Source organism: Sinorhizobium alkalisoli (genome assembly GCF_008932245.1).
GTDB classification, from domain to species: Bacteria; Pseudomonadota; Alphaproteobacteria; order Rhizobiales; family Rhizobiaceae; genus Sinorhizobium; species Sinorhizobium alkalisoli.
In genome coordinates this window covers 852,252-1,308,981 of sequence record NZ_CP034910.1, presented here as the reverse complement: position 1 = coordinate 1,308,981, position 456,730 = coordinate 852,252, and the positions used below count along the sequence as shown (strand labels likewise).

The following is a 456,730-nucleotide window of genomic DNA, read 5'->3' as shown; positions in this document are numbered from 1 at the left end:
CGTGACGGACACGGAGTCGATGCCGCATTCGACCAGGAAAGCCGCGAAGTCGGGGTGGTCGCTCGGCGCCTGACCGCACAGACCGATCTTCGCCCCGGCCTGTCTGGCCTCGGTGATGACCTTGGCAATCATCCATTTCACCGCCTCATCCTGCTCATTGAAGGAGGGGGCGAGATCTGCGGAGTCGCGATCGACCCCCAGCGTCAGTTGCGTCAGATCGTTGGAGCCGATCGAAAAGCCGTCGAAAGACCTTGCGAAGGCGCTCGCCAACACGACATTGGAGGGTATCTCGCACATGACATAGACCTCCAGGCCGTCGGCGCCCCGCACGAGCCCGTTTTCAGCCATGACGGCAAGCACCTTTTCCGCCTCGGCCACCGAGCGACAGAACGGGATCATGACGACGACGTTTCGGAAACCCATCGTCTCGCGCAGCCGCTTGATCGCCCGGCACTCGAGCGCGAAGCCGTCGCGGTATTTCGGCGAGTAGTAGCGCGATGCGCCGCGAAAGCCGATCATCGGATTTTCTTCCTGCGGCTCGAACTCCGCCCCACCGCATAGGCCGGCATATTCGTTGGTCTTGAAATCGCTCATACGGACGATAATCGGATGCGGGTAGGCGACAGCGGCGAGCCGTGCGAGCCCTTGTGCGAGTTGGTCGACGAAATAGTCGGTCCTCTCCGGATAGCCCGCTGTCAAAGCGGTAATCCTCTCCCGCGCCTGTCGGTCTTTGAGGCGGTCGAAGTGCACGAGCGCCATCGGGTGGATCTGGATCGCATTGCTGATCACGAACTCCATTCGTGCCAAACCGATCCCGTCGGCCGGGAGCCTCCACCAGCGGGAGGCGGATTGGGGATCGGCAAGGTTCAGCATCACCTTGGTTCGCGTCTCAGGAATGTCCGCGAGACTGATCGTCTCCGCCTTGAACTCGGCACGTCCCTCATAGATGAAGCCCTCGTCACCCTCCGCGCAGGAAACCGTCACGACGACACCGGAGCGCAATGCCTCCATCGCATTTCCCGACCCGACGATTGCCGGGACGCCGAGCTCGCGGCTGACGATTGCCGCATGGGAGGTGCGGCCTCCATGATCGGTGACGATAGCCGAAGCGCGCTTCATGACCGGCACCCAATCGGGATCCGTGGTCGTGGTCACCAGTATGGCGCCATCGACGAACTTGCCGATGTCTTCCGGGCGGTCGATCAGGCACACAGGCCCTGCCGCAATGGCATTGCCGATCGCCAGTCCCTTTGCCAGAAGGCGTCCCTTCTTGCCGAGATGGTAGGTCGGGAGCAGTCCGGCGGCGGCTCTCGCCTGCACCGTTTCTGGCCGCGCCTGCACGATGTATATTCGGTTGTTACCGCCGTCCTTTGCCCATTCGATATCCATTGGGCAGCCATAATGCTCCTCGATCGCCAACGCCCAGCGCGCGAGCGTCAAGATCTCCTCGTCGCTCAAGACAAGGCTCGCCTGTTCGTCTGCCGACGTCGCAACGCCGCGCGTCGGCGCGCCGGTGTCGCCATAGATGAGTTTGCCGGCCTTGGTACCGCGTCTCTTCTGGAGGATAGGCGCAAGTGCCGCATCGGTGAGTAGCGGCTTGAAGACGCGATATTCGTCAGGATCGACGACGCCCTTGACGACATATTCGCCGAGCCCCCAGGCGGCGTTGATCAGCACGACCTTGTCGAAGCCGGTCTCGGTCTCGATCGAGAACATGACGCCGGCGCCACCAAGATCGGAACGAACCATCTGCTGGACGCCCACGGACAAAGCAACTTTCATGTGGTCGAAGCCGTTCGTCTTGCGGTAGCTGATGGCGCGATCGGTAAAGAGCGAAGCGAAGCAGCGCCGGCAGCCGTCCATCAGGGCCTCCTCGCCGACGACGTTCAGAAAGCTCTCCTGCTGCCCGGCAAAGCTTGCCGTCGGGAGATCCTCCGCAGTAGCGCTCGAACGAACAGCAACAGAAGCGTCCCCGAAGTCGAGCTTTCGCGAGAGTTCGCGGTAGGCGGCGATGATCTCCTTTTCGATGTCGATGGGCCAGCGCCCGCCAACGATGGCCTTGCGGATCGCAGCACCCGTTTCGGCAAGCGACGCCTTGCCGCTTTCCCAATCTTGTAGCCAGGCGACGATTGGCTCCCGCAGGCCGTTTGCATCGATGAAGCGCCAATAGGCCTCGGCAGTCGTCGCAAAGCCCGTCGGCACCTCTATGCCGCGCGAAGACAAGGCGGTAATCATCTCTCCGAGGGAGGCGTTCTTGCCGCCGACCTTGGCGACGTCGTGTCGTTGCACATTCTCGAACCAAATGATTGCAGCGCCCATCGGTCTCTCCCGCAGTTGACCGATAACACCTTAGTCCGGCTGGGCAGGTGCGACGTTGATGCCCATCAAAGTGAAGGTATCTCTCAGGGGGCGACACCGGCTGTCAGCCGGGTGGGCCAAAGGCGAGCATCCATGCGGGGTTTGACGCCGATCAATGAGCCAAGCCACGGACGGCGTTTAAATCGCCCTAGCTGGCAGGCGTGGAACGCATGGCGCCGTGGCCAGTCTGGCTTGGCGTTCTCATCGGAACCGCGGCCGAAACCAACACTCCATGGAGGACCAGTCATGGCTGAGAAAGCAACGAAACTCCCCGTCAAGACGGAAGAGAAAGCAGTCAAGCGAGGCGCAGAATCCTGGGTTCCATTTGAAAGCCTTCGCTCCGAAATCGACCGCCTGTTCGACGAGTTCGCCCCGTCGCTCTGGCGCCGCCCCTTCGGGTCCGCGCTGATGCAGCGGATGCCGCGCATATCGGAATGGGCTATGGCCCCGGCTGTCGACGTCGCGGAGACGGAGAAGGCTTACGAGATCACCGCCGAATTGCCCGGCATCGAGGAGAAGGACATCGAGGTAAAGATCTCGAACAGGAGCCTCACGATCAAGGGTGAGAAGCAGGAGACGAAGGAAGAGAAGGGCAAGGAGTACTTCCTTTCCGAGCGCCGTTATGGATCGTTTCAGCGCACCTTCCAAGTGCCAGAGGGCGTCGACGCCGACAAGATTGAGGCAGCCTTCGCAAAGGGGGTGCTGACAATCACCCTGCCGAAAACCGAGGACGCGCAAAAGAAGGAGCGCAAGGTCGCGGTGAAGGCCGCCTAGCGCAAAGGGTTACAGCGACCGTTACGCGTCTGAAAGGACGTGCGGCGCTGTCGTGCAACAGTCACGTTTCCGGCGGCGAGACACAGTCTCGCAGACGCGTCTCGCCGCCGCCTGAAGGAGGAGCGAACTCATGTCTGTCAGGACGATACTCGCTGTCGTCGGCGCCTCGCACGGCGACGAGGACGTTCGGATTGCCGCCGATCTGTGCGCTCAGGCAGACGCGCACCTGAGCATTCTCGTCGCTTCCTGGGCGCCGGAGCCGATGGGGCGTTATCCGACCATGACCCCGGGATGGGTGGAACAACGAGATCGAAGTGTGCAGGCGCTCAAGGAAAGCGTCGAGCGGGCACGCCAACTGCTCGGCCGACGTGAGATCTCCTACGACGTCGACAGCGTCTATTCGGAAGTGGCTGCCGCGGACTACGACATTGGCGAACGCTCGATCTACTGCGATCTCCTCCTGGTTGGCCCGAATGCCTTTGCCGATCCCGATTTGAAGCGACAGGTTATAGGCGGCGGGCTGCTCCAGTCCGGTCGCCCGCTCTTGTTGATTCCGCCTGACACAGAACCGACGCTGCAGCCGAAGACCGTGCTGCTGGCGTGGGATTCGCGGGCGCAGTCCGCGCGCGCCGCGCGGGAAGCGCTGGAGATGATGACAAAAGCCGATTCCGTTCGCGTCACGATGGTCGATCCGACGGCATCGCTCAGGGGGAGCGGCGATGAACCCGGTGCGGATGTCGCCACCTATCTCGCCCGGCACGGTATCAAGGTGACGGTCGATACATTGCCGAGCGGCGGAAAGTCCGTGGCGCAGGTTCTCCAGCAACACGCGGTCGACGTGTCCGCCGATATCATCGTGATGGGCGCCTACGGCCACTCCCGAATGCGTGAATTCATCTTCGGCGGCGTAACCCGATCGATGCTCGACAAAACGAAGCTCCCCGTCTTGATGGCGCGGTGAACGCCGGAGGAACCAAAGAATTCTGTCATATCTCCCATTTCGGAGATAGAGCGCTATCTCCCTGCAAGACGCCCGGAAGCAATTTCGCGCATTACAGCTCCGCACGTCCAATAGACGTGCAAAGGCTGTCACCGTAGCACTTTGAATTGCTGCACGTCTTTGTCCTTGAACGATTTATCGAGACATGCAGTCGTCGCAACGCCTTGTCACACAGGGAGAACCGGTGGAAAACGAGACATCGGCCTTGGCCCTTGAGGCGCGCGATCTCATCAAGATCTATCGCATGGGAGCGGTGGAGGTCCATGCATTGCGGGGCGTCGACGTCAAGCTCCGCGAAAGCGAGCTGGTGGTACTGCTGGGACCGTCAGGAAGCGGCAAATCGACCCTCCTCAACATTCTCGGCGGTCTCGATACGCCGACCAGCGGTACGGTCATGTTCCGCGACCGCGTGCTCTCGCTCGGCAGCGAGCGCGCGATGAATCTCTACCGGCGCAACCATGTCGGTTTCGTCTTCCAGTTCTACAATCTAATTCCGAGCCTGACCGCGCGCGAAAATGTCTCGCTGGTGACCGAGATCGCCAGAGATCCGATGCCTCCTGGCGACGCGCTGGCCATGGTCGGCCTCTCCGACCGGATGGATCATTTTCCCGCACAGCTCTCCGGCGGCGAGCAGCAACGGGTCGCCATCGCCCGCGCCATCGCCAAGCGACCCGACCTGCTGCTTTGCGACGAGCCCACGGGCGCTCTCGACAGCAAGACGGGAATTCTCGTGCTCGATGCGATACTCAGGATCAATCGGGAGCTCGGAACAACCACCGCGCTCATCACCCACAATGCTGTGATTGCGGAGATTGCCAATCGCGTGCTCTACTTCGCGGACGGGCGCATCGTCGAGACGCGGCGAAACACCGTTCAGCGCGCGCCAGCCGAACTCTCCTGGTAGCATCATGAGCAGTCTCGACCGAAAACTCCTCCGTGGCCTTTGGCAGTTAAAGGCTCAGGTCGTGGCGATCGCTCTGGTGATCGCTTCAGGCACGGCGTTGCTCATCATGGCGCTGACCACCATTGAAGCGCTCGAAGAGACCACCACCGCCTATTACGAGCGGACCCGCTTCGCCGACGTCTTCGCCCGGGCGAAACGCGCTCCCGAGTATCTCGGACGCGATATCGCCGAAATGCCAGGCGTGCGGCTGGCCGAAACGCGTATCGTCGATGGCGCCATCCTCGACATGCCCGGCTATTCCGAGCCGGTCGTCGCCCAACTGATTTCGCTCCCCGAACGCGGGCCGCAGCTCCTGAACGCGCTGGTGATCCGCTCCGGACGTCTGGTCGACCCGAACCGGTCGGACGAGGTGGTCGTCAGCGAGCCCTTCGCCGATGCGCATGGATTAAAGCCCGGCGACACTTTCGACGCGATCCTCAGAGGAAACAAACGCAGGCTCCAGGTGGTCGGGACTGCGCTGAGCCCGGAATTCGTCTACGCCATCGCCCCGGGAGGGCTCATGCCGGACGACGAGCGTTTCGGCGTTTTATGGATGGGGAGAGATGCGCTGGCGGCCGCCTTCGACCTCCAATCTGCGTTCAACAGCGTGACCGTGAGCCTTCTGCCGGGCGCGGACCCCAGGGACGTCATCCGGCGTCTCGACAACCTGTTGGCTCCCTTCGGCGGCACCGGAGCTTACGACCGTGCCGACCAGACTTCGAACTGGTTCCTCCAGAGCGAGATCGCTCAACAGAAGAACATGTCGAAGATCATGCCGACCATCTTCCTTGCGGTCGCTGCCTTCCTGACGAACATGGTGATGGCACGTCTGATCGAGACCGAACGCCGGGAAATCGGTCTCCTGAAGGCCTTCGGCTACGGCAATCTGGCGATTGGCTGGCATTTCGCCAAGATGGTCCTCGCCATCGGAGCGCTCGGCATCCTGATCGGCTCCATGCTCGGCGCCTGGCTCGGCCATTGGAATACCGAGCTCTATACGCAGTTCTACCGCTTTCCCTTCCTTCTCTATCGGCCAGGCCCCGACGGTTTCGTGATCGCCGGTGCGATCAGCCTTGCCGCCGCGCTGGCAGGCAGCCTTTTCGCTGTGCGTCGCGCCGTGCGCCTGCCGCCGGCAGAGGCAATGCTGCCACCCTCCCCGCCGATCTATCGGCGCAGCTGGGCCTCGCGAACTGCGCTGGCGGGTGCCTTGGACGAACCGTCGCGGATGATCCTGCGGCGCATCATCCGCTGGCCGGTGCGGGCATTCCTGGCAAGCCTCGGCCTCGCCATGTCCATCTCCGTGTTGATCATGGCGCTGCAATGGGTGGACGCCATCGACTCCCTCGTCGAAACCGTCTTCGAACGCGGGCAGCATCAGGACGCATCCGTAGCCTTTAGCGACCTGCAGCCGATCGACACGGTCAGGGGCTTCGAGGACCTGCCCGGAGTGCTGGCTGCAGAGCCTTACCGGTATGTTTCGACGCGCATCGCTCACGGGCACCTCATCGAACGACAAGGCATTATCGGCGTGCCGCAGGGCGCCATCCTGAGCCCGGTTTTCGACAACGAGCGCGGCCGCATCGAGATCCCGCCCGATGGGCTCATTTTCTCGCGCAAGCTTGCCGAACTCCTCGAGGTCGAAACCGGCGACACCGTCGCCGTTGAAATGCTGCAAGGGCATCAGCGGCGCGTGAACCTGCCGGTGGTGCAGATTTTCGATACCTATATCGGCACGCCCGTGTATATGGACATGGCCGCACTCAACCGGCTGGCCGGTGACGGTCGGGTCGTCAGCGGGCTGCACATCCGTGTCGATGCGCCAGACCGCGCGGCCCTGCTGACGCGGCTGAAGGATATCCCCAATGTCGCGGCGGTTCTCTTCCGGCAGGCCGCCATCGACACCTTCTACAAGACCATGGGCGAAACCATCTTCATCTTCATCGGCTTCTTCGTCGCCTTTTCGCTGACGCTCTCCGTCGGCGTCACCTATAATTCGATCCGCATCGCACTTTCCGAGCGGGCGCGAGAGCTTGCGACGCTCCGCGTTCTTGGCTTCAGCCGCTGGGAGATTTCCTACATTCTTCTTGGCGAGGTCGGCATCCTGACCTGGATATCCATCCCGCTCGGCGGTGTCATCGGCTTCAGTCTGGCATGGTACATGACGAGCGCCTTCGAGACGGAACTTTATCGCGTTCCGCTCGTGCTTCGTGACGCCACCTATGGCAAGGCCGCTCTGATCGCGCTCGCGGCCGCGCTGACCTGCGCCGCTATCGTGCGCCGCCGGCTCGACCGCCTGGACCTGATAGCGGTGCTGAAAACGAGGGAGTAGTCTTTGAGCGTGGCAAGACGCAGGTTGGTGATCTGGGGTAGCTTGCTGGGCGTGCTGGCAGCCGCCATCGCCTACGCATTGAGGCCGCAGCCGATCCCGGTTGACCTCGCGACTGCCGCAACCGGTATGCTGCGCGTGACGATAGACGAGGAAGGAGAAACGCGAGTACGCGACGTCTACACACTGCACGCCCCGCTGCGCGGCCAGTTGCACCGGATCACGGTGGACGCGGGCGATGTCGTCGAAGCCGGGAAGACGCAATTGGCGCAGATTGAGCCGGCCGCGCCCGCTTTCCTCGATGCGCGGACGGAAGCGGAGCATCAGGCGGCCGTCGAAGCGGCCCGAGCAGCCTATAATCTCGCTGAGGCCGAACTCAACAAGGCCAAGGCCGACCTGACCTTTGCGGAGAGCGACCGCGCCCGCGCCCGTCAGTTGATCCAGCGCAACACCATCTCGCAGCGGGCGCTGGATGACGCCGAGCGCGCGTTCAGTGTTGCGCAAGCCAATCTCGAGACGGCCGAAGCGGCAATCAACGTCAGGCGCCACGAACTTCAGCAGGCCCAGTCTCGCCTCCTCTCCCGTCAGGAGATCAGGAGCCGCAGCGAAGCCTGCGAATGCGTCCCGCTGACGGCCCCGGTCGACGGCGTCGTGCTGCGGGTCATGCGCCGCAGCGAAGGCGTCATCGATGCCGGTACGCCCTTGATAGAGATCGGTGATCCCAGGGATCTGGAAATCGTCGTCAACATGCTTTCGGAGGACGCAGTCAAGATCAAGCCCGGACAACACGCCGTCGTCACCGGATGGGGCGGTCCGGATCTACAGGCGACCGTGCGGCGTATCGAGCCCTTTGCCGAGACCGAGATATCGGCGCTCGGCATCGAAGAACAGCGCGTGGATGTGATACTCGACTTTGCCGGCCCGCCGGAAAGCTGGAGTCCGCTCGGTCACGGCTATCGCGTCGACGTCCAGGTTATACTTTTCGAAGGCAACGTGCTCCAGCTGCCGCTGGGAGCCCTGTTTCGGCGAGGAGAAGACTGGGCCGTGTTCGTCGTAGAGGGACAGCGGGCTGAACTGCGGCCTGTCGAAATCGGCCACAGAAACAGCCTTTCGGTGGAAATTCGCGAGGGGCTGCAGCAGGGCGAGAGGGTCATCCTCTATCCAAGCGACCGCATCGAGGCCGGCGTCTCCGTCGTCGCGCGCTGAGAAGCCTGTACCTTGGGCCGCCTTATGCCTCCTCCATCAGCGCCCGCCGCAATCTGCGCAGCACCACGCCGCGCGCCTTGTCGTCGGCGGCCTTCGCCAGTTCGTCCTGAAGATCGAGGACAAGCGATTGGAAGTCGTTGTGCCAATCTGTGTGACCCGCCCGATACGGATCGATGCGGGGAGGAGTGGCGTCAGATATTTCAACCAACCCTTCTGCACCCAGGCGGAACGCCGCATCGAGACGAGGCCGGATCAGCCGCACTTCCGGCAGGAACTTGGATAGACGCTGCCGGAGCGCTTCGAGCGCATCCTCCTCGCCGTGGACCAGAAAGACGCCGCCGCGAATGGGTTGCCGGGCCCGCACCCAGTCGGCGAGTTCCACCCCGTCGGCATGGCCGCTGTAGATGTCGAGCGTTCGGATGCGGGCCCGCACCCGAATGTCGTCTCCCTGGATGCGAACCACGGAGGCTCCGTCTTCGAGAAAACGGCCGAGCGTCCCGGCCGCCTGGTAGCCGACCAACAGCACGGTGCCCTCGTCCCGCCACAGCCAGTTCTTCAGCCTATGGCGTATGCGGCCGGCCTCGCACATGCCGCTTGCGGCGATGACGATGTGAAAGCCCCGCATGAGGTCGAGCGCCTTCGACTGTTCGACCGTTTCGGTAAAACGCACGTTCCGGGCCTCGATGGCCCGGACAAGCGCGTCGCCGTTCTCCAGCTCGCGCGCATGCCTCCGGAAGATTTCGCTTGCCTGAGTCGCGAGCGGTGAATCGATGATGATCGGGCATCTCGTGATCGCGCCTGTGTCCATGAGATGGACGAGATCGGTCAGAAGCTCCTGTGTGCGCTCCACGGCAAAGGACGGGATGATCAGCGCACCATTGGGATGGGTCGCCGCCATGACCTCGGCGCGCAGAATGTTTCGCCTCGTCGCATCCGACGCCTGCTCACGCGCGACGTCACCATAGGTGCTCTCGCAGACGACATAGTGCCAACCGCTTGGCGCCGTGGCGTCGAACTGAAGCAGCTTATGACGCGGACCGATGTCTCCTGAAAAGAGCAGCCGCAACGGCGAAGGCGCCGCGCCGACCTCCATTTCTACGGAAGCCGAGCCAAGCAGATGCCCGGCATTCCAGAAGCGGAACCGGATTCCCGCCGCGGCCTCCTGCCACGCCCCGAGCGGCACTGGACGGAACAGGGTGATGGCGATCGCGGCGTCGTGCGCGGCGTAGATGGGCGTCACCGCATCGCGCCCCCGGCGCAGGCTGCGGCGATTACGCTGGTCGACCTCACTTTCCTGGATATGTGCGGAATCGGGCAGCATGACCGTACACAGGTCCCGCGTCGCGGGCGTTGCGAAGATCGGGCCGTCATAGCCGAGCTTGACGAGCTTCGGGAGCAGGCCGGAATGATCGATATGCGCATGCGTCAGGATGACGGCATCGATTTTTGAGGGATCGAAGGGGAACGAGCGATAGTTCAGCTCCTTTTCCGTCTTCGCCCCCTGGAAGAGCCCGCAGTCGACGAGAATTCTTGCGGGCCCGAATTCCAAGAGCTGGCAGGAGCCCGTGACGGTTCCGGCAGCGCCATGAAAGCGGATGATCGGTTCAGCGGGCATTGATACGAATCCTTTCGCGAGGCGGCCTTTTCGAAAGAATGCACGCCTGCGCGGCAGACGACTTGATACGCATCAAATCTTGTGCGATCGACCTACAGCGACCTTTGAGTGCGAGATATTGGAACTTGCAGAAGCGCAGCGCCGACGCAGGGATTCAGCCCGCGATCGTTGCGATGAGGATCGACTTGATCGTATGCATACGGTTTTCCGCCTGGTCGAAAACGATCGAGGCTTTCGATTGGAAGACGGCGTCCGACACCTCCATGCACTCAATGCCGAATTGCTTGGCAATCCGCGCCCCCACTTCGCTATTGCGGTCGTGGCAGGCGGGTAAACAGTGCATGAACTTCGTGTGGGGATTCTCGGTAGCCTCCATTACGTTCGCCCTGACGCCGAATGGCGCGAGCAGCCTGATACGCTCGGCCCAGCCCGTCTCCTCTTCACCGAGCCACGGCGCGGTGTAGATGAAGTCGGCGCCCAGAACGCCCGCCCCGACGTGCTCCAGCACCGTGAACCGGCCACCATGCGCTCGCGCCTCCGACGTCACCTGCACTATGAAGGATTTGGCGGGCCAGAAGATCGGCGGCGAGACGATGCGCAGGTCCACTCCGAGCTTGGCGGCACCGATCGCCAGCGATCGCGCGACATTGCCGCGACCATCGCCGAGGTAAGCCACCACCACTTGCGAGAGCGGCTTTTCACTGAACTCCTGCATGGTCAGGAAATCGCCGAGCGCATGCGTCGGGTGTGATTCGTCAGTCAGGCCGTTATAGACCGGCACACCCGCATGCGCCGCCAGTTCGTCGACCGCGTCTTGCGAGCGACCGCGATATTCGATCGCGTCGTAGAGTCTTCCGAGCACGCGGGCCGTATCCCTGATCGATTCCCTGCGGCCCAGGTGGCTGCCGGAAGGACCCCAATAGGTGACATGAGCGCCCTGGTCATGGGCAGCCACTTCGAAGCCGGTGCGGGTACGCGTCGACTCCTTTTCGAAGATAAGGGCGATGTTCCTGCGGCTCAGCCGCGGGATCTCTCTGCCGCTTCTCTTCTCCGTCTTGAGATCGGCAGCAAGCCGCAGCAGAAATCGAAGCTCGTCCGGCGTGAACTCCTGAAGCGTCAACACGCTGCGGCCGCGAAGATCGATGGGCATGGCACGCTCCCTTTCGGCGAACCTGCATTGAACGGCAGTTCACACTGACTCACCTTGATGCCCGTCAAACTCGTCGGGCGGTGCCGCAGTTTGACGAACATCAATGACGTCCCGACATCCAGGCCGGACCTTGATGCCCAGCGGAAAAATGCGGAGGAGCGAGAATGGCCAGGGCCTATTCGGTCGGTCCAATTCAGCGCCATCAGGTCGATCGCGCCTATCTCCTCGTAGAGGCCAGCGGCTACGAAGTCGATCTGACCGAATGGCGCGAATTCTGCGGGGCGGCGTTCGCCCGGCAGCACATTTCGCTTTATACAGCGGAGATAGTAACGGTGGAGAATCCCCGCGGCCACATCCCGGGCCTCGGCATTGCCCGCGCGATGCATGACCATTTGTACGGGCAGCTTCTCGACGTGCCCGTCTTTCTCGTCATCAGTGCCGGAGACACGCCGGGGGTTTCCGACGCGCTTCTCGAATATTTGAGGACGGTGGCACGCAATCGGCGGTGCCGTTTCATTCGCATTGCCAGGACGGATCCCGCCAGCTGGCCGGACCCCCGCGGGGAATGTCTGCGGCCGGGTCGTGGCATGCTTATTCCCGTACAGTGAAGCCCTGTTGGAAACCGCCGCGCAAACGCTTACGCGTCTTGCCTGCTGATCCTTGCGCTGAAGACGTAGCCGACGCCCCTGACCGACTTGATGAGCGCCGGGTTGCTGGGATCCAGTTCGATCTTGCGGCGCAGTCTTGCGATCTGCGCATCGATGGTCCGGTCGAAGGCCTCCAGGTTCCGGCCCCGGGTGAGATCCATCAGCCGCTCGCGCTGGAGAACGCGGCCGGCATGCTTCACCAGCACGCAGAGCATATCGAATTCGCCCGTGGTCAGAAGAATTTCTTTGCCCTCGTCGGACAGCAACTGCCTACGCCCCACGTCGAGATGCCATCCCTCGAAACTGTAGATTTCCGATTGCGTTTCGTTGCGGACCGACGCCGCCGGCGGTTGCCGGCGCCTGAGCGCACTTCTCAGTCTTGCCAGCACTTCGCGAAGGTGAAACGGTTTCGCGATGTAGTCGTCGGCGCCGATCTCCAGGCCGACGATCCGGTCGACCACGTCGTTGCGCCCGGTCAGCATGATGATCGGAATGTCCGAGCGTGCCCTTATGTCACGCGCCAAAGCCAGCCCGTCCTCACCCGGCAGGACGAGATCGAGCAGGATGATGTCGATTGCCTGGGTTTCCAGGCTATCGCGCATCTCCCTGCCGTCACCGGCCAGGCTGACGCGGTAGCCTTCGTCCTCGAAGTAGCGCGCGAGCATCTGCCGAATTCTCGGATCGTCGTCGACGACGAGAATATGCTCCGGCGCCTTCTGTGAATTGGCCATGCTCCTCGTACCGCTCCTGTTCACGGAATCGCGCAGTTACAAATTGTTACAATATCGATCCAAGTGTAACACGCCAGTCGTCGCACGGTCACCGGCCACTGCGCAAACTCCTCCCATCAAATCCACAGGAGGATGTCATGAGCCTTCAAGTCGTTGCCGTCCAGAGTGCTCGCGAAGCACCCGTTACGCTTTCACAGCCGAGCCTGTCGTCCCTGTTCGACCGGCAACCGCTGGAAAGGTTCGACGCAGGCAGCGCCGTCTTTTGGGAAGGCGACGATGCCGCGCATCTGTTCCAGATCACCGACGGAATGCTTCGGGCGGTGCGGCTGCTGAGCGACGGCCGCCGTATCATCGTCGGCTTCCTGCGCCCCGGCGATCTGCTCGGCGTGTCGATCAAGGAGCGATATCTCTATACCGTCGAGGCGATCACTCCAGTCGCGCTTCGCCGCCTCTCGCGCCGTCGCTTCGAAGAAGAGATCAGGCGTCAGCCGCAACTGAGGGATCAGCTCTTCTCCAGATTGTGTGACGAAATGACCGCGGCCCAGGACCAGACCGTGCTGCTGTCGCGCAGGAGCGCCGACGAAAAAGTCGCCAATTTCCTGCTCATGATGTCTCGTGACGAGTTCGGGAATTGCACGCGCATCGTCGATATTCCGATGACGCGCCTCGACATGGCCGATTATCTGGGTATGACGATCGAAACCGTTTCGCGCACCATAACAAAATTGACGAACAGCGGTATCATCACAGCCACCGGACGGCGATCGATTATGGTCCTGAAAATGGATGCCCTTCGCTCGCTAGCCGATGGCGACGATGGTGAAAACTGGTTGCTGCCAACCGGTGCGCGATATGCCACCGCATAAAGACGGTCTGACAGTATGGAAAAGCGCGTAAGCCACATCGTGGATGCCCTCGACGGGGCGAATGTCATCGTCCACGGAGCCGACGGCAGGATCACCCACTGGAGCAAGGGCTGTGAAGAACTCTACGGCTGGTCGCGCGGCGAAGCCCGGGGCAAGGCCGTTCACGACCTGCTGGCGACAACTTTCCCGAAATCGATCGAGGAAATTCGCAGCCATCTCAACGCACACGGGGCTTGGGCAGGCGAGCTGGAGCAGAGGCACAAGGACGGCACCACCGTCTTCGTCGCGAGCCGCTGGATCCTTCTCGCCTCGGAAGACGGCGGTCGCGGCGCCATCGTCCAGACCGATAGCGACATCACCAATCTGAGACAGACGCAGGCGGACCTTGCGGCCCGTGAGGCGCATTTGCGATCAATCCTTGATACGGTGCCCGAGGCAATGGTCGTGATCGACGAAAAGGGCAGGATCAACTCCTTTAGCGCCGCGGCCGAGCGGCTATTCGGATACAAGGAACATTCGGTTCTTGGCCGCAATGTCAGCATGCTGATGCCGCAGCCGGACCGGGATGCGCATGACGGCTATATCGCCAATTACCTGCATACGGGTGAAAGGCGGATCATCGGCATCGGCCGCGTCGTCACCGGGCAGCGCAAGGACGGCACCACCTTTCCGATGGAGCTTTCCGTTGGCGAGGCGGTCTCCGGGGGCAAGCGGATTTTCACAGGCTTCATTCGCGATCTCACGAGTCGCCAGCGCATTGAGGAAGAGCTTCGTCAGGCGCAGAAGATGGAGGCCGTCGGGCAACTGACAGGCGGTCTCGCTCATGATTTCAACAATCTTCTGACTGTGATCACCGGCAATCTGGAAATGATCGAGGCCCGGCTTGAGGACGAGAAGCTCCTGTCGCTCTTGAGCGAAGCCCAGGCGGCGGCGGACAGCGGCGCGAAATTGACGGGACAATTGCTTGCCTTCGGCCGGCGCCAGCCGCTCAATCCGAAGCTCGTCGACGTCGGCGAGCTGGTTTCGAACTTCTCCAACCTCCTGACGAGAACATTGGGCGAAACGATCGAGCTCCGCACCATGGTGACTGGCGCCGGCAATCTGGCGCTCGTCGACGTCTCTCAGCTTCAGAACACGCTGCTGAACCTGGCGCTGAACGCTCGCGACGCCATGTCCGCCGGTGGCCGGTTGACCGTCGAAATCTCGACGACGGTTCTCGATCGAGACTATGTGCTCATGTATCCCGAAGTCCGGATGGGCCGCTACGTCCTCATCACCGTGACCGACACCGGTACCGGCATGAGCGAGGAGGTCAAGCGCCACGCTTTCGAACCCTTCTTCACAACCAAGGGCACGGGTGCCGGCACGGGACTGGGGCTGAGCATGGTCTATGGCTTCGTCAAGCAATCCGGCGGCCATATCCAGCTTTACAGCGAGCGCGGCCAGGGTACGAGCGTACGCATCTTCCTTCCCGCGGCGCGGGGCGAGGAGGACATGGTCGAGCCGAAGGGAGGCGGGGAAATTGCTCCCGAGCCAATTGCGAGGGGCCACGAGACGATCCTGGTGGTGGAAGACGATCCGCGGGTTCGGCGCGTCGTCGTCGCTCGACTGGAGGATGCCGGCTACAGGGTCATTGAAGCCGAGGCCGCAGGCCAAGCGCTGGAACTGCTCTCCGAGCACCCGGAAGTCGCGCTCGTGTTCACGGATGTGATCATGCCGGGGGGCATGAATGGCGGTGAACTGGCGCAGCATGTGCGCGCGCTGCGGCCCGACGCAAAGATGCTTTTCACCTCCGGTTATGCCGAGCCGAGCGTAATCGGCAAGGAATTGTCGGATCCCGGAAGCTGGCTGCGAAAACCTTATACGGCGAAGGAACTCGCCCGACGCCTCCGTAATCTGCTCGATTGAGGGCGCTTGCCCGCGAACCCGCCGCCGGGAATGCGCGTGGCGAAAAACCGGAGAGCGCGGCATGACCATTCGAAACCTTCATTATGCCATCGACCCGAAGTCGCTTGCGGTGATCGGCGCCTCCAGCCGTCAAGGTTCGCTCGGTCGCGTCGTCATCGACAATGTGCTGTCGATGGGATTCGGGGGAGAGATCTGGCCGGTGAACCCGAAATACCGCGCGGTCGCCGGGCTTCGCTGCTATGCACGTGTTGCCGACATCCCCGGGGTTCCCGATCTTGCGGTCATCGTCACGCCGCCGCAAACGATACCCGGTCTCATCCGTGACCTCGGCGAGCGGGGTACCCGAGCCGCGGTGGTGATCACGGCCGGTCTTTCTGAGGAGAATGGCTTGCGGCAGGCGATGCTTGATGCCGCAAAACCCCATCTCTTCCGCATCATCGGCCCCAACACGGTGGGCCTCATCGTGCCTGCCGCGAAGCTCAATGCGAGTTTCGTGCATCTCCAGCCGCAGGCGGGCGGCATTGCGCTGCTCTCGCAGTCTGGCGCCATCGCGACCTCACTCATCGATTGGGCGGCCGACAACGAAGTCGGCTTTTCGCAGATCGTGTCGCTCGGTGACATGGCCGACGTCGACGCCGCCGATTGCCTTGATCTATTGGCGGGCGACCCGAAGACCCGGGCGATCGTGATGTATCTCGAAGCCGTGCCGAACCCGCGCAAGTTCCTTTCGGCAGCCCGGGCGGCTGCCCGATTGAAGCCGGTCGTCGCTATAAAATCCGGGCGCCACGCAGAGGCTGCGAAGGCCGCAGCCACGCACACCGGCGCGCTATCCGGCGCCGACCGGGTGGTTGATGCCGCCTTGCGCCGCGCCGGCGTGCTCAGGATCGAGAGCCTTGGTGAACTGTTCAATGCAACGGAAACGATCGGTCGCTTCGCGCCGCTGAAATGCACCCGTGCCTCGATCGTCACCAATGGCGGCGGAGCCGGCGTGCTTGCCGTCGACCGCTTGGTGGATTTCGGCTGCGAACTGGCGGAGCTGTCGGCCGAGACCATCCAGGCCCTGGACCAGGTTCTGCCCGCCAATTGGTCGCGGGCTAATCCGGTGGACATTATCGGCGATGCATCGCCCGAGCGTTACCGGGCAGCGACAGAAATCGTGGCTCAGGACCCGGCGACCGACATCCTCATCGTCATGAACTGCCCGACCGGGCTCGCTTCGCCCCTAGAGGCGGCGCGCGCCGTCGCTTCGCTGTCGCAGTCCGGGACGATCGCCGGCAAGCCCGTCCTGTCCTGCTGGCTCGGCAGCCGCACCGCCAGAGACGGCCGCCAAGCCCTGCAGGAGGCGAAGCTCGCAAGCTATGACACACCGGCCGACGTCGCGCTGGCCGCCTCCTACCTGGCAAACTGGTCGCGGGCACAGGAGTCGCTGCTCCGTGTTCCCCCTAGCCGCGCCGGCGACACAGCCGTCCACGACAGCAAGGCTGTAATGGACATCTTCCGGCGCGTGGCGTCGGAGGGGCGACGGATGCTGAACGAACCGGAGGCAAAGGCTGTCATTGCCGCCTATGGCATCGCGACGCCGACGACACTCGTCGCCGTATCGCCCGAGGAGACGGAAAAGGCCGCCGCCGCACTTCTCGCCAACTCGGCCAAGGTCGTCGTCAAGCTGCTTTCAAAGGCAGTCAGCCACAAGTCCGACGTCGGCGGCGTCGTGCTCGACATCACGGCCGCCGCCGCTGCGCGAGAAGCGGCGGAAACGATCGCGGCGCGGCTCAAGGCGCATGACCCGAATGCCGTCCTGGAGGGTTTCGCTGTGCAGCCGATGATCGAACGCAGGCGCGCTTGGGAACTGATCCTCGGAACGAGCCGCGACCCGGTCTTCGGCCCCATCATATTGTTCGGATCGGGTGGCGTCTCGGTGGAAGTCGTCGCGGATACGGCGGTCGCCCTGCCGCCGCTCGATGATGTGCTCGCCGACGATCTCATCGAACGCACGCGCATCGGCCGCCTGCTCGCCGGCTTCCGCGATCAGCCGCCGGCGCATCGAACTGCGATTTTGAGCGCGCTCTGCGCACTCTCGCAAATGATCGTCGATTTCCCCGCCATCGTCTCGATGGACATCAATCCCTTGCTGGCGGACGAGGAAGGTGCGATCGCGCTTGACGCCCGCATCGAAATCGACCCGAATGCGGCAGCCGTGCCGGGCCCCAATCGCGATCTCGCGATCCGCCCCTATCCCGCCGGCTGGGAACGAGAGATCGTGCTCGGGGCGAGAGCTTACCGCATTCGCCCGATCAGGCCGGCCGACGCGGCCCTCTATCCGACCTTCTTCGCCAGGACTGCGCCGGACGACATTCGCTTGCGCTTCCTGGCGCCGCGCAAAAGCTTTCCACACCAGATGCTGGTGCGGCTGACGCAGATCGACTACGAGCGCGAGATGGCCTTTATAGCGCTTGAGAAGGAAAGCGGAGATCTGGCCGGCATCGCAAGGCTCTATGCCGATCCCGACCACGAGACGGCGGAGTACGGCCTGCTCGTGCGGACCGATCTGCAGGGACAGGGTCTCGGCTGGGCGCTGCTCTCGCATTTGCGCGACTATGCCGCGGCCGATGGGCTCCAATGCATGGAGGGGATCATGCTGAGCGAAAACAGCAGGATGCAGCACATGTGTCGCGAATTCGGCTTTTCGATCCGCCAGCATCCCTCGGACCCTCGCCTGCAGGTCGCGTCGCTGGACCTGAAACCCCGTTCGGCCGACGGTGATACCAGGTCTCGATGACAGGAACCGAGACTTTCTATAACCTCAGACTTGCCCGTCGGTATGCAGGCCGAGAATGTCGCGCACGATTTCTCTCGCGTCCCGATCGGCATCCACCTTTTGCCAGGTAACGTCATTCCTGGCGGCGGCGAGCTGCCGCGTCAGAACCTCAAGATCCGCGTCGGAGGGACTGACCCTGCGTGATGCAACGCGTCGACGAAGCAGCGCGGCATCCGCATCGAGCCAGACGGCGGTGTACGGCACGCCGGCCTCCCGCGCCACGGCTTCGATGCGGGCGCGGTTCGGTACCCTGTCGAACACGGCGTTGGCAACCACCGGGGCGCCCGCGCGCAAGAGGGTCAGGGTCCGATCCGCCATCTCGCCATAAACTCTCTCCGAGACTTCCGGGAGATAGGCGGCCGACGGGAGTCTTTCCTCAGCCGAAACGCCGTGCATGGCTTTGCGGATGCGATCGCTTTCGACGACCCGTGCTCCCGGCGGTGCACCAACCTCGGCAGCCAGCATATCCGCGACAGTCGTCTTGCCGGAGCCGCTGAAGCCGCCGATCACGATCAGCCGCGCCGACACGGTCTCGATCAAGGAACGGGCGAGCGCGAAATAGGACCGGGCCTCCGCCGCCAGTTCGCTCGATCGCGCCTCGCTTTCCTCGAACTGCGTGGCGGTGACATGGGCCCTGACGGCGGCGCGGATCGCCATCAGGTAGGGCAAGAGCACGAATCCGTCTTCGTCATTCGTTTTGTCGAGATACCGGTTCGCAACAAGGTTCGCGAGTTCCGGGAAACCACGATGCCAGAGGTCCATCAGCAGAAAGGCGAGGTCGTAGAGGGTATCGACCGTGGCGATCTGATCGTTGAACTCGATGCAGTCGAAGAGCCGTGGCTCGCCATCGATCAGGCAAATATTGCGCAGGTGCAGATCGCCGTGACAGCGCCTGACCTTGCCGGCGGCTTCGCGCGCATCGAGCAGAGGCGCATGAACCGCAAGCTTCTCTTCGAACGCCCGGTTAAACTCACGAAGTTCCTCGTCTCCGAACACCCGGCTCGTCTGAAAGCCGGCGGCGTTGATGCGCAGCACACCGGCAATGTTGGCAGAGCCCGAGCCCTGGTGGATGACCGGCGCCGCCTGGTGGAAGCGGGCAATCATCCGCGCCGCTCGGGTCATCAGCTCGGCCGTCAGCCGACCTTCCATGGCCATGCGATCGAGCAGCGCGCCCTGGTCGAAACGAACCATCTCGACGACGGCATCGACAAGCTCATCCCCGTTATCGAAGCGCAGCCTGCCGCCCTTGCCGCGCATGACCCGGCGAACGCCGATGTAGAGGCCGGGCGCTGTGGCTGCATTCAGCGCGACCTCCTTTTCGCAGGCTTCGAGCCTCAACCCCGGCGTTGAGAAATCGACATAGGGCAGCTTCACCGCGCGCTTCATCTTGAAGGCGCGATTGCCGACCAGGAAGATGTAGGAAATATGCGTTTCCATGCGCTCGCACGCTTCCAATCCGCGACGCTCTTCGAGAAACGCGATCGCCTCCGACTGGTCCTCGGTCAACATGCTTTTTTCCCTTTCTCCACCTGGAGAGACAGCCTGGAAAGACAATCCTGTGCAATGCCTTGGCGTCAGGATGGGCTTCATCAGGTAGCGCCACCTTGATGCTGATCAACGCGCGGAGCGGGATGTCGATGGAAGCAATGTCTAATCTTCTACGGGTACGTAGAGGCCGAGCTTGATGTCCTTCAGAACGACGTTCGTGTGGATCCGCTTGATCTGCGGGTTTTGCGCCATGATCGTGGCCGTGATCTCGTCGTACTGGCCGACATCCTGCGCGGTGATAATGGCAATCAGGTCGACCGAACCGGTGACGTAATAGACCTGCTGAATGTGGTCCTGCTTTTCCGCCCAGAGACGGAATTTCGCCAGCGCATCATAGTTTTCCCGCTCGATCTCCATGCCGGCGATGAACGTCATCGGAGTGCCGGCAACCTTGCGGTCGACGAGCGCGATCTCGGCCGTTATCACCTTCTCCTCACGCATCCGTTTCAGCCGCCGCTGGACCGCCGAAGCGGAAAGGCCTACCTGGTCTGCGATCGCCTCTGCCTTGAGCTGGCAATCGCGCTGCACGATTTCGAGAATGCTTCGGTCGAATTGATCCAATGTTTCTGGCATGTACTCCCACCTTCCGCATGCTGCCCGCAATTCGGCATCGCGACGCGGCTCGAACTGCATCAACAGGCCGCGCGGCCATAGCGCATGATGCTATGCGTAGACGCAGAAATTCCGCGTTTATCAATATGATTGTGCGGCAATCCCGCACACGCCGACGCTATGTTCAAGAGAAAACGCTCAAGAACCCCGGGGAACGACAGGAATGATTGAGAAGGCAGTCCCCGCCCTGCTCGTGGAGGACGTCCACAAGAGCTATGGCAGTCAAGACGTCTTGCGCGGCATTTCGCTGAAGGCTTACCGGGGCGACGTCATCTCGATCATCGGATCGTCCGGCGCCGGAAAGAGCACTTTTCTAAGGTGCATCAACTTCCTCGAGATTCCGGATCGCGGCCGTTTCGTCATCGGTGGCGAACAGGTGGAAATGCGAGCCCGTGCCGACGGACGGACGCATCCGGCAAACTGGAGGCAGATCGAACGCCTGCGCACCGGTCTCGGCATGGTCTTCCAGAGCTTCAACCTGTGGGCGCACATGACGGTGCTTCAGAACGTCATCGAGGCGCCGGTCCATGTCCTGAAAATAGGGCGCAGGCAGGCGATCGAACGGGCCGAGGCGTTACTCGCCAAAGTCGGCCTCTACGACAAGCGGCACGCCTATCCGGCTTTCCTCTCCGGCGGCCAACAACAACGCGCCGCCATTGCCCGTGCCCTTTGCGTCGACCCCGACGTGATGCTTTTCGATGAACCGACTTCGGCGCTCGATCCGGAACTAGTCGGCGAGGTCCTGAAGGTCATACGGGAACTTGCCGAAGAGGGCCGCACGATGCTGCTCGTCACCCACGAAATGAAGTTTGCGCGCGATGTTTCCAGCCAGGTGATGTTCCTGCATCAGGGCCGCGTGGAGGAAGAAGGTCCGCCGGCGCAGATTTTCGAAGCCCCACTCAGCGCCCGTTGTCGCGAGTTCACTGGTGCCCTGTCTGCATGAGTTTGCCATTTTCCAGCAACACGCCATCACCGAGAACAGAACTGAAAGAGGAACACGCATGAAATTGCTTTCCATCCTGCTCGCCAGCGCAGCGCTCGCCGCATCGACCCTCAACGCCGGTGCGGAAGTACGCTTCGGCGTCATGAACGAGGCCTATCCGCCCTTCTTCACCAAGGACGCTTCCGGCAAGTGGATTGGCTGGGAAATCGAACTGATGGACACGGTCTGCGCGGAGATGAAGGAGCAATGCTCGATCGTCGACATGTCCTGGGACGGCCTCATCCCGGGGCTCGAGACGAAGAAGTTCGACGTGATCTGGTCCTCCATGTCGATTACCGACGAGCGCAGGAAGACCATCGATTTCACCGACAAATACTACAACACGCCAAGCAAGCTGATCGGCGCCAAGGATGCGGCGGCGGGCGCGACGGTTGACGACGTTGCGGACAAGACCATCGGTATCCAGGTTTCGACGATCCAGTCCGAATATTTCAAGACGTATTTCGCCGAGAAGGCGTCGGAGAAGACTTATTCGACGCTCGACGAAGCCTTCCAGGATCTCGCGGCCGGCCGGATCGACTATGTGTTCGGCGATGCGATCCCGCTCGCCGAGTTCCTGAAAACCGACTTCGGCAAGGATTGCTGCACTGACATGGGCGACGTCGCGGACGATCCGGCCATTCTCGGCGTCGGCATCGGCGGCGGCGTGCGCAAGGAAGACACGGCGCTCCGCGACAGGCTCAACGCTGCCATTGCCGCCGTTCGTGCGAGCGGCAAGTACGGTGAACTCTCCAAGAAGTATTTCGACTTCGATCCCTACGGCAAGTGATTGCCGCTCGGGTGGCGGAGGGCGCTGTCCGGCCGCCATCCGGGGGAACGGCCCGCTTCGGTTGCAGCGCCGCGCGTCCTTTGGGACGCGCAACACGCTGCAGTTTTGAAATCACGCATCATGTCTTCCGTGGGCCGGGTCGCTTTTCAGGTCGATGCCAGCCTTCCACCAGGTCAGATCTTCCCCGATGTCGTCAGCGCTTTCTCTCTTGGAACTGCTAGCCCCCTATCCGCCCGGCTGGGGCGGCGTTCTTCTTGCCGGCGCTTTGTCCACCCTCGCCATCTCCCTCGGCGCCTATGGTATCGGCATCCTGATCGGCCTCGCCGGCGCACTCGGAAAGCTGGCCGGCGGACGCCCGTTGGTGATCGCCCTTGATCTCTACACGACGGCCGTCCGGGCGATCCCGGAACTGATCCTGATCGTCGGGCTCTATTACGCCGGCACGGACGGCATCAATCGCGTGCTGCTTGCCGCGGGCCTTCCGCCAATCGAAATCAACGGTTTCGTTGCGGCCGTCGCGGTGCTCGGCATAGTCCAGGGCGCCTATATGACGGAAGTGCTCCGCGGTGCCATTCTCGCCGTTCCCGTCGGCCAGATCGAGGCGGCGAAGGCCTTCGGCATGCGTCCGTCGCTGCGCTTTCGCCGCATCGTGCTGCCGGCGCTGATTCCCAACGCCCTGCCCGGCCTTGCCAATCTGTGGATGTGCGTGACCAAGGACAGTGCCCTGATCGCGGTCGTCGGCTATCAGGAACTGGCGCTGGCGACTCGGCTCGCGGCCGGCAATACCAAGCACTATTTCCTGTTCTTTTTCGCCGCCGCGCTGCTCTATCTGGCGATTACGCTCGTGTCCAACGTGTTATTCGGCGCACTGGAAGGGCACTTCCGACGCGGCCAGCCGAAGAATGCGTGAGGCGCGCCGATGAATTTCTCCTGGGTCTCCACCTATTGGCCGCTGCTGGCCGCCGGCGCGGTACAAACCGTCCTCCTGCTCGTCATATCCGTCGTCTTCGGGTTCATCCTCGCAATCGGCCTGGCGCTCGCGCAGATCAACGGTTCACGCGGTCTGAAATGGCTTGCCCGCGGCTACTGCACGTGCCTGCGCGGAACGCCGTTGCTGATTCAGCTCTGGCTGCTCTACTACGGCGTCGGATCTCTGCTGCCGCTTGTTCCCGGACTGCGGTCCAGCTTTCTGTGGCCGGTGCTGCGCGAAGGCTTCTTCTTCGCTGCCGTGAGTTTTACGCTCAACTATGCGGCCTACGAAGCGGAGGTCCTGCGTGGAGCGCTGCTCGCCGTGCCGAAGGGGGAACTCGAGGCGGCAAGGGCTTTCGGCATGTCACCGGCACAGGTGCTGCGGCGCATATGGCTCCCACGCGCCATCCGCATTGCACTGCCGACCATCACCGGCGAGGTCGTGCTGCAACTGAAGGCGACACCGCTTGCCTTCACCGTCACCGTGATGGACCTCTATGCGGTCGCCTACAAGGTTCGCCAGGATACGCTGCTCGTCTATGAACCGCTTTTGGTCGTCACCGTCTTTTACGTTTTCCTGACGCTCCTCGTGACCCGTGCGTTCAAGATCGTCGAAACCCGGGTACCCGTTCGACGGTAGGTCATTCGGCGTGAGGGGCCGGATTCCCGCGGCCTGACAGCGATGACGGGTTTTCTCACGAAGATCCCGTCGCTTCGTGCGGATTTCCGGCGGCAGGCACCGGGATTTCGCCGCCGAACGCACGACCGTTCGCATAGAGTCGCATCCGATGACACCAATGAAAGAGGCCCGAATGCCCGCCGAGACAGCGTTCTCCGTCGCCCCTGTCGACGCGGCCGCCGTGAAAAGCCCCAGCCTGCGCGCCGAGACGCTGGCGCTCGACGGCGGCCTTGTGATCGATCCGGCGACGCATGCCATCGCGCCCAATATTTCGATGTCGGTCAACAATGTGCTGACCCCCGGTGACGGCGCCTTTTCGGCTGACGGCGTCAGTGACCTGACGGCGCTGCCTTATCTTTACGCGCGTTGGACGAATCCCACCGTGCGCCAGCTCGAGCAGCGCATGGCCGCAATCGAAGGGACCGAGGAGGCGTTGGCTACGGCAACCGGCGTTGCCGCGATCGCCGGAACCTTCCTCACGCTTTTGAAGAAAGGCGACCATCTGATCGTCAGCGACGTCTGCTATGCCGGCGCCAACGAGCTCGCGCGCCGCATCCTGCCGGACTACGGCGTCGAAGTGACGGCGGTGAACATGTCGCGCATCGAGGAGGTCGCCGCCGCCTTCCGGCCCAATACCCGGCTCGTCCACTGCGAGAGCCCCTGCAATCCGATCCTGCGGCTGACGGACATAGTAGCAGTGGCGGGTCTCGCCCATGCCAAGGGAGCCCTTCTCTCGATCGATTCCACCCTCGCGACACCGGTCGCAACCCGGCCGGCATCGCTTGGTGCGGATCTCGTCCTTCACTCCTTGACGAAGTTCATCAACGGACATGGCGATGCTCTTGGCGGCATCATCTGCGGAAGCAAGGCGCTGGTCGAGAAAATCCGCTCTCGTGCCGGCGTCTACCTCGGCGCATCTCTGTCGGCGCAGAACGCCTGGCTGATCCTTCGTGGTATCGACACTCTCTTTGCGCGGATTCGCACCATGTCGCAATCGGCGGAACGGCTGGCGGAGTTCCTCTCGGCCCATCCGATAGTCCGCGCCGTCACCTATCCGGGTCTCGAAAGCCACCCGCAACACGCGCTGGCCAAACACCAGATGCGGGTCTTCGGCGGTATGATCACGTTCCAGACCGCCACTCCGCACGAGGTCGCCGCGCGCCTCGCGAAGAAACTGAAGGTCGCCCATTACGCCTTCTCGCTTGGCCACCAGCGCAGCATCGTCGTGTTTCTCGATACCGACGAGATGATGAAGTCGACCTACCGCCTCGAGGGGGAAGGGCTCAGCGACTATCGCTCCTTTGCCGGCGACGGTGTCTTTCGCGTTTCGGTGGGGCTTGAAGCCGTCGAGGACCTCGTCGAGGACTTCGACCAGGCGCTGCGGGCGTGATCAGTCGATAACCAATGAGCTTAGAACAGAAAGATCGTGCATCACATGAAGAACATACGTGTCCTCGACGGCGGCATGAGCCGGGAACTGATCCGCCTAGGCGCCGAATTGCGGCAACCAGAATGGTCGGCCCTGGCACTGATCGAAACGCCCGAAATCGTGCGGCAGGTGCATGAGGAGTTCATTGAAGCCGGCGCCGACGTCATCACCACCAACAGCTATGCGCTTGTTCCTTTCCATATCGGCGAGGAGCGCTTTCGCGCGGAGGGACCGACGCTGATCGATCTTTCCGGCAGGCTCGCGCGGGCGGCGGCGGACGTCGAAAGCCGACGCAATATCCTCGTCGCGGGCTCGCTTCCGCCGATCTTCGGCTCCTATGAGCCCGAGCGTTTCGATGGATCGCGGGTGCAGGATTATCTCGCGGTGCTGGTCGAGAACCTGGCACCCCACGTCGATGTCTGGCTCGGCGAGACACTGAGCTTGATCGCCGAAGGGGATGCCGTTCGCGTCGCCGTTGAAAAGACCGGCAAGCCTTTCTGGATCTCCTTCACTCTCGACGACGAGGTCACCGCGATCAACGGCGACGAACCACGGCTGCGGTCCGGAGAGCCCGTAGCGCGGGCGGCCACCTGGGCAGCTGGCGCCGGTGCCGGCGCCCTCCTCTTCAATTGCAGCCGTCCGGAGGTGATGGGCAACGCGATCGAGGTCGCCACGTCCGTTCTACGCGAGAATGGCGCCGCGATCGAGGTCGGCGTCTATGCCAATGCCCTGGATGGCGATCAGGATGACGGTGCTGCGAACGAGACGCTGCACGACACTCGCGATGATCTGAACGCCGACGCTTATTCCCGCTTTGCCTGCCAATGGGCCGAGGCGGGTGCGACCCTCATCGGCGGCTGCTGCGGGATTGGAGCGCAGCATATCCACCGATTGGCGACGGCCCTGAAGTGAGCCGCTCCGCCTGTTGGAGCGCTCATGACCGTCCAGCGAGGAGACTCATGACATCCGTGTCGGTCAATTGATCGAAATCCCTGTAGAAGTAGCCGATGGCGCCGAACATTCGCGGCTGAAGCGGGCATATCACTTCGTCCGCTTCCCTCTCCAGTTCCGCAACGGCGTCCGGCGGAGCAACCGGAACAGCGACCACGATCTTTGCCGGCTTCTTCGACTTGAGCCCGATCACCGCTGCCTTGACTGTTGCCCCGGTCGCGATCCCGTCGTCGACGACGATGACGACACGCCCCGTGATCTCCGTTGGCGGGTGATCGGCGAAATAAAGGCGACGCCGTCGCTCGATTTCGGCGAGTTCCCTTTGATAGATGCTCTCGAATTCGGCGTCCGTCACGCCGGCAAGACGGATCGTCTCCTCATTGCGCACGACCGCCGGCCTGTCGCCGTCTATCACCGCTCCCATTGCTAGCTCCGGCTGCCACGGCACGCCGATCTTCCGCACGAGCAGGAGGTCGAGTGGCGCGTTGAGATGAGCCGCCACTTCTGACGCCACCGGGACGCCGCCGCGCGGCAGCGCGAGCACGACAACTTCCTGCCCACGATAGTGATCGAGCGCCTTTGCCAGTTGTTGTCCCGCTTCCCGACGGTCCGAATAACGCACCGCGCTACCCTCCGCTCTCTGTCCTGCCGTTGCGGCCGCAATGGCTTTCAAACCAATCGGCCGCTGCTTCGATAACCGCATCGAGCGCACCTGGTTCCGAGAACAGATGCGTCGCGCCCGGGATGATCTCCAGCCTCTTGGGGCCCGCGATCTTTGCCAAGGCCGCACGATTCAACCGAAGGACATCCTCGTCGTCCCCTCCAACGACGAGCAGCGTCGGCGTACCGACGCCTTCGAGCACTGCCGCTGCCAAGTCCGGTCTTCCGCCACGCGAGACAACCGCAAACACCCGATCGCCAAGTTCCGCCGCCGCCACGAGAGCGGCGGCCGCGCCGGTGCTCGCCCCGAAAAGGCCGATCGCCAGCCCACGGGCGCCGGGTGCCGTCGCAACCCAGCTGCATGCGTCGACAAGACGATCGGCCAGAAGACGAATATCGAAGACATTGGCGCGGTTCTCTGCTTCCCGCCCGCTCAGGAGGTCGAAAAGCAGCGTGGCGAAGCCCCGTCTCCGCAAGGCCTCCGCCACATAGGTGTTTCGTGGGCTGTGGCGGCTCGATCCGCTGCCATGCGCAAACACGATCACGCCGCGCGGCCTCTCCGGCAGGCGGAGAAACCCCGGCAACCGGTGGGGCGGGATCTCAACTTCGATAACGTCGGTTCGATCTGGGGCCATGGATCATCGATCCTTGGTGTCATATTGGCCTCGATCCGCATATCATAACAGGAAAATGGTGCCATTTGGGGTCGGAAACGGTCGCAATGAACACGGCCAATGACGCCGTTCAAAGCGATCTCGTCAAGCGCGCCGCAGATCGCTATTATTCGGCGTCCTGCCGATAGCTTCGGACGCGGGCGGGACATCCGGCCACCCGTGCGGGCTTTTCGCCTGCGCGTGCGCCAGACGAGACATTGCGCAAGTCAGGAAGGCGATGCGACGATGATCGAGTTCAAGATGCCGACGCTTGCGGCCGAAATCGAGGCCGCAACCCTCGTCGAGTGGTTCAAGCAACCCGGCGATCACATCAAGCGGGGCGATGTCATTGCTCTCGCTGAGACGCAGACGGGCGCCATAGAGATCGAAGCCTTCGACGAGGGCGTCATCGGAGAACAGCGTGTGCAGCCGGGGCGGCAGATCGAAGTCGGAACCGTTCTGGCAACGATTTTCAGCTCCGAGGAAGCCGATCGCCCCCTGCGTGCCGCTAAAGCAAGCGGCGCGGTCGCGAGACATCCCTATGAGCGGCGCGGGTCCGCACGGCCGTCCACAGTGTGGCTACGTCCGACACAGCGCTCGTCCGCCGGATTGCAGTACCCCGGCATGCACACGGTACACGGATTTCCCCCTGTTTGGCCCGTCGTCGCGAACGGCGCCAGCACGGCCGTGGTCCCAGGCGACGATGACCAGGAACCGCGAACCTCGAAGCGCCGCCTGTGGCCCGTTCGCGATGACCTTCGCAAGGCAGCCGCTATCGCCATGCTGCGGTCGCAGCGCGAGATACCACATTACTGGGTGTCCCATGCCATCGACGCCACGCCGCTCCTCGACTGGGTGGGGGCGGCGAACGCCGGCCGGAGGGCCAAGAACCGGCTCCTCTACCTGGCGCCGCTGATGAAGGCGACGGCACTCGCGCTGAAGGATGTGCCGGATCTCAACGGTCATTACGGCGAGAGAGGCTTCCGGCCATCATCCGCCGTCCATATGGGACTTGCGACGCCGCTGCGCGGCGGCGGCCTGGTCGCACCGGCCATCCGCGACGCGGACTCGAAGAGCGTCGACGAACTGATGGAGGCGATCGCTGAGCTTGCACCCCGCGCCAGGCTCGGCCGGTTGCGCAGATCGGAGATAACGGACGCGACCGTCATCCTGAACAATATAGGCGACGGCAATGCCGACATCATTTTTCCTTTGATCCATCCGCCGCAGGTCTCAATCATCGCCTGCGGCACGCCCGGCCCCCGCCCCTGGGCAATTGCCGATACCGTCTGTGTTCGGCAGGTAATCCAGGTGACGGTCGCCGGCGATCAAAGGGTCAGCCACGCGCCGCGGGCGGCCGAGTTCCTTGCCTGCTTGTCCCGACTGCTTTCGGAGCCTGAAGCACTCTGAGAAATCCAGAGCTCGCCCGTCCTCGGCTCTTTGACGGGAATCATTGAATTGCGTCGGCGACGCGCGAGGCTCTCGATATGGAGGAGGGTGTAAATGACCAAGCACATTCTTGTCGCCACCGACGGATCGGACAAGGCCCACGACGCAGTAACCATGGCGGCGGATCTCGCCAAGGCCGCCAATGCGCGGCTCACGGTTCTTCACGTCATTCTGCATGGCCTCAGAGCTGAAGAGGCAAATCGCCTTGCCGATGCGGAACATCTGGTCCGCCGCGTATCTGCCTACACCATGCCCCAACTCGGGCGCGTTCCCGCCTCGATGAACGAGTTCTTTCAAGCGTCGCAGGGCGATATTCCACAAGCGGTTTCAGTCCTTGGAGACCAGATCGCGCGGGACGCTGCCGAAAATGCCCGGACTCTCGGCGTCGGCACAGTAGACACCCGCGTCGAGCCGGGCGACTATGCCGAGACCATACTGTCGGTGGCCGACGAAGTCGGCGCCGACCTGATCGTTGTCGGCAGCCGAGGGCTTGGCCGTTTGCGGGGACTGCTCGTTGGAAGCGTATCGCAAAAGGTCGTTCAATACGCCCCTTGCTCGGTCGTTGTTGTTCGCTGAACGGATTAATCGCCCAGGCATCAAAGGACCCGAGCGCAGGCGGCGTGGCTGGAGCCTTCCTGGTTAAATGAAGCAATTCTGTTGGCTTACGCGGAGCGGAGTGTTTGCGCGGCTGACGCGCGGCGTAGCCAGTGCCTACGGCCTAGCCAGCCGGACACGACCGGACAACAAGCCGGCCGCTCTGTCGATTCAAACTGTGCGCCTGAAGCAGGGCTTCTCTGAAGGATGCGATCGCGACGAATGGTGCCAATTTCTATGCTTGATAAACTGGCATGATCGAAACCGGACTCGGTTTTCACAAGCGCCGCTTATTCGCATCAATTGATTGGCCGCGCTGAGCCAACCCTCTACAAAATTTACCGATCGGGAAATTATCTGTGGAAGATATCATCCGACCACGTTAATTTTCCCGTTCGGGAATATTAACTCGACAGAGCAGCCAACATGCTGCTATTTTCCCGAGCGGGAAAATAATGATGGCAAAACGGGTTAAAACTCCATCTGATATCGGCGCGCTGGTCCGAAGTGCTCGCAAGGAGCAAAACTTGCGGCAGGACGAGCTTGCAGGCGTTGCTGGCGTCGGGCTCCGGTTCATTGTCGATCTCGAAGCCGGTAAGCCGACAGCTCAGATAGGAAAAGTGTTGCAGGTTCTGCAAACGCTCGGCTGTTCGGTCGATATTCTGGCTCCTGGTGAGCGCAGACAATGACGGCAAGGGTCCTCAACGTCTGGTGGAATGGTCGAATTGTCGGGCAATTCACCCAGGATCGGCACGGCGATATCGGCTTCGCCTACGCTGAAGCTTGGATCGAAGATGAAAGCACACTTCCGCTTTCAGCCTCCCTACCGAAGCGCCCGGAGCGTTTTTCCCGTCGTGAATGCAGACCATTTTTTGGCGGCCTACTGCCCGAAGAACGCCAGCGCCTGGTTGCAGCGCAAGCACTGGGCGTCTCACCTGCAAATGATTTCGCGCTACTCGATCGCTTGGGCGGCGATGTTGCCGGCGCTCTTCAACTCTTGCCGGACAATCAGGAACCCATAGAGACCGGACCGATTGCGGACCAGCAGCCGACGCCTCTGGACGACGCAGGAATCGTCCGCGTGCTAGACGCACTTCCTACGCGGCCGCTACTGGCCGGCGAGGAAGGCTTGAGACTATCGTTGGCCGGCGCCCAATCGAAAGTGCCAGTTGTTCTGATTGATGGGCGGATCGCGCTTCCGCTTCCCGGCCAGGCGACCACGCACATACTTAAGCCGCCGATCGCGCGCTTCCCAGGGACGACCGAAAACGAAGCCTTCGCTATGAAGCTCGGCGCCACAATCGGCCTAGACGTCGCCCCCGTCGAACCGCGGTCTGCGGAAGGACGCTCGTTTCTTCTGGTCGAAAGATATGACCGTGTCCGCGATGCCAGCGGCGCCGTGCGCCGCATACACCAGGAAGATTTTTGCCAGGCGCTAGGCGTGCCGCCTGAAACGAAATACGCCAGCGAAGGCGGGCCGACATTCAAGGACTGTTTTGAGCTGTTGCGGCGAGTATCAGCGCGCCCCGCTACAGATGTGTTGAAACTGCTGGACGCCGCAATCTTCAACCTGGTTGTCGGAAACGCCGACGCCCACGGCAAGAATTTCTCGATCCTCTACGACGATCATGGACCGAGATTGGCTCCGCTGTACGATCTGCTTTCTACGGTCGCCTATCCAGACCTTTCACCGAAAATGGCCATGAGGATCGGGAAACGTGCCACGCTTGCCGAGATGGACGCGGATGGATGGCAGGCTTATGCGAAGGAAGCTGGAGTTGGCTTACCTTTGGTGCGCCGCCGAATTACACACTTGGTCGACTCCACCGCTGAGGCCGTAGCGAGAGTATTGGAAGACATCTCAGACCTCTTCATCGATTCCGCTAGGATAAATCACGTTGCGGACTTGATCGCAGGCCGCGCCAAACTAGTCAGGTTGTCGATTTAGCCGCTGTTTTCGACGTCGGGATCGGGCACAAGAATAAGCCAAGGCTTTCCGGACACCAAGCCCGGCTTGCAATGGAACTGATGCTGAATTTGGGCGTCAGACGCTCCGACGTGGTCAAGCTCGGCTGGCGGAACCTAGAGCGGCACCCGATCTGATTGATTCTTTTTGGCTATGCAAATCAGTTTTGGTCTGATTCATAGATGTTCGCCGTGTAGAGGCGGCGGACATGTCGAAGGCTTTATCGATGGATTTGCGGGTCCGGGTATTGGCGGCGGTCGCGCAGGGCCCGTCGCACCGAGCTGCAGCGGAACGTTTTGGTGTGAGCGCTGCCAGTGTCAGTCGCTGCCGCAGTCGGGAGCGAGAACAGGGCGACGCCCGGCCCAAGGCGCTTGGCGGCGATCGTCGCTCGGGTCGGATCGATGCACATATGAGTGTTATCGTCGACGCCTTGGGCCCGGAGAGGGACGCTACCTTGGAAGAGGTACGCTGCAGTCTGGCGGATCGGGGTCTCTTCTTCGGCTTCGGGACGATCCAGCGTTTCTTCAAGCGGCACAACATGACGCGCAAAAAAGTGCGCATGCCTCGGAGCAAAACCGACCTGACATCCTGAAGCGGCGGCAAGACTGGTTCGACGGCCAACTCGACCTTGATCCGGAACGTCTCGTTTTTATCGATGAGACCTGGGTTTCCACCAACATGGCGCGCCGCTACGGTCGAAGCCGCAAAGGCGAACGTTTGCGCATCAGCGTCCCTCATGGTCACTGGAAAACGACAACCTTCATAAGGGCTCTGACGGTGCGCGGCTTCATCGCCCCCTTGTCATCGACAGGCTCGTCAACCGCCTTTTGTTCGAGACTTACGTCGAGGAGGTGCTGCTGCCCGAACTGCGTCCCGGTGACGTGGTCGTTTTGGACAATCTCTCCAGCCAAGGGTCAGCGAAATGATCGAAAGCGTTGATGCGAAGCTAAAGTGCCTTCCGCCGTGCAGCCCCGAAGAAATCAAATGGCAGGAATTCGCTCCGCTACTCCGCGATCAACCGACTTCCCGATCCATGATAGCTTCGATCATGGAGTCATGCCGGAGGCTCGGGCTTTGCCAAGCCGCCGAGATCGGGTTCGCCACAACGGCTAAGGATTACATCGCGAACCGCATCGCGCAAGTTGATGACGGCCTCGAAACTCGTTCCGGACGGCGCGACGGCGTCGGCAATCTCGACGCTGATTGCACCGTGCCTCGGAAACCATTGCTCGCCTCGAAGTACGGTTCGCGTTCCCCGTATGATGCCGGGCAGGATCGCCAGTCCAGCGGCCGCCGCCACCTTGAACGCCCCCAGATAGAAGCCGGTGAGCCCGGGCCTGCGGGTGAACGTGCCTTCCGGGAAGACGACGAGGACGCGCCCGTCTCGGGCCAAAGCCGTCAATCTGCTGGCATCTTCCAGACTTTCCGACACGTCGTAGCGCTCGACGAATGGAATTTGGAGACGGCGCAATAGCGGACCGGCGAGGAAATGCCCGGCAAGCTCCCTTTTGGCGACGATCGCCGGCTCGCCAGGCAGGATCGCCGCAAGCACGAATACGTCAAAGTAACTCGAGTGATTGAAGGCAAGCATTGCCCCTTGCCTCGGAACGCATTCGACGCCGCTGGCGGCAAGCGGTACCCCCATTACGGCGAGTGCCGCGCGGCAAATCCAGCGAACAGCATGCCAGCGCCAGGAGAGACGGGGGAGCACGAGGACGGCGACCGCGCCGGCCGACAGTGCGACGCCGAGTACCGCCCACCACCAGACCGCGAAGAGGAATTCCTTTAGCCGCCGCGTCAGCCGTCGCATTTGAGCGCCGATACCGAGCAGCATCAGGCTCGACAGTTGCATCGGAAGGGGCCGGTTCTCCGACCCGATGCGCCCGCTTTCATAGAGCACCTTCGCGGCGCCGCGGCGGATCTTGCCGCTCGACGTCTTGGGTACGGACCGCGGCGGTACCAGAACCACCTCGTCGGCGGGGCTACCGACGATGTCGGTCGTGGCCGCGATCACGCGCTCCTGCATGGATGCGCTCGCATCCGGGTCGGTTTCAGCGGTTTCTGCAATGACAACCACTCGCTCGGTGCCCGTCGCCCTATCGGCCTGACCAAAGACGGCGACCCCTCCCTTGCGGACGCCGGGAACGGCGGCTACGGCCGCCTCGATCTCCTGCGGATAGAGGTGACGCCCGGCACGGATGATGATGTCCTTGACGCGTCCGGTGATGAAGACGTCGCCTCCGGCCATGTAGGCGCGGTCTCCACTGTCGAGCCAATCGTCGTGAAAGAGCGCGCGCGTCTTCTCTTCATCACGGAAATAACCGGCCGTCGCGGAGGGTCCACGAAATTGAAGTTCGCCTTCCCTCCTTTCGCCGAGCTCGCGGCCCGCATCGTCGACGATGCGAATTTCGTGGCGCGGCAGGGGCTGGCCGCAGGCGACAATTTCAACCGGCGCCGGATCTTCCGCATTGGCGATTTCGGCGATGGCATGCGTGCTCAATGCCCGCCGGTTGACCCGATCGATCAGGGGCGGGCGTCCGAGCGGCGGAAAGGCAAGGCCGACCGAACTTTCCGCCAGCCCGTAGACCGGAGCCAAGGCCCGGGCAGACAGGCCGAAGCGCCCGAAGCGTTCGCTGAAGCGGCGCAGAGTAGCGGCGCTCACGGGCTCGGCCCCATTAGCGATCATCCGCACGGAACTGAGATCGAGGCCCTCCAGGAGGGGGTCTGAAAGCTTGTTGAGACAAATCTCGAGTCCGAAATTCGGCGATGCCGACAAAGTCGCCCGATAGTTGTGCATCGCCCACAGCCAGCTTTCCGGCCTGGTGAGAAAGTTCAAGGGCGACATCGCATAGAGCGGAGCGCCGAAATAGAGACAGCCCAGCCATGCGCCGATCAGCCCCATATCATGATAAAGCGGCAACCAGCTGACAAACACGTCCTTCGAGCCAGCCTGGATGGCCTCGCCCATCGCACGAATGTTCGCGAGCAGGTTGGCGTGGCTCAGCACGACGCCCTTCGGGTCGCCGGTGCTTCCGGACGTATATTGGATGAGCGCCGTCGCGCCCGGATCGGCCGGACCGGGCAATTCTTTCTCGGACGCCGCACTCTCGATATCCGCGACGCAATCGACCGCCTTCAGCGGCTCCACGACCGCCTTGAGCAGTCCGGCAAGCCGCCTGCCCTCCGGCATGGTGATGAGCAGGCGAGCGCCGGCATTGCCGAGAATTCCGGCCTGGCGGCGCACATGCTCTTCGAGTTGCGATAGGCGCGTCGGAGGATAGATCGGCACCGGGACAGCGCCGGCGTCGAGAATGCCAAAAAAGGCCACGAAGAAATCGACGCTGGTCGGAAGCATCAAGGCGACCCGATCACCCGGCACGACGCCACGGAGGACGATGGCAGCGGCGACCCGGCGCGCGCGCGCGGCGAGCTCGCCATAGGAGAGGGTGTCGAGCGTGGTGGTCTCGTCTTCCAACAGGGTCAGGTGCAAGCGGTCGCGATGCCGCTTCTCGTGCCACTCGAGCGCTTCGACGAGCGTGCGAGCCTCGCTCGCGGCGGGAACGGTCGGCAGGGCCGACGCCGTACTCTTGCGGATGACGCCGCGCTTTCCCGCCGGCCGCGCCCGTTCCAACGCCCGACCGAGATCGGAGACCGTCTCGGCTTCGGATATGGCGTTGGCGGGCAATCTCACCTGAAAGGCGCGTTCGATCCGCAAGGTCAGTTCCGTGCGGCCGAGACTGTCGATGCCGAGGTCGCGTTCGATCCGGCTTGAGGGCGCGATCTCGATGGAGCTGGCCCTTTGCGAGTGCAGTTCGCGTACGAACTCCGTCACGATCGCAATCAGGTCGCGAGCATGCGAATCCTGCCCGTCGACTGCGGCAGGTGAACTCGGCTGCCCAGTTTCCTCCGACATGGGCAAGTACCATAGCGCATTGCGACCCGATCGTCTTCACAAGGCATCACGGTTCGAACGTCACTACTCTGATCCGCGCCGTCCGCACGACGGATCAAAACCCGTTCCCGAAGGTGGGAGGTGGCGTGAAACCCGAGAAACCCAGTATTGGCTCGTCGCAACGCGGATCGAATTTCCAGGGCGGCTGCCGACGTATGCAGGTCGGGTCGGTCTGGTAGGCATAGCCGGACAGGCTGACATATCGACTGCTCTCCATACATCCTGCCGTGACCGCGCATGCAAGAACTGCTGTGAAAAAGGTCTTCATGACGGGCCCTTTCGAACACGAGCCGCATCTGTCTGAGGACATGCCGATTGTCGCCGATCCGATGCCCGCCTTGTGCGATCGAATCCACGAGAGGAAAGGCGACAAGACCGCCCCTTTGGCAGGCAGCGATATTATACGGATTTCATTGCATCCCGCTCTAACCCATCGGAGTCCGCAAGGCTCATGATTTTGGGCTATATTGCTAAGCCCGCGGCCAGACTAGACCTATCCGGCCATCGTCCTGCCGCTCCACACCGGTGGAAAAGGGCCGGCTTTCGCGCTCCAGCGTCACCATAAGCCACTCGATGTCCTGCGGCGTCGGATAGACGAGCCGGAAGCGACGCGCCTGGAGCGGAACGATCTCGAGCTCCAGCAGATCGCCGGACACGGGATCGATGCGAACGAAATACATCGGTCGTAGATCTCCCCTGAACTCCACATAGCCCGCAATTCCTTCATAGTCGTTGATGAAGTCGCCGCAGCCGTAGAGGATCAGCCGATTGCGATAGACCTCGATCGGCCTGGGATGATGCGAAGAGTGTCCGTAAACGATCGAGACGTCAGCCTCTTCGATGAGCGCATGTGCAAATTTCCGCTCGGCCGCGGATACTTCATAGCCCCAATTAGGTCCCCAGTGGAGCGACAGGACCGCGACGTCGCCCGGCCGTTTCACGCCCACGATCTTGGCCGCGACCTCATGTGCCCGCGCTGGGGCGAGGTCCGGCAGAAAATTCACTCCCGCCCTCCGCGGTGCGGCTGCCCAGCCCCGAGGCGTCCCGCTCGTCGGCGTCGCCAATGCAAAAACAAGGACGCGACCATCGCCACCGGCATCGAGGACCGCTGGCGCTTCGGCCGCGGTCCGGTCGCGCCCGGCACCGGCCGTGCCAATCTGCAAACCGTGCAACACCGACAATGTCTCATAGAGGCCGGCAAGTCCCCAGTCCAACACGTGATTGTTCGCCAGCACACAGCAGTCGATGCCGGCGGCCACGAGACAGGAAGCGTTTTGCGGGCTCATCCGGTAGTTGATGCCCTTGGCAGCGTGGTCGATGCTGTGGGTGACCGCCGTCTCGAGATTGACAATTCGGAAGCACGGTTGCGCGCGCTCGAATTCATCGAGCGCCACGCCCCAGATGTAGGAGGGCTCGACCGGCCAAGATATCTGGCCATGCGCCAACTCCGCAAGACGAACATAGTCGAAGGCAGAGCTGAGATAAGTCTCATGTATGGCCGGGCCGCATGGAGCAGGCAGCACTTGGTCGATCCCGCGCCCGGTCATGACGTCGCCGCACAGAAAGAGGCGGATGCCACACACCTCGGGGCTCGCGGCTGGTCGGCGCTGTCTGGTCGCGCTCATGCTGACGGACCTCCGCCCGCAATTCTACGCAAACGGCTGGCAGAGGGAAAGCGAGCCATCGCTACTGCACGCTTCCTTAAATCGACCTCGATTTAAGAGCGAAGAACCGGAAAGGCGGTTCGCGCCGTTCGCCGACGTTCGACAACTCGATTCACCGCTCCAACGCGCCCTTTCCCGCGAGAATGTGATCGCGGAATTTTGCAATGCGTGAAGTCCGCGTTTCGGACCTTTTCACCATGTTGAGATTGATCACATAGCTTTTCCGCCGCCCCAGCCAGATCGCCTCCTTCGCCAGTTCAGACGCCCCGGCCACGCCAGTCTCGGTCCAGCCCTTGGTGTAGACGGCATATATCGCGTCGAGCACCGCGCCCAGTCGCTCGAGCAATTCTGCCGCCCTCGAGCATCTTTCGAAGACTCTCATCAGCCTGCTCGTCGATACGTTGCCGCATCGTTTTTTCACAATCAATGAGCCAAGGCGAAGGGCTGCCTTCACCAAGGCATGTGAAGCGTGTCAACGGGCGGCAACCACAGAAGGATATAGGCATGCAGCAATTCGAAGTGCTACACCTTCGCGCGTCTGAACGGACGCGCGGCTCCAGCGGGATCATGTGCTCACGGGTAGCCGGCGTCGCCTGCAAACAGGTCGTTCAGCTTGTAGGCCACCTCGGTCCGGTTCGATGCCTTCAGCTTCTTCATGATGTTACGAATGTGAACCTTGACCGTGCTCTCGCGAAGGTTGAGCTCATAGGCGATGATCTTGTTGGCCTTGCCCTTGCGCAAAGCCTGCACGACTTCCGCCTGGCGCAGGGTGAACATGCCAGCGAGCGGCGCCGGCTCCGGCTTTCCCGTCTCGATCAGATGGCGCACGGCAAGAATGCTGCTCGCCGGAACAAATGTCCCCCCGGCGATCGCCAGCCCAATCGCTTCAATGCAGACCTCGACGCCAACCGACGTGGGGATGTAGCCCCGGGCGCCGGATTCGAGCACTTTCAATATCTGGGTGATGTCGTCATTGTCCGACAGGACGACGACCGGAAGGGGACGAAATTCCGAGGCGAGCTTAGAAATGTCCGGGCTTATCTCGGTAACCTTCCGCGCCCCCATATTGAGGAGGACGGCTCCAGTCGGTGGGCAACGATCTTTTTTTTCGCGCCATTCTTCGATCGAGCCGAACGCGATCACGTCCATGCCCAGGCCATGATTGGTCAGTGTCCTCGCGAGGCATTCGCGGTCGAGTGCCCTGCTATCGAGCAGAATGAGGGCTCGTTTGCCGACCTTGTCCTGAACCCCGCCGTCTGCATCCTCTCTCGATACGCCTTGCACTCCCGACGGGTCCCGCGCAAATACCGAAACTTTCTCGAACGTCGATACCGATGAAGCCATCACATTGTCCCTCTGATAAAAATGGTCGCCGCTGCGAAAAAAGAAATCAATAATTCATGTCTAACAGGCACGTCTTGTAGGACGAATACTCATAATAACTCTTTTTCATTAATACCTTTGAGTGAGGCTACAGGTTATTATCCGAGCAATCGACAACAGAACGATGGTAAACTGGCAAAATTACAATCGATAGTCTAATAGGTCTTCACCAAAAAATGAAGTGGCCTCTGCAAATATCGCTGCAGGTCAAAAAATCGTCGGATCATCCATCCTCCCGCCGCGCCTGGTGAGCTATCGAAGGCAGCAACACACAATCCGGCTGCCTCGGCGCGGCCGGTCCGCCACGCACCCGAGCGCGAGCATCGACATGTGGGCACACCGTGTCGCACCGCGTGCGATGCAATCATTGATCGCCTACCTCAAGAGAGTGGGGAAATACCACCAATGACCATACATCCGAGGTACAGAAGAGAATAAAGACGAACTCCGCAATTACATAGAAACGCCATTTATACCTTTCCAACCGTCCCAATTTGGTCGTTCTATGACGCGATTAATCATAGTACCTTTCGAATCTTGGTTTTGAATTGCTTACGGATCCAATCGGTACGCAAGTCGGAGCTCCAGGACAGAGTAAACACATAAGTGAGGTGCTTGAGGGCAGGACGATGAACTCATCAGGCACAGGGGATGGAAACGAATATCCGGCATCTGTTCGCCCTCTGAGATTGCGGGCCGCAGATGCATTTACGAAAAACGGCGCCGGCGGTCGGCCGCCGGACCGGCCGCTTGTCATCATCGACAAGCGCGAACTCAGGCGCGAGTGTCTGGCACAGAACATCTCCGCGGCGAAGCCGGAGCGCGATGTGCTCACGTATAGTTCGGCGGAGGAATGGGAAAGGCATCGGCAAGACGGCCCGCCTCCCTGCGCAGTGCTATTGAACGTCGCGGAACGACAGCTCGAAGACCCCGACGTGGAAAGCGAAGTCCGCAATCTCGTCGCCGAACTTGCGCCTGCTCCTGTAATCCTGCTGACCGACACCGACGAACTCACCCAGGTCGTCAAGGCACTGGAATATGGTGCGAAGGGCTACATCCCTTCCTCTGTCAGCATCGATGTCTGTCTCGAGGCGATCCTGCTCTCCATGGCAGGCGGCATCTTTGTACCGGCCAGCAGCATCTTCGCGATGCGTCACCTGTTCGAACCGGGCGGCATGGCCGCACGACCCTATGCCGGCATACTCACCGATCGTCAGGTCGAGGTAGCGGAGGCGTTGCGCCGCGGCAAGGCGAACAAGATGATCGCCCATGAACTCAATCTGCGCGAAAGCACGGTCAAAGTACATATCCGCAACATCATGAAGAGGATCAATGCGAGCAACAGGACCGAGGTTGCCTACAAGATCAACGACCTATTCCCCGATCGTCTGGCGACGGATTAGCCCAAGGACGCCGAAACCAACATTGCCGACATCGACGACGATGCCGGCGCCCTCATGGCCGAGGATGGCCGGAAACAGCCCCTCCGGATCGGCCCCGGAGAAGGGTGAAATCGTCGGTGTGGCAGATGCCAGTCGCCTTGACCTCGACGAGCACCTCGCCGGCCCGAGGGCCTTCGAGTTGCACCGTCATCACTTCCAGAGGTTTGCTGGCCTGAACGGCCACGGCGGCGCGCACATCCATATCTCCATCCTCCCTTGAACATCATCTCTGTCCAGGACGGGTCCTTTTGCAAGACCTCCAATGGGCGGCGGTCCGCGGATAGAGATGACCTGCCAGGTACCCGAACGTCACTCCGTGATCATCTCGCCCTGCTCGTTGAGAAACGGGACACCATACGAGAGCAAGAGCGGGTTGATGTTCGGAGGGACGCACGCCCATCGTGATCCGATAGGTCGTGCGCTAACCACCATTCTCCCTGGTGAATGGGTCGATCGTCAGATCGGGCTCCGGCTTGAGTGCCCTGCCATTGGCCCCCGGGCGGTGCTCGCGACTTTGCGGCGCGATCACACTGAGATAGGAAACCTCTTGTGAAAATCCAGAATGAGATCATCGAGCGCTCGCGTGTCGCGAAATTCGCGTGAGAGGCGCAGATCGAACACCCCGAGCACCTGGGCCGGACTCGGTGTCAGCACGATGATGCGGTCCGCAAGCAGGAGGGCCTCGCGTAAATTGTGAGTCACCATCAGGACGGTGGTTGGCCGAGCCGCCCATACCGATATCAGAAGACGGCGCAATCTGTCGGCGGTCCGTTCGTCGAGCGAGGCGAACGGTTCGTCCAAAAATAGAACCGAGGGTTCCGTCGCAAAAGCCCGCGCCAGGGCGGCACGGCGCGCAAGGCCAAGCGAAAGCTCCGAGGGATAGAACGACCGCATCGCGGAGAGGCCAAGGATTTCGAACAGCGAGTCGAGGTCTTTGCCCCTGAACCGCGGGGAAAGCGCAAGACGGACATTCTGCTCCACCGTCCGCCATGGGAGCAGCACCGGCTCCTGGAAGACCGCGGCAATGCGCTTAGAACTGCCTTCCGGCAACTGATAACGACCGGAAAACTCCCGATCGAGACCCATGAGAATTCGCAGAGTCGTGGTCTTTCCGCAGCCCGAGGGGCCAAGCAAGCAGGCAAACTCCCCCTGCCGCACCTCGAAGGAAAGCTCACGCAATACGTCGATCATGACGCCCTCGGCAGACCGGAACGTCTTCTCGGCAATGTCGACCTTAAGCGGGGCGACGCCAGCGGGTTGCATGTCGTTCAAAGGGCTGTACCAGAATGAGTTCGATCAACAGCATGATGGCCACGAAAGCCAGGGTATAGGCAAGGATGGCAGCGACATCGAATATCTGGAAGTAGAGATAGATCTGAAAGCCGACGCCGCTGGAACGGCCGAGCAACTCGACGACGAGGACGATCTTCCAGATCAGTGCGATGCCGGAGCGGGAGGCAGCCGCGAAATAGGGCTGCAACTGCGGCATCAGGATATGGCGGAGACGGTCGAGCGGACCGAGCCGAAAGACCGCCGCCATTTCGGCATATCTGAAATCGAGCGCCCTTGCACCTTCGCGCATCGCGACGACCACAGTGGGTATTTTGTTGATGGCAACGGCGCCGATCGCGGCGGCCTCCGTCAGGCCGAACCAGATATAGGCGAGTACGATCACGACAAGTGCCGGTAGATTGAGGAAGAGGACCAGCCACGGACTGAAGAAGGCGTCCGCTCGCCAATGCGTACCAAGCAGGACACCGATCACCGACCCAAGGATCATGGCAACGAGATAGGCCGCCGCGACCCGCCAGAGGGTCATCGCCAGGTGATAACCAAGTTCGCCACTCACCGCCTCCCTGAGGAGCACACGCCAGACCTCAAGCGGCGGCGGAAACGCGCGGCTCGGCCAGAACCCGGCCGCGAGACTCCAGATGAGGCAGAGCGCGGCCAGCGACAGCGCGACCGTGACCATGGGCAGGACGGGGCCGATACCCCGAACGAGTGTGCTTGCACGCCGAACTGCAAGGTCTCGGTTTCCCAGCCCGAATCCCGCTCTCATGTATTCAGTGCAGCCCAGAAAGTCCCGGAAGCCATCTGCCGGGCCTCGCCGACCAGTCTCGCACCGCCCAAGTCCGCGAGAACGTCGTACAGCTTGGCGGCATCGCTCTCCTCTTCGGCAACGGGCCGTTTGGGAATGCCTTCGCGGTAGCGATCACGCAGCAGCTCGAGTTCCCTGCCTTCGGCTCGCATGATTGGGGCCAGGCGCCGCCATTCGGCATCGGATTCACCCAAGAGCTTCTTGGCCGCGGCACTGGCCTTGACAAAACCCATCGCCGCGTCCCGGTATTCATCCGCCCACTTCTCATGGAACACGTATCCGAGCGCCGACACCGGTCCCGACGCCCCGAGCGCCTTGGCCGTATCGTCGGCACCGATCAGGCGACGAAAGCCGTTTGCTTCCAGCCGTGCGCAGAAATGCCAGAAGTTCAAGACCGCATCGAGCTCGCCGGAGAGGGCCTTTTCAAAGAGCAGCGGCGGCGCGCCGAAGACGATCTCGCCCTCCCTGGCAAGGTCGATCTTGTGGTCCCGCTGCGCCAGTCCCAGGATCAGAAGCCAGCTCTTGTCGAGTGCCCCACCGGCCACGCCAACTTTCTTTCCCACAAGATCCGGGACGCCATGAATTGGAGCGTCCTCCCGGACCATCACCGCCCCGACAGCGGTCGAGTATGGCGCAAGCGTAAGATCTTCGCCTTCCGAACGCTGGCGCGACACCCACAACCAGTCGGAAACGATGACGTCGAGGTCGCCTGCCAGCATGGCGACATTGGTGGCGTCTTCCCCGGCGAAATAGGCCACGTCAACATCGACCCCGTTGGCCGCGTCGAACCGATGGTGCTTGATGGTGTCGAGTTCCCAGTTCACCGTACCGAACTTCAGGACACCCACTCGCACCTTGCGAGCGGAGGGATTTGCAATGGCCTGAAAGCTCAGGGGACTTGCCGCAGCCAGCATACCCATGCCGCAAAACGCACGCCGCGATATGTTCATGATGCTGCCTCCCAAGGGAACTCTCGGCAAAGCCGAATTTCTCGGCTCGGCTGCCCGGAAATCCATGGCTTCCAGCTGCGCGCCGTCGTCGGATCGGTTTCGCAATCCCGGTTGGCGCAAATGTCAAGGATGAGGTTCAAGGAAACGCCTCCGGCGCGCATACGGCTTGCGGCGTCCCATCGGACACGGCAACCGGCTCTCGCAAGATTTGAGGAGACATGCGCGTCTGACGAGACACGAGGCGCGGTAGTAGAAAGCCAGTGATCAGGATACGCGGGGGAAAAACGGGCGTCAATTATTCAGCCAAGCCTAGGCGGCAGAAAAGCAGGGAGCACCGCATGAAATCACAGGACGTGCTGTCTTGATGGACTGCCATTGCCACTTCCCTCGACTTTATCAAATCCTTGCCGCAGAATTAGGCATCCCTCTCGGTCATGTCAACAATTCGTAAATCACGAGTTCGCCTTCACGCGGATGATCAAGACGCTTAGTCAAATCTGGCAAACGGCCTGTCGAACTTGCGTGAAAACATGATAGTGTGTTGATCAGATTGCGTATTTAGTATCCAGATACCGCATCTCATATCCACATTGCGAGAGGATATTCTCGATCAGCGATGTTTTTGGTGGTGCTTTAACTCATACAGAACAAGGAATGTTCCGGCGCGATTTTTCGTTGCGGCGAATGAATTCGGCGGGATTACCATCTGACCCGAACGTATGGAGGCAAGGCTCAGCGCGGCCGCAGAGCTGCGGAGCCGGACGTCTCTCCAGCAAGGGCCAGAACACCTCATCCCGCCGGCAATGGAGACAGGATCGAGGTGGACAAAGTGCATTTTCACGCGGCCACGTCCGTTCGTGGCACCGGCGCGGAGGAACTTGAAGCTGCATTGTCCACACGCACATCGCCCATAAAGGTCGAGACGCTGAGCGGCGGATCTCTGTCGTTCGACTGCGAATTCTTCCCGGCAGGCACGGTATCCTTCGCCAGTTGCTCCTATGAGGGGACCTTTCAATGCACTCGGCAGGCGGAGAGCAACAAGCTCTTGATCTTTCTGCCGACCCTCGGGAAGGCCATCTTCGATCCCGGCATGCGCCAGATCCTGTCGGCACCGGGCCAGGGAACGATCATCGACAGCACGCGCAGCGCAAGCGTCCAGATCTTCGGACCACGACGGCACCTCGCGCTGTTCATCGACCATCGCAAGCTTGCCGCTCATTTGACCAGTATGCTGGAACGGTCGGTCAACGGCGATCTCGAATTCCACCCCTACATCGAACTAGGGAATGGGCCCGGGCTGGCCCTCATGCAACTTGTCGAAACGGCGTGCAACGGCCTGCGCGGCGACGCCCCGCTCAGGCAATCCCCGATGGCGCTTGCCTCGATATGCGATGCCGTCACGCACCTCATCCTGGAAGCTGCTCAGCACCGCTATTCGGATCAACTCGCGACGCCTGCGCCCCTGCCCGCTCCGCGGCATGTGAAATGGGCGATAGACTTCATGCACGCCCATATCTCCGAACCGATCACCATGGACGACATTGCCGCCGCAGCCAAGGTGAGCGTACGCACTTTGCAGCAGGGTTTCCGTCAATTCCGCATGACGACACCCAGGGCCTATCTTCTCGAGATTCGGCTGACCGCCGCCCATCAGGACCTGATGAACGGACATGGGGTGCAGAGCATTGCAGATGTTGCCCTGAAATGGGGTTTCACGCATCTTGGCCGCTTCGCCGCGGACTACAAGAAAAGGTTCGGGGTGTTGCCGTCGCAAACTTTGCGCGGCAAGGGCTCCGAAGAAGTCCGGTAGCAGGAAGGCCGATCAGCTCGGCACGCTTCATTACCAACTCCCGAACTGCCCCGCACGCCGTCGTATTGACGAATTCGCTCGGCAGGCGCACAATTTTATTGCGCGCTCTCATATTGCCAGATTTGCATCATCTCAACCCGACGAACATCAATTGCATAATCGGAGCTTCGCACCAATAATCGTTCCAGACCATCACCCCACGATGGTCTCGAGGATCGGAGGAATTACCCCATGAACAGAAACGTGATCATCGGAATTATTGTGGTCGCGGTCGTCGTCATAGCGGTTATTTTCTTGATACCAGGCACAAATGAACCGACGGCCGAAGCGCCCCCGGCACCCGCCGCAACCGAAACAGCGCCGGCGACGCCCGCACCAGCCGAGCCCGCCCCGGCCACTCCTGCACCCGCCGAGCCTGCGCCGGCGCAATAGGCGTTCGGCCTATAGGCGCTCTGCTCGCGTTAACGCGTCACCGTCGGTACGCTCCGCCATCGTTAGGGCGCGCACCGACGGCGATAGTCGCGAGCCTCGACGGGGCCAAGACTTCGGAATGGCACGCCTGCATCTATCGGGCCGCTGCGCCCTCCGCAGTCGAGGGCGGGCCGCTGCGGCCCCTTGCAGCTTTGACAAGCCCTTCACGCAGATGCTCGAAGTCGGACTCCTGGGCGTAGTGCAAGGTTGACAGAAAGGAATCGATCTCGAATTCGGGAGCGAGTGCCGTGACTTTCTCGAGATGCGCCTGAGCGGCAATGTCGTCGCCGAGCCAGCCGTAGCAGGCGGCCAGGAACGCATGCTGGAGGTGGTCCATCGCGGAGAGATGCATGAAGGCTTCGACCGCCTCGCCATACTGGCGCGCAGCGAAATGCGCCTTGCCGAGATGGCTCCAGAACCGCTCGGGGTGGTGCGGATTGAGCCGCATGGCTTTGCGGATCCATTCGATGCCTTCTTCGGGCCGTCCCAGCCACGTCAGCAGCTCGCCCTGCTGAACCACCACGAGGTCGTAATTGGGATTGAGCGAAAGTGCTCGCTCCTGGTGGTAACGGGCCGTGGTCAGTGCGTTGTTGTTCACATTCACCGCGGCGAGGATGCGATGCACGTCGGCGTCGTTGTCGTCCAGCGCCAGCGCCCGGTCCAGCTCGGCGATCACTTCGTTCCAGGTTGCCTCCTTGTTCTCGCACCAGCCATGAACCCAGGCCTGGCCCAGGATGCACGCGCGCCAGGCATGCGCGTGGGCATAGCCCGGATCGAGCTCGATCGCCCTTGCGATCAGCGCCTGCGCCTGCGCGTTGTCCGAAACTGTGCCCCTGTGATGCAAGACCTTGGCGGCAAGAGCGCACTCGTAAGCAGCCATGTTCGCGGGCTTCGTCCGCTCGAGCTGGTCTCGCTGCGCCGCCTCGACACGCCCCGGCAGCGTGGCCGCGATCGCCGCCGTTACTTCGTCCTGTATCGCGAATATGTCGTCCAGCTTCCGGTCGTACTTGTCCGCCCAGATATGCGCGTCGTTGGTCGCATCGATCAGCTGGACCGTGACGCGCACACGATCGCCGCTCTTGCGGACGCTCCCTTCCACCAGGTACTGGGCCCCGAGTTTCTCCGCGACTTCACGCAGGTTCACCGCCTTGTTCTTGTAGACGAAGCTCGAATTGCGCGAGATGACGAACAGCTCGTGTCGGCGGGACAATGCGGTGATGATGTCTTCGGTCAGTCCGTCGGCGAAGAACTCCTGATCGGGATCGCCGCTCATATTGGTGAAGGGCAGCACCACGATCGACGGTTTCGAAACGGTCCGCGTCACCGTCTCCGCATCCTCCGGCTGAGAGAGGCCTACCCCTTCGAGGCCAATGCGAAAGAGCTGAACGGGGCGGCTGATATTCTTGAGCCTCTTCTCGCCCAGATCCTCGATCAGGAGCTCGAGACGATCGGCAATCTGCGTCGCCACCGCGGCGGTAATGCAGATGCCGCCCACATCCGCGAGTTGCTCGACTCGGGCGGCAATGTTCACGCCGTCGCCGAAGATGTCGTCGTCCTCGAAGATGATATCGCCAATATTGATGCCAATTCTGAACTCGATCCGACGATCCTGAGGGACATCGGCATTGCGTCGCTTCATGCGCTGCTGGATCTCCACCGCGCACCTGACCGCGTCGGTCACGCTCTGGAATTCCACCAGCATGCCATCGCCCGTCGTCTTGATGATCCGCCCCTTGTTCTTGGAAATGGCGGGATCGATCAATTCTATGCGATGGGTTCTGAGCCGGGCGATCGTGCCTGCCTCGTCGGCCTCCATCAGCCGACTGTAGCCTGACATATCGGCGGCCATGACTGCGGCTAATCTTTGTTCCATTCTTTTACCGATAACGCGAAAAAGAGCTTCTTTCCGGACCACCAGGCCGGCAGCGCGGTTGGGTAATGCTCGCGATTCTATCGCACCACAGGGCGATCGACCATCGAATTCAGGAAATTCTTCGAGACGCGCAATTTCCGGGCAGCACTTGTGATCGCTGATGATCGGCCTCGGAAATATCCTGGGCTCTGCTGGCATCTTGCTACTGTCATCTGGGTGCGATTGCCGAGGCGCGGGCAGCATGGGCCGAGCCGATGCGAATCGATCTCGTTTTTCTATCGAGCGCCGCCGTCGAATCCTTCCCTTCGGCGATCCGGCGGAGTTCGATCACCGCGTCGATGGTTTGCGCAAGGCCGAACTGATTCCCTGGGCAGATGCGTGCAAGCAGTCCAGTTCGTTCAATCTGATTCGGTAATCAGCCTTCGGACAGATCGCGCCAAGCGCTGGCGTCGATCGTGGAGGATCGTGCGCAAGCCGGCGCAAGGACTATTCGCGGTGTGGAGCCCGGGGTTAGCCCGGGCTCCGTTGTCTTCACTTCTTTCTGAGCGTCAGCGCCGGGTTATGGGCGAAGAAATTGTGCGGCATGATGTGCACGGTCTTCCATTCCGTCGACATCACCGGCCAGTCCTCCATGCGCGGAATATGGTGGAAACCGGCGGAGAACCAGGTGACGATATCCTGACCCATCAGGTTACGGTCCTTCTTCACCCATTCGGCAAGCGTGTCGGAGCCATCGCTCTGCATGGCGAACTTGCCGCCGGCATAACGTTGCTCGGGATCGTAGACCGTGTTCCACACGGAATATTCGATATAGGCGTTGCGCTTCATCGGCGGGTCATTGGCATAGTCAAAGGGGCCATAAGCAACGTTGCCGTGATGGATCATCCAGCCGGGCTCGTGGCCGAGATAACCTTCGCGCGACGGGTTGGAGATGTGGAAGTAGCGCGGCTGCATGGCCGAAATTTTGTAGCGCGCCTCCATCTCCGTTTGCGGCATGTTGTGTTCGACCGTCCACATCGACTTGCGCGGGCTCTTCGGGTCGACCTTGGCCGGGACGATGTCCATGGTCGAGAAATGGTTCACTGGCTGGTCGATGTCGAAGTCGATGCGGAAGTTGAAATAGTGGTCGTGATTGGCGGCGACGAGGTTGGGCGCGATCAGCGTGCCATAGGCGGTGTCGGCCTTGGCGGTCGGATCCTTCATCGAGGTCGAGGCGACACCCTTCACCGCATCGAGCCCGCTTGCGCCGACGTCAATGTTGATCTGGCCGTTCTGCTGCAGGCGGTAGTCGATAAGGTAGTCGTAATTGCCGACTTCCGAGGCGGTACGCACCACGAGCTCCGTCGCCGGCCGCCCTTCGGCCGGAATCGGCTTTTCGGGCGTCTGGGCGAAGACCTCGAAATGACGCCAGGCTGGATTGCCGGTGCCGCGCTCGAAGATGCAGATCGCGTTCGGAATGACGAGCGGGTTGCCCTTGTCGTCGGCGATCGTCGCAGGCAGGAAGGTCGCATTGGCCGGGCAATCGACCCCGGCTGTCAACGGAGAAAGAAAGAGGCCGAAGCCGTATTCTCCGCTGTCCATATAGGTACGCCAGTACCAGCCCTCCGTCGGATCCATATAGGGCACGAAGACCTCTGAAAGATGCGTCTGGTAGATGACGGACCGCCAGGTGCCGCCGTCGTTCACGTCAAGATTGGAAACGACGAGGCCCGGACGCTTGTCGACCCTGAGGTTCAGCCGCCAGATGTCCCATTCGAGATGGCTGCCATCAATCTTGTAATTGGGCCCGCCTTCCTGCTCGAGCTTGACGGGCTTGGTTTCCGGCCGCAGCGGCACGCGCTTGGCGACCTCCTCCTCCGTATAGCCCCAACCATCCTTCGGCAGGTCGATCGCGCCTGTATCGATGACGCGCAGCACTTCCTTCTTGCCGATGTCGTAGACGGCGAACAGGCCCTCGATCGGTTTGGCATAGAAGTTCGAGCTGTCCGGCACGTGGTAGCACGGCACCTTCATCAGCCGGGAATTCTGGTATTCCTCGGTGAAGAAGTTACCGCCCGTCAGCGGCAGGCAAAAGGCCTGCTCCGGCTTCAACCCGCGCTTGGCCAGCCCCGCCACCATATCCGGGTGCCCGAGCGCGCCTTCAATCGCGTTCATGAACTCGGTGAAGAGCACCATCGGCTGGCCGGAAGTCTTTTCGTTGCTCTCGACCGTGCCCTTGGTGATGTTGACGACCGCCTCGCTGAAGCCGTCGGCGCTGGTGAAATGGACCGTCGCCTTGCGGTCGAGGCTGTCGCCTTCCTTCCAAGCGAGGACGTCGGCCTTGGTCGGCTCCTTCAGGTCGATCAGCGGATAAAGCGTGTTGTCGTCGACGATCTTCTCGGCGCGCAGGATCTCGTTGATCTTCTGGTATTCTTCCGGGCTCAGCCCGTCGAGCGGATGGGCCGCGGCCGCGGAAGCGGCAAAGCCGATCGCCACGGCCGTCGAGGCCAGATGTTTCGTCAGTCTCATGATCGTTCCCTCTTTCTTTTGGTGTTTCAGGCGAAGACCACCTGGATATCGGTGTATTCGGCAAGGCCCTCTTCCGCGAACTCGACACCGACGCCGGAAGCCTTCACGCCGCCGAAGGGCGCATTCGGCTGGATGGCGCCGTGTTTGTTAATCCAGACCGAGCCGCAGGCCATGCGGCTCGCGACCTTCTTCGCGGCCTCGCTATCGGACGACCAGACCGAGCCGCCGAGCCCGTTCGGGCTGTCATTGGCAAGCCGGATCGCCTCCTCCACATCGGAATAGCGGATAACCGGCAGGGCCGGGCCGAACTGCTCCTCATCGACGAGCGCGTCCCCATTGCGCAGGCCGGCGATGATAGTCGGCGGGAAGAACAATCCCTCCCCCGGTTCGCCGCCGATGAGCACCTGGCCGCGCGCCTTGGCATCCGCAACGAGACGCGAGACCTTATCGAACTGCATGCGGTTCTGGATCGGCCCGAGGATGCTCGCCTCGTCCATGCCGTTGCCGACCGGAATGTTTTTGGTATAGGCAACTAGCGCGTCGCACACCGCGTCGTGGATAGACTCGTGCACATAGAGCCGCTTCATCGCCGCGCAGGTCTGGCCGTTGTTGATGAATGCCCCCCAGAAGAGACCCTCCGCGATCTTCGCGGGATCGGCATCCGGCAGCACGATCCCGGCATCATTACCGCCCATTTCCAGCGTGAGGCGCTTCATCGTCTCCGCCGCGGACTTCATGACCTTTTGGCCGGTGGCGCAGGAGCCGGTGAAGACGATCTTGCGAATATCCGGATGCCCCGACATGGCGGCGCCGAGGTTGAACGCCTTGTCATCGCCCGTCACCACATTGACGACGCCCGGCGGCAGCACCTCGTTCATGATCTCGACGAGACGCAGCGTCGAAAGCGGCGTGTAGGGCGACGGTTTGACGACGACCGTGTTGCCCGTGCGCAGCGCCGGCAGGATATGCCAGATGGCGATCATCACCGGGAAATTCCACGGCGTGATCGAGCCGATGACCCCGAGGGGCTTGCGATGTAGCTCGACGCGGCCCTGCGCGTTGTCCTGCAGCACTTTGGCCGGAAGCGAGAGCCCGGTTGTATAGCCGGCCCACGCGACGGCGCCCCCAATTTCCCAGCGCGAGCCGAGACCGTTCAGCGGCTTGCCCTGCTCTAGCGTTATGATTTCGGCAAGTTCCGCCGCGTGTTCCTCGATCTTTGCGGTCACCGCGGCGCAGGCTGCCTGCAAGGCCTCGTCGCTCTGAGCTGACCACGAGACAAACGCCGCCTTGCCAACGGCGACGGCCGCGTCCAGTTCGGCCTCGCCCATGTTCGGCGCGCGGCCGACCTTCTCGCCCGTGGCCGGGTTGAGCACGGCAAAATCCGAGCCGACGGGCGCCGGCTTGCCGCCGATGGTTGCCCTGTATTCCATCATTTCCGCCTCCTCCGTGAACGCCCGCCTCCTCCGGCGGGGACAATTGGCGGCAGAGGATAGAGGCAGGCGGAGCGTCAGACTTGGACGGCGCCGTCCCGCCTTTTGGACAAAAGCGTCACTGGCACCGCGCGACCGCTCCCGGCGACAGCTTGCGTGACGGCCGCTTGCGACGATTCCCGCGCCTTATTCTGAAGAGTGGGCGAGGCGAAGGATCTGATTCAGGCATTCTTCCTCGATGCCCCGGAGTTCAGCGTGCTTCGGACGATTGGCCGCGATGAGCAACATAAGTCCCTCGATCTGAACGGCAATGAGCGCTGCGCGGATCGGGCGCATGTCTTTCGGCATGTGGGGGTTGATCGCAGCCAGTTGCTTCTCGATCGACTGTCGATGGTCGCAGTACATGAGATCCATCATCTCGGACGCAAAAGAATTTCTTTGCGCCAGCGCCCAGAGGCTGAAGAAAATCGCATTTGTTCGCGGATCCTTGCAGTCTTCGATCAGGAACCGCATGGTCGCCTCGAACTGATGTAAGGCGTCGCCCTTATGGAGATCCGCCAGGCGGTCGTACTCCTGCAGGTAATTGTGCAGTATGTACCGTGTGGTCGCCCGAAGCAGGTCGTCATGGGTTGCGAAGTAGTGCTGCAGATTGCCTATGGTGATCTTTGCCCCTCGCGCCACGGAGCGAAGCGTCAAGCCCTCGAACCCGTCGGCTACGATAATGTTTAGCGCTTCATCGAGGATCTGCCGGACCCGCTCTCGTCCCTTCGTGCTCGCGACCGCGGCGCCAAAGAAAACCCCTTCCTCCTGCTCGGGTCCGCCGGGCGCCACGAATTCACGGATCCCGCGGATACTGCCATGCCCCGTTCGTCCCACCGCGGCCTTCGTACTGGCGGTTTCATCCATCTGCCGATCCTTTTCAGATGTTGCTGAAAAAACCGTTGACAAAAAAAGGTCGAATGACCTAATTTACACAAAATAGGTCAAACGACCGATAACACGAAAACGCAACGGGAACAACACTGAGGAGAGAAGAACCTCGTCTCCTTCGTGCGTCCGCCTCTGACGAATTGAATCGGAGCAGCAGCAGGCTGCAGCCGGAATACGCTTTTCGCGCCCATAAGGCGCTTGCAGCACGGGAGGAAGCCATGACCAAAGCGCAAGACAACATCATCAGCCGCCGTGGGCTTATCAAGGCGGGAGGCGGTCTCATTGCCGCGGCGCCCCTACTCACTTCGACGCGACCTGCGGAAGCTGAGGACAGCGGTTTCGACGTGATCGTCATTGGAGGCGGCTTCGCCGGTTGTACCGCCGCCCGCGAACTAGGCAACGCCAGCCTGAAGACCTTGCTCCTCGAAGCAAGGCCGATTCTTGGCGGACGAACCCATACGGGCGAGTTCAACAATCATCCGACAGAGTTTGGTGGCACCTGGGTTCATTGGTGCCAGCCCCACGTATGGGCGGAAATGACCCGCTATGGGCTCGGTGTCAAGGAAAGCGCCGGCGCGGTCCCTGACAAAGCCGCGTGGATGGTAGACGGCAAAGTACGTACCGAGCCGGCGAACGTCTATCTCGAAATATTCGTAGCCGCGATGCAGAAGTTCTGTGACGTCGACGGCATGGGCGGAATGACCATCTTCCCGCAAGCGCACGCGCCGTTTGCTACGGAAAGCTGGAAACAATACGACGGCATGACCTGCCTCGACCGCATCGCCCAGATCGATGCGACCGAAGAAGAGAAGGCGATGCTCAATTCCTGGGTCGCCATCTGCTGTCACAATGACCCGGCGCTCGCCGGATTTGTCGACATGCTGAAATGGTACTCTCTCGGCGACTTTAATGTGGGACTTCTGTGGGATCGCTGTGGCCACTACAAGATCAAGGAAGGTACTGCGGGCCTCATCAAAAAGTTAATTGAAGATGGCAAGCCGGAAGTGAGGCTTTCGACCGCAGTTAAGAGGGTCACCCAAAATGCGGATGCAGTCTTCGTAACGGTCGAAAATGGAGAAACCTTCCAGGCGAAGCGCGTCATTTCGACAGTCCCAATGAACACCCTGAAGAACGTCGAGTTCGACCCTCCGTTGATGCCCGCCAAAATCGCGGCGTCGAAGGAAGGGCATACCGGCAAAGGTGTCAAATTCTACTTCACCATTGACAAGAACATTGGGAACTATCTCGCCTCCGCCCCCTACCCCTTCCCGCTAAGCATGTTCTGGACGGAGTACGCGGAAGGAGACCGCACCACGTTGGTCGCTTTCGGTGCGCCAACGGAACTTGATCTTCTCGATCCAACTGTCCTCACGCCGTACGTAAATCAGTTCATTCCCGGCGCGAAAGTGCTCGATATTGCCGGCTTTCCGTGGGCGGAGGACGAATACATCGGCGGAACTTGGTGCTTCTACCGCAAAGGTCAGTTTACCAACGCCCTCGCGGCGCTGCAGACCGCGGAAGGACTCGTTCACTTCGCAAGCGCCGACAGCGCGAACGGCTGGCGGGGCTTCATCGACGGCGCGATCGAACGCGGCAGCCATGTCGCCCACACGGTTATCAACGCCCTCAACAAGGCATAAAGGGAGGAGACCATGTCTTATAGGAAAACGATTGCCATTGCGTTTCTAATTGGCTGCTTCGGCGCGAGCGTGGAAGCCGCCGAAACAACCGCGGAATCGATCATGGGCGAAAGGCTGCAAGCGCTTGAGAGGTACTGGAATGCAGGTGATGCAACGGGCCTCGTTGATAACCTTTATGCTCAGGACATCCTGATCGCCGGCGAGGAGCTCACCGACCCAGCCGACGGCCGTGCGGAAGCCAAGCCGCTGGTGCAAAGTTTGATCACCGCCTTCCCTGAAGCGCATCTCGCTATCGAACGTATCATTCCATCGGAGAACGGACCAATTGGTACTTGGGTGCTGTGGACGCTCCCGTCCAAGGACAAGCCATCAGCGCCAACCACCGTTCGTTCGCTCTTCCTCTGGACAAAGGAGAACGGCGCGTGGGTAATCAAGGCCGATATGTACTCGTTCGGAAAATACTGATGCGACAGGCACACCGCATAAGAACTTCGTGGATGAGTGAAATGTGGAAGTTTCTTTTCTCCTTGGCGATCGTTTCGTCAGCAACGGCACAGCCCGGTGTTGCCGCCGACGGCGATCCCGTAACGGGCAAGAAGGTATTCGGTCGATGCGCGGCTTGCCACCTTCTCGATCAAGAGCGCCACGCAGTCGGTCCGTACCTCCGCGGTATCGTGGGCCGACCAATCGCAAGTGTGAGTACGTTTAAATACTCCAGCGCTCTTACGAAATATGCCGAGGGTGGAAGAGTTTGGGATGAAAACTCCCTGGCAACGTTCCTGCATTCTCCCAAGAAGGCTGTCCCCGGGACGAGGATGGGTTTCGCCGGCTTGAAGAATGATCAGGAAATCAGAGATCTGATTACCTATCTCAGCCGCCCGCAAGGTGGCGTGGAGTGAACCGGTCCCTCACACGTGTGTGCATCAATCACTTCTCCCAACCAAACACACACGGTTTAGCCCCGGGCTCTAAGCCCGGGGCTCTTTCGAGAGTTGGTCGTGGCAAGTCGCTTAGTCCTTCTTGTCATGCACCCCGGGGCCGTCCTGATAAAAAGCGTCACTGGCAGCGCGCGACCGCGCCCGGCGTGGTGCCGTATTTCTTGCGGAACTCGCGGTAGAAATAGGAAAGATCGTTAAAGCCGCAGTCGAAGGCGACTGCGGTGACGCCTTCCGCCACTTGCTCCCCCTTGCGCGCGGAAAGCCGCGAATGGGCAAGGTCCAACCGGCGATTGAGCAGCCTGTGACCGGGCGTCTCGCCCAGCGGACGGAAATGCCGCTGCAACATGCGCTCCGAGACATTGAGGCGGGCAGCGAGTTCGTGCGGGCCGAAGGTCGGATCCGCACGATGCCGGTCGATCATCGCCAGCGCACGGGAAAGCAGGGTTTCGGCGCGCGCGCCGCTGACACGGTTGGAATGCAGGTAAGCGCCCAAGAGACAGAGAAGGGCCTCGCCAAGCTGCGCCTGCGCGCCCTCCTCCAGCAACATTTTTGCGATGACGGCGCGCATGGCGAGCCAGAGCGGGTCGTCGCGCGAAACGGACAGGCCGCCAGCGCAGGCATGGCCGAAGCGGTGCATCATCTCCTCACGCCGAATGTGCAGCGAGACCTGGTTCGAACGCTCACCCCTATAGAAGAAAGTGGAAGGTTTCACTGAATCGACAAGGAACATGTCGCCGGGCGAAAGCTCGGCCACCCGATCGCCCTGCTCGACGCGGCACTGGCCGGCATCCTGCACCAGCAGGAAGAAATATTCACCGGGGTCCTGCCGGATGGAGCGGGGGCTGCGCGCAACCTCGGAGGCATCGAGCGCGACGATCGCCGTATCGAAGGGACCGATCCGCCGCGTGATGACGTCGCCATTGACGACGCCCGTTCGCCGCATCGGCTCCAGATCAAACGAGCCGCAGACCCGCCTGATCTCCGATTCGAGAATTTCGACCGGCACTGGCTTGTGCCTCGGCGTCATCAGCGATTGCATCGCGCCCTCCCCGGCTCCAGCAGAATGCCTCTTTCTCCAATCTATCTCACCACAGTCCGCGGCGCTTGCCTATCGGGTTCTACTCGGCGAGCGCTGAGAAGCGGCCCGCTTGCGCCGCGCGGCGCAGGGCTTCGCAGGGCGGGTCGGCCAGCCCCTCGCTCGACAGTGCCCGCAGCGCGTCGACGACCTTGTCGAGGCCGCGGGCCTCCGCATAATGCATCGGTCCGCCCCGCCAGCGCGGAAACCCATAACCGTGGATCTTCACGAGATCGATGTCGGCAGCGCGCAGCGCCACACGCTCCTCCAGAATGCGCGTCGCCTCGTTGACCATTGGCAGGAGGATCGCATCCGCAATCGCCGCGTCGTCCCAGACCCGCTGCGGTCGGCCGGCGGCCTCTTCGGCGATGATCGCCGCCACGCTTTCAGATGGCTTTGGCGCACGGTCGCCGGGCTGGTAATCATACCAGCCGCCGCCGCTCTTCTGGCCTAAGCGTCCGAGCGCGCAAAGCCGGTCGGCCACAGGCGCAAAGGGCGCCTCACCGCGCTCGCGCGCGGCCTTGCGCTGGAAGGCGGCGATGTCGAGACCGCCGAGGTCCTGCGCCTCGAACGGCCCCATCGGCAGGCCGAAGGCGCGCATGGCGCCATCGACGGTCGAGGGAGTCGCGCCGGAAAGCAGTAGCCGCTCGGCCTGAGCACGCGTTACCTTCAAGATGCGGTTGCCGATGAAACCATCGCAGATGCCGGCCCGGACGGGGACTTTTCCGAGCAGGCGCGCGAGCGCAAAACCGGTCGCGAGTACCTCCGGCGCTGTCCTTTTCGTCGGCACGATCTCCAGCAGCTTCATGATATGGGCCGGGCTAAAGAAATGCAGCCCGAGGAAGCGTTCCGGATGACTCACGCCCTCGCTGATTGCGCCCGGATCGAGATAGGAGGTGTTAGTGGCCACCACCGCATCCGCCCGGCAGACCAAAGAGAGCTTCTCGAAGACGGCGCGCTTGACGGCAAGATCCTCGAAGACGGCTTCGATGACGAGATCCGTGTCGCCGAGCAGGCCGTAGTCATCGCCGCCGATGATGCCGTCCATCCGTTCATCTGCAACGGACTGCGTGATACGGCCGCGCTTCACGGAGCCCTCGTAGATGGCCCGCACATTGGCAAGCCCGCGCTCGACCGCCACCTTATCGCGCTCGATCAGCACGACCGGGAGGCCGGCATCGCGGAGCGCCGCGGCGATACCGGCGCCCATCGTCCCTCCGCCGATGACGGCGGCCGAACGAATGTCACGCGGCGTGATCCCAGCAAGCTCCGGCGGGCGCGGCGCGGCGCGCTCGGCGAAGAAGACATGGCGCAGCGCTGCCGCCTGCGCCGAGCCGCGCAGTTCGAGAAAGGTCTCGCGCTCGAATTCCATGGCGCTGGCGAAATCCGTCTCGCTCGCCTTGCGCAGGGCGGCGAGGGCCTGGAGTGGCGCTACTTCGCGCTTTGCCTTGGCGGCGACTGCCTTTTCCGCGTTTTCCCAGAAACCGGCTTCGACCGCCGGCACGACGCGGTCGGAGATGGGCGGCGGCGAGGATTTTTCAGCGACTTCGGTTGCGAAGGCAATCGCACCAGTGGGAAGGTCGCCCTCAAGCACCGCATCGACGAGGCCGAGCTCCCGCGCCTTCTTGGCGCCGACCGGGCTGCCGCTCGTCACCAGATCGACGGCGGCGGCGGGGCCGATCAGCCGCGGCAGGCGAACGGTGCCGCCGGCGCCGGGGATGATGCCAAGCTTGACCTCCGGCAGGCCGAGGCTGGCGGAGGGAACCGCCACGCGCCAGGCGCAGCCTAGCGCCACTTCCAGTCCGCCTCCGAGAGCGCTGCCATGGATCGCCGCGACCCATGGCTTTTTTGCGGACTCGATGCTGGCCACCACGTCAGGCAGATGCGGCGGTTGCGGCGGCTTGCCGAATTCGCTGACATCAGCGCCGGCGATGAAGGTGCGGCCGGCGCAGATCAGCACGACGGCCTTCACCGCGGCATCCGCATCCAGTTCCGCCACGGCATCGACGAGCGCCTGTCGCAGCGCCTGGGACAGGGCATTGACGGGCGGATTTTCGACGGTGACGACGGCGATGGCGTCTTCGCGGACGATAGTGATGGTCATGGTCTCATATTCCCAGGTAAGCGGCGCGGATGCGCTCATCCGCAATCAATCCGGCGGCGGGGCCGGACATGGTGATGCGCCCCGTCTCCATGACATAGCCCCGGTCGGCGACCGAGAGCGCGCCAAAGGCGTTCTGCTCCACGAGAAGCACAGTGACGCCGAGCGCCTTCATGCTTCTCACCACGTCGAAGATCTGAGCGACGAGGATAGGGGCGAGGCCCATGCTCGGCTCGTCGAGCAACAGGCAGGAGGGGCGCGCCATCAGTGCGCGGGCAATCGCCAGCATCTGCTGTTGGCCGCCCGAAAGGCCGCCGGCCGCAAGGTTGCGCTTCTCCTTTAGAATGGGGAACATGGCAAAGGCGTCCTGCATATCGCGGTCCACCTTGTCATCGGCGAAGAGATACGCGCCGAGACGGAGATTTTCCTCCACCGTCAGGTTCGTGAAAATCTGCCGTCCCTCGGGCGACTGAGCGAGGCCCCGCTGCACGCGGCGATGCGCCGGCACTGTGGTCATCGCCTCGCCGCGGAAGACAATGGAGCCCGCCGAAACCGGCTGGATGCCGGACAGGCACTTGAGCAGCGTCGTCTTGCCTGCGCCGTTCGCGCCGATCACCGTGACTATTTCGCCGGAGGCGACATCGAGGTCGATGCCGTGCAATACCTCGATGCGACCGTAGCGCGAGCGCAGTCCCTCAACCGTCAGCATTTTGGACCTCCGTCGCCTGGGCACCCAGATAGGCCTCAATGACACGCGGATTGCGGGCGATCGCCGCCGGTTCGCCCTCGGCAATCTTCTCGCCGTGATCGAGCACCACGATATGGTTGGAAATGCGCATGACCATTTTCATGTCGTGTTCTACCAACAGGATCGACACGCCCTCAGCCGCTACCTTGGCGATCAGATGATCGATCTCCTCCGTCTCGACGGCGTTGCAGCCGGCGGCAGGTTCGTCGAGCAGCAGGACGCGCGGTTTCAGCGCCAGCGCGCGTGCGATCTCCAGCCGCTTGAGCGCGCCATAGGAGAGCGAGCCGGCCTCCTGCTCGGCGGCGCGGCCGAGGCCGACGCGCGCGAGCAGCACGCGGGCGCTTTCCTCCGACGCCTTGCTGCGGCGACGCGAGGCGGGAAGCGAGAAGAGATCGGCGAAGACCGAGCCGCGCTCATGCAGGTGATGGCCGGCAATGGCGTTTTCCAGAACGCTCATCGACTGAAAGATCTGCAAATTCTGGAACGTGCGCGACAGGCCGCGGCGAGCGAGCAGATGCGGCGGCATGCGGGTGACGTCCTCGCCCTCCAGAACGACCCGGCCGCGCCCCGGGGCGTAGACGCCGGAGATCATGTTGAAAAGCGTCGTCTTGCCGGCTCCGTTCGGGCCGATGACGGAGACGATCTCGCCGGGTTTCAACGAAAAGCCGACATCATTGACGGCGCGAAGGCCGCCGAAGTCGATTCCCAAACCTTCGATCTGAAGCAGGCTCATTCTCCCCTCCCCCGGACGCTGCGCGCGATAGAGGGCAAAAGGCCCTGGCGCATGAAGATCATGACGAGCATCATGACGAGGCCGAGCATGAGCTGTTCATACTCCTGGAAGATCGTCAGCACCTGCGGCAGCGTCGTCAGGATCACCGCACCGAGGATGGCCCCGAGCACCGACCCCGCCCCGCCGAGCACCGTCATCGTGACCATCTCGATCGAATGCATGAAGCCTGCGACATCCGGCGTGATGAACTTGTTCTGCAGCGCCAGCAGCGAGCCGGACACCGAAGCATAGACGGCCGAAAGCACGAAGGCGACGAGCTTGTAATGCGCGACATCGACGCCGACGGTGCGGGCCGCGATCTCCGAACCGTGCAGAGCGCGCAGCGCCCGGCCGGTCGGACTGTGATAGAGATTGAGCGCCAGCCACGCGCCGAGCACCAGCACGACAGCAGAGAAGGCGTACCAGAACTCCGTATTGGAGAGATCGATGCCCACGGCCTTCAGGAGGGCGCGAAGGCCGAGGTCCGGCACCGCCATACCGTCAGGCCCGCCGGTCAGTTGCGCCTCGTTGGACAGCACCATGGAGACGAGGATACCGAATCCTAGGCTGGCGACGGCGAGATAGTAGCCCTTGAGCCGCAGGATTGGTCGGCCGACAAGGAAGGCGATTGTGGCGGAGAGAGCCGCGCCTAACACGGCGGCGAGCGCCGGATGCAGGCCGAGATGAACTGGGGCCAGCGCGCAGGCATAGGCTCCAATGCCGGCGAAACCCGCATGTCCCAGGCTGATCTGGCCGGCATAGCCGATGAGGACGACAAGGCCCGTCACCGCAAGGCCGTTGACGAAGATCAGCGAACCGACACGGAAATAATAGGAGGACGGAAAGAAGAACGGCGCGATGGCGATGACCGCGACGAGGATGAGAAGCGTTGTTGCCTTGCTGGAGAACCGCATGATCACACCCGATCCGTCGACTTGCGGCCAAAAAGGCCCTGCGGCATGGCGAAGAGCACCGCAAGGATGACGACAAAGGCGGCTGCATCCTTATATTGCGAGCTGATGTAACCGGCCGTCATCGCTTCCAGAACGCCGAGCAGCAGGCCTCCGACGAGCGCTCCCTTGGGATTACCCATACCGCCGAGCATGGCGGCGGCGAAACCTTTCAGCGCCAGGGCGAGGCCGACGTCGTAGCCGGTCAGCGTGATCGGCGTCACCAGCACGCCGGCGAGCGCGCCGATGGCGGCGGACATCGCGAAGGAGAGCGTCATCACATAGTTGGTGTTGATGCCGACGAGCTGGGCGGCGATGCGGTTGTTCGCCGTCGCCAGCACCGCGCGGCCGATCAGCGTGCGCGTGAAGAACAGCCGAAGACAGAAGAAGATGGCGAGCGCGCCGGCAATCACCCAGAGGCTCTGCGGCAGGATGGTCGCGCCGCCGATCAGGATCGGCTGGTCGCCGGAAAAGGCCGGGAAGCGGTGGAGCTGCTTGTCGAAAACGAGCTGCGTCGCGCCGCGAATGAAGATGGACGCGCCGATGGTGATGATGATCAGCGAGACGACGGGCGCGCCGCGGGCGGGCTCGATCGCCAGCTTGTTGAGCGCGACTCCGATCGCGGCCGTCGCAATGATGGCGATGAGCGCGGCGAGCGGCAGCGGCAGGCCGGCGGCGTGCGCGAAAAAGGTGATCATGCCGCCGAGCATGACGAATTCGCCCTGGGCGAAGTTCACGACGTCGGAGGCGTTGTAGATGATCGTGAAGCCGAGGGCGACCAGCGCATAGACCGCGCCGACCGTGATCCCGGAGAGAAGAAATTGCAGCAGTTCAGGCATGGATGCCTCCGCTTGGCACGACGTTTCCTCCGGCCTGCACCCTCGTGGCGCGGGCCGGAGGGCTCGATTACTCGACGATCTTCCAGCCGCCCTTTTCGATCTCAAGCATGCGGAAAGCCGAGAGGTCGAGACCGAGATGATCCTCGGCCGTCATGGTGACGATGCCTGTGGTGCCGACAAAACCTTTCGTCGCCTCGATCGCACCGCGGATATCCGACGGCTCGGCGCTGCCCGCGCGGGTGATCGCATCGACGAGGATGCGCAACGCATCATGAGCGTAGCCGCCGAAGGTCGAGACCGGCTTGCCGGTCGCCTTCTCGTAAGCCTCCTTGTAGGCGGTAACGACGGCACGCTGCGGGTCGTTCTCCGGCAGGATTTCTGCGACGAGGAGCGCCGTGCCCGGTAGGCGCACGCCTTCGGCGGCCTCAGCGCCGGCAAGCTCGATAAAGCCATCCGAGGCAACGCCGTGCGACTGGTAGAGCGGGAGCCCGACGGCAAGCTGGGCGTAGTTGCGCGTCACGATCGCCGGCCCCTGACCGAAGCCGGGGTTCAGCACCGCCTGAATCCCTTCCTTGCCCTTGATGTTGGTGAGCTGTGGCGTCATGTCGGCGTCGGTGGGGCCGTAGGTCTCGTCGGCGAGTACCTCGATGCCATATTCGCCGATGATTCCCAGGCACTGTTTGCGCATGGACGCCCCGAAGCCGTCCGAACCGGAGATCACGCCGATCTTGGTGATACCGGCCTTCTTCATGTCCTCGAAGATTTTCGCGCAGGCCATACGGTCCGTGTGCGGCGTCTTGAAGGTATAGGGCTTTACGGGGTCGATGATCTCGATCGCGCCGGCAAGCGAGATGAAGGGCACTTCCGCATCCTCGAAGACCGGGATGATAGCCATTGAGGTGCCGGTCGTCGTGCCGCCGATCACGGCCACCACTTCGTCGTCTTCCACGAGGCGGGTGGCGAAGGTGCGCGCCTTGTTCGGGTCGCCACCGTCGTCATAGACGATCAGTTCGATCTTTTCGCCGTTGACGCCGCCTGCCGCATTGATCTCCTCGACCAGCATCTTCAGCGTCTTGGCTTCCGGATCGCCGAGGAAGGCGGCGGGGCCGGTTTCGGAAAGGGTGGCGCCGATCTTGATATCGGCCAGCGCAGGCGCGGCAAGGCCGAGGACCAGCGCAAGCGCCGTCGTTGTGAACGCAAATTTCATGTCGGTTTCTCCTCCCAACAAAGACAATGGCTAAAGCGAAAACTCTCCTCACGCCGCCGCAGGGCGACGCCACATCACCACGCGGAACCGGTTGGCGACGAAGGCCGCATCCGTCAGGCTGGCATTGCCCGCCGGGTTGGCACCGGTAACGTGGAAATCGCTGAAGGCGGCGCTCTGGTTGACGTAGATGCCGCCGGCCAGATTGACCGAAAGATTGACGCCGGCCGCAGCGAACCGGTCGGCGGCGGTGAGGACTTGCGCCTCATCTGTCGCGTAGAGGGCTGCCGTGATCGAGCCCTTGCGCTCGGCGAGCTCAGCGGCGCGATTCACGCCGTCCTCGATGTCATCAACCGCAACGACAAAGGCGATCGGGCCGAAACGCTCTTCCGCATAGGCATTCGTATCCGCTGCGTCGACGGCAAGGATCAGCGGGGTCGCGGTGCGCGCATCGTCGAGACCTTCCACCGGCGCGGAGTCGCGAACGATGCGACCGAGCGAACGGGCCGTCGCGATACGGGCCAGCGTTGCCGGATTGGCGATGGCGCCGCAGACGCCGGCCGCGCGGACCGGATCGGCAAGCAGGTCATCGACGGCCGCGGCAATTCCGGCCGCGACATCATCGAAAGTCTTGTGGCCCTCATTCGTCTCAATCCCGCCGCGCGGGACAAAGATATCCTGCGGAGCCGTGCACATCTGGCCGGAATAAAGCGACAGCGAGAAGGCGATATTGCTGCACATGCCGGCGAAATTGTCGGTGGCGCCGATGATGATCGAATTGACGCCGGCCTCTTCCGTGTAGACGCCCGCGGCGCCTGCGTTTTCGCGTACCCATGTGCCAAATGCGTTGGAGCCGGTATAATCGACGATGGCGACGGCCGGGTGCTGCACAAGGTCCTTGGTGATTTCCGAACCGGGCGCATCGGCAGCAAGCAAGACGATATCGGCCGCAAAGCCCTCTTCCACCGAAACCTGCCGGATGATCTCGACGGTGATGGCAAGCGGGAGGATCGCTGCCGGGTGCGGCTTGACGATGACGGTGTTGCCGGTGGCAAGGCTCGCGAAAAGGCCGGGATAGCTGTTCCAGGTCGGGAAGGTGTTGCAGCCGATGGCGATCGACACACCACGCGGAACGATGCGCCAGTGCTTCTCCATGATGATCGGCTCGCCCTTGCCCTGCGGCTTCGTCCAGGTCGCCTGAGCGGGCGTTCGGGTCATTTCGGCATAGGCAAAGGCGACGGCTTCGAGGCCGCGGTCCTGCGCATGCGGGCCGCCGGCCTGGAAGGCCATGGCAAAGGCCTGCCCTGTCGTATGCACGACGGCGTTCGCCATTTCGAAGCTGCGGGCGTTGAGGCGGGCGAGAATTTCGAGGCAAACGCCGACGCGTACCTCCGGCGCAGCCGAAGCCCATGACCGGGCGGCAGCGCGCGACGCCGCGATCAGCGTCTCGACGGAGGCCGTAGGATAGGTGATGCCGAGGGCGGGGCCATAAGGAGAGACTTCCGCACCAACCGCGCCTTCCGCCGGATGATCGGCCAGAACAAAAGGTTGGCCGAGCCGAGCCCTGTAGGCGGCAAGGCCGTCTTCCTTGGCGGTCTCGCCGTAGATTTTGCCGCTCGGCACTTCCGGATAGGGGGACCAGAAATCGCGCTTGGCGACCGCTTGCAGGGCCGCATCCAGCGTCGGGCGATGGCGTTCGAAAAGTCCGCTCATTCTCATTCCTCCCAATCAGTGCTTTTATAATTGACTGACCGGTCGGTTTATGCAAGTGTTTTTTTACGGTCGCCGATTGGGAAGGCGACAGGGAGGTACAATGTCCAATTCCGACACCGTTCTGTCGGCGCTTGCCGACGGCGTTTTGAGCCTAACGCTGAACCGACCGGACAAGCTCAACGCATTCAATGAAGAGATGCACCTGGCGCTGCGCGCTGGCTTCGAGCATGCCCATGCTGACGAAAACGTACGTGCAGTGCTCTTGACCGGCGCCGGCCGCGGCTTTTGCGCCGGCCAGGACCTCGGCGACCGCGACCCGAACAAGGGCGTGCCGGACCTCGGCCAAACGATCGATGCCTTCTACAATCCACTGCTCCGTCTGATCCGGAGCCTGGAAAAGCCGGTGATCTGCGCCGTCAACGGCGTTGCCGCGGGGGCCGGTGCCAACATCGCCTTCGCCTGCGACATCACGCTCGCCGCCCGCACCGCCCGCTTCATCCAGGCCTTCGCCAAGATCGGCCTCGTGCCGGACTCCGGCGGCACCTGGAGCCTGCCGCGTCTCATTGGCGAAGCGCGCGCCAAAGCGTTGGCGCTGACCGCCGAGCCGCTCGACGCGGATACCGCCGCCGACTGGGGCCTGATCTGGCGCGCCGTCGACGACGACACGCTGATGGACGAGGCGAACGCGCTCGCCAAGCGGCTCGCTGCCGGCCCAACCAAGGGCCTCGGTATGACGAAGCGCGCCATCCAGGCCGCCGCCACCAACTCGCTGGACCAGCAGCTCGATCTCGAGCGCGACCTGCAACGCGAGGCCGGCCGCAGCGCCGACTATGCCGAAGGCGTTTCCGCCTTTCTCGAAAAGCGCAAAGCGGAGTTCAAGGGTCGATGAGCGCCGCCAGTCTTTCCCCGCAGGCGCTTGCCGAGGCCTGCGCCAAAGTCATGTGGGACGACGACAACGCCAGTCGCGAGCTCCGAATGGAACTCGTCTCCGTCGCGCCTGGCGAGGCGACCATCGCCATGACGATTGCCGAGGGCATGACGAACGGTCACGGCACATGCCACGGCGGCTACGTCTTCACGCTCGCGGATTCGGCCTTCGCCTTCGCCTGCAACACCTATAACCAGCGCACCGTCGCCCAACACTGTTCGGTGACATTTATCGCACCGGCGTTCAGGGGCGACCGGCTGACGGCGACGGCGCGGGAGGTGTCACGCCGCGGACGGGGCGGCATCTACGATATCCGCATCACCAACCAGGAGGGCGAGCATGTCGCGGAATTCCGCGGCCACTCGCGAACAGTCAAGGGTACCCATCTGCCGGAAGAAGGCTGAGGGCGATATTACCCCGCATTCTCGGAGGAGACATCCATGGAAGACCTTTCCCCCCGCCCCGGAGACCTCGAAGCGATCGAGACGGCCTCGCGCGACGAGATTTCCGGGCTCCAGTTCGAGCGCATGAAATGGTCGCTGGCACACGCCTACGAGAATTCGCCCTTCTACCGGAAACGCTTCGACGAGGCGGGCGTGCACCCCTCCGACCTGAAGACGCTCGCCGACCTCGCGAAATTCCCCTTCACCACCAAGAAGGATCTACGCGACACCTATCCCTTCGGCATGTTCGCCGTACCGCGTGAAAAACTCGCGCGCATCCACGCCTCCTCCGGCACCACCGGCAAGCCGACCGTCGTCGGCTACACCCGCAACGACATCGACACCTGGGCGACCGTCGTTGCCCGCTCGATCCGCGCCTCGGGCGGCCGGCCCGGCGACATCGCTCATATCGCCTACGGCTACGGCCTATTCACCGGCGGCCTCGGCGCACATTACGGCGCGGAAAAGCTCGGCTGCACGGTCGTGCCGATCTCTGGCGGCATGACCGAACGCCAGGTCACGCTGATGCAGGATTTCAAGCCGCGCATCATCATGGTGACGCCCTCCTACATGCTCTCCATTCTCGACGAGTTCCGTCGCCAGGGCATCGATCCGCGCGAAAGCTCGCTCGCCGTCGGCATTTTCGGCGCGGAGCCTTGGACGAATGCCATGCGCGAGGAAATCGAGCATGCCTTCGACATGCACGCCGTCGACATCTACGGCCTTTCGGAGGTCATGGGCCCGGGCGTCGCCAACGAATGCGTCGAGACCAAGGATGGCCTGCATATCTGGGAAGACCATTTCTACCCGGAAATCATCGACCCCGAGACCGGCGAAGTGCTGCCGGACGGCGAGCTCGGCGAGCTGGTCTTCACGACGCTCACCAAGGAAGGCCTGCCGATCATCCGCTACCGCACGCGCGACCTGACGCGACTTCTGCCCGGTACCGCCCGCTCCATGCGCCGCATGGAAAAGGTCACCGGCCGCTCCGACGACATGATGATCCTGCGCGGCGTCAACGTCTTCCCGACGCAGATCGAGGAACAGATCCTGAAATGTCGCGGCCTCGCCCCGCATTTCCAGATCGAACTCACGCGCGCTGGCCGTATGGACAACATGACGGTTCATGTCGAATGTACGCTGGAAGCGGCCGACGAGGATTCTCGCGCGGGATCTGCCAGGGAGCTTGCCCACCACATCAAGAGCGTGGTCGGCGTCTCCACGAAGGTTCTTGTCCACCAGCCGGGCGGCGTTGCCCGCTCGGAAGGAAAGGCAAAACGCGTGGTCGACAACCGCCCGAAAGAATGAAACGCCGGGATAGCCCGGCACCGGGTTGACTGTGCTACAGGGAGGCGACCGCCCTCCCGACGCGGTCGAAAATCCGGAATGAATAGAGCAGGAACCATGGCACGCACGCGCGCAGTCGATTTCGAGGAAAAACAGCGTGGCATTCTGACAAGTGCGGCGGCGGTCTTCGCCGAGATGGGCATGGAGAAGGCCTCCATGTCGATGATCGCCTCGTACAGTGGTGTCTCCAAGGCCCTGCTCTATCACTACTATCCGAGCAAGGACGCGCTGATCTTCGACATCGTGCGTACGCACCTCGCGGCGCTGGAAACCGCCATCGAAGCCGCCGACCGGCCCGACCTCCCGGCTGACAAGCGACTACGCCTGCTGGTGAAAGCCGTGCTGAAGAATTACGAGGGACGGGACAACGAGCACAAGGTGCAGCTCAACGGCACCAGCGCCCTCTCCCCGGAACAGCTCGGCGAACTGCAGGCGATCGAAAGACGGATCGTCAAGCGCTTCTCCGCCGTGATGTACGAGATCAATCCGGACCTCAACAAGGAACGGCCGTTGCTGATGCCGGTCACCATGTCGCTCTTTGGCATGATGAACTGGGTCTATATGTGGTTTCGGCCAGACGGACCGATCACCCGCGACGAATATGCGGACATTGCCACGACACTGATCCTCGAAGGGATCAAGGCCGTCCGCTGACGTTTCCCATCATCTCCGAGCTTCAATCTCTCCAGGATGAGCGGATCTATTCCGGCGCACGAATGCGCCGCCGGATCGGACGCGTCTGAGCGTGCGGTGTGTCGTGCGATCACTCTCTCGTTTTGGCCACCATCGTCAGGACATCGTATTGCGCGACCGTGGCCGCGGTCTGGTTGGTCACACGACAATCCCATCGCACCTCCCCGTGCTCGGCATTGGCCCGCGGATTGATCTCCTTGCAGGTGAGTTGCACCTGCAACGTATCACCCGGATTGACGGGCGTCAGGAAGCGTAGATTGTCGACCCCGTAATTGGCGAGGACCGGTCCCGGCGCCGGATCGACGAAGAGGCCGGCGGCAAAGGAGACGATGAGATAGCCATGTGCCACGCGCCCGTCGAAGAACGGATTCGCCTTGGCCGCTTCCTCATCCATATGGGCGTAGAAGGTGTCGCCGGTGAACTGGGCGAAGTGCTCGATATCCTCCAGTGTTACCGTACGTGTGCCAGTTACAAGCTGGTCGCCGATCCGAAGCTCGGCCAGCGACTTGCGGAACGGATGTTCGCCGCCCGAACGCACCTCGGCACCGGGGACCCACCGTCCGGTGACGGCCGAAAGCATCGTCGGAGTGCCCTGCACGGCGGTGCGCTGCATGTAATGCTTCACACCGCGAATGCCGCCCAGTTCCTCGCCGCCGCCTGCCCGCCCGGGACCACCGTGCACGAGACCTGGCAGCGGCGAACCGTGGCCGGTGGACGACTTGGCGCTGATGCGATTACCGATCATCACACGGCCATGGAAGGGTGCGAGGCCGAGCACGACCTCCTCGGCGAAAGCCGGATCGTTGGTGAAGACGGAGGCGACGAGGCTGCCCTTGCCACGCCGGGCGAGATCGACCGCTTCTTCCGCCGTGTCATACGGCATGACGGTGCTGACTGGGCCGAAGGCTTCGACGTCGTGCACCGCGCGGGCCGAGCCCGGCTTATCGCAATAGAGCAGAACCGGATTGAGGAAGGCGCCGGCGGACGCATCGCCAGACAGCACGCGCGGGTTATCCGGATCGCCGACGACGATCTCGGCGCCGGTAGCAAGGTCTCGGATGCGAGCGCGGACCTCCTCGCGCTGGTCGAGGCTGGCAAGCGGTCCCATACGGACGGCTTCGTCGGCAGGATTGCCAACGGCCGTGTCGCCGAGGCGCGCGCGCAGGCTTTCAATGAGCGCTTCGCTATAGGCGCGCGGCGCGATCACACGGCGAATGGCCGTGCATTTCTGACCAGCCTTGACCGTCATCTCGCGGGCGACTTCCTTTACGAAGAGGTCGAATTCCTCCGTGCCCGGCGCCGCATCAAGGCCGAGGACAGCGGCGTTGAGGCTGTCGGCCTCCATGGTGAACCGCACGGAATTGCCGATGATCGCCTTATGCGTCTTGAGACGCTGGCCGGTCGCGGCGGAGCCCGTGAAGGTCACGGCATCCTGGCCCTCGACATGGTCGAGCAGGTCGCCGACCGAGCCGCAGATGAGCTGAAGCGCGCCTTCCGGCAGGATGCCCGTGTCGATGATGCGGCGAACCATGAGTTCGGTGAGATAGGCCGTCTGGCTCGCCGGTTTGATGATGGCCGGCACGCCGGCCAGCAACGTCGGCGCCAGCTTTTCGAGCATGCCCCAGCAGGGGAAGTTGAAGGCGTTGATATGGACTGCCACGCCCTGGAGCGGGCTCAGGACATGTTGCGCCGAAAACGTTCCGTCCTTAGAGAGAGATTCCACGTCACCATCGAGAAGCACGCGCGTATTCGGTAGCTCCCGCCGGCCTTTCGAGGCATAGGAGAGCAGCGTGCCGATACCGCCCTCGATATCGACCCAACTATCGGCACGGGTGGCGCCGGTTGCGCTCGAAAGAGCATAGAACTCTTCCTTCTTTTCGAGCAGCGCCTGGCCGAGCGCTTTCAGCATCACGGCGCGCTCGTGGAAGGACATGCGCCTGAGCGCCGGGCCGCCCTTTTCGCGGCCATAGGCGAGAATCGCCTTGAAATCGACGCCGGTCGAATCAATGAAGGCGACCGGCGCGCCCGTCGAGGCGTCGAGCAGCGGCACGCCCTCGCTTACGCCGGCGACCCAGGTGCCGCCGGCATAGCTTTCGAGCCGGCGCGGCGGCTTTGCCATGACGTTCATGTCTCTATCCTTTCAGTTCAATCCAAGCGCAGAAAGCTGCGGGTCGACCTCTGCCCGCCATTCGGCAAGCAGGGTCTCGTTGGGCGTATGCCTGAGGCCGAAGCGCGACAGTGTCTCGAAGCGCGCCGAGCCGGAATGGCCAAAACTTTCGGCAACACGAGGATACCAGTAGACGACGGATGCCTTGGCCTTGGCACGGCCCGCCTTATCCTCGACGACACGGACGAGACCGGCGAGGCCGAGTTCGGTATGGCGCGTTTCGCGCGGCAGGATGGCGCGGAAGACTTCGGCGAGCGGCTGGTACGAAACGCGCGACAGTTCCTTCAACTGCACGACGCTCGCCCGGCCCATCAGCACGTTCATGACGACGGCATCCACCCACCCTTCCAGCGGATAATGGAAAACGGACAGGCGCATGTCGCCGCCTTGGCGCGACGCGCCGATGTCGGCCTCGCGCGCAAGCCGCTCCGCCCAGGGATGATGCACGGCATAACGCCCGCCATCGGCGCCGAACGTTTCCATGATCTTCAGCACCTTGCCTGCGTGGTCGGTCTTTTCCAGCACGATGCGGGCGGCGGAGATCCGCTCCTGTATGCCCGGCGCGTCGTTGATCGTGTCGGCAAAGCCGGCGGAACCAGCAAGCTCGCTGTCGATGAAGGTTGCCATCAGCCGCAGCAGTTCGCCGCGATAGCGCGGCGGCACGTTGGCCGGCGACGACAGCACGCCGCCCTTCGCCAGATAATCCTCGATCGGCATCGTATCGGGCATTCTATCCTCCCCACGGCGGTTTACTGGTCGTAGCTGACGATGATGCGGTCAGTGAGCGGATAGCACTGACAGGTCAGTACATAGCCCTGGCGCACCTCATAGTCCTCGAGCGCGTGGTTGGCTTCCATCTCGACCTCACCTTCGAGTACCTTGGCGCGGCAGGTGGAACAGACTCCGGCCTTGCAGGCGTATGGCGCGTCCATGGCGTTTTCGAGCGCGGCATCGAGCAGGCTCTGGCCCTGTTTCGGAAACTTGAACGTGCGCGTCGCGCCGTCGAGCGTGACGGTCGCCTCGCAGGTCGCGCTCTGGTCGGCGCCGGCGACCTGCTCCACCTTGCGCCGCGCTCGGCCAGGCTGAGAGGAGGCGAAAAGTTCGAACTTGATCTGGTCATCGCGAAGCCCGTGCTCACGCAATGCCGCAGCGATCGCCAGCATCATTGGCTCCGGGCCGCAGATGAAGGCGGTGGCGATAGATTTCGGGTCGATCCAGCTCCTGAAGAGGGCCGCGCATTTCTCGCCGTCGATGCGGCCGGTGAAGAGGTCGATGTCCTGCGCCTCGCTTTCGAGGACATGGAGGACGGAAAGCCGGCCGAGATAGAGGTTCTTCAGGTCCTCCAGCTCCTCCCGGAACATGATCGAGCTGATCTGGCGGTTGGCGTAGACCAGCGTGAAGCGGGAGCGCGGCTCGCGCGACAACACGGTCTTGATGATCGAGAGCACCGGAGTGATGCCGCTACCGCCGGCAAAGCCGAGATAGTGTTTTGCGACATCCGGCTCCAGGGCGGTGAAGAACGCGCCCATCGGCGGCATCGCCTCCAGCGTGTCGCCGACCTTGAGGTTCTCGTTGACCCAGGTGGAGAAGCAGCCCCCGTCGACGCGCTTGATCCCGACCTTCAGCACACCCTCGTCCTTGCCGGCGCAGATCGAATAGGAACGGCGCAGTTCCTCGTCCTCGAATTTCCGGCGGAAGGTCAGGTATTGCCCCTGGGTGAAATCGAAGACGGCGCGGTCCTCGTCGGAGGGCCGGAGCGTGACCACGACCGCATCGCGCGTCTCGCGGCGAACGTCGGTCACGGTCAGGGGATGAAAACGTGCCATGTGCGGGCCCTCTCCCTATGGGTCAGATGCACTTGAAGTAATCGAACGGTTCGAGACAATCGATGCAGCGATAGCTGGCCTTGCAGGGCGTCGAGCCGAACTGGCTGATCTTTTCGGTGTTCGTCGATCCGCAGCGCGGACAGGCGATCGTCAGGTTCGAGCGGCCGGAAAGCCGGTCGATGCGTTTCATCAAGACGCCATCGGCGGCCGTGCCGTCGACCGGCGGGGCGATGCCGTAGTCGCGCAGCTTTTCCCGACCCTCGGCGCTGATCCAGTCCGTCGTCCAGGCGGGCGAGAGCTGACGCTCCAGCCGCACCTTGTCGAGACCCTTTTCCGCGAGCGCGGCCTCGATATCGAGGTTGATGACGGTGGTGGCGGGGCAACCCGAATAGGTCGGCGTGATCGTCACCACAAGCGTGTCATCTCGCCAGGCAATATCCCTGACGATCCCAAGGTCGGTGACAGAGATGACCGGGATCTCCGGGTCCGGCACTTGCGCCAACCAGTGCCACACCTCATCGATCGAAGGACGGAGCGCCGGGTCCATGACCGCCTCCTACCAGGTGGCGCCGGGATAGGCGCGCTGGAGGAACTGCATTTCGGCGAGAACGAAGCCGAGATGCTCGGTATGAACGCCGCGCCGGCCGCCCTTGTGCATGTAGCCATCGGCAGGCTTCCTCAGCGTAGCCTCGGTCAGCGTATCCGCGACGATCTGGTCCCAACCTGGCTTGAGGCCCTGCGGCGCGGGAATGATCCCGGCTTCGGCCAGCTCGGCATCCAGGTCGTCGCTCATGAACATCTCGCCCGTGAAAGCCCAGAGCTCATCCAGGGACGCCTGCATGCGGCTGTGACTTTCGGCCGTGCCATCACCGAGGCGAATGACAAGATCGCGGCTGCGGTCAAGATGGTAGGAGACCTCCTTGAAGGCCTTTTCCGCGATTTCGGCGATGCGCTGGTCCGAAGAGCCCTTTAGCGCCTTCAAGAGCAGATAGTGCCAAGCGTCGAACAGGAACTGCCGCATCAGCGTCTTGCCAAAATCGCCGTTCGGGCGCTCGACCAGCAGGATGTTACGGAACTCGTAGCCGTCGCGCAGATAGGCGAGGTCATCGGCAGAATGGCCCTTGCCTTCGACTTCGCCGGCAAGGCCCAGCCAGAGTTGCGTCTGGCCGATCAGGTCGAGCGCAGTGTTGGCGAGCGCGATGTCCTCTTCCAGCGCCGGCGCATGGCCGCACCACTCGGAAACGCGATGGCCGAGGATCAGCGCATTGTCGCCGATGCGGGCCAGGAATTCGAAGAGGGCGGCCTGGTGGGCCGCGGGGTCAACTGCTGCGGTCGCCATCACATGTGCCCCACTTCATCCGGAATGTCGAAGAAGGTCGGATGGCGATAGACCTTGGAGTTCGACGGGTCGAAGAGCGGACCCTTTTCTGAAGGGGCGCTTGCTGTGATGTCGGCGGACCTCACCACCCAGATACTGACCCCCTCGTTGCGGCGTGTATAGACGTCGCGGGCATTGTTGATCGCCATCTCGGCGTCGGGCGCATGCAGGCTGCCGACATGGCGATGATTGAGGCCGTGCTGACCCCGGATAAAGACTTCCCAAAGCGGCCATTCGCTGGACATGGTTCTCTCTCCCAAACTCATTCGGCGGCGATCTTCGCAGCGGCACGGCGGCCAGCCGCCTTTTCCGCATGGGCCGTCAGTCCGTCGCGGAACCAGGCGCCGTCATTCCAGGCTTGTCTGCGGGCGTCGAGGCGTTCCGCATTGCAGGGGCCGTTGCCGGCGATCACGTTGAAGAACTCCTCCCAGTCCGGTTCGCCGAAATCGTAGCCACCCTTTTCCTCGTTCCATTTGAGGTCAGGATCCGGCACGGTGAGACCGAGATATTCGGCCTGCGGCACGGTCTGGTCGACGAACTTCTGTCTGAGCTCATCGTTGGAGTTCTGCTTGATCTTCCAGGCCATCGACTGGGCCGAGTGCACGGAGGCATCGTCCGAGGGGCCGAACATCATCAAGGACGGCCACCACCAACGGTTCAGCGCGTCCTGCACCATCGCCTTCTGGGCGGGCGTGCCCTTCACCATCTTCATCAGGATGTCGAAGCCCTGGCGCTGATGGAAGCTCTCTTCCTTGCAGATCCGGACCATCGCGCGGGCATAAGGGCCGTAGGAACAACGCTGCAGCGGCACCTGGTTCATAATCGCCGCGCCGTCGACCAGCCAGCCGATCGCGCCGATATCCGCCCAGGTGAGCGTCGGATAGTTGAAGATGGAGGAATATTTTGCCTTGCCGGAGTGGAGCTGCTCGTACATCTCGTCGCGGCTCACCCCGAGGGTCTCGGCGGCGCAATAGAGATAGAGGCCGTGGCCGGCCTCGTCCTGCACCTTGGCAAGCAGGATCGCCTTGCGCTCGAGCGTCGGCGCGCGGGTGATCCAGTTGCCCTCGGGAAGCTGGCCGACGATCTCCGAATGGGCGTGCTGGCTGATCTGGCGGATGAGCGTCTTGCGATAGCCTTCGGACATCCATTCCTTCGGCTCTATCTTCTGCCCTGCGTCGATGCGCTCCTGGAAGGCGCGCTCGTGAGGGTCCATCTCGTCGAGGCTTTTGACGCGGGCAGCGTCCGTCTTCACCATTTGAGCATACATGGTCCTTCTCCTCCGTCAGACGCGCTCGAGAATGATGGCGATGCCCTGGCCGACACCGATGCACATCGTGCACAGCGCATAGCGGCCGCCTTGGCGGTGAAGCTGATAGGTGGCGGTCGTCACCAGCCGCGCACCGCTCATGCCGAGCGGGTGGCCGATGGCGATCGCGCCCCCGTTCGGGTTCACATGCGCGGCATCGTCAGCTAGGCCGAGGTCGCGCAACACCGCAATGGCCTGCGAGGCAAAGGCTTCATTGAGCTCTATCACGTCCATCTGACCGACCGACAAGCCGGCGCGTTCGAGCACCTTCCGCGCTGCTGGCGCCGGTCCGATGCCCATGATGCGCGGCTCGACGCCGGCTGCCGCCATGGCGACGATGCGCGCCTTCGGCATCAAGCCTTGGGCCTTCATCGCCGCCTCGCTGGCAACCAGCAGCGCCGCGGCGCCATCGTTGACACCCGAGGCATTGCCCGCCGTCACCGTGCGGTCGGGGCCGTTGACCCCGTTGAGCTTCGCGAGCTGTTCGATCGTCGTGCCCGGGCGCGGATGCTCGTCGCGATCGACCAGGACAGGGTCGCCCTTCTTTTGCGGGACGAGAACCGGAACAAGTTCCTCTTTAAAGAGGCCTTCTTGCTCAGCCGCGGCCCAGCGCGCCTGGCTGCGGGCGGCGAAGGCATCCTGAGCGGCGCGACTAACGCCAAAATCCTCAGCCACATTGTCCGCCGTCTCCGGCATGGAATCAACACCGAAGGCTGCCTTCAGCTTCGGGTTCACGAAGCGCCAGCCGATGGTCGTATCGTAGACCGCGTTCGAGCGTGAGAACGCGCTTTCGGCCTTGGGCATCACGAAGGGCGCGCGGCTCATGCTCTCCACGCCGCCCGCAATCACAAGATCGCAATCGCCTGCGCGGATAGCCCTCGCCGCCATGCCGACGGCGTCCATGCCCGAGCCGCAGAGGCGGTTGACTGTGGTCGCAGGCACGGAAGCGGGCATGCCGGATAGAAGCACCGCCATGCGGCCGACATTGCGATTGTCCTCGCCCGCCTGGTTGGCGCAGCCGTAAATGACATCATCGACCTTCGACCAGTGGACTTGGGGGTTGCGCTCCATCAGCGCAGTCAACGGTGCGGCGGCCAGGTCATCGGCTCGCACGGAAGATAGCGCTCCGCCATATCGGCCAACGGGTGTGCGCACTGCATCGCAAATGAAGGCTCCGGACATGCAACTCCTCCCGATTTGGCCGTCGACATCTTTCATTAACCGACCGCCCGGTTAGTTATATAGCGCAGGACATGTCACAGATCAACGGCATTTGCGGATATTTTTGTGATGTATTGGCGAAGAAGCTCGCCAAGCGTCGATGCACACAACGTCACTATAAGGCGAATAACGTCCCGAAGCAGTTTGGTGGCGCACTCCCGACTGCTACGCCAGCATCGTTGACGATCCGCTGGCGTTCTGATGGTTCGCTCCCATGTTGTGCGCCAGCCAGGCTGTGGCCCTTCAGCGCGATCCCTCGGGGGCTGCCTCCTTGTCGCACAGCATCGCAAGCCGGCGGGACGTCGCGTCGCAGGCCATTGGAAGCGAGCCTGTAGCCGTAATGAAGTTCCGCGCGACATGCAGGTCGGCTTGCGGCGACAGGCTGCAATAAAGCCGGGCAAACAGGCGTCGCGCCTCTGCCCCCGGCCAGCCGGGCGGAAGAACCTCGGCCGGCAGACGCGGATCGCGCAGTGCCTCCAGGCGGAACTGGTGCACGAGCAGGAGTCGGGCCGTAAGGCAGTCGGCAGACGCCAGGGTTCCGCCCGCCTCGACGAAATCGGTGAGCGGGTCGAAGCGCTGGAGAAATCTCTTATAGGCCTCCGCGTGCGGCTCCAGATCCCAACACTCCGCGGCAAAGGCGCCGAGTTCACCCGCGCCTTCGGCCACGTCTGCGCGGAAGACGACCGCAGGCATGATCGAGAGAGGGAACGGCCTGACCCCGACGGCAAGCCGCGGACCGAGCCGCGCATGGCCGGATCGCTCGAGCATCTGCATACGCTCTTCAGACGCGGACCCCACCAACTGCACGAAGTGCCAGGCCGTTTCTTCCGGCGGACCGAACAGCACCCGCGCGGCGGCGGCGAATTCGCTCCGGGCCGCCTCGGTGAGCCGATAGAAGCTGCGCCGCCCCTCCCGCTCTCCGGCGAGCCGCCCGGCGGCGACGAGACGGGAGACGGCAGTGCGGACCAGCGTCTCGCTGATGCCGACGCCGGCGCAGACTTCGATGATATTGCCGATCCAGATGGCGCCGCCGCGCGGCTCCACGACATCGCCATAGATGGTGACAATGAAGCTCGCCGCCCTCAACGGCGTCCCGTCCAGTATTGCCGCTACCAGCTCGGTACCGGCCCGCGCCGACTTGTCCTGCTGCATCCGGCCGCCCTCTCCCCGGTCCCGATCCATGCCGTCACACCGGAATGGCGGTGGAATATTTCACGCTCTTCAGCGCAAAATGGGAGGACGAATGCGCGACGGCCTCGTGCGTGAGAATGCCGCGCATCAGCAGTCGCTCGTAATCGGCGACATCCGCGACGACGACGCGCAGGAGATAATCCCAGTCCCCCGACATGGAACAGCATTCCAGCACCTCTTCGTGGCTCTCCACGAAGCGCTCGAAATTTTGCCGCGCGGCGGCATCGTGGGACTTCATCCGCACCTGGCAGAACACAGTCAGGCCTCGCCCGACCATCTGGGGATTGACGAGCCGGACGGTCCTGCCGAGCACGCCTGCCGTGTCCAGGGCCTTGATGCGCCGCCAGCAGGATGCCGGCGAGGCGCCGACGGCCTCGGCAAGCGCGGCATGGCTGATATCGGCCTGCTCCTGGAGTATCCTGAGAATTTTTCGGTCAACCACATCAAGATTGAACATACTCTTCACGATCCTCCCGAAAAGGAAATAGATTGATCAATTGCTATCGAAAAACACACAAGATTGAAACCGATTTGCACCGGCGACGGGTTATTCTTTCATTCAAGGCTTTTGGAGGAGTGAGATGATGGGCCAGCCAGCGCTGAAACACGATCGGCGGAACGCACCGGATGAGAGCATCGACTGGAGACGGGTCGTCCATCTCATGCTTCTGTCTCGCGAACTTGACGAGATGGAGGAAAAGCGTCTCGTCCCGGAAAAGAAGATCCTCTATCAGTTCTCCGCCCGCGGCCATGACCTGGCCCAGATCCTCTTGGGCCTGAACCTGACGGAACGGCACGACGCGGCCTGCGGCTATTATCGCTCGCGCCCGCTGCTTCTGTCATTGGGCGTCGATCCCGCCGATGCGCTCGGTTCGGCCATGGCGCGCGCGGGAGGCTATTCCGACGGCCGCGACATCGGCGTCGTCTTCAACTACCCAAATCCCCACGGTGCCTCGGCTCTGCCGATGTGCGGCGGGGTCGGCTCGCAATATACGCCGACGGCCGGATGGGCGCAGGCGATCACCTATTTCAGCAAGCAGCTCAAGGCTCGCGACTACGATAGCGCCATCGCCGTCGTCCTCGGCGGCGATGGCTCGGTGGCGTCCAATGGCTTCTGGTCGGCGCTGACCGTCGCCACCACGCAACGACTACCGATGCTCTTCTATATCGAAGACAACGGCTTCGGCATCTCGGTTCCCTCGGACTTCCAGACACCCAAGGGCAACATCGCCGCCAATCTCGCCGCCTGGAAGAACCTGACCGTTCTCGATGGTGACGGCTGCGATCCGGAAGCGGCCGCACGGCTGACGCGGGATGCGGTGGACCTGGTACGTGACGAACGGATGCCTGTCCTCTTGCGCCTTAAGGTGCCGCGACTCGAGGGACACAGCTTCCAGGACACGCAGGCCTACAAGAGCGAAGCGCTCGTCGAAAGCGAGTGGGCGCGGGATCCCCTGCCGCGGCTGAAGGATTACCTCGTACCGGCGGTCGTCAGTGAGGTGGAATGGAACGAGACCGTGGAGACTGCAAAGGCGGCCGCAGAACAGGCGCGTATCGAGGCCGAGTCCCGGCCGATCGCGGACCCCGAAACCGTCACCCGTAACGTCTTCTTCGAAGGCGCGATGCAAGCCATGGGCGGCCAGCATTGTGCCGGCTACCGGGCGCCCGAGACGAGCGATACACCCAAGACTGACGGCCAGCGGATCAACATGGCGACGGCGATCCGGCGCACGCTCGACCACGAGATGTCGATCAACGAGCGGGTCGTGCTGTTTGGCGAGGACATCGGCGTCAAGGGTGGCGTCCATGGCGTAACGCTCGGCCTGCAGGAAAAATACGGAGACGCCCGCGTTTTCGACACATCTCTTTCCGAGGAGGGCATTGTCGGCCGTGCGGTCGGCATGGCGCTTGCCGGCCTCGTTCCCGTCCCCGAGATCCAGTTCCGCAAATATGCGGAGCCTGCCATCGAACAGATCAATGATTGCGGTACGATGCGCTGGCGGACGAACAATCGTTTCGCCGCACCGATCGTGCTCCGCATGCCGGGCGGCTACTTCAAATGCGGAGACCCCTGGCACAGCCAGACGAATGAAGTCGCCTTCGTGCATCAGCCCGGCTGGAAGGTTGCGGTCCCGTCCAATGCCGAGGACGCGGTCGGGCTCCTGCGCAGCGCATTGCGCGGCAATGATCCGGTAATTTTCTTCGAGCACCGTGCCATGCTCGACCATCCCTGGGCGCGGCGCCCCTATCCGGGCGACGCCTTCGCACTGCCGTTCGGCAAGGCGAAGTTCACACGACGCGGCAAGGACATCACAATCATTGCCTGGGGTGCCATGGTGCCCCGCTGCGAGGAGGCCGCGGAGGGGCTGTCAGCCGACGTGATCGATCTCCGGACGCTGATGCCCTGGGACAGCGAGGCCGTCCTTTCTTCCGTCAGGAGCACCCGCCGTTGCCTGATCGTCCATGAGGACCTGGGCACGGGCGGCTTCGGCGCGGAAATCGCCGCCACGGTTGCGGACGAAGCCTTCATCGACCTGGACGCCCCGGTTTCCCGGCTGACCATGCCGGACATTCCAAGCCCCCACAACCCGGTTCTACTCGACTGGGCGGTGCCCTCGACCGAGCGCATCCGCCAGAAACTCACGGACCTACTGGAGTATTGAGCATGGGGCAACTCATCGACGTCAACGCCCCGCTCGAGCAGGAAGGCACGAGGGCGGTCGTACGCAACTGGCTCAAGAAGCTCGGCGAGAGCGTGAACTCTGGCGACCCGCTGGTCGAACTCGAAACGGACAAGGTGACCCAGGAAGTCGCCGCCCCGGCCGATGGCGTGTTGGCGGAAATCCTCATGGAGAACGGCGACAGCGCCACGCCGGGCGCCATCCTCGGTCGCATCGAGGGCGCCGAGCCGCGACCAAGGCAGGCTGCCGTCTCCGCAACGGCCTCAACGGAAACATCGTCCGGCACTGAAGACGAGCGGCATTTCTCGCCCGCCGTACGGCATGCGGCGCAGACATATGGTCTCGATCCGACGACCATTGCCGGCACCGGCCGGGACGGCCGCGTCACCCGGGCGGATATGGACCGGGCGTTTGCGGCAAAGTCGGCGCGCCGAACGCCAGAGCCCGCCTTGCCCGACGGCGCGGGTACGACCACCCCCTCGCGTCGCGTTGCGCACAGCGATATGCGCACAGCGATTGCCGCCCACATGCAGCAATCTATGGCGACCGCACCGCATGTGACGGCCGTGTTCGAAGCCGACTTTTCCGCGGTCATGCGCCACCGCAACGAGCACAAGGCGAGGTTCGCGGCCGAGGGCGTCAACCTTACCTACACCGCCTATGTGGTTTCGGCCTCAGTCGCCGCCATGCGAGCGGTCCCGGAGGTCAACAGTCGCTGGCACGACGATGCGCTGGAAATTTTCGAAGACGTCAATATCGGCATCGGCACCGCTCTTGGGGAGAAAGGCCTGATCGTTCCGGTGGTCCACCGGGCGCAACACCTCTCTCTTTCCGAGATTGCCGGCAAGCTGCAGGATCTGACGGCGCGCGCTCGCGCGAACGCGCTTGAACCCGCCGACGTGAAAGGCGGCACCTTCACCATCTCCAACCATGGCGTCTCCGGTTCATTGCTGGCGGCCCCCGTCATCATCAACCAACCGCAATCGGCGATTCTCGGTGTTGGAAAATTGGAAAAGCGCGTGGTCGTTCGCGAAGTCGACGGCGTCGACACCATCCAGATCCGGCCAATGGCCTATGTCTCGCTGACCATAGACCACCGCTCACTCGACGCGCACCAAACCAATTCCTGGCTGACGCATTTCGTTCAGGCGCTCGAAAGCTGGTCCGGCTGATCGCATTCGCCCGAAATTAAATCATTCAACCACATGGTTGACTATCTCTGCTCATGCACATATATTCAACCACATGGTTGAATTAGAAGCACATCGGATGAATTCCGTCTTTCATGCCCTCGGCGACGCCACGCGTCGGCGGATGCTGCGGGACCTCAGCCGTGGCGAGCGAACGGTCAGCGAACTCGCGGAACCGTTCGCGATTTCGCTCGCAGCCGCCTCGAAGCACATCAAGGTTCTCGAGAATGCCGGCCTGATTCGCCGTGAGGTGCGCGGCCGCACGCACTTGTGCCGTCTGGAGCCCGGGCCGCTTGCGAGCGCCCACCAGTGGCTGAGCTTCTACGAGCCGTTCTGGAGCGGTCGTCTCGACCTGCTCGAACAGCTTCTCCGCGAGGAGAACGCAGGCAAATCCCCAAGCCCCGGAAAAGGAGATGACAAATGACGGAACTCGTAACTCTGGATGCCTATGGCACGCTGATCGAACCGACGACTTTGAAGATTCAGCGCTTTCTGCCTGCCACCATCGAGCGTGTCTGGGCCTATCTCACCGAGAGCGACCTTCGTCGACGATGGCTGGCGGCAGGTGAAATGGAGATGAAGGCCGGTTCACCTTTCGAATTCGTCTGGCGAAACGACGAACTCACAGATCCGCCTGGGGAGCGGCCGTCGGGCTTCGCCGAGGAGCACCGGATGCAGAGCCGGATCGTCGAACTCGATCCGCCACGAAAGCTCGTCATCGCCTGGGGTGCAAATGGTGACGGTGAAGTCTCTTTCGAACTCGAGCCGCGCGGCGCGGGCGTGCTGCTCACGCTCACCCATCGCCGCCTGCCCGACCGAAACGTCATGCTGAAGGTCGCAGCCGGTTGGCACATGCATCTCGACATTCTCGTTGCGCGCGCCGCCGACACCGGGACGGAACCATTCTGGGACGGCTGGAGCCGCCTGCACGGCGAATATGACGAGCGGCTGCCGGCATGATCACAGGCATCAGTAGCTCAAAAGGAGAGAAATGATGATCCTCCGCAAAACCGGAACACGCGGAGAGTGGTTTGCCGCCCGGCTGCCTGTCGATCCGCCTCGGCCGCACCAAGACGACGACGGCTGACGACCACGAGCATGTGCTCTTGATCGGCCGGCCGGTGAGCGCCTTGAAACGCTGGCTGGAGGCCGGGATCAGCCCGGTTTCCGGCGCATCGATACGCGCGAAATTGGCCGGGCTCGATCCGGCGCTGTTTTCGGCGCAGGGCTTGAGATCCGGCCATCTGACCGAGGCCGCAAACCGCGGCATCTCCCTGCCCGAGGCGATGCAGCAGTCATTGCACAAGTCGGTGACCCAAGCGGCAAGTTATTACAACAACCCGGAGCGCAAGAACGGGCGAGCGGCACGGCTGCTTTCGCAGTAGGAATTGGATGCAGCCGGTGTTCTGCCGTGCGGGTACGGGCGTCCTTCGAACGGATCGGCTTGAAGACCTTGAAGATCTTGGGCTTGAGTCGAGGAGGTCGCGACGGCCTCGGGATCGACCCCGCTTTCCGCATGTCCAGGTCGTTACCGCCGCACACGAAAACGGCACATTCAATTTTGCTTTCGTTTTAGGCAGACATTGACTATATGGATTTCAGTCGATGCGAGTTCCCTCCCATCGCATCCGGGACAGCGCCTATTGGCCGCGTCCGACTTAACCTGCCTGAGATGTGAAGTCAGCGGCAGGTTTTTTTTCCGCCAGAACGGAAGCGGTCACCTACAACCCGGGCAAACGGTGGTTTTTGAGCCGAGTCGCTGCAGCGAGCGCCCTCAAGAGGCGTTCGAATGCCAACGATCTGATGTGTCGATGAATGCGATTCCATCACACGTTCAAGCGACATGTCATCGCCATCGACATTTCCGAAGATCAATTCGGCCGGAAGAGGAAACCTCAGCATGCCGTTCCGGCCGGGCCGACCCTATAACGATCTGTCATGCAGGGAGCTCTCGCCGGAGATGGGATCGCGCTGGGCAGGGATTTTTCGGCTCAGTTGTTGCTTCGGAACAATCTCCTCGTGAAACCACTGGACGTTCAGTGCGGACGGGAGGAGCGTTTTTCCTAGGTGCCAACGAACGAAGAACCAAACAGGAGAAGCCCAACATTCTCGTTGAGTGGCTTCTCTCCCAGACTGCGGACCTACGCTGCAACGGCAGTCTTTCGGCGCACCTAAATGCATCCGCTGTCCGGTGTTGGCGCACACGCCGGTCGTTCGAGTTGGCCGCAGCAGGCGACCGCTTCCCACCCGAAAGGTCAATTCTAAGAGGATTACCATTGGGCCGTCTGAAGGCTGAGCGCTGCGGCTTGGAGGGTGGCATTTGGGAGAAAGGCAATGTCTAGCTGGAACTCGGGCCGAATTATCGGTCAGAAGCCTGGGGCTGATCCCAAACATTGACCTGATTGTCGCGCAAAAGCTTCCCGCGCGGCCTTCTCGACAACGCGCTCTCCACGTGGCCGAAGCAAGGGTGGTTGAGAACTGTCAGAAAACCGCGTATATTTCTGACAGGAGATTGGCCATGCAGCGCTTGACCCAACAGATTCTTGAGCATGCGAAGCGCCTGCCGGAGGGCACGCCCGTCGCGGCCAAAAGCTTGCTTCACCTTGGCACTCGCGCCGCGGTGGACCAGGCCTTGTCACGCCTAGCCGAGCGGGGACAACTGATCCGGGCCGGGCGCGGTGTTTACCTGCTGCCGGTCACAAGCCGGTTCGGCACCCGAGCGCCGTCAGTGGAACAGGCGCTCGAGGCGCTCGCCGTCCAGCGCGGCGAGATCATCGTCTCGACCGGTGCGGCCGCTGCCAACAGTCTCGGGCTTACGACACAGGTGCCGGTCCGCTCGGTCTATCTAACGTCGGGGCGCACCAGGAAGATGAGCTTCGGCAAGCAGATCGTCGAGCTTCGCCACGCGCCGCGCTGGCAGCTCGCCATGCCGCATCGGCCAGCGGGTCAGGCGGTGCGAGCGCTTGCCTGGCTCGGACCGGAGAAAGCCGAGTCTGCCCTCAAGACCCTGAAGCGGAAGCTTCCGCCCGCTGCTTTCAGCGAACTGGTGGCAGCGGCGCCTCAGCTTCCGACCTGGCTCGCGCGCAGCGTGGGGAAGGTCGCGCATGCCTGACGCCTTCCTCCTCCTTCCGGCCGAGGATCGCCGGGAAGCACTGGGCGTCGCTGCCGACCGCTCGGGCCGACCGGCGCATCTTCTTGAGAAGGATGCGTGGGTGGTGTGGGCGCTGGCGACGCTCTGCGGCTCGCCGCTGGGCGAATATCTGGTCTTCAAGGGTGGCACCTCGCTTTCGAAAGCCCCTGGCGTCATCCGGCGGTTTTCCGAAGACGTGGACCTGACCTACGACCTCCGCGCGGTCGCGCCCGACCTCGTCGGCGACAACGGGGAAGCGCTGCCGAAGACGCGAAGCGAAGAAAAGCGCTGGACGAGCGAGGTGCGCAAGCGCCTGCCGGAATGGTGGCGGGAGCCGTTCAGCCGGTCATCGCCGAAGCATTGGCGGGTGGGGCCCTGCCAGCGGCGATCCGGATCGACGGCGAGAAGCTCTTCATCGACTATGAGGCGACGACGACGACCGGATCGGGCTAGTGGCGCCGAGCGTCATGCTGGAATTCGGCGCGCGGTCAACGGGCGAGCCCGCAAGTCCGCGCGACGTTACCTGCGATGCGGCCGGGCTAGTGGATGGCGTGGTCATTCCAACCGCTCGGCCACGAGTCATGCATGCCGAGCGGACCTTCTGGGAAAAGGCGACCGCGATCCACGTCTTCTGCCTTCAGGAACGGCTGCGCGGCGATCGTTTCGCGCGTCATTGGTATGACGTGGCGCGCCTCGATGAAGCGGGCTTTGCGCTCGCTGCTTTCGCTGACCGCGAGTTGGCTAATGCCGTGGCGCGCCATAAGACGATGTTCTTCGCCGAGAAGGCCGCCGACCGCTCTCAGATCGACTACGCGGCAGCTGTGAACGGCGGCTTGCAACTCGTGCCAGTTGGCGATGGCGCGAAAGCTCTCGCAGAAGATTACGCGAGGATGGTCGATGACGGCCTTCTTCTCGAGGAAGCCGAACCGTTCGATGCGCTCATGGCCCATTGCGCCGACATCGCCATACGAGCCAACGGCTCGGCAGGATAAGAAAAACGGGGTGGGAGGCGACGGTGTACATTTCCGAAATCTACGCGAGCGGCTTCCGGTGCTTCGACCCGACCGCCCCGTTGCAGTTGAAGCTCTCGTCCGGTCTCAGTATTCTTGTGGGGCCGAACGACGCTGGTAAGAGCGCGATTCTCGACGCCGCCCGCTAGTTCTTTGGACGCGCGGCGACGATTATATCCGCCCGGACGAACACGACTTCCATGTCGGCAGGGACGGCACGCGTGGTTGCGACTTCATCGCGCTGCACCTTCGACGATCTCAGTGCTGACGAAGAGGCTCGGTTTCAAAGGGACAGTTCCTGACTGTCATGACAAAGATGCTGCAGGGCTGCTCAAGGCCTGCAAACTCATCCCGCTTCGGTTCAGCCAACTCGAAACGGCCTGATGTGTCGTGCGGACATCTGGCGCGACCGCTCCTTTCCGATCGCTACGCCAGACGCCAGGACTTCGTTGGCGGACGTGAAAGTCCGGCCCAAAGCGGCCGCCTGGTCTCCAAACTTTCGAGATACTCGCAGGAACAAGTCCGAAGATCCAGCGTGCGCGAATTATCCCATGCCGCTGGAGCTGGGCGCCCGTCCGAACCTGGTCCGATCATTCCACTCACTCCATAGCGCAATAGCGAGCCAGACGCCGACATAGATCGCCCCTGCTGCCGCCACGATCTCCCCTGGGATCGGTCCCACATTGGCAATCCGCGTCTTCTGGAGACAGCAAAACGTCTGTGCCGCGAAGCCTTGCCGCGGCAGCTAGCCCTGCGCTTGCAGGTGCTCTGTTCGCAGCGTCATCTCGGGCCCGGCTGCTCCTTATCTGCGCCGCACTGAAGATCACCTACGACCTTTTACTGCTGCTGCAGTTCCGGCACGTCAAACCCCCTGAGGAATGCTAACCTCGCGCGTTTCGAAGTGCTGCGAAAAGCGATTATCGCATAAGAACCGCACCCCAAGGGGAGCGAGGAGCCCTGGTGCTATTCCACCTATGCGCGCGGATTGGACGCCCTCTGGGGCATGCATCAGTGGCTCGACCGTGCCGCCGAAAGGGCGCAACAAGACGGGCGTCTGGTGGCGCCGCCATGATGAAGCTTAGCGCATCGAGCTTTGTGCGTCTGAAAAGCCGCGCGGCGCTCCAGGCATCCGCAAATCCGCGGCGGCGACGCTTCAGGTCGCCGCCGTCCCGGCCGTATTGACCACCTCGAAATCGTGGGTGATCGCAGCCGTCTTGGCGAGCATCGCCGAGGCCGAGCAATATTTCTCGAGCGACAAGCCAATGGCACGCTCGACCTTGTGCCTCGCCAGGTTTCGTCCCTTGACCACGAAATGCATATGGATGCGGGTGAAGACCTTCGGCTCCTGCTCTGCCCGATCCGCGTCGATCTCGACGACGCAATCCTCGATCGCCTCGCGGCCCTTTTCGAGGATGTGGACGACATCGTAGGCCGAGCAGCCTCCCGTGCCGATCAGCACCAGTTCCATCGGGCTCGGCCCCGGCTTCTGCCCCTCGGGTCCAAAAGCCGTACCGAGCACAACATTGTGCCCGCTCTCGGACCGGCCGACGAACGTCCGATCCTCAATCCATTTGACACGCGCCTTCATAGTTCTCCTCCGACAATGAGGCGCCCATCATAGTTCGGGCGAAGGTGAGAATCTGCACCCTTCAACAAGTGCGCACGCGTTTTCCTGACCGTGTCGAGCGCGCCAGAGGTCCGGGTTACCCGATGAGCGGCATTCCCGCGGGCCGGAGCGAGCGCTTCTGCGCGGCAATGCGGAAGGGCGCATTGCCAGCGCCATAGCCACGGTACCCGCCGCGGCGCTCGACGATCTCGAAGAAGAAGCCTTCACCGAAGGTCGGTCCATAGAGCTGGAAGAACTCGCCCTTCTCGTCGCGGTCGTAGAGAATGTTCTCTAAGCGCAGACGATCGGTGAAGGCGGGATCGAGACCGAAGCGCGCTTCGATATCGTCATAATAATTGCGCGAAATCGACAATGGCCGGAAGCCCGTCTGCTTGAGCGCCGCAGCGGTTGCAAAAATGTCCGTCGTGGCGAATGCGAGGTGCTGAATGCCGGGGCCGAAACTCTCGGCGATGAAATGACCCGCGAAAGTGTTGCGGTTTTCGGCGCCGTTCATCGTCAGACGCAGCGAGCCCTGCTCGTTATCGACGACCTGGCTGCGGACCAGGCCCGATGGATCGACAATATCGACCATCGGCGATTTCGTGGTCTTGAAGATGGCGGTGTAGAAGAGCAGCCACGACAGCATCTCTTCCGCCTTCATCGTTTGCGCCACGTGGTCGATGGCGACGAGGCCTGCTCCCGCCGGACAAGCGGCCTCGGGAAGCGCGTCGAACTCGGCCTCCCAGATGCGCGCAGTCTCGCCGACGTCATCGACGAAATAGATGAGCCCGCCGCCGACGCCGCGAATGGCCGGCATGGCAACATCCGCCGATGAGCGCCGCTGCTCGAAGGGTTCCGCACCGAGCGCCTTGGCGCGCTCGACCGCCGCCGCGGCATTGTCCACCTTCAGGCCCATTGCATAGGCGCAGGTGCCGTGGACAAGGTAGGCGGAATGGGCGAAGCCCTCCTGCTCCGCATTGACGACGATGTTGATGCCACCCTTCCCCGGCACCTGCCGCCAGAGCGTCACCGCCTTGCTTCGGTGTCGGGCTGCCGGGATAAAGCCCATGGTGGCGAGCACGGCGTCGAGTTCTGCCGCTTCGTCGTCATCGGTTGCGAACTCGATGAATTCGACGCCGAGGACATTCGCCCGGTCCGGCATATTCGGCAGCGCCACCTTGGCTTCCGGTTCGGCCCGCTTGACCTGGTCCATGAGATAGATGAGCGAGCGATGCCCGTCTTCGGCGATCGCCTTGGCCGATCCGCCACGGAACTGGTCGTTGAAGATTTCGAGGGAGATCGCGCCGGCATAGCCGGTGGCGACGACTGCCCGCATGAAGTCTGTGACAGCAAGATCGCCTTCCCCCGGCATGTTGCGGAAATGGCGGCTCCAATAGAGCAGATCCATGTCGATCAGCGGTGCATCTGCGAGCTGCACGATGAAGATCTTGTCGCCAGGGATCGAGCGGATCGAGTTGACGTCGATCTTGCGGGCAAAGGTGTGGAAGCTGTCGAGGATCAGGCCGATACTCGGATGATCGGCGCGGCGCACGATTTCCCAGGCGTCGCGGTGGTCGCTAATGTGACGCCCCCAGGCGAGCGCCTCATAGCCGACGCGCAGCCCGCGCCGGGCCGCCCGCTCGCCGAGCTCGCGAAGGTCTTCGGCCGCCCGGTCGATGCCACCAATCGCAAGCGGCGAGACATTGGAGCACACCAGCATCAGGTCCGTGCCGAGTTCCTGCATCACATCGAACTTCCGTTCGGCCCGGTCGAAGGCGCGGGAGCGATGCGGCTCCGGCATGCCCTCGAAATCACGGAACGGCTGGAACAGCGTGACCTCCAGCCCGTGCTCGCGGACCATTTTCCCGACTTCGGCCGGCGATCCGTCATGGGTCAGGAAATCATTCTCGAAGATCTCGACGCCGTCGAAGCCTGCCGCGGCGACCGCGGCGAGTTTTTCCTGAAGCGTGCCGCTGATGGAGACGGTGGCGATCGAGGTCTTCATGCCTATGTCCTCGTTTGCGATTCCGGCTCAGCCAGAACTACACGCAGAGCCGCGGCATCGACCTCCGTTCCGATGAAATAGCGGAAAGCGTCGACACCCTGGTGAAAGAAGAGTTCATAGCCGCTGATGATCGAAAGACCCGCTGCGCGCGCATCGGAGAGAAACTCTGTCTCGACCGGCGTGTAGACGGCATCGAACGCCCAGCGCTGGCGCCCGATCAGGGCGTTTGGAATGGCGGTTCCCGCATAGCCTACCATGCCAACCGGCGTGCAATTGACGAGACCGTCGGCCGCGACCACCGCCTCTTCGATCGAGGGAACGAGTTCGACCGGCATCTCGACGGCCGCAGCTTCAAGCGAGGAGGAGAGCGCCTCTGCTTTCGCCTGATCGCGATCGAAGATGAGCAGCCGCTTGCAGCCGAGCGCTGCAAGCCCGAAGGCGACTGCTTTTCCGACACCGCCCGCCCCGGCCATCGCGACCGTCCCGGCCGTCGCGTCGGGGAAGGCCTCCCGGAAGGCGCTTACAAAGCCGGTATAGTCGGTGTTGTAGCCGGAAGGCGGAACCCTGTCGAAGACCACCGTGTTGCAGGCACCGATGGCAGCGATCGCCGGATCCGGCATGTCCAACAGCGGAACCACGCGTTCCTTGTAGGGATAAGTGATATTGATCCCGCGGAAGCCTTCGCTGAGGCAGCGATCGAAAACCGTCTCGAAATCCTCGCCACGATCGGCGGGGATCAGCCGTTCATAGGTCACGTCGAGTCCGCAGAGCCTGCCGGCCGCAACATGCAGCCGCGGCGACTGCGACCGGGTGATGTTGTCGCCGATGAGACCTAGCCGAATGGTTGCGTCCGACATAGCTTCTGCCTTGTGTTGGCCCTCAGCCCCTGCCGAGGCGTGGAGACGCATGCATCTTGATCGCCCTCCACACGGGCGTTTGGCTGAGGAGGATGAGAACGATGGCAAGGAACAGGACCGCCGAAAGCGGGCTCGTGATCATGCCATAGAAGAAGGCCGGCAGACTTTCCTGTTCCGAGATGATGGCGCGGCGCCAATTGTCGTCCATGAGGCGGCTCAGGATGATGCCGAGCACGACCGGGCCGACCTGATAGCCATAGAGCTTCATGAAGTAGCCGAGCACCCCGAAACCGAGCATCCACCAGACATCCGACAGCGAGTTGTTGATCGAATAGGCGCCGACCACGCTCAGGAGCAGGATGAGCGGGAAGAGCACCCCCTTGGGACACTCGATGATCTTCGTAAAGACCTTGATGCCCGTCAGGCCGAAGACCAGCAGAAGGATGTTGGCGAGCGTCAGGTTGCCGACCGTGAACCAGAACATGTCCGGCTTTTCGATGAGCAGCAGCGGACCTGGATTGAGGCCGTGGATGAAGAGCGCGCCGATGATGACCGCGGTTACCGCATCGCCTGGAATGCCAAGCGTCAGCATCGGGATATAGGCGCCGCCGACGGCTGCATTATTGGCCGACTCAGGGGCGACCAGGCCTTCCTTTGCTCCCTGGCCGAAGGGTACTTCGGGGTTCTGGGTCACCCTCTTGGCATGATCATAGGCCATCAGCGCGGCGATGTCGCCGCCGGTGCCCGGCAGCGCGCCGATGATGACCCCGATCGCCGAGGTCTGTAGGCTGAGCGGCAGATATTTCTTGAGGTCGGAGAAGGACGGAATGATCTTGTCCACCTTCTGCTTGACCGCGGCCAGGTGCAGGTTGTGAAGCTGCAGCAGCGCCTCGGAGACGCCGAAGAGGCCGATCATCAGCGCGACCGGGGAAATACCGTTCATCAGTTCGACCGAACCGAATGTGAAGCGCTGTTCCGCGGTCATCGGATCGAGGCCGACCGTGCCGAGCAGCATGCCGAACGCGCCGGCGAAGATGCCCTTGGCGAGGCTCTCGCCCGACAAGGAGCCGACGAGCAGGATACCCATGACGGCGAGCAGCATATAGTCGCGCGGTTGGAACAGGATCGCGAATTCGCTGACGACCGGGGCACCCGCCGCCAGGACGATGATGCCGACGAAGCCGCCGAAGAACGACATGACCGTGGAAAGGCCGATGGCGTTCCCGGCCTCGCCCTTCTTCGCCATAGGGTAGCCGTCGAGTGCGGTGGCGATCGCCGCCGGCGCGCCCGGTATATTGAGCAGGATGGCGGTGCGCGAACCGCCATAGACGCCACCCATGAAGATGCCGTTCATCAGCGCCAGCGCGTGATTGACCTCCCAGCCGAAGGTGAAGGAGATCAGGATGGACACCGCCATGGTGACGGATAGTCCCGGAATGGCTCCGATATAAATGCCCGCTGCGGTGCCGACGGCCGTGAGCGCTAGCAACTCCGGCTGCAGCCAGGAAGCGAAGAGATAGGAGAGCGCGTCCATCATGGCTTATTTGCTCCCCGCAAAGAAATCACCGAGTGCCGCGAGGATCGCGCGTTCGGGAATGATGCCCTCCGGCAGCACGACCTGAAAAACCACGCGGAAGATGACATAGACGCCCGTGATCGAAGCGACGGTCAATAGAAGCGTCCGGCCGATCCGACCCCGCTCCAGGTACCAGATCGATACCAGCAGGAACAGGAAGGAGGCCAGGAGGAAGCCCAGCGACTTGAGCGTGATGGAGTAGGCGAGAATGAAGAGACTGAAGACCAGGACAGCCGGCGGCAGGACTTCGCTCCGGAAGCCGCTCCAGCCACCGCCGGGAGAGGCAAGCTTCAACGAGCGGAAAAGAACGACAGCCGAAGCGATGATCATGATGGCGCTCATCGCCATCGGAAAGGCTCCGGCGGAACTCAAGGCCGAGAAGCCGGAAATCTGATAGGCCTGCCAGAACATGAACAGGCTGAAGCCGAACAGGGCGGCGTTGAAGGCGATTTCGCCTGGGCGCCTGTTTGTGTGCGCTTGCATGATATTTCTCCTCCCCATCCGGCGGGAGGCCTTCCCGCCGGGCCTGGATACGGCCCGGCGAACCGGACCGTTCTTGATCAGGGCTTCGCGATACCGAATTCTTCCGGGGATTTCTTTGCGATGCCGGCATCATAGACCACCCAGGCGGTCGTCGACTGCCACTTCTTCAGGAAAGCGTCCGCTTCGTCGCCGGAGATGTTGAGCGAGACATAGCCGCGGTCGTCAAGAAGCTTCTGGAACTCCGCGGCCTCCGCGCCGGTCTTGAAAGCCTCGACCAGCTTGGCCTTGATCTCGTCCGGCGTATCGCGCTTGACGAAAACGCCGAAGAACGGCCCCCATGGCAGGAGCTTCTTGAACTCCGGATAGTCGGCAACGATCGGCTTCGCATCGGGCAGAACCGGGCTTGCCTCGAGATCGAAGATACCGAGGATCTTGATGCGCCCGGCCTTCACATGTTCTGCGGCAGCGCCGAGCACGGCGGGCATGAAGTCGACCGCGCCGCCCTGCATGGCCGTCAGCGCCGGGCCGTCTCCGTCAAAGGGCACCGCCGTGACCTTGAAGTCGAGCTGGGTGGACATCATGCCACCCACGACCGAGGGAAGGCCGCCGGGGCCGGTCGAACCCATCTTCACCTTGCCGGGATTGGCTTGCACGTAGTCGACAAGTTCCTTGATCGTATTGAAGGGCGCGTCGTTGTTGGCGACGAGCACCGGAACGCCGCGGGCGAGCACGTTCACCGGGTAGAAATCGGCGTAATCGAGGTCGGACAGCCCCATCACCTTGTAAAGCTGGGGGTTTTCCGCGCTCATCAGCAGCGTGTAGCCGTCGGAGGGCTGGCTTGCGACGAACTGGGTGGCGATGGCCCCGACGCCGCCGGTCTTGTTGATCATCACAATGCTGCGGCCGAGCACCTTTTCGGCATGCGGCGCAACCGAGCGCATCACGAGATCAGTGCTGCCGCCGGCACCCCATTGAATGATGCCCTGAATATCCTGTTCGGGATAGTCGGCAGCCGACGCCGAGCCGACGAAAAGCGCTAGGGCGGCGACCGCCCCCATAAGTTTACCAAGCATGTTTTCCTCCCATTGGATGCCGGTGACCGAACACGCCGCCCATTCCTCGGATCGGCGGAAGTTCTTTTCATTGCCGTGGGGCAAGGTCCATTCATGATTGTCAAGTTTATCGGCATAACGCAAATACCAATTTTTTTGCGATCCATGCTCTTTCGTTATGCATTCGCGTGTCCATGGGCCTTGCGGATGTAGTCCTCCATCACACGGCGCAGCATGGTGACGAAGCTCTCGGCATAGCTCGAGAGTGCGGCATCGGAACGGTACGCCACATAGGTCTGAAAATCCGTTTTTTCGCTGATCGGGATAATGGCGAGGCCCTGGTCCGTCATGTCGGCGACGGTGAAGGCGTCGATCACCGCGATACCGAGGTTCTGCTTGACCAGTGCGCAGACGGTCGTCCCGAAGCGGGCGCGGATCGAGATCCGGTAATCCAACTTCTCCCGCTCGAAGATGCCGGCCATGATCGCGCCATAGGGGTCTTTCGGATCGATGCCGATCAGGGCATGTTCGGCGATTTCGCGTGGAGAAATGGCGGTCCGCGAGGCGATCGGGTGATCCTTCGAGGCGATGCAAACCAATCGACCCTTGGCCAACGGCTCGAAAGTGATGGAAGGATGCTCGAAGAAATAGCTCATGACGACCACCTCGCCGCGTGCCAGCATCAGATAGTCAATCGCCTCCTCGATCTTCAGGATTTCGAAGTTCACGAGGATATCGGGATAGTGGCGCCTAAGCACCGCGACGGCATGCGGCACCATGACATTGGCGATGCTGGGCACCGCGCCGAGCGCAAGCTCGACGCCGCGGCCACGCTCGAGTTGCCCGATCGAGACCTGGAGGTCCTCGACCTTGCGATGGACCTCCTGCAATTGCGTGAAAATGTCCCGAGCCTCGCTCGTCGGCACATAGCGGCCCGCCTTCTTCACGAAGAGCTTGATGCCGAGGGAACTCTCTATGTGCTTCATCGTACGGCTGACGCCGGGCTGGGTCACGTTCATCAGCCTCGCAGCGCCCGCGATCGTCCCCGCTACCATGACAGACCGGATCACTTCGATCTGTCGCAACGTCAGCGTCATGCGAACCCTCCCCCCTCGCCGACTGCATGTCTGCCTGGATCGACTCCAAGGCGGCATGCAGCAATTCAAAGTGCCACAGCGACCTTGGCTCGTGGACAGCGACGCTGCAGGTGTCGGCAAGATGCGCGAAAACCGACCTCGGCGGAAGCGATTTCAGTGAATGGCCACTCGCGGCCGAGATGGACGAATTTCAGGCGAAATGCGTCCGCTCGTGGGTGAGCGCGCGAACTATCCCGCGCAATTCCGCAAGTCCCCGCATACGCCCTATCAGGGGATAGCCCGGATGGGTGCCGCGCCCGACATCGCTCAACAGCTCGTGGCCGTGGTCGGGGCGGAATGGTATGGTCCAGTCGGGTCGGCCCTCGGCGCGCCGGCGGTTCTCCTCGCGAATGAGCACCGCGACCAGAGCCACCATATCGGTATCGCCCTCGAGATGTGCCGCCTCCTCGAACGATCCGTCCGGATCCTTTCGGACATTGCGCAAATGCGCGAAGTGGATGCGGTCCGCGAAGCGCCCGGCGATCGCCGGAACGTCGTTTGCCGGATTGGCGCCGAGCGAGCCCGAGCAGAGCGTCAGGCCGTTTGCCCCTGCGTCCTGTTGCGCAAGCACCCAGGCGACGTCCTCCTCGCTCGAGACGATGCGCGGCAGGCCGAGAATGTCGCGCGGAGGATCATCCGGATGAACGCAGAGCCGCACGCCGAGCTCTTCCGCAGCGGGGACGACCTCGGCGAGGAAACGGGCATAGTTGGCTTGCAGTTCGGCACGGCCGATGCCGCTGTAATGTTCGAGCGCCCGTCTCAGCCCCTCGACATCGTAGCGGTCGTAGGCGCCCGGCAGACCGGCCATGATGCCGGCAAGCAGCCTTTGTCGCGTGTTCTCGTCGGAAGCGTCGTGCCAAGCTCGCGCCCTTTCCAGGACCTCCAGCGTATAGTCGGCCTCCGCGCCTCTACGCTTCAGCATGTGAACCTCGAAGGCGGCCATCTCGTGGGCCTCGAAGCGCAGGCAAGTGCCGCCGCGAGATACCGGCGCATCGAGGCGGGTCCGGGTCCAGTCAAGCAGCGGCATGAAGTTGTAGCAGACGGTCTGGATGCCGCAGGCGGCGAGATTGGAGAGCGACTGGCGATACTTGGCAAAGAGCGCCGTCAGGTCGCCCTCACCGCGTTTGATGCTCTCATGGACCGGCAGGCTTTCGACCACGGCCCAATGGAGGCCTAGCCCGCTCTCGACGATTTCGGATTGCCGCGCGCGGATCGTCTCCACCGGCCAGACCTCGCCATAGGGGATCTCATGCAAGGCGGTGACGATGCCGGCGGCGCCGGTCTGGGCGATTTCGGCAAGGTTTATCTTGTCAAAGGGACCATACCAACGCCAACTCTCAAGCATTCGTGACGTCCTTCGTCATTTCGCGGGCACCCTTTTCGATGAGCCCCCTATAGCTTTCGACGAGCGCCTCGCGGAAGGCAGCATGTCCGGCAAGATCTGCGGGAAATATCGTGCTGACGCCAAGCAGAGCCTCGACCGTCTTCGCGCCGTTGTCCCCGCCGTCGCTCAAAGTCTTGAGCTCCGCGGCAAGCGGGTCGCGGACGTCGATCGGCTGACGCTTTTCGTCGAAACCGCCGACATACCGCATCCAGGCGGCAATCGCGAGGATCAGGCCTCGGGGCACGCGGCCGGCGGCAAGGTTTTCCATGACCGTGCCGAGGATGCGCTGCGGCAGCTTTTGCGATCCATCCATGGCGATCTGCCAAGTGCGGTGCCGGATGGCCGGATTTGCGTATCGCTCGAACAGCGATTCGGTATAGGCGCCGAGATCCACGCCAGGCGGCGCGTGGAGCACCGGAACGATCTCATTGCCCCAGAGGTGCCGGACGAAGGCGGCAAAGACCGGATCGGCGACGGTGTCGCTGATCGTCTCATGCCCGGCGAGATAGCCGAGATAGGCGAGAGACGAATGCGTGCCGTTGAGGCATCGTAGTTTCATGTGCTCATAGGGCGTGACGTCTGCGACCAGCTCCACGCCGACCGCGCCGAAGTCTGGCCGGACCCCGTCGACGAATTTGTCCTCCACCACCCATTGGCGGAACGGTTCGTGCATGACCGGCGACAGGTCGAGCACGCCGGTCCGTTCGGCCAATCTCTCGATGTCTTCGGGCTTGGTCGCCGGCACGATGCGATCGACCATAGTCGAAGGGAACGCGACCCCGGCGGCAATCCACTCGGCGAGCCCCTGGTCGACCAGGCCGGCGAATTCGAGCACGATCCCGCGCACGACGCGGCCGTTTTCCGGCAGGTTGTCGCAGCAGAGCACGGTGAATGGCCTCGTTTCCTCGCCCCGCCGGCGTTCCAGCGCCCGGACCAGGAAGCCGATCGCCGATTTCGGACCAGCCGGATTGGCCAGATCATGGCGGATGTCCGGATGCTCCCGGTTCAAACGACCCGTCGACGGCTCGTGGCAATAGCCCTTCTCGGTGACCGTCAAGGTGATGATCCGGGTCGCCGGCGCCGACATGGCGTCGAGAACCGCCTGCGGGTCCTCGGGGGCCACGAGGACATCGTTGATGATCGAGATCACCTGCGGCTTCTCCCCGTCCGGGCCGAGTTCGACCGCGGTATAGGCGAAATCCTGCGGACGGAGCAGGTCGCGCTGGTCCGGCCGGACCAGGCTGACGCCGACGATGCCCCAATCGCCGCCGGACCTCTTCATGACCTCGTCGAAATAGATGGCGCCGTGGGCGCGATAGAAGGCGCCGAGTCCCAGATGAATAATGCCGGTATCGGCGCGCGGCACGTCCGGACGACGAAGACGAGAACGATCAGCGGGCAAGCCAGCCTCCATCGACATTGAGGATTGCACCATGGACATATTTTGCAGCCGGAGAGGCCAGGAATACCGCCGCACCGCCGATGTCGTCGGGTTCGCCCCATCGACCGGCGGGAATTCGCTCCAGAATGGACCTGTTGCGGGCCTCGTCGGCGCGCAGCGCCTCGGTATTGTTGGTGGCGATATAGCCGGGAGCGATGGCGTTGACGTTGATGCCCTTGGCCGCCCATTCATTGGCGAGCAGCTTCGTCAGGCCGGCGACGCCGCTCTTCGACGCAGTGTAGGAGGGGACGCGAATACCACCCTGAAACGACAACATCGAGGCGATGTTGATGATCTTGCCCCCGCCGCCGCGCTGAAAGACCGCGCGCGCAAAGGCCTGGCAGAGGAAGAAGACCGCCTTGAGATTGACGTTCATGACGTCGTCCCAGTCGGCCTCTGAGAAGTCGACCGAGTCCGCCCGCCGGATAATTCCGGCATTGTTGACGAGAATGTCGACCGGGGCGTTTTCGGCGAAGACGGCTTGCCCGGCGATCGGGTCGGACAAGTCGAGGGAAAGGCCGGAAGCCTTGCCGCCGGCCTCAGTGATCAGACCCAGCGTCTCCTCGACCGAGGACCGGCCGGCGCAGATCACCTCCGCGCCGGCCCGGGCGAACGACAGGGCGATCGCCTGGCCAATGCCGGTGTTGGCACCGGTGACCAGAGCGCGTCTGCCTTGCAGGGAGAAGATGTCGCTCACTTCAGCGTCTCCATGGAAACCATTTCGACGTCCTTGTAGTCGACATTGTCGCCGGCCATCGCCCAGATAAAGGTATAGGAACCTGTCCCTGCTCCCGAATGGATCGACCAGGGCGGAGAGATCGCCCCCTCTTCGTTCTTGAGCACCAGATGGCGGGTTTCCTCGGGCTCGCCCATCATGTGGAAGACCCGCTGGCTGTCGGCGAGGTCGAAATGAAGATAAGCCTCCATACGGCGATCATGGACATGGGCGGGCATCGTGTTCCAGACGGAGCCGTTCTTCAGCTTGGTCATGCCGACGACGAGCTGGCAGGATTGCATCACTTCCGGATGCACGAACTGGTAAATCGTGCGCTCGTTCGAGGTCTCCTGTGCGCCAAGCGAAATGCTGGCGGCCTCGTCGATCTTGATGAGCCGCGACGGATAGGTCTGGTGCGCGGGCGCGGAGAGGATATAGAAGCGGCCGTCGCCGGAAAAGCTGATCGGGCCGGACCCCATGCCAAGATAGAGCATGTCGCCCCTGGCCATCCTGTATTCCATTCCGGCCGTGACGCTGCCCTCGGCACCGATATTCACGACGACCAGTTCACGCCTGTCGAGGATCGAGGCCGTGCCGCATGGCCCGACGTGGTCGAGCTCGAGGCTCTTGCCGGCAGGGACGGCGCCACCGACGATCATACGGTCGTAGTGGGTGTAGATGAGATTGATCTCGCCGTCCCGGAAAATGCCGCCGACGTGGAAGTTCTCGCGCAATGCTTTCGTATCTAAGGCCTTGGCGGTTTTCGGGTCGATCGCATGGCGGATTTCGACGTTCAGCATGTCTTTCTCCTGTTACTCAAAGAAAATCATCGCGACGCGGCGTGAAAGTATCGATCAGCACGCCCTCTTCCAATGCACGGCAACCATGCGTCACCGAAGACGGGATGACAAAGCTGTCGCCGCCCCTGACCAGGACGACCTCGTCTCCGATCGTGAATTCGAAGACGCCGGATTTCACATAGGTCGCCTGCACGTGCGGATGGTTGTGGAGCGCGCCTGCTCCATCCTTGGCGAACCGGAACTCGACGACCATGAGCTCTGGGCTCTCGGCGAGGACGCGGCGGGTGACGCCGTTGCCGGCGTCTACCGAGGGATAGATGCGAACGAAGGAGCGGGGCATGATCGTCTCCTAGTGGAACAGCGCGGGCAGCCAGAGCGAGAGCGCCGGAACATAGGTGACCAGGAGCAGTGCAAAGACCGCAGCGCCGTAGAAGGGCCAGATGGTCTGCAACGCCTGCGATATCGGTATCCGCCCGACGGCGCAGCCGACGAAGAGCACGGCTCCGACCGGCGGCGTGCAGAGGCCGATGCCCAGGTTCAGGATGAGGATCACCCCGAAATGGACCGGGTCGACGCCAAAGGCGGTTGCGACCGGCAGGAAGATCGGCGTGGTGATGACGATCAGCGGCGACATGTCCATGAAGGTGCCGAGGATCAGGAGAACGATGTTCAGCAGCAGCAGGATGACGAGCGGGTTATCGGAGACGCCCTGCAGCAGCGCAACCATCGCCGTCGGCACTTTGAGGTAGGCGAGGAGCCAGCCGAAGGAAGCCGCACAGCCGATCACCATCAATACCATCGCCGTCGTGCGCACCGCCGCGAAGGTCGCCTCCTTGAAGTCCTCCCAGCTCAACGTGCGATAGACGAGCAAGGTCACGAGCAACGCGTAGACGACGGCGATATTGGAGGATTCCGAAGCCGTGAAGACACCGGAGCGAACGCCCCCGAAGATGATCGCGACCAGGACGAGGCCGGGGACCGCCGAGACGAACAATTGCCCCATTGCCCGCAGACCGGGGAACGCTTCCGTCGGATAGCCGCGCCGTTTCGCGACGATCCAGGCGGCAAGCATCAGGCAGAGCGCCAGCAGGAGACCCGGAATGATGCCGGCCGTGAACAGGTCGGCGATGGAAATCCTCCCGCCGGCAGAGATCGAATAGATGATCATGTTGTGCGACGGCGGGATCATCAGGGCGATGATCGATCCGACAACCGTGATATTAACCGCGTAGTCGACGCCGTAGCCGCGCGCCTTCATCTGCGGCACCATCAGGCCGCCGACGGCAGAGGCATCGGCGGCGGCCGAGCCGGAGACGCCCCCGAACATGACCGATGCCAGAATGTTCACCTGGCCAAGCCCTCCGCGAAGATGGCCGACCAGCGAACCGGCAAGCGCCACGAGCCGGCGCGCGATATCGCCGCGCACCATCAGGTCGCCGGCATAGATGAAGAACGGGATCGCCATCAGGGCGAAGACCGACACGCCGGAATTGAGGCGCTGGAACACGATGACCGGCGGCAGGCCGAGATAAAGCACGGTCGCGAAGCTGGAGACGCCAAGGCAGAAGGCGACGGGCGTGCCGATGAGCAGCAGAAAGGCGAATGTGCCGAACAGGATCCAGAGTTCCATCAGTCAGTGCTCCTGCTCCGCTTCGCCGAAGCGGGCGGTGTGAAGGCCTGCCGCGCGCCGGGCGATGCGCTCGAGGGAAAAGAGAACGACCAGCACGCCGCCAGCCACGATCGGAAGAAAGTCGAAGGCGCCGGAAATGCCGAGGCCCGGCATTTTGTTGCCCGCCGTCTTCATCGCGAGTTGCGCGCCATATAGGATCATGCCGCCGCCGAAAGCGGCCACGAAGATGTCCGAGAGCGTGTGCAGCATCTCCTTGCCCCGCTGCGGCAACACGTGCAGCAGGATGTCGAAAGAGAGATGGTAGCCTTCCCTGATGCCGACGGCAGCGCCGAGGAAGATGAACCACCCCATGATCATCACCGACGCGGGCTCGCTCCAGGTCAGGCTGTCGTTTAAGAGATACCGCCAGAAGACCTGGGCGGCGATGAATATGGTCATCAGGACGAGACCGGTGCCGGCGATCCAGAGTGCGGCCCCGGAGAGGCTGCTCATGAGTCGCGCGACGCTCTTCATGGTATTTTGCAAGGGGATGTCTCCACGGACGGACGCTCTACCGCTCTGACCTGTCGATTGCCCCTCTCCTCGGGTTTAAGCCGAGGAGAGGGGCAAAGCGGCAGGCACAGGGGTGGAGGCGGTCGCCACCCAACCTCATTTCACGTTACTGTGTTTCCTGGATGCGCTTCACCATGTCCTTCAGCTTCTCGGACTTGACGTATTTTTCGTAGACCGGCTTCATCGCCTCGATGAACGGCCCCTTGTCGATCTCGGAGACGACTTCGACACCGGCCTCGCGTATCTTGTCTTCCGACTTCTTCTCCTGCGCCGCCCAGAGTTCGCGCATGTAGGGAACCGAGGCCTTGGCGGCCTCGCGCACCGCAGCCTGGTCTTCCGGCGAGAGGCCGTCCCAGGTCTTCTTGGACATGACGAGCACTTCCGGAACGATCAGGTGCTGGTCGAGCGTGTAATGCTTGGCGACTTCGAAGTGGCCGGAGCTGTCATAGGAGGGCCAGTTGTTTTCCGCGCCGTCGATCACGCCCGTCTGGATCGAAGAGTACACTTCGCCATAGGGCATCGGCGTGGCATTGGCCCCAAGCGCGCCGACCATGTCGACGAACATGTCCGACTGCATCACGCGGAATTTCATGCCCTTGAGATCGTCGATGGATTTTACGGGCTTTTGGGAATTGTAGAAGCTGCGCGAGCCGCCGTCGTAGAAGGCGAGACCGATGAGGTCATGCGCTTCGAATGCCGCAAGGATTTCCTCGCCGATCGGCCCGTCCATCACCTTGTGCATGTGCTCGACCGAGCGGAAGATATAGGGCAGCGAGGGAACCTGCGTTTCCTCGATGAGGTTGTTGAACGGTCCGAGCGAGACGCGGTTCATGTCGATCACGCCGAACTGCGTCTGTTCGATCGTGTCCTTTTCCTCGCCGAGCTGCGCGGAATGGAAGACCTCGATGCCGAGACGGCCGCCGGTCTTTTCCTCCAGCAGCTTACCCATCTGTTTGACCGCTTCGACGGTCGGATAGCCGTCCGGATGCGTATCGGACGACCGCAGGACCCGATCGGCGGCCGCAGCCGACACCGAAGCAAGCGCCACGGCGGCGGATGCCAGCAGGGCCATGCTCATCTTCTTCATAAACGTCATTTCAATTCCTCCCTGTTGAAATGCGGCTGCTTTCACAGCCGGTAGGCTTGTTTCGCAAGCCGATAGGCGAGGTCGGTGGCGACCTCGCCGGCCTCGTCCTCATCGAGCCGACCGTCGGCGACGAGAGTTGCGAGATAGGCGCAATCGACCCGTCGGGCGACGTCGTGTCTGGCCGGGATCGAGCAGAAGGCGCGGGTGTCGTCGTTGAAGCCGACGGTGTTGTAGAAGCCGGCGGTTTCGGTCGTGAGTTCCCGATAGCGGCGCATGCCCTCGGCGCTGTCGAAGAACCACCAGGCCGGACCGAGCTTCAGCGCCGGATAGGCCCCGGCGAGCGGTGCAAGCTCGCGCGAATAGCTGGTCTCGTCGAGCGTGAAGGCGATGACGGTCAGTTCCGGCCGCATTCCGACCGCGTCGAGAAGCGGTTTCAGGGCCCGCACGTAGTCCGTGCGCGTGGGAATGTCGAAACCCTTGTCGCGTCCATGCCGGCGCATCACTTCGACGGAATGGTTGCGCCAGGAACCTGGATGGATCTGCAGGACCAGGCCGTCTTCAAGGCTCATGCGCGCCATTTCGGTGAGCATGTGGCCCCGGAAGGCATCGGCTTCCTCGGCACTGCAGTGCCCGGCGAGCGCCTTGGCAAACAGCGACGCCGCCTCGGTCTCGCTCAGGTTTTCCGTGCGCGCGGTCGCGTGGCCGTGGTCGGAGCTCGTCGCGCCGTAGCTCTTGAAGAATGCACGCCGGATTCGATGGGCTTCGAGATAACCGTGCCAGCTGGTCGCATCCGTTCCTGCGAGCTCACCGAAGCGCTCGATGTTTTCGCGGAAATTGTCGAATTCGGGATCGATTACGCTGTCGGGGCGGTAGGCCGTCACCACCCGGCCCTTCCAGCCCGAGCGGCGAATCATGTCGTGCCAGCGAAGATCGTCGAGTGCGCTTTCGGTGGTCGCGATCACCTCGATGTTGAAGCGGTCGAAAAGGGCGCGCGGCCTGAATTCCGGCTTGGCCAGGCACTCCGAGATGTGGTCGTAATAGTGGTCGGCGGTCTTTGCCGAAAGGCGCTCCTTGAGACCGAAAACCGCTTCGAAGGAATGGTCGAGCCAGAGCCGGCTCGGCGTGCCGCGGAAGAGATGATAGTTCCGGGCAAAGAGCCGCCAGATCTTGCGGCCATCTTCTTCCGTCGGACCGCCGTCGACGCGTGGTACGCCGAGATCGGTGAGCGCGATGCCCTGGGATGAGAGCATGCGGAAGACGTAATGATCCGGCGTGACGAAGAGCTGGGCGGGGTCAGGAAACGGCTCGTCCAGCGCGTACCATTTCGGATCCGTGTGGCCGTGCGGACTGACGATCGGGAGATCGCAAACTCTTTCGTAGAGCATTCTGGCGATGCCCCGCGCCCGTGATTCCAGCGGAAAGAGCCTATTCTCGTCCAGCAATGCGATGGCCTCCCAACCATTTGCCGGCTACGATCCGGCGGTTACATCTTGCAATCGGCTAGTCATCTAATATGTTAGTATGCAAAATGAGTCAACGGAGGTTTTTCATGGCCGATCAGGTTCAGATCAGGGCAGTCGAACTGAGCCGCGCTCCGTCGGTGACGGAGCAGGTCTTCGAGCACCTCTATCACCAGGTGATCGAACTGGACCTGCCGCCGGGCACCAGGCTTTCGGAGGTGGAAGTCTCCAGGCAGCTCGGCGTTTCCCGCCAGCCGGTGCGCGACGCCTTCTATCGGCTGTCGCAGCTCGGATTTCTGCTGATCCGGCCGCAGCGAGCGACGATCGTCACGCATATCTCCGAAAAGGAGGTCATGCAGGCCCGTTTCATCCGCACGGCGCTCGAGATGGAAACTGTGCGGGCTGCCGCCGAGTGCCTGACGGATGCGCAACTCGACCGGCTCGATGCCCTGCTCGATGAGCAGGACGCGGCGATCGCGGCCGGCGACAAGGTCCTGTTCCACGCGCTAGACGACAGCTTCCACAAGCAGATCTGCGAACTTTCCGGACATGAGTTTGCCTGGGCACTGATCCGCGACAGCAAGGCGCATATGGACCGGGTGCGCTATCTCAGCCTCTCCTTCGGCGCCCAAAGCGCCCACGACGACCACAAGGTGATCATGACGGCGCTTCGCGAGCACAATGGCGACAAGGCCGCACAGGCGATGCGCGTCCACCTGTCGCGCATCAAGTCCATCATCGGCCGCATCCGCGAGAGCCACCCCTCGTTCTTCGCAAACGACGAGCGCTGATCGTTTCGCTCATCCTCCGGCATAGACCACCTTCGGCAGCCAGAGGACGATTGCGGGAAAGGCGATGCAGAGACCGACGCCGATCGCCTGCAGAACGATGAAGGGTGCGGCCGCCCGGAAGATCGTCGCCATCGAAATGTGCGGGGGCGCGACGCTTTTCAGGTAAAACAGCGAATAGCCGAAGGGCGGACTGAGGAAGGCCATCTGCATGTTGACCATGAAGATGACCCCGTACCAGAGCGGCACATCGGCGGGTGCGATGCCGGGAAAGCCGAACAGGCCCTCGAACTGCAGCGATCTGAGGATCGGCAGAAAGATCGGCACCGTCAGCAGCAGGATGCCGACCCAATCGAGGAACATGCCGAGCCCGAAGAGAATGACCATCATCAAGAGCAGCACGCCGTAAGGCGGCAGGCCGGTGCCGAGGATCGTATCGGTGACAAAGGTCTGGCCGCCTTTGAGGATGAAGAAGCCAACGAACATGGTGGCGCCGAAGAAGATCCACATCACCATAGCGGTTGCTTTCAGCGTGGTGACCGCCGCGTCCCGGATCGTCTGCCAGGTCAGCCTGCGATGCGTTGCGCAGACGACGAAAGCGCCAAATGTGCCGATGCCGGCGGCCTCGACCGGCGTCGCGATGCCGACGAAGATGACCCCAAGCACGGTGATGATGAGCAGGATCGGCATCAGCGTGGCGCGAAGCAGCCGGAGCTTCTCCATGAAGCCGACGCGCTCGGCTGGCGGCACCGGCGGCCCCAGCGCCGGGTTGATGTAGCAGCGCAGCGTCACATAGGCGACATACATGCCCGACAGCAGCAATCCGGGGAACACCGACCCGATCAGGAGCTCTCCCAGCGACTGCTGGGCGACGACGGCATAGACGATCGCCATCACGGAGGGCGGTATGAGAATGCCGAGCGTGCCGCCGGCGAGCAATGCACCGCAGGCGAGCGCCGGATCGTAATTGCGACGCAGCATCGCCGGCAGCGCGATCATGCCCATGGTCACCTCGGCAGCCCCGACCACGCCGACCATGGCGGCAAGCATTGTGCAGGAGATGACCGTCGCCGAGGCGAGCCCGCCCTTCAGGCCGCCCAGCCATTTGTAGATGACCTCGAACAGTTCCTCGATGATCCCGGCCTTCTCGAGGATCGCCGCCATGAAGATGAACAGAGGCACCGCCGACAGCTGGTAGTCCGTCATGAAGGGGAAGACCCGCGACGGCAGCATGTTGAGCATGGCCGCATTGCCGAACAGCCAGAGAAACAGCACCGCGAGGCTGCCGGTGCAGAAGGCCATGGGCAGCCCGAGCAGCAGGAGCACGCCGAGCCCCCCGAACATCAGGAGGCTCAGCCATTCTATCGGGAGATCAAGGCCCATCGTCAGTCGACCTTTCCCGCCACCACCGTGGCGATGTCGCGCAGCAGCCGGGAAAACCCTTGCAGCAGGAGGAGCGCCGCGCCGATCGGGATCGAGAGCTTGACCGGCCAGTATTGAACCCCCCATTCGGTGAAGGAGCGCTCGCCGACCGCCATCGCGTCATTCGCAAAACGCCAGCCGGTCACGAGCATGGTCCCGACGAACAGGAAGAAGAAGGCCGAGGTGATGACGTCGCAGATCGCCCGACCGCGGTCCGAAAGGCGGCTGTAGACGATATCGACCCGGACGTGCGACTCGTCGCGATAGGCATAGGCGCCAGCGAGCATGTATTGGATGCCGAACATGAGAAACATGCTCTCGTGCACCCAATTGGTCGGTGAATTGAATACGTAGCGGCCGACCACTTCGTAATAATAGGCGAAGACGGCGAGCACCGACCAATAGGCGACGAGTTCACCCGTTGCCTGCACCAGCCGGTCTATCGGGCGAAGCAGCGGCAGCGGCGGCTTGACCGGTGAACTGGGCACGGCTGCCTGCATCTGAGGCTCCGGCGCCGCGGCGGGGGCAGCCGCCTCGCGCTCGCGTCTCCGCCGGACCAAACCGGGCATCAGAAATGCATCGCCGAGAAGCAGCAGGCCGAGCAGAATTCCCGCGACCCGGGCGTTGCGATTGGAACGCGCAAGGCCGGCTGCAGCCGCCGTAAGGTCGGCGCGTGTGGTCTGCGCAGCCGCATCGGCTTCGGCGAGCCGGTCGGCGGCCCCTTCCCGGCTCCTTGCGACGTCGGCCGTTGCGCGCGTAACCAACCGCTCGGCCCGTTGGGCTTCGGAGCGGGCAAACGACAGCGTTTCGCGCTCCACGCGCACCTCGGCGCTGGTCCATAGCACTGCCAGGAAGAAGGGAATGAACAGCAGCCCCCAAGCGCTCCTCAGATAGAAGCGGTGCATGCCGAGAAAGCCGGCGGAGACCAGGAACAGATAGGCGAGAAACAGGTTCGGCCGGCCGGCTTCGCGCCGCCCGCGCTCGCGATAGACCAGGAGGGCCGCAACCAGCGGAAAGACCACGAGGCTTGCCCAATAGAGCCAGTGCGGCATGATAAAGGTGAGCGACGGCATCAAACGACCCCACACGAAACCAAGAAGCACCCGCCCAAAACTGGGGCGGGCGGATCAGCCTCGGAGAGACCTGCGGTCGCCCTGCCTAGCCAGGTCCCGGGCCGCCCAGGTCAGGACTGTCGCTAGAGATCGACCGACAGGCCCTGATACATGTCGGGCGTGACATAGCCGAGGGTCGGGTTTTCCATCATCTCGAGCTGGAGCTTGAAGATGCGGGCCGCGTCCTTGTCCTTGTTCGCCCATTCGAACCAGATCGGCACGGCGATTTCCTGGAAGCGCTGCACATCGTCCTGCCCGAGCCGGTTGATCTCGATGCCGGCGTCGATGAACTTCTGCCAGGCCTCCATGTCGGCCTTCTGGATCGCCCCGAAGTGAATGTTCGAATAGACCTCGATTTCGTCCTCGACGAACTGCTTCAGCTTGTCGGGCAGGCTGTTCCAGACATTCATGTTGACGGCGAAATCCATGAGGTCGACCGGCTGGTGGAGCGCCATCAGCCCCGGCGGTCCCATCGAGATGTATTTGGTCACCTGCTGGAAGCCGAGAGCCCAGTTGACCGCCGGGCCGGTATAATCGGCCGCATCGATCGTGCCCTTCTCCAGCGCCGAGAAAACCTCGCCGCCGGGAAGCAGCGTCGTCTTGGCTCCGGCCTTGGCGAAAGTCTCCGCGATCATGCCGCCGGGAACGCGCAGCTTCAGGTCCCTGAAATCGTCGATCGAGCGGATCGGCGTCTTCGAATGGATGATGTTGGCGCCGTGGTGAATTCTGTCGACGTAATAGAGACCCTGCGCCGCATAGATATCGCGCGCCACCTGCAGACCGCCCTTCGAATAGAAGAAGATGTCCCATTCATGCGGGTAACGCAGACCCATGGTGTAGGAACTCAGAAAGGCCGTCGCCGGTAATTTGCCGGCCCAGTACAAGGAAAACGAATTCATCGCTTCGAGCACGCCGTTCTTGACGCCGTCGAAGAGCTCGAAATCGCCGACGATATCCTTTGCCTTGAAGGCCTGGAACTCAAGTTCGCCGCCGGTCTTTTCCTTGATGCTGCCGCACCAGCTCTGGAAGGTTTCCAGGCCAACGCCGGCCGGCCATGAGGTCTGCACTTTCCAGACGATCGTTTCGGCTGCTCCGGCCTTGCGCACCCAGGGCGCGGCCAGAAGGGTGGCGGCAGATCCCGCGACAAGTCCGCTCGTTTTCAGGAAACGTCGCCGGGATGGCGCTTCTGCTTCGCGCATTTTCTCCTCCCTGCTTCATCTTAGGCGCGATTGCCGTGCCTTGGCCGTCATTTAACCACATTTCCCGGCCTCGCGCCATTTACAGTCGTATCCGCCACTCGTACACGCGCGGTGCTGTAACGGCCGGACGCTTATTCTGCCGGACAGGGTCTCAGTAACCCTTGGTGACGACCGCCTCCGCCGCTTCGCGGATCGTCTGCATCAGAATGGAGAGCGGCAGCGACTGGATGGCGTCGGTGCGCATGGTGAAGCCGACCGGCCCCCGGGTCTCGCTGGTGTCGATCGGCAGGATTGCAAGCGCGCCGTCTTCGACCTCGGCGGCGACGACGCCGTTCGAGATAATCCAGATGGCATCGCTCTGACGCACGAAGGCGCGGCCGAAGGCATCGGATACCGTCTCGATCTGGTTCGGCAGCCCGGCAATGCCGTTGGCGATGAGGAAGCGCTCGACAAAGGGGCGGATGATCGAGGCCCGGGTCGGCATCAGCACTGGATAGTCGCCGAGATGCGCGAAGATCGACTCCCGGCCGGAGAGCAGCGGATGTCCGGCGCGCACGGCGAAAACCACCTGTTCGGAGAAGAGATGCTCGAACGAGAAGCCGGTCATCTTGTCGGGTGCGGCAAGCCTGCCCACCACGAGATCCAGGTCGCCGACTCGCAATTGCTCCAGGAGCACCGCGTTCTCGCCGGTGACGATCTTGATCCGGGCGCCGGTGTTCTCCTTGAGGAACAGCGTCATGGCGTGGGGCATCACGCGCGTCGAGACGGTCGGCAGCGCGCCGACGCGGATGGGCGGCAGATCGCCGGCGCGCTCGTGCGAGACGGAATCGAGCCCCTGCCTCAACGCCGTCAGGGCCGCCCCGGCATGGCGCAGGAAAACCTCGCCGTAACGTGTGACCTTGATGCCGCGCCCCTCGCGCTCGATGACGGCGACGCCCAGCACGTCCTCGAGTTCGCGGATGGTCTTGGTGACGGCGGGCTGCGTGACATTGAGAAGCTCGGCCGCCTTCACGACGCTCTTCTGGCGGGCAACCTCGACAAATGTCTGCAGATGGCGAAACTTGATCCGAGCATCGATCATGGACCACCCATAACCCTGAGGTTAATTGAAGCCGACGAAATATCATTTTACCTAACCAGATGAAATAATCATTTTGGTGAGGGAGGAGATACGCCGTGCAAATCGCTCATATCAATAACATCGCGACCCATTACCGGTTGATCGGCACCGTCACGGACAAACCGGTGATCGTCTTCATCAACTCGCTCGGCACGGATCTTCGCATCTGGCGCGAGGTCGCCCTGTCGCTTGCCTCGGATCATGCGATCGTTCTTTACGACAAGCGCGGCCACGGTCTTTCCGATATCGGCCAGGTTCCCTATTCGATCGAAGAGCTTGCCACCGACCTTGCCGGTCTCCTCGATCGGCTCGGGGTGAGACAAGCGATCGTCTGCGGGCTTTCGGTCGGCGGCCTGATCGCGCAGGCGCTTTACCAGCGCCGCCCCGACCTGGTGCGGGCGCTCGTGCTTTCCAACACCGCCCACAAGATCGGCACGGCCGAGATGTGGGACGAACGCATCGCCGCGGTCGAGGAAAAGGGGCTTGCGGCGATCGCCGACGGCGTGCTCGAGCGCTGGTTCACGCCGGCCTTCCGCCGGCCGGAAAACGCGGCTTTCGCCGGCTATCGCAACATGCTGGTGCGCCAGCCGGTGGCGGGCTATGTCGGCACCTGCGCCGCGATCCGCGACGCCGACTACACCGACGCGACCGCGAAGATCGCCGTGCCGGTGCTCTGCATTGCCGGCGACCAGGACGGCTCGACGCCGCCCGACCTGGTGCGCTCCACCGCGGCGCTCATCCCCGGCGCCCGCTTCGAGATCATCCGCGACGCCGGGCATATCCCCTGCATCGAACAGCCGGCGGCGCTGCTTGCGGTGCTGCGCGGCTTTTTCGAATCCGTACCGACTGGAGAGAAGCCCCATGAGTGACACCCACGCGCCTTCCGACCGCCATCGCCAGGGCATGGCGACACGCCGCGCCGTTCTCGGCGATGCGCATGTCGACCGGGCAGGAGCGGCAGCGACCGATTTCGACCGGCCCTTCCAGGAGCTGATCACCGAAGCGGCTTGGGGTCATGTGTGGTCGCGGCCGGGCTGGACGAAGCGCGAGCGCTCGATCGTCACCATCGCGCTGCTTGCCGCCCTCGGTCACGATGAGGAAGTGGCCATGCATGTGCGTGCCACCGCCAATACCGGCGCGAGCCGCGAGGACATTTGCGAGGCGCTGCTGCATGTGGCGATCTATGCGGGCGTGCCGGCGGCCAACCACGCCATCAAGATCGCCAGGAAGGCGTTTGCCGAGATGGATGCCGAAAAGGGATAGGAAGGGAAAAGCGAAGATGTCCAACCACCACAACGGCCGGCCCGAAACGGGCGCCTTCTTCCCGCGCGACCGGGGCTGGCATCCGCCGGCCTTCACCCCGAGCTACAAGACCTCGGTGCTGCGCTCGCCGCAGAAGGCTCTGCTATCGCTCGACGGCACGATCTCCGAGATCACCGGTCCGGTCTTCGGCCATTCGATGCTCGGCGAGCTCGACAACGACCTGATCCACAATTTCGCGAAACCCGGCGAAAGCGCCATCGGCGAGCGCATCATCGTGCATGGACGCGTGCTGGACGAGCGCGGCCGAGCGGTTCAAGGCGCGCTGCTCGAATTCTGGCAGGCGAATGCCGGGGGGCGTTACCGCCACAAGAAGGAAAGCTATCTGGCGGCGCTCGATCCGAATTTCGGCGGCTGCGGCCGCACGATCACCGACGAGAACGGCTATTATTACTTCCGCACCATCAAGCCGGGGCCTTATCCCTGGCCGAACGGCGTCAACGACTGGCGGCCGGCGCATATCCATTTCTCGATCTTTGGGCACGGCTTCGCGCAGCGGCTGATCACCCAGATGTATTTCGAGGGCGATCCGATGATCTGGAAGTGCCCGATCGTCGGGACGATCCCGGACCGGCGGGCGATCGAGCAGCTGATCGCGCCGCTCGACTGGGCCAATACGATCCCGATGGACGCACGGGCCTACAAGTTCGACATCGTGCTGCGCGGCCGCCGCTCGACCTTCTTCGAGAACCGGCCGGAAGGCAATTGAGGGGGACACCGATGGTACAGGATCTTGGCTACCTCAAGGAAACCGCATCGCAGACGGCGGGTCCCTATGTGCATATCGGGCTCACGCCCAACTTCTGCGGCATCCCGGGCGTCTATGAAAGCGATCTCGGCTCGGCGATGGTGAATGACAAGACGCTTGGCGAACGCATCACCGTGACCGGCCGGGTGATCGACGGCGCGGGCGTGCCGCTCAAGGATGCGCTCATCGAGATCTGGCAGGCCGATGCCGCCGGCCTCTACAATTCGCCCTCGGAACTCCGTGGGCACGCGGACCCGAACTTTGCCGGCTGGGGCCGCTGCCCGACCGGCGCCGATGATGGCGTCTTTACCTTCCGGACCGTCAAGCCGGGTCGTGTGCCGGCGAGGGACGGACGCCCGATGGCCCCGCATATTACCTTCTGGATCATCGCCCGCGGGATCAATCTCGGCCTGCACACGCGCATGTATTTCCCGGACGAGCCGGCCGCGAATGCCGAGGATCCGTTGCTCGGCCGGATCGAGCATCGCCACCGCACCCAAACGCTTGTCGCCGGCGGCACGGCGCCTAATTATGTCTTCGACATTCACCTCCAGGGCGAGAAGGAAACGGTGTTCCTGGATATATGATCCTTCCCTGGCACGTCGTGCCGTGATCCCCGTCCACTCGCGTGGCCGGAGGACGTGAAAGCTGGAGACGTGCCATGACCTATTCGGCCTTCGACCATCCCTATCTTTCCGGCCTTCTCGGCGACGAGGCGGTGGCGGCGGAGTTTTCAGTCGCTGCCGACATCCGCGCCATGCTCTCCTTCGAGGCGGCGCTGGCGCGGGCCGAGGCGCGGCATGCCATAATACCGGAGGCTGCGGCCGATCGCATTACGGCCGCCTGCCGGGGCTTTTCCCCCGATGTCGCGGCGCTGCGGCGGGAAACGGCGATCGACGGGGTCGTGGTGCCGGAGCTCGTGCGGCAGTTGCGCCGCGCCGTCGGCGAAGAAGCGGCTGACTACGTGCATTTCGGCGCCACCAGCCAGGATGTGATCGACACCAGCCTGATGCTGCGCCTGAAGGCGATCGCCGGACTCTTCTCCGGCCGACTCGGGGCCGTGATATCGGCACTCGAGGAATGCGGACAGCAATGGGGGCCGCGGCCGCTCACCGCCCGCACGCGCATGCAGGCGGCCATTCCGATCACCGTCGCCGATCGCCTGCATTCCTGGCTCGAACCGCTGCTCGACCAGCAGGACAGGCTCGATGCCATGGAGGCGAGCGCTTTTGCCGTGCAGTTCGGCGGCGCGGCCGGCACGCTCGACAAGCTTGAGGACAAGGCCGATCAGGTGCGCGAAACGCTCGCGGAGGAGCTTTCCCTGGTCGATTGGCCGCAATGGCACAGCCAGCGCTCCGCCATCGCCGATTTCGTCCACCTCTTGTCGCTTGTCACCGGCAGCCTCGGCAAGTTCGGCCAGGACGTGGCGCTGATGGCGCAGGCCGGCGACGAGATCGTGCTTTCCGGCGGCGGCGCCTCCTCGGCCATGCCGCACAAGGAGAACCCGGTCGCAGCCGAGGTGCTGGTGAGCCTCGCACGCTTCAACGCTACGCAGGTTTCCGGCATCCATCACGCGCTGGTGCACGAGCAGGAGCGCTCCGGCGCGGCCTGGACGCTCGAATGGCTGCTGTTGCCGCAGATCGTCGGCGCGACGGCGGCCTCGCTTAGACTCGGTCTCGAGCTTGCAGCCAATATCCGCCGGCTCGGAAGCGTGTGAGCCCCTGCCCATTGCGGGTTTCGTCCCACAATGCGGCAGAGCTTCCACAATATTGAAGTCAGATTTTTGGCCAGGACCTGCGCACCGACAAGAGTTCCAACCGTGGCCGAGGCAGTCCCGTTCCATCCAGGCATGGCGCCTATTCAGTTCACAAGAGCGCGCCCCCTCATGCGCTTCTCTACTCAATAGACGTCAATTGAGAAATACGTGATCGTGGCTCACTAAACTCAGGAAGCGTCCGGGTAAGGCCCTCTCCGGCTGAACCGCACAAAACTGCTCGCCTTGAACGGATTCCAACCAAGGACTTCCTGATCGACACCGTAGGTCAGTTCGGAATCTCTTCGACAGCAGCCAGAGAGTAGCTGGTACTCCGCCCTCCGCTTGCTTCCCGAATGAGAATTCCGCGTGCCACTAGGTCGTTGATGTCGCGCAGGGCGGTGTCCGGTGAGGTCTGCGTTAGCTTGGCCCACTTGGACGACGTTAATTTGCCCTCAAAGCCCTCGAGAAGTCGATTGACGACCTTGCGCTGGCGCTCACTAAGCTGGCCGGTGTGCGCTTCCCAAAAGCGCGCCTTGCGGAGCACATTGGCGAGAATTTTTTCGGCGCCGTCAAAGGCTCGATTGAGGCAACCGAGAAACCACAGAAGCCAGCCGGTGATATCGAGATCGCCCTTCTGCGTCATCTCGAGGATGGTGTAGTAGTCCTTCCTCTCCTGCCGAATCTGCGCGGGCATACTGTAGAAGCGCTGCGAGGTGCCTTCTGATCTGGCGAGCGCCATATCGGCGATAGCGCGCGCAATGCGGCCATTGCCATCCTCGAAAGGGTGTATGGTAACAAACCACAAATGCGCGATTGCTGCTTTCAGGACCGGGTCGTGCGACACTTGCCCGTTGAACCAGGAAAGAAATGCAGCCGTCTCTTCTGGAAGTCGTTCAGCTGCAGGCGCCTCGAAATGGACCCTCTCTCGTCCCATTGGCCCAGAGACCACCTGCATTGGGCCAGAACTTTCATCACGCCAGGCACCAACAATGATCTTTGTCATGCCGCTGCGGCCGGTCGGAAATAGCGCGGCATGCCAAGCAAACAGCCGCTCATCGGAGAGCGGAGCCTCATAGTTCTGGGTGGCATCCAGCATCATCTCAACGACGCCCTCGACGTGGCGGTCGGCAGGAGCGAGCGCACCAATGTCGAGGCCGAGTCGGCGGGCGATGGAGGAGCGGACCTGCTCCTTGTCGAGAATCTCGCCCTCGATCTCACTGGACTTCACAACGTCTTCAGTTAGCGTGTAGAGAACCGCTTCAGCACGAAAATCAAAGCCCAGCGCTTCCATCCGCCCGAGTAGGCGCCCTTGCTGATGTCGGACTGCCGCTAATGGCCCCGCCAGAGCATCGTTACTCCAGACAAATCTCGGCCAGCCATCCCGGTCGTGAATATAACCCAACATTCGCCGCGTCCTTTGCGGTGAATATGGCTATTAATCTCCGCACCCGCAAGTGAATTCTCCGCGTTTTTCGCGGAGAATAATGATCATGTTCACCGCAAGAATACCGGCCCTCACAACTCCCCGATCGGGTTGCTGCACGCCAACAAACCCAAACTGAGCCAAGAACATCAACTTCGCGCCCAGCTTCCAACCACGCCGCCCGGCCAATAGTCGTTTATTTCTGGGCAGGCCTTCAGCACCATACCTAACGGCAATGCCTTTATCGGCTCACGCGTCGCCTGGATAAGCCTCAGGCCTGGATCAGGAAGGCAACCGGAAAGCCGCCGAAGATCTCGCCAAGCGGTAGCCGGCGCCGCGCTGCGATAAGCTTTCCGGACAGCAGGTTCTGGAGCTGCTTGGGCTCGCCCTCTTCCGGCCAGACCAGCGCGGTGTCGCGCCATAGTTCGGGCCGGACAAGGAGCCTCGTCTCATCCAGGCGGCCGAGGACGAGCCGCGGGACTACCGTGATGGCGCATTCCTCGGCCGTTTGGCGCATGAAGGCGGCCGCGTGGCGGGCGGCCGGTCCCTCGACCGCGACGGGACGGTAATCGCCCCGCCTCATCAGATCCGCTCCGAGTTGCCGCCGATAGCCGAGGCATTCGGCGATCAGCCATTGCTTGCAATCCTCGAAATGGCCGGCGGTCGGGTTCCGCGGCTCTTCGGCCGGCAGGGCGACGGGCGTGAACGGCCGGCGGTTGTCGGGATCGACAAGCGAAAGGTCGAGGCGCTCGCTGCCGTGGTAGATGTCCGGAATTCCCGGCGCGGTCAGCTTCACCAGGGTCTGGGAGAGACTGTTGACCAGACCGGCCCGGATCAGGGGCCGTGCAACCCTCTCGAAATCGTCGAGGAAGATCCGGTTGCGCCAGGCGAGCACCGCCGCCAGAAACGCCGTGACCGCCGTTTCATATGACTCATCCGGCTCGTCCCAGCGCGTCCGCAGTTTCGCCTCCCGGGCCGCCTTCACGGCGAAGGCCTGCATGCGATCCCTGAGCGCCGGAAGCGAGCCTTCGCCGGTAGGCTCGACCGGCCAGGCACCGAGGAGGCTTTGGTAGAGGAACTGCTCCATCGCGGCTTCCGGCGCATCGCCTGCCGGCAGGGAACGGATCGCTGCCGCATTCATCTCATGCCAGCGGGCTGTCGCCTTTGCCCAGACATCCGGCGCCTCGCTGATCCCGTGGAGCCGGGCGCGCGCATCTTCGCCGCGCTTGGTGTCATGCGTGGATGTCGCCGAGAGCCCCTTCGGCATTTTGCTCGCGCGCTTCAGCATCATCGCATGGAAGCGCCGCACGCCGCCCGGCCGCCAGCGGGGATCCGCGCCGACCTCGTTTGCCGCCAGATAGGCGCCGCGCCGATAGAAATAGGTGTCCTCCACGGCCTTGGCCATGACGGCGCCACTCAACTGCTGAAAGCGCATCCGGAATTCACCTCGCGCCGGCCCGTCCCCGAGCAGCGCGGCCGCAACATCCTCGATCTCCGCCTGCACGGCCGGGGCGGCGTCCGAAGCCTTGGCGGCGATTTCTTCGATGATCCGGCGGTCGCGCGCCGTCGCGCCGCGATCCGTGACATAGGTCCGGTAGACGGAAAGCGCCGCGATCAGCTGGCGAACGGCTTCGGCGGTGCGGCCGCCCTCCCCCTCTCCCTCACCCTCCCCCATGAGCCTCGCAAGGCGCGTCACCTCCGCATGGAAGTTGTGGCGGAGCAGCATCAGCTTGCATTCGCGGATCGCGGCTGCCGCTTGCGCTCCGCTCGTCTCGTTCCAAAGGCCGGAAGCCTCTTCCTCGGCGATGAGCTCCGCGAGCGCCGATATGAACTCGTAGCCGGTGGCGCCCTCGACCGGCCATTCGGGCGGCAAGGCCTCTTCCGCCTCGAGGATCTTCTCGACGACGATGAAACTCCGGTTGCCGACCGCTTGCCGCAGCCGATCAAGATATTGCTCCGGATCGGCAAGGCCATCGATATGGTCGACCCGCAGCCCATCGACGAGGCCTTCCCGGACGAGCGCGAGCACCAGCCGATGCGTATCCGCGAAGACGGCCGGGTCCTCGACGCGAAGGCCGACGAGCCCGGCGATCTCGAAGAACCGCCGATAGCTCAGATGGTCGCGTGCGGCTCTCCAGTCCATCAGCCGCCAGGGCTGCAGCGCGTGCAACGCGTGCATGCGCCGGCGGTCGGCGGAGACCCTTGCGAGCTGCTTTTCCAGTGCGGCCGTCAGCGCCGGCGTCTGCAGAAGCGTCGCGAGCCGGGAATGAAACCGGTCCGCCTCCCGGGGCTCCGCGGCCGCGGCGATGGCGGTGATTTTCCCGAGCGACGGCTCCGCGCCTTCGAGCACCAGGCCGTAGCTTTCCGGATGAAGCGGGTAAAGCGCCCCGAAATAGTCGAAGGCGAGACAGTTGCTTGCCCGGTCGAAGGCGACGCGGACGGCGCCGGCTTCAAGCTCCTCCTTGAAGGAGCGGCCGAGGAACGGAAGGGTGAGCGGCTGATGCCAGTCGATATCGAAACGACCGGCATGGGCGCTGGCGCGGCCCCATTCGATGACGCTGTGCCACCAGCCATTCTCGAGATGCGCCGCCATATGGTTCGGCACGATGTCGAGGATGATGCCGAGCCCCTGCGCCTTAAGTGCCGCGACGAGGCTGCGGAAGCCTTCTTCGCCGCCGAGCGCCGGGTCGATCTCGTTATAGTCGATCACGTCGTAGCCATGGGTCGAGCCCTGGACTGCGGTGAAGACGGGCGATGCGTAGAGATGCGAGATGCCGAGCGACACGAAATGCGGGATCAACTCCACGGCTTTGGCGAAGTCCATCTCGTTGCGAAACTGCAGCCGGTAGGTTGCGTCGGGCACATGCATCACGGCTTGGTTGGCCTCCCCCGGCTCAACACCATGGGTGGCATATTGTTCCGGAAGCACCGCCCGAAGAGGTCAGGTCGAGGAATGTTCCGGTCGAGCCGGCGGATGTCGCGCTCGAATCGTCGTGCCGGATATCGGCGACACACCGGCCGCATAGCCCGCATAGCCCCTTGAGGTATCGCGCCGTGATGATACCTCTTCCTCCTCTTCCTCCTCTTCCTCCTCTTCCTCCTCTTCCTCCTCTTCCTCCTCTTCCGTCATCCTCGGCCTTGAGCCGAGGATCCACCTACATCCACCATCGCTCGACATGAACGTCGCGCCTGCCGGCAGGCCCGAACGGCAAAAGGTGACGGTAGCCAGTAGTGCCCGCCCCCCCGCGGCTCATCGTCGGTGCATGGATCCTCGGCTCAAGGCCGAGGATGACGTTCGTGGGAAGGGCAGAGGATGACGTCGGAGGGAGAGGGAGAGGAAGAAGGCGAAAGGCCCAGCACTGCCTTGAGCCGTCTGGCCGCTGCCATTGGGGCATACTGTTCCGGGAAAACAACGCCCGCAGCCTCCTCGGCGGGCGTTCAAGGGCGGTTCGGGGTTCACCCGAAGAGATCAGGCCGAGGGGCGGTCCGGTCAAGCCGGCGGATGTCACGCTCGAATTGCGCATAGGCCCGCGCGGGATCGCGCCGTGATGATCGGCCGCAACCTTGATTGCACCTGCCCGGATGCCAGCCGCCTCCCGGTGACCGGTCGAAGCCGCGGCACTCAGCCTGCCCTCGGAGCGATCTCTCTCCATCCGGCGGTCGGCCGAGCGAATCCCGGCGAGGATATTCTGCAGGCGCGGCTTCTCTACGGGGACGGCCGTCGCCTTGGGGCGCAGCCGGCGAGCATCCATTCACAAGCCATGCCCTTGCGACTGGCGGATCACTCTCGACCGGTGCCGCCGCGCAGAAACGAGGCGACACGGTCGACGCGGGCGCATCTCCTCGAAGTGCGGCTTCGGCAGGCTACCGCTGTGCCACCGGCCGCACCAGCGGTGTCACGCGACGGATCGTGACGCGGCGGTTCTCCTCCTCTGCCTCCGGCGTGCGGATCTTCAGGAAACGCTCGCCATAGCCCTGGGTGACGAGGTTTTCCGCCGGAATGCCGTAGACCTCCGTCAGGAGCACGGCAACGCCTTCGGCGCGCCGGTCGGAAAGCACGAGGTTCGACTGGTCGGAGCCGACCGCATCCGTATGGCCTTCGATGAAGAAGGTTTCCCCGGGATCCCTCGCAAGGATTTTCTCCATCGCCAGCGCCACATTGCGAAGCGTCCTTGCCTGTGACATCGACACCTCGGCACTTCCCGTCGCGAAATGGATCGTGTCGAGGTCGATGCGGCGGACCTTGTCGCGCAGGCGGGCCGAGTACCGGACTTCGTCGATCGTGTAGACCCGCTCGACCGGCTCGACCGGCGGCTCGCTCAGGAACGCGTAATAGTCCCGATCCGGATCGTCGGCGTAATCGACGATATATTCGTCTACCGGAATGGTCAGTCGCATCGGCGGCAGCTCGTAGCCGACGTCGAAGATCGCCGGCCGACGACGGTCTTGATAGTCCGGCGCATAGATCATCACATATTCGTTGCCGTCTCGGTCGACGCGCGTCCGTGACTGGATATCTCCGTAACGGTTGTAGACGGTGACAATCCGGTAGCCGTCCGGGCGGACAATCGTTTCCCGGACGCGGCCACCCGAAAGATTGTCATAGTAGGTCTCTTCCGCATGCTGCCGCAGGCGCGGCCGGTCGTCGCCACGCACGAAGATGCGATCGCCAGCGCCGAGGATGACACGATCATCGACCTCCTCGACGACCCTCAGCTCCGTCACGTTCGTCTCGGTGGTCTGGTTAATGGTCGTGTTGTTGATCACCGTATTGTTGATCATCGTGTTGTTCACGATATTGGTCGTCTCAGGTACGGCGAAGGCCGGAGCTTCCTCGAAGCGCTCGCCTTCTTCACTCAGCAACGCCTCGATTCGCTGCGGAAGCTCCTCCCTGATCTCGGCCGGGATCGCCATCTGCGCGGCAGCATCGTCCGTCGGAGGCGCGACCTGCTCTTCCCGAGCGCGCAACTCTTCTCGCTGTTTGCGGCGGACCTCGCGTGCACGGTTGCCGCTGATATTGTCGGCATCCTTGTCGCTGTCGAGCACAGCCGCGCCTCTTTCTACGGGAAGCACAATCGTCTCATCGGTGGAGGCCGGATCCTCTGCGATCTTCAGCCTCTCTTCTTCCGTGCGTTCATCGACCACCTCGGGAACGGGCAGCACTCCGCGCTTAGCCCGAATCCGCTCGGCAGCGGCAGGTTCTTCCGCATCCGGCGCAACCCGCATTTCTTCCTCGGCAGCCCGCTGCGTCGCAGCCTCACGTTTCTTGCGGAGAGCCCTTTGCTGCTCCTCGGCCTGTTGAGCCTCCTGCTCGGCGGCACGCTGCTTCTCGGCCTGACGTTTTTTGCGCAGAGCCCTCTGCTCATCTTCGGCCTGCTGCGCTTCCTGCTCGGCAGCCCGCTGCGCCTCGGCCTCACGCTTCTTGCGGACAGCCTTTTGCTGCTCCTCGGCCTGTTGCGCTTCCTGCTCGGCGGCCCGCTGCTTCTCGGCCTGACGCTTCTTGCGCAGAACCCTCTGCCGCTCCTCGGCCTGCTGAGCCTCCTGCTCGGCGGCCCGCTGCTCCTCGGCCTGGCGCTTCTTGCGGACAGCCTTTTGCTGCTCCTCGGCCTGTTGAGCTTCCTGCTCGGCGGCCCGCTGCTTCTCGGCCTGGCGCTTCTTGCGCAGAGCCCTCTGCCGCTCCTCGGCCTGCTGCGCCTCCTGCTCGGCGGCCCGCTGCTTCTCGGCCTGGCGCTTCTTGCGGACAGCCCTTTGCTGTTCCTCGGCCTGCTGCGCTTCCTGCTCGGCGGCACGCTGCTTCTCGGCCTGACGTTTCTTGCGGACAGCCCTTTGCTGCTCTTCGGCCTGCTGAGCCTCCTGCTCGGCGGCCCGCTGCTTCTCGGCCTGACGTTTCTTGCGCAGACCCCTTTGCTGCTCTTCGGCCTGCTGCGCTTCCTGCTCGGCGGCCCGCTCGGCACGACGGCGAGCCTTCTCCTCTGACCGCTGCCGCTCTTCCGCCCGACCTTGCTGCCTTTCCGCCTGCCCTTGAGATTCTTCCTCGGCAGCACGCTGCTTCTTGCGTTTCTTCAACAGCAGCAACTCCTCGGGCGACAATTCGCCACCCTCCTGCGCCATTTCGAACGGCGCCTTCAGGCTGTCGGCCAGCGCCGGCTGAACCGCGAGGGAGGCCGCGAACACCGGCAGGGCCACGGTGGCGAAAAATCTGGATCGAATCGACATTGTCTTCCTTCCTCCTGGTCGCGGCGCTTCGCGCGCCGCCCCCCGTTCACCGGCTGCAGCGCGCGTTGGCAGCGCGTCGGCAGAGGGCAATGATCCGCGGTTCCGACTTTTTTGTGTCAGTCGGCGCTTTCGCGAGTTGCAACGCGGCAGCCGCGGATCGGATCCTCTCAAGGCCTATCGGAGGCGACATTAACCATGCCTGAACGGACCGTTCATCTTATCCGCTTCCGGATCGCTGATGAGGGCATTGACCGTTCCCGCATGACTGGCGTCGCAAACTGCCGGCCGAAGGGATTCATTCGGCGCATGGCGGCTCACGACTGGCGGAGAAGCCGCCGCGCGTGTACATAGCGGTGAAATTTTGGTGGGAAATTGGGCCCGATAGCGGTGATGAGCCGACAGGCAAAGAAGGCGGAAGAAGACTGCGTGAACCCTGCTTGGGCGACCGAGGGGGTGACGACCTTTGCCGTGCACATCACCGAATGGAAGCGGCCCTTCCTTGAGCGCTGCTTCCCCGAAAGACGCTTCCATTTCCTGCCGAAGCATCTCGGCGCGCGCGAACTGGACCGCGTCTGGAAAGCGAGAATCCTCGCAGAAGCGCGTTGCGAATTCCTCGTCTGGGGACCGGAACTGCCGCCGGCGCTGGCTGCGATCGCCAAGGAGCGCAAGCTTCCGGTGATCTTCCTCGAGGACGGTTTCCTGCGCTCGGCTCGCCCTAGCGCCAGCCGCACAGCTCCCCTGTCGCTGGCGCTCGATCGCCGCACGCCCTATTTCGACTGCAGCAAGGCGTCCGACCTCGAAATGCTGCTGAACAGCTACGACTTCGCGGCCGACCCGGCCCTCCTGGCGCGGGCGCGGACCGGCATCGAACTCCTCACCGCAAGCGGCATCAGCAAATATAATGGCGGGCGGCAGCGGAAGGCGGAGGCGGTCTATGGCGAAAAGACGAGAAAGCGCGTGCTCGTCATCGGCCAGGTGGAGGACGACGCCTCGATCCGCTACGGCTGTCCCCTTCCGATGACCAACAACGATCTCGTGCGCCTTGCCGCGGCGGAGCAGCCGGCGGCGCAGATTCTCTACAAGCCGCATCCGGATGTCTTGAGCCGCGTCCGCCCGGCGCGCTCCGACCCGGCCGAGGTGGCGCATCTCGCACAATTCGTCACCGAGACGCTACCGCTCGCCGATGCGCTCGATACCGTCGACCATGTCTACACGATCACCTCGCTCGCCGGCTTCGAGGCGCTGCTGCGCGGCATTAAGGTGACGGTAGCGGGTTCGCCCTTCTATGCCGGCTGGGGGCTGACGGACGACCGCCAGGCGCATCCGCGCCGCGGCCGCAAGCTGACGCTGGAGGCGCTTTTCGCCGGCGCCTATCTCCTCTATCCTCGCTATTTCGATCCCGAGACCGGAGAAGAGACATCATTCGAAGCAACCGTTGCCACGATCCGCAGGCAGCTCGACGAGCCCGGCGCCCTTTCCCCCTCCCAGCCCGCCTGGCGGCCCTGGGGCCCCTATGGCGTGCTCGGCTGGCGGCATCTCCTGACCGCGATTCTGGCACCGGCCATCCGGAAAGCCGGCAACGACCGGGACGTCGAGGATTTTCGGGCCGATCCAATCCGCTTCTTTCGCGGCCTTTCCGATCCACGCCTCCGGCTGATCGGCCGCATGCTCTATCCCTTCGGGTGACCGCGTGAGCTATCTCTCCACCCATATCCGCGTCGTCGGCGCGCTGCTCGTCCGGGAAATGGCGACGCGCTTCGGCGCAAAGCCGGGCGGCTACATCTGGGCGCTGCTTGACCCTGCCGCGCATATCTTCTTGTTGACGCTGGTCTTCGGGGCGATCGCCCGATCGCCGGCGCTCGGCACCAGTTTCGCGCTGTTCTTCGCTACCGGCTATATCGCCTTCCAATTCTACCAGGCGATGAGCAGCTATTTGAACAGCGCGGTGCGCGCCAATCGGGCCTTGCTCAGCTACCCGAATGTCGCGCCGATCGATACGGTCGTGGCGCGCTTCATACTGCAGCTCGGCACCACGTCACTCGTCGCCGTGATCGTGCTCGGCGCCATCATCGCTACCATGCGGGTCGAGACCAGCCTTCATTGGCCGCTGATCCTGGAGGCCGTTGCGATGGCCTGCGTCTTCGGATTGGGCGTCGCAATGGTCAATTGCGTGCTATTCCTCAAATATCCGCTCTACGAGCAGGTGTTCGGCATCGTCAACCGGCCGCTCTTCCTGATTTCCGGCGTCTTCTTCCTGCCGGATTCGATCCCGGCGCCCTATCGCGATCTCGTGCTGATCAATCCGCTCGTCCATATCATCATGAGCTTCCGCAAGGGCTTCTATCCGGAATACCGCGCCATCGGCCTGGACATGAACTATCTTTACGGAATCGCATTTCTGACACTCTTTGCCGGGATGCTGGTCTTCACCCTCTCCAGAAAAACGCTGAGAAACGAATGATCCGGTTCGAGCAGGCGACGAAATATGCCCGCACCAAGGGCATCAAGAAACCGATCATCGAAGACGCCTCCTTGACCCTCAACCGCGGCAAGAGCGTCGGCCTGCTCGGCCGCAACGGCGCCGGCAAATCGACGTTGCTGCGGCTCATCGCCGGCGCGATCAAGCTCGACGGCGGCCGAATCATCCGCCGTGGCAAGATCTCCTGGCCGCTCGGCTTTGCCGGTAGCTTTCAAAACTCGATGACCGGCGAACAGAATGTGCGCTTCGTCGCCCGCATCTACGGCGTCGATACGGAGGAACTTGCGGCCTATGTCGAGGATTTTGCCGAGCTCGGCCCCTTCTACAAGGCGCCGGTCGGCACTTATTCCTCCGGCATGAAGGCGCGGCTTGCCTTCGGCTTGAGCATGGGCGTCAACTTCGATTACTATCTCGTCGATGAAATCACCGCCGTTGGTGACTCAAATTTTAAGAAAAAGTGTCAGGCTGTCTTTCAAACCAAGCTCCAGGATTCCGATGTGATCATGGTTTCGCACAGCACCGGCACGATCCGCGACTATTGCGACTGCGGCGTCGTGCTGGAAAAGGGCAAGCTGACTTATTATGAAGATGTCGAGGACGCGATCCGCGCGCACGACAGAAACATGAAGGGAAATTGAATGGCGGCGAGCAAAGACGCGGCAGCGAACAAGCCGGGACCAGCCGAGGCCGCCAAACCCACCCCCGCAAAAGCCGAAGCGAAGAGCAAGGGCATCGAAGTGCTCGAAGGTCTGCTCGGCAGGGAAAGCGCGCCTGTCATTCCGCTGCCGGGGCGCGGCAAGATCGAGACGAAGAAGAAAAAGGGCTTTCTGCCCGGCTGGCTGAAGAAGCTGCGCTGGCGCCACGCGATCATCGGCGGCACCTTTCTCGGCCTCGTCGCCGTTCCGGCGACACTTGCCTCGCTCTACATGGCCTTCATCGCCGCCGACCAGTATCACAGCACCACATCCTTTGCAGTACGCAGCATCGAAGGCGGCGGCGCGACCGATATCCTCGGCATGTTCACTCAGGCTTCCAGCGGCAGCACGGTCTCAGACAGCTATATCCTGATGGACTATATCCTCAGCGAACGCATGGTTGCCGCCGCCGACCGCAAGTTCAAGCTGGAGAATGTCTACGCCACCCGCGGGCTCGATTATTTCTACGGCATCGGCTCCGGCCTGCCGATCGAGGACAAGCTCGCCTATTGGCGAGATGTGGTGAACGTCAATTTCGACCACGCCTCCGGCATCATGCAGGTGACGGTGAAGGCTTTCGATCCGAAGCAATCGCAGGAAATCGCGCAATTCATCGTCGACCAGAGCGACAGCCTTGTGAACAGCCTCTCGCTTTCGGCGCGAAACGACGTGCTGCGTGCCGCGCAAGACGAGGTGCTGGCGGGCGAAGCGCGGCTTGCCAAGTCGCGCGCGGCGCTCCGCGACTATCGCGACAAGTCACAGGAAATCAGCCCCGAGGAAGGCGCAAAACTCGCCGTGCAGCTGATCGGCGGCCTTGAGGCGGAACTGACAAGGCTCAACGCCGACCTCGCCACCGCCAAGAGCCAGATGAGTGAAGACACACCGCGCATCCGCGTGCTCAAGACCCGCATCGAGAGCCTCGAACAGCAGCTCTTGATCGAGCGCCAGCGCCTCGGCACCGGCGAAACGTCCGCCGCGAACGACCCCAACGCCCCGGACGTCGCCGGCCGCATCGCCGAGTTCGAGGAGCTCGAAACCGAGCGCGAATTCGCCGAACGCGCCTATACGGCCGCGCTAAGCTCGCTGGAGAAGGCCCGGATCGAGGCGAACAATCGCCAGCGTTACCTTGCGCTCTTCATCGAGCCGACGCTTTCGGAAATGGCGCAGTATCCGGCGCGGCTGCTGAACGCGCTCCTCGTGATCCTTGGCCTGCTGTTTGTCTGGGGGATCGGCGTGATGAGCTATTATAATATCCGAGATCGGGCGTAAAGTTATAGGATGCGCGGTCTTTGCGCCCGGGTTCAGTCTCACGGATGAAGTCGAGCAGGATCGCCGCGGCGGAAGTCACGGTTGACGGTGGTCTGACCATGGGCAATACAGACACGCCTTTCGAAGATGGGGGCTGCCTGCTGTGACCAGGCCACCACGCGAAATGGAGGCCTATTCGAGTGGATACACGTGAGTTGATACGACGATTGAAGGAGTGCGCCGGGCCCGACAGGGCGCTCGACGGTTATATCGCCATGACAATTGGTTTCCGCAAAAGAATTGAGCCGTTCACCGACTCAAGCGGCACAATGAGGAATCGCACAATTTGGCTGGTCCCAACTGGCGACGATATCGCTCGCATTCCGCACTACACCGGCAATCTGGAGGATGCCTTTCACCTCGCGCACGCTGCCGCACCTGGACAGAATGGCGGCGTAAGTTGGTAAACGGAAAAGGAACTGCCATAATCAATGACGGCCCCTATTACCATGCGGCGACGCCGGCCCTTGCTCTCTGCATCGCAGCACTTGCTGAGAAAATCTCAGCCGATGGCGACGATTAAAGTTCCACTATACGGGGGGCTTTCCCACCGTAAATCTCTAGGCGTTTCGCTTTCAGTGGAAAAATCACACCTCGTTCGATCGCTACCTCCACTGAATCAAGAGAGGCTTGAGGATCTTGGAAATTCAGCGTTCCCTTCAGCGGAGCGAGGTCAAAATCCCACCATTTCACGCGCAGAAATCGTTGGGTTAGCGCTGCATCAAATCTCAATCGTATGACTTTACCTGGTGCGCCCGCAACAATCGAATAGGGCGGAACATCTCTTGTCACAACTGACCTCGCCGCGACAATCGCTCCATCGCCAATCGAGACGCCGCGCCTAATGAAAACGCCATCTCCGATCCATACATCGTTACCGATCTTCGTTCTGCCCGCGTTACCATTGAAGGCCTGATGGCCGACGATGGAGCCATAGTGCTCCGTGTGAGTGAACTGCTTGGTGCCGTTGTACTGAAAGGGGTGAATGCTGAACCAGTCGGTTGGGTGCTCAGCGGGCCCTATTTCAACATTTGGTGCAATGGCGCAGTAGCGGCCGACATCAGCGGCCGTTACCCTTGAACCCATTCCAATGTACGACATGAACCCCAAGGAACACTCGGAAGCAAACGCAGCCGAGGTGATCGAAACCGGCACCTCCACCTTCAGCCGTCCGCCCACGCCGCTCAGGTGTGAGCAGTTAATGCCAAGCGCGCGCGCCCTCTCTCTCGAAACGTCCGTTACCACTGCCATCAGCCCTCTCCCAGATGTTTTCGACTGATGGCATAAGGCGTCGTTTTGCGTCAACGCTACGATTACAAAGCGGCTAAATAACTCCTAGTTTCTTAAGCATCTTCTCACCCGGTTTGACCACAAACGCAGGCAAGTTATCCTCAAGTCCATACAGGATCTTCCATTTCAGGCCCTGCTTACGTGACTTACCGTTCCCGTCCCCATTGCCGTTCATCACCCGGTGCAGCGCCACTGGCCCAGAAGCCCGCTTGCTGTAAGTATACTCCGGAGCAGCAGATGCGAGAATTTCCCCGAGCGCTACAAGCATCCGTTTTCCGAATGCCTCCACACCAACGATATCGCGCACCAAGTCAGGACTTATTTTGTATTCGGTGCGACGATCTATTATCGTTCTCAGCTTCTCCAGAGCCACATGCGGCTCGTAAATATTGAACACTTCGCCCGCCTGGTGGAGGGTGATGAAGTCCGAGAAACCTGTATCCACATAGACCAAACTGGGGATGCCACTCATCAAAGCTTCACCCACCCCGAGAGGAAGTGGATCGTCGATTGAGCTCAGGAAGAATGCGCTGGACTTCGCCAGCCACTGACGGACTTCCTCAGAGCTAACATGACCAACCCAATCTACAGCATCCGATTTGTAGCAACCATCTGCCGCCTTGGTGTAAGCGCCGAGCCAGACGAACCTCCATCCCAGCCCGCGCTCAGCGGCGATGTCTGCCACGTGCGAGAACAGTTCAACGCCTTTCCGTCTTTGCTGGGTGCCGACCATCAGAATGACGGGCCGCCCTTCAATATTCTTGCCGGTTTCTACCGGAATGAATTTCGATCCGATGCTGTTGTAAACCGTGCGCACGCTCTTGCACCCAAGGGAACCAAGCCAATCAGCCTGTCGATCACTGACGGCGAGTGCGTGTGTCTTCGGCAGGACGTTTTTCACGAAGGCATCGACTTTACCGCCAACCTCCGAGAGCAGTCGGCGGTAAACGAAAAGAGTCTCGTGGCAATAGAACACGATCGGTGTCGATCGAAGCTCGCAAATCTTTACCGCATCAGCGAGCTCGCGCTCCTTCAGGATTCGAACCACATCGAAGGAGTTGATCAACACCAACGATGCTTCCGATATTTTCTTGAGAAGATTTTCACCATCGCCGGCTGTTGCCAAATGGAAATCGATCTCCAAATCGAGACCACGCAGGTATTCGACGAATACCTTTATCGGCTTCCCGACACCAATATGGTTACCGAACGAGCCGCCGACAACAAGAACGCGCTTGCCGAGTAGACGCCGGACATTGGAGTAGATTTCGATATCTCGTACGATCGGCTGGATGACGGCCGCCTTGTCCTGTTTCGACAGTGGCAGCGCTTCGGCGAGGAGTTTTGCTATACCAGTTATACCGTCTGCTTGCCTGATATATCGGAATATGTCTGGTGGCGTCGCTCCATGAGCTTTTACTTGAGCGGCCCGCCTCACGGCCTCGGGAATCTCTTGCGCTTTGTTGCAGTACATCAGGAGTGGGTGATCGATGTGAGGCAATTCGATGTCGACGGACCGCGTCTTGTAGATCACGCACGGGATATTGTTTGCCAAGCAGTCCAGGAATACAGTCGAGTAATACGTAACGACGACGTCGTAGGTGTGCAATTCATCCTCCCCAATTTTGGGGCTTCCCGTGAGCAACACCGAAAATTTATCACCAACGCTCGCCTCTAGATCAATTCTGCTCGTCTCCTTCGTTGAAGGATGGAGACGGAGAGACGTATCAAATTCAGATAGGTAATTGGCAATGTCGGCAAACTCGTTTAGCCAAGCAGACTTATCAGCCTTTTTCTGGTCGAGGATGGCTTGGTCGGCCCAAAGAACTCTTATGCGCCCGCCGTCGGGTTTCGCACCGTGCTCCACGATCCCTGGAACCGCAATTTCAGGCTTAGCGGGGCCAGTGATCATTATCGTGCCAGGGTTACTGTTGTGCCGCTGGATCAAGGCATCTTTCATAGCCTCGCCCCAGACCGCAACGAATTCCGGGTGGGTTGCTCCCCACTGGTAGTTCTGATCCGTGCCAGCGAGATTTGATGTCTTGCTCACGAAATTGAGAAAACCATCCTGAAGGAGTAGGCGACGCAGTCCTGTGTTCCGGCATACTGCCGCTAAGGAACTACCTCGCAAGCTCGCGTCATTGAACTGAACCAACAGAACATCCGCGCGCCCAAAATATTGCTTCAGATACTCGAACCCCATGTCCACCAAGGCGGACTTCCGGTCTTTCGCGTTTTTAGCTGATGTGACTGCCTTTCGCAGGACGGGAGCGACCGCGTCAAAGATGTTGGTGACCGATACCTCCCAGCCGGTGCGGCCAATTGTCCCCACTACCCATGCAACCGTCTCTCTGTCCCAATCGAGAATAAGGACCTCTGGCTCTACGTGTGAAGGAAAAAATTCCGACGAAACCAGATTGTCGCAAAGATGAACCTGATTTGCATTCTCGCAAAACATGAGTAGCCGCATCATCTATCTCCTTTTGTGGGATGTTCGTATGTTTTGCGTTCCAATTGTGCACGTGCGAAATACGCGGGGCTGCCTTTTCGAAAAAGGGGATCAAGGCTGGATCCCAGGCGACGCTCCAGATGCAGTGAATTAGCCCTTGCCTCTAAGGAGAGCTGCTATAGCTGAGGTAACCCTCGGCACTAATGGCAGCGCCGGTATCCGGAGCCACCGCGTCTGCTTCTTCCGCGCTTGGTATGCCCGGCTGAGAACACTGGAAGGTCCAGCGCCGCGGGTCAGATACGCCCGCAGCTCCGGCGACATTTCAGCCCGCAACGGCTTCTCAGTCATCGGCCGCCGTTCAAGGCGCGCGAGACGTACGGACTCTGTGGCCATTTCCTCAACCGTCCGATTTGGATCGCCGATAAAGCGCGCCTGCCAGCCTGCGTCCGGTTTTCCCTCAAGCGGAAAATCGAGTTCGGCAAAAGTCCGGATCAGTCCGGAGCCATAAAAATATTGGAGCCCATAGTCATCGTGCGCGCCGAAGTCGCCGATGATCGCTGTCGGGACGCCGGCATGGATCGCCTCGGCGGCGACGGTTGAGCAGACAGTCAGGCAGTGCGAAGCCTTCGAAAGGAGCACCGACGCCTTTTCAGAGGTGAGACTCAGATTGCCGGGCCAGCCACCCAGCCGCACTGCCGACGCCTTGATCAGCGGTTCGATCGGGTGCCAGGAGCGATGCAGAGCCGCATCTTTGCCCATGGTGCGCGGCTTCACGGCAAACTGGGTTTGCGGGAAACGCTTCGCGAGGAGGACCAATTGTTCGGCCAGGAACTCGCGCTCGTCGTGGTAGCGCGGGATTACCGCCTGCTCGAAGAAAACGACGGGCCCTGATTCGGCGGACGGCTCGCGCGTCACAGACTCCAATAGGGCGCCAACGCCGAAGACGCGCGCATTGCCTCCATCCAGACCGAAGGCGGCGCACATGGAGCGGTATGCCTCGGCATCTGCCTCGCAGTTCAGCCAGAGCAGGTCGCTGCCGGTTCGCATGGAAAAGCCGTCATAGGCATGGCGCAGGACGAGCCCGGGATAGGCGGATACCACCAGTGGGCGCCCGCTGCCGAGCTGGATCAGGTGATGCATCAGGCGGCGGGTGGACAGGCCCTCAAGGCAGGAAAGCACGATGTCGTAACCAGCGATCTCGCCTGATCTGCAGAAATCCTCGATATCGATCCAGCGAATCTTCGAAGCGAAGCCTTGTCGTTGCAGTTGCGTGTCGCTGATCTGCTTCTTGCGCCGTGCGGCCACAAGCGCGAACTCGACCGTACAGCCGGCTCGCTCAAAATACGGCGCAATCAGTCCGGCGACATTGAGAAAGGAATCATAGGAGGCGAGCGCCAGTACGCGCATCGGCTTAACCAATCAGATCGTTCGATATCAGGTATTCGCTGAGTTCCCTCAGTGCGCCGCTGCCGCCGGATTTCTGCAGCACCATGGTCGCGATCACCTTTGCCTCCGGATGTGCGTCGGACGGAGCGAAGCTCATACCACAGACCTTCATGCAATCGAGATCATTGATATCATTGCCGATATAGGCGATCTCACGCCATTCCAGCCGAAGTTCCGAGCGCCAGGCGTCAAGCGCCGGCAGCTTGTCGCGAATGTGGTGCAACACGTCCATTTGCAGTTTCGCGGCTCGCGCTTTGACGACCGGGTTTTGCTCGCGCGAAAGGATGAGCAATTTCAGCCCGCGATGCCTGAGCATCTCGATACCCATGCCGTCGCTGCGGCTGCAGCGCACCGCCTCGCTGCCATCTTGATTGACTATTACGCAATCATCGGTGTGGACGCCGTCGAAATCGGTGATGAGCGCCTTAATCTTATTCGCCGGCGCAAGGCGATGCGGATCATGCAGGCGGGCATAGGTCTCGGCGACGATCCAGTCTTCCGGCGTGTCGATCTCAATCGGCGGCATCTCGACCGGCACGAGCGCGGTCTTGCCGCAAAACCTGTTTCCGCGTTCAAGAAATTCCGGAACGCGCATCGCATAAATCGCACCGGTTTCCCGGTAGCGCGGCGTCATGTCCTGCCGCCGCTGGCGCGGCTTCGTGTGATCGTGAGTGATGCCGACGGCCGTTCCATCTTCGCCAGTCTGCCAGATGAAGCCGTGGTCCTCGATGGCGCTGAAGGCGCTTGCCGCCTGCTCCTCGAGGAGCTTCGACACGACTGCATCGATCTGCTCGGAGGTGGTAAAAGGGGACGTGCATTGGAGGAACACGAGCACATCCGGCACCTTGCCCGATATGCCCTCGATCTCCTGCAGCGCATGGATAAGAGCTGATTCCGAACTTGCCATCGAGCCCGAGATTTCGGCGGGGCGCCTGATCCCGACGGCGCCGAAAGTTGCAGCCACGTCAAGGATTTCCGAGGAATCCGACGAGACATAGACGCCGGAGATGTATTCGGATTTGGCGGCCGCGAGCACGGCGCGTCCTACCAGCGGCACACCGTTCAAGGGCTTTATGTTCTTGCCCGGAAGGCCGACCGAGCCTCCCCGAGCAGGAATGACGGCAACGACCTTCATTTACGAGGCTTGCCGGATGTGGGCGCCGTGCTTTTCTTCACGCCATTTCAGCTTGTCGCGCTGGACGAGTTCCACATCCAGCATTTCCTTCTCCTTGTAGGAGACTGCCTTGCTTACGTTCTTCAGGTCGCGGCACAGGCGGCGCAGGCCATCCGGCTCGAGGCTGGCGGCATGATCCGTGCCCTTCCAGGTGCGATCGAGCGTGAAGTGACGCTCGACATATTCGAACTCGCCCTTGCCGTAGATCTGGTGACCAATGAGACCGGCCGTCATCGCGGCAACGTCCGCGGCAATGCCGAGGTGATGGCCGGAGAAGCCGATCGATTTGACCTTGTCGCCGTAGCGCTCCTGCAGGCGATTGATTTCAAGCACGCAGATGTCGGGGAAGGCGACCGGATAGCCCGAGGTGCAAGCATAGAGCACGAGGTCCTTGGCGCGGCCACGCTCTTCGTAGAACTTCACCAGCCGGTCCGTCTCGTCATGCGTCGTCATGCCGGTAGAGACGTGGATCTCGCCGTCATAGTTCTTGCAGAGGAATTCCTGGAGCACATAGTGCTGATTGGTGGCCGAGGGAAGCTTGATGAGGTTGGGCTTCAGGGCGGCGATTTCCTGGGCGGAGGTCAGGTCCCAGACGGATGTCGAGTAATCGATACCCATCGCCCGGCATTCTTCCTGCAATTCTCTGTGCTGGCCGACCGAGAACTCAAGAAATTCGCGATGTTCACCGTAGGTCTTGCCATAGGAGTTGGCGGGAACCGGATGCGGCCGGTCATATTCCTCGGGCGTCAGCAGTTCGCGGTTGTGACGCTTCTGGAATTTCGCGACATGCGCTCCGCAGACCTTGGCTGCAACGCGGATCAGCTCCTTGGCAGTGTCCATGTTGCCCATGTGGTTGCAGCCGATTTCGGCAATCACCTTGATTTCTTTGGTTTCGGTCATATGGGGCTCCCTTTTTGATCGACGGACTCACCCATCGACATCAATCGGATCAACACGAATCGAGGCCGACCAAGGCACACGATACGCACAAGCATCAGGCGCTTCGGCTGTGCTTAGACACTCCTCCCGCCAAAGGCAATCGCGGCGTCTAATGCATTTGACAGTTGCCTGCCAGATAAGTCGAAGCTGTGGATAACTTCTATTGCCGCTGTTGCAGTGGTGTGACAGCTCGCATTTCGCTCAACCGGCGCACGACTGACTCCAAGTCAGTCGGCTCACCCGTCTCCGGATCGAAATACCGGGAATGCAACAGATAGGCGGCGGCGAAGATCTCCCGCACAGAAAGGCGCCGGGTTCGCCGAGGGTTCGGTTGCCGATCGTCCGTAACTCCCCAGCCTGCGTAAAAGGGCAACCCAACACAGGTCACGGCTTTGCCGCGCAAGAGCGCCTCGAAGCCCATCAGCGAGGTGATGGTGTAGACGTGGTCGGCGCCGTCGAGCGCGTCGGCCGGCGCGACGTCCTCTTTCAGAATCACGCATAAATGCGCGACGTCCGCTGGGTTAGAAACACCCTTACGCGTACCGTGCAGCACCTCAGGATGTGGCTTGTAGATGATCTCTGCGTCGGGATTTTCAGACGCTGCCAAGTAAACAAGATCATTGTTAGTCAGCGGTCTGTCGCAGCCAAATGCGATAGCTGCATCGGTCTCTACCTGACCGATCACGAGAACACGTCTCTTAATCTTCGGCCCAAGGAGCTCTTCGAGATCGATACGTCTGCCCTGGTTGTACTTGCTGATTCGCATTTCGATGAGCATTCGAATGCATCGGTCCGCCCTTTCCATCAGCATTTGATCGGCGTCAAAGTCGTAGTTTTGCAGCGTGTGTTCGAGGTCCGACGGATTTCGGGCGTCGTAATGCACCGTTTTTCGATCAAGGATCAGGGATGCAGGCGCTGCCCTCCAAGCGCCAAGGGACACGGAGCGAACGAAACCATCTTCCACATGGCAGAAAGGAATGCGAAACAGCCTGCAGAAGGCCTTCAAAAAGCCCGGATATTTGAAGCCCCAGACGAATACTTCCTGCTGCGACGGCAAAAGCAGGCGGAAAGGCCAGCCTCGCCGCAGCATCCGCATTGGGAAGCGGCTGATAATTTTGCAGTCTCTGTCGGCAAACCACTGAGGAATACGCTTCTTCCACGGCTCGAAACCGAAGAAAACGGCTTGACGTGCCATTCGCATCTCCATTTTAGAGAGAGGTATGGTTGATGCCGACGTCCGGGAAAACGGCGTATAGCCTGATTGTTGCATCATCTTGAAGCGCTATAACAAGCTGATTGAAGCTGACCCATAGCGGCTGCATGCGGGAAATTCAAATGTACTCATTATCGAAACGCTCCCCTGCTGCGCGCGGATATCCCTTGTTCCTCTTCGGCTTCAGCCGCTGGAAGCGCTATATGCGTGACTGGTTCTCAGATGCCAATGTGATTTTCTCACGACCACGTCTCCTGCCATTTGAATTCGAGCTCTACTGGAAGCGGCGGCTTCTCCAGGACCCGCGGTCCAAGGTGCTGGTTTGGCAATATAACGGTCCCACTGAAATCAAAACCTTCTGCGCCCGCCACGGCATTCCGTTCCACTATGTCGAGGATGGCTTCATCCGCTCGGTGGCGCTTGGCGCTCTCCGAGTGCCGCCGCTGTCGCTCGCCTTCGACACGCAGGACATGTATTTCAACGCCAACGGCCCGACCGATCTGGAGGACATTCTCCGGACCTATGATTTCGCGGGCGACCCCGGGTTGATGCGTCGGGCGCGGGCCGCGCGGGAGCAATTGCTTGCAAGCCGGCTCAGCAAATACAATTCCGGGCATCGGCTCGATATTGGCGCCGTCTACGGCGAGAAGACGCGAAAGCGTGTGCTCGTGATCGGTCAGGTGGAGCGCGATGCGTCGATCGCCTATGGTTGCGCGCGAAAGATGACGAACAATGATCTCGTTCGGCTCGCCGCCATGGAGAATCCGGACGCCCAGATCATCTACAAGCCGCATCCGGAAGTGCTGAAAGGTACGGCGGAGGCGAAGTCCGACCCGGCGCTGGTGCGCGACATCGCAATGATCCTCACGCAGGATATCAGCCTCGCGGATGCGCTCGATACCATCGATCACGTCTACACGATAACGTCGCTTTCCGGCTTCGAGGCGGTGCTGCGCGGCATCAAGGTGACGACGGTCGGCTGCCCCTTCTATTCCGGCTGGGGGCTGACGGACGATCGGCAGCCGAATCCGCGGCGGAACCGGACGCTTTCGATCGATGAAGTCTTTGCCGCAGCCTATCTCCTTTACGCGAAATATCTCGACCCGGTCACCAAGAGGCCGATCGAGATCGAAGAGGCGCTGGATGTTCTCGCCAGAATGCGGGCCGAGCAGATGGCGGCCTGACGTGCCGTCGCACTAAACCCGATCCTCGCGGATCTGCCGCATCGAGGCTGTCAGCAGCGTGAGCCCGAGCACGAAGCAGACGAGCGCGATTTCGAGGACGTAGCCCTTGTCCAACCCGTCAGCGCGGTATTCAGCATAGACGGCGCTCCGAAACCACATGATGATGTGGACCAGCGGATTGTAGAGGATCACGCTGCGGAAGGGCTCCGGCAGGTTTTCCGGCAGAAAGAAGACGCCGGAGACCATGAAGAGCGGGCGGTTGATGATGCCGAAGATCTGCTCGTAGAGCGCCGAGCGGGCGAACATCACGATATTGATCGCTCCGATGCCGAGGCCCAGCACCGCGGCCGCGCCCGCGGCCTCGATCATGCCGGCATAGTTCATCGGCTGGCTGACGCCGCCGATCTCGATGATCAGGAACAGGATGAGCATCGCCACAAGCGCATCGGTCATCACTTGCAGGATGAAGCGCGAGACGATCGCGTCGAAGGGCGAGACGATCGGATAGGAGAAAAGCGCCTTGTTGGCCTTCATCGTGCCGGCCATGAAGGAGGACATGCGCTGGTAGAAGGTGAAGGCCAGATAGCCGCTCGCGAAGAATAGCGGAAAGCTCAGGCCCAGCGCCGGCATGCGGGCGATGGCCTGGAAGATGAGCGTCATCATCGCCACATGGGCGACCGGATCGAACACCGCCCAGAGATAGCCGCCGGGTTTGGAGCCGTAGCGCGTCGACATTTCGCGCACGATGAGCGCTGCCGTGACCCGGAGATGCTGTTCTATGAGCTTCAATTTTCGCCTCATACAGGATCGCGCTGCGCGTGGTGCGGCCCCTCCGCTTGAACCCGAGGAGAGGAGCAGTTCACCCGCCATCATTGGGGCCGCACCAGTAGCATCATCTCTTGCGGGGAACTAGGCTCTCTGCGGACTGACAGTCTGACCTTGGTTTCATCGGCCGTAGCGCCTAAAAGGTCATATATGACCATTTCAGGGCAGACCAGAATGTCAACGATCAGCCTCAAGGACGCCAAAGCCGGCTTTTCGAACATCGTGGATCAAGCGGCCGCTGCTGAGTTTGTCACGATCACGCGGCACGGCCGCGCTGCTCGTCTCTGTGGGAGCCGCAGAAGCGGCAAAGAAAGCGCTTCGTAAACGCCCTAGCCTGGTCCAGTATCTGAGATCTTTCCCGGCCGACCTCAATCTCGACGACGATGTGTTTGCCCGAAATCCGGCTCCCTCGCGTGAGGTCGATCTGTGACCGGCTACCTGATCGATACGAACGCAATATCCATGTTCTCCCCTTCTCGGGCCACGGCCACCCCCGAATTTACGGACTGGCTGGAAGAACAGGAGCAGGTTAGCGCGATCTACCTGTCAGCCATTACCGTCCACGAGATTGAAAAGGGCGTACGGCTTCTGGAAGCCAGAGGCTCAAAGGCCAAAGCGGCAGGAATAGAGCTATTCTTGAAGGGCTTGATCGCCGGTTACGGCGACAGAATCTTGCCCGTAGATGCGGATGTTGCACGGGAAAGCGGCAAATTGGAAGCCAGGGCCATTGCAGCCGGTCACAATCTCGGCGCGTCCGATGCCATGATTGCGGGAACCGCCAGCTTTCACCGCCTGACGGTCATCACCGCCAAGCTGCAACATTTTCGCCCGTTCGGGATCAAAGTGAAATCACCGGCTCAAGTGGCCCGCTGACATCTCGCGAGTTGCATCCGTCTCATCAGCCCGTCGAGAATTCCAAAAGCGGCGTTTTCGGACGGGAATATCATTCGTTCTTTCATCGCGAGCTTGATCCGGGAAAACACCTTTCTTGGACGAATATTCCGCCTTCTCCTGACATAGCGCCCCCTGCTTCGATCTTCGACGGCGAATACCGGAGAGGTGGCCGCGGCAGGGTTAACATACTGGAATTCTGTTCATTTTGACTGCTCCGCGAACTGTTTGACCTGCTCCACCAGATGCGGAGCCTTCGACGAGCCAGCGTCGTCGAATAGGAAGGAGAAGTCTGATGCCAGTGTGTCACTGCCGGCGATCGTCGCACTGGCGTGGCAGGCATCACATGAGCGGCTCTGAATGTAGGTTTCGAGTGTCGTGTTGGCGACTGGGAGATTTCCTTCCGACTGAAAGGTGCCATAGCGGAGAGGCACGGTGGCACCAGCTCCTGGTTCCAGAGTGGGTTCGCTGCTGGGACTCTGATCCCACAGGACGTTCACCAGCTCATAGTACTGGAAGATGGACTTCCCGCCGGTGAGGGAGGCGATCTTCTGCTGGACGCTGCTGTTCAGCTCAACCAGGTTATTAGGGGTCTTCTGGCCTCGGTCCACTTGAACCGGCTGATCGCGGGGATACAGGTCCCGGCACGTGTTGCCGTCACACTCGATGCGAGGCTGGTTCGGCGTGCAGTCGGGCCCGGTACAGTCCGGATTGTTGAACGAGTAGCCATTTACTGGCGGTGCGCCTGAGCCACCCGGAACGTTGTCGACCTGCTCAAAAGTCGCCCAGATAAAGTCCGGAAAGGTGTCGGTCTTGTGAATGATGTGAAGGCCGACAAGGCCGACGACCTCCTGACTGCATCGCCCCGTATCCGGGCGCTTCAGCCAGGCCACGGTCGTCATGTAACGACTGAACATCGCCGGTTCGCCGGTAAGGATACGCCAGGCGGCTTTGATCTCGAATGCACCGAGCTCTTCCTGCGGCTGTGGATCGGAGGGAGGGGTTCTAAGCATGCCGCCGCGCGGCAGCGAAAGACCTTTCGGATGTTGCCCATCCTGATTTGTCGCGACGCGCAACTGATCCGCAGCGTCGAAGAGGTTGTTGTCAACGATGTAATCGAACTCGGCCTTTCCCACGGTGCGCTGGAAGAATACCAGCTCTCCTTTCTGATCCGTCAGCCAGCCGCCTGTCGCCTCCATGATCTCCTGGGAAACCGTGTCGCGGGTTCCGCTCGACAGATTGAAGCGGTGCGCGCTATTGACCGCGTTCTTGGATATCGCGCTGAGGACGCGTACTGATTCCGTCGGATAGCCAAAAATCATTTTGTCGCTCCGGCATTCCGCAGGTGGCGGTTCTTGAACTCCCCATCCGCTCGGCGGTGCCGCGTTGGGTAGGAAGATTTCTTCTGCGGCCTTGAAACTTCCCCATACGGGAACGCTGGAGATCGGCGATGTCGGCGAGAACTGGACTCCCCATTCCGCCACACTCGCCGTGCGGTCGGGCTCGCCCGCCAGTGCCGGCGCGGCGGGCCAGCCGGGGTTGACCGGCCAGTTCATCGCAACGAACATCTGCCATGCGTAACAATTGGCCCCTTCTTGCGTCGGCAGGAAGAGAATGTCGCTGGTCAAGAACGTCCCCTTTTTCGGATCGAAAATCAGCTGATCGGCGCATTGATCTGCGGATTGGGCAAGCGCCCTCCTGGGCTCGACCGTCGGCGCCCCCAGCAACAATGCCGCCGCCAACATGGAGGGCAGGATCCAGGCAGCGAAAGTTCCTGCACTGAAACGTCTATTCGTCATGACACGCCTCCTTGTCTTTCGTGGTACCTCCGGGCCGCTTGGCCCGGAGGCATTCTTTCGCCTTCAGGGGTTCGGGACGATGCCGAGCCCGCTCTCCCACGGATGCTCGGCATCGGAGGGGTTTGTGGGTTCGGCCGGATTGAGCACGCGCAGCATGACCGGTCCGGGCGCCGTTCCGGAGGCGATGGCGACGTCCATGATGAAGGCCTGGGTGCCGCCGCCGTCGGTCTGGCCGGGAATTGCCGATGCATCCGGTAGAAACTGGGTGACCTTCGCGGTCACGCCGGGATTGGAGAACTCCACGCGAGCGGTCTCAGGCGTCGTGTTCTTGTCGGCTCCTTGCACGACGAGGACGAAGCTATGCTCGGTTCCCGGTTTCATCAGTGCGGGTAAGTCGGTCGGCGACAGCCCGTAGAACAGTTCAGTCGGTATCAACTGTACGGGCCAGGGCTGCAGTCCGCTCACCCGATCTGAGACACACTTCATTTGAGGCTGAAGCGCCCCTGTCGGCGCCATTAGCGTCGCGGCCAAGGCAATCTTCATCTGATTGGCAATGACGCCGATATGTTGAAAGGGGGTCTTTTCACTGCCGATTTCGATGTAGCAATCGTTGATCGAGAAGCCGGCACTTTCCGGAATCTCGAACACGGCATGGAGAACCTGATCGGACCCGTTTGGACCGGTGCCCGGGGTACCGCGAGTGTTCGTCCAATACTGGCCAACAGGCACACCGTTCGGGCCTTTCCAGTTCGCCAGATTTTGAGGCTGTTGAATATAGAGGCCTACCGGGTCGGTCAGCGAGATGCGATCTTGTCCCGCCGCCCTATTGGCGACGAAGCCGATGTGCGGGTCGGAATTGCGGAAGTTCTGCCCATATTTCGCGCAGCAGATCAGGCTTTGCGGATCACGGCTACTCGCATCAGGTCGCTGGATCGTTGCGGCAGCCGCGAGATAGATCTCCGCGCTGAGGGTGTTCGGTCCGGAGGTCAGGTGAAGCGCGCCGCCCGACTTGCCCGGAACCCGTACCGTGCCGCAGTTCCACTTATTGGTGACGTCATAGGCGGGGCGCCCCGTCGTCGGATCGATGACCGGCTCACCCTTCTTGCCGGTCGGCTGATCGACCGGGTAGCGCAGATACAGGTCTTCGAGCTCCACGGCGGGATCGACATACATCCGATAGAGACCGAGAACTGCCTTCGGATTGACGCGCCAAAGGGTGAGATAGTAGGCGGGGTTTTCGCACGTGAACATCACACTCTGCATCTTGGTCCCCGTCGAATCATAGGTGACGGACCATTCGCAATATTCATCGAGCCACCCACGCGGACCGGAAGGCGAGAAATCGACGTATTGGCCGGTCCAGTCAATTTGCGGGCAGCGTGTCTGCGGAATTTGCAGGATGGGGGCTTTGCCTGCTGGATCGTAGAGCTTGTAGACGGTGCCGTTTACGGTGATTTCGCCGGTATCCGCCATGCTCATCACCTCGTCCATGGTCAGGGGCCGGCCGAGCTGAGGGTTCTGCTTCGCGTCCGGTGGCGTGAAGAACGCGATCAACCGGTTCGGAAAGGGAGTCCAACTGATAACTGCATCGCCGTCGGTTCCGAACCCCTCGACAAGAGGATTGTAGTAATCCGCTCGAGGCGCGTCATTCAGATTGGACCAGGGATTGCCGATGATGGCCATTTCGGTCCAGCCGGCCACATTGTTGTTCCAGTTGGCGTCGAACGCCGGCAAGTATCCCTCCAGGTCGAGGTCCGCGAAATCCTTACGTGCCTGGTGGGCGGGAGAGCTAAATCGGGAAAAAGGCGTGCTCATTTCAGATCTCCTGGTAAAGGTTGATGATCAGTGCATGCAGCAGCCGCCGCTGTTCCGTGTGCGGCTGACGACGGTTTGGCGCGGATCGCCCCAGATGAGTTTTGGGATGAAGCCGGGAAGCGCCTGGTACTCTTCGGCGGTCAGTACCCGGCCGCTGTCGAGCTGGCTGACGATAAAGCTGACGTGCGGTTCGTCGGATTGTTGAAGTTCGAGGGCGCGGATCGACGGTCCGGCGTTGAGGACGCGCGAGACACCGCGTGTGATGCACCTCCCCTTGTCATCGGCGATGCCCATGCCGATCCGGCTGAAACGGCCGACATAGTGCTTGTTTCCGCAGGCGGCATCCTGCTGTGTTGGCTCGGGAAGATTGATGAACACGTCGATCACATAGCTGTCATGGGTGCAGCGCACGCCGTCGAACACAACCCACGGCCCGCGTTCCAGGATCGACGCCGAGGCAGACGTTCTCCGTGCCTGCGGTAGCGACGTATCGCCTTGAAACTGTCTGGCGACCGGTTCGCCATAGTCGTATCCGATCCTGCGCGAGTCCTGCGCCATTTGCCCGAGCGACGTGTACCGCCAATGATCGGCAGTGGAAAAGCTTACCTCTCGAGCGCCGGGTCCGAGGAAGGGCTGTAAGGGCGTCTGGGTTGTGAACTGTGCATCCGGGTGATTTCGGATCCAGACTTCCAGCATGCGGTCGATGTTGGCGTGGTAAGAAGAAAACAGCGGGTCGAATGCCGTATAGGCGTTGTCCCCCATGTCAGGACCGAGCCAGCCGTGATAGTTGTCATGCGGCTGCTCAAACAGGCCGTCGAAATTGACCTCGCGATACGGGTAGAGATCGTCCGGCTGTGGCGGGTCGAACTCCTGAATGTTTGCCCATGGGTATCCCGGGAAGCCTTGCGGTGTGCTGAAGGTGCCGAATTTGAGGGCGTCGACCACCTGCTGCTGGAAGATCCTCGACATCGCGTAGAGCTTCGTTCGTTCCTCGCGATCAGTTTCGCCGGACGTATAGAAGAGCGGATTGCGCTGGACGAAACGACAATCCGGACCGCGCATCTTTCCTATGGCGCAAAGCTTCGATTTGCCGTCCTTGGCCGCCGCATATCGGAGAGGGTTGGGTCGCTTTTCCCCGGTGACGGGGTGGACGTAGGTCTCATCGAGAAATGGTTGCGGAATTCCCGCCTCCGGGCTGCCGTCGACGCTGGCATCCTCCGCCATCCAATCCCAAAAGGGGATGGCGTGGTCGATCAGTTCTTCAAGATAGAGCAAGTAGGCACGGTGCCACAGTGCGAAGGCCTCTTGGTAGTGCAAGCACCAATTTGTGTGCACGTAGGCGTATCGCTGCCAGGGAGAACCGCTGTCGGGGTCGCCAATCTGCATGACGTCGTCGAGTTTCGCGCGGTAGACATCGATTTCCCCCGCGCTCAGCGATCGTATGTCCGGCCGCACGCGTTTCACCTGTTGCGGCAAATCGGGCGGCGGAATGCGATTTGCGGGATCGAAGGGGGAACCCTCATTGACACGCCAGCCCTGATTGACCCATAGGCGAAAGGTTTCCAGTGCATCGATCGGCCAGAACTGGCTCGTGTCGGTGGTCAGCGGCATATTGCGAGATGCCAGATGATTGTAGATGGTCACCGACCATTCCCTGACCGATGCCACGTCATCCAAATCTATGAGATATCCGCGCATGCACCCGATCCACTGCCGCGCCACATCGGCCCGGCGATCTGGTGCAATCCAAAAGGGCGCCACGAAGAGTTTCTTGACGTCGGCATCCCATGTCGGCTTCGCAATAATCATCCGATCCTCCCCCCAAAGACGACGCCCTCAATTGCGGATTTCACCACTTGTGGTAGCGTGAGATTAGACCGAATGCGCGGAGAGATTTTGCAAATATGAGGTGTACATCGACGCAATTTTTGCAATTTTAGAACGAGGGCGGAGGCTTCATGGCGGACCTGCTGGATACGAAGATCCTCAAGAAACTTCAGGAGGATTGCACCATGAGTTTGGAACTCCTGAGTGAGAGCGTTGGGCTTTCAGCGACGAGCTGTTATCGCCGCATCAAAAAGATGGAAAGCCATGGGCTGATAAAGGCCAAGCGTGCCATTCTCGACGAGAGAAAGCTGGGTTTTCAGGTGACGGCGATATTTATGATCAAGCTGCAAAAAGACAGTGCCGACATTGACCAGCGCATGTATAGAATTTTGGAGAAACGGCCGGAGATCCAGCATTGCCACCTGATATCGGGAGATTTTGACTTTGTTCTCCTGGCCAAATTCCGCGACGCCGGGGAATACACGGACTATATCTACCGATTTCTTGAAATTTATGCGGACATTCCGATTCGTAACTACTCGTCCTCAATTGTCGTGCGCACGGTAAGACAGAACGAAATACTTCCCCTCTGATCCGGCAGTTGCGGACGGTCAGATCGGCAAGCAACCATGGGCTTCGCGAATGCGTTGGTGCATAGCGGTTGGCGCCTGAGACCCTGCCGGGCCGCGCCCGGCAAGGTCCTGCAGATCGATCATAGATCGACTCTGGCGGAGTTGCGCCAGATCTTGAAGCGATCAAACGCCGTCACTTCATCACTTCATCGAAGGGTCGGCTTCATCTCACCGGTAGATCTCCGATCGCAAGAACTTCAGTTCCTCGACGAGCTTGTCTTCGTCGATTTCTGTCTGAAAGGATTTCGGGGCGACGGGCGAGTTCATGGTTTGCCTGAGGACGGCAAGAAGCTCAAATCACTGAAGCGGCGCCTGACGGCGAAATACGGTCTCACTCCGGAACAATACCGGCAGAAATGTTAACTGCCCGCGGCCTGTCCGATCACCACTCCGAATTATGCGCAACATCAGTCGAAACTGGCGGCATCCAGATTGGGCAAGAGACCCTCTGTCCGCCGCGCCCGAGCCGGTATGGAATTTGATGGCGCGCTGAAGCCCCGTTTGGAAGCTCGCTTCACCTACTCGGCAATATTTGAGCCGAGCCTGAGTTCCTAGATCGGCAGGGTTGGCGCCGATCCCGAAGGCCGTCGATACGCCTCACTAGAACCTCGGGGGTACGGAAGCGCTTCCGCCCAGACATGCGTTGTCCTCGAGTTCAGGGAGCGAACGACGGCCCAATCGCAAAAGCGCGGGCATCTCCCCGTTCGATCAACGCGTTGGCGATAATCCGCGACTGGCCCACCAATCCGGCTCATCTCGCCTCCGCGGTCCCGTCCGTCACGCGCTCGAGTTCAAAGAAGTAATGCCGGTCGCCCCCTTCGATCTGCATCACCCCCAGAACGCGATCGCGATCGATCTTCCGAAAATGATCGATGATGGGTTTTCTGTCATAGACCATCGCCGCGCTCATGGCCCCGCGGAAGGGCATTGACCTCAACGAGGCGACGGGGCCTTTCGCGCGCAGGTGCAGCGCCAGATGGGAAAACAGGTTTCTTGCCGCTTCGGTGCGCGCGAAGCGGTGAAAACGAAGGGCAAGCCCCAGCGGGATCAGAGCGGGATCGATCGGCAGCAGCCGGTTGTCGCCGACGCGAAACAACAGCGCATCGGCGCGCCCGTCGGCCCGGAAGCGCTTGCCGTACCAGCCGAGATTTTCGAGAACGCCGTCCAGCGGGTGCCCGGTGGTGACGCCGCGTCCCAGCCACACGCCAACGAGCTCCCCGGTGGGTACCGGCTGCAGCCTGTCGAAAAAGGCGAAAGCTGCGCTTTCGGATGGAAACGTCAGTCGTTCATTCATTGGCGGGCTTGATCCGGAAAACTGACTGCCGGGCGATTATCGATATAGTGCTCCCGCTGTGCGCGGCCGCCTATGGCATGAGCAGCGGTTCATGATACCCGGCGAGTTCGTCCGGCTGATGGAAGACGGTCCCCTCTCTGCCTGCAATCGTGGCCTTGGCCGCGTAGCGCGCCGACCGGCACTCGCCCTCGCGCACCAGGCCTTGTCCCATCAGGTGCTTGCGAATGCGCGCCGTTCCGTAAGACCGGGGCCGGCGCGACTTCCTGGCGCGCCATGGGACCGCGAAACAAGAGACCGAGCGCAGCACGCGTGTTGTGATCCGCAATGGCCTCCGGGCTGACATTGGGCTCTTCTCTTTCGAGGGATTGCCTCCGCCCGCGGTCTGGCGAGTCGCCACCGAGTCAGATGACATCCCCCCAGCGGTTTACCGTTTCGGGCAACTCTGGTGTAACTTCGGGCTCCGAGGTCGCTTTGCGATATTTGATCCCTTTGGTGCTGAGATCATAGACCTCCATCGGAACTCCTGCGGTATCCACGGCCAGTATCCCGACGAGTTCGGGGGGCGCATTGCGCAGGTAGTTTTCTGCGCGATCCAGAGCAGCAACGAGTTCATCCCGGATCCTTGCCGCGGTCCAGTCGGAAGGTAGGCCACGAACCGTAGTATTGTCCCCATTTGTGACGGAGAGCGCCCTGCGCCGAATCTCATCGACTATACGCAATGGCGAGAAGTGCGGAGGTTTGCCTGCTGCGGCCATAATCACTGGCCCTAGCGGGCACATGTGGGTATCGATCATCAGCAGATCGACGTAGTCTCGAGCCTTCGTCCGCGTGGAGGCGGCAATCACCTTGTTCACGGCAAGGTCGGATCGGTGCAGACGTGCTCCCCATTCATCATCCCTGACGAGCGGAAAGAAGCGCGTTCGCGTCTCGCTCATCCATTGGACAAGAGTGTATTCCCCAGCGCGCATCACACTTGCCTCGACGCAGCCGTAGATATTGATCTCGACAGAGACCTTGAAACCGTCAGCCCTCAGTTTCTCGATGTCCGCATCCGCGGCAGATCCGATTTCCTCGTCGGTGTCATGAAAGATATCGATGTCATCGGACACGCGTGGCCAGTCCATGTTCAAGACCAATCCGCCAGCAATGTAGCTGCTATCGGACCTGTTCGAGCCGATGTCCTTTTGGATCTGCGTCAGTGCCATCAGCTTCTCCGAGTTGGGAAACCATTTTTCGCCCCATTGCATAAGCTCGCGCATCACCGCGCTCCATAAGAGCGTTAGCAACGACCCGTGCCTTCTGCCGAAGATCGTTTAACTTGTCGAGGTCGATGTTGTCGAACACTCCCGGACCGTACCGCTCGGTCGCCATCTTGATGAATTCCGCAAGTCGACGCTTCTCGGCCCGATGCTCGGAGCGAAATTCCGCGGCAATGTTCACGATCTCATCTCGACGCGCTCTTGGCACGAGAACTTCCACCCGAACGAGATCGGCTGCTCCTCCGCTCTCCCGATATCTTTTGATGCGCTCTTTTACGGACATGGACACGAACTCCCACATGGGCAATATAGGCGTATCCGGGATACGGATCAAGGTGTTCACGCTATTGGAGCGGAACGGATAGACGTCCGTCGGCAATTGCTGCCTAATTCCAGTTGCGCCAATGCAGCAGCCGTCGGGATCCGACTTCCACTCCCGCGCCTCTCACGGGACCTCGGCGCCGGTTGCGGTAACATAGGTCGAGCGACGTGGTCGCGGCAATGATGAGGCGGCGCGCCGTGAACCGCCCGAAGGAGGTTCGCGACCGCTTGCGGTCGAAAAGTTCTTGCCGATGAGCACCCGGTCAGGAGCGAAGCAATGCACGTGGTCGCTGGCCTTCGACCAGAGACCTGCCGTATCCGTCCGGATGCCCTCGGGACTCCCTTGCCGTCCGTCGCAAGGTGACTCCGCGCTGGGACGCACATGCGCGGCCCCTTCCGGCCCCGCCCGCATCCGGACGGAACGTTCGTCCGGTTACGTCACTGCTATTTGGCAGGATCAGCGTTCCAGATGTCCCGGTACAGGTGCCAGGCGCCATCCGCTCCCTTTTTCCAGATGACGATGTATTTGCCAGCCTGGTCCACTGAATTGGCATCCTTTCCGGGGGCTTTCAGGCTGAATTTCCCTACCTCAAAGGCGAAGTCACCGCTTTCACTGATTTCCACGGCTTCAAGGGCGAGATCGGAAACCCCGCCGTCGATTGCTCCCTGCCAGAACTGTTGAATCTTGTCGCGTCCATCCACGCGCGGGCTGTCGGGCGGCAGAATGGCGGCATCCTCCGCGTAGTGGGCCGCAACCGCAGCTGCGTCCTTGGTGTTGAACGCCTTGGTGAACGTCACGAGCGCGGCCTCAATGTCCGACCGTGCCGATTGGGCTTCAACGGATCCGGCCAAGCCAATGCCGACGGCGAGCGCCAGAAACGCGGTCGAGATTATGCGCATGGTTCTCTCCTCCCATTCGGTTGGATCGCCAAGTGTAGCAAAGACGAGGTTTTTCGGTACGCAATTGTACGCAAAGGCCGGCAGCAATCACGTTAGCCCGTTTGGGCGGCCCCCTTATCCTCGGCCGGCAAGGCGAGCCGAGCTGGTATCGTCTTCTGCCCTACGGTCTCGGCGCTCACGGCGTCCACGAGGTGTGTGCCGGCGGCCTTCCGCCATTCCATGGAGGCTGCGTTAGCTAGCAGTGGTGGCAGTGCCGATATGGTTCGAGGCGGACTCCGGATCCCCTTACACGTCGTACTGGCCCCCTTTCTCCTCCCTCCGACGCAATCGTCTGCCCACTGCCACTCCCTCCACCGCCATCCTCAGCCTTCACTCCACCGTCATCCTCGGCCTCGAGCTGCCTCGAGCCGAGGATGACGGAAGAGGAGGACGGCAAACGCCAACCGTCGTCCTAGACCAATCGGCTGATCCTCTCCGGAACAAGCATCGGCCAACTGGCCGAATGGATCAAAAGGTTGAATGACGTCTATATCGGCGGCAGGGCACCGGCGGAAAATGAAAGAGATCCGTCCCGCCCTGTGATGCCGGACGTGGTGTCGGGGCGACGACAATGGTCGAAATGGTGGAGCAAGCGATGAGCCTGATGGAATGGCTGTTCTGCAGGCCGGAGACTTCCAGGAACGTGACGGTCCTAGCGCATCGGCCCGAAAATCGTACCCGATTTCGGAAAGCTCGATGCGCAGATTCAAAGAGCTACAGCGACCTTTGCGCGTCTGAAAAGACGCGCGGCGCCGTAGAGGGCAGGCCGGTTCTGACCGGGGCCCCGATCAAGACGGTGCCACGGGTGGCCGCGGTCGCGCCGAAGGAGGCAGAGCCCATTAGCGAGGAGGAGTGGGACCGCTTGCTGCTGGGGCAAACGCTTGTCGACACGCTCGTTCCCCACGCGAGAAACCCGGCACCCTTCTCCACCCACGAATTGGGCTATTTCACCAATAAGTGGATTGCCGCCATGTCCGAGGATGACCGCAGGCTCCTGTCAGAAATCCTCATGCGCAACAGGGGCAAACGCGACTTCAACAGGAGACACGGGTGATCGGGAGAGACGCCGGACCGGTCTCGAGGCGCCCGAACTAAGGCGCGTTGCTGCATGTCGTTATCCCAAAACCGCTGCGCGCTGTGGTTATTTGCGCGCGAAGCTGAAGGTGAAGTGGCTGCCACGATGGTAGTCGATGGCGTAGATGACGGGCTTGCCGTCGGGGCTGTAACAGGTCTCGCGGATCAGCAGTGCCGGCCCGAAATCCCTGAGATCATGTCGCTCGATCACGTCTTCCGGCAGCATCACCGCGGAGACGGTCGCTGCGGACATGCGCGGGCGATGCTTGTATTTGTCGAGCAGGTCCAACAGCGAACCGCTCCAGTCGACGTCGTAGAGCCGGGCCGGGACAATGCTGCGCGGCAGATAATCGAGGCAATAGAGAATCGGCGTGTCACGCTGCAGCCGCAGTCGCTCGAGCCGAATGACGCGCTCGCCTCGCCCAAGCCGCAATTGTTCGGCGGTGGCCGCATCGGGTATCTCCTCCGCGATCGACAGCACCTTGCTCACCGTCTCGTAGCCGTAGTGTCGCGTCATATCGGTGACGCTCTCGAAGACGGTGATCGGCCGGTCCACCCGCACGGCCGACATCGGAGAAACAAATCTGCCGCGGCCGTGCTCGACATAGATGATCCCGTCCTGCTCGAGCAGCTTCAGCGCCTCGCGCAGCGCCGGACGCGAGATCTTGAAGCGTTGCGTGAGCTGGGCTTCGGTCGGCAGCTTGTCGCCTGGATTGAGCCCCTCGTCCCGGATCAGGTCGGCGATACGGTCGCGAAGCTGGATTACCAGTGTGCGCGTGTCGCGAAGGGGCTCGTCCAATTCGTCGCTCCGGGTGAAAAACAGATGAAGTCCTTCTTGTCTGACAAATCCGGGCGGGTCAAGACTTCGCCGGCTGGGTGCAATTCGTTTCTGGCATTACCTTATCCGGATTGCGCAAGAAATCTCGCTTGACACTCTTGGGCAATGTTGTCAGTTGTCTTACAACATTGCTGCAGGGACAAAACGAGAGAGAACACATGCTGAATTTTGACGAACCGAGATTCCTTCGGATCCAGTCGGGCGCGGTCGCCCTTAGACAGCGCCTGGACGAAGTCATTGCGTCCTGCCTAGAAAAAGGCGCGGAGAACATCTTCTTTCTCGGAACCGGTGGCGCCGCCATTCTGATGCAGCCCGCGGCCCAGCTGCTGCAGCGCCGGTCGCGCTTCCCCGTCTTCATCGACCTGCCGGCGGAGCTCGTCGTCACCGGATCGGCCAACCTCACGGCGAGGTCGATCATCGTCATCCCCTCCCTTTCCGGCACGACGAAGGAGAGCGTCGCTTTCCTCGCCAAGGCGAAGGAGGTGGGTGCGACCGTCCTGACGCTGGTCGGGCATGAAGAAACGCCGCTCGGCAAAGGCGGCGATCACGCCTTCGTCAATTTCGCCGAGGACGACACATCCTGCGAGTCCTTCTACCTGCAATCGCTCTTCCTCGCGCTCTCGATCATGCGCCACCGCGGTGAAATCGAGAACTACGAGCAGATCGTCCGCGAGCTCGAGGCGCTTCCGCGACTCCTGCTCGAGGTGAAGCGCAGCTACGAGGAGAAGGCCGAGGACGTCGCGAGAATCCTTGCCGGCTCGGACTATCATATCATTACCGGCGCGGGGAATGCCTGGCCCGAGGCCTTCTATTACGGCATGTGCATCCTCGAAGAAATGCAATGGATCCGCACCCGTCCCGTCCACGCGTCCGATTTCTTCCACGGCACGCTGGAGCTCGTCGAGAAGGACGTCAGCGTGGTTCTCTTCAAGGGCGAGGACAGCCTGCGGCCGCTCGCCGACCGCCTGGAGACCTTCGCGCGCAACTATACCAACAAGCTGACGGTGCTCGACACCGCGGAGTTTGCGCTGCCCGGCATTTCCCCCGAGGCGCGCGGCCTCGTCTCGCCGATCGTCCTTGCGACCGTGCTCGAACGCATCAGCGCGCATCTCGAAATCATGCGCAATCATCCGCTGACGACGCGGCGCTACTACAAGCGCGTTGCCTACTGACGCATCGGCCCGAAAATCGTACCGATTTTCTGGAAGCTCGATGCCCCGGTTCAAAGAGTTGCGGCGGCCTTTGCGCGTCTGAAAAGGCACGCGGCGCTGTAACCGTGCAGCCGGCAAAACACCGAAGGCCGTGGACGCAGCTTCCGTCCTCGGCCTCGTCACCACGCCCCGGAGCCAGCCATGGCCGCTTTTCGTCTCGCCGCCGTCGGCGACAATTGCATCGATCGCTTCCTCCCTCCCCTGGCACGATCCTATGTCGGCGGCAATGCCATCAATGTCGCCGTGCAACTGGCGCGGCTCGGCCATGAGGCCTTCTACTTCGGCGCCGTAGGCCGCGACTCCGGCGGCGCCAAGGTCCGCGGCCGATTGCGTGACAATGGTGTGCACGTAGACTATCTGCGCGAGCGCGAGGGCAACACCGCCCATACCGACGTCGAGGTCACGCCCGCGGGCGACCGGATATTCGTTCACGAGGATTTTGGGGTCTGTGCGGGATACCGGCCGGCGCCGGCCGAGGTCGAGGCGCTGCAAACGATGGACCACGTGCATATCGGCTGGCTCGACGATGGCGGCGCGCTCCGGCGAGCGCTTTCCCAGGCGGGAGTGAGCGTCTCGCAGGACGTCTCGGTGAATGCCGCGGCCGCCGATCTCGGCGTCACGGGGCTATCGATCGCCTTCGGCTCGGCCGGCGAGGACAGCGCCAGGGCCGAACGCCTCGTCCATGATTTTCTTGAAGGCGGCGCGCGGCTTGCCGTGGTGACGCGCGGCGGCAAGGGTTCGCTTACAAGCGATGGCGCGGCATATGCCACGGCGGGCATCCGACCGGTGCAGGTGGTCGACACGACCGGCGCCGGCGACAGTTTCATCGCCGGTTTCATAGCGGCCCACATCGCGCGTCGGCCACTCGCCGCATGCCTGCATGCCGGACGCGATCTGGCAGCACTGACCTGCACCCATGTCGGCGGCTTTCCCCAGGATCCGCAGCCGCTCTGACTTATGCCAAGTTTCGCCGCACCGCCTGCGGCTTTCAATGCAGCAACTGGCTCAGGAACAGACCGGCGCGCTCCGTCTTCGGGCGCGCGAAGAATTCTTCCGGCTCGCCCTCTTCGACGATGCGGCCGCGGTCCATGAAGATCACCCGGTCCGCCACCTGCCGCGCAAAACCCATCTCGTGCGTCACGCAGATCATGGTCATGCCGTCATTTGCCAGCGCCACCATCGTGTCGAGCACTTCCTTGACCATTTCCGGATCGAGAGCGGATGTCGGCTCGTCGAAGAGCATGACCTTTGGATTCATGCAGAGCGCCCTGGCTATCGCCACCCGCTGCTGCTGACCGCCCGAAAGCTGGCCCGGATATTTGTTCGCCTGCTCCGGAATGTGCACCCGGCCGAGAAAGTGCATGGCGATCTCGATCGCCTGCTTGCGCGGTATCTTCTTCACCCACATCGGCGCGAGGATGCAATTCTCGATGATGGTCAGGTGCGGAAACAAATTGAACTGCTGAAAGACCATGCCGACCTCGCGTCGGACGGCATCCACCTTGCGCTCGTCCTGGCCAAGTTCGACGCCGCCGACAGTGATGTCGCCCTGCTCGTGCGCCTCGAGGCGGTTAATGCAGCGGATCAGCGTCGACTTGCCGGAGCCCGACGGGCCGCAAATGACCACCTTCTCACGCGGCGCGATCGAAAGGTTGATGTCGTCGAGCGCGTGATAGCGGCCATACCATTTGTGGACACCGCAGAGCGCGATCTCCGAGGTGGCGATGTCGATCGAAGTGGGCATTCTTACCTCCGGAATTTCATTTCAGGACGAGCCATGCGGAGAACACGATAACGAGGGCGCCGATTATCGTGTGCAGCTCGATCGGAGCGGAAAATACGAGCGCCCCGTAGAGGCCGCCCCAGACGATCTGACTGTATTGGAACGGCGCCACGACCGACGCATCGCCGACACGGAAAGCGCGCACCAGGAGGAAATGGCCGCCCAGCAGCAAGAGACCCGCCCCGCCGGCGCCGAGAAGTTCGGTTAGCGTCGCCGCCTTCAGCCCGCCGCCGATCTCGGAGGCGATCAATGCGGTGGCGGCAAGCACGACGAGCAACGTCGCGACGAGAGCCAGGTCGCTTTCGCTCGCCTTCGCGCGCCTGAGGAGAACAAGGGAAAGCGCAAAGGCGAGAGCCGAGGCCGCGGCCGCGGCATGGCCGAGATTGAGCGGCGCAATTCCCGGCCGGAGCGCGACGGCGACGCCGACGAAACCGATCACCACCCCGCTCCAGGCGAGTGGCGACAGTCTTTCGCCAAGCAGCACGAAGGCGAGGATCGCCACCAGAAGCGGCGTCAGGAACGCCAGCAGGTAGGCTTCGGCGAGCGGCAGCATCGAAAACGCGTAATGAATGAGGAGCGTATCGACGGCGAGCAGGAGTGCGCGCATGAGGGCGAGACGCGGGTGGCGCGGCAGCAGCGATCCGCCGTTGCCGGTTGCGCCGGCGTAGGCGCCAAGGAGCGTCAGCGCCGCGATCGTGATCATGAACGTCACCTGCGGCACCGGGAAACGCTCCGCCAGAAGCTTCACCATGACGTCGGCGCCGGAGAAGACGGCGAAGGCCATGAAGCCGAGCGTGGCCGCACGCATGTTCCGCCGCATGCCGGCCCCTGCCGCCGCCACGTTCGCGTCAACGGACATTGGAGCGTCCGAACCGGGCTTCGATGCGGGACTGCAGGAATTCCAGCCCGACCGAAAGAAGCCAGTAGATCATCGAGGCGGTGATCAGCATTTCGATGTGGCGGAACTCGGTCTGCCCTTGGGTGCGGGCGAGATACATGAGTTCCCAGACGCCAACCACGGAAACGAGCGAGGAATCCTTCAGCATCGCGATGAACTGGTTGCCGGTCGGCGGGATGATGACGCGCATCGCCTGCGGCAGGATCACCAGTCCCATCGTCTGGCTCGGGCTCAAACCGAGTGCGGTCGCCCCTTCCGTCTGCCCCCGCGGAATGCTCTCTATGCCGGCGCGGAAGATTTCCGTCATGTAGGCGCCATAGCAAAGCGAGAGAGCGAGGATGCCCGCCGGCACCGCGCTGATCACATAACCCACCTGCGGCAGGCCGAGATAGATGATGTAGATCTGCATCAGGAGCGGCAGGCCGCGGAAAAGGGAGGTATAGAAGGTCGCAAGTCCGTAGACGACGCCGTTCCTGGAAAGCTTCGCGATTGCCCCGGCAAGCGCGATGACGGTCGCGGCGGCAATCGAGATCACCGAGATATAGAGCGTCGTGACGACGCCCTGTGAAATCAGAAAGCCGACCTTTTTCCCGATGAAAGCAAAGGAAAGATTGAAGGAATAGAAGAACAGCATAAGCAGCACGAAAAGCTCTATCCAGACGCCGACCACCTGGAATCTGCGCGGCAGTTGCCTGAGCGCCTGCCAGTTCACGACCGCAATCGCGGCGATAATGGTCGCGCCCAATAGCCGTGCCGGCGCAGGGTTGGCGGCGAGCCAGTCCGATGCGGTCGGTAGCACATGCCCGAGCCAGGCGGGGCTTACCCCCATTCCGTAGATCGCGACGGTGATGAGCGCGAGGATGACGAACACCCCCGTGCGCCGCGCGGCATCTGGATAAGTCAGTATCAGACGGCCGATCATTCGTTCCCTCCGGCGTTCAGGCCGCGCGCTCGCGCCACCAGTCCTGTGCCTGCAATTTCCAATAGGTGAGCTGCGCGACGGCGCGCCCCGCATAACCCCCGGTCCAGACGAGCCCGAAGGGCTTGAAAAGCGTGTAGCGATGGGACTCGCCCAAAATGCCCTCGGCCACCAGCTTTCCGCCGATCGCCGTCGTGTTGAGGCCATGGCCGCCGAAGGCCGTGCAATACCAGACACCCGGCTGCATTTCGCCGATCTGGGGCATCAGGTGCCGCGCATAGGACATCAGGCCCGACCAGGCGAGCTCCGTCTTCAGATCCTTCAACTGCGGATATGTGCCGACCATCTCGCGCCGCAGTTCCTTCGCAAGCGTGGCCGGCGAGGCAGCGCGCGTGGTGATCCTTCCTCCCCACAACAGCCGCCTTCCGCCGTCGACCAGGCGGTAGTAGTCGCCGGCACGGCGGTTGTCGCCAACCGCGTCCGTGGTGGCGATGGCGCTGCGCAGGAGTTCGGGCGCCTGCTCGCTCACCATCACATAGGTCGCGATCGGCAGGAAAGAGCGCTTCAGCCGGCCGTTGAGGGAGCCCGTATAGCCGCCCGTGGTGAAGACGACCCGGCGTGCCTTGACCCGGCCGCAAGCGGTGGACACCAGCTTTTCGGCGCCGCCGAGCGCACATTTCGTCGCAGCCGATCCCTCATAGATCCGCCCGCCGAGCCGCTCCACTTCGTCGGCAAGCCCGCGCAGGTAATTGAGCGGATGCATATGGAAGGCCCGACGGTCGCGCAGCCCCTGGAAATAGCGCTTCGACTTGAGAATGGAGCGGACCTCTTCCGTGTCGAGATAGTCGAGCTCGTAGCCATAGCTGCGTTTCAGTTCGTCCGCGTGGGCCTTGAGCCTGCCTCCGTCGTCATGGCGCACAACGCTGATGATGCCGGGCTGCGGTCCGGCGCCGTCGATCTTGAGGGCCTCGATCGTTTCGCGCACGAAATCGACGCCTTCGATCGAAAGGCGATGCAATTGCCAGGCCGCCTCGCCGCCCGCCCTGCGGGCGATCTCGGCGCTGCCGGTAGCAAAGCCCGGGCTGACGAAGCCTCCATTGCGGCCGGAAGCGCCGAACCCGACGCTTTCCGCCTCGAGCACGACGACCGATTGGCCGGCGCGTACGAGCTGCAGTGCGGTTGTCAGACCTGCCAGCCCTCCTCCGACGATAACGGTGTCACATTCGATCGCTTCCGACAGAACTGGTCTGACCTTCGCATCGGCCAAGGTCCGTTTGTAATAGGTCTCGGGATAGGACATCTTCTCTCGCGCAAAGGTCGCTGGAACGGTGCCGGCGCGACACAGGCATGGCGGTCGCTGCCCGCCGCGTCGCCCACAGGTCATTGGAACGGAGCGGATCGTGATCTGGTGAGACCCAGATCACGATCCTGCAATATCAGTCGGCGCTATAATCCTTCCCATACCACTTGGTGGTGAGGGCTGCGAGCGTACCGTCCTCCTTCATTTCGCCGATGATGGCGCCGACCTTCTTCGTCCAGTCCGCGTCGACCTTCTCGGCAATCACCACCAATGGCTCCTTGAAGGCATATTCCCCATCGAGGACGCGCAGCGGATAGCCATTCTTGATGGCGTTGAGCGCGGTTTGCTCCGGGGCAATGACCGCATCCAGGCGCACGCCGTCGCCGAGGCGCAGATCGTCGAAGGGCAGCATGGAGTCGGCGAAGGTGCGGACTTCGCCCGGGTCCACCTTATATTCGACCGGCGGAAGGCCGGGCGCGTCGATTTCCAGCTGACGGCGGATGTAATCCTCCGACGTCGTCGCAGTCTCGACACCGATGATCTTGCCATTGAGGTCGGCAACGGATTTCGCCTGACTGTCCTTGTGCAGCACGTAGACGTACGGGCTGTAGTAATAGACGCCGGCGAAGTCGATCACCTGGGCGCGCGCTTTCGTCGGGGTGACGGAGCCGACGCCGAGATCGTAGCGTCCCTGCCAGCGACCGCCGGTCAGCGTGGCCCAATCGGGCGTCTCGAAACTGACCTCGACCCCGAGCCGTTTGGCGATTTCCCGCGAGACGTCGATGTCGAAACCGACGAGCTGATTGCTGTCGTCGAGATAGCTCTGGGGCGGCCAGCCGCTGTTGGTGGCAACCACCATGGCCTTCTTGCCCATGACCCGGTCGAGCGTTTCGCCCGCCTGTGCCGCTGTCGCAAGGGCCAATGCGGCGACGCCGATGGCAAGCTGTGCAAACAGTTTTTTCACGAATTCCTCCCGTTCTCCGTCAGCGACAAGTTCGCAGCCGTGTAAGATGTCTGACAACTCGGACTGTAAATCGCACGACCCGCGTGTCAAGCCAGGATCGTCACTGCGCCCATGAAACGAAATGATGAGACCATGCGGATTTGTGATGGCGGCCGGGGCTGCGCCGCCCCGATTTCCCGCCGCTCCGGTGTCGCGGGAGAAGCGAACTGCCAGCCCCGGTTGGCACGCCAGCCGAGATTGTTCTCGGCTGGCGTTTCCCGATCAGGAAAGATGGTGACGCTCCTGCAAGCCGTACACGGGGGTGGGAATACCCTCGGCGCGGGCCTTCAGTTGCAGCGAGAGATACTGTGAATAGTGACGCGACTGGTGCAGGTTGCCGCCATGGAACCAGAGCGCCTCCTGCTGCGTCGGCTTCCACATGTTTCGCTGCTCGCCCTCCCAGGGGCCGGGGTCCTTCGGTGTGTCGGAACCGAGCCCCCAGACCTTGCCGACCTTGTCGGCGACTTGCCTGGAGATGAGGTCGGCGGCCCAGCCGTTCATCGAGCCATAGCCGGTCGCATAAACGACGAGATCGGCGGGTAGGACCGTGCCGTCCTTCAGCACGACCGCATCTTCGGTGAGGTGGCTCACATCGGATCCGGATTTGAGCTTGATGCTGCCGTCGATGACGAGGTCGCAGGCCCCGACGTCGATGTAGTAGCCGGAGCCGCGACGCAGATATTTCAGGAACAAGCCGGAACCGTCGGCGCCCCAATCGAGCAGGAAACCCGCTTTCTCCAGGTCTGCGTAAAACTTCGCGTCGCGCTCGCGCATCTTCTCGTAGAGCGGGATTTGGAACTCGTGCATGATCCGGTACGGCAGCGAGGCGAAGATCAGGTCCGCCTTGCGCGTCGTCATGCCGGCGGCGACCGCCCGTTCGGAGTAGAGGTCGCCGAGCCCGATCTCCATCAACGTGTCCGATCGCACGATGTGCGTCGATGAGCGCTGCACCATCGTCACGTCGGCGCCGCCTTCCCAGAGGGCCGCGCAGATGTCGTGGGCGGAATTGTTGGAGCCGATCACCACCACCTTCTTGCCGCGATAGGCATCGGGGCCGGGATGCTGCGACGAATGCTGCTGTTCGCCCTTGAAAATGTCCTGGCCTTCGAGTTTCGGAATGTTCGGCTTGCCGGACATGCCGGTTGCGAGAACGAGCTGTTTCGGCCTGAGGACGACCTCCTCCCCGTTGCGATCGACGACGACCGTCCATTCCTTGGCCGCCTCGTCGTATTGCGCCGACTTGCACGTGGTCGAGCTCCAGTAGTTGAGCTCCATCACCTTGGTGTACATTTCCAGCCAATCCCCGATCTTGTCCTTCGGCGCGAAGACCGGCCAGTTTTCCGGAAACGGGATATAGGGCAGATGATCATACCAAACCGGGTCGTGCAGGCAGAGCGACTTGTAGCGCTTGCGCCAGCTATCGCCGGGCCGTTCGTTCCTCTCGATGATGATCGTCGGGACGCCGAGCTGGCGAAGCCGAGCGCCGAGCGCTATCCCGCCCTGGCCGCCGCCGATGACGACGACATAGGGCTGGGTCCCATGGCCGAGTTCGGCGGCTTCCGCGTCGCGCTTTTCCTTCCAGGTCTTGCGCTCGGGGTCATGGCCGTGCTCGGCGCCGAGCGGCCGCCTCAAGCCCTTCGGTTCCTCATGCCCCTTCAGCTCCGTCATCGTCGTCAGCAGCGTCCAGATCAGCCCGTTCTTGAGACGCATATGGCCGTAGCCGCGCGCCACCTCGGTTTCGAATTCGAACCAGCCTTCGGTCACGCCGTCGGCGCCCGTCGCCGGCTCCTTCTCGTCCTGCCGCAACCGTGCCGGCTTGATCGCCGCAAGTTGGCTCGTCAGCATGTCGCGGATCTGGTCCTGCCCCTCCATGGTTTTGAGGTTCCAGGTGAAGGCGACGAGATCGCGCCAGTAGCAATCGGCCTGGAACAGGTTGACGACGCCATCGATGTTGCCCTGTTCCAGGGCCTTGCCGAGCTTGGTAAGCACGGTGTCGATGCGGGTGTTTGGACTTTCTTCAAGCATGGGTATCCTCCTTTTCGCTTGAATGGCGCACTGGCGGCTCCTCATCCGCCCGCGCGAATGCGGGAAATCACTTCGTGAGGTCGATCAGGATCTTCAGGTGTCTGCCAGCCGGGTCGAGAAGCGCATCGAACCCCTCCGCCACGGCCCGGTCGAGGGGAATGCGCGCGGTGACGACCCGCTTCGCCGGCAGCAGGCCCGACGCGATCAAGCGGATGACGCGCGGCCAATAGTGAGTCGGATAGGCCCAGGAGCCGCGCAGATCGATGTCCTTGAAGGTGACCTGGAACCAGTCGAGGGGGTTTTCGTGCGGATGCAGCCCCGTCTGCACGACGACGCCCTGCTTGCGCACGGCATCGACGCAGACCTTGAGGGCATGCTCGTTTCCGACGCATTCGATGGCGACGTCGCAGCCGACCACGCCTTCCGTGCGGGCGCGTACCAGCTCACCCGGGTTTTCTCGTCGCGGGTTGATCGGCGTGATTTCCGGCAGGATCGAAGCCGCGAACTCGAGGCGAGCATCGTTGATGTCGGAAACGAAAAGCTGCGCGGCGCCGGCGGCGCGTGCAGCAAGCAGCGTCAGAACGCCGATGGGGCCGGCGCCGGTGACGAGCACGCTGCTGCCGGCCGTCACCCCACCGCGATCGCAGGCGTAGACCGCAACCGCGCTCGGCTCGACCAGCGCGGCCTCCTCGTCCGTCATCTCGTCGGGAATCCTCTCGACATTATACGCGTTGAGCAGCGCGTATTCCGCCATGCCGCCGGAGTGCCAGCTCAAGCCCGCGAGCGCCAGATCGGTGCTTAAGTGAAAGAGGCCCCGATCGGCGAAGTAGTCGCCGGCGCGCGGCATGATCAGCGGCTGCACCGAAACCCGGTCGCCGGCGCGCACCGATGTCACTCCTTCGCCGACAGCCTCGATCACGCCGCCGAATTCGTGGCCCAGAACCTGCGGCCCATGGGCGCCAGTGAATGGATGCGGCTCCTTCGGAACGAAGATCGGACCGTAGGCATATTCGTGCAGATCGGTACCGCAAATGCCGACAAACCGGTTGCGGACCAACACCTGTCCCGCGGCCGGCCCGCTCGGCGCCGGGACATCCTCGATCCTGAGATCCTTCGCTGCATGGAACCTGAGGGCTTGCATGTTTCCTCCTCATCGCTGCCGTTGTGGTTGACCAGCGAGCTGCAATGGCCGTGCCAAACTGTCACAGCGAGGAAAATGCAACGTTTTCAGGAGGCAGGAGGGACAGGTGTGTTGCGCCGAGCGGTGTGGTCGCCACAGCTGTGGCGGCCGACCTGTTGCAGCATCCGCTCAGTGCTTCGGCTTTAGCCGATAACGCTTGATCTGCCGATGCACGGTGGAGCGGTCGAGACCCAGACGACGGGCGGCCTCGGAGATGTTCCAGTTGCAGGCGGCGAGCATCAGGTCCAGAGCCGCACCCGCCTCACATCCACCAGCGCCGGCCTTGCCCACGAGAACTTCCGGCAGGTCGCCGATCTCGACGACGCCGTTTTCGGCAAGCGCCGAGGCGACGGCGACCGCGTTGTCGAGTTCGCGGATGTTTCCCGGCCAATCATGGGCCTTGAGCGCGATGACGGCAGCCGCGGACAGCGTGAGCCTGCCGCCGGAATGCCGCTTCAGGATCTCCTCCAGAACCCAATCGAAATCGGATCTGTCCCTCAGCGCAGGAAGCGAGAGCGTCGCGGCATTCAGGCGGTAATAGAGATCTTCGCGGAAGTGGCCTTGGGAGACGAGCGTTTGCAGAGGCCGATGCGAGGCGGAGACGACCCGGATCTGAACCGGGCGCGGAACGCTGGCTCCGACGGGCAAGACCTCGCCCTCGGCAAGCACGCGCAGCAACCGGCTCTGCAGGACAAGCGGCATGTCGCCGATCTCGTCGAGGAAGAGAGTGCCGCCGTCGGCCTGCTCGATCAGGCCCTTGCGGCCCTTGGCGGAGGCGCCGGTGAAGGCGCCGGGCAGATAGCCGAAGAGCTCGCTCTCGATCAGTTGTTCGGGGATCGCCGCACAGTTGATGGCGACGAACTGGCCGTTGAGGCCGCTGCCTTCGTGAATGGCGCGGGCCAGATGCTCCTTGCCGGTTCCCGTTTCGCCCTGGATAAGGATCGGCAGGCTCGTGCGGGCAAGCTTCGCGGCCCTCGCCTGCAGCGCGACGATCTCGGGTGCATCGCCACCGAGCCGGCGCAATGGCGGCGGGATCTGCTCGCGCGAGATGACCGGCGCGCGGATGCGCGAATGCGGCTCGATGGCATGGGCGAAAAGCGCATCTCCATCGCGGGCGAAGACGAGCCGGTCCTGCGTCGGACGCTGGCGCGTGAGGTCGGGAAGATCGTCGATCTCCACGTCGAGGAAGCGCGACACCGGTTCGCCGAGAAGCTGGCGCGGATCCCGCCAGTCGAGTCCGGCCGCGCGCGCCAGGATCTTCGCGCCGCCGTGCGTCATGCCGACGATACGTCCGCGCCCGTCGATCGATATCGCCGCCTCAGGATCGACATCGAGGAATTCCGGTGAGCGCGAGAACCGCAGTACCCATTCGTGACGTGCTTGCGCCATGAGGTTGGCAAGCTCGATGCGCCTTGCGGTAGCGTTGACCAGATGCAGCGCAAGGTTCTGGCTCGCCTTCGCGATCGGCGAACTCAGGAGCGAAATGTCGAGGACCGCGGAGAGTTCGCCATGCGTGTCGTAGATCGGCGCCGCGGTGCAGGAGAGCGGCGTATGGGTGTTGTCGAAATGGTCAGTCTGATGGATCGTCAGCGCCTCGCCCGCCTCGATGCAGGCGCCGACGGCACAGGTGCCGGCGCGCCACTCCGACCATTCCGCACCGAGATAAAGCCCGGCCTTGCGCAGGTTGTTGTTAAAGAGCGGATCACCGAGGAACTCGACGGTCACGCCCTGCCGATCGGAGAGCAGCAGCACGTAGTTCTGCCCCGCCACCTGCCGGAACAGATGCTCGAGCCCGGAGCGGGCGATGTTGATCAGGTCTTCCGATTGCTGGCGGTGCTCCTTGAGCCGCGGCTCCGGAACGATATAGGCCTCGCAGGTCTGCGCCGGGTCGAGCCGGTGATGCTCGAGGCAGCGCAACCAGGATTTCACGACCATGTCGTCACGACTGACGGGGAGGCCGCGGCCCGCCCGCTCGATTTCCCGGACATGGTCGGAATAAGAAAACATGACCGCCTCCCAACGGACCCGCGCTCGCTCCTCGCATGGAGTGTGCTGAAGCCGACGGCGAAAGTAAAGGAAGCGAAGGGGCGAGCGCCAGGCCATCGGCCCCTTGCATTCCGTCAGAAGGACAAGGATCGCACGCCGTTGGTCAGCGTCTCCGCCGCACAATTCTGTGCTACTGTGATGGCAGCGTAGGAGGGTGAAGCGATGGCCTACTCGTACCGCTGCAAGGACTACCCTGGAATGGAAGCGTGTCCGGCGTCGTTTACTGCCGAAACTGAAGCGGAACTCTGGAAACACATCGAAATCCACGGATCGACCGCTCATCAGGAGGAGCCTGAGAAATGGTCCCCAGAAGATCGGCAACAGATCAAAAACCTAATCCGCGAAACGTAGGACGACGCGCACCGTTTCGTCACCGCTAAGGAACCGCGCATGGGCATCTACAGCGATGTGATCCTGCCGAAGCTCTGCGATCTCTCAATGCGCAACGAGCGCCTGCATCCCTATCGCGAGCGCGTAATCGGCGCTGCGGAAGGTCGCGTCCTGGAGATAGGCAGCGGCTCGGGCCTGAACCTGCCCTTTTACCGGGGGTCTATACGGGAAATTCTCGCCCTTGAACCCGACCCAACCCTCCTCGCGATGGCGCGCCGCGTCCCGCATTCGGAAATGCCGGTCACCTTTATCGAGGACTCGGCGGAAACCATTCCGCTTGACGACAAGAGCGTCGACACGGTGGTCACCACCTGGACCCTATGCACGATCCCGGGAAGTGCGGCAGCACTGTCGGAAATGCGCCGCGTACTCAGGCCGGACGGCAAGCTGCTGTTCGTCGAGCATGGACTCTCGCCTGACCGTGGAGTGCGCTGGTGGCAGGATCACCTCACGCCTATCTGGCGGCGCATCAGCGGCGGCTGCCATCTAAACCGACCGATCAGGTCGATGATAGAAGCGGCAGGATTCCAAATCGACCGGATTGAGACGGGGTACATGCAAGGGCCGAAGCCGATGACTTTTACCTACGAGGGCAGCGCACGGCGAAATTGACACTTTTCCGGGAACCGAGTCTTCATTTGCGAGGGCTGTTCCCGCGAGGCGAGGGTCGTGGCGTCAAGCTGCATGGGCAGGCTCGATATGTCGGCGCTGACGGTGACCAGTCAAGCCAAGGTAGCGGCGGCGACGGCCAGCCTCGGCAAAGGCGCAAGATTCAGCATCTGCCACCAAGGCGCTTCAGCAACGCGCCGGCTCTGAAAGAACACGCGAGTCCGACCGCAAAGATCGTCATGTCGTGACAGCTTGCGCGCGTTTTTCGGCCTGCGTGTCGGTCGTAGTCAGGAGCGTCGTGCCGCCGATGTAGAGAAAATTCCAGCCGATCCCGAGGAGCACCAGCGCTGCGGCGAAAGACCCGAAGCCGGTCCCGGTCAGGCGGCCGGCCTGGAGCCGCGCCAGGGACAGGCCAAACCAGACCAACCACAGGCAGGTGACGATCGCGCCCACCGACATTCCTGGTCTGGGGGCGGCACGATCTCGCGACGCCGCTGCCGATCGCCGAGTCCGCAAGCGCCCGCTTCGGCTGGCCGCTCCATGTCATCGATGGTGCCGCCGACGATCCGCCGATCGAGCAGCCAGTCGGCATTCATGGACGCGATCCGCACCGCGCTTATAGAGAGCGAAGCCGCCGCGACCCAGGCGCTGCCCGACACTCGTGATGCTTGGGATCGAATTGCCCCTGGCTACGATCGGACGAATACAGAAACGCAGATGTGGCTCGGCAATGAGAGTCTGATCAGGGCAGGGCTCCGCCCCGGTGTGTGCTTTCTCGACATTGCATCCTGCAGCGGCGCGCCCAGTATCCCGGCAGCACGTATCGGTGCCGAGGTGGTCGCCGTCGACCAGTCGCCCATCATGCTCCGGCTGCTGCGAGAACGTGCCGGCCGGGAAAACATGCAAATCGATACCCGCGTAATGGACGACGACAGCTTCGACATGGCGGGATCTCAGTTTGGGGTAATGCTCTTTCCCGACGTGCCAAGGCGCATTCGGGAGATGACACGGGTTGTCAAACCTGGAGGGCGGGTGCTGGTCATCGCCTTTTGAGACCTGCCTCGGATAGACTTCCTCGCTTTCCTGGTCGGGGCCGTTCAATCGGTGCGCCCGGAGTTTAATGGTCCGCTGATGGCCCCCCGCCGCTGCCGTTTCAGCTCAGAGATCCGCAGCGGCTTGTCCGCGAACTGACGAAAGCCGGACTGAAGGACGTCAATGTCGAGACGATCACCGAGAGCACGGCGTTTAGGTCAGGCGCCGAGCTATGGGACTGGATCGCATGGAGCAATCCGATTGTCGAGGAAGTGCTTTGCAGCCCGGCATTGAGCAACGGCGAGCGTGGAGTTATTCACCAGACGCTCGATCGCATGGTTCGCGGACGGGCAGGCGGTTACGGCTCGGCCATCCTGAGAAACCCCGTCAATATTGGCATCGGGACCAAGTGACCGCGCGGTCAATTTGATGCATTCAGTTTGTGGTCATCCCAGCACTTGATGGGGCGGCCACTGATGCCTGCTGGCTTCTAAGGTTCGACTCCGGAGATAGCGTCGATGTCACTGAAGGCGTGCGGCAAATGTCGGCTATCGGGTAAGGCGACCGCCGGCGTAGTCGGATTGGTATTCATCCTTCCGAGGTTTTTTACGCGGGCCGGAACACACCCGGTGGCAGCCGTCGCAGCCCGCATCGAAAAACCTTCAGGGAAGCGGACGCCCCGCCGCCCTGGGCGACGGGGCGGTTAGCCTGCAAAAGTGCAGGAGGCTTCCTTGCGGTCCTCCTGATATCTGAAAGAAGGAGCCGGCGAGCCAGGTCGTCGACTACTGGAGAAGCTTGAGTAGTTCCTTTGCCGCCGCGGTGGACGAAGTCGGGTTCTGGCCCGTGATCAGCTGGCCGTCCACAACCGTGAAATCGGCCCAATCAGCGGCCTTTTCAAAGCGGGCGCCAAGGCGCTTCAGTTCGTCTTCGACAAGGAACGGCACGACATCGGTCAGTTGCACCGCCTCCTCCTCGGAATTGGTGAAGCCGGTGACGCGCTTTCCCTTGACGACGGGCTCTCCCTGAGAGGTGACCTTGAGCAGGACAGCCGGGCCATGGCAGACGGCAGCAACCGGTTTTCCTGCATTGTAGAACTCTTCGATGAGCGCGATCGAGTCTTCGTCCTCAAGGTCCCAAAGTGGGCCGTGACCTCCCGGATAGAAGATCGCGTCGAAGCCGTCCATCTCGACTTCGGCGAGCCGTCTGGTGTTGGCGAGTTCCTCCTGAGCGGCGGAGTCCTTCTTGAAACGTTCCATCGCCTCGGTCTGGCTGCCCGGTTCATCGCTTTTCGGATCGATCGGCGGTTGGCCACCCTTTGGCGATGCGAGCGTGACCTCCGCGCCGGCATCCCTGAACACATCTGTGGACACCCCCGTAAGTGCAAGAGGATTTTCCAGGCACGGTACTTGCGCGTAGTCGGGTGCTGACATCTGTCCGGCCTCTGTTGCGACCATCTGGATGCCGCGGGCCCGTATGGGAGTTCGCGGATCGGGTCCAAATCATAAAAGCGTGCTCTGGGCACTCCGTTCAGGCCTGGTTTTCCGATCCCGTCTCTTATCGACTGTGCGCCATACCTTCCTTTCGACCCTCCTACACCTTCGACGCCTCCTGTTTGCGGCCGGTTTATCCGGCCGCTACTGGAGCTCCATAGACCCCGCCTTTCGCTAGCAGCGCCCAAACGATGCGCGCCAGCTTGTTGGCGAGGGCGACGATCACAAGCATACGTGGCTTACGGACGAGCATGCGCCCGAGCCACGATCCCTCTGGCAGACCACGATGAGCGGCTTGCCGGACCACGGAGCTGGCTCCAAGAATAAGGAGGCGCCGCAATGTTCGCTCGCCCATTTTCGATGTCGCGCCAAGTTTCTGTTTTCCGCCAGTAGATCGCTGAAGTGGCGTCAGGCCGAGCCAGGCGGCAAAATCACGTCCTCTTTTGAAGGTCGATGCCGCTGGAGCCAATGCTGTCAATGCCGTCGCTGTTATCGGTCCTACACCTGGGATCGTCGCAAGCCGCCGAGCGTCCGCGTCTTCTCGGGCGCGACGTGCGATCTCGTGGTCGAGCTGCCTGATCCGGTCCTCCAGCGATCGCAGAGTATCGACCAACATGGCGAGCGCCAGACGAGCTGCGTCCGGCAGAGTGTTCTTATCATCCGTCACGTATTCTATGAGCCCGGCGACATGCGATGGACCCTGAGCGGTGACGAAGCCGTATTCGGCGAGGTGACCGCGGAGCGAGTTGATAACTTGCGTTCGCTGTCGCACCAGCAAGTCCCGAGCCCGAAACACAACGGCGCTTGCCTGAGCATCCTCACTCTTTACAGCGACGAAACGCATCGTCGGACGCTGGGCAGCCTCGCAAATTGCCTCGGCGTCGGCCGCGTCGTTCTTCTGTCGCTTCACGAACGGCTTGACGTAGGCCGGCGGGATCAATCTAACAGTGTGACCAAATCTACCAATCTCCCTCGCCCAATAATGCGCACCGGCACATGCCTCCATGGCAACCATGCACACGGGCTGCTTGGCGAAGAATTCGAGCACGTTCTTCCGGCGCAATTGCTTGCGGAAAACGACGCAACCAGACGCGTCCGCCCCATGGGCCTGAAACACATTCTTCGCCAAATCCAGGCCGATCGTGCTAACTTCCATCGTGGACACTCCTTCTCTCCGGTGGCTGCAACAACCACCATTCTGGCACATCGATGCCGTCGAGGGGGGTGTCCACCCCATCATAATAGGGCGCCGCGAACTCCTCGAGCCAGAAGCCCGTCGGCTTGCCGGTATTCCCCAGTTGGTCATGCGAGGTCAGAACCATCAGGATTTTCATAGCCATTCTCCTTCTCTTTGAGGCGTGTCCCAACGCGGGCTCACCGAGGAAAATATGCCCGTCCCGCCGGCCTTCGCAGATCGATCGCGGCTTCGGCCTGGTGCCATTATTTACCTGATGCCGTTTTCAGGTGAATAGTTGTTGTCTGGCAGTCACTATCCCGAAGGGCGGCAGAATAGATGGATCGCATCGATGCAATGAAAGTGTTCGTGACGGCGATCGACGAAGGCAGTCTCGCCGGTGCCGCGCGGCGGCTGAAGCGTTCGCCGACGGCGGTCAGCCGGGCGCTGAGTTTACTGGAGACACATGTCGGCGTCGAGTTATTGCACCGGACTACCCGCACGTTGAAACTCAGCGAAGCCGGCCAGCGCTATGCCGCCGCCTGCCGCAGGGTGCTGGTCGACCTCGAGGAAGCCGACATGCTCGCTGGCGGCGAGCGGTCGGCTCCTCGCGGAAGATTGACGATTTCGGCGCCGCCGATCCTGGGGGAGGAGGTGCTCCGCCCCATCCTCGATGATTTCCTCGATCTCTATCCCGCCGTGTCGGCACAACTGCTCCTGCTCGATCGGTTCGCCAACCTGGTGGATGAGGGCATCGACATTGCCCTGCGCATCGGGCAATTGGCGGACTCGTCACTCATCTCCACCCGGGTTGGCGGGGATGTCAGGCGGGTGGTGGTCGCCTCTCCTCGCTACCTCGCCACTCATCCGCGGATTGACGAGCCGGCAGATCTCGCGAAACACCGGATCATCGCCTTTACCAATTTCGGCCTGGACTCCTGGAATTTTACGCCGGTGAAGGGGTCGTCCATTCCAAGAACAGTGCAGTTCACCCCGCGGTGCATCTTCAACAGCGTGCGCGCTGCGGCCGCTTCCGCCGCCGCAGGTCACGGTGTCACCAGGCTCTATTCCTATCACGTTGCGGAATATGTGCGCGACGGACGCCTCAAGATCGTGCTTGCGGAGGCCGAGCACCCGCCCTTGCCGGCGCATCTCATCTCACCGCAGGGCCGGATGTCAGTCCCGAAGGTCCGTACCTTCGTCGATTTCGCCGCCCCACGCCTGCGCTCCGAGTTCGCCCACCTCTCGGCGGAAGCCGATGCGCTCGGATGATTATGCCGGTGTTCGGTCGAGTGACTGCCAAACAGCGACTATTCTCCCAAAGATCGGATGGACCTAATTTCATTGCACCGACGCCGATGGCGGAGGGCGGACGCAAGGGGCACCGCTGCAATCGAAACAAGGATCTTACCCATGAGCACCGAACAGAAAGTCGTCATCATCACCGGCGCGTCGCAAGGCATCGGCGCCGGATTGGTACGCGCCTATCGCGACCGTAACTACCGCGTCGTAGCCACGTCGCGGTCGATCAAAGAGAGCGCCGACCCTAATATTCACACGGTAGCCGGCGACATCAGCAAGCCGGATACCGCCGAGCGGGTCGTGCGCGAGGGCCTCGATCGCTTTGGCCGAATCGACTCGCTGGTGAACAATGCGGGCGTTTTCCTCGCCAAGCCCTTCATTGAAATGACGCAAGATGAGTACGAGCATAATCTCGGCGTCAATGTCGCAGGCTTCTTCCACATCACCCAGCGAGCGGCGGCGGAGATGCTGAAGCAGAGCTCGGGTCATATCGTCAGCATTACCACGAGCCTCGTCGATCAGCCAATCGTCGGCGTGCCCTCCGCGCTCGCCTCTCTTACCAAAGGAGGTCTGAATGCTGTGACGCGGTCGCTGGCGATGGAATTCTCCAAGAGCGGCGTACGGGTCAACGCGGTCTCTCCGGGCATCATCAAGACGCCGATGCATCCGCCCGAGACGCATTCGGTGTTCGCCGGACTGCACCCCATCGGCCACATGGGCGAAATTCGCGATATCGTCGATGCCGTCCTCTACCTCGAGACCGCGGGCTTCGTCACCGGCGAGATCCTGCACGTCGACGGCGGCCAGAACGCCGGTCGTTGGTAATCACCAGCACAAGGTAGGCCGCGCTGGAACCGTGCGGCGCCTGTCCAAGCCCAACAAATTCAATGGAGACGGCAATGCCTATTGTCACCGTACAGGTCACCCGCGAGGGAAGCACTCCGGACCGCAACTCCGTCACGGCGGAGGAGAAGGCCGCCATCATCAAAGGCGTCAGCGAGGTGCTGCTCGACGTCCTCAACAAGCCGCTCGACTCGACCTACGTCGTAATCGAGGAAGTCGATCTCGACAATTGGGGTTGGGGTGGGCTTCCTACGGAGCAATACCGCCGAATACGCGCCGCGGCGGCAAAATCCTGAGCCGCCAAGCCCGGCTTCGCCGCCTGCTCATTCACCGCGCAGGCGGCGGACCGCATCCCACAGACGAGGACCGCGACTAGCACTTGGGAGGGACATCGGCATGCCGACTTCAAAGCGCAGTTCGAGGCGGTCCTAAGGGTCAGGCCGGCTGTCTTAAGTTCGTCTTCGGGCTGTTAGCGTCCGAGCATATGCGCGCTGCTCGAAAGGCCGGCATGAAGCTGATCGGTACCGCCACCACACCGGAGGAAGCGCAGCTTCTCGAAGAAAGGCGAAGGCATCTGCCTCGGCGAGCCCGGCCAGACCCCCGAAGAAGGCGAGATCGCCGGATTGATGCAGTGCCATCAGTCCTTCGACAAACAGCCGCCGGAACAGACGAGACAGCACTCGAACAGACAGGAAGAACCCGGGGCGACATGAGATCCAGCGCGTTCCACACAGCGACAGCCCACCACCGGCACGACGATGTGCACATGCGGGTCATGGGTCAGCACGGATGCGCATGTCTTCGACCATCCGCGCGCAGCGGGGTCGTCCTCTCCTCCGTCATGGCAACCTCCTGTCTGAGGATTGAGAAGGCCCAATCGTCAGGCAGCCTTGCCCGTTCTCAAATGCGCGCCGTTTGCGTTGGTGCACGACGCACTCCACAGGCGCCCCTGCCGCGCGAGCGGCTTAGTCCCTCCACCCGTTCGGGACGATCAGCACTTATCGCGACGCAGCGGGAAGCCGACTGCGAATCCCTCTACTTAAGGAGAATCCGCAGCGCCCACAAATTCAGCCTCAAAAGTAGATTTCTGTTGCGCGGAACTGTCCGTTCATTCGCTTGCACTGAACAATGACGTCGATCGAGACCCTCAACAATCTGTCTATGTCATCGCGAGCCAGGTTTCGTCCGCCCTCCGATTCTTTTACGAGCAGCGTCAACTGTTGGAAGGCAAGCTCGGCCGAATCCGCGTGCACGGTGGTTATCGATCCGGGGTGACCGGAATTAACATTGCGGACGTAATAGAAGGCAGTGCCATCGCGCAACTCCTGCAGAAGAATGCGGTCCGGCCGCATCCGAAGACATGATTCCAGCAGTTCCTTCGGGCCTGCGCTTGAGAGCCCCTGGCCGCCCTTCGAATAGAACAGGCGCACGTGGTTCGGCTGCGAAATGACTAGTTCTGGGGTGTCCTCAATCGAAATGATCCGCTCGTGCTCCGGAATGTGCTTGATCAGCGCTTTCGAAAGCGTCGTCTTCGCCGATCCGGTTGCGCCTGAGATAATGATATTCTTCCGAGCGATCACGGCTTGCCGCAGAAAATCCTTAAAGCGGCCGGCCCGGTATAGTGTCTGAAGATCCTGGTCCTGCGTCGAGGAGCCATCGTTGGCTGCTCGCGTCTCGGCGAAAAATTCTCTCTCTTCCAGATCGTCGAGCGTGAATGTGACCGAGGACGGCTTTCGGATGGTGACACTAACCGTGTTCCTGGTGGTGGCGGGAGGAACGACGATCTGGATCCGTTCGTCCCCGGGCAGTGTTGCCGACAGGATCGGCCGCGTTTCATCGATGGACTGATGGGAGAAACTGGCCACGGCCCGGGCAAGGCGGATAAGTCTTTCGAAGGTAAGCTCCGGCAGATCATGGGTCCGCCAACCACCGGCGCCTTCCGTCAGCACCTCCCCGGGCCGATTGACGATCACTTCGTAAAGCGACTCGTCTTTCAAGAACTGCGATAATGGGGCGAGCAACTCGCGGACGACTGCAGCGTCAGGGCCCTCGATCATGTCTCGACGCTACTTCGTCACCAGCGTCGAGCGTGGGCTGAAATCCCCCAGCACCGCCCGGTCTAGGACCCTGTTCCTCGGCTCGGTCACCCGCAATCCATAGATGCCGGAAAAGTCGAGATCGCGCGCCACGAAGATAGAGACCAGCTCGCCCTGATGTTTGTTGAGCGTTGGCGGGATGTTGATCGACTGCTCGACAGCGATTGCGGCCGCTGTTTGGCCGGCGCTGGTGGTGCGCTCAGCGTCGACGTCGCTGTCCTGCAGGCGGCTGCCGGCATAGCTCGTGGCGTCGCCCACGATCGAAAGGAGAAGCGCACTTCCGAACCGCTCCCCCCAATGGGTGTCGACATAGCCGTCGACGCCGGCGCGGCCTAGCGCATCCGTCGCGGGCGAGGCCAAGGTAACGATGATACCTTTCGGCGTCTTTGCCCGGTTCCAGAGCACGAACAGCCGCTGCTGTCCTCGCTGAAGGCCGCCGCGATACACGCCAACGATCTGGGTTCCTTTCTCCATCAGCACGACTCGACCATTGTCAGAGAGGACGTCACGGTTGATCACGCAACTGGTGAAGCCGGGCTGATCCGACGCCATGGCGGTTTCCAGGATGCAAGGGATCGAGGTACCCATTGCAACGATGAAGTTTCGATTACCGAGCGTGCCGGCACGCGAACCCTCCAGCTTCGTCGGCCGCAGCAACCCGTTGAACCTTTGTTCATCGGCATCAGCCGTATTCTGGCCCATCATGTTTGCATCGAGCGGCAGGAAATTGCCGTCCGTCGACATGGCGGGATCCTCGTTATTACGGCGCGATGTCGCGTTTTTCTGTCCGCCACTATAGGCCATGACGGGCGCCCGCCGCGCCGAGTCGAGCAGCGGATCTTCCTCTTTTACCTCCGCAGTCACGACAGGGGTTGGCAACTTCACTTTCGGTAGCGGCTGAACCGGTTCGATTTTCTCCTTGGCCGGTTCGAAGTTCGTCGTCTGTCGGATGACCACCCGCTCCGGCCGGGCGTTTTCCTGCCGTTTCCCTTCCCCGCTCATCGACCACAGAGCGAAGGCGACAAAGGCGACGACGGCCAGCGCAACGGCACCGCGCTTTAGGACGGGATTGTTGTCGATCCTCCTGCCAGGAACTGTTTCGGCCCGCTCGCCCGGTATCCGGCCTTCGTCTTCCTGAACCATGACAAATCCCTACTGCGCCGTATCGGTGTTGGTCCGAACAACCCGCTCGACCGACGGCGAGGTCGTATTGGTGTCCGGATTGATGCCGATCCGGTCATAGGCCTCATTGAAGACGCAAAGCACATCACCTCCCCTTCGCAGGATGAACTTCCGGCCGATCGCGTGGACAAGGACCAGGTTGCCGTCGACGGACTTGGGCACCAGACTCTCGCTGCCGTCCGAGTTCTCAATGTAGATGGCGGGCATCTCCTGATTGCCGATGAAGGCAAAGGTCGTGATCTTGCCATTGTCGTAGACCGACTGTGGCTCCAGTTGCTCAGCGCCTTGTGCGGAGTAACGCCAGTTCCGAGGTCCATAGGCCTCGTGCATCGCCAGAACGTTGTCTGCTTGCTTGGCCTTCGCCGCGATCGCACGAGCTGCGGCCGCCTGGCGGCGGCGCTCGGCCTCATCGGCCGGATATCGGTACTTGACGTAGAAGTAGGTGTTCTGACCAACCTCCACCGTTCCGTCACGCACCGTCAGCTCCATCTGGTAGCTTCGCGTGGAGCCGTCGCGGCGCGTGGTCACCACGGAGATATTGGTGACCGGCTGGTTCTCGCGCGGCTTCAGGAACAAGATGCTACCGGCCGGTGCCACCTCCCAAGCGACACTGTTGCCAAGCGCTACGTGCGCGATCTCTTCGTCGGCGGCGAACTCCACCTGCACCGACGAACGTAGCGAGCCGATAACCCGGGTGATGTTGTACGGCTGGTAGTCGACGAAACGCACGCGGCTGTCCTGCGACGCGCCGCGTGGGATTTCGAGGGCAACCACCGTGGAGGCGGAGGCTGTAAGAAGGAGGGTTGCGACGAAAGCAGTCCGCATCAGTTGATGGCCTCCGGATCGGCCCGGTATTCGCTGACCGCAAAACCGAGAGGGTTCACCAACCGATCCGTCGACGACATCGGCGCGTTTGCATAGGAGAAGGTGAGCGTCGCAACCCAATGGGTTGTCCGAACCTCTTCGCCGCGGGTAATCGTGCGCATGTAGCGGACGGATACAACATGCGGATTGATCAGCGAGATCGAGGCGATGCTGATGCGCGCGGTGACGCCGCGCCCATAGGTATTCTGCGGCGACTCGGGATTGCTGCCGCGATAGATGGCCGAAAACCGCGCCTGCTCCGGCTGCGTCGACAGCAAGGCGACAGTGCGGAAGTTCTCCTCCGCCTCGCTCCAGACATAACCCTCCCGGGCGCGGACATATTTTGCGGCGAAGTATTTGGTCACGGCCTCGTCGTAAGTGCCAGCGGTCGAGGTCAGCGCCGAGACGACATCGACAATCCCGGTCGAGTTGTCGACCCGCACGACAAAAGGTTCCACCGTTTTCAGCGGTGTGAGGCCGGCAACGGCGAAAATCGAAGCGCCGGCAAGGGTGCTGGCCACGACGGCAATGGACCAAGCGATGCGCGCTGAGCGCTCAACCTGGATCATCCGGTCCTGATCGAAGCGCCGCGCCTTTTCGAAATATGTCTTGAGTTGGTCGGTCGAAACCATCGCACTACCCCTCGCAAGGACGATAGGATGCGTCGACGTCACGATGGGCGATGGCCAGAGGCCCCTTACTTGCGTCGAAATAGGAGGCAATGCGCAGCGCGTTTACTACATTCGTGTCGGAATGCCTCCGGTCGAGATCGCTATAGCCCTCCCACTGCCACAAGGCGCGATTGAGCGGCCGGCGGGAATAGCCGTCACATTTTGGGAGCGGATAGTTCATTGAGGCGCAACCGCTCAAGATCGCCGTCATAAACAGTAGCAGGATTGGTCTGATCCAGGATGGCCTTTTTCTTGTTCGTGCCATGGGCGTCATGAGCTGGCGTCTTTCGATCTCAATGTCCGCCCGACCGCGCGAACCCCGCGGCCGGCGGCGCGAAAGCCGCGTGAGGCAACCCTAGCGAGCATACTCTCGTGTGCCTCTCGGGCCGCACCGTAGCCGTAGGTCAACGATGCCCCGCCGGAAGCCAGAGCAGAGGCAATGTTGGGAAGCTGGTAGAAGACGTAGACAGCGGCAAGACAGATGGCGCAAAGCGCGATCGGCCGCATCAGCATATCACTGTATCCCTCGATGGCCGTGAAGGTCGTGTTGATGCAGGTGATCAGCAGCGAGCCGACGGCGACGACGAGGACCTGGAGGATCACGAAGTTCGCAAGCTGGCCGATCCATGCCTCGGTGAAGCGTCGCGTCGACTGGAACATGGCGAGCACCACGAAGACCGGCCCGATTGCCAGAACAATGGCGAGCGCCAACCGGGCGTAGAGCGAGACGATGTAGCCGATCGACGCTACGATGAAACTTGCGCCGATGACCATCATGCCGCCGACGCCGGTGACGATATCGCCAGGCCAGGATGCGTGCGACCAGATATCGGTGGCGGACGCCTGCCCCTTGTCGAGCAGACTGTCGAACGTCGAGGCGCTCGGCGCAGAGCCGGTGTTCAGCGCCTGCGAGATCTCGCGCGGCAAGGACTCGAAGAAGATGTCGGTGACGTAAGTCTGGTATTCACTGGCGTTCTTCACCAGCATGACGATGATGGCGAGCCTAATTGCGCGGTAAGCGAAGTCGAGGATCGGCCCCTGGACCGACCCGCGAAGAACAAGATAGCCAAAGAGCACGATATAGAGGGTGATCGCCGCCGTCAGTGGGCCTGAGACCCACTCGGCGATGTTCGACGTTCCAGTGGAGACGAAGTCTTCCAACGGCGTCTTGAATTGCTCGTCGACGAAGGCGAACACCTCATACATGAGCATCAGCCTCCAAGCGACCGACGCATGCGCTGGAACCGCAGCTTAACATCGGCACTTTCCGCGTTCCTGCAGTTTGGGGTGTCGCGAAGCTCGCCCGGATTGTTGCGGCACTTGGTGACGAGGTCAGCAAGTAGCGCTTCGTCCGCGACCAACTCGTCGACAGTGTACGTCCGCTCCGAGCAGCCCGTCAGGCTGAGGATCGCGAGGATAAGGGAAAATCTCCTCATTGCAGTGCTGCCTTCATCGCATCCATGCGCTGGCGCCAGTCCTCGGCCTTGCGCTGTTCATCGACCTGAACCTGCGCTTGTTGCACCATGCGGAGCCCCTCCATCCGCAACACATCCGTTTGAAGGAACGCCTGTTCGGCCTGAAGTCGCGCCTGCAGGTCGGCGATATCCTTGGCATCGCTCGCCGTCGAAATCCTCTCGCGCAACTGGTCGATGCCATCGATGCGCTTGGTCGCCGCATCATAAATTTGCTGCCCGAGGCTCATCTGCCCGGCATTCTTGTTCTGGATGCGGGAAAGCTCCTGCGCGTAAAAATCGTCGGCACTGGTGCGATAGATCGAATTACCCTCGAGGAACTTCGAGGCGGAGTTCCCGAAGAGACCGGTGTCAGTGCCCGTGAACAATCCCTCGATGGCATTGAAGTCTGCCGGCAGCGCCTTGCGGATGGCCGGATCGTTGAGGACGCCTGCGATATCCGCCATTTCGGTCAGTTTGTTGAGCGAGCCATAGAGCTGCTGGGCTTGCTCAATCTGCTGATTGAGGGCGTCGAGCTGCGACTTCAGCTCAGCGATCGTCTCTATGTGCTTGCCGATCGCCGTCTGGTCGATCACCGGAATCCCCTGCCCTGCCGCAGTGCCAGCGGAAACGATGAGCGCTGCCGCAAGCGCCGCGCCGTGAAGTCGATAGGAATCCATTAGCTCGCACTCCTTCTTTGCTGGAAAACGGGAAGCCAATCCTCAAGCCGGTTGCCAACCTCAGCGCGGATCGCCTCGGCTAGCTCGACATTGGCGGTCCGGCCGGAAAGGATGGCGAGTTCGTCATCGAAGCCGCTGAGGCTCAATTCGGCGACGACGCTGTTGTGGCCCTGCTTCAACACGAACCGTCGGCTCTCGACGGAGAGTTCGCGCGCGATCAGCTCAAACTCGCGCTCGGTGAGCTTGAAACCATCGACGTAGTCGCCGCGGTCGCCGCGCGAGTTCGGCAGAAAGATCTGCGTCGGGCATTGTTCGATGATGGTGTGGGCGATCGGCGAGACGATCGCGTCGCGCGGACTCTGCGTCGCGAAGAGCATCAGGCCGTTCTGCTTGCGGATCGTCTTCAGCTTGTTCTGGGCGAGATCGCGGAAGCCTTCGTCCTGGAGCGCCTTCCAGAACTCGTCGATGACGATGATGATCCTGCGGCCGTCGATCAGTTGCTCGACGCGATGGAAGAGATAGGCCATCAACGGTGAGCGAATTTCCTCGTTATCGAGGAAGTCAGTCATGTCGTATCCGACGAACTTGCCGCCGACGCCGAATTCACCGAAGCCGATGTCCTCAATGGCGTTATCGAAGACCCAGCCGAGAGGCCCTCCCCTCTCCCACCGCCGCAGCCTCGCAGCAATGCCTTCGGGATCGGTGTTGTCGAGATAGGTCCTGAGCGCGCCAATCGTCCGGCGCTCCACCGGAAGATCGGCAAGGCCGTCGATGGCGGACGCTATGTCACGGAGTTCGGTCACGCTCAGTTCCCGCGTCGCCGAGCCGACAAGCTTGCCGACCCAGCGAGTCAGGAACACCTTGTTCTCCGGCGTGAGTTCGAGGACCCTCATGGGGGCGCAGCCGGTCGGCACGCCATTCTTAAGGGGCAGATAAGTGCCACCGGCGGCGCGCACGTAGAGATCGGCGCCCCTGTCCTTGTCGAAGAACACCACATGAGGGTCGTGCTTCTCGAGCTGCGACAACATGAAATTGAGAAGCACGGTCTTGCCGGCGCCCGACGGCCCGCAGACAAAGGTGTTACCGAGATCGCCGTAGTGGAAATTGAAGTAGTATGGTGACCCGGATGCGGTCTTGAGCAGGGCGACGGCTGGCCCCCATTCATTGTCGTCCTTCTGGCCAACCGGATAGGAGTGGAAGGGTGATAGAGCGGCGAAGTTCCGCGACGTGATCGCGCCGGACCGGGCGCGGTAGCGGAAGTTACCCGGCAACTGCGCCCACCAGGCCGCCTCAAGGCCGAGATCCTCGCGCGCGACGACGGCACCGCCGCTCGTCAGGCTGGCGCGGGCCTTGGCAAGATTGTCGGTCAGTTCCTTCACTGAGGGGGCAAAGACGGACAGCGTCAGGTGGTGCTCGCCGAGCACGAATCGGTTGGACTCCAGATCGTCCATCGCTTCGTCGAGCTCCTCGATCTGCGAGGCCGCCTTGTCGCCGCTGCTGACCATCTGGTTCTGCTTTCGACCCATGATGACGCGGGCGTCCGCCTTCGAGACGAAGGAGAAGGATTGCGCCAGGATCAGTTCGAAAGGACTGGTAAGCACGCTATCGAGCATGCCGGTCCTGGTGCGGGCCGGATATTCCTTGAAACTCAGCACGCCCGCAAAGCGGCTTTCAGCCTCGTGCCGGATTTCGATCGTTTCGCGGCCGACGATGACACGATCCGAGTAGATCGCCGAGGCAATGCTGCCCTCAGTCAGCGGGATCGGCTCGCGTCGTCCGCCGACGAGTTGATGAAGCACTTCGCTCGGCTCCGAGAATATGAGGCCGTCGTGCTCGTAAAGGGACAACACGCGCGGCTCGAAGCGCTTCAACGCCGCCGTGACGTCCACGATCTTGTCGCGAAGCTGCTTCAAGGCTTCCTCGTCGAGTTCGGCCTCCGCCCGGCGGGCCCGACGCAGGCGCGACAGCAGCTTTGCCGCCTTGTCGGCGGGATCGCGCGCCGGAGACCAGAGGATCGTCAGATAGAGGTCGTTGCGAAACAGGTCCTCGCCCACCATTCGCGTGCGGTACTTGTCGTTGAGCGCCGCCGAGAACGGTGTGGTGAACGTGCCTTCCGGATAACTGTTGTCGCGACGACGGATCAGATGCGTCCACAAGGCAAGCCGCTCGTCGGCGATGTTGCGGTAGAGGGTATTGAGATCGCGATGGAGGGCATTCAGGTCGAGAACATCCGCGGTCTCGAAGGAGACGCCTTCGAGCGCGATCATCACCATCAACGCCCGGGAATCGAGCGCGATCGTCGAGTCGTCGACGTGGCGAACGCAGGGGATGAAGGTCTCCGGACCGAGTTCGCGATATCTGACTGTGGTACGCTCAAGCAAATCCGAGGTCCCTTTCATCGTATTTGCGGGCGAGCTTCAGGGGGCTAAGCGTCGCCCCGCCCCAATAGGCGCTGTTGCGGGATCGGCCGCGTGTCTCCACCCAGGCCAGCAGGATGCGAAACATGTTGTGGTCGTGTTTGACGAGCGCGCGGAACACCAGATGAAAGACGACGCCGACGAGCGCGTAGGCGACCGAGCCGGCGACGATGTAAAGAATGGTCGTCAGCATGATATTCATGCCCATGGCTTCCATCGTCACGCCGGCGATCATCGCCGGCCGGGTGCAGGCGATGAATAGCGTGTCCTCCTCGAGTGCCGGCCGTGAGTCCGCCATGGTGTCAGCTTCCGACGATGGTGTTGACGAGTTCGGTGGCACCGAAAATGCCGCCTATGCCGATGATCCAGAACCCTGCCCGTCTCAGATCCATGTAGCCGAACATCCAGGCAATGCAGATCACGATTATCGCGATCACAGCCAGCAGCTTCGCGATGTTGCCGGTCAGCATGTCAACGATGTTCTGCAGCACGGTCTCGATGCCGGCGGCTTGCGCGAAGGCGGGCTCGACCATGATCACCACAATGGCCGTTGCCATAACAGTGGATGCAGCTACGGGACGGATACGGGAACTGAAGGTCATTCACTCTGCTCCATTTGACTGTTCTGAAACACGAGGACGGAAGATCTCCGTCGCGAACTGAAAACGTCCCAGGACGGCACCGATGCCCTCTCGTCGGCAGGCCGATCGTCCGGCGGCTTCTCTGCCGCCACATCGACAGGGCTCTCTTCGGTTATCCCCCTCCCCTGTCCGCCATCTCCGATCACGAGAGCGGCTAGACTTTTGCCGAGCCGCTTCACTTCCTGGCGGACCTGCTGGTCGTACTTGACTATGGCGCCGACGGAGGGATCGTCTCGCCCATAGTAGGATTGCAGCATCACCTGTTCGGCATGGTCGGGATCCGCGCCGGCCTTCACCGCGAGCCGGTAATACCCGTCGAGCAGCGTCGCGGTGGCCTGAAGGTTGAGGCACGGATCGAAGGCGTCGGAGATCGAGAGCTTCAGTTTCCCTAGTTCGTCCATGCCGATGCCGCCGAGGCCGAGCTGGATGTCTTGGCGCTCGGCCGCCAGCGACGTGGCGATCTCGATCGCTTCCGCCTTGGTTGCGGGCTGCTCCGAAATTGGGGCGCCGCTGTTGATCCGGATGGCCAACGGCTCGAACCTGCTTTCAAGACTGACAACGCCGGCGAGTGTCTCGGCCTCAACTATGGGTGCGCACGCCTGCGCTAGATGGTAGAACGCAACAGGCATCGCTCAGTACCACACCCTTTGTTTGCCGACGCCGTCGATGGTCACGTCGATATAGTGGGGCTGCGAGCGGACGTTCGGCCGCGTCGTCACATAGCGCTGGCACCCCGAGCGGCTTTCGCTGCGGCGCCACGTTGCCGTGGTGATCCGATCATTGCCGGAATAGCATTCATCACTTGAGACGGTCTGTGGCGTGGTCGAGATGCAGCTCGCCTCGAGCCCGCGATCTCCATACCGCGTCGTCAGCCGGTAGCCGTCGTTGCAGTAATAGGGCTCATAGCTGGGGCGCGAGGCGTGGAACCCGACACCGCTGCAAGTTGGAAAAGAGTGTCCTTTCGCAAGCTCGCGCCAGAGCTTCTGAATCGGCGGTCGGCACTCGGCATATTGCGCCGGGCCGCCGGGATTGGAAAGGCACAGGATAACCTGGCATCCCCAGTCATCCGCTCGCGCTTTACCGTCGAAAACGAGATAGAATGCCGCTAAGCTGGCTGCAGCGACGAATGCCCGTGCGAGAGACTTGCTCATGACCATTACCCTTCACCGACGCGAGCTTATGCGAAGCCCAGCAGGATTTGCCCACTTCGCGACCCGTTTTACGATCATATATCTGACAGTATAAAAGATGACAAGCCCCCTTAATGTACATTGGCAGAGCCAGCTATTTGCCGCCTACGCCTTGCAGGAAGTTCTCGACAACCCCATTGACGGAGAGACGCCCCAATCGCGTTTAAAGCAGGTCGGGATGATGACGGTCCTCTACATGATGCATCAGAGCCACGAGAAGCTAACTCTTTCTAATATATGCAAAATTACCGGGCTGACACGCAATGCTGTGGCGGAGTCGGTCGACCCTCTCATTGAGCGCGGCATACTTACAGAGACAATCGTGAAGAACTCCATGGGGCGCGGAACTGCGCGGCAGTTCGAATTCTCTCCGGAGATTTTCGACCGACTAAGGTTGGGAGCTGAGCAGCGAAAGGCAGGAACGTAGTGGCGGCTTTGCGGATAATAAAAGCGGCGCGGCGTCGCCGCTCAGACCAACCCCTGTGGTGACATGTGGCCGGCCCGATCTTGGGTGCGCTCTTGAGAGCGCCGGTCACGCTAGGTCGTTGCCGAATCGCGGCGAACCTTTCGATCCCCATTGGCTGAAATACGAGAGTACGAGTAAAGCCTCTTGTTGGTAGCGAGCCATTCATCAGATCTCGTTGATGCCTCGAAGCGTTCCTTCGAGGGGAGCATTGCGACTTCGGGCTTGGTGAGTACGCTGAGCGCCTTTTGTGCCCGCCCCTTCCCAGCCGTCAGTGCCTCTGCAAGCGCGCCAATTGCGCCAGCCGACGCCGCGGGCCGGGCCGATCGCGTCGACGAGCTCTGTCGGGATCTTGGCCGCGACAGCAAGCATGTTAGACAGATCGCTCTTGCAGACTGGGAGAGCGGACATGATGGCGTCGCGCGTAAAGCGCTCCGCCAGCTTTTGGGCGACTCGGACCTTCTCAATGTAGGAGGGATCCCGCCGCTCATTGTTCTCTTGACCTTGGGCAACCACGAATTCCTGGTCGCTGAGGTTGCGAACGATCGCCTTGACCGGCGTATTGAGTTCCAATGCAGCTCTTAGGCGTCTGTACCCGAAAGCGACATGATAGCTGTCGGGCTTCTCGGGATGCGGTCGTACCAGGATCGGCACTTGCTGGCCTTGCTTCAAAGACATCCTCTGCAAGCGCGAGCAGCGTTATGTCGGCAAGCAACTGACGTTCTCCTTTGAGCGCAAGCGGATCATCCTCGAGGAGAACGAGGTGACACGCGGTCTGGTCGGCCGCTATGTCGAGACCTACACTTTCGCCGACGGCGCCGGAACGGACATTTCAACCTGGCCGCCGCATCATCATCACGGGTACATTTTAGAGATGCGACACATAGGCCGGTTAGAGACGCGACAGTCGTCGCCTCTCGGGATGCTGGCCAAACGTCAACGTTGAGCGCAAGGATGACGGCCTTCAGCTTGGTTGAGACTATGGGCGGTCGGAGCCGGTTATGTCCTGTTTGATCACCATGTAGACGACCGGCCGCGTTGTCCTTACCCTTGACGAACCAAGATGGTTCACCAATATTAACCGTGAACCAATGAGGTTAAGACAATGACCGCTGCTTTCACTGTGCGCGTGCAAGACGAAATTGCTGAAAAGCTTGATAGGATAGCCGCGCTTTCTGATCGCTCCCGTGCCTATTTAGCCGCCCAGGCCATCGAGGATTATGTGTCAAGAGAGGAATGGCAGTTGGCCGAGATCCAAGCTGGGCTAGATGAGGCCGATCGCGGCGAGTTTGCCAGCGCGAACGAGTTGGCCAGTGTGGTAGCAAAGTACGTAAAGGCCGCTCGCAAAGCATGAGCAGCCACCCGTTGCGCTGGACGCGCAGAGCTGTCCGAAGGCTCGACCAAACCGGTAGCTATATCGCGACGGACGATCCCGAGGCTGCCGCCCGCGTCGTCGCACGCATCGTTTCGGCCGCGGACAATCTAGCGAGTCAGCCGGCCATGGGACGTGTCGGGCGTATCAAGGGTACCCGCGAGTACGTCTTTGCGGATATTCCGTATATTGTCGCATACAGGGTGAGACCCGACGTCGTCGAAATTGTGAGCGTTCTTCATGCGGCTCAACGATGGCCGCTTAAGTTGGACTAATCGGCCGTCTACAGAGCTTGTCTGATCGCGATCGCCGCCACATCATCATCCACCGGTGCTCCGGGTGGCGAAGAAAGACGCCAGGGGCGGTCAGGGCATGATCCAGTTCGGGCGTGCGCTTTCAGAACTAAACATCGAGATCCTTTGCGCGAATTCGAGCCAGGAGAAGGGGCGTGTCGAGCGGATGAACCGGACTCTCGTAGGAGAACGTCAACTGGGCACCGACATAGCGCTGCTCACGTTTGCACAGGACGTCGCACAGCCGATCCGGGGCAAGATTCAGCGACCGATGCAGATCATCAGGTGGGGCAGGGGTAATGGCAATCTGCCGGTTATAGCGCTCCGTGAACCGAGGCAGGAAAGCGTTGCCGTCGTCCACGCTATGTCGAGACCTACGCTTTCGTCCGACCAGCCCACGCGTCACCTCGTCCTCTTCCAGCATGATCCGCTGGCGGAAATAAAACTTTCTCGTACCTGAAGAGCGCGACAGTTGGCATCCATTGATGTCCGCGTGGTATGCCCGTATGCTCGGCCCATCGGAAACCTCATACACGATGGCTTCGGATGGCGCTGACGGCCAACTGACGAGAGCGGACCACCGCTGATCAGGCAAACCACGCCCGGGAAGCTGCCGCCTTTCATTCTCTCGCTGTCGCCCGAAGGATGGCTGGAATTGGTCCTTCAGAATGGGGATAAATGGGCGATGCTGCGCTCCGGCAAGCGCTGAATGTCCGATATCACTGGGGTCGAAAAGCAAAGAGAGCTGGCGATACTGTCGGCCGACATTCTCCTGACGCCACTCGCCATCTGTTCCGAGCGGGCGTCTTCAGGATTGATCGGCTGGATGCCAGGCGAATCCCTTCGGCGCTAACGCCGCCAATTCAAGAATGCTGCCCTCTAATGCCGTTCTTATACCATAGTAAGAGAGGACGTCTGTCGCGACGACCCGCATCAGAATCCCCTTGTCGATGGTTCTCACGACGGCCTCGCCATCGACGAACAGGAAGATCTTTTCCATCCCGTTGTCAACGATCGACACGCATAACTCCGCAACCCGAAGGGAAACGTTTTCGATGAGGTTCCTTGAACCTGGGAGGGAAACACAGCACTCCGAGAGGTACTCGTACATGGTCGCTCCTAATACGAGGTCGGCGGCGGGGCCGGAGGTCTTGGCGTATCGACAGGCGCTTACCGCAGCCGACTGTCCGAGATTTCTGTCAGCACGTCCTTGATCGCGTGGCCCAACGCCAGGAGATCATCTTCCGAGTGACCGGCCGTTGGGCAAAGCCGCAGCCCTGCCTTCCCCCGTGCGACCGTAGGAAAGAAGATTGCCGACGTGTAAAATCCGCGGTCTAGCAAGCTTCTCGCGGCTCCGATGGCGGTCAATTCGTCGCCCAACTCCACCGTCCGGATCGGCAACGGTGAGCCTCGCTGCTCTGTCGGAACGAGGCTGTCGAACAAGGCGGTTCTGCTTCGAAGCGTCGCCTGTAGCTCCGCGAGTTCGTTCGTCAGATGCAGTCGCTGCGACGCAAGCGCCGCGCCGATTGCGGCGACGTTCAGCGACGCCGAAAACGCGTGCGCCACCGCGAATCTTCGAAACAGTTCCTCCTGCCGCGCCGTGCCGAGCATGAGGAGGCCACCCGAGGCACCGAAGCCTTTTCCGAGGGAGGCCGCGATGATGGTTCGCTCGCGCAAAGCGCCGTCGATCTGTGATCTGGCAAAGCCTTCGCCGTGGTTGCCGAAGATCGATATGCCATGTGCGTCATCGATATAGAGAAAGAGGCCGTAGCGGTCCTGCAGGCGCCGCAGGCGCTCGATGTCGGCGCTCCCTCCCATCGAATAGACGCCATCACAAATGAAGGCGACGGACTTGTTGACGTGGCAGAGTTTCTCGAGGGCATCGAGATCATTGTGCCCGATGGTCTCGACCCGGGTTTCAGAGGCGATGGTCCCCTTGTGGAAGGCGAGCGTCGCGTGGGCAAAGCGATCGAACACCATCAGCGGCTTGACGCCGCCGGTAAGGTGCCCCGATGCGATCAGCGGCAGAGCGCTCATATTTGCCGCGAGGACCGTCGTATAGGTGATCACTCGCGCGGCGAACAATTCCGACAGCGCCACCTCCAGATCGCCAAGGATTGAGAAATTGAGACGCGTTCTCGCGCAAGACCAATGTACCGTCCCGTATTTGTTGAGCGCTTCGACGGCACCTGCAACGATCTTCGGATGGTTGTCCAGGCCGAGATAGGAGCACCGCACGAAATCGACCACCTGGCGCCCGCGGTCATGGGGAAGTGCCACGGCACGGCCCGCGAGCGGACGCCCATAAACCGCCATCAGCCCTTCGAAATGTGCGGCATCGAAATGGCTTTGGGCGTACTGGATCAAGCTGCTGGTGTTCCTTTGAGCACCGCTGCCCGCAATACTCCCTTGCCCTGATGCTTTGCCTTCCATCCGAAATATCTCCCGCTGCTTGAACGTGAATAATCGGGAGGTTTATTTCGTTTCTCGCCAAATTCAACAAAGTATATGCAAATTTTATCCAAGCGCAATTTTGCAAATTGGCGAGACTTTTCACAACTTAAACTTCATTGTTATGAATTGCAATTCAAACACGCGGTTTGTGAACTCGCTCCAGGTCAATCCGAACTTTCGTCCACTTCGATGGCATAGCCCGTGGCCCGGACCGTGCGAATTAAGGTGCGGCCGGTCAGGCGCTCGAGCGACCGGCGCAAGCGACCGACATGCACATCCACGGTGCGCGGCTGCACGTAGCAATCAGCCGGCCACGCCGCCTCTATCAGCTCCGAGCGGCTGCGCACCCGGCCAAGCGCCTCCAGCAAGCACCGCAGCAGATTGAATTCGATGGGGCCGAATTGAGCTTCTTGATCTCCATACCCGACGATACGGCGCCCGGGCTCTATTCTCAGATGCCCGAAGGTTCTTGCCTCTTCCAGATCCGCATCGGGCAGCCGGGCATCATTCGCGTCGTTCTTTGGCAGAGAACCAAGATAGGCCAGCAGCCGCGCCGGCGAGATCGGGCGCACGAAGTTTTCGTCCGCTCCCGCCTTGAGCAATGCCAGATAGTACCGCTCGTCCCCCGACGAAACGACTGCGATCGTCGGGATATGCGCGGTCGTGTCGGAGGCCTTGATCGCCGCACACGCTCTCAACGTCGGGCCAGAATCCTCTCCCGTAACCAAGATGATTGCAGTGACGGGTCTCATCGCGGCCTGGTCCGCCACCTCGTCTTCGCTAACCAGGGCCGCCTGGAAGCCTTCCCGTGCGAGGATATAGGCGAGCAACACATAGAAATTGGCATCGTCCGAGCAAATCAGGACCAACGGTTTCGTATGCTGAGCCTTCATCAGTCAAGTCATCCTCGTCGCTGCTCTCGTCCCGAGCTTTGATGTCACAAAACTCGGGATTAATACGCTCGCCGTTGCCTTGTAACCCCCACGATTTTATTGCATCCGCATTTCACGGCGACAATGATGCGAAAAATTTGCGTTTTCCCCTTATTTTTGTTGCAACATTTTTATTGAATTTCGGCGCGCAATAGGCACTCTGTGGATTCAGCGAACCGGGTTCGCTATGCATGCACAATGATTTTAGAAAGCACCTCAGAACCGATGAAGACCAGCCTCGACCACCTTCCGCATCGAAAGCAGCGCGAGCTCGCGCGCATCGTCGAGGTGTTGCACGAGGAGTTCGAGGACGCCCTCAAGGAGGGAACGGCCGATTTCAAGAAGCGCGGCCGCATTCTGAAGATTATCCTCTTTGGATCTTACGCCCGAGGAACATGGGTCGACGAGCCGCATACGAGGAAGGGATACAAGTCGGATTTCGACCTGCTGATCATCGTAAACAACCGGAAGCTTACGGACTTCGCGGCCTACTGGCACAAGGCGCAGGATCGCTTGCTTCGGCTCCATGGGGTGGATACGCCGGTCAATTTCATTGTCCACTCTCGCCGCGAGGTGAACACCGCCTTGCGAGAGGGACGATATTTCTTCGTCGACATCCGAAGGGAAGGGATCCTTCTGTACGAGTTGGACGATGAACCCTTGGCGATACCCAAGCCCCTTGGCCCATATGACGCCCATGAGGTGTCGAGAAAATACTTTGCCAGCCGGTCGCCAGATCTCCGTTTACTCCTGGAAACAGCGGCTTTCCAAAACGAACGGTCGAGGCAGGACGCAGAATGGCGCAAACATGCAGCGTTCACTCTCCATCAAGCGATTGAACGGTCGTATTCGGTCCTCCTGCTAACACTTACGAACTACTCGCCTCCCTCGCACAATCTAAACTCCTTGCGCAGACTGGCAGAGGACAGGAACCAACTTCTCATCGATGTCTGGCCGCGTGACAGGCAACGCTACAACGCCTGGTTCAACATCATCAACGAAGCCTATGTGAAAGCCAGGTACTCCGATCACTACGAAATCAGCCAGGAGGCACTCGACTGGCTCGCGGGAAGGGTCAGCGACCTGATCACTCAAGTGGAGACCATATGTAAGGATCACCTCGAACGACTGCGCATGGAGGCGGAAAACAAGGGCGGTTGAGTTTGCCCGTTTTCCACACCCCTCTAATAGGACACGTGTGCCAGGGACGGCACGATGAGAACCGAGCGTCCGGTTCTGTGGCTCGCGAAAGCTGAGTTCCAACGTCCGGCACCCCCCTTGACCCCTGCGCCGGACAGCAGGAGGTTCAGCGTGTCCAAAATTCTTCGTAATCCCGCCTCCGGGGAGCAATGCCCCCGGCAGGATGGCTTCTGGCAAAAGCACCAACAGGAGGAAATGGTGGAGGCGGCGATCCACCTCTACGGCAGCGAAGCCGCAACGGCGGCGGCCTATTGCGCGCTCGAGGCCTGGACCGAACGCCGACACAGCGACTACGGCTTCTGGTTCGAGGTGTTCCTGCGGCTCAGAGGCCGCGTAATATAACGGTATTCATCAAAACATCGAGACCCTTTGGGTCGAGATTCTCCGAATACAGCTCAAATTCTACTTTGTTGACCCGGACACGGTGTTCATCAGGCGTGCATCAATGAGGTGACACATGAAACTCTATCAACTAGGTGACACGAGCAGGGCAATTTGCCCACATTGCGGCAAGCTTGTTTCCACGACCTTCGCCTATCGTGACGTGCCTTTCGTGGACGGATCCGCCGTGGTCAAGGGGATCCTGGCAGCAGTTTGTGACGAATGCCAGAACGTGATTGCGATCCGGCACAATCGACTCCAGCCTTTCGGCGTGCGCGGGACGCGGCCGAGATTTCTCTTGAAGTCAGCATTCCCTTTCCAGAGGTCGAAATCCTTGACGCGGCCGCCTACCGTGTCGACCCTTCTGCGACAACGCGCTTCAGGAAATCTCTTTTCGCTTTCTACCTTCAGCGACTGCGACACAGCCAAGAGAAGGCAGAAATGCTGCGCCGTGATTTCGAGGCATCGACCTTCTAAAAAAACATTGCGATGAATATCGTCCCTGCCGGGGTTGCAGGGGACGATCGCGATGGAGGTATCAGGCCGCCTCGTCCAGGCTCTCCCGGCCCGCTCGCGCCCCACAGCAGCTAATACCTCCTCGGCCTCCCGCAACTGCTGGCGCTTCTCCGCCGACTCGTCGGCGAAGGCGAAAGCGCCACCCTGCAGCGACTGGTACGAGGCCAGCCGCCGCTGATATTCTTCCCGCCGGTGACGGTACCATTCTCGCTCCTCATCGCCTCATCGAACCCATAGAGCGCGTGTTCCAGCAGGAAAACCGCGCCGCAGGGCGTGAAGGTCACCGCCAGATCGATCTCGTAACCCGCGCCGGTGAGGCTAGGGCGTTCTCTACGAAGCGCTTTCTTTGCCGCTTCCGCGCAGCTCCTACTGACTGAGAGGGCCGAGCGCGTAGCCGACGGATCGCACGGTGCGAATTACGTCGGGCCCAAATCTGTTGAGCGCGCGCCTGATGTGACCGATATGGATGTCGACGGTGCGCGGCTCGACTTCGGCTTCGCGCGGCCAGCATGCCGCGATCAGGTCGTCGCGACTGTGCACGACTTCGGGCATCTTCATGAGATGCAGAAGCAGCCTGAACTGGAGCGCGGAGAGGTGCACGGCGTGACCGTTCCGAATGACCCGAACGCTCGGCACGTTCATCTCAATGTCCGCGTGCCTGTAGATCCGCTCGGGCGCGGTGCCTGGGCGAGACCATTGCGACAAGTTTGTTCGAATGCCCTCGAGGAAGGCGAGCAGCCGACGCGGATCGAATGGACTGGAAATAATGGTGTCGATTCCGGGAGCATCACAGTTGAATTCTGCTCCCGCCGCGTTTGTCAACGCGGCGACGGGGACGCGATCCCCACTCGCCTTCCTGATGCGGCGGCAAAGGCTAAATTCCCCCGGGCGAGAGTCGGAGCAATCGATCAGGACAGCCAGCGGCTTCTCGGTCCGGGTCGCAGCAAGCAGCTCGCTCTCATCAACGCACAGCCGGACGGGAAAACCTTCGGCCTCGAGAATATACTCCAGGAGAAGGAAGAGCTCCGCGTCACCTGTATAGATCAGCACACCCGCGTGCATGTGGCTTCCACCTCAGAGCGGCGCATACTCTCCGCCATTGACGTCGATGGTCGCACCGTTGATGAACGCCGCTTCGTCGGAGGTCAGGAAGCCGATGGCGGCCGCGACTTCCTCCGGTTCGCCCATACGGCCCGCGGGAATGCGGGCGACGGCGGCGCGATTGAGCGCGCTGTCGCGCGGTCCGGCCATCTCGGTGGCGATCCTGCCGGGCGCAACCACATTTATCGTGATGCCCTGCGCGGCGTATCTGGCAACCAGCGAGCGGGCGAGACCTGCAAGCGCGGCTTTCGAAGCGACATAGGCCGTGCCGGCAATCCTGGGCATGGCGCGCCCGGCGATGGAGCCGACGAACACGATCCGGCCAAAGCCACTTTCGACCATGCCCGGCAAGGCGGTCTGGGAGCACAGCATTGTGCCGGTCAGGTTGACGGAAAGAACGGCGTTCCATTCATCGAGCGTAATCTCCTGGAATGGGGTGGGGCCGTCTGGCCCCTTCGGTGATATTCCGGCGTTGCAAACCAGAATCTCGGCCTTACCCCAACGCTCATCCAGCTCCCGAAAGAAGGAGGATATCTGCGCCGGCTCCGCCAGATCGACGACGCGCGCAAACACGCGCTCGGCGCCGAACTCCCGCGAAAACACCCGGGCGGCATTTTCGACATTGACAGGTCTCTGACCGAAGACGGCGACTCGGCATCCACGAGCGAGCAGGTGTCGGGCCGTTGCCAGCCCGATTCCCGCAGTGCCGCCGGTCACGACGGCAATTCTTGGCGTGTGGCTCCTCATGCGGCTTCATCCATCTTGGCGAATAGCGAGAGTGGAGGATGCGCCGCTGGATCGGTCATCACTTCGATTAGAAGCGGCCCCTCTTCCAACCCGCGCTGCAAATGATAGGCAAGTTCGCTCGGATCCTCGACACGAACGGCCGGGCAGCCGCAGGCCTCCGCCAGTTTGGCGTGGTCGACCTCGGCGAAGTGGCATGCCGACGTATAGCTGCCGAACTTCACCGTCTCCGCATCGCGTTGGAAACCGAGAATGCCGTTGTTGAGGACGACGATCGTGATAGGAAGCTTCATGCGCACCATAGTCTCGAGCTCCGCCCAACTGTGCGCGAAGCCGCCGTCGCCGACGATGGCGACAACCGGCTTGTCCGGCCGGGCAACCTTGGCACCGATCGCAAGCGGCACCCCCCAACCGAGCCCCGCCAGGCCGCGTGGCGTGATAAAGCGCATCCCGCTCATTGGCGCCCGCAGTTGGCCCAGAACCCACATCGACGAGTAGCTCGCGTCGGCAACGACCGCTACGTCGTCGGTCAGCAGATCCTGGAGTTCCGCCATCACCCGTTCTGGGCGGATCGGACGGGAGCGCGATGTCGCGACCTCTTGCCGGTCAAGCTCGAACCGTTTCCAGCATGTGGCGATGCACTCCTCCAGCCGCGCACGATCCGCATGCCGCCGCGTGAGGTCGATCCGGGTGAGTGCCGCTCGCAGGGCCGCGAGTGTTTCCCGCGCATCGCCGACAAGCCGAACCGATTCATAGTTGCGCCCGATTTCCACCGGATCGACATCAATGTGCACGACTGTCGCGCTGCGGGGAATTTGGCGCCAATTGTCGGTGCCGTTCTGGTTGGTCCGCGTTCCGATCAGAAGGACCAGATCCGCAGCTTCGACCAGAGCGGACGAGTGACGTCCAAGTGAGCGCGGACCGACCATCGAGCCGAGCACGCCGGTGGACAGCGGATGGTACTCGTCAACCGCCCCCTTCCCCATATTCGTGGTGAAGACCGGCAGGCTTGCTTCCTGCTGTAGACCCGCAAGTTCCGCCACGGCGCCGCCGCAGTGAACGCCTCCGCCAGCGATGATGATTGGCGCTTTCGCCACGGCGATCAGAGAGGCGACCTCTGCCAGTGCATCATCGGACGGCCGGATGCGATCCAGCGGCCAATGGCCCAGGTTTCTTGAACGCACGACTCCCGGAGCCCGCGCTTCTGACCGCAGGAGGTCGGCTGGAAGCAGCAAAGCGGCTGGCCCGGCGCGGCCCGACGTCGCCGCCGTGAACGCGGCATCCACATAGTCGTCGATGCGTTCCGCGACAGTCACGCGCCGCACCCACTTGGTGCAGGACTGGAAGAGGGCGATCTGATCAAGGTCCTGGAAGGCGTTCCGGTCGGTTTGATCCCGCTCGACATCCTGCACGAGTGCGACGACCGGCACGCTGGCCTTCAACGCCTCGGCCAGCGGCGGCACAAGCAACGTTGCCGCGGGACCATTTTGCGCGGCGACGACACCGACCTTGCCGGAAACCCGGGCGTAGCCGTCGGCCATCGCGCCACCCATGTTCTCCTGCCTGTAGGCAATCTGGCGAATGCCGATCGCTTCCGCCGCGAGGATGACCGCCGAAGGCAGGCTTTGGCCGAAGATGAACTCCACATCGTGGCGGCGAAGTATCTTCGCGATATGCTGCGCAACGGTTTCGTTTGGATTCTGCTGCGTCATTGCGCGCGCTCCTTTCCGGATTGGATTTCGGCCTTGAGAAAATCGTCAAATGCGGTCAGGACGAGGTCGATGTCGCTGTCGACCATCGCTGTCGAGAGGCAGCCCGCGGCTCCATAGGGGAGCAAAATGCTCAGCTCCAGGAAATGGCGGCTCATTCGTCGCATGAGCGAGGCCTCTTCGGCGCTCAGATAGGCATCGCGATATTCGACCGGCGCGACACGCTTCGGGTGGATACGGAAGAGCGAAGCGGCGCCGGTCACCGAGAATCGCGCGTCTCGCCTGGCAATGCTCGCACTCAAGCCCGCGCGCAATCTGTCACCCATCGCTTCAAGGTGATCGAAGGTATCCGGCGTCATCGCCGCCATGGCCGCCAGGCCGGCAGCCATGGAAACGGGATTTGCGGAAAAAGTGCCGCCCTGCGACAGCAACGGTTTTGCATCTTCGATACCGAAAACGCGCATCACCTCCTCGCGGCCGCCTATGGCGCCGATCGGAAAGCCGCCTCCGATGATTTTTCCGGCCGTGATCAGATCGGGGTTCAGGCCATAGCGTGCTGAAGCCCCCGCATAGCCTTGCCGAAGATTGAGCACCTCGTCGGCGATGATCAGGATTCCGTACTTGCGCGCCGTTTGCGACAACGCCTCGATGAAGTCCGGCTCCGGGTGCATGAGGCCCGCCCGGCTGGGCATTGGATCGATGATTACACAGGCGATGCGGTCGCTCACTGCCCTCAAGCGTGCTTCGAGACTCTCGACATCGTTGAAGCGCAGAAGATGGACCTCCTCGGCGACGCTCGAGGGAGTGCCGCGATAGGTCGGCGTGGCGATGGAAACCGGCTCCCAGCCATCCTTCCCGGGTGAGACACCCTGCCCCGCCTCTGCCCAGTCATAGGCGCCGTGATAGGCGCCTTCGATGCGTGCGATTGCGGGCCTGCCGGTGAAGGCGCGCGCCGCCTTGATCGCGAACATCACCGCCTCCGTTCCGCTGTTGACGAAGCGGACCCGCTCCATTGCGGGGATGCGGGTCGTCAGCAGTTCCGCGAGCGCGATCTCATGCTCTGTCGGATTGGCGAAACAGGTCCCCGAGCGCAGCAGATCGACGACTGCCTCCGCGACCGGCGCGAAGCCGTGCCCGTGAATGAGCGTGGTGAAGTTGTTGTTCAGATCGAGGAACCGGTTCCCGTCGACGTCGATGAGATAGGCCCCCTCTCCACGCTGGACATAGATCGGAAACGGGTCGCGCTCCACCGTGGCGCGGGTCGTTCCATCCGGAAAGACGGCCTTGGCGCGGCTGAATAAACGTTTGGACCTACTGCGCGCAGACGCCTGCCGCAGCCTGTTTGTTGCTTGAACGAGCATAGTTCCGGCTTCCTGAGGTGAGAAATCGACCGCTCGCTTTGCACGAGCTACACAATTTTGTTGCAACAAAAATGTAGCTCGTCAAGTCCATGCAACAAAATCTTAGCCCGATGAACCGGCACCCCTCTCCGAGTTGGCGCGCTTCAGCCGCCGATATCCATCGCGAATATCATTCTCCATCGCCGCCCTGAGGCTCGCCGCGTCGCGCTCCTCGAGCGCCTCCATGGCGATCTCGTGGTTGCGAACCCCATACTTCTCCTCGGCAAACTCTGGGTAGAGATCGTGCAAGGAGGGACCGATCCTCAGCCACAGACTTTCGATCATCGAAACGAGCTGGGGAAGACCCGAGAGACGATAGATCGTAAAGTGGAATTCTTTGTTGTGCCACAGCGCCTCCGCATAGCGCTTTTCAGCGAGGGCGGAATTGATAAGCTTTTGTAAGGACTTCAGTTCCTTTACATCAGCAAGCGTGCCGTACTGGGCGGCCTGCTCCGAAGCCAGCCCCTCGAGCGCCAGGCGTGTGAGCGTTATCTCTCGAATCGCGGTCGCGTCGAGAATCGGAACGACAACCGTCTTGGGACCTGTGTAAACCAGAGCGCCCTCGCTCGTCAGACGATTGATGGCATCGCGCGCGGGCGTTGTGCTGACGTCGAGATCCTGGGCGACGGCACGCACCGTCAACTTATGGCCCGGTCTGTAGACGCCACGGATGATGCGCTCTTTCATTTGCCGATAGGCGGTATCCCCCAGCTTTTCCGGTGTTCTCTCAAGATCTGGCGATTCGCTCAGATTTTCCGCCATTTCACTCTCTCGATCGGTTGACACTGCGAATTTTTGATGCAACAAAAATAAAGTGTGAAGGTTTTGCAAAGTTTTTGTCGCATCAGCGGCTATTAGCAGCTTTCCCATGCTCCGTCACGCGGACCGGCGACAAGCGGCCCGCGTGACACCAGAACCTCAGCAATAAGGGCATCGTCCTGACTCGTCCCCGGGTCGGAAGAAGGCTCTTTATTGCGGCCAGAAAGCGGCCGCATCCAGGGGAAGACGCCGAAGAGCGTGCAGCAGCTGAAAGGAAAGGCGGATTTGATCGGTCAATCTCTGTCCCTTGCGGGACTTCAAAAACGATATGGCGAAGCCCTCGCGGTTCGCGAGCTGTCGCTCGACATCGCAGCCGGGGAGTTTGTCTCGCTGTTGGGGCCCTCCGGCTCCGGCAAGACAACAGCCTTGACGATGATAGCCGGCTTCGAGGCTCCGAGCGCCGGCAGGATCGCCATCGGCGGCCGGGACGTAACCTTTCTTGCGCCCAATCACCGGAACATCGGAATGGTGTTCCAGAAGTATGCGCTCTTTCCGCACCTGACGATCCGTCAGAACATCGCATTCCCGCTCAGGATGCGCGGGCGGATGCAGAAGACCGCGATCGCGCGGCGCGTCGAGGAGATGCTGGAGCTCGTCCAGCTCTCCGGCTACGCGGAGCGGTATCCCAATCAGCTTTCGGGTGGCCAGCAGCAACGCGTCGCAGTAGCGCGTGCTTTGGCCTTTGAACCACCCGTCCTGCTGATGGACGAACCACTTGGCGCACTCGACAAGAAATTGCGAGAGGCGATGCAGTTCGAGATCAAGCGGCTGCAGGAGCGACTTGGCGCCACGGTCGTCTACGTGACCCACGATCAGGACGAAGCGCTGACGATGTCGGATCGCGTCGCCATCATGTCCGACGGCCGGCTGATGCAGTTCGGTGCGCCAACGGAACTCTATCGGCAGCCGAAGACCGCATTCGTCGCGGACTTCATCGGCCGGATGAATTTTATCGATGGCGATTGTCTCGGCAGCACGGCTGAGCAAACGGTTGTTCGTTTATCGGAGAGAACGGTGCTTACCCTCCGTTCTACGACGAGCGAGCGCACACGCAAATACGATGCCGGAACGGCTCTGCGCGTGGCAATCCGTCCGGAGCGGATGCGTCTTATGAAGCGCGGCGATGGCGGGACGGACTCCCTAGCAGGCGTCGTCGATGCCGCCATGTTCATCGGCTCGACATACATCTATCTCGTTCGCCTTGCCGACCGCCCACAAGCAAGCCTGCAGGTACAGGTCCCCGCTGACGGCGTCACGCAATTCCAAAGGAACGACCAGGTGGACATTGTCGTTGACGGCGCAGCCGCGCATGTCTTTCCCGTGACGGAGAGGTGCGCGGCATGAAGCGTTCACTCGCAACACTATCATCTTCTCTGTCGCTCCGCCGCTCGAGCTCCGCACGCTTTTATTCGCTAACCGCCTCCCTGGCATTGGTCATGCCGCTCCTGGCGGCACTGATGGCCGGATTCCTGTATCCGGTCGCGCGGCTGGTCGCACTGAGCTTTTCCGGGGGAACGCTCAGCCACTATCGGCGTATTTTCGCCGAGCCGCTTCATCTCGACGTACTGTTCAGTACGATCGAGGTCGCGTTTGTGGTGACGGTTGCAAGCCTGCTCTTGGGTTTCCCGGTCGCCTATCTCATGGCACGGCTCAGCAAGGGCTTGGCCATGGTGGTGGCTGCCTGTGTTTTTATCCCGCTGTGGACCTCCGTTCTCATCCGCTCCTATGCGTGGGTGGTCCTGCTCCAGCGCAACGGCGTCATCAATAAGCTGCTGATCGACACGGGTGCGACCGAAGGGCCGCTGAAGCTGATCTACACCCAGGGCGCTGTCATCCTCGCGATGACGCACGTGCTGATGCCCTTCATGATCTTGCCGATCTATTCGGCACTGCGCGCCCTGCCCCCCGATTACGTGCGTGCCGCCCGCAATCTCGGCGCCGGTCCCATCCGCGCCTTCGTGGCCGTGACGCTGCCGCTCAGCCTGCCGGGCGTCTTTGCCGGCAGCGTCATGTGCTTCGTGCTGGCGCTCGGCTTCTACATCACCCCGGCGCTGGTCGGCGGACCCGGCTCGATGCTGATGGCGACGCTCATCGGTCAGCAGACAACAGTCCTGCTCGATTGGCCATTCGCGGCGGCACTTTCGACCGTGCTCCTCGCCGTTACGCTCCTTTTTGTTCTCCTGTTCCGCAGGACGTTGTCGCTCAGCAAGGGATTGAACAGTGTCTATTGATCACGCACGGCTGCCGGACCGAGTTCCTGCGGTCATGGATATCTTCGCCTCTCCGACAATCCGCGCCTATTCGAGGGCGGCAGGGATCATCGCCGCCGGCGCGGGGATCGGATGCATTCTCTTCTTCCTGCTGCTGCCGACGCTGATCGTCCTGCCGATGTCGCTCAGCGAAACCGACTACATTGAGTTCCCGCCCCAAGGCCTGACGCTCAAATGGTACAGCGCCTATTTCAATGATCCGGACTGGATGGCAGCGACGTGGTTCAGTCTCAAGATCGCCCTAGCGACAACCGCGACAGCGACGGTCACGGGTACCATGGCGGCGCTCGGGATCGTACGCGGATCTCTTCCGTTTAGATCGACATTGCAGGCGCTCGCGCTCGGCCCGATGATCGTGCCCCATATTATCCTCGGCGTGGCACTCTACCTCGCCTTTGCGCCACTGCGGCTCACCGGCAGTTTTTTCGGATTCCTAGTCGCCCACACCGTGCTGGCAGTGCCTTACGTGATCATCACCGTCACCGCGTCGCTGCAGCGCTTCGATCCGACGCTCGAGCTGGCGGCACTGAACTGCGGGGCGAACAGGCTGCAGGCGTTCTTCCTGGTCGTGCTGCCGAACATCGTGCCTGGTGTCGCAGCCGCGGCCGTGTTCGCCTTTCTCGCCTCATTCGATGAAGCGACTGTCGCGTTTTTCATATCGGACATCGGTGGCAAAACGATCGGGCGGAAGATGTTCGAGGATATCGACTTCAACCTGACGCCGGTCATTGCCGCGGTCTCGACGGTCCTCGTCGCCACTTCCCTTCTGCTCATGGGCACGGTTCACCTACTGAACGCCCGTAAGCCCCACTCGTGAAACCGAGGACCTCCACTTCTCACCTTCTCAACTAACAAAGGGAATCTTTCATGACCTCTCTTCTTTCACGTTCCACAGCAGTCATGAAGCCGACCATCGCCGGGCTCCTGTCCTTGATGACCTTGTCGCACCCGACCTTCGCTGGCGAGCAAGTCATCATCGCATCGACCGGGGGCGCCTATGACAAGGCCCTGAGGGAGGCCTGGTTCGATCCATTCACGAAGGAAACGGGCATCGAGGTGGTCACCGTCGCAGCGACGAACGCCGAAATGCGCGCCAAGGCTGCAGCGATGGTGAAAACCGGAAACGTCAGTTGGGACCTCTATCTCGATGGCGAGATCCAGGCCGCGTCAAAGGAGCATCGGGAGGTCACCGAGGACCTGACGGAGTTCTGCCGGCAGTTTGCCGATCGCAAGGACCTCGGAGCCAGTGCCTGCTCGGCCGGCGGGACGCTGCTTCAGTCCACGGCCACGCTGCTCGCCTACAGGACCGGGAAACCCGGCGGGCCTGTTCCCGAAACCTGGGCAGACATGTGGGACACGGGGAAGTTTCCGGGCGAACGCGCTTTTCCGAATTTCGATGATCCCTGGCGCGTCATGGCGGCAGCGCTGCTCGCCGACGGTGTCAAGCGCGACGAACTGTTCCCGCTCGACATCGATCGCGCGCTGGCCAAGCTCGACCAGATCAGGCCTTCCGTCTCGCTGTGGTGGAAGACTGGCGATCAGAGCGTGCAAGGGTTCCGCAATGGCGAGTATTCACTTGGGCAAATCTGGCTGACGCGCGCCAAGGCGATGCACAACGAGGGACTGCCGATAGCCTGGTCCTACAAGGCCTCCTTCCTCGTCGGAGACCGGATAGCGCTGCTCAAGGGCGCGCCGCACCGCGAGAATGCGCTCAAGTTGATGGCCTTCTGGCTGAATTCTCCGGCGGTCCAGGCCAAGGCGTGCGAAGCTCTTTCCTGCACTCCCCCGAGCAGCGAGGCGATCGCGATGATGTCGGATGAGGCGCGCAAGACGATGCCGCAGGGTGACGACATTCGGGATTACGTGATCGTTCCTGATGCGGAATGGATCAACGCCAATTCTGCGATGATGTTGCAGCGCTGGAACGAGTGGATTCGCTGACTGCGTGCAGCGCCCCTTGTGCATGGAGGTGGAGCCTCGCCTCTGCAACCTCGGCTATCCGCTTGTGGCGGTCATGGGCACTGTGGCCTAGTTCGACGATGTCAAGGCCACAGTCCTTCAACATCAGGGGCCAGATTTCGCCGGTCTAGGCGCCGGCATCCTCCCAGTGCATGTTTTGTCCGCCGACCTTGACGCTCGTCGCCCTCAGCTTCTCTTTCACTTGCCGGACCGCCGTGAACGGCGGAATGACCAAGCGCTGGACGCGGATGTCGTGCTCCGCATCGGCGGCAGCGAGACCCCTGCGAAGGCCAGCGCCTCCGCCAAGGTCTTGTGCATCTTCCAACTGGTGCCGACCCACAGTCCCGACTTGCTCATGACTGGCCCGCCGCTTTCCGACTGGCAGATTTACGCCGCCACAGAGGCGGGGTAGACCCGACCCCTCGGATCTGTAGTGTGGCTGCAAATGTCGGTTCTGCGCCCCTTTGCGAACGTGAAAGTTCGGTAGAGTCGAGGTGTGGCGCGCGTGGCTGTAGGTCGAGCATATCTGTTTCCGCCGCAAGGTGAGATGGGTGAAACTTGCGGAATGCTGCGCCGCTTGTCCCGCGCCTCCGTCGTCCGTGTCTTCCGGCCTCGATCATCGGTTTCTTCGACGGGACATTCCAGCCACATCTTCATCAAGTGCAGCACCCGCCGATCAACGATCCGGCGCGCCAGCGACTTTCATCAGTTCTGATTGCGGAATGCTCCCGAAGTAGTCCGCGAGGTCGGCATCGACGACTTCCGGATGACCACGGAATATCAACTCCTCCATGGAGCGGTGGCTTGGTGAACTGGCGCTTGCGCTCAGAAAGGAGACCTACCGAAAGTGTCCAGAAACTGCAGACGGCGTTACACGCGAAAGCGAAGGCAGAAGCCGGCTATCGCTTCTATGCCCTGTACGACAAGATCAGCCGGGAAGATGTTCTGGCCCATGCCTATGCTCTGTGCCGCTGAACAAGGGCGCACCGGGAATGGACGGTCAGGATTTTGCGACATCGAGGCATACGGGCTTGTCGGAGTTGCTAGGTTTCCCAATCTCCGGTCCCTCTCCACTTGCTGCGTTCGTCTTGAACTGAGGCCCCTTTCCCTCCACCGGCATTACCCGGCTTCCCCGGTACTACGAGCCTCTCCGCCACCCCAGGGCGCCCGGCCTGTCCCTCGCGGGCATCCGGTTGGTCATCCCTGACCACGTCCCTGGGGCTTTCCGTGTTGCGTGCGCTTTCCTTGTATACATGCTGCCGCCACTACCCCGGTGCAGATGGGCTCAAACGGGGTACGCTGGTTTCGAGAAAATCGTTCACGACGACGCCGCGGTCCGTTGTCAGCACTGCCGTTTCGGCGAGCTCCGTCCGGGGCCGCACGCCGATGCCGGTGACAACAAGGTCGGCGGCCAGAATGTCGCCGCCGCGAAGTTTCACCTCGCGGCCATGGATACTGCTTACAGTCTCCTCGAGATGGAAAACGACGCCATTCTTCTCATGAAGAGTCCGGATGAATTCGCCCATCTGCGGACCCAGAACCCGCCCCATCGGGCGCGTGCCGGGGGCGACGACATGGACTTCGATCCCGCGAGCGCGCAGGGCAGTGGCGACTTCGAGGCCGATGAAACTCGCTCCAAGCACGACGGCGCAGTGCGCTGGCGCAGCCCGCTCTATTATGGCCCGGCAATCAGCGAATGAGCGTAGCGCATGAACATGGGGCTGGTCGGCACCCGGAATGATCAGGCGTTTCGGCTCTGCATCAGTCGCCAGCAGCAACGTGTCATAAGGGACGGAGTCTCCGCCAGCGAGGATGGCCTCGCGGGCACGCGGCTCGATGCGAACCGCTTGCGTCCTAAGACGGAGATCGATCTGGTTTTTCGAATAGTAGCTCTGATGGCCGCTACGCCCGCCTGCAACGAACTTTGGGCCACGTTCAGGTCCTGATCATGGACGACTGGGGCCTCGAACCACTCAACGAACAGGCGCGTCACGACCTGCTCGAAATCCTCGAAGATCGCTATGGCCGTCGATCAACGATCATCACCAGCCAACTTCCCGTATCGGCGTGGCACGGCGTCATAGGCGACCCAACTTACGCCGATGCCATCTTGGATCGTCTCGTTCACAACGCCCATCGCATCGAACTAAACGGCGAGAGCCTACGCCGAAACTTACCCCGAAAAGCTTGACACCTCGCCTGAACGAACTGACAACAATCATCGCCTGTAGACCCCACTAAACAGGGGGCGAGATCATCCCGGAAACCGGGGGCGCAATTATCTCGGAACAAAGGGTCGGCTTCATCGGAATCGGCAGACAAAGGGCGCAGCATCGATCGGGCGTCAGGCCGCAAGAACCCTGGCGGTGACGCTGTGCCCGTTCGTCGCTGCGCCACTCTTGCTTTCACGATGAGGACGGTAGCAGTACGGCGAGCACTTGGCCCGGTGTGCCGGATGCGTTGTTAAGGGAATGCGGCTGGGGTACCATGTAATTGGAATTGTCTATCTTGGGCGGGTCGGCCCAGCATCCGCCGGTGGCGAGGAGGTGCTGATGCGCCTTTATTTTCGCGATCGTGTTGCTCGAGCTGTCCTTCAGCTTGACCTTCGTCAAGAGGCCGATGGGACCGACAATTGCATTCGCATTGTATTGACCAATCGTCACTCCAAGCGCACCCGGCTCCAGGTGAATATCGCAGGGTGATGTCGATCCCGGCGCCAACAGAGCGCCTTCAATCTGCTCAACCTTCATCCGGACCGTTTTGTTGGTCGCATTATAAATGCTGACGACCATATCGTTGCCGGAGTCGAAACTCTGCGAAGGAGACTGGATATCTGCCCAATTCCAGCCGTTCATCCCGAAATAGAACTCCTGGGGGTCCTGCTGGATGACCGGGCCGCTGAAAAGCTGGCTGGCTACGGCCTCTGGGAAGTCCGCTCCGTTCTGCATCTGGACATAGTAGATGAAACCGGCACTGCCGTTGTTATAGGCGTACTGGGCGTAAGAAGGAGCCGAGTTCGTGCTGGTATCAGAGGTGAAATAGATGACGCAGATCTGGCAGAGATTTGGCAGTACCGCTTGGAGAATTTGTTGCAGATAGCTCCAGGTTCCTGCTTGCTCCGCCTGAATTTGCATCGTGTTTGTGTAGGTACAATCGCGGTAGAGGTTGCTGACAGCCTCCATCGTGGAACGATACGAGAGGATCGTGTCCTGCTGCTGCGCCATCGTACTCTGTATCGCCTCGAGCTGGTTCATTAATTGCTGTTGGAGCGCCGTAAAGTTAAAGGTTTTTGGATTCCCGTTCAGTGCACCAGCAGCGACGGCGGTGTTGAATGCAGTCGCCATTACGTTGGCAATAAAGCCTCCTCCTGTGCCGAAAAGGGAGAACACTGCGTATAGTATATTTTCGAAGAAGGTCGCTGCGACGAGCGTGGGATTGCCAGGTGCCTGCTGGGCCGCCTCCTGAAGAGCCGTTCCGAGGGTAGTCAATTCCGCGGTTTCTTGGCCCATCACAGCATTATAAAAGCTTTGGCTGATGGCGTAGAGTGAATTGACGTTCAGAACGTCCGTCATTTCCGCTTCCAGGGTCGTCTGGACAGTTGAGAATTCCGCACTGGTGAAGCCAGAGGGATTCGTCGGGCAGGTGAGATTGAGCAGGTCGGACTTGAGATTTGCAACAAGGTTGCCGGCCTGCAGGTACTTTGATCGGAGATCGACCGACGTACTCCCCAGAAGCTGCTGCTCGATCCACTGATAGGCGGCGTTGTAGCCGGGACCGCCGTCGCCAAACGGAGGGAACGCCGGATTCGGGAGTGGCGGCTTAAGGCAGCTGTCTATTTGGGCTGCCCATTCCTGAATCGTGGGGGTGTCTTGATTATCATCCGCTGCATCGCCGAGCACGAGAGAAACTGGCGCTCCATCCGAACGACTAACCTTTACCCGCTTTCCGGTCACCTGATGGATAAGCCTGTTCTTCGTGTCGATCGTCCAGCAATCCTGCTCGGCAGGCTTGCGGCCGTTTGCGAGATGGTGAAATTCGAGAGTTCCCTCCGGCGATAACCCAAGCACGGTTCCCGGCCGCTGCCCGAGCTCAAGCGCGTTATCATCGGTCAGTCGCCAGATCGCGAGCCTTTGACCATGGATCGCATCAGCCGGCGTAAACGCTATCCCTGGCCTATTCGTTAAGCCGCCGACCAAATGTCCGGAAGATCCGTCAGTCCCCGAGACGTGAACAAGCAGAAAGTTCTTCATGAGAGCGCACCTTTCTATCGGCCACACGAATTCAATCGCGTCCGCTTCAAAAATGAGGATCACTGGGTTGAGAAAAACTTCAACCAAAAGCGGGTGCATCGGGTCCGCTTGGCCAAAATGAATAGCAAGCAACCGATGGCAGAACTTCTGTTTTTCTTTGGAATGCAATGATGTGTTGACGCCGGCTATCTTGATCTGACCGACGGAAAATGCAACCTGCATTTTTTAGGGTACAACCATTGCGAGATCGAAATATGGACTTGTATGCCACCGAGGCAGTTCCAGCAGAAGGATGTGTCGCGTCCGATAAGCCGGGCTTACCGTTGCACGCCGATTTTGACGCCGCTACGACGTGCAGAACGCAGACAATAGAAGCGATCCGATACCCTATCCTGCTCCTGGTGGACTGAATCTGCCTCGGCGGCAACTCACACCCCTGGATATGCGGGCTGCCGTCATTAGCGGCGCAACCCCGCGCGAAAAAGCCCCGGTTAAGGGAGAGCTGAGGCTTTCTCGAGTATTTCGCCCCGCAACCGTTTCGGCGGGGCTGTGGGTGCGCGCGGGCGAAATTTGCAGGCAGAAAATTCCCGACGCTGATTTTTTGCCATCGAGGAAATGTATCGTCAACGAAACACCCCAAGTGACAGTGCAGATCAGTCGGCAGATATGAGCGCGCAAAAAAGCCCCGACAGGCACTGCCGAAGCTTCTGTTTCGCCCTGCGAGCCGCTGTTTCGGAGGGGCCGCGTGCGGCGCGGGCGAATGGCAACTGTTATGTTATACCTGTCACACGTATTTAAAGATGAGACAAAGTAGTCAACTTAGAAATACGACATCATGCTATTCCTTACTACTGCGTTTGCAAGTTGATATATTTACAAAGTACGTAGACGCAAGCCGCCGGCCGGGTGGAGCTGGTCAGGGTTGCGCAGCCCGGTCGGCGGCGGCTGGCTCCAGCTGCGAGATAAACTTTAGATCCCATGAGGAGTGAACAGCGGTCGGCGCTCTGGCAGAGTGAGGCTGCATCAAAGCACTCGCTCAGGAGGAGTAGGTTATGGGAACCACGCCCGTTCAATCAGAAGCGCCGACCGCTGTCCGTACTGATCTTGGCGCAATTTTTGTATCTTTGGAGCTCAGCCGCTCGACTTGGCTGGTCACTTCGTTGTCGTCGGGCGGCGGCGAGAAGATGTCGAAGCATGTCGTGGACGGCGGCGATGTTGCCAAACTGCTGGATCGGTTTGGGGAGCTACAGCAGAAGGCACGGTTACGAACAGGAAAGTCGTTTCCCATCGTGACGATCCGAGAGGCCGGATTGGACGGCTTTTGGATACATCGCGTCCTGGAAGCGAACGGCATCGAGAGTTACGTTGTCGATGCGGCTTCGATCACGACTTCACGCCGACGCCGGCGTGCGAAGACCGACAAGATTGATGGTGAAGCCCTGGTCCGGGCACTGCTCGCGTTCAAGCGCGGCGAGCCCCGTGTATGCGCAATGGTTAAAGCGCCGAGCCCAGAAGACGAAGATCGGCGGCGGATCTGCCGGGAGCGCCAAGTGTTGATTGCGGAACGGGTGAGGCATTCGGGGTGGTGTTCGATCCGGTTGGCGGACCGATCTTCGAGCCTTTGACCGCTGCCATGTCTTCCGGCACATGGGCCCCAACCGGCTGCCGTTCCGGGCTCGGCCCGCGAAGCTGTCCCCTCCCTACCCCCATTTCGCCGAGCCGCCCTCGGGCACATCGTCCCCTGCAGCTCCGCTGCGCGCATCGCCGATGCGGGTCGGTTCCGGTAAGGTCGCCACAAATGCGCCCTAATAATTATTAGTCTACTTGATTAATTTATAAGCATCAACGCACAAATTATGAGCACAAATTCTCAAAACTTCTGCTTTACTTTAGAGATCTTCAAACTATACTGGCAAATGTTTCTAGGGTTCCGATGCGATAAAGCATGGCTGGACCGAGAGAAACCTCCGGTGGGGAGACATCCACCGGGTCCACGGCGGGATAAAAGCCCGGGAGGCTCATGCAGCGATGTCGTTGCTTTGGGAATCCCGCCTCGTGATTTCCGAGAGATGAGCGCAGCTTGAGCCCCGAGTCGAACAAGGGGAACAGACGATGCATTTCGGAAATGGCAGATTCGGTTTTCGTGCCCTCTCGGCCGCTCTCGGCCTCTCGCTCACGCTTCTGGCGGGCGGGACGCAGGCGGAGCCGAAGAAGGAATTCAATATCGCCTGGACGATCTATGTCGGCTGGATGCCATGGCCCTATGCGGCGGATGCCGGGATCGTGAAAAAGTGGGCCGACAAGTACGGCATCACCATCAACGTCAAGCAGATCAACGATTACGTCGAGTCGATCAATCAGTACACCGCCGGCGGCTTCGACGGCGTGACGGCGACGAACATGGATGGGCTGACCATTCCGGCCGCCGGCGGCGTCGACACGACGATTCTGATCATCGGCGATTTCTCCAACGGCAATGACGGCATCGTCTCCAAGACCGCGAAGACGCCCGTCGATCTCAAGGGTGAGAGCATCAATCTCGTCGAACTGTCGGTCTCGCACTACCTTCTTGCGCGCGCGCTCGAAGCGGCGGGGCTCTCCGAAAAGGACGTGACGATCGTCAACACCTCGGATGCCGACATGGTCGCCGCCTTCAAGTCGCCGGAGACCTCGACGGTGGTGACCTGGAACCCGCTGCTCGCCGAGGTCAAGGCCGAACCCGGTTCCGTCGCGCTGTTCGATTCTACGCAGATCCCCGGCGAGATCATCGACACGTTGATGGTCAACACCGAGGTGCTCAAGGACAATCCCGACTTCGGTAAGGCACTCGCCGGCATCTGGTACGAGACGATGTCGGTCCTGACGGACCCGGGCGAGAAGGGCAAGACGGCACGCGCCGCGATGGGCGCGATGTCCGGCACGGACCTTGCCGGCTTCGAGGCCCAACTTGCGGCGACCAAGCTGTTCGCGACGCCTCAGGAGGCGGTCGCCTTCACCGAGAGCGAGGACCTCATCAAGACGATGGACCTCGTCAGAAGCTTCTCCTTCGACCATGGCCTGCTCGGCGACGGCGCGGCGGACAAGGACGTCGTCGGCATCGCCTTCCCGGGCGGGCAGGTCCTCGGCTCGACCGACAACGTGAAGCTGCGCTTCGACTCCAACTACATGAAGCGTGCTGCCGAAGGCTCCCTCTGACGCCGCTGCGGGGCATGGATTGACGCTGCCCCTGCCCTGCCGACTTCAGCCCGAGATATTCTCCAGATGATGGGAAGGCTTCATGCGACGTGCCGTCAATATCGTCCCGGGATCGGGAACTCGGATTCTGCTTGCCCTCCTGCCCTTCCTGTTGATCGCCTGCCTCTACGTCGTCGTCTCGGCGGAACGGCGGGCAGCAAATCCGGGCGACAAGCTACTGCCACCGATCACGGAAATGGCGACGAGCATGGACCGGCTGGCGACAGAGCCCGACCGCCGGTCGGGAGACTTGACCCTCTGGTCGGATACCGCGGCGAGCCTCCAGCGACTGTTCATCGGCCTCGGGGCGGCCGCCGCCATCGGCTTGGTGCTCGGGCTGGCGCTCGGGCTGCTTCCGGTGGCAAGCGCCGGGCTGTCGCCGCTGGTCGCCGTTATGTCGATGATCCCGCCGATGGCGATCCTGCCGGTGCTCTTCATCGTCTTCGGTCTTGGTGAACTCTCCAAGGTCGTGCTGATTGTAATCGGCATTGCACCGTTTCTCGTTCGCGACCTCGCCATGACCGTCGCCGCCATCCCGAGCGAGCAGATCGTCAAGGCGCAGACGCTCGGCGCCTCCACCTGGCAACTGCTGTTGCGCGTTGCACTGCCACAAGCGATGCCGCGGCTCATCGAGGCGCTCAGGCTCTCACTCGGCCCAGCCTTCCTCTTCTTGATCTCGGCGGAAGCGATCGCCGCCGAGAGCGGCCTCGGCTACCGCATCTTCCTCGTCCGGCGCTACCTCGCCATGGACGTGATCCTGCCCTACGTCGCCTGGATCACCCTCATCGCCTATCTCATCGACTGGCTGCTGGCGCGTGTAGCCCGACACGCCTTCCCCTGGGCCTACGTCCAGGAGGCGCGCCGATGAGCGAGATCCGTGTCCACAATGTCTGGATGGAATATGGCGACCAGATCGTGCTCGAAAGCATCTCGCTCGACATCGCCTCCGGCGCCTTTGTCTCCGTCGTCGGCCCCTCGGGCTGCGGCAAATCGACCTTTCTCCGGATGATCCTCGGGCAGGAGCGGCCGACGCGCGGCGTCATCACGCTTGATGGCGCGGCGCTGCCGGACGAGCCGGGCCCGGACCGCGGCGTGGTCTTCCAGCGCTATTCAGTTTTTCCCCACCTGAACGTTCTGCAAAACGTCCTGATCGCCTTCGAATTCGCCGATAGCCCGTTCACGGCCAAGCTGTTTGGAGCGAAGCGAAAGGCGGCCAGCGAGAAGGCGGAAGCGCTTCTTGAAGCGGTTGGGCTCAGCGCGCACGCTCGGAAGTATCCGAGCGCGCTTTCGGGCGGGCAGCAGCAGCGGCTGGCGATCGCTCAGGCGCTCGCCAGGAAGCCGAAAGTGCTGCTGCTCGACGAGCCCTTCGGCGCGCTGGACCCCGGCACAAGGGCGCAGATGCACGCGCTCATCAAGCCGCTCTGGCGCGAGCGCAGCATGACCGTGATCATGGTGACCCACGATCTCAAGGAGGCCTTCGGTCTCGGGACGCGGCTGCTCGCCTTCGATAGGCCGCGCATCGATCCGCAAGCGCCTGAGCGCTATGGCGCTCGCATCATCTACGATCTCGATTTGAGCCGCGACGGGCCCGTCCCGGTTCTCGGCTTTTCGCGGCCATTCGAGCCCAGCACCACGTCTCAGGAAACGAAAAGGAGCATGCCCCATGCGTGAACCCCGAAGCCGCCAATCCCGCCGCGCCGGCGCGATCGGGACGCCCGTTCGCGAGCGCCGGCACCACCCGGACTTCAACATGCTCGACAGCCAGGGCTGGAAGGCGCTCGAGGCAGAGGCAAAGCTAACCGGCAAGGGCTGGGGGCGGGAAAAGCAATGGGCGCTCGAAATGGGCCTGCCAGGATCGGAGAGCCTGACGGACAAGTCGATCCCGACCTTTGCGCGGGGCGAATTGCCGCATTTCGCCGGCATCAACACGTTCCTGAAGGCCCCCTACGTCGAAAATGTCCGCGATGTCGGCAAATACGATGCGGCCGTGCTCGGCATCCCTTTTGACAGTGGCACGACCTATCGTCCGGGCACGCGCTTCGGACCGCAGGGTATCCGCCGCATCTCGGCGCTCTATACGCCTTATAACTATGAAATGGGCGTCGACCTGCGCGAACAGATGACACTCTGCGATGCCGGCGACGTCTTCACCATTCCAGCCAATCTGGAAAAGAGCTTCGACCAGATCACCCGCGGCGTCGCCCATGTCTTTTCCTCCGGCGCGCTGCCGATCATGCTCGGCGGCGACCACTCGATCGGCTTTCCCTGCGTGCGCGGCATTGCCGAATGCACCTCGAAACGCATTGGCATCATCCATTTCGATCGCCACATCGATATCCAGGAAAAGGATCTCGACGAGCGCATGCACACGACGCCGTGGTTCTGGGCGACCAATCTTCCGAACGTCTCGCCGAAAAATCTCGTCCAGCTCGGTATCGGCGGCTGGCAGGTGCCGCGCGACGGCGTGAAGGTGGCGCGCGAGCGCGGCACCAATGTGCTGACGATCGACGACATCGAAAAGCTCGGTCCCGAGAAGACCGCAGAGATTGCGCTCGAGCTCGCCTGGAAGGACGCCGACGCCGTCTACATCTCTTTCGACGTCGACAGTATCGATTGCGGTTTCGTGCCGGGCACGGGCTGGCCGGAACCGGGCGGCTTCCTGCCGCGCGAGGCGCTGAAGATCCTAGGGCTGGTTGCGGCAGAGGGGCTCTGCGGTCTCGAGGTCGTCGAGGTCAGCCCGCCCTACGACACCTCCGACATCACGGCGCTTTTCGGCGTGCGGGTGGTGGTGGAAGCGCTTGGTTCGCTCGTAGCGCATGGCAAGCTCGGCTCCCACAAGCACCTTATCGACAAGCCGGTGAGCTTCTGAGGGGATGGCCATGCACGGCGGACATCATCACCACGGCGCGCATTCGCACCACCATGATCATGATCATGATCACGATCACGACCACCATGCAGGTCCCGGCCATAACAGGCAGCGTGACACCGTACAATGGCAGGTGCCGCATCGCCGCGAAAGCAAGGACCTGTCGCCGCCGCACGAGCGTGATCTCGATCTCGTCGAGGCGAGTTTCGTCGAGAACTTCGCCCGGGCGAGTGATCCGACGAGTTTTCTGAGGCTTGCGGGCATTCCCTTCGTCGGCGTCGACGCTTCCGGGAACGCCCTGCATCTGCTTCGTGTCGAGACTGCGGATCGTACGGATATCGGCGCGGTCGTGCCGCTCCTCGGCGGCAACGGCGTACGCTACGACGTGCTGCCCGCGCGCATGACCTCACGCCGCCACGACCTGCGGTTCCTCTATCACGACGGCAAAGCGGTCGTCCGGCTTTCTTTCGCCGAGGCACACAAGCTCGAGGACCGGACTGACGCCTCGCATTTCGACATCGGACCGGCCGAATGAATTCTTCCTTCAGAAAGGCAACTCCATGATCTTCCGGACCATCGCTGCGCTCGCCGCCCTCCTAATCACTCTGCCCGGTCAGGCCCTGGCCCATATCGGCGACCATGTCCGCGGCATCGAAAGCGGCTTTCTCCACCCCTTCTCAGGTCTTGATCACCTGCTCGCCATGGTCGCCGTCGGACTGATTGCCGCGCGGCTTGGCGGCTCGGCGCTCTGGCATTTGCCAGTCGCCTTCATCTCGGCCATGGTCGCGGGCGCAGCCGTAGCCATGATCGGCATGACCGTGCCGCTCGTCGAGGCGGCGATCCTCGCCTCCGTGATCATCTGTGGCGCAGCGCTGATCATAGACGCGAACGTGCCGGTCACTCTGGCCGCTACGGGCACCGCCGCCTTCGCCTTCTTTCATGGCGTGGCCCATGGAGCCGAGGGACCGGCTGCCGCCCCCCTCGGCTATATCCTCGGTTTTATCGGGGGCACGGCGATCCTGCACATGGCCGGCATCGCCGCTTACCGTGGGGCTGCCCGGTACGATGTGGCCGCAGCGGCGGCGCTTCGCCTCACTGGCACGGTGATCATGGGCGCCGGTGTCGGGCTCGCCTACGTTGCATAACGCGCGAGGAGATGAATATGCGCCCAATAGCCGATTTGTTGATTTGCTGGCGACAGGTCATCTTCGCGGGTTTGGCTTCCCGCTTCGCTGGTCTGCAAAGCCTGCATCCAGCCTCACCCCGGCCGACAACCGGCGCGCAGGGCGAGGTTGAAAAAAGCACTGCGCAAACGTGATAAAGGCAAGTGCGAAGGCCGCATATGTCGAGGCGGGCTGCAGCACCGCCGACTTCCTTGGCCGGTACCGCCGCGACACCTCGCTCGCAGAAAACGCTTCCGCAAGCGCATCCACGCGATATGTTGTCCTGACCAGAGACTCAAACTGCGAGGCCTTTCATGGCGGAGCGACAACAGAGCCACCTCCGAGAACGCATGACGATCCGTGGCGATGTTGATGCGGCCTCATTCGTTCCCTGGATCCGCCGCCATGCAGCCAAGCTCGGGCTCTCGCAGGCCGTATCCCATGCCGAGCCGGATCGGATCGAACTTGAGATCGCCGGACCGGCGGATCTGATCGACATGATGGAGATGGGATGCTTGCTCGGCCCCATCGACGTCTGGGTCGAAACGATTGACCGCATACCGATCGACCGCGGAAGCGACTAACGCGCCGCTCGATCATCCACTGCCTTTTATTTCATCAATATTGCCAGTGCAGAATAATTATGCAAACGTGATGACACTGAGCAGCAAGCCGTCCGCGTACACTTTGGATTTGCACCAGTAAAGCATTGGTATCGTTCAGAAAGTTTAATTATGCTATCCGATACGTCGGGCTGGACGCCAGTCGCTCTTTCCGCGGATTTGCCAGCAGGAAGCGTCATGCCGGCACGGACACCCGCCGGCCCGATTGCCCTCTGGCGAAGTCAATCCGGGCATGCGGCGGCCTCGGCGGACCGCTGCCCGCATCGCGGTATGCGCCTGTCTCACGGCTTCGTTCGTGGCGAGGCTCTGTCCTGCATCTATCACGGCTGGAGTTATGCCCGGACCGGAAACTGTCTGCGCATCCCGGCCCATCCAGCTCTCACGCCGCCGGAAACGATCCGCGTAGAAACGCATGAGGTCAAAGAGTCCGGCGGGGTCATATGGGTGGCGGTCGGAGAACCCACAAAACAGCCGCCGCGACTCGAAGGCCTTGCTCCGTTGCGTTCGCTGACGGCGCATGCCAGCATCGCCGTGCTTGAGGCTGTGGCGGGCGCAAAGGCCGGTCCTGAGGGGCTTGCCTGGCAGGTGGCGCGGAATTCGCGAGAGATCCGGCTGCTGCTTGCCTCGCAGGAGGACGACCAAACACTGATCCATGTTCTGCTGGACGACAAAAGCAGTGCGTCCCAGCGCGTCGCGGCCTCCCGTGCCACCGAGAGCTTGCGACGGACGGCCGAATATCTTCAGGCGAAAGGCATCGCGTCATGACCGAGGACGCCATGATCGACGAGTGGTATCCCGTCGGCCTCTTCAGCCAGATTGAGGATGGATGGAAAACGGCCCTGATGGGAGAGCCGATCGAGGTGGCAATCGCCCCCGGGGCCGAAGTCAAGGTAACATCTGAAGATGGGCGAACGCTCCCCGTTCGCGTCCGCTACGGTCACGTCTGGTCGTCGCTCGGCAAACCGCGGAAAGACCTTTTTGCGATTCCCGAAGCTGACCAGCCCGGGCGACGATTTGTCGAAGTCGGCGTGGTCCGGGTCCGCTGCTCACCGCTCCGCGCAGTGGAGAACTTCCTCGACATCGCGCATTTCCCTTTCGTGCACACCGATATCCTTGGCGCCGAGCCGCATACGGAGGTGCAGGACTACAAGGTCGAAATTCGCCAGGATGAGGACGAGGTCTGGGCAACCCAGGTGAAATTCTATCAGCCGCAAGCGGCGAAATCGGCAACCGGCGGCATCACCACCGAATACATGTACCGTGTGCCGGCACCGACTTGTTCCGTCCTTTACAAGACGTGCCCGCCTCGACCCGGAGAATGGGACGTCATCGCCCTCTTCGTCCAGCCGCTAGCCGAAGACCTGTGCGACGTTTGGCCCTGGATGGCTCTTTTCGACGATGTCACGCCGATGACCGACCTCATCCACTTCCAGCAGACCATCTTCCTGCAGGACCGGTCGATTCTCGAAAACCAGATCCCCCGGCTCCTGCCTCTCGACCCAGGGATGGAAATCCCCACGAGAGCCGACTTGACGTCGGTCGCCTACCGGCGCTGGCTGAAACGCCACAACTACAGATATGGCGCACAGCTGGTGGCACAATGAAGCTCTACGATTACGTCCTTTCGCCCAGCTGCTACAAGGTGCGCCTGATGGCAGCACTCATCGGCGTGAAGCTGGAAATCCGGCCGGTGGACTTCCATCCCGGCGCCGAGCATCGCGGCCCTGAGCTCATGGCGCTCAATCCGGCGGGTTCCATCCCGATCCTTGACGAGGGCGATCTCATCCTTACCGAATCCGCCGCCATGCTCGTCTACCTAGCCGCACAGGCGGGGCCGGAATGGCTCGGCAACGGCTCACCGGAGGAAAGCGCGCGCGTCCAGCAGTGGCTTTCGTTCTCGCACCGGCTGACGGCGAGCCTTGGAGGCGCGCGGCTTCATGAAATGCTGCTGCGTCCGGGGGACATCGCCAAACTTCAAGCGCAGGGCATTGCGGCGCTTCGCGAGCTCGAGGCTGGCCTGGTCGAGCAGGGCCTGCGCGGCATGCGGTTCCTCGCGACTGATCGGCCGACCGTTGCCGATATCGCCTGCTTTCCCTACGTCGCACTCGCGCCCGACGGTGGTGTTCCGCTCGATCCTTATCCCGCCATCAGGCTCTGGTCCCGCGCAATCCGCGGCATCGAACACTTCATCGAGATGCCTGGCATTCACCGGCTGCATGAGCTCAGGCCTGAACCTTATGTCGAGGCGGGGGAGGCGTAGGTGGGCGGCCATCTGCTACGGAACTGTGCGACGGTCATCGCGGACGAGGGCAACGGCCCGACCGTCTACCGCAACGTCGATTTGCTGACGAATGGTCCTGCGATAGTGGCAATCCGCGAAGACCTTCAAAAGGAAGAATTGCCAGCCGGGACGATCACGCACGACGCCACCGGCTGGTTCGTATATCCCGGCCTCGTCAACACGCATCACCACTTCTTCCAGTGCTTCGTGCGCAACCGCGCGGATCTCGATTGGACGAAGCTGTCGGTCATCGAATGGCTTGACCGTATCTATCCGATCTTCTCGCGGCTGACCGAGGACTGCTTCTATCATGCCTCGCTGACAGCAATGGCCGAGTTGATCAAACACGGCTGCACGACGGCGTTCGACCATCAGTATTGCTTCCCCCGGCACGCCGGCAAACGGCTGATCGACCGGCAATTCGAAGCTGCCGATCTTTTCGGCATGCGGTTTCATGCAGGCCGCGGCGGCAACACGCTGCCGAAGTCCGAAGGCTCGACCATCCCGGACGCCATGCTGGAAACGACCGACGAATTCATCGCCGATTGCGCGCGGCTGATCGACACCTATCACAATGCCAGCCCTTTCAGCATGCGGCAGGTCGTGGTCGCGCCCTGCCAGCCGGTCAACTGCTACCGCGAGACCTTCGTGGAGTCGGCGGCGCTGGCGCGCGATCGCGGCGTGCAGTTGCACACGCATGTGGGCGAAGGCGAGAGCCCGGTCATCGAGGCGCGACACGGCATGCGGACGGTGGACTACTGCGCCGAGCTCGGTTTTGCCGGCCCCGATACCTTCTACGCCCATTGCTGGGAACTGACCCACCACGAACTTCAAACGATGGCAGCAAGTGGCACGGGTGTTTCTCACTGCCCCGAACCGGTCTACCTCGTCGGCGCCGAGGTGACGGATATTCCTGCCATGTCGGCCTTCGGTCTCCGGGTGGGTCTCGGCTGCGACGGAGCTGCCTCGAACGACAATTCAAACCTGATGCATTGCGTGCACTCCGCCTACATGCTGCAGTGCCTGACGGCGTCGAGTCGCGCGCATCCCGTTCCGCCCCCGGTCGATTTCCTCGGCTATGCCACGGCTGGCGGTGCTGCCCTCCTCGGCCGCCGCGACATCGGCCGGCTTGCCCCCGGCATGGCCGCCGACCTTTTCGCGATCGATACGCGACGCATGGACTACGTCGGCACACGGCACGATCCATTGAGCCTGATCGCCAAGGTGGGCGTCGGCATGCCGACCGACATGACGATGATCAACGGCCGCATCGTCTGGGCGAAGGGCGAGTTCATCGGGCTCGATGAGGCGCGGCTCTTCACCGAGGCCGAGGCTGCTCTCGCGGCAGTGGAATTCTGAGACACAAAACAGGGGAACCGACATGCTGACAAATCTCACCCGCAGGACATTAATGAAGGGAATCGCCGCCACCGGCCTCGCCGGCGCGCTCGGCAGCCGAGCCGCCTTTGCCGCCGACGAACCGCTCGGAATCACCCTTGTGATCCCCTCGCCGGTCGGCGACGTCGGCTGGGGCCGCGCGCTTGCCGCGGGCCTCGAGCCGGTCAAGGCCGCCTATGGCGACAGGGTGAAGGTCACCGTCATCGAGAACATCGCCGAAGGGCCGGACGCCGACCGGATCATGAACAAGACAGTTGCAGACGGAAACAAGTTCCTGATCGCCGGCTCCTTCGGCTATCAGAACGGCGCACTGCAGATCGCCCGTCGCGATCCTAGCGTCACCGTGCTGCATGCGTCCGGCTTCCAGGTGGCGCCGAACTTCTCGCCCTTCGCGGCGAAATACTTCCAGGGGACCTACCTGCTCGGCATGGCGGCCGCGGCGCTCTCCAAGACCGGCAAGCTTGGCTCGGTCTCCGCCTTTGCGATTCCAGAGCTGATCACCTCCGTCAACGCCTTCACGCTCGGTGCGCAAGCTGTGAGACCCGATATCGAGGTGGCGGTCGTCTGGGTGAACTCGTGGTTCGATCCGGCCAAGGAGCAGGAGGCCGCCAAGGCTCTGATGGCCCAGAAATGCGACGTGATCTTTTCCAACGCGCAGGACACGCCTTCCGTCATCTCGGCCTGTGAGGAGGCCGGCATCTACGCGTTCAATCTCAACTCTTCCATGAAGAGCTACGCTCCGAAGACCTATCTCGGCTGTGTCGCGACGGACTGGTCGCCGTTCTTCAAGGCCTCGGTTGACGCCCACATTGCGGGCACCTTCGAAGGTGCGAATGCCTTCCTCGGCGTCACCGATGAAGTCGTAAAAGTCGTTGATTGGAGCACGGACGTACCAGCTGAGGTCATGACGAAAATCAAGGAAATCGAAGCGAAGATCGCCGACGGCAGCTTCTCGCCCTTCGCCGGGCCGATCGCCAAGGCCGACGGCAGCGAAGGCGTCGCCTCCGGTGCAACGCTCAGTGATGGCGAGATCGTCGCGATGGACTGGCACGTGAAAGGTGTCACCACGCCTCTGCCGAAGTGAGCCATGACCTCCCCGCTCCTGTCGCTTCGCGGCATTTCCAAGAGCTACGGCCAGATCCATGCCAATCAAGGCATCGACTTGGACGTAGCCCCACAGTCGATTCATGCGGTGCTCGGTGAAAACGGGGCGGGCAAATCGACGCTGATGAAGCTGATCTACGGCGTCGAGCAGCCAGACGAGGGAAGCATCGTCTGGGACGGAGAGCCCTTGAACCTTGCCTCGCCCGCCGAGGCGAGGCGCAAGGGCATCAGCATGGTCTTCCAGCACTTCTCGCTCTTCGAAACGCTGACGGTCGTGGAGAACATTCGACTGGTTGTACCGGGCCGGAAAGCCGATCTCACGGAACGCATCCGGGCGCTTGGGCGTGACTTCGGCCTCGAAGTCGATCCGCTCGCCCCTGTGCACGCGCTTTCGGTGGGCGAGCGGCAGCGGGTGGAGATCATCCGATGCCTGATGACCAAGCCGAGGCTCTTGATCCTCGACGAACCAACCTCAGTCCTGCCGCCGCAGTCGGTCGACAAGCTCTTCGACACCTTGCGGCGGCTGCGCGACGGCGGCGTTTCCATCCTGTTCATTTCCCACAAGCTGGAGGAAATTCGGGCCATCTGCGATAAGTCGACCATCCTGCGCGACGGTCGCGTCACGGGACATATAGACCCACGCGAACACGATGCCCATGACCTTGCCCGCCTGATGATCGGCCGCGACATGCCGGAGTCGATGCCGGCCGTATCGCAGTCTGGAAGGGAAAAGCGGCTGGAGATCATCGGCCTCGACCATCGGCCGGAAGACCCCTTTGCCGTGGCGCTCTCCGGGATCAGCCTCACGGTGCGTGCCGGCGAGATCCTCGGAATAGCGGGGATTTCGGGCAACGGACAAAGCGAGCTTGCCGCGCTGATATCCGGCGAAATGGTGCTGCCGCGGGAAAAGCGCGACCGGATCCACATGATGGGAAAGGACGTGGGCACGCTCGGTGCCGCCGCCCGCCGGAAGCTTGGATTTGCCTTCGTGCCCGAGGACCGACTTGGACGGGGCGCCGTGCCCGAAATGTCGCTCGTCCTCAACAGCCTGCTGACGGCACATCCGCTCGGCCTTCTCAGGTACGGTCTCGTCGACAAGGCGAGGGCGAAGGCGTTTACCAACGAGTGCATCCGTCAATACGATGTCCGCACGCCCGGCCCGGAGACGGAAGCGGGCGCGCTTTCCGGGGGCAATCTGCAGAAATTCATCGTCGGCCGCGAGATTATGCTCTCTCCGAAACTGCTCTTCGTGGCGCAGCCGACCTGGGGCGTCGACGTCGGCGCCGCGTCCGCCATCCGCAGGCGGCTTGTCGCGCTGCGCAATGAGGGCATGGCTATCCTCGTCATTTCGGAAGAACTCGAGGAGCTTTTCGAACTCTGCGATTCCATCCAGGTGCTGCACCACGGCACACTAAGCCCGCCGCTCGAGACACGGGACACGCGACCCGAGGATATAGGACGACACATGATCGGCGCACATACTGCTGCAGCCCCCAAGGTCCTGGCATGAGCGCTTTCTCCGCGGCCTTCCTTCCCACTCTCGTCCGCCGCGAGCGCGCCTCGCTTGCCGCGACACTGCTTGCGCCTCCCGTCGCCCTGGCCGTGGCGACCGTCCTCAATATCGGGCTCTACGTCCTGATGGGCCGCGATCCCGTCGCCGTCGTCTATGCCATGCTTTTCGAGCCGTTCCTGTCCTGGGCGTCCTTCTCGGAGGTGCTGCTGAAGACGGGCCCCCTCCTCCTCATCGCACAGGGGCTCGCGATCGGCTTTCGCACGAAGGTCTTCAACATCGGCGCCGAGGGCCAGTTCATCCTGGGCGCGATTTTCGCCTCGGCCATTCCCATCTGGTTTCCGCAGGCGACAGGCCAGTGGATCTGGCCGATGATGCTGTTGCTGGGTGTCCTCGGCGGCGTCCTCTGGGCATCCATCACGGCCATCTGGCGCGTGAGGCTCAATGCAAACGAAATCCTCGTATCCCTGATGCTGAGCCTCGTTGCCGCGCAGCTTCTCAACTACCTGCTCCTCGGCCCCTGGAAGGATCCCAACGGCTTCAATTTCCCCCAGTCGGTGATGTTCCAGTATGATGCAATGGTGCCGGTTCTGATCGCAGGCACCCGTGTCAACGTCTCGCTTCCCCTGACACTCGCCCTGTCGATTGCGGCATGGCTCTTCATGCAGAAGAGCTTCCTCGGCTACAAGCTCCAGGTTGGCGGCCTTGCGCCACGTGCCGCCGGCTACGCCGGGTTCAGCGAAGGCTGGGCGATCTGGCTTTCCCTTCTCATCGGCGGCGGCGCCGCCGGCCTCGCTGGTGCAGCCGAGGTTGCCGGTCCCCTCGGCCAGTTGCAGCGCTCGATCTCGACTGGTTATGGTTATGCAGCCATTATCGTTGCCTATCTCGGCGGCCTGCATCCGATCGGCATCATTGCTTCCGCTCTGTTCATGGCGGCCCTCTACATCGGGGGGGATAATGCCATGGTGTCGGCAAATCTGCCGATCGCCGCGGTCCGCGTCTTTCAGGGCAGCCTGCTGCTCGCCTATCTCATCGCAATCGCCTTCGTGCGATACCGTCTCGAATGGCACCGTCCCATCTACCGGAGCCAGCCATGAACGCCATCGAGTTCATTCTCGCCGGAATGCTCGCGGCTGCGACACCGTTTCTGCTTGCTGCTCTCGGAGAGCTGGTAGTTGAGCGGGCCGGGGTTCTCAACCTCGGCGTCGAGGGCTTGATGGCGTTCGGCGCGGTGCTCGCCTTCATTGTCGTCTATCATGGCGGGGGGCACCTCCTGGGTTTCGTCGCCGCAGGTCTTGGCAGTGCCGTCCTCTCTCTCGTTTTTGCTCTCATCGCGCTCGGATTTCGCGCGAACCAGGTGGCGACAGGCCTTGCCATAGGTATCCTCGGCCAGGGTCTCTCGGCGCTGTTCGGGAAGACCTATGAAAGCCTCACGGTCAAGGGGCTTCCCAGGCTTGCATTGCCATGGCTTTCGGAAATCCCGCTGGTCGGCCGCCTGTTCACTCAGGACATTGTCGTCTGGCTGTCCCTTGCCGCGACCCTCGCCATCTGGGTGATGTTTGCCTACACGAAGGTCGGCCTCGTCCTCCGCGCGACCGGCGAGAACCCGAAAGCGGCTCACGCCATCGGCTATTCGGTCACTGCCATACGCTTCGCCGCCGTTGCCTTTGGCGGAACGATGGCGGGCTTTGCCGGAGCCTATGCGGCCGTTGTCTACACGCCTCTTTGGGCCGACGGGATGATTGCCGGGCGCGGCTGGATCGCAATTGCACTCGTCGTCTTCGGGACATGGCTCACCGGCCGGATCTTCCTGGGGGCATGCCTGTTCGGGGCCGTATCGCTCATGGGCCTCGCAGCCCAGGCGACCGGACTCGATGTTCCATCACAAGTGCTTGCGAGCCTGCCCTATCTCGTCACGATCATCGTACTCGGCATCATTTCGGCAGACCGGCGCCTGCTGAAGTTGAATGGCGTCGCATCGCTCGGCGAACCGTTCGAACGCTAGAGGTGACGTGAGGCGAGCTCTGATCGCCTCCGAGAAGCAGGCGTCCACCGGCAATGAACGAAGTGGCTCCTCAAATGACATTTCCGTCTTGCTCACTTACAATATCCTCAGGCCGCCGCTCACGACCGATACAGGCAAGTATCGACATCCAAATTCCGCGAGATGCCGGACACGTCGCTCGCTGCCGCATTTTTAGTCAGTCGCGCCGCTTGACAAAACTTTAGACACAATAAAAATTATACCAATTGGTAAAAAAGGGGAGCAGCATCCATGACGAGAGATCTGATGATGAGCCGGCGCAATGTGCTTGCGTCGGGCTTGGCGCTAGGCGTGAGCGCTTTCGCGCCGGCCGTCCGCGCCAGCGCGCCGATAAAGGTGGCTGGTATCCACGCCTCCCCGGTCGAGAACGCCTGGAATTCGGTCTTGCATAAGGCACTGCAGGATGCGGCCGCCGAAGGCGTGATCGAATATGTCTTCTCCGAGGGCGTTTCGGGCACGGACTATCCCCGCGCTATGCGCGAATATGCCGAACAGGGCGCAAAACTCATCATCGGTGAAGCCTATGCCGTCGAGAAACAGGCCCGCGAAGTGGCCGTCGACTATCCGGAGACCTCCTTCGTCCTCGGTTCGAGCGGCAAGGAATCCGGCGACAACTTCGGCGTTTTCGGCACTTGGAACCATGACGGCGCCTATCTGGCCGGCATGCTCGCCGGCAAGATGACGAAGTCGAACGTCGTCGGCTCCGTCGGCGCCATGCCCATCCCCGAAGTCAACATGCTGATCAATGCCTTCGCCGCAGGCGTGAAGGCCGTCAATCCGAACGCCAAGCACCTTGTCACCTTCATTGGCACCTTCTTCGACCCCCCGAAGGCGCGTGAAGCCGGCCTCGCCCAGATTGACGCCGGCGCCGACATCCTCTTCGGCGAGCGCATCGGCACGGCTGACGCGGCCAAGGAACGCAACATCAAGTCCGTGGGCTCGCTGATCGACTACACGCCGCGCTATCCCGATACGGTCTTCGCCAATGCTCTGTGGGGCTTCCGCCCAATCCTCAGCGCCGCGATCGCCGACGTGGCCGCCGGCAAGCCGGTCGGCAAGGACTACACCGCCTTCGGCCTACTCAGGGAAGGCGGCAGTGACGTGGCCTATGTGAAGGGCGTAGCCCCGGCGGAGGCCGAATCGGCCATGGAAGCCAAACGTGCCGAGATCAAATCCGGCGCCTTCGAGGTTCCGCGCATCACGGACGAGCCGAAGTAACCGGCTTGACGATGGCCGGCGATGCAACCTCTCTGGCAAAGGCGATCCGAGAGGGCCGCCTCACCGCTGGCGAAGCCATGGAAGCATCCCTGGCTGCGGCCGGCCGGTGGGAAAAAATAGGTGCTATCGCCCATCTCGACCCAACGCTCGGACGGGCGGCGGCGGAACATGCCGACATCCGCCTGCGCCAGGCGCCTAGCGGCAGGCACATTGCGCCGTTTCTCGGTGTTCCGAGTCTCGCCAAGGACCTCGGCGGTCCCTTCGCCGGGCTTCCGGTTGCCGCCGGCTCGAACCTACTCGATCGCAGTCCTGCCGTGGCGGATGACAGCGCGCTGGCGGCCCGGTTTCGTGCCGCCGGTCTTTGCTTCTTCGGGCTGACCACGGTTCCGGAAATGGGCCTGGCGCTGGCAAGCGAGCCGGCGACAGGCCCCGTCTGCCGCAATCCCCTTGATGCCGCCCGAACGCCTGGCGGTTCCTCCGGCGGGGCCGCGGCCGCCGTTGCGGCCGGCATCGTGGCGATCGCCCATGCGACCGACGCCGGCGGATCGATTCGCGTGCCCGCGGCCTGCTGCGGCCTCTTCGGTCTTAAGGCCACTCGCGGTGCCATACCGGCGGGGCCGTCCTTCGGTAATCATCTCGGCGGCATTGCCAGCGAACTGGCGCTATGCCGCTCCGCCCGCGATCTTGCAGAAATCTTCGACGCCGCGGCCGGGCACGCCCGGGGACCGTTTGCCGATCCTTCGCTTGCGCCCGCCCCGTCCGGCCCCCTGCGTGTCGGCCTTCTCGCCGAGACCGGCGAGGACTACCCGACCGATCCGGCACGCAGCGAGGCCGTCGAAGCGGCTGCCCGCGTGCTTGAGGCGGAAGGCCACAGCGTCGTCTCGATGCATTGGCGCGCCTTTGCCGCAGCCGTCGGCGCGAGCGGCCAAGCGCTGCGTGACATCATCGCCGTCAACCTTGCCAGTTTCGTCGGCTCCGCTGGTCTCGATGCCGGGCGTGCCGAACGGCTGACGCAAGCTTTTGTCAGCCATGGATCGCGGCTCGAGGCGACCGCCCTTTGGGCCACGCTCGAGGCCGCCGTCCGTGCAAGCCATGCGATCTGGTGCCTCTTCGGCCAGGTGGACTGCATCTTGACTCCGATGCTTGCGTCGGCACCCCTGCCGATCGGCGCCTTCCCGTTCGACCACGACGACATCGACCTGCAGATCCGGCGCATGACGGCCTTTGCGCCGCTTGCCGCGCTCGCCAACATCACCGGTTTTCCGGCGCTCACGCTTCCCTTCGGCGTTGATCGCGATGGATTGCCGCTGCCGGTGCAGATCACGGCGCCGATGGGGGGCGATCGCCTCCTCCTCAGCCTTGCGGCACGTCTCGAAAGGCAAGGCCGCTGGCAGCATCGCTTTGCCGTCGCGGGACTTATGCAATGACCAACGCCGTTCTCGACATCTCGGGCGTCAGTAAGCGCTTCGGCGACAATCTGGCCAATGACGACATCTCGTTGAGCCTTGGAAGAGGTGAGATCGTCGCCCTCCTCGGGGAAAACGGCGCCGGCAAAACCACACTGATGAGCATCCTGTTCGGCCATTATGTGCCGGACAGTGGCAAAGTGCTGATCGACGGACAGGAATTGCCACCCGGCAAGCCGCGCGCTGCGATCCGCGCCGGCATCGGCATGGTTCACCAGCATTTCTCGCTCGCCGCCAACCTGACGGTGCTGGAAAACGTCATGGCCGGCACAGAACGCCTATGGCGCCTTCGATCCGACACGGACGCGGCGCGACAGAAGCTTGAGGGCATCAGCACGCGGTTCGGCCTGATCGTGGACCCGGACGCGCGCCTTGGCGACCTCTCGGTCGGCGAACAGCAACGCGTCGAGATCCTGAAGGCACTCTACAATGATGCGCGCATCCTGGTGCTCGACGAGCCGACGGCTGTACTGACCAATCTGGAGGCCGAGCGGCTTTTCCGCACGCTGAAGGGCATGGCGCGCGAGGGCCTTTCGTTGATCTTCATCTCGCACAAGCTCGACGAGGTCATGGCCGCCGCCGACAGGATCATCGTGTTACGCGGCGGCCGCAAGGTCGCCGAGCGTCTGGCGAAGGAGACGAACAAGGCCGAGCTTGCCGAACTGATGATCGGCCGCAAGGTCGCCCGGCCGGTGCGCGAGCCGTCGACGCCCGGGGATGTCGTGCTCAGGGTCACTGACGTCAGCGTCAGTATCGACGGAGTGGAGCGGTTGAAATCGATCAATTTCAGCCTACGCGCCGGCGAGATCCTCGGCGTCATCGGTGTATCCGGCAACGGCCAGGCGACACTGGCGCATCTGCTGTCAGGTACGGTCCGGCGCGACACGGGCGACCTCGTATTGTTCGGCGAGCCTGTCGGCGACCTGTCGGTGCAAGACGCAGTCCAGGCAGGGATCGGCCGCATTCCGGAAGACCGCAACAAGGAAGGTGTGATCGGCGAAATGGCCATATGGGAGAACGCGGTGCTCGAGCGCCTTCCATGGTTTTCGCGCCATGGTCTCGTCGACAGGTCGGCAGGCCAGGCATTCGCCCGCAAGATCATCGATGCCTTCGATGTGCGCGGAGGCAAGCCTTCGACGCGCACCCGCGTGCTTTCGGGCGGCAACATGCAGAAACTCATCCTCGGCCGCAATCTGATCGACCGCCCGCGCATCCTGCTGGCGGCGCAGCCGGCGCGAGGTCTCGACGAGGGGGCGGTCGCCGCGGTGCACGACCGCCTGCTCCAAGCAAGACGCGACGGGACCGCGGTGCTCCTGGTCTCCGAGGACCTGGAGGAAGTCATGGCGCTCGCCGACCGCATTCACGCCATCGTCAACGGCCGGCTTTCGCCTGCGGTCGCGGCGGACAAGGTCAACTCCACGAAACTCGGCCTGATGATGGCCGGCGAATGGAGCGAGGAGCACGAGATTTCCCATGCGCTTTGAACGACGCGAACATCGTTCGGTCGCACTGGTGATCGCGACGCCCGTCCTTGCCGTTCTCTGTGCGCTGGCTCTGTCGGGCGTCCTCATCGCCATTGCCGGCGCGCCCGTCATGGAAGCCTATTGGCGCATTCTCGTCGGCGCTTTCGGGTCACGGCTTTCGGCGACGGAGACCCTGACGCGCGCGAGTCCGCTCATTCTGACCGGCCTCGCCGCGGCCGTCGCGTTCCGGGCGCGGCTCTGGAACATCGGCGGTGAGGGTCAGTTTTATCTCGGTGCGATCGCGGTCGCCGCAGCCAGTTCGCATCTCCTCGGCGGCCTTGCCCCGGCCGTGCAGATTCCATTGCTCTTGGTCGTGGCTGCGGCGGCTGGCATTGTGTTGCTGCTCGTGCCGCTGTGGCTGCGGCTGCGTTTTTCCGTCGACGAAGTGGTGACCACGCTTCTCCTCAATTTCGTCGCAGTGCTCTTCGTCTCCATGCTGATCGACGGCGTGCTGAAGGACCCGATGGCTTTCGGCTGGCCGCAGTCCCAACCGGTCGCCGACGCCGCCATCCTGCCGAAGCTTCTCGCCCGATCCCGCCTGCATATCGGCCTTGTGATCGCGCTCGCACTCGCCGCCGCCGTCCACCTCCTGCAGTCGCGCACTGTATTCGGCATGCAGTCGCGTGCAGCCGGTCTCAATCCTACCGGGGCGGTCTTCGCGGGCGTACCGCTCGGCCGGACCCTGGTGAAGGTGGCCTGCATTTCGGGCGGGCTCGCCGGACTTGCTGGGGCTCTCGAGGTCATGGGCGTACAAGGCTACGTGACGAAGGATCTCTCGCCGGGCTACGGCTACTCCGGCATTGTCGTCGCCATGCTCGCCAATCTTCATCCGCTAGGCGTGGTGCTGGCAGCCCTCTTCACTGCGATCATGTTCGTGGGGGCCGACGGGATGAGCCGCAGCATGGGTATCCCCTCCTATATAGCCGATGTCACGGTGGCGCTGTCGCTTATCAGCATGCTGGTCGGTGTCTTCTTCACCCAGTACAGGATTCGCCGATGAACGTCGTGATCGACATCTTCGCTTCAGCAGGTCTCTGGGCTGCCGTCTTGCGCATCGCCACGCCGCTGATCCTCGGCACGCTTGGCGCGCTCTTGTGTGAGCGCTCGGGCGTCCTCAATCTCGGCATAGAGGGCATCATGACCTTCGGCGCGATGATCGGCTGGCTCGCCGTCTATAATGGCGCCGATCTGTGGACCGGCCTGCTGGTCGCGGCCCTCTCCGGCGGAGTCTTCGGCCTGCTGCATGCGGCGCTGACCGTCACGCTCGGTCTGTCTCAGCATGTTTCCGGCCTCGGCGTCACGCTTTTCGCTTCGAGCTTCAGCTATTACGTCTTCCGGCTGCTGGTGCCGGTGGCAGGCACGCCGCCCACGATCGATCCCTTCCAGCCGATTGTCGTGCCGGCGCTTTCCTCTCTCCCATTCATCGGTCCGGCGCTCTTCACGCAGACGCCGCCGACCTATGTGGCGATCATGCTCGCGCTGGTGCTCGGCTACGTGCTCTTCCGCACCCCGCTTGGGCTGGCAATCCGTATGGCGGGGGAAAATCCGCATGCCGCCGAGTCACAGGGGATCAACCCGATGACGATGCGCTACGGCGCCGTCATCGCCGGCAGCGCGCTAATGGGTGTCGCCGGCGCCTTCCTGACGCTCTCGGCCTTCAACAGCTTCTTCCCGACGATGGTGCAAGGACGCGGCTGGATCTGCATTGCGCTCGTCGTTTTCGCCTCCTGGCGGCCCGGACGCGCTCTGATCGGCGCGTTGCTGTTCGCCTTGTTCGACGGCTTTCAACTTCGACTACAGACGGTGCTGAACGGAGTTGTCCCGTACCAGATCTTCCTGATGATCCCCTATCTATTGTCGATCGCGGCGCTGGCACTGATGGCGCGGCGCGCCCGCGTCCCGCAGGCCCTGATGCAACCCTACCGGCGCGGCGAGCGCTGAGCGAAACCCGGAAAGCCTCACCCATGTTCGACCTGATCATCCGCAACGCGAATCTTCCGGACGGCCGCGAAAGCTTCGATATCGGCATCACCGGCGGCAAGATCGCAGCCATCGAGAAATCCATCGCCGCGACCCCCGGCGAGACGATCGACGCGACCGGCCGGCTCGTCAGCCCGCCCTTCTGCGATCCGCATTTCCATATGGACGCAACGCTATCGCTCGGCATGCCGCGGATGAACGTCTCTGGGACGCTGCTTGAGGGTATCGCGCTCTGGGGCGAGTTGCGCCCACTACTGACGAAGGAAGCCCTCATCGAACGGGCCCTGCGCTATTGCGACCTCGCCGTCACCCAGGGCCTTCTCTACATTCGCAGCCATGTGGACACCTCCGATCCGCGCTTGGTTACGGCCGAAGCGCTGCTCGAGGTCAAGGAAAAGGTCGCTCCCTACATCGAGCTGCAGCTCGTCGCCTTCCCCCAGGACGGCTATTACCGCGCGCCCGACGGCGTCGCCTCGCTCGAGCGTGCGCTCGACATGGGCGTCGGCATCGTCGGCGGCATTCCGCACTTCGAGCGGACAATGGAAGACGGCGCCCGCTCAGTCGAGGCGTTGTGCCGGATCGCCGCCGACCGTGGCGTGCCGGTCGACATGCACTGTGACGAAACCGACGATCCGATGTCGCGCCACATCGAAACGCTGGCGGCCCAGACGGTACGTTTCGGCCTCAAGGGGCGCGTGGCAGGTTCGCATCTCACCTCAATGCATTCCATGGATAATTACTACGTCTCGAAGCTCATCCCGCTAATGGCTGAGGCGGAGATCAATGTGATCCCCAATCCGCTGATCAACATCATGCTGCAGGGCCGGCATGACACCTATCCGAAACGCCGCGGCATGACGCGGGTTCGGGAGCTCATGGCGGCCGGCCTCAACGTCTCCTTCGGGCATGACTGCGTCATGGATCCTTGGTACTCGATGGGCTCGGGTGACATGCTGGAGGTCGCCCATATGGCAATCCATGTCGCGCAGATGGCCGGCGTCGAAGATAAGCGCAAGATCTTCGACGCGATCACCGTCAATTCAGCGAAGACCATGGGGCTCGCGGGCTACGGCCTCGACGTCGGCTGCAAGGCAGATCTCGTCGTGCTGCAGGCGGGCGACGTCACCGAGGCGTTGAGGCTGAAGCCGAACCGCCTGTTCGTCATGAAGGCGGGCAAGGTCATTGCCAGGACTGCGCCGCGCGTCGGGGAGCTCTTCCTCGCCGGGCGCCCCGCCTCGGTCGAGATGGCGCGCGATTATGTTCCCCAGGTGCAGCAGCGCTGACCGGAACCGATCCAGATAGTTCGCGAAGCCGTTGCGGACACCACCAAGCTTACCGACATCGGCTATGTGAATCGTAAGCATCCGGCGAACTTGAGCGGGATCGCCGTACACCTTGCCTCGCGTCTACTCGATTACGCCGGGCCAGGAGACGTCATCGTCTCCGGCACAGTGAAGGACTTCGTCGTCGGCTCCGGTGTCGCGTTCAAGGGCTGAAGCGATCCTGCGTGACGTCCCCGGAGTTGGGAGATTTGCGCCGCCACGGCGGCGGGGTAGACGCGACCCTCGCTTCGGCAGTGAGGATGCAAATGCCGGTTCTTCGCCCCTTTGCGAACGTCAAAGGTCGACCCCAGGCGGTCATTCGCGGCGCAGGCCCCGAATTTCCGGTGTTTCCCGATTAGTGGGCACTTCTTATTCCTCTCAGCAGGTCAGGATCGGAAACAGCCTTGGAGCCGTCGGAATACTGAACTTGCCCGAACGGTCCTTCAACCACAGTCGGAGGTGAATGCCGGATGGGGCGCCGTGGCAGTGGCGCAGGTCCTTTAATCCATTATGCGACGTGGCGATGCAGCGCCGGAGGGAGATTTCAGGAGGCTTGCGTTCGCCGGCCTGCGTCCTCTCCCCGGGCTGACGGAGACCGCTCTTCCGCCGCGAGCAACTGGCCTGCCATGCGTTTGGCCTGCCGCGCAGGCTCGGCGATGCGGGTCATCTGTGCGACGGCCATCGCGCCCTCGTGCAGCAGGTTGATCTCGGTCGCGATCCGCTTCGGCTCCGCAAACCGCGCCGCATGGGCGAGTTCCTCAAAATAGGCGATTACCAAGCGCTTGTGCATCACTGCAGCGCGGAACACGGCATTGACCGTGTCCTTATGCTCCCCCGCAGCGCTCACGAAGATGCAGCCGCGGAACTGCTTGTCGCGGACCGTAGTTTCGAGGAAATCGAACGTCACCAGAAGGCGCTCGACCGGATCGCTCGCATGCTGCTCGACGAAGGCACGCATAGCATTGCGGTCCTCCTCGTCGCGCCTTTCAAGCGCGGCCAGGATCAGGTCTTCCTTGGTTTCGAAGTGCCGGTAAAGCGTCGTCTTGGCCACCCCCGCCTCGGCGATGATCAGGTCGACACCCGTCGCGTGATAGCCGTGCTGGTTGAACAGCCGCAGTGCGGTTTCGAGCAGGTGGTCCCGGATTTCCGAACGGCGCATTATCGTCCTTGCAATACGTCACAGATCTGTATCATTGCTTAGCGGTCACGGGAGGCAAATACAAGGGCTTTCTGCGGCGTTCCCTGCAGCGAGCACCTCCTCCGGCTCACCGCAACCCCGAGGAACAAGAGTTCCCCAAGGAACAAGGCCGGGATCCTTTCAGAACTCGCCCTTGCAAAACGAAACAGATCGGTATACTTTTTCCGTCATTCGATACTGATCGGTATCGTTTAATCCGCATCAGCCGGGCGGATCGCCCACCGCGGACAACCCAAGGAGAAGACAATGCCTCATGTTCCTAACCGCAGCGCCGCGTCCCATCCGCGCGCGCAGGCTCGCGCCGTTTCCCTCGATCTGGCCGAGCACCACGGCCGGACCGTCAGTGCGGCTGGGCTCTATATATCGCTGGTCGTGATCTATGGCTGGTTCGGCGGTATGAAGTTCACCGCTTATGAAGCGGAAGGGCTGATCGGCCTGGTCGGCAACAGTCCGTTGTTGAGCTGGACCTATTCGCTCTTCAGCGTAAGGGACTTCTCAAGCCTTCTCGGCTTCCTCGAACTCGGCATCGGCGCCCTGATCGCGGCACGGCTCGTCAACCCGGTTTACTCGCTCGTCGGCGGTTTGCTCTCGGCCGGGCTGTTCGCGACCACGCTCAGCTTCATGGTGACGACCCCGGGAGTTACCGTGCCGGAGCTCGGCTTTCCGGCGATTTCGGTCGCTGCCGGTCAGTTCCTGCTCAAGGACATCGGCCTGCTCGCCCTCTCCCTCTGGATTGCCGTCGACTCGCTTGCGGCGCTCCGCTCAACCAAGGCCTGACCAAAAAGAGGGCGACGCCCCGCCTCCGCCCGCATATTGCAGTGAAAGAAACCACCATTCCCAGATCGGCCTTGCCGGTCGGTTCAACGAAAGGAACGTCCCATGTATTTGACCTATGTTCTGTCTAAGATCCGCGCCCATCAGCGCTATCGCCGGACCCTTCGCGCGTTCACGCAATTGAACGATCACTTGCTTGAGGATGTCGGCATTACCCGCAACGAAATCGAGGTAGTCGCGCGCCGGCAATACGACCAATGAACCCCGAGACTGCGTCACGGCTGATCCCGGACCGTTGCGCAGAAGGAGATCACCTCATGAACACGCATCACGCCAGGGTCCTGATCATCGGGGCCGGACCGGCCGGCTATACCGCCGCCATCTACGCTGCCCGGGCCAACCTGAAACCGCTCCTTGTGACCGGACTGCAGGCGGGCGGCCAGCTCACCATCACGACGGATGTCGAGAACTACCCCGGCTTTGCCGAACCCGTTCAAGGCCCGTGGCTCATGGAGCAGATGCGGCAGCAGGCGGAGAATGTCGGCACCGAGGTGGTGTACGATATCATCACCTCCGTCGATCTCTCCGAGCGCCCGTTCCGTCTCAAGGGCGACTCCGGCGACACGTACATCGCCGATGCACTCATCATCGCGACGGGAGCCCAGGCCCGCTGGCTTGGTCTTCCCTCTGAGAAGACATTCAATGGTTTCGGCGTCTCGGCTTGCGCGACCTGTGACGGCTTTTTCTACCGAAACAAGGAAGTGGTCGTTGTCGGCGGCGGTAACACAGCCGTGCAGGAAGCGCTCTACCTGTCGAACCTTGCCTCCAAGGTCACGGTCGTTCATCGCCGCGATGATTTCCGCGCGGAGTCGATCCTACAGGACCGTCTCCTAGCGAAGCCGAATGTCGAAGTCGTCTGGAACCACGTCATCGACGAGGTCATTGGCGAGCACGAGCCGAGGAAGTCGGTGACCGGCGTTCGGATCCGCAACGTGAAGACGGGCGACGTGACGGAGCTGTCCACGCACGGCCTTTTCGTCGCGATCGGACACGATCCTGCAACCGCGTTGTTTCGCGGCCAGCTCGACATGGATGCGGACGGCTACATCAAGGTCGGCTCGTGGTCGACGAAAACAACCGTCCCCGGGGTGCTGGCCGCCGGCGATGTCATCGACCCGATATTCCGTCAGGCGATCAGCGCCGCCGGCATGGGTTGCATGGCGGCCCTTGAAGCCGAGAAGTTTCTGGCCGAGCAGTCGCCAGATCCAGTCGGGATCGAGGCGCGTGAAAGGGAGATGGTTGGAGCCTAAGGTCGGCGACGAGAGGAGACTCCGGCCGCAGTGCTCGATGGTGTTGGATCGCCCCTGCTCCTACATAGCGATACAGTTTGCGGGCATCCGAACACATTCAAGATACGAGCATGCGTCAGTCTCGCCCAACGGTTCGGACCGAGAGCGAGCCGTGAGACCGAGGCATGAACTGGGATCGTTCGCTCACAGTCTGAAAGAGAGCATCCCGCGACATGGCTATTCGGTCTTTCGCTTGCCGGACTCATGTTGATGTCCGGCATGAGATGGATCTCTCTGAACCAAAGGAACGATTGAAATGATCCTGCTCATCAAGACCCTTGCCGCCGCCACCGCCGCTACTGTGCTCGCAACCGGCGCATTCGCCCAGAGCGCGCGGGAGATCCGCGGCCCTTCACCCTATGTCGCCGTCGAGAACGAGCCCGCGCCTAAGCTGATCGTCGACCCCCCGCTTCCCGAAGGGATTGCCCAGGGTGTCTACTGGGCCCAGTACCGGGTGGAGAACCTGCGCATCGTACCGGTGTTCGGAGCCGGCGCCGTCGACGTGTCTCCACGCATCGGGCATCTCCACGTTATCGTCGATGACCTGCCGTGGTGGTGGGCAGACGCGAGCGACAACAACACCGTCGATATAGCCAATTTCCCGCCCGGCCCGCACAAGGTGAATATCCGGTTGGTCGACGCCAATCACAACGTGATCCCCGGGCAGGAGGTGACGCATACGTTCACCGTCCCCGACACGGCGGCTCCTCACACGCACTGAGGATCGCTCTCCGACGCGCTGCCGCGCAGTTGACAACTGCGCGGCCCTGAACGTGACGGCCAACGGCACGTTGGCCGTCCTGGGCCAAAGTGAGGTTATCATGCACGAGAACGAAGTATTCGTTAGAACAGCCTCTGAGCCGGAAGCGGAAGGGCTCACCGGGCTTGGCATCGTCGCGGCGGCTGCTGCCATTCGTGATGGCGACATCTCGTCGGAGTCCTATACGGCCGCGCTCCTCCAGCGCGCCCGGACGCACTCCGATCTAAATGCGTTCATCACGATAGATGAGGGCGCTGTGCTGGCGGCGGCCAGAAATGCGGACAAGGCCCGCGCCGCTGGTTCCACTGCTCCCCTTCTCGGCGTTCCGTTGGCGGTCAAGGACAGCTATCTGACTCAAGGACTGCGAACGACGCTTGGGGTGCGGAATCTGGAAGGTTTCGTGCCGGAAAAGAACGCCGAGGTCGTTGGCGCGATCAAGGATGCTGGCGGCATCATCTTTGGCAAAAATAACCTCGTTGAGATGTCCTACGGCTTGACCGGCAACAACAGCCCCTATGGTCAGGTGAAAAATCCGCATAACCGCAATCATGTCTCTGGGGGTTCCTCCAGCGGGGCTGGCGCGTCCGTGGCGGCTCGAATCGTGCCCGCGGCCCTAGGGGGCGATACGGTAGGTTCGATCCGAGTGCCTGCGTCGCTGTGTGGCGTGGTCGGCTTCAAGCCGACGACGGGGCGGTGGCCAGGTAATGGGGTTGCCCCGATCTCTCATACCCTCGATACAACAGGCGTGCTTGCGAGCAACGTCGAAGACTGCGCCCTGATCGATCAAATCGTCACGAAGGCTGAAGCGACCGCACGCTCCGATCGGTCTGACCTCAAGGGTGTCAGGTTAGCCTATGCGCCTCCGCAATATCTTGATCTGGTTGAGCCTGACATCGAGGCGCATTTCAACGACACGGTTCGGCGGCTACGCGAGGCTGGTGCCGAGATTGTCTCGATAGATCTTGGAGAAGACTTCGCCTCGATCACCGAAGGGGCAACGTGGAACATCTTTTTCCATGAGACGATGGAAGCGATCTCTGGATTTCTTCATCGCAACGGCGTTCCTACTTCATTCGACGCGATCTATAACGGTTTGAAACCCGGTCTTAGAGAAGCTTGGGGGCACGTAGTCCTGCCGAGCGGACCCGGATATTCTCGCGAGACATATGAGGCAGCGCTATCGCTCGATCGACCGGAAATTCAGCGCCGATTCAGCGAAGCCTTTACTCGCAGCGGGGCTGTTGCACTTCTCTTTCCAACGACTCCCTGCACGGCACCATTGATCGAGCAGCAGTCGAAGTTCGCAATCGCGGATCAGGAGGTCAGCGATCTGGTTCTGGCAAAGAACACCATCGCTGCGAGCCTAGCCGATTTGCCAGGTATAAGCATTCCTACGGGCCTGTCTAAAAACGGGCTTCCGATGGGGCTTGAGATTGACGGTGCGCACGGGCGTGACAGTAGCCTCCTCGAACTCGCACGTCGTGTGGAAGCGACCGTCGGGACGACGACATCACCCGTCTGAACGATCGGCGCTACTCGATCAAGATCTAAACAACGGAGACAGGCAATGACCTACAAGAAGACCGACGAAGCGGTCAGGAAGCTGACCCCCGAGCAGTTTCGGGTAACCCAGCAGAATGGCACCGAGCGCCCCTTCACGGGGGAGTATAATGACAACAAAAGGCCGGGGATCTATGTCGATATCGTTTCCGGCGAACCGCTCTTCGCCTCGGCCGACAAGTTCGATTCCGGCTGCGGGTGGCCGAGTTTCACCAAGCCGATCGTACCGGCAAACGTCAGCGAACTCAGGGACGACTCCTATGGTATGATCCGCACCGAGGTGCGCTCTGCACACGGCGACAGTCACCTCGGCCACGTATTTCCGGATGGTCCCCGGGACCGGGGAGGCTTGCGTTACTGCATCAATTCCGCCGCACTGCGCTTCATTCCGCATGAGGAAATGGAGGCCGAGGGCTACGGCGCCTATATCAACCAGGTAGAGGATATCTGAATGACCGAGAGAGCTGTTTTGGCCGGTGGCTGCTTCTGGGGGATGCAGGACTTGATCCGCAAGCTCCCCGGCGTCATCGCGACCCGCGTGGGCTACACCGGCGGCGACGTACCGAATGCGACCTACCGCAATCACGGTACCCACGCCGAGGGTATCGAAATCATCTTCGATCCCGAGAAGATCAGCTACAGGCGGATTCTGGAGTTCTTCTTCCAGATCCACGATCCGACCACGAAGAACCGACAGGGCAATGACATCGGCACCTCCTACCGCTCGGCGATCTACTATGTCGACGACGAGCAGAAGCGAATAGCAGAGGACACCATCGCGGACGTCGAGGCGTCGGGCCTTTGGCCGGGCAAGGTCGTGACCGAAGTCGAGCCAGTGGGAGACTTCTGGGAGGCGGAGCCGGAGCACCAGGATTACCTGCAGAACTACCCCAGCGGCTACACCTGCCACTTCCCGCGCCCCAACTGGGTGCTGCCCCGGCGCGCGGCGGCCGAATAGCCGGCCAGCGCTAATCTCTGGCCGCGGCGTCTGTCCTCGCGTTCATGCCTGCTCATCGAGGCGTGCAGCCAGGGAAGCGCGTTCAGACTGAACGCACTTCTCTACGCAGAGGACCGCATATCAATCAACCTTTTGCTGGATTGCCGCGGCGGCGACGCCGCGGCGTGCGCGCCGCCAACCATTCTTTTACGCGGTCCGCATGATCCTTGGGTGCCTTCGCCGCTGCGCGTCCGGCGATGCTTGCCAGCGTGTGACCGGCCAGCACTTCTCTTGTCCGCTTCTCAGCCTCGATCATGACCGCGTGAATGGAGCAGACGCCGTCCATCGCCCAGGCGGGCGTGCGGTCTGCGAAAAGCGTGCACTGAGCACGGATTTCCTTGCATTCGAACAGCGCTTTACGCCCATCGACGGCCTCGATGACATCGAGTGCGGTGATGTCTGTCGCAGGACGCGCGAGCGCAAAGCCGCCGCCAATTCCCTCACGGGCGACGACGATGCCCGCTTTCTGGAGTTTGGTGAAAAGCTTCGCAACAAATTCGGCAGGGACCTTTTGCAACTCGGCAAGATCGCGCGCGCTTGCCGGCTGGCCCAACTCCTCCGCATCGATGAGGTAAAGGAGACAGTGAAGAGCGTATTCAACGCCTGCGCTTACATGCGCCATGGAATCACCGCTTAAACAACGACAAATGTAGTCGTAGATACTATTGGTGATCCGTTTGTGCAATGCCTGCCCCGTCTCCCTCCTGTTGACAAAGCGTCTCCAGAAGCGGCCGGAATTGTCGTTGCGCATTAACTCCGATTACATTAGTCGTAGTTAGTGCGACGCCATGAAGATCGTCGCGGAACCCGTCTCCGCTCCGGAGACAGCTAACTGAACGGCAACCGTCTGACCGGCTGGACGTCGTCCCGCCGAAAGCGAAGCCTTGTCTTAGAGGAACCGAAATGAGCGAACGAATTCTGATCATCGGCGCCGGCTTTGCCGGAATGTGGTCGGCACTTGGTGCCATGCGGCTGCTTGACCAGCAGGGAAAGGCGGATGGATCTGTCGAGGTTGCGGTAATCGCCCCGCAGCCCGAACTGCACATCCGCCCACGCCTTTACGAGAAAAACGCGTCCATGATGAAGGCACCCTTGTCGGAGATATTCGCCAATGCAGGCGTGCGCTTCATCAAAGGCTATGCGACGGCTGTCTCAACGGCAAAGAATTCCGTGAGCTACTCGGACGACGAGGGCCGCGAGACGACAATAAGCTATAGCAAGCTTGTTCTGGCGACTGGCAGCGTGTTGTTCCGTCCCGACATCCCGGGGCTGGCCCACGCCTTCAATGTAGACCAGCTTGCCGACGCCGCGGTGCTCGAGGAACATATTTCTGAACTACGGCGCCTTCCGGAAAGCCGTTCCCGCAACACGGTGGTCGTCGCCGGCGGCGGTTTCACCGGGATCGAGACGGCCGCAGAGATGCCGCATCGTCTTCGTGCCGCACTCGGAAAGGACGCCGACGTCCGCGTCGTCGTCGTCGAGCGTAACGATGCGATTGGACCGGATCTCGGACCAGGCCCTCGCCCGGTCATCGAGCAGGCGTTCGCGGAACTCGGGGTGGAGACCCGTCTCGGCGAAGGGATTATCGCCATTGACCCCGAGGGCGTGACGCTGGCGTCCGGCGAACGGATCGACGCGGCCACCGTGGTCTGGACGGCAGGCGCCCGCGCCAACCCCATAACGAAGCAGATCGACGCGGAAAAAGATGCTTTCGGACGTCTCCATGTCGATCGGAACCTTAAGGTCATCGGTCACTCGAACGTCTATGCGACCGGTGATGTTGCCTATGCCGCGACGGATGATGACGGCAACCGCACCATGATGAGCTGCCAGCACGCCCAGAATCTCGGGCGCTCCGCTGGACACAACGTCGCGGCGGATTTGCTCGGGGTGGATCCGATACCCTACAGCCAGGAGAAGTACGTCACGTGCCTCGATCTGGGTCCATGGGGCGCAGTTTATACCGAAGGATGGGACCGCCAGATAAAGCTTTCCGGTGCCGAAGCAAAAAGGCTGAAAACCAGGATCAACACCGAATGGATCTATCCGCCGAGTGCCGAACGGGCCGCGGCTCTTGCGGCTGCAGACCCTTTGCGCATCGTCGTCGCCTGATCCTGCGTGGGCATGAAGAAGCCAACGATCGTTCGAGGCAGCCAATGCACTCATCCTTCTGCACTGCACTGGCTGCCGCAAGCGAGCCCGTCCGAACTCCTCCTTCCGAGAGGATACGGGCTCGCTTTCCCACAGGGACGTCATAAAAGGAGAAGTGTCGTCATGAATTCACGATTCATCATAGGCGCGACCTGCGCCGCCATCGTCACCGCCATGCCTGCCGCAGCGCATGAGCCCGCCGAAGTTGTCACGCCACATTTCGAAAAGACCATACCCAACATACCGGACAAGACGCTGAAGGCCGTAATCGTCGACTATCCGCCGGGCGGGGCTTCGGTACCGCACGCGCACGCGGACTCGTCGTTCATCTTCGCCTATGTCCTCTCTGGAGAAATCGAGTCGAAGGTGAATGACGGTCCGGGGCAGGTCTACCGCGCCGGCGAGAGCTGGCACGAACCGCCGGCCTCCAAGCATCTCGTCAGCCGTAATGCGAGCAAGGCCAAGCCCGCAAAGCTCCTCGCCGTATTCGTCCTCGATAGCGACGAAAAGGCACTGACCACCCCCATTGAGTAAAACCGCCCTTCAAGGAACAAACAAATGAGCAAGCGTCTCGACTACAACCAGATCGCGCCGGCCGGCGTCAAAGCCCTCGGCGGGGTCTACGGCTACATCATGCAGAGCGGCCTACCTTCGGAGTTGGTCGAACTTGTCTATCTTCGTATCTCGCAGATCAACAACTGCGCCTACTGCCTCGACATGCACACCCGCGACCTGCTGAAGAAAGGGCAACAGATCGAGAAGATCGCGCTGGCGCAGGCGTGGAGGGAGGCCGGCAATCTCTTCGACGAGCGCGAGCGAGCCGCCCTTGCCTGGGCCGAATCGGTGACGCGCGTCGCCGAGACTGGCGTTCCCGATGAAGCCTATGAGGTAGCGCGCGCAGTCTTCGACGAGCGCGAACTCGTCGATCTGACGATCGCGATCGGCCTGATGAACGCCTACAACCGAATGGCGATCAGTTTCCGAAATACGCCACAAGCTGCGCTCGAAAAATAAAAGGCAGCAACTCTTTGCGGACGCGCGGTCGTCGCGCGTCCGCAGGCTGGCCAGCAGCCGCCGAAATCGCAGCGACGGCCATTAGTAATGAATGCTTGAATGTGTCTGAAACTGGAGCGGTGCGCGAGGCCGTTTGCCGAATGAGCGAATTTCTCATTAACATATCAGGCATGGGACCTGTCGCCGCTAGCTTGGAGACCTGGGCGAGTATAGCTTTGGCCGCAGCGCTGGGATTTGTTCTCGGTTTCGCGATGAATCGGGGATCGATCTGCACCGTCATCGCCACGAGGGAGTTGGTATCGGAGAGGAGGCCGGCACGTTTCATCGCTTTGATCGAATGCGCCGCCTGGGCGGCCCTCGTCTACGCCATCCTCGAAACGGCACCGATGATGCAGGAGGGTTGGTCGCCACTCGGCTACCTGATTCCCGCTGCCATTTTGCTTGGGCTCGGCAGTTATGTGAATGGCGCTTGTGTATTCGGGTCTGTTGGGCATATCGGAAATGGCGAAATCGGATTCGCATTCACGTTTTTCGGCATCTATGCTGTCCTATACATTGAATCCCTGTTTGATCTGCTTTCACATCAGCCACCGACAAGCACTCCCCCGTCGCTAGAGGCGGCGCTGCTCGCGCTTGTATTGTTGGCCATCGTAGCTCTGAGGCTCGGTTTCTCACGCAGATCCGAGTCAAATTTCCGGCAGTTGACGCTGGTGATGGGGGCGATCGGCATAACCTCTACGATCCTGGCGGTACTTGCGCCTGGGTTCTCGATCACTGCATCCGTTGGACCGATCGCTTCGATACCGGTCGCGGGCGTCTTGATTTCAGTCTGCATGTTCGGCGGCAGTATTGCCTCCGCAAGACTTAGCAAGCAAGGATTCATGCTGAAATGGCCGACGGCGGCGACCATACTCAAGAGAACGCTTGCGGGCATCCTCATGGGATTGGGTGCGCTCCTCATTCCCGGTGGGAACGACACGCTGCTGCTAATTGGTTTCCCCATTGGGGCCTGGCAGGCGGCGCTCGCCTACGTGATATTCGTTGCGACGCTGGCCGCACTCATTGTCAAATTCGGTTCAATGGCAAGACCTTGGTCATGACGCTGTTCCGCTGGCGAAAATGATAGTGAGCCATGTCGGGGCCATCACTCGGAACCCGATTTGTCCGCCGGCCCGCAAGGTGGCCGATGAAATGCCTGGAGCAATGTACCCGGAGGGCTTGCAGTCAACGTGGACTTGCGGCGCGGTCGCAACATCGTCGCCTCCCCACCTGGCTTGGATCGGCGATTGAAGCGATGCGTCCCTTAAGGTGGTATATGAGATACGAGGCCAAGGTCAGGAGCGTTAAATTTAATCGTACTGGGTCCAATTGAGGAGAAGATCGATGCGTGGCAAGTTGCACCCGCTGCTGGAAGAGGCGCTGGAAGCGCATGGCGGGTACGACCGCTGGCGCAAGTTTAAGGGTATTGCCTCAACCATACGGACCGGTGGAAAGCTATGGGAGCTGAAAGGCGCTCCTTTGATTCCTGTGCCGCGGCGTGCAACAAGCGAGTTTCGCCGCCAATGGACCCGGGTTACTCCCTTTGGAGAACCAGATTGGACGATGATCTGGACTCCCGAGCATGTGGAGATCAGCGCCGGAGACGGCTCGATTATCGCCGAGCGAGACAACGGACGTGAAGCGTTCGATCGCAGTTTCAACGGACAATGGGACCCGCTGAACCTCGCCTACTTCAACGGCTATGCCATGTGGACGTACCATGCGACGCCGTTTGTTTTCTGCGAGCCCGGCTATGAAGCTCGCGATGTTGCCCCGATCGAAAACGATGGTGAGACGCTTCGCGGAGTAGCGGTGCGCTTTCCCGAGGGCGTACACAGCCACACGCAAGAACAGCGCTTCTACTTCGACCCGGACGGCCTGCTGTGCCGTCACGATTATGAGGTTGACGTGTGGGCGGAAACGCCGGCTGCGCACTTTATATCTGATTACGTCGACGTTGAAGGGCTGAAGTACCCGACCCGCCGCAGCGTGTTCACACTCAAGCCGGATGGCAGTCTCGACCGCGATTTCAACGCCGTCACAATCGAGCTGTCGGATTACGCGCTGTTCTGACGCCTCCGGTACTGTGGCGTCCCGTGCAGCGACAACCTTCCGGTCCGCCAGATGGAACGCGACGAACGCTGCTCGGTCAAAAGGATGGTTGAGGCCAAAGCGCAGTTCAGCAGTGTTATCGACTGGATCATACGTGCCGATCGAAGGCGCCCTGACAGAGAAACGGCAGAGCCATCTCATTGGAACGAGTCACGGATCACTTTTATCGTCTCGTTCGGGCTTTGCAGGTGGGGGTAGTGACCGACGTTCGGAAGAAGCCGAAGCTGTGCCTTGATCTTTTCGGCTAACTCGATGCCCATTTCTTTTTTGATGTAAATGTCTTTCTCGCCCCAGATCACTTTAACGGGAGTCGCCAGCTTGTCTGTGTTGGCCTCGAAGTAGTTTTCGTCTCGCGTGAAGTTGGAATAATAGTAATAGAAGGCGTCCGCTGACGTTAGCCCGCCATGGTCCCATCCTCTGAACATGTCTTCCTTGACGTCCGGAGAAAGATCGAATTGTGCCTCTTCAGGTAAACCTCTCCTGTAGGCATTTTCCAGGATTTCCGCGCGTGTCTGGTTCATGTAGGCGCGTGTCTTGCCTGCCGATGGCTCTGACTTCAGGCTTTGTAAGCTCTCGTACATGTACTGCGGCCTGTTGAACGGCGCGAAATCGCCGACAATGATTTTTTTGGCGATGTCCGGTTTTTCCAGCGCCAGAAGGAGTGCCGGCAACGCTCCGATGTCCGTCGCGTAGATCGTGAGCTTGGACTCGTCGACCTTCGCCTTCTCGATGTAGTCGTGCAGGACGCGGGCGTATTCTTTCGGCGCGTAGGAGAATCTTTCGGCCGGAGGCCTCGAGGAAAGGCCGTAGCCGGGCCAATCGAAGGCGTGGACTTCATAGTCATCTGCGAGCGCAAGGGAGATATCCTTCCAGGCGCACAGGGTCTCTGGAAATCCATGGAGGAAGAGCACCGTCCCCTTCGGATTGGAGTTTTGCATCACCATCCTTCTAAGGGTGATGTCCGGGCTTATCTCGATGTACCCGATGTCCATGTTCTTCGATTGCGCAGAAGGATCCTCACATGCCCAGGCAATCGGAGAACTGAAAAGCAGGGCAAAGAACGCAGATAGCGATGGTCTGATCATGGCAGTCTCCTCGCCTGTGCCGTGTGCTGACTCATTGAACCACGCGGTCGACCAAAGCTTGCAGCCGGGGTCCGACCAGAAGGATCGCGGGAATGACGATGACGTATCCGATAGCCCAGGACCGCAGCCATGCGCCGGCGAACGTTTGAGAAAAACCGACGTTAAGGGCGAGAAGTACGAACGAGATGATCCCGGTTGTCACGATGCCCATCAACAGGGCGAAGGCGATTTTCCGTTTCAGGTGCATGTTCATTGGTTTCTCCAATTGCGCAAGGAACTCGGCCGCCATCACGTGAGGTCGAGGATCGTTCTTTCCACCGCAGGCATAACGGCAGTGCGGTGACCGACATTGCCCGTCAGTTGGGAGATCATCAGCCCCCCTTCGATCAGGGCGATCAGCGTAAGGGCGGTCTGTTCCGCGTCAACGCTCGCCCGGAACTCCCCGGCCGCAACGCCCGTCTCAATGACCGTGACGATGTTCTTCAGCCAGCCGTTGAAGGCGTCCATCGCCTTTTCCCGGAGATCAGGATGAGTGCCATCGGCCTCCACTGCCGTGTTCAGCAGAGGGCAACCTCCCTGGGGGAAATCGTGGGACTGGAGGTCTTGATACACGCCCACGAGGGCGAGCAGTCTGTCTTTGCTGGTGCTGCGCTTGTCCATTTCCGCGCGCACTGTCGTTTTCACCCGTTGCCAGTTATGCTCGAAGGCAGCCAAGGCGACCTCGTCCTTGTTGGCGAAGTTGCCATAGATGCTGCCTTTTGTAAGTCCCGTGGCTTCCGTCATGTCGGCGATCGACGTCCCGGCGTAGCCCTTCACGTTGAAGATGGGGGCTGTCTTTTCCACGATGAACTGTCGGGTTCTCTCAGATTTTTTCATGACCCAGAAATATACCGATCGGTATTTTTTGTCAATGCCGGTGCTGCCGGCACCTCGCAAACTGTTCCCGATGCGAAGGACAGGGGCTTTGTCTCAAGCGGGTGATCGCTGCCGCGATACCTTGCCTCGTTGAGCGCGCCGGCCGCCCCGCTCGCTGGGTGGGAGCCCGTGCGCCTCCCGCCATCAGAGGCCGCGCCTTCACGTGTCACGCGCCCTCTTCCCCAAAGTAATGCGTGCCGATCGGGCGCCGAGTTCGCTCCGTTGTTCCGTGATACATGCCGTTACAAAAGTCCGGCCGGGCGGACACAGCGTTAATACACATAGGCGCTCAAATGGCTGCACTGGCTCCGAACGAGCCTCGACCAAGTGCACGAAAGGATGACCATATGAAAACGTCTCGGATCATGGCGGCTGCGCTGCTGATCGTTGGAAGCGGATTGGCGCTGCAAGCGGCCAGGGCGCAGCAAGCGGGAATACAGCGCACTGATCTCGTGCAGCACGATCTCGGTACGCCTGGCCGCGAGGCGATCCAGGTGCGGGTCGACTTCGAACCCGGCGCAGTCTCCATCAAGCACTCTCATCCGGGCGAAGAAGTGGCCTATGTCCTCGAAGGCTCGCTGGAATATCGGCTCGAGGGCAGAGCGCCGGTCACGCTTCATGCCGGCGAAGCTTTGTTCATTCCGGACGGAGTGGCGCACGTGGCGAAGAATGTCGGCAGCGGCAAGGCATCGGAGCTTGCGACATATATCGTCGAGAAAGACACCCCGCTCGTCGTTCCGGCCAAATGAATCTTCCAACAAAAGTGCGAACCAGATGGAAGGAAGTACGAGAATGACGGCAGAGGAAACCGCCAACGCGTCCGCACTGTCCCGCCGCGCACTGCTCCTGAACGGAGCCGCGGTGGCAGCCTTTGCGGTGCTTGGGCCTGCGACGGCCCTCGCCCAAGCGGACGCAACGACTTTGGAGGCCGATGACATTCACCCCTTCCGCGTAGAGATCCCGGCGGCAGCGCTCCTCGACCTCCGCCAGCGCCTGGCCGCCACACGCTGGCCGGATCCGGAGACGGTCGATGACCGCGCTCAGGGCGTGCAGCTTGCGAAGCTTCAGTCACTCGTCCGCTACTGGGAAACGGGCTACGACTGGCGCAAGGCAGAAGCGAAACTGAATGCCTTTCCACAGTTTCTGACGAATATCGACGGCCTCGACATTCACTACGTCCATGTTCGCTCGCGTCATGCGAATGCCTTGCCCCTCATCATGACCCATGGCTGGCCCGGTTCGGTCTTCGAACTGCTGAAAGTCGTCGGTCCGCTGACCGATCCCACGGCTCATGGAGGGAACGCGGAGGAGGCCTTCCATCTCGTGCTTCCGTCCATTCCCGGCTTCGGCTTTTCCGAGAAACCGAAGGGCACTGGCTGGAACCCGGGCCGTATTGCCCGCGCCTGGGACGTACTCATGAAGCGCCTAGGGTACAGGGAGTACGTGTCACAGGGCGGTGATTGGGGTGCCATCATTTCTGATGCCATGGGCCGCCAGGCTCCTCCGGGTTTGCTTGGGATCCACGTCAACAGGATTGAGCGCGCGACCACCATCCCGCCGGATATTGCCAAGGCCCTGAGAAGCGGTGATCCTGCACCGGCGGATTTGACGGTCGAGGAACGAGCAGTGTTTGATGAGGCCATGGCATTCCTTAGTAAAGGCTTTGGCTATGCGGCAATCATGGGGACACGTCCGCAAACCATCGGTTACGGCCTTGCCGACTCGCCGGTCGGACTGGCGGCGTGGTTCTATGACAAGCTCGCTGACTGGGTGTTCACCCGCGGAGAACCGGAACGCGCGTTGAGCCGCGACGAGATCCTCGACAACATCACGCTTTACTGGCTGACGAACACCGGGACCTCGAGCGGCCGGATTTATTGGGAGAACAGCGCCGGCAACAGCAAGTTGGCCCCTATCGCGATCCCGGCGGCGGTGACGATTTTTCCCGGCGAAGTTTACAGACCGCCGAAGAGCTGGGCGGAACGGGTCTACACCAAGCTGATTTACTACAACCGCGTGGACAAAGGCGGCCACTTCGCCGCCTGGGAAGAGCCGGAGCTATTCAGCGCCGAACTCCGCGCCGCTTTCCGTCCATTGCGTCGACCCTAGACTTTGCTTCGTGACAGGCAGCGAACCGGTGAATACTGCTACCACGGCGTTCTCAGTTTGATAAGAAATGGCAGTCGAACGGTGGAGATTGCGTCATGGAGCACATCGATCACATCTTGGTCGTCGATGACGATCGAGAAATCCGGGAGCTCGTGTCGAGCTACCTGAAGAAGAACGGTCTGCGCGTTACCGCCGTCGCCGACGGGCGCCAGATGCGCGCGTTCCTCGAGGCCAACACGGTCGATCTCATTGTTCTCGACCTCATGATGCCAGGCGACGATGGGCTCGTTCTAAGCCGCGAGCTGCGGGTGGGAAAACACAAAGCGACACCGATTGTCATGCTGACCGCCCGCTCCGACGAGATGGATCGCATCATCGGGCTGGAAATGGGCGCGGATGACTACCTTGCCAAGCCGTTCTCGGCGCGCGAGTTGCTTGCCCGCATCAAGGCGGTCCTGCGGCGTGCGCGCATGCTGCCTCCAAACCTGCAGATCTCGGAGGCCGGCCAGGTACTGCGTTTCGGTGATTGGAAGCTTGATACGACCGCAAGGCACCTCATCGATGCCGACGGCACGGCCATTGCGCTGAGCGGCGCCGAATACCGGCTGCTGCGCGTCTTCGTCGACCACCCGCAACGCGTCCTCAACCGTGACCAACTGCTCAATCTGACACAGGGACGCGAGGCCGAACTCTTCGACCGCTCCATTGATCTCCTGGTCAGCCGCGTTCGCCAGCGCCTTGGCGACGATGCCCGCGAGCCTACCTATATCAAAACCGTCCGCAGCGAAGGCTATGTTTTCTCAACGCCGGTCGAAATCCTGGAGCCGCGTTGATGCCGCCCGCGGTTCTCAAAGGAATTCGTGTATGGCCGCGCACGCTCAGGGCGCGGCTCTTCATTATTCTTCTTGCGGGCTTGGCGATCGCTCACGCCATGTCGTTTGCGGTGCTGTTTTCGGAGCGCTACGTCGCCGCGAGGTCGGTGATGTTCAATACGCTCGAGAACGACGTCGCGACATCGATCGCTATCCTCGATCGGCTGCCTGCGGCCGAACGCGCCGGCTGGCTCGATCAACTCGCTCGCGGCTCCTATCGGTTCGTTCTGGGGCCGGGCATCCCCGGCACCCCTGTACTCAAGCCGGACGACGCCGAGGTGGCGTCGAAGATCCGGGGTGCAATAGGTGCAAAATACCCGATCAAGGTCGAATCGATCCCGGGGGCAGGCCGCCGTCTTCAGGCGCATCTGCGCTTGAGCGACGGCGAACCGCTGACGATAGACGTCACCCCAAGGGGCGTCATGCCTGTGGCCGACTGGCTGCCTTACGTGCTCCTCGCGCAGCTTTCCCTCCTGGTATTGTGCAGCTGGCTCGCCATGCGCCAGGCCATCCGTCCTCTTGCCAACCTGGCGAGAGCCGCCGACACTCTGGACCCGAACAGGAATACGCCGCGCCTCAGCGAGGCGGGGCCGACGGAAGTGGCTTATGCGGCCACGGCCTTCAACGCGATGCGCGATCGCATCGCCCAATATCTTGAGGAGCGCGTGCAGATTCTCGCGGCGATCTCGCATGATTTGCAAACGCCGATCACCCGCATGAAGCTCCGCGCCGAAATGGCCGAGGATTCCGTCTACAAAGACAAGCTCATTCAGGATCTCGGCGAAGTCGAACGCCTCGTCAAGGAAGGGGTCGCCTATGCGCGCAGCGCCCACGGCAAGGAGGAAAAAGCCTCACGCATCGATCTCGCCTCGTTCATCGAGAGTATCGCCTATGACTATCAGGACATCGGCAAGGCGGTTACGCTCGGCGATTTGGCAGACGGCGCAATCGTGACCCGGCCGCAGGCTTTGAAACGCATTCTCACGAACCTCATCGACAATGCGCTGAAATTTGCATGCAATGCCGATATCGAGGTGCAGCGCCGCGACGACGCCGTGATCATCAAAGTGCTCGATCGCGGCCCCGGCATTCCGGAAAGTCAGCTGGAAGCTGTCCTGAAGCCCTTCTTCCGCTTGGAGCAGTCCCGCAGCCGCGACACGGGTGGGACCGGCCTCGGTCTTGCAATCGCCCAACAGCTCGCGACCGCGATCGGCGCAACACTCACTCTGCGCAACCGCGAAGGTGGCGGCTTGGCGGCGGAAATCGCCCTCCCCCAGTAGACTAGACTAGGCCATGTACTCGAAAACGATCCTAGCCGATGACCGTAATCGACATGGACCCCAAGGCTGATCAATTTGACCAAGAAGTCGGTATCTGGACAACGATGGCATAGCTGCGGACCACCATTCAGGGTTGTCCAACGACATTATTGGCAAAGTGACGCAACCAAATTTTTGTTCGAGATTTGTTGCGCGCTTCATAGTCTCGGATTGCCTGGCCGAGATCGCCGAAAACCGGCGTTTCTTTGTCAGCGCCGATCTCGGTCAGCCGCATCGTATACCACGCGGTCACCCCGCCCTCCGGGGGATCGGAGAATTTGGGAAAGAACGGTTCAAGTTTCCGATCTGCTTTCCAGAGGTCGGGAAGTGAAGGCTCGAGGACGAGCGCGCGCGCAAGACCGACTATGTCAACCGCCCCATTTGCCACAGCGTCCTCGGCTTGCGCGCGCGTCTTGAAACCGCCTGTCAGCATAAGGGGCTTGGTCGTTACCGCGCGGGCGCGCTTTGCAAATTCGAGGAAGTAGGGTCCGCGTCCCGTTCCGTCGGAGGCAGACTTTGCTCCGGGGAAGTAAGTCCCGCCGCTAATGTCGATCAGGTCGACCGAAGACCGGTCCAGCGCCGCCACCACCTCAAGCGCGTCTTCCTTGTCGAACCCGCCCTCAAGCTGGTCTGAGGAATTGAGTTTCACGGCGATGGGAAAATCCGGGCCGACAGCTGCGCGGGTTGCTTCGATAGCCTCCAGCAGAGGACGCATGCGATTGGCGATTGCCCCTCCGTATTCGTCGCTGCGCTTGTTGAACAATGGCGAAAGGAATTGGCTGAGCAAGAATCCGTGCGCCGCATGAATTTGCACGCCGCCAAAACCGGCCTGCTGTGCCAACCAGGCTGTCCTCGCGAACTCCGACGGCAGTTGACGCATTTCGTCCAATGTCATTTCCGCGCAGCGCAGACCCGGCAGATCGAGGGCACTCGGGCCCTTGGGGTTACTCGTCGGCGCGTACGCTAGCGCTCCGGCGTGACCGAGTTGCAGCCAAAGCTTGGTGCCGTTTTCGCCGCCATGTCGGGCAAGTTCGCGGAACCGGTCAAGCTCGGAGGCCCCATCAAGTACCAGATTGCCGGGGTTCTCGGCGTAACCGGCGGTGAGCTGCACCTCACCGATTATGGATACGGCCAACCCACCTGCGGCCCAGCGCTGATACAGCCTGATCTGTTCGGCAGTCGGATGGCCGGTCCCGTCGCCTAAGGAATCCGACATCGCTGATTTCGCAATCCGATTTTTCAGGATTAGCCCGCAAGGCAGTTGCAGCGGTTCGAACAGATTTCCACAGCGTTGCATTTGAATTTCCACGACCAAAAGCTTTCATTTTTATCCGCGAAGTCTCTCGGCACCACCCATCGTCATCCGGCTCTGGTTCCGGGTTTATGAGTCGACGGCGTAGTCCCAAGACAGCAGGGCGGCCGAGCCCGCCCTGCTGCTGCAACTCTTCATTAGCCGCCAGCCGATCATGACGGCTCCGGCGCGCCAGTTTGCTCTCGGACCATGTAGTCGGCGTACCAGCTAGGCCAGTCCTCGTCCCGATGGCCGAGCTGCTTTTCGTATTCTCCGTGGGCGGCCTCGGCACGGCGGAACGCGCTCGCAAGATCAGCGACCGAGGCGAATGTCGTGGCGGCCGCATCGATGCGTCCGGGCAACCGCGCGGTGACCTCTTGGAGGAGCCAGCCATTACCATCCGGATCCCTGAAGGAGGCGTAGGAGCGGTAGCTGCGGCGGTCGGGATCAGTACCGTCGACCCGGAGCCGCCCGAACAGATAGGGCTCGTCGTCCCCGGCATGCTCGTTGCCCGCGTGGAACACTTCGCTGATGTCGACGCCGCGATGACGGAAGTCCTCGCGGGCGGCCTCGATGTCTGAGACGATGAGGTACAGTCCCTGGGCGGAGCCGGGTTCCGCGTCGGTGATATTCTTCCCGAAGATGACCGAGGCGCCGGATCCGGGCGGGGTGAACTGAATCACCCGGTAGTCGTCGCCGTCGGCGAATTCGGCATCGAGCCGCCAGCCGAGGCTACCGTAGAATTCCTTCGCGCGATCGACGTCCGATACGGGGACAACGATGACCTCGAGCTTCATGTCGAGCGGCCGCGCTCTCTCGCTCTCGTTGTCAGTGACCATGGCTTTTCTCCTTCTGTTTTGGTAGACGCGCACAGCGCCACCAGTGTTTCCCTCGTGCGTTAGCTCAGGCTTAGGAGCTCCTCGGTGAACACCTGTGGCTGTTCCGAAGCGCCGATATGGCTAAATCGCCCGAGTCCCTCCTTGGAACTCGTGGTATCTCGACGATGGCGCCCCCGATCAGAGGCTCTCGGGTCGGGAGCATCCTCTTCACCTCAGACGATGTTGATCGCGACCTCGATATTGCCGCGCGTGGCCTTGGAATAAGGGCAGGTCTGATGCGCCCTGTCGACCAGCGCCTGAGCGGTGTCGCGGTCGATGCCGGGCATGCTCACATTGAGGCGTGCCCCCAGGAAATAGCCGCCGGCGCCGTTGCCAAGATCCACTTCGGCATCCACCGCCAGATCGGCCGGCAGCGTCACCTTCCGCTCGCTTGCAGCCTTCCCTATCGCCCCGATGAAGCAGGCCGACCAACCGGCGGCGAAAAGCTGCTCCGGATTGGTCCCCGGCCGCGAACTGCCGGGTGACGAGAGCTTGACGTCCAGGCGTCCATCATTACTGCGGGATGCGCCGTCACGACCACCGGTGGTGTGCGTCTTGCCGGTGTAAAGTACCTTTTCGATCGCGGTCATAGTGTCCTTCCTTGCGACAGGGTTGATGACGCCGAGGCGCGATTGCCTTGTCCGACTGTCGAGGCACATATGCCGCTGCGCACGTGTATGGCATGTTTCGTGATGCGGCCGAAAAGTAAGCGAATGCTGGCAGAACGCGGAATGGACACACTGCGATACGAAACCGGTGCTACATCGTTTCCGTGCAGTTGAAAGAGTGAAATGATCTACTCTTTGGAACTACGCGAATTCCGTACGAAAAAACCGCTACGCCCTTTTTCCTGGAAACGCTGTTTGGAAGCGCACGCTAAAGCGCGCAGCAACTGGGGCCCTTCCCGATTAACTGGAAGGGCTCCGAGAAGTGTACAGCGACCTTTGTGGGCCTGGAAGACACACGGGCAAAAGTGATCAGAAACGATCGACGTCAACGACGGCCTGGGCAAAGGCCTGCGGTGCTTCCTGCGGCAGGTTATGGCCGATGCCGCCCGTAATCAGCCGATGCTCGTACTTGCCCGGGAACTTCTTGGCATAGGCTGCGGGCTCGGGATGCGGGGCGCCGTTGGCATCGCCCTCCAACGTGATCGTCGGAACGCCGATCAACGGGAATTTGGCGAGCCGTTCTTCCAGAACGTCATATTTCCGCTCGCCGTCGGCGAGGCTGATCCGCCAGCGGTAATTGTGGATCGTGATATCGACGTGATCCGGGTTCTCGAACGCCGCCGCGCTGCGGTTGAAGGTGGCATCGTCGAAACTCCATTTCGGCGATGCGAGCTGCCAGATGAGGCGCGCGAATTCCTTCCGGTTTCTCTCGTAGCCGGCGCGCCCGCGTTCGGTGGCGAAGTAGAACTGGTACCACCAGGCATGCTCGGCGCCGGGCGGCAGCGGCATCTTGTTGGCTTCACGGCTGCCGATCAGATAGCCGCTCACGGAAACCAGGGCCTTGCAGCGCTCCGGCCAGAGCGCGGCGATGATGTTGGCGGTCCGCGCTCCCCAGTCACATCCGGCGATGATCGCCTTCTCGATCCCTAGCGCATCCATCAAGGCGATGATGTCGGCGGCAATCGCCGATTGCTGGCCATTGCGCGGCGTGTCGGGCGACAGGAAACGCGTCGTCCCGTAGCCGCGCAGATAGGGGACGATCACCCGATAGCCGGCCGCCGCCAGCAGCGGCGCCACATCGAAATAGGTGTGGATGTCGTAGGGCCAGCCATGCAGAAGAATGACCGCCGGCGCTTCACCCGCACCGAGCTCGGCATAGCCGACATTCAGGACGCCGGCGTGGATCTGCTTGAGCGAGGCGAAGGACGTGCTCGTCCCAGGCGCGGTCGCGGGAATGCGGATCTGGCTCGCTGATTGCGCTTGGGCGATACTCGTCATGCCGAGCTGCACGGCAGCAACGGCCAGTGTCGCTATCCCGATGAAATGCCGCCGCGGGCGGTTGATTTCCTCTGTCATCGATTTTCCCCGACTGAATGAAGACAGCAGCAGATGCGGGCACCGACTTACCTCCACTGTGTCCGCCGTCGGTGTAATTTGAAAGCCTATGTCGAAATCAGGCGGGCAGACACATTGAGATACAATCTCATGCCGCGCGTCTGCGCCCGCCGAGGTCCGGGTGAAGCTTCCCATCCAAGCATTCATTCGGCAGCTTCCTGGCTGCCTATGCGCTCTCACGCGCATTCCGTCGGATCGTTTGGGGCGGCTGGCCAAGCGCGCGAAGAAAGGCCCGGCGCATGCGATCGCGATCGGCAAAGCCGGTTTCCTCGGCGATCACGTCCATGGAATGCCGGCCCTGCTCCATCATCAGCCGGGCCGCCTCCACCCGGAGATTCTCCACGGCCTTGGCGGGCGACTGTCCTGTCTCGGCCCGAAACGCACGGCTGAACTGGCGCGCACTCAATCCCGCCGCATCCGCCAGTTCTTCCACCGACAGGACGCTGCTGAGGTTTGCCTTGGCGTAGTCGATCGATCGCTGAATCCGGTCAGACTTCGGGTCGAGCTCGAGCAGCGCCGAGAACTGCGACTGGCCGCCGGCACGCCGATGATAGACGACAAGCTTGCGCGCGACCGAGCGAGCGACCTCCTGGCCGTGGTCCTTCTCGATCATCGCGAGCGCGAGATCGATGCTGGCGGTCATCCCGGCAGACGTCCATATGCTGCCGTCGACGATGAAGATGCGGTCCTCTTCGACCTTTACTGCCGGGAAGCGCTCCTGCAACTGGCGCGCAAAGGCCCAGTGCGTCGTTGCACGGCGCCCATCCAACAGGCCCGACTCCGCAAGCACGAAGGCGCCGGTACATGGCGCTGCCACCCTCCGCGCCGTTTCCAGCGCGTGACGCGCGAACTCGATCATTCCCGGCGTGATCGGCTCGATAGTCGTCCCGGCGCCGAACATCACGGTGTCATAAGGGGTATGGTCAAACGATTTCGTGAGGACGCCGAAGCCGGCTGACGACTTGACCTCTCCGCCCCTCTCCGAAAGCAACTCTATCTCATAGACCGGCTCACCAAGGGCGACGTTCGCCATCTCGAAGGCAGTGACCGCCGCGAAGCCCATGAGCTGGAATCTTGGAAAGACAACAAAGCCGATCCGATGCATGGTGCAATTCCCTGTCTGGAATTGCGGGATATACGATATTTGCGACATGGCATAAACCACTATTCCACGCCGTCACGAGCAGACTTCCCCACGCGGCGGCGGTTCATCCGGAGAGATCTTGACCGCGCGGCGTAGTGGCGGCGAACGGCCTATCGCAAAGACCGCCACGGTGCCGAGCATCAACATGATGGCGACGAGAAGAAAGCCATCTGCAAAAGCGTGCGCCCATGCCTGCCGTTGTGCTGCGGAAGCAATTTGCGAGGCCGCCCAGGCGCCAACATTGTCGGCCGCTCGGCTCGCAAGAGCTCCGAGACTGGAGATCCGATCTGCCCCGAGGGCGTCGTCGAGCGACGCGCTTTCGGCAAGGGCGCTGGAATGGAACTTCTGACGCTCGATGACGAAGTTCGAAATGAAGCCGATGCCGAGCGTCGTTCCGACCAGATTGCTTGCATTGAATACGAGCGATGCCGTCGGGAGGTCCGCAGGCTTAAGGCTCGCCGTGCCGACAACCATAGCCGGGGCCAAGAGCAAGAGCTGGCCCGCCGAATAGATGGCGAGCGCCTGCCAATACTGTTCACCGGCAGAGAACGCCGTGCCATTCACCATGAGCATTGTACCGACGGCCAGCAGGGCGACGCCCAGTCCCATTGTCACGCGCAGATCGAACAGATGCAGGAACCACCAGACCAGCGGGAGAACGATCAACTGCGCCGCCGCCGCCCACAGCATCAGTTCGGCGACTTCGAGCGGGCGATAGCCTTGCACGATCCCAAGGAACTGCGGCACCAGATAGGAGCTTACCACCAGGCCGGCACGCAACAGGAAATTGAGTCCTATCGGAATGCCGAAACTCCGAGTGACAAGCAACCTCGGCGTTATAAACGGCAGCTGGGAAAAGCGGATCGCGAATATTATGCCGACCCAGGCCGCGACGGATACGAGCGTGCCCCAAACGATGATTTCGCTGTCGAACCAGAACCGGCGCGTGCCTTGATTGAGGACCAGCACCAGGCTCGTCAGGCCAAGCGACAACAGCGTAATGGTCACCCAATCGGCCTTGAGCGCCGACCAGCTGGACGCTTTGTGCGGTACCCATAGACGGGCGGCAAACGCCAGCAGCGCGCCGATAGCCCCCTGAATCAGGAATAGAGCTCTCCAGCCGAAACTGTCCTCGACGAAACCGGAGACCACAGGCCCTGCCGTTCCGGCAAAGAGGAGCGCAAATGCCAGGATGATGACTGCATAGGGCAGTCGCGGGCCGCCGGCGACCATAAAGATTGCCACGAACGCCGCAGGCCCGAACCCGCCCGCTGCGAAGCCCTGCACACAACGGAAAGCAATCATGGTGCCGACGTCGGTCGTTATCGCACAGGCGATCGCCGCACCTGCGAACAAAATTGAACTTACAACCAGATAACGGCCGATGCTCAATGCCCCAATCAACAGGCCAGACGTTACGACCCCGACGCAACTGCCCATGATATAGGAGGTGAGTATCCAGGAGCCCTCGTCCGCGGTGGAAGAAAGACCTCCCTGAATATCGGCGATGTTGGTCGATGCGAACTGCGCTGACAGGTTCACCAGGAATGATCCCGCCAAACCCGTGGCAAGGAACAGCGCATTTCTAACCGTCAAAGCTGGCGTGCTCATTTCAGATCTCCCTTACCGCCGCCGCAGCGCCGCCCGATTATCGAGCCGGCAGGTCAGACGCCTGGAAGGACGTCGGAACGCACGTGCCGGCCCGTTGCTCTCGGACTGCGCTTTAACTGATCCCGGCTCGGTAGCGGGTTGCAGGCACGTTGAGGGAAAGGTTCGGGATAAGCTTCTGGCGCGCCGCTTCGTAGGCATCCCAATCGGCGGCATCGGGCAGTGAAGGAATGGTGATCCGCTCTCCGAAATCGAAACCGGCGAGCGCGGCATCCACCATGTCCTCTGCGGGCATGACGATCTCGCTCGGCACGTGCTCCAAGGGCGTGCCGGCTATGCCCCAGAAATCGGTCGCCGTTGCGCCCGGGAGTACTGCCTGTACGCGGATATTTCTGTCGGCAAGTTCCTTCTGGAGCGACAGGGTGAAGGCAAGCACGAAAGCCTTGCTGCCGCCGTAGACGCCGTTCAGCACCTCCGGCGCGATGCCGACAATCGAAGCAATATTGATGATCGCGCCGCCGCCACGTTCAACGAAACCGGGGACCGCTGCATAGGTCAGCCGCGTGAGCGCATTGACGTTGAGCGTGATCATCTCTTCCATCTTGTCGACATCGGATGCGAGCAGCGGCGCGGTCGCACCGACGCCGGCATTGTTGACGAGTAGGGTGATGCTGGCGTCGTCGTGAAGCACCTTCTCGACGCGGCCCAGGTCAGCCTTGTTGCCGAGGTCTGCCGCAATCACCTCGATGGCGCGGCCGGTCTCGTCGGTCAGGCGCTTGGCCAGTTCATCGAGGCGGGCATGGCTGCGGGCGACGAGGATCAGATCATATCCCCTCCGCGCGAGGCGATTGGCATAAATCGCGCCGATGCCGGAGGAAGCGCCGGTGATCAGCGCGGTGCCTTTCGAATGCTGGGTCATGACAGGCTCCATTCGTTTTGAGTTTGGAGCCGCCATAGTAGGGGCAAAGTGCAATGTCTCAAATGTCATATATCCGGCATTTTAGGCCATGCTCTCACCAAGGGGGGGGTAGCAGGCCCGTTATTATCTGGCCAGCCATCAGGGGGACTGTTGCGGTTGGTTTCAGGTTTTGCCGGCACCGCACTCGCATCTGCCGGCGACATCGGCCTGGCGAATAGCGTCGCGACTGCGGACGGCTTTCGCGGATCGGTGTCCCAGGCACAAGGCGCGGCAGCGAGCCCGATGATTGCAATGATCATCACAAATTTGCGCATCAGACCTCTCCTCTTTTACTGACCATAGTGATTGTGATGTTCACGAAGTTCCGGATCGACCCACGGGCCGCATTCTTCACTGTTCGAGTTTCCTGTCGCTCATCCGAACGTGAAAACGAAGACTTCCGCGCCCGGATCGAGGAAGCGGATCTCGAAAGTGCGCTCTCGCACTTCACCCGACTGGCGCACGAGCTGGTAGAGGCGCGTCTCGCTCACCGTTCCGCTGCCGTCGGGGCCGATATCCGAACCGTGATGTGGACCCGGAGCGCCGCCGTCGACCGTCACCTGAAAACGGATCTGCCTGCCTCTCACCCCTGGGCCGAGGACGAGGTGCAGGTCGCGCGCGCTGAACCTGTACGTGACTGATCCCCCAGAGCGATTGATTGTCGCCTGCTCGGCGCCGACGGTCCAGTTGCCAGCGAGGCCCCACTGATTGAGGCGCGGCTTTCCGACTGTGTAGTCGCGCGCCTCATCGGCTGCTACACCTTCGGGCGACACGAAATTGCCGGCGCGCATGTAGCCGACATAGTCCTCGCCGGACTGGAGGTTGGCGAAATCGGGGGCTGCTTCGGCGCCCTTGGCATCGGGCGTCACAAGGCCGCCATCACCCCTGCGGCTGCCTGCTGCTTCCGCCAGTAATTCCTGAAGGACGCGCTCCGACTGCGCGTAATCACCCTCGCCGAAGTGATGGTGCCTGATCCGTCCTTCTGCATCGATGAAATAGTGCGCCGGCCAATAACTGTTCCCGAAGGCGCGCCAGATCGCATAGTCGTTGTCAATCGCGACGGGATAGCTGATCCCGAAATCGCGGACTGCCCGCTTGACGTTGTCGATACGTTTTTCGAAGGCGAATTCAGGTGCATGCACGCCGATCACCACCAGCCCCTGGTTCCGGTACTTCTCAGCCCAGGCTCGAACATAGGGCACCGTTCGGATGCAGTTGATGCAGGAGTACGTCCAGAAATCGACGAGCACGACCTTGCCGCGCAGTTGCTTGACCGTCAGCGGCTCGGAGTTGAGCCACGTTACGGCGCCCTCCAGCGGCGGGAAGGCCCCTTCGACCGGTAGGTTGCTACGATAGGTCTGCTGCTGAAAATCCGTGACTGGTGCGGCACGATGGCTCGCCGTCGCTTGGGAGGAGCGGCCGCGGAGCCGGTTCAGGAGCGACTGTTCGAGGCTCGTCGTGCCCGCATAGGACAGGCGCGCAAGCAGCCCCGTGTCGAGGCCGAGCGCAATTGCCATGACGCCCGCCAGCACCGCGATACCGAGGCCTTGGCGAAGACGCTCGCCGAGACCGAACGACCGCTTCATCGAGGCGAATACCTTGCCGCCGACGAGCACAGCCAGCGCCAGCGAAGTAGCCGCGCCCGCAGCGTAGGCTACCAGCAGAAGTGTCGTCCCAACGTTCGCCCCATGGAGCGCGGCGCCGGTCAGGACCAGCCCCAGAATCGGGCCGGCGCAGGGCGCCCAAAGAAGTCCGGTTGCGACGCCGAGAAGCAGGGATGCTCCGACGCTCGCCTTCGCGGCCGCCCTTTGGAAGAGGCGGTTGCCAAGCGCGACTGCCGGACGAGTGACCACCGCCGCGATCCGGGGCGAAAGCAGCATTAAGCCGAAAACCGCGAGCACAACAATTGCTGCATATCGGCCGGCTTCGTTCGCCTGCACCGCCCAATCCCCACCAATAGCGGCAAGCGTTGCCACACCCGCGAATGTCACCACTTTGCCTAGGAGCATCGGAAGAATACTTCTCGCGAATGGCTGACCAGCTCGAGAAAACACGAAAGGCAAGACCGGAAGGATGCAGGGGCTGACAATCGTCAGCACGCCGGCAAGATAGGCAATAATGAACAGGATCATCGTCGTCCCTCTGCAGAGGACCGATGCCTCAATCCGACACCGGTCGCACTTGACACGTGCAGCATGGGACCAGAGGAAAGTATCCCGCTTGTGTCGTCTCCCAAGTGGATCTGTACCAGAATGCAGACTGAGCATCGACGAGAAATGGAATCATGCCGGGCGTATTCGTGGACCTGCGCCTATATGAGCGGCCACAGAGCCGTCCAATAACACCGATAAAATCGGTCGCCTGACTGTCATTTCCTTGAAGTGAAGGAGTGGCCCCATGGCTTTCGATACGCAACGGCTCCAATTTGCCGGCCATTCCGGCGCAACCCTCGCCGCCCGCCTCGACCTCCCCAACGGACCTTTGCGGGCCTACGCATTGTTTGCCCATTGCTTCACCTGTTCCAAGGACCTGGCGGCAGCGCGCCGGATTGCAGCGGAGCTTGGGCGCGAAGGCATCGCTGTCCTGCGTTTTGATTTCACGGGGCTGGGATCGAGCGAAGGTGAATTCGCCTCGACGAATTTCTCCTCCAATGTTGCCGACCTTCTGTCAGCCGCCGACTATTTACGCCACCGCTATCAGGCACCGTCGTTGCTGATCGGCCACTCGCTCGGCGGCGCAGCGGTCCTGGCCGTCGCCAAGGACATTCCTGAAGTGCGCGCCGTGGCAACAATCGGGGCGCCGGCAGACGTGGGCCACGTGCTGAAGAAATTCGGAACGAGCCTCGAGGAGATCGAGAGGAGCGGTGCGGCCGAAGTCGATCTTGCCGGACGCAAGTTCCTTATTAGAAAGCAATTTGTCGAGGACGCGCGTGCACAGCGCATCAAGGATGCGGTTGCGCGTTTGAAAAAGCCGCTCCTCATCCTTCACGCACCGCTGGATCAGACGGTCGGTATCGAAAATGCAACTGAAATCTTCCTCGCGGCCAAACATCCAAAGAGCTTTGTTTCGTTGGACAAGGCCGACCACCTGCTCACGAATTCCGAGGATGCGGCCTTCGCCGGTCGGATCATTTCGGGGTGGCTGACGCGTTATCTGGCCACCGACGCGCCGCAAGGGACTGCGTCTATCGAACACGTGCGCGTGACGGAAACAGGCGAAGGCAGGTTTCAAAACGCGGTCCAGGCCGGCAGCCATCGGCTATTCGCGGACGAACCCGAAAGCGTGGGCGGGCTCGATTCCGGACCATCGCCTTATGACTTCCTGTCAATCGCACTTGGCGCCTGCACGTCGATGACGTTGCGTCTATATGCCGACCACAAAAAGTTGACTCTCGGGCGAATCGGGGTCGACGTCTCGCACGCGAAGATCCATGCCAGGGACTGCGAAGAGTGTGCCGAATCGGAACGCAGCAGTGGCGCCCGGATCGATCGTTTCGAGCGCGTCATTTTCGTCGATGGCGAGGTCTCCGATGAGCTTCGCGACAAGATTGCCGAGATTGCCGGCAAGTGCCCTGTGCATCGCACGCTCGAAGCTGTGGCGAAGATAAAAACTGTGGTGAAATCAGAATCCCGAGTGACAGAACGATAGCCTCGACGGCGTTGGCTAAGGACGTTTTACCGATATGTTATGAATATCTTGTGCGGTCTCCACAGAAAGAGAACGATCCCGTCAGGTCGAAGTGTCGGCTTCAGGCGTGCATTGCTGTCGCTCAGCAAGCTACTCACCAACTTCCGCCCTCCACCGTTGCGGACATTCTACGCCTCTGGCGCAAGTCAAAAGGACTGCGCGCGGGAAACCGACATACTCATGAAGTTCATTTGGCTTGGCGCCTACGCCGCCGGCGGACGATACCGAATCGACTTTGCCTTTCCCAGGGCGTCGATCGTATCCTCGACGCTGAGGAGGACAGTGGTTTCGATGGAGCTGAGCGCGCCTCCTGCGCCGATCGCAAGCGCGACCGCCGCCATCGAAACGTTGTCAGGCGCCTCCCACAGATTCCAACCATCATGCTCGCCGAAGGCGTACCAGAACCCATGGAGCTTTCCGCCTACCGACTCTATATACGTACGCGCCGCCCCACGCCGATCCTCGGGGTTTTCGATCATGCGCGCCCATGTCTCGGGCGTGTAGCTGAAGCGCGTGAGATACATGGCCATGGTTTGCCTCCTCTGTCAGAACAATGCAGTCAATGCCCAAGCCGGGAAGAACGCGAGACCGGATTCATCCTGCGCATGGTTTCAACCTTGCCGCTTCTCTGCCGCGGCGGCAATCCCTGCCTGGCCCCGAGACAGAAGACTGTAGAAATCACCCCGTCCGCGGCGGATCGAACCGGAAAGATCGACCCGAAGCAGTCCTCCGAACTGTCCCGCCTGTATGTCTGCTATTGCGCACTCAAACGCCTCCAACTTATCCCCGCCTCCCACCAACGTTGCGGCGACTCGAACCGCCTTCAGCCGGCGGGCCACCCCGCTGCTTGTTCAGCGGGGTGGCGCTGTTACGAACATTTTCCTCCGACTCGCGCTAACACGAAATCGTGCTCCACATCCCAAAAGTCGGCTTTGAAGCCGAAGTTCATTGCACGGGCAGGATCGCGGGTGTGCTTGAACTCAGCCAGCAAGCTTTCCTTCACGCCGAAGACCGCATCCGAGTTGATGTAAGGGTCATTGGGGTCGAAGATATGGGTGATCAGGGTCTCGTACCCTTCGGCCTTGATAATGTAATGGAGATGCGCCGGACGGTAGGGGTGGCGCCCGAGGTGCTCCAACATCTGGCCAACCGGACCGTCGTTCGGGATCGGGTAGTATTTCGGCTTGACCGCCCGAAACCAGTACCGCCCGTCGCCGCCCGTCCGGAAAACACCGCGTAGGTTGAATGCGGGCTGGATGCCGAGCTGCTGGACGTCATAGAAACCCTCGTCATTCGCCTGCCAGACGTCGAGCACCGCGCCCTCGATCGGCTTGCCCTCGGTGTCGAGGATCCTTCCCGAGATCACCATGTCTTCGCCCTTCTGGTCGAGGCAGATATTCGCGCCCATTTCGAGTTCCGGCGCGTCCTTGACGTGGAACGGCCCGAGCACCGTGCTTTCCGACGCACCCGACGGTTTGCGGTTGTTGATGGCATCGACCAGCATCGACACGCCGAGGGTGTCGGAAAGCAGGATGAACTCCTGCCGCCACTCGTTGCACATCTGACCGGTGCGCGTCAGGAACAGGATCGCCTCCAACCACTCCTCCTGCGTCGGTTCGATTTCCTTCACGGCCTCGTGCAGCTTGCGCGTTACCACCTCCATGATCTGCTTCATCCGCTCGTTCTTGGCGTTCCTGTTGCGACCGGTCACCACCTCGACCGAATTCTCTTCGGTGAAAAAACCTTTTTCATGCGCGTCCATCGGCACCCTCACTTCCCAAGAATTGTCGTCACGACACGGAGGAGCTCAGCAACCGGATCGTCCGAAATTGTCTCGCGCCGCCAGCATACGTGATGATCGGGGCGCACGAGCACGATGCCGCTGTCGCGCACCCCGCTGAGATTGGCCCAATCGCCGGTCAGGTCCTGCCAGTGCTGACGCGGTCCAATGACATGCGCCTCGATATCCATACCGAGCGCGCGGCCGACGACCTTCGCCGCCTCGATCCATCCCTGCCCGCCGATGCCGGTCAGAACGGTGAACCTCCCGTGCCCGGCAAGATCGAGCGTCGAAGCCTTCTGGCCGTCCTCGCAGAAGATCCAGGCATGCGGCAGGCGCGCGCCCGGCCAGGTGGTCTGCTGGAAATGCAGTTCCGGGTCCTTGGCAAACGGCGGCTCGGGCTGGCCATCCGTGACGACGGCATCCGAGCGGTAGCGCTGGTTCATCTCGACGCCGTGGGCATCGAATTCGTAGATCTTTGCCGCGATCGCCTTACGGATCGCCGCGCGCTGCTCCTCGCCCGCCGGCGTGTTGTTGCAGCGCGCGTCCATGTTTTGTTGCATCTTCACCGGGTCGATGGAATCGAGCAGACCCAGCGCCTTGAAGATGGGCCCGAATTCCTCGATCGATTTGTTGGCGCGGGTGACGATCTGCTTGGCGACCGGAGCGCGCTCGGTGCTGTAGCTGTCGAGCAGCTTCTCCCCAGCCTGGCCTTTGAGTACGAAAGCCAGCTTCCAGGCGAGATTGAAGGCGTCCTGGATCGAGGTGTTGGAACCAAGCCCATTGGAGGGTGGATGGCGGTGCGTGGCGTCGCCCATGCAGAAGACGCGTCCGTTCGACACGCTCGTCGCATACATGTTGTTGACCGTCCAGGTGGAGACCGACTTGATCGTCACCTCCAGGTCGGAAACGCCGACGAGATCGCGCACGATCTTCTTCGCATGGGCCTCGTCCACGTCCGGGACCGGCTGGTTGATGTCGTAACCCCAGACGATCAACCATTCATGCCAGGGCCGCACCATCCGCACGAGCCCCATGCCGATGCCACCGACGTCTGCGCCGGGCTGCAGCACCCAGTATAGCACCGAGGGACGATGGGCGACGTAGCGCGAAAGATCTGCCTCGAACAGGATGTTCATCGAGCCGGCGACGCCCATCCGCCCTTCGTAGGTCAAGCCCGCATGCTCGGCGACCTTGGAGTTGCCGCCGTCGGCGCCGATCAGATATTTCGAGCGGACAGTAAACTCCTTGCCGGTCAGCCGATCGACACAGGTGGTGGTGACACCGCTTTCGTCCTGCTCGTGGCTGACATACTCGGTCGACATTCGCGCCTGCGTGCCGCGCGAGCAGGCCGTCTTGAACAGAAGCGGCTCCATGAAGGTCTGCGGCAAATCGTTCATCAGGCTCGGTGATGAAAGCTGGTGCTCGGCGCGCGAGAGCGGATGCTTGCCCCAGCTCTTCATGCGGCCGATCTCCTCGCCGGCAAGCGAGGTGCAGAAGACGTTCTCGCCCATCAGGTCCTGCTCAGCGGAGAACATGTAAGCCTCATCCTCCACGTCGCGGCCGAGGTCGCGCAACACCTCCATGGTGCGCTGATTGGTAATGTGGGCGCGCGGCGTGTTCGCGAGCCAGCGGTAACGATTGATCACCATGTTCTCGACACCGTAGGTCGAAAGCAGCGCTGCGGTGGCGGAGCCTGCGGGTCCGGTGCCGATGATGAGCACGTCGGTGGTAATGTCAGCCATGTGGCCCTCCCTTATGCGAATGAGCGAGCGGACCGCCGACGAGCATGCGGCGGACCGGAAAGAGTTGTATGCCGGTTCTGTCGGAGAAGGCGCCCCAAAGACCGCGCGGCGCGAAAAGCATGATGAGAATGCCGATGAGGCCCAGCATTAGCAGATACCAGGAACCGTAGTCGGACAGCAGGTTCTGCAAGAGAAAGAAGATTACGACACCCACGATCGGTCCTTCGATCGTGCCTATCCCGCCGATGACGACGATGAAGATCACATATGCCGTCCAGTCGGTGACGGAGAAGGCCGCGTCCGGCGAGATCCGGGCCTTCTGCACGTAGATCAGCGCGCCGGCGAGCCCGGTCAGAAAGGCCGTCGTCAGATAGACCAGTGCCTTCGTCCGCCGCGCATCGACGCCGACGGCGCGCGCCGCCTGCTCGTTGTCGCGCACGGCCGCGAGCCCCAGCCCCTGCCTACTGCGAAGCAGGCGGTAGATGAGGCCTATGGTGGCGGCGGCGAGAACGAGTGCCAGCCAATAGGTAAGCGCGTCGCCCGCCTGGGTCGCCTTCATACCGAAAAGGTCGCGCAGCAGGCCGACGCCGGCCATGTCTCGCGTTGCTTCGCGCGGCAGCGAGGTTCCGGTGCCGCCACCGAGCGCCTTCCATTGGGCAAGAAGGAGCCGGACGACTTCGGCCACCACCCACGTGCCGATTGCAAAATAGGGTCCATAGAGCCTGAAGGTGAAGAAGGCCGTCGGGATGGCGAGAAGCGCGCCGAAGAGACCCGCAATCGGGATTGCGACGATCGGATCGATCCCGAACAGGATGACCGCGCCGAACATGGTGTAGGCGCCGAAGCCGACGAAGGCCTGCTGGCCCACGGAGATGAGGCCGGCATAGCCCGCCAGCAGGTTCCAGCTCTGCGCCAGCACCAGCATTGTGAGAATGAAAAAGAGATCCTGCACCGCGCCGCGAGGGACGAGGAATGGGGCTGCGACGGCGAGAGCCAGAACGGCAGCGCCGATCAGCGCCGAGAAGGACGAGGCTCTCGTGCGGGTTTCGACCTTGAAGGAAGGGATCGCGATGGACATAGAGGTACCTCAGTCGACCGCGCGCGGAAAGAGACCACGCGGCTTGATCAGGAGAACGGCGAGGAAGGCGAGATGTCCGGCGAGGATCTGCCATTCGGGATTGACGGCGGCGCCGAGGGTCTGTGCAACGCCAAGGATCACGCCGCCGGCGAGCGTGCCCCAGAGCGAGCCGAGTCCGCCGATGATCACCGCCTCGAAGGCGTAGATCAGCCGTACAGGCCCTGCGGTTGGATCGAAATTCGCACGGGTGCCGAGATAGAGGGCGGCGATCGTCACCACCACCATCGCAAGGCCGGTCGCCATCGCGAAGATCCGCTGCGGCCGGATACCCATCAGTCCCGCCGTCACCGCGTCGTCTGATGTCGCCCGGAAGGCACGGCCGATTGCCGACCGGTAAATCAGCAGATTCAGGCCGACGTTAACGGCGACCGCCGACAGGAAACCCATCAGGGGCATGAAGCCGACGGTGACAGGACCGAAGCCGATCGAGGCCGTTTCGAGCACGCCGGCGGAAATACGGCGGCTGTCGGCCGAAAACCCCTCGAGCAGGCTGTTCTGGATGACGATCGACAGGCCGAAGGTGACGAGCAGCGGCGGCAGGACGTCCTTCCCCAGTGTCCGGTTAAGGAGGACGTATTGCAGAGCCCAGCCTGCGCCAAACATCAGCGGTGCAGCAACCAGGACCGCGATGAAGGGGTGAAGCCCGAGACCCGTCACCAGGACGAGAAGTAGGAAAGCGGCGAGGACGATCAGGTCGCCATGGGCGAGGTTGACGAGCCGCATGATGCCGAAAACGAGGCTCAGGCCCGCGGCAAAAAGTGCATAGAGACTGCCGAGCAGCACGCCCTGGACGATCGTGTCAATGAAGCTCATGGCGTTCCGCTCCGAAATAGGCTGCATGGATCTGGTCGCGACTGAGCTCTTCTGAACGGCCGGAGAGGGTGATGCGCCCTTCCATCATGCAATAGACACGGCTCGCGACCTTCAGCGCCTGGCCAATGTCCTGCTCGACGATGACGATGGACGCCCCGGAAGCACGAATGCGAGGAAAGGCGGCGTAGATGTCGCGCACTACGACCGGCGCGAGGCCAAGACTGGTCTCGTCGCAAAGCAGGATGTCCGGATTGGACATCAGCGCCCGGCCTATCGCCACCATCTGCTGCTGGCCGCCGGACAGCGCCGTCGCCGGGTTGCTGCGGCGTTCCCTGAGGACCGGGAAGAGCGCATAGACGCTCTCCAGCGTCCAGGTGCCGCCGCCCCTGCGGTTATAGGCGCCGATCAGCAGGTTTTCCTCCACGGTCAGCGACGGAAACAGACGACGCCCCTCCGGGACCATCGCAATCCCGTGAGCCAAGATATCGGGCGCCGCCAGAGCACCGATCGGCTTGCCGCGGCAGAGGATCGCGTCAGGATCGCTTGCGAGCACGCCGGAAATCGCGCGCATCAGGGTCGTTTTGCCGGCGCCGTTCGCGCCGATGATGGCGATCGTTTCACCCTTGGCGACTGAGATATCGACCCCGAACAGTGCCTGGAAATCACCGTAGAAGGCTTTGAGCCCTCTGGTCTCGAGGAGCGCCATCATACTTCGATCCCCAGATAGATCTCTCGAACGGTGCGCGAAGCCATGATGTCTGTAGGCGCCCCAATGCCGACGACCCGGCCGAAATTGAGGACGAGAAGCCGCTCCACGACGGATGTCAGCGCATGCAGTACATGCTCGATCCAGATGACGGCGACGCCCTTCGCATGAATGGCGCGGATGGTAGCGACCAGCGCGTGGCATTCGGCCTCCGTGAGCCCACCGGCTATCTCGTCGAGAAGCAGGAGCCGGGGTTCGGTCGCGAGCGCGCGGGCAAGCTCCAGCCGTTTGCGCTGCAAGAGCGTCAGGCATCCGGCCGGCACGTTTGCCTTGTCGAGCAAGCCGGTGTCGGCAAGGATCCCGGCGCAGCGATCGTAGGCGCCGGCCTCGCTCCGCTGCGCCCCGAAGCTCCCCGCCACGAGAAGGTTCTCGAAGACGGTCAGCTTCTCGAACGGCTGCGGGATCTGGAAGGTCCGCCCCATGCCGTAGAGGCAGCGCGCCATCGGCGGCGCGCGAGTCACGTCGGCACCGCCAAAGCGGATCGTGCCGGTATCGGCCGCGATGTTGCCGGTGATCAGGTTGAAGAGGGTCGACTTGCCGGCGCCGTTCGGGCCGATAATGCCAAGCGCTTCGCCTTCGCCGACGGAAAAGCTGATCTCGTCGGCGACCGTCAAGGCGCCGAACCGCTTCGAGACGCTCTCGAGTTGCAACAGGGACATGGTTGTTCCTCCGAGCCGGTGGGGCCGCGGGCACGGCGCCGCCGACACTCCACACTCAGGCGATCGCTTCCATCTTGCCGGCGACCGGAATGTTCGGCGCCGTCTTGTTGTCGGTGATAACGAGATCGTAGCCGCCGTCGTCTTTCAGCCGCCATTGGCCGCCGACGAGCGGCGTCTTGGCGACGTTCTTAGCGGCGAAGGGCGGCAGGTTCTTGCCGTCCCAAGCGATCAGGCCCACGAGCGTGTCGAGACGCGTGGCCGCGATCGCCTGGGCGACCGCGTCGCCGTCCGTCGGGTCCTCCGCCCGCGACAGCGCGTCGACGGCCAGTTCAAAGAGCGCGTGGGCAAAGCCGATCGGCTGCGTCCAAGGTCGCCCCGTGGCCTTTGTGAAGGCCTCGGCCACTTGAGCGGAAGTCTCGCCGGTTAACGACGATGTGAACGGATGGCTCGGCGACCACCAGACCTCTGACGAGAGATTGTGGCCGGCCTTGCCGAGCGCCTCGACAGCTTGCGGAAAGAGAAGCGCCTTGCCGATCGACGCGACCTTCGGCACGAAGCCCTGTTGCTTGGCCTGGTTCCAGAACGTGGTGAAATCCGGCGGGATGACGACGCCGGTGATGATCTCGCACTGCCCGGACTTGAACGCATTGATCTGTGCCGAGAAGTCGTCCGTCATGTTCTGATAGCGGCCGGGATCGCTCAGCGCATAGCCCATTTTTTCGAGCACCGGCGGGAAGCCGACGGTCTCGTCGCCCCAGGCATTGCCATCGCCGTCGTTCGGAAACAGGCCGCCGACCTTCCTGTTGGTCTCCACCTGCGACCACATATTGGTAAAGACCGCGATGACGTCCTCGAGTCCCCAGAAGAAATGATAGGCGTAGTCGAACGGCTTCCACGAGGCGGGATCAGCGGCATTGCCCTGCTGCCCGATGAACCAGGGCTGCCACGGCGCCACCGTCGAAATGCAGGGCGTCCCCTCGCTCTCACAGGTTGTCGCGACAGGATTGGTCGTTTCCGGGGTCGAGGCGACGAGGACCAGATTGACCTCGTCGTCAACGATCAGTTCTTTGGCGACTTCCGCTGCCCGATTCGGGTTCGACTGGCTGTCCTTGACGACGACCTCGTAGTTCAACCCCCTCGCCTTGGCCGTGGCCAGAAATCCCTCGATCACGAATTTGTCCGCTTCGCCGAAGGCGGCCAGTGGCCCGGTCTGCGGGCTGACGTAGCCGAGCTTCACCGGCGCATCCTGTGCAATCGCCGGCATCGGCAATCCGGCTGTCACCGCGACGGCGCTCCCGGCAGCCGTCGTCTTCAGAAAGTTACGTCTCGTCAGCATGGTTCCTCCTCCCATTGCCTCTCCTCCCGAATGGCGTCATCAATCAGCCGGCCGCTTGCCCTCCCAGGCATCTTGCAGGAGCGCCCGAATGGATTGCCGGTCGATCGGCCGCCGATTCCAGTAAGGCTGTTCCGTTGCAATCTCGGCAGCACGGTCGAGATCGGCCTCGGACAATCCGAGTCCCTTCAGTGCCAGCGGCGCGCCGATATTCTTGGCGAAATCCCAGAGGCCGCCGCCGACCGCGCCCCGGAAAATATCGGCAACAGGCGCGAGCAGATCCGGCACGGCGAGCGCGTTGAACGCCGCCGTGTGCGGCAGCATGATCGCGTGGGTTTCGGCGTGCGGCGTGTCGAAGCTGCCACCGAGCGTGTGGCAAATCTTGTGATGCAGGGCCATGCCGACGGTGCCGAGGACCGTGCCGCAGAGCCAGGCGCCGTAAAGCGCCTCCGAGCGCTGTTCCAGATCCTGGGGCGTCTGGACGATCTGTGGCAGGCTGGTCTTAAAAGCACGCAGCCCCTCGACCGCCATCAGCGACGAAATCGGATTGCGGTCCTTCGCGTAGAGCGCCTCGACCGCATGCGCCATCGCGTTGAGACCGCTGGTGACGCTCATTGCGACCGAGAGACCGGTCGTCAACGACGGGTCGTAGATCACGACCTCGGGAAGGATGCTGGCACCGCGGACCGTCGTCTTCACGCCTCGCTCCGTCTGACCGAGGATCGGCGTCACCTCCGAGCCGGCATAGGTGGTGGGGATCACGATCTGCGGCAAGTCGGTGCGGTAGGCGATCGCCTTGCCAAGCCCGGTTGTCGAACCTCCTCCGAGTGAGACGACGCAGTCCGCGACGGTCTGCCGGACGGTCTCCATTGCCTGCTCGGTCACGTCCACGGGCGTATGCATCACGGCGCGGGCGAACACGCCGACGGCACGGGGGCCGAGCAGTGCCGCGAGCTCTTCGGCGTCCGCCTGCTGCTGCGGAGTCGAGAGAACGAGAGCGCGGCGGCAGCCGATTTTCTCTATCCATTCGCCGGTGGTGGCGCTTTTGCCCTCACCGAAGACGATGTGGGCCGGGCTGGTGCTGTAGACGAATTCGTGCTTCACCACTGCGCTCCCTGTTTCGACCGTGCCAGGACGAAGGTGAAATCGAGCCGCCAGGATGGCTTTTCCGCCGCACGCTCGAAGTGACACACAAGCTCCGGTTTGACGCCGAAGATCGCATCCTGGTGAAGATGCGGGTCGCTCCCATCATAGAGATGGGTGACGATCGTCTCGAAGCCGGCCGCCCTGATCATGAAATGCAGATGAGCCGGACGGCGAAGCGGCAGGCCCGCTTTCCTGAGGAGCCCCCCGACCGGACCGTCGTCCGGCACGCTGTATCCGGAGGGTCTAACAGTCAGATAATGGAAGCGGCCCTCGTCGTCCGTTCTGAATGTCCCACGCAGATTGAACTCCGGCTGGAGATCCGGCTGCTGGTTCTCGTAGAGGCCCGCGGAGTTCGCCTGCCAGGTAATGATCTCGGCACCGGCGATCGCCTCTCCGTCGAGATCCTGCACGCGGCCCGTAACGGCGAGCCGTTCGCCGACGCCATCCAGCGAGATGTCGCTGCCGAGGGGAAGCACCGGCGCATCGGCACGGAAAAACGGGCCGTGGACAGTGTTCGGCGTCGCCAGTTTCGGGCGCCGCCCGTTGACCTCCTCGACAAGCGCCGAAGCGCCTAATAGGTCCGACAACAACACCCATTCCTGCCGGCGCTCATCGCAGGCATGGCCCACTTCGGTCAGGAACGAGATGACGCTGCGCCACTCCAACGAGGTTGGCTTCAGTTCCCTCACGAGCGTGTGAAGATGTGCCACGGCTGCCACCAGCGCCTGCCGCAGCCGTTCGTCGCCGGATGCTGCAAGCCGCCGCGCAAAGATCTCCGACGAGTTTGATGCGCTGAAACTTGATGCCATCCGATCCGGCATGCTCTCTCCTCCAACCTGACTTGAAGGAAGGTAGCAGTCATGGTGATCGCGATTGATGATTATGTTCGACGATTGTATAACACATCGTTATGAAGATAGATGAGCGCCATTTGATCCAGCTCGCGGCCGTCGTAAAGACAGGTGGCGTGACCGAGGGTGCCGCCCTGCTCGGCCTTGCGCAGCCGGCGGTCTCGCGCACGCTGTCGATGCTGGAAAAGCGCCTGGGAGAGCCATTATTCATCAAAGGCCGTCGTCCCCTCCAGCCGACCCCGCTTGGCCGCGCGCTTGCCGATCACGGCCAGGTGATGCTGGCCGCCTCACGCAAGGCGTCCGACACGATCGAAAGTTTCAGGGTCGGCAAGGGCGGCACTGTGCGCGTCGGCGGCACGCCTTTCTTCATGGATGCGCTCATCGCCGGGATGATCGCGGAGTTCCAGAACCTGCATCCGGATGTGCGCGTCGATCAGAGTTATGGTTATTTTTCCGATCTGCGGGCCGCCTTGAAGGCGGATCAGGTCGATCTTGCAATTTGCCCGATCGACATCCTGGATGAAGGGTCAGGATTAGAGTTCCAGCAGATTTTGCCGGGTCGCAATGTGATTGCCTGCCGCGTTACCCACCCACTGCTCATGAAGCGCCGGCCGCAGCCAAGCGACCTCTTGGATTACCCGTGGGTCGCTCCGCCGCCGGGCAGCCCCTTGCTCGCCGATCTTCGCAGCATGTTGTTGTCGTTCGGAGCAACCGAGATCAGGATCCGCTACACGGGTGGATCGCTGATGGGCGTCGTGAATTACATGAAGGGGACCGACGCACTGACTATCCTGCCGCACAGTGTTGTCTTCGCGCTTCGCAAGGACAAGTCGATCACCGCGCTTCCGGTCGCTGTGCCTCATCCCGAACGGGCACTCGGACTGTTGAAGCGCGCGGATGCGCCGCGAATGCCGGCAGTCGATCACTTCGCCCGGCACATCCGCAGCGGCTTCGAGAACCTAAAGCACCTCATCAAGCGGCACGAGCAGTCGGTTGTCTGGGGCGTCTAGCCCAGGACACTTAAAGCGACGTCGACTCGCTGGGACCGGTCCCGCGGCGGATCTGGCCGGGGGTATGGCCAAGCTGCCGCTTCAAGACCGATGTCATGTGTTGCTGCGATGCGAAGCCGCACCGGAAAGCAATTTCGGCGATCGAAAAGTCAGATCGCATAAGAAGCTTTTGCGCTTGTTCAACCCGCCTTCTTAGAACGAACTGGTACGGCGGCAAACCGGTACGTGTCTTAATGCCTTCGAACACCACTCTCAGCGGCAGGTCGACACATCCGGTCAGGCGGGCGCAGCTAATGTCGCCCTCAAGCTCAGCGTCGATGAAGGCCGAAAGGCGGTCAAACTCCGCATCCGAAAGTGTGGAGGCATTAGCGGGCTTCACAGCATGAAGACCTCGTAAGGTCTCGAGATAGACCATGCCGCCGAGATACTGGATCTCCAGCGGATCGAGCGGCCGGCCAAAGCGGAGGCGCTCGCGGGCATAGCAGGCAAGATGGCGGAGCGATTTCAGCCGAATGTTATTGACGCTTCCGCCGCTTCGCACCCTGTCAACGCCTCGGTCGCTTATGGACCCTTGGAAATCATCGGAATACGAGAAGGCGATGAAGCCGTGACGAACAGTGCTTGCCGCGACACGGACACTGCCGTGGCGCGGGTGGAACGCGGCCGTTTCGCCGCGAAACAGCAGTGTTTCCTCGCCGTCGTTCTCGAACCTGGCTTTCGAGAAGATGTCTCCCAGCAACAAACATATGACATCGGACTCGTTGGTGAACTCAAGCGTATAAGGCTTCGCGCCCGCAATGCAGTGGTCGATACCTCCGTAGCTTCCATGCGCCGGAAATTGCTCGAACCCAGTATAGCGTAGCTCTCGCCCTCCCCTAAATATCGCTGTCATTGATCATCCTCCCCAGCCAGCGTCGGTTTCTTCTCGCACCATCAAGGTCGCTGCAGGCGCCATCTTTTAAGGACCATAGCAGCCGGAATCCTCAATAGCGTCTCATCGTCGCCGGTTAGAATAACGGATTGTTATGTGCTGGACGTGCACACCTCATCCATCTTGATGGCTGAAGGCGCTGATCCGGCTTAAGCCGCCCGGACGCAAGACTGCTTAGCCCCACCCCGTCCGAGTTAGAGGCAATGCTGCTTCGCCGCCAGCCAACTCCTCCGCAGGAATTTGTAAGCGCAAAGATTTGAAAGACCCGCACAGCGGGAATCGGCAGCCTTGGCACGGATCACCGGTGTGCAGAAGGTCGGGAGGGAAGCATATGTCGATTGCCAGGAAATCGGGTCTGCCGGTCAAACGGTCTCGCTTCGATGTGGAGGTAGATATCGTGATTGTGGGTGCCGGCGCGGCGGGGCTTGCTTCTGCGCTGTTCGCCCGCTGGCAGGGAAACGAGATCGTGCTGCTTGAGAAGGCCGACGAGCTCGGCGGCACGACCAGGAAGGCCGCCTTCTGGTACTGGGTGCCGAACAACAGGCACATGCAGGAGATCGGAATCGAGGACAGGAGGGATGACTGCATCCGCTACATGGCCCGCCTTTCGCGCCCGGAAGCCTATGATCCCGAGCACCCTACGTTCGGTATGTCGCAGTGGGAGTATGATTCCTTCGCTGCCATCTACGACAACGCCTCGATTGCAACCGAGCTGCTCGCCGAGAAAGGCGCGCTCGAATATCGGCACTGTGACTTCGTGCCCGACTACTGGGCAGAGCTGCCGGAGGACAAGGCACCGAAAGGCCGCGTGCTCTTGCCCAAGAATGCCCGCGAGTCCATGTCGGACGGCGGCGAGGTCGCGATCCGCACCATGAGCGCCAAGGCGCGTGCCGACGGGGTCGATATCCGAACCGGGCACCGCGTGCAGCGCACGAATGTCGACGAGAGCGGCGCAGTCATCGGCGTCGAAGCCGATACGGCCCTCGGCACGACCGTCGCGTTCAAAGCGCGCAAGGCGGTGATCTTCGCCTCCGGCGGCTTCACCCATGACGTCGACATGCGCAAGAACTTCCTGAGCGTACCGGTTTTCGGCGGCTGCGCCGTGCGCACGAACGAGGGCGACTTCGTCAATATCGGTGCGGCTGCGGGCGCCCAGCTCCGCAATATGAACTACGCGTGGATGTGTCCGATCGTGCTCGAGAAGGCACTGAACGACGATCCGTCGCTGATCGGCACCTTTTCCCCATCCGGCGACTCCATGATCTACGTCGACAGGAACGGTCGCCGCGTTACCAACGAGAAACTTGCCTACAACGAATCCGCGCAAGCCTTCTTCACCTGGGATCCGACGAAATCCGAGTACCCCAACCTCGTGCTGGTCGCGATCTGGGACGCGCGCAGCCAGCAATACTCGGCAAGCGACGAGTACGGCCGCTTCATCGTGCCGGAAGGCAGGGACGATGGTCACGTCATCAAGGGTGATAGCCTGGCCGAACTGACGAGCAACATCCGTGCGCGCTTCAACAAGTATGCGAACCGCACTGGCAATCTGACGATCGCCGATGACTTCGAAGAGGCCCTGAAGTCGACGATCTCGCGCTTCAACAAATTTGCCAGGGAGGGCAAGGATCTGGATTTCAACCGCGGTGAGCGGCAGGTAGAGCTTCTGTTCAACGGACCGGCAGCCGAAAGCCCAGCCGCGCCGAATCCGACTATGTATCCGATCTGCGACGAGGGTCCGTACTATGCCGCGCTCCTGGCGGGCGGCAGTCTCGATACCAAGGGCGGACCGGTCACTAACCCCAACGGCCAGGTCCTCGATCATACTGGTCGGCCGATCCGCGGCCTCTACGGCGTCGGCAACTGCGTGGCCTCGGCCTCGGCTCGTGCCTATTGGGCTGGTGGGGCGACCCTCGGTCCTATCCTCGCTTTCGCCTATCTCGCGGCCAGCGCCGCCAGCGGAGAGCCGCGACGCTGATCTTTTCACGGTTGCTTTCCAGGGAGGAAAACGTGGCAGTCACGAAGCAGACAATGACAGACGAGCAGCGCAAGTCGGTCGCGCTCGAATACCTGAAGGCCTTCGACAATGGCGGGGTGACGTCCACCGGCAGCTCTATCATCGAGCTCTTCGCCGAGGACGCGCAGGTGTACTTCCCCAAATGGGGTTTGGCGAGCGGCAGGGACCAGATCGGTAAGCTGTTCGGCGATGTCGGCGCGACCCTCAAGTCGATCGTCCACCACTACTCGCACTTCAACTGGATTTTCTCCGGCTCCGATCTCGTGGTTTGCGAGGGCACAAGCCATGGCGAGCACCGAGACGGTCCGTGGCGCGCTGGCGTTCCCGATTGGCAGGCGGGGCGTTGGTGCGACGTGTTCGAAATCCGCGACTGGAAAATACAGCGCTGCTTCATCTATCTTGACCCAGACTACGCCGGTAAGGACACCGCCCGCTACCCGTGGCTCGAAAACTAGCTTGCGAAGCAACAAGTATTTTGCTCGTTGTTGTTCTCGCTGCGGACGTCATCCGAAGCCGCCATTGGCATCAGATTGGTCAATAGCTTGTTTGAGCGCGGAGCCGGTCGACTCTCGCAGTCGGGTAAGACTTTTGCCCGCCTTCGTTGAACTTAGGTCCTATGGATTAAAGCTGGCGGATCGGTCTTAGAAACCAAGTCAGCACGTGAGCGTTGACCCGGTACGTGGCACAAGGAGACTGATGATGAAGATCGCAATCATCTTAGCCGCCGCCGGCGTAGCGTTTACCACCTTCGCGGGGGCAGCAGTGGCCGATCCTTGGAAAGACGAGAGCGGTCATGGTCGGTGACGCTGGCGCGGCTATTATGACGAGCCCCGATACGAGCGGAGAGCCTATAAGGAAGAGTACCGTCGCAGCCGCTGCAAGATCGAACGCAAGTGGGACGAAGACGAATACAAGGAGGAGATCAAGTGCAAACGCGGCGCACGACCGATCTATGGGTATTACCGCTATTGAAACACACCGCGGTCGGTGCAGGGCCGCTCGTCGAGGGTCATGTGTCGCTCAATCGAGCGCCTCGCGCACGGCGCGACGAAAGACAGAGCGCCGCTTGAGCGTCCGCCATCGGGGCGAATCCGACTTACGCCGAGGAGCAGCCGAACTTCTGCTGTCAACCCGCTACGGCCTTTAGCATCGGACCGCCGAATGGCAGAAATCTGCGCCACTACGTCATTCGGCACCCGCGCGATCGCGTGCGACAACATCAGCAATCGTCCTCTTGCTGATGGCCAGATCGCGTGCGATCCAGCGATAGCTTCGGCCTCCCGCGAATGACAGGAAGATTGTCGCCCACAATGCGGATGGTCGCCCCGTACTGTGCGAGTTCGTTTTGGCTCACTGTCAGGTCAGCATTTCCGCAAACTCTCAATGGGTGACGCCGCGCGCGCGATCGATGATGCGCTGCTGACGCTCCGATATGATTTGCTGGCTCGCCTGCATGCGGACGGTCTGCTGCAGCACCTTCAGCCGCTCGTGCATCGCCTCAAAGGCACGCCGCTGCGCCGCCGACACGCGATTGATGACGTCCTTCTCGCCGCGCAGGATGGCGTTTCTGCCGAAGCGCTCGTCGAGCGCCCGGCTGACCGCGGCGAATTCCTGACGGACGCGCGGATCGAGCGAGCCCGCGGCAACGTCGAGCTTGCTGCCCTTCTTTTTCATCTCCGCTGCCAGTCGGTGGAGGGCATCTTCGGCGGCGTCCGACAATCCGGGAATGGCGACTGCCATGCGGCGGCGCTCTTCCATGATAGCCTGGCGCTCGCCATCGAAGGCGCTGACATAAGCCGCGCCGAGCGAGCGCAAACGAACGGACGCCTCGGGCACGGCTTGCAGCGCCTCCTTCCGTTCCCTTCCGGAGGCGAGCATCCGGTCCATCAGGCGATCTGAGCCGCGCAGCGCACCATAGGCTGCCGGGTCATTGGTCACAGCGGCCGCGATCCGCTCGGCCGCAAAGCCGTTGACGATCAAGTGCTCAATCTTGTCGACGGCGCCAGCCGGATCGCGCCAGATGCGTGTGGCAGTCTCGGCGAGCGACGCGCGTTGATGGCGATAGTGCGCCACAGAAAGCGCTCGTGGGCGCGCCTCCTCGTCCACCGGCGTCCTGAACTCCGTCACGGCGGCAAGCATCGGCAACACGGCTTTTGCTTCCTTCCCGTACTCGACACTTGCACCGGCAACGATCTTCGAACGATCCTTCTTTTCAGCAAGGTGCTGCTCCTCGGTGAAACGACGGACAACCTGGAAGAGCCGCGTCAGCTTCCCGCGCCGTTCATCCGTGAGATCTTCCGGCATGCGCTCGGCGATATTGCGCTCGGCAATCGCATCGGCCCTCGCGGTGAAGGCACTCCAGCCGAAGCGGGCGGTCAGTGCATCGCTCACGGCCTTCACCTCCTGCACGAGCGAGCGATCCTCGGCTGCAAAGGAGAAGGCGGTCTTCCAGGCGTCGTCACCACCCTGCCTGCGCACAGCCTCGATTTCGACGAGGCGCGTCATGGCCTGCTTCGAAATCGCCGGGATCGACAGGGACATATGGGCACGGCGCGTCTGCTCGCGCTCGCGGAAGCGTTCGGCGTTCCGGCGGAATTCGGTCGCGTGCGCCCGGGCCAGTGGAAGCAATTCCTTCAATGCCGCCGTGGCGATGCTGCGCTCCTCGCGCGCCGCGCGGCCATCGACCATGAGGTCGGACCCTCGCAGGCGACTAAGGCGGCCTGGTGCTTTGGCGAGATCATCAGCGAGTTTGCGGGGTTCGATGGCGGCATCCGAGGCGAGCGCATTCAAGTGGACAAGCGCCGCGTCGGGATCGCGGTAGATCTTCTTGAGCAGCGGCTGGAGGACTTCCTCCCGCTCCTTCCACCGTTCCGAGGAGAGCTGAGTAAGGCGTGCATCCTCCTCGACGCTGCGGGCGAACGCGGTGGCGGGCGGGATCAGATACTTCCCATCCGACGGGCTTCCGGCTGAGAAAGATGCGGTCCGTTCCTCGTTGTACGAGACACGCCTTTCGCGCTCGATCGCAAAGCCGAGCGCCACACTCGCCCGCTCCCAGAGCTTGGCCACCTGCCCGCGCTTTTCCGCAATCCACGCCATCCGCCGGGAACCGCCCTTCTCCATCCCGGCCGCAACCTCGGCGAGCGTATCGATACCGCGCCGCCCCGCGAAATCGCAGGCGTGCGCCTGGTAGCCTTCCTCGCTCGCGAAATCGAGCGTCGTCGTCTTGGCGCCGGATCGCCCAAGGCGCTCGACAAGCTGCTTGAACAGTTCCGGCCGATGGCTTTCCCGCTCGATCCTCTCTTGGCGTGCATCGGCGGTTTCGATCTGCTTGGCCGTCCAGACGTTTCGATCGACCTCTCTTTCCTCGAAGCGCTTCTGCCCGGTTTTCTCGTCGACAATAGGAACCTGGACCTTGACCCGCTCCACTCCGTCCTTGCGCAGGATCACCGTATCGCCCTCGGAGACGCCCCCTTCCTCGAGCGCCTTCGGCAGGCACACGCCCCAGAGACGATGGACGGTTCGATCGTCCGTCTTCACGTCGGCATAGGGGCTCTCGTCCGCATCCTCGTCATCGGGCCGGAACTTGGCCTGCCCGGTTTCCACGAGCTCGCCGGTGACGCCCGCGGCATGATCGACGCGCGGCTTGCGAACCCATTCCGGCTTTGCCTCGAAGTCCTCTTTCGCCGCATAGAGATCGGCGCGGTCGCGATGGCGGGTCATCGCCACATAGGTCAGATGCTGGTCCATCATGCCGGTAGCCAGCACGAAGGTCCGGTCGACCGTCGACCCTTGGGACTTGTGGATGGTCGCGGCATAGCCATGATCGACATTGCAATAGCTCTCCTCGCTGATGACGACGTCACGGCCATTGTCGAGGCGGACCGCGAGCCGCGCATCGCCCCGTTTGTTGCCGGTGGAAACGACCGTGCCGAGCATGCCGTTCTTGACGTATTGTGGGCCGAGATGCCGCGCGCGCGGTTCCAGGAAGCGGGCGTTTTCGAGGAAGATGATGCGGTCGCCGGCGGCGAACTCGCGCAGGCCTCGCGCCGTCTGGAATTGGCGTGCGCCTGCCAGCGCACCCTCGTCCGCCATCACCTGGCGCAAGGCCTCGTTCAGCTTCCGGACGTCGTCATTGGTGTGGGCGAGCACGAGCAGCTCATCGCCACGAAGCCGACGCGCTTCCTCGCCAACGATGGATTTCTGAAAAAACGCACGGCGCGCACCCGCCCAATCGGCAACGATGCGAGCGATGATCTCGTCCCGCGTCTCCGTCTCGACCAGCCGGCTATGCGAGGCATAGGCGTCGAGGCCTTTCTCGATCTCGCCGCGGGCGAAGAGACGGGATGCATCGCGCGCCCACTCATCACGCTGGCGGCGCACACCGGCAAGTTCGGCAAACCCTATCCGTTCGGTGATTGCCCTGAACGCGGCGCCCGCCTGGATCGGCTGCAACTGCATCGCGTCACCGACGAGCACGACCTTCGCCTCCGCCTCCTCGGCGATCTTCAGGACGCGCGCCATCTGCTGCGACGAGATCATGCCGGCCTCATCGATCACCAGCACATCGCCGCGATTGAGCCGTTCACGCCCACCGGCCCACGCCAGTTCCCATGAAGCCAGCGTGCGCGACCTGATGCCGGAACTGTCCTCCAGACCTTCGGCCGCCTTGCCGGCAAGTGCTGCGCCGATCACCCGGCGGCCTTCACCTTCCCATGCGACGCGGGCCGCCGCCAGCAGCGTCGACTTGCCGGCGCCGGCAAGACCAACCACAGCGGCAATGCCATTGTCGCGCGTGACGTGCCGAACGGCATCAACCTGTTCCGTATCGAGCTTGAAGGTTTTTGCGGTATCGGCCGTTTCGATACTTTTTACGGCTGCGGCGACTTGGGCACCGGAGATGCCAAAGCCCTTGCGTTTCGACAGGACCTCAGCCGACTGCGCCATGTCATATTCGATGCGCAGGATCTCCCGCGTGGTAAAGACCGCTGGTTCCGTTGCCTTGCCGGTATGGGTATCAACCTGCTGCGGCTTGAGCAGCACCAGATCGTCCGAGGCCATTAGTCGTGCTGTTATATTGCCGAAGTCGACGGGATCATCGACGTAGCGATGCAGCGCCTTGGCGATATCCTTTTCGTCGAAGGTGGAGCGTTCGTTGCCGAGTTGCTTCAGCAGAAGCTCGGGATCAGCAAGCAGCCGGTCGGCCATCTCCTGCCGCCGCGCCAGATCGGCCGGCGCGAAATACATCTCGATGCCCTTGCGGGCGAGCGCCGCTTTCTCGGGGCCGAGATGTTTTTGCGCGATGCCGTCGAGGCACTGCTCGGCTGAGGGCCGCCCGTCGAGGCGGATCTCATGACCGGCGAGCGCCAAATGCCGGTTGGCGGTTTCCGCCCAGGCAATCTTCCACGCCTTCATGGTTTCCTTGTCGCCAGCCCAGAGCTTGTAGACGATCTTGCCGTTCGGCCTGTCCGGCGTGACGACGCGCAACGGCTCGCCGTCTTCGCCAAGCACCGGAACCTTCTTCGGCCCGAACCCCTCCTCCGCCAGGGGACGCAGCGTGGTCATCAGATGGATATGCGGATTGCCGTCCTTGTCGTGATAGACCCAATCGGCGACCATTCCCTTGGACGTGAAATTGTCCCGCACGAACTCGCGCACCAGGGCGATGTTCTCCGCCCGCGTCAGTTCCTCCGGCAGGGCGATGATGAGCTCGCGGGCCAGCTGCGCGTCCACCCGCGTCTCGAAGGCGTCGAGCGCATTCCAGAGCGCCTCGCTGGCCTTAGCGACGGATTGCCCCTGAATTGCCATCTTGAGCCAGGCCGGGATCTGGTCGGGCAGCGCTAGCTCCTCATGCACCAGTTCCCGCGACCCGCCGCGATAGCTGAACGACCTGCCGGCCTGCTCGTCCATCATCCGGGCGCGGTGACGATAGGCGGCGGCCGAGACGATGCTGCGTCCCGATCCCCTGCTGATCACCTGCGCTCTGACGAACATAATCGCCACGACTGCCTCCAGACCTCTCCAAAGCACGTCGCGCCAGCGACGTATATTGCGCCCTCAAACCGATCGGCCTGCCAAGGCCGATGCCGCTTCTCCGGAAGACGGCCATTTGCCGGAATTCCGGCTGCGACGTTTTCGGGATAATGCAACCTAGCCTATTTTACTATCATAAAACAGATAGTATAATCGCCACCGTTCTGATTGCTCCAACAAGGAAGGACGCTGGAATGGCTGTAAAATCTTCGATCACCGACATCGACGCCCAGATCGAGAAGCTGCGCGAGCGCAAACGCTCGATGATCGCAAAGTCCGCCGAGCGCTTTGCGCGGGCGGCGACGAAATCGGGGCTGGCGGAACTGGAAATCGCCGACGAGGAGGTCGATCGGATTTTCGAAGAGATCGCCGCGCGATTTCGCAAAGGAGAGAAGAAGGGGGTGGATCACGCAACTGCTTCGCCGCGTCGACCAGCAATTGGCGGGACTGGAGCGCCGGCGGAGGTATATCATGACAGCTGATCGCAAGCGTGACGCGCGGGAGAAATTCCTGCTCGGCGGCATCGTCGTCAGGGCAGGACTGTCGAAGGCAGACCGCGCATTCCTGCTCGGCGGTTTGCTGGAATTGGCAAGAGTCGCTCCGGGCTCCTCCGAGCATCGGCGCCTGCGCGATATCGGCGAAGAAGCGTTCAAGGCAGCGGCGCTTGACGGTCCTTCCACGCGCATGACGCAGGCCGCGGAATGACCGTGCGAGCGAAACTGCATCCGAGCCTGCTGCTCGTCTTGGTGCCGATCGTCGTCACCGCCTTTGCCGTCTACGTCGTCGGCTGGCGCTGGCTGGCGCTCGCCGCCAGCCTGTCCGGGAAGGCGGAATATTGGTTTCTGCGGGCCTCACCCTTACCGGCGCTTTTGTTCGGACCGCTGGCGGGGCTGTTGAGCGTGTGGGCGCTGCCATTGCACCGGCGAAGACCTGTCGCGATGGCAAACCTCGTCTGCTTTCTGGCTGTGGCCGGCTTCTATGGCTTGCGGGAGTTCGGCCGGCTCGCCCCATCCGTGGAAAGCGGAGCGGTGACATGGGACCGTGCACTGTCCTATCTTGATATGGTCGCCGTTATCGGTGCGGTTGTCGGCTTCATGGCGGTGGCGGTGGCCGCGCGCATTTCCACCGTCGTGCCTGAACCGGTGAAGCGCGCCAAGCGCGGAATCTTCGGGGACGCGGACTGGCTTCCGATGGCGGCGGCGGGAAAGCTCTTTCCGCCGAACGGCGATATCGTCGTCGGCGAGCGCTACCGCGTCGACAAGGAAATCGTCCATGAACTGCCCTTCGATCCGAACGATTGCGCTACGTGGGGACAGGGCGGCAAGGCGCGTTTGCTCACCTACAGCCAAGACTTCGATTCCACCCATATGCTCTTTTTCGCGGGTTCAGGCGGCTACAAGACGACCAGTAACGTCGTGCCGACGGCGCTGCGCTATACCGGACCGCTGATCTGCCTTGATCCCTCGACCGAGGTCGCGCCGATGGTGGTCGAACACCGCACCCGCGTGCTGGGGCGTGAGGTCATGGTGCTCGACCCGACGAATCCAATCATGGGCTTCAACGTGCTCGACGGGATCGAAGCCTCGAATCAAAAGGAGGAAAATATCGTCGGCATCGCCCACATGCTGCTGTCAGAAAGCGTGCGCTTCGAATCCTCAAGCGGTGCCTATTTCCAGAACCAGGCACACAACCTGCTGACCGGCCTTCTGGCGCATGTGATGTTCTCGCCGGAATATGAGGGGCGACGCAATTTGCGCAGTCTTCGGGAAATCGTATCTGAGCCGGAGCCTTCCGTGCTCGCGAGGCTGCGCGACATTCAGGAGCACTCGCAATCCGCTTTCATCCGGGAGACACTTGGCGTGTTCACGAATATGACCGAACAGACCTTCAGCGGCGTCTATTCGACCGCATCGAAGGACACACAATGGCTTTCCCTCGACAGCTATGCTGCACTCGTCTGCGGCAATGTGTTCAGGTCGAGCGACATCGTGACCGGCAAGAAGGACGTCTTCCTCAATATCCCGGCGCCGATCTTGCGCTCTTATCCGGGCATCGGCCGCGTGATCATCGGGTCGCTGATCAACGCGATGGTGCAGGCCGACGGCGCATTCCAGCGGAGGGCACTGTTCATGCTCGATGAGGTCGATCTGCTCGGCTACATGCGTGTTCTGGAAGAAGCGCGCGACCGCGGCCGCAAGTACGGCGTCTCGATGATGCTGATGTACCAGTCGGTCGGGCAGCTCGAGCGGCATTTCGGGAAGGATGGCGCGACCTCATGGATCGACGGTTGCGCCTTCGCGAGCTATGCGGCGATCAAGGCGCTCGACACGGCGCGCAACGTCTCGGCTCAATGCGGCGAGATGACGGTGGAGGTGAAGGGAAGCTCCCGCAATATTGGCTGGGACACGAAGAGCAGCGCCTCGCGGAAATCGGAGAGCATCAACTTCCAGCGCCGACCACTGATCATGCCGCACGAGATCACGCAATCGATGCGCAAGGACGAGCAGATCATCATCGTCCAGGGGCACAGCCCGATCCGCTGCGGGCGGGCAATCTACTTCCGGCGGAAAGACATGAACGCGGCGACCAAGCCGAACCGCTTCGTCAAACCGTTCCAGTGACTCGAGCAACTGACGGGCAATGAGGCTATCGCGAGCGGGAGGTCAGCGGAATCGGATGACCTCCTTGGCCGACCTGCGGCGATTGATGAACTCGCGCAGCGGCGGCAGGAAGAACGCCTTGCTAAAGCGGCCCGTTGGCGGCTCGGGCTCAAGATAGAATGAGCTGCCGATTATGTCGGTATTGAACTCATCGATGATGATCCAAACCCTGCGATCGACATCGAGGCCGGCGCGGCGCTTTTCGATCGCCGGTATTTCCACGGCAAACCGTAACGCCTCCGGCTGCTTGGTGGTGATAGGAAAGAAGAGAACCAGTTCACCATCGGACCGCGGCATTCTCACGCCGACGGCAACCGGCCGCTCCTTGCGTCCTCCGTCTCTCCGCTCCCAGCCTCTCGCGCCTAGGCCATGGTGCATCGCTGATGATCGAGTGGGCATGTTCCTCGATCTTCTGCGGCTGAAACGGGCGCGCGGTTACAGACCAAACGCAGATTTCCGGCGTGGCCCAATGGCGTGACGTCTGCTCGAGGCGCCCTCGCTGATCCACAGTTGTGATCATGGCGCGAAGCTGAGCTTCCAGCCTGGCCTGCCGGTCGATCCGCGGGTGAAGCTTGGCGACGCGGCAAACGCCGCCCCAGAAGGGCGGCGTGGCGTCGATGGTGCATCATTGCGACGGCGAAGAGGACGCGGTCCTTGTGTTCCTCGATCTGCTGCGAAACGGGCCCGAGTATATAGAGCGAGATCGTAGGCGGAGCGAGAGAGCCTATGTTGATCGACGGTAACGGGCGAGACGGCCGGAAGTGGAGCTTCGGACCCAACGCGCCGGTCGATCCGGCGTGTTGGGCCAGGGCGAGGGAGCGAAAGCCTCCCTCAGAAGGGAGGCTCTGCACTGACACGTCCTTCCTGTTCGGCCCAGATCAACTCGCGTTCGGCAAGCGCCAGTTCCAGTTCGGCCACGATCTCGCGGCGCTCGGTGAGGTATGCGGCGTTCCGCAGTTCCGCGCGCAGTTCCTCGATGTGTTGATCGATCGTCATCGTCGTCATCTCCATTCTGATGTGAAAGATGACGCCGCCGGGGTCGTGAGGGATCGTGCCGGGTCAAGGATCGCGTAGCGACCGCCAACGGCGGCGAGTGGGGGAGCCGATTTTGTCGCTTGCGCCAAAATTGGGGGAACCGCTCGTCCTTGAGGCGGCGCGAACGTTCATGGCACAATTGGCGATCTGAGCAGACAGTCCCTCGTTTCGTGTGGCACCAGAACCGCCCGCCGGCCGATGGCGACCGACCGGACGGGGTATTGGAGTAAAGATCAAGCTCGTCAGCGATACCAAGTTCGCGCAAGCGCTCGACGCTTCGAGCTTGACGATTTCGTACTCGTCCGACCTCCCGCTGAATTCGCCGCTGTCGGAGGGGGTGGCCGGCCCCGATTGCTCGGGACCGGCGGTTGGGGCTCAGTTCGGGTTGTTCCAGAGGATCACCTTGCGGTTCGGATCGCCGCCTGGGGCCGGAGCGAGGTTGCCGAAGATCACGCCGATCTCCGGGGCTTCCAGCTTCACCGAGAGGTATTCCTCGCCGGTCTGCCGGGCGATGCGGTTCCAGCCTGCGCCGATCTCGAAGCCCGTGCGGCGGTGGATGACGCGGTAGTCGGGCGCTTCTTCGGTTGCCTTGCCGGCGTTCGGGACGATGGCGATCGGAGCGTTGACCCGGATGGTAGCGAAGATGCCTTCGAGGGTGCCGTCGGTCTTCTGCGTCAGGGTTGCGATCGTGGTGGCCATGGTACTGTCTCCTTCGGTTGCTCGGGACCATTCCCGATGGCGCGCGAAGAGACGGCCGATCTGCTGCGGTCATCTCGGCGAAAATTCTGTAAAATTCTATTTTCCGCCAAGAAGCGGGCGCGCTTCCACCCAGCTTGCGGGTGGAAAGCACCAGGCGCGCGCATGAAGAACCGAAATCGAATTTTGCGGAATTTTCGCCGAGACGTACCCCTTCAGGGGTTGACCGCAAAAGCGGGCGGTCGGCTAAAGGGCGACATAGAAACGGGAATGGTCTCGTGCAACCGACGCCGGCGACAAACCATTGAGGCCACCCGGTCCGGCACAGCAGGAGACTGCCAGCACCTTCCATTGCGGACACACCAGCCGGCGCGATGTTCCCTCGCCCCGGCCAAGCGCAGTCAACAAGGAGTGTCGACTGGCCGCCACATCTCTCGGGCGCACGTTGAGACGACCGCGGTGACCATATCGCCAGCATACGGCGCCGCAACATCTCGCGACGCTGCCCCCGCCGACATCGGCCAGGCGGTCTTCAACGATCCGCCCGCCGTCCGGTCTGGGCACGACCGCGGTCACCTCGACAAACACCCGCCTACTCCGATCCGTCGGTCCTAAGCAATTGGGGCTAGCCTCGCTGGACGTCGGTGAATTCGCGCGAGCAGGAGCTCACGGTTCGGCGTCATACCCCTCGCCGTTCGCCAGCCGGTCGATCGCCGCGGCGAAGAGTTCCTTGTGTTCTTCCGGCATCTCGGAGACACGATGGCCGCGTCGAGGATCTCCCCCGGCTCGCATTCGCTCGTAATGCTCGTAGCTCATCAGCACGAACCGGGGTTTCCCATGCCGGGTGAGCACGACGGGTTCGCGGCCGGCGGCGGAGGTAACATCGCTAATATGCTTGCTGAGGTCGCGTGTCGTAAACTGCCGCATTGCCCACTCCTCTGTTGATCCTCCACACTATCCAGATTTTCCCGATGTACAGGAACCCCGAAGGGTCGAGCGCCCTCATTCTCCGCCCGCATGTCGAGGCGGGCGAGCCGTGCTCGTCGGGCAGCGCTGGCGCGTGGCATGAGTGAAGACTTCATGGAGAGCGGACGCGAGCAGCCGGAACAGCAGGATCGGCCGGACACGGTGTTTCAGTGATCTCGTGTCTCTTCTCCTCACCAACTGCGGACGAGTTCAACCGGGTTTGAAAGCCTGCCGGTGGAGGAGTGGTCGCTATAAGCTTTGGCTCGCTCGCGCCAGTGCCGTCCGAGAATCTAGTGCGTCGTGTCCGCCAGCCAGAGGCGGACGTCCTGAATGGAGCGCATGAGGACCGATGGATTGCCCCGCGAGGCGATGAAGCCCCAGCCCGGCCAGTAGCGTTCGGCTTCGGCGTCGATCGCCCGGACGACGACGGCGCGGCCGCCGACGATCTCGGCTCCGGCGACGCAGCGGCGTAGCGCATCCTTGACCAGTCCGCTGCCGATGCCTTGTCCGGCATAGCGTTGATCGACGGCAAGCTGCCCGATGAGGAGGCAGGGAATGGGGTCTGGGGGGCGCCCGGTGCGGATTGCGCGCGGCGCGCTGTTTGGCTGGATCACGCTTGGGGCGAGCCCGTAATAGCCGACGACGGTGCCATCGTCGTGAACGACGAGAACACGGGTGAAGTCGCGCGCCTGATTGGCCCGGGCAAAGCCGCTCAGCCACGCATTGAGGGCCGGCTTGCCGCAGTCGAAAGCGTCGAGCCGATGCGTGTCGTCAAGGAGTTCGACACCTGAAAGCGCCACCTAGCGCTCCCAGGGCGCTGACCGGCGCAGCCGCTCGGCCGCCTTCGGCGGCGGAGAAGCCGGCGGGGCGGAGATCGCCTGGATGAAGGCGTCATAGGCGTCGGGCGAGAGGCGGATGACGGTTTCGTTGAGGATCGCCGCCTGGGCCTCATGCAATGCCGCACGGCGCATGAACTCCGTGCGCGACAGGCCGAGCAACTCCGCGCCACGATCGATGATCGTCAGATCATCGTCACGGAACCGCATCGAGACGGGTGTTTCCTTCCTGGGCGTTGTCGTGGCCATGGCTCGCTCCTGTGTTGCGAGCATATATACAATTCCGTAATGCGGATTGCAATACTTCGATTCAGCAGCGTGCCGCCGCGCTTCGCGCGGCGGGTTTCCAGCACGCATGCGCGCGACGAACCCGACGATCGTCGTCCCAAGAACAGAGGGAAAACGGCGCTCACGCTCCGTCTCCTGAAACCTGCCAGACCGGGATACCAAAGCGACGCGCCTTGTCGGCGAGATTGCCGGTGATGCCGGAGCCAGGGAAAATGACGACGCCGGCTGGCATGACCGACAGCATGTCGTCATTGCGTCGGAAGGGCGCGGCCTTGGCGTGCTTGGTCCAGTTCGGCTTGAAGGCGATCTGCGTCACCTTGCGCGCTTCCGCCCAGCAGGCGGCGATGCGTTCGGCCCCCTTCGGCGAGCCGCCATGCAGCAGCACCATGTCGGGATATTTGGCAAGGGCCTGGTCGAGCTTCGCCCAGATCCGTTCGTGATCGTTGTAGTCGATGCCGCCGCCGAAGGCGATCTTCGTGCCGCCGGGGATCAGCACTTCGGTCTCGGCGCGGCGGCGCGCGGAGAGGAAGTCTCTGGACTCGATCATAGCTGCGGTCATGTTGGCGTGGCTGACCTTCGAGCCGGTGCGCGGCCGCCATGCCGAGCCGGTCTGGGCTTCGAAGAGATCGGCCGCATAGTCGCGCATGAACTCGAAGGCGTTGCGGCGCTCCAGAAGCGTGATGCCCTCGGCGATGTGGCGCTCCAACTCGACGCTCTTCACTTCGCTGCCGTCCTGCTCGCGCTGGCCGGCGCGCTGCGCGTCCTCATTGCGCTGAAGCTCCCGCTGGATGCGCTCGCCGGCACGGTGGAAGAGGTTGACCGTCGACCAGAGCAGGTCTTCGAGATCGGGCTCCAGCCGCGTGTCGCCAAGCATCTCGAACATGGCGTCGAAGACTGCAGTCAGCGCCGACTGGACAACCGGCTCTTCGGGCAGCGGCCTCGGGTCCGGCTCGTCCTGGAAGGGGCGATGGCCGTAGATCTGGATCTCGTAGATGAAGCGGTCGGTCGGGGAAGACGCATGGTGGGGTTCGAAGGCGTCGTCGAGGGGAAGGGTAAGGTTCATGATGGTCTCCGTCGGTTGCGGCCGCGCCTCTCGCGGCCTGACGGCGATCCCTCTCCATGGGGTGGCGGGCCGGAACCGCGGCGCTTGAGCGCCGCGGCCCAGCGAAGCGCCGGGCGGCGGAAGAGGGTTTCTTGGCCCGCGAGGAGCGCCGGCTCAGCCGGCGCGGGGAAGAAACCCGACTGACCCGCTGAAGGCCCGACAGCCACATGGTAAGGGTCGCCTCCCGGCAGGCCCGCGGGCGCGCCAACCAGAACGGCGACCGGCAAGGACCTGCCTCGCCTGCAACGTACCTCACGGCCGGTTCACGGAAGGCAGGAAGGCCTGCTTGTCTTCTGGCACGAGTTGCACCCGGAGGCTGGCGGTGAGCCGGTCGGGGCCGAGCCGGCGCAGGTCCTCATTGAAATCGCCTAGTTCCGGGGCGAGCACGAGCGGCAGGATCCCGAGCGCCTGCGCGCGGCGGCTCAATCCCTCGATGCCATGCCTGCCGGCGGCGTCGGCGTCAGCGGCGATGTAGAGGCGCAGGCATCCGGCCGGAAGGCGGAAGGCGGTGAGGTGATTGGCCGTCAGCGCCGAGACCATCGGCATGCCTGGCATCACGTGCGACAGCGACAGAATGCTCTCGATCCCCTCGCCGGCGGCCATCACCGGCACGGGCGCATTACCGGGAAAGTGGAAGCGGACGGCATTGCCGAGCAGGTCGCCAAGGGCACGGCGGGGGGTATCGACCTTCGCCTTGCCGACGCCGTCCAGATCAAGGTAGGTACGATGGACGGCGGTGACCGCGCCGAACCCATCAGTCACGGCGGCGATCAGCGCCGGAAAGCTCGCCGTCCAGCCGGTCACAAGATCCCGGTAATAGCAGGACGGGTGGAAACGCAGGGCCGGGTGCAGGGACCCTCGCAGGACGGCGCGCTGGCGCAGATAACTGTCGGCAAGCGTTCCCGCGAGGGGCTGTGTCATACGAAGTAATCGTCTCGCGCGCTCCGCAGCCGGCCTATCAACCGGCGGATGGTCGCCGGCACCGCCCCTGCGGCACGACACCGGGTCGGGTTGCGAAAGCGTGAGGAAGTGTCGCGCCTCATCGGCGACATCGCGAAAATCGACAAGCCCGCAGGTTTCGCGCACCAGATCGAGCAGGTCGCCATATTGGCCGGTCGCGCTGTCTGCCCAGCGGCCGGCGCGCGGGCCGGTCAGACGCACATAGAGCGAGCGGCCGTTGTTGTTGGCGACGTCGCCAACAATCCAGTAATTGCCGGCTCGCCGGCCGGCGGACAGGTAATGTCGGCAGACCGCCTCGGCATGATGTGCGAGACGATCCGCCAGATCCGAGGCGGAGAGCATGAGGTGACCTCCATCACGACCGGCTAACGATGTCGAGCAGGCGGTAGCGCTGCATCAGTTTCGAGAGGATCGCCGGGCGGTCCTCGGTCGTCGGCACGAAGAAGCGGGCTGGAAAGTCGAGAAACAGGTTGCCCAGTGAAGGCATGAGCGACTGCAGGCGATAGATCATCATCGATAGACTCCAGAGCGGGCCGCCGGAGACCTCCCCTCCAGCTCCTCTCCCGCCCACTCCCGGCCGGCCACTCTCTTCCTCTGGCGCAGACCGTGCCGCCCCCGCCTTTCGCAGCCGACCGCAGGCACGCCCCAGATACTATCAGATTTGAGATAGTATAGGGGGCGGTGTTCGTGTACATACTTCCGAGGATGACCGAAGGGTTTTGCCTTCCAGCGAGACGACGAGGAGGAGAGGCATGCGCAAGTTTGTGATCGGCGACCGAGTGCTGGATGAGCGCGACCGGGAACTCCAGACGCTGCTTCCGCACGCTTACGACCAGCGGCTTCGACCGATGTGCATGTGCACGGTGTCACCGGTTCCGATGTATATCGCACGGATGGACGACCAGTATCTCATCAAACGCATGCCGTTGTCTGGACGTGACCACGATCCTGCCTGCCCCTCCTATGAGCCGCCCTACGAGCTCTCCGGTCTCGGTCCCCTGATCGGCACCGCGATCCAGATCGACGCCAGCGGCAAGGCCGGCCTGAAGCTCGATTTTTCCTTGACGAAACGCGGGCCACGCTCGGCGCCGACCGCACCGACAGAGCCATCGGAGCCAGGCATTCGCAGCGAGCCCAAAAAACTGTCACTCAAGGCGATGCTGCATTATCTGTGGGAGGCGGGCGAACTGACGGAATGGCGCTCTACCTGGGCCGGCCGTCGCGGCTGGGGCCGGGTGCGCACCAGCCTTATCAATGCCGCCTCGCAGATGACTACAAGGGGCGTTCCCCTGAGCGATATGCTCTACGTGCCGGAGCTGTTCCAGCCGGAGGACAAGGACGGAATCGCCGCTCGGCGCGCCGCGGCGCTCAAGGCTGTGCAAGCGACGGGTTCGGGACCGCGCAAGCTGATGATCATCGTGGCCGAGGTGAAGGAGTTTTCCCCGGCGCGCGAGGGACAGAGGATCGTCGTGCGGCACATGCCCTTCCCTCTGATGATCGAGGACGGCGCATGGCGACGGCTTGCAGCCCGCTATGAGACCGAACTCGAACTGTGGCGATCGAACGAGGCGTTCCATCTGATCGTGATCGCCACCTTCGGCATCTCGACCGCCGGCATCGCGTCGGTCGAAGAGGTCGCCCTGATGGTGGTCAACGAGCACTGGCTGCCATTCGAGGACATCCACGAATTGCGATTGCTGGAAAAGCTCGGACATCTCAAGCGAAAGAGCGTCAAGGGGCTGCGCTTCAACCTGCCGCGCGATGCGCCGATCGTGTCGGTGACATTGCCGGAGCAGAAGCCCGCCCCCATCGCAATGTTCATCGTGCCGGCGAGCGCCGGAGTTGAATACGAGCACGCACTCACCGGTATGATCGACACTAGACCGGAGATCGCACCCTGGATCTGGCGGGTGGCCGAGGGCGAAATGCCGAAACTCCCCTGATATCTGCAGGAACGGCTCGGGGCGTTGACAGAGCGAGGCGAACAAGAGCACCTCATCCCTGTCGAAGCCCCCTCTCTCCCGCGGTGCTTCATGAAACCTGAGAAAAACCGTTCATCGTCGAGATTAAGAACCGGCGCAGTCTGTCCCGAAAGGAGCGCCCCACTTGGGGGAAAGATCGACCTGAATGTGGCCATCGATCAGGTCGCGAGCGAACACGCCGGCCAGGATGACGACGGCACGATGAGGCCGATGTCGTCTGGATCGGTAGCAAAGCAGAAGCCCACGGATATCATTGGATAATCGCTTTGGACCTGCGTCCAGCACATTCGATCGGGACAAACGTAATTGGGGCGCGACGATCAGTTGCTGTTTTCGCTGACGACCTTGGGCGAGTTGCGCTCGATTCTCACCTCCATGGCGGCCAGCCGCGAGCCGAAGATAAGCGGGCCGCTCAGTGTTTCGAAGACCGGATGCAGCACCGGCCTGACGATGGTAAGACGGGCGGCAATCTCGTCGATCTCGGTTTCGACATCGATGGTCTCGCCGTTGTCGTCCGTACCGGTGATCAGGAGATTGCCGGCCAGCGGAGACGCATAGCCCTCAAGTTCCGCCACGCAGGGCAGGGTTTCGCTGAGACCGCTATCGTCGACGACGATGGCGTGGCGTTCGTCGATACGGACCATGTCGATAAGGTCGCATTCGATCAGGCTGCGGATGACGCCCAACCGGTTTTCGGCGGGTATCGATACGATGCGGATCGTGCCGATCAGCGGTTCTACGAGATAGGTCTTGGCGGTTCTCATGGTGTGTCTCCCGAGATTGGTCATGGCATTGTCTTTCCGTGAATGCGAAAACCCGGCGCAACGGCCGGGCGATGAAGGAGGATGGGGACGTGCTGGTGAGCGGACCGCAATCAGGCGGCGCTTTTGAGCAGCTTTCGTGCCTTGCCTTCGAGTTCCAGCCGTGTGTCCTGGTGGGCCTTTCCGCGGGCGAGCGCCGTGATGCCCTGGACGAAATCGAAGATGGATTCCGGCGGACGTCCTTCTTCGGAAAGCACCGTTTCGATGATCTTGCCGGTCTCGGCCTTCGAGAAGCCGCGCTTGCGCAGGAAATCCGAGCGGTCCTCGTCGTTGCGCGCAACGACCCGTTCGCGCGCCGCGCGTATGCCGGCGATGAAGGGCGCCGGCGAGGAATTGGCGAAATTCGCCAGCGCGGGTGCTGCCTCGTGGGCAAAGCGCTGCGCCGCGAACTTCGAGTGCCGGATGGTGATTTCCTCGAAATTTTCGGTGCCCCATAGATTCCTGTTGGCACAGACAGCGCGCAGGTAAAAGCTTGCAATCCCAAGCGTTTTCGAACCGACTTCGGAGTTCCACGCATAAAATCCGCGGAAGTAGAGATCCGGTTCGCCGTTCGGCAGGCGACCGGCCTCGATCGGGTGCGTGTCGTCGACCAGGAAGACGAAGACATCGCGGTCGCTGGCATAGAGCGTCGTCGTGGCCTTGGTGATGTCGACGAAGGGATTGTGGGTCATCGTCGACCAGTCGAGGACACCGGGCACCTTCCAGATCGAATCCCCGGTGCCGTTGCCGGCGATGTTCATGATGGCCGCGATCAGTTCATGGTCCCAAATGCGGCCGTATTCGGGGCTGGTCACTGCCCGCAGTTCGACGTGGCCGTCATCCATCTCCAATGTTTTCACCAGTTCTGAGCGGTTGTTGAGGAGGCCGTGCTGGAGGTTGATGGCGGCGAGCGGCGCGGGCAACTGGCGCATATAGCTTGCCGGCGCACCGACCAGGCTGCAAAGCTGCCCGTAGCTCCAGTGCGTGGGCGCCAGCGGCTGACGTTCGCCTGGGACGATGAGGGAGATGCTCTCGGCATTGTCGCGGGTCGCTTCCACGCGGATCTCCGCGCTTTCGACCGTTCGAACCCGGGCGCGCTCGGTTCGGGCGCTGACCGCGCGATGAAGGTCGGAGAGCGACAGGAAGCGCTCGTCGTCGGGGCGCGAGAACCACTCGGATGAGACGCGGCCAATGCGCTCGCCGCGCGACATGTCGACCTTGAAGCCGCCGGATACGGACCGGGAACTGGAAACCATAGTGTTCATGATGAAGTCTCCTGAAACGAAAGAGCCCGGTTGCCGCACTTGCGCCACCCGGGCTGGTGAGGTGGATGCAGGATCGGCGCCGCGGCACCGGATCGGCGCGGCAACGCAAGCGAAGGCGGAAGACTCTCTCTCGGGTCTCCCGAAGCCGCATCTGTCACCTGCCCTCCTCCCCCTCTCTCGGCATCGGAGGATGCGCGGGTTTGCAGCTTCGCAGTCACTGGTTCGGGATGGGTGCGTGATGATCTCAGGCGGCGTGACTGCGCGCCGCGGTCGCGTCGGATGATCGCCCAACGCCGGTAATAATGCGGACGCTGGCGGCAAGCGCGGGTATGTCGTCGAGCAGCTGGAGCCCGACGAAGTGGTTGGGGCCACCGGTGAAATCCTTCCGCCCCTTGCAGGTGCGGATGAGGATGCCGTGGCCGGGCGACAGGTCGAACTGCCCGACCTGCAGGTAGAATTGCTCGTGGTGCAGCGTGATCTCGCCACTGGCGGCGATCCCCGCCTTGTTGGACCGGATCTCGTAGGAACCGGCTGCAAGATGTTCGGCCGCCAGCTTCTTCAGCCGGGACCGGGTGGTGGAATGGAAGCGACACTTCTGCTCGTCGTCGTATGAGCAGGATTTTGCCCATTGAATCATCTCGATGCTCCTCGAAATGGCGACGGCCCGGTCTCCTGTCGGAGCCGGGCCATGTGATTGAAAGCATGGTGGAAAGTGGCTCAATCGCCGCTTTGTTGTTCGTCGTCGGTTTCGTCCTCGTCGGCGGCAAGACCCGAGAGATGGTCAATCAGGCTGCGGGAAAGGTCTTTCTCCTCGGCCCCCAGACTAATCAGCAGCGGGAAGCTGTCCCAGCCGGCTTCGCCGGCGATGCGCTCGATTTCCTCATGCGTGTCGTTGTGCATCACGTGGCTCGTCCTTCGACGGCATCCGCGCTGACCTCGTCGGCCGCGACCTCTTCAATACGAGCGCGGCGATAGCCGGCCTGGCGAGCCAACGTTCGGCGGCGTCGCGATTATCGGCCAGATGCAGCAACTCGACGTTATCGCCGACTACCTGAACGACGCAGACCTGACCGGGTCTGAGGCGTTCCAGCACCCGGAAGCTCAAATCGCTTTCGATCCCACAGGTGCGCATGACCGGCACCAGGACGCCGCCCTCGCCGAAGTTTCCTTCATGCAGGCTAAAGCATGGCGAGCTGCTGTAGGTCGGCCGCTCCCGACGAGGCTCCTTGCGCACGATGCGGCCGACGCCATTGCGTCGTTCCCACGCGGCGAGCTTCTTCGTGAAGCGGGCGGGCGCTTTGGGCTGCCCGTCGGAACCGGCGGGCCAACGAACCGAGCGCTGCAATGTCGAAAATGAGTGATGCGGACATACAGTTTTCTCCTAGTCCGGAAAAGCAAGAAGGCCCGGCGCGGTTCCGGGCCTTGGGTGGAGTGGTTTGAGGACGGGGTCACTCCGCAGCGTCGAGCTGGCGATGCTCTTCGTGATCGGAATCCTCGGGAGCCGTGTCAGCGCCTTCGGCGCCCTCGGTCAGGAATGCCGGTGGGTCGACGCCGGCGCCTTCGGTCGGGTTGTCCTCGATGACCTCATCCGCGCCGTTGTTGCCGTCCTCGGCTGGAGCTTCATCGACCACGAGCCGCAGCGGCTCGGGGAGCCATCCGCTGCCTTCCAGCAGCCGGGCGGCTTCGCGCGCCATGTCCTGTTTCTTCAGGTGATCGATGAGCTGCGCCGCCTGCTCGCCCTTTGCTTCGCGTACCGCCTGCAGGATATGGGCCTTCGTGACGCGACCGAGGTAGTTGTCGACCGTTGGCGACCAGCCGGCCCCGACCATGTCGAAGCCGATCGAGCGGGCGACCTGCTCGGCATGCACAATCGCCGCAGGCCGCCGGTTCCACGGCTGGACGACGGCATTGAGGGACAGCGAGACGCAATGTGCGAACAACGCCTCCTGGCTGACCTCATCGAGCGCGATCAGATAGTCCCAGACCTCGCTGGCATTCTTCGGAAGATCGTGGCCCCACGCCTCATGGCGCTGCTCGATCTCCTTCGCCCAGGCCGTATCGCCCAGTCCCTGCGTCTGAGTGAACTTCGCACTCTGAAGCGTGACCTCCAGGCAGGAGTCCGAGCCGTAGCCGTAGGCGAAGTACGTCTTCAGGACGAAGATATGCAGGACGGCAACGAAGGCCATGACCGGATCGTTGGCGAGGGCGTTGCGGAGCGCCACGGTGCGCGCCGCCGTCAGGTCTTCGATGACGCGGTCGGACAGCGGACGAATCCTGTCATCGTCCTCCTCCGGCGGCTCGACGGCGACCGGCTTGCCGTTGATCGACACTCCGCCGGCCGTGGAAGCCGCGTCCGCATCATCGCCCTCGCCATCGTGACCATCCGCGTCAGTTTCTTCGGTCTCGACGACAGGCTCGTCCTCGGGCCTAACAAAGCCGCGTTCGATCTTCAGCTCGCCGCTGGCGCCGAGCGAGATGAAGGCACCACCGCGTGCGACCTCGTCCCTGTCGAAGACATAGGTACGGTCGTTCAGCCGATCGAGCTCGTTGCCGAGTTCCTCCAGGCGGGTTTCCGTTTCCTCGCAATAGTCTGCCGCTTCAGCATATTCCGCGTCGAGCTTGTCGTACTCCGCCTTCACTGCATCATGGCGAGCGAGTTCTTCTTCGGTGAATTCCGCCCGCTCACCGTAGAACCGGCGCAGGCCCGACGTGTGGCCGTAGGGAAAGTCGATTGCAGCATCAACCCACTTCCAGCCCTCTCCGGCCTGCAATTGTTCGGCGTCGGTCTTCAGCTTCTCGAACACGAGCTGCTCGAGCAGTGCCGGATCCTGGAGCCATCCTCCCTGGTCCTCATCGAAGAGGTCGCGCATGACGACGCCACCGGCAGCCTCGTAGGTTTCGAGACGGACATAGACAGCGCGGCGGTCGGCGGCGCGCACCGCGGATTCGGTGAGCAGCCGGCGGATGTAATACGGTTCCTGGACAGTTGACCGCGACACCGTATCCCAGACCTGCTCCTGGCGAACATGGTCGTTGGTGATCGAGAAAGCCATCACCTGCTCGAGTTTCATCTCGTCGTTCGCATAGAGCTCGAGCAGCCGCGGCGAGACCGAAGCGAGCCGCAGGCGCTGGCGCACCGTCGAGACCGAGACGAAATAGCGGGCAGCGATTTCCTCCTCGCCAAGGCCCTGGAGGTGCAGGGTCTGGAACGCCCGGAATTGGTCGAGCGGGTGGAGCTGGAGGCGATGGACGTTTTCGGCAAGCGAATCGTCTTCGACCGAGGTCGCGCCGCCGCGCTTGACGATGCAGGGGATCGGTTCCGTCTTCGCCATGCGCTTTTGCTTGATCAGCAGTTCGAGCGCACGGTAGCGGCGGCCGCCGGCGGGGACCTCGTACCGACCGCTTTCCTCATCATTCTCGCCGATGATCGGCCGGACGTTCAGGCTCATGAGGAGCCCACGCAGGGCGATATCGCTGGCGAGATCCTCGATGGAAACGCCCGCCTTGATGTTGCGCACGTTCTTCTGCGAGAGTTCGAGCTTGTCGAAGGGAATATCTTCCGACCGGTCGAGGGTGATTTTCTGAATGGCCTTTGCCATATCGCTTCTCCGTGGCGGGCCGGCCGGAGCCTCTCTCCGAACCTTTCAACCCGTCACGGTTTCCCCTCCCTCCTCTCCCTCTGCCGCCCTCCATTTACCATCCCTCGCTTGCCATCCCCTCCGGCCGCGGCGGCCACGCCGCGGCTTCCGCCAACAGTTAACGCCAGCGAAAAAGGCATAGCTACCCTGCACGATAAAAGATTGCCGATCGCACGATCGCACACGAAATGAGCATATTGACTGCGGCTGATGCAGGGTGATGGCTTTTCTTCCCAGTGCCACCGCGTCGGCTGTTCCCCTCTGGAGGTTATATACCTTCACATCTCAAACGGCCTCGGTCTTCCCGCGGCCCGATTTTTTATCTCAGGCAGGACCAGGGACCAGGTCGTGTCGAGCCGGAGCAATAACCGGGCGCTTTGGACCGCTTGGTTTACCTTCCAAGCATCGGTGACGCTATCCGGCAAATTCCAGATCTCGGCGCCGGCAGCGGCACAGGCTGAAGCAGCGTCGCGGAGCGGATGACGATGGGGCTAGGGCTGGGGATCGGGACCGAGGCGAAGGCGACCACTAGGTCACCCCGGGCAACGAGCTCGAATTCCAGGTCAATTCTATCTATCACTAAAGGCCGGCGGCGATGCATTCCGCCTTCAACCCTTCAGTCGGGCCGGAAAACCTGGCATTTCCGATGGCGATGACAATGCCGTCGCCGTTGCGACGGCACGATAGACTCAGCCGTTTCAATGCCCCACGCCAGCGGTGCGACCTCGCTATTCGGCACCAAATCGTTCAAGCATCTTCTTGAGCCAAAGGTTCTGTGCACTAAGCTGTTCAGCCAGCAATCTCTTCAGGCGCCTGTTGTCTGCCTCGAGGGCGACAAGCTCGTCCGCGGAGATCCGATTGTCGACAGTCCCGATCTGCGCAGTTAGATCCTCGTGCCTCACCTTCGAGCTGAGCGTGATCCTCTGAGTGGCGATGTGCTTGGCGCGCTTTCGAGGAGTGGCAGTTGATGTTGTTCGAGGCTGCGATGCAAGTTGGCTCTCCTGCACCTGCCCAACTGCTTCGGCTGGATGATTGGCCTCGCGTTGCTTCACAATGTCAACGTCTTCACTGTTGGCAAATGGTATCGCTGCTAGTGCAACGTCGACATCGTCGGCGCGCTCGTTGACAGACTTTGCATTGATCGGATCAGCCCGCCTGGTTTCACCTGGGTCGGGCGCAGGTGCTTCATTTGAGTTGAACAGATGCGACGCCGCATATTCCACTTCGCGGGTCAAAGCCTTGAGATCTGTGTCTCCCCAAATTGAGGTCGTCTGGGCTTTTGGCCGGCGTCGCCCCGACTTGAATTCGACAACGAATCTCCGTTGTGGCGTCTTCATCTACTTTTGATCCCAAGCAATCATAAAAAATGCAACACCGATTGGCGCCGCTGCATCCTGCTGGCGCAGCAATATAACCTCTGCTTGCCCGCATCAACTCTTCGCCAACCTCGGGAGCTGCCACGCCTTTCACCGGCGAGAGCGGCAAACAGCAGAGCGTTGTTTGCAGCGGCGATGCCAATGGGGAGCAGAATACAAGCTTCTGGCGTAACACGGAGGACGCTAAAACTGTAGCCTGCATTCTCGATCCTGGTTAGTCCAGACCGAGCCTCTTGCGCAGGTCGGCATTTTCAGCTCTCAGCTTTTCCGCCAGCAGCTTGCGGAGCCTCTGATTTTCCTCTTCGAGCTGGACAAGATCTGCCAAGTCATCGCCGGCCGGTAGGGGTTTGGTGCTCTTCGTGTCCTTCTGCTCGACAGGTTTCGCAGCACCTTTCCAATGGTAGTAGGTTTGCTCTGATATGCCGGCGGTCTTGATAGCATCCTTGAGAGTGCTGCCTCCGGTGACCTGCGCCGCGATCGCCTTGAGCTTCTCGCTCTTCTCTTGCTCGGTATACCCCCTGCGTTTAGCGGCCGGCTTTGATTGTTCCGGTCCGGAAGCCGCCTTCCGAGGTCGTGGCGACCGCCGCTTCTCAGCCGTTGGTGCTTTCACTTCTGCTTCCGCCGATACAGCCCCGGCTACTGGTCCCGCATTACTCTCGTCAGCCATCAGCAATTCCCTCCTTTAGTGATCGTCTGTTTTCGGCGGAGTGTTCCACAGAGTCAACACAACCATGAGAGTCCTGCTTTACCGATTGTTGAGACCTGGCCTGTGCACTGACAGGCGACGGTGAGAGGCTCCCAACTCTCACCTGAAATAAACGCTACCCTGCCTGCCACAATCCCCCAACTTAATCGTGGCGACCCCCCATAGATTGGGAGAGCAGGTTCGGATCGGGCACGCAGTATGATACCGCAGGGCACGGCCTTCTCGAGAACACAGCCGTCACGACTAAGGAGTCGGCGGGGGCTTCGCCGCCAAGCTCACGAAACGTCGAATCGGTCAAGCATCTTCTTGAGCTGGACGTTCTGCAGATGGAGCTTTTGAGCGAGTTGAGTCCTCAGCATTTTGATTTCTTCATCGAGTATCGCCACTTCGTGGAAGAACAAGTCACGTGGAGACGAGGGTTGCAGGTTTTGCCGATTCTTTATCGCGACAGCGCTCTGCGCAGTCCGGCGGCCGTTGGCTCCCTTCCCACGTTCTCGACCCTTCAGCAGCGGTTTGTTTTGCGAGTTTGCGATTGCCTCGCTTTTCGGATCTTCGGCACCCGACTGTTCGGCTTCATGACGCGCAGTTGCCGGAGTCTCCTCAGCATCGATCAGCGGTTTTAGCGCCTGTGCGACATCGTCGTCGCCTTTCGCCTTATCCGATGTGACCGAGCCTTGATTAACCGAGACGTCCTCATTGTCTGCAGGTGGGCTGGCGGTTACCGTCGAACCGTGCGGAATTGCGGACCTAGGCTCCACTTCGCTTTCGAGAGCCTTGGAATCGGCATCGGTCCCAACCGAACTCTCTTGCGCTTTCGCGGACGGTCGCAGCGACGCCAATCGAGCAAGGAATTTCCACGGTGATTTCATATGTTCCAACCTTTGAGGAGCCGGACTGTGGTCCCGCTGCAGCTATTGCTTCCTCACAACGGCGACACCGTCGCGGTAACGAGCCTGTGCAACCTGCATGCCACGGCCCCTGCGCGGCAAGGCCATCGCGTCAAGCCTTGTACCGATCAAACGCCGTCAGCCTCTTGACCGGTGGATCGGCCTCTTCCCACCGGTAGATCTCTGACCTCAGGAAAGCGAGCTCCGCGGCGAGCTGCTCCTCGTCGATTTCAATCCACCAGGATTTCGGGCGGCCGTCGCTGCCATCCGACCAGCGGTATCCCCGAGCCTTCAGATGATCTTTCATGTCGAAGGGGCTGTGCTCGGCGAAGATGCGCACGCGCGAGCGCTGACTTGACTTGAGAAGTTCCGCAAAAGCGCTTGGGCCCGTCACCCCGTCGGCGCCGGCTAGCACCTCGAGCAGAGCAAAACAGTCCTCGGCGGCGCGATGGCCATCGTGGAAATAGCCACTTTGGCCAATCAGATAGCCGAGCTTCGTGCCCTCGAAACCACGCGCCGCCCAATCGACTTCCCTGACGGAACAGGCCCATGCCTTTCCGGAAAACATGCTTGAGAACGCCTCGCAGAACGGACGATCAAAGCCGGCATTGTGGGCGATCACCAGGTCGGCCGGGTCGAGCAACGCCCGAAGCGACCCGACATCGATCATCTGTCCCGCAACCATCTCGTCGGTGATTCCGGTCAGGCGGGTGATTTCAGGGGGTATTGGGACGGTTGGCTGCTGCAGGCCGCCGAAAACTCCCGTGACGTCGCCGATATGGCCATCGTCGTCAAACGTGAACGCGACTGCCCCAATTTCGATGATTTCGTCCTTCGTGTGGTCGAGGCCCGTCGTCTCGGTGTCGACGATCACTCCAATGCGAGGAAATCCCGGCCGCGGTATATCGACAATCTGACGGCCGATAAGCTTGCGCAGCACGCGATAGCTGCCGCTCTCCTCCAAAAGCCGGGCCATACCCTCGTCATCGAGTTGCGTCTGCCGCCGCAGCTTCAAGGGTCCTCGCAGCTTTACGACCACGTCATCCCCTGGCTCAGGCGGCGAGGCAAACATATCCAGCTGAGATGCCATTGGGCTTTTGGGTCCTCGGGCTTGGCGCACCAGTGCGGTGCGGATGATGCGTCAGGATAGAAACCGAGTGAGACTCTGGCAACACGAATGAGCTCGGCAGTACAGGACACACGAGTCTGAATGCCAAAAAATCTGTCGAAAAGACACCGACCATTCGGCGCCGCCACCCGGCTACACCTGCTGTGGGGACACGACCCTATCGGTCGATTGACGGTGGGTTGTGCAAGGTTGGAGTTGACCGTTTTCGATAGCAAGGCGACACTTCTGCAGCAAGGCAGGAGGAAAGATGATGGCCGAGCCAGACCACTGGCGCCACATGGCGAGCGCGCCAAGAAACGGCAGTCGGATTCTCGTCACGATCCGCCCGTCCGAACAGGGTGCGGCAGAAGTTGACCTCGCGTATTGGTCGAATGGCGATCAGTTCGGCCCAGAAGGGTGGCGCGCCGCTGATTCCTCGCCCGGCCGCATCATCGAATACGCCGAGCCAGAATTGAAGTGCTGGATGCCCATGCCCTCGGCCAATCTCAATCGCACCTCGATGCCCTCACCCTGGGAAGGCGACGACGAGCAAGAGCTCGATGGGTCGGGGATTTAAGGACGCGCTCCGCCATGTTGCGAAGAGGATACGCAGCGAGTGGCAAAATCCGAGGCGACGACAGCGTGCGCCGCGTCGCGGCTTGCACTCAGCGCTTCAGGGTTCAAGGCGGGACATTATGGATCTTTTAGCTCCAATGGCACAACCGGTCGCACTTGACGTTTCAGAACGCCCCGAAGCTGACTGCACCGCGCGCGGAACACCGCAACGTTGCAGCGATTGGGCATAGGAAACGGGAGGCAATCGAATGTCGGCCGGCGGAGCAAAGAAACAGTCCAGGTAGTCTTCGTTCGGGTGAAGGCAAATGTGAAAGTCGCTGTCTCCGGATGGAAGCTCGTTTCCGTAGGGTACGAAGAACAAGTGCTCTCTCGTCGCCGCGTGATGGTCACCGGGATGGAGGTGAACCGAAAACCCTTTCCGCCCTTTCTTGATCTCGGCGCCAGGTATCGGTTCGCAATCCCCGCCCACCTCATTCCCTCTGCAGCACGCGGGCGGGTATTTCCATTGTCTTTGGGTATGGTGGGCGTTGCCAACCGTGGGGAGGCTAGAGCCAGCAACGGGTATCAGTATGAAGATTAGGAATCTCGTACGGGTCATCGAGGCCACTCCAGCTCGTGGAGACCCTTGGAAATCGAGAGTGTAGGCCCAGCTGCTCAGCCCTAGGTCTGCTTTATCCGGTTCAGATACCGAAAAGTCCTTATGGGGACTTCACGCTTTGAAATGAACGGTCACTTAAAATGACTTCCCATTCCGGGTCAGTACGGCCATGTGATTATCGAAGCCTGTCTGAGCCACCGCTCGACGACTAACGGACCAAAGAGCTGACTGCATGGAAAAACCGGTCGCATTGACTCGCATCGCCGAAAACAGCGTCTTTCGTAAAGGTGATGTTTTCGTCCTCTTCGGCGAACTATTCGGTCGCGGATATGCGACTGGTTTGCTCGCCGAGGCCCGGCGGGCTGGAATGGACATCGTGGGCATCACGGTTGGGCGGCGCGACGAGAACAACGCACTGCGGCCTCTGGACGCCGAGGAACTCTCTGCCGCCGAGGACCGCCTGGGCGGCAGGATTATCAACATACCTCTTATGGCTGGCTTCGATCTCGACGCTCCGACAGGAGGCCCCACTCCGACGGATCTCCTCGCAACGATGACGCTGGAGAGCTGGGAACATGACAAGCTCGACTGGGACTACATTGAGCAGTGCCGGGAGATCGCCACCTCACGGTTCACGGCTTCGCTTTCACAGGTCATGGCCGTTCTCGACGGAATGATTGCCGACGGCCGCAATGTCTTCTTCGCCCATACAATGGCCGGAGGCATCCCGAAAGCGAAGGTATTCCTGGTTGTTGCCAATCGTATCTACAAGGGACGCGGTCACCGCCACATGTCTTCGCAAGCGCTGCTCGATAGCGATATGGGCAAGCTCATCTTGCAGAATTTCGATGAAGTCTCCGCAATCACCTTTCGACATCTTATCGACTTCAGCGCGGCGATCCGTGAGCGCGTAGAGGCTTCGGGTGCTCAGGTGCGGTACACGGCCTACGGTTACCATGGAACAGCAGTCCTGATTGACGGGAGCTATCGTTGGCAGACCTACACGAACTACACCCAAGGTTACGCCAAAATGCGGCTCGAATGCATCGCGCAAGAATCCTGGGCAGCGGGTGTCAAGGCAACCGTCTATAACTGTCCCGAAATCCGAACCAATTCGTCCGACGTATTTACGGGTATCGAACTTCCCCTGATACCGCTGCTGCTCGCCTTGAAGAAAGAGAACGGTGGCCAATGGGCAGAGGACCAATGGCAGGCATGCCAGGAGCTTCTGGCAGACGGCTACACGATGAAGGATGTGTTCCAAAAAATTACCGATATGCAGGCCAACAAGGTCATGCGTCCGTTTTACGACTTCTCGGCGTGGCCCATGGCAAACAGCCAAGCACAGGCCGATCTGACCATCGGCACGTCCAACGAGATCACGCTGATGCATCGGGACAGCAAGGCGATGATCAGCGACCTCCTGAGTGCTCTCGTGGTGGAGGCGACCGGGCAGCTAATTTTTGGCGCGTCCTCAGATCCCTCCGGGCCCGTCCAGTGGCTCAACCACGATATCGTGGCGCGCCGACTGAACGCTTCCCACCTACAAAGGAAGTCTCCCGCGCCGTTGATCGCAAAAGGGGCGAAAGACTCTCAACTTGAGTTGGCCTGACAGCCTCCCAATATAGCTCGCTCCAGTAGCCTCGGCCTAGCTCGCTCCGACTCAAGGTCCGTTTGCTGAAGGCGGCGAGCGGGAAGAAAAGCTGCGGGCAGACAGGCGCACCGCAAGTGGGTCTACACCGGCGGTCTCGCCGCCCGCTCTTAGCCGCCCGCCAACCTCGGCAGTAGATAGATTTCCGCTCCCGGCGGCAGTTCCTTCGACCAGGTGTCGCGATAGATCGTTCCGTCGATTGCAACCGCAATGCCTCGATCCATGAGTGGCTCGAGCTGAGGAAACCGTTCGCGCAACCTCTCAAACAGTTCCCTGATATTCTTTGCCTCGATCTCGATCTTGCTGTTACCCTCAGCTGCCGCGGCGAGAGAGCCCCAGAGCGTCACCTCGACCATGGGACCTCCTCAGGCGTCAAGTGCTGCCAGGATCCGCGGCGGCGACATGGGAATATGCAGCATTCGCACGCCGACCGCATTGGACACGGCATTGGCCACCGCTGCAAGCGGAGGGACGATGGACGTTTCCCCGACGCCGCGAACCCCATAGGGGTGGTTGGGGTTGGGTATCTCCAGGATCTGCGTGTCTATCATAGGCAGATCCGAGCACACCGGGATACGGTAGTCGAGGAAGCCCGCATTCTGCAGCCTGCCGTCTTTGCCGTAGATATATTCTTCGTTGAGTGCCCAGCCGATGCCCTGCGCGGCGCCGCCCTGGTACTGTCCTTCGACATAGGTCGGATGCACGGCTTTGCCGGCATCCTGCACCACGGTGTAGCGCAGCACCTTGGTGGCCCCGGTTTCGGGGTCGACCTCGATATCGCAGATATGGGTGGCGAAGGATACGCCGGCGCCGTCGGCGACGATCTCACTGTGCCCCGCAATCGGGCCGCCCGTGGTGCCCGATGCCGCCGCAATCTCCTTCAGAGACAGTTTCGGAAGGTTTCCGTGCGTCTCGCCCTTGGCGACGGCATGGCCCTTTTCCCAGGTTACGTCCTCGACCAGAATGTCCCACATCTGCGCCGCACGCTCTCGGAGAATCTTGATCGCGTTGCGGGCAGCAGAAATGGTGGCCATCGAGGACGAGAACGTTCCCCGGCTGCCATCGGTCATGTCGTTGTAGCCGAGACTAGACGTGTCGGCGATCACCGTCCGAACAAGCGCGTAGTCGATCCCGAGCTCCTCTGCGGCCACCAGCGACAGCGATGCGCGCGAACCGCCCACATCCACCGTGCCAACCGCGAGCGAGACCGTCCCATCCATCCCGATGTTCAGATCGGTGCAAGTCTGGCCCCCGAAGTTGAACCAGAACCCGCATGCCATGCCGCGCCCCTGGTTCTTGCCAAGAGGTGCCTTCATGTGAGGATGGTTCTTCACGGCCTCCAGTGTCGGGCCGATGCCGATCGGGCCGTAGACTGGACCGTAGGATGCCTTGGTCCCTTCCTGTGCCGCGTTCCGGATCCGGAAATCGACCGGATCCATGCCGACTTTCTTGGCAAGTTCATCGACGGCGCTTTCCACTGCGAACGCCGCCATCGGCGCCGAAGGCGCACGGTATGCCGCGGTCTTCGGCCGGTTTACCAGCACTTCGTAGCCAACCGTCCTGACATTCTCGAGCTTGTAGCACGCGAATGCGGTCATGGCACCGATCTCGGCCCATGATCCGGCATAGGGGCCGCAGGAATAGCGAAGTGTCGCTTCGGCGGCGATGATCGTTCCGTCCTTCAATGCGCCGATCCTTACGTCGATCGACGTGGCGCTGGTCGGGCCGGACGCGCGAAACACTTCGTCGCGCGACATGACCAGCTTGACCGGCCTGCCGGCCTTGCGCGACAACGCCAGCGCGACCGGCTCAGCCCAGACATGGGTCTTGCCGCCAAAACCGCCGCCGATTTCCGAAGACGTGACGCGCAGCTTGGAAGCATCCATGCCGAGCAGTTGTGCGCAGTGCTGGCGATAGACAAAGTGGCCCTGGGTGCAAACCCAAAGGTCCGCTGTGCCGTCCGAACTGACATTGGCGACGCAGGCGTGAGGCTCAATATAGCCCTGGTGGGTCTGCTCGGTCTTGAATGTCCGCTCGACAACGAAGTCGGCCCTTGCCATGCCGGCATCGACGTCGCCATGCCCGAACTGGCTCCGCATCGAGACATTCGAAGGGCGATCGGGCTTGGGGTCAAGGCCTGTTGTGATGATCGTGTCGTTGACGAGCGGAGCATCCGGCGCGAACGCCTGGTCAACATCGGTAACGTGCGGCAGGAGTTCATACTCGACCTCGATGAGCTTGAGCGCCTGCTTGGCGGTTCGCGCATCGATTGCCGCCACGGCGGCCACAGCGTGACCGTCGTAGAGCGCCTTCTTTCGCGCCATGCAGTTGTCGAGAATGTCATACATCGCCGCGTCACCATCGGTGAGGTCGGGCAGGTCCGCCGCCGTCAAAACCGCCTTGACGCCAGGAAGTCGCGCGGCCTTCGACGTGTCGATCTTGCGAATGATGGCATGAGCGTGCGGGCTGCGCAAAATCCGTCCGACCAACTGGCCGGGCATGTTGAAGTCCGCGCCGTAGCGCGCGCGGCCCGTCACCTTGTCGACTCCATCCGGCCGGATGGGACGGGTACCCACGGAGGAGAAGCTGCGTTTCGAGTGGCTCGGATCAAAATTCATGGTCAAGCTCCTCTCATCACGCCTGCTGCGTCCTGAACGGCGCGCACGATCTTGTCGTAGCCGGTGCAACGACACAGATTTCCGGCAAGACCGAAGCGTATTTCCTCTTCGGTCGGATCCGGATTCTTCGCCAGCAGATCCTTTGCGGCAATGAGGAAGCCGGGTGTGCAGATGCCACATTGCAAGGCGGCATGCTCGAGAAACTTTTGTTGCAGCGGATGAAGCTGGTCACCCTGTGCCATGCCCTCGACGGTTTCGATGCGCCGGCCGTCCGCCTCTGCCCCAAGCACGAGACAGGAGCAGACCAGGCGATCGTCGAGAATGATGCTGCAGGCGCCGCAGTCACCCGTGCCGCAGCCTTCTTTCGCTCCCATGAGCCCGAGGCGATCACGCAACACGTCAAGCAGCGTCTCGTCGGCGTGGCAGAGAAACTCGGCGTTGTCGCCATTGATGTTCGTTGAAACCGCTATGCCTGCCATCATTTCTGTCCTGCACGCTGATAGGCGGCCAGCGCGACCCGCTTGGCCAGCACTCCCGCGACTTTCCTTCGGAATTCTACAGTGCCTCGCTTGTCGTCTATGGGACGACAGGCGCCTGAACAGGCCGCGGCCAGGCGGTCAAGCGTCTTGTCGTCGACGCGGGAACCAGTGAGGATTTCGGCCGCTTCCTTGACCAGAAACACCGTCGGCGCCGCCGCGCCAAGCGCGACGCGCGCCGACTGGATGACGCCCTGATCATCAAGAGTGAGATTCACCGCGGCACTGACGACGGCAATATCCATCTCGGTGCGTGGGGTGAACCGTTGATAGGCGTCGCCCGAACGCGGCTGGCGCTTGTCGAGCAGAATGGCCTCGATGATCTCGCCGGGCGCAAGCGACGTCTTGCCCGGCCCGACCGGCACCATTTCGACAGCGATTGTGCGGGAGCCGGCCGGCCCCCTGATCAGAGCCTTTGCACCGGCAGTCACCAGCGCGGGCACGCTGTCGGCCGCAGGCGATGCGTTGCAGAGATTTCCGACGATGGTGCAACGCCCCTGCACTTGCTTGGAACCGATGAGATTGGCCCCTTCCAATACGCCGGGCCACGCCCGCCGGAGCGCTGCATTCTCGCCGAGGACCGCGCAAGGCACCGCAGCGCCGATGACGAAGCCATCCTCGCTTTCAGTTATGTGTCTCAGGACGTCTATAGCTTTGATGTCGATGATGAGCTCGGGTTCGATGAAGCCCCCCTTCATTCTCACGAGCAGATCACTTCCGCCGCCCAGAACGGCTGCCTTGCCTGCCGCTTCCGCCAAGAGAGCAACGGCATCTTCGATTGAACTAGGACGAATATAGCGCAAAAGAACCCTCCTCTTTATGCATCGGGCCGAGACGCTAAACCCGCAGACCCAAGTGTGTCGAGCTCCAGCATGATCTTCCTCTTCACGCTATGAGCTGCGCTGTTTGGATGCAAGCCGTGTTGCGCTGGGAAGCGACGGCCAGCACCAACAGCTGAATCAAATGAAATAGCATCAATGGGAGTATAATAATGGCTATTTCGGCAGAATCGAAAAGAATGCCAGCCGTAGGCAGCCCGGTCGCGAGGTTCTTGATCGAGCCACAAAACAGTAGCCCCAGGCGATCAGACCTTGGCATACCAGCCAACGGCCCGCCGTAAGGACGACGGTTAGAATGCAAAGAGCGATCAGAAGCGTTATGACGGACCAAGAAAGACAATTCCAGATTCCGGCGACAACACCGGCCGAGAAGGCGGAATAGACGATCAGTAGCCTGGATGTTTGTGGATTGGATCGACCCAATAGAATGTGGAGCAGGCCACTCCTGACTCCGCGACACCATCATTGTGAGTGACGACCACCGGCCCTTCAAACCTGGCGGGCCGGGTTCCGCCCGTTACACCATCTTCTTGACTCAGAACGTGAACATCCTCGCACCAGCCATGCACGGGACTCGTGAAGAACGGCTGCCTTTTGACCCTTTACGGAATTTCGGAACAAGCGCAGGTACGGCATTGCAGCCAATCGATTCATCGCAAAAACGAGCCTCCTGCCCCGGTGTTTCCGAACGGACAGTCACCTGTATTTGAACCGCCAGCCCGGCGAGAAGCAGGGAGCGCACCCCCATCTCGCGAAGCCCGGGCCATCAGGGGAAACGGTGAGCGCCGAAGTCGCGCCGGCGGAGCCTGATGGCGAGCGCGATCGAAGCGAGAGCAAAGCTAAGCAGGCTGACGCCGCTCCAGGCGTCGTAGCTCCATAGAGCCACGGCTAGCGCCGATCCAGCCGCGGCGCCAAGAAACATGCTCGTCATGAAGATAGTGTTGATGCGGCTGCGGGCCTGCGGATCGAGCGCGTAGATAATGTGCTGATTGGCAATCAGGGCGACCTGAATGCCGACATCGAGAACGATAGCCGATCGGCGTGGCCCCCATTCGGGCGTGGGGCTGGGGGCTGCGCTGACACTGTTCGCGTGGGCAGTGCTCGGCTTCTGGGCCTCGATACCAGGACTTCTCATCGGCGTCATCGTCCCAGCCAGGGGCGCGGCAAGCACGCCGACGGCACCGAGGTCCGGCAGAGCCATATACATCATGGCCGCGCCGACCAGCGCGAGTGGCGCGCTGACCCAGAACATGTCGCGCCAGCTCAAATGCTCACCGACGAAGCCGGACACAGTGCGGCTGAGCAGGATGCCGGAAAGGACGCCGGCCATGACCGTACCAATTGCCACACCGCGCCGCTCGGGCTAGGCAAGCGCCGCAGCCATGGGGACGATCTGCTGGGCAACGGTGGCACAATTCACCGGGTTCCGCTGCTTTGAATGCTCAAAGATCGGCGAGCGACGATGCAGCCGCGGCTCCTCCAAAGGAGCTTATGTTCACTTGGTTTGACGACGGGGTTAGCACCTTTTGCGGGCGGCGTCACGTGCCCATACCAGGCCTGAATGGCTCTACCGTCCGCGGTAGCTCAAAGTGGCCGATGACATCGCCGAAAGCCGGTCCGTTTCCCGCGTCAAGCGGTCGCGCAGCGGCGATCGGATGCAAACCGGATCGGTTGCGCGCGCATCGCCAGCAAGCGCCATCGCCTGGCAACGGCAGCCGCCGAAGTCGATCTGTTTGCGCTCGCAGCTGCGGCAGAGCTCCGGCATCCAGGCCTCGCCCCGATAGGCGTTGAAGGCGTCGCTCGCGTACCAGATCTCAGAAAGCGTGTCGTCGCGGATGGTCTTGAAGGTGAGGCCCGGGATCGTTTCGGCCGCGTGGCACGGAAGCACTCGGCCGGACGGGGTGATATTGAGGCCGACGCGGCCCCAGCCACCCATGCAAGCCTTCGGGTATTGGGAATAATAATCGGCCGGTACATAGTCGATCACCAGGATGCCCTGATATTTCTCCCGGGCTGCAGCGACGGTGCGCGTCGCGTGCTCGACCTGTTCGCGCGTCGGCAGCAGCGCCGCCTTGTTGCGCTCGGCCCAGCCGTGAAACTGCACCGTCGCGATCTCGATGCGGCGCGCCCCAAGCCGGATCGCCAGCGCGATCATGGCGTCGATCTCGCCCATGTTCTGCCGGTGGCAGACGGCGTTGACCGTCAGCGGAATGCCGGTGGCCGCGATCCAGTTTGCAACGGCCATCTTTCGCTCATAACCGCCCTTGTAGCCGGCGATCCGGTCGGCGCCTTCGGAGGAAACACCCTGGATCGACAACTGAACGTGGTCGAGACCGGCATCGGCCAGGTCGTTGATCCTCCCCTCCGTCAAACCGACGCCCGAGGTGATCAGATTGCTGTAAAGCCCGAGCGAAACCGCCGCCCGCGTCAGGTCGACGAGATCGCGCCGCGCCGCCGGCTCGCCGCCGGACAGGTGCAGATGCAGCACGCCGAGAGCGGCCGCCTGGCTGAAGACGTTGATCCATTCTTCGGTCGACAGTTCTTCGTCCCCCGGTGTCAGGGCGATCGGGTTGGAGCAATAGGGGCAGGCCAACGGACAGCGATGCGTCAGCTCCGCCAGCATCGCCATCGGCGGCGGCACGCGCGCGACAGCGGCGCCGGCATGGTTTGTGGCGGCGATGGCGCTGCTCATGCGACGATCTCCAGCAGGCGGCGATTGGCGAGTTCCTCGACGAAAGCCCTGACGTCGGCGGCGATATCGGCGGCCGGGGCGTCGAACTTTTGGGCAAAATTGTCGACGATCCGGTCGAGGCTGCGCTGGCCGTCGAGCGCCTCGACGATGGCAACGGCAATATCGTCGAGCGCCATCGCCCGCTCCGGGGCCAACAGCACCGCCTGGCCGCGAACCGGATCCTCGTGCAGGCGCACGCCGCGGGCCAGTCTGACGACGCTCGTCCCTGAAATCCCCGCCCCTGAAGTCATCGCCGCATCGGCGCTCATTCAGCTGCCTCCCGCGCCGTCGGGTTAACGACGACACCTTGCTCGCCGTCCCAGCCGCCCGGCGGGATCAGCCCGGGCGTCACATAGGCGGAATAAAGCGCGTCGAGCTGCGACCACAGAACGTCGGTCTTGAAGGTCAGCGCCGCGGCGGCGGCATCCTGCTTTTCAACCGTGTCGGCGTGATCGAGCACATAAGCAAGGCCGAATTCGACGTCGCGCGGCGCCTCCGCCAGTCTTTGGCGGAAGTAAGCGAGCGCCGCCTGGTCTGCGAACGCATAGTGCGCCAGCAACCCTGCAATGCGCTCCGAATGGATTTTGGGCGCAAAAAGCTCCGTGAGTGATGAGGCCACCGCCTCGAGTAGCGGCTTCTCCCGCACGAACGACACATAGGCGTCGACGGCAAATCGGGTCGCAGGCAGGACGCCCCGCGTCGAAGCGACATGGGCCGGGTCGAGTCCGACCGCTTCCGCGAGACGCAGCCAACGGCGGATGCCGCCGCCCCCGTCGATACCGCCGTCGTGGTCTTCAATCCGGGAACGCCAGGCCCGGCGCAGGTCCGAGTCGTCGCAGCGCGACAGAAAGGCCGCGTCCTTCATCGGAATGCGGCTCTGGTAATAGTAGCGGTTGATCACCCAGGCGCGGACCTGCGTCATCGTTGCGCGGCCGCCGTGGAGCATCGCGTGGAAAGGATGCTTGTCGTGATAGCGTTCCTCCCCGATCGCCAAAAGGCGAGCGTGAAAAGCTTGCTTGTCAGTTGCCGTCGTCACAGGCTGACCTCCATGCCGTCGAACCCGACTTCGAAGCCACGGCTTTCCACCGTGGTGCGCTCGGGGCCAGGCCGCCAGATCGGGTTCGTGTTGTTGATGTGGACATAGATCTTTCGGCGAATGTTCAGGCCGTCCAATGCGTCGAGGCTGCCGCCCTCGCCGGCGATCGGCATGTGGCCCATGCGACGGCCCGTCTTGCGCCCCGTGCCGGTCGCAATCATCTCACGGTCAGTAAAGAGCGTGCCGTCGAAGAACAGCGCGTCGGCACCCGCGAGGCGCCCGCCGAGACCGGAATTCATCAGGCCGCAGCCCGGGATATAATAAACGCGCTTGCTGCCAGCTCTGAGCTCGACCCCGACGGTATTTTCGCCCTCGACGTTGAGATCCGGTTCGTCGTCCTCGAGAAACAGCGGCACCTTGCCGGGAACGGAAAAGAACCGCGCCTCGAGGTCGGGAAGTGGAAAGAAAACTTCCTCGATCGCGACGCTCCGCCGTGCAACCAGGTCCGGATCGAGCACGCCGAAGACCGGATTTTCGGCGATGATTTCGCCGACCGAACCGGTGGAAAACAGCATGAACGGCTGCTTTTCCCTGAGGACCAGCAGTCCGGCCAGATGATCGATGTCGCCGTTGGTCAGCACCACGCTCTCGATCGGACTGTGGCGCAGGCGGCGCGGCTGCAACGAACGATTGTGCTCAATCTGCTGGCGGATGTCGGGCGAGGCATTGAAGACCGCCCAGGCTTCGCCATCGCGGCTGACGGCCAGCGATGATTGGCTTTGCGACTTGAGGCCGGAGCCCGGATCACGCGCCAGCGTGCAGTTCAGGCAGCCGCAATTCCACTGCGGAAGGCCGCCGCCAGCGGCGGCCCCCAGAACGATGATACGAAGATCGGACGTCTCTGCCACCGGAGCACCTCCGTACTGTGAGCCGACCATCGTAGGGCGGCGTGTCAAAAAAGGACCGGCTCGTCCCCGTCTGCGGGAACGTAGCGGTTGATTTCCATAGCGCAGCTTACGTCGATGAATTTCGGTTTATGCCAGGACATGTTTTCTCCTCTGCCATGACCAGTTGGTGTGCTCGATCCGGTATCCACATGCGCGCTCGCGGCCGGTCGAACACGAGACGAGCTTGCCCGTAAGAGCTCTGCTCGGGTGAAGAGCCGGAACGGCTGTTTGCTGCACCGGCAGGCCCGGCGACCGCGCTATCGCTGGACTTTTTGCAAATCGTTTCCTGCGCCGCCTGAGGGCGTGCACCGACGGAGCCCGTGAGGACTTCGCGCATCCGCCCGCTTCTCCGGAATATTCCCGGCGAAAGTTGCCGATCGCAGAGCGTCATTTCAGCGCTTTAACGCGCTCCTCACCTGAAGCGGTAAATGAAAGCTCTTGGCTGGTCGCCTTCTGAGATCGGTCTGACGAACATCACGGAACCTCCCCTTCCGTAAGCAAATGGTAACGACCACGCAGATCTCCGCAATACGACCTACGGACAATCGACATCGGGCCTGCCGCGGGTAACGCGCGGAGCTGCGAGGTCGCCGACACTACGACCAAGGTGCAATAGCCCGTAGCTTTGTCGCAGGAGGATGATCAGTGCCGCTAGACGGTTGCGCCTCACGCGACCATTGTGAGGGAAGGAGATCAATATGAACAGATTGATGCTGACTGCCGTGACGGTCCTGTCACTGGCGGGACTGGCCCAGGCGGAGGTGACGGAGGAAGACCTCGCCAAGGACGCCACTACGGTCGGCGATGTACTGACAAACGGCATGGGGAGGGGTCTGCAGCGCTTCTCCCCGCTCGAGACGCTCAACAAGAACAACGTCAAGAACCTTGTGCCCGCCTGGGCATTCAGCCTCGGCGGCGAAAAGCAGCGGGGGCAGGAAAGCCAGCCGATTGTCTACGACGGGATCATGTATATCACGGCCTCCTACAGCCGCCTTTTCGCCATCGATATCAAGACCGGCAAGGAGCTCTGGCAGTTCGATGCCCGCCTGCCGGAAGGCATCCTGCCCTGCTGTGACGTGGTGAACCGCGGTGCCGCGATCTATGGCGACAATATCTACTTCGGAACACTCGACGCCCGCCTCGTCGCACTGAACCGCAAGACGGGCGATGTGGTCTGGAACAAGAAGATCGCCAATTACAAGGAGGGCTACAGCTACACCGCCGCGCCGCTGATCGTGAACGGCCTGGTAATCACCGGCAATTCCGGCGGCGAGTTCGGCGTCGTCGGCGAGGTGCAGGCGCGCGACACCAAGAACGGCGAGCTTGTCTGGACTCGGCCCGTCATAGAAGGGCACATGGGCACCTACAAGGGCAAGGAAAGCACCATGACCGGGACGTTGAACGCGACTTGGCCCGGCGACCTGTGGAAGACCGGGGGCGGTGCCACCTGGCTCGGTGGCTCCTACGACGCCGATACCGACACGCTTGTCTTCGGCGCCGGCAACCCCGCCCCCTGGAACAGCCACCTGCGTGGCGCCGGCAAGCCGGTCGAGGGCAACAACGGCGACAACCTCTACGCCGCAAGTCGACTCGGCATCAATCCCGAGAATGGCGAGATCAAGTGGCACTTCCAGACAACGCCCCGCGAAGGATGGGACTTCGACGGCGTCAATGAGGTTGTTCCCTTCATCTCCAGGGATGGCAAGAAGCGGTTCGCAACCGCCGACCGAAACGGCTTCTTCTACATTCTCGATCGCGAGGACGGGAAGTTCGTCGCCGCCTATCCTTTCGTTAAGAACATAACCTGGGCCAAGGGCATCGATAAGAACGGTCGCCCGATCTATGTGGAAGAAAACCGTCCCGGCGATCCTACCGCGGCGGCCGACGGTGGCAAGGGACAGCAGGTTTTCGCGGTACCGTCGTTCCTCGGTGGCAAGAACTGGATGCCGATGGCCTATAGCCAGAAGACCGAGCTCTTCTATGTGCCCTCAAACGAATGGGGCATGGACATCTGGAACGAGCCGATCTCCTATAAGAAGGGCGCGGCCTATCTCGGTGCCGGCTTCACCATCAAGCCGCTTTTCGAGGACTATATAGGCTCGCTGAAAGCGATCGATCCCAACAGCGGCGAGGTCAAGTGGGAATACAAGAATAGCGCTCCGCTCTGGGGCGGGGTGATGGCAACGGCGGGCGGGCTTGTCTTCGTCGGGACGCCCGAGGGTGAATTCAAGGCTCTCGACGATGAGACCGGCGAGGTCCTCTGGACTTTCCAAACCGGTTCCGGGATCGTCGGCCAGCCCATCACCTGGGAACAGGACGGAGAGCAATATGTGTCGGTCATTTCCGGCTGGGGCGGTGCCGTTCCGCTCTGGGGCGGCGAAGTCGCCAAGAAGGTCAATTACCTCAACCAGGGTGGCATGGTGTGGACCTTCCGTTTGCCAAAACAGTTGGCTTTGGCACAATAGGCACAAGGGGTCGGGCTTTGGCAGCCCGGCCCTCGAACGCCGTGACTACGGCAGAATAATGCGGAGCGCTCGCACATGATCATCATCCGCAATTCCTTCCATACACCGCGTCCGAACCTGGCGGTGCCACCTCTACTCAAACCGGTCGAGTTGCGATCGGCGCTGATCGTGGACGATCACCCCTTGTTCTGCGATGCCCTAGCGATGACATTGACCGGTCTTGTCGGCATCGGATCCATCGATTCCGTGGGGACGCTGGACGCCGCCCTTGCACGGCTGGACGGCGATACACCGCCGGATGTCGTGGTGCTCGATCTCAATCTGCCGGACGTCAATGGACTTGACGGCGTCGTCCGGCTGAGACAGGCGGTTCCCGGGGTCCCGATCGTCGTTGTCTCGTCGCTGGACGAATTGAAGATCATCCGGGCCTTGCTCAAGGCGGGGATCAACGGCTTCGTGCCGAAGCATGCGGTTCGAGACGAGTTTCGTGCCGCCTTCGCAGCGATTTCTCGAGGCGAAATCTATGCCCCCCAGATGGCGTTGGAGCCGGGCAGCCCTTCCTTGTCGGACGAAGCAATTGCCCGGCTGGGGCTGCTGACGCGCCAACAGGCGAAGATCCTGCAGCTCGTCTGCGCCGGCCTGATGAACAAGCAGATCGCCTATGAGCTTTCCATCGCCGAAACCACGGTGAAAGCGCATGTCACCGCGATTATGCGCAAACTCGGCGTCCAGACGCGGATGCAGGCGGTATTGTTCGCACAGGAGGCTAGTTTCACGGCACTGACGCCGGAGGAATGACGCCCCCCGGTCTGCCGCCCTCGAAAGTTCGCTGGATTCCGGACCGATTACGATTTTACTGTAGTGTCGGGAGGAAGAGGGAATGAGGATATTCGCTGGGAGCGGCATCGCATGCGAGGCGATCGTCCCGCGCGGCAGCGTTTCGGCGCGCGATCCGAACGCCTTGGAGACATTGGCACGACAACTGGGGCCGGGACCTTTTTCGCTGATCATGCTTTTCGTTTCGCCGGCGGCCGACCTGGAGCGTCTGCCCAGCCAAGCAGCGCGGGTCTTCGGTGACATCCCGATCGTCGGTTGCACCACCGCAGGCGAAATTTCCGACGCTGGGTACAACGAGGACTCCATCGTCGCGATCGCCCTCCCCGCAGCGTACTTCCGCGTCGATACGCTGACGATCCCCGACCTGTTGCGGCTTGACCCGCCCGCTCTCGCCGCCGCCCTCGTCCGAACGCGCACGGCGATGGCTGAGCGCCATCCCGAGCTTGCGCATGAGTTCGCCATCCTCCTGGTGGATGGGCTTTCGCAGAAGGAAGACGAACTGACCTCGGCACTTGCGGCAGGCATGGGAGCAACGCCGATGCTCGGCGGTTCGGCCGGCGACGGGACGCGCTTTACCCGGACCTTCGTGCTCGACGGCCACCGGCTATCGGAGAACGCGGCCGTGCTGGCGTTGGTGCGCACGGAGTGTCCGGTGCGCGTTTTCAATTTCGATCACCTCGTGCCGACCGAAAGACGAATGGTGGTCACCGAGGCCGATCCCCGCCACCGCATCGTCCGCCAGATCAACGCGGAGCCCGCCGCACGAGAATACGCGCGTCTCGTCGGCATGGATCCCGAGCAGCTCAGTACGTTTACGTTTGCCGCCCATCCCGTCGCGGTCCGCATGGGAATGCGGCATCACGTGCGCGCCATCCGTCAGGTGATGGAAAACGGCGACCTTATTTTCTTCTCGGCTATCGACGAGGGTGTGGTGCTGACGATCACCGAGCCCGGTGACATGATCGGCCAGCTCAACCGCGAGCTCACACGCCTCTCTTTGCCCGAGCGTCCGACAGCGATCCTTGCCTTCGACTGTATCCTGCGCCGGTTGGAGGCCGAGGAAAAGCAGATCGTTGGCCGCGTCTCCGAGCTCTTGCGCCGCCACAGGGTAATCGGCTTCTGCACCTATGGCGAGCAGTTCGGCCCGATGCACGTGAACCAGACGATGACCGGCGTCGCCATCTATCCGCCAGGCACCGTGCTACCCGAAAAGGTTCCGTAATGGCCCGCATCTCTGACTGGCTGATTGATCCCGACGGCCGTCCCGAGCGCAACACCGAGAAGCTTCTGACCATCGCCGAAGTGCTGATGCGTCAGGTCGAGCAGGCATCTGGCGAACGTGGAATCGCCTACGAGCAGTTCCAGCGCTCCGCCCAGCTGGAAGAGCGGGTGCGGCAACGCACATCCGACCTCGAGGCGACGCTGAAGGTGCTCAACGATACGAACGCGCGGCTGGCTGAGGCCAAACATGCGACCGAGCGCGCTCGCCGCAACCTCGCGGATGCCATCGAGGCTGTGGAGGAAGGGTTTGCCCTCTTCGATGCCGGCGAAATCCTGGTGATGTACAATTCGAGATTTTGCTGCGATCTTCAGGACGTGCGAGCCGTCCTTCATCCCGGCCTGCCGTTTGCGGATTATATCGAAGCCTGCAGCCGTTCGCGCTTTCTGGCGCTGCCGGAGGGCGAGGCGCCGGCCGGCTGGATGGCAACGAGAATGCAGCGCCATCACGCGCGCAGCGTGTTCCAGGTGGCGCTTGCCGGTGACCGCTGGCTCCAGGTGAGCGAGCAGCCCACATCCGACGGCGGTACGGTCGTGCTCCAGACGGATGTCACCGAGATCATTCGCATGGAGCGAACCGAGCGCGGAAGAATGCTGGATGATCAGGCCCGGCTGATTCGCGCGACGCTGGAACATATCAACCAGGGAATCTGCATCTTCGACGCGGCCGGCCGGCTGGTGGGCTGGAACGAGCGGCTCCGCCTGCTGCTCGATATTCCCGTGACGGTCCTGCGCACCGGCATCGGCTTCGACACGCTGCAGCGCTGGATCCGTCGCGACAGCGAACTGGTCAGCGCCCTCGCTCCTTCGGCCCTTTCCGCCTGGGCAGCCCAAACGACAACGCGGCCCCCCTTGTTCCTGGAGATCCGCCGCACTTCGGGAATGATTCTCGTCGTGTTTGCAGAGGAGACGCCGGATCGAGGCTTCGTGATGTCGTTCAGCGACGTGACGCGCGAACGGCAGGCGATCCAGGCAATGCAGCGCGCCAACGCCTCTCTTGAGGCGCGGGTGGCCGCCCGCACGGAAGACTTGCGCGCCGCGTTGGCCGATGCGGAACGGGCCAATTCCACGCGCACGCGTTTCGTTGCAGCGGCCAGCCACGATCTCTTGCAGCCGCTCTCCGCCGCGAAGCTCTTCGTAGCCTCGGCCCGCGACGAAACGCATGACGATCACGCCGGCAGCACACTCGACAAGGCCCACAAGGCGCTGGCAAGCGTCGAAGCGATCCTCGGGGCGCTGCTCGATATCTCGCGGCTGGATGAGGCGGTAGTCGAGATTTCGCCGGTGCGCCTCGCATCGCTGATCGCGCAACTCACCGACGAATTTGCGCCGATCGCCGAGCGCAAGGGTCTGAAACTCGCCATCCTGCCCTGTGCGATGACGGTCTTCAGCGATCCGGCCTATCTCAGACGCATCCTGCAAAACCTCATCGGCAATGCCATCCGCTATACCCGCACCGGCCGCGTGCTCGTGGGTCCGCGGCGCATACCGGGCGGCGTACGCATCGAGGTGCACGATACTGGTCCCGGCATTCCGGCCGAGGAGCAGCAGGCGATCTTTCGTGAGTTCCATCGGCTCAATGCCACCGCTTCCGCTTCGGAGGGCTTGGGGCTTGGCCTCGCCATCGTGGAGCGCGCCTGCACGCTGCTCAATCACCGACTTACGCTGCGCTCGATGCCGGGGCGCGGCACATGTTTTGCAATCGAGCTGGAGCAGGCACCCTCGCGTACCTCGGCGAGTTACCCTGGCGCCGACGCTGCAGATGCCGACCCGTCGAACGACTGCGGCGACCGCATCGCGCTTCTCATCGAGAACGACGAGGAACTGCGGCACGCGATGAGTCTGCTCCTGGAGCGGCGCGGAATCACGGTCCTGGAAGCGGGAAGCGGCGAGGAAGCGCTGGAACTGGTCGATGAAATGGGCATCGTGCCCGATCTCTATCTGGTCGACCAGCAGCTCGGGGAGGGATTGACCGGCGTCGAGACTCTGACCGCGCTCAAGATACGCCACGGCGAGCGCCCGGCGAGGATCATCACCGCCGATCGATCACCGAGTTTGCGCGACGCCTGCGCTGCAGCCGAGATCGAGATGATCTACAAGCCCATCGACCTCGAGGTGCTCGAAGCCTTCGTTACCAGCGCATGACGAACGGCCGCCGTCCCGAGCTCCACAGGTACCCACCTCAGGCCTCCTCCGGGGCATGGCTCGCGTTTCCGATCGCCATCTCCCCCTCAACTTATTGAAATTGAACACACTCGTGCGGACGGTCGCTTCGACCGGCACCAAGGTCGCATTGTATCGCCCTGCCCTTTCGATATTTGATTTTGTCAGCTTCAAACCGCAGGGAGAGATGAATGCTGAGAAGAATGGGTATCATGGCCGCAACCGTGCTCGTTGCCGGCGGGGCCCTTGCCGAGGAACACGAAGTAAAGATGTTGAACAAAGGCGAGAGCGGGGCGATGGTCTTCGAGCCGGCCTTAGTCAAAGCCGCGCCCGGTGACACGATCCGCTTCGTGCCGGCGGACAAGGGCCACAATGTCGAGTCGATAAAAGGCATGCTGCCCGACGGCGCGGGCAAGTTTAAAAGCAAGGTCAACGAAGAATACGTGATGATCGTCACCGTGCCGGGCCTCTACGGCGTCAAGTGCTCGCCGCACTTCTCCATGGGCATGGTGGCATTGATCCAGGTGGGCGACGTGCCGACCAATGTCGAATTGGCAAAGGCCGTGAAGCTGCCGGCGAAGGCGGACGAACGCATGAAGGCGGCGCTCGCGGCACTTGCCCCTTAGCGATCCGGAAATTGCCGCGCCGCACGCCTGTTCAGGTGCGTGGCGCGGTTGCATCTTGCATGGCGCCAAAGCGATTAGCGATTGGTCAGTCCTGCGCGAAACAATCGTGGTCTAACTAGGTCCTCCGCGCCGCTAGTCCACGCGCCGGGTCGTAGCCCCAAATAGCTGCGGCGCCGAAGACGGCAAGGGCGGCGATCGTGACGGCAAGTCCGAGCGGGTCGAGTTTCGTATAAAGGGCAAAGCGGATCAGCTCGACTGCATGCGTGAACGGATTGATGGCGCAGATGTCGCGCAGGCGCGGCGACGCTTCCGCCATCTTCCACAGCGGATAGAGGGCGGACGAAAGAAAGAAGACGGGGAAGATGACGAAGTTCATCACGCCAGCGAAGTTTTCCAGCTGCCGGATGAACGAGGAAAGAACAAGCCCGAGCGCTCCCACCATCAGCGCGCCGAGCATGATGGCAGGAAAAGCAGCAAGGTAGCCGCCGGGTGAGAAGCGGACGCCCCAGGCCGCTGCGACAGCGAGAAAGACATAGGCCTGCAGCACCGAGATCAGGCTGCCGGCGACGAGCTTGCACGTCAGCAGCCACCAACGCGGCAGCGGGGCCGTCAGCAAAAGGCGCATAGAGCCCATCTCGCGGTCGTAGACTAGGCTCAGCGAGGACTGCATGCCGTTGAACAGGAGGATCATGCCGACGAGGCCAGGGACGATGTATATCTCGTAGGTGATGTAAGTCTGGTAGGGCGGCGTGATCGAAAGGCCGAGCGCGGCGCGAAAACCGGCGGCGAAGACGATCAGCCATACCAGCGGGCGCACGAGCGCCGCGAGAAGCCGACCCCGCTGGCCGAGAAAGCGCAGCGCTTCCCGCTGCAAGATGGCGCTGAGGGCGACAATGGCGCAATGAAAAAAGGCGAGCGCAGCTCTCCCCTGCGCATCCCGATCCAGCCCGTCGGTATCGACGACGTTCAGGGTCTTTGGGGGGTTCGGCGCGAAAGCATCCAGATCTGGCACAGCGTTCATGACACAGCTCCGGTTAACGCAATGAACCGCCCGCTGAGATCTGCACCGCCGATCTCACCTGCTTCGCCGGAGGCAAGAACGCGGCCGCAGTGAAGAATGATGAGTCGGTCCGACGGGCGGATCTCATCGACGAGGTGAGTAGCCCAAAGCACGGTCAGGCCATCGTCCGCAGCAAGCCGGTGCACGTGGTCGATGATGGCGACGCGAGCGGCGGCATCAAGGCCGACCGTAGGCTCGTCGAGGAGCAGGACCGAAGGGCAGTGCATCAGGGCACGGGCAATCTCCATCCGTCGCCGATGGCCGCCGTTGAGCGCTCCGGCCCTTTCGCCGGAGCGTTCCGCCATGCCAAGTCGCTCGAGCACCGCCATCACTCGCGCCTCGGCGCGGCGGCCGAAAAGGCCGTGGAGGGCGGCGAAATAAAGAAGATTGCGCCGGACGGTGAGATCGAGGTCGACGGTCGGCTGCTGGAAGACGACGCCGATGTGCCGAAGGGCGCCGTGCGGTTCGCGCGCGAGATCATGACCGGCGATCGAGATCGCTCCAGCCTGCGGCGTGAAAAGCCGCGTCATCAGGCCGAACAGCGTCGACTTGCCAGCGCCGTTCGGCCCGAGGAGAGCGCAGAACTCACCGCGGCCGACGGAGAAGCTCACGTCTTCGAGTGCCCGCTTCGCCCCCCACATATGGGTTATCGACTCGATCGCCAGTCCGCTCATGCCCGCCCCCATGTCCGATGGTTTCCTGTCCGTCACGGGCGAGCAGCAGCCCCCCAAGGAAAGCGGCCGACCTTGATCGACTTGACCGGTTCCCGCGCTGCCACATCGATCACCGTGACGTCGCCGGAAACACCATTCGTGGTGAAGAGCTGCTTGTGGTCTGGCGAGAAGGCCATATGCCAGACGCGTCGACCGACGAGGATGTATTCCTCGACCGCCAATGTCTGCATGTCGATCACGGCCACGTGGTTCGATGGGCCGAGCGCGACGAACGCCGTTTTGCCGTCGGGCGCGAATTCAAAGCCGACGGGCTGAATAAGGTCTGCATTGATCCCGGTGATGCCGAACGCGATCTTGCCCTTCTCCGCCTGGGTCGCGACGTCGAAGACGGTGACCGTTCCGCCGATCTCGGAGGATACCCAAAGCTCGCGGCCGTCCGCGGTGAACTCCGCATGCCGAGGCCGGCTGTCGACCAGTGTATTGGCGAAAATCGTCATCGTCGCCGTATCGATCCAATGGGCCATGTTTGTCGTTTCGGAAGTCGTCACGACGATCTTGCCGTCCGGCGAAACAGCCATGCCCTCGGGCTCGATGCCGACATTGATCTGCGCAACGACGCTGCGGGTATCAACGTCGACCACTGTCGTCACTGCGTCATCTTCGTTAGCGATCCACAGGTGCTTGTCGTCGGGTGCGAGCACGAACTGCTCCGGATCCTCGCCCGAAGGAAGCTCATGAAGCATTTCACCGGTTCGGGCGTCCATTACCTCGACCGCGTCGCTGTCGGATGCACAGATGTAGGCACGCGAATGGTCGGAATTGAACGTGATGCCGCGCGGGCGTTCGCCCGTGGCGATTGTGCGCACGACTTCGAGCGTCGCGGTGTCTATCACCGAGATGTTGTCGTCCTTCTCATTCGTAACCCAGATTTCGCCGGCGGAGGCGGCGATCGGAAACGCGGCGATGGGAAGCGCTAGGAAAAGAAAGATTCGTCTCATCTCATCCTCCGAACGCCCGGCAGGCGCTTTCCGCACGGTCGAGGCCGAGCGTGTCCATGTCGTTGTCCTGGTGCAGATATCCATCGAGCGGCGCGAGCTCGACGAGAGCGCGGGCGTTCACCACCGGCATCGGCTGACGCAATTGCCCGTTCCAATCGCGGTAGCTGAGCGAGCGGCCCTTGAAGCCGTCGAGGGCAAAGGCATCCGACAGCATGTAAGTCCGCAGCTTCACCGGGTCGGCCGAGTTCGTCCGTGTCACCGCCTCGCCCACCGCGCGCAACGCCGTCCAGGCGGCGTAGTCGCGCGGCCGCATCTTCCGCTTTGCCGAGCCCTCGAAGCGGTTCTGCAACTGCACGGCCCCCCATTGTTCCAGAACGGGCGCCCATCCCTCGCCGCTTAAGCCGTCCGAGCCGGCGACCGGACGCGGCAGCCAGGTATTATCGGCGACATAACGAGCAAAATCGTCGGCAGCGTCGGCAATCAGTAGCACGTCGTGGTCGGGAAGGTCCTGCGTGAACAGCGGCACCTCCTTGCCGGCTGCGCGCCTCAGGTCAGTGTCGAAGGTCCAGGCCTTCTCGGCGAGGATTTCGACGCCGAACTTCGCCGCCGCGGCTCGCAAAGTTGCCGCGAAGTCCTCATCCTCTGGTCTGGGGCCGACGATCAGGGCCGTGCGCGTCCAGCGGCGCGCCCTCAACACCTGCATCAACGCATCGGCGCGCATCGCATCCTCCGCGATCGTGTGCAGGAGATTGGCACGACAGTCGCGGTCGCGCAGGCGGCGTTCGCCGGATGCGACATTGAAGATCATTGCGTCCCTCGCCTCGGGCAGGTCGGCGACGATCAGGATGCTTTCGGAGGGCGCATCGAGGAGAAGTACCGGCGAGGCAGCGAGCGCCGTTTTCGCTGCCGCCGCAAGGTCGCCTCCCGGCTCGACGGAGATGACCTGTAGCCTGTAGTGATGGCCGAGGAAGCGGCCGGTCGTCTCGCTATCGGCCAGAGCGACCTTCGCTCCTGCGATTCCCAGGTCCGCTGGGATCGGATCGAGATTGGAAAGCACCGGCGGCGCCTTCTGCTCCTGGCGCAGATAGGTCACGGCAACGGTGACCTCCGCCTGAACCGGCCCGGCAGCGCCGAGAAGCGCGACCAGGAGGCATGCGGACATTGTCCGTCTGATGCGGATCTGCGGCATTGGACACTCCTCCCGCCGAAGACGTTAAAGCGGCGCCGCGGAGGGCGGAATACGACCTAGGTACCATGCCGGGCCGCGACCTAGGTCGTATTCCGCGGCACGGGCGACGAGCGTTAAAAAACCTCAGTGAGATCGTGGAGGAGGAAAGATGTCCAGAAACCATATCCGAGCGGGGCTTGCGGGGCTCGCACTGTTGGCAACAGCAACGATGGTCGTCGCGCATGGCGATGTCGCGCCCCAGCCCGTCAACACCGACGCGTTGCCGGAAATAGGCGAGGAGTGGCTGACGGAAAACCCCTATCGGGAGGCCAAGGTCGGGCACGATGTGTGGCTGAAGGCGGTCGAGATCGGTGCATCCGGCTTCAACCAGAACTGTGCCCGCTGCCACGGGCTCGGCGCCGTATCGGGCGGGCTTGCCCCCGACCTTCGCTTCCTGGAAGCGGAAGAATACGGCGACGAATGGTTCATAGAGCGCTTCCGCCACGGTTACACCCAGGACGGCACGACCAAGATGCCGGCCTTCGGCGATATTCTCGGCCAGAAGGCGGCCTGGGCGATCCGGACCTATATCGAGACACGGCCCGCGGACGGGGCGCTCGACGCTCACGCGGACCGGCTTCATGAAATGCGAAATGAGCTTGCTTCGACCAAGGTGGCGGATCCCAAGGCGCTGAAGAGCGAGCTCGAAAAGATCGCTGCCGAGGTGGAGACGGCTTCCGGCGCACCGGTCGCCGACAGCGTCGCCTACGAGGCGGCCCGCATTCTCGGTGAGACACCGGAAAGCTGGAAGAAAGCGAGCGAAATCCTGACCGTCGGGCTTTCGGCGACGGAGTGAGCCATGCATCCTCTCAGGGCCATGGCGCTCGCAGTATTGGCCTGCGCCGTCGTGCCGGCCGTGGCCTTCGCACGATGCGAAGGCCACGTGCCGCAGCCCAAACCGCAGAACACCTTTCCACAGGACGTCGGGCGCTCGTTGGATCGGGTGCTCGAGGAGGGCTGGATCGAGTTTGCGATCTATGAGGATTTTCCGCCGTGGTCCTATGAAGAGAACGGCCAAGCACGCGGGATCGATGTGGACATCGGCCATTCGATCGCTGAGGCACTCGGCGTCGAGGCTCGTTTCCGGCTGGTCCAGGCGGGGGAGACGCTCGACGCAGACCTCCTCAACTACGTGTGGAAAGGCGCGGCGATCGGCGGCCACGTCAGTGACGTGATGCTCCATGTGCCCTATGACAGCGAATATGCTTGCCGGATCGAGCAGGTGTCCTTCACCGGCCAATACGCGACCGAGGCCATCGCGATCGCCTACGACAAGAAGGACTATCCAGAAGAAGGACCGACGCCACCTTTCTTCCGCTACGACACGGTGGCCGTGGAAAACGACTCCATTGCCGACTTCTACCTGACCTCTCTCCTCGGCCCGGTGGACAAGATTCGCCGCTACCGCAGTACCGCGCTTGCCATGGAAGGTCTGGCATCCGGCGAGACCATGGCCGCGATGGCCCCGCGCGCGGAGCTTGAGGCGGCCATCGCCGCGCATCCCCCAGCGAGCCTCGCAGTGCACGAACCGGCACTTGTGGGTTTCGCCCGCGGGGAATGGACTGTCGGGGTCGGCGTGAATTTTCAGCACAAGGATCTCGCCTATGCCGTCGACGACGCCATCGCAACGGCACTGGGCAATGGAACGATCGCCGCGATCTTCAAGAACTGGGGCGTAACCTTCGAGCCGCCGACGAGATGACGCCTGGCAACGCAATCCAGGTTTGGCGAAGTGCGGTCGCCGCCGATCAATCGTCTGGATGCCACGTGTCAGATACTGCCCGATGAGCCGTATATCGGCGAGACAGAATTGAATTCCAGTCGCAGTGCCGTGTGGCAGCCTAAAGTGACATTTCTACTTTGCGCCACGGCGGACAATTCAACCTGGCCGCCACATTTGAGCACAGAACGGGAATATCTACCGGAATACACCTTGCATAAGCTCCGTCGGATCAGCAGCCGCTGTCGGACCCAAAGCCGCCGCTCGTGACCGATAGAGTGAAGGTGACGATTTGCCGGGAAAAGCGGTCAATCGTGTACCTCACTGTCGAGACTCGCCCAATCCGCCGAAGGCAATATTCTGCTGCCGTGCGGGCGTCGTGTTGACGCCCGCGGAGTTGTTGTTTCAGTGTACCGAATGTTGCAAATGCTAGTCTCGCCAGACGGAGCTATAGCTCCAGCCTTCGCAAGCATCGAAGCGGGTCGCGTCGGACCGTATCAGTTCCAGCATCGTGAGTGTCGTAATTTTGTAGGTTCGGCGAGTGCAGCAAACTACGCCGTCATTGGCGAACATCTCGAGTACGCCACGATCGAAAAATAGCGTGAGATTTTGAAGCGAGATCGGCGTTGAGCGGTACTCGATGCCGCCGGCGTCTTCCGCGACGCTGACCTGCAGCCGTCCGGAGTCGTGTGCGATCGTAAAGCTCTCGCCGTCGCCACCGCGGCCGACAATGCGAATACCATCGAGTGCGCCCGCCAGTGACAGTTCGATCGGCTGTCCAGGTTCGCAGACAAAATGGCCGGAGGATTCTCGCGTCAATGCGCCGGAGCGCAGAGCTCGATAGCCCGCCTCAGGCAACATCGTCAGGCGCAGTTGAGTGTCGAGACCGAGCACACGGGGGAGCGAGAGCTCGCCGCTGTAGGGCGATCCTGCCGGCTTCCTGAATTCCCAATTGAGGAGCCAGGCAAAGGCGATCTGCCGCTCCTTGGCCCGGAAACTCTGCATCGCATAGAAATCAGTGCCGAAGTCCAGTTCCTGCAAGGCAGGTGTCAGGGGCGTGAAGCGGTCGTTTTCGAACGTGCCGACCTGTGCATATAGCAGGTTGTGGCGGCCGGTTTCCGGCTCGGTGTAGCCGACGAGACCCATCACCAGCACGAAGCGCCCATCGATTTCGAAGAAGTCCGGGCACTCGACGCAGCGTGCGCCATGCTGACGGAAATGTTCGGGAGCGCGGTAGAGGACTGACAAGTATTTCCACTCCGCACCATCGTCGGAGCCGTAGAGCAATACCGCCGGGTCGCCGTCGATCGCGGCTCCGAGCACCATTCGGTAGACCCCACGCGATGCATCGTACCAGACCTTGGGATCGCGGAAGTCATGCGCACTACCGGACGGGCCATCGACGAGAACCAGACGATTGGCCTCTTGATGCAGCAAGTCCGTCGATGGGACCACCAGCTTCTGCAACTCCTTGTAGTCCTTGAAGTGGTCATAGGCTGGCAACCGCTCGGTGTAATAGAAGCTCAAATGCCCGTCGGGGCCGATGAACGCGCTTCCGGAGAATGCGCCGCCGGTCGCGCCCAGAGACCAGAGATTCTGTTCCGGGTGCAGGAACACGGGAAGATGCGTCCAGCGGTAAAGATCGTCGCTTACGGCGTGGCCCCAGTGCATCGGTCCCCATTCGGCCTCAACCGGATGGAACTGGTAAAACAGGTGATAGCGACCGTCGACGAAACAAAGGCCATTGGGATCGTTCATCCACGCGCGAAACGGCGAGAACCGTAGCTGCGGCCGGTCAGGGTCGCTCTGGTACCATGCCGGCAAGGCCTCCTTCGGGCGAGCCACGAGGCGGCCGCCCCGCAGATCCAGGAAGGTCACCCCCTCCTCGGCCACGCTTTCCGGATGAAAGCGGTAGAACAGCGACAGCTCGATGGCGTTTTCGTCCCATTCCAGCGTGAGGGGCTCGTTCGTGTGATGGGTATAGGCGTAGAACTGAAAATAGGGCGGCAGCGCCGCAATCCGGTAGACGAGGAGCGCGCCGGCGCGCAACGCGAATGCCTCCCCAACGGAATGCTCCGCCTCTGATTTCGCCGGCTTCCGACGGGCCCAAAACTCGAAGCGCGTTCCACGCGCCGCGTCCAATTCCGCGATGTTGCTCATTACTTCTCCCTTGCGCCGCACAGCGCCCCGAAACTTTAAGACTTGACAAATGTCGACGTCGATATCTAATTTCGACGTCGACATTTGGCAAGTCCGTACAGAACGCTGCGTCACGGAGCCAGGTCGAGGGAGGAGAAAATGGCTGATTTACACCTTGAGGGCGTCACAAAGTCGTATGGTGCCGCCACGGTGATCCGCGGAATTGATCTTCAAATACCATTTGGCGAATTCGTCGTTTTCGTCGGACCGTCTGGGTGCGGAAAGTCCACGTTGCTGCGGATGATCGCCGGTTTGGAACCGATTTCTGGAGGCGTGATCCGGATCGGCGGAACGGTGGCAAACCTGCTCGAGCCGGCCGAACGTGGCGTGGCGATGGTGTTCCAGTCCTACGCACTCTATCCGCATATGACCGCCTATAAGAACATGGCCTTCGGCCTGAAGATCGCCGGCTTGGACAAGGGCGAGATCGACCAGCGCGTCACCCGCGCTGCGAAAATGCTGCAGATCGAGGAGCTGCTGCAGCGTATCCCGAAGGACATGTCCGGTGGCCAGCGGCAACGCGTTGCAATCGGACGTTCGATCGTCCGCGAGCCGCACCTCTTTTTGTTCGACGAGCCGCTGTCGAACCTCGATGCGGCGCTCAGGGTTCAGACACGCATCGAAATCGCGAAACTCCACAAGATCGTGGACGCGACGATGATCTACGTGACTCACGACCAGGTCGAGGCGATGACGCTCGCTGACCGTATCGTGGTGCTCAATCAGGGCAGGATCGAGCAAGTGGGCACGCCGCTCGAACTTTACCGAACGCCGGCAAACCTGTTCGTCGCCAGCTTCATCGGCAGCCCTAAGATGAATTTCCTTCCGGTGACTCTTGAACGCGAAGGGCTGGCGCGAGGCCCGCTCGGGAGGGCCATCCCGGCGCCCGCCGGTCCGACCGGGCGTGCGACGCTCGGGGTGCGGCCGGAAAGCCTCGCTCTGTGTGAATCAGATCAGGCTTTTCTCAGCGCGCGGCTGCAGTTCGAGGAGCACCTTGGCGAGCATCGCCTGATCTACGCACGAACGAGCGACGGTATTGATTTGATCGCCAAGGAGCCGGACGGGCCGGCACTTCCCGATGGCGCCCCGCTCCACTTCCGCTTCGCGCCAGAGAGCGCGCACTTCTTCGGGCCGGACGGCAATCGTCTGGGCCATTCAACCAAGGGAACTCATTGATGACGAGCAGCCACCCAGGACATTCGATGCTTGCCGACCTCGCGCGCGTCAAGGACGCGCGGACCGGACGCCTTTCCAGTTGGGACCAAGAGGGCAAGAACCAGGACTACTGGCTGATCCCGGCTAACTCCACCGTCCGCCTCGCCGAAATCGAGGGTCCGGGCTGCATCACGCATATCTGGATGACGCAATTTTGCCGACGCGTTCTTGGGGCCGGCCTGATTGATCCGACGGCCGGCAATTACGTCGCGCCGGTCTTTGAGATTCACAACGCACTCGGTCTCAACTGGGAGATTGCCGACCCGCACTACTACCGCAAGGTGCTCCTGAAGATCTATTGGGACGATCAGGATTCTCCGTCGGTTCTGGTGCCGCTTGGCGACTTCTTCTGCACCGGTCATTCCATGCCGGGCAACTTCTCTTCCCTGCCGATCTCCGTCTCGACCAAGCCGGAGGAGCGCTATCGCTTCGGTGGGAGTGCTGCGTTCAACAGCTATTTCCAGATGCCCTTCGGCAAGCGCGCCATTGTCGAGATCGAAAACCAGAACGACGTCCCATACGGCCAGTACTTCTATATCGACTTCGAGCGCTATGATGTACCGCTGGCTGACGATATCGCCTACTTCCACGCGTCCTGGCGGCGCGAAAACCCGTGCGGTGGCTGGGGTCCGAATCTGCAGACCAACAGCCCCGAGACCAACATTCCGAATCTCGACGGCAACGAGAACTATGTCATCCTCGAGACCGAAGGACGCGGTCAATATGTTGGCTGCAACCTTTCGGTAGCGCATTTCCAAGGCTCCTGGTGGGGCGAAGGCGACGAGATGATCTTCGTCGACGAAGATACCTGGCCGCCGTCGATTCATGGCACTGGCACAGAGGACTATTTCAATCACGCCTGGGGGATGCAGAACAACGCCTTCCTGGCGAACGGCTCGGTGATCCACGAGAGCATCGTTCCCGGCTATCAAGTCTCCTATCGCTTCCATCTCACCGATCCCGTTCGGTTCAAGAATCGGATCCGTGTGACGATCGAGCACGGCCACGCCAACCACCTGAGCGACGACTGGGCCTCGACCGCCTATTGGTACCAGACGCTTCCATCGCCGAAGCTGAGCATCCTGCCGGTTGAGCAAAGGCTGCCAACGCCGCCCGGCGACCGCACTCCGGAGAGGGTCGCCCGCGATCGCCTGACGCCCGAACAGGCCAGGCAGATCGATGCAGCCGACGAGCGTTTCCGCGCCTATGCGGAACTCCGCGACATCGAAATCGAAAGGAAGTTGGAGACGACGCGGCGCCGCTCGGCAGCGAATGTATCGAAAGGAAACTGAAAAGACGCCGAAGTGCGGCGCATTCATCATGCGACGCGCTTCAGGTTCTTGTTCTTGTGCCTGTCGCTACCAAAACCGCTGACATGCACTTGGCGCTCATCCTGAGGAGGAGAAGGAAATGAGCATGAACAGACGAGACTTTTTGACCAAGGCGACGGCGTTGGCCGCAGCCGGTGTCCTGACACCGGCCATGTCCCCCACAAGGGCAGCGCAGGCAGGCGCCCCGGCAAAAGACACCACTGCACAGCTAACCACCTACAACTGGGGCAACCCCTCGGAGGCGAAGGCCTATGGCGAGGCCTTCGAACGATTTCGTAAGATCTATCCGAACGTCACGGTGCAGGACAACATTGCTCCGATCTCCTCATGGTCGGACTATGCAGACAAGCTGGTGACCCAGATCGCCGGCGGGAATCCCCCTGACATCATCAACATCGCGGTCGAAGGGTTGCGGCTCGCCGTCGACAAGAAACTGCTGATGCCGCTCGACGATCTGATCGCCGCCGATCCGGAAGCCAAGGCCCTTGTTGACAAGATCCCGGCCAAACTAAAGGACGCGCTCACCGTCGACGGCAAAATCTATGAGATCCCGAACGGCGGCCAGACGATGGTCATCCACTACAACACCCGCATCTTCAAGGAAGCGGGTGTGGAGCCGCCGAAGCCGGATTGGACCTGGAACGACTTCGTCGCGATCGCCAAGAAACTGACAACCGGCGAAGGCGACAAGAAGATCTATGGCTATGGGTTGCCCTGGTTCAATTTCGCCATTCATCCTTGGTATCTCACCAACGGCACATATCCGGTTACCGCGGATTTCAAGCATTCAAACCTCAACGATCCGAAGATTCTCGAGGTTGCCGAGTTCATACACGCTCTCGTCTATGAGCACGGCGTCTCGCCGGACCCAATCGGGCTCAATGTCTATGACCAGTTTGCTGCCGGGCGTTTCGCCATGGTCGGTGCTGGCCGCTGGCCGGTGACCGGCTGGGTCGCGAACGGCTTCACCGATTTCGACATCGTGCCTTGGCCGCGTAAGGCAAGCGCCGAAACTGTGTTTGGCTGCGGCGGCTGGGGCATCAGCCCCCAATCGAAGAATCCCGAGCTCGCCTTCCAGGCGATCAAGCAGTTGATCTCACTTGAGACCGTGACAGCCCTGATGGAGATCGGCCAGCAAATCCCCATCTACGAGGAAGCGGCGAGAAAGGAAAGCTTCCTTGCCGCGCCGAAGAGCGCGCCGGTGTTCTTCGATGCCTTGAAGACGGCGAAGCCCGTGGCGGCGCCCGCCTTCTTCAACGCGCTTGACCGCATCCTGGGCCGCACATTCGATCAGATCATCACCGAAGAGTTGACGGCGGAGGAGGCGCTGGCCGAGGCCCACGAAGAACTCGAAGCCGAGATCCAGCGGGGGTGACCCATGACCAAGACCGCTAACAATGCGGCGGCGGGTTGGTTCTCGCCGCAAAACCGCAAGGAGACCGTTGCCGGTCTTCTGTTCATCGCGCCGGCCTTGATTGGCTTCGCGGTCTTCGTCGCAGGGCCGATGGTCGCCACGGTGGTTTTCAGCCTGATGAAATATGATCTGTTCAGCAGTCCGAGCTTCGTCGGGCTCGCCAATTTCGAAGCGATGCTGGACGACCGGCGGCTTTGGAAGGTCCTAGGCAACACTGCTTTCTTCGCGGTCTTTGCCGTGGCAGGCAATGTCGGACTCGGCGTGGTGCTGGCGGTCCTGCTCAACCGGAACATGTCGAAGACGGTGCAATATGCGTACCGCGCGGCCTTTTTCTTCCCGTCGCTGGTCGGCCTGATTTTCGTTGCGGTGATCTGGCAATTCCTGTTTCAACGCGACATTGGGGTAATCAACTACTACCTCGGTCTTGTCGGCATCGAGCCCGTGCGCTGGCTTTCCAGCGCCCGCAACGCGCTGTGGTCGGTCATCATCCTCGACATCTGGAAGAATGTTGGTTTCGCGATGCTGATCGCGACGGCAGGGCTGCAGAGCATCTCGAAGGACTATTACGATGCGGCGCGCGTCGATGGCTCGAGCAGCCTACGGACATTCTGGCAGATCACCGTGCCGCTCCTGTCTCCAACGATCTTGTTCCTGCTCACCATGAACACGATCGGCGCTTTCAAGGTGTTCGAATCGATCATCGTGCTGACAAATGGTGGGCCGGGCGATGCCTCCCGCAGCCTGGTCATGTACATCTATGAGCAGGGTTTCAAGTCGTTCGACATGGGCTACGCCTCGGCGATCTCGCTGCTGTTGCTCACGATCACGGTCATTGTCACGGCGATCCAATTCGCCCTTTCCAAGCGGTGGGCTTTCTATGAATAAGCCAATGCACATCTCATGGGATATGACGCCGGTCCGGCTGTCGGCGCGTCTCTCTCCGGAGACACGGGCAATGATCTCGCGGCTGCGCACCGCGCTGATATATGCGGTGCTCGGGCTCGGCGCGCTGGTGATGGTGGCCCCGTTCTTGTGGATGTTCACCACCAGCTTCCGGCCTGTGGCGGAAGCCTTCACGCTTCCGCCACGCTGGCTGCCGGGACTGAATTCCAGCCTGGAAAGCTACCGCCGGCTGCTTGCCTCGGATGTCCCGATCGGCCGCTTCTTCTGGAACTCGACCGTGCTTGCGACCACAGTCACTCTCGGGTACGTCGCAACGACCACGATCGCCGGGTACGCCTTCGCGCGGCTCCGCTTCCCGTTCAAGAACGCGCTCTTTGCTCTGCTACTGGTCTCCCTGATGGTTCCCATCCAGACGACGCTGGTGCCTCTGTTCCTGCTGATGCGCTGGCTCGGATTGGTGGACAGTCAGTGGTCGATCATCCTTCCCGGCCTCACCGGCGCTTTCGCGCCGGGCATGTCTGGCGTGTTCGGCATCTTCCTGATGCGGCAGTTCTTCCTCACCCTTCCCAAGGAACTGTTCGAGGCGGCGCGCGTCGACAACGCCGGGCATTTCCGCACCTTCTGGTCGATTGCCGTGCCTTTGGCTGGCCCGCATATCGCAGCACTTTCAGTCATCATCTTCACGATGACCTGGAACGACTATTTCATGCCGTTGATCTTCCTGAACTCGGTCGACCAGATGGTGCTGCCGGTCGGCATCATGTCGATCCGCGATCCGGTCGGGAACTCATCGGCAACCTCGGAGGTCATCGCAGCGGTGTCGCTGTCGATCCTGCCGGTGCTGCTGGTCTTTGTGGTGGCGCAACGCTGGATCATCGATTCCTTCGTACGGGCCGGCGTGAAGGGCTGACGTCGTGGTTGATCAAGGGAAGCCCATAGCTATTCGTGTGACCGCAGTGCTATCGAAGGCGTCAATAAAGCTATTTTTGCGGTGAGAGGATGAGGATGGTCAGTATCAAGGATGTTGCAGCACTTGCGGGCGTGTCGGACCGAACGGTATCGCGCGTCGTCAACGGCGAAGGCTTGATCCGTCCGAAGACCAAGAAAAAGGTCCAGAGGGCGATCGAGACGCTCGGTTACGTGCCGAACCAGGCGGCGCGACTGATGCGCACCAGCCGTTCCAGCGTCCTTGGCCTAATCACCGATGTCGTATCGACGACGCCGTTTTCAACCGACATCGTGCGCGGCATTCAGGACGCCCTCGACGACACGCCGTATACGCTGCTGACGGTGAACACCTCCGCCGATCCGGCGAAAGAGCAGCGCGCCTGGCAGATTTTTCGCGAGCATGGCATCGGCGGCGTTTTCTACGTGACGATGTTTCATCGCCATGTCCCGTCCGATACGGAGTTTCCAAACACGCCGACGGTGCTGGTGAACTGCAGCGCCCCCGAACGCGCGCTGCCCTCCGTCGTGCCGGACGACTATCAAGGCGGGCTGGATGTGGTCCGCTATCTTGTCGAAGAGGGACACCGGAAGATCGCCTATGTGATGCTGAACGAGTTGCTTCTGGCCGCGGACCTTCGTGGCCGCGCATTCTTCGACGGATTGGCTGCGGCCGAGATCGAAGTGCGGAAGGACTGGGTGGTCCCCGGCCGTGTCGGCCCGATCTTTTCCGATCGCTTCGTCGCCTTCGAGAGTGCCCGCCATCTTCTAAGTAGCCCCGACCGGCCGACGGCGATCGTCTGCGGAAATGACGAGACCGCGCTGCAAGTATACTGCGCGGCCGCGGATCTCGGCCTCAGAGTGCCGGATGACGTTTCAATCGTCGGGTTCGACGATTTCGAGATCGTCTCGACCGGTATTCACCCGCCTCTGACGACGATGGCCTTGCCTTACAGAGACATGGGCGCTCTCGCCGTGCGCATGCTGGTCGAGATGATCGCCGGGCGCGCGCCGGCTGAAAGCCATTTTAAGTATCGCTGCGAGCTCATCCGTCGCGGCTCGGTTGCGCCACTGAAATAATCCCACGCTAAGTCCGCTCATTGGCGCGCATCAGACTTGACCCGAGGGGCGGTCGGACTTCCGCTCACCACCCGACTGAGACGATCGGAAAGCGGCAACATGCCGCCCAGCCCGGAAGGTCGCCCCCCTCGCCTTGATAGGAATCGAACCACAAGTCCACAATCTCACGCCCACGCCCATGCGGAAGGGACGGTGACGCTGTACAATTCGGCCGCGAGCCCGCGAACGTCGAAGCGGCCCTAACAACGCACCGCAACGAGCGGTCACCAATCATTGAACATCCTTGAACAAGTGGGGGCTATCAAGGTCGGACTGTTGTTCCTATGACTCGCAATGGGTCGGCGACGGACCGCACCGATGCCTTATGCCCTTGTGTCGTAGCCTGCCCGGCGCGAATCAACGGAATGCCGCGATGTCATTCAAACCCTTGCTTGGCGACGGACGTATTCGGGCCCGGAACGAAGAAACGGCGTCGCTGCAGACTGCGTCCTGGATCGGCTCGTCGGTCGTATTCGACAGTCGGCGCTGGGCGTGCCAGGAAGCGGAAATTCGCTGGACGGCACCGCATCATCTGATCGTGCTGACAGACGGGGGCAGCACGTCCCGGACATCGATCCGCACCGATGGCAAGACCCTTTATGACGGCCAGGACCGACCCGGAGTCCTCACCTTTGTTCCCGCGAGCGCAGAACGCGTCGGCTTCTACCGCGACGTCGACCTCTCCTACTCCGCCGTGTGGATCGATCCCGAGCTCGCGCTTCCGGGATTGGAGTTGCTGCGCGACATGCCGGTACTGGTGAACCGGAGCGACGCGGTCATCGGCACGCTATTGCGATCGCTTCGCACCGAGATGTCGCTCGGCCACGTGCCGGAAACCGTCTATGTCGAGCACCTGGTTGCCCTTATTGGTCTGCGAATGACCAGCCTGGAGGGAAGTCCGCGTCTGGCCGCAAGCCGAGGCCGCCTCAGCCGCCGGAAATTCGAGCGAGTGCGCGACTACATCGAAGCCAACATCGCCTCCGATATCTCGCTGAGCGAGGTGGCAGCCATTGCCGGCATGCCCCTCGATACCTTCGCACGGCGTTTCAAGGAGACGACCGGGCGGCCGCCCTACGCCTATATTCTCGAGGAACGTATAAGACGGGCGGAATTGCTCCTGCGCGAGACCGGCATGGCCATCGGCGCCATTGCATTCCGCCTAGGCTTCTCCAGCCAGAGCCATTTCACCACGACGTTTCGTCGGCTGAAGGGCATCACCCCGCGCGCCTACCGGCTGCAGTTTTCTCCGGAATCCTGACAGGACCTCCGGATTCCTGAAAGAAAGCGATCCCCCGCGCACCCAAATCCCGCCTGTAGAAGATAGCAAGGGGCCGGCTCGCCGGAGGGCAGAAGCCCCTCCCGGCTCCTGCCGCTGCGACCAGGAGATCATTCATGGCTGAAAAGGACTACAGGATTACCCGCCGGGCGGTTTTGGAAGGCGGGGCGGCAACCTGCCTCGCCCTCGCATCCGGCTTGCCCGTCGATGCCGCGGAGACTGGCGCCCCCATTACGGCCGGGCCCGCCGCGGCGCCGATATCGAGAATACCGATGCGCTTCAGGATCAACGCCGAGGAGCATGCCTTGAAGCTCGATCCACGCACGACCCTGCTTGATGCCTTGCGAAACCATCTCGGCCTGACCGGCTCGAAAAAGGGCTGTGACCACGGCCAGTGTGGCGCCTGCACGGTTCTCGTCAACGGCCGGCGGATCAATGCCTGCCTCTCGCTCGCCGCCCAGCACGACGGCGACGAGATCACCACCATCGAGGGGCTTGCCGATGGCGACCGACTGCACCCGGTGCAGGCGGCTTTCGTCGCCCATGATGGCTTCCAGTGCGGCTATTGCACACCGGGACAGATCTGTTCGGCCGTGGGAATGCTTAAGGAAGTTCGGGCCGGCTGGCCAAGCCATGCAAGCAGCGATGTGGCGGCCGGGCCCGCGGCGCTGACCGACGCGGAGATCCGCGAGCGCATGAGCGGCAACATCTGCCGCTGTGCCGCCTATCCCAACATCGTCGCCGCCATCCGCGACGCAGCCGAAGAGGTGTGAGCCCATGCGACCCTTTACCTACGAGCGCGCCAGCAACGCGACGGCGGCGGCGGCCGCCGTAGCAGCCCGGCCCGAAGCGAAGTTCATCAGCGGCGGCACCAATCTTCTCGATCTGATGAAACTGGAGATCGAGCGGCCAACACATGTCGTCGACATCAGCCGGCTGCCGCTCGACAGCATTGAGGAGACGCTGGAGAGCGGCCTCAGGATCGGGGCACAGGTCCGCAACAGCGATCTCGCCGCCGAGCCGCGGGTGCGATCACGCTATCCCATGCTCAGCCAAGCGCTTCTCGCCGGCGCGTCCGGCCAGATCCGCAACAAGGCCTCGACCGCCGGCAATCTCCTCCAGCGCACGCGCTGCCCCTATTTCTATGATCGCAACATGCCTTGCAACAAGCGCGCACCCGGATCGGGCTGCGCGGCCCTCGGGGGCTTCAACCGGATGCACGCCGTGCTCGGCGCCAGCGACGACTGCATCGCCGTGCATCCCTCGGATATGGCCGTGGCCATGGCCGCACTCGACGCCCAGGTCGAGACCACCCTGCCCGACGGCACGGTCCGTACGATTCCCGTCGGCGACCTCCACCGGTTGCCGGGCTCGACGCCGAATGTCGAGACGGACCTCGGCCACGGCGAGTTGATTACCGCCGTGATCCTGCCGCCTCCGCCTCTCGGCCGGCAGCTCTACCGCAAGGTGCGCGACCGCGCTTCCTACGCCTTTGCGCTCGTCTCGGTCGCGACCGTTGTCAAAAAGAGCGGCGACCGCATACAGAGCGCCCGCATCGCGATCGGCGGCGTTGCACCAAAGCCCTGGCGCCCGATGGACGCGGAGTACGTGCTTGCCGGGGCGGCCGCCGCCGACGCCGCCTTTACCGAGGCCGCCGAGAGCGCACTCGCCGGAGCCATCGGGCACGGCGGCAATGATTTCAAGATCCCGCTGGCAAAACGCACGCTACGGCAGACACTCGCCGCGGCTGTCGAAGGTGCATGAGGTGCGATGATGACAGATACCATGATCCCGGAAAACCGTTCTTCTGAAAGCAGCAACGGCCTTGTCGGCCAGCCGATCGCGCGCGTCGATGGGCCGCTCAAGGTCACCGGCCGCGCGACCTACGCCTATGAGCATGCCGTGAAGAAGGCGGCGTATGGCTACATCCTCGGCGCCGCGATCGCCAAGGGCCGTATCGTCGGGATCGACAGCGCGGAAGCCGAGCAGGTGCCGGGCGTCCTTCATGTTATGACCTATCGGAACGCACCGGCTCAGCCGGATTTCGGCCCAGCGGTGACGCCTACCGTGCCGGAGGTCTTCACTCGTGCGCGCCCCGTGCTCAACAGCGACCGGGTTCGATTCTACGACGAGCCCGTCGCGATTGTCGTGGCGGAAACATTCGAGGCGGCGAGTGCCGCGGCGGGGCTCATCAGGGTGCGCTATCGAGAGGAGCGCGGCGTCTTCGATGTGCCGGCGCGTCTCGCCGACGCCTACACGCCCCGGCGCACCAATGCCGGCTTCGAGACGGACAGCGCGATCGGCGACTTCGGAGGCGCTTTCGCCGCCGCTCCGGTCAAGGTCGACGCGACCTATCGGACGCCTTACGAGCACCACAACCCGATGGAGCCGCATGCGACGCTCGCCGTCTGGTCAGCCGACGAGGTGACGATCTACACGTCCGCACAGACGCTTGCCAACTTCCAGGCCGGCCTCGCCAGCACGCTCGGCATTCCGCGAGAGCGTGTTCGCATCGTCAGCCCGTTTATCGGCGGTGGTTTCGGCTCCAAGTTGATCGTCCATGCCGACACCGTGCTCGCGGCGCTCGCCGCAAGGGTGCTGCGCCGCCCTGTCAAGGTCGCACTGACGCGGCAGCAGATGTTCGCCAATGCCGGCCATCGGGCGGAGATGGTCCAACAGGTGCGCCTCGGCGCGGACCGGGACGGGCGGCTGACGTCGGTCGGCCATGACGTCTGGTCCGCGACCTCCGGCTTCGAGGAGTTTTGCGAGCAGACCGCGGTCTTCGGCCGCTCGCTCTATGCCGCGCCGAACCGGTTGACCCGCCACCGCCTCGTCCCCGTCGACCTCAATCGCGGCGAATGGATGCGTTCGCCGGGCGAGGCGCCAGGCATGCTCGCCTTGGAATCGGCGATGGATGAGCTCGCCGACAAACTCGGCCTCGATCCGATCGAACTCAGGATCCGCAACGAGCCGATCGTGGATCCGGAACAAGGCGTGCCGTTTTCAACGCGTAACCTCGTCGCCTGTATGCAGGAGGGCGCGCGGCGCTTCGGCTGGGAACGCCGCAACCCGAGCCCGAGACGCATCCGCGAGGGCCGCAAGCTTATCGGCTACGGCATGGCGGCCGCCATCCGGCCGAACTATATCGGCGCGGGGACGGCCAAGGTGGCGATCGATGCGACCGGCCGCGTCACGGCTCGTCTCGACATGACCGATATCGGAACCGGCACCTACACCATCCTCACCCAGATCGCGGCCGAAAGCCTCGGGGTGCCGATCACCGCGGTCAAGGTCGAACTCGGCGACAGCCGCTTCCCGCGCACGGCCGGCTCCGGCGGTTCCTGGGGCGCGGCGAGCGCGGGTTCTGCACTGCACCACGCCTGCAGCACCCTCAAGGAGAGGGTCATCGAGGCGGCCCGATCTAGCGACCGCTCCCCGCTTCGGGGTGCGAACGACGTCACTCCGATCTTCGTCGGCGGGGAGATCCGGGTCGGCGACCGTTCCGTAAGCTTGGCCGATCTCATCGGCAGAATTGCTCCCAACGGCATGGAGGCCACCGGTTCGGTCGCCGCCGCGCGCGACACGGAAAGCTACAGAGCCTACTCGCAGCACTCCTATGGAGCGCACTTCGCGGAAGTCGCGGTAGACACCGACACGGGCGAGATCCGCATGCGCCGCATGCTGTCGGTGATCGGTGCGGGCCGCATCCTCAACCCCAAGACCGCACGCTCGCAGATCCTCGGCGGAATGACTTGGGGCATGGTGCTGCACTGATGGAGGAAACCGTGCTCGATCCCCGCTACGGCCATTTCGTCAACCACGATCTGGCCGAGTATCATGTCCCCGTCAACGGTGACGTTGCGGAGATGGAGGTCGTCTTTCTTGAGGAATACGACGACAAAGCCAACCCGCTCGGCGCCAAGGGGCTCGGTGAACTCGGCGTCTGCGGCTCAGGCGCCGCCATCGCCAACGCCATCTACAATGCGACCGGTGTGCGTGTGCGCGAGTTCCCGATCACCCTGGACAAACTCTTGCCCGGCCTGCCGCTGACTGCCATTTGAGCCCGCCAATCTGTACCCTATCCTCCGCGTCCGCCACGAAGCCGCGCATTGGCCATTGGAAACGATGGGGCCAATGCCCGCCGCTGCATCGCAGCGCGCGAGCGAACGGTTCGCTCCTTCTACAGATAGGGTCTGAAGTGCCGCTGCCGGACGCCGCTTGTGACGTCAGGAGCCCTGGCTTCCGCGAGCTGAGAGAGAAATTCATCCATGAGCGGAGAATTGCCAAAGCGACGATTGGCGCGCTCCGTGGCAAGTGAGAACTGGGGTTCGACCTGGGTGAGCTGTGCCATCGCGCGCCGCGCGCCCTGCACGTCTCCACGCTGTGTGAGGACTGCCGTGTGGATCAGTAGGCAATCCGCCTCGCGCGGCGCGCGGATCAGGCATTCCCGCAAGACCCGGTCGGCCTCATCGAGGCGGCCGGCAGCATAGAGTGCCTGGCCGTAGACATAGGTGTAGTATTCCGGCGCCATCGGGTGGAGCCGCCGCGCCCGCTCGGCGTTTCGGACAGCCTCATCATAGCTGCCGAACCGGACCTGAGCCTTTGCCAACGCCATCAGGCTGTCCGGGTCGTTCGGATTGAGCTCGACGGCACGCCCAGCTGCCTGCATGGCGCCAGCGTAGTCGCCAGCGGCCGAAAGCCCGAAGCTCAGGACCTGATAGCCGACCGCGAGATTGGAATCGAGGCGAACGGCCTGCCGCGCCTCGCTGAGACCGGTTTCCACGTCGGTACGGGTCGCCCTGCCGCTGACATTCTGCAGGAAGTCGACAATATAGGTCATGCCGAGATTGGCGCGCGCCGCGGCGTAGCCGGGATCGAGCTCAAGGGCACGATGAAGCAGCGCACGCGCGGCCATCAGCGACTCGGCATCGTTCGAGCCGTGCTTGTAGCGGTCACGCGCCTTAAGCACGAGGTCGTAGGCCTGAAGGTTTTCCGTCGGGCGTTCGGCCGCGTTCGATACCTCCGATTGGCGCACATAAGACACCAGATGCGAGACGATTTCGGCCGTCAAATCTGTCTGAAGCGCAAAGACGTCCTCGACCCGCCGGTCGTAGGTGCGCGACCAGAGGTGGGCGCCGCTGCGCGCATCGATGAGCTGCGCCACCACCCGAAGCTGGTCGCCGGCGCGTCTGGCACTGCCTTCCACCACATAGCCGGCCCCAAGTCGTTCGCCGATCCTACGGATGTCCTCCGCCTGGCCGCGGAGCGCAAAGGTCGAGTTGCGCGCGATCACCTGAAGCTCGGGGTTCCGCGCCAGGTTGGCAATGATGTCCTCGGTCAACCCGTCGGCGAAATAGGCCTGATCGGCCTCGCCACTCATATTGTCAAAGGGGAGCACCGCAACGGCCGGCCGGCCGGCCGCGGGCTCACCGCCCGTGAGATGCACGAGGCCGTTGGTCAGATCCGCGCCGATCGCCCGCAACGCGGGCACCTGGGTGAAAGCGGCGACGACGACCAGTCCCGCAGTCCCGACCGCGACAGGCAAAGCGGCACCCCGGCGGAGCACCATCCGCCGTAGCCAGCCCCGGCCGGGCGCCGGCTCCCGCTCGAGCCGCACGGCATAGACGGCGAGCGGCTCGGCTATGTTCTTGGCCTGCCTTCGCCCGATACTGTAGAAAAGCTTGCTGCGGCTCCGGTCGGCACTGCGGACCACGGCCTCGCTCACGAAAATGCTGGCCGGCGCTGCCATGGCTTCCAGTCTGGACGCGACGTTGACACCATCACCGAACATGTCGCCATTGTCTTCTATGACGTCGCCTAGGTTGATGCCGACACGCAGGCTGAACGGCCGCTCGACGAATCCGTTCTGGATTTCGATTGCCGCATCGAGCGCCTCGTTAACGCTCGGGAAGGTCGCCAGGAAGCCGTCGCCGGTGGTCTTGAAGGTGCGGCCACCATGCTTCTTGACCAAAGGGTTGATCAGCTCGCTGAAGGCAGCGCGCAGGGCCGCGTAGGTCGAGGATTCATCCTCGGACATCAGTCGCGTATAGCCGACGATATCGCCCGCTACGATTGCTGCGAGTTTACGTTCCATCACGAGGCCTCGGCAGTTTTCGCAAGCATCTTCCCGACACCGCCCCTGCCCGTCCACTCAAAACTCTGTGTGTGTGCACTCCCCGCTTTGCGGACGCATTCGCGATACTGCGCCGTAACACGAAAACTGAAACGATTACCCGTCGCACCAGCGTTCCAGTCGATACATTATGCGATCTTTTGAACACGGAACGAAAACGGGTCACCCGTAGCCGTTCAGGTCGGCATATCGCGACTCTACGTCCAGAGCCTTGCGAACTGCCAGCTCACAATCCTTGATGCCATGTCTTCGGTTTCCCTTGTTTCCGCCAAGAGATCGCAGCTTGGCCGAAACAAGGGAAACGGAAGAAACTGGTAGCATCATCGGGAATTCCGATGGATGACCTACACGGCCGCGGCTCTTTCTCCAATATCCCAGAAAAGCCCTGCCATCATCGCCAGCGCCTCCCCTGTCATCGAAATGAGCGCGTGCTCGTTCGGCGCGTGCTGGGAGCAGCCGGGATAGGAGTGCGGCACCCAGACGGTCGGAAGCCCGAGGATATCGGCGAAGGTCTCGTTGGGTAGCGAGCCCGCGAGATTGGGCAGGATGGCGGGTTTCTTGCCCGTGGTTACGACAATTGACTGCTTCACCCGCGTCACCCACGGATGGTCGGGGTCGAGCCGGGTGGCATGGAAGAAGCCGCGATCGGCCGGAACAATCTTCACCTCCGCAAAGCCCTGGCTGTCGAGATACCGGCGCAATGCTGGCAGAATGTCGTCCGGGTCGGTGCCCACCACATAGCGCAGCTGGCAATGGGCGCGGGCCTTGGCGGAAATAGCATTAACAGGCGCTTCCGGCACGCCGCTCGTCTGCGCCAGCACGGCAAAACTGTTCCACCCGAAGACACGCTCGGAAGGCGTCAGGCTCTCCTCGCCCCAGTCGGCGTCGATGGCGGGACCGTCGTAGCCGCCCACCGGGCAGTCTTTCAGGGCCTCGCACACGGCGGGCGTCAGGCTCGTCGGCCGCCATTCGGGAACCTTGATCTGGCCGCGCCTATCGACGATGCTTGCAATCGCATGGGCCAGCACGATGGCCGGATCGCGCAAAAGCCCGCCCCAATTGCCCGAATGATGCGCGCCTTCCCTCAGATCGACGCGGAGGTCGAAATTGACGGCGCCGCGCGATCCCATGAACAGGGTCGGACGATCCGGATGCAGCCTCGGACCGTCGGAAGCAATCAGGACATCGGCGGAAAAGAGATTGCGGTTCTGCCGGAAAAGCTCTGCCAGTCCGGGCGAGCCGCATTCCTCGCCCATCTCTATGACGATCTTGCAGTTGAAGCCGAGATCGCCTCTTTCGGCAATTATGGCCCGCAGCGCAGCGATATTGATGCAATGCTGGCCCTTGTTGTCGGCGGTCCCGCGTCCATAGAGACGGTCGCCTTCGCGCACCAGCTTGAAGGGATGCAAGCCCTCGCGCCATTGGTCGGCCTGGGCGCGGATCACATCGCCATGGCCATAGACGAGGATCGTCTCGAAGGCGGGATTCTCGATGCGCTCGGCAAAAAGGAACGGCACCCGTGCGTCGGCGGGGTTTTCCAGAATGCGATGGGTGAAGCCGAGTCCGGCGAGTTTGGGTGCCATCTCGTCAAGCAGATAGCGCCTGAGTTCCGGCCGCTTCGCCGGCTCCTGGCTTTCCGTTTCGAAGGCCACCATGCGGCCAAGCTCCTCCTCGTAACCGCCGGAGGCAAGATAGTCGTTGATGCGCGCGATAGCGCTGTCGCGGGTGGCCACGTCAGGCTCCTTCCTTCTCGTGTACGGCGTCGCCCCACGGCGACATGATTTCCGTGCAGCCCATATTGATGCCGTTCTCCCGCATGACGCCGGCCGGACAGGCGAAGGCATAGGGGAAGACGGTTCTTCTGGCCGTCACCACCGGCAGGACGCCTTCCAGCGCTTCGATGATCGGCCGCGGCAGGGTTTCGTCGGCGACGATCGTTCCGCCGCCGCTGTTGTCGACGCGCGGATGGTGGAAGGCGTCTTCCAGCGACATGCCGAAGTCCATGAGGAAGGAAGTGAGGTTGAGCACCGCCGGCAGGATCTTCCGCCCGCCCGAGGCGCCGATGGCGAAGCGCCGCCCGTCCTTCTCGCCGATGGTCGGGCAGACATTCATCAGGCACGCCTTGTCCGGCGCCAACGAATTGGGCTTGCCGGGCTCCGGGTCGAACCACATGATGCCGTTGTTCATCAAAAGGCCAGTAGAAGGCGAAACCACGCGCGAGCCGAAGATGGACAGCAATGTCTGCGTTACGGCGCACATATTGCCGTGGCGGTCAACGACGCTGAAATGGGTCGTACAGGAAGGGGCATGAGAGACTTCCGCATCGCCCATTTCGCGCAGACGGCGTTCGTAGGTCCGGCCGAGCGCGCGGACCATTTCCGCGAAGCTCGTGCCGTCCGGCCTACCGCCCGGCGTGAAGGCATTCTCCATCATCGCCAGACATTCGGCCAGATTGGCGCCGGCGGTCATCCCCTCGGCGGCATGGACCACGCCGCCGCGATAAGGCACATCGATGGTGGATGTGAGCCTCGCGCGGTAGGCGGCCAGGTCTTCGCGGGAAATGCAACCGCCCTTGGCCCGAATGTCGGCAACCAGCGCCGTGGCGATTTCGCCCTCGTAGAAGTCGCGCGGTCCAGCCTCTGCCAGCCGCGACAGGGTTTCCACCATTAGGCTCTGGTCGAGCCTTGTGGTGGCAAGCGACGTCCAGCCGGCGACTTTCGGCCATTGCCCCTCATCGAGGAACAGCGCCGCCGCATCCGCGTCCTTCGCCAGTTCCCGAGCGGTCGAAGCGATCAGCAGCGAGGCGTACCAGTCGACCAGCATGCCTTTCCGCGCAAGGCCCACAGCCGGCATGAGCAGGTCGCGCCAGGGGAGCGTGCCGTAGGTCCGGTGCGCAAGCTCCATGCCCGCCACCGTTCCGGGCACGGCGATGGCGGTGGCGCCTTGCACATTGCGATCGTCCACCACAGCGGCCCATGGGAAGAGGTCGGGGGATTTGCCATTGCCGGATAGCGGATAGTCCGCTGGGTCGAGGGTCGAGGGCGAGCGCATGCCGAACTGGATGGTGCGGGCCTGCCTCTCTCTTTCGCGCCACACGACCATGGCTCCACCGCCCGCCGGACCACTCATCCAGGGTTCGACCACGCCGATGGCGAAGGACGTGGCAACGGCCGCGTCGATGGCGTCTCCGCCGGCCTCGAGCACGGCGGCGCCGGCCACAGCCGCCATTCGGTGCTGCGCCGCAACGACACCGTTCTTTGTGGCAGCCACATGTTTGCGTACGGTCTGCGTCCGCGAAAAGTTGCTCATCGCCTGATCCTGACTAGTGTGCGGCAGAACTGCCGTAGAGATGACAGTCCACATGGCCCCCTTCCCCGCCGACACGCGGCGGCGGCGCGGTCTTGCAGATGTCGCGGAGCTCGGCGCAGCGCGGGTGGAAGCGGCAGCCCGAGGGTGGCGAAATCGGGTTCGGATACGATGCGCCGAGATGCGTGTCGGGCAGAGAAAGAGAGGGGTCGGGGGTCAACACCGATTCCAGAAGCGCCCGCGTGTAGGGATGGCGCGGACCGGCGAAAAGCTCCGCCGCCGGGGCCTCTTCGACAATCTGGCCGAGATACATCACCGCTACCCGCGTCGCCAGATGCTCCACCACTGCCAGATTATGGCTGATGAAGAGATAGGTGAGACCCAGCTCCTCGCGCAGATCGCCCAGGAGATTGAGAATCTGCGACTGGACCGACACATCGAGCGCTGAAGTCGGCTCGTCGCAGATGACGATCTCGGGCTTCATGATGAGCGCACGGGCGATTGCCACGCGCTGGCGCTGGCCGCCGGAAAGCTGATTCGGATAGCCGCGCCTGAGGCGCGCCGGAAGCCCGACGAGATCGAGCATCTTCGTCACCGCCTCGGCCCGCGACGCGCTGTCGCCGACGCCATGCACCACCAGCGGCAGCGCGATGATATCCTCGATGCTCTTGCGCGGATTGAGCGAGGAATAGGGGTCCTGGAAAATTGGCTGGATACGTCGCGCCAGAAGCCGGCGTTCCCGCGCGCCGATCTCCCTGCCATCCACCAGCACTTGGCCGGATGTGGGCGCTTCGAGACCGAGCAGGATTTTCGCGAGCGTCGACTTGCCGCAGCCGGATTCGCCGACAAGGCCCAGCACATCCTTTTTATTGATGCGGAGCGAGACGCCGCCCAGCGCATGAAGCGGCTTCGGCCTGGCGAAGATGCCCTGCTTGACCTGATAGGTCTTGGTGACGGCGGCAAGTTCCAGAACGGGCGGCATGGTTTCCTTCGTCATGCCGACGCCCCTTCCCCGCTCGCATGGACGCAGCGCCAGACGTGCCCGCTTTCCAGCCGCCTTTCGGGTATGGCGGCGGCGCAAGCCGCCTCCGACACATCGCACCGGTCGCGGAAGGCGCAGCCCTCCACCCGACCGACGAGCGAAGGCACGATGCCGGGAATGGAGCCCAGATGCTCGCCCGGCCTCGTCTTGCCAGGCACCGGGATGCAGCGCAGAAGCCCCCTCGTGTAAGGATGACGCGGGTGCTCGAAAATCTCCCGCGCCGTGCCCTGCTCCACCACCTCGCCGGCATACATGACCGCCACCTTGTCGGCAATGCGCGCCACGACACCGAGATCGTGGGTGACAAGGATCATCGCCATGTTCATCTCGCGCTGCAGGTCGGCGAGAAGCCGCAGGATCTGCGCCTGGATGGTGACATCGAGCGCCGTCGTCGGCTCGTCGGCAATAATCAGCTCGGGCGAGCACATCAGCGCCATGGCGATCATGACGCGCTGGCGCAGACCGCCGGAAAGCTGGTGCGGATATTGGGTGAGCCGGCTTTCGGCGGCGGTGATGCCGACCTTGCCCAGAAGCTCCACGGCGCGGGCGCGCGCCTCCGCCTTGCTCGCCTTGTTGTGCAGGAGATAAGCCTCCGCCAACTGGTCGCCGATCGTATAAGCGGGGTTGAGCGAGGTCATCGGCTCCTGGAAGATCATGGCGATGCGATTGCCGCGCAGATCGCGCATCTCTCGCTGCTTCCGGCTCATAAGGTCTATGCCGGCAAAGTCGAGCCGCGCTGCGTCGCGTTTGAACTTCTTCGACAGGAGGCCCATGATCGCCAGCGACGTGAGCGACTTACCGCTGCCGGACTCGCCGACGATGCAAAGCGTTTCGCCGCGTTTCAGATCGAAGCCGATGCCGCGCACGGCATGGAGCGTGCCCTGCGCAATCGGTATGTCGATGGTGAGGTCGCGGACGCTGAGAAGGGGCGCGTTCATCACAGTCTACCCTCTGTTCTCTGGCGCGGTGACGTCGCGCAGGCCGTCGCCGAGGAGATTGATGGCGAGGACGAGCACGAACAGGGCTACGCCGGGAATGGCGATCAGCCACGGCTCGAACAGCATCATCTGCTTGCCCTCCGATATCATCAGGCCCCAAGAGGGCGTCGGCGGCTGGACACCGAGGCCAAGGAAGGAAAGCGCGGCTTCGAGCAGGATTGCATGGGCCATTTCGAGCGTCGCCACGACGATCAGGTTGTTGACGATGTTGGGCATGATCTCGGACAGGATGATGCGCTGTGTCGAGCAGCCGATAGCCTTGGCGGCGTTGACATATTCGAGGTCGCGCACCTGTAGCACGGAAGAGCGCATGACGACGGCGAAGCGGTCCCACAGGAGAAGCCCAAGCACCGTCACCACCACTTGCAGCGATCCGCCGAGGACGGCCACCACCGCAAGCGCCACCAGCACCACGGGCATCGCCAGCCTGACATTGATGAGGAAGGTCACCACGAGATCGACGCGACCGCCGAAATAGCCGGCGGCGACGCCCATGGCCGTCCCGATAAGGCCGGAGATCAGGGCCGCGATGGCGCCGATGGAAAGCGAGATGCGCGCACCGTATAGGAGCCGGGCGAGATAATCGCGGCCAAGTTGGTCCGTGCCGAGAATGTGGTTGGGGTCGCTCCCCGCCATCCAGAAGGGCGGCTTCATGCGCGCCATCAGGTCCTGCGTGTAGGGATCGTGACCCGCAAGCAGCGGTGCGAAGAGCGCGATCAGGACGATGAGGGCGAGAACGACGATGCCGAAGACCAGCCCGTAATGGCCGAAGATGCGCCGGCGCAGCTGGGCAGCGGGACTCGGCGCGTGGATTTCCTCAAAAGCCGTATCGATTGTGCGTGCCATGTCAGCCCACCCTGATACGCGGGTCGAGCCAGGCATTGGCGAGGTCCGACAGGAAGGTGAAGACGATGTAGAAGCAGGAAAAGATCAGGATCAGCGCCTGCACCGTCGGCAAGTCGTTGCGGGCGATGGATTCCCAGGCGAGAAAGCCCGCGCCGTGGAGCGCGAAGATCGATTCCACCACGATGGAGCCGCCCAGCATGAAGCCCATCTGCACGGCGGCGAGGCTGACGACCGGCACCACGGCATTGCGCAACGCGTGCTTGAACATGACGCGCATCTCGCTTGCTCCCTTGGCGCGCGCGGTGCGGATATAGTCGGCATTCAGCACCTCCAGCATTCCGGCCCTTGTAAGCCGCATGATGGCCGGCATGGCGTAATAGCCAAGTACGACGGTCGGCATGACGAAATTCTGCCAGCCGCCGGAGCCCGATGGTGGCAGCCAGTTGAGCCAGATGGAGAAGATGACGATCAGCACCAGGCCGAACCAGAAGCTCGGCATCGCCTGGCCGAGCACCGACAGGAACAACGCTGCCCGGTCGATGAAGGAATTGGGTCGCATCGCTGCCGCCACGCCGAGCGGCACAGCGGTCAAAAGCGCAAACGTGATACCGCAAACGCCGAGCAGCATGGTGATTGACAGTCGGTCGGCTATGAGCGTCGAAACGGGCAGCTTGAAATAATAGCTCTGGCCGAAATCGCCGCGAAGAGCACTGGTCAGCCAATCCGCATATTGCACGAGGAACGGCCGGTCGAAACCGTAGAGCGCGCGAATGGCCTCGATGTCGGAGGCGCTGGCGTTTTCGCCCGCGATGGCCGAGGCCGGATCGCCGGACATGAAGAGCAGGCTGAAGCTCACGAGCGACACGGTAAGCGTCACCAGCACCGCAAGCCCCAGCCGTTTCAATGCGAAAGCAAGCATGTTTGACCCCGATCCGCAAAGACCGGCGCGCCAGATGGCAATCGCCCGACGCGCCGCGAGGATTGCTATTTCCAACGCATCTGGAAGAAGCGGACCACCTCGTCGGGGGTGGGCGTATATTCCGCGTCAGCGGTGAAGACGTAGTTGGAATTGAAGGAGAACAGCGGAATCCAGTAAGCCTCGTCCGCGATCTTCTTCAACGCCTTGGAGTAGTTCTCCTTGCGCACGCCGGTATCGACCGACGTGTCGGCCACATCGAGCCAGCCCTTGACTTCGTCGTCGCGGGCGAAGTCCTCAGCACCGTGCTTGAAGAACTCGCTGGTAATGGCGGAGGCGTCGTTCACCGAATAGGAGCCCCAGGTCTGGAAGCCCAGGCTGGTCTCGCCATTGCGGCGCAGGTCGCGCAGGGCCGAGTACTGCAGATATTTGAGGTTCGCGGTGATCCCGACTTCGGCGAGATAGGCCAGCATCGCCTCGGCGTATCCACGGTCGCGATAGGCATAGAAATCGATCGCGAAGCCCTCCGGATAACCGGCCTCGGCGAGCAGCGCCTTCGCCTTTTCCGGGTCGTAGTCATAGACCGTAACATCCTGCTCGCAACCGAACTGCGAGGGGAAACAGGCGGAGTTGACCACCTTGGACTTGCCCTTGAGCAGATTGTCGACGATGGCCTGCCGGTCGATCGCGTGGGCGATAGCCCGGCGCACGGCGGACTTGGTCATCGGATTGTCCTTGCCGCTGCGGCCGGCGGCGTCGAGCTCCAGATAACCGATGCGCATCGTGCTTTCGTTGACGACGTTGAATCGGCCCATGGCCGCGAGCTTCTCCGCCTGGTCGGACGGCACGCCCCAGACGAAATCGAGACCGCCGCTGAAGAGTTCCGCAAGCTGGGTGTTGACGTCGGGAATGGTGCGGATGTCGACCGTGCCGATCGCCGCCTTGCCCTTCGGCCCGTCGTGATAGCCGTCGAACTTCTTCAGGACGAAATGCTTGCCGGGCTCGACGCTTTCCACCTGATAGGGACCGGTGCCGACCGGCTTCAGCGCCATGCCGGCGGGACCGACCTTGGCGTAATATTCGTTCGGATAGATGGAAACGGGGCCGGCCAGATATTCGAGCGCCGCCGGGAACGGACCGTTGGTGGTGATACGCACCGTGTATTTGTCGACCTTTTCCGCCGACTTCATCCAGTTGACGTTGCGCTGGACGACGACGCCGTTTTCCGGATTGGCGACAAAGTTGACCGTATAGACCACATCTTCGGCGTCGAACTCCTCGCCATTGTGGAACTTGACGCCCTCGCGCAGTTTGAACTCCAGCGTGGTATCGTCGACCCACTTCCAGGAGGTGGCGAGATTGCCCTGGTATTCCCCGGTCTGGGGGTTGCTATAGATCAGCCCATCCCAGATGGAACGCTGAAGGATGACGCCCTCGCGGGCCGAATTGAAATAACTGTCGACCGACTCCAGTTCCTTCGTGAAGGCGGCGTTGAGCGTGTCGCTGGCCTTGTCCGCCATGGCTTGGCCGCTCGCCAGCACGGCGGCCAGCGCGACGGAACTCATCAAAAGACGTGTTTTCATCTGCTTTTAAACCGGCGCGAACCGGCCCCTCTGGTTGACTTGTTATTATTATATATTAATACTTACAACTGTATTATGGTTCAGCGTATTAATCAGATTTCTGCTTGTCAAGAAACCAAACGCCGGAAACTCCAGCGGGCGCGCAAAATCTGGATAGCGATGAAAGAAGAGACACGGAATTGATCAAGGAAAAACAGGACACACTGTTTGTCGGATCGCTCGAAAAAGGGATGCGTATTCTGAGCGTTTTCGACGAGAGGCACAGCGCGTTGGGGCTGACGGAAATCGCCGCGCTCACCGGGCTCGACAAGAGCGCGGCACAAAGGCTGACCAACACGCTGCACAAGATCGGTTATCTCAATAAGGATCCGGAATCGCGGCGCTACAGCCCCTCACTGAAGTTCCTGGAACTTGGCAACGCCTACCTTTGGTCCGACCCGCTGGTGCAGCTTGCCATGCCCAAGCTGATCGAGCTTGGGCGCAAGCTGGGCGAGCGGGTGAATGTGGCGCGCCTCGACGGACACGAAATCGTCTATGTGATCCGCATACCGACGCAATTGACGAGCTTCGGCGCGATGATCGCGGGCCGGCGCCTTTCGGCGCTCACCACGTCCAGCGGACGCGCCATGATCGCCTGCTTCGCCCCGGAAGAGCGCAAAAAGGCCGTAGAGACCTGGCCGATCACCGCCCTGACATCGAAGACGACGCTCGACCGGGCGAAAATCGCCGCCGCCATTGAAGAGGCGGCGGCTTGCGGCTACGGGCTGACGCAGAGCGAGAATATCCTCAACGAGATCGGCATCGCCGCCCCCATTTTGGCAGGCGACCGCCGCCCGGTGGCGACCGTGCAATGCTCGGTGTCCAGCCTGAAATGGAGCATCGAAAAGGTGCGCAGCGAAATCGCTCCGCACCTCATGGAAGTGGCAAACTCCATTCATCTGCCGTAGGGAGCTGGCTCAGAGCTTTTCCTTCGCTCGACCTTTGCGCCGGTCTAAACCGCGACGCGGTTTTGATCTGTGCTGAAGCGCGGAGCCGCTAAGGGAAGACCAATGACGCCAGCTCCATCGCTCGTCGTCCCTCAGTAAGCGCCATGACCGATGCCGCAATCGCGTTGCGTTCGAGCCGGAAATGCCGGTATAGATCGCCGACCGTGCCGGTCTGGCCGAAGTGCTCCACGCCATGCGGAATGGTCCGGTGGCCGGCGACGGCGCCGAGCCAGGAGAGCGTGGCCGGATGGCCGTCGAGCACGGTGACGATGGCGCTATGGCTGGGCAGCGGATCGAGCAGCCGCTCGATATGGCTCGTGGCCTTCGGATTTCCGCGGGCGCGCTCGCGTTGTGCCGCCGACCAGCCGGCGTTCAGCCGGTCGGCCGAAGTGACGGCGAGCACGCCGATGTCGCGCCGGACCTCCGCGATCATGCCGGCCGCGGCAATTGCCTCGTCGGCCACCGCTCCTTGGTAGGCGATCACGACCGCGCAGTTCGGTCCCGGTTTCCGAAGCCAGTAGGCGCCGTCGATGGCCCCTTGGCGGAAATCGTCGTCAACGCGCTTCAGGGGCTGTTCGAGCGGCTTGGTCGTGAGCCTCAAATAGACCGAACCGCCCGTTTCGTCGCGCAACCACGTGCGTTCGTCCGGATCGTTTTCGCCGTCGCGCTGCATGTAGTCGAAGGCCCATTCCATAATCACCACGAGTTCGTCGGCGAAGGCGGGTTCGAAAGCCGCCAGACCATCCTGGCTCATGCCGATCAGCGGCGTGCCGATCGACTGATGCGCGCCGCCTTCGGGCGCCAGCGTCACGCCCGAGGGCGTGCCGACGATCATGAAGCGGGCATCCTGATAGCAGGCATAATTCAGGGCATCGAGGCCCCGGCAGACGAAGGGATCATAGACCGTGCCGATCGGGATCAGCCGTTTGCCGAACAGCGAATGGCTGAGGCCGGCGGCGCCCAGCAGCAAGAAGAGATTCATCTCGGCGATACCGAGTTCGATATGCTGCCCTTCCGGCCTGAACTCCCATTTTGCCGTCGAGGCGATGCGGTGTTCGATGAATGCATCGGCGAGCGGCTGGCGTGCGAAGAGTTTCCGCCGGTTCACCCAGGCGCCAAGGCTGGTGGTACCGGTCACATCGGGTGATGTTGTCAGGATGCGCTCGGCGAGCTCGGATTTGTTTTTGGCGAGATCGTCGAGGATCTTGCCGAAGGCCATCTGCGTCGATATCTCCCGCTGTGTGTCGAATGCTATGCTTGGCACCTCCAGCCGGCGATCGGCATGACGGCGCGCACCCTCGGTGAAAAATGGGACCGAGGCGAGGAATTTCTTCATCGCCTCGCGATCAGGCACGCCGGCGAAGGGCTCCCACTCCTCGCCGGGCGCGACACCCATATGCGCCTGCCATTCGGCGAACTGCGCCATCGTCATCAGACCGCCGTGATTGTCCTTGTGACCGGCGATCGGCGTGCTCCAACCTTTCACCGTATAGGCAAGGAAGCAGGTCGGCCTGTCGTGATCGATCGCGGCAAAGGTCTCAGCCATGGTCTCGACGCAGTTGCCGCCGAGATTCTCCATCAACGCCGCGAGTTCGGCATCGCTTCGCCGGTCAACGAGGGCGGAGACGTCGCCCTGGTCGCCGAGATCGTCGGTCAGGCGCTTGCGCCATACCGCGCCACCCATGAAGGTAAGCGCTGCATAATCTTGGTTGGAGCAACGGTCGATCCATTCGCGAAGCTTCTCGCCGCCCGGCTCGGCGAAGGCCGCGCGCTGCAATACTCCGTATTTGACACGCACCACATCCCAGCCGAAAGCCTCAAAGATCCTCTCGACGCGCTCGAACAGCCCCTCGCGCACGATGCCGTCGAGCGATTGGCGGTTGTAGTCGATGATCCACCAGCAGTTCCTGAGGTCGTTCTTCCAACCCTCCTGCAGCGTCTCGTAGACATTGCCCTCGTCGAGTTCGGCGTCGCCGACGAGTGCTACCATGCGGCCGAGTTTGCCGCGGCCCCATTCCTTGGCTCGAACGAAATCCTGCACGATCGAGGCGAGTGCGGTGATGCCGACGCCGAGGCCGACGGAACCGGTCGAGAAATCGACGTCGTCGACATCCTTGGTCCGGCTCGGATAGCTCTGCGCGCCGCCAAACCCACGGAAGTTCATGAGCTTCTCGCGCGTTTGCCGGCCCATGAGATATTGCATCGCATGAAAGACCGGCGACGCGTGCGGCTTGACGGCGACGCGGTCTTCCGGCCGGAGCGCCGAGAAATAGAGCGCGGTCATGATCGATACGATCGAGGCCGAACTCGCCTGGTGCCCGCCGGTCTTGATGCCGTCGACCTTCGGCCGAAGGTGGTTCGCGTGATGGATCATCCAGTGGGAGAGCCAGAGCAGGCGCTTTTCAATGGTCTTGAGTTGGCTGGTGTCGGTCATCGCCGTGTTCCGATGGAGAAGGACGAAAGGGGACAGAATTCGGCAAGGGCTCAGCCGTCCTTGTAGTAGTAGCTGTAGCCGTTCAGCGCCGGCGCGCCGCCGAGATGGGCGTAGAGAACCCGAGACCCCTCCGGGAAGAAACCCTTGCGCGTCAGGTCGATCAGTCCCTGCATGGATTTGCCCTCATAGACCGGATCGGTGATCATCGCCTCGGTGCGGGCGGCAAGCCGGATCGCCGCATTGGTTTCCTCCGATGGTACGCCATAGGCGGGATAGGCATAATCGGGATTGATGACGATCTCGTTTTCGCGGATCGCTCGGTTGAGGCCAACCAGGTCGGCAGTGGAATCGACGATCTTGCGCACCTGCGCGCGGGTCTGCTCGAGCGTCCCCGATGCATCGATGCCGATCACCCGCTCGGCCCGGTCGTGTGCGGCGAAGCCCACGATCATGCCGCCTTGGGTCGAGCCGGTGACGACGCAGACGATAATGTAGTCGAAGATGAAGCCGAGCTCTTTCTCCTGTGCGGCGACTTCCTCGGCGAAACCGACGTAGCCGAGTGCGCCGTATTTGTGCACCGAGGCGCCGGCCGGGATCGGATAGGGTTTGCCGCCGGCGTCCTTCACCGACTGGATCGCATCCTCCCAGCTCTTGCGGATGCCGATGTCGAAGCCGTCGTCAACCAGCCGGCTGTCCGCTCCCATCAGCCGCGTCATCAGGATATTGCCGACGCGATCATAGACCGAATCGTAATGCGGCACCCATTTTTCCTGAATGACAACGCATTTCATGCCGATCTTGGCGGCGGTGGCCGCAACCATGCGAGTATGGTTTGATTGCACGCCGCCGATCGACACCAGCGTATCGGCGCCGGAGGCGATCGCATCCGGCACGATATATTCGAGCTTTCTGAGTTTGTTACCGCCCATGGCGAGGCCGGAATTGCAGTCCTCGCGCTTGGCGTAGATCTGCACCTTGCCGCCGAGCGCCGCCGTCAACCGCGGCAGATGCTCGATCGGCGTCGGGCCGAAAGTGAGTGGGTAACGTTCGAACTTCTCAAGCAGTGACATCGATCATGGCCTCCGTGCCGATTTTCGAGGCCGGAGGATAGGAGAAAAGGCTTGAAAGGTGCTCTCTAAATTCGTTGCCGAACTTACCTATATGGAATAGGTTTCTAGCAGAATGATGCATTTCTTCTGTTGGTAGGTGACATTGTGAAAGAATCTTCCACAGGCGAATTTGACAGGATCGATCTCAAGATCCTGCGCGCCCTGCAATCCGACGGCCGCCTCACCAATGCCGATCTGGCGCAGCGCGTAAATGTCAGCGCCGCGACCTGCCACAGGCGGACGCAACGGCTATTCGATGAGGGCTACATCACCGGCGTGCGGGCGGAGGTGGCACCCGCAGCAGTCGGGCTTGGCGCCTTGGTCATGGTCGGCGTGGTGCTCGATCGCTCGACGCCGGAGAGTTTCGCGGCCTTTGAAGGCGCCGTGATGGAGTTGAAAGAAGTTCTTGATTGCAATCTGGTCGCCGGTGACTTCGACTATCTGCTGAAGATCCGCGTTCGCGATATGGGGGATTTCAACAAGTTGCATGGCGAGAAGCTGATTGCGCTGCCGGGCGTCCGGCAGACGCGAACGTTCTTTGTCATGAAGGAAGTCAAGGAAAGCGCGCGATTGCCGTTCTGAACGATTAACGACGGGTGCCGTGTTGCTGATCTTTGCCGATCACGTTTCCGGCTCCGTGCTGCATATCGCTGAATTTTTCGGACCGGAATGGATTGCATCGAGTTCTCAAGCACGCGACTGACAATCATTCCGGGTTATTTGCACCACAACCTCGCCAGGGACCGGAGATGGCGAGAGTGATAGAGACATTCCTCACACGACCCCCCGTCGCTAACGACACAGTTCGGACCCAAACATCCCGCCGAGTGGAGTGCGCCCCTTGGGGTGGACATGGGTCAGTCTGCCCCAAGGGGTGCACACTCCAGAGGCCGTCACTTTGGTGCAGTCGATTGAGCATCCCTCGCATTGATGGGGATCGAACCGAATACCCGTTCACGTCGAAAAAGAACGCGTGACAGGCCTTCGCAAATTACGATTTCTCGTGCGAACGATGACAAGACTCGGTCCCTTGGCGTGATGAGAGCTACCTTCGCGGCGAGCCGCACATGCGCCAATCGTGCACTTCCACAAGCCTCTCTTGAAACGCCCCATTAAGGTGGCATATAGGGCATGGAGAAATTGCGCCCGACCTACGATCTCGAGGCAATCAAGGCAGCGCTCGGATCGGTCGAGACGCTTGCGATGACCTCAACCGCGCTACGCGATGCCACCACATTGGGCTTCGACCGGGCAGGTGTTGTGGAAGCGATCGCCGGGATCGAGCGGCGGATGTTTTACGATGACGACCTTTGCGGATCATCGCGCTTGGCAGGACGTTTATCATGTGCCAGCACGCGGCATGGTTCTTTACGTGAAGTTCCAGGCGGACGTCATCACCGAGTTTGTCGTCATGTCGTTCAAGGAGAAATGAGCATGGCAGCATCGAAAAGGGATCTGCCCGACACGATGGTCTCCCCAGAGACCGGCGAGACGCTACGTCGCGGGGTGCGCCCCTTCGTGGTTACCTACAAGGGCAAGAGCAAAACCGTCGAACTTCCGGGCTACTATCCGGAAAACGGTGATGAAGGCGTTCATTTCGGTGATGACATGGCCGTTACCGACGCGGCCTTAAGGGCGTTGAAGGAGGAGGTCGAAGGCATTCCCTCGCCTGCCACCATAAAAAGGGTACGCAAGAAACTGAAACTGTCTCAGCGCGAGGCTGGCGGCCTGCTCAAGGTGGGGGAAAATGCCTTCGACAAGTACGAGCGGGGGTTGGTCGAGCCAAGCGGCCCGACCAGCCAGTTGTTACGTCTACTCGATCACCATCCCGAACTGATCGAGGAACTCCGTCAAGGCGCAGCCTAGTCGTTCATGATGCCGGTGTGGAGCAACGCGGTTCCCCTTGATACATTATGCGATTTTTCGAGCGCTTAAGCGCAATTATCCCCAAGCTGCGACAGCGAAACGATGTCCGTGCCCCGGGCTTGTAGGGCGCGGAGGATTTCCCTAGCCAAATCAACCGCGCCCGGGGTGTCGGAATGCACCAGGATAGACTGCACATCCATATTGATGGTTTGGCCATCGATGGTTTCGACGGTTTGATCCCGCAGGAGTCGGAGAAGCCGCGCAACCACCAGGTCTCTATCCTTGATCACCGCGCCGGGGAGCGAGCGCGGCGCCAGTTGACGGTCTTGAGTGTAGGCGCGATCCGCCAGGAAGAGGCGGTGACACTTCATGCCGGCGGCCGACGCGGCCCGTTCCAGGGAGGACCCGGGGAGCACGAGAAAGCGGATGTCCGGATCGAAAGCGTATGTCGCCTTCACCAGCGTTTCGGCAATACCCGCATCAGCCGACGCCTGATTGCCGAGCGCACCATGAGGATTGAGATGGGTGATGCGGTGTCCAGCAGCCCTAGCGATCGCATGTAGCGCTCCCAATTGGAACAACACGTGCTTCTCTAGCTCGTTGGCATCCATCGGTATGACACGCCGCCCGAAGCCCATACGGTCCGGATAGCTGACATGGGCGCCAATATCGACCCCGTGCTCTTTTGCGAGCCGCACCGTCCGGTCCATGATGACCGGATCTCCGGCATGATAGCCGCAAGCGACATTCGCAGAAGTGATGAGCGGCATGAGCGCCGCATCGTCGGCGATCGTATAGGGGCCGAAACCCTCGCCGAGATCCGCATTAATGTCGATCCGCATTGTAGAATCTCCGCTAGCCGTCCTCATGTGACCTGAACTCGAAGACCGGCGTGCCGTATCCCACGACGTCGCCTTCCTTGCGGAGCTTGCGGCCAAGCACGCCCCGGCGGTCCGCCGTTACCGATGTGATGGTGGCGCCCGTAGTCACATAGGCAACCTTTGCCCCTGCTCCGACCGCGTCTCCCTCGGAGCAGCTTTCTCCCGGCCGTGCCGGATGCACGAAGCTGAGCCATCCAATAGAGACTGTAGAGAGCGTCTCCGGCGCGGCGTCGGCGACCGGCCCCTTTTCTTCCGCCTGATGCGTCTCTGCGGCCGGCCCCAGCCGCATCGCGACGCTATCCTTGCCGTCAGAAAAGGAACCCTCTGCAAACCCATATTTGAGCATCAGGTCCAGAATTTCGTTCAGCGCCTCTGCAGTCATCAGGTCCTCCATGCCGCTGAAAGCCGGTGCTGCCGGCCCGCATCGTGTTCGAGGCCGTCGAGGTAGGCTTCCGTCTCCTCGTGGACGAGCGCGGCGCCCGCCACGTCCGTTTCGATGAAGCGCAGGCTGTCCCCTGGTCGCGCCTGCGCTATTCGCCAGAGATCCGCGTCGATCACCACACCAATCTTCGGATAGCCGCCCATAGTGGCCGCGTCCGCCAGTTGGATTATCGGCTGCCCGCCGGCAGGCACCTGGATTACCCCGGGCACCACGCCATGAGACCGCAACTCGATCGGGCGCCGCAGTTGCAGTTCCGGTCCCTTGAGCCGATAGCCGGCCCGGTTGCTTTGCACCGTCACCTTCCAGTCCGCGGCCCAAAAGGCCGCCCTCGAAGGTTCGTCGTAGTCAGCGTGTTCCGCGGCTGGGATCACGCGCACTGTGGTTGCCGGAGCATCTGCGTCGGCCAGAGCCGCGGCCGGCGGCACGGCTCCGAGACCGCCCTCTGGCAAGACAACGTCATTGCCCACTTCCTTGATGCGGTCGCCCTTGACGAGTGCGCGTCCATCCAGGCCGCCGAACGTCTCGCGCAATTGCGTGCTGCGCGAGGACAGCACCTCCGGCACGTCGACGCCTCCGGCCAGGCAGAGATAGGCACGGCAGCCGGCGCGCGGCGCGGCGAGCGTCAGCACCTCCCCGGCGCGGGCCCGGGCGGCCCAGAAGGGCGGCAGCGGGCGGCCGTCGAGTTCGGCGGAGCAGTCTGCGCCTGTCACCGCAAAGTTCACGTCCGCCTCGAAGCGCAGCCGAAGCGGCAGGATGGGAATTTCCAACCCAGCGGCGTTTCGGTCGTTGCCGAGCAGCAGGTTGCCGATGGCAAGTGACAACCGGTCCATGGCGCCCGACCGGCAGACGCCGTAGCGGTAGAAGCCGCTCCGGCCGAGATCCTGCACTGTAACCAGCGATGGTGTGGAGAGAATCTCGATCATCCGACGACCCGCTCCCGCCTGAACCGGATGACGTCACCCGGTTTTAACAGTGCTGGCGGCCGACGCTCGGGATCGAAGAAGCTGATCTCGGCACGACCGATGGTGTGCCAGCCGCTCGGCCCCGGCGAGGCGGAAACGCCTGTCTGCATGCCGGCAACCGAGAGCGAGCCGGCCGGAATGCTGGCCAGCGGCACCTTGCGACGCGGCATGAAGAGTCGCGCATCGAGGCCGCCAAGATAGCAGTAGCCTGCATGGCTGCCGACGGCATAGACCGTGTAATCCGGTTCGGTGTGGATGCGGACGACCTCGTCGACGGAGAGCCCGGTTCTGTCCGCGACTTCGTGAAGATGAGGACCGCCCTCGCCCCCATAGACGATCGGGATCGTCAGCACGGTCGGCTCGACGTGCTTTTCCGCGCCGGTCTCCCAGGCCGCCAGGAGCAGCGTCCTGAATTTATCAAGGTCGCCCGGTGGACGGGAGAGGATGAGCATGAGATTGGTCATGCCGGGCACGGCCTCAACCACTGAACCCCAGGTGACAGCGGCATCGGCGAGCGCCCAGATCCGGCGCTGGTGCTCGATGTCGAAGGCACCCTGTGCCTCGAACAGGATGGCGCAGGAGCCGAGCGGCGTTATGCGTGGCTTCTCCAGGTTCACGGCCGCGGCACTCATGCAGCACTCCTCTCCGACAGCAGTCTTTCCAGGTGATGGATATCCACGCCACCGGCGACGAAGTTCTCCTCGTTGAGTAACTCCATGTGCAGCGCTGCGTTGCAGGCGGGGCCATCGATGACCAGCTCGGAGAGGGCACGGCGCATGCGCGCCAGCGCCTCGTCTCGGGTGCTGCCGTGCACGATCAGTTTGGCGATCATGGAATCGTAGCTTGAGGGGATAGTGTAACCGCGCGTGACATGGGTATCGACTCGCACGCCGGGGCCGCCGGGCAAGACAAGCTCGTCGATCCGGCCGGGCTGCGGCGCAAAGTTGAAGGGATCCTCCGCGTTGATTCGGCATTCGAGCGAATGGCCGCAGATGCGGATGTCTTGCTGGCGAAAGCCCAAGGGTTCGCCGCGGGCGATGCGCAACTGTGCGGCGACGATGTCGATGCCGGTAATCATTTCCGTCACAGGATGCTCGACCTGCACGCGCGTGTTCATCTCGATGAAGTAGAACGCGCCATCCTCATAGAGAAACTCGAAGGTGCCCGCCCCGACATAGCCGATCTGCCGGCACGCTTTCGCACAGCGCTCGCCGATGGCGGCGATCGCCTCGCGGTCGATACCGGGCGCCGGCGCCTCCTCTATGACCTTCTGGTGACGCCGCTGCAGCGAGCAGTCGCGGTCGCTGAGCCAGACGGCTTCTCCATGGCCGTCGCACAGCACCTGGATCTCTACGTGGCGCGGCCGCTCCAGGAATTTCTCGATGTAGATATCGGGATTGGCGAAGAAACGCTGAGCCTCCTCGCGGGTTATGGCGGCCGCCTTGGCGAGCTCGGCTTGCGATCGAACGACTCGCATGCCGCGCCCGCCGCCGCCACCGGCCGCCTTGAGGATAATCGGATAACCGACTTCTTCGGCGATGCGCGCGATCACCGCGTCGTCGCCGAGCGCCTCGCTGGAGCCGGGCACACAGGGCACGCCGGCGGCGATCATCGCCTTCTTCGCGGCGACCTTGTTGCCCATGGTTCGAATCGCCGATGCCGCAGGACCGACGAAGACGCGGCCCGAGCGAGCGACCGCGTCGGCGAAGTCGGCATTTTCGGACAGGAAGCCATAGCCGGGATGAATGGCCTCAGCGCCGGTGATTTCGGCCGCAATGAGGATAGCCTCTACATTCAGATAGCTCTTCGTCGCCGGCGCCGGGCCGATGCAGATCGCTGCGTCGGCGCTCCGAAGGTACGGGGCGTCTCTGTCGGCCTCGGAATAGGCGCAGACGCAGCGCAAGCCGAGCGTGTGGCAGGCGCGCTGGATACGAAGCGCAATCTCGCCGCGGTTGGCGATGAGGACGGTTTCGAACGGCCTGGTCTGCGGATCCCGAGTCATTGCGCTTCCGATTCGATGAGGAAGAGCGGTTGTCCCATCGCCACTTCGCCGCCTGCCTTGACGAGGATGTCGGATATCACGCCGTCGCAGGGTGCCTCGATGGTTGTAAAGACCTTCATTGCTTCGATGAGGCAAAGCGTGTCGCCAGACTTTACCGAGCGCCCCACCCCGACAAAGGCAGGCTCGCTCGCCGAGGTCGACAGGTGGACGATGCCAAAGACAGGGGCATCGACGAACTTCCTGGAAACACTTTCGGGCTGCGGCGTCGTCAGGGCCGAGCCAGTGCCTGGATCTCTTATTGGCGGCATCGCCCGGGAAGGCGTGCCACCCGCCCTGACCAGCTTGATATGCTGGTCACCCTCGGTGAGTTCCAGCTCCACCAGCGGGGAAGCCGCCATCCACTGCATCACGGTCTTGAGCTTTTCGATGTCCATTCTCAACCTGCGCTGCTGCCGGTCGGTCCAACAGCGGCGGGTGGCGTTGCAGGACGAACCGAGGATTGAGAAACGCTATCATAAGCCTCGGACGATGGGGTCAGATCAACTTTTGATGACGGTGAACCGCAGCCGCGCCATTGCCCGTGGCTATTACGCCAGACCGAATCCGTCTTAGCCCTCACCTCCTGCGCATCCTATGATTCCGCGTGACCTTTCCACACGCAAAGAACCGGTAATGAGGTGACCCATGGCCGACTTCCAGCCCGCCGCGCGAGTCGAGCGCATCAAACCCTCCCCGAGCACCGCGGCAGCAGCCCGCGCACGCGACCTGAAGGCGGCTGGCCGTGACATCGTCGACATGACGGTCGGCGAGCCGGATTTCGATACGCCGGCAGCCGTCAAGGAGGCGGGTATCGCCGCAATTCGCGCCGGCGACACCAAGTACACACCCGTCAATGGCACCCAGGCCCTGCGGCGGGCAATCGCCGCACGGCTCGAGCGCCATACGGGCCAGGTCTATCCGCTCGACGCGATCACCGTCGGCGGCGGCGGCAAGCAGATCCTTTTTCTGGCCCTGATGGCATCGGTCGACAATGGCGCCGAAGTCATCATTCCGGCGCCCTACTGGGTGTCCTATCCCGACATGGTGCTGGCAAATGAGGGCAAGCCCGTCATCGTCCCCTGCACCGAAGCGGACGGCTTCAAGCTGAGGCCGGAGGCGCTCGAAGCGGCGATCACGGCGAAGACGCGCTGGCTCATCCTCAATGCGCCTTCCAACCCGACGGGTGCCACCTATTCGCGCGCGGAGCTGGCGGCGCTCGCGGCCGTCCTGGAGCGCCATCCGCATGTCTGGGTGCTGACGGACGAAATCTATGACGAAATCTGGTTCGGCGACGGCAAGGCCGTCAGCCTCGTAGAAGCCGCCCCGCACCTCGCCGACCGAATTTTCCTCGTGAACGGTGTATCGAAAAGCTACGCCATGACCGGATGGCGCATCGGATACGGCGCGGGACCCGCAGCGCTCGTCGCCGCCATCAACAAGCTCCAGTCGCAGATCTCCTCGTGCCCCTCTTCGATCAGCCAGGCCGCGGCCACAACTGCGCTCGAAGGGAACCAGAGCTTCGTTGCGGAGAGCGTCGCAGCGTATCGCAAGCGTCGGGATCTCGCCGTCGAGCGATTGAACGCCATCGAGGGCATTTCCTGCACCGCCCCGAGCGGCGCTTTCTACCTGTTCGTCAATTGCAGCGGTGTCATCGGGATGTCCGCGCCGGATGGCCGGACGATCGCCAACGACCTCGACTTTGTCCTTTATCTTCTGGATTGCGGCGTTGCTGCCATCCATGGCGCGGCCTACGGGCTGTCACCCTATTTCCGGCTGTCGATCGCTACATCCAAGGCACAAATCAACGAGGCATGTGACCGCATCGCCAAGGCGTGCGCCTCGCTCTCCTGACGTTTCGAATGACCCGATGCGGCCAGCGCCGCTTTTTCCAAGGAGGAATCCCATGGTCCATGTCCGGACAAAAATCGAGCGCGCGTCTCCCGAAAGCGTGGAGGTGCTGTCGCGCCATAGCGTTGCCACCATCCATGAGGCGCAGGGGCGGCTCGGCGCGCTCAACTCGCGCATCAAGCCGGTGGATCGCGCCATGTCGGTCTGCGGACCGGCTTTTACGGTCAAATGTGCGCCGCGCGACAACATCATGCTGCAGGTGGCGATCGCCTATGCGAAGCCAGGAGACGTGATCGTCGTTTCAGCCGGCGAATACGAGGAAGCCGGTTCGTTTGGCGACGTGCTCGCCAATGCCTGCCTGGCCAAGGGCATTGCCGGTGTCGTCACCGACACCGGCGTTCGCGACAGCGCCGACCTCATCAAGCTCGGCTTGCCCGTGTTCTCGCTCAGTCTTTGCGTCAAGGGAACGGTCAAGGAGACGCTGGGCCAGATCAACGCCGACGTGATCGTCGGAGGCGAACTCATCCGCCCGGGCGATGTCATCCGGGGCGATGCCGACGGCGTGGTCGTCGTTCGGCGGGAGCAAGCCGACGCCGTCGCGGTCAAATCGAAGGAACGCGAGGAAGCCGAAGCAGGCTATATCGCTGCCTACAAGGCGGGAAAGAGCGTGATTGAAGTCAGCAATCTTGCAGCTGTGCTCGCCGCCAAGGGCCTCACGACCGACGAGTGATCGCCTGTCAGACAGACCCTGGAATCACGATGGGCGGGTCTTGGACCCGCCCATTCTGTTTGTGCAGTCGTGAGCGATTATCCCAAGATCAGGTCCGGCAGGAATGTCACGATCTGCGGAAAGAGTGCAAGGAAGACGACAAAGCCCATCATGATCAGAAGATAGGGCATCGTTACCCGAGCGATATAGCCCGTGCCCCGCCCGGTGATGTTCTGGATCACTGCGAAATTGAATGCGACGGGCGGCGTGATCTGGGCCATCTCGACGACGAGCACGATAAAAACGCCGAACCACACCTTGTCGAAGCCGGCCTGCTCCACGATCGGCAGGACGACCGGCAATGTCGTGGCGATCATCGAGAAGCCTTCGAGGGCGGTGCCGAGGATCAGGTAGAGCACCATCAGTGCGATAATCAGCGTGATCGGTGACAGTTGCCAGGCCGAAACCGTCGCAGCCACCGCATCGGGAATACCGAGCGTCGCGCTGATATTGCCGAGAACGGTTGCACCGAGAATGATGATCCCCATCACAGAACAGGTCTGAACGGCGCCGAGGGCAATGTCGCGCAACACTCCGATCGACAGCGCTTTCTGTGACCAGGAGAGGATGAACGCGCCGAGCACGCCAAGCGCTGCCGCTTCCGTCGGCGTGGCAATGCCGGCATACATTGAGCCCAGCACACAGACGATGAGGAACAGGGCCGGCCCGAGCTCCCTTAGCGCCCCCAGTCGCTGCGAGAATGGCATGTGGCGCAGAGCCCGCTCACTTTCCGGCACGAGATCCTTGCGCATCGCGGTGTGCAGCATGATCCAGGCACTGAACGTCCCGGCGAGCAGCACCCCGGGAATGAACCCGGCCGTAAACAGGCGCAGCACAGATTCCTCCGCCAGCACACCGTAGATGATCATCACAGTGGACGGGGGGATGAGGAAGCCCAGCGTACCGGCTCCGGCGAGGCTGCCGATCGCTATGTCCGGCGAGTAGCCGCGACGCAGCAGTTCGGTCAACGTCATGCGGCCGACGACCTGGGTCGTCGCCGCCGACGACCCGGAAATGGCGGCGAAAATCGAACAACCGACAATGTTCACATGCAGGAGCCGGCCCGGGAGCAATCCCGCCCAGGGAGCCAGGCCGGAGAACAGCGCCTTCGACAACTTGGTGCGGAAGAGAAACTCTCCCATCAGCACGAAGAGCGGCAGGGCGACCAGATCGGGTGTTGTCAGAATATTGAACGCGTATTGCGGCAGCAGCCTGTCCATTGGCGCGGTCAGGAAGAGGTAGCCGAGGCCGAGGGCGGTCGCGAGAAGCGCAACGCCGATCCACGCCCCAATTGCAAGGAAGCCGAATAGAAAAGCAAAAAGGCTGCCCATGATTGCAGTCATGTCGATGTACTCCATGTTGCCGCCCGCCTGGGCATTGGCGGCGAGACGGCATCTATCCCTCGATAGCCGTCGCAGCGCCGAGTTCCGGCCGGTCCACCGGCTGTCCCACGAGACAGCTCAGCGTGCGAGCAATCATCTGCAGCGCCAGGATCAGCGCGCCGAATGCCAGCACGGCCTGAGGGATCCAGAGGGGCGTGAAGCTGTCCTGTGAGACCTCGCCGAAGCGATAGGTTCGCAGCGACAACTGGATCAGCGCGTAGGCCAGGAAAGCCGATACGGCGGAGCCGAGCGCGCTGGAGAAAATTTCGAGCAGACGCGCAAAGCGGCCGTGACCCGCACGCATCAGCATCTCGACCCGGATCTGGAGACCGGCACGCAACGTCATGCCAGCGCCGAGCAGGAAGGACGCACCCATCAGATAGGCGCTATACTCCCAACCGACATGAATGCTGTTCGGAACGACGGGCATAATCTTCGAAAGCGTCGCTACGGCGATTTCGGACAGCACCAGAAGCGTCAAGGCGGCAATACAGCCGGCGGCGATTAGTCCGCCGGCAATCGAGAGCATGTCGGCCGCGCGCTGGAGCGCGGCCACCGGTCCCGTGTGATTTATCGCCCCGAACGCGGATGAAGGCGCCTTCGCCATGTCACTGCGCCTTCATGGAGGCTTTGTACTGCTCGACGAGCGGTGCTGCGTCGGGAACACGCTCCAGAAACTCCTTCTGCAGCGCTTCTGCTCGCGCCACCATCTCGGTCCTCATCTCCGGCGAGATTTCGACGAGCTTCATGCCCTTTTCGGTCATGGCCGTGATGCTGTCCACGTCGCCCTGGCGTGAGACGCCCCAGAATTCGGGTTCGAGGTCGCGCGCCGCCTTCTCGATGGCGGATTGTTGTTCGGCCGGAATCTGGTTCCAGACGTCGAGGTTGATCGTTACCATGTTCGAACCCCACGTGTGGTTCGTAGGATAGATATATTCCAGGAACTCCCAGAACTTGCCATCGACCCCAGAAGTCGCTGATGTCGCAACGCCCTCGACTCGGCCGGAGGCAAGCGCAGGGATGAGCTCGCCCCATGGCATGGCCACACCGGCCAATCCCAGTGCGTTGACAATGTCGACCGTGTTCTTGTCCGCACCACGGACGGGAATGCCCTTGAACCCCTCCAGATTGTCGACTTCCACTTTCAGATAGATGTACTGGGCCGGCGACGGCACCATGTAGAGAATCTTCTGGTTATTCTGCTCCGCGAGCTTCTCGAACACGGGGCGGATGACCGCATGATATTGCTTCAGTTCCTCCATCGAACCGATCAGAAACGGGATACCTTCCACACCGAACAGCGGATTGACGCCGACCTGCTGGGAGATGTTGATGTCGGCCATCTCGACGAGGCCGTCGCGCACGGCCGTGAGTTGGTCCGGACCCTTGAAGCCGAGAGACCCACCCGCCTTGACGGAAATCACCACCTCACCATTGGTTGCCTGCTTCACGGCATCAGCGAACTTCGCCGCGTTGCGCACCATGAAATTGCTTTCGGGCAGAACGTCTGCCAGATTGATACGCATTTCCGCTAGAGCAGGGAATGCGGTAGCAGTAATAAGCGCCGCAGCGGCGGCGGATTTCAGAAGATTGCGTTTGCTGATGAACATCTTGTGTTCCCCTTGTTTTGATTGGTGCTTTCCGGCTCCGTCAGTCGCCGGATCGCCTTTCGAAATTCAGGCCGCCTGGGACCTGGAACGTTGGAAGAATTTCGATATGACCGATGTTGACGTGCCGCGGAGCAGCGATTGCAAAAGCGATCGCATCGGAAATGTCTTCCGGTTTCAGTGACTCATAACCGTCGTAGAAGCGACGCTGCGCCTCTTCCATGTCGCCAAGAAGTCTGCCGAAAATCTCGGTTTCCACCCGACCCGGACAGATTTCGGTGACGCGAACGCGCTTCCCATAGGCATCGACCCGCAACTGACGCGAAAGCTGGTGAACGGCCGCCTTCGTCGCGTGGTAGATCGTGTTGCCGCCGAAATTGTAGGTTCCTGCAATGGAACTGATGTTGATGATATGGCCGAGGTCGCGCTCGACCATGCCTGGCATCAGCAGCCGGATGAGATGCAGCACCGCCTGGATGTTGACCTCGACCTGCTCGTCGACCGCGAACTCGTCCGCCGTCAAAATATTGCCCGTGCGGGAAACGCCGGCATTGTTGACGAGAACATCAATTTCGAGACCGCCGACCGCAGCGGTGAGCGCCTTGGTGTCCGATATATCGACCACATGCGGGATGCAGCCACATCGCTCGGAAAGGGCGTTCAGACGCTGCGGATTGCGCGCCAGGGCATGAACCGTCAACCCTTCGCGCTGGAGCCGCTCGACGATGACTGCTCCCATGCCGGTGGATGCCCCGGTTACAAGTGCGGTATTATAGTCGGAGAATGCCATTGAGTGCCTGTCCTTCGCATTTTCGCTGAAGGTAAGGCTAAACCTCGCCCATCTCCGTGCAAAAGATCACTTGAATATGGGGTGATCGGTATTTGTTATACTTCCAATAAAACAGGCTGTTGGCATGTTCGTCGGTGACCACGATTGCTATGATGCTTTGGTGTCGGAGGAACTTCGCTGTTGGATACACGCCGCCTACAGGCATTCGTGAAAATCGTCGATATCGGTAGCCTCACACGGGCGTCCGATATCCTGCACGTCGCACAGCCCGCGCTCAGCCAGCAGATCATTGCGTTGGAAAGCCAGTTCGGAAAGAAGCTGTTGATTCGCTCGAAACAGGGGGTCGTGCCGACGGAAGCAGGCCGCGCGCTCTACCGCCACGCACAGATAATCCTGCGTCAGCTCGATCAGGCACAGGCCGACATCAGGTCGTCCGGCAACGTGGTAGCGGGACGCGTATCGGTGGGGCTAGCTCCCTTCAGTACGGCTTCGGTCCTCGCCCTTCCCCTGCTGCAGACCGTTCGCGCGCGTTACCCAAACATTCTCCTCCATATCAACGAGAATTTTGGCGGCGTCATCAGCGAGATGATCATGACCGGAAAGCTCGACGTCGCATTCATCTATGATCCCGGTCCCATTCGCGGGGTGACCTTCGAGCCGCTCTTGGACGAGAACCTCTTCCTGGTCGCACCACGCAGCCGGATCGAATTCCTGAGCGGAAAGGAAGAGATCACGGTTCAGCAACTGGCGGATCTCGAACTGATGCTGCCGACCAACATCCACACGGTAAGGAAGGTCGTCGACACGACCTTCCGACGCGTCGGCCTGGTTCCTAAATTGATTGCCGAGATCGAGTCCTTACCAACCATGGCAAAGGCGATCAGCGCGGGCATGGGCTCGACGATCCTGCCATGGTCGGCCGCCAATGCCACCCGCGATTCCGATGAAGACGTGGCGGTTCTCCGGATCACCAAGCCATTGATGAATGTAAGAATTTCACTTTGCGTCTCGGATCAGTTTCCGCTGTCCGAGCCGGCATTGGCTGTCAACGATATTCTGACCGAATTGGCGCATCTGTTCGCCGCCAGTGACGACGCACAAGGTGTGCAACGGGTGTAGCTTTAATCTTTTGGCATAGATTGCGGGAGCAACGCTGACGAACGGTCGCCTTGAGATCCCATCAGGGGTGAGTAGCGGCCTGCACCGTGGCAGAGTGAGGTCGCTAGAAAACTCTCTGGAGGCCAACCATGCCGATGACAGCAGATCAATCTCAAGCGCAAACCGCTACTCTCGTCGATCTTGGCGCAATTTTCGTCTCGTTGGAATTGAGCAAATCGACCTGGCTGGTGACAGCTCTGTCACCTTGCAGCGAGAAGATTTCCCGACACACCATCACCGGAGGCGACATTGCTGGCCTGTTTTCGTGTTTTGCCGCGCTTCGCCAGAAGGCCAAATGGCGAAAGAACACACTTTACCCAATGGTGGTGATTCAAGAGGCAGGACTGGATGGCTTCTGGCTGGGACGAATGCTGAGCAAGGAAGCTTGGATAGAAACCCACATCGTAGAGGCCGCATCGATTGCCATGCCGCGCCGGCATCGCCGGGCGAAGGACCGTATCGACGGCGAAACGCTGATCCGCGCATTGATGGCATGGAAACGTGGCGAGCCCCGTGCGTGCTCAATGGTCAAACTTCTCTCGCCCGAGGAAGACGACAACCGACGGATTGGACGGGAGCGGAAAACTCTGATTGCGGAACGTGTCTTCCACGTCAATCGCATAAAGGGGCTGCTCTTCACGCAAGGAATTCGGGATTACCAACCTGTCAATCGAGATCGCCGCGAGCGTCTGGACGAGCTTCAGACTGGCGATGGTCGGCCGCTCTCGAAACATTTGAAAGCAGAAATCTGCAGAGAACTCGATCGCCTCGAATTGCTGCTCACACAAATCAAGGCTGTAGAAGCCGAGCGAGATGCCTTGATCGTCCGCGAGACGTCGGAGACACCGAAGGAAGCGACCGCCCTTTTGGGCATCAAGGGAATAGGGCCAGAATTCGCTACTATACTCTACACCGAAGGGCTGTTCCGACACTTCGACAATCGACGCCAAATCGCCTCGTACGCAGGCCTTGCCCCTCCCCCTGGCAAAGCGGTAACGTCAACCGCGAACAGGGTGTATCCAAGGCGGGAAATCCGCGTTTGCGAGCCACCATGGTCGAGCTCGCCTGGCTATGGTTGCGGCATCAACCAAAATCGACGCTGACGTTATGGTTCAAAGAACGCATCGCTCGGAACGCAGGCCGCTTAAAGACCCCAATGATCGTGGCGCTCGCGCGTAAGCTGCTCGTGGCCCTCTGGAAGTATGTGAGCTCCGGCGTCGTGATCGAAGGTGTGATCATGAAAACCGCCTGAAACACAAACTGCTGCGAAACACAGTTTCTAATCCGCAGGGCCTGATCAGCCCTGACGGATCCAGGTGAACGGACCGGGAATCCTTTTGGCCTTTAAATGCCGATCTTGAGTTTGGTCCCGTTCTCCTGAGCCCGTGCCCGTCGAATGCGGGATAATGGTGCAGCCGCGTGAGAGCGGCGACCGGATGTGAGGTTGTATAGGCCCGGGAACGGGCCGGTATTGCTATGGGCTCAGACCGCGGATCCGCTCACCCAGGAGAAATTCGATGCCACTCGGATGAACAATTGACAAAAGACCTGATGTGAGTGGATGCGAACCGCAGCCCCACAATCTTTCAAGGCCCCACGGCTGCGGAAAAGTTGCATTCAATGATTATCTGGCTCCTGCATCCCCTGCGGAATGTCGCGTTTGGCATGAAGCACACGCCAGACGTCGACATGATCTGGCTGGTCACGATAAAAGATTAGATAGGGATATCGCTTCAGCGAAACGCTCCGCAGATCAGGCAACCCCAACTCGATACCGAATCAGAACGCGGCACCTAAACTCCCCCTGATGCGGTGAGCGGCATGGCCCGCGCTGTATGAAGGATCTTTGGCTCGCTGCGACGAAATCGCGCTTTCCCTCGCCAAACTCGCGCATTAAAGTGGTATCAACAATACCTCTTAGAAGGGATGCACGGCGAAGATGCGAATGACACTCCACACCGACTATGCCCTGCGCATGCTGATCTATGCCGCGACGCGAAGCAACGGCATGTGCACGGTCAATGAGGTGGCGGAAGCCTACGGGCTTTCGCGCAACCACCTCCTCAAGGTGGCGCAGACTTTGCGCGACCTCGGCCTCGTCGAGACGACGCGCGGGCGAGCCGGTGGCATCCGCCTCGCGAAGGCGCCGGAAGAGATCGCCGTCGGCGCGCTGGTACGGGCGACCGAGGAGGAATTCGCGCTGGCCGAATGCATGCAGGCGGGAGGGCACACCTGCGCGATTTCGCCAGCCTGTCGGCTCAAGGGCATGCTGCACGAGGCGCTAGGCGCGTTCCTCGCCGTGCTCGACAGATACACGCTCGCCGACGTCGTGCAGAATCGGGCAACGCTTGGCCCGCTGCTCGGCATCGACGCGAACGCCGCGTGAGAGAAAGGAGGAAGGATGGTATGGGGATTGACGGTTTCGGGGAGCCACACGGCGCTTCTCGTGCTCGGCGCGTTTGTGCTCGTCGGGCTAGCCATCGCGCGCGCCGGGCGCGGTGATCCGCTCGCCATGGTGCTCGGCATCGCGACGGGGCTCCTTGGCCTGATGGTCACCGTCCCGCCGCTCGGCCACGGCACCTGGCAAAGCTACAGGGCAATCCGATGAGAAGCCGTCCCGCGCCCGAACGCACCATCGTCATCGACGGCAAGCTGCTGCCGGACATACTCAATGAGACAAAGATCCATGCCATCGTGCACGGTTTCTACGGCAAGATCCGCAAGGACAACCTGCTCGGCCCCATCTTCAACGGCGCAATTGCGCCCGAGGAATGGCCGGTGCACCTTGCCAAGATGTGTGATTTCTGGTCGGCGACGCTGCTGCGCACCGACCGTTACGAGGGACGTCCGCTTCCGCCACATCTCGCCATTCCGGAGCTTGAGGAGGTGCATTTTCATCGGTGGCTTTCACTGTTCCGCGCCACCGTCGAAACGCTCTGCCCGCCGGAGATCGCCGATCTCTTCCTCGACCGGGCGCTACGCATCGCCCATTCGTTCCGTCTTGCGATCGCCTTCCGCCGCGGCGAGGATTCCATGCGTATCACACCGATTTTGCGCGAGGCGCTGTCATGACCGAAACCGAAACCGGGGCGCTGCTTCTTGCCCACGATGCCGCAGGCGAATTCCTGCTGCCGGCAGAGATGCTTGCCGAACGCTTCGGCTGGCCGACGCGAACCCTGCACGACTACATGCGCCGCGGCCTCGTCGCCTCCCGCGTGGAACGCGGCGAAGGAGAGGATGCCGGCCGCTGGCGCCTTTCCGTGCGCTGCGGCAATCGGCGCTGGCAGGCAATCGTCGAGGCGGACGGCACGGTCGGGACGCAGCGCGTGGAGGTTCTTCCCACAAGCCCACGCATCACGCCGCAGTAAAAACAGGCCGCCAACTCGAAAACGAGTGCGCCGAGGTCAATTTGACGTCTTGGTTGCGGCGGCGGGCTTCGGTGCCATTGCGACGGCGATAAGCGCAACGATGCCGAGGAGCCACGGGCGAGTTCTTGATCTGCTCCTTCGCGCCGCGCAGATCGGACTCGTCGTTCCATTTGTACGGAAAAAAGGGAGCAGCCAACCTCGAAACTGAAAGAATGGAGAAAGTTTCCAGTGCCTTTCTCTGAGCCGGAGGAAGTCCACAAGCCGCTCAGCTTCGGGACGGCGAGGCGGGCCGGGGTGCCTTCAAGCGGGTGGGATTGGTCTCGATCCTGCCCGCGCCGATCAGATCGAGGCAATAAGGCACCGCTGCAAATAGGGCATCAAGACTGCAACGGATTGAACCCGGTTCTCCGGATAGCTTGACGATCAGCGTCTTGCCACGCTTGCCGGAGATGCCGGGAGAGAAATGCGGTCGGCGCGCGCCTGAGGTACACGCCGAAGCCCGGTAGTTCCCTGATCATGACCTCACGCGTGGCTTCCGGTGTGCCGTCGCGGGGCGCCGGTCCGTCCCACCGGTCGTGAGGATCAGATCGACATGCCTTGATCCGGCGGGACGCATGCGGGTGGCGCCGGCCTCGTAGATCACGTCGCCATCTCGCCCCACCTAAACGGCAGCCTGGACAAAGATCATCACTGCCGCATAGCTTACTGCAATCAAGACGAGCTCTACGGAGACGCAGCGCGCTTCTGTTGCAACTGGAGAAGGTCAACGGGAGCGAACGGGAGGAAGATCAATGACCGACGACAAGAAGGCCATCCGGCGGCTGCGCTCGCAGAACTGGTTCGACAACCCCGAGCACCTGGACCTGACCGCTCTCTACCTGGAGCGCTTCATGAACTACGGCACCACACCGGAAGAGCTGCGGTCCGGCAAACCGATCATCGGCATCGCCCAGTCGGGCAGCGACCTCAACCCCTGCAACCGCCACCATCTGGAGCTCGCGCAGCGCCTGCGCGATGGGATCCGCGATGCGGGCGGCATTCCGATCGAGTTCCCGACCCATCCGCTGTTCGAGAACTGCAAGAGGCCGACGGCGGCGCTCGACCGTAACCTCGCCTATCTCGGATTGGTCGAGATCCTTTACGGCTATCCGCTCGACGGCGTGATCCTGACCACCGGGTGCGACAAGACCACCCCTTCGGCACTGATGGCCGCCTCGACTGTCGACATTCCAGCCATCGTCTTCTCCGGCGGACCGATGCTCGACGGCTGGAACGACGGCGACCTCGTCGGCTCCGGCACCGTGATCTGGCGTTCGCGCCGCAAGTATGCCGCCGGCGAAATAACCCGCGAGCAGTTCCTCGAAGCCGCCCTCGATTCCGCTCCCTCGGTCGGCCATTGCAACACCATGGGCACGGCGTCCACGATGAACGCCATGGCCGAAGCGCTCGGCATGTCGCTAACCGGCTGCGCGGCGATCCCGGCAGCCTACCGCGAACGCGGTCAGATGGCCTATCGCACCGGCCGCCGCGCCGTTGAGGTCGTACTGGAAGACATCAAGCCGTCCGACATCCTGACGCGCGAGGCATTCCTGAACGCGATCAAGGTCAACTCCGCCATCGGCGGCTCGACCAATGCCCAGCCCCACCTGATGGCAATGGCCAAGCACGCAGGAGTGACGCTCAACCCCGACGATTGGCAAGTTCATGGCTACGACATACCCCTGCTCGCCAATGTCCAGCCGGCGGGTGCCTATCTCGGCGAACGTTTCCACCGTGCCGGAGGTGTGCCCGCCATCATGTGGGAACTGCTCAAGGCCGGCAAGATCGACGGCGGCTGTCCGACGGTGACCGGCAGGACCATGGCAGAAAACCTCGAAGGCCGCGAATCCGACGACCGCGAAGTGATCAGGCCTTTTGCCGAGCCGCTGCGTGAACGCGCGGGCTTTCTCGTCCTCAAGGGCAATCTCTTCGACTTCGCCATCATGAAGATGAGCGTCGTTTCCGACGGCTTCCGCAATCGCTATCTGCAGGAGCCGGGACGCGAGGGGGTGTTCGAAGGTCGCGCCATTGTCTTCGACGGGTCTGAGGACTATCACAAGCGGATCAACGATCCCTCGCTCGACATTGACGAGAACTGCATCATGGTGATGCGCGGCGCCGGTCCCAAGGGTTGGCCGGGCTCGGCCGAAGTGGTCAACATGCAGCCGCCGGATCACCTGCTGAAGCGCGGCATCATGAGCCTTCCGACGATCGGCGACGGCCGCCAATCCGGCACGGCCGACAGCCCGTCGATCCTGAACGCCTCGCCCGAAAGCGCGGTCGGCGGCGGCCTTGCCTGGGTACGCACCGGCGACACGATCCGCATCGACTTCAACAAAGGCCTCTGCGACATGTTGGTGGACGATGCCGAGATCGTGCGCCGCAAGGCCGAAGGTATTCCGAAGGTACCGGGTGACGCCACTCCGTGGCAGATGATCTACCGCCAGACCGTGACCCAGCTCGCTGACGGCGCGACGATTAGGGAGGCGGACGAGTTCCGTCAGATTTCCAAGACGCCGCCGCGCCACAACCACTGATGATCGCACTGAGCCACCACTCCGTGCGATCGCTAATCGAGAGCCTTCTCCTGTTTGATTTGGCCGGTGGACACCCCCATCCACTGTTATTTGGCATCTAATGAGTCGGCCGTGAACAATAAGCGGGCTTAAACGGCGCGGCTTTTGTTCCGCTGTGGAGGCAAGCCAGCAGCAGCCACAAAGGCATCCTCAGCCAGTTGAGGAGGAGCGAGAAGTTGTAGCCGGCGGCGGCCAGTCGGCGTTGATGGCGTCGCCGTGTTCGCCGGCGAGATAGTTGCGGCCCATGCGGTGCTCGGCCTTGAGATGACCGATGACCGGCTCGATCACCGAGTGCCGCCGCATCTCGCGCTTGATCGCCGGAGCGACTCGGCGTTTCTGGCCGCTGGTGAAGACCAGGAACCGATGGCTTTCGGCGGCATTGTGGCCGCGGTAGCGGCGTCGGCAAATCTGCCCCACGTACCCCTCTCGCTCTCAAAGGGATAGCCTCGCTCATGGGCTTGCAGTGATGCGACACGCACGAGTTCGTCCCGCAGCTCGGCGAGCAGGCGCCAATCGAAAGCTGCTCGCGGTGGCGTCCCACCGGCGTTCGTCGGCTGCCCTGTCAGCCGGGCCAGAAGCCCTAGATAGCGTCCCTCGGCGTTTAGTACGGGATCCTGCTGGCGGGTGCGCGCCAGGAATTCCGTACGATGTTCCCACAGGGCCTGTAGGGTGCGGATGGCCGTGGCGTCGTCCACCTTCAGAAGGAAGCAGCGCAGTCGCTTTCCCTTCGAGCCGCCGTGCTCGGCATAGATCGAATCATCGATATCGATGTCCAACTCGGCGGCGAAGAATTCCGAGAAACTTGAATCCGAGAAATCCAGCACGTAGCCGCGCCCTCGAGCGAAGTCGACGAGGTCGTCAATCAGGCGCAGGTCAATGGATCGTAACGAGCTAATGGACTTTTCTCCCCACCGGGTCGCCTTGTGCTATTTGTTTGTCGTTTCTTGGAGGGCCGCGAGTTTCGCAAGTATTTCGTCGAGGGATGGCGGGCTCTCATCGAACATCATGGGGGCCATTGCCCTGTAGTCGGCGCGGAGAACCTTGGTCCGCCTCTCGTCCGGCAAGAGCCGTAGCGCGCCTGGACGGGCGGTGTCGTAACTGGCCCAGCCGGAACGAAAGAAGGTTGCCTTGTGCTTGGCGACCTGAGCGAGAAGCTCGAAATCGGTGGCGGCGGCTTTGCCCTCGTCCGTGCCGACGAGCATCGCCAGATCGTAGTAGTGCCGCGAAAGATATTGCGGCGTCGGAGACTCGGCGGGGCGATGCGCCTCCGCATGTAATGCAGTCGCCTTCTCCCAGAAGGTGCGGCGGGCGGAGAGGACGGTGACGGTGCTTTCAGGCTCTTCAAAGAAGTCGGGATAGTCCTCCGCCGCATATGGGCGAATGATCCTCTGTTCAGTGGGCCATGGATCGCCGCGCGCGCCGAGTTCGAGCTTCATGCTTCCGACTCTTCGATTCGCCATCGTCGAGCTACTCGGCGAGCCGACCAAAGGCGAATGGTCGTTGGAAATCGACGCCACCGACGCGCAGACGGTGAACTTCCACTATCCGACTGTGCTACCCACCTCCGAGTACGAAGGCATGGCCTACATCACCCCACGGGTAGCTTCTCCGCAATATGCTTCTCGACATCGCTCACCAGGGCTTCAATAAGTTTGTTCGCCTGCTTCTTGCTGATGCCTCCCTTCTCGGGATCGCGTTCGCCCGTATAGCCGAGATCCGCTCGATCGAAAGATAGGTCGATATCTTCGGAAAAGCGGCGGATTGCGCCGAACGCCTTGGAAAGGGACGTGCCACCCTTGAAGATAAGGGTGGCGGTATCCTTCTCAGGCAGGCCGAAAAGCCGCTTCAAGGTCCAGCAGACCCAGAAGTCATTTTCGATGATCGTATTGGCGACTCCTCGGCCAGCGCCTGTTTCGCCAAAGAGGGCTGCCCGATCGCCGGCTGGAAGAAGAGCTACCTTATCCATCGATCTCACCCGACGCTGTATTGGCTATCGAAACGAGCGTCGGCCGCATCCAGGCGGGAGCTTGGACCGCAGTCGATGCGAGCGTCTTCTTGTCGCTGACCGAAAGACGACGCGCCGCGACCTGCGCGACGTCGCGAGCACGTACCGCCCCCACGTGACGAAGGGCCTGTACGACTGTGCCAGCCGCGCTGCCCGGAGCGATCAGATGCTTGGGCGAGGCGTGACGCAGATCGACCACGCGCTTGCCCAGTACGACGCGGCGGGAGGGGCCATCGGTCAGATAGATGCTCTTTGCCGGAACCTGAGTGGAAAGACCGAGCGCGTTCGCTGCACGCGCACCCGCGATCTGCACCTGGGATCCGGTTTCCCGCGCCAATGCTTGCGCGACATCGTCGGGAGTCGGCGAAAGGGGACCAAGTTGCGGATGGACCTTCGGGAAGTCATACAGGCCTCGCGCTAGGCGCCGAAGCTTTCCAGCCTTGACCAGTCGGGAGAGCGCCTGGTCGACAGCCGCGCGTTCAGCCACATCCAGGAAGTCGCTAGGCGTGAAAACCCCACCACGCCCGCGTGCACGGGCGCGCCGCATGATCTGATCCGGGACTGATGTCGCAATGGCTTTCATGTGTCAGAAAAAAGGCCTTCTTTTTCTGACATTCAAGGTCGGAATGTTGCGCGACTCCAAGCGAAGCGAAAACCTGCACTTTGACCTGTTTGGGAGGCACCGAAAATCTATCCAAAAACAGCTCCCCTGCCCAAACCGACGAAAAAGCCTCATTGTCGAACATGATTTTACAAGGCGATCAAAATCGCGACCTCGCCAAGTCCGAGGTCAGAAATTTTTCGACCCGCGCTCCGACTGCCGGAAACATGAATTTCAGAAAAGGCAGCGTCTCGGAATCTGACAGAAAACGCTCATCACCATCCGGGATCGCCTGTCGCATGACCTGTGATCGTCTCGCCCATTTTCCCCTTTTGTCCTAGGCTTTTATCAGGTCATCGCATTCGTATTCTCGAAGAGCAAAGCCCATAGTCAGCGCGTGTTCCGGGTACCCATCACACATCCGATGAACGACCTGGATCAAACTTTTGAAATCCCATCCCACGGGTGTCTTCTCACGCGCGCTCAAGACGCCATTCATAAGACCGGTAACTGCGCGGTCATAGCGATCATTGATCGGCGTGGGCACACCCCTCGCAGAGAGCTCGGCAACAAGATCTTGCCATGTTTCAACTCGCGACACTGTTTCGGGCGCCTTTTGGTTTCGCGTGAGCCAGAATGAACAGATCCGCTGGCGCAGATCTTCCTCGGCCTGGAGCCTGGAAGCTTGCTGCTGATGCAGCAACATCGTCACTATCGATAGGTAACAAGTATCGATAGTGACGGATTTCCACTCGGAAATCGCCTATGTTCGCGCCAAACCGCAGCCGAGAGGAGCCAATGTCGGACCACCTGACATTTGCGCGCGGGAACTCAGTTTCAACGAGATTCGAGGTCCAGGCGCTTGCGCCGGCGCCAGGACGAGGTAGAATATAGACGATCAGGAACCAAGGAACCACGAAAATGGCGCTCAGCATCAAAGACGTCGAGACGGAACGCCTCGCCAAGGCGTTGGCCGAGAAAACTGGTGAAACCATTACCATGGCGACTCGCCGGGCACTCGAAGAACGGCTGCGGCGCCTGGCAAACGCCGGAAATCGCGATGTCCTACTCGACGAGCTTGCCGCCAGCCGGAAGCGCTGGGCCAGGCTGCCGGTTGTCGACAACCGCTCCGCCGACGAGATCTTGGGGTATGACGAAAACGGGCTCCCCAGCTGATGGTCATCGACACCTCCGCCATCGTCGCGATCGCCTTCAACGAGCCGGAAGCAGAAACCTACGAACAAAAAGTCGTCGACGCTCCACGGCGCTTCATCTCGGCGGCGACAGTCCTTGAACTCGCCATCGTCATCGAGGCGCGCCTCGGCGAGGCAGGTGCCGCAGAGCTCGATCTATGGCTTTACAAGGCGGGAGTCGAAATCGTCGCCGTCGACGCGGAACAGATCGCGGTGGCAAGGCGAGCCTGGCGCAGCTATGGCAAGGGCCGACATCCGGCCAGTCTGAACTATGGCGATTGTTTCTCCTATGCGCTGGCCAAGATGCGCAATGAACCGCTGCTCTACAAAGGCAATGATTTCTCGCGCACGGACATCGAGGCGGCATGAGATTTCATCCGTTGCACCCGGCAGCCGTTACAAGCCGCGTGGTGGCTCGAGATTCGAGTCGGCAGCATGCTTGTCCGTCAGCAGCTCGGCATTGAGATGATCGAGGCCCGGCTCCATTTCGGACTGCTCGACCGCGGCGAGATCGGCATCGCTCAGGTCGGGCGTTGCCTCGACGCGACTGTCGCGCCGCGACAACCGCAGATAGTCCTCATAGACGAGGAGCACGGTGCGCGGCCGGCCGTTCTCGGTGATGATCAACGGCTCGCGCACGGCGGCATCCTGATAGGTTTCGAAATTCCTGAAACCGCCGCGGCGGTGACGATCGACGCCATTTCAACACTTCCCCCTTCCGGAATACACGGATTTTCCGGAATGCTCACAAGAGCGTCGGAGACTAAACCCATGATCGACAATCATAGCGCCGCCGAATCGGACAGCCAAGCGCTCCACCGCCGCGCCGAAGAGCTCGATGCGCTCAACGCCATCCTGCCGTTCGACCGGCGAGACCAACTCGCGGCGCTTTTGACCGATGACGACGTCGCGACACTGAAGCATCTCGCCAGCGAAGGTATGGGCGAAAACACGCTCAGGGCGTTGGCCTCCGACCTCGGCTACCTCGAGGCCTGGTGCCAATTCGCGACCGGCTCCCCCCTCCCCTGGCCGGCGCCGGAAGCGCTGTTGTTGAAATTCGTCGCCCATCACCTTTGGGATCCGGTGAAGCGCGCCGAGGATCCGGGCCACGGCATGCCGGCGGCGGTCGAGGCGGGGCTGCGTGCCGAGCGCCTGCTCAGGGCCTCAGGTCCGCACGCGCCGGGCACGGTGCAACGGCGGCTGACCTCCTGGTCGATCCTCACCCGCTGGCGTGGCCTCACCGGCGCCTTCGGCGCACCGTCGCTCAAATCCGCCCTGCGCATTGCCGTGCGCGCCAGTGCGCGGCCGCGCCAGTGCAAGAGCAAGAAGGCGGTGACCGTCGATATCCTGACGAAACTGCTTCAGGCCTGTGCCGGCGATCGACTGGTCGACCTGCGTGACCGGGCGCTGCTGCTGACCGCATTTGCCTCCGGCGGTCGTCGACGCTCGGAAGTGGCGGCGCTGCGCGTCGAGGATCTCATCGACGAGGAGCCTGTGCACGCCGATCCGGCCGACAAGTCCTCCCCTCCCCTGCCCTGTCTCAGTATTCATCTCGGCCGCACCAAAACCACAGCGAACGACGATATCGAGCATGTACTCTTGATCGGCCGACCGGTGACCGTATTGAAGCGCTGGCTCGCCGAAGCTGGGATTAAGGAGGGGCCAGTGTTTCGACGCATCGACCAGTGGGGCAACGTCGACCGGTGGGCGCTGACGCCACAATCGGTTAATCTGGTCCTGAAGGCTCGCGCCAAACAGGCCGGCCTCGATCCGGCGCTGTTTTCCGCGCACGGCTTAAGATCTGGTTATCTGACCGAGGCAGCCAACCGCGGTGTTTCTCTGCCGGAAGCGATGCAGCAGTCACTGCACAAATCGGTGACCCAAGCGGCGAGCTACTACAACAACGCGGAACGAAAGAATGGACGAGCGGCCCGGCTGATCGTCTAGGTGTGGCTACGCGCCGGGCACCGCTCTCGTACATCTCGCGCTGCAAACGGCCGGGTGAACCCGGCCCTCCCGCGATCGCACGCATCAGGCTCAGGCCCGCAGGTTATCCGCCGACATCTTGCCCGATCTGCGATCCTTTATCAGCTCATAGGTGATCTTCTGGCCGTCGCTCAGACCGCGCAATCCTGCCCGTTCGACTGCGGAAATGTGAACGAAGACATCGGCGCTGCCGTCGTCCGGCTGGATGAAGCCGAAGCCCTTCGTTGCGTTGAACCACTTTACCGTACCGGTCGCCATAACGTCTTCCTTTGATCATTGTCTTGCAGAGCCTCGGAGCTCGGCTGACGCTTTTCCTTGCGCCAGCACTGATAGACACTTCTGACCTCAGGGGAAAGCCGAACCATCTGTGGCCGCATTCCCGCCTCCGCAACCGCTGCGGCGGTAGCGCTTGTTTCATTGTTTCACCCGGAGTGCTGATGGGACCGCCCCTCGGCCTGGCGAACTTCGAATTGGTTCGTCTTGCGGATAAGATCGCTGAGTTTTCGGAAGTCGAAGGTGCAGGGCTGGAAATCCGGTGCCAGGCTCTCGCCCTGCCCGCGTGCGCCAAACCCGGACATTCTTCGTCATGAAAGAGTTGATATACGCGGCGGCCCTGGAGTTCTAGGTTCGACCATAAAGGGGTTTCGTCAACAGTTGCATTATGACTCACGGCTTCCGAACGGAAGCCGTTGATGATTCGAGACTAACGCCAGACTGAGCAACGAGTGATTAGCGCGGCTGGAGCCGCTCCTTCAAAACGGACCGCAGCACCGGCGGACAAACGGCGCGAACGTCCGCAGGATGGCCAACAAACCGGTTCTCAAGAAGGTTCTGGACATCGGTATTGCATGGCCCGGGGCCACCGACCGGGACGATGTTGTTCACCTGTACCCTACGGCCGCAAACTTGGACGTTGTATTACAGATGCCGCCGCTGTCCGGACATTGGAAGCGACGGCGCCGGTGACTATTGGGGCGCGTCCTCAGCCCATCCGCTCGGACGCATAGCTTCCCGGGCTCGGCGGGAAGACGACGACGCGGTTGCCGTTGATGAAGGTGCGGTGGTGGATATGGGCGTGGATGGCGCGCGCCAGCACCTGGCTCTCGACGTCGCGGCCGATCGAGACATAGTCCTCGGCCGACTGCGCATGGGTGATGCGGGCGATGTCCTGCTCGATGATCGGTCCCTCGTCGAGGTCGGCGGTGACGTAATGCGCCGTCGCGCCGATCAGCTTGACGCCGCGCTCATAGGCCTGCTTGTAGGGATTGGCGCCCTTGAACGACGGCAGGAAGGAGTGGTGGATGTTGATGATCTTGCCCGACATCTTCTTGCAGAGTGCGTCCGAGAGCACCTGCATGTAGCGGGCGAGCACGATCAGTTCGGCCCCGGTCTGCTCGACGATCTCCATCAGCTGCGCTTCGGCCTTCGGTTTGTTCTCCTTCGTCACCTTGATGCAGTGGAAGGGGATGTCGTGGTTGACGACGACCTTCTGGTAATCGAAGTGATTGGAGACGACGCCGACGATGTCGATCGGCAGCGCGCCGATCTTCCAGCGATAGAGCAGGTCGTTGAGGCAATGGCCGAAGCGCGAGACCATCAGGAGCACCTTCATCCGCTCCTCCTGGTCATGGAGAGAGATCTCCATGCCGAATTTGCCGGCGACCGGCTTCAGCCCTTCCTCGAGCGCCGCGCGGTTGATCCCCTCCTCCGAGATGAAGGAGACGCGCATGAAGAAAAGCCCGGTTTCGAGGTCGTCGAACTGGGAGCTGTCGATGATGTTGCAGCCCTGTTCGGCCAGATAGCCGGAAATGGCGGCGACGATGCCGCGCGTCGATTTGCAGGTTACCGTCAATACATAAGCGTTCATGGCTGTCCTTACTCGTCTCTTCTTTCCGACCCGCGGGCCCCCCGCATGTCATTCCGGATCGACGTCGATCAAGGACAAAGACATGCAGCAATTTTCGTGCGCCTCGCCAGACTCACGAGGGCTCACGCTTAACACCTTCCTGAGAAAGCGTCCGCTCCCAAAGCGCCGTGCATCTCACCAGATGCGCCAAATGCGACATGGCGGTCACGCGATCTTCGCCAGAAAGTCCTCCAACTCCTCGGGCGCGATGCCGACCCTATGCGCCTTTTCCGGATAGGCCCCGGAGCGCACGTCCTCGACATATTCGCGAAAGGCGGCGATCCGCTCCTGCTGCAGCCGATCGAACTCGGCGGCAAAGTTGCGGTAGACCTTGGCATGGCGCGGCGTGTGGCCGCGATTCTGCCCGAGCACGTCGTCCGCGAAGAGATATTGCGCATCGCAACCGCTGCCGGCGCCCATGGAGAGCATCAGCAGCGACGTGCGCTTCGAGATCGCCGCCGCCACCTCGCCGGGCACGACCTCGATCTCGGCTGCAAAGGCGCCGGCCTGTTCCAGCGCCTGGACCTGACGCCAGATCTCCAGCGCGCTTGCGGCGGTCTTGCCGACGGCGCGAAACCCCCCGGTCCAGGTCGCCTTCGAGGGGATCAGCCCGACATGGCCGCAGACCGGAATGCCCTCCGCGCGCAGCCGCCGCACCGTCGAAAGCCCGGCCGCGCAATAGACGGCATCGCCGCCGGCGCGCATCGCCTTGAAGGCGGCGCGCAGATATTCCTCGGCCGTGACGCAGTCGCCATATTCGAGCCCGGGAAAGGCGAAGACGGAAGGGGCCGCCTCGCGGAATTCCGGCCCGAGCAGCGCCGGCGGCACCGAGACGAGATCGATCCCCGCCGCCTCGGCGGCTTGAGCCTCCTCAAGGGAGACAACGCGCAGCATGGTGAGCTGCCTCTCACCCTTCATCGACAACAGATCGGCTACGGTCGGGCGACGGTGTTTCATCGGGGTCTCCTGGAAAGGTGAGAACGGGAATGAGTGCTGGCGCAAACCCCTCCACACTCAAGCCGCCAGCAGCTTCTTGAGCTTGGTCTCGGGCGAGGCGAGCGCTGCCGGATCCGGCCTTGCACCGGCGGCAATCAGCATCTCCGCAAGGCGGATGTCGCGGGCGACGGCATTGCCGGGGCCGATGCCGCTTGCGGCGATCAGCCGGCCATCACCGTCGAGATGGAAGAGGATGCGGGCGTCGCCGAGATCGCGCCGGACGGTCGTCTCCGCGCCGTCGGCAAGGCCGGCGATCTGCAGCGTCAACTCGTACTGGTCCGACCAGAACCAGGGTACTGCCGTAATCGGCTCGGCTGCTCCGAGCAGATTGGCGGCGGCGAGCGTTCCCTGCTCCTGCGCATTGCGCCAGGCCTCGAGCCGCACGCGCCGCCCGCCATAAGGCGCGAGCGGGAAGGAGCAGCAGTCGCCGGCGGCGAAGATGTCGGGGTCGGATGTGCGCAGCGTCTCGTCGACGGCGATGCCGTTTGCGATCGCCAGCCCCGCAGCCTCGGCAAGTTCGACATTCGGAACCGCGCCTATGCCGACGACGACGAGATCGGCCGCGACGCGGCGGCCGTCGGCGAGCAGCACGGCGGCACCGTCCTCGTCCTCCTCGATCGCCGAGATCCGCGCGCTGCAGAGGATTTCCACCCCTTCGCGCCCGTGACGTTCGGCGATGATCTCGGCAATCTCCTCCGGCACGCCGCGGGAGAGCACCCGCGGCAGGCCTTCGAGGAGCACGACCTCGGTTCCGAGCTTGCGCGCGGTCGCGGCCAGTTCGAGACCGATGAAGCCGCCGCCGATGATGACGAGCCTGCGCTCCGGGAGAAGTGCCGAGCGGATCGCCGCGGCATCCGCATGGGTCCTCAGCATCCGGATGCACCGGGCATTGTCCGGTACGCCGGGAAATGCCCGCGGCCGCGCACCGGTTGCAAGCAGCAGCCGGCCGTAGCGGATCGCCCCGCCGGCTGCGAGGACGACCGCCTTGCGCTCCCGGTCGATGCTGGCGACCGGGGCGTTGGTCAGCACGGAAATGCCGGCCTCCGCATAGCGTCCCGCATCGGCCACATATTTCGGCGGCGCGGCACCGGCAAGTCCGTCCTTGGAGAGCGGTGGCCGCTCATAGGGGGGATGCGGCTCCGCGCCGACCAGCGTGACCTGGCCGTCGAAGCCCTTTTCCCTCAGCGCAAAGGCCGCCCTCGCGCCGCACTCGCCGGCGCCGACGATCACGATATGCATGCCGCTCTCCTCCCCTCGCCTCCGGTGGATGCGGGCTCCCTCAGGAAATCGAAATGAAGACGGACCCGTCCTCGACCCTCACCGGATAGGTCCGGAGATTGACGCAGGCGGGAGCGCCCTTGGCCTGGCCGGTCTTGTAGTTGAAGCGGCCGTTGTGCTTGGGACATTCGATGATGTCGTCCATCACCAGCCCGTCGGCGAGGTGGATCTGCTCATGGGTGCAGAGCCCATCCGTCGCGAAATACTCGTCCTCGGGGCTGCGATAGACGGCGAAGGTGCGGCCGTCGTGATCGAAACGGATCACGTCTTCCTCGTCGATCTCGTCGGCCGCGCAGACTTCGATCCAGTTCGAGCTCATGGTTTCCTCCATTCCGATGTGGTTGTTCCGATTGCTGGCTCGCCTTACTCGGCGGCCGCTGCGACCCGATCGCCGTGGAGCTCTTCGCGATAGGGCTTCGCCGTCGGCGGCAGCTCGCGCTTGAGGAAATAGTCCTCGTTGCGCAATTGCCGCAGGAAGGCCGGGATCATCTCGCGGTAGCCGTGAAGGATCGACGGGTTCGGCGCGGGCAGGTCGTGCTTGATCATCGCGTGCAGCTTGGGGAGCGCGTGATAGGGCACCATCGGGAACATGTGGTGCTCGACATGGTAGTTCATGTTCCAATAGATGAAGCGGCTTACCGGGTTCATGTAGACGGTGCGGCTGTTCAGCCGGTGGTCGATGACGTCGTCGGCAAGGCCGCCATGCTGCAGGAGCCCGGTCAGCACGTGGTGCCAGGCGCCGTAGAGACGCGGCAGGCCGATCAGCATCAGGGGCAGGATCGAGCCGAGAAAGGCGGCAAGCCCGATCGTCGCGAGATAGATCAGAAGCCAGATGCGGGCGATGAGGATCGCCTTCGACCGTTCCATTTCCGGGATGAAGGTCTTTTCCTCGGCGCTGATCACCCCGAAGGCGTTGCGCAGCATGTCGATGAGCGCGTGCCAGACGTCGAGAATGCCGAAGAAATTGAGGATCAGGCGGACGAGATCCGGTGGCCGCATGACGGCGATTTCCGGGTCGCGACCGACGATAATCGTATCCGTGTGATGGCGGGTATGGCTCCAGCGCCAGGTCACCGGGTTGCGCATGATCATGAAGGAGGCGATCTGGTAGACGACGTCGTTCATCCACATCGTCTTGAAGGCGGTGCCGTGACCGCATTCGTGCCAGCGGCTGTCGGAGGCCGAGCCGTAGAGCACGCCATAGGCCAGGAAGAACGGGACCGCCCACCAGCTGCCCCAGAAGGCGAGGCCGAGGCCGCCGAAGACCACCAGGCTGCCGAGCCAGACGATCGTGTCGCGGATGGCGGGGCCGTCCTCGCGCTTCATCAGCTCTTTCATCTGCTTGCGGGGAAGTTCGGTGTGGTACCACTCGGCCGCGGCAAGGCCGCTCTCGACTGCCGCCTGGGCATTGCGGCCGAGCAAATTGTAATCTCGTTTGGTCGGAACTGTCATTGCCTGCCACCTCCCGAAGCGCGCTCCGGGCTGCGCCTCCCGTTCGATGCCAAGAAGAATAGTTTGACTTCTGACAGCCGACAATGCAGTCATGATGTATTCTCTCAAAATGCATCAGAACGCACATCTCATAGATGAGGTAAAACTGTCAGGGAGGAGGATCATGGCCAGCAGGCCGACAATCGCCGATCTCGCGCGCGCCGCCGGCGTGAGCGTCGCGACCGTGGACCGGGTACTGAACGGCCGCCACCCGGTGCGGGAGGAAACCGCGCGCCGGGTCTATGATGCGGCAAAGGCGATCGGCTATCACGCCGTCGGCCTGCTTCGCCAACGCATCTTCGAGGATCTGCCGCAATACCGCCTGGGCTTTCTGCTGCAAAAACCCGAGCAGGCCTTCTATCAGGCGGTTGCGAAGGAAATGGAGAATGCGGCGCTGTCTCTGACCCATGTCCGCGCCGTTCCGCAGGTCGATTTCGTCGCCAGTTCGACGCCGGCGACCATTACGGAAAAGCTCAAGTCCATGGCCGCGCGCAACCAGGCGATCGCCTTCGTCGCGCCGGATTATCCGGCCGTCACCGCCGCCGTCGAGGAATTGCGGGAGCGCGGCATTCCCTGTTTCGCGCTTCTCTCCGATTTTGCGAGCGGCGTGCGCGAGGGCTATATCGGCCTCAACAATCACAAGGTCGGGCGGACGGCCGCCTGGATGATCGCCAAGGCGGCGAAGCGGCCGGGCAAGGTTGCTGCCTTCGTCGGCAGCCACCGCTTCCATGGCCATGAGCTGCGCGAGATCGCCTTTCGCTCCTACTTCCGCGAAAAGGCGCCGGAATTCGAGGTTCTCGACACGATGGTGAACCTCGATACGGCCGAAATCACCCATGAGGCGACGCTCGACCTCCTGCAACGCCATCCGGACCTGCTCGGCTTCTATGTCTGCGGCGGCGGCATGGAGGGAGCGATTTCGGCGATCCGCGAGGAAAAGCTCGAAGGCAAGCTGCATGTCGTCGTCAACGAGCTGACGCCGGAGTCACGCGCAGCCCTTGCCGACGAAGTGGTGGTCATGGCGGTCGCAACGCCGGTTCAGACGCTCGCGAGGGAGACGATCAACCTGATGATCGGCGCGGTCGAGCGCGGTCACGCCGGCGTACCGGGGCAGACGATCTTGCCGTTTGACATTCATACGCCTGAGAGCGTCTGACCAACCGCACACTCAGCGTTCACCCGCTCGCCGCATGCGTGCCTATCGTGTTAGCTTTCCTGCTCCACCTCCCTGATCGGTGCCGTGATGTTCGACCTCATCATTCGAAACGCAAATCTCCCGGACGGCAGCAGCGGCGTCGATATCGCTATCAGAGGCGACAAGATCGCCGATGTGGCCGCGACGATCGAAGCGGCCGCGCGGGAGGAAATCGACGCGACTGGCCGGCTCGTTTCGCCGCCCTTCGTCGACCCGCATTTCCACATGGACGCGACGCTGTCGCTCGGGCTGCCGCGACTGAACCGCTCCGGCACGCTTCTCGAGGGCATCGCGCTTTGGGGCGAGCTCCGACCGACGCTGACGCGCGAGGCGCTGGTCGAGCGGGCGCTCCGCTATTGCGACCTCGCGGTCGCGCAGGGGCTGCTCCATATCCGCAGCCATGTCGACACGAGCGACCCGCGGCTGGTGACGGTCGAGGCGCTGCTCGAAGTCCGCGACAGGGTCGCCCCCTATATCGACCTGCAGCTCGTCGCCTTTCCGCAGGATGGCTACTACCGCTCGCCCGGCGCCGTCGAGGCCTTGAACCGGGCACTCGACATGGGCGTCGATGTCGTCGGCGGCATCCCGCATTTCGAGCGCACGATGAGCGACGGAGCCGCTTCCGTCGAAGCGCTCTGCCGCATTGCCGCCGAGCGCGGGCTGCCGGTCGACATGCATTGCGACGAGACCGACGACCCGATGTCGCGCCACATCGAAACGCTGGCGAAAGAGACGATCCGCTTCGGGCTTCAGGGCCGTGTTGCCGGATCGCATCTGACCTCCATGCATTCCATGGATAATTACTATGTCTCCAAGCTCATTCCGCTGATGGCGGAGGCTGCGATCAACGTCATTCCCAATCCGCTGATCAACATCATGCTGCAGGGCCGCCACGACACCTATCCGAAGCGGCGCGGCCTCACCCGCGTGCGCGAGCTGATGGAGGCGGGCCTCAACGTCTCCTTCGGCCACGATTGCGTGATGGACCCCTGGTACGCGATGGGCTCGGCCGACATGCTGGAGGTCGGCCATATGGCGATCCACGTCGCCCAGATGGCCGGCATCGAGGACCGCAAGAAGATCTTCGATGCGCTGACCGTGAATTCGGCAAGGACCATGGGGATCGAGAGCTACGGCCTCGACAGGGGCTGCAACGCCGACCTCATCATCCTCGAGGCGCGCGACCCGTTGGAGGCACTGCGTCTGAAACCCAGCCGCCTCGCCGTGATCCGCCGCGGCAAGATCATCGCCCGCACGCCGGCACGCGTCAGCGAACTCATGCTCGACGGGCGGCCTCGGCTGGTGGATGGCTCCGACTACGCGCCTGTCCTTTCGGCGGATGCGGAATAGGCGGAAAAAAAGCGGGATCGAGGGCGCTCGCATGTTAGTATTACGCCCAAGCTCGCTCCGCAGGGAGAGGAGACCGGCCGTGTTCAATAGTTTTCGCGACTATCCCATACACCCGGACGAACTGGTGATCCTCGAGGAGGTGCTCGACAGGGCCCTGCGGGAGCGCAACCTGGCGATCGGCAGCGAAGAGGCCGACCAGCTCGCCAGAAAGGTCATCGAGCTATACCAAGCGGGCATCAGGGATCCAGAGAAAATCTGGGAGATGATCCGGACCGTCTGACCAGCCTTCATGGGGGACGGTGCCGAGAGGTTGAAAAATGCCCGGCTCCCCGAAGGGGCCGGGCAGTGGGCAGGGCATTTGGCGTGTCCCTGCGGGGAAGGTGAGAAGGATTGCGTGCTGACGCGGCGGCCGCCTGTGCGGCCGCGGTCGGCTGGACGCGTTCGAAACAGACTATCGAGCGAAGGCGCCGGCCGGGGCTGCCTCCGGGTTCCGCTTGAACTGCCGGATCGAAGCGTTCATCCAGAGGAGCGAGATGGCAACGATGGCGAAGAGCAGCATGAAGCAGCTCGACCAGAGGCCGGTCATGTCCTTGAGGACGCCGAAGGCGATCGGCAGGACGAAGCCGCCGAGGCCCCCCATCATGCCGACGACGCCGCCGACCGCGCCCACGTGCTTGGGGTAATAGGCGGGGATGTGCTTGTAGACGGCCGCCTTTCCGAGGCTCATGACGAAGCCGAGCACAAAGATGGTGACGACGAAGAGAGCCGGCGTGACGTCGATCGGGACCGCCCCGCGGCCATGGCCTGCCGGGACGGACAAGATGAGCGTCGCCACGGCGGATACGGCAAACACCGCATACATGATCCTGCGCGCGCCGATCCTGTCGGAAAGCGCGCCGCCATAGGCGCGAAAGATGCTGCCCGGGATCGAATAGGCGGCCGCGATCATGCCCGCCGTCTCGATGCGGAAATCATAGACGCTGACGAGATAGCGCGGCAGCCAGAGCGCAAGGGCGACGAAGCCGCCGAAGGCAAAGAAATAATAGAGCGCGAAACGCCAGACCTGCACATTCCGGAGCGGCGCGAATTCGGCTGCCAGTCCCTTGCGCGGCGCGCGGCCAGAGCGGCGGGCGCGGAATTGTGGATCATCATTGGTCGTGAACCAGAAGACGATCGCCGTCAGCAACAGGACGGCGGCCCAGACCTCGGCCACCACCTGCCAGCCGAAAGGCACAAGGAGGAGCGGCGCGAGGAACTTGGTCACCGCCGCGCCGACATTGCCGGCACCGAAGATGCCGAGCGCCGTGCCCTGCCTTTGCGGCGGAAAGAAGGGCGAAACATAGGCGACGCCGACGGCAAAGGAACCGCCCGCAAGGCCAACGCCGAGGCCCGCAAGAAGCATCTGCGGATAGGTCGTGGCATGGGCGAGCAGGAAGGTGGCCACTGCCGCAGCGACCATGGTGACGGTATAGACGAGCCTGCCGCCGAAGCGACCGGTCCAGATGCCGAGGACGATCCGCACCAGGGAGCCGGTGAGGATCGGCGTACCGATCAGCAGGCCGAACTGCGCCTCGCTGAGACCTAGCTCGTCCTTGATGCGCACGCCGATGATGGAAAAGATTGTCCATACGGCAAAACAGATGGTGAAAGCGGCCGTGGAGATCCACAGGGCACGGGACTGGTCGTTCAGAGAGATCTTATGGGTCTGGTGCAGAGCGGACATCGCTTCTCCCGGCGCGCGTCGCAATCGCGCCATTCAACTCGTTGACTACTGGGGATGCCTCGAACAGCGGTCTGCACGCATCGGCGCCTGACCTCACCAGCGACTCTGCTCCTGGCGCCCGCCATTGGGCGCCACCGGCGGCTTCTGCCCGGGCTCGTCAAAACGGAAGCAAGGAGCATGCCAAAGCGACAACACCTACAGCTCCGCGCGTCGTTTCAGACGCGCAATGGCGCTGTAACTCTTTGAAACTGCGCATCGAGCTTTGGGAGAATCGGCTCCGATTTTTCGGACCGATGCGCTAACGAATTCGAACGGCGCAGGTGATGGCCACGGCCGAGCTGCTCAAAAATTGGCAACTGTTGGCATAAGTGCCCACTTAATAGGCGCTCATTCCGACTGCTTGAGCCAATCCGGACTATCCCGCCTGCGCATCCCTATCCGTATAGCGCGACAATAGAAAATTTATACAAGAGAAAAGAGTAAATTAGTAACCATTGCGGTCAATGTATGCGAGCAGGTCGAAAACGTGCGACCTCGGGTTGCGGCGCTGCGGCGACGCTTTTCCACGGTAAACGGGCACGACCCCAGCCGGGCGAATGACTCGATCGGCCCTCTTTCCCACTCGCCTGCCAGAAGCCATGAAACCTTTTTGCAGCGATCCAGAAGGACGGTTGCAATGCTTTCCAAAATTTTCACGCGCATCACCGCCAAGCTCGCACTCATGTCCGGAGCGGGCATACTCGCAATGGTCATCATCACCATTGCGAGCTGGCACCTGGAGCAGAAAGTCAATGATGCGATCACGCGTGGACGTGTCCAGGCAGACATCGCCCGCAGCCTGGTCGACGCCAAGGCCTCCGTGCGCGGCATGCAGATCGCCACGCGCGACCTGCGTCTGGCCCAGACGGCGGGAGAGGTAGCCACGGCGAAGATCGCCCTGCAGGAGCGCTACGCTTCCGTGCAGAAATATCTCGACGAGGCGTTCGCTCAGCTGACAATCCGGGCCAACCAGGACCGGGTGAAGTCGATCAAGGAAGAAGCCGAATCGTATTTTGGCGCGGGTCAGGAACTGGCCAAGGTGATCGAAGCCAAGCTTGGCACGGTGTCCGCCGATGCCAGCCTCGAAGCCAAGGAAAAGGAGCTTCGCTTCTCGCTCGACTCGACGGCGGAAGTCATGACGAAGACGGTCGACGTCGGGGTCGAAACTGCCAAGACCAACACCGCGGCGGCAATCGAAGAGCGCCGGCAGATCCAATCGACTGCCAGCCTGGTCAACAATGCCATGGCATTGGTGATGGTGCTGCTGTTGATCGGATCCGCAATCTTCGGCGCACGGTCGATCGCCCGTCCGATCGGCAGCCTGACGGGCAGCATGAGCGAGCTTGCCGAGGGCAATCTCGAGGCGGACATTCCCTTCACGAAGCGCCAAGACGAAATCGGCGAGATGGCCCGCGCCGTCGAGGTGTTCAAGGAGAACGGCATCAAGGTGCGTGACCTGAACGCCCACGAAGCCGCACTGCAGGCAAAGAGCGCCGATCTGCAGTCGAACATCGGCGAGGTGGTCCAGGCGGCGGTTGCCGGCGATTTCACCAGGCGCATCACCAGGGACTACGACAATGCCGACCTCAACCGCTTCGCCGCCCAGGTGAACGAACTGGTGACCTCGGTCGACAAGGGCGTCGCCGAAACCCGCCGGGTGATCTCGGCGCTGGCCGAGGGAGACTTGACCGAAACCATGCGCGGCGAGTTCCAGGGCGCCTTCGGCGAGCTTCAGACCAACGTCAACCAGACGATGGCGAACCTGCGCTCGGTGCTTGGCGAGGTGCGCGCTGCGATCGACACGATCAATGGCGGGGCCGGCGAGATGCGCGTCGCCTCGGGCGATCTTTCCAAGCGCACCGAGCAGCAGGCCGCCTCGCTGGAGGAAACCTCCTCGGCACTCGAAGAGATCACCGCGGCGGTGAAGAGCTCGACCGAGCGGGCGACGGAAGCCAGCCACATGGTGGACGAGGCGCGCAAAAGCACCGAACAGTCGAGCGCCGTCGTCAAGGATGCGGTCTCGGCGATGGGCAAGATCGAGCAGGCCTCCGGCGAGATCGGCCAGATCATCAACGTCATCGACGAGATCGCCTTCCAGACGAACCTGCTGGCGCTCAACGCCGGCGTCGAGGCGGCCCGCGCCGGAGACGCCGGCAAGGGCTTTGCCGTCGTCGCCCAGGAGGTGCGCGAGCTCGCCCAGCGCTCGGCCAATGCCGCCAAGGACATCAAGGCCTTGATCTCGCGCTCGGGCGACGAGGTCCATTCCGGAGTGAAGCTGGTGACGGCGACCGGCGAGGCGCTCGGCCTGATCCGGGGCCATGTCGTCAAGATCAACGAGCATGTGCATTCGATCGCCACCGCCGCCCGCGAGCAGTCGACGGGGCTTTCCGAAGTCTCGACCGCGGTCAACCAGATGGACCAGACGACGCAGCAGAACGCGGCGATGGTGGAGGAATCGACGGCGGCGACCAACCGGCTCGCCGACGAGGCGGCGAACCTCGCGCGGCTGATCGCCCGCTTCAGGATCGACGCCGGCACGGCGGCACCGCGCATCGCCGCCCCGGACAGCAAACCGGTCACCTCACCCGCCCGCGCGCTTTCCCGCAAGCTCGCCGGCGCCTTCGGCGGCCGCGGCACAGCCGCAGCGGCGGTTGCCTCCGATTGGGAGGAATTCTGATGCCGGCGTCAGCTTCGGCCTGCGGCGGCTGTACCACTCCGGGCCTCGAAACCGAGGCGACCTGAAGCATCACGGCCGGCCCCAACGCGCATCCGGGGCCGGTCGTCTGTCTTCCATTGTGACGACGGCGCCGCGCGCTCGACATACATCAGGCTGTGCGCGTGCGCCCGAAGGCGCGCAGCAGCAGGTTCACGGAGACGGCTACTTTGTCGATATCCGGAATGTCCTGGGAATAGCGCCCCGTATAGAGCTTGACGATCATCTTGTCCCGCTCCGCGCCTTCAAGCCCGAAGTGAAGATGGAGATAGTAGCGCCGCTTGTCGCCGGAGCGGCTTATGTCGCCGCGCCGTTGCGTCACCTGCCTGAGTTCGGCCCCGATCGGCGCAAAGCCGTCGATGTCGAGCCGCACGCATGTGGATTGGAATCGCGCTTCGGTCGGAACCGCGACCACTGCCTTTTCGAGGGAAAGGCTGACGAGGCGGCCCTGCGAGCCGTCGACGCTGACGGGCTCGTCCAGTTTGAATGCCTGAAAGAGGCGCCGCGGCTTCTCGAAACAGATCAGGGAAGCGATGACGAGCACGACGATGTTGATCCCGGCCCACAGCGCCGCGATCACCGAAAAGGCGCCCTCGATGCGCGCCGTTTCCGGGACGATGTTGATCACGAGACCGACCGCGGTCACGATGATGAAGCCGGCAATCCAGGTGAAGGTGTAAGCGTCGAAGACATTTTCCTCATTGCCGCTGCCTTTGGGAGTCACCTTGAACGGCTTGCCGAACGGCCGCACCAGGCTCGAGATCACCGTCGGCAGCATGCGGAAGGCCGCGAAGGTCCCGACGGCGCTGGAGACCACCGGCAGGTAGCGGGTCGGCGTGATCCACAGCATCAACAGGAAATAGGCCGCAAGCAGCGGCACCTGGTGGGACACATAGTCCTCAACGCCGGTGAAATAGAGTGGCAGCGCCCCAAACCAGAGATAGATGACCGGCACGAGGAGGACGACGAAGCGTACGAGATACTGAACGAGCCAGGAGAGCGGTAGAAACATGATTCTCTGGAAAAGGGAAAGTCCCGGTCCGAGGAGCGGGCCATTGTGCAGGTAGAGCGTCTGGATGCCCCCCTGGCACCAGCGTTCCCGCTGCACGAAATAGCCGGTCAGGTTTTCGGCCGCCAGCCCCATGGACAGGCGCTCGTTCAGGTAGCGGGTCTTGTATCCCTTGTTCAGCATCGACAGCGTGGTGAGCAGGTCCTCGGTGATCGATTCGGTCGGAAAGCCGCCGATCGCGTCCACGGCCTTGCGTCGCGCGATCGAGCAGGAGCCGCAGCAGAAGCTCACGTCCCAGCCGTCGCGGCTAGGCGCGATCTCGTCGAAGAACAGCCGCTGCTCGTCGGGCCAGATGTTCTCGAGGCCGAGATTGGATTGTACCGGGTCGACGTTGAAGAAGTGCTGGGGCGTCTGCACGATGCCGATCGTCTCATCCGAAAAGAAAGGCAGGGTCCGCCTGAGGAAATTCCGATAGGGCACGAAGTCTGCATCGAAGATGGCTACGAAGTCACCGGAACGCACCTTCAGGCCGTTGTTCATGTTGCCGGCCTTGGCATGCGCATTGTCGCTTCGGGTTACATGGATCGCGCCGCGGCCCTCGCAGAAGGCCTTGAGCCAGTCGCGACGTCCGTCGTCGAGCACATAGACCTTCAGCTTGTCCTTCGGATAGTCAAGTGCCAGCGCGCCGACGATCGTTCTTTCGAGGACGTCGAGCGGCTCGTTGTAGCTCGGGATGAAAACGTCGACCGCGGGCAGTTCGCTCTGCCGGCGCTGGAAGAACGACCGCCCGAGCCGGTCCGCCTCGGCGCTGCGGTCGACGTAGCGGCCCATCAGGATCAGGAAGAGCACGACCTCGATGAAGGCGAGCGCTTCGACGATGAAGACGAACCACACCCAATAGAAATTCACACCGTCCCGGGGATAGGGAAGTACGGTCTCGGTGAGACGCCAGGCCATGTAGCGCAGGGCGACCAATCCGACGAAAGCACAGGTGACGGTGCGCGCCCAGCTTCGATGACGCGACCAGTTAAAGGGTCCGATCAGGAAGATGGCGACGACCGCAAGGGTTGGCACCAGAGCTAGAAGAGACTGAACCACAGGCTTTCAATCCATTGCGAGAACCGGACCGTGCGCTTCGAAATGCGCACGTGTACCGTCCGGCCGACCTGGCAGAAATTGGCGAAGTCGGTATTGAGCGCAGATGGAGCAAGCAGGATCCGGATCCGGGCGTTGCGCTCGTCGGCTTCCGGTATGGTGGCGGCAACCAGATCCTTTTCCACGACGGCGGAGCTGCCCTTCACCGCTTGCACCTGGCCCTTGAACACGTCGCTGCGCCCGAGGAGCCGAATCTCCGCCTCGCGCCCCGGATAGATCTCGTCATAGTCGACTTCCGGAACGAGGATATCGACGTAAAGGTCGCGGCAGTCGAGAATGCGCATCATCTCGTTGTTCAATACGACGTTCGAGCCGCTGACGATGTTCCTGCTCCATACGACCCCATCGAAGGGCGATGTCACCGTTGCCGCTTCCAGGTTTCGCACGCGCCGGTCCTCCTCGGCGATCTGCACTCCGATCTGGCTCGCCCGCGTCCTGTTTTCCGCGATCCGCGAATTGAGGTCGTTGATGCGAACGATCACCTCGTCCTGGCGCTGGCGGGAATACGGCACGTCGTTCTGTCCGTCGCCGAGCACGAATATGCCCTTGCGCACGGCGGCGAGGCGCTGCTCGAGCAATTCGGCGGTGAGATTGTTGATCTCCACCTCACCCCCCGCGGCGGCACCGGCGGCCTGAGCCGCTTCCACCATCTTGCGGGTGAATATGCCTCTGGTTTCCAACTGCTGGCGACGGTCCAACTCGACCTGGGCGACCGTATCCTGCGCTTCGGCCACCTCGACCCGTTTGCGTAGTATCTCGAGCTCCCTCTCCAGGCTGGCGATCGTCGCGCTCTTGAAGACTTCCAGCCGATCTGCGAGCTGATCGCGCAGCCGGACCAGCGCGTCACGCTCGCGCTCGAGCGCCGCTATGCGCCTCAGCGCGGTTCCGTGTTCGGCGCGCAGGGAAGCAAGAACCGATCGACTGACGCGCGAATTGCGAATGGCCGCGATCGCCTCGCCCTCGCTGACCGGCGTCCCGATTCGCGCGGGCGGCCCGGCGATCTCGCCGTCGATCGGCGCGTTGACGACTGCGAGGCGCGCATTGACGGTACCATCCAGACTTGTAAAGCCGGTCAAGCCGGGCAGCAGCACGACCGCCACAAGCACCAGCAGCAGAACGCCGATCGTGATGCGCGTAATGCGGTGGTTCAGGATCATCGAGCGTTTGTCCGTACTCCAAACAGTGGCAAGCTCTACGACGAGGCCAGCCTTCTCGCCAGATGTAACCGGCTCCGGCCGACCTGCCCGCCGGATGCGAGTAACTCCATGCGGACCTTCCGCCTGCGTCCCGGCCGCTGCATCGTTCTTCGGCCGGAGATCACGAGGAATTACGCCGCAATTCAAAAGGTTACCTCGGCGCTCCAATCTGCCGCGCCTATGCGGGAGCGATCACGATGATCCCGGGTCGCGTCACCCGGGATCATCGTGATCCGTGCGCGGGCTCGCCTCCTCGACCTTGCCCGCGCGCCACTCCGCAACAGGATTCATCGGTATTCGGCGCGGGACAACCCTCAAAACTGCGGGCTTTCGAGCCACAGGTTGAAAATCATCTCCCTGCCCCTGAAAGACACAGGTGTGGCCAAGTGTTTCGAAATTCGATACCTCTACTGCTCGAACAGCATTGACCACGACATCTTACGCGGTAACTTTTGAGGGGTAAGGCTGCGCCGGAAAACAACACTGAGTTGGGTCACGGGCGTGTTGTCGCGTGCGGGCCGGAAGGGCGATGCAAGCGGCAGGCGACGGAGATTTGGAGGAAAGAATGCCCGACGTTGGTGCGAGCATGCCAGCTATCGACCGTCAATTCCTCGCCGATACCGACGAGATCGTTTCCTTCTATGACGAGAGCTTCACTCTGGTCGATGCCTCTGCCATGCACGAGGAGACACATGCGATCGACGGCCTGATCGAAGCGTCCCTGTGGCATGTCTATCCGGAGCTGCTGGCTCCTGGGCCGAGGGCGGCCGTCGACTTCGTCGTCGCACACGGCCTGCCCCGAAGCATCGAGGTCGCGGATACGACCCGCAACACACGCCTCACCCTGATCGTCTTCCGCACCGGCAGTGGCCTTGGGGTCGTCGAAGCGCAAGGCAGCGCCGTCTGCCGCGAGACGTCGACCCAAGGAGAGAGCGACCGCGCGCTGCTCCTGCACCAGGCGACCCATGATGTCCTGACCGGCTTGCCCAATCGCCGGCACTTCAGCGATCAGTTGCGCAGCGCCCTGCCGGTGCCGAGCGGCGCGAGCCTGGCGCTCATGCAGATCGATCTCGACGACTTCAAGCCGATCAACGACACGCTCGGCCACGGCGCCGGCGACATCGTTCTCAAGATGGCCGCCGACCGTATCAGGGGCGTGCTGGGGGAACACGAAATCGCCTACCGGCTGGCCGGCGACGAATTCGCGGTGATCCAGTGGCGGGCAGACCAGCCCAGGGAGGCCGAGCAACTCGCGGAGGCGATTATCGGGGCCTTCAGACCGCCATTTACCGTCGACGGCATCAACGCCTTCGTCGGCGCGAGCGTCGGAATAGCGGTAGCCCCGGCGGACGGCAACGAGATCGAGCAACTGATGAAAGCAGCCGACATCGCGCTTTATGCGGCGAAGACGGATGGCCGCAATCGCGCACGGACCTTCACGCGCTCCATGCTCATCGTGCTGGAGCAACGGGAAATGCTCCGCCGCAGCCTGCGCACCGCCCTTGAGGAGGACCAGTTCTTCATCGAATACCAACCGCTGGTCAGCCCTTCCCGCGCGGTCGTCGGCTTCGAGGCATTGCTGCGTTGGCGGCACCCTTTGATCGGCATCATACCGCCGAGCGTCTTTATCCCCATGGCGGAGGCGGATGGCCTCATGAGCGGGATCGGCCAATGGCTTCTGGAGCAGGTCTGCCGAACCGCGATGACATGGCCGCCCCATTTCACCGTCGCGGTCAATCTGTCTCCGGCGGAGTTCCTGCACGCGGGCCTTACCGATCGGGTGGCCCGCGTCCTCGATCTGGTCGGCATCCGCGCCGAACGCCTGGAGCTGGAAATCACCGAGTCCGTACTCCTGGAGCGAACGACGAATAATCTTGATACACTCAACACGTTGAATGTGCTCGGGGTGCAGATCTCGCTCGACGACTTCGGCACCTATTACTCCTCCCTCAGCTATTTGAAGAATTTCCCCTTCGATACGATCAAGATCGACCAGTACTTCATCAAGGACCTGGAGCACGACAAAAAAGGCCAGACGATCGTTCGATCGATCATTGCGCTTGCCCACGGGCTTGGTATGCATGTGACCGCCGAGGGCGTGGAGACGGAGGGACAGATGAACTGGCTGCGCAAAGAAGGATGCGATCGGCTGCAGGGATATTTCCTTGGCTTTCCTCTGCCCGCGGAGGCGATCGGAGACTTCCTTCGCAACACGTCGACAGCGCCCGCCGATTTTCCGGGGCTTGGCGCAGACCGGAATCAGGGCTTGCGTCCCGGGACGCGATGACAGCGGAGGAAGCCGAAAAGAGGCCGGACCTACGGAAAGGAGGATGCGGCATGAATGCAGCCCAAGCGAAAGCGCATTTCGAACCTCTCATCGAGCTCGAAATGGAGATGGGGACCTTCCTGTCCGATTGGGATCATTGCGATCACCTGTCGTCTTTCATGGCGCGGATGATCAGCCACAACCGAACGGATCCCGTTCGACATTCGAACTTCTTCTCCTCCGCGCTCAACGAGCTTCTGGAAGTCTCGTTCCGCGGCGGCTCGCCCGAGGGCCGGATCGGCTGTACTGTCTATCGCCAAGGTCCGAAGGAGCGGGTAAAGCTCACCTTTCCCTGTCCGCCCAGCCAGCGACAATTTTACCGCGAAGCGGTGTCCAAGACGCGTAAGCAGGATGCCTACGACCGCTATCTCGACGCCATTTCCAACGATCTCTCCCCGAGCCGCGAGGTTATTCTTCTGGATCTTGCGATCAACTTCGAGGCCGAGATCAGCCTGGACGAAAAGACTTCCCCGTCCATCACGCTTGTCGTCGATCTGCCACTCGAAGGAATAGTCAGTTGAATACCGCCGTCCTTTCCACCCCCTATCAGGCGGAGTTCGACGCCAACAGCCAGGAGTTTTCCCTTGCAGGCGTGATCCGTCCACGTACCGTCGATGAGATCGCGGCAACCGTTACGGCTCTCAGGCACGCGGTCGATGGCGCGCGCGGCGTGCTCTACATCAATGTCAAGCGGCTTGCGCAGATGAACAACACCGCCTTCCACGCTTTTTCGCGCGTGGTGCTCGATGCGTGCCGGGCGCGGACGGACCTGCGCTTCGTCGTCGTCACCTCCAGCGTCGTCGGCTGGACCGAACGCATGTTCCGGCATCTCGGCAAGATTGAGCCGCAGATCAGCGTCGAGGTCTACGACTCGAAGTTCTATCCCGGCCAGGATTTCGTCGAGGATACGAGCTTCATTCCGATCCTGCGCACACAGACGAAGATGACCTGGCGGCATGAGCGCACGATTCTCCCGCGCCATGGTATGCGCGCAGGCATCGCGATGGCCGACATCTGCTGCGGCATCGGAGACTTCGCCGCGCTCGTGCGCAAGGAATTCCACCCGGCCCGGATCGTGGCGCTGGACCATTCGAGGGCGAGTCTGGCCTATGCGCGCAACGTCGCGGCTGAGTTCGGAATCACAGATATCGAATATACCTATGGCGACGCGTCCGAAATGCTGCTCGAGTCCGACCAGTTCGACCTCGTGACCTGCCGTCATTCGCTGCAGATCTTCAACCAGCCGGACGTCTTGCTGAAGGAGCTCTACCGGATCTGCAAGCCAGGCGGCCGCGTCTACGTCACCAACGAGAAGAATTCTCACTGTCTCGGCGAGCCCCGGTCGCAGAGCATCCAATGGACCTATGAAGAGGTCGCCAAGCTCTTCGGTCATTTCGAGATGGACGTGGAGCTGGGGCCGAAGAGCCGGCGCTATCTGGCCGATGCCGGCTTCGAAGACATTCGCGTCGAATCCTTCATGGTCAGCAACCTAGATGGCGACCCGCAGGACTTCGCCGACATAATCGCCGCCTGGGAGAACGTCTATGCCGGCGAAATGGCGGTGAAACGCGGCGACTCGCCTGAATTCATCCGGCGCTTCCGCCAGGGATTCCAGGATCATATCTTCGCCGCCCTGCACCCCAAGGGCTACGCCGGCTGGCCGATCTGGGCGGCCTCCGGACGCAAACCGCTATGAAGGGGGCCGCGCAAGAGACCCCGGGCATCGGCTTGCGTTCATTCCGCGCCAAATTTGTCCTGGTCGTCGGCGGGGCGGTGCTCTTCGACCTCCTCGTCACCGGCGGTCTTGCGCTTTGGAACGTGCAGAGGCTGTCGCGCGATGCCGCCACCGAGGTCGGCCAGGGCCTGGAGCAGGCAAACCAGGACTATATCCGCTCCTATGCCGAATCGACGGCGGCTCGCGTGAACCTGCTTCTGAGCCAGGTCCATTCCGATGTGGGCACGCTGGCGGGCGTTCTTCAGGCACAGATCGACCGTCCGGTGAGAAAATCCCAGATCGGCGAGGCGATGGCCCGTGGCGTGCCGGGCACCGTGAACGTCGTATACAACGAGAAGGGCGGATGGGCGCAGAACCTGCCCGGACCGCTGTCGGTCGTCAGCGTCTGGGGCTATCTTCTCGATGCGGGCCACAATCCGCTCCCGGAAGTCCAGACAGAGATCGAGAACAGTGCCGTGCTCGATCTCGTCGCACCGAGCCTTCTGGCAAACGGTCAGCAGAAGCTGCAGATGTACTATATCGGCCCCAAGGAGCGGCCGATCTTCAGGACGGCGCCCTATACGGACCAGGCGCAGACATTCGATGAGCTCTACCCGGGGCACAACAGCGAGAATTTCTGGACCTTTTTCTTTCCCGGGCTCTACGAATCCTGGGAGCAATGGGCGATAGATCCGCAGTCGCGCCCGGTGCAGAAGGACATCACCCAGACGGCGCCCTATACGGATGCGATCACCGGCAGACTCATTGTCAGTTTCTTCGAGCCGCTGTGGTCGCGCGACCGTCGACAGGTCGCCGGCGTCGCCGGCGCGGATATCACGCTCGATCAATTGGCCGAAATCGTCGAAAACGTCCGTGTCGCCGACAGCGGCTTCGGTTTCCTGGCCATGTCGGACGGCAACGTCGTCGCGATCAATCCAACCGGGGAAAGGGTGATGGGCCTCCGGGCGGCGAACGAGACGGGGAGCCAGGGCGTCACCGGCCTGGATCGGTCACTGCGCAGAAGCGCCCAATCGGCTATCGCCAACCTGCCGCTCGATCGCGACGGCCTTTTGCAGCACGTCTATCTCAATGACAACGGCGAGAAGGTGCCCTACCTGATCCTCCTGAAGCAGTTGCAGCCGAGCAATCTCTGGGTTTCCGGGCCGGTTCGTCGCGAGACGATGCAGCTCGGCATCGTGGTTCCCGAGCGGGAGATTTATGCGTCGCTCTTTGCCGCCCAGGCCGGTATCTCTGAAGCGACGAACAGGATCCTGATCTATCAGGTCCTGGCGCTGCTCGTATCGCTGCTCTTCGTCATCACTGCGGTGTTCGCCATATCCAAGCGGATTACGAGCGGCATCAGCGCGCTTGCCGAGGCCGCCAAGCGCATTCAGGTCAAGGACTATTCCGTCCGGGTGGCGATCCCGACCCGCGATGAGGTTGGCGAAGCCGGCGCGGCCTTCAATCGCATGGCCGAACAGATCAGTTACCACACCGAAAACCTCGAACAGCTCGTCGAGGATCGCACCAGGGAGATCGAAGACGCGAACCTGCAGATCTCCGCCCTCAACGAGCAATTGCGCAGCGAGAACCTGCGTCTCGGCGCCGAACTGGCTGTTGCCCGCCGCATTCAGATGATGGTGCTGCCGAAGGCCGGCGAGCTCGAGGAGATCAAAGACCTGGAGATCGCGGCCTATATGCGCCCGGCCGACGAGGTCGGCGGCGACTATTACGACGTCCTGAAGGACGGGTCGAGACTGAAGATCGGAATCGGAGACGTCACCGGGCACGGGCTTGAAAGCGGCGTGCTGATGCTGATGGTCCAGTCCGTCACCCGGGCGCTGCAGGAAGCGGGCGAGATGGATCCTGCGCTGTTCCTCAATCGCGTGAACCGCGCCATTTACAAGAACATAACCAGGACCAGCACGAACAAGCACCTTTCCCTCGCCTTCCTCGACTACGAAGGCGGGCGCCTGACGCTGTCCGGTCAGCACGAGGAACTGATCGTGATCCGCGACCCGGGAAATGTCGAACGTATCGACACGCTCGATCTGGGCCTGCCGATCGGTCTCGAGCCGGATATCTCGCCTTTCGTGGCGATTCGGGAAGTTCCCTTCGGTTGCGGCGACATGATCATCCTCCACACGGATGGAGTGACCGAGGCCGAAGATCGGAACGGCGAACTCTTCGGCATAGAGCGGCTCTGCGAGAGCGCCCGCCGCCGCTATGGCCGAAACGCCGAGGAGGTCAAGATCGGGATCATCGAAGATCTGATGGCACATATCGGTGCGCAGAAGATCCACGACGACATAACGTTGGTAGTGATGAGACACAGGTAAGCGGATGACGACCCTATATGGATTGGCCGATCTCGCGATCGGCAACGGCGATGACGTGACCACGCTTCGGCTGTTCGAGGGGCCGCTCGACTTGAGCTGGAAGCACTGCGCCATGACCTCGGATTTCGTGGCGGAGTTCGTGGCGCTGCGCTATCGCGCGTCGCGTAAGCTCTACAAGGACGTGCGGCACAATGTCGGCTACCTCACCAATGAACTGATCGAAAATGCCGTGAAGTTCCGCGCATCGGGCGAGATCATCGTGGAGGCATCCGTCACCGACAGTGCCTTCCGGACCAAGGTCACCAATTTCGTCGACAAGGACAGTGCGGAGCGGTTTCAGCATCTCTTGTCCGAGATTACGGCCGGGGACCCGGGCGACCTGCTGATCGAAAGGATCGAAGCGAACGCCGCTACGGGCGCCGGCGGTTCGGGGCTTGGACTTCTGACGCTCATGAGCGATTATGGTGCTCACTTTGCTTGGGTTTTTGGATCCAGCGATGAGGACCGCAGAATCCCGCTGGAGACCTACGCGTCCATTGCAGTTCCAGATTTGACGAATTGATGGGCGGTGATCATATGGAAATTAAAGAAGAAGAATATCGCGTTTGGTCAGAGGGCAAGGACGTCTACTTCGACGGGACGATGCGCCTGCCCAGCACGGAGGCCTATGCGCCGATCTTTGCGCTGGTGCTGGGCATTCTTGAATCCGAGCCGGAACGACTGACCGTCGATCTTACGGGGTTGCAGTTCCTCAATTCGTCCGGCATCAACTTGCTCGCAAAGCTCACCATCGAGGCGCGCAAGCGACCGAACGTGCAATTCACCGTCCGCGGGAGCTCGGAATATCCCTGGCAGACGAAGTCCCTGCCCAATCTCAAGAAGTTGCACCCGGGGGTCGATCTCAGGCTTGCTTGAACGCGCGGGATCGCCCGGCGTTGCGGATTTCACCTTCCAGGGGGATCAAGCCAGTCGCCGATTGTTGCGCCACGGTTTTGCCTGGTAGGAGTGACGGCCAAGATCGGCCGGTGGGTGGCGGCTGCCTTTCGGATTTCGCGCGGGCTCAACCCGAATTCGTGACTGAAGGCACGCGTGAAATTGGCCGCCACGTCGAAGCCGGCGGCTTCCGCGATTTCGGCAATCGAACGGCTATCGGTCGGGTCACTTAGGGCCGCGTATGCGTGCTGGAGCCGACGCTTGCGAATATAGTTCAGCACACCGCCACTCTGCTCGAACAATTGGTAGAGCCGCGTTCGCGATATACCGACCGCTCGGCAGATGGCGTCGGGCGTGAGTTCGGCTGAGTTGAGATGGAGATGAATATACCGATGCGCGCGCTCCATCATCCCCTTGTTCGTCTCGACTCCGACGGGACTCGGCGTCACCGACGCGGCGACGCACGAAACCACCATGTCGCGCATTGTCTGCACGATCCGCGGAAGCTCTTCGGCCCTGAGAACGCCGAGGCTCGCCTCGATACCGTTGATAAAGTTCAGCAGCAGATCGGCGAGACTGCCCGAAAGCACCGAATTGTTTGCGGCTTCCAGAATACCGGCATCGTCGGCCAGCAACTCATAAGGCATGAACAGAAACACGCCCGCGGCCTCAGTCGTTCGTCCCCGATAGGGATAGCCAAGGGAGCGCAGAAAGAGGTCGCCTGGAGCGGTCTCCGTGACGCGTCGGTCGACCTCCGTCCAGGCCCGTCCGCTTCGTAAAATGCCTAAGCTCCAGTGATCGATCGGACTCGAGCGCAGCATGGCGCGGGAACGGGTATAGCTATGCGCCGGTGTGCGCTGTTGAACGATCAGTAAACCGTCGAGACGCCAGCCGGTCTGTTCGGCAGGAAAGCCTTGATCTGGAGGCACGCCATCAGGCAAGCGAACTTCGAGCAGCGGCGCCATGTGCGCACGCCATGCGGCAAACTGTGCCGCGGCCGGCAGTTCGCCCGTCGAGAAGTGCAAGGGTACAAGCGCTGGCGGACCGCTCGGGTGGCTTTCCTTCCCGGCCGTCGGTTCGCGGGGCCAGCGCCGTCTTTCCTTCGCCTCCGGCCAGGACGGGGCATCTGTCGGGTCGTCTCCTGATCCGGACTCACTCGTCATCGAATGCCTCCAGTGCCGGGATTTGTCGAACCCACAATCGCCGGGGGTTCGCTTGCTGATACTCCGCCGAGTGGGCTCCACACTCAGGTCTAAAAGCCGAGGCGGATAAGCACCACCCCAGCGATTATACCTCTTTTTCGGTAGAAATGGACGGGGGGATAACTTTCAGGATGTAGCGATAATGACATTTGCGACCTATGTTTGTATTTAAATAACCGTCGCTATCGCCAGATCAATTTCGGCGAAATGACCAATAAAGACCGACGCTCCTGCCGCCCTATCCGGCCGCCGTGCAGTGTCATCGATATCAAACGACAATCGTGTATCTCGTTAGATGGAGGTAGTCGTGAGCTATCTGCGAAAGTTTCACGCGCGTTATTTGGGTGCGGCTTCCGGTGTCAAACGCAATGCTTTGCGTAAATGTGATGAACATAAAATCATCCTGGTGGCCGGTGGCGCGGGTTTTCTGGGTTCACATCTTTGCGAACGCCTTCTGCAAGCCGGTCACCAGGTCTATTGCGTTGACAATTTCACGACGGGGCTGGAGCGCAACATCGCGCCGCTCTTGCGCTTCGACGGCTTCAGCGTCATAGCCCAGGACATCGCCGAACCGATCGATCTCGATGTCGACGAAATCTATCATCTCGCTCACCCGGCCTTGCCGCCGCATTATCAGGCCGACCCGATCCAGGCGATGCGAACCTACGTGACGGGGTCACTGAACCTGCTGGAGCTCGCGGCGCATCGCGGCGCGCGTATCCTCCAGGTTTTGGTCGCCGACACTCACGACGATCTGCAACTCCATCCTCGTACGGAAAGCGATTGGAGCGACTCCGCCTTCCTCGGGCGACGCTCCTCGTACCAAGAAGGCAGGCGCTGCGCGGCGGCGTTGTTCTCTGATTTTCACAGGCTCTATGACGTCGATGTTCGCCTCGTCCGCATCTTCAATGCTTACGGTCCCGGGATGCGCGCGGACGAAAGCCGCATCATCTCGAACTTCGTTCTCAAGGCCCTGACAGGAAAAGACATCACGATTTACGGGGACGCTTCGAGGACCCGCTCCTTCTCGTTTACCGATGACCTGATCGACGGCTTCGTCCGCATCATGGCATCGCCGGCATCGCTGCCGGTTCCGATCGACCTCTGCAATCCTATGGAGTTTTCGATCGGCGACGTGGCAGAGCAGGTAATTGGACTTGCCGGCGCGCGGTCAAACCTCATCCTGCGTCCGCAGTCGACCAACGCACCTCGCCAGCACCGCCCGGACATCTCGCTTGCCATGCAGGAGTTCGGCTGGTGCCCGAAAATGGACCTCTCGGGTGGACTACTGCAGACGATCGGCTATTTCGATCGCCTTCTCGCCGGATCGAAGCGCCTCGTTCCTGAACCCGCCTGATCAAGATCGCCTCGGTCCGCGCCGCTCGGCAGGACCAGAGGCAAGGTCCGGTACGGTCGGAGTACAGCGTGACCGTCACCGGAAGGAGTTGCGCATCTCGATGCCAGAAAAGGCTCCGCAGACGAGCCCGGCATCGGTGCGCAGCTCCACCTTTTTGAAGCCATGCGCAGTCAGCGCCGCCAGAACCACGGCTGCAGCACGACGAGGAATGTTACCAGCTCCAATCGACCGACGATCATCGAGATGGCGATCAGCCACTTGGCCGTGTCGGGTATGGCCGCGAAGTTGGTGGCGGGCCCGACGAGGGGACCGAGGCCCGGCCCGGTATTTCCCATGCCCTGCGCCACCGACGAAAGGGAAGAGAGAAAATCGAGGCCGGTCGCCATGACCAGGAGGGAGAGGATCAGCGTCGTCACGAGATAAAGGAAGAAGAAATTGCGGACGTTGCCGATCGCCACGTCATCGACGGACCTTCCCTGGAAGCGCACCGGCACCAGCGAATTTGGAAAGAGCATCTGCCGCAACACTCTTCCCGATCCCGCAAACAGAATCTGCCAGCGAAAGATCTTGATGCCACCTGCCGTCGAGCCCGCACAGCCGCCGATGAAATAGAGCAGGAAGAAGAGCCCCATCGCAAAACTTCCCCAATTGGAAAAGTCGGCCGTGACAAAGCCTGTGCTCGTGATGACGGACGTGACGTTGAAGGCGGACAGTCGCAACGCCGTCGGCGGCGCCATGCCTTGTGAAATATTCCATGCAGTGCAGGCGAGCGTCACCGCCGTGACGACGAGGAGAAACGCTTTGATCTGGCCTTCAATTGTACTGCGCTTGCCCCGGTTCACGAGGAATACCGCATAGAATGCCAGCGGCAGAGCACCCATCAGCATGAAGACGATCGCCACGATTTCGATCGGCAGAGAGCTGTAATAGCCGATGGACGCGTCCTTAGTGGACATGCCGCCGGTCGCGATTGTCGTCAATGCATGATTGACCGCGTCGAAGGTCGTCATTCCGGCGACGTCGAAAGCTATCGCGCAGAGAAGGGTCAGCGACAGGTAGACGATCAGGATGTTTCGGGCGATCTGCCTGACCTTCGGGAAGGGTTTTTCCGAGACGTCGGAGGACTCGGCGCGGAAGAGCTGCATTCCGCCGACGCGGAGGGCAGGAAGCACGCTCAGCGCCATTACGATGATCCCGATGCCGCCGAGCCATTGCAGCAGCGAGCGCCACATCAACAGGCCGGGCGGCATTTGATCGAGCCCGAAAAGAACGGTGGAGCCCGTTGTCGTGAGAGCCGACGCCGCTTCGAAGACCGCATCGGTCCAACTGATGCCAAGATGCGAGTTGTAGAGCGGAATGGCTCCGATCAGGGTGGCCGAGAGCCAGGCGCTGACCGTGACCAGGAGCCCCGTGCGGCTGTCCTTTGGGTCGACGTCCCCCTGGTTGAAGGCCGCCACGAGCAGCAAACCGATGCCCGCACTGACGACGAAGCCGCCTGCAAAAGTCATCGCATCACGGTTGTTGCCGGCACCGAAATCGACGATCGCCGGAACAAGCATTGCGAGGGCCATAGCGAGGATGAATACACCGTTGAGGAAGAGGACAAAGCGGAGGCGGTCGGCGGTCATCTCGATTCCTGCCCGTTGAATTTGGCCAGAACGCGAGTACTACAGGCGCCGACCTTGCGCTAGCCCGGCAACCTCCGGTTAGCCGAAACTTTGCTGGCCTGGTGTGGCTGGAAAGCCTCTCTCGTCATGCCTCCGACGCCATCCGCGCAATACCCACGGCTGCGGCTTGCTTGCCGCGATCGCCCTGTGGGCGAAGCGGACGCGCTTCACGCTGCCGAAGACTCTGGATGTCGCCCCTATGACCGCACGAGCCCGATCGTATAGCTTGCCTGCAGGACACCGGGATCGAGCTTTTCGAAATCAAGGATGAACTGTGCCGCCTCGCTGGAGGAAAAGACGCTGTCGCCGCCGTTCATCGTGTTGCGTTGGGGGCGGCCGGCATAATCCGGATGCCCCTCATAGACGAGGTCGCTCAGTGCGTCGTCGAAGAGAAGCTGGCTGACGAGCAGTTCCCGATCGTCCACGATTATGCGCAGGTGAACGTGGACCGCGCGGCCTGAATACCAGCCGGGATAGACCGTCAGGAAGCTGACGACGCCATTCTCGTCGCTGATCTGCCGGCCCCTGAGAAACCTCGTGCTTCTGGCGTCGGTGTCATCCCGATTGCACATCGACGCCGCCCGTCCGGAATAGACGCCGTCGGCGTTCGTGTGCCAGATCTCTACGTCGGCGCCTTGGATGGGATCACAGTTCTCTGCCTCAACCAGTCGCAGGCTGATACGAGTCGGCAACCCCGCGACACCCTCGGTCACGTCCTTGCGGACCGGCACATCGCTCGTATGACAGGGTCCCAGCGTCTTTGCGAAGGTCACGACGCATTGCGGTTCGGCTCGGAAAATCGGCTCCGGCAGATCGGCCGGAACTGCCGCGGTCCCGCCCGCGCGAAAGTCGGACGCCTTCCAGTCGAAGCTATGCCGCGATATCGGCTCGCCGCCACGGCCGAGGGCGATGAAGGCGGTCCCCGCCCCGGCAAGGAGTGCCCCGCCGCCAAGGATAATGGTTCTGCGTTTCATCTGCATAGTCATCGCCTCACATCATCATCGGTATGCTGCGACACCGGATCATAACTGGCTCTCTGACGTCCCTATCGTAAGACGTTCAATCGGAAGATGCTCGACTTTTCGGCCAGGCAACGACGCTTGCTACTCGTCGCGGAACCGTGGCTGGCGAAGTTCCGCTTCCTCGATCAATTCCAACACATCGGAGTCTCCCAAGCGGTTGACATCGGCGAGTGTAAATCTGCCATCGACTACGACCTGGACGAAGCGGCGGCAGATGTCCTTCGCCATTGCGGTTCGATCTGGATAAGATGTCTCATCGAGATCGAATTTCTGAATTTCGGGTATCGTCCAGTGCACGCACTTGACCACAAGCTCTTCTCCCGCCCCGGGAAGCTTCCTCAAGGCAGCGACGGCTTTCTCATACTCGGCTTCCGTTGAGGGTTTGTGCCCCGGAGCATCAGCAAACAAGGCAAGTCCAATCACGCATGCCCACCCGACCGCCATGCTCCCTGCAACCAGACGAAAGTCCATTGGCTTACTCGCAAAAATTGTTGGCACGGGCACTTACAGTTATGCAAACGAGCAGACAAGGTTTTCCCCTTTGGCCCGGATCAAAGCTCACGGAAAAAATCCGTCGGGATGTCACACCGGCAGATCCTGTCTCGTCATGGTGGCGTAACCAACAAGAGGAAAGCCAACCATGACCGCCAAACTCGATCCGTTTATCGCTGCCCCTGCCCTCATGAAGAGCTGGACCGGCACTTCGCTCGCCGTCGCTTCAAGCCTTGAACCCTCCCTCATCGAACTCGTCAAGATCCGCGCCTCGCAGATCAACGGCTGCGCTAATTGCATCAACATGCATACCGTGGAGGCGCGTGCTAAAGGTGAGACCGAGCAGCGCATATACCTGCTGTCGGCCTGGCGCGAGGCGCCCTGCTATACCGATCGCGAACGCGCCGCGCTTGCCTGGACGGAAGCCCTGACGCGCCTTTCGGAAGGACATGCGCATGAAAGTGCCTATCAATCCTTGAACGACCAGTTCAGCGAGGAGGAACAGGTGAAGCTTACGCTCATGATCAACATCATCAACGGCTGGAACCGGATTGCCGTCGCCTTTGGCCTGTGGGTCGATCCGGCGCTGGCGGCAAAAACCGCCGCCAAGGCGGTCGCCTGATGTCGGGCGCGGCCAACGGGGACGCTGCGGCGAGTTTCGACCCGCTGCGCCCAAAGCTGATCCGCGTTGCCTATCGTATGCTGGGCTCCGTGGCCGACGCCGAGGACATGGTTCAGGAGGCCTTCATCCGCTGGATGGGGGCCGACCGCAGGGCCGTGCGCGAGCCGGAAGCCTTCCTGCGCCGCACTGTCACCCGGCTCTGCCTCGATCAGCTCAAGTCGGCACGCCGCCAGCGCGAGACCTATATCGGCCCCTGGCTTCCCGATCCGATCGTTGAAGAACAGGAGGAGGAAGACGTCACCTTGCCGCTGATGCTTGCGCTCGAACGCCTCTCGCCGCTCGAACGTGCGGCCTTCCTGCTGCATGACGTATTCGGACTGGCCTTCGATGAGATCGCCGCAACCATCCAGCGCGACCCCGCTGCCTGTCGCCAATTGGCGGCCCGCGCACGCACCCATGTCCGCGAGGCGCGACCGCGCTTCCGCGTCGAGAAGGACCGCGGGCTCGAGCTTGCGGCAGCCTTCTTCAATGCCTCCCGCAGCGGCGACATGAAGGCACTCGGCGCGATGCTGGCGGCCGACGTCAGTGTCCATGCCGACGGCGGCGGCAAGCGCTCGGCGGCGCTCCGGCCGCTGATCGGCTTCGATGAAGTGATGAAAGTACAGACGCATCTCGCTAAGCTGTTCAAGGAGCACGGTTCGAAACTCGTTCGGACCGGCTTCATCAACGGCCTGCCCGGCTTCGTCACGCTGGAAGCCGACGGCGAATTCCAGACGACCGCACTCGAAATCGAGGAAGGCAAAGTCACCGCGATCTATATCGTACGCAATCCGGACAAGCTGCGGCACTTGCATTAGCGTCCTGCGATCGAGTTAGCGAGATTAGGCCCATGCTGTCGCCCGCTCCTTGGCAGCCAGGGCTCACAGGACTAGCATAGGTGCGAGCGTATGGAGACCCTGGATGACCTCAAACTTCAATGTCCACGACGCCTCCGGCTATGAGCAGCTCATGGGCCGTTGGAGCCGAAGGCTCGCGCCGCTTTTCATCGATTTTGCGGGGCTTGCCGACGGCGAAAAGGTCGTCGATGTGGGCTGCGGAACTGGCAGCCTGACCTTTGCCCTTGCCGAGAGCGCGGACCTCGCCGAGATCGCCGCCATTGATTATTCGCCCGTCTTCGTGGAAGCGGCTACGCGGCGCAACGACGACCAGCGCATAACGATCCGGCAGGCGGATGCCTGTGCCATGCCCTTCGAGGACGGCACGTTCGACCGCGCGCTGGCGTTGCTCGTGCTGCATTTCGTGCCCGAGGCCGGCCGGGCCGTGGCCGAAATGCGCCGGGTCGTTCGGCCAGGCGGCGTGGTCGCGGCCGCCGTTTGGGATCACTTCGGCGGCATGCCCGGCATGCGCATGATGGTCGATACGGTGGCGGCCTTAAGCGAAGGCGGGCGCCAGCTGCGGGAGCGCTATTGTTGGCAGCCGATGATGCAGCCGGGCGAGATGAAGCAGTCCTTCGTCGGACAGGGCCTGAAGGGAGTCGTGGAGACTGAGCTGGTGATCCGCATGGACTACCAGAGCTTCGACGACTACTGGGCACCGATTGCCGCGGGCGAAGGGCCACTCGGCAAATATGTTGCCAATCTCGACCCTGCGGAGCGGGCGCGCGTCGATGCCGCCGTTCGCGACGCCTATCAGGCCGGGCGAGCCGACGGACCGAGGTCGTTTGCGAATATCGCCTGGGCCTGCCGGGGTACCGTTGTCTGAGTGAACAGGCAGTTTGCTTTCCCGTGGAGCTACGAAGTGCCGCGAAAATTTGAAGATGTTCGGCATTTCCGGCAAGGCGCGCCGCGATCAGACTTTGTTTTCTGCAAGTCGTTGCCCGCAAGACCGCTGCACACCTTCAGGGACATACATTAGATGACCGCAATGACCTTGCCGGACGAATCTAGGCGACAGCTGACTCGCGCCTGGCGAACCTGAATGCCGTCCTGACCTGCATAGTCTATGCTGACGGCAAGTGGAGCGGTGAGCACCCCGCTGCGATGCCGAAGCAGCGAGCCGGCGCTTGCCGCACGTACACGCACGGCGCCAAGCGGCGACGCAGCCGAGGCGATCGCCTTCCGGCAGGTGCGAACGACGGTGCTCGGAGTCCCCGGAATCGCAGCAATGGACAACGGGACGCTCAAAGGATAGGCCCATTCGCCCCGCCCCTGTGCGGCCCGCTTTCTCTTCAACGGCCAAAGGATGCGTGGCAGAACGATGGATGCTCGTGCGGTCCTTGCCGGGGCAACGGGGCCGATCGTGTTGGTACCGCCACCGCCTGATGATTGGGACCTTGCTGTCGAACCACCGGCACCACCACTCAACCCAGAACCGTTGGCCGAACCGCCTGAACCGGCCCCGGAATCGGCAGCTCCGGCTTTGGAACCGGAGCCTACCGATATGCCGCCACTCGTGCCGCCGAGATTGCCGCTGACCCCAAGACTGGATCCATCCTTCGCGCCGAGCGAGGTCCCGCCTTTTACTCCACCTATTCCGTCGACATTCGTGCCAACCCCTGCAGAGGCGCCGCTCTTGCCGATCCCCACCTCAGCGCCGACGCCAACCGGACCGACTTTGGCGCCAAGGTCTAAGGCAAGGGCTGACGGGGGTCCGATCGCGACTGCGATCACAAACGTGGCAGCTAAATGCTTACGCATCTTCTGGCTCCTCATTTTGGGCCATGCAACCCGGGAAAATGCCTTCCACCCTGTCTACCAAAGGCACCGGGTGGGCGACCGCCGGGGAGCAGCGCGTCCGGGAGCACGATCGTCACCGATCGAGCGCGTGGCGTTGACTTGCCGAGCTCCGCCTTTCGGACCTCTGGCGACCCGCTCTCACGAGCCGATCGTACACCCTTGCGCGCCACCGTCTTGGCACGCTCGCTCGGGTGATCGCCGACGCGTGCGTTCTGTCTATGCCCGCCTCTGCGCTCCACGGTAAGGTGGCGGTCATTCGATTCGTCATCGACTCCAAGCGACTCCCCCGGTGCCGCCGAAGCGAGTTCCTTCCTTGCCGCGTCGCGTTCCGCACGGGCTATTTCGAGTTCGCGCGCCAGCAACCTTGCCTTCTCGCGTTCCTCGTCGAGCGCCTCGTCAGCCAGGCTTGCCGCAACCTTGGCAAGCGTATCGGCCTGCGAGGCTGCCTGTTTTGCCGCTCGAAACTCAGCGCGGGCCTCGAAAGCCGATCGGCGAACCATGGCAAGGGTACTTTCATTGGCGGCAAGCTTGCGCCGGATCGCTTCAAGGGCCTGCCTGACATCTGCCAGCGACGCCTCCGCAGCATTGCGCGCCCTGAGCGCAGCAGCCTTTGATCGCACTGCTCCAGCCAACTTGGCCCCCACACGCTCGAATTCGCGCTGCAGGATCGCCAGGTTGAGCACGAGCCCTTCGGCTCTCTGTCGCGCACTTTCAAGAGCCCGCCCTTGTTCAGCCGCTTTGGCGCCCGCCCTTCGCGCCTGCTCGCCACTGTAGTCGGCGGCACGCCGCATCGCATCGACTTCCTTGCGCGCCGCGAGGAACTTCTCCTGCGCTTCGGCGCCCCTGGCGCGTTCACGCACAACCAACTCACGAGCCTCACTGACCGTGGCGATCGCGGCATCCCAGTTTCGGGCCGCGTTTACTTCCTGCTGCAGGCGAGCCTTCGCGGCTTCGAGATCGGCCCGGGCAGCGGTGAGTTCTTGGGTCAGGGCGGCGACGCGTCGACGCTCTGCAGCAAGCCGGCGATCGTGCCGCATCGCAGCGCTACGAGCAGCCTTGTGTGCTGCACGCACTTCGTCGCGAGCCTCTTTAAGCTCCATGCGAGCGGCGGCTAGATCACCAAGCAATGCGTCTACCTTGGATCGTTCCGATCCCAGTCTTTCCGTCTCCGCCGGCCCTGCGACGTCCGGCTGCGCGGCAGGCGGAGGCGCCTCGACACTGATCGCCCCCGATGATGGCTCTTCGGGCGCCGGCGTACGTCGTTGGACCGTCGTCACCGGTCGTTGGTCGCTGCCGCTCCTGGCCTGCAAGCGATCGGTTATCAGCTTCGCCAGTTCACTCTCGCTGAGGCCTGCTGCGGGCAGGCGTCCTATTACCGGAAGCTCGACCGTCCCACCTGCTCCGATAGTAAAAGTGCCATTAAGCAGCGCCGCCTCGGCTACGCCGCCAAGCAGGGCATGCCATCCGGCAACGCTAATCTCCACAGTGTCTCGCGGGGCGAGTCTGTCATCACTTTTCGTCTGTCCTTTTGCGGGCAAACCGGGCAGCATCATAATGATGCAGAGCGAAACGAGACCGAGAATGGCCCCAACTGACGTCTTGCGAGCGCGATGACATGGAACGACCATCGTGCGACCGTCGCTGCCGACATGTGCGGGCCTGTCGCAGGTCGCCTCGGGCCCGTTTACATGATCCATGACCGATCCTTCCGGACAGGCGCGATTTGCAGGCAAATTATGCCGCATAGCGCCGATTGATCAGCAGACTTACCAGTTAGAGTACCAAAGCTGCTCCGCAGCTGTGAGTTTCAAATCGGGTTAGCGGTACCCGCAAATTTCGTTAGCCCGCGCTCATTACTTGACCGCTGTACTTCGTTGGGATGAGCCCACACGCTTAGACTAAGACTAGCGGCCGCTGAAGCGGGCCATTCGCGCGGCTATTTGAGGATGCATGCGGAGCGCCTTCAGCAGGTCCCGGACAGCTGCGACTTCACCGATTTCAGTCTCCACACAAGCCGCCTGAACCCGAGACTCGTTGACAGACGAAAACGCGACCACCCCTCGCTTCCTGCACGAGTGAGCTAAGGTCAGGACCTGGCGGACGATATCGCCAGATCGGATCTCGAAATCCGACGGCCGTTAAGATCGGATTCAACCTTTGTTGGTAAGCTGCGGTTAGGATTTTCACTCTCGTGGAGTGCGACGGCATCGCCTCCCATCTTCAACAGTCGTTTTGCGTACGGGTTCCCATGCGTTTTCCAGCCGTGCCAGCCCTCATCCTCGCCTGCCTGACGCTTGCGGGCTGTGCATCCAGTTCCGGTCCGGAGAGTGTGCTTGCGCCGCGGCCTTCCGGTGAAACAACCAGTTCCGTCGTCCGGCCGTCGGCGCCCGTACCCGCCACCGCCGTCGGGCCCGCCGCCGCCAGGCCTGCTACGACGCCGGCCGAGCCGCAGGAAGCGCTCGCCTGGGCCGGCCCCGCCCCAGACGCGGGGGCCTTTGCTCAGATGGAACGGGAAGCCGGCATGCCGGTCCCGATGGAAAGGCCGGTCGCATTCATCGCGCCGGAAAATCCCGCAATCGGCGCGGTGCCCCGCACGCGTTCACATGTCTACAGCCATCGTTTCCGCGATGCCAAGCCGATCAACTTCGGCAAGAGATCACCGCACAGTCTTGCCGTCCACGGCGTCGACGTCTCACGCTGGCAGGGCGAGATCGACTGGCAGAAACTGCGGACGCAGGGCGCGAACTTCGCCTATATCAAGGCGACCGATGGTGGCGACCATCTCGACCCGATGTTCAAGAAGAACTGGCGCCGCGCCCAGGCGGCCGGCCTGAAGCGCGGCGCCTATCACTTTTTCTACTGGTGCCGCACGGCCGGGGAGCAGGCCGACTGGTTCATCCGCAACGTGCCGCGCGAAGCCGATGCCCTGCCGCCGGTGATCGATGTCGAGTGGAACGGCGAGTCGAGTTGCAAGCGGCGTCCGTCGCCCGCGCGCGTGCGGGAGAAAATGCAGGTCTTCATGGACAAGCTGGAGCGGCACTACGGGCAGCGCCCGATCATCTATACCGCACCGGATTTCTATCGCGATAATCTCGAGAACGCCTTTCCGAGCCATCCCTTCTGGCTGCGTTCGGTCGCCGCGCACCCGTCCAAGGTCTATCCCGGCCGCAAATGGCTCTTCTGGCAATATTCGGGATCCGGCCTCTCGCACGGAGTCGACGGCAGGATCGACCTCAATGTATTCCATGGGAGCGAGGAGGAATGGCAGAACTTCGTGGCGGCACGGTCCACATAGGCTGAGGGACATACAAGCCGCCCTTGCGGGCGGCACGGATGCAAATTGCGGCACTGCACAATAGACCGTTGCTTCCAGCAGGACTGTTTCCTATAAGGGCTTCATTCACCCTGGACCCGGTGAAACTCCGGGTGGCTCTTCTGGCCGCCGATCCGCCAGACAAGCAATAGCATCAAACCGAGACATGCCGGACCTCCCACCGGCCTGGTGCGCTACTCTTGCGAAGAAAATCATGAAATTGACAATTGCCAGCTACAAACGCGAATGGTTCTCCAATATCCGCGCCGATGTCCTGTCGGGCATCGTCGTGGCGCTTGCGCTGATCCCGGAGGCGATCGGCTTCTCGGTCATTGCCGGCGTCGATCCGAAGGTGGGGCTGTTCGCCTCCTTCGCCATCGCCTGCGTCTCCGCCTTTGCGGGCGGCCGTCCAGGCATGATCTCCGCGGCGACCGCCGCCACGGCCGTGCTTATGGTCACTCTCGTCAAGGAACACGGCCTCGAATACCTCTTCGCCGCGACGCTGCTCATGGGCCTCATCCAGATCGCCGCGGGCTTCCTGAAGCTCGGCCGGGTCATGCGTTTCGTCTCGCGCTCGGTCATCACCGGCTTCGTCAACGCACTCGCCATCCTGATCTTCATGGCGCAGCTCCCGGAGCTGATCGGCGTGCCGCATGCGACCTATGCGATGATCGCTGCGGGTCTCGCGATCATCTATCTCTTCCCTCATGTCACCAAGGCTATTCCCTCGCCGCTCGTGGCCATCGCCGTTCTGACTGGGATCGCCTACTGGACGGGCATGGACATCCGTACCGTCGGCGACCTCGGCGAGTTGCCGTCGAGCCTGCCGATCTTCGCTTTGCCGCAGGTACCGCTGACCTTCGAGACGCTACAGATCATCTTCCCCTACTCCGTGGCGCTAGCCGCCGTCGGCCTGCTGGAATCGCTGCTGACGGCGCAGATCGTCGACGACATGACGGACACGACCAGCAACAAGAGCCAGGAATGTATCGGCCAGGGCGCGAGCAACATCGCCTCGGGCCTCATTGGCGGCATGGGCGGCTGCGCCATGATCGGGCAATCGGTCATCAACGTCACGTCCGGCGGCCGCGGACGGCTCTCGACCTTCGTTGCCGGCGCCTTCCTTCTGTTCCTTATTCTCGTCCTGGACGACCTCGTGCGGATCATTCCGATGGCCGCCCTCGTCGCCGTGATGATCATGGTGTCGATCGGCACTTTCTCCTGGCGCTCGATCCTCGATCTCAGTCGCAATCCCCTGCCCTCCTCCGTCGTCATGCTGGCAACGGTCGTCACCACGGTCGGCACGCACGATCTTGCAAAGGGCGTACTGGTCGGCGTGCTCCTTTCCGGCGTCTTCTTTGCCGGCAAGGTCGCCCGCCTCTTCCATGTCCGGTCTCGGCTCGAGGACAGCGGCAAGGCACGCACTTATGTCGTCGACGGCGAGATATTCTTCGCATCGACGGAGGCTTTCATCGCCGCCTTCGATTTCGCCGAGCCGCTGGAAAAGGTCGTCATCGATGTCAGCGAGGCGCACCTCTGGGACATCACCGCTGTCGGCGCCCTCGACAAGGTCGTCCTGAGATACCGCCGCCATGGCGTCGCCGTCGAGGTCATCGGCCTCAATGCAGCGAGCGCCCATATGCTCGACCGTTTCGCGGTCCACGACAAAGAGGACGGAGCGGTGCTGGTTGCGTCCGCGCACTGAGACCAACGATGATCCTGGGTTGAATGAACTCGACCTACAGCGCCACGCATCTTATCAGACGCGCGGCGCTGTAGCACTTTGTAGCCGCTTCGTGCCCAGGGACGGCATAGCTCGCAACCTCGCACATGCAGAGTAGAAATTGTCGCCCAGCGTGCGGTAGGATCGAGCCGTTATGTCGCGGCTTCTGATCATCATCGGTCTCCTCATACTCGCGGCCGGACTTCTCTGGCCGTGGCTGAAGCGCGTCGGCCTTGGACGGCTGCCGGGGGACATCATGATCGAGCGCGGCAACTTCACGCTTTATATCCCGATCACCACCGGGCTGCTCCTCAGCATCCTTCTCTCTGTCTTCTTGTGGTTGTTGAACCGATGAGAGAGTGTCGGACGGCGACCCCCCGCCCCGTGAGGTCGAGCGGGAACCGCCTCCTTCCCGCCGCGTTTCGGATGCGACGGCGATGCCGCTTTTTCGAACTCATGTGGACGCGCCACCAGCCCAGGAGCCAGCGAAATGGACAAGCAGATGAAGTTCAATATCTGGTACTGGGTCGCGGCAATCTTTGCCCTGATGCTGTTTCAATACATTTTCACGACCACCACGCAGGTGGCGCAGATTCCCTACAGTGAGTTTCAAACCTATCTCGATGAGGGCAAGATCGGCGAGGTTGCCGTCTCCGACCAATATATCCAGGGCACGTTCAAGACCCCGCAGGACGGCAAGCCGATGTTCATCACCACCCGCGTTGAGCCTGATATTGCACGCCAACTGCAGGAGCGCGGAGTCGTCGTTACAGGCAGAGTCGAGAGCACCTTCCTGCGCGACCTCCTGTCCTGGATACTTCCTGTCGTCCTCTTCATCGGCATCTGGATGTTCATGCTGCGCCGCATGGCGGGGGGAATGGGCGGCGGTCTGATGCAGATCGGCAAATCGAAGGCGAGGGTCTATGTCCAGACCGACACCGGCGTGACCTTCGCCGACGTCGCCGGCGTCGACGAGGCGAAGGACGAGTTGAAGGAGATCATCGATTTCCTCAAGGATCCGAAGGGCTATGGACGTCTTGGCGGGCGGATGCCGAAGGGGGTCCTGCTGGTCGGCCCGCCTGGCACCGGCAAGACGCTGCTGGCGAGAGCCGTCGCCGGTGAAGCCGGGGTGCCCTTCTTCTCCATTTCCGGTTCGGAATTTGTGGAGATGTTTGTCGGCGTCGGTGCCGCCCGGGTGCGCGACCTCTTCGAGCAGGCACGATCGAAAGCGCCTGCCATCATCTTCATCGATGAGCTCGATGCGCTCGGCCGCGCACGCGGCATCGGTCCGATGGCCGGCGGTCATGACGAGAAGGAACAGACGCTCAACCAGTTGCTGGTCGAACTCGACGGCTTCGATCCATCGACAGGGCTTGTACTCCTTGCGGCCACGAACCGGCCCGAAATCCTCGATCCGGCGCTCCTGCGCGCCGGACGCTTCGACCGCCAAGTCCTCGTCGACCGGCCCGACAAGCAAGGCCGCGTACAAATTCTCAACGTGCATCTGAGGAAGGCGAAGCTTGCTGCCGACGTCGAGCCGGAGAAGATCGCCGCACTGACGCCCGGCTTCACCGGCGCCGACCTCGCCAACCTGGTCAACGAGGCAGCCCTGCTTGCTACGCGTCGCAGGGCCGACGCCGTTACCATGGACGATTTCAACAACGCCGTCGAGCGTATCATCGCCGGACTTGAGAAGCGCAACCGGCTGCTCAATCCGCGAGAACGCGAAGTGGTCGCCTATCACGAAATGGGCCACGCCCTCGTCGCAATGGCACTGCCGGGCGTCGATCCCGTGCACAAGGTCTCGATCATCCCGCGCGGCATCGGCTCGCTCGGCTACACGATCCAACGACCGACGGAAGACCGCTTCCTGATGACGAAGGAGGAACTAGAAAACAAGATGGCGGTATTGCTCGGTGGGCGCGCCGCCGAGTGGATCGTCTTCGGCCATCTCTCGACGGGCGCTTCCGACGATCTTGTCAAGGTGACTGACATCGCACGTGCCATCGTCGCACGCTACGGCATGACGGAACGGCTCGGTCACGTCGCCCTGGAGCGGGATCGCCGCTCGCTGCTGACGCCTGACCCGATCTACCAGGGCGCCAGCGAACGTGACTATTCCGAAAAGACCGCCGCAATCCTGGACGAGGAGGTCCGCCGGATCATTGATGGCGCCTTCGAGCGGACGGAGGCGCTGTTGAAGGAGCGGCGCCCGCTCCTCGAGCGGTCGGCGAAGCTGCTTCTGGAACGGGAGACGATCAGCGAGGACGAATTGCGTGTCCTCACCGAGGGGGAAACGGTGAGGAAGAGCGCCGCCCGCCACGTCTGAGCCTCGCCCACTGAATCTCCCCCAGGTGGAGCCCGCCAAGATCCGTTAGTTGCCTTGCCGGGGAACGAATTTGGCCCCGCAAAGTTGTGACAGCGACGCCTGATCGACGGAGCGACCGATGAGCGAAACGGTGCACACGCCATCTCCGGCGACGACCGCCGGACCGACTGTGCTCGTAGCAGCCACGGGGATTTCCTGGGCCGCAGTCTTCGCCGGGGCGGCGTTGGCGCTGACCGTACAACTCCTGCTGCATCTGCTTGGCGTCGGGATCGGCGCGGCCGCCTTCGCTCCGCGCGGCGACGCGTACGCAGGACCCGGAGCGATCGCGAGCGGCCTCTGGTTCGCGTTTTCAGGGGTGATCGCGGGTTTTGCCGGCGGTTATGTGGCGAGCCGCCTGTCGGGCCGCACTGGCACGACGACAGGGGTTTATCACGGTCTGACGTGCTGGGCGGTCACGACACTGGTCGTCGTGTATCTCCTGACGACCTCCGCCGGCGCGTTGATCGGCGGAGCACTGGGCGGCCTCTCCTCCGCGGTCGGTGGGCGTATTGCGGCATCCGCTCCAACCATTGTCGCCGACCCATTCGACGAGATCGAGCACCAGATCCGCGATGGGATCGGCGGCAACGATCCTGCGGCGAAGAGGGACGCGACAGTGGCGGCGGTGCGCACGCTTGTCACCAGCGAGGAGATGGAGACCGAGCACGCCCGGGCGCGCGCCGTCGATGCACTCGCGCGGGCACGGAGCATTCCGGTCACAGAAGCCCGGGCGCGCGTCGAGGCATATGAACGCGCCTACAGGTCCGCGATCGAGACAGGGCGTAAGCAGGGAGGGGAATTGGCTGCGGCGACTGCGGCCGTCGTCTCCACCGCCGCCTTCTTCGGCTTCTTTTCGCTGGTCCTCGGGGCCGTAGCGGCCTGGCTCGGCGGCTGGTATGGCGTGCGCCGCGTGGAGATACTGTCGGAACTGTCGTGAGCTCCATGATCCGAGCGCAGCGGCCCGAAAATCGTACCCGATTTGCGGAAAGCGCAGAGTCTGAGACGCGCGGCGCTGTAGCGCGGACCGCTCAGACAATGGCCCGGTCCCAGCCGCCATAGTGCTCTTCGCTGCGCGTGCCGCGCGGCAGGCTCAACGCGATAAGTCCAAGGCCGACCACCACATCCGCGATGACGCCGAACGTGCTGCCGCCCGAAAGCAGGAATGGGGATGCAGCAATCCAGGCACCGAGGGCCGCATTGATAAAACGCAACGGCCGGACGACCTCCGCCATCGCGGTGACGGCGATCATCACGACGAGGCAGCCGGCGACGTGGTCGCTGTAATAGAGCGGCGGCTCGGTACCGAAGACCAACGGCGTGGACATTAACACGATCCCGAGCAGAACGCTCACCACCAGCGTCCAGGGGAAGTTCACCCCGCCGATGATGAACTCGCGCAACACCTTTGAGGCCGGCCGATCGAGGTCCGGCTCCGGCGTCTGGTCCTCGGAAAGCGCCGGACCGCCCCTCCAGAAGGTCCGCCAGAACGGTTCGCCGGTCAATTTGGCCCGCCAGAGGTATTGCAGGGTCGCCAAAACCTCGTCGACCGAATAGGGGATCAGCAGGACCGTCACGGCCGCCTGGATGATGCAGAGCGTGCATAGCGCGCCGATCAGCGGCGGTTGGATGATGATGAAGGAAACGCTAACCACGCCAAGCGGTATGATCAACAATCCGAAGAGGAATACCATCCAGGGCATGGTGCGCCAACGACGACGGTCGCCGATCGCGCCGGCGAGGATATCGAGTGCATAGGCAAAGGCGCCGAGCCCGGCATCGGCGATCGGGAAGCCCTTCGACACCCAGGAGGTGACCACGGCCTCGCTGCCATTGTCGGTCGCGGCACCGCCCGGTCCGAAGAACGGATCCCAGAGGCCGTCGATATGGCCAAGCTGGTATGCCGCCAGATAGCGCGAGACGAACAGACCGACGAAGGCAAGTGCGACGATCGGCATCCGTTGGGTGAAGGAGGATGGCGAATAGCTCCAGCCGAGTGGGCGGTCGTCGTCGGCCGCAAGCGCCCGCCGACTGATTCCGGGCGTTGGCGGCACCGTGACGGCGAAGACGGGAATCAGCATGCCGACGACGGTGTCGATGGCATAGGCGGCGGGGCTCGTCGTCCAGAAGACGAGCGGCGCGAACATCACCCAAAGGCCGACGGCAGCCGTGATCCACTGCAGCCAGGACCAGCGGCGGTACATGCCGGCAAGGGAGAAAACAACGACAAGCAGGCCGGAGGCGATTTCGCTCATGCCGAGGCGCGCATTGCGGATTGAGGCCTCGGCAATCTCGTGTCCAAGGGCTGGAGGCGCGGAAGCAGCAACGGGATCGAAAAGACCGAGCGTCATCGGAGAGGCGAGAAGCCAGAGTCCCAGCGCAACGTTCGCCAGCGGCGCCCAGAGCGTGAAGAGGCGATGACGCTCCACGGCGGCATCGATTTGCGCCTCGCTCCGCTCGAGCGGGCCACGAAGCCTTTCCCGTGCCTGATCGAGCTCGGGCTCGGTCGCCGCGACGGCCGACGGCTCCAGCTTGTTCCTTTCGTACCAGTCGGTCGGATCCTCTTTCAGTCGACGGATCATTTCCGGCAAAGTAGCGGCCAGGCTGTGCTGCGGCTCCCAGCCCAGCAGGCGTCGGGCCCGGGAAATGTCGATCTCAAAATGATCGTCCGCGGTCTCGATCATCCAGGGTCTGATATCGGTGTCCTGGTCGAGGACTTCGGTCTGCATCCATGCACCGGTCTTGGCGAGGCCCTTGGGCAGGACGAAAGTTTGCCAATCCTCGCCATGGAGGAGCTTGCCGATGCGTTTCTGCATTTCTCCATAGGATAGCGTTTCCGTCTCGCCGATCAGCATGACGCTCTCGTCCGGTAAATCGGCGCGGCGCTCGACGGCGAGCACGAAAGCATCAACAAGATCGTCCTTGTGCAGGTAAGGCTGCCCCGCTCGAAGATCGCCGCTGAAAAGATAGGCCGTCGGCAGTCGCTCGAATATGCGGGCGATTTGCTGGGCGACGAAGGCGGCGCGACAATCCTCGTCATAGACGCCGGCCAGCCTGAGCACGACGGTCTTGATGCGGCCGTGCTCCTTTGTGATGACCGCTTCCGTCCTTGCTTTCGATTCCGGGTATGCCCAAGTCGGACCAAGCGGACTGTCCTCATCGATAGCGACACCTCTCCGCGGGCTCGGCGCATGCACGAGCAAGGTACTGGAGAAGATGAACTGCTCCGTGTCGAGGCTCTGCAAGCCGGCGAGCAGCCGGCGTGTTCCCTCGACGTTGACCGCGTCATATCTGGGATCGCTCTTGCCGGTCGTGTCGTAATAGGCAGCGAGGTGAATGACCGAGGCGACCCGCCCGCCGCTGCGCTGGTGCACTTCTTCGAGTGCCGTCCTCACGCTTTCGTCCGAGGTCAGATCGATCCTGATCGTTTCGATCGCCTCCGACGGCCCCTCGGGCACGTCGACATCGAGCCCGATCACCCGGTATCGGCCGTGCAATTCGCGAGCGATCGCCTGTCCAAGAAAGCCGCTCGAGCCCGTAATGAGGACGGTCGGACAATTGGTCTCTTCGGGCATATCCAAACCTTCGCGGGAGTACCTTTCGCAAACATCGCATCAGACGGGAATGTTCCCTTCCTCCGCGGTCGCAGCAGTTCGCTTGCGGGAACAAGTGGCAGTTTCGGCAATTGTTGCAGGTGAGCTCGCGCTGCCCTTCGAGCGAATGCATCCCGCCTTCGCCGCGGCCCGACAACAGGAGTACTGCAATGAAAATTGCGCAAATCGCCCCTCTTGCAGAAAGGGTTCCCCCGAAGCTTTACGGCGGGACCGAGCGGATCGTCGGCTGCCTGACGGAAGAACTCGTAAGGCTTGGCCACGACGTGACGCTCTTTGCAAGTGGAGACTCGATCACCACATCGAAACTGGTGCCTTGCTGCGAGGTCGCGCTCAGGCTCAATGCGGCGGTCCGTGATTTTCTTCCCCATAATATGGTCATGCTGGAAGAGGTGCGGCGGCGGGCGCACCAATTCGATGTCCTGCACTTCCACATCGATCTGCTGCATTTTCCGCTGATCCGAGATTTCGCCGAGCGAACCGTGACGACCCTGCACACGCGCCTCGACGAGCCGGATCTGCGGCCGTTCTATCGCGCTTTCTCCGACATCCCCCTGGTTTCCATCTCGAACGACCAGCGCCGGCCGATCCCGGTGGCCAACTGGCGCGGCACCGTTTACCACGGGCTGGATCCCAAGCTGTTGCCATTCAAGGAAAAGCCCGGCGGCAACTATCTGGCGTTCCTCGGGCGCATTTCGCCGGAGAAAGGACCGGACCGGGCGATCGAGATCGCGACCCGGGTCGGCAGGCAACTGAAGATCGCGGCAAAGATAGACGCCAAGGACCGCGCCTATTGGGAGGCGGTTGTCGAACCCCTTATCGCGTGCCATCCGAACGTCGAGTTCATCGGCGAGATCGATGAGAGGCAAAAGGCGGAATTCCTCGGCGACGCAGCGGCGCTATTGTTTCCTATCGACTGGCCGGAACCATTCGGCCTTGTGATGATCGAGGCCATGGCGTGCGGCACGCCCGTGCTTGCCTTCCGCTACGGCTCGGCGCCGGAGGTCATCGAAGATGGCGTGTCGGGCGTGCTGGTCGACTCGGTTGCCGAGGCGGTTACGGAATTGGACCGCGTGCTCCTGCTTGACAGGCGCAAAGTGCGGGCGGCCTTCGAGCGCCGCTTCACGGTGGAACGTATGACGCGCGGCTATATGGACATCTATCATGCGCTTCCAGGACTCCATGGGCGCGACCGGATGGAGGAGCCCGCCCGAAAAGCGGACCGGACTCCGCGCTCGCGCGTCAACGGCGGAAAACCAGTCGCCAAACCACCGATCTGGGCAGCCCAGACGGGCGGAGGCATATGTCCGCCCGTCGAAGCGCCCAACGGTGTCGCGCCGGGCCATTCCGGTCCGGCGAACCGGCGATAGAGCTCGATTTGCTCTCATGCCTCTTGCGCCATCGCGGAGATGGTCAGGTGATGCGATCACCTGCCTTGAGCCACTGAGCGGGACGATCGAGCCGGTCCCGTTCAGTTATGTTGCAGGACTTCGTACAGTCGCCGCTGCGCCGTTTCAACGGACATGCTTTGGTCGTTGAAGAACTCCGCGAGCACGGCTATGAAGCCGTCAGACATTTGCGTCGGCATTGCCATGGATTGCGCACTCACTCCGCTCTTCTCAGCAATCATCTCCAGGCCGAGCCGCCCGCACCGATCGAGCCCGCTCGGATCGACGTCCGTGCGAACGGGAAGTGAGCCCTTGATGCGGCTGAAGGCGACCTGATTGTCCCGATCAAGCAGCATGCGAGCAAAGGCCTGCTGCGCAGCGGCAGCATCCGGGCGATTGGTGATCGGAAAGGCGAAGGCGTCGATGACCATGAAGTATGCGATCTCGGTTCCGGGTACCAGGCTGCAGCCGAAGTCCCGATCGACGGCGTAGCCTCGGGCAACCAGTTCACCTTTCGCCCAATCCCCCATGAACTGCATGCCGGCCTCGCCCCGCCCGATTGCCTCCGTGGCATCCGCCCAGGTCTTGGGTGCGCGAACCGCCGCAGGTTCGGCATAGCGAGAGAGACGCCGCAGCATCCCGAGCGCCTCGGCCATCCGGGGATTCTGCACCACCGTCGCATCTCCGCTGATGAGGCGGATATATCCCTCGGAACCCAGCTTGTAATGCATGATATTGTTGAAAATGATGGAGATTTCCCAATTGCCGCCACCAAGCGCAATGGGCAGGCGTCCCTCCGCCTTGATCCTTTCGGCCGCCGCGAAGATATCATCCCAGCTCCGCGGCGCGCTCAGGCCAGCCTTCAGGAAAATGGCTTCACTTGTCCAGAGCCAGTTCTCCGCATGGATGTTGGTGGGGGCGAAATAGATCTTGCCTTTGTAGCTGATACGGTCGAGCACGGTTGCGGGCAGCACATCTCGCCAGCGATCAGCCTTGGCCGCCTCTTCGATATCGAGCACGATGCCCATTTCCGGCAACTCGCGCGAACCTTCATTGGCATTCCATTGCATCACGGCAGGCGCGTAGCCGTTGGCGACACGGTCGCTGACGACCCGCTGCACGGCCACCTTGTTATCCGCCGGCAGGTCCGCCCACTGATTGCCGGCCTTCGTCCATGCCTGCCGGAAGACGTCAAGGGCTTGCGACTCACTCTTCGACACCCAGAAATGCACGACATCGACCGCGCCCGACCAATCGGCGGCCGCAACATTCAACGGGTTCGCCAGCGTCAGTGCCGCCGCAAATAGTACTGTTTTCACTTTCATGTCCCCACTCCTTTATACTACAGCGCGCCGCCTACGGCCGCCGCCCCCTGCCGACGGCCGAAAACCGCTTTACGCCCCCGGATCGCCTCGGCAACCGCTCGCCTGCCTGATGGACGGGCACCGGTTTGCCGAACAGATAGCCCTGTCCCACCTCGCAACCGACCTCCAGCAGAAAGCGGCGTTGCGCATCCGTCTCTATGCCTTCCGCGACGCAGCCTTTGCCGAGATTGCGCGACAGATCGACCATGGCGCGGATGATCTGCTCCGAGCGGGCATCGCCACCAATGCCGTCAACGAAACTGCGATCGATCTTCAACTCGTCGAATGGGAAGTCGCGCAGATGCACAAGCGAGGCAAAGCCGGTGCCGAAATCGTCAAGCGAGACCGAGAGGCCGTGCTCGCGGAAGCGCGCCACCGTATCGAGGATCTGATCGGCGCTGCGATTGAGGAACACGTCCTCGGTGATCTCCACCGCAAAATCGTGCCATTCGAGACCGTTCACCCGGATCGTCTCGACGAAGAGGTTGTAGCCCTCTTTGTCGACGAGCAGCACTTCGGGCAGATTGATCGAGATGGGGCCGGGGACGAGACCCGCCCGCTTCCAAGCGTTGAGGTCGCGGCCGACGGTCGCGACGACCGCACGCGTCATGCCGCGGATGAGTTGGGTTCCCTCCATGAGCGGCAGAAACCGCCCCGGCGGCAGCAGGCCGAGTTCTGGATGCTGCCAGCGCACCAGTGCCTCGAACCCCAAATGCATCCCGGTCGCGAGATCGACCTTGGGCTGATAGTGCACCACGAATTCATCGCGATCGGCGGCAAGAACCAGAGCCAGCGACAGCTGGTTTTGCTCCAGCCTGCGCGCGAGCGCCGCCTCGTCGAAGATGAAGGCGGTATTGCGGCTGCTCTTCGCCGTATAGAGCGCAAGATCGACGACGCGCATGAGGCTTGGCTCGTCGTTCGCATGGCTCGGCACGACAGCGCCGCCGATGCTCGCGGACGTTTGAAGCACGCGTCCCTCGAAGGGAATTTCGGCAGCGATCGCCTCGACAGCCCGATTGGCGATCGTGGCGAGCAGCGCGGCATCGGCCATTCCTGGCAGAAGCACGGCGAATTCGTCCCCGCCCAGGCGGGCAGCGATGTCCGTAGAGCGAAATGTCCTTTGCAAGACGCGGGCGACATGGTCCAAAACCGCATCGCCCGCAGGATGGCCGAAACTATCATTGATGGCTTTAAAGCGATCGAGATCGATGAGCAGCATCGCAAAGCCGGTCCCGGCCCGCTCTAAGTCGGAGAAAAGATTGGCAAGAGCCTGATTGAAGGAGGAACGGTTGGCGAGACCGGTAAGTGCATCGGTATGCGCTAGCCGTGTCAGCCGTTTCTCGAAATCCATCGTCCGGCGATGTTCGTTGCGCAGTTTCTTCAGAAGCGGGCTGAAGAGGAAGATGCTCGCCAGGATGACGGTCGCCGCAATCAGCGCCAAGAGCCCGGTACCAATCAGCTTGGCGTTGTCGATGCTGATGCCGCTGCGCTCATGCGCCCGGCGGATGAGATCACCGAACTGCCGCATCAAAACGCTGTCCGACGAAACGGCGAAGTCGATCGGACCCCAGAAGGAATAGCGTTCGCGCCGTTCTTTCGCGCCGGCATTGGCGATCCTCTCTGCGCGCGCGAGGAAATCTTCAAGTCGGGCGTCGAGATCGAGGCGCAACTGCTCGGAGATGCTGTCGCGCGGATTGAGCTTCTCGAGGAAATTGCGGCCGATCTCGTCGTGCAGTGCAGACAGTTGCCGGCTCATCGCGCGGACATCGCCGATCGCCCGGTGAATATCGTCCCGCATCGGGCGGACGATATAGTCGGGCAGGTTGGGATCGGCCGAAGCGCGCATCAGGGCCCGCGTCTGATTGGCAAGCTGCTGAAAACGAATGAACTGGTTGCTGGTCAGAAAGCCGATATTCTGCTGCAACGAATGGCGGTCGAGCGCCACAACCACTGTCAGGTAGGTGGCTCCGATGAGCAGGGTCATGACGATGACGGCATTCACGTAGTGCCTACCAATCGAGCGAATATACTTCTCGACGGACCGCTGCGGCTTGATCCGCGACTCTATTCGCCTAAGCATCCTAACGCTCCGTCGTCCAACGGAACGGCTGCCTCGCAGCCGGCCCCCCAATCACGCTCGCCAAATTCGCCCCTCAAATTTCGCCCCCTTTGTTACTTCCCGGCTCTCGTGGCCTCTGCTTTCGATGTCTCTTCGCCCTTGCCCACCAGCGCGATGCGCATCTTGTCGAGCTCCGATGCAATGATCACCATGCGATCTCGCGCAGCTTGCAGTTCGGCCGTGTTTGCGCGGTCCTCGGGCGTAGCGGATGGAAAGGCGCCTTCACCCATCAGAACTCTTCCCAATCGCTGTCGGCAACCGCCGCATTGCCGTGGAAGGCTTTTGCAGGTCTGGCGGTCATCTGGCCGACGGGCGACGCGCTACGCGATGGCGCGGCAGGAGTGGAAACAACCGCAGCACCGGCACGGGCAATGCGATCCGTGCCGCCGCCCGCGCTATCGAATTCCCGGAGCATGCCGGCGATGCGGTTGACTTCCTTGGCCAGTGCATAGCTGGCAGCCGTGGACTCCTCCACCATGGCGGCATTTTGCTGGGTGCTCTGGTCCATGCCGTTCACGGCGGTGTTGATCTCCTGGAGCGCGGTCGCCTGCTCGCGAGCAGCCTCGACAATGGTGCGGACCTTCTGGACGTAACCAGCGCCGAAGTCGCCATTGGAAATATTCGTCCAATGCCCCTTTTGCGCCCCTTTGGCGCGGGCGATGTGCTCCTCTGACGAGAAGAACCGCTTGACTTCGGGGCTTTGGCGCAGCTGTGCATAAAACTTGTCGAGGCCGATCGGCAGTTCGCGTTCTACCAGGGTCTTCAGCGTGCGGATGCTTTCGCAGCTTGCCGCGCCAATATCCTGCTGCTTTTGCCCGCCCCGATCGGTGACGGGATTAAGCATTTCCATGCGACGGCAGGACGTCATAATTATCTCCTCGCGGCCGAGGTGCCGCCGTGTTGGCAAGAGATACACTTCGCCGGTTTGCTAATATACGACCAGTCTCACCGCGAGGCTTAACGGAGGTTTAACAGCCGGAGCCCCCGCGATTACCCCTAAAATCTTCAGCGTTTTTCGAGCCCGTTCTGCGGTTTATGGATAGACTCATGATTGTTCAAAGGAAGCGACAGGACACGCATTGCGTCTAATCGCAGCAAGGGATTTTCGGCCATGTCCGCCCCTCTTCGCGCAAGCCTGCACGTCTCCTGAAGACGCGCTGCGCTGTAGAGTGAAGACGTTCAACTCGGTGTTGGCATTGCCGACAGCCCCAGCAGCTGCCCGCCTCGGTCTCACCCTCAGCGCTTTATCATCAGCGGCAAGCGCGCATGCGTCAGCAGATAGCGGGTCACGCGGCCGAGCAGCTGTTCCATGAGATAATTGTGCCAATAGGCGCCAATCAGCGAGCAACTCGCCTGCACCGCGTTCGCAGCCGAGAATCGTCTCGCTGACTGGCCGCCGACCGGAGCCAAACGCAACGACTTCGCCAATGAGGCCGAGCCGTGCGAACATGTCTTTCGCCGTATTCTGATGGCGGGCATCGGCCGTATCGTCGATGCACGGGACGGCGAGGCTTTCGCCGCAACCAGCCATCGCCGTGCCGCGATGCGCCCTACCATCAGCTTGAAGAGTGTGTTGACAGGGCCCACGGCTACTTGTAATTGGCACGTTGGCAATGGATTCTGCCAGGCATCGAGCCGAACCGCTTCCCCACGAAGCTGATGACTCCTGCTCATGATCGCCCGCGCGAGAGAGTAGAGCCATGCCCGAATCGAGCCGAGTTGCCTTCGACCCTGTCGTTTTGAATTCCTCGTCTGTTCAATCTCTTCGAGACGCGACGCAACGCGGCCGCAACGGGCGTCAACACGAAGGCAACATCTTGAGAAGGTATAATTGATGGGCTACCTGATCGTTTTTCTGGGCGCGGGACTGGGCGGCGCGATGCGCCACGGCGTCAACCGGTTCGCCGCCTATCTTTTCGGCGTCGCCTTTCCCTCCGGCACCCTGACGGTGAACATCATCGGTTCCTTCTTGATGGGTGTTCTCGCCGGATACTTCGCTTTTCGCGGCGAGCTTTCGCAGGAAGCGCGCCTCTTCCTGACGACGGGCGTACTTGGCGGCTTCACAACCTTCTCCACCTTCTCGCTCGACACGATCAGCCTGTGGGAACGCGGGCAATGGATGGCAGCCGCGATCTATGTCGTGGCATCCCTGGCCTTGGCGCTTGCCGGCCTTTTCGCCGGCCTTATGCTCGTTCGCCTCGTCGCCCACGGACAGCCGGCGTAACGGGATCTCCGGCGCAATTCATTTCGCTGCTTCGTCCTCCGCGCACTTTGCTCGCAATCCGAGGCGGGCGATCTTTTCGTTCAGCGTGCGATGAGGAATCCCGAGCCTTGTGGCGGCCCTCGCCGTGCTTCCGTCATTCTCCTCGATGGCCCGGCGGATCACATCGGCTTCGAAGGCAGCCACCTGCTCAGGCAGGGTCGGCAAGTCGGCGGATACGAGGCCGCCATCCGCTGGCCCCGCGGCGTCCAAACCGAGCGCAAAGCGTTCGGCTCGCGCCTTGAGTTCGCGAACATTGCCGCGCCACTCCTCCTGCCCAAGTCTCGCCAGCAGGCCGGCGGAGACGCTTCGCTCCGCGCGGCCATGGCGACGGGCGGCGAGCGACGCGAAGTGGCCGAAGAGCAGGCCGATATCTTGCCTGCGCTGCCTCAGCGGCGGAATGCGCACGTCCACGGTCGCAAGCCGGTAGAAGAGGTCCTCGCGGAAGCGCCCGGCAGCGATTTCGGCGGAAAGGTCGCTCTTGGCGGCGGCGACGATGCGAACGTCGATCGGCCTCACACGGTTTTCGCCAAGCCGTTCGATCATCCGCTCCTGCAGGACACGCAGGATCTTCGCCTGCAGGCCCAAGGGCATGGACTCGATCTCGTCGAGAAACACCGTTCCGCCAGCCGCATGCTCGAACTTTCCCTGCCGGTCGGAGAGTGCGCCCGTGAAGGCGCCCTTCGCGTGGCCAAAGACCTCGCTCTCGAAGATGCTTTCGGGCAGCGCTGCGCAGTTGATCGCCACGAAAGGAGCAGCGGCACGACGGCTTTGCCGATGAAGCGCCTGTGCGACGAGTTCCTTGCCGGTTCCTGTCTCACCGATAATGAGGACGTCGATATCGACCTCCGCCAGCATTTGGACGCGATTTCTGAGGTCACGGATGGCCGGACTGTCGCCGACGATATCGACGCCCTCGCCAGCCTGCACCAGACCCTGCAGCCGCGCGATCTCCTTCTTCATGCGCCGTTTCTCGACGGCCTTGTCCAGGATGGAGAGCAGATGGTCGGCATCATAGGGCTTTTCGATGAAATCCTCTGCGCCCTGCTTCATTGACTTGACCGCCAGCGTGACATCACCATGACCGGTCATCAGGATCACCGGCACATCGCTGCGCTGCCTGACGATCGAGGTGAGCAGCGTCATGCCGTCGATCCCCGGCATGCGGATGTCGCTCACCACGACGTCCGGCTCCTCGCGCATCACCTGCTGATATGCTTCCTCCGGCCGATAAAAGGCGCGGACGGAGAAATCGTTGATCTCAAGCCAATCGGTCGCCGCCTTCAGGAGGTCGCGATCGTCATCGACGAGAAGGATGTGCCCGCGACTCATTGTGCTGCCTCGCTGAGTGCGTGTTCACCCAGGGGCATAGCCATAGTCGCCATCGTGCCGCCGCCCGCGGCTTCCGCAAAGGTGATCTCACCGCCGAACTCGCGGACGATTGCGGTCGCAATGGAAAGGCCGAGGCCAAGCCCCTCGCCCGTCAGCTTCGTCGTGAAGAACGGCTCTGCAATGCGCTCGCGGTGTTCCGGCGCGATACCCGATCCGTTGTCGATAACGGTGACGCACACACGCCCCGCTTCCACCGTCCGCCGGATGGTGATTGCGGGGCCCTTCCTGCCCTCGACCGCGTCGAGCGCGTTCAAGAGCAGATTCAACATGACCTGCTCCAGTTTCACCGCAACGGCAGTAACGACGGGAGTGGGAGCGCCTGCCTCGAGGATCGGCGCGATGCCGAGTGTCTTTGCCCGGGGTGCAGCAAGATCCAGCGCATTGCGGATGACCGCGTCGATGTCGACCTTTTCGAGTTCAGAGGCCCCCTTGCGGCCGAAAGTCTTCAGGTGCCTGACCGTTCGCTGCATCCGCTTCACCAGAGCGCGCGCGTCGAGCACTCTTTCGCCGACTTTTTCCGCGCGCGCCTTCTCCGCCAGCAAGCCTGCGGTCGCCAAGGTCGCTTCGAGCGCCGCGAGCGGCTGGCTCACCTCGTGCACGATCGCCGTCGACATGCGGCCGAGAGCTGCCATTTTCTCGGAATGGATGAGTCCCTCCTGGGCACGGCGGAGTTCCTCCTCGGTGCGCTTGCGCATGTCGATCTCATGGGCAAGATCCTGTGTCCTCTCGGCAACTTTGCGCTCCAGGATTTCACTTTGGCGCAATCGCATTCGGATCAGAAGCGCCCGCTGATGGAGAAAATAGAGCATGCCGGTCGAAAGCAGCCCGGCAATCAGCGCGGAGAGCGCCCAGAAGCCCGCGAGCTTGCCGATGTCCTCGGTACTCGTCGCCGCCAGCACCAGCCAGCCGTCCGGCTCGACAACCGAGAACTTTGCCAGGAGCTGCCGGCCACCATCCTCGACATGAAGCGCCGGCGCGTCCGCCTCGCCGATCGGCGGCGCGACGCCGTCCGGCAGGATCGTCTTCGTCGCGGCGAGATCTGCGCCTTCATAGGTTCGCTCCCGCGCAAGCTGAGCGACGGCTTCGGCCGAAAGCGCTGCAAGTGGCCGATATTTCCAGTCCGGGTTGCCTGACAGGAAGACAATACCCCAACGGTCGGCAATAGCAGTTTGCACGCCTGCGGCCTTCCAGGTCGCCTCGAGCGGCAGCAGGTCGGCCTTGACGACGACGATGATCGGAGATTGACCCGCAAGGTCTATTCTCGACGTCAGGAAATAGCCGGGCTTTCGCGTTGTGACGCCGATCGCATAATAGCGTCCTTCACCTGAATGGAGCGCGTCCTGAAAATACGGGCGGAAGCTGTAGTCGTGGCCGACGAAGCTCTCGGCCGTGTCGAAATTGCTCGATGCGAGGGCAATGCCACGGTCGTCGAGTACATAGAGTTCGGCCGCGCCCGCCTGTCTTACTACGGTCTGCAGGTAGCGGTTCGCAGCTTCGAGCACGGCCGGGCTCCGCTCGCGCCCGGCAAGCGCGCGTATGCGGGCATCCTCGCCGAGAACCAGCGGCAGGTAGCGGAACCGTTCGATCTCCGTTGCGATCGCCCGGTTCGTCAGCACGAGGCTTCGCTGAAGCTGCCCTTCCAGTCCGCCGATCGCCGAACCGCTCGCCAGATGATAGGCGACAAACGGCGCTATACAGGTCACGACCAGTATGAGGATCGTCATTCTGCCGATGTTGCGCATCATTACCGGGCCGACCTGCCTGCCACCTGTTGTCTTGAACCGGTTCCGGTCCGAAGCGTCGACTGTAGCGCCTCTTGGCGGCGGGGAGAACATGAGAGCTCAACCGTACTCAGCCGCACGGCCTCAGAGTGATCGGATCCCCGCTCCGCCCACCCAGTTCGCGGCACCCGTCCCGGTCACAAAGCCTCCACCCGGAGGTCGTCGCCCCGGATGCTGCGAGCACCAACTCGGGAAGCGGCGGCAGATCCGGGGTCCATACCCACCAGGCCCCCACCCGGCGGGCGCCATCGCCCGGATCCATGCCCGCACCCGAGCCCTGCACCCGAGCCTCCTTGAGAACGAGGCCCTCGGGCGTGACCTCCCAGCGCTCTTGCCACTCGGTCCTTTCGACCGAATGGGTCCAGCCAAGGGTGAAGAGGCCAGCGGCCACGGCAACCGCCTTGCCGCTGACGATGCAGACGAGCGCGCTCATGCGACCTTCGCCGACGGCTTCTCGCCCGTCGTCCGGGCCCGCCGCCATACCAGCAGTGCGAACAGCGCCGCAACCGCAAAGCCGATCTCATCCGTGAGCGGCAGGGCCGCCAGCAACGTGAACGCGGCTGCGGCCGCGAGAAGCCGTTCGACGGCGCCGAGGCGGACCACGACGAAGCCGATCACCGCCGCACCCCAAAGGCCAATCGCAAGCGCCGTCTTCACGATGATGTAGGCGACGGCGGCGGGATAGCCAATGGCCGCTGCCGTGGCACCGCCATCCTGCAGCATGAGGGCCGGCGAATAAACGGCCATGAAGGGAATGACGAAGCCTGCCGCGGCCACCTTGATGGCCTGGATTGCAATCTTCAGCCCGCTTTCGCGCGCGATCGGCGCCGCCGCGAAGCAGGCAAGCGCGACCGGCGGCGTCAGGTCGGCCAGTATGCCGAAATAGAAGACGAACATGTGGCTGACGATCAGCGGCACACCGAGCTCGAGGAGCGCCGGTCCGGCGATCGAGGAGGTGATGATATAGTTCGGGATGGTCGGTATGCCCATGCCAAGCACGAGACAGGTTACCATGGTGAGGAGCAACGACAGGAACAGGCTCTTGCCGCCGACGGAGACGATGAACTGCCCGAAGGTATTGGCTGCACCCGTGAGCGTCATCGTACCGATGATGACGCCGACGAGCGCGCAGGCTACAGCCACCGGCAAGGCGGTCTTGGCGCCTTCGGCAAGGGCGTCGCGGCACATCGCCAGCGTCTCCCGGCCACCCTTCGAGAGCGCGTTGACCGCGATCAGCAGCGCCATTGCGCCGACGACCACGCCAATGCCGAACCGAAAGAATGCGGCCGCCACCAGGCCAAGGCCGATCCAGAACAGGATCCGAATGACGTTCGAGGGGAGGCCGAGGGCGATGGAGCTGCCAAGGATCAACAACGCCGTAAAGGCAAGGCCGACCGTTCCGGCGAAAAGCGGCGTGTAACCCGAGAACAACAGCCAGACCAGCGCTGCCAGCGGGAGGAGGAGATACCATTGTTCGGCGATCGCTGCCCTGGCGGATGGCAAATCGGCCTTGGGCAGGCCCAGCAGGCCATATTTGCCCGCTTCCAGATGCACCATCCAGAAGGCCGAGGCGAAATAGAGGACAGCCGGGATGATCGCCGCCTTGACGATCTCGTGATACTCGACCCCGAGCGTCTCCGCCATGATGAAGGCCACCGCGCCCATGACTGGCGGCATGAGCTGGCCGCCCATCGATGCCGTCGCCTCGACGCCGCCGGCGAAGGCTGGCCGGTAGCCGAACCTCTTCATCAGCGGAATGGTGAACTGACCGGTGGTCACCACATTCGCGACACCGGATCCGGAAATGGTGCCCATGAGGCCGGACGAGACGATCGCCACCTTGGCTGCGCCGCCGCGCCGGCTGCCGACGAAGCTCAGCGAGACGTCGGTGAATAGGCGGATCATGCCGGCCTTTTCGAGAAAGGCGCCGAACAGGATGAAGAGGAAAATATAGGTGGATGAAACGAAGGTCGGGATGCCGTAGATCCCTTCCGTACCATAGGCCATATGGTCAATCACCTGGGAGAAATCATAGCCGCGGTGATCGAGCGGTGGCGGAAGATATTCGCCGAACAGGCTGTAGGCGAGGAACAGGCCGGAAATAATCGGAAGCGCTGGACCCATCAGCGCCCAGGCAGCGGCGAAGACCACGCCGAGAGCGACGACGCCGAAGGCGATGTCACGCGGGAGAGGATCGCCGGCGCGCACGAGCAGGTCGGCATATTCATAGCACTGATAGGAGGCGACCGACGCACCGAGGAGTGCAAGTCCCCAGGCGATGCCCTTCGCGAAGCCGCCACGGCCCGCCATCGCCGCCAGCAGGGGAAAGACAAGAACGGTGACAAAACCGACGTGAACCGCGCGCACGATCTGGCTCGGCATGTCGACGAGATGTGCGGCGGTCGCAATCTGGAAAATGGAAAAGGCGAGCGCGATTGCAAACAGAATCCGCCCGTCCCAGGTCTTCGGAAAGGCCTGCGTCAGGGCATCGTGCTTGCTGAGCTCCGCGGCCGTTACCTGGTCGTGTGTCTTGATGTCGTCGTGCATGGATCCCTCCCGAAAATCCGAGCATGCGCGGCGGCGCCATTTCCGCGGCGGCTTTACGGCCACTGGATGACGCCGCCCGTTCTGCAATCAGAGCAGGCCCTTTTCCTTGTAGTAACGCTCTGCTCCAGGATGGAGAGGCACCGGCATGCCCTTCAGCGCATCCTCGATACGGATTTGCTCCGCCGCCTTATGAGCCGCCACGAGCGCCGGCAGGTTCTCGAAGAGCTGCTTTGTCATCTGGTAGGCGGTCTCGTCGGACACATCCGAGTGGGTGACGAGGAAGTTGACGACGGCGACCGTCGGCACGTCGCTGTCCTGACCCTGGTAGGTGCCGGCGGGAACGGTGGCAGCGATATAGGGCGCACCGAGTTTGCCGGCAATTTCTTCCGGGACTGCAACCATCTGCACGTCTAGTGAGGTTGCGAGGTCTTTGAAAGACGACACGCCGAGGCCTGCGGACTGCAGCGTCGCATCGAGCTGCCGGTTCTTCATCAGCTCGACGGATTCGGCGAAGGGCAGGTATTCCGTCTTGCCGAGATCGTCGTAGCTCATGCCGGCCGCGGCTAAGATCGCGCGCGCATTCAGCTCCGTTCCGGACTTGGGTGCGCCGACAGAGAGGCTCTTGCCCTTGAGATCCGCGACCGTCGTGATGCCGGAGTCCTTCGAGGCCATGATCTGGATGTAATTCGGGTAGATGGCGGCGATGCCGCGCAATTTGTCGAGCGGCGCCTTGAAGCCGGCTTCACTATCGCCATCCCAGGCGAGCTTTACGGAATCGCCCAATGCAAAGGCGATCTCTCCGCGACCCTGCTGCAGCAGGTTGAGGTTCTCGACAGAGGCCTTCGTCGCCTGCACCTGCGTGCGCGCACCTTCGATCTTGTCGCCATAGATCTTGGAAAGTGCGACGCCGAGCGGATAATAGACGCCGGAAGTGCCGCCCGTCAGCACGTTGATGAATTCGTCCGCCTTCGCGGAAGCTGCGGAAAGCGCGATGGATGTGCTTGCAATCGCCGCGATGGCGGCGCGTTTCAATTTCCGATTCACAGAGAATCCTCCCGTTCATATACGACCGCGCGGAACACTTCTCCCGAAGGCGCACCGCGCACCCCTAGAGTAGCAAGAGGCGGGCCAAGTCTAAATGCTTGAATTTGCAAGGGCGGAAAGAAAACGCGCCCGGGTATCTGGCGGATTCTTGCCAGCCTCGCGTCGATCGCCGGCAAGAATCCGCCAGATCGTTTCAGGAAGGCTCGGCGCTTGGACGGCCGCGTGTTTCTGAAGGTGCTTGCCGGAGAGACGCACCGGATCGAGTGGGCGTATCGGGATTTAGTTGCTGGCGCGCTCTGCTCCACTGGAAATCGAAGCCAAGCAGTTCTCAATCTGAAGGTCCCGAATACGCGCAAACTCTCCGGTGTTCGCGGTCATGCCACAGCGCCCTTCGCGCCTGAAAAGACGCTGTAGCAGAGGCGTCTCCACCGGGCATCGATCACGCGATGATCAGCACGATCTGGAGCGTCGAGGGATTGACGATAACGATCCGGCCGTCCGCCAGCACGAAGAACAGATAGCCTTCGTAGGCCGGCACGATCTGCACGATGCGCTGCGGCACCGGCTGCAGCTTGACCTTGATTGTCTCCGGAACGGCTGTGCCCACCGAGACATCGAAGTCGACATCGATCGGCTCGACGTTCTGTTCCTTGATGACCTGAGTGATTTCGGTCTTCTGCTCCACCGTCACGTCGACATCGGTCTTCTGCTCTGTCGTTTGCTCCGTTCCCTGGCTTTCCTCGGTCTGCTGCGAGTCGGCCCCGGGCTGCTGTTGCTCCTCGGCGCCGGCCTCACCCTCCTGCTGCTGCGCTTCGCCCTCAGGCTGCTGCTGCGTCTCGGCTTCCACCTGCCCCTCTTGCTGAGTTTCGGCTCCAGCTTGGCCCTCCTGCTGCGCTGCGTCGGTCCCGGGCTGCTGCGCCTGTTGGCTCTCCTGGCCGGCTGCGCCGCCTTGTGCGTCCGGCTGCACGCCCTGCTGCGCACCGCTGCCGGGCTGCGGGCATTCCGTTCCGGCGGGACACTCGGCCGATTGCCCCTGCTCCGTTTGCGCGAGAGCGGGCCCACAGGCAACACCGAGACTCAAGGCGATCGCACTTCTGACGAGAATATTTGTCATGGAAACTTTCTCCAGTTCGAATGTCCCTTCCCCATCCCAACCGGCGGACATGAGCTTTGTTCCCTCCTCGGCGGCGGTACCGTTCGGCGCCATCCCGCGGAACATCTTGCTGCGCGGCGGGTTGAGCGCTCCAGCAGGAGCGACCATGGAAAAGCACATCGAGGCCATCGCGACCGCCTTGAAGCGCCGGCATGCGGTACTTTTTGCCGGCGCGGGCCTATCGATGAGTGTCGGACTGCCCTCCTGGAAAACCTTGATCGACCACATGTTGAAGGACCTGCACATCGACGCATCCCTGATGCAGGACCCGAACATCACCTATCAGGCGATCGCCGAGTGCTACCGCCTCGAAAACGGCAGCATCGAAGCCCTTTGCGAATGGATGCGCGAGAGGTGGCGTGTATTGCCGGAGCGCATAGGAGACTCCGAATTGCATCGGCTTATCGTGGAGCTGGATTTTCCGGTGATCTACACGACCAACTACGACGCCAATCTCGAAACCGCCTACGAGGTCCACGGCAAGCCCTACACGAAAATCAGTCATGCGCGCGACATCGCTTCTGCACCGTCGGGGGTGACGCAGATCGTCAAATATCACGGCGATTTCGATGACCCTGACACGCTCGTGCTGACCGAAACGGACTATTTCAACAGGCTTTCCTTCGACTCGCCTCTCGATGTTCGCTTCCGAAGCGATGCTCTCGGCGCCACGGTACTCTTCGTCGGCTACAGCATGTCTGACATCAACATCCGCCTGCTGCTTCACCGCATCTGGAGCACCTGGCAAGGGTCGGGATACGAGAAAGACCGGCCGCAATCCTATGTGTTCATGTTCCGGCCCAATCCCGTGCAGGAGGCGGTCCTTACCAATTGGGGCGTGAGCGTGATCAAGGGCGAAGGCCAGGATGCACAGGAGGCGCTCCTCTCCTTCATGCGCGCTCTCTCTGACAAGAACGGCTGCAAGGGGGAGTGATCCCGCCATGCCTCATGCGTTTCTTGCACTACGGCGACTTTGGACAGCTGACGAGAGACGGAGTGCGATCGATTCTGATCAGACGGAACGCATCAGCCCCCCGTCGACGCGTATGTTTTGGCCAGTGATATAGCCCGCCCCTTCGGAAGCGAGGAAAGCCACCGTCGCGGCGATCTCCTCGCTTGTACCGTAGCGCTGCATCGGAACGCTCTGTCGGCGGAACTCGGTCGCCGGCAGGCTGTCGATCCAGCCTGGAAGGATGTTGTTGATGCGGATATTGTCCTTTGCATATGCGTCCGCATAAATTTTGGTGTAGGCGGCGAGACCGGCGCGAAAGACGGCGGAGGTCGGAAACATCTCCGAGGGCTCGAACGCCCAAGCGGTCGAGATGTTGATGATCGAGCCCGACCGCTGGGCCTGCATGATTGGAGTGACCAGCCGAACCGGGCGGACGACGTTCATCAGATAGGTATCCAGTCCCCTGTGCCAGTCTTCGTCACTGATCTCGACGATCGGCGCGCGCGGTCCATGGCCGGCGCTGTTGACGAGGACATCGATCCGACCCCAGTTTGAATGGGCAATATCAATGAGCCTCTTCAGGTCTTCGTTCGACTGGTTCGAGCCGGTGACGCCGAGACCGCCCAGTTCCTTGGCAAGCGTTTCTCCCTTGCCGGAGGACGACAGGATCGCCACTCGGTAGCCTTCGGCGGCGAGCCTGCGTGCCGCGGCCGCACCCATGCCGCTGCCACCTGCCGTCACGATCGCGACTTTGCTTGCCATCTCATCTCCTTTGGTCGATTCGGAATTCTGTGGGCGAGTTTGGCACGGCGCGCCGACCGAGTGTAGGCGAAAAACGCCAGACCGAGGCTTCACGCATTTCACAATCGCATAGGCGCGAGAATGCGAGCCTGCCGCCTCGCCATTGCAGGCTTGCTGCGCAATCCGGATAGCGCAGCGCAATCAGGCTAGCAGTGTCGGCGGGTCATTTACCCGCTACTAATGTTTTTTTGTGAAGGATCGCCTTCGGTTTCTGCCATGGGTCGTGTCCGGGTGGGTGCGCTGCTCAGCCGGCAGCGGTCACGGCGGCTGTGCGGAACCGCGACGATGGGGCGGGGGTCCAGGGCGAATTGATGAACTCGCATTCGGTAGAGAGCCGCTTCATACTGATCGTCGCCAGCACCCTGCTGCTGTTGATTGCGCCTCTATTCGTGCTCTTCTTCTACCTGTCTAACGAGCGTGCCTATCGCGACGTCGTGGACCACGGACGGGCCTTGCTCAAGGCCAACTCGCTCGCGCTTGGGAAGCCGCTCTGGGATTTCGACCAAGAAAGCGTGCGGCAGATTGCCAACACTATTCTCGCGGACCGCTCGGTCGGCGCGGTGCGCGTGCACGAGATTTCCGGGGGACTTGACGTCAGGCTGCCGGACAGCGTTGGTGGCACGGACCCGGAGGGATTGCTTCTCTCCACGCCCATCCTTTACCACTCGGTCGACGGCATAAAGACGGTCGGAAGCCTAGAAATTACCATCCGACGCCGCGAGTTGCTCGCCTATTTCGGGATCGACGACGCCGTCTATATCGGCATCTTCCTGTTTTCGATCCTGATCATCACTGCGGCAGCCATTGTCGGCAATCGCTTGATGGTGACACGGCCGTTGCTCCGGCTCACCCATGCGATAGAGGCGACCCGGCGGCTGGGTTCGCGCCATCTGGTCGACTGGGTGTCTGCCGACGAAATGGGCACCCTCGCGGCCAATTTCAACGAGATGCAGGCGCGGCTCGCCCAGGAGGAGAACGACCTGAAGCGCGCCCATGCCAGGACGACGCGGATCTACAATCTCACGCCCGCGAAACTCTATTCCGTCGATGACGACGATCGCCTGACGGCGGTGAGCGACTATTGGCTGCTCGCAACCGGATATGACCGCTCGAGCGTTATCGGCCGGCCCTTCGCCGACTTTCTCGATGAAACGACGCGGGGCATCTACGAAAGCCGCGGGCGAGACGCGACGGTGGGTGTGGAGTCGGGCAATGTCACGGTCAAATTCCGCTGCGCCGATGGCCGCCTGATCGACGTCCTGATCAAGGAGGTGCAGGCGGTGGAAGCGGGCGAAACGCTCTCGCTCGCCGTCATGACGGATGTCACGGAACTGAAGACGGCGGAAGAGCGCAACCACGTTCAGGCGATCACGGATCATCTGACCGGGCTCCTGAACCGCCCGGGCTTCGAGACGGCGCTCGACCATGCCATCCGTCAAACCGCCGAGAATGGCGGTGAACTCGCCTGCCTCCTGATCGACCTCGACCGTTTCAAGCCGATCAACGACAATCTCGGCCATGCCGTCGGCGACGACGTGCTGCGGCAGATCGCCGGCCGAATTCGGGCGCAGGTGCGTTCGGAAGACAAGGTGGGGCGCCTTGGCGGCGACGAATTTGTCGTACTCATTCCCGCCGCCAACGCGAAGAAGGCTGCGCTTCAAACCTCGAAACGCATCGCCTCGGCCTGTGCGGAGCCCATTTTCGTCGACGGCAATCGGCTTTCGCTGAGCGCCAGCATCGGCATTTCCCTCTACCCGTCGCAGGCTAAAACCGGTGCCGAACTGCTGCAGAAATCCGACCTGGCCATGTATGCTCGCAAGCACAACGGCAAGAACGGAACGAAATTGTTCGATCCGGTCATGGCGAGCCTTGCGCAGGAGCGGCTCAAGATCGAGAGGTATATCGAGACGGGGCTCAGCGAAGACTGGTTCGAGGCTTATCTCCAGCCGATCTTCGATCTCGATTCCGGACGAGTGGCGGGTTTCGAAGCGCTGATGCGCCTCAATCATCCAGACCACGGTCTTTTGCCGCCGGCAGACATTATACGCGTCGCCGAGGAGACCGGCTCGATCAAGAAGATCGGCGCGCGCGTGTTCGAAAAGGCGGTGGCCCACCTCGCCCGTCTTTCCGCACTGCCCGGTTTGGAAGACACCTATCTGGCCGTCAATGTCTCGCCGCTGCAGTTCTCCGCGGAACTGCCGGCGACGACATTTGCCGTATTAATGCAATGGGGTATCACCCCCTCGCGCATCGTGATCGAAATCACGGAAGCCGTGCTGATGCACCACAGTCCGGACGTGCGGGAGGTCCTGGAGGCAATGAGTGCCTCGGGTCTCAAAATCGCGCTCGACGATTTCGGCACGGGCTACTCATCGCTTAGCTACCTGCTCCATTTCCCCGTCGACACGATCAAGATCGACCAGTCTTTCACCCGTTCGCTGACCGACAAGGACGAAGCAATTCGCAAAAGGGTTCGCATGCTGGTGACGGGCATCAACACCGTAGCACACGAATTGCACTGCCGGATCATCGCCGAGGGGATCGAGACGGAAGAGCAACTGAAGGAACTTCGCTCCATGGGCGTGGGCTTCGGACAGGGATTCTATCTCGGGCGGCCCCAGCCCGTCGACACCATCAAAGCCGAACTGCAACGCGCTTTTCCCAGGAGTACAGTATGAAACGGATTCTCCCCCTGCTTGCGGCTCTCCTTCCATTCGCGGCGCAAGCCGCCGAACTGAAAATGGTGACAGAATCCTATCCGCCCTTCAACTTTCGGGAGGGTGACACTTACAAGGGCGCGTCCGTCGAGCAGGTTCGACTGTTGATGGAGGACTCGGGCATCGACCACACCATGGAAATGATGCCGTGGGCACGGGCACTCTTTCTCGCCGAAAATCACGAGATGCATTGCGTCTTCACAACCGTTCATAATCAGGAGCGTGACCGGCGTTTCAAATGGGTCGAGCCTTTGCTGACGAGCCGTACCGTCCTCATCCGCAAGTCCGGCTCAACGGCCAATCCGAAAAGCCTGGAAGAGGCGAAGGCTTTCCGGGTTGGAACCCAGCGTGACGATTTCACCCAGACCATCCTCGAGCGGAACGGCTTTCCGCGTATCGATCTCGCCGCGGATCTCCAACTGACACTCAAGAAGCTGATGACGGGCCGGATCGACCTGATGCCGATCTCTGAGAAGTATTATGTCAGTCTCAGGCGCGACGGTCAGCCGATCGAGGCCACCTTGATTCTTGCCGAGGACATCTATTCGATTGCATGCAACCCCTCGGTCCCCGACGAGTTGATTGGCAGGATGCAAAAGAGCCTCGACGAGATCATCGCAGACGGCACGCAGCAGCGTCTTTTCGAAAAATACGGCTTGGCGAGCGATCAGCAAGAATAAGCGGCGCCGGTTGCCGTAGCTCCGCGGCGCGCTGCCAACGTCTACTGCATGCAACCTTTAGTCGACCTCGATTCAAGAGCAAAGACTTGCAGCAATTCAGAGTGCGACAGCGACCATTGCGCATCTAATGAGACGAGCGGCGCGGTAGGATGAGTCCACCGCCCGCCGATGATCTTCGGCCGGCCTGAGGCAGGCAATCCCCTACACACCGCAATCCGGCGACCCTCGACGTGCACGTTAAGAAATCGCTCGAAAGTACCAAGGGTGGCCGACCAAGGAAGCTTGAAACCCTTAAGGGCAATTTCCTTCAATACCGCGCCGGCCTTCATCTTTATCCCTGCGGTCCCAAGAACAATGCTCGAGGACCATCCGTGACACGTTGCGCTTTCGTGATCGACCAGAGCCTGCCCCGCGGGCTGATCGCCAATACCGCCGCCATTTTGGCAATGACGCTCGGCCGCGACCGGCCCGATCTGGTGGGGCATGCGGTCCACGACGCCGATGGGGTTCGCCATGAGGGGATCACGAGAATCGTCATGCCGATCCTGATGTCCGATGCCGATGGCCTGGCAGCGCTGCGTGGCCGCGCCACTCCGCACGAAACCGCCGGTCTGGGCCTCGTCGATGTCACGGAGGCGGCGCAGCGGGCGAAGGACTATCAGGCCTATGAAATCCGCATCGGTCGTATGCGGCAGGACGATCTGCGCTATCTCGGCGTCTGCCTTCACGGGCCGGCTGCGCTGGTGCGCTCGCTGACGGGCGACCTGCCGCTGTTGCGATAGGTGCGCGCCCATGTCCCTTGCGCTCTTTCTATCGATGTCCTCTTTCGCCCTTGCCGCCTCGATTTCACCCGGGCCGGTCAATATCGTTGCACTCACGAGCGGCCTGCGCCACGGTTTCCGCGCAAGCCTGCGACACGTCACCGGCGCGACGGTCGGCTTCACCGCGCTCCTGCTCCTCGCCGGTTTCGGCATCGCCGAATTGCTTCTGCGATGGCCGGGCGCAATCCGTCTCATCAGCGGCGCCGGCGTGGTTTTCCTTCTGTATCTGGCATGGAGCCTGTGGGCCTCCGACGGGAGGGTGTCGGCGGGCCTTGCGACGCGGCCGCCGTCGGTCACAGCCGGCCTCACTCAACAATGGCTCAACCCGAAAGCCTGGATCGCGGCGATTGCCGGAATGGGCGCCTATGGAACGGGCGGCGGCACCCTGCGCATCTGGCTGTTCGCCGCGCTTTATTTCGCGATCTGCTATGCCTCGATCGCCGCTTGGGCTTATGCCGGCGCCCGCCTGCGCCAGCATCTCGACGGTAAACGGCGCTTGCGGGCGTTCAATCGGACAATGGCAGCGCTGCTCGTGCTCAGCGCCGCCTATCTGGTTCTCGCAGGATAAATAGATGAGCACTACGGCTGCGCATATCGGCGCGGCGTCGTTGCCACATGCCGTTTGAAAACACGCTGGAAATGCGCCTGATCGGCAAAGCCCGCCGACAGCGCCACGTCGACAATCGGTCGGCCGAGGCGCAATTCGCTCTGGCCGAACTGGATGCGGCGGTTGACCTGATAGGCGTGCGGCGTCATCCCATAGCGGACTTTGAAGGCGCGGACCAGGTAACTCGGCGAAAGTCCGGAGGTGTCGGCGATCTCCGTCAGCCGCAGCCGGCGGGTGCAATTGTCGCTGATGAAGGCGGCGGCACGCGCCAGATTTGGATTTGCCGCAATCACGCGGCCATCGATCCGCTCCAGGCGATCGTGCAGCCCAGCAAAGAAGGCAGTCGCCGCACAGTCCTTGGCGAGTGCCTCGGCATTTGCGTCGAAGAGCACGTCGAACAAGCCGTCGAGGCGGCGATAAACATCAGGGTCGTCGCTCGCCGCCGCAGCGTAGGGGCGAAACTCCGCACTCTCGCTTTGATCGCTGAGCCAGGCTGGATCCACATAGAGCATGCGATAGGCCCAGGGAGATCCCTTGAGCGGATTGCAGGCATGCGCCTCTTCCGGATTCACGAGTACAACCGTGCCCGCCTTGATCTCGTGCCGCAGGCGTCCATTTCGGTAGCTGCTCCGTCCGGTGCTCACCACGCCGATCGAAAAGGTACGATGGCTGTGCAAGCCGTAGCAGGCATTGCGCCCATCGGCGACTTGGCGCGCCTCGAGAAAGGGAAGCGCCTGATCGCGCCAGAAGTGATGCGGATCGAAGGGCCGGCGGCTCATGCATGCTCTCGCGTTTCGCTAACGTCGTTCAGTTGACCCGCACAATGATCCCTGGCCAGCGGCATTGGCAAGGAATTCCAGGCGCTCGTATCCGGGGTTGGGCTGGCTGCTTTGGTCCCGTCGTCACGACCACGGGAGGAGCAGATCGGCCAAGGGATCTAGATGCACGGGCCGCCAACCGAGCGCAGAGCGGGCCTTTTCGCCGCTCATCGACTGGTCAAGCGCATAGCCCCGCGCCCATTCGCCGCGCAGCTTTGCCACCTCATCGGCGCTGATGATCCGGGTATTGCAGTCCGCACCGCCGAAGACTGTGGCAATCGCCGAGGCAAGCGGCCCCACCGGCAAACCGGTCAAGGCGGCGCCGTTGTAGGACTGACCTGCCTCTGCGCACTCGAGAACCAGGGCGTAGAGTACGGCGAGATCGTCGGCATGCACCAGGGGCCAACGCACATGGCCGCCGTCAACGACAGGTACAGGCCCACCCTTGCGGGCGTGATCGAGGAAGGAGAGGAATACGCCGCCGCTTCGATTGTAGACCATCGCCGGATGCACGACGGTCCCGCGAATCTCCGTGGCGGCGAGCACGCGTCGCAATTGTGGAACCATCCAGGCAAAGGCGGGCAAGGGATCAAAAGGGCTGGTCTCAACGGCCGGTTTGGAGCCCGTGGCACCATATAGCCAGCAGCCGCCGGTGTATACGAAACGAGGCTTCCCCATCTTGGCTAGGACCGGAAGGAGCGCGTCGAGCAGCTGTGAATCGACGTCGCCCATGTCGGCGGCAAAATCGGTGGCCGCATGAATGACAGCCTCGATCTTCGGCAGATCTTTCAGCCAGACCCCCGGCATCCGGATATCCCCCGCAAGCGCCGATGCTCCGACTTCTTCCAGCGCCGCGGCCGATGAGGAAGAGCGTGCAAGGCCGACCACCTCATGACCCCTCTCGACGAGTTCACGTACGACCGCCAGGCCGATAGTGCCGGTCCCACCCATTACGAACACCTGCATTTATCATCTCCCTAGAGCGCCGCGTGTCATAGACGCACTTAGACGCGCAAAGGCCGCTGTAGCACTTTGAATTGCTGCATGTCTTTGTCCTTAACGGAGGTCGATAAGGGAGACATGCAGTAGGGAACAACTAAGCCGGCATGGCGTTTCTAACGATCGGCTGGCGCAGGCGACTCCGTGCAATTGCAAAAACCTTCACTCGTATGTTGCAATGCGGCAGTATTTTGTTAAGGTGCAAGCTTCGATTTATTGCCTCCTGAGGTTGTGCCATGAAGGACTTTGTCTGGTCAAGCAGCCGGAATTTTCAACGCGCAGTGAGAGCAAAGCGCCCTGTGGGCGGACTTGCGAAGCGTGGGTTCGACATCGGCGCCGCTTCCCTGGGACTTGCCCTCCTTGGGCCCCTGCTGGTTCTGCTTGCATGCCTCGTCGCGTTCTCCGACGGTGGGCCCGCGTTTCAAAGACATATCCGGATTGGGCGCGGCGGCTCACTTTTCACCTGCCTGACGTTCCGCACGACGGCCGAGGGGGAAGGCAGACTGACGAGCCTGCAGTCACCGCCTTCACGGCTTCCGGCTGAGCAGTCGGAGCACGATCCGCACCTCACGCCGATCGGTGCAGTGCTTACAAAGCTCGGCCTGGTCGAATTGCCGCAGTTCCTCAATGTGCTGCGGGGGGACATGAGCTTCGTCGGGCCACGCCCGGTTGCGCCGGGGGCGCCCGAGCTCCTCGGGAGCGCCGGGGAGCTTTACCTGGAGTCGCGCCCGGGAATGACGGGGCCATGGCGAGCGGGCGCGAGCGAGGAGAGCGCCCACACGCATCGGCCGGCCCTCGCCCGGCGTTACGTTGAGAACTGGTCGTTTTTCAACGATTTGCGCATCATCGCCAAGTCAGTCACGGCAGCCTGCTTGACACGGAGCAGTTGAAATCGCCGGATGTGAAGCTGCGAGCCCGATCCCGGGCTTGCCCGCATGACCGAAGCTGGATTGATCCCAGCGTCCGAGTGCGTCCACCCCGTTTTCGTGAGAGAAGGCTAGTCGATGGTCCTGGATATCCGCCCAGACAAGATCGCCGGAGAACATTTCGACATTGTGGTGATCGGCTCCGGCTTTGGCTCGGCCTTTTTCCTGCACGGCTTTCTCCAACGGCGCAAAGCGCGCATTCTCCTCCTTGAATGGGGGCGCCACAATTCGCATGCTTGGCAGCTCGAACATGGGGCTAATACCGATCTCAAGGACGAGCAGACCTACAGCAGCAACGCGACCAAGCCGTGGAATTATACGATCGGACTTGGCGGCGGAACAAACTGTTGGTTCGCGCAGACGCCCCGGCTGCATCCGAACGATTTTCGGCTGAAGAGCCTTTACGGGATCGGCCATGATTGGCCGATCAGCTACGACGAGCTCGAGCCGTTCTATTGTGAGGCCGAAACGGTCATGGCCATATCGGGCGATCCCGACATGGCGGCAATCATGCCGCGTTCAAAGCCCTTCCCGCAGCCACCGCATCGCATGTCCACGCCGGATCGCCTGATGAAGGCAGCTCAACCAGACCAGCACTTCGTCATGCCGACGGCGCGTGCCCGTGTCGCAACGGAGACGCGGTCGGCCTGCTGCGCTTCGCTTCGGTGCTGGCTTTGCCCGGCTGATGCGAAGTTCACCGCGAACAACGGCCTGATGCATGTGTTCGAGCACCCAGATATATCGGTGTGTCTCGGCTCGGAAGTGCGCCGGCTGGATCATGCCGCCGGTTCCATCCGGGCAGTGACGTTTCGCCATGGCGGCAGGGAATACACCGCCAGCGGCGATCTCTTCGTGCTCGGCGCCAATGGGATCCAGAGTGCCGCCATCATGCTCAGGTCCGGTCTTGGCGGCGAATTCGTCGGGCGCGGACTGCACGAATCTTACGGCCGCAACGTCGAAGCATATCTCGACGGCATCGATAATTTCGATGGCAGCACGATCACCACGGGGCTGAATTATGGCCTCTATGACGGGCAGCACCGCTCGGAGCAGGCTGCCGCGCTCGTCTATTTCGAGAACCGCTGGCAGCATGGGCTGCGTGCCGAAAAGGGCCGGCTGCGCCAGACCCTACCGCTTGTCATCGTCACCGAGGACCTGTTGGAACCGGAGAACTTCGTCGGTCTCGACGAGAACGAAAACGCCTTGATCAACTACAAGGGGCCGGCCGGTTATGCGGTCGAGGGCATGGCGCGGGCGCTGGAGAAGCTGCCCGATATTCTTGCGCCGCTGCCGGTGGAGGAGATCATGGACCGCGGCGTTCGCGGCACGGAATCGCATGTCCAGGGCACGCTTCGCATGGGCAAAGATCGAAGCGACTCCGTCATCGACCGGGATCTGATCCATCACGAATTCCGCAATCTTGCGATTGTCGGCACGAGCACATTTCCCAGTTGCTCCTGTGCCAATCCCAGCCTGACGGCGGCGGCGCTTTCGCTGAGAGCCGCCATGCGCATCTCGTGAAGGAGGCAAGCATGAAGGGAGTTTCGAGGCGCACCGTGCTCGCGCTGGCGGCAGGCGGGCTCGCGTCGACCGGCCTTGCCTATGCCGCCGTGCGATCCTTTTCGGAGCTGGAGATGGTGCGCGCGACGCTCGAGAGATATCTCGGCAATCTCAACATCTCGGACGATCACCTGCGCGCCTTCGTTCTGGAGTTCCGTAGGCGCAATCCGTGGGACTTTCCCACGGGCAAGCTGGCAGACGCGACGACGCTTTTCGAGAAGCTTCACATCGGAGACATGGCGCGCCCGCTCCTGCCCGAGGATCCCGCGCACCGGCTGGAGCGGTTCGAGCGCTTGTTGCTCGCGGATTTCCATCTTCTCACCGACTATGTCTGGCGGCGCGGGCCGGACGATCCCATCACCTATTCCGGAAGCCAAGTCTGCGTAAACCCGTTCGCAAATTTTGAAGCGGCTTAGCGCGGTCGCAAACACCACTCAGAGGTGCAACAAGATGCAGTATCGATCGATCGCCGACATGAATGCCACGATTGCCAGAAACCTGCATCGCCTGCCCGGCGATATCGATCTGGTCGTCGGAATCCCGCGCAGCGGCATGCTGGCCGCCAATCTCCTCAGCCTGACGGCAAACATCCAGATGACCGATCTCGACAGCTTCGTCGCCGGCAAGATTTTCTCGAGCGGGATTACCAAGCGCTCCGCGGCGCTCGGACGTAGCATGGCCGAAATGCGCAGGATTCTGATCCTCGACGACAGCATCAATGGCGGCAGTGCCATGAGAGAGGCCAGGGTGAAGGCGGCGGCCGCGGGCATACCGCGCGACCGGCTGATCTTCGCCGCCGTTTACGGCAGCTACGAACGCTACGAGGAGACGGACTTCGTGCTCGAGGTCGTCCAGCAGCCACGACTGTTCCAATGGAACTTCATGCATCACAAGTTCCTTGGGCAGAGCTGCGTCGACATCGACGGCGTGCTGTGCCTCGACCCGACGAACGACGAAAACGATGACGGTCCCGCCTATCTTCGCTTTCTCGCCGAAGCACACCCGCTCTACGTGCCGACGCGCAAGATCGCCTCCCTGGTGACCAGCCGGCTGGAGAAATATCGCTCCGAGACGGAGGACTGGCTGGCCGGGCGGGGCATCGAATACGACGAGCTCGTTATGCTCGACCTGCCGAGCAAGGAAGAGCGCCAGCGTCTTGCCGCTCACGGCCGCTTCAAGGCGGAGGTCTACCGACGCTCCAATGCCGTCCTGTTCATCGAGAGCGAACACGGCCAGGCCGTCAACATTGCGAAACTCTCGGGCAAGCCGGTCCTCTGCGTGGAAACGCACGAGATCATCACACCCGCATCGGCCCTGGTGCGCGAGCGCCTGAACCTGGCAAAAACGGCAGAGGGAAGGCATGCGCTGCTGAAAGCAGCGGCCCGGGCCATGCTGGGTGAGCGAGGCTACGAGGCACTGAAAAGCAAGGTCAGAAAGCCGGCCTGATTGGCGCGAAATTTGGCCGCCGAGTAGGGCCGGTGCGCTGGCGGGCACGGGTGCGACACCCGTCAATCCGGTCTCCGGCACCCGGCCACGGGCCGTCAGCGACCTCCGCACTGCTGCATGTGTCGCCCTCAATAATCAAACTGAGATCCACGATAGGAGACATGCGGTCGTTTCTCTCAGCTTTGCCCGCTTCGTCTCTTCGGCAGCAGATCGAGCGCCTCGCGTAGCGACCGGCGGCCGAAAGGGAAGACAAGCGCGACGGCAACCGTCACGGCATAGGAAAGAATTGCAGCGCCCGCGAGAGCGACGATCGTCTGGTCCGGCAGATGCGGCCGCACCAGCCACAGGATGGCGAGCGCGACGTGCGCCCCAAGCACGAAAGGACCGGCGGCGCGGACCATGTCGCCGGCGGTCAATGGGCCCTTTCTTCCAATATAGAGCCATAGGACCGGCGTCCGCAGATATTCGCTCGTGGCATAGGCGACCGCAACTCCGAGCGCGCCGTAAGGAAGGCCGATGATGAAAGCCATGGCGGAGCTTGCGGCGGTGATGATCCCCCAGCGCATGAAGTCGCCGGAGCGACCCTGGCTGATGAACAGCCAGCCCGCCGGGTTGTTAAGCGGTTGAAGCAGGCCGGCAAAACCGAGCGCTCGGAAAATGTCGGCGCTTTCCCGCCATTGTTCGCCGAGCACGAAAGGAATGAGCCGGTCGGCAGTCGCCACCGCAGTCGCCACCCCCGGCAGCGCAACAACCAGCATCAGGGGGATCACGCGCAAGTAGGCGCTGCGGTAACGATGGGGCTCGCCGGCAAGCCGTGAGAGCGCCGGCACCATCACTTTCGAGAGCGGGTTGGCGATCTGGCTCAAGGGGAACAGGAGAAGCTTGTAGGCGCGGTCGTAAAGGCCGAGCTCCGCATTGCCCCAGTAGCGCCCGATCAGGATGTTGTCGAGATTTCGGGCAAAGAAGTTCGCGAAGTTGAACCCGGTGATTCCGGCGCCGAAATTGAGCAGAGCGCCGATACCCTGCACCTTTCGCGGAAAGCCCGGGCGCCAATGCGAATTCACCCAATAGCAGAGACTGGGCAGGACGGCACTCGTGAGCGTGCCTGCATAAAGCGCCCAATAGGACCGGTCGACCAGCGTCCATGAGACCGCGGCCAGAAGGCCGGCGACAGCGCTTGTGACTTCAACCAGCGCGAGGCGACCGAAGGCCATGCGGCGGTTGAGGAGGGCGAGGTGCTGCGCGCCCAGGCCGTACGCAACGATCTGCGCGGCCATGGCGGCAATCAGCGGGCCGACCCGCGGCTCGCCATAGAAGCTGGCGATCAACGGCGCCACACCCACCATCAGGCAGGCGAGCGCCGCGCTAACGGCGACGTTGACCCAGAAGAGGTAATTCACCTCGTCATGCGTGATTGCGTTCTTCTGCACGGTCGCCTGCGTCAGGCCGAAATCCTGAAAGAGCGCGATGAAGGCGAGCACCGGTGCGCACATGGCCACGATGCCGAAATCTTCAGGCGAAAGCAGGCGGGAAAGGACGATGACCGAAAGGATCTGGGTGGCAACCTTGACGGCCTGGGCGAGGCCGGTCGCGACAGCGCCGCGGCCAACGGACCTGCGAAGCGAACCCTCGGGCGGATCGAATGGGCTGGCGTCCAAGTCTCCCTACTCTCCTTCAGGGTTTCCATGAGCATTGCAATACCGAGATATCTTTTGCGGCGCAACAGAGACTGCAACCTATGCTGCGCTGCACACTGAATATTGCAACACAGCATCATGCGTAGTAAGTTCGCTACAACTGAACCATAGGTCGTACGGCCTGGCGGTGCAGCGCCTCTTGGGAACTCGGCGTGGCCATCCCATGCCCTGTGCCCGCATCGAGCAAGAGGCAATGGAAACGGTGCACGAATTTGTTGTAATAGAGGAAGTTTACAAACTAGAGTTGCTCATTAGAGTCACGCGAGGGCGGAATATCGGGAGTACAGCTCCCGGCGAGATCCCCGTCAGTGGCAAGCACGGAGAGCGAGGAGACGTAGGCGGGCATTTCTCCCAAGATTACAGGCCGCGGCGCCGCAAGAATGTGACGTCGTCGCGAAGCACCGCTTGGCTGCATATGCCTTCAGACGGATTTGCCAAGCACTTTGCGGCATTCCCCGTTCGGACAACCACCGGTCACTTGGAGTGGAATTCATGATGACGGCAGATGCGATACCTTTCTGGAATATGGGCCGCAGGAAGGCCACCAGGATCAGGGAACTGGCCTACAGCCACGACGGTCTGACGGCATTCACGCCTTTCTGGGCCTTAGCGGCGATCTTCAGCATTGCCGGCGATACCTACGGCCTGATCGGCTACAAGGGTGCAATCTACATGACGCTCGGTTGGGCGATCATCCTGTTCAGCCTGTTGCTCTTCCTATACCCGCGGCGCACCTGGCTCCTCCTGGCTCTTGCCGGTGTCTCGGTGGCGCTCTATGCCGTGCGCCTACCGGTTGCCTCCAACAACAAGACGATTACCACCGTCATGGACGGCGCGATGCTGCTCAGTGCGGCGCTTCTCTACCTGAAGTCCGGCCGCGGCCCGATCGATCGCGTGGCCCTTTACGACCAGGTGCGCGTCGTTGCGCGCGCCCTGCTCGCGATCATGTATTTCTACGGCATCTTCCACAAGATCAACACGGATTTTCTCGACCCCACCGTCAGCTGCGCAGTGGGCCTCTATGTGCCGCTCGCCCGGCCCTTCGGTCTGGAGGACAATCTGTTCGGCCGCTATCTGGCGATTTACTCGACCTTCATCATCGAAGGGATCGCCATCCTGTGCCTGTACTGGAAGCGCTATTTCGCCGTGGGCTTCATACTGGCGCTGCTCTTCCACTACATCATCCCTATTTCCGCCTATTCCTGGTATATGGACTTTTCCAGCCTTGTCTTCGCGCTCTACGTGCTGAGCATTCCGAAGCCCGCGAGCCAGATGCTCTATGGCATTTCGCTGAACGTGGCGAACCGGTTGCGCGAGAACTACGGGCGCATCGGTACCCTCTTCCCCGGCCTGGCTCTCACACTCGTTACCGTCGCCGTCGTCATGCTCCTGACGCTTGTCTTCCCGGAGCGCTCCTTCGACATGGTCGTCCATTCCGTCTGGATCCTCGTCTGGGCGGTCGCGGGCGGCGCGGCCCTGGTCGTGCTCACCTATGTGGCGCTCGAAAACCTGCCTTGCGAAAATACCGCCGCGCCGCGGGCGCCAGCCTGGGTTTATGTGGTGCCCGGCCTGTTTTTCCTTTCCTGCCTTTCCCCCTATGTCGGGCTGAAGACGGAAAGCTCGATCAACATGTTCAGCAACCTGCACACGGAGGCTGGCCAGACCAACCACCTGCTCTTTTCCAAGCCGCCCTATCTCTTCAACTACCAGAACGAGGTCGTGAAGGTCGTCGATTCCTCGAGGGAACTTTGGATACGCCAGTCGCAGGCCGGCTACTATCACATTCTGCATGACCTGAAGCTGTGGCTCCGCTGGAAGCCGGATGCCTGGGTGACCTACGAAAGGGACGGCGTGACCGTCACACGGGCGACCGCGGCCAGCCTCGCCGACGAAATGCCGAACCTCCTGGAACGCAAGCTCTTGATCTTTAAGCTGGTGGACTTCTCGCGGCCGAAGGTTTGCACGCATTGAGGTTTGTCCCCCGACGGCCGGGCACTTGCACACGCCTCCGCCTGGACCAGACCCGGTGCAGGCAGGCTTGCCCGACCGGCTTGGAGCTTTAGGATTACCCGCTCCAGGACCAACCGCGGCGCCTCCGAGCTGACACCTCTGTGTCGCATTGACATCCTGTCATCGGCCGTGTTTTGAAGCCACGCACGGCATCCATCTAGCTGGCCGCCTCCTCGTCCCGCTTTGGGGACATGCCCATTGCCTGACGGTACGATCTAATCCTGGATTCTGATTGCCCAGTAATAGCCTTGCTCAGAACGTTTGTTTGTCTATTCCTTGCGGCCATGTCCGCCGTACCTGCCAGTGCCGCTCCCATCAACGGCCGCGTAACGGGTCTGCCCATCCCTCGCTACGTCTCGCTCGGTGCCCAGCGCGCAAACATGCGTGTCGGGCCCGGAACGGACTATATGGTGAAATGGGTGTACCTTTCGCCCGGCTTGCCGCTGGAGATCTTCGCCGAATATGGAAACTGGCGAAAAGTAAGAGATCAGGACGGCACGGTCGGGTGGATGTATCACGGACTTCTGTCGGGTCGCCGGACCGGTGCGATCGCTCCTTGGAAAGAGGGCTACGTTCCCATGCGCGATCATGCATCGTCTATTGCGCCCGTCGCCGCTCGACTGGGGACGGGGCTTGTCGTTCGCCTGCGGTCCTGCAGTGGCACTTGGTGCCGTGTGACAGGAAAGGACGGCGGGTGGAGCGGCTATGTCAGACAGCAGAACATTTGGGGAGTTTATCCCGGCGAAGTGCTGCCATGACTCCGATGCATGCGCCCGAAGACCGTCTCGGGTCACCAGCCCCGTTCGGGCGAGTGGTCGAGATCAGCGGGGATGAGCGGCCGGCCGCGCAGGCGTAGCGTGATGCGGCGCCCGAGCTTAAGCGCGGGGTAGATCAGCCGCGCAGCCAGCCGGCTCGAAAGGATCGCACGATTGAGCCAGCCGAACAGCGAAGATGGCGAACTGAGAATCGCCAACAGATTGACGGCCTCGTCTCCGTGATAGACGCGATCGTCGAAGACGAAGAGCATGCCTTCGTTCAGGTCATAGCCCGCATGTTGAAAAGCCGCGACGCGCGGATCACCCGAGCGGGCATCGAGCAGTTCGACCGGGCCCACGGTGTCGCGCAGCCGCATGAAACGGACATAGTTCTGACAGAACACGCAATCGCCGTCATAAACGATGAGTGCCGCTTTTTCGGAGTTGCTCATTGCGCCACCGGATCGTTGCCGAGGTCCGTCGGCGGCGTCGAGGCGTCGGCCAGAGCGCAATTGCCATAGAACGAACAGCCGGAGACGACGGGCAGATTGGCGAGCGCATCGAGAACGCCGACGAAGGCGACGACGACAGCACCGAGCGCGATCAGTTTCTTGTAAACATGCATGTCGCGAAACATTCCGGTTCGTCCCCTTGCTGGGTTCGAGGCATCTATCGGAGGCGACGGCAGCCAAGCGCCGGCCGCCGACCTTGTGCACTGCACAATCTCTCTTAAAAAGGGGAGAAGATCAAGAGAAATCCACCCCAGGGTTGCGATCATTGTCCCTGCGACTGCGTCGCCACCAATCTCATCTCGCGCGACTGGCGAGCGTCCGCCGCATCCGGTCGATGCTGAGCGACAGCGATCCGTGCCCCAGAAACCAGGGCGACAGAACTGCCGACGAGTTCAGCAGCCGATAGAGGAGATAGGGCAAACCGACAGAGAGGACAATCAGCGGAATATCCGAAGTCATACCCGTTTCTCGCAGCGTGAAATGCACGAACTGATGGGCGAACATGATGACCAGTGAAGCCTTGCCGAGCTCGGCGAGCGGAGCCATCCGCTCAGGGAGACCACACGTGACCAGGCGGGCGAGACTGAGCACAGCAGCTGAAATGGAAAGCGCAAGCAGCAAGCCGAGGATCGGTGGTCCGAATTTGGTGTTCTTCATGCTGAACGTAAAGTCGGACCCTGCCGAGGCAGCGGCAATCGAGATGCCGACAACGGCAAGTGCCGCCAGGGCAAGCGCCTTGACGCCCAGCTTCTCTTCGCGCAGCAGGTGCCCAAACCAGAAGGCGCCGATGGCGAGAGGTACATTGCTGAGGGCAAGAGGCGAGCGGATATCCGGCCAGGAGGCCTGGATGAGATAAGCGAGGACGACAGAGCCTGCCACGAAGGTCAGCATGACGGGATCGGTTGGCCCTTTGGTCAGCAGCGCAACCTCGTTGTAGAGAAGCTGGGTCGCAAAGAGGCAGCTCACGAACCAGAAGACACCGAGTTCACGGGTAAGGTTTCGTCCGCCCCAAGCGGCGTTGGTCACCAGTTCCCTGATTTGCCAGGGAGCCGGTATGTCACCGTGGAGAAGGTCGACGAGCAGCATGCCCGCGATGAGGAGGCAGAGAAAGGCGACATACGGGACCATGAGACCACGCACTCGCTTTGAGAGCAGGGCCTGCCGGTCGGAGGCAGTGAAGAGATAACCCGATATGACGAAGAAAAAAGGCATGTAGAACAGCGAGATCGTGAAAAAGACCTCCGGTGCCAAATGCCATTTGCTGTGGGTCAGGACGTGGGCCAGGACGACGAGAACGATGCCCACGCCCTTGGCCACATCGAGCCAAGTCTGGCGCATTGCTAGCCTCCAGTGCTCCGATCGAATAGCTCTCTCGACGGACAATTTTAAGACCAGCCCGATTGTGCGTAGCCCAAAAGGGTTAGCAACCCTCATTTTTTGGGGAATTCAGCCGTGGCTATGCAAAGAAGAAATCGCTTGTAGACAGGCTCGCGACAAGAGTGCCCTTCAAGAGCACAGTATCGGTCGCGGAAAAGACGACCAGCGTGTCGGCACCGATCTGGCGGAGTTCGCTATAGCTTTGATAACCGGAGACCTCCAGGAGATCGTAGCCGGAAACGCTGAAATCTGTGATGACGTCCTGGCCATCGCCGATCGCGAAGACGAAAGTGTCGTTGCCGGTGTCACCCGTCAGGGTATCGTTGCCAGCGCCGCCGATGATACGGTCCGCGCCGCCGCGACCGTCGATATTGTCATCTCCATCGCGCCCTTCAATCCTGTTCGCCCCGCTGTTGCCGATGATCCTATTGGCTGCGGCATTGCCGATGCCGGCTAGACCGGCCGCCGATCGCAGGAACAGGTTTTCGACGTGCTCCGCGAACGTCCAATCGACATAGGCGTGAACCTCGTCCACACCGCCGCCAGCCTCCTCGATCGTGCTGTCGCCGGAATTGTCGACATAGTAGACGTCGTTGCCCGCGCCGCCGATCATCACGTCAGCGCCGGTTCCGCCGATCAGCACGTCAGCGCCGCCGCGTCCCTCGAGGACGTCGTTCCCATCGCGGCCTTCCAGGGTGTTGGCCCCATCAGTTCCGGCCAGCCGATCGTCAAACGCCGAGCCGATCAGGTTTTCGATACTGATGAAGGTGTCGCGGTCGCTGCCGATGCCCTCTCCGTCCAGGCCGAAATGCTCCTCCAGCGCCTGCAGCCAGTAAGCGGCGATTTTCTCGTAGCCTTCGGCCGTCGGATGCAAGCCGCTGTCGAGCGGAGGCGCCGTGATGTCGTCTTGCGTCAGGCCGCGCATGTCGACGAAGACCACATCAAGCCCCAGCGCCGCCAGTTCTTCGATGAGCGCGGGCATCGCGTCGTTATAGGCGTCGACCTTGTCGGCCCGCGCCTGCGACTGCTGCCCTACCCGCACGGGTGGGACAGAACCGACGAAAACGGTCACCTCGGGATCCGCGGCTGTCACACTAAGCAGAAGGTCGCGCAGGTCCTGAATCATCGTCTGCACGCTGTCGGTCTTGCTGTCATTGGTGCCTGCGATCAAAAGCACGGCGTCGGGCGCCGTCGTGGCGAGGACGCCTTCATCGATGCCATTCAACTGATTGAGCGTCCAACCGCGATGCCCCTCATGGTCGCGGTCCTCCATGGCGGGGCCGTTTGCGAGCGACCCGACGAAATTGACGTGGATATTGAGCGCGCGCAGATGATCCAGCATGAATTTCCGGTATCCGCCACTCTCGGTATCGGTCGTGCTGCTGATCACGCCGTAGGTGATGGAATCGCCGAAGGGCAATATCGAGAGCAATTTGTAAGCTCGTCCGGATTGAAGATCGGCAACGACCCCGCGCGACGAGCGAGCATAGCTAACCGCATCAGCACCCCCGCCACCATCGAATGAGTTTGGCCCATCATCGTCATAGAAAACGTCCCGGCCCGGACCGCCGAAGAACAGGCTTTCTGCCATGGTCTCTCTCCTCTGAAAGCAGGACAACTGGGGGCGCGATGAATTCTCCACGGAATCATTGGAACCGCTTGAAAGCGACGAGCAGGCAATTCATGCGCCGGAACGAAGCTGCTGGCCTTCAACGGCGCGATGCCGTGCCATCGTCGGAACGCGAGGCACGACGCCGGTCGGTGCAGCAAGCAGGTCCGAATACATCCATTAGGCGCATATCGATTTATCATGCAGCTTATCAGAGAATTGCCGCATCGCAAGAATTTCCTGCACGCATTAGGAGATAAGCGCAGTCTATACACGCCAAAACAGTACTGGCGTTTGGTTGCGACGCAATCCGGGGTCAGTCGCGGTTTCGACGGGAAAGACGGCGGTCGACTTGAGCAACCTGCTTTCGGCGGCGGCACCCAAGGTTGACGCCTCCGCCGCATCTTGCGACAAAGGCGGCATGAGTTCGGCCATATCGATCGACCCTCACTATCTGGTCGCTCGCCTGAAGGCGCTGCTGGCGATCGCGAGTCCCACCGGGTTTACCGACGAGGCGGTTCGCCACACCGCCCGCGAGCTCGAGCGGTTGGGATTGGAAGTGGTGCTGACACGGCGTGGCGCCATTCGTGCCCGCCGCCCCGGCGCGGCAAGGCGGCCGGCACGCGGCATCGTCTCGCATCTCGACACGCTCGGCGCACAGGTCAAGCTGCTCAAACCGAACGGGCGCCTCGAACTGGTGCCGATCGGCCATTGGTCGGCACGCTTTGCCGAGGGCGCCCGGGCCTCGATCTTTTCCGTCAAGGGCACCTATCGCGGCTCGATCCTGCCGCTGAAGGCCTCCGGCCACACCTTCAACGAAGAGGTAGACACCCAGCCGAGCGGCTGGCGCCATGTGGAATTGCGCGTCGACGCGCTGGCGCGCAATCAACACGACCTCACCCAGCTTGGCATCGACGTCGGCGATATCGTGGCAATCGATCCGGCGCCGGAATTCCTGGAAAACGGCTTCATCGTCTCACGGCACCTCGACGACAAGGCGGGCGTCGCGGTGATGCTGGCGGCGCTGGAAGCGATGAACAGGGAAAAGGTGGAGACGCCGGTCGACACCTATTGGCTCTTCACCATCGGCGAGGAAGTCGGCGTCGGCGCCTCGGCCGTAGTCACGCCCGACATCGCTTCGCTCGTTGCCGTCGACAACGGCACCACGGCGCCGGGCCAGAACTCCTCGGAGTTCGGCGTCACGCTCGTCATGGCCGACCAAACCGGCCCGTTCGACTACCATCTGTGCAAGAAGCTGTTCGAGCTTTGCGGCACGAACGGCATTCGCGTCCAGAAGGACGTGTTCCGCTACTACCGTTCCGATGCCGCGTCCGCCGTCGAGGCGGGCCACGACGTGCGCACCGGCCTCCTCGCCTTCGGCGTGGACGCTTCGCACGGCTACGAGCGCATCCATCTGCACGCGCTGATCTCCGTCGCCAAGCTGGTGGTGCACTATCTCGCGAGCCCGATCGAGATCGAACGGGACGCCGAAGAAACCGCGGTCGGCCTCAAGGGCTTCACGCACCAGAAGGTGCCCGAGGCCGAACAAGACCTGACGCCGGAGGATGGGCAGGAGGGGTAGAAGGCCGCTGCTGCTTACGCTCTGATTTCCAAGCCTACAGCCCCGCGCACCATTTCAGACGCGCAAAGGCGCTGTAGCTCGTTGAAGCGGCGCATCGCGCTCCGAAAACGCGCACGTTTTTTAGGCTGATGCAGGAAGTACCTCCCGTCATCGCCCCGTAGGCGCATCACTCCCTCGCGCGGATTAATGATGATAAATTCTTGCTTCTGTGGCATTTATCAGTATTAATCGCCCTCTCACGAATTCAGCCAAATCGAAAGGATCTTCCCCATGAAGAGGCTACTTCGGAGCGCCATAGTGGCGGCTGCCGTAATTCTTGCCGCCGCGGCCACGCCGGTTAAGGCGCAGACTCCCCCCAATGTCCTGGTCGTCGGTCAGATCGCGGAGCCGCAATCGCTCGATCCGCATACGGTCACCGCCACCAATGATTTCCGCATTCTCGTCAATGTCTATGACGGGCTTGTGCGGTTCAAGGACGGGACATTGGAGGTGGAGCCGGCACTGGCAGAGAGCTGGACGATTTCCGAGGACGGGAAGACCTACACATTCAAGCTGCGCGAAGACGTCAAATTCCATGACGGAACGCCCTTCAATGCCGACACCGTCAAGTTCAATTTCGACCGCATGTTGAAGGAGGATCACGCCTTCTACGACACCGGTCCGTTCCCGCTGTCCTTCAACTTCTCCTCGATCCAAGCGGTGAATGTCGTCGACGATCGCACAGTCGAGTTCAAGCTCGACGGAGCCTTCGCCCCCTTCCTTTCCAATCTCGCCTACCCGACCGGCCTGATCGTCTCTCCGGCGGCAGTCGAGAAGTATGGAAAGGACTACGGTCGCCATCCGTCGGGCACCGGTCCCTTCAAATTCGTCGAATGGGTCTCCAACCAGCGCGTCGTCGCCGAGCGCAATCCGGACTATTGGGACGGCCCGGCGCGCCTGGAGGCGGCCGTCTTCCGGCCGATCACCGACGCCAATACGCGGGTCGCTGAAATGATGGCGGGTGGCATCGACGTCATGGTCGAGGTACCGCCGGACAATCTCGCCACCTTCAAGGAGGACGACAATTTCGCAGTCGTCGAGCAGGCGGGGCCGCATGTCTGGTTTGCCATTTTGAACGCCAAGGAAGGCCCCTTCGCCGACAAGCGCGTGCGCCAGGCCGCCAATTACGCTGTCAACAAGGAGACGCTGGTCAACGACGTGCTGCAGGGCACGGCAACGGTCGCGGCCGGCCCGATCCCGCCGGCCTTCAACTGGGTCGAAAGCACGGTCGAACCCTATCCCTACGACCCGGAAAAGGCGAAATCGTTGCTGAAGGAAGCCGGAGCCGAAAGTCCCGCTGTCACCTTCTACGTGACCGAAGGAGGGTCCGGGATGCTCGATCCGGTCACCATGGGCGCAGCCATCCAGGCAGACCTTGAAGCTGTCGGCTTCGACGTGAAGATCGAAACCTATGAATGGAACAGCTTTCTCGGCCGGGTCAATCCGGGGCTCGAAGCCAAGGCGGATATGGCGGAAATGGCCTGGATGACCAATGATCCGGACACGGTTCCCTATCTGACGCTCAGGAGCGACGCCATGCCCGACAAGGGCGGCTTCAATTCCGGCTATTACTCCAATCCGAAAGTCGACGAACTTCTGGAGAAGGCCCGCGCCTCCACGGACCAGGCAGAGCGCGGCAGGCTCTACGGCGAGGTGCAGGCGATTGTGCATGAGGACGCTCCCTGGCTCTTCGTCGCCAACTGGAAGCAGAATGCGGTGACGACCGCGGCCGTCGCGGGCTTCAAGCTACAGCCGTCCTTCCTCCTGCATCTGCACGGCGTGTCCAAGCAGTAGGATTGAAGGCAACCGGTTGCCGGCAGCGATGCCGGCGGCGGAGGAGCTTCATGCAGACCTACATCCTGAAGCGGCTGATCGCTGTCGTTCCGGTACTCATCGGCCTCTCGGTCATCGTCTTCCTCGTCATGGCGATGATCCCGGGAGACGCGGCGACGGCGATCCTCGGCCCCTATGCGACGCCGGAGAACGTCGAACGTATCAACCGCGACCTCGGGCTCGACAAGCCGCTGCTACAGCAGTACCTGATCTGGATCGGCAATTTGCTGCAGGGCGATTTCGGCCGATCCTTCGCACTCAACCGACCCGTTCTCGACGAGGTGCTAGAGCGGTTTCAGGCGACGCTGATCCTTGCGGGCGTATCACTCGTACTTGCCTCCGTCCTCGGACTTCTTGCAGGCGTCCTTTCCGCCGTCCGGCAGTTCGGCTGGGCGGATCGCGCGATCACCTTCGTCGTTCTCGCCGGCATCTCCACGCCGTCCTTCTGGCTCGGTCTGCTGCTCATCTATCTCTTCGCCGTCCACTGGCGCATCCTGCCGGCCTCCGGCATGTACGCGGTCTATGGTGGCGGCGATCTCAAGGACCTTCTCATCCATCTGATCCTGCCTGCAGCGACGCTCGCGGTGGTGGCTGCGGGCGTGATTGCAAGGCTTACGCGCGGCGCGATGCTGGAGGTGCTGCGCCAGGATTTCGTGCGCACGGCGCGTGCCAAGGGGCTTCCCGAACGCCGCGTCGTCTGCGGCCATGCCTTCCGCGCGGCCCTTGTCAGCGTCATACCGGTGATCGGCATACAGGCCGGCTTCGTGCTCGGCGGAGCCGTTTATATCGAGACCGTTTTTCAGTGGCCCGGCATCGGCGCGATGCTTGTCAAAGCCATTTCGACGCGCGACGTCCTGCTCGTGCAGGGCGGCGTGCTGATCGTCGCGGCCAGCTATGTCTTGTTCAACCTCATGGCGGACGTGGTCCAATCCATTCTCGATCCGAGGATCCGCACATGAGTGCGCTTGCGGAGATGACGCCACGGCCGGCGGGCGCGGCGCGGTTCACGTCC

Annotated in this window: 407 protein-coding genes, 30 pseudogenes, 2 riboswitches and 1 other annotated feature (2 of these 440 only partly in view); of the genes and pseudogenes, 196 read left to right on the top strand and 241 right to left on the bottom strand. The window is 62.0% G+C overall.

Going from position 1 to position 456,730, the window contains the following annotated elements:
* Positions 1 to 2,319: the 5' portion of a phosphoenolpyruvate synthase gene (gene ppsA, locus EKH55_RS23895; protein ID WP_151613425.1), read on the bottom strand. 72 nt of this gene lie to the left of the window's left edge; the window shows 2,319 of its 2,391 coding nt (coding positions 1-2,319); the start codon lies at positions 2,317 to 2,319; its stop codon lies beyond the left edge, outside the window.
* Positions 2,320 to 2,604: 285 nt separating this feature from the next.
* On the opposite strand from ppsA, the gene EKH55_RS23890 reads away from it, so the two are divergent.
* The 5 genes from EKH55_RS23890 (at position 2,605) to EKH55_RS23870 (ending at position 8,607) form a co-directional block, all read left to right on the top strand.
* A complete protein-coding gene (locus tag EKH55_RS23890) occupies positions 2,605 to 3,132 on the top strand; it encodes an Hsp20/alpha crystallin family protein (RefSeq protein ID WP_151613424.1) in 528 nt (175 codons plus the stop codon).
* Between the two features lie 130 nt (positions 3,133 to 3,262).
* Complete coding sequence (locus tag EKH55_RS23885; RefSeq protein ID WP_151613423.1) at positions 3,263 to 4,093, top strand: universal stress protein; 831 nt, start codon at positions 3,263 to 3,265, stop codon at positions 4,091 to 4,093.
* Between the two features lie 223 nt (positions 4,094 to 4,316).
* A complete protein-coding gene (locus EKH55_RS23880; RefSeq protein WP_192803806.1) occupies positions 4,317 to 5,036 on the top strand; it encodes an ABC transporter ATP-binding protein in 720 nt (239 codons plus the stop codon).
* Positions 5,037 to 5,040: 4 nt separating this feature from the next.
* Positions 5,041 to 7,404 (top strand): ABC transporter permease, encoded by a 2,364-nt coding sequence (locus EKH55_RS23875; RefSeq protein WP_151613421.1) that lies wholly within the window; start codon positions 5,041 to 5,043, stop codon positions 7,402 to 7,404.
* A 3-nt stretch (positions 7,405 to 7,407) separates the two neighbouring features.
* Positions 7,408 to 8,607: an efflux RND transporter periplasmic adaptor subunit gene (locus tag EKH55_RS23870; RefSeq protein WP_151613420.1), complete on the top strand. Its 1,200-nt coding sequence runs from the start codon at positions 7,408 to 7,410 to the stop codon at positions 8,605 to 8,607.
* Positions 8,608 to 8,629: 22 nt separating this feature from the next.
* On the opposite strand, the gene EKH55_RS23865 is transcribed toward EKH55_RS23870, so the two are convergent.
* Both EKH55_RS23865 and argF read right to left on the bottom strand, forming a co-directional pair.
* Positions 8,630 to 10,222, bottom strand: coding sequence for an MBL fold metallo-hydrolase RNA specificity domain-containing protein (locus EKH55_RS23865; RefSeq protein ID WP_151613419.1), 1,593 nt, complete (start codon positions 10,220 to 10,222; stop codon positions 8,630 to 8,632).
* Positions 10,223 to 10,376: 154 nt separating this feature from the next.
* Complete coding sequence (gene argF, locus EKH55_RS23860; protein WP_151613418.1) at positions 10,377 to 11,372, bottom strand: ornithine carbamoyltransferase; 996 nt, start codon at positions 11,370 to 11,372, stop codon at positions 10,377 to 10,379.
* Positions 11,373 to 11,536: 164 nt separating this feature from the next.
* Here argF and EKH55_RS23855 point away from each other — a divergent pair, with 164 nt between their 5' ends.
* Positions 11,537 to 11,980 (top strand): hypothetical protein, encoded by a 444-nt coding sequence (locus EKH55_RS23855; RefSeq protein WP_151613417.1) that lies wholly within the window; start codon positions 11,537 to 11,539, stop codon positions 11,978 to 11,980.
* 29 nt (positions 11,981 to 12,009) lie between these two features.
* Here the strand turns inward: EKH55_RS23855 and EKH55_RS23850 are convergent, their stop codons facing one another.
* Positions 12,010 to 12,750, bottom strand: a complete 741-nt coding sequence (locus tag EKH55_RS23850; RefSeq protein ID WP_151613416.1) for a response regulator — start codon at positions 12,748 to 12,750, stop codon at positions 12,010 to 12,012.
* Between the two features lie 137 nt (positions 12,751 to 12,887).
* Between EKH55_RS23850 and EKH55_RS23845 the strand changes: the two genes are divergently transcribed.
* The 3 genes from EKH55_RS23845 to EKH55_RS23835 all read left to right on the top strand — a co-directional run bounded on the left by EKH55_RS23845 (position 12,888) and on the right by EKH55_RS23835 (position 18,303).
* A complete protein-coding gene (locus EKH55_RS23845) occupies positions 12,888 to 13,616 on the top strand; it encodes a Crp/Fnr family transcriptional regulator (protein WP_151613415.1) in 729 nt (242 codons plus the stop codon).
* 15 nt (positions 13,617 to 13,631) lie between these two features.
* The gene (locus EKH55_RS23840; protein ID WP_151613414.1) at positions 13,632 to 15,524 is read left to right on the top strand and encodes a hybrid sensor histidine kinase/response regulator; all 1,893 of its coding nucleotides are present in this window, start codon (positions 13,632 to 13,634) and stop codon (positions 15,522 to 15,524) included.
* Positions 15,525 to 15,585: 61 nt separating this feature from the next.
* Entirely contained in the window at positions 15,586 to 18,303 is a 2,718-nt protein-coding gene (locus EKH55_RS23835; protein WP_151613413.1) for a bifunctional acetate--CoA ligase family protein/GNAT family N-acetyltransferase, read from the top strand.
* A gap of 24 nt (positions 18,304 to 18,327) precedes the next feature.
* Here the strand turns inward: EKH55_RS23835 and EKH55_RS23830 are convergent, their stop codons facing one another.
* Complete coding sequence (locus EKH55_RS23830; protein ID WP_151613412.1) at positions 18,328 to 19,851, bottom strand: bifunctional aminoglycoside phosphotransferase/ATP-binding protein; 1,524 nt, start codon at positions 19,849 to 19,851, stop codon at positions 18,328 to 18,330.
* Between the two features lie 141 nt (positions 19,852 to 19,992).
* Complete coding sequence (locus tag EKH55_RS23825; RefSeq protein WP_151613411.1) at positions 19,993 to 20,463, bottom strand: Lrp/AsnC family transcriptional regulator; 471 nt, start codon at positions 20,461 to 20,463, stop codon at positions 19,993 to 19,995.
* A 202-nt stretch (positions 20,464 to 20,665) separates the two neighbouring features.
* Between EKH55_RS23825 and EKH55_RS23820 the strand changes: the two genes are divergently transcribed.
* The 6 genes from EKH55_RS23820 (at position 20,666) to EKH55_RS23795 (ending at position 26,263) form a co-directional block, all read left to right on the top strand.
* The gene (locus EKH55_RS23820; protein ID WP_151613410.1) at positions 20,666 to 21,445 is read left to right on the top strand and encodes an ABC transporter ATP-binding protein; all 780 of its coding nucleotides are present in this window, start codon (positions 20,666 to 20,668) and stop codon (positions 21,443 to 21,445) included.
* A 58-nt stretch (positions 21,446 to 21,503) separates the two neighbouring features.
* A complete protein-coding gene (locus EKH55_RS23815) occupies positions 21,504 to 22,274 on the top strand; it encodes a transporter substrate-binding domain-containing protein (protein ID WP_151613409.1) in 771 nt (256 codons plus the stop codon).
* Positions 22,275 to 22,461: 187 nt separating this feature from the next.
* The gene (locus EKH55_RS23810) at positions 22,462 to 23,184 is read left to right on the top strand and encodes an ABC transporter permease (protein ID WP_151613408.1); all 723 of its coding nucleotides are present in this window, start codon (positions 22,462 to 22,464) and stop codon (positions 23,182 to 23,184) included.
* 9 nt (positions 23,185 to 23,193) lie between these two features.
* Positions 23,194 to 23,883, top strand: coding sequence for an ABC transporter permease (locus tag EKH55_RS23805; RefSeq protein WP_151613407.1), 690 nt, complete (start codon positions 23,194 to 23,196; stop codon positions 23,881 to 23,883).
* Between the two features lie 172 nt (positions 23,884 to 24,055).
* Complete coding sequence (locus tag EKH55_RS23800) at positions 24,056 to 25,312, top strand: trans-sulfuration enzyme family protein (protein WP_192803805.1); 1,257 nt, start codon at positions 24,056 to 24,058, stop codon at positions 25,310 to 25,312.
* Positions 25,313 to 25,357: 45 nt separating this feature from the next.
* Positions 25,358 to 26,263 carry a homocysteine S-methyltransferase family protein gene (locus EKH55_RS23795; protein ID WP_151613405.1) on the top strand — a complete coding sequence of 302 codons (906 nt, stop codon included), beginning with the start codon at positions 25,358 to 25,360 and terminating at the stop codon, positions 26,261 to 26,263.
* Positions 26,264 to 26,285: 22 nt separating this feature from the next.
* Here EKH55_RS23795 and EKH55_RS23790 read toward each other — a convergent pair whose 3' ends face one another.
* Together EKH55_RS23790 and EKH55_RS23785 are read right to left on the bottom strand one after the other, a co-directional pair.
* On the bottom strand, positions 26,286 to 26,924 hold the full coding sequence (locus tag EKH55_RS23790) for a phosphoribosyltransferase (protein ID WP_151613404.1): 639 nt from the start codon (positions 26,922 to 26,924) through the stop codon (positions 26,286 to 26,288).
* Between the two features lie 4 nt (positions 26,925 to 26,928).
* Complete coding sequence (locus EKH55_RS23785) at positions 26,929 to 27,597, bottom strand: dienelactone hydrolase family protein (RefSeq protein ID WP_151613403.1); 669 nt, start codon at positions 27,595 to 27,597, stop codon at positions 26,929 to 26,931.
* Positions 27,598 to 27,861: 264 nt separating this feature from the next.
* Between EKH55_RS23785 and EKH55_RS23780 the strand changes: the two genes are divergently transcribed.
* The 5 genes and pseudogenes from EKH55_RS23780 to EKH55_RS23755 form a co-directional block, all read left to right on the top strand.
* Positions 27,862 to 29,025 carry a 2-oxo acid dehydrogenase subunit E2 gene (locus tag EKH55_RS23780; RefSeq protein WP_151613402.1) on the top strand — a complete coding sequence of 388 codons (1,164 nt, stop codon included), beginning with the start codon at positions 27,862 to 27,864 and terminating at the stop codon, positions 29,023 to 29,025.
* Positions 29,026 to 29,118: 93 nt separating this feature from the next.
* A complete protein-coding gene (locus EKH55_RS23775) occupies positions 29,119 to 29,640 on the top strand; it encodes a universal stress protein (RefSeq protein ID WP_151613401.1) in 522 nt (173 codons plus the stop codon).
* A gap of 476 nt (positions 29,641 to 30,116) precedes the next feature.
* Entirely contained in the window at positions 30,117 to 30,347 is a 231-nt protein-coding gene (locus EKH55_RS23770) for a helix-turn-helix transcriptional regulator (protein ID WP_151613400.1), read from the top strand.
* Positions 30,344 to 31,606 (top strand): type II toxin-antitoxin system HipA family toxin, encoded by a 1,263-nt coding sequence (locus tag EKH55_RS23765; RefSeq protein ID WP_151613399.1) that lies wholly within the window; start codon positions 30,344 to 30,346, stop codon positions 31,604 to 31,606. The genes EKH55_RS23770 and EKH55_RS23765 overlap by 4 nt, the downstream gene beginning before the upstream one ends.
* A gap of 226 nt (positions 31,607 to 31,832) precedes the next feature.
* Positions 31,833 to 32,600 (top strand): annotated as a pseudogene (locus EKH55_RS23755) (IS630 family transposase); the annotation flags it as partial.
* A gap of 78 nt (positions 32,601 to 32,678) precedes the next feature.
* Here EKH55_RS23755 and EKH55_RS23750 read toward each other — a convergent pair.
* The 4 genes from EKH55_RS23750 to EKH55_RS23730 form a co-directional block, all read right to left on the bottom strand.
* Entirely contained in the window at positions 32,679 to 35,537 is a 2,859-nt protein-coding gene (locus tag EKH55_RS23750) for an AMP-binding protein (protein ID WP_151613398.1), read from the bottom strand.
* 509 nt (positions 35,538 to 36,046) lie between these two features.
* A complete protein-coding gene (locus EKH55_RS23740) occupies positions 36,047 to 37,201 on the bottom strand; it encodes a CapA family protein (RefSeq protein ID WP_069460077.1) in 1,155 nt (384 codons plus the stop codon).
* A 151-nt stretch (positions 37,202 to 37,352) separates the two neighbouring features.
* Positions 37,353 to 37,622, bottom strand: coding sequence for a YdeI/OmpD-associated family protein (locus EKH55_RS29845; RefSeq protein ID WP_151613397.1), 270 nt, complete (start codon positions 37,620 to 37,622; stop codon positions 37,353 to 37,355).
* A 191-nt stretch (positions 37,623 to 37,813) separates the two neighbouring features.
* Positions 37,814 to 38,584, bottom strand: a complete 771-nt coding sequence (locus EKH55_RS23730) for a LuxR C-terminal-related transcriptional regulator (protein WP_069460075.1) — start codon at positions 38,582 to 38,584, stop codon at positions 37,814 to 37,816.
* A 668-nt stretch (positions 38,585 to 39,252) separates the two neighbouring features.
* Between EKH55_RS23730 and EKH55_RS23725 the strand changes: the two genes are divergently transcribed.
* Entirely contained in the window at positions 39,253 to 40,026 is a 774-nt protein-coding gene (locus EKH55_RS23725) for a response regulator transcription factor (protein ID WP_069460074.1), read from the top strand.
* Positions 40,027 to 40,050: 24 nt separating this feature from the next.
* On the opposite strand, the pseudogene EKH55_RS23720 reads toward EKH55_RS23725, so the two are convergent.
* From EKH55_RS23720 to EKH55_RS23705, 4 genes and pseudogenes are all read right to left on the bottom strand, one after another.
* Positions 40,051 to 40,267: pseudogene (locus EKH55_RS23720) on the bottom strand (alcohol dehydrogenase catalytic domain-containing protein); the annotation flags it as partial.
* A 323-nt stretch (positions 40,268 to 40,590) separates the two neighbouring features.
* Positions 40,591 to 41,328 carry an ABC transporter ATP-binding protein gene (locus EKH55_RS23715; RefSeq protein WP_151613927.1) on the bottom strand — a complete coding sequence of 246 codons (738 nt, stop codon included), beginning with the start codon at positions 41,326 to 41,328 and terminating at the stop codon, positions 40,591 to 40,593.
* Entirely contained in the window at positions 41,300 to 42,037 is a 738-nt protein-coding gene (locus tag EKH55_RS23710; RefSeq protein WP_192803804.1) for an ABC transporter permease, read from the bottom strand. The genes EKH55_RS23715 and EKH55_RS23710 overlap by 29 nt, the downstream gene beginning before the upstream one ends.
* 83 nt (positions 42,038 to 42,120) lie before the next feature.
* The gene (locus tag EKH55_RS23705) at positions 42,121 to 43,113 is read right to left on the bottom strand and encodes an ABC transporter substrate-binding protein (RefSeq protein ID WP_151613395.1); all 993 of its coding nucleotides are present in this window, start codon (positions 43,111 to 43,113) and stop codon (positions 42,121 to 42,123) included.
* An 820-nt stretch (positions 43,114 to 43,933) separates the two neighbouring features.
* Between EKH55_RS23705 and EKH55_RS23700 the strand changes: the two genes are divergently transcribed.
* Positions 43,934 to 44,923 (top strand): AraC family transcriptional regulator, encoded by a 990-nt coding sequence (locus EKH55_RS23700; protein WP_151613394.1) that lies wholly within the window; start codon positions 43,934 to 43,936, stop codon positions 44,921 to 44,923.
* Positions 44,924 to 45,488: 565 nt separating this feature from the next.
* On the opposite strand, the gene EKH55_RS23690 is transcribed toward EKH55_RS23700, so the two are convergent.
* Positions 45,489 to 47,267, bottom strand: a complete 1,779-nt coding sequence (locus EKH55_RS23690; protein WP_151613393.1) for an adenylate/guanylate cyclase domain-containing protein — start codon at positions 47,265 to 47,267, stop codon at positions 45,489 to 45,491.
* Between the two features lie 241 nt (positions 47,268 to 47,508).
* On the opposite strand from EKH55_RS23690, the gene EKH55_RS29510 reads away from it, so the two are divergent.
* The gene (locus EKH55_RS29510) at positions 47,509 to 47,682 is read left to right on the top strand and encodes a hypothetical protein (RefSeq protein ID WP_192803803.1); all 174 of its coding nucleotides are present in this window, start codon (positions 47,509 to 47,511) and stop codon (positions 47,680 to 47,682) included.
* Between the two features lie 116 nt (positions 47,683 to 47,798).
* On the opposite strand, the gene EKH55_RS23685 is transcribed toward EKH55_RS29510, so the two are convergent.
* The 3 genes from EKH55_RS23685 to EKH55_RS23675 form a co-directional block, all read right to left on the bottom strand.
* Complete coding sequence (locus tag EKH55_RS23685; protein ID WP_192803802.1) at positions 47,799 to 49,775, bottom strand: copper amine oxidase; 1,977 nt, start codon at positions 49,773 to 49,775, stop codon at positions 47,799 to 47,801.
* Positions 49,776 to 49,801: 26 nt separating this feature from the next.
* Positions 49,802 to 51,208, bottom strand: a complete 1,407-nt coding sequence (locus EKH55_RS23680) for an aldehyde dehydrogenase family protein (RefSeq protein ID WP_151613392.1) — start codon at positions 51,206 to 51,208, stop codon at positions 49,802 to 49,804.
* A 183-nt stretch (positions 51,209 to 51,391) separates the two neighbouring features.
* Complete coding sequence (locus tag EKH55_RS23675) at positions 51,392 to 52,111, bottom strand: TetR/AcrR family transcriptional regulator (RefSeq protein WP_151613391.1); 720 nt, start codon at positions 52,109 to 52,111, stop codon at positions 51,392 to 51,394.
* A gap of 242 nt (positions 52,112 to 52,353) precedes the next feature.
* On the opposite strand from EKH55_RS23675, the gene EKH55_RS23670 reads away from it, so the two are divergent.
* Genes EKH55_RS23670 through EKH55_RS23660 form a run of 3 tightly spaced genes read left to right on the top strand, consistent with a single transcriptional unit; the run spans position 52,354 to position 54,674 of the window.
* A complete protein-coding gene (locus EKH55_RS23670) occupies positions 52,354 to 53,775 on the top strand; it encodes a flavin monoamine oxidase family protein (RefSeq protein ID WP_151613390.1) in 1,422 nt (473 codons plus the stop codon).
* 12 nt (positions 53,776 to 53,787) lie between these two features.
* A complete protein-coding gene (locus tag EKH55_RS23665) occupies positions 53,788 to 54,240 on the top strand; it encodes a nuclear transport factor 2 family protein (RefSeq protein WP_151613389.1) in 453 nt (150 codons plus the stop codon).
* A 41-nt stretch (positions 54,241 to 54,281) separates the two neighbouring features.
* Entirely contained in the window at positions 54,282 to 54,674 is a 393-nt protein-coding gene (locus EKH55_RS23660) for a c-type cytochrome (protein WP_151613388.1), read from the top strand.
* Positions 54,675 to 54,831: 157 nt separating this feature from the next.
* Here the strand turns inward: EKH55_RS23660 and EKH55_RS23655 are convergent, their stop codons facing one another.
* The 8 genes from EKH55_RS23655 to paaN all read right to left on the bottom strand — a co-directional run bounded on the left by EKH55_RS23655 (position 54,832) and on the right by paaN (position 64,115).
* Entirely contained in the window at positions 54,832 to 55,752 is a 921-nt protein-coding gene (locus EKH55_RS23655) for a helix-turn-helix domain-containing protein (protein WP_151613387.1), read from the bottom strand.
* A gap of 79 nt (positions 55,753 to 55,831) precedes the next feature.
* Positions 55,832 to 57,892: a 3-hydroxyacyl-CoA dehydrogenase NAD-binding domain-containing protein gene (locus EKH55_RS23650; RefSeq protein WP_151613386.1), complete on the bottom strand. Its 2,061-nt coding sequence runs from the start codon at positions 57,890 to 57,892 to the stop codon at positions 55,832 to 55,834.
* Positions 57,893 to 57,896: 4 nt separating this feature from the next.
* Positions 57,897 to 58,598: an ABC transporter ATP-binding protein gene (locus tag EKH55_RS23645; RefSeq protein WP_151613385.1), complete on the bottom strand. Its 702-nt coding sequence runs from the start codon at positions 58,596 to 58,598 to the stop codon at positions 57,897 to 57,899.
* The gene (locus tag EKH55_RS23640; protein ID WP_151613384.1) at positions 58,585 to 59,370 is read right to left on the bottom strand and encodes an ABC transporter ATP-binding protein; all 786 of its coding nucleotides are present in this window, start codon (positions 59,368 to 59,370) and stop codon (positions 58,585 to 58,587) included. Before EKH55_RS23640 ends, EKH55_RS23645 begins: the two co-directional genes overlap by 14 nt.
* Complete coding sequence (locus tag EKH55_RS23635; protein WP_106407905.1) at positions 59,367 to 60,323, bottom strand: branched-chain amino acid ABC transporter permease; 957 nt, start codon at positions 60,321 to 60,323, stop codon at positions 59,367 to 59,369. Before EKH55_RS23635 ends, EKH55_RS23640 begins: the two co-directional genes overlap by 4 nt.
* Positions 60,324 to 60,325: 2 nt before the next feature.
* Positions 60,326 to 61,198 carry a branched-chain amino acid ABC transporter permease gene (locus tag EKH55_RS23630; RefSeq protein WP_151613383.1) on the bottom strand — a complete coding sequence of 291 codons (873 nt, stop codon included), beginning with the start codon at positions 61,196 to 61,198 and terminating at the stop codon, positions 60,326 to 60,328.
* Between the two features lie 67 nt (positions 61,199 to 61,265).
* Entirely contained in the window at positions 61,266 to 62,405 is a 1,140-nt protein-coding gene (locus EKH55_RS23625; RefSeq protein WP_151613382.1) for an ABC transporter substrate-binding protein, read from the bottom strand.
* Positions 62,406 to 62,453: 48 nt separating this feature from the next.
* On the bottom strand, positions 62,454 to 64,115 hold the full coding sequence (gene paaN, locus EKH55_RS23620; RefSeq protein ID WP_151613381.1) for a phenylacetic acid degradation protein PaaN: 1,662 nt from the start codon (positions 64,113 to 64,115) through the stop codon (positions 62,454 to 62,456).
* A gap of 100 nt (positions 64,116 to 64,215) precedes the next feature.
* Here paaN and paaG point away from each other — a divergent pair, with 100 nt between their 5' ends.
* From paaG to EKH55_RS23600, 4 genes are all read left to right on the top strand, one after another.
* Positions 64,216 to 65,004, top strand: a complete 789-nt coding sequence (paaG, locus tag EKH55_RS23615; protein ID WP_151613380.1) for a 2-(1,2-epoxy-1,2-dihydrophenyl)acetyl-CoA isomerase PaaG — start codon at positions 64,216 to 64,218, stop codon at positions 65,002 to 65,004.
* Positions 65,001 to 65,447, top strand: coding sequence for a hydroxyphenylacetyl-CoA thioesterase PaaI (paaI, locus tag EKH55_RS23610; RefSeq protein WP_151613379.1), 447 nt, complete (start codon positions 65,001 to 65,003; stop codon positions 65,445 to 65,447). Before paaG ends, paaI begins: the two co-directional genes overlap by 4 nt.
* A 36-nt stretch (positions 65,448 to 65,483) precedes the next feature.
* Positions 65,484 to 66,794: a phenylacetate--CoA ligase PaaK gene (paaK, locus tag EKH55_RS23605; protein WP_151613378.1), complete on the top strand. Its 1,311-nt coding sequence runs from the start codon at positions 65,484 to 65,486 to the stop codon at positions 66,792 to 66,794.
* Positions 66,795 to 66,890: 96 nt separating this feature from the next.
* Complete coding sequence (locus EKH55_RS23600) at positions 66,891 to 67,487, top strand: TetR/AcrR family transcriptional regulator (RefSeq protein WP_151613377.1); 597 nt, start codon at positions 66,891 to 66,893, stop codon at positions 67,485 to 67,487.
* Positions 67,488 to 67,596: 109 nt separating this feature from the next.
* On the opposite strand, the gene paaZ is transcribed toward EKH55_RS23600, so the two are convergent.
* The 10 genes from paaZ to EKH55_RS23550 form a co-directional block, all read right to left on the bottom strand.
* Positions 67,597 to 69,654 (bottom strand): phenylacetic acid degradation bifunctional protein PaaZ, encoded by a 2,058-nt coding sequence (gene paaZ / locus EKH55_RS23595; protein ID WP_151613376.1) that lies wholly within the window; start codon positions 69,652 to 69,654, stop codon positions 67,597 to 67,599.
* Positions 69,655 to 69,666: 12 nt separating this feature from the next.
* Entirely contained in the window at positions 69,667 to 70,422 is a 756-nt protein-coding gene (locus tag EKH55_RS23590) for a Phenylacetic acid catabolic protein (RefSeq protein WP_069460055.1), read from the bottom strand.
* A 20-nt stretch (positions 70,423 to 70,442) separates the two neighbouring features.
* Positions 70,443 to 71,519: a 1,2-phenylacetyl-CoA epoxidase subunit PaaE gene (gene paaE, locus EKH55_RS23585; protein WP_151613375.1), complete on the bottom strand. Its 1,077-nt coding sequence runs from the start codon at positions 71,517 to 71,519 to the stop codon at positions 70,443 to 70,445.
* Between the two features lie 22 nt (positions 71,520 to 71,541).
* Positions 71,542 to 72,066, bottom strand: a complete 525-nt coding sequence (gene paaD / locus EKH55_RS23580; RefSeq protein ID WP_069460053.1) for a 1,2-phenylacetyl-CoA epoxidase subunit PaaD — start codon at positions 72,064 to 72,066, stop codon at positions 71,542 to 71,544.
* 9 nt (positions 72,067 to 72,075) lie between these two features.
* Positions 72,076 to 72,858: a 1,2-phenylacetyl-CoA epoxidase subunit PaaC gene (paaC, locus tag EKH55_RS23575; protein WP_151613374.1), complete on the bottom strand. Its 783-nt coding sequence runs from the start codon at positions 72,856 to 72,858 to the stop codon at positions 72,076 to 72,078.
* Positions 72,858 to 73,142, bottom strand: a complete 285-nt coding sequence (paaB, locus tag EKH55_RS23570; RefSeq protein ID WP_069460051.1) for a 1,2-phenylacetyl-CoA epoxidase subunit PaaB — start codon at positions 73,140 to 73,142, stop codon at positions 72,858 to 72,860. Before paaB ends, paaC begins: the two co-directional genes overlap by 1 nt.
* Positions 73,143 to 73,159: 17 nt before the next feature.
* Positions 73,160 to 74,164, bottom strand: a complete 1,005-nt coding sequence (gene paaA / locus EKH55_RS23565) for a 1,2-phenylacetyl-CoA epoxidase subunit PaaA (protein WP_151613373.1) — start codon at positions 74,162 to 74,164, stop codon at positions 73,160 to 73,162.
* A 15-nt stretch (positions 74,165 to 74,179) separates the two neighbouring features.
* Positions 74,180 to 75,385, bottom strand: coding sequence for a 3-oxoadipyl-CoA thiolase (gene pcaF / locus EKH55_RS23560; protein WP_151613372.1), 1,206 nt, complete (start codon positions 75,383 to 75,385; stop codon positions 74,180 to 74,182).
* Between the two features lie 282 nt (positions 75,386 to 75,667).
* On the bottom strand, positions 75,668 to 76,606 hold the full coding sequence (paaX, locus tag EKH55_RS23555; protein WP_427915850.1) for a phenylacetic acid degradation operon negative regulatory protein PaaX: 939 nt from the start codon (positions 76,604 to 76,606) through the stop codon (positions 75,668 to 75,670).
* A gap of 4 nt (positions 76,607 to 76,610) precedes the next feature.
* On the bottom strand, positions 76,611 to 77,081 hold the full coding sequence (locus tag EKH55_RS23550) for an Lrp/AsnC family transcriptional regulator (protein WP_069460047.1): 471 nt from the start codon (positions 77,079 to 77,081) through the stop codon (positions 76,611 to 76,613).
* 118 nt (positions 77,082 to 77,199) lie between these two features.
* Here EKH55_RS23550 and EKH55_RS23545 point away from each other — a divergent pair, with 118 nt between their 5' ends.
* The 10 genes and pseudogenes from EKH55_RS23545 to EKH55_RS23500 form a co-directional block, all read left to right on the top strand.
* Positions 77,200 to 79,278, top strand: coding sequence for an alpha-ketoacid dehydrogenase subunit alpha/beta (locus EKH55_RS23545; RefSeq protein ID WP_151613925.1), 2,079 nt, complete (start codon positions 77,200 to 77,202; stop codon positions 79,276 to 79,278).
* Between the two features lie 2 nt (positions 79,279 to 79,280).
* Complete coding sequence (locus EKH55_RS23540) at positions 79,281 to 80,468, top strand: dihydrolipoamide acetyltransferase family protein (RefSeq protein ID WP_151613370.1); 1,188 nt, start codon at positions 79,281 to 79,283, stop codon at positions 80,466 to 80,468.
* A 73-nt stretch (positions 80,469 to 80,541) separates the two neighbouring features.
* Positions 80,542 to 80,910 (top strand): ArsR/SmtB family transcription factor, encoded by a 369-nt coding sequence (locus EKH55_RS23535; protein ID WP_151613369.1) that lies wholly within the window; start codon positions 80,542 to 80,544, stop codon positions 80,908 to 80,910.
* Complete coding sequence (locus EKH55_RS23530; protein WP_151613368.1) at positions 80,907 to 81,446, top strand: SRPBCC family protein; 540 nt, start codon at positions 80,907 to 80,909, stop codon at positions 81,444 to 81,446. The genes EKH55_RS23535 and EKH55_RS23530 overlap by 4 nt, the downstream gene beginning before the upstream one ends.
* A gap of 74 nt (positions 81,447 to 81,520) precedes the next feature.
* Positions 81,521 to 81,871 (top strand): annotated as a pseudogene (locus tag EKH55_RS23525) (site-specific integrase); the annotation flags it as partial.
* A gap of 1,133 nt (positions 81,872 to 83,004) precedes the next feature.
* Positions 83,005 to 83,598 (top strand): DUF6088 family protein, encoded by a 594-nt coding sequence (locus tag EKH55_RS23520; RefSeq protein WP_151613367.1) that lies wholly within the window; start codon positions 83,005 to 83,007, stop codon positions 83,596 to 83,598.
* Positions 83,591 to 84,608: pseudogene (locus EKH55_RS23515) on the top strand (nucleotidyl transferase AbiEii/AbiGii toxin family protein). The gene EKH55_RS23520 and the pseudogene EKH55_RS23515 overlap by 8 nt, the downstream one beginning before the upstream one ends.
* A 23-nt stretch (positions 84,609 to 84,631) precedes the next feature.
* Positions 84,632 to 84,775 (top strand): AAA family ATPase, encoded by a 144-nt coding sequence (locus tag EKH55_RS23510; RefSeq protein ID WP_192803801.1) that lies wholly within the window; start codon positions 84,632 to 84,634, stop codon positions 84,773 to 84,775.
* A gap of 559 nt (positions 84,776 to 85,334) precedes the next feature.
* Positions 85,335 to 85,511, top strand: a pseudogene (locus tag EKH55_RS29840) (MFS transporter); the annotation flags it as partial.
* A gap of 79 nt (positions 85,512 to 85,590) precedes the next feature.
* Positions 85,591 to 85,708: pseudogene (locus EKH55_RS23500) on the top strand (DUF899 family protein); the annotation flags it as partial.
* Between the two features lie 71 nt (positions 85,709 to 85,779).
* On the opposite strand, the gene EKH55_RS23495 reads toward EKH55_RS23500, so the two are convergent.
* The 16 genes from EKH55_RS23495 to uxaC form a co-directional block, all read right to left on the bottom strand.
* The gene (locus EKH55_RS23495) at positions 85,780 to 86,214 is read right to left on the bottom strand and encodes an OsmC family protein (RefSeq protein ID WP_151613365.1); all 435 of its coding nucleotides are present in this window, start codon (positions 86,212 to 86,214) and stop codon (positions 85,780 to 85,782) included.
* Positions 86,215 to 86,329: 115 nt separating this feature from the next.
* A complete protein-coding gene (locus tag EKH55_RS23490; protein ID WP_151613364.1) occupies positions 86,330 to 88,237 on the bottom strand; it encodes a bifunctional sugar phosphate isomerase/epimerase/4-hydroxyphenylpyruvate dioxygenase family protein in 1,908 nt (635 codons plus the stop codon).
* A 2-nt stretch (positions 88,238 to 88,239) separates the two neighbouring features.
* Positions 88,240 to 89,094, bottom strand: coding sequence for a shikimate dehydrogenase family protein (locus tag EKH55_RS23485; protein WP_151613363.1), 855 nt, complete (start codon positions 89,092 to 89,094; stop codon positions 88,240 to 88,242).
* Between the two features lie 22 nt (positions 89,095 to 89,116).
* The gene (locus tag EKH55_RS23480; RefSeq protein ID WP_246231851.1) at positions 89,117 to 90,631 is read right to left on the bottom strand and encodes a tripartite tricarboxylate transporter permease; all 1,515 of its coding nucleotides are present in this window, start codon (positions 90,629 to 90,631) and stop codon (positions 89,117 to 89,119) included.
* Positions 90,632 to 90,634: 3 nt separating this feature from the next.
* Entirely contained in the window at positions 90,635 to 91,153 is a 519-nt protein-coding gene (locus tag EKH55_RS23475; RefSeq protein WP_192803800.1) for a tripartite tricarboxylate transporter TctB family protein, read from the bottom strand.
* 77 nt (positions 91,154 to 91,230) lie between these two features.
* Positions 91,231 to 92,226, bottom strand: coding sequence for a Bug family tripartite tricarboxylate transporter substrate binding protein (locus tag EKH55_RS23470; protein ID WP_151613361.1), 996 nt, complete (start codon positions 92,224 to 92,226; stop codon positions 91,231 to 91,233).
* A gap of 155 nt (positions 92,227 to 92,381) precedes the next feature.
* Positions 92,382 to 93,302, bottom strand: a complete 921-nt coding sequence (locus EKH55_RS23465) for a LysR family transcriptional regulator (protein ID WP_069461181.1) — start codon at positions 93,300 to 93,302, stop codon at positions 92,382 to 92,384.
* A gap of 190 nt (positions 93,303 to 93,492) precedes the next feature.
* Positions 93,493 to 94,686 (bottom strand): mannonate dehydratase, encoded by a 1,194-nt coding sequence (uxuA, locus tag EKH55_RS23460; RefSeq protein WP_151613360.1) that lies wholly within the window; start codon positions 94,684 to 94,686, stop codon positions 93,493 to 93,495.
* Positions 94,679 to 96,139, bottom strand: coding sequence for a mannitol dehydrogenase family protein (locus EKH55_RS23455; protein WP_151613923.1), 1,461 nt, complete (start codon positions 96,137 to 96,139; stop codon positions 94,679 to 94,681). The genes uxuA and EKH55_RS23455 overlap by 8 nt, the downstream gene beginning before the upstream one ends.
* Entirely contained in the window at positions 96,117 to 96,863 is a 747-nt protein-coding gene (gene kduD / locus EKH55_RS23450) for a 2-dehydro-3-deoxy-D-gluconate 5-dehydrogenase KduD (protein WP_151613359.1), read from the bottom strand. Before kduD ends, EKH55_RS23455 begins: the two co-directional genes overlap by 23 nt.
* Positions 96,860 to 97,681: a 5-dehydro-4-deoxy-D-glucuronate isomerase gene (gene kduI / locus EKH55_RS23445; RefSeq protein ID WP_151613358.1), complete on the bottom strand. Its 822-nt coding sequence runs from the start codon at positions 97,679 to 97,681 to the stop codon at positions 96,860 to 96,862. Before kduI ends, kduD begins: the two co-directional genes overlap by 4 nt.
* Positions 97,682 to 97,697: 16 nt before the next feature.
* Complete coding sequence (locus EKH55_RS23440; protein ID WP_151613357.1) at positions 97,698 to 98,021, bottom strand: cupin domain-containing protein; 324 nt, start codon at positions 98,019 to 98,021, stop codon at positions 97,698 to 97,700.
* Between the two features lie 9 nt (positions 98,022 to 98,030).
* A complete protein-coding gene (locus tag EKH55_RS23435; RefSeq protein ID WP_151613356.1) occupies positions 98,031 to 99,311 on the bottom strand; it encodes a TRAP transporter large permease in 1,281 nt (426 codons plus the stop codon).
* Positions 99,312 to 99,314: 3 nt separating this feature from the next.
* Entirely contained in the window at positions 99,315 to 99,836 is a 522-nt protein-coding gene (locus EKH55_RS23430) for a TRAP transporter small permease (protein WP_246231847.1), read from the bottom strand.
* A gap of 133 nt (positions 99,837 to 99,969) precedes the next feature.
* Positions 99,970 to 100,935, bottom strand: coding sequence for a TRAP transporter substrate-binding protein (locus EKH55_RS23425; protein WP_425353256.1), 966 nt, complete (start codon positions 100,933 to 100,935; stop codon positions 99,970 to 99,972).
* Positions 100,936 to 100,991: 56 nt separating this feature from the next.
* Positions 100,992 to 102,335 carry a glucuronate isomerase gene (gene uxaC / locus EKH55_RS23420; protein ID WP_427915875.1) on the bottom strand — a complete coding sequence of 448 codons (1,344 nt, stop codon included), beginning with the start codon at positions 102,333 to 102,335 and terminating at the stop codon, positions 100,992 to 100,994.
* Between the two features lie 164 nt (positions 102,336 to 102,499).
* Between uxaC and EKH55_RS23415 the strand changes: the two genes are divergently transcribed.
* The gene (locus EKH55_RS23415; RefSeq protein ID WP_151613354.1) at positions 102,500 to 103,201 is read left to right on the top strand and encodes a GntR family transcriptional regulator; all 702 of its coding nucleotides are present in this window, start codon (positions 102,500 to 102,502) and stop codon (positions 103,199 to 103,201) included.
* A 9-nt stretch (positions 103,202 to 103,210) separates the two neighbouring features.
* Here the strand turns inward: EKH55_RS23415 and EKH55_RS23410 are convergent, their stop codons facing one another.
* The 4 genes from EKH55_RS23410 to pcaQ all read right to left on the bottom strand — a co-directional run bounded on the left by EKH55_RS23410 (position 103,211) and on the right by pcaQ (position 108,012).
* Positions 103,211 to 104,581, bottom strand: a complete 1,371-nt coding sequence (locus EKH55_RS23410; protein ID WP_151613353.1) for a TRAP transporter large permease — start codon at positions 104,579 to 104,581, stop codon at positions 103,211 to 103,213.
* Positions 104,582 to 104,583: 2 nt separating this feature from the next.
* Positions 104,584 to 105,693, bottom strand: coding sequence for a TRAP transporter small permease subunit (locus tag EKH55_RS23405; protein WP_151613352.1), 1,110 nt, complete (start codon positions 105,691 to 105,693; stop codon positions 104,584 to 104,586).
* A gap of 122 nt (positions 105,694 to 105,815) precedes the next feature.
* Positions 105,816 to 106,931, bottom strand: a complete 1,116-nt coding sequence (gene dctP, locus EKH55_RS23400) for a TRAP transporter substrate-binding protein DctP (protein WP_151613351.1) — start codon at positions 106,929 to 106,931, stop codon at positions 105,816 to 105,818.
* 151 nt (positions 106,932 to 107,082) lie between these two features.
* The gene (gene pcaQ / locus EKH55_RS23395; protein ID WP_151613350.1) at positions 107,083 to 108,012 is read right to left on the bottom strand and encodes a pca operon transcription factor PcaQ; all 930 of its coding nucleotides are present in this window, start codon (positions 108,010 to 108,012) and stop codon (positions 107,083 to 107,085) included.
* A 95-nt stretch (positions 108,013 to 108,107) separates the two neighbouring features.
* On the opposite strand from pcaQ, the gene pcaD reads away from it, so the two are divergent.
* The 5 genes from pcaD (at position 108,108) to EKH55_RS23370 (ending at position 111,836) form a co-directional block, all read left to right on the top strand.
* Positions 108,108 to 108,920 (top strand): 3-oxoadipate enol-lactonase, encoded by an 813-nt coding sequence (gene pcaD, locus EKH55_RS23390; protein ID WP_151613349.1) that lies wholly within the window; start codon positions 108,108 to 108,110, stop codon positions 108,918 to 108,920.
* Positions 108,913 to 109,314 (top strand): 4-carboxymuconolactone decarboxylase, encoded by a 402-nt coding sequence (gene pcaC, locus EKH55_RS23385; protein WP_151613348.1) that lies wholly within the window; start codon positions 108,913 to 108,915, stop codon positions 109,312 to 109,314. The genes pcaD and pcaC overlap by 8 nt, the downstream gene beginning before the upstream one ends.
* Before the next feature lie 16 nt (positions 109,315 to 109,330).
* Positions 109,331 to 110,080, top strand: coding sequence for a protocatechuate 3,4-dioxygenase subunit beta (gene pcaH / locus EKH55_RS23380; protein ID WP_151613347.1), 750 nt, complete (start codon positions 109,331 to 109,333; stop codon positions 110,078 to 110,080).
* Positions 110,081 to 110,091: 11 nt separating this feature from the next.
* A complete protein-coding gene (gene pcaG, locus EKH55_RS23375) occupies positions 110,092 to 110,706 on the top strand; it encodes a protocatechuate 3,4-dioxygenase subunit alpha (RefSeq protein ID WP_151613346.1) in 615 nt (204 codons plus the stop codon).
* Positions 110,707 to 110,780: 74 nt separating this feature from the next.
* A complete protein-coding gene (locus tag EKH55_RS23370; protein ID WP_069461199.1) occupies positions 110,781 to 111,836 on the top strand; it encodes a 3-carboxy-cis,cis-muconate cycloisomerase in 1,056 nt (351 codons plus the stop codon).
* 325 nt (positions 111,837 to 112,161) lie between these two features.
* Here EKH55_RS23370 and EKH55_RS23365 read toward each other — a convergent pair whose 3' ends face one another.
* From EKH55_RS23365 to EKH55_RS23345, 4 genes are all read right to left on the bottom strand, one after another.
* On the bottom strand, positions 112,162 to 113,277 hold the full coding sequence (locus tag EKH55_RS23365; RefSeq protein WP_210249932.1) for a Fic family protein: 1,116 nt from the start codon (positions 113,275 to 113,277) through the stop codon (positions 112,162 to 112,164).
* Positions 113,278 to 113,569: 292 nt separating this feature from the next.
* Complete coding sequence (gene treY, locus EKH55_RS23355) at positions 113,570 to 116,167, bottom strand: malto-oligosyltrehalose synthase (RefSeq protein ID WP_151613921.1); 2,598 nt, start codon at positions 116,165 to 116,167, stop codon at positions 113,570 to 113,572.
* Positions 116,168 to 116,239: 72 nt separating this feature from the next.
* Complete coding sequence (locus EKH55_RS29505; protein WP_192803799.1) at positions 116,240 to 116,428, bottom strand: hypothetical protein; 189 nt, start codon at positions 116,426 to 116,428, stop codon at positions 116,240 to 116,242.
* 734 nt (positions 116,429 to 117,162) lie between these two features.
* Positions 117,163 to 119,514, bottom strand: coding sequence for an OmpA family protein (locus EKH55_RS23345; protein ID WP_151613343.1), 2,352 nt, complete (start codon positions 119,512 to 119,514; stop codon positions 117,163 to 117,165).
* Between the two features lie 381 nt (positions 119,515 to 119,895).
* Between EKH55_RS23345 and EKH55_RS23340 the strand changes: the two genes are divergently transcribed.
* Genes EKH55_RS23340 through EKH55_RS23325 form a run of 4 tightly spaced genes read left to right on the top strand, consistent with a single transcriptional unit; the run spans position 119,896 to position 123,957 of the window.
* Positions 119,896 to 121,200 carry a capsular polysaccharide export protein, LipB/KpsS family gene (locus EKH55_RS23340; protein ID WP_427915874.1) on the top strand — a complete coding sequence of 435 codons (1,305 nt, stop codon included), beginning with the start codon at positions 119,896 to 119,898 and terminating at the stop codon, positions 121,198 to 121,200.
* Positions 121,201 to 121,204: 4 nt separating this feature from the next.
* Positions 121,205 to 121,975, top strand: coding sequence for an ABC transporter permease (locus EKH55_RS23335; RefSeq protein WP_151613341.1), 771 nt, complete (start codon positions 121,205 to 121,207; stop codon positions 121,973 to 121,975).
* On the top strand, positions 121,972 to 122,631 hold the full coding sequence (locus EKH55_RS23330) for an ABC transporter ATP-binding protein (RefSeq protein WP_151613340.1): 660 nt from the start codon (positions 121,972 to 121,974) through the stop codon (positions 122,629 to 122,631). Before EKH55_RS23335 ends, EKH55_RS23330 begins: the two co-directional genes overlap by 4 nt.
* Entirely contained in the window at positions 122,632 to 123,957 is a 1,326-nt protein-coding gene (locus EKH55_RS23325) for a KpsE/RkpR family capsule polysaccharide export protein (RefSeq protein ID WP_151613339.1), read from the top strand.
* Positions 123,958 to 124,718: 761 nt separating this feature from the next.
* On the opposite strand, the pseudogene EKH55_RS30355 reads toward EKH55_RS23325, so the two are convergent.
* From EKH55_RS30355 to EKH55_RS23290, 6 genes and pseudogenes are all read right to left on the bottom strand, one after another.
* Positions 124,719 to 124,884, bottom strand: a pseudogene (locus EKH55_RS30355) (LbetaH domain-containing protein); the annotation flags it as partial.
* Positions 124,885 to 125,320: 436 nt separating this feature from the next.
* A complete protein-coding gene (locus EKH55_RS23310) occupies positions 125,321 to 127,756 on the bottom strand; it encodes a glycosyltransferase family 4 protein (protein WP_192803798.1) in 2,436 nt (811 codons plus the stop codon).
* Between the two features lie 129 nt (positions 127,757 to 127,885).
* Positions 127,886 to 129,142 (bottom strand): DUF6716 putative glycosyltransferase, encoded by a 1,257-nt coding sequence (locus tag EKH55_RS23305; RefSeq protein ID WP_151613336.1) that lies wholly within the window; start codon positions 129,140 to 129,142, stop codon positions 127,886 to 127,888.
* Positions 129,143 to 129,146: 4 nt separating this feature from the next.
* Positions 129,147 to 130,316: an acylneuraminate cytidylyltransferase gene (locus tag EKH55_RS23300; protein ID WP_151613335.1), complete on the bottom strand. Its 1,170-nt coding sequence runs from the start codon at positions 130,314 to 130,316 to the stop codon at positions 129,147 to 129,149.
* Positions 130,317 to 131,255 carry an N-acetylneuraminate synthase family protein gene (locus tag EKH55_RS23295; RefSeq protein WP_151613334.1) on the bottom strand — a complete coding sequence of 313 codons (939 nt, stop codon included), beginning with the start codon at positions 131,253 to 131,255 and terminating at the stop codon, positions 130,317 to 130,319.
* 199 nt (positions 131,256 to 131,454) lie between these two features.
* A complete protein-coding gene (locus tag EKH55_RS23290; protein ID WP_192803797.1) occupies positions 131,455 to 132,489 on the bottom strand; it encodes a capsular polysaccharide export protein, LipB/KpsS family in 1,035 nt (344 codons plus the stop codon).
* Between the two features lie 221 nt (positions 132,490 to 132,710).
* Between EKH55_RS23290 and EKH55_RS23285 the strand changes: the two genes are divergently transcribed.
* Positions 132,711 to 133,691, top strand: coding sequence for a capsular polysaccharide export protein, LipB/KpsS family (locus tag EKH55_RS23285; RefSeq protein ID WP_427915849.1), 981 nt, complete (start codon positions 132,711 to 132,713; stop codon positions 133,689 to 133,691).
* A gap of 12 nt (positions 133,692 to 133,703) precedes the next feature.
* Here EKH55_RS23285 and EKH55_RS23280 read toward each other — a convergent pair whose 3' ends face one another.
* Positions 133,704 to 134,480 (bottom strand): ABC transporter permease, encoded by a 777-nt coding sequence (locus tag EKH55_RS23280; protein WP_192803795.1) that lies wholly within the window; start codon positions 134,478 to 134,480, stop codon positions 133,704 to 133,706.
* 210 nt (positions 134,481 to 134,690) lie between these two features.
* Between EKH55_RS23280 and EKH55_RS23275 the strand changes: the two are divergent.
* Positions 134,691 to 134,946 (top strand): annotated as a pseudogene (locus tag EKH55_RS23275) (type II toxin-antitoxin system Phd/YefM family antitoxin).
* Positions 134,943 to 135,389 (top strand): type II toxin-antitoxin system VapC family toxin, encoded by a 447-nt coding sequence (locus EKH55_RS23270; RefSeq protein WP_151613331.1) that lies wholly within the window; start codon positions 134,943 to 134,945, stop codon positions 135,387 to 135,389. Before EKH55_RS23275 ends, EKH55_RS23270 begins: the two are co-directional and overlap by 4 nt.
* 221 nt (positions 135,390 to 135,610) lie before the next feature.
* On the opposite strand, the gene EKH55_RS23265 is transcribed toward EKH55_RS23270, so the two are convergent.
* The 3 genes from EKH55_RS23265 to EKH55_RS23255 all read right to left on the bottom strand — a co-directional run bounded on the left by EKH55_RS23265 (position 135,611) and on the right by EKH55_RS23255 (position 140,830).
* The gene (locus EKH55_RS23265; RefSeq protein ID WP_192803794.1) at positions 135,611 to 137,206 is read right to left on the bottom strand and encodes a hypothetical protein; all 1,596 of its coding nucleotides are present in this window, start codon (positions 137,204 to 137,206) and stop codon (positions 135,611 to 135,613) included.
* Between the two features lie 63 nt (positions 137,207 to 137,269).
* Positions 137,270 to 139,021, bottom strand: coding sequence for a hypothetical protein (locus EKH55_RS23260; RefSeq protein WP_151613330.1), 1,752 nt, complete (start codon positions 139,019 to 139,021; stop codon positions 137,270 to 137,272).
* 27 nt (positions 139,022 to 139,048) lie between these two features.
* Positions 139,049 to 140,830 (bottom strand): tyrosinase family protein, encoded by a 1,782-nt coding sequence (locus EKH55_RS23255; RefSeq protein WP_151613329.1) that lies wholly within the window; start codon positions 140,828 to 140,830, stop codon positions 139,049 to 139,051.
* Positions 140,831 to 140,979: 149 nt separating this feature from the next.
* Between EKH55_RS23255 and EKH55_RS23250 the strand changes: the two genes are divergently transcribed.
* Both EKH55_RS23250 and EKH55_RS30350 read left to right on the top strand, forming a co-directional pair.
* A complete protein-coding gene (locus EKH55_RS23250; RefSeq protein WP_151613328.1) occupies positions 140,980 to 141,441 on the top strand; it encodes an Lrp/AsnC family transcriptional regulator in 462 nt (153 codons plus the stop codon).
* Between the two features lie 309 nt (positions 141,442 to 141,750).
* Positions 141,751 to 141,843, top strand: a complete 93-nt coding sequence (locus tag EKH55_RS30350) for a MucR family transcriptional regulator (protein WP_425353258.1) — start codon at positions 141,751 to 141,753, stop codon at positions 141,841 to 141,843.
* Between the two features lie 388 nt (positions 141,844 to 142,231).
* Here the strand turns inward: EKH55_RS30350 and EKH55_RS23240 are convergent, their stop codons facing one another.
* The 5 genes from EKH55_RS23240 to EKH55_RS23220 form a co-directional block, all read right to left on the bottom strand.
* Entirely contained in the window at positions 142,232 to 142,774 is a 543-nt protein-coding gene (locus EKH55_RS23240; RefSeq protein ID WP_069461227.1) for a DUF4334 domain-containing protein, read from the bottom strand.
* Between the two features lie 70 nt (positions 142,775 to 142,844).
* Positions 142,845 to 142,985, bottom strand: coding sequence for a hypothetical protein (locus EKH55_RS29500; protein WP_192803793.1), 141 nt, complete (start codon positions 142,983 to 142,985; stop codon positions 142,845 to 142,847).
* A 190-nt stretch (positions 142,986 to 143,175) separates the two neighbouring features.
* Positions 143,176 to 143,979: a nucleotidyl transferase AbiEii/AbiGii toxin family protein gene (locus tag EKH55_RS23235; RefSeq protein WP_151613327.1), complete on the bottom strand. Its 804-nt coding sequence runs from the start codon at positions 143,977 to 143,979 to the stop codon at positions 143,176 to 143,178.
* Complete coding sequence (locus EKH55_RS23230; RefSeq protein WP_151613326.1) at positions 143,930 to 144,316, bottom strand: hypothetical protein; 387 nt, start codon at positions 144,314 to 144,316, stop codon at positions 143,930 to 143,932. Before EKH55_RS23230 ends, EKH55_RS23235 begins: the two co-directional genes overlap by 50 nt.
* A 482-nt stretch (positions 144,317 to 144,798) precedes the next feature.
* Entirely contained in the window at positions 144,799 to 145,254 is a 456-nt protein-coding gene (locus EKH55_RS23220; protein WP_083265465.1) for a YybH family protein, read from the bottom strand.
* Between the two features lie 634 nt (positions 145,255 to 145,888).
* On the opposite strand from EKH55_RS23220, the gene EKH55_RS23215 reads away from it, so the two are divergent.
* Positions 145,889 to 146,347, top strand: coding sequence for a hypothetical protein (locus EKH55_RS23215; protein ID WP_151613325.1), 459 nt, complete (start codon positions 145,889 to 145,891; stop codon positions 146,345 to 146,347).
* Between the two features lie 87 nt (positions 146,348 to 146,434).
* Here EKH55_RS23215 and EKH55_RS23210 read toward each other — a convergent pair whose 3' ends face one another.
* Positions 146,435 to 147,166 (bottom strand): GntR family transcriptional regulator, encoded by a 732-nt coding sequence (locus EKH55_RS23210; RefSeq protein ID WP_151613324.1) that lies wholly within the window; start codon positions 147,164 to 147,166, stop codon positions 146,435 to 146,437.
* A gap of 197 nt (positions 147,167 to 147,363) precedes the next feature.
* Here EKH55_RS23210 and EKH55_RS23205 point away from each other — a divergent pair, with 197 nt between their 5' ends.
* Together EKH55_RS23205 and EKH55_RS23200 are read left to right on the top strand one after the other, a co-directional pair.
* Positions 147,364 to 148,377 carry an SIS domain-containing protein gene (locus tag EKH55_RS23205; RefSeq protein WP_151613323.1) on the top strand — a complete coding sequence of 338 codons (1,014 nt, stop codon included), beginning with the start codon at positions 147,364 to 147,366 and terminating at the stop codon, positions 148,375 to 148,377.
* A gap of 180 nt (positions 148,378 to 148,557) precedes the next feature.
* Positions 148,558 to 149,370: a PfkB family carbohydrate kinase gene (locus EKH55_RS23200; RefSeq protein ID WP_151613322.1), complete on the top strand. Its 813-nt coding sequence runs from the start codon at positions 148,558 to 148,560 to the stop codon at positions 149,368 to 149,370.
* 34 nt (positions 149,371 to 149,404) lie between these two features.
* Here EKH55_RS23200 and EKH55_RS23195 read toward each other — a convergent pair whose 3' ends face one another.
* The 8 genes from EKH55_RS23195 to EKH55_RS23160 all read right to left on the bottom strand — a co-directional run bounded on the left by EKH55_RS23195 (position 149,405) and on the right by EKH55_RS23160 (position 159,531).
* Complete coding sequence (locus EKH55_RS23195; RefSeq protein WP_151613321.1) at positions 149,405 to 150,160, bottom strand: amino acid ABC transporter ATP-binding protein; 756 nt, start codon at positions 150,158 to 150,160, stop codon at positions 149,405 to 149,407.
* A 16-nt stretch (positions 150,161 to 150,176) separates the two neighbouring features.
* Positions 150,177 to 151,058 carry a DMT family transporter gene (locus EKH55_RS23190; RefSeq protein ID WP_151613320.1) on the bottom strand — a complete coding sequence of 294 codons (882 nt, stop codon included), beginning with the start codon at positions 151,056 to 151,058 and terminating at the stop codon, positions 150,177 to 150,179.
* Positions 151,048 to 152,019, bottom strand: a complete 972-nt coding sequence (locus tag EKH55_RS23185; RefSeq protein WP_069461234.1) for an amino acid ABC transporter permease — start codon at positions 152,017 to 152,019, stop codon at positions 151,048 to 151,050. Before EKH55_RS23185 ends, EKH55_RS23190 begins: the two co-directional genes overlap by 11 nt.
* 16 nt (positions 152,020 to 152,035) lie before the next feature.
* Positions 152,036 to 153,316 (bottom strand): NAD(P)/FAD-dependent oxidoreductase, encoded by a 1,281-nt coding sequence (locus EKH55_RS23180; protein ID WP_151613319.1) that lies wholly within the window; start codon positions 153,314 to 153,316, stop codon positions 152,036 to 152,038.
* Between the two features lie 136 nt (positions 153,317 to 153,452).
* Complete coding sequence (locus EKH55_RS23175) at positions 153,453 to 154,280, bottom strand: transporter substrate-binding domain-containing protein (RefSeq protein ID WP_151613318.1); 828 nt, start codon at positions 154,278 to 154,280, stop codon at positions 153,453 to 153,455.
* Positions 154,281 to 154,541: 261 nt separating this feature from the next.
* The gene (locus tag EKH55_RS23170; RefSeq protein ID WP_151613317.1) at positions 154,542 to 156,344 is read right to left on the bottom strand and encodes a flavin-containing monooxygenase; all 1,803 of its coding nucleotides are present in this window, start codon (positions 156,342 to 156,344) and stop codon (positions 154,542 to 154,544) included.
* A 67-nt stretch (positions 156,345 to 156,411) separates the two neighbouring features.
* Positions 156,412 to 157,485: a 2,3-butanediol dehydrogenase gene (locus tag EKH55_RS23165; RefSeq protein ID WP_151613316.1), complete on the bottom strand. Its 1,074-nt coding sequence runs from the start codon at positions 157,483 to 157,485 to the stop codon at positions 156,412 to 156,414.
* Between the two features lie 168 nt (positions 157,486 to 157,653).
* On the bottom strand, positions 157,654 to 159,531 hold the full coding sequence (locus tag EKH55_RS23160) for a sigma-54-dependent Fis family transcriptional regulator (protein WP_151613315.1): 1,878 nt from the start codon (positions 159,529 to 159,531) through the stop codon (positions 157,654 to 157,656).
* A gap of 201 nt (positions 159,532 to 159,732) precedes the next feature.
* On the opposite strand from EKH55_RS23160, the gene EKH55_RS23155 reads away from it, so the two are divergent.
* The gene (locus EKH55_RS23155; protein WP_151613314.1) at positions 159,733 to 159,921 is read left to right on the top strand and encodes a DUF1059 domain-containing protein; all 189 of its coding nucleotides are present in this window, start codon (positions 159,733 to 159,735) and stop codon (positions 159,919 to 159,921) included.
* Positions 159,922 to 159,960: 39 nt separating this feature from the next.
* Positions 159,961 to 160,572, top strand: coding sequence for a class I SAM-dependent methyltransferase (locus EKH55_RS23150; protein WP_151613313.1), 612 nt, complete (start codon positions 159,961 to 159,963; stop codon positions 160,570 to 160,572).
* Between the two features lie 234 nt (positions 160,573 to 160,806).
* Here the strand turns inward: EKH55_RS23150 and EKH55_RS29830 are convergent, their stop codons facing one another.
* Positions 160,807 to 161,022, bottom strand: coding sequence for a hypothetical protein (locus EKH55_RS29830; protein ID WP_246231845.1), 216 nt, complete (start codon positions 161,020 to 161,022; stop codon positions 160,807 to 160,809).
* An 87-nt stretch (positions 161,023 to 161,109) separates the two neighbouring features.
* Between EKH55_RS29830 and EKH55_RS29635 the strand changes: the two genes are divergently transcribed.
* Entirely contained in the window at positions 161,110 to 161,622 is a 513-nt protein-coding gene (locus EKH55_RS29635) for a class I SAM-dependent methyltransferase (RefSeq protein WP_210249915.1), read from the top strand.
* A 761-nt stretch (positions 161,623 to 162,383) separates the two neighbouring features.
* Here the strand turns inward: EKH55_RS29635 and EKH55_RS23135 are convergent.
* From EKH55_RS23135 to EKH55_RS23125, 3 genes and pseudogenes are all read right to left on the bottom strand, one after another.
* Positions 162,384 to 162,959 (bottom strand): annotated as a pseudogene (locus tag EKH55_RS23135) (type 1 glutamine amidotransferase domain-containing protein); the annotation flags it as partial.
* Positions 162,960 to 163,224: 265 nt separating this feature from the next.
* Positions 163,225 to 164,247 (bottom strand): IS110 family RNA-guided transposase, encoded by a 1,023-nt coding sequence (locus EKH55_RS23130; RefSeq protein WP_069458496.1) that lies wholly within the window; start codon positions 164,245 to 164,247, stop codon positions 163,225 to 163,227.
* 82 nt (positions 164,248 to 164,329) lie between these two features.
* Positions 164,330 to 164,425, bottom strand: a pseudogene (locus tag EKH55_RS23125) (type 1 glutamine amidotransferase domain-containing protein); the annotation flags it as partial.
* A gap of 179 nt (positions 164,426 to 164,604) precedes the next feature.
* Between EKH55_RS23125 and EKH55_RS23120 the strand changes: the two are divergent.
* The 3 genes from EKH55_RS23120 (at position 164,605) to EKH55_RS23110 (ending at position 166,706) form a co-directional block, all read left to right on the top strand.
* Positions 164,605 to 165,537 (top strand): LysR family transcriptional regulator, encoded by a 933-nt coding sequence (locus EKH55_RS23120; protein ID WP_151613311.1) that lies wholly within the window; start codon positions 164,605 to 164,607, stop codon positions 165,535 to 165,537.
* 141 nt (positions 165,538 to 165,678) lie between these two features.
* Positions 165,679 to 166,392, top strand: a complete 714-nt coding sequence (locus EKH55_RS23115) for an SDR family NAD(P)-dependent oxidoreductase (protein WP_151613310.1) — start codon at positions 165,679 to 165,681, stop codon at positions 166,390 to 166,392.
* A gap of 74 nt (positions 166,393 to 166,466) precedes the next feature.
* On the top strand, positions 166,467 to 166,706 hold the full coding sequence (locus EKH55_RS23110; protein ID WP_151613309.1) for a tautomerase family protein: 240 nt from the start codon (positions 166,467 to 166,469) through the stop codon (positions 166,704 to 166,706).
* 267 nt (positions 166,707 to 166,973) lie between these two features.
* Here EKH55_RS23110 and EKH55_RS29825 read toward each other — a convergent pair.
* The 14 genes and pseudogenes from EKH55_RS29825 to EKH55_RS23035 all read right to left on the bottom strand — a co-directional run.
* Positions 166,974 to 167,209, bottom strand: a pseudogene (locus tag EKH55_RS29825) (transposase); the annotation flags it as partial.
* Positions 167,210 to 167,483: 274 nt separating this feature from the next.
* Positions 167,484 to 168,467, bottom strand: coding sequence for a P-type DNA transfer ATPase VirB11 (gene virB11, locus EKH55_RS23095; protein ID WP_151613308.1), 984 nt, complete (start codon positions 168,465 to 168,467; stop codon positions 167,484 to 167,486).
* Between the two features lie 9 nt (positions 168,468 to 168,476).
* Positions 168,477 to 169,649 carry a type IV secretion system protein VirB10 gene (virB10, locus tag EKH55_RS23090; RefSeq protein ID WP_151613307.1) on the bottom strand — a complete coding sequence of 391 codons (1,173 nt, stop codon included), beginning with the start codon at positions 169,647 to 169,649 and terminating at the stop codon, positions 168,477 to 168,479.
* A 9-nt stretch (positions 169,650 to 169,658) separates the two neighbouring features.
* Entirely contained in the window at positions 169,659 to 170,513 is an 855-nt protein-coding gene (gene virB9, locus EKH55_RS23085; protein ID WP_151613306.1) for a P-type conjugative transfer protein VirB9, read from the bottom strand.
* A complete protein-coding gene (locus EKH55_RS23080) occupies positions 170,513 to 171,184 on the bottom strand; it encodes a VirB8 family type IV secretion system protein (protein WP_069461252.1) in 672 nt (223 codons plus the stop codon). Before EKH55_RS23080 ends, virB9 begins: the two co-directional genes overlap by 1 nt.
* Before the next feature lie 4 nt (positions 171,185 to 171,188).
* Complete coding sequence (locus EKH55_RS23075) at positions 171,189 to 171,497, bottom strand: hypothetical protein (RefSeq protein WP_151613305.1); 309 nt, start codon at positions 171,495 to 171,497, stop codon at positions 171,189 to 171,191.
* Positions 171,494 to 172,429: a TrbL/VirB6 family protein gene (locus tag EKH55_RS23070; RefSeq protein WP_192803792.1), complete on the bottom strand. Its 936-nt coding sequence runs from the start codon at positions 172,427 to 172,429 to the stop codon at positions 171,494 to 171,496. Before EKH55_RS23070 ends, EKH55_RS23075 begins: the two co-directional genes overlap by 4 nt.
* Positions 172,430 to 172,434: 5 nt before the next feature.
* Complete coding sequence (locus EKH55_RS23065) at positions 172,435 to 172,659, bottom strand: EexN family lipoprotein (RefSeq protein WP_151613303.1); 225 nt, start codon at positions 172,657 to 172,659, stop codon at positions 172,435 to 172,437.
* Complete coding sequence (gene virB5 / locus EKH55_RS23060; RefSeq protein WP_151613302.1) at positions 172,656 to 173,354, bottom strand: P-type DNA transfer protein VirB5; 699 nt, start codon at positions 173,352 to 173,354, stop codon at positions 172,656 to 172,658. The genes EKH55_RS23065 and virB5 overlap by 4 nt, the downstream gene beginning before the upstream one ends.
* On the bottom strand, positions 173,354 to 175,735 hold the full coding sequence (locus EKH55_RS23055) for a VirB4 family type IV secretion/conjugal transfer ATPase (protein ID WP_151613301.1): 2,382 nt from the start codon (positions 175,733 to 175,735) through the stop codon (positions 173,354 to 173,356). The genes virB5 and EKH55_RS23055 overlap by 1 nt, the downstream gene beginning before the upstream one ends.
* On the bottom strand, positions 175,728 to 176,069 hold the full coding sequence (locus EKH55_RS23050) for a VirB3 family type IV secretion system protein (protein ID WP_069461258.1): 342 nt from the start codon (positions 176,067 to 176,069) through the stop codon (positions 175,728 to 175,730). The genes EKH55_RS23055 and EKH55_RS23050 overlap by 8 nt, the downstream gene beginning before the upstream one ends.
* A gap of 4 nt (positions 176,070 to 176,073) precedes the next feature.
* Positions 176,074 to 176,373 carry a TrbC/VirB2 family protein gene (locus EKH55_RS23045; protein WP_151613300.1) on the bottom strand — a complete coding sequence of 100 codons (300 nt, stop codon included), beginning with the start codon at positions 176,371 to 176,373 and terminating at the stop codon, positions 176,074 to 176,076.
* On the bottom strand, positions 176,370 to 177,041 hold the full coding sequence (locus EKH55_RS23040; protein WP_151613299.1) for a lytic transglycosylase domain-containing protein: 672 nt from the start codon (positions 177,039 to 177,041) through the stop codon (positions 176,370 to 176,372). The genes EKH55_RS23045 and EKH55_RS23040 overlap by 4 nt, the downstream gene beginning before the upstream one ends.
* A 3-nt stretch (positions 177,042 to 177,044) precedes the next feature.
* The gene (locus EKH55_RS23035; protein ID WP_151613298.1) at positions 177,045 to 177,563 is read right to left on the bottom strand and encodes a hypothetical protein; all 519 of its coding nucleotides are present in this window, start codon (positions 177,561 to 177,563) and stop codon (positions 177,045 to 177,047) included.
* A 97-nt stretch (positions 177,564 to 177,660) separates the two neighbouring features.
* Between EKH55_RS23035 and rctA the strand changes: the two genes are divergently transcribed.
* A complete protein-coding gene (gene rctA, locus EKH55_RS29820; protein ID WP_151613297.1) occupies positions 177,661 to 178,029 on the top strand; it encodes a conjugative transfer repressor RctA in 369 nt (122 codons plus the stop codon).
* 204 nt (positions 178,030 to 178,233) lie between these two features.
* Here rctA and EKH55_RS23025 read toward each other — a convergent pair whose 3' ends face one another.
* Entirely contained in the window at positions 178,234 to 178,737 is a 504-nt protein-coding gene (locus EKH55_RS23025; protein WP_427915873.1) for a ParB/RepB/Spo0J family partition protein, read from the bottom strand.
* A 1-nt stretch (position 178,738) separates the two neighbouring features.
* Here EKH55_RS23025 and EKH55_RS23020 point away from each other — a divergent pair.
* The 4 genes and pseudogenes from EKH55_RS23020 to EKH55_RS23005 all read left to right on the top strand — a co-directional run.
* Positions 178,739 to 178,882: pseudogene (locus tag EKH55_RS23020) on the top strand (ISNCY family transposase); the annotation flags it as partial.
* A gap of 288 nt (positions 178,883 to 179,170) precedes the next feature.
* Positions 179,171 to 179,419, top strand: coding sequence for a CopG family ribbon-helix-helix protein (locus tag EKH55_RS23015; RefSeq protein WP_151613296.1), 249 nt, complete (start codon positions 179,171 to 179,173; stop codon positions 179,417 to 179,419).
* On the top strand, positions 179,416 to 179,712 hold the full coding sequence (locus EKH55_RS23010) for a type II toxin-antitoxin system RelE/ParE family toxin (protein ID WP_151613295.1): 297 nt from the start codon (positions 179,416 to 179,418) through the stop codon (positions 179,710 to 179,712). Before EKH55_RS23015 ends, EKH55_RS23010 begins: the two co-directional genes overlap by 4 nt.
* 55 nt (positions 179,713 to 179,767) lie before the next feature.
* Positions 179,768 to 179,911, top strand: a pseudogene (locus EKH55_RS23005) (ISNCY family transposase); the annotation flags it as partial.
* Here EKH55_RS23005 and EKH55_RS23000 read toward each other — a convergent pair.
* The 4 genes and pseudogenes from EKH55_RS23000 to EKH55_RS22985 form a co-directional block, all read right to left on the bottom strand.
* Positions 179,909 to 180,091, bottom strand: a pseudogene (locus tag EKH55_RS23000) (ISNCY family transposase); the annotation flags it as partial. The pseudogenes EKH55_RS23005 and EKH55_RS23000 overlap by 3 nt on opposite strands.
* 447 nt (positions 180,092 to 180,538) lie before the next feature.
* Entirely contained in the window at positions 180,539 to 180,841 is a 303-nt protein-coding gene (gene rctB, locus EKH55_RS22995; protein WP_151613294.1) for an SMa0974 family conjugal transfer regulator, read from the bottom strand.
* Between the two features lie 59 nt (positions 180,842 to 180,900).
* Positions 180,901 to 182,163 carry an 8-amino-7-oxononanoate synthase family protein gene (locus EKH55_RS22990; RefSeq protein ID WP_151613293.1) on the bottom strand — a complete coding sequence of 421 codons (1,263 nt, stop codon included), beginning with the start codon at positions 182,161 to 182,163 and terminating at the stop codon, positions 180,901 to 180,903.
* Between the two features lie 185 nt (positions 182,164 to 182,348).
* Positions 182,349 to 183,077 carry a response regulator transcription factor gene (locus tag EKH55_RS22985; RefSeq protein ID WP_151613292.1) on the bottom strand — a complete coding sequence of 243 codons (729 nt, stop codon included), beginning with the start codon at positions 183,075 to 183,077 and terminating at the stop codon, positions 182,349 to 182,351.
* Positions 183,078 to 183,341: 264 nt separating this feature from the next.
* On the opposite strand from EKH55_RS22985, the gene EKH55_RS22980 reads away from it, so the two are divergent.
* A complete protein-coding gene (locus EKH55_RS22980) occupies positions 183,342 to 184,277 on the top strand; it encodes a nucleotidyltransferase and HEPN domain-containing protein (protein ID WP_151613291.1) in 936 nt (311 codons plus the stop codon).
* A gap of 150 nt (positions 184,278 to 184,427) precedes the next feature.
* On the top strand, positions 184,428 to 184,658 hold the full coding sequence (locus EKH55_RS22975) for a hypothetical protein (protein WP_151613290.1): 231 nt from the start codon (positions 184,428 to 184,430) through the stop codon (positions 184,656 to 184,658).
* Positions 184,659 to 185,579: 921 nt separating this feature from the next.
* Here EKH55_RS22975 and EKH55_RS22965 read toward each other — a convergent pair.
* From EKH55_RS22965 to EKH55_RS22945, 5 genes are all read right to left on the bottom strand, one after another.
* On the bottom strand, positions 185,580 to 186,275 hold the full coding sequence (locus tag EKH55_RS22965; RefSeq protein ID WP_151613289.1) for a response regulator transcription factor: 696 nt from the start codon (positions 186,273 to 186,275) through the stop codon (positions 185,580 to 185,582).
* Between the two features lie 12 nt (positions 186,276 to 186,287).
* A complete protein-coding gene (locus EKH55_RS22960; protein ID WP_151613288.1) occupies positions 186,288 to 187,061 on the bottom strand; it encodes an SDR family oxidoreductase in 774 nt (257 codons plus the stop codon).
* On the bottom strand, positions 187,058 to 188,770 hold the full coding sequence (locus EKH55_RS22955; protein WP_151613287.1) for an acetolactate synthase catalytic subunit: 1,713 nt from the start codon (positions 188,768 to 188,770) through the stop codon (positions 187,058 to 187,060). The genes EKH55_RS22960 and EKH55_RS22955 overlap by 4 nt, the downstream gene beginning before the upstream one ends.
* Positions 188,767 to 190,128 (bottom strand): aspartate aminotransferase family protein, encoded by a 1,362-nt coding sequence (locus EKH55_RS22950; protein WP_151613286.1) that lies wholly within the window; start codon positions 190,126 to 190,128, stop codon positions 188,767 to 188,769. The genes EKH55_RS22955 and EKH55_RS22950 overlap by 4 nt, the downstream gene beginning before the upstream one ends.
* A gap of 102 nt (positions 190,129 to 190,230) precedes the next feature.
* On the bottom strand, positions 190,231 to 190,929 hold the full coding sequence (locus tag EKH55_RS22945) for a GntR family transcriptional regulator (protein ID WP_151613919.1): 699 nt from the start codon (positions 190,927 to 190,929) through the stop codon (positions 190,231 to 190,233).
* Positions 190,930 to 191,211: 282 nt separating this feature from the next.
* Between EKH55_RS22945 and EKH55_RS22940 the strand changes: the two genes are divergently transcribed.
* From EKH55_RS22940 to EKH55_RS22925, 4 genes are read left to right on the top strand one after another with little or no spacing between them, the layout of a single operon-like run.
* On the top strand, positions 191,212 to 192,330 hold the full coding sequence (locus EKH55_RS22940; protein WP_151613285.1) for an ABC transporter ATP-binding protein: 1,119 nt from the start codon (positions 191,212 to 191,214) through the stop codon (positions 192,328 to 192,330).
* Complete coding sequence (locus EKH55_RS22935) at positions 192,327 to 193,217, top strand: ABC transporter permease (RefSeq protein WP_151613284.1); 891 nt, start codon at positions 192,327 to 192,329, stop codon at positions 193,215 to 193,217. The genes EKH55_RS22940 and EKH55_RS22935 overlap by 4 nt, the downstream gene beginning before the upstream one ends.
* A gap of 34 nt (positions 193,218 to 193,251) precedes the next feature.
* The gene (locus EKH55_RS22930) at positions 193,252 to 194,073 is read left to right on the top strand and encodes an ABC transporter permease (protein WP_255642858.1); all 822 of its coding nucleotides are present in this window, start codon (positions 193,252 to 193,254) and stop codon (positions 194,071 to 194,073) included.
* Between the two features lie 50 nt (positions 194,074 to 194,123).
* The gene (locus EKH55_RS22925; RefSeq protein ID WP_151613283.1) at positions 194,124 to 195,197 is read left to right on the top strand and encodes an ABC transporter substrate-binding protein; all 1,074 of its coding nucleotides are present in this window, start codon (positions 194,124 to 194,126) and stop codon (positions 195,195 to 195,197) included.
* Between the two features lie 64 nt (positions 195,198 to 195,261).
* Here the strand turns inward: EKH55_RS22925 and EKH55_RS22920 are convergent.
* Positions 195,262 to 195,572: pseudogene (locus EKH55_RS22920) on the bottom strand (triose-phosphate isomerase); the annotation flags it as partial.
* 447 nt (positions 195,573 to 196,019) lie between these two features.
* Between EKH55_RS22920 and EKH55_RS22910 the strand changes: the two are divergent.
* Positions 196,020 to 196,190, top strand: coding sequence for a hypothetical protein (locus EKH55_RS22910; RefSeq protein WP_210249914.1), 171 nt, complete (start codon positions 196,020 to 196,022; stop codon positions 196,188 to 196,190).
* 317 nt (positions 196,191 to 196,507) lie between these two features.
* Here the strand turns inward: EKH55_RS22910 and EKH55_RS22900 are convergent.
* Positions 196,508 to 197,110, bottom strand: a pseudogene (locus EKH55_RS22900) (NAD(P)/FAD-dependent oxidoreductase); the annotation flags it as partial.
* On the opposite strand from EKH55_RS22900, the pseudogene EKH55_RS22895 reads away from it, so the two are divergent.
* Positions 197,110 to 197,406 (top strand): annotated as a pseudogene (locus EKH55_RS22895) (ATP-binding protein); the annotation flags it as partial. The pseudogenes EKH55_RS22900 and EKH55_RS22895 sit on opposite strands and share 1 nt — an antisense overlap.
* 214 nt (positions 197,407 to 197,620) lie before the next feature.
* Here the strand turns inward: EKH55_RS22895 and EKH55_RS22885 are convergent.
* Positions 197,621 to 199,687: a hypothetical protein gene (locus EKH55_RS22885; RefSeq protein WP_151613281.1), complete on the bottom strand. Its 2,067-nt coding sequence runs from the start codon at positions 199,685 to 199,687 to the stop codon at positions 197,621 to 197,623.
* Positions 199,688 to 200,517: 830 nt separating this feature from the next.
* Here EKH55_RS22885 and EKH55_RS22880 point away from each other — a divergent pair.
* The 23 genes and pseudogenes from EKH55_RS22880 to EKH55_RS29495 form a co-directional block, all read left to right on the top strand.
* Positions 200,518 to 201,042: pseudogene (locus EKH55_RS22880) on the top strand (transposase); the annotation flags it as partial.
* A gap of 334 nt (positions 201,043 to 201,376) precedes the next feature.
* Positions 201,377 to 201,483: riboswitch (guanidine-I (ykkC/yxkD leader) on the top strand.
* Between the two features lie 94 nt (positions 201,484 to 201,577).
* Positions 201,578 to 202,660 (top strand): putative urea ABC transporter substrate-binding protein, encoded by a 1,083-nt coding sequence (locus EKH55_RS22875; RefSeq protein ID WP_151613280.1) that lies wholly within the window; start codon positions 201,578 to 201,580, stop codon positions 202,658 to 202,660.
* Between the two features lie 82 nt (positions 202,661 to 202,742).
* Positions 202,743 to 203,567 (top strand): ABC transporter permease, encoded by an 825-nt coding sequence (locus EKH55_RS22870; RefSeq protein ID WP_151613279.1) that lies wholly within the window; start codon positions 202,743 to 202,745, stop codon positions 203,565 to 203,567.
* Positions 203,564 to 204,370 carry an ABC transporter ATP-binding protein gene (locus EKH55_RS22865; protein ID WP_151613278.1) on the top strand — a complete coding sequence of 269 codons (807 nt, stop codon included), beginning with the start codon at positions 203,564 to 203,566 and terminating at the stop codon, positions 204,368 to 204,370. Before EKH55_RS22870 ends, EKH55_RS22865 begins: the two co-directional genes overlap by 4 nt.
* Entirely contained in the window at positions 204,363 to 205,568 is a 1,206-nt protein-coding gene (locus EKH55_RS22860) for an agmatinase family protein (RefSeq protein WP_151613277.1), read from the top strand. The genes EKH55_RS22865 and EKH55_RS22860 overlap by 8 nt, the downstream gene beginning before the upstream one ends.
* Positions 205,569 to 205,578: 10 nt before the next feature.
* Positions 205,579 to 206,103, top strand: coding sequence for a hypothetical protein (locus EKH55_RS22855; protein WP_151613276.1), 525 nt, complete (start codon positions 205,579 to 205,581; stop codon positions 206,101 to 206,103).
* A gap of 25 nt (positions 206,104 to 206,128) precedes the next feature.
* A complete protein-coding gene (locus tag EKH55_RS22850) occupies positions 206,129 to 206,713 on the top strand; it encodes a HupE/UreJ family protein (protein ID WP_151613275.1) in 585 nt (194 codons plus the stop codon).
* 332 nt (positions 206,714 to 207,045) lie between these two features.
* Positions 207,046 to 207,315 (top strand): acylphosphatase, encoded by a 270-nt coding sequence (locus tag EKH55_RS22845; RefSeq protein ID WP_151613274.1) that lies wholly within the window; start codon positions 207,046 to 207,048, stop codon positions 207,313 to 207,315.
* Positions 207,316 to 207,465: 150 nt separating this feature from the next.
* On the top strand, positions 207,466 to 208,119 hold the full coding sequence (locus tag EKH55_RS22840) for a Rieske 2Fe-2S domain-containing protein (RefSeq protein WP_151613273.1): 654 nt from the start codon (positions 207,466 to 207,468) through the stop codon (positions 208,117 to 208,119).
* Positions 208,116 to 208,958, top strand: coding sequence for an aromatic ring-hydroxylating oxygenase subunit alpha (locus tag EKH55_RS22835; RefSeq protein WP_151613272.1), 843 nt, complete (start codon positions 208,116 to 208,118; stop codon positions 208,956 to 208,958). Before EKH55_RS22840 ends, EKH55_RS22835 begins: the two co-directional genes overlap by 4 nt.
* Positions 208,955 to 209,614: a glutathione S-transferase family protein gene (locus EKH55_RS22830; RefSeq protein WP_151613271.1), complete on the top strand. Its 660-nt coding sequence runs from the start codon at positions 208,955 to 208,957 to the stop codon at positions 209,612 to 209,614. The genes EKH55_RS22835 and EKH55_RS22830 overlap by 4 nt, the downstream gene beginning before the upstream one ends.
* A complete protein-coding gene (locus EKH55_RS22825) occupies positions 209,615 to 210,994 on the top strand; it encodes an amidohydrolase (protein WP_151613270.1) in 1,380 nt (459 codons plus the stop codon).
* Positions 210,995 to 211,019: 25 nt separating this feature from the next.
* On the top strand, positions 211,020 to 212,117 hold the full coding sequence (locus EKH55_RS22820) for a BMP family ABC transporter substrate-binding protein (RefSeq protein ID WP_192803882.1): 1,098 nt from the start codon (positions 211,020 to 211,022) through the stop codon (positions 212,115 to 212,117).
* A 3-nt stretch (positions 212,118 to 212,120) separates the two neighbouring features.
* Positions 212,121 to 213,647, top strand: a complete 1,527-nt coding sequence (locus EKH55_RS22815) for an ABC transporter ATP-binding protein (protein ID WP_151613268.1) — start codon at positions 212,121 to 212,123, stop codon at positions 213,645 to 213,647.
* On the top strand, positions 213,644 to 214,744 hold the full coding sequence (locus EKH55_RS22810; RefSeq protein ID WP_151613267.1) for an ABC transporter permease: 1,101 nt from the start codon (positions 213,644 to 213,646) through the stop codon (positions 214,742 to 214,744). Before EKH55_RS22815 ends, EKH55_RS22810 begins: the two co-directional genes overlap by 4 nt.
* Positions 214,741 to 215,652 carry an ABC transporter permease gene (locus EKH55_RS22805; RefSeq protein WP_151613266.1) on the top strand — a complete coding sequence of 304 codons (912 nt, stop codon included), beginning with the start codon at positions 214,741 to 214,743 and terminating at the stop codon, positions 215,650 to 215,652. The genes EKH55_RS22810 and EKH55_RS22805 overlap by 4 nt, the downstream gene beginning before the upstream one ends.
* A 270-nt stretch (positions 215,653 to 215,922) precedes the next feature.
* Positions 215,923 to 216,909: a BMP family protein gene (locus EKH55_RS22800; protein WP_069461287.1), complete on the top strand. Its 987-nt coding sequence runs from the start codon at positions 215,923 to 215,925 to the stop codon at positions 216,907 to 216,909.
* A gap of 11 nt (positions 216,910 to 216,920) precedes the next feature.
* On the top strand, positions 216,921 to 218,336 hold the full coding sequence (locus EKH55_RS22795) for an amidase (RefSeq protein ID WP_151613265.1): 1,416 nt from the start codon (positions 216,921 to 216,923) through the stop codon (positions 218,334 to 218,336).
* On the top strand, positions 218,333 to 219,859 hold the full coding sequence (locus tag EKH55_RS22790; RefSeq protein WP_151613264.1) for an ABC transporter ATP-binding protein: 1,527 nt from the start codon (positions 218,333 to 218,335) through the stop codon (positions 219,857 to 219,859). The genes EKH55_RS22795 and EKH55_RS22790 overlap by 4 nt, the downstream gene beginning before the upstream one ends.
* A complete protein-coding gene (locus EKH55_RS22785) occupies positions 219,849 to 220,898 on the top strand; it encodes an ABC transporter permease (protein ID WP_069461290.1) in 1,050 nt (349 codons plus the stop codon). The genes EKH55_RS22790 and EKH55_RS22785 overlap by 11 nt, the downstream gene beginning before the upstream one ends.
* Complete coding sequence (locus EKH55_RS22780; RefSeq protein WP_069461291.1) at positions 220,895 to 221,839, top strand: ABC transporter permease; 945 nt, start codon at positions 220,895 to 220,897, stop codon at positions 221,837 to 221,839. The genes EKH55_RS22785 and EKH55_RS22780 overlap by 4 nt, the downstream gene beginning before the upstream one ends.
* Before the next feature lie 23 nt (positions 221,840 to 221,862).
* On the top strand, positions 221,863 to 223,161 hold the full coding sequence (locus EKH55_RS22775; RefSeq protein ID WP_151613263.1) for an amidohydrolase family protein: 1,299 nt from the start codon (positions 221,863 to 221,865) through the stop codon (positions 223,159 to 223,161).
* A 66-nt stretch (positions 223,162 to 223,227) separates the two neighbouring features.
* Entirely contained in the window at positions 223,228 to 223,374 is a 147-nt protein-coding gene (locus EKH55_RS29495) for a hypothetical protein (protein WP_192803893.1), read from the top strand.
* Positions 223,375 to 223,744: 370 nt separating this feature from the next.
* Here EKH55_RS29495 and EKH55_RS22770 read toward each other — a convergent pair whose 3' ends face one another.
* Positions 223,745 to 224,359 (bottom strand): TetR/AcrR family transcriptional regulator, encoded by a 615-nt coding sequence (locus EKH55_RS22770; RefSeq protein ID WP_069461293.1) that lies wholly within the window; start codon positions 224,357 to 224,359, stop codon positions 223,745 to 223,747.
* A gap of 285 nt (positions 224,360 to 224,644) precedes the next feature.
* Here EKH55_RS22770 and EKH55_RS22765 point away from each other — a divergent pair, with 285 nt between their 5' ends.
* The 7 genes from EKH55_RS22765 (at position 224,645) to msrA (ending at position 229,799) form a co-directional block, all read left to right on the top strand.
* Positions 224,645 to 225,175, top strand: a complete 531-nt coding sequence (locus EKH55_RS22765) for a YkgB family protein (protein WP_151613262.1) — start codon at positions 224,645 to 224,647, stop codon at positions 225,173 to 225,175.
* A gap of 102 nt (positions 225,176 to 225,277) precedes the next feature.
* Entirely contained in the window at positions 225,278 to 225,433 is a 156-nt protein-coding gene (locus tag EKH55_RS22760; protein ID WP_151613261.1) for a DUF1127 domain-containing protein, read from the top strand.
* A gap of 56 nt (positions 225,434 to 225,489) precedes the next feature.
* Positions 225,490 to 226,482: a thioredoxin-disulfide reductase gene (gene trxB / locus EKH55_RS22755; RefSeq protein WP_151613260.1), complete on the top strand. Its 993-nt coding sequence runs from the start codon at positions 225,490 to 225,492 to the stop codon at positions 226,480 to 226,482.
* 295 nt (positions 226,483 to 226,777) lie between these two features.
* Entirely contained in the window at positions 226,778 to 227,242 is a 465-nt protein-coding gene (locus EKH55_RS22750; RefSeq protein ID WP_151613259.1) for a DUF6130 family protein, read from the top strand.
* 100 nt (positions 227,243 to 227,342) lie between these two features.
* Positions 227,343 to 228,803 (top strand): amidase family protein, encoded by a 1,461-nt coding sequence (locus EKH55_RS22745; protein WP_151613258.1) that lies wholly within the window; start codon positions 227,343 to 227,345, stop codon positions 228,801 to 228,803.
* Between the two features lie 45 nt (positions 228,804 to 228,848).
* Positions 228,849 to 229,292, top strand: a complete 444-nt coding sequence (gene msrB / locus EKH55_RS22740; RefSeq protein ID WP_151613257.1) for a peptide-methionine (R)-S-oxide reductase MsrB — start codon at positions 228,849 to 228,851, stop codon at positions 229,290 to 229,292.
* Complete coding sequence (gene msrA / locus EKH55_RS22735) at positions 229,293 to 229,799, top strand: peptide-methionine (S)-S-oxide reductase MsrA (protein WP_151613256.1); 507 nt, start codon at positions 229,293 to 229,295, stop codon at positions 229,797 to 229,799. It begins immediately after the preceding gene.
* 124 nt (positions 229,800 to 229,923) lie between these two features.
* Here the strand turns inward: msrA and EKH55_RS22730 are convergent, their stop codons facing one another.
* Positions 229,924 to 230,460, bottom strand: coding sequence for an RrF2 family transcriptional regulator (locus EKH55_RS22730; RefSeq protein WP_151613918.1), 537 nt, complete (start codon positions 230,458 to 230,460; stop codon positions 229,924 to 229,926).
* 281 nt (positions 230,461 to 230,741) lie between these two features.
* Here EKH55_RS22730 and EKH55_RS22725 point away from each other — a divergent pair, with 281 nt between their 5' ends.
* From EKH55_RS22725 to EKH55_RS22700, 5 genes are all read left to right on the top strand, one after another.
* The gene (locus EKH55_RS22725) at positions 230,742 to 231,950 is read left to right on the top strand and encodes an NAD(P)/FAD-dependent oxidoreductase (protein WP_151613255.1); all 1,209 of its coding nucleotides are present in this window, start codon (positions 230,742 to 230,744) and stop codon (positions 231,948 to 231,950) included.
* Positions 231,951 to 232,112: 162 nt separating this feature from the next.
* Complete coding sequence (locus EKH55_RS22720) at positions 232,113 to 232,523, top strand: cupin domain-containing protein (protein ID WP_151613254.1); 411 nt, start codon at positions 232,113 to 232,115, stop codon at positions 232,521 to 232,523.
* Positions 232,524 to 232,547: 24 nt separating this feature from the next.
* Entirely contained in the window at positions 232,548 to 233,003 is a 456-nt protein-coding gene (locus EKH55_RS22715) for a carboxymuconolactone decarboxylase family protein (protein ID WP_151613253.1), read from the top strand.
* Between the two features lie 140 nt (positions 233,004 to 233,143).
* The gene (locus EKH55_RS22710) at positions 233,144 to 234,103 is read left to right on the top strand and encodes a YeeE/YedE thiosulfate transporter family protein (protein WP_151613252.1); all 960 of its coding nucleotides are present in this window, start codon (positions 233,144 to 233,146) and stop codon (positions 234,101 to 234,103) included.
* 283 nt (positions 234,104 to 234,386) lie between these two features.
* Positions 234,387 to 235,115 carry a hypothetical protein gene (locus EKH55_RS22700; protein WP_192803790.1) on the top strand — a complete coding sequence of 243 codons (729 nt, stop codon included), beginning with the start codon at positions 234,387 to 234,389 and terminating at the stop codon, positions 235,113 to 235,115.
* 176 nt (positions 235,116 to 235,291) lie between these two features.
* Here EKH55_RS22700 and EKH55_RS22695 read toward each other — a convergent pair whose 3' ends face one another.
* From EKH55_RS22695 to EKH55_RS22685, 3 genes are read right to left on the bottom strand one after another with little or no spacing between them, the layout of a single operon-like run.
* The gene (locus EKH55_RS22695; RefSeq protein ID WP_151613251.1) at positions 235,292 to 236,239 is read right to left on the bottom strand and encodes an alpha/beta fold hydrolase; all 948 of its coding nucleotides are present in this window, start codon (positions 236,237 to 236,239) and stop codon (positions 235,292 to 235,294) included.
* A 31-nt stretch (positions 236,240 to 236,270) separates the two neighbouring features.
* Entirely contained in the window at positions 236,271 to 236,492 is a 222-nt protein-coding gene (locus EKH55_RS22690; protein ID WP_192803789.1) for a DUF2798 domain-containing protein, read from the bottom strand.
* A 35-nt stretch (positions 236,493 to 236,527) separates the two neighbouring features.
* Positions 236,528 to 237,082, bottom strand: coding sequence for a TetR/AcrR family transcriptional regulator (locus tag EKH55_RS22685; protein ID WP_210249913.1), 555 nt, complete (start codon positions 237,080 to 237,082; stop codon positions 236,528 to 236,530).
* 419 nt (positions 237,083 to 237,501) lie between these two features.
* On the opposite strand from EKH55_RS22685, the gene EKH55_RS22680 reads away from it, so the two are divergent.
* The 4 genes from EKH55_RS22680 to EKH55_RS22660 all read left to right on the top strand — a co-directional run bounded on the left by EKH55_RS22680 (position 237,502) and on the right by EKH55_RS22660 (position 241,415).
* Complete coding sequence (locus tag EKH55_RS22680) at positions 237,502 to 237,903, top strand: cupin domain-containing protein (RefSeq protein ID WP_151613250.1); 402 nt, start codon at positions 237,502 to 237,504, stop codon at positions 237,901 to 237,903.
* A gap of 43 nt (positions 237,904 to 237,946) precedes the next feature.
* Positions 237,947 to 239,263, top strand: a complete 1,317-nt coding sequence (locus EKH55_RS22675) for an epoxide hydrolase family protein (RefSeq protein WP_427915848.1) — start codon at positions 237,947 to 237,949, stop codon at positions 239,261 to 239,263.
* 95 nt (positions 239,264 to 239,358) lie between these two features.
* Positions 239,359 to 240,096: a response regulator gene (locus EKH55_RS22665; protein WP_151613248.1), complete on the top strand. Its 738-nt coding sequence runs from the start codon at positions 239,359 to 239,361 to the stop codon at positions 240,094 to 240,096.
* Positions 240,096 to 241,415 (top strand): ATP-binding protein, encoded by a 1,320-nt coding sequence (locus EKH55_RS22660; protein WP_427915847.1) that lies wholly within the window; start codon positions 240,096 to 240,098, stop codon positions 241,413 to 241,415. Before EKH55_RS22665 ends, EKH55_RS22660 begins: the two co-directional genes overlap by 1 nt.
* Before the next feature lie 127 nt (positions 241,416 to 241,542).
* Here EKH55_RS22660 and EKH55_RS22655 read toward each other — a convergent pair whose 3' ends face one another.
* The 8 genes from EKH55_RS22655 to EKH55_RS22615 form a co-directional block, all read right to left on the bottom strand.
* A complete protein-coding gene (locus EKH55_RS22655; protein ID WP_246232000.1) occupies positions 241,543 to 242,763 on the bottom strand; it encodes an NADH:flavin oxidoreductase/NADH oxidase family protein in 1,221 nt (406 codons plus the stop codon).
* 155 nt (positions 242,764 to 242,918) lie between these two features.
* A complete protein-coding gene (locus EKH55_RS22650; RefSeq protein ID WP_151613246.1) occupies positions 242,919 to 243,584 on the bottom strand; it encodes a VOC family protein in 666 nt (221 codons plus the stop codon).
* 212 nt (positions 243,585 to 243,796) lie between these two features.
* A complete protein-coding gene (locus tag EKH55_RS22645; protein ID WP_151613245.1) occupies positions 243,797 to 244,213 on the bottom strand; it encodes an organic hydroperoxide resistance protein in 417 nt (138 codons plus the stop codon).
* Positions 244,214 to 244,600: 387 nt separating this feature from the next.
* Positions 244,601 to 245,647, bottom strand: a complete 1,047-nt coding sequence (locus tag EKH55_RS22640) for an alpha/beta fold hydrolase (protein ID WP_151613244.1) — start codon at positions 245,645 to 245,647, stop codon at positions 244,601 to 244,603.
* Positions 245,648 to 245,852: 205 nt separating this feature from the next.
* Complete coding sequence (locus EKH55_RS22635; protein ID WP_151613243.1) at positions 245,853 to 246,791, bottom strand: GlxA family transcriptional regulator; 939 nt, start codon at positions 246,789 to 246,791, stop codon at positions 245,853 to 245,855.
* 72 nt (positions 246,792 to 246,863) lie between these two features.
* The gene (locus EKH55_RS22630; protein WP_151613242.1) at positions 246,864 to 248,441 is read right to left on the bottom strand and encodes an MFS transporter; all 1,578 of its coding nucleotides are present in this window, start codon (positions 248,439 to 248,441) and stop codon (positions 246,864 to 246,866) included.
* A 112-nt stretch (positions 248,442 to 248,553) separates the two neighbouring features.
* The gene (locus tag EKH55_RS22625) at positions 248,554 to 249,357 is read right to left on the bottom strand and encodes an SDR family NAD(P)-dependent oxidoreductase (RefSeq protein ID WP_151613241.1); all 804 of its coding nucleotides are present in this window, start codon (positions 249,355 to 249,357) and stop codon (positions 248,554 to 248,556) included.
* 413 nt (positions 249,358 to 249,770) lie between these two features.
* Positions 249,771 to 251,528 carry a cytochrome c biogenesis protein DipZ gene (locus EKH55_RS22615; protein WP_151613239.1) on the bottom strand — a complete coding sequence of 586 codons (1,758 nt, stop codon included), beginning with the start codon at positions 251,526 to 251,528 and terminating at the stop codon, positions 249,771 to 249,773.
* Positions 251,529 to 251,793: 265 nt separating this feature from the next.
* Here EKH55_RS22615 and EKH55_RS22610 point away from each other — a divergent pair, with 265 nt between their 5' ends.
* On the top strand, positions 251,794 to 253,044 hold the full coding sequence (locus EKH55_RS22610; RefSeq protein WP_151613238.1) for a bifunctional alpha/beta hydrolase/OsmC family protein: 1,251 nt from the start codon (positions 251,794 to 251,796) through the stop codon (positions 253,042 to 253,044).
* A gap of 242 nt (positions 253,045 to 253,286) precedes the next feature.
* On the opposite strand, the gene EKH55_RS22605 is transcribed toward EKH55_RS22610, so the two are convergent.
* The 10 genes from EKH55_RS22605 to EKH55_RS22560 all read right to left on the bottom strand — a co-directional run bounded on the left by EKH55_RS22605 (position 253,287) and on the right by EKH55_RS22560 (position 263,284).
* Positions 253,287 to 253,613 carry a GYD domain-containing protein gene (locus EKH55_RS22605; protein WP_192803788.1) on the bottom strand — a complete coding sequence of 109 codons (327 nt, stop codon included), beginning with the start codon at positions 253,611 to 253,613 and terminating at the stop codon, positions 253,287 to 253,289.
* A gap of 338 nt (positions 253,614 to 253,951) precedes the next feature.
* Positions 253,952 to 254,845, bottom strand: a complete 894-nt coding sequence (locus EKH55_RS22600; RefSeq protein ID WP_151613237.1) for an intradiol ring-cleavage dioxygenase — start codon at positions 254,843 to 254,845, stop codon at positions 253,952 to 253,954.
* 8 nt (positions 254,846 to 254,853) lie between these two features.
* Positions 254,854 to 256,608 carry an FAD-dependent oxidoreductase gene (locus EKH55_RS22595; RefSeq protein WP_151613236.1) on the bottom strand — a complete coding sequence of 585 codons (1,755 nt, stop codon included), beginning with the start codon at positions 256,606 to 256,608 and terminating at the stop codon, positions 254,854 to 254,856.
* A complete protein-coding gene (locus tag EKH55_RS22590; RefSeq protein WP_151613235.1) occupies positions 256,601 to 257,686 on the bottom strand; it encodes a branched-chain amino acid ABC transporter permease in 1,086 nt (361 codons plus the stop codon). The genes EKH55_RS22595 and EKH55_RS22590 overlap by 8 nt, the downstream gene beginning before the upstream one ends.
* Positions 257,687 to 257,695: 9 nt before the next feature.
* Positions 257,696 to 258,559: a branched-chain amino acid ABC transporter permease gene (locus EKH55_RS22585; protein WP_151613234.1), complete on the bottom strand. Its 864-nt coding sequence runs from the start codon at positions 258,557 to 258,559 to the stop codon at positions 257,696 to 257,698.
* Complete coding sequence (locus EKH55_RS22580) at positions 258,546 to 259,265, bottom strand: ABC transporter ATP-binding protein (RefSeq protein WP_151613914.1); 720 nt, start codon at positions 259,263 to 259,265, stop codon at positions 258,546 to 258,548. Before EKH55_RS22580 ends, EKH55_RS22585 begins: the two co-directional genes overlap by 14 nt.
* The gene (locus EKH55_RS22575; RefSeq protein ID WP_151613233.1) at positions 259,265 to 259,984 is read right to left on the bottom strand and encodes an ABC transporter ATP-binding protein; all 720 of its coding nucleotides are present in this window, start codon (positions 259,982 to 259,984) and stop codon (positions 259,265 to 259,267) included. Before EKH55_RS22575 ends, EKH55_RS22580 begins: the two co-directional genes overlap by 1 nt.
* Positions 259,985 to 260,039: 55 nt before the next feature.
* Positions 260,040 to 261,320, bottom strand: a complete 1,281-nt coding sequence (locus EKH55_RS22570) for an ABC transporter substrate-binding protein (RefSeq protein ID WP_151613232.1) — start codon at positions 261,318 to 261,320, stop codon at positions 260,040 to 260,042.
* A gap of 39 nt (positions 261,321 to 261,359) precedes the next feature.
* Complete coding sequence (locus EKH55_RS22565) at positions 261,360 to 262,421, bottom strand: maleylacetate reductase (RefSeq protein WP_151613231.1); 1,062 nt, start codon at positions 262,419 to 262,421, stop codon at positions 261,360 to 261,362.
* Positions 262,418 to 263,284 (bottom strand): dioxygenase family protein, encoded by an 867-nt coding sequence (locus EKH55_RS22560; RefSeq protein ID WP_151613230.1) that lies wholly within the window; start codon positions 263,282 to 263,284, stop codon positions 262,418 to 262,420. Before EKH55_RS22560 ends, EKH55_RS22565 begins: the two co-directional genes overlap by 4 nt.
* Before the next feature lie 89 nt (positions 263,285 to 263,373).
* Here EKH55_RS22560 and EKH55_RS22555 point away from each other — a divergent pair, with 89 nt between their 5' ends.
* A complete protein-coding gene (locus EKH55_RS22555; protein ID WP_151613229.1) occupies positions 263,374 to 264,324 on the top strand; it encodes a LysR family transcriptional regulator in 951 nt (316 codons plus the stop codon).
* Positions 264,325 to 264,334: 10 nt separating this feature from the next.
* On the opposite strand, the gene EKH55_RS22550 is transcribed toward EKH55_RS22555, so the two are convergent.
* Positions 264,335 to 265,216 carry a helix-turn-helix domain-containing protein gene (locus EKH55_RS22550; RefSeq protein ID WP_151613228.1) on the bottom strand — a complete coding sequence of 294 codons (882 nt, stop codon included), beginning with the start codon at positions 265,214 to 265,216 and terminating at the stop codon, positions 264,335 to 264,337.
* Positions 265,217 to 265,586: 370 nt separating this feature from the next.
* On the opposite strand from EKH55_RS22550, the gene EKH55_RS22545 reads away from it, so the two are divergent.
* The 3 genes and pseudogenes from EKH55_RS22545 (at position 265,587) to EKH55_RS22535 (ending at position 268,244) form a co-directional block, all read left to right on the top strand.
* The gene (locus EKH55_RS22545; protein WP_151613227.1) at positions 265,587 to 267,233 is read left to right on the top strand and encodes an FAD-dependent oxidoreductase; all 1,647 of its coding nucleotides are present in this window, start codon (positions 265,587 to 265,589) and stop codon (positions 267,231 to 267,233) included.
* Between the two features lie 32 nt (positions 267,234 to 267,265).
* Positions 267,266 to 267,727, top strand: coding sequence for a nuclear transport factor 2 family protein (locus tag EKH55_RS22540; protein ID WP_210249912.1), 462 nt, complete (start codon positions 267,266 to 267,268; stop codon positions 267,725 to 267,727).
* A 244-nt stretch (positions 267,728 to 267,971) separates the two neighbouring features.
* Positions 267,972 to 268,244, top strand: a pseudogene (locus tag EKH55_RS22535) (hypothetical protein).
* Positions 268,245 to 268,652: 408 nt separating this feature from the next.
* On the opposite strand, the gene traA reads toward EKH55_RS22535, so the two are convergent.
* On the bottom strand, positions 268,653 to 273,272 hold the full coding sequence (gene traA, locus EKH55_RS22525) for a Ti-type conjugative transfer relaxase TraA (RefSeq protein WP_151613226.1): 4,620 nt from the start codon (positions 273,270 to 273,272) through the stop codon (positions 268,653 to 268,655).
* Between the two features lie 224 nt (positions 273,273 to 273,496).
* Between traA and EKH55_RS22520 the strand changes: the two genes are divergently transcribed.
* From EKH55_RS22520 to traG, 3 genes are read left to right on the top strand one after another with little or no spacing between them, the layout of a single operon-like run.
* A complete protein-coding gene (locus EKH55_RS22520; RefSeq protein ID WP_069461322.1) occupies positions 273,497 to 273,784 on the top strand; it encodes a TraC family protein in 288 nt (95 codons plus the stop codon).
* Positions 273,774 to 274,007, top strand: a complete 234-nt coding sequence (locus EKH55_RS22515; protein WP_069461323.1) for a conjugal transfer protein TraD — start codon at positions 273,774 to 273,776, stop codon at positions 274,005 to 274,007. Before EKH55_RS22520 ends, EKH55_RS22515 begins: the two co-directional genes overlap by 11 nt.
* A complete protein-coding gene (traG, locus tag EKH55_RS22510; RefSeq protein ID WP_151613225.1) occupies positions 274,004 to 275,923 on the top strand; it encodes a Ti-type conjugative transfer system protein TraG in 1,920 nt (639 codons plus the stop codon). Before EKH55_RS22515 ends, traG begins: the two co-directional genes overlap by 4 nt.
* Before the next feature lie 42 nt (positions 275,924 to 275,965).
* Here the strand turns inward: traG and EKH55_RS22505 are convergent.
* From EKH55_RS22505 to EKH55_RS22490, 4 genes and pseudogenes are all read right to left on the bottom strand, one after another.
* Positions 275,966 to 276,324, bottom strand: a pseudogene (locus EKH55_RS22505) (hypothetical protein); the annotation flags it as partial.
* A gap of 469 nt (positions 276,325 to 276,793) precedes the next feature.
* Positions 276,794 to 276,958 carry a hypothetical protein gene (locus EKH55_RS29490; protein WP_165614766.1) on the bottom strand — a complete coding sequence of 55 codons (165 nt, stop codon included), beginning with the start codon at positions 276,956 to 276,958 and terminating at the stop codon, positions 276,794 to 276,796.
* Positions 276,959 to 277,372: 414 nt separating this feature from the next.
* Positions 277,373 to 277,696 (bottom strand): DUF736 domain-containing protein, encoded by a 324-nt coding sequence (locus EKH55_RS22495; protein WP_069461328.1) that lies wholly within the window; start codon positions 277,694 to 277,696, stop codon positions 277,373 to 277,375.
* Positions 277,697 to 278,359: 663 nt separating this feature from the next.
* Positions 278,360 to 278,620 carry a type II toxin-antitoxin system Phd/YefM family antitoxin gene (locus EKH55_RS22490; RefSeq protein ID WP_151613223.1) on the bottom strand — a complete coding sequence of 87 codons (261 nt, stop codon included), beginning with the start codon at positions 278,618 to 278,620 and terminating at the stop codon, positions 278,360 to 278,362.
* A 71-nt stretch (positions 278,621 to 278,691) separates the two neighbouring features.
* On the opposite strand from EKH55_RS22490, the pseudogene EKH55_RS30190 reads away from it, so the two are divergent.
* Positions 278,692 to 278,833: pseudogene (locus EKH55_RS30190) on the top strand (AbrB/MazE/SpoVT family DNA-binding domain-containing protein); the annotation flags it as partial.
* 116 nt (positions 278,834 to 278,949) lie between these two features.
* On the opposite strand, the gene EKH55_RS22480 reads toward EKH55_RS30190, so the two are convergent.
* From EKH55_RS22480 to EKH55_RS29485, 5 genes are all read right to left on the bottom strand, one after another.
* Positions 278,950 to 279,459, bottom strand: coding sequence for a GNAT family N-acetyltransferase (locus EKH55_RS22480; RefSeq protein ID WP_151613222.1), 510 nt, complete (start codon positions 279,457 to 279,459; stop codon positions 278,950 to 278,952).
* Positions 279,460 to 279,744: a type II toxin-antitoxin system TacA family antitoxin gene (locus EKH55_RS22475; protein ID WP_069461332.1), complete on the bottom strand. Its 285-nt coding sequence runs from the start codon at positions 279,742 to 279,744 to the stop codon at positions 279,460 to 279,462.
* Positions 279,745 to 279,904: 160 nt separating this feature from the next.
* Entirely contained in the window at positions 279,905 to 280,846 is a 942-nt protein-coding gene (locus EKH55_RS22470) for a DUF2493 domain-containing protein (RefSeq protein WP_151613221.1), read from the bottom strand.
* 291 nt (positions 280,847 to 281,137) lie between these two features.
* On the bottom strand, positions 281,138 to 282,187 hold the full coding sequence (locus tag EKH55_RS22460) for a DUF7146 domain-containing protein (protein ID WP_151613220.1): 1,050 nt from the start codon (positions 282,185 to 282,187) through the stop codon (positions 281,138 to 281,140).
* Positions 282,188 to 282,200: 13 nt separating this feature from the next.
* A complete protein-coding gene (locus tag EKH55_RS29485) occupies positions 282,201 to 282,359 on the bottom strand; it encodes a hypothetical protein (protein WP_165614767.1) in 159 nt (52 codons plus the stop codon).
* A gap of 238 nt (positions 282,360 to 282,597) precedes the next feature.
* Here EKH55_RS29485 and EKH55_RS22455 point away from each other — a divergent pair, with 238 nt between their 5' ends.
* Complete coding sequence (locus tag EKH55_RS22455) at positions 282,598 to 283,788, top strand: DUF1173 domain-containing protein (protein WP_151613219.1); 1,191 nt, start codon at positions 282,598 to 282,600, stop codon at positions 283,786 to 283,788.
* 359 nt (positions 283,789 to 284,147) lie between these two features.
* Here the strand turns inward: EKH55_RS22455 and EKH55_RS22450 are convergent, their stop codons facing one another.
* From EKH55_RS22450 to EKH55_RS22405, 10 genes and pseudogenes are all read right to left on the bottom strand, one after another.
* Positions 284,148 to 284,591, bottom strand: coding sequence for a DUF3846 domain-containing protein (locus EKH55_RS22450; protein ID WP_151613218.1), 444 nt, complete (start codon positions 284,589 to 284,591; stop codon positions 284,148 to 284,150).
* Positions 284,592 to 284,701: 110 nt separating this feature from the next.
* Positions 284,702 to 285,892, bottom strand: a complete 1,191-nt coding sequence (locus EKH55_RS22445; protein WP_151613217.1) for a DUF932 domain-containing protein — start codon at positions 285,890 to 285,892, stop codon at positions 284,702 to 284,704.
* Between the two features lie 244 nt (positions 285,893 to 286,136).
* Positions 286,137 to 286,529: a hypothetical protein gene (locus tag EKH55_RS22440; protein ID WP_151613216.1), complete on the bottom strand. Its 393-nt coding sequence runs from the start codon at positions 286,527 to 286,529 to the stop codon at positions 286,137 to 286,139.
* A gap of 80 nt (positions 286,530 to 286,609) precedes the next feature.
* A complete protein-coding gene (locus tag EKH55_RS22435) occupies positions 286,610 to 286,792 on the bottom strand; it encodes a hypothetical protein (protein WP_192803787.1) in 183 nt (60 codons plus the stop codon).
* Positions 286,792 to 287,262 (bottom strand): annotated as a pseudogene (locus tag EKH55_RS22430) (hypothetical protein). Before EKH55_RS22430 ends, EKH55_RS22435 begins: the two are co-directional and overlap by 1 nt.
* A 78-nt stretch (positions 287,263 to 287,340) precedes the next feature.
* On the bottom strand, positions 287,341 to 289,491 hold the full coding sequence (locus EKH55_RS22425; protein WP_151613214.1) for a ParB/RepB/Spo0J family partition protein: 2,151 nt from the start codon (positions 289,489 to 289,491) through the stop codon (positions 287,341 to 287,343).
* Positions 289,492 to 290,258: 767 nt separating this feature from the next.
* A complete protein-coding gene (locus tag EKH55_RS22420) occupies positions 290,259 to 290,867 on the bottom strand; it encodes a hypothetical protein (RefSeq protein WP_151613213.1) in 609 nt (202 codons plus the stop codon).
* A gap of 253 nt (positions 290,868 to 291,120) precedes the next feature.
* On the bottom strand, positions 291,121 to 291,573 hold the full coding sequence (locus EKH55_RS22415) for a transposase (RefSeq protein ID WP_151613212.1): 453 nt from the start codon (positions 291,571 to 291,573) through the stop codon (positions 291,121 to 291,123).
* 314 nt (positions 291,574 to 291,887) lie between these two features.
* Positions 291,888 to 292,481 (bottom strand): hypothetical protein, encoded by a 594-nt coding sequence (locus EKH55_RS22410; protein WP_151613211.1) that lies wholly within the window; start codon positions 292,479 to 292,481, stop codon positions 291,888 to 291,890.
* Between the two features lie 130 nt (positions 292,482 to 292,611).
* Positions 292,612 to 293,589 carry a 3'-5' exonuclease gene (locus EKH55_RS22405; protein ID WP_151613210.1) on the bottom strand — a complete coding sequence of 326 codons (978 nt, stop codon included), beginning with the start codon at positions 293,587 to 293,589 and terminating at the stop codon, positions 292,612 to 292,614.
* A gap of 289 nt (positions 293,590 to 293,878) precedes the next feature.
* Here EKH55_RS22405 and EKH55_RS22400 point away from each other — a divergent pair, with 289 nt between their 5' ends.
* Both EKH55_RS22400 and EKH55_RS22390 read left to right on the top strand, forming a co-directional pair.
* Positions 293,879 to 294,184, top strand: a complete 306-nt coding sequence (locus tag EKH55_RS22400; RefSeq protein WP_151613912.1) for a hypothetical protein — start codon at positions 293,879 to 293,881, stop codon at positions 294,182 to 294,184.
* An 829-nt stretch (positions 294,185 to 295,013) separates the two neighbouring features.
* On the top strand, positions 295,014 to 296,393 hold the full coding sequence (locus tag EKH55_RS22390) for an enoyl ACP reductase FabMG family protein (protein ID WP_151613209.1): 1,380 nt from the start codon (positions 295,014 to 295,016) through the stop codon (positions 296,391 to 296,393).
* A gap of 149 nt (positions 296,394 to 296,542) precedes the next feature.
* On the opposite strand, the gene EKH55_RS22385 is transcribed toward EKH55_RS22390, so the two are convergent.
* The 11 genes from EKH55_RS22385 to pqqA all read right to left on the bottom strand — a co-directional run bounded on the left by EKH55_RS22385 (position 296,543) and on the right by pqqA (position 305,240).
* Positions 296,543 to 296,788 carry a MoaD/ThiS family protein gene (locus EKH55_RS22385; protein WP_151613208.1) on the bottom strand — a complete coding sequence of 82 codons (246 nt, stop codon included), beginning with the start codon at positions 296,786 to 296,788 and terminating at the stop codon, positions 296,543 to 296,545.
* A gap of 9 nt (positions 296,789 to 296,797) precedes the next feature.
* A complete protein-coding gene (locus EKH55_RS22380) occupies positions 296,798 to 299,050 on the bottom strand; it encodes a xanthine dehydrogenase family protein molybdopterin-binding subunit (protein WP_151613207.1) in 2,253 nt (750 codons plus the stop codon).
* Between the two features lie 2 nt (positions 299,051 to 299,052).
* A complete protein-coding gene (locus EKH55_RS22375) occupies positions 299,053 to 299,529 on the bottom strand; it encodes a (2Fe-2S)-binding protein (protein ID WP_151613911.1) in 477 nt (158 codons plus the stop codon).
* Positions 299,529 to 300,389 carry an FAD binding domain-containing protein gene (locus EKH55_RS22370; RefSeq protein ID WP_151613206.1) on the bottom strand — a complete coding sequence of 287 codons (861 nt, stop codon included), beginning with the start codon at positions 300,387 to 300,389 and terminating at the stop codon, positions 299,529 to 299,531. Before EKH55_RS22370 ends, EKH55_RS22375 begins: the two co-directional genes overlap by 1 nt.
* 82 nt (positions 300,390 to 300,471) lie before the next feature.
* Positions 300,472 to 300,684: a bile acid:sodium symporter gene (locus EKH55_RS30345; RefSeq protein WP_427915872.1), complete on the bottom strand. Its 213-nt coding sequence runs from the start codon at positions 300,682 to 300,684 to the stop codon at positions 300,472 to 300,474.
* 507 nt (positions 300,685 to 301,191) lie between these two features.
* Positions 301,192 to 301,773 carry an MFS transporter gene (locus EKH55_RS29810; protein WP_246231838.1) on the bottom strand — a complete coding sequence of 194 codons (582 nt, stop codon included), beginning with the start codon at positions 301,771 to 301,773 and terminating at the stop codon, positions 301,192 to 301,194.
* A gap of 219 nt (positions 301,774 to 301,992) precedes the next feature.
* Positions 301,993 to 303,117 carry a pyrroloquinoline quinone biosynthesis protein PqqE gene (gene pqqE, locus EKH55_RS22345; protein WP_151613204.1) on the bottom strand — a complete coding sequence of 375 codons (1,125 nt, stop codon included), beginning with the start codon at positions 303,115 to 303,117 and terminating at the stop codon, positions 301,993 to 301,995.
* Positions 303,114 to 303,425, bottom strand: coding sequence for a pyrroloquinoline quinone biosynthesis peptide chaperone PqqD (gene pqqD, locus EKH55_RS22340; protein ID WP_151613203.1), 312 nt, complete (start codon positions 303,423 to 303,425; stop codon positions 303,114 to 303,116). Before pqqD ends, pqqE begins: the two co-directional genes overlap by 4 nt.
* Positions 303,422 to 304,192, bottom strand: a complete 771-nt coding sequence (gene pqqC, locus EKH55_RS22335) for a pyrroloquinoline-quinone synthase PqqC (RefSeq protein WP_151613202.1) — start codon at positions 304,190 to 304,192, stop codon at positions 303,422 to 303,424. Before pqqC ends, pqqD begins: the two co-directional genes overlap by 4 nt.
* Positions 304,189 to 305,100 carry a pyrroloquinoline quinone biosynthesis protein PqqB gene (gene pqqB / locus EKH55_RS22330; RefSeq protein ID WP_151613201.1) on the bottom strand — a complete coding sequence of 304 codons (912 nt, stop codon included), beginning with the start codon at positions 305,098 to 305,100 and terminating at the stop codon, positions 304,189 to 304,191. Before pqqB ends, pqqC begins: the two co-directional genes overlap by 4 nt.
* A 44-nt stretch (positions 305,101 to 305,144) precedes the next feature.
* Complete coding sequence (gene pqqA / locus EKH55_RS22325; RefSeq protein WP_069460988.1) at positions 305,145 to 305,240, bottom strand: pyrroloquinoline quinone precursor peptide PqqA; 96 nt, start codon at positions 305,238 to 305,240, stop codon at positions 305,145 to 305,147.
* 597 nt (positions 305,241 to 305,837) lie between these two features.
* Here pqqA and EKH55_RS22320 point away from each other — a divergent pair.
* From EKH55_RS22320 to EKH55_RS22300, 5 genes are all read left to right on the top strand, one after another.
* Complete coding sequence (locus tag EKH55_RS22320; protein ID WP_151613200.1) at positions 305,838 to 307,604, top strand: PQQ-dependent methanol/ethanol family dehydrogenase; 1,767 nt, start codon at positions 305,838 to 305,840, stop codon at positions 307,602 to 307,604.
* 75 nt (positions 307,605 to 307,679) lie between these two features.
* Positions 307,680 to 308,402, top strand: coding sequence for a response regulator transcription factor (locus EKH55_RS22315; protein WP_151613199.1), 723 nt, complete (start codon positions 307,680 to 307,682; stop codon positions 308,400 to 308,402).
* A gap of 82 nt (positions 308,403 to 308,484) precedes the next feature.
* Positions 308,485 to 309,663, top strand: coding sequence for an FIST N-terminal domain-containing protein (locus EKH55_RS22310; protein ID WP_151613198.1), 1,179 nt, complete (start codon positions 308,485 to 308,487; stop codon positions 309,661 to 309,663).
* Positions 309,663 to 311,864, top strand: coding sequence for a hybrid sensor histidine kinase/response regulator (locus EKH55_RS22305; protein WP_151613197.1), 2,202 nt, complete (start codon positions 309,663 to 309,665; stop codon positions 311,862 to 311,864). The genes EKH55_RS22310 and EKH55_RS22305 overlap by 1 nt, the downstream gene beginning before the upstream one ends.
* Before the next feature lie 209 nt (positions 311,865 to 312,073).
* Positions 312,074 to 312,508 carry a pseudoazurin gene (locus tag EKH55_RS22300; RefSeq protein ID WP_151613196.1) on the top strand — a complete coding sequence of 145 codons (435 nt, stop codon included), beginning with the start codon at positions 312,074 to 312,076 and terminating at the stop codon, positions 312,506 to 312,508.
* 115 nt (positions 312,509 to 312,623) lie between these two features.
* Here EKH55_RS22300 and EKH55_RS22295 read toward each other — a convergent pair whose 3' ends face one another.
* From EKH55_RS22295 to EKH55_RS22280, 4 genes are read right to left on the bottom strand one after another with little or no spacing between them, the layout of a single operon-like run.
* The gene (locus tag EKH55_RS22295; RefSeq protein ID WP_151613195.1) at positions 312,624 to 313,529 is read right to left on the bottom strand and encodes an ABC transporter permease; all 906 of its coding nucleotides are present in this window, start codon (positions 313,527 to 313,529) and stop codon (positions 312,624 to 312,626) included.
* Entirely contained in the window at positions 313,526 to 314,242 is a 717-nt protein-coding gene (locus EKH55_RS22290) for an ABC transporter ATP-binding protein (RefSeq protein WP_151613194.1), read from the bottom strand. The genes EKH55_RS22295 and EKH55_RS22290 overlap by 4 nt, the downstream gene beginning before the upstream one ends.
* A gap of 32 nt (positions 314,243 to 314,274) precedes the next feature.
* Entirely contained in the window at positions 314,275 to 315,240 is a 966-nt protein-coding gene (locus EKH55_RS22285) for a YVTN family beta-propeller repeat protein (protein WP_151613193.1), read from the bottom strand.
* A gap of 1 nt (position 315,241) precedes the next feature.
* Positions 315,242 to 316,429, bottom strand: a complete 1,188-nt coding sequence (locus EKH55_RS22280) for an ABC transporter substrate-binding protein (protein WP_151613192.1) — start codon at positions 316,427 to 316,429, stop codon at positions 315,242 to 315,244.
* Positions 316,430 to 316,577: 148 nt separating this feature from the next.
* On the opposite strand from EKH55_RS22280, the gene pedF reads away from it, so the two are divergent.
* Positions 316,578 to 317,264 (top strand): cytochrome c-550 PedF, encoded by a 687-nt coding sequence (gene pedF, locus EKH55_RS22275; RefSeq protein ID WP_151613191.1) that lies wholly within the window; start codon positions 316,578 to 316,580, stop codon positions 317,262 to 317,264.
* Between the two features lie 3 nt (positions 317,265 to 317,267).
* On the top strand, positions 317,268 to 318,170 hold the full coding sequence (locus EKH55_RS22270; RefSeq protein ID WP_151613190.1) for a substrate-binding periplasmic protein: 903 nt from the start codon (positions 317,268 to 317,270) through the stop codon (positions 318,168 to 318,170).
* A 447-nt stretch (positions 318,171 to 318,617) separates the two neighbouring features.
* Here the strand turns inward: EKH55_RS22270 and EKH55_RS22265 are convergent, their stop codons facing one another.
* On the bottom strand, positions 318,618 to 320,348 hold the full coding sequence (locus tag EKH55_RS22265) for a GH32 C-terminal domain-containing protein (RefSeq protein WP_151613189.1): 1,731 nt from the start codon (positions 320,346 to 320,348) through the stop codon (positions 318,618 to 318,620).
* Between the two features lie 138 nt (positions 320,349 to 320,486).
* Between EKH55_RS22265 and EKH55_RS22260 the strand changes: the two genes are divergently transcribed.
* The 10 genes and pseudogenes from EKH55_RS22260 (at position 320,487) to EKH55_RS22215 (ending at position 332,651) form a co-directional block, all read left to right on the top strand.
* Positions 320,487 to 321,563, top strand: a complete 1,077-nt coding sequence (locus tag EKH55_RS22260) for an ABC transporter ATP-binding protein (RefSeq protein WP_151613188.1) — start codon at positions 320,487 to 320,489, stop codon at positions 321,561 to 321,563.
* The gene (locus EKH55_RS22255) at positions 321,563 to 322,894 is read left to right on the top strand and encodes a glycoside hydrolase family 172 protein (protein WP_151613187.1); all 1,332 of its coding nucleotides are present in this window, start codon (positions 321,563 to 321,565) and stop codon (positions 322,892 to 322,894) included. Before EKH55_RS22260 ends, EKH55_RS22255 begins: the two co-directional genes overlap by 1 nt.
* A 118-nt stretch (positions 322,895 to 323,012) precedes the next feature.
* Positions 323,013 to 324,308 (top strand): ABC transporter substrate-binding protein, encoded by a 1,296-nt coding sequence (locus EKH55_RS22250; protein WP_151613186.1) that lies wholly within the window; start codon positions 323,013 to 323,015, stop codon positions 324,306 to 324,308.
* Positions 324,309 to 324,311: 3 nt separating this feature from the next.
* Positions 324,312 to 325,232: a carbohydrate ABC transporter permease gene (locus EKH55_RS22245; protein ID WP_151613185.1), complete on the top strand. Its 921-nt coding sequence runs from the start codon at positions 324,312 to 324,314 to the stop codon at positions 325,230 to 325,232.
* 4 nt (positions 325,233 to 325,236) lie between these two features.
* Positions 325,237 to 326,160 (top strand): carbohydrate ABC transporter permease, encoded by a 924-nt coding sequence (locus EKH55_RS22240; RefSeq protein WP_192803868.1) that lies wholly within the window; start codon positions 325,237 to 325,239, stop codon positions 326,158 to 326,160.
* A gap of 95 nt (positions 326,161 to 326,255) precedes the next feature.
* Entirely contained in the window at positions 326,256 to 327,275 is a 1,020-nt protein-coding gene (locus tag EKH55_RS22235) for a LacI family DNA-binding transcriptional regulator (RefSeq protein WP_192803867.1), read from the top strand.
* Between the two features lie 412 nt (positions 327,276 to 327,687).
* On the top strand, positions 327,688 to 328,572 hold the full coding sequence (locus EKH55_RS22230) for a helix-turn-helix domain-containing protein (protein WP_151613182.1): 885 nt from the start codon (positions 327,688 to 327,690) through the stop codon (positions 328,570 to 328,572).
* Between the two features lie 134 nt (positions 328,573 to 328,706).
* The gene (locus tag EKH55_RS22225; protein ID WP_151613181.1) at positions 328,707 to 329,363 is read left to right on the top strand and encodes a 2Fe-2S iron-sulfur cluster-binding protein; all 657 of its coding nucleotides are present in this window, start codon (positions 328,707 to 328,709) and stop codon (positions 329,361 to 329,363) included.
* A gap of 4 nt (positions 329,364 to 329,367) precedes the next feature.
* Entirely contained in the window at positions 329,368 to 330,354 is a 987-nt protein-coding gene (locus EKH55_RS22220) for an FAD binding domain-containing protein (RefSeq protein WP_151613180.1), read from the top strand.
* Between the two features lie 9 nt (positions 330,355 to 330,363).
* Positions 330,364 to 332,651 (top strand): annotated as a pseudogene (locus EKH55_RS22215) (xanthine dehydrogenase family protein molybdopterin-binding subunit).
* 119 nt (positions 332,652 to 332,770) lie between these two features.
* Here the strand turns inward: EKH55_RS22215 and EKH55_RS22210 are convergent.
* The 8 genes from EKH55_RS22210 to EKH55_RS22175 form a co-directional block, all read right to left on the bottom strand.
* Positions 332,771 to 334,684 (bottom strand): adenylate/guanylate cyclase domain-containing protein, encoded by a 1,914-nt coding sequence (locus tag EKH55_RS22210; RefSeq protein WP_151613179.1) that lies wholly within the window; start codon positions 334,682 to 334,684, stop codon positions 332,771 to 332,773.
* Between the two features lie 383 nt (positions 334,685 to 335,067).
* A complete protein-coding gene (locus EKH55_RS22205; protein ID WP_246231984.1) occupies positions 335,068 to 336,456 on the bottom strand; it encodes a M20 family metallopeptidase in 1,389 nt (462 codons plus the stop codon).
* Between the two features lies 1 nt (position 336,457).
* On the bottom strand, positions 336,458 to 338,032 hold the full coding sequence (locus tag EKH55_RS22200; protein ID WP_151613177.1) for a gamma-glutamyltransferase: 1,575 nt from the start codon (positions 338,030 to 338,032) through the stop codon (positions 336,458 to 336,460).
* Between the two features lie 13 nt (positions 338,033 to 338,045).
* Positions 338,046 to 339,026: an ABC transporter ATP-binding protein gene (locus tag EKH55_RS22195; protein WP_207544047.1), complete on the bottom strand. Its 981-nt coding sequence runs from the start codon at positions 339,024 to 339,026 to the stop codon at positions 338,046 to 338,048.
* Complete coding sequence (locus tag EKH55_RS22190; RefSeq protein ID WP_151613176.1) at positions 339,023 to 340,009, bottom strand: ABC transporter ATP-binding protein; 987 nt, start codon at positions 340,007 to 340,009, stop codon at positions 339,023 to 339,025. Before EKH55_RS22190 ends, EKH55_RS22195 begins: the two co-directional genes overlap by 4 nt.
* Before the next feature lie 6 nt (positions 340,010 to 340,015).
* Positions 340,016 to 340,915 (bottom strand): ABC transporter permease, encoded by a 900-nt coding sequence (locus EKH55_RS22185; protein WP_151613175.1) that lies wholly within the window; start codon positions 340,913 to 340,915, stop codon positions 340,016 to 340,018.
* A gap of 1 nt (position 340,916) precedes the next feature.
* Positions 340,917 to 341,834: an ABC transporter permease gene (locus EKH55_RS22180; protein WP_151613174.1), complete on the bottom strand. Its 918-nt coding sequence runs from the start codon at positions 341,832 to 341,834 to the stop codon at positions 340,917 to 340,919.
* A gap of 65 nt (positions 341,835 to 341,899) precedes the next feature.
* Positions 341,900 to 343,414, bottom strand: coding sequence for an ABC transporter substrate-binding protein (locus tag EKH55_RS22175; RefSeq protein WP_151613173.1), 1,515 nt, complete (start codon positions 343,412 to 343,414; stop codon positions 341,900 to 341,902).
* Between the two features lie 179 nt (positions 343,415 to 343,593).
* Between EKH55_RS22175 and EKH55_RS22170 the strand changes: the two genes are divergently transcribed.
* A complete protein-coding gene (locus EKH55_RS22170; RefSeq protein WP_151613172.1) occupies positions 343,594 to 344,361 on the top strand; it encodes an IclR family transcriptional regulator in 768 nt (255 codons plus the stop codon).
* Positions 344,362 to 344,449: 88 nt separating this feature from the next.
* On the opposite strand, the gene EKH55_RS22165 is transcribed toward EKH55_RS22170, so the two are convergent.
* Both EKH55_RS22165 and EKH55_RS22160 read right to left on the bottom strand, forming a co-directional pair.
* Positions 344,450 to 346,834: a 1-deoxy-D-xylulose-5-phosphate synthase N-terminal domain-containing protein gene (locus tag EKH55_RS22165; protein WP_151613171.1), complete on the bottom strand. Its 2,385-nt coding sequence runs from the start codon at positions 346,832 to 346,834 to the stop codon at positions 344,450 to 344,452.
* A gap of 50 nt (positions 346,835 to 346,884) precedes the next feature.
* Positions 346,885 to 347,904, bottom strand: a complete 1,020-nt coding sequence (locus EKH55_RS22160) for a 1-aminocyclopropane-1-carboxylate deaminase (RefSeq protein ID WP_151613170.1) — start codon at positions 347,902 to 347,904, stop codon at positions 346,885 to 346,887.
* Positions 347,905 to 348,048: 144 nt separating this feature from the next.
* Between EKH55_RS22160 and EKH55_RS22155 the strand changes: the two genes are divergently transcribed.
* Positions 348,049 to 348,525: an Lrp/AsnC family transcriptional regulator gene (locus tag EKH55_RS22155; RefSeq protein ID WP_069461355.1), complete on the top strand. Its 477-nt coding sequence runs from the start codon at positions 348,049 to 348,051 to the stop codon at positions 348,523 to 348,525.
* A gap of 549 nt (positions 348,526 to 349,074) precedes the next feature.
* A complete protein-coding gene (locus EKH55_RS30340; protein ID WP_427915868.1) occupies positions 349,075 to 349,809 on the top strand; it encodes a type II toxin-antitoxin system MqsR family toxin in 735 nt (244 codons plus the stop codon).
* A 65-nt stretch (positions 349,810 to 349,874) separates the two neighbouring features.
* Here the strand turns inward: EKH55_RS30340 and EKH55_RS22140 are convergent, their stop codons facing one another.
* From EKH55_RS22140 to EKH55_RS22115, 6 genes are read right to left on the bottom strand one after another with little or no spacing between them, the layout of a single operon-like run.
* Positions 349,875 to 350,651, bottom strand: a complete 777-nt coding sequence (locus tag EKH55_RS22140; protein WP_151613168.1) for a LamB/YcsF family protein — start codon at positions 350,649 to 350,651, stop codon at positions 349,875 to 349,877.
* A gap of 13 nt (positions 350,652 to 350,664) precedes the next feature.
* Entirely contained in the window at positions 350,665 to 351,072 is a 408-nt protein-coding gene (locus EKH55_RS22135; RefSeq protein WP_151613167.1) for a biotin/lipoyl attachment domain-containing protein, read from the bottom strand.
* Positions 351,072 to 352,055 carry a 5-oxoprolinase subunit C family protein gene (locus EKH55_RS22130; RefSeq protein WP_151613166.1) on the bottom strand — a complete coding sequence of 328 codons (984 nt, stop codon included), beginning with the start codon at positions 352,053 to 352,055 and terminating at the stop codon, positions 351,072 to 351,074. Before EKH55_RS22130 ends, EKH55_RS22135 begins: the two co-directional genes overlap by 1 nt.
* Entirely contained in the window at positions 352,052 to 352,726 is a 675-nt protein-coding gene (gene pxpB, locus EKH55_RS22125) for a 5-oxoprolinase subunit PxpB (RefSeq protein ID WP_151613165.1), read from the bottom strand. Before pxpB ends, EKH55_RS22130 begins: the two co-directional genes overlap by 4 nt.
* Positions 352,723 to 354,096, bottom strand: coding sequence for an acetyl-CoA carboxylase biotin carboxylase subunit (gene accC, locus EKH55_RS22120; RefSeq protein ID WP_151613164.1), 1,374 nt, complete (start codon positions 354,094 to 354,096; stop codon positions 352,723 to 352,725). Before accC ends, pxpB begins: the two co-directional genes overlap by 4 nt.
* The gene (locus EKH55_RS22115) at positions 354,093 to 354,530 is read right to left on the bottom strand and encodes an acetyl-CoA carboxylase biotin carboxyl carrier protein (RefSeq protein ID WP_151613163.1); all 438 of its coding nucleotides are present in this window, start codon (positions 354,528 to 354,530) and stop codon (positions 354,093 to 354,095) included. The genes accC and EKH55_RS22115 overlap by 4 nt, the downstream gene beginning before the upstream one ends.
* 250 nt (positions 354,531 to 354,780) lie before the next feature.
* Between EKH55_RS22115 and EKH55_RS22110 the strand changes: the two genes are divergently transcribed.
* Both EKH55_RS22110 and EKH55_RS22105 read left to right on the top strand, forming a co-directional pair.
* A complete protein-coding gene (locus EKH55_RS22110) occupies positions 354,781 to 355,986 on the top strand; it encodes an aspartate transaminase (RefSeq protein ID WP_151613162.1) in 1,206 nt (401 codons plus the stop codon).
* 52 nt (positions 355,987 to 356,038) lie between these two features.
* Positions 356,039 to 356,713, top strand: a complete 675-nt coding sequence (locus EKH55_RS22105) for a 4-carboxy-4-hydroxy-2-oxoadipate aldolase/oxaloacetate decarboxylase (protein ID WP_151613161.1) — start codon at positions 356,039 to 356,041, stop codon at positions 356,711 to 356,713.
* A 77-nt stretch (positions 356,714 to 356,790) separates the two neighbouring features.
* Here the strand turns inward: EKH55_RS22105 and EKH55_RS22100 are convergent, their stop codons facing one another.
* The 4 genes from EKH55_RS22100 to EKH55_RS22085 are packed head-to-tail and all read right to left on the bottom strand — an operon-like array spanning position 356,791 to position 360,531.
* Positions 356,791 to 358,095 carry a TRAP transporter large permease gene (locus EKH55_RS22100; RefSeq protein WP_151613160.1) on the bottom strand — a complete coding sequence of 435 codons (1,305 nt, stop codon included), beginning with the start codon at positions 358,093 to 358,095 and terminating at the stop codon, positions 356,791 to 356,793.
* 52 nt (positions 358,096 to 358,147) lie between these two features.
* Positions 358,148 to 358,741 carry a TRAP transporter small permease subunit gene (locus EKH55_RS22095; protein WP_151613159.1) on the bottom strand — a complete coding sequence of 198 codons (594 nt, stop codon included), beginning with the start codon at positions 358,739 to 358,741 and terminating at the stop codon, positions 358,148 to 358,150.
* A gap of 1 nt (position 358,742) precedes the next feature.
* Entirely contained in the window at positions 358,743 to 359,744 is a 1,002-nt protein-coding gene (locus EKH55_RS22090; protein WP_151613158.1) for a TRAP transporter substrate-binding protein, read from the bottom strand.
* A gap of 40 nt (positions 359,745 to 359,784) precedes the next feature.
* On the bottom strand, positions 359,785 to 360,531 hold the full coding sequence (locus EKH55_RS22085) for an SDR family oxidoreductase (RefSeq protein WP_151613157.1): 747 nt from the start codon (positions 360,529 to 360,531) through the stop codon (positions 359,785 to 359,787).
* A 180-nt stretch (positions 360,532 to 360,711) separates the two neighbouring features.
* Here EKH55_RS22085 and nac point away from each other — a divergent pair, with 180 nt between their 5' ends.
* Both nac and EKH55_RS22075 read left to right on the top strand, forming a co-directional pair.
* On the top strand, positions 360,712 to 361,650 hold the full coding sequence (nac, locus tag EKH55_RS22080; protein WP_151613156.1) for a nitrogen assimilation transcriptional regulator NAC: 939 nt from the start codon (positions 360,712 to 360,714) through the stop codon (positions 361,648 to 361,650).
* Between the two features lie 128 nt (positions 361,651 to 361,778).
* A pseudogene (locus tag EKH55_RS22075) lies at positions 361,779 to 362,941 on the top strand (IS110 family RNA-guided transposase).
* Between the two features lie 365 nt (positions 362,942 to 363,306).
* Here the strand turns inward: EKH55_RS22075 and EKH55_RS22070 are convergent.
* Positions 363,307 to 363,468 (bottom strand): annotated as a pseudogene (locus EKH55_RS22070) (type II toxin-antitoxin system RelE/ParE family toxin); the annotation flags it as partial.
* Positions 363,469 to 363,634: 166 nt separating this feature from the next.
* On the opposite strand from EKH55_RS22070, the gene EKH55_RS22065 reads away from it, so the two are divergent.
* The 4 genes from EKH55_RS22065 to EKH55_RS22050 are packed head-to-tail and all read left to right on the top strand — an operon-like array spanning position 363,635 to position 365,057.
* Entirely contained in the window at positions 363,635 to 364,075 is a 441-nt protein-coding gene (locus EKH55_RS22065; protein WP_345790250.1) for an Rrf2 family transcriptional regulator, read from the top strand.
* Between the two features lie 15 nt (positions 364,076 to 364,090).
* A complete protein-coding gene (locus EKH55_RS22060) occupies positions 364,091 to 364,297 on the top strand; it encodes a hypothetical protein (protein ID WP_151613154.1) in 207 nt (68 codons plus the stop codon).
* On the top strand, positions 364,294 to 364,761 hold the full coding sequence (locus tag EKH55_RS22055) for a group III truncated hemoglobin (protein WP_151613153.1): 468 nt from the start codon (positions 364,294 to 364,296) through the stop codon (positions 364,759 to 364,761). Before EKH55_RS22060 ends, EKH55_RS22055 begins: the two co-directional genes overlap by 4 nt.
* Entirely contained in the window at positions 364,758 to 365,057 is a 300-nt protein-coding gene (locus tag EKH55_RS22050; protein ID WP_246231982.1) for a DUF6522 family protein, read from the top strand. The genes EKH55_RS22055 and EKH55_RS22050 overlap by 4 nt, the downstream gene beginning before the upstream one ends.
* A 265-nt stretch (positions 365,058 to 365,322) precedes the next feature.
* Here EKH55_RS22050 and EKH55_RS29805 read toward each other — a convergent pair.
* A pseudogene (locus EKH55_RS29805) lies at positions 365,323 to 365,646 on the bottom strand (molybdopterin-binding protein); the annotation flags it as partial.
* A gap of 202 nt (positions 365,647 to 365,848) precedes the next feature.
* Here EKH55_RS29805 and EKH55_RS22040 point away from each other — a divergent pair.
* Complete coding sequence (locus EKH55_RS22040; RefSeq protein ID WP_151613152.1) at positions 365,849 to 367,633, top strand: IlvD/Edd family dehydratase; 1,785 nt, start codon at positions 365,849 to 365,851, stop codon at positions 367,631 to 367,633.
* 97 nt (positions 367,634 to 367,730) lie between these two features.
* On the opposite strand, the pseudogene EKH55_RS22035 reads toward EKH55_RS22040, so the two are convergent.
* From EKH55_RS22035 to EKH55_RS22015, 5 genes and pseudogenes are all read right to left on the bottom strand, one after another.
* Positions 367,731 to 368,065, bottom strand: a pseudogene (locus tag EKH55_RS22035) (IS5/IS1182 family transposase); the annotation flags it as partial.
* Between the two features lie 533 nt (positions 368,066 to 368,598).
* Positions 368,599 to 369,108: a nucleotidyl transferase AbiEii/AbiGii toxin family protein gene (locus EKH55_RS30335; protein ID WP_427915867.1), complete on the bottom strand. Its 510-nt coding sequence runs from the start codon at positions 369,106 to 369,108 to the stop codon at positions 368,599 to 368,601.
* A gap of 152 nt (positions 369,109 to 369,260) precedes the next feature.
* Positions 369,261 to 369,638 (bottom strand): nucleotidyl transferase AbiEii/AbiGii toxin family protein, encoded by a 378-nt coding sequence (locus EKH55_RS30330; RefSeq protein WP_427915866.1) that lies wholly within the window; start codon positions 369,636 to 369,638, stop codon positions 369,261 to 369,263.
* Positions 369,631 to 370,224 carry a DUF6088 family protein gene (locus EKH55_RS22020; RefSeq protein ID WP_151613151.1) on the bottom strand — a complete coding sequence of 198 codons (594 nt, stop codon included), beginning with the start codon at positions 370,222 to 370,224 and terminating at the stop codon, positions 369,631 to 369,633. The genes EKH55_RS30330 and EKH55_RS22020 overlap by 8 nt, the downstream gene beginning before the upstream one ends.
* Positions 370,225 to 370,615: 391 nt before the next feature.
* Positions 370,616 to 370,984, bottom strand: a complete 369-nt coding sequence (locus EKH55_RS22015) for a hypothetical protein (protein WP_151613150.1) — start codon at positions 370,982 to 370,984, stop codon at positions 370,616 to 370,618.
* 215 nt (positions 370,985 to 371,199) lie between these two features.
* Here EKH55_RS22015 and EKH55_RS22010 point away from each other — a divergent pair, with 215 nt between their 5' ends.
* Positions 371,200 to 371,454 (top strand): type II toxin-antitoxin system VapB family antitoxin, encoded by a 255-nt coding sequence (locus tag EKH55_RS22010; protein ID WP_151613149.1) that lies wholly within the window; start codon positions 371,200 to 371,202, stop codon positions 371,452 to 371,454.
* On the top strand, positions 371,454 to 371,840 hold the full coding sequence (locus EKH55_RS22005; RefSeq protein ID WP_151613148.1) for a type II toxin-antitoxin system VapC family toxin: 387 nt from the start codon (positions 371,454 to 371,456) through the stop codon (positions 371,838 to 371,840). Before EKH55_RS22010 ends, EKH55_RS22005 begins: the two co-directional genes overlap by 1 nt.
* 27 nt (positions 371,841 to 371,867) lie before the next feature.
* Here EKH55_RS22005 and EKH55_RS22000 read toward each other — a convergent pair.
* A pseudogene (locus tag EKH55_RS22000) lies at positions 371,868 to 372,172 on the bottom strand (type II toxin-antitoxin system Phd/YefM family antitoxin).
* A 70-nt stretch (positions 372,173 to 372,242) separates the two neighbouring features.
* On the opposite strand from EKH55_RS22000, the gene EKH55_RS21995 reads away from it, so the two are divergent.
* Positions 372,243 to 373,418 (top strand): site-specific integrase, encoded by a 1,176-nt coding sequence (locus tag EKH55_RS21995; protein WP_151613147.1) that lies wholly within the window; start codon positions 372,243 to 372,245, stop codon positions 373,416 to 373,418.
* Positions 373,419 to 373,508: 90 nt separating this feature from the next.
* On the opposite strand, the gene EKH55_RS21990 is transcribed toward EKH55_RS21995, so the two are convergent.
* From EKH55_RS21990 to EKH55_RS21960, 7 genes and pseudogenes are all read right to left on the bottom strand, one after another.
* Positions 373,509 to 373,715 carry a cold-shock protein gene (locus tag EKH55_RS21990; RefSeq protein ID WP_151613146.1) on the bottom strand — a complete coding sequence of 69 codons (207 nt, stop codon included), beginning with the start codon at positions 373,713 to 373,715 and terminating at the stop codon, positions 373,509 to 373,511.
* A gap of 182 nt (positions 373,716 to 373,897) precedes the next feature.
* Positions 373,898 to 374,002, bottom strand: a pseudogene (locus tag EKH55_RS21985) (OST-HTH/LOTUS domain-containing protein); the annotation flags it as partial.
* A gap of 437 nt (positions 374,003 to 374,439) precedes the next feature.
* Positions 374,440 to 375,324, bottom strand: coding sequence for a formyltetrahydrofolate deformylase (gene purU / locus EKH55_RS21980; protein ID WP_151613145.1), 885 nt, complete (start codon positions 375,322 to 375,324; stop codon positions 374,440 to 374,442).
* A 204-nt stretch (positions 375,325 to 375,528) separates the two neighbouring features.
* Complete coding sequence (locus EKH55_RS21975; RefSeq protein WP_151613144.1) at positions 375,529 to 376,320, bottom strand: 3-methyl-2-oxobutanoate hydroxymethyltransferase; 792 nt, start codon at positions 376,318 to 376,320, stop codon at positions 375,529 to 375,531.
* Positions 376,321 to 376,377: 57 nt separating this feature from the next.
* Positions 376,378 to 377,598: an NAD(P)/FAD-dependent oxidoreductase gene (locus EKH55_RS21970; RefSeq protein ID WP_151613143.1), complete on the bottom strand. Its 1,221-nt coding sequence runs from the start codon at positions 377,596 to 377,598 to the stop codon at positions 376,378 to 376,380.
* A gap of 40 nt (positions 377,599 to 377,638) precedes the next feature.
* A complete protein-coding gene (locus EKH55_RS21965; RefSeq protein ID WP_151613142.1) occupies positions 377,639 to 377,956 on the bottom strand; it encodes a MocE family 2Fe-2S type ferredoxin in 318 nt (105 codons plus the stop codon).
* Between the two features lie 44 nt (positions 377,957 to 378,000).
* Positions 378,001 to 379,089 carry a fatty acid desaturase family protein gene (locus EKH55_RS21960; RefSeq protein ID WP_151613141.1) on the bottom strand — a complete coding sequence of 363 codons (1,089 nt, stop codon included), beginning with the start codon at positions 379,087 to 379,089 and terminating at the stop codon, positions 378,001 to 378,003.
* 163 nt (positions 379,090 to 379,252) lie between these two features.
* Between EKH55_RS21960 and EKH55_RS21955 the strand changes: the two genes are divergently transcribed.
* The 3 genes from EKH55_RS21955 to EKH55_RS21945 all read left to right on the top strand — a co-directional run bounded on the left by EKH55_RS21955 (position 379,253) and on the right by EKH55_RS21945 (position 381,953).
* Positions 379,253 to 380,284, top strand: a complete 1,032-nt coding sequence (locus tag EKH55_RS21955; protein ID WP_151613140.1) for a LacI family DNA-binding transcriptional regulator — start codon at positions 379,253 to 379,255, stop codon at positions 380,282 to 380,284.
* A gap of 87 nt (positions 380,285 to 380,371) precedes the next feature.
* Positions 380,372 to 381,673 (top strand): amidohydrolase family protein, encoded by a 1,302-nt coding sequence (locus EKH55_RS21950; RefSeq protein WP_151613139.1) that lies wholly within the window; start codon positions 380,372 to 380,374, stop codon positions 381,671 to 381,673.
* A gap of 79 nt (positions 381,674 to 381,752) precedes the next feature.
* Complete coding sequence (locus EKH55_RS21945; protein WP_246231980.1) at positions 381,753 to 381,953, top strand: hypothetical protein; 201 nt, start codon at positions 381,753 to 381,755, stop codon at positions 381,951 to 381,953.
* A gap of 171 nt (positions 381,954 to 382,124) precedes the next feature.
* On the opposite strand, the gene EKH55_RS21940 is transcribed toward EKH55_RS21945, so the two are convergent.
* Positions 382,125 to 383,396 carry an MFS transporter gene (locus EKH55_RS21940; protein WP_151613137.1) on the bottom strand — a complete coding sequence of 424 codons (1,272 nt, stop codon included), beginning with the start codon at positions 383,394 to 383,396 and terminating at the stop codon, positions 382,125 to 382,127.
* Between the two features lie 676 nt (positions 383,397 to 384,072).
* Here EKH55_RS21940 and EKH55_RS21935 point away from each other — a divergent pair.
* Positions 384,073 to 386,112 carry a methyl-accepting chemotaxis protein gene (locus EKH55_RS21935; protein ID WP_151613136.1) on the top strand — a complete coding sequence of 680 codons (2,040 nt, stop codon included), beginning with the start codon at positions 384,073 to 384,075 and terminating at the stop codon, positions 386,110 to 386,112.
* 148 nt (positions 386,113 to 386,260) lie between these two features.
* Here the strand turns inward: EKH55_RS21935 and EKH55_RS21930 are convergent, their stop codons facing one another.
* Both EKH55_RS21930 and EKH55_RS21925 read right to left on the bottom strand, forming a co-directional pair.
* Complete coding sequence (locus EKH55_RS21930) at positions 386,261 to 388,255, bottom strand: glycosyltransferase (RefSeq protein ID WP_151613135.1); 1,995 nt, start codon at positions 388,253 to 388,255, stop codon at positions 386,261 to 386,263.
* Positions 388,237 to 389,469 (bottom strand): HlyD family secretion protein, encoded by a 1,233-nt coding sequence (locus tag EKH55_RS21925; RefSeq protein WP_151613134.1) that lies wholly within the window; start codon positions 389,467 to 389,469, stop codon positions 388,237 to 388,239. The genes EKH55_RS21930 and EKH55_RS21925 overlap by 19 nt, the downstream gene beginning before the upstream one ends.
* Positions 389,470 to 390,073: 604 nt before the next feature.
* On the opposite strand from EKH55_RS21925, the gene EKH55_RS21920 reads away from it, so the two are divergent.
* From EKH55_RS21920 to EKH55_RS21895, 6 genes are read left to right on the top strand one after another with little or no spacing between them, the layout of a single operon-like run.
* Entirely contained in the window at positions 390,074 to 391,795 is a 1,722-nt protein-coding gene (locus EKH55_RS21920; protein ID WP_151613133.1) for a putative bifunctional diguanylate cyclase/phosphodiesterase, read from the top strand.
* A 50-nt stretch (positions 391,796 to 391,845) separates the two neighbouring features.
* Positions 391,846 to 392,355 (top strand): ubiquinone biosynthesis methyltransferase UbiE, encoded by a 510-nt coding sequence (locus EKH55_RS21915; protein WP_069456489.1) that lies wholly within the window; start codon positions 391,846 to 391,848, stop codon positions 392,353 to 392,355.
* A complete protein-coding gene (locus tag EKH55_RS21910; protein ID WP_069456490.1) occupies positions 392,352 to 393,530 on the top strand; it encodes a class I SAM-dependent methyltransferase in 1,179 nt (392 codons plus the stop codon). The genes EKH55_RS21915 and EKH55_RS21910 overlap by 4 nt, the downstream gene beginning before the upstream one ends.
* On the top strand, positions 393,527 to 395,887 hold the full coding sequence (locus EKH55_RS21905; protein WP_151613132.1) for a SpoIIE family protein phosphatase: 2,361 nt from the start codon (positions 393,527 to 393,529) through the stop codon (positions 395,885 to 395,887). Before EKH55_RS21910 ends, EKH55_RS21905 begins: the two co-directional genes overlap by 4 nt.
* A 4-nt stretch (positions 395,888 to 395,891) precedes the next feature.
* Positions 395,892 to 396,449, top strand: a complete 558-nt coding sequence (locus tag EKH55_RS21900; protein ID WP_151613131.1) for a slr1658 superfamily regulator — start codon at positions 395,892 to 395,894, stop codon at positions 396,447 to 396,449.
* 14 nt (positions 396,450 to 396,463) lie between these two features.
* Positions 396,464 to 396,802 carry a slr1659 superfamily regulator gene (locus EKH55_RS21895; protein ID WP_069456501.1) on the top strand — a complete coding sequence of 113 codons (339 nt, stop codon included), beginning with the start codon at positions 396,464 to 396,466 and terminating at the stop codon, positions 396,800 to 396,802.
* A gap of 29 nt (positions 396,803 to 396,831) precedes the next feature.
* Here the strand turns inward: EKH55_RS21895 and EKH55_RS21890 are convergent, their stop codons facing one another.
* Positions 396,832 to 397,983: an AraC family transcriptional regulator gene (locus tag EKH55_RS21890; RefSeq protein WP_151613130.1), complete on the bottom strand. Its 1,152-nt coding sequence runs from the start codon at positions 397,981 to 397,983 to the stop codon at positions 396,832 to 396,834.
* Positions 397,984 to 398,329: 346 nt separating this feature from the next.
* Between EKH55_RS21890 and EKH55_RS21885 the strand changes: the two genes are divergently transcribed.
* Positions 398,330 to 399,379 carry an NAD-dependent epimerase/dehydratase family protein gene (locus EKH55_RS21885; protein WP_427915865.1) on the top strand — a complete coding sequence of 350 codons (1,050 nt, stop codon included), beginning with the start codon at positions 398,330 to 398,332 and terminating at the stop codon, positions 399,377 to 399,379.
* 170 nt (positions 399,380 to 399,549) lie between these two features.
* Here the strand turns inward: EKH55_RS21885 and EKH55_RS21880 are convergent, their stop codons facing one another.
* The 3 genes from EKH55_RS21880 to EKH55_RS21870 form a co-directional block, all read right to left on the bottom strand.
* Positions 399,550 to 401,007, bottom strand: a complete 1,458-nt coding sequence (locus tag EKH55_RS21880; RefSeq protein ID WP_151613128.1) for a TrkH family potassium uptake protein — start codon at positions 401,005 to 401,007, stop codon at positions 399,550 to 399,552.
* A gap of 236 nt (positions 401,008 to 401,243) precedes the next feature.
* Positions 401,244 to 402,020: an intradiol ring-cleavage dioxygenase gene (locus EKH55_RS21875; protein WP_192803865.1), complete on the bottom strand. Its 777-nt coding sequence runs from the start codon at positions 402,018 to 402,020 to the stop codon at positions 401,244 to 401,246.
* Positions 402,021 to 402,149: 129 nt separating this feature from the next.
* Positions 402,150 to 402,539, bottom strand: a complete 390-nt coding sequence (locus EKH55_RS21870; protein ID WP_151613126.1) for a hypothetical protein — start codon at positions 402,537 to 402,539, stop codon at positions 402,150 to 402,152.
* Positions 402,540 to 402,708: 169 nt separating this feature from the next.
* Here EKH55_RS21870 and EKH55_RS21865 point away from each other — a divergent pair, with 169 nt between their 5' ends.
* The 3 genes from EKH55_RS21865 (at position 402,709) to EKH55_RS21855 (ending at position 404,943) form a co-directional block, all read left to right on the top strand.
* Positions 402,709 to 403,182 (top strand): carboxymuconolactone decarboxylase family protein, encoded by a 474-nt coding sequence (locus tag EKH55_RS21865; RefSeq protein WP_151613125.1) that lies wholly within the window; start codon positions 402,709 to 402,711, stop codon positions 403,180 to 403,182.
* Entirely contained in the window at positions 403,182 to 404,039 is an 858-nt protein-coding gene (locus tag EKH55_RS21860) for a sigma-70 family RNA polymerase sigma factor (protein ID WP_151613124.1), read from the top strand. Before EKH55_RS21865 ends, EKH55_RS21860 begins: the two co-directional genes overlap by 1 nt.
* Before the next feature lie 103 nt (positions 404,040 to 404,142).
* Positions 404,143 to 404,943: a class I SAM-dependent methyltransferase gene (locus tag EKH55_RS21855; protein ID WP_151613123.1), complete on the top strand. Its 801-nt coding sequence runs from the start codon at positions 404,143 to 404,145 to the stop codon at positions 404,941 to 404,943.
* A gap of 149 nt (positions 404,944 to 405,092) precedes the next feature.
* Here the strand turns inward: EKH55_RS21855 and EKH55_RS21850 are convergent, their stop codons facing one another.
* Positions 405,093 to 405,878: a helicase gene (locus EKH55_RS21850; RefSeq protein WP_151613122.1), complete on the bottom strand. Its 786-nt coding sequence runs from the start codon at positions 405,876 to 405,878 to the stop codon at positions 405,093 to 405,095.
* Positions 405,879 to 405,889: 11 nt separating this feature from the next.
* Entirely contained in the window at positions 405,890 to 407,467 is a 1,578-nt protein-coding gene (locus EKH55_RS21845; RefSeq protein ID WP_269808423.1) for a polysaccharide biosynthesis/export family protein, read from the bottom strand.
* Between the two features lie 698 nt (positions 407,468 to 408,165).
* Here EKH55_RS21845 and EKH55_RS21840 point away from each other — a divergent pair.
* From EKH55_RS21840 to EKH55_RS21820, 5 genes are all read left to right on the top strand, one after another.
* Positions 408,166 to 409,212, top strand: coding sequence for a glycoside hydrolase family 25 protein (locus tag EKH55_RS21840; RefSeq protein WP_151613120.1), 1,047 nt, complete (start codon positions 408,166 to 408,168; stop codon positions 409,210 to 409,212).
* A 109-nt stretch (positions 409,213 to 409,321) separates the two neighbouring features.
* Positions 409,322 to 409,377 (top strand) — a sequence feature (sul1 is cis-regulatory element that is thought to sense ions involved in sulfur or methionine metabolism; They are found in Alphaproteobacteria).
* A gap of 67 nt (positions 409,378 to 409,444) precedes the next feature.
* Positions 409,445 to 410,935, top strand: coding sequence for a SulP family inorganic anion transporter (locus EKH55_RS21835; protein WP_151613119.1), 1,491 nt, complete (start codon positions 409,445 to 409,447; stop codon positions 410,933 to 410,935).
* A 172-nt stretch (positions 410,936 to 411,107) separates the two neighbouring features.
* The gene (locus EKH55_RS21830; RefSeq protein ID WP_151613118.1) at positions 411,108 to 411,308 is read left to right on the top strand and encodes a DUF2905 domain-containing protein; all 201 of its coding nucleotides are present in this window, start codon (positions 411,108 to 411,110) and stop codon (positions 411,306 to 411,308) included.
* A 135-nt stretch (positions 411,309 to 411,443) separates the two neighbouring features.
* On the top strand, positions 411,444 to 413,282 hold the full coding sequence (ftsH, locus tag EKH55_RS21825) for an ATP-dependent zinc metalloprotease FtsH (protein ID WP_151613117.1): 1,839 nt from the start codon (positions 411,444 to 411,446) through the stop codon (positions 413,280 to 413,282).
* 118 nt (positions 413,283 to 413,400) lie between these two features.
* Entirely contained in the window at positions 413,401 to 414,258 is an 858-nt protein-coding gene (locus tag EKH55_RS21820; protein WP_151613116.1) for a PhnA-like protein, read from the top strand.
* Between the two features lie 91 nt (positions 414,259 to 414,349).
* Here the strand turns inward: EKH55_RS21820 and EKH55_RS21815 are convergent, their stop codons facing one another.
* A complete protein-coding gene (locus tag EKH55_RS21815) occupies positions 414,350 to 416,893 on the bottom strand; it encodes an NAD-dependent epimerase/dehydratase family protein (RefSeq protein ID WP_151613115.1) in 2,544 nt (847 codons plus the stop codon).
* Between the two features lie 188 nt (positions 416,894 to 417,081).
* Between EKH55_RS21815 and EKH55_RS21810 the strand changes: the two genes are divergently transcribed.
* Positions 417,082 to 418,299: a glycosyltransferase family 4 protein gene (locus EKH55_RS21810; protein ID WP_151613114.1), complete on the top strand. Its 1,218-nt coding sequence runs from the start codon at positions 417,082 to 417,084 to the stop codon at positions 418,297 to 418,299.
* Positions 418,300 to 418,400: 101 nt separating this feature from the next.
* On the opposite strand, the gene EKH55_RS21805 is transcribed toward EKH55_RS21810, so the two are convergent.
* From EKH55_RS21805 to EKH55_RS21790, 5 genes and pseudogenes are all read right to left on the bottom strand, one after another.
* Positions 418,401 to 419,642: an ABC transporter substrate-binding protein gene (locus EKH55_RS21805; protein ID WP_151613113.1), complete on the bottom strand. Its 1,242-nt coding sequence runs from the start codon at positions 419,640 to 419,642 to the stop codon at positions 418,401 to 418,403.
* A gap of 31 nt (positions 419,643 to 419,673) precedes the next feature.
* Positions 419,674 to 421,761, bottom strand: coding sequence for a putative bifunctional diguanylate cyclase/phosphodiesterase (locus tag EKH55_RS21800; RefSeq protein ID WP_151613112.1), 2,088 nt, complete (start codon positions 421,759 to 421,761; stop codon positions 419,674 to 419,676).
* 92 nt (positions 421,762 to 421,853) lie between these two features.
* Positions 421,854 to 422,030: a hypothetical protein gene (locus tag EKH55_RS29480; protein WP_192803864.1), complete on the bottom strand. Its 177-nt coding sequence runs from the start codon at positions 422,028 to 422,030 to the stop codon at positions 421,854 to 421,856.
* A gap of 199 nt (positions 422,031 to 422,229) precedes the next feature.
* A pseudogene (locus EKH55_RS30325) lies at positions 422,230 to 422,575 on the bottom strand (protoglobin domain-containing protein); the annotation flags it as partial.
* A 461-nt stretch (positions 422,576 to 423,036) separates the two neighbouring features.
* Complete coding sequence (locus tag EKH55_RS21790; protein ID WP_151613111.1) at positions 423,037 to 423,216, bottom strand: universal stress protein; 180 nt, start codon at positions 423,214 to 423,216, stop codon at positions 423,037 to 423,039.
* A gap of 184 nt (positions 423,217 to 423,400) precedes the next feature.
* A riboswitch (Fluoride riboswitch) is annotated at positions 423,401 to 423,476 on the top strand.
* A 158-nt stretch (positions 423,477 to 423,634) separates the two neighbouring features.
* Here EKH55_RS21790 and crcB point away from each other — a divergent pair.
* Positions 423,635 to 424,024, top strand: coding sequence for a fluoride efflux transporter CrcB (gene crcB, locus EKH55_RS21785; RefSeq protein ID WP_151613110.1), 390 nt, complete (start codon positions 423,635 to 423,637; stop codon positions 424,022 to 424,024).
* Between the two features lie 18 nt (positions 424,025 to 424,042).
* Here the strand turns inward: crcB and EKH55_RS21780 are convergent, their stop codons facing one another.
* The 6 genes from EKH55_RS21780 to EKH55_RS21755 all read right to left on the bottom strand — a co-directional run bounded on the left by EKH55_RS21780 (position 424,043) and on the right by EKH55_RS21755 (position 431,938).
* Positions 424,043 to 425,392: a sigma-54-dependent transcriptional regulator gene (locus EKH55_RS21780; RefSeq protein WP_151613109.1), complete on the bottom strand. Its 1,350-nt coding sequence runs from the start codon at positions 425,390 to 425,392 to the stop codon at positions 424,043 to 424,045.
* Positions 425,389 to 427,197 (bottom strand): ATP-binding protein, encoded by a 1,809-nt coding sequence (locus EKH55_RS21775; protein ID WP_151613108.1) that lies wholly within the window; start codon positions 427,195 to 427,197, stop codon positions 425,389 to 425,391. The genes EKH55_RS21780 and EKH55_RS21775 overlap by 4 nt, the downstream gene beginning before the upstream one ends.
* Before the next feature lie 106 nt (positions 427,198 to 427,303).
* Positions 427,304 to 427,666, bottom strand: coding sequence for a DUF1850 domain-containing protein (locus EKH55_RS21770; RefSeq protein WP_151613906.1), 363 nt, complete (start codon positions 427,664 to 427,666; stop codon positions 427,304 to 427,306).
* Entirely contained in the window at positions 427,663 to 429,780 is a 2,118-nt protein-coding gene (locus EKH55_RS21765) for a TRAP transporter permease (protein WP_151613107.1), read from the bottom strand. Before EKH55_RS21765 ends, EKH55_RS21770 begins: the two co-directional genes overlap by 4 nt.
* Positions 429,781 to 429,867: 87 nt before the next feature.
* Positions 429,868 to 430,812: a TAXI family TRAP transporter solute-binding subunit gene (locus EKH55_RS21760; RefSeq protein ID WP_069457039.1), complete on the bottom strand. Its 945-nt coding sequence runs from the start codon at positions 430,810 to 430,812 to the stop codon at positions 429,868 to 429,870.
* Positions 430,813 to 431,263: 451 nt separating this feature from the next.
* Positions 431,264 to 431,938 (bottom strand): DUF1236 domain-containing protein, encoded by a 675-nt coding sequence (locus tag EKH55_RS21755; protein WP_151613106.1) that lies wholly within the window; start codon positions 431,936 to 431,938, stop codon positions 431,264 to 431,266.
* A 145-nt stretch (positions 431,939 to 432,083) separates the two neighbouring features.
* Between EKH55_RS21755 and EKH55_RS21750 the strand changes: the two genes are divergently transcribed.
* Positions 432,084 to 432,911: an SIR2 family NAD-dependent protein deacylase gene (locus EKH55_RS21750; RefSeq protein ID WP_151613105.1), complete on the top strand. Its 828-nt coding sequence runs from the start codon at positions 432,084 to 432,086 to the stop codon at positions 432,909 to 432,911.
* A 78-nt stretch (positions 432,912 to 432,989) separates the two neighbouring features.
* On the opposite strand, the gene EKH55_RS21745 is transcribed toward EKH55_RS21750, so the two are convergent.
* The gene (locus EKH55_RS21745) at positions 432,990 to 433,691 is read right to left on the bottom strand and encodes an SDR family oxidoreductase (protein WP_151613104.1); all 702 of its coding nucleotides are present in this window, start codon (positions 433,689 to 433,691) and stop codon (positions 432,990 to 432,992) included.
* A 350-nt stretch (positions 433,692 to 434,041) separates the two neighbouring features.
* Between EKH55_RS21745 and EKH55_RS21740 the strand changes: the two genes are divergently transcribed.
* The 4 genes from EKH55_RS21740 to EKH55_RS21725 all read left to right on the top strand — a co-directional run bounded on the left by EKH55_RS21740 (position 434,042) and on the right by EKH55_RS21725 (position 438,516).
* A complete protein-coding gene (locus tag EKH55_RS21740) occupies positions 434,042 to 436,408 on the top strand; it encodes a putative bifunctional diguanylate cyclase/phosphodiesterase (protein WP_151613103.1) in 2,367 nt (788 codons plus the stop codon).
* Positions 436,405 to 437,127 (top strand): substrate-binding periplasmic protein, encoded by a 723-nt coding sequence (locus EKH55_RS21735; RefSeq protein ID WP_151613102.1) that lies wholly within the window; start codon positions 436,405 to 436,407, stop codon positions 437,125 to 437,127. Before EKH55_RS21740 ends, EKH55_RS21735 begins: the two co-directional genes overlap by 4 nt.
* A 371-nt stretch (positions 437,128 to 437,498) precedes the next feature.
* Entirely contained in the window at positions 437,499 to 437,909 is a 411-nt protein-coding gene (locus tag EKH55_RS21730) for a DUF2000 domain-containing protein (protein ID WP_151613101.1), read from the top strand.
* Between the two features lie 10 nt (positions 437,910 to 437,919).
* Complete coding sequence (locus tag EKH55_RS21725) at positions 437,920 to 438,516, top strand: LysE family translocator (protein WP_151613100.1); 597 nt, start codon at positions 437,920 to 437,922, stop codon at positions 438,514 to 438,516.
* A gap of 11 nt (positions 438,517 to 438,527) precedes the next feature.
* Here EKH55_RS21725 and EKH55_RS21720 read toward each other — a convergent pair whose 3' ends face one another.
* Positions 438,528 to 439,334: an AraC family transcriptional regulator gene (locus EKH55_RS21720; RefSeq protein ID WP_151613099.1), complete on the bottom strand. Its 807-nt coding sequence runs from the start codon at positions 439,332 to 439,334 to the stop codon at positions 438,528 to 438,530.
* A 123-nt stretch (positions 439,335 to 439,457) separates the two neighbouring features.
* Complete coding sequence (locus EKH55_RS21715; protein WP_151613098.1) at positions 439,458 to 440,339, bottom strand: NAD-dependent epimerase/dehydratase family protein; 882 nt, start codon at positions 440,337 to 440,339, stop codon at positions 439,458 to 439,460.
* 332 nt (positions 440,340 to 440,671) lie between these two features.
* On the opposite strand from EKH55_RS21715, the gene EKH55_RS21710 reads away from it, so the two are divergent.
* The 4 genes from EKH55_RS21710 to EKH55_RS21695 all read left to right on the top strand — a co-directional run bounded on the left by EKH55_RS21710 (position 440,672) and on the right by EKH55_RS21695 (position 444,304).
* Positions 440,672 to 441,262 carry a sugar transferase gene (locus EKH55_RS21710; RefSeq protein ID WP_246231976.1) on the top strand — a complete coding sequence of 197 codons (591 nt, stop codon included), beginning with the start codon at positions 440,672 to 440,674 and terminating at the stop codon, positions 441,260 to 441,262.
* A gap of 114 nt (positions 441,263 to 441,376) precedes the next feature.
* Positions 441,377 to 442,819: a GMC oxidoreductase gene (locus EKH55_RS21705; protein WP_151613096.1), complete on the top strand. Its 1,443-nt coding sequence runs from the start codon at positions 441,377 to 441,379 to the stop codon at positions 442,817 to 442,819.
* 11 nt (positions 442,820 to 442,830) lie between these two features.
* Complete coding sequence (locus tag EKH55_RS21700; RefSeq protein WP_151613095.1) at positions 442,831 to 443,274, top strand: hypothetical protein; 444 nt, start codon at positions 442,831 to 442,833, stop codon at positions 443,272 to 443,274.
* Positions 443,275 to 443,308: 34 nt separating this feature from the next.
* Positions 443,309 to 444,304 (top strand): phosphoribosyltransferase family protein, encoded by a 996-nt coding sequence (locus EKH55_RS21695; protein WP_151613094.1) that lies wholly within the window; start codon positions 443,309 to 443,311, stop codon positions 444,302 to 444,304.
* A gap of 176 nt (positions 444,305 to 444,480) precedes the next feature.
* On the opposite strand, the gene EKH55_RS21690 is transcribed toward EKH55_RS21695, so the two are convergent.
* Positions 444,481 to 445,962 (bottom strand): lipopolysaccharide biosynthesis protein, encoded by a 1,482-nt coding sequence (locus tag EKH55_RS21690; RefSeq protein ID WP_151613093.1) that lies wholly within the window; start codon positions 445,960 to 445,962, stop codon positions 444,481 to 444,483.
* A gap of 531 nt (positions 445,963 to 446,493) precedes the next feature.
* Between EKH55_RS21690 and EKH55_RS21685 the strand changes: the two genes are divergently transcribed.
* Positions 446,494 to 447,972: an HTTM domain-containing protein gene (locus EKH55_RS21685; protein ID WP_246231974.1), complete on the top strand. Its 1,479-nt coding sequence runs from the start codon at positions 446,494 to 446,496 to the stop codon at positions 447,970 to 447,972.
* A 323-nt stretch (positions 447,973 to 448,295) separates the two neighbouring features.
* Positions 448,296 to 448,769 (top strand): SH3 domain-containing protein, encoded by a 474-nt coding sequence (locus EKH55_RS21680; RefSeq protein WP_151613092.1) that lies wholly within the window; start codon positions 448,296 to 448,298, stop codon positions 448,767 to 448,769.
* A 32-nt stretch (positions 448,770 to 448,801) separates the two neighbouring features.
* On the opposite strand, the gene EKH55_RS21675 is transcribed toward EKH55_RS21680, so the two are convergent.
* The 4 genes from EKH55_RS21675 to EKH55_RS21660 all read right to left on the bottom strand — a co-directional run bounded on the left by EKH55_RS21675 (position 448,802) and on the right by EKH55_RS21660 (position 452,246).
* Positions 448,802 to 449,218, bottom strand: a complete 417-nt coding sequence (locus EKH55_RS21675) for a thiol-disulfide oxidoreductase DCC family protein (RefSeq protein WP_151613091.1) — start codon at positions 449,216 to 449,218, stop codon at positions 448,802 to 448,804.
* Positions 449,215 to 449,403 (bottom strand): hypothetical protein, encoded by a 189-nt coding sequence (locus EKH55_RS21670; RefSeq protein WP_151613090.1) that lies wholly within the window; start codon positions 449,401 to 449,403, stop codon positions 449,215 to 449,217. Before EKH55_RS21670 ends, EKH55_RS21675 begins: the two co-directional genes overlap by 4 nt.
* Before the next feature lie 169 nt (positions 449,404 to 449,572).
* Complete coding sequence (locus EKH55_RS21665) at positions 449,573 to 450,616, bottom strand: acyltransferase family protein (RefSeq protein WP_192803863.1); 1,044 nt, start codon at positions 450,614 to 450,616, stop codon at positions 449,573 to 449,575.
* 118 nt (positions 450,617 to 450,734) lie between these two features.
* Positions 450,735 to 452,246 carry a GDSL-type esterase/lipase family protein gene (locus EKH55_RS21660; protein WP_151613088.1) on the bottom strand — a complete coding sequence of 504 codons (1,512 nt, stop codon included), beginning with the start codon at positions 452,244 to 452,246 and terminating at the stop codon, positions 450,735 to 450,737.
* A 439-nt stretch (positions 452,247 to 452,685) separates the two neighbouring features.
* Between EKH55_RS21660 and EKH55_RS21655 the strand changes: the two genes are divergently transcribed.
* The 4 genes from EKH55_RS21655 to EKH55_RS21640 form a co-directional block, all read left to right on the top strand.
* Positions 452,686 to 453,846, top strand: a complete 1,161-nt coding sequence (locus EKH55_RS21655) for an osmoprotectant NAGGN system M42 family peptidase (protein ID WP_151613087.1) — start codon at positions 452,686 to 452,688, stop codon at positions 453,844 to 453,846.
* Positions 453,847 to 454,116: 270 nt separating this feature from the next.
* The gene (locus tag EKH55_RS21650) at positions 454,117 to 455,679 is read left to right on the top strand and encodes an ABC transporter substrate-binding protein (RefSeq protein ID WP_151613086.1); all 1,563 of its coding nucleotides are present in this window, start codon (positions 454,117 to 454,119) and stop codon (positions 455,677 to 455,679) included.
* Positions 455,680 to 455,729: 50 nt separating this feature from the next.
* Positions 455,730 to 456,677 carry an ABC transporter permease gene (locus EKH55_RS21645; RefSeq protein WP_151613085.1) on the top strand — a complete coding sequence of 316 codons (948 nt, stop codon included), beginning with the start codon at positions 455,730 to 455,732 and terminating at the stop codon, positions 456,675 to 456,677.
* Positions 456,674 to 456,730, top strand: partial view of a dipeptide/oligopeptide/nickel ABC transporter permease/ATP-binding protein gene (locus EKH55_RS21640; protein WP_151613084.1) — the beginning only. It continues 1,746 nt past the right edge of the window; 57 of the gene's 1,803 nt are visible here — the first part of the coding sequence; it begins with the start codon at positions 456,674 to 456,676; the stop codon falls past the right edge of the window. Before EKH55_RS21645 ends, EKH55_RS21640 begins: the two co-directional genes overlap by 4 nt.

Excerpts from the sequence above, each read along its gene's own strand:
- EKH55_RS23890 (WP_151613424.1), top strand. The coding sequence starts at position 2,605 with ATGGCTGAGAAAGCAACGAAACTCCCCGTCAAGACGGAAGAGAAAGCA.
- EKH55_RS23885 (WP_151613423.1), top strand. The coding sequence starts at position 3,263 with ATGTCTGTCAGGACGATACTCGCTGTCGTCGGCGCCTCGCACGGCGAC.
- EKH55_RS23875 (WP_151613421.1), top strand. The coding sequence starts at position 5,041 with ATGAGCAGTCTCGACCGAAAACTCCTCCGTGGCCTTTGGCAGTTAAAG.
- EKH55_RS23865 (WP_151613419.1), bottom strand. The coding sequence starts at position 10,222 with ATGCCCGCTGAACCGATCATCCGCTTTCATGGCGCTGCCGGAACCGTC.
- argF (WP_151613418.1), bottom strand. The coding sequence starts at position 11,372 with ATGCCCATCGATCTTCGCGGCCGCAGCGTGTTGACGCTTCAGGAGTTC.
- EKH55_RS23855 (WP_151613417.1), top strand. The coding sequence starts at position 11,537 with ATGGCCAGGGCCTATTCGGTCGGTCCAATTCAGCGCCATCAGGTCGAT.
- EKH55_RS23850 (WP_151613416.1), bottom strand. The coding sequence starts at position 12,750 with ATGGCCAATTCACAGAAGGCGCCGGAGCATATTCTCGTCGTCGACGAC.
- EKH55_RS23845 (WP_151613415.1), top strand. The coding sequence starts at position 12,888 with ATGAGCCTTCAAGTCGTTGCCGTCCAGAGTGCTCGCGAAGCACCCGTT.
- EKH55_RS23840 (WP_151613414.1), top strand. The coding sequence starts at position 13,632 with ATGGAAAAGCGCGTAAGCCACATCGTGGATGCCCTCGACGGGGCGAAT.
- EKH55_RS23835 (WP_151613413.1), top strand. The coding sequence starts at position 15,586 with ATGACCATTCGAAACCTTCATTATGCCATCGACCCGAAGTCGCTTGCG.
- EKH55_RS23830 (WP_151613412.1), bottom strand. The coding sequence starts at position 19,851 with ATGTTGACCGAGGACCAGTCGGAGGCGATCGCGTTTCTCGAAGAGCGT.
- EKH55_RS23825 (WP_151613411.1), bottom strand. The coding sequence starts at position 20,463 with ATGCCAGAAACATTGGATCAATTCGACCGAAGCATTCTCGAAATCGTG.
- EKH55_RS23820 (WP_151613410.1), top strand. The coding sequence starts at position 20,666 with ATGATTGAGAAGGCAGTCCCCGCCCTGCTCGTGGAGGACGTCCACAAG.
- EKH55_RS23815 (WP_151613409.1), top strand. The coding sequence starts at position 21,504 with ATGAAATTGCTTTCCATCCTGCTCGCCAGCGCAGCGCTCGCCGCATCG.
- EKH55_RS23810 (WP_151613408.1), top strand. The coding sequence starts at position 22,462 with ATGTCGTCAGCGCTTTCTCTCTTGGAACTGCTAGCCCCCTATCCGCCC.
- EKH55_RS23805 (WP_151613407.1), top strand. The coding sequence starts at position 23,194 with ATGAATTTCTCCTGGGTCTCCACCTATTGGCCGCTGCTGGCCGCCGGC.
- EKH55_RS23800 (WP_192803805.1), top strand. The coding sequence starts at position 24,056 with ATGCCCGCCGAGACAGCGTTCTCCGTCGCCCCTGTCGACGCGGCCGCC.
- EKH55_RS23795 (WP_151613405.1), top strand. The coding sequence starts at position 25,358 with ATGAAGAACATACGTGTCCTCGACGGCGGCATGAGCCGGGAACTGATC.
- EKH55_RS23785 (WP_151613403.1), bottom strand. The coding sequence starts at position 27,597 with ATGGCCCCAGATCGAACCGACGTTATCGAAGTTGAGATCCCGCCCCAC.
- EKH55_RS23780 (WP_151613402.1), top strand. The coding sequence starts at position 27,862 with ATGATCGAGTTCAAGATGCCGACGCTTGCGGCCGAAATCGAGGCCGCA.
- EKH55_RS23775 (WP_151613401.1), top strand. The coding sequence starts at position 29,119 with ATGACCAAGCACATTCTTGTCGCCACCGACGGATCGGACAAGGCCCAC.
- EKH55_RS23770 (WP_151613400.1), top strand. The coding sequence starts at position 30,117 with ATGGCAAAACGGGTTAAAACTCCATCTGATATCGGCGCGCTGGTCCGA.
- EKH55_RS23765 (WP_151613399.1), top strand. The coding sequence starts at position 30,344 with ATGACGGCAAGGGTCCTCAACGTCTGGTGGAATGGTCGAATTGTCGGG.
- EKH55_RS23750 (WP_151613398.1), bottom strand. The coding sequence starts at position 35,537 with ATGTCGGAGGAAACTGGGCAGCCGAGTTCACCTGCCGCAGTCGACGGG.
- EKH55_RS23740 (WP_069460077.1), bottom strand. The coding sequence starts at position 37,201 with ATGAGCGCGACCAGACAGCGCCGACCAGCCGCGAGCCCCGAGGTGTGT.
- EKH55_RS29845 (WP_151613397.1), bottom strand. The coding sequence starts at position 37,622 with ATGAGAGTCTTCGAAAGATGCTCGAGGGCGGCAGAATTGCTCGAGCGA.
- EKH55_RS23730 (WP_069460075.1), bottom strand. The coding sequence starts at position 38,584 with ATGGCTTCATCGGTATCGACGTTCGAGAAAGTTTCGGTATTTGCGCGG.
- EKH55_RS23725 (WP_069460074.1), top strand. The coding sequence starts at position 39,253 with ATGAACTCATCAGGCACAGGGGATGGAAACGAATATCCGGCATCTGTT.
- EKH55_RS23715 (WP_151613927.1), bottom strand. The coding sequence starts at position 41,328 with ATGCAACCCGCTGGCGTCGCCCCGCTTAAGGTCGACATTGCCGAGAAG.
- EKH55_RS23710 (WP_192803804.1), bottom strand. The coding sequence starts at position 42,037 with ATGGTCACGGTCGCGCTGTCGCTGGCCGCGCTCTGCCTCATCTGGAGT.
- EKH55_RS23705 (WP_151613395.1), bottom strand. The coding sequence starts at position 43,113 with ATGAACATATCGCGGCGTGCGTTTTGCGGCATGGGTATGCTGGCTGCG.
- EKH55_RS23690 (WP_151613393.1), bottom strand. The coding sequence starts at position 47,267 with ATGGAACAAAGATTAGCCGCAGTCATGGCCGCCGATATGTCAGGCTAC.
- EKH55_RS29510 (WP_192803803.1), top strand. The coding sequence starts at position 47,509 with ATGGGCCGAGCCGATGCGAATCGATCTCGTTTTTCTATCGAGCGCCGC.
- EKH55_RS23685 (WP_192803802.1), bottom strand. The coding sequence starts at position 49,775 with ATGAGACTGACGAAACATCTGGCCTCGACGGCCGTGGCGATCGGCTTT.
- EKH55_RS23680 (WP_151613392.1), bottom strand. The coding sequence starts at position 51,208 with ATGATGGAATACAGGGCAACCATCGGCGGCAAGCCGGCGCCCGTCGGC.
- EKH55_RS23675 (WP_151613391.1), bottom strand. The coding sequence starts at position 52,111 with ATGGATGAAACCGCCAGTACGAAGGCCGCGGTGGGACGAACGGGGCAT.
- EKH55_RS23670 (WP_151613390.1), top strand. The coding sequence starts at position 52,354 with ATGACCAAAGCGCAAGACAACATCATCAGCCGCCGTGGGCTTATCAAG.
- EKH55_RS23665 (WP_151613389.1), top strand. The coding sequence starts at position 53,788 with ATGTCTTATAGGAAAACGATTGCCATTGCGTTTCTAATTGGCTGCTTC.
- EKH55_RS23660 (WP_151613388.1), top strand. The coding sequence starts at position 54,282 with ATGTGGAAGTTTCTTTTCTCCTTGGCGATCGTTTCGTCAGCAACGGCA.
- EKH55_RS23655 (WP_151613387.1), bottom strand. The coding sequence starts at position 55,752 with ATGCAATCGCTGATGACGCCGAGGCACAAGCCAGTGCCGGTCGAAATT.
- EKH55_RS23650 (WP_151613386.1), bottom strand. The coding sequence starts at position 57,892 with ATGACCATCACTATCGTCCGCGAAGACGCCATCGCCGTCGTCACCGTC.
- EKH55_RS23645 (WP_151613385.1), bottom strand. The coding sequence starts at position 58,598 with ATGCTGACGGTTGAGGGACTGCGCTCGCGCTACGGTCGCATCGAGGTA.
- EKH55_RS23640 (WP_151613384.1), bottom strand. The coding sequence starts at position 59,370 with ATGAGCCTGCTTCAGATCGAAGGTTTGGGAATCGACTTCGGCGGCCTT.
- EKH55_RS23635 (WP_106407905.1), bottom strand. The coding sequence starts at position 60,323 with ATGCGGTTCTCCAGCAAGGCAACAACGCTTCTCATCCTCGTCGCGGTC.
- EKH55_RS23630 (WP_151613383.1), bottom strand. The coding sequence starts at position 61,198 with ATGCCTGAACTGCTGCAATTTCTTCTCTCCGGGATCACGGTCGGCGCG.
- EKH55_RS23625 (WP_151613382.1), bottom strand. The coding sequence starts at position 62,405 with ATGAAATTTGCGTTCACAACGACGGCGCTTGCGCTGGTCCTCGGCCTT.
- paaN (WP_151613381.1), bottom strand. The coding sequence starts at position 64,115 with ATGAGCGGACTTTTCGAACGCCATCGCCCGACGCTGGATGCGGCCCTG.
- paaG (WP_151613380.1), top strand. The coding sequence starts at position 64,216 with ATGTCCAATTCCGACACCGTTCTGTCGGCGCTTGCCGACGGCGTTTTG.
- paaI (WP_151613379.1), top strand. The coding sequence starts at position 65,001 with ATGAGCGCCGCCAGTCTTTCCCCGCAGGCGCTTGCCGAGGCCTGCGCC.
- paaK (WP_151613378.1), top strand. The coding sequence starts at position 65,484 with ATGGAAGACCTTTCCCCCCGCCCCGGAGACCTCGAAGCGATCGAGACG.
- EKH55_RS23600 (WP_151613377.1), top strand. The coding sequence starts at position 66,891 with ATGGCACGCACGCGCGCAGTCGATTTCGAGGAAAAACAGCGTGGCATT.
- paaZ (WP_151613376.1), bottom strand. The coding sequence starts at position 69,654 with ATGAACGTCATGGCAAAGCCGCCGCGCCGGCTCGAAAGCTATGCCGGC.
- EKH55_RS23590 (WP_069460055.1), bottom strand. The coding sequence starts at position 70,422 with ATGCCCGATACGATGCCGATCGAGGATTATCTGGCGAAGGGCGGCGTG.
- paaE (WP_151613375.1), bottom strand. The coding sequence starts at position 71,519 with ATGGCACGTTTTCATCCCCTGACCGTGACCGACGTTCGCCGCGAGACG.
- paaD (WP_069460053.1), bottom strand. The coding sequence starts at position 72,066 with ATGGACCCGGCGCTCCGTCCTTCGATCGATGAGGTGTGGCACTGGTTG.
- paaC (WP_151613374.1), bottom strand. The coding sequence starts at position 72,858 with ATGGCGACCGCAGCAGTTGACCCCGCGGCCCACCAGGCCGCCCTCTTC.
- paaB (WP_069460051.1), bottom strand. The coding sequence starts at position 73,142 with ATGTCCAGCGAATGGCCGCTTTGGGAAGTCTTTATCCGGGGTCAGCAC.
- paaA (WP_151613373.1), bottom strand. The coding sequence starts at position 74,164 with ATGTATGCTCAAATGGTGAAGACGGACGCTGCCCGCGTCAAAAGCCTC.
- pcaF (WP_151613372.1), bottom strand. The coding sequence starts at position 75,385 with ATGTCCGGAGCCTTCATTTGCGATGCAGTGCGCACACCCGTTGGCCGA.
- paaX (WP_427915850.1), bottom strand. The coding sequence starts at position 76,606 with ATGGATCGGGACCGGGGAGAGGGCGGCCGGATGCAGCAGGACAAGTCG.
- EKH55_RS23545 (WP_151613925.1), top strand. The coding sequence starts at position 77,200 with ATGGGCCAGCCAGCGCTGAAACACGATCGGCGGAACGCACCGGATGAG.
- EKH55_RS23540 (WP_151613370.1), top strand. The coding sequence starts at position 79,281 with ATGGGGCAACTCATCGACGTCAACGCCCCGCTCGAGCAGGAAGGCACG.
- EKH55_RS23535 (WP_151613369.1), top strand. The coding sequence starts at position 80,542 with ATGGTTGAATTAGAAGCACATCGGATGAATTCCGTCTTTCATGCCCTC.
- EKH55_RS23530 (WP_151613368.1), top strand. The coding sequence starts at position 80,907 with ATGACGGAACTCGTAACTCTGGATGCCTATGGCACGCTGATCGAACCG.
- EKH55_RS23520 (WP_151613367.1), top strand. The coding sequence starts at position 83,005 with ATGCAGCGCTTGACCCAACAGATTCTTGAGCATGCGAAGCGCCTGCCG.
- EKH55_RS23495 (WP_151613365.1), bottom strand. The coding sequence starts at position 86,214 with ATGAAGGCGCGTGTCAAATGGATTGAGGATCGGACGTTCGTCGGCCGG.
- EKH55_RS23490 (WP_151613364.1), bottom strand. The coding sequence starts at position 88,237 with ATGAAGACCTCGATCGCCACCGTCTCCATCAGCGGCACGCTTCAGGAA.
- EKH55_RS23485 (WP_151613363.1), bottom strand. The coding sequence starts at position 89,094 with ATGTCGGACGCAACCATTCGGCTAGGTCTCATCGGCGACAACATCACC.
- EKH55_RS23480 (WP_246231851.1), bottom strand. The coding sequence starts at position 90,631 with ATGATGGACGCGCTCTCCTATCTCTTCGCTTCCTGGCTGCAGCCGGAG.
- EKH55_RS23475 (WP_192803800.1), bottom strand. The coding sequence starts at position 91,153 with ATGCAAGCGCACACAAACAGGCGCCCAGGCGAAATCGCCTTCAACGCC.
- EKH55_RS23470 (WP_151613361.1), bottom strand. The coding sequence starts at position 92,226 with ATGCTTGGTAAACTTATGGGGGCGGTCGCCGCCCTAGCGCTTTTCGTC.
- EKH55_RS23465 (WP_069461181.1), bottom strand. The coding sequence starts at position 93,302 with ATGACGCTGACGTTGCGACAGATCGAAGTGATCCGGTCTGTCATGGTA.
- uxuA (WP_151613360.1), bottom strand. The coding sequence starts at position 94,686 with ATGCTTGAGAGTTGGCGTTGGTATGGTCCCTTTGACAAGATAAACCTT.
- EKH55_RS23455 (WP_151613923.1), bottom strand. The coding sequence starts at position 96,139 with ATGGAGGCTGGCTTGCCCGCTGATCGTTCTCGTCTTCGTCGTCCGGAC.
- kduI (WP_151613358.1), bottom strand. The coding sequence starts at position 97,681 with ATGCTGAACGTCGAAATCCGCCATGCGATCGACCCGAAAACCGCCAAG.
- EKH55_RS23440 (WP_151613357.1), bottom strand. The coding sequence starts at position 98,021 with ATGCCCCGCTCCTTCGTTCGCATCTATCCCTCGGTAGACGCCGGCAAC.
- EKH55_RS23435 (WP_151613356.1), bottom strand. The coding sequence starts at position 99,311 with ATGGAACTCTGGATCCTGTTCGGCACATTCGCCTTTCTGCTGCTCATC.
- EKH55_RS23425 (WP_425353256.1), bottom strand. The coding sequence starts at position 100,935 with ATGGCCCTGCTGGCATCCGCCGCCGTGGCGCTTGCTTCGGTGTCGGCT.
- uxaC (WP_427915875.1), bottom strand. The coding sequence starts at position 102,335 with ATGCTCTACGAAAGAGTTTGCGATCTCCCGATCGTCAGTCCGCACGGC.
- EKH55_RS23415 (WP_151613354.1), top strand. The coding sequence starts at position 102,500 with ATGGCCGATCAGGTTCAGATCAGGGCAGTCGAACTGAGCCGCGCTCCG.
- EKH55_RS23410 (WP_151613353.1), bottom strand. The coding sequence starts at position 104,581 with ATGGGCCTTGATCTCCCGATAGAATGGCTGAGCCTCCTGATGTTCGGG.
- EKH55_RS23405 (WP_151613352.1), bottom strand. The coding sequence starts at position 105,693 with ATGCCGTCGCTCACCTTTATCATGCCGCACTGGCTCTATTGGGCAAGC.
- dctP (WP_151613351.1), bottom strand. The coding sequence starts at position 106,931 with ATGCGCGAAGCAGAAGCGCCATCCCGGCGACGTTTCCTGAAAACGAGC.
- pcaQ (WP_151613350.1), bottom strand. The coding sequence starts at position 108,012 with ATGATCGATGCTCGGATCAAGTTTCGCCATCTGCAGACATTTGTCGAG.
- pcaC (WP_151613348.1), top strand. The coding sequence starts at position 108,913 with ATGAGTGACACCCACGCGCCTTCCGACCGCCATCGCCAGGGCATGGCG.
- pcaH (WP_151613347.1), top strand. The coding sequence starts at position 109,331 with ATGTCCAACCACCACAACGGCCGGCCCGAAACGGGCGCCTTCTTCCCG.
- pcaG (WP_151613346.1), top strand. The coding sequence starts at position 110,092 with ATGGTACAGGATCTTGGCTACCTCAAGGAAACCGCATCGCAGACGGCG.
- EKH55_RS23370 (WP_069461199.1), top strand. The coding sequence starts at position 110,781 with ATGACCTATTCGGCCTTCGACCATCCCTATCTTTCCGGCCTTCTCGGC.
- treY (WP_151613921.1), bottom strand. The coding sequence starts at position 116,167 with ATGCATGTGCCCGACGCAACCTACCGGCTGCAGTTTCGCAACGAGATG.
- EKH55_RS29505 (WP_192803799.1), bottom strand. The coding sequence starts at position 116,428 with ATGACGGAAGAGGAGGAAGAGGAGGAAGAGGAGGAAGAGGAGGAAGAG.
- EKH55_RS23345 (WP_151613343.1), bottom strand. The coding sequence starts at position 119,514 with ATGTCGATTCGATCCAGATTTTTCGCCACCGTGGCCCTGCCGGTGTTC.
- EKH55_RS23330 (WP_151613340.1), top strand. The coding sequence starts at position 121,972 with ATGATCCGGTTCGAGCAGGCGACGAAATATGCCCGCACCAAGGGCATC.
- EKH55_RS23325 (WP_151613339.1), top strand. The coding sequence starts at position 122,632 with ATGGCGGCGAGCAAAGACGCGGCAGCGAACAAGCCGGGACCAGCCGAG.
- EKH55_RS23310 (WP_192803798.1), bottom strand. The coding sequence starts at position 127,756 with ATGCGGCTACTCATGTTTTGCGAGAATGCAAATCAGGTTCATCTTTGC.
- EKH55_RS23305 (WP_151613336.1), bottom strand. The coding sequence starts at position 129,142 with ATGCGCGTACTGGCGCTCGCCTCCTATGATTCCTTTCTCAATGTCGCC.
- EKH55_RS23300 (WP_151613335.1), bottom strand. The coding sequence starts at position 130,316 with ATGAAGGTCGTTGCCGTCATTCCTGCTCGGGGAGGCTCGGTCGGCCTT.
- EKH55_RS23295 (WP_151613334.1), bottom strand. The coding sequence starts at position 131,255 with ATGACCGAAACCAAAGAAATCAAGGTGATTGCCGAAATCGGCTGCAAC.
- EKH55_RS23290 (WP_192803797.1), bottom strand. The coding sequence starts at position 132,489 with ATGGCACGTCAAGCCGTTTTCTTCGGTTTCGAGCCGTGGAAGAAGCGT.
- EKH55_RS23285 (WP_427915849.1), top strand. The coding sequence starts at position 132,711 with ATGCGTGACTGGTTCTCAGATGCCAATGTGATTTTCTCACGACCACGT.
- EKH55_RS23265 (WP_192803794.1), bottom strand. The coding sequence starts at position 137,206 with ATGACGAATAGACGTTTCAGTGCAGGAACTTTCGCTGCCTGGATCCTG.
- EKH55_RS23260 (WP_151613330.1), bottom strand. The coding sequence starts at position 139,021 with ATGAGCACGCCTTTTTCCCGATTTAGCTCTCCCGCCCACCAGGCACGT.
- EKH55_RS23255 (WP_151613329.1), bottom strand. The coding sequence starts at position 140,830 with ATGATTATTGCGAAGCCGACATGGGATGCCGACGTCAAGAAACTCTTC.
- EKH55_RS23250 (WP_151613328.1), top strand. The coding sequence starts at position 140,980 with ATGGCGGACCTGCTGGATACGAAGATCCTCAAGAAACTTCAGGAGGAT.
- EKH55_RS23240 (WP_069461227.1), bottom strand. The coding sequence starts at position 142,774 with ATGAATGAACGACTGACGTTTCCATCCGAAAGCGCAGCTTTCGCCTTT.
- EKH55_RS29500 (WP_192803793.1), bottom strand. The coding sequence starts at position 142,985 with ATGGGACAAGGCCTGGTGCGCGAGGGCGAGTGCCGGTCGGCGCGCTAC.
- EKH55_RS23235 (WP_151613327.1), bottom strand. The coding sequence starts at position 143,979 with ATGGCACTGACGCAGATCCAAAAGGACATCGGCTCGAACAGGTCCGAT.
- EKH55_RS23230 (WP_151613326.1), bottom strand. The coding sequence starts at position 144,316 with ATGTCCGTAAAAGAGCGCATCAAAAGATATCGGGAGAGCGGAGGAGCA.
- EKH55_RS23220 (WP_083265465.1), bottom strand. The coding sequence starts at position 145,254 with ATGCGCATAATCTCGACCGCGTTTCTGGCGCTCGCCGTCGGCATTGGC.
- EKH55_RS23215 (WP_151613325.1), top strand. The coding sequence starts at position 145,889 with ATGAGCCTGATGGAATGGCTGTTCTGCAGGCCGGAGACTTCCAGGAAC.
- EKH55_RS23205 (WP_151613323.1), top strand. The coding sequence starts at position 147,364 with ATGCTGAATTTTGACGAACCGAGATTCCTTCGGATCCAGTCGGGCGCG.
- EKH55_RS23200 (WP_151613322.1), top strand. The coding sequence starts at position 148,558 with ATGGCCGCTTTTCGTCTCGCCGCCGTCGGCGACAATTGCATCGATCGC.
- EKH55_RS23195 (WP_151613321.1), bottom strand. The coding sequence starts at position 150,160 with ATGCCCACTTCGATCGACATCGCCACCTCGGAGATCGCGCTCTGCGGT.
- EKH55_RS23190 (WP_151613320.1), bottom strand. The coding sequence starts at position 151,058 with ATGTCCGTTGACGCGAACGTGGCGGCGGCAGGGGCCGGCATGCGGCGG.
- EKH55_RS23185 (WP_069461234.1), bottom strand. The coding sequence starts at position 152,019 with ATGATCGGCCGTCTGATACTGACTTATCCAGATGCCGCGCGGCGCACG.
- EKH55_RS23180 (WP_151613319.1), bottom strand. The coding sequence starts at position 153,316 with ATGTCCTATCCCGAGACCTATTACAAACGGACCTTGGCCGATGCGAAG.
- EKH55_RS23170 (WP_151613317.1), bottom strand. The coding sequence starts at position 156,344 with ATGCTTGAAGAAAGTCCAAACACCCGCATCGACACCGTGCTTACCAAG.
- EKH55_RS23165 (WP_151613316.1), bottom strand. The coding sequence starts at position 157,485 with ATGCAAGCCCTCAGGTTCCATGCAGCGAAGGATCTCAGGATCGAGGAT.
- EKH55_RS23160 (WP_151613315.1), bottom strand. The coding sequence starts at position 159,531 with ATGTTTTCTTATTCCGACCATGTCCGGGAAATCGAGCGGGCGGGCCGC.
- EKH55_RS23155 (WP_151613314.1), top strand. The coding sequence starts at position 159,733 with ATGGCCTACTCGTACCGCTGCAAGGACTACCCTGGAATGGAAGCGTGT.
- EKH55_RS23150 (WP_151613313.1), top strand. The coding sequence starts at position 159,961 with ATGGGCATCTACAGCGATGTGATCCTGCCGAAGCTCTGCGATCTCTCA.
- EKH55_RS29635 (WP_210249915.1), top strand. The coding sequence starts at position 161,110 with ATGTCATCGATGGTGCCGCCGACGATCCGCCGATCGAGCAGCCAGTCG.
- EKH55_RS23130 (WP_069458496.1), bottom strand. The coding sequence starts at position 164,247 with ATGGAAGTTAGCACGATCGGCCTGGATTTGGCGAAGAATGTGTTTCAG.
- EKH55_RS23120 (WP_151613311.1), top strand. The coding sequence starts at position 164,605 with ATGGATCGCATCGATGCAATGAAAGTGTTCGTGACGGCGATCGACGAA.
- EKH55_RS23115 (WP_151613310.1), top strand. The coding sequence starts at position 165,679 with ATGAGCACCGAACAGAAAGTCGTCATCATCACCGGCGCGTCGCAAGGC.
- EKH55_RS23110 (WP_151613309.1), top strand. The coding sequence starts at position 166,467 with ATGCCTATTGTCACCGTACAGGTCACCCGCGAGGGAAGCACTCCGGAC.
- virB11 (WP_151613308.1), bottom strand. The coding sequence starts at position 168,467 with ATGATCGAGGGCCCTGACGCTGCAGTCGTCCGCGAGTTGCTCGCCCCA.
- virB10 (WP_151613307.1), bottom strand. The coding sequence starts at position 169,649 with ATGGTTCAGGAAGACGAAGGCCGGATACCGGGCGAGCGGGCCGAAACA.
- virB9 (WP_151613306.1), bottom strand. The coding sequence starts at position 170,513 with ATGCGGACTGCTTTCGTCGCAACCCTCCTTCTTACAGCCTCCGCCTCC.
- EKH55_RS23080 (WP_069461252.1), bottom strand. The coding sequence starts at position 171,184 with ATGGTTTCGACCGACCAACTCAAGACATATTTCGAAAAGGCGCGGCGC.
- EKH55_RS23075 (WP_151613305.1), bottom strand. The coding sequence starts at position 171,497 with ATGACGCCCATGGCACGAACAAGAAAAAGGCCATCCTGGATCAGACCA.
- EKH55_RS23070 (WP_192803792.1), bottom strand. The coding sequence starts at position 172,429 with ATGTATGAGGTGTTCGCCTTCGTCGACGAGCAATTCAAGACGCCGTTG.
- EKH55_RS23065 (WP_151613303.1), bottom strand. The coding sequence starts at position 172,659 with ATGAGGAGATTTTCCCTTATCCTCGCGATCCTCAGCCTGACGGGCTGC.
- virB5 (WP_151613302.1), bottom strand. The coding sequence starts at position 173,354 with ATGGATTCCTATCGACTTCACGGCGCGGCGCTTGCGGCAGCGCTCATC.
- EKH55_RS23050 (WP_069461258.1), bottom strand. The coding sequence starts at position 176,069 with ATGGCGGACTCACGGCCGGCACTCGAGGAGGACACGCTATTCATCGCC.
- EKH55_RS23045 (WP_151613300.1), bottom strand. The coding sequence starts at position 176,373 with ATGACCTTCAGTTCCCGTATCCGTCCCGTAGCTGCATCCACTGTTATG.
- EKH55_RS23040 (WP_151613299.1), bottom strand. The coding sequence starts at position 177,041 with ATGCCTGTTGCGTTCTACCATCTAGCGCAGGCGTGCGCACCCATAGTT.
- EKH55_RS23035 (WP_151613298.1), bottom strand. The coding sequence starts at position 177,563 with ATGAGCAAGTCTCTCGCACGGGCATTCGTCGCTGCAGCCAGCTTAGCG.
- rctA (WP_151613297.1), top strand. The coding sequence starts at position 177,661 with ATGACAAGCCCCCTTAATGTACATTGGCAGAGCCAGCTATTTGCCGCC.
- EKH55_RS23015 (WP_151613296.1), top strand. The coding sequence starts at position 179,171 with ATGACCGCTGCTTTCACTGTGCGCGTGCAAGACGAAATTGCTGAAAAG.
- EKH55_RS23010 (WP_151613295.1), top strand. The coding sequence starts at position 179,416 with ATGAGCAGCCACCCGTTGCGCTGGACGCGCAGAGCTGTCCGAAGGCTC.
- rctB (WP_151613294.1), bottom strand. The coding sequence starts at position 180,841 with ATGTACGAGTACCTCTCGGAGTGCTGTGTTTCCCTCCCAGGTTCAAGG.
- EKH55_RS22990 (WP_151613293.1), bottom strand. The coding sequence starts at position 182,163 with ATGGAAGGCAAAGCATCAGGGCAAGGGAGTATTGCGGGCAGCGGTGCT.
- EKH55_RS22985 (WP_151613292.1), bottom strand. The coding sequence starts at position 183,077 with ATGAAGGCTCAGCATACGAAACCGTTGGTCCTGATTTGCTCGGACGAT.
- EKH55_RS22980 (WP_151613291.1), top strand. The coding sequence starts at position 183,342 with ATGAAGACCAGCCTCGACCACCTTCCGCATCGAAAGCAGCGCGAGCTC.
- EKH55_RS22965 (WP_151613289.1), bottom strand. The coding sequence starts at position 186,275 with ATGCACGCGGGTGTGCTGATCTATACAGGTGACGCGGAGCTCTTCCTT.
- EKH55_RS22960 (WP_151613288.1), bottom strand. The coding sequence starts at position 187,061 with ATGAGGAGCCACACGCCAAGAATTGCCGTCGTGACCGGCGGCACTGCG.
- EKH55_RS22955 (WP_151613287.1), bottom strand. The coding sequence starts at position 188,770 with ATGACGCAGCAGAATCCAAACGAAACCGTTGCGCAGCATATCGCGAAG.
- EKH55_RS22950 (WP_151613286.1), bottom strand. The coding sequence starts at position 190,128 with ATGCTCGTTCAAGCAACAAACAGGCTGCGGCAGGCGTCTGCGCGCAGT.
- EKH55_RS22945 (WP_151613919.1), bottom strand. The coding sequence starts at position 190,929 with ATGGCGGAAAATCTGAGCGAATCGCCAGATCTTGAGAGAACACCGGAA.
- EKH55_RS22935 (WP_151613284.1), top strand. The coding sequence starts at position 192,327 with ATGAAGCGTTCACTCGCAACACTATCATCTTCTCTGTCGCTCCGCCGC.
- EKH55_RS22930 (WP_255642858.1), top strand. The coding sequence starts at position 193,252 with ATGGATATCTTCGCCTCTCCGACAATCCGCGCCTATTCGAGGGCGGCA.
- EKH55_RS22925 (WP_151613283.1), top strand. The coding sequence starts at position 194,124 with ATGACCTCTCTTCTTTCACGTTCCACAGCAGTCATGAAGCCGACCATC.
- EKH55_RS22885 (WP_151613281.1), bottom strand. The coding sequence starts at position 199,687 with ATGCAGGTTGCATTTTCCGTCGGTCAGATCAAGATAGCCGGCGTCAAC.
- EKH55_RS22875 (WP_151613280.1), top strand. The coding sequence starts at position 201,578 with ATGCATTTCGGAAATGGCAGATTCGGTTTTCGTGCCCTCTCGGCCGCT.
- EKH55_RS22870 (WP_151613279.1), top strand. The coding sequence starts at position 202,743 with ATGCGACGTGCCGTCAATATCGTCCCGGGATCGGGAACTCGGATTCTG.
- EKH55_RS22865 (WP_151613278.1), top strand. The coding sequence starts at position 203,564 with ATGAGCGAGATCCGTGTCCACAATGTCTGGATGGAATATGGCGACCAG.
- EKH55_RS22860 (WP_151613277.1), top strand. The coding sequence starts at position 204,363 with ATGCGTGAACCCCGAAGCCGCCAATCCCGCCGCGCCGGCGCGATCGGG.
- EKH55_RS22855 (WP_151613276.1), top strand. The coding sequence starts at position 205,579 with ATGCACGGCGGACATCATCACCACGGCGCGCATTCGCACCACCATGAT.
- EKH55_RS22850 (WP_151613275.1), top strand. The coding sequence starts at position 206,129 with ATGATCTTCCGGACCATCGCTGCGCTCGCCGCCCTCCTAATCACTCTG.
- EKH55_RS22845 (WP_151613274.1), top strand. The coding sequence starts at position 207,046 with ATGGCGGAGCGACAACAGAGCCACCTCCGAGAACGCATGACGATCCGT.
- EKH55_RS22840 (WP_151613273.1), top strand. The coding sequence starts at position 207,466 with ATGCTATCCGATACGTCGGGCTGGACGCCAGTCGCTCTTTCCGCGGAT.
- EKH55_RS22835 (WP_151613272.1), top strand. The coding sequence starts at position 208,116 with ATGACCGAGGACGCCATGATCGACGAGTGGTATCCCGTCGGCCTCTTC.
- EKH55_RS22830 (WP_151613271.1), top strand. The coding sequence starts at position 208,955 with ATGAAGCTCTACGATTACGTCCTTTCGCCCAGCTGCTACAAGGTGCGC.
- EKH55_RS22815 (WP_151613268.1), top strand. The coding sequence starts at position 212,121 with ATGACCTCCCCGCTCCTGTCGCTTCGCGGCATTTCCAAGAGCTACGGC.
- EKH55_RS22810 (WP_151613267.1), top strand. The coding sequence starts at position 213,644 with ATGAGCGCTTTCTCCGCGGCCTTCCTTCCCACTCTCGTCCGCCGCGAG.
- EKH55_RS22805 (WP_151613266.1), top strand. The coding sequence starts at position 214,741 with ATGAACGCCATCGAGTTCATTCTCGCCGGAATGCTCGCGGCTGCGACA.
- EKH55_RS22800 (WP_069461287.1), top strand. The coding sequence starts at position 215,923 with ATGACGAGAGATCTGATGATGAGCCGGCGCAATGTGCTTGCGTCGGGC.
- EKH55_RS22795 (WP_151613265.1), top strand. The coding sequence starts at position 216,921 with ATGGCCGGCGATGCAACCTCTCTGGCAAAGGCGATCCGAGAGGGCCGC.
- EKH55_RS22790 (WP_151613264.1), top strand. The coding sequence starts at position 218,333 with ATGACCAACGCCGTTCTCGACATCTCGGGCGTCAGTAAGCGCTTCGGC.
- EKH55_RS22785 (WP_069461290.1), top strand. The coding sequence starts at position 219,849 with ATGCGCTTTGAACGACGCGAACATCGTTCGGTCGCACTGGTGATCGCG.
- EKH55_RS22780 (WP_069461291.1), top strand. The coding sequence starts at position 220,895 with ATGAACGTCGTGATCGACATCTTCGCTTCAGCAGGTCTCTGGGCTGCC.
- EKH55_RS22775 (WP_151613263.1), top strand. The coding sequence starts at position 221,863 with ATGTTCGACCTGATCATCCGCAACGCGAATCTTCCGGACGGCCGCGAA.
- EKH55_RS22770 (WP_069461293.1), bottom strand. The coding sequence starts at position 224,359 with ATGCGCCGTTCGGAAATCCGGGACCACCTGCTCGAAACCGCACTGCGG.
- EKH55_RS22765 (WP_151613262.1), top strand. The coding sequence starts at position 224,645 with ATGCCTCATGTTCCTAACCGCAGCGCCGCGTCCCATCCGCGCGCGCAG.
- EKH55_RS22760 (WP_151613261.1), top strand. The coding sequence starts at position 225,278 with ATGTATTTGACCTATGTTCTGTCTAAGATCCGCGCCCATCAGCGCTAT.
- trxB (WP_151613260.1), top strand. The coding sequence starts at position 225,490 with ATGAACACGCATCACGCCAGGGTCCTGATCATCGGGGCCGGACCGGCC.
- EKH55_RS22750 (WP_151613259.1), top strand. The coding sequence starts at position 226,778 with ATGATCCTGCTCATCAAGACCCTTGCCGCCGCCACCGCCGCTACTGTG.
- EKH55_RS22745 (WP_151613258.1), top strand. The coding sequence starts at position 227,343 with ATGCACGAGAACGAAGTATTCGTTAGAACAGCCTCTGAGCCGGAAGCG.
- msrB (WP_151613257.1), top strand. The coding sequence starts at position 228,849 with ATGACCTACAAGAAGACCGACGAAGCGGTCAGGAAGCTGACCCCCGAG.
- msrA (WP_151613256.1), top strand. The coding sequence starts at position 229,293 with ATGACCGAGAGAGCTGTTTTGGCCGGTGGCTGCTTCTGGGGGATGCAG.
- EKH55_RS22730 (WP_151613918.1), bottom strand. The coding sequence starts at position 230,460 with ATGGCGCATGTAAGCGCAGGCGTTGAATACGCTCTTCACTGTCTCCTT.
- EKH55_RS22725 (WP_151613255.1), top strand. The coding sequence starts at position 230,742 with ATGAGCGAACGAATTCTGATCATCGGCGCCGGCTTTGCCGGAATGTGG.
- EKH55_RS22720 (WP_151613254.1), top strand. The coding sequence starts at position 232,113 with ATGAATTCACGATTCATCATAGGCGCGACCTGCGCCGCCATCGTCACC.
- EKH55_RS22715 (WP_151613253.1), top strand. The coding sequence starts at position 232,548 with ATGAGCAAGCGTCTCGACTACAACCAGATCGCGCCGGCCGGCGTCAAA.
- EKH55_RS22710 (WP_151613252.1), top strand. The coding sequence starts at position 233,144 with ATGAGCGAATTTCTCATTAACATATCAGGCATGGGACCTGTCGCCGCT.
- EKH55_RS22700 (WP_192803790.1), top strand. The coding sequence starts at position 234,387 with ATGCGTGGCAAGTTGCACCCGCTGCTGGAAGAGGCGCTGGAAGCGCAT.
- EKH55_RS22695 (WP_151613251.1), bottom strand. The coding sequence starts at position 236,239 with ATGATCAGACCATCGCTATCTGCGTTCTTTGCCCTGCTTTTCAGTTCT.
- EKH55_RS22690 (WP_192803789.1), bottom strand. The coding sequence starts at position 236,492 with ATGAACATGCACCTGAAACGGAAAATCGCCTTCGCCCTGTTGATGGGC.
- EKH55_RS22680 (WP_151613250.1), top strand. The coding sequence starts at position 237,502 with ATGAAAACGTCTCGGATCATGGCGGCTGCGCTGCTGATCGTTGGAAGC.
- EKH55_RS22675 (WP_427915848.1), top strand. The coding sequence starts at position 237,947 with ATGACGGCAGAGGAAACCGCCAACGCGTCCGCACTGTCCCGCCGCGCA.
- EKH55_RS22665 (WP_151613248.1), top strand. The coding sequence starts at position 239,359 with ATGGAGCACATCGATCACATCTTGGTCGTCGATGACGATCGAGAAATC.
- EKH55_RS22660 (WP_427915847.1), top strand. The coding sequence starts at position 240,096 with ATGCCGCCCGCGGTTCTCAAAGGAATTCGTGTATGGCCGCGCACGCTC.
- EKH55_RS22650 (WP_151613246.1), bottom strand. The coding sequence starts at position 243,584 with ATGGTCACTGACAACGAGAGCGAGAGAGCGCGGCCGCTCGACATGAAG.
- EKH55_RS22645 (WP_151613245.1), bottom strand. The coding sequence starts at position 244,213 with ATGACCGCGATCGAAAAGGTACTTTACACCGGCAAGACGCACACCACC.
- EKH55_RS22640 (WP_151613244.1), bottom strand. The coding sequence starts at position 245,647 with ATGACAGAGGAAATCAACCGCCCGCGGCGGCATTTCATCGGGATAGCG.
- EKH55_RS22635 (WP_151613243.1), bottom strand. The coding sequence starts at position 246,791 with ATGCATCGGATCGGCTTTGTTGTCTTTCCAAGATTCCAGCTCATGGGC.
- EKH55_RS22630 (WP_151613242.1), bottom strand. The coding sequence starts at position 248,441 with ATGAGCACGCCAGCTTTGACGGTTAGAAATGCGCTGTTCCTTGCCACG.
- EKH55_RS22625 (WP_151613241.1), bottom strand. The coding sequence starts at position 249,357 with ATGACCCAGCATTCGAAAGGCACCGCGCTGATCACCGGCGCTTCCTCC.
- EKH55_RS22615 (WP_151613239.1), bottom strand. The coding sequence starts at position 251,528 with ATGATCCTGTTCATTATTGCCTATCTTGCCGGCGTGCTGACGATTGTC.
- EKH55_RS22610 (WP_151613238.1), top strand. The coding sequence starts at position 251,794 with ATGGCTTTCGATACGCAACGGCTCCAATTTGCCGGCCATTCCGGCGCA.
- EKH55_RS22605 (WP_192803788.1), bottom strand. The coding sequence starts at position 253,613 with ATGGCCATGTATCTCACGCGCTTCAGCTACACGCCCGAGACATGGGCG.
- EKH55_RS22600 (WP_151613237.1), bottom strand. The coding sequence starts at position 254,845 with ATGGACGCGCATGAAAAAGGTTTTTTCACCGAAGAGAATTCGGTCGAG.
- EKH55_RS22595 (WP_151613236.1), bottom strand. The coding sequence starts at position 256,608 with ATGGCTGACATTACCACCGACGTGCTCATCATCGGCACCGGACCCGCA.
- EKH55_RS22590 (WP_151613235.1), bottom strand. The coding sequence starts at position 257,686 with ATGTCCATCGCGATCCCTTCCTTCAAGGTCGAAACCCGCACGAGAGCC.
- EKH55_RS22585 (WP_151613234.1), bottom strand. The coding sequence starts at position 258,559 with ATGAGCTTCATTGACACGATCGTCCAGGGCGTGCTGCTCGGCAGTCTC.
- EKH55_RS22580 (WP_151613914.1), bottom strand. The coding sequence starts at position 259,265 with ATGGCGCTCCTCGAGACCAGAGGGCTCAAAGCCTTCTACGGTGATTTC.
- EKH55_RS22575 (WP_151613233.1), bottom strand. The coding sequence starts at position 259,984 with ATGTCCCTGTTGCAACTCGAGAGCGTCTCGAAGCGGTTCGGCGCCTTG.
- EKH55_RS22570 (WP_151613232.1), bottom strand. The coding sequence starts at position 261,320 with ATGCTGACGAGACGTAACTTTCTGAAGACGACGGCTGCCGGGAGCGCC.
- EKH55_RS22560 (WP_151613230.1), bottom strand. The coding sequence starts at position 263,284 with ATGCCGGATCGGATGGCATCAAGTTTCAGCGCATCAAACTCGTCGGAG.
- EKH55_RS22555 (WP_151613229.1), top strand. The coding sequence starts at position 263,374 with ATGAAGATAGATGAGCGCCATTTGATCCAGCTCGCGGCCGTCGTAAAG.
- EKH55_RS22550 (WP_151613228.1), bottom strand. The coding sequence starts at position 265,216 with ATGACAGCGATATTTAGGGGAGGGCGAGAGCTACGCTATACTGGGTTC.
- EKH55_RS22545 (WP_151613227.1), top strand. The coding sequence starts at position 265,587 with ATGTCGATTGCCAGGAAATCGGGTCTGCCGGTCAAACGGTCTCGCTTC.
- EKH55_RS22520 (WP_069461322.1), top strand. The coding sequence starts at position 273,497 with ATGGCTGTAAAATCTTCGATCACCGACATCGACGCCCAGATCGAGAAG.
- EKH55_RS22515 (WP_069461323.1), top strand. The coding sequence starts at position 273,774 with ATGACAGCTGATCGCAAGCGTGACGCGCGGGAGAAATTCCTGCTCGGC.
- traG (WP_151613225.1), top strand. The coding sequence starts at position 274,004 with ATGACCGTGCGAGCGAAACTGCATCCGAGCCTGCTGCTCGTCTTGGTG.
- EKH55_RS29490 (WP_165614766.1), bottom strand. The coding sequence starts at position 276,958 with ATGACGATCGATCAACACATCGAGGAACTGCGCGCGGAACTGCGGAAC.
- EKH55_RS22495 (WP_069461328.1), bottom strand. The coding sequence starts at position 277,696 with ATGGCCACCACGATCGCAACCCTGACGCAGAAGACCGACGGCACCCTC.
- EKH55_RS22490 (WP_151613223.1), bottom strand. The coding sequence starts at position 278,620 with ATGCGGCAGTTTACGACACGCGACCTCAGCAAGCATATTAGCGATGTT.
- EKH55_RS22475 (WP_069461332.1), bottom strand. The coding sequence starts at position 279,744 with ATGGCCACGACAACGCCCAGGAAGGAAACACCCGTCTCGATGCGGTTC.
- EKH55_RS22470 (WP_151613221.1), bottom strand. The coding sequence starts at position 280,846 with ATGAACCTTACCCTTCCCCTCGACGACGCCTTCGAACCCCACCATGCG.
- EKH55_RS22460 (WP_151613220.1), bottom strand. The coding sequence starts at position 282,187 with ATGCTCTCCGCCTCGGATCTGGCGGATCGTCTCGCACATCATGCCGAG.
- EKH55_RS29485 (WP_165614767.1), bottom strand. The coding sequence starts at position 282,359 with ATGATGATCTATCGCCTGCAGTCGCTCATGCCTTCACTGGGCAACCTG.
- EKH55_RS22455 (WP_151613219.1), top strand. The coding sequence starts at position 282,598 with ATGCGCAAGTTTGTGATCGGCGACCGAGTGCTGGATGAGCGCGACCGG.
- EKH55_RS22450 (WP_151613218.1), bottom strand. The coding sequence starts at position 284,591 with ATGAGAACCGCCAAGACCTATCTCGTAGAACCGCTGATCGGCACGATC.
- EKH55_RS22445 (WP_151613217.1), bottom strand. The coding sequence starts at position 285,892 with ATGAACACTATGGTTTCCAGTTCCCGGTCCGTATCCGGCGGCTTCAAG.
- EKH55_RS22440 (WP_151613216.1), bottom strand. The coding sequence starts at position 286,529 with ATGATTCAATGGGCAAAATCCTGCTCATACGACGACGAGCAGAAGTGT.
- EKH55_RS22435 (WP_192803787.1), bottom strand. The coding sequence starts at position 286,792 with ATGCACAACGACACGCATGAGGAAATCGAGCGCATCGCCGGCGAAGCC.
- EKH55_RS22425 (WP_151613214.1), bottom strand. The coding sequence starts at position 289,491 with ATGGCAAAGGCCATTCAGAAAATCACCCTCGACCGGTCGGAAGATATT.
- EKH55_RS22420 (WP_151613213.1), bottom strand. The coding sequence starts at position 290,867 with ATGAAGACGCCACAACGGAGATTCGTTGTCGAATTCAAGTCGGGGCGA.
- EKH55_RS22415 (WP_151613212.1), bottom strand. The coding sequence starts at position 291,573 with ATGGCTGACGAGAGTAATGCGGGACCAGTAGCCGGGGCTGTATCGGCG.
- EKH55_RS22410 (WP_151613211.1), bottom strand. The coding sequence starts at position 292,481 with ATGAAATCACCGTGGAAATTCCTTGCTCGATTGGCGTCGCTGCGACCG.
- EKH55_RS22405 (WP_151613210.1), bottom strand. The coding sequence starts at position 293,589 with ATGGCATCTCAGCTGGATATGTTTGCCTCGCCGCCTGAGCCAGGGGAT.
- EKH55_RS22400 (WP_151613912.1), top strand. The coding sequence starts at position 293,879 with ATGGCCGAGCCAGACCACTGGCGCCACATGGCGAGCGCGCCAAGAAAC.
- EKH55_RS22390 (WP_151613209.1), top strand. The coding sequence starts at position 295,014 with ATGGAAAAACCGGTCGCATTGACTCGCATCGCCGAAAACAGCGTCTTT.
- EKH55_RS22385 (WP_151613208.1), bottom strand. The coding sequence starts at position 296,788 with ATGGTCGAGGTGACGCTCTGGGGCTCTCTCGCCGCGGCAGCTGAGGGT.
- EKH55_RS22380 (WP_151613207.1), bottom strand. The coding sequence starts at position 299,050 with ATGAATTTTGATCCGAGCCACTCGAAACGCAGCTTCTCCTCCGTGGGT.
- EKH55_RS22375 (WP_151613911.1), bottom strand. The coding sequence starts at position 299,529 with ATGGCAGGCATAGCGGTTTCAACGAACATCAATGGCGACAACGCCGAG.
- EKH55_RS30345 (WP_427915872.1), bottom strand. The coding sequence starts at position 300,684 with ATGCCAAGGTCTGATCGCCTGGGGCTACTGTTTTGTGGCTCGATCAAG.
- pqqE (WP_151613204.1), bottom strand. The coding sequence starts at position 303,117 with ATGAGCAGCGCCATCGCCGCCACAAACCATGCCGGCGCCGCTGTCGCG.
- pqqD (WP_151613203.1), bottom strand. The coding sequence starts at position 303,425 with ATGAGCGCCGATGCGGCGATGACTTCAGGGGCGGGGATTTCAGGGACG.
- pqqA (WP_069460988.1), bottom strand. The coding sequence starts at position 305,240 with ATGTCCTGGCATAAACCGAAATTCATCGACGTAAGCTGCGCTATGGAA.
- EKH55_RS22320 (WP_151613200.1), top strand. The coding sequence starts at position 305,838 with ATGAACAGATTGATGCTGACTGCCGTGACGGTCCTGTCACTGGCGGGA.
- EKH55_RS22315 (WP_151613199.1), top strand. The coding sequence starts at position 307,680 with ATGATCATCATCCGCAATTCCTTCCATACACCGCGTCCGAACCTGGCG.
- EKH55_RS22310 (WP_151613198.1), top strand. The coding sequence starts at position 308,485 with ATGAGGATATTCGCTGGGAGCGGCATCGCATGCGAGGCGATCGTCCCG.
- EKH55_RS22305 (WP_151613197.1), top strand. The coding sequence starts at position 309,663 with ATGGCCCGCATCTCTGACTGGCTGATTGATCCCGACGGCCGTCCCGAG.
- EKH55_RS22300 (WP_151613196.1), top strand. The coding sequence starts at position 312,074 with ATGCTGAGAAGAATGGGTATCATGGCCGCAACCGTGCTCGTTGCCGGC.
- EKH55_RS22295 (WP_151613195.1), bottom strand. The coding sequence starts at position 313,529 with ATGAACGCTGTGCCAGATCTGGATGCTTTCGCGCCGAACCCCCCAAAG.
- EKH55_RS22290 (WP_151613194.1), bottom strand. The coding sequence starts at position 314,242 with ATGAGCGGACTGGCGATCGAGTCGATAACCCATATGTGGGGGGCGAAG.
- EKH55_RS22285 (WP_151613193.1), bottom strand. The coding sequence starts at position 315,240 with ATGAGACGAATCTTTCTTTTCCTAGCGCTTCCCATCGCCGCGTTTCCG.
- EKH55_RS22280 (WP_151613192.1), bottom strand. The coding sequence starts at position 316,429 with ATGCCGCAGATCCGCATCAGACGGACAATGTCCGCATGCCTCCTGGTC.
- pedF (WP_151613191.1), top strand. The coding sequence starts at position 316,578 with ATGTCCAGAAACCATATCCGAGCGGGGCTTGCGGGGCTCGCACTGTTG.
- EKH55_RS22270 (WP_151613190.1), top strand. The coding sequence starts at position 317,268 with ATGCATCCTCTCAGGGCCATGGCGCTCGCAGTATTGGCCTGCGCCGTC.
- EKH55_RS22265 (WP_151613189.1), bottom strand. The coding sequence starts at position 320,348 with ATGAGCAACATCGCGGAATTGGACGCGGCGCGTGGAACGCGCTTCGAG.
- EKH55_RS22260 (WP_151613188.1), top strand. The coding sequence starts at position 320,487 with ATGGCTGATTTACACCTTGAGGGCGTCACAAAGTCGTATGGTGCCGCC.
- EKH55_RS22255 (WP_151613187.1), top strand. The coding sequence starts at position 321,563 with ATGACGAGCAGCCACCCAGGACATTCGATGCTTGCCGACCTCGCGCGC.
- EKH55_RS22250 (WP_151613186.1), top strand. The coding sequence starts at position 323,013 with ATGAGCATGAACAGACGAGACTTTTTGACCAAGGCGACGGCGTTGGCC.
- EKH55_RS22245 (WP_151613185.1), top strand. The coding sequence starts at position 324,312 with ATGACCAAGACCGCTAACAATGCGGCGGCGGGTTGGTTCTCGCCGCAA.
- EKH55_RS22240 (WP_192803868.1), top strand. The coding sequence starts at position 325,237 with ATGCACATCTCATGGGATATGACGCCGGTCCGGCTGTCGGCGCGTCTC.
- EKH55_RS22235 (WP_192803867.1), top strand. The coding sequence starts at position 326,256 with ATGGTCAGTATCAAGGATGTTGCAGCACTTGCGGGCGTGTCGGACCGA.
- EKH55_RS22230 (WP_151613182.1), top strand. The coding sequence starts at position 327,688 with ATGTCATTCAAACCCTTGCTTGGCGACGGACGTATTCGGGCCCGGAAC.
- EKH55_RS22225 (WP_151613181.1), top strand. The coding sequence starts at position 328,707 with ATGGCTGAAAAGGACTACAGGATTACCCGCCGGGCGGTTTTGGAAGGC.
- EKH55_RS22220 (WP_151613180.1), top strand. The coding sequence starts at position 329,368 with ATGCGACCCTTTACCTACGAGCGCGCCAGCAACGCGACGGCGGCGGCG.
- EKH55_RS22210 (WP_151613179.1), bottom strand. The coding sequence starts at position 334,684 with ATGGAACGTAAACTCGCAGCAATCGTAGCGGGCGATATCGTCGGCTAT.
- EKH55_RS22200 (WP_151613177.1), bottom strand. The coding sequence starts at position 338,032 with ATGAGCAACTTTTCGCGGACGCAGACCGTACGCAAACATGTGGCTGCC.
- EKH55_RS22195 (WP_207544047.1), bottom strand. The coding sequence starts at position 339,026 with ATGACGAAGGAAACCATGCCGCCCGTTCTGGAACTTGCCGCCGTCACC.
- EKH55_RS22190 (WP_151613176.1), bottom strand. The coding sequence starts at position 340,009 with ATGAACGCGCCCCTTCTCAGCGTCCGCGACCTCACCATCGACATACCG.
- EKH55_RS22185 (WP_151613175.1), bottom strand. The coding sequence starts at position 340,915 with ATGGCACGCACAATCGATACGGCTTTTGAGGAAATCCACGCGCCGAGT.
- EKH55_RS22180 (WP_151613174.1), bottom strand. The coding sequence starts at position 341,834 with ATGCTTGCTTTCGCATTGAAACGGCTGGGGCTTGCGGTGCTGGTGACG.
- EKH55_RS22175 (WP_151613173.1), bottom strand. The coding sequence starts at position 343,414 with ATGAAAACACGTCTTTTGATGAGTTCCGTCGCGCTGGCCGCCGTGCTG.
- EKH55_RS22165 (WP_151613171.1), bottom strand. The coding sequence starts at position 346,834 with ATGACCGACACCAGCCAACTCAAGACCATTGAAAAGCGCCTGCTCTGG.
- EKH55_RS22160 (WP_151613170.1), bottom strand. The coding sequence starts at position 347,904 with ATGTCACTGCTTGAGAAGTTCGAACGTTACCCACTCACTTTCGGCCCG.
- EKH55_RS30340 (WP_427915868.1), top strand. The coding sequence starts at position 349,075 with ATGGAGAAATTGCGCCCGACCTACGATCTCGAGGCAATCAAGGCAGCG.
- EKH55_RS22140 (WP_151613168.1), bottom strand. The coding sequence starts at position 350,651 with ATGCGGATCGACATTAATGCGGATCTCGGCGAGGGTTTCGGCCCCTAT.
- EKH55_RS22135 (WP_151613167.1), bottom strand. The coding sequence starts at position 351,072 with ATGACTGCAGAGGCGCTGAACGAAATTCTGGACCTGATGCTCAAATAT.
- EKH55_RS22130 (WP_151613166.1), bottom strand. The coding sequence starts at position 352,055 with ATGATCGAGATTCTCTCCACACCATCGCTGGTTACAGTGCAGGATCTC.
- pxpB (WP_151613165.1), bottom strand. The coding sequence starts at position 352,726 with ATGAGTGCCGCGGCCGTGAACCTGGAGAAGCCACGCATAACGCCGCTC.
- accC (WP_151613164.1), bottom strand. The coding sequence starts at position 354,096 with ATGACTCGGGATCCGCAGACCAGGCCGTTCGAAACCGTCCTCATCGCC.
- EKH55_RS22115 (WP_151613163.1), bottom strand. The coding sequence starts at position 354,530 with ATGGACATCGAAAAGCTCAAGACCGTGATGCAGTGGATGGCGGCTTCC.
- EKH55_RS22110 (WP_151613162.1), top strand. The coding sequence starts at position 354,781 with ATGGCCGACTTCCAGCCCGCCGCGCGAGTCGAGCGCATCAAACCCTCC.
- EKH55_RS22105 (WP_151613161.1), top strand. The coding sequence starts at position 356,039 with ATGGTCCATGTCCGGACAAAAATCGAGCGCGCGTCTCCCGAAAGCGTG.
- EKH55_RS22100 (WP_151613160.1), bottom strand. The coding sequence starts at position 358,095 with ATGACTGCAATCATGGGCAGCCTTTTTGCTTTTCTATTCGGCTTCCTT.
- EKH55_RS22095 (WP_151613159.1), bottom strand. The coding sequence starts at position 358,741 with ATGGCGAAGGCGCCTTCATCCGCGTTCGGGGCGATAAATCACACGGGA.
- EKH55_RS22090 (WP_151613158.1), bottom strand. The coding sequence starts at position 359,744 with ATGTTCATCAGCAAACGCAATCTTCTGAAATCCGCCGCCGCTGCGGCG.
- EKH55_RS22085 (WP_151613157.1), bottom strand. The coding sequence starts at position 360,531 with ATGGCATTCTCCGACTATAATACCGCACTTGTAACCGGGGCATCCACC.
- EKH55_RS22065 (WP_345790250.1), top strand. The coding sequence starts at position 363,635 with ATGACACTCCACACCGACTATGCCCTGCGCATGCTGATCTATGCCGCG.
- EKH55_RS22060 (WP_151613154.1), top strand. The coding sequence starts at position 364,091 with ATGGTATGGGGATTGACGGTTTCGGGGAGCCACACGGCGCTTCTCGTG.
- EKH55_RS22055 (WP_151613153.1), top strand. The coding sequence starts at position 364,294 with ATGAGAAGCCGTCCCGCGCCCGAACGCACCATCGTCATCGACGGCAAG.
- EKH55_RS22050 (WP_246231982.1), top strand. The coding sequence starts at position 364,758 with ATGACCGAAACCGAAACCGGGGCGCTGCTTCTTGCCCACGATGCCGCA.
- EKH55_RS22040 (WP_151613152.1), top strand. The coding sequence starts at position 365,849 with ATGACCGACGACAAGAAGGCCATCCGGCGGCTGCGCTCGCAGAACTGG.
- EKH55_RS30335 (WP_427915867.1), bottom strand. The coding sequence starts at position 369,108 with ATGAAGCTCGAACTCGGCGCGCGCGGCGATCCATGGCCCACTGAACAG.
- EKH55_RS30330 (WP_427915866.1), bottom strand. The coding sequence starts at position 369,638 with ATGGATAAGGTAGCTCTTCTTCCAGCCGGCGATCGGGCAGCCCTCTTT.
- EKH55_RS22020 (WP_151613151.1), bottom strand. The coding sequence starts at position 370,224 with ATGCGGCGCGCCCGTGCACGCGGGCGTGGTGGGGTTTTCACGCCTAGC.
- EKH55_RS22015 (WP_151613150.1), bottom strand. The coding sequence starts at position 370,984 with ATGTTGCTGCATCAGCAGCAAGCTTCCAGGCTCCAGGCCGAGGAAGAT.
- EKH55_RS22010 (WP_151613149.1), top strand. The coding sequence starts at position 371,200 with ATGGCGCTCAGCATCAAAGACGTCGAGACGGAACGCCTCGCCAAGGCG.
- EKH55_RS22005 (WP_151613148.1), top strand. The coding sequence starts at position 371,454 with ATGGTCATCGACACCTCCGCCATCGTCGCGATCGCCTTCAACGAGCCG.
- EKH55_RS21995 (WP_151613147.1), top strand. The coding sequence starts at position 372,243 with ATGATCGACAATCATAGCGCCGCCGAATCGGACAGCCAAGCGCTCCAC.
- EKH55_RS21990 (WP_151613146.1), bottom strand. The coding sequence starts at position 373,715 with ATGGCGACCGGTACGGTAAAGTGGTTCAACGCAACGAAGGGCTTCGGC.
- purU (WP_151613145.1), bottom strand. The coding sequence starts at position 375,324 with ATGAACGCTTATGTATTGACGGTAACCTGCAAATCGACGCGCGGCATC.
- EKH55_RS21975 (WP_151613144.1), bottom strand. The coding sequence starts at position 376,320 with ATGAAACACCGTCGCCCGACCGTAGCCGATCTGTTGTCGATGAAGGGT.
- EKH55_RS21970 (WP_151613143.1), bottom strand. The coding sequence starts at position 377,598 with ATGCATATCGTGATCGTCGGCGCCGGCGAGTGCGGCGCGAGGGCGGCC.
- EKH55_RS21965 (WP_151613142.1), bottom strand. The coding sequence starts at position 377,956 with ATGAGCTCGAACTGGATCGAAGTCTGCGCGGCCGACGAGATCGACGAG.
- EKH55_RS21960 (WP_151613141.1), bottom strand. The coding sequence starts at position 379,089 with ATGACAGTTCCGACCAAACGAGATTACAATTTGCTCGGCCGCAATGCC.
- EKH55_RS21955 (WP_151613140.1), top strand. The coding sequence starts at position 379,253 with ATGGCCAGCAGGCCGACAATCGCCGATCTCGCGCGCGCCGCCGGCGTG.
- EKH55_RS21950 (WP_151613139.1), top strand. The coding sequence starts at position 380,372 with ATGTTCGACCTCATCATTCGAAACGCAAATCTCCCGGACGGCAGCAGC.
- EKH55_RS21940 (WP_151613137.1), bottom strand. The coding sequence starts at position 383,396 with ATGTCCGCTCTGCACCAGACCCATAAGATCTCTCTGAACGACCAGTCC.
- EKH55_RS21935 (WP_151613136.1), top strand. The coding sequence starts at position 384,073 with ATGCTTTCCAAAATTTTCACGCGCATCACCGCCAAGCTCGCACTCATG.
- EKH55_RS21925 (WP_151613134.1), bottom strand. The coding sequence starts at position 389,469 with ATGATCCTGAACCACCGCATTACGCGCATCACGATCGGCGTTCTGCTG.
- EKH55_RS21920 (WP_151613133.1), top strand. The coding sequence starts at position 390,074 with ATGCCCGACGTTGGTGCGAGCATGCCAGCTATCGACCGTCAATTCCTC.
- EKH55_RS21915 (WP_069456489.1), top strand. The coding sequence starts at position 391,846 with ATGAATGCAGCCCAAGCGAAAGCGCATTTCGAACCTCTCATCGAGCTC.
- EKH55_RS21905 (WP_151613132.1), top strand. The coding sequence starts at position 393,527 with ATGAAGGGGGCCGCGCAAGAGACCCCGGGCATCGGCTTGCGTTCATTC.
- EKH55_RS21900 (WP_151613131.1), top strand. The coding sequence starts at position 395,892 with ATGACGACCCTATATGGATTGGCCGATCTCGCGATCGGCAACGGCGAT.
- EKH55_RS21895 (WP_069456501.1), top strand. The coding sequence starts at position 396,464 with ATGGAAATTAAAGAAGAAGAATATCGCGTTTGGTCAGAGGGCAAGGAC.
- EKH55_RS21890 (WP_151613130.1), bottom strand. The coding sequence starts at position 397,983 with ATGACGAGTGAGTCCGGATCAGGAGACGACCCGACAGATGCCCCGTCC.
- EKH55_RS21880 (WP_151613128.1), bottom strand. The coding sequence starts at position 401,007 with ATGACCGCCGACCGCCTCCGCTTTGTCCTCTTCCTCAACGGTGTATTC.
- EKH55_RS21875 (WP_192803865.1), bottom strand. The coding sequence starts at position 402,020 with ATGAAACGCAGAACCATTATCCTTGGCGGCGGGGCACTCCTTGCCGGG.
- EKH55_RS21870 (WP_151613126.1), bottom strand. The coding sequence starts at position 402,539 with ATGGACTTTCGTCTGGTTGCAGGGAGCATGGCGGTCGGGTGGGCATGC.
- EKH55_RS21865 (WP_151613125.1), top strand. The coding sequence starts at position 402,709 with ATGACCGCCAAACTCGATCCGTTTATCGCTGCCCCTGCCCTCATGAAG.
- EKH55_RS21860 (WP_151613124.1), top strand. The coding sequence starts at position 403,182 with ATGTCGGGCGCGGCCAACGGGGACGCTGCGGCGAGTTTCGACCCGCTG.
- EKH55_RS21855 (WP_151613123.1), top strand. The coding sequence starts at position 404,143 with ATGACCTCAAACTTCAATGTCCACGACGCCTCCGGCTATGAGCAGCTC.
- EKH55_RS21850 (WP_151613122.1), bottom strand. The coding sequence starts at position 405,878 with ATGCGTAAGCATTTAGCTGCCACGTTTGTGATCGCAGTCGCGATCGGA.
- EKH55_RS21845 (WP_269808423.1), bottom strand. The coding sequence starts at position 407,467 with ATGCTGCCCGGTTTGCCCGCAAAAGGACAGACGAAAAGTGATGACAGA.
- EKH55_RS21840 (WP_151613120.1), top strand. The coding sequence starts at position 408,166 with ATGCGTTTTCCAGCCGTGCCAGCCCTCATCCTCGCCTGCCTGACGCTT.
- EKH55_RS21835 (WP_151613119.1), top strand. The coding sequence starts at position 409,445 with ATGAAATTGACAATTGCCAGCTACAAACGCGAATGGTTCTCCAATATC.
- EKH55_RS21830 (WP_151613118.1), top strand. The coding sequence starts at position 411,108 with ATGTCGCGGCTTCTGATCATCATCGGTCTCCTCATACTCGCGGCCGGA.
- ftsH (WP_151613117.1), top strand. The coding sequence starts at position 411,444 with ATGGACAAGCAGATGAAGTTCAATATCTGGTACTGGGTCGCGGCAATC.
- EKH55_RS21820 (WP_151613116.1), top strand. The coding sequence starts at position 413,401 with ATGAGCGAAACGGTGCACACGCCATCTCCGGCGACGACCGCCGGACCG.
- EKH55_RS21815 (WP_151613115.1), bottom strand. The coding sequence starts at position 416,893 with ATGCCCGAAGAGACCAATTGTCCGACCGTCCTCATTACGGGCTCGAGC.
- EKH55_RS21810 (WP_151613114.1), top strand. The coding sequence starts at position 417,082 with ATGAAAATTGCGCAAATCGCCCCTCTTGCAGAAAGGGTTCCCCCGAAG.
- EKH55_RS21805 (WP_151613113.1), bottom strand. The coding sequence starts at position 419,642 with ATGAAAGTGAAAACAGTACTATTTGCGGCGGCACTGACGCTGGCGAAC.
- EKH55_RS21800 (WP_151613112.1), bottom strand. The coding sequence starts at position 421,761 with ATGCTTAGGCGAATAGAGTCGCGGATCAAGCCGCAGCGGTCCGTCGAG.
- EKH55_RS29480 (WP_192803864.1), bottom strand. The coding sequence starts at position 422,030 with ATGGGTGAAGGCGCCTTTCCATCCGCTACGCCCGAGGACCGCGCAAAC.
- crcB (WP_151613110.1), top strand. The coding sequence starts at position 423,635 with ATGGGCTACCTGATCGTTTTTCTGGGCGCGGGACTGGGCGGCGCGATG.
- EKH55_RS21780 (WP_151613109.1), bottom strand. The coding sequence starts at position 425,392 with ATGAGTCGCGGGCACATCCTTCTCGTCGATGACGATCGCGACCTCCTG.
- EKH55_RS21775 (WP_151613108.1), bottom strand. The coding sequence starts at position 427,197 with ATGATGCGCAACATCGGCAGAATGACGATCCTCATACTGGTCGTGACC.
- EKH55_RS21770 (WP_151613906.1), bottom strand. The coding sequence starts at position 427,666 with ATGAGCGCGCTCGTCTGCATCGTCAGCGGCAAGGCGGTTGCCGTGGCC.
- EKH55_RS21765 (WP_151613107.1), bottom strand. The coding sequence starts at position 429,780 with ATGCACGACGACATCAAGACACACGACCAGGTAACGGCCGCGGAGCTC.
- EKH55_RS21755 (WP_151613106.1), bottom strand. The coding sequence starts at position 431,938 with ATGACAAATATTCTCGTCAGAAGTGCGATCGCCTTGAGTCTCGGTGTT.
- EKH55_RS21750 (WP_151613105.1), top strand. The coding sequence starts at position 432,084 with ATGGAAAAGCACATCGAGGCCATCGCGACCGCCTTGAAGCGCCGGCAT.
- EKH55_RS21745 (WP_151613104.1), bottom strand. The coding sequence starts at position 433,691 with ATGGCAAGCAAAGTCGCGATCGTGACGGCAGGTGGCAGCGGCATGGGT.
- EKH55_RS21740 (WP_151613103.1), top strand. The coding sequence starts at position 434,042 with ATGAACTCGCATTCGGTAGAGAGCCGCTTCATACTGATCGTCGCCAGC.
- EKH55_RS21735 (WP_151613102.1), top strand. The coding sequence starts at position 436,405 with ATGAAACGGATTCTCCCCCTGCTTGCGGCTCTCCTTCCATTCGCGGCG.
- EKH55_RS21725 (WP_151613100.1), top strand. The coding sequence starts at position 437,920 with ATGTCCCTTGCGCTCTTTCTATCGATGTCCTCTTTCGCCCTTGCCGCC.
- EKH55_RS21720 (WP_151613099.1), bottom strand. The coding sequence starts at position 439,334 with ATGAGCCGCCGGCCCTTCGATCCGCATCACTTCTGGCGCGATCAGGCG.
- EKH55_RS21715 (WP_151613098.1), bottom strand. The coding sequence starts at position 440,339 with ATGCAGGTGTTCGTAATGGGTGGGACCGGCACTATCGGCCTGGCGGTC.
- EKH55_RS21705 (WP_151613096.1), top strand. The coding sequence starts at position 441,377 with ATGGTCCTGGATATCCGCCCAGACAAGATCGCCGGAGAACATTTCGAC.
- EKH55_RS21700 (WP_151613095.1), top strand. The coding sequence starts at position 442,831 with ATGAAGGGAGTTTCGAGGCGCACCGTGCTCGCGCTGGCGGCAGGCGGG.
- EKH55_RS21695 (WP_151613094.1), top strand. The coding sequence starts at position 443,309 with ATGCAGTATCGATCGATCGCCGACATGAATGCCACGATTGCCAGAAAC.
- EKH55_RS21685 (WP_246231974.1), top strand. The coding sequence starts at position 446,494 with ATGATGACGGCAGATGCGATACCTTTCTGGAATATGGGCCGCAGGAAG.
- EKH55_RS21680 (WP_151613092.1), top strand. The coding sequence starts at position 448,296 with ATGTCCGCCGTACCTGCCAGTGCCGCTCCCATCAACGGCCGCGTAACG.
- EKH55_RS21675 (WP_151613091.1), bottom strand. The coding sequence starts at position 449,218 with ATGAGCAACTCCGAAAAAGCGGCACTCATCGTTTATGACGGCGATTGC.
- EKH55_RS21670 (WP_151613090.1), bottom strand. The coding sequence starts at position 449,403 with ATGTTTCGCGACATGCATGTTTACAAGAAACTGATCGCGCTCGGTGCT.
- EKH55_RS21665 (WP_192803863.1), bottom strand. The coding sequence starts at position 450,616 with ATGCGCCAGACTTGGCTCGATGTGGCCAAGGGCGTGGGCATCGTTCTC.
- EKH55_RS21660 (WP_151613088.1), bottom strand. The coding sequence starts at position 452,246 with ATGGCAGAAAGCCTGTTCTTCGGCGGTCCGGGCCGGGACGTTTTCTAT.
- EKH55_RS21655 (WP_151613087.1), top strand. The coding sequence starts at position 452,686 with ATGAGTTCGGCCATATCGATCGACCCTCACTATCTGGTCGCTCGCCTG.
- EKH55_RS21650 (WP_151613086.1), top strand. The coding sequence starts at position 454,117 with ATGAAGAGGCTACTTCGGAGCGCCATAGTGGCGGCTGCCGTAATTCTT.
- EKH55_RS21645 (WP_151613085.1), top strand. The coding sequence starts at position 455,730 with ATGCAGACCTACATCCTGAAGCGGCTGATCGCTGTCGTTCCGGTACTC.